Below are 461,373 nucleotides of genomic sequence, written 5' to 3' on the forward strand. Positions count from 1 at the left end.
CAGCTCGTGGCCGACGACGCGGCCTTGGTGGGCAGGCTCATCGAGGACTGGTCAGGGCCGCAACCGCCCGAGGAGGGCGCCATCGGCGTCTACCGGCGGGCGATGAGCATCCCCTCGACGGCGCACTGCTCGATCGAGCCGTACCGGTGGATGGTCCGTTCGATGGCGCGGCCGGACGGAATCCAGTTCAACCGGCGGATGAAGCGACCGGTGCGGGTGCCGACGCTGCATCTGCACGGCTCGCTGGACCCGGCGATGCGGACACGCAGCGCGGCGGGGTCCGGCGAGTATGTGGAAGCGCCGTACCGCTGGCGGCTGTTCGACGGTCTCGGCCACTTCCCCCACGAGGAGGACCCGGTGGCCTTCTCGACGGAGCTCATCAACTGGCTGAAGGACCCGGAGCCCGACCGGTAGGTCCGGCTCCCCATCAGGCACGGCACCGCCCAGCACCCGGGAACGCTTGTACGACGAACAGCCAAATGCCTCCCGCATAGGCCAATTGGCCCTACGCGAGGCGGTTACCGACCTTGGGGCACGGGCACACGTCGGGGTATGGGCTGGACGTACGACTACGGTGACGCAGGAAGCAACCGCCGCTCGGCCAGTGGGCCGGTCACCCAGGAGAGGGGTGGCCCCCGCATCGAGGGCCATGAGCATCCGGGGCAGGGGATCGGCATCCCCCGCATCCTGAGGCGCCGCGCCCGCTGGGTCTCGGCGCGGCTGCGGCACACTCGCGGCTGACCTGAGGCTGCGGGGCCGACTCGCAGCCACGGCATACGCGCGGAACACCATACGCACACCCGGGGGATGCCCATGGGTACTCCACCGGGCCGAGCGCCTCCTGGCCTCCTACAGCGCGCACCCCTGGCTGTCGATCTGCTGGTTGGCGCTGAGCCCGCGCGAGATGTCGTCGCGGATCTCGTCGGCCGACAGTGCGTATCCGGTGTCCGGGTCGTCCAGCGACCGGGCGAAGATGACGCCGTAGACCCTGCCGTCGGGCGTAAGGAGCGGGCCGCCGGAGTTGCCCTGGCGCACCGTCGTGAAGAGCGAGTAGACATCGCGGCGCACGGTGCCCCGGTGGTAGATGTCGGGGCCGTTGGCGTTGATCCGGCCGCGGACACGGGCCGAGCGCACGTCGTACGAGCCGTTCTCCGGGAAGCCGGCGACGATCGCGCCGTTGCCGCTGTGCGCGTCGGAGTCGGCGAACCTGAGCGGCTTCGCCTTGAGGTCCGGCACGTCCAGGACGGCGATGTCGCGCTGCCAGTCGTAGAGCACGACCTTGGCGTCGTACAGCTTGCCCTCCCCGCCGATCTGCACGGTCGGCTCGTCGACGCCGCCGACGACATGGGCATTGGTCATCACGCGCCGGTCGGCGAACACGAATCCGGTGCCTTCGAGCACCTTGCTGCAGCTCTGGGCCGTGCCGACGACCTTGACGATGGACTGCTGGGCACGCGCGGCCACCGGGCTGCCGGCGAGCGCCGGGTCCGGGGCCTTGACCTCGGTGATCGGCTCGTTGGAGAACGGGCTGAAGACCTGCGGGAAGCCGTTCTGCGCAAGGACGGAGGAGAAGTCCGTGAACCAGGTGCCGGCCTGGCTCGGCATCACGCGGGAGACCCCGAGCAGCACCTTGGAGCTGCGGACCTCCTTGCCGAGCGTCGGCAGGGCGGTCCCGGCGAGTGCTGATCCGATCAGCCAGGCGACGAGCAGCATCGCGACGACGTTCACGAGGGCGCCACCGGTCGCGTCGAGCGCTCGGGCGGGCGACCAGGTGATGTAGCGGCGCAGTTTGTTGCCGAGGTGGGTGGTGAAGGCCTGTCCCACCGAGGCGCAGACGATCACGATGACGACGGCCACGACGGCGGCTGTCGTGGACACATCGGAATCGTTCGTCAGCTGGCCCCAGATCACGGGCAGCAGATACACGGCGACGAGACCGCCGCCGAGAAAACCGATCACCGACAGGATGCCGACGACGAAGCCCTGGCGGTAGCCGACGATCGCGAACCACACGGCGGCGACCAGCAACAGGATGTCCAGCACGTTCACCGTCATTTGCCTCGCATATTCGTCGCCGTAATCTCCGTCGGCCTGGAGCGGCTGGGGTCACAGCCTGTCATGAGCGCCAGTCCAGCGGGACCTGCTTGGCGCGGTCCCATGGTCGTTCCCATCCGGCGAAATGCAGGATGCGATCGATCACTCCTGCGGTAAAACCCCAGACCAGAGCCCCCTCGACCATAAAGGCAGGGCCGTGGTGACCGCTCGGATGCACGGCGGTCGCACGGTTGGCCGGATCCGTGAGATCCACCACGGGCACGGTGAAGACCCGCGCGGTCTCGGCCGGGTCGACCGCTCCGACCGGGCTCGGGGTGCGCCACCATCCCAGTACGGGCGTGACGACGAAACTGCTCACGGGGATGTAGAGCTTGGGCAGCACGCCGAAGATCTGCACACCGGCCGGGTCGAGACCGGTCTCCTCCTCGGCCTCGCGCAGCGCGGCACGCAGCGGTCCGAGGGCGGCCGGATCGCCGTCCTCGGGGTCGAGCGCACCGCCCGGGAAGGAGGGCTGCCCCGGGTGGGAGCGAAGGCTGCCGGCGCGCTCCATGAGGAGCAGTTCGGGGCCCCGGGAGCCCTCGCCGAACAGGATCAGGACGGCGGACTGCCGCCCGCTGCCGCTCTCCGGCGGCAGGAAGCGGCTGAGCTGCTCGGGCTCGACGGTGTCGGCGGCGTGGACGACGGGGTCCAGCCATGCGGGCAGGCCCTCGGTCGTGACGGCCACATCAAGGGCGCGGCCCTTCGCCTGGCCCTTCGCCTGGCCCTTCGCGTCGCCGGTCGCGTGGCTCTTGTCGTACGACCGCTCGTACGTCGGCTCGTACGTCTCTTCTCCAGCGCGCGTCATCGGCACCCCCTCGTGCACAACGCCTTGGGGCGTGTGGATCGTTCCGTCGTTCCTGGGACGGGCTGCCCGGACAGGTCCGTCACCCGGTTGCCCCCAGGGCCGGAGCCGGCTTGCCCGGGTAGTCCGGGGGCGGGTTGAGGCGCTGGCCGGGCTGGCCGCCCTTCTCGTACTTGAGCAGCTTCTCCGCCTTCTCCGGGTCCGTCTCGCCCTCGCCATAGGCCGGGCACAGGTGGGCGATGGGGCAGGCGCCGCAGGCGGGCTTGCGGGCGTGGCACATGCGGCGGCCGTGGAAGATCACCCGGTGCGAGAGCATCGTCCAGTCGCTCTTGGGGAAGATCGCGGCGATCTCCGCCTCGATCTTCACCGGGTCCTCCTGCTCGGTCAGCTTCCAGCGGCGCACCAGGCGCTGGAAATGGGTGTCGACGGTGATGCCGGGCACTCCGAAGGCATTGCCGAGGACCACGAACGCCGTCTTGCGGCCCACTCCCGGCAGCTTCACCAGGTCGTCGAGGCGCCCGGGGACCTTGCCGCCGAAGTCGTCGCGCAGGGCCGTTGCGAGGCCCATGATCGACTTGGTCTTGGCGCGGAAGAACCCGGTCGGGCGGATGAGCTCCTCGACCTCTTCGGGACTGGCCGCGGCGAGATCCTCGGGCGTGGGGTACTTGGCGAAGAGCGCGGGCGTGGTCTGGTTCACCCTCAGGTCCGTCGTCTGGGCCGAGAGCACGGTGGCGACGAGCAGCTCGAAGGGGTTGGTGAAGTCCAGTTCCGGATGGGCGTACGGATACACGTCGGCGAGCTCGCGATTGATCCTGCGCGCGCGGCGGACCATGGCCAGCCGGGATTCCGGTTTGGGCTTTTTGCCCGATCTTCTTGGGCTGGGCGAGGACTGTTCGCCCACAGCGGAATTCTGCTTTCCGGACACGCTCCCAGCCCCCTTGGCCTGCGCTCTCACCGGCGAAATGGACACCCGGTCAGCCTACGGGCCACCACTGACATCTGCCCCGGTCGCCGGTAATCAGGCCCCAATCGGGCACCTCCCGCACGAACAGGCGCTCCAGTGCGTCAGACTTGTTGTGATTGATCGCACGGTTTTGCGGCCGGGGATCCGACCCGTGCTGTACGGTGCAGCGGCCTCGGTCCGATACAGCGCGGTCCGGCATCATGGGGGCCACGGTCCCCTGAGCAGGTCGACAAGGAGAGAACACGTGGACGACGTTCTGCGGCGCGCCCCGCTCTTCGCGGCGCTCGATGACGAGCAGGCCGCGGAGCTCCGCGCCTCGATGAGTGAAGTGACGCTCGCCCGCGGCGACGCGCTCTTCCACGAGGGCGACCCCGGCGACCGCCTCTACGTGGTCACCGAAGGCAAGGTGAAGCTCCACCGCACGTCCCCCGACGGCCGCGAGAACATGCTCGCCGTCCTCGGTCCGGGCGAGCTGATCGGTGAGCTCTCGCTCTTCGACCCGGGTCCGCGTACCGCGACCGCCAGCGCCCTGACCGAGGTCAAGCTCCTCGGCCTCGGCCACGGCGATCTGCAGCCCTGGCTGAACGCCCGGCCGGAGGTGGCCACCGCACTGCTGCGCGCCGTTGCCCGTCGGCTGCGCAAGACCAACGACCAGATGTCCGACCTGGTCTTCTCCGACGTGCCGGGCCGCGTTGCCCGGGCGCTCCTCGACCTGTCCCGCCGCTTCGGCGTGCAGTCGGAAGAGGGCATCCACGTCGTCCACGACCTGACCCAGGAGGAGCTGGCCCAGCTGGTCGGCGCCTCCCGCGAGACGGTCAACAAGGCGCTCGCCGACTTCGCGCAACGCGGCTGGCTGCGTCTGGAGGCGCGCGCCGTGATCCTGCTCGACGTGGAGCGCCTCGCGAAGCGTTCGCGCTGACGGACGCGCCCCGGCAGCGACGCGCGACTGACGCGTACGAAGGGCCGCCCCGGACGACCCGGGGCGGCCCTTCGCGCATCCAGACCCACTTCCTGCCACCGCCGGTCGATCCCCGCTGTCCGCGCGGCCGGCCCGTCCCTGCCGCCACCGCGGCCGGTCGGTCCCCCGCCGCCGCCTCCGGTTCCCGGCCGCCGCCGTGGCAGGTCAGTTCTTGCTGCCGTCCACGATCAGCGGGTTCGTGCTGCCGCCGCCGCAGGGCACGGCGTACACCGGGTGCTTGGCCGCCGCCTCCTTGTAGGCGTCGATGCACTGGTTGGTCAGCACCTTGTCGGTCAGCGACGCATTGAGGATCTTGTTCGCCCGGGCGATGCCCTCGGCCTCGATCCGGCGGCGCTCGGCCTCCGCCGTGGCGGTGCGCGCCGCCTCCGTCGCACGCTCGGTCGCCTGCTGCTGCTGGATCTTGCGGTCGATCTGGTCCTGCAGCCGGTCGGACGGCTTCACATTCCGCAGGTTGACGGTGGTGACGTCGATGCCGCGGGGCGCCAGCCGCTCCTTGATCAGGTCGCCTATCTCGGTATTGATCTTCTCGCGGGCCGAGGTGTAGCCCTCTTCGCTGGTGTGGCGGGCGAAGACATTGCGGATGATCTCGCGACTGTCCGGGAAGACCAGCCGCTGCTGGATCGCGTCCTCGCTGCCCGCGAGCCGGTAGAGCTCCACGGCCTTGGCCGGGGTGACCGCCCACTTCACGGTGACCTCGACGTACATCACACCGCCCTGCGAGGAGCGCACCTCGACCACGTCCTTGTCGGACAGGTTGAGGTCGACGGGTCGCGTGGAGAACGTGGTGACGTTGGTGAACGGCGAGGTGACGTTCATCCCGGGCGTCATGGGCGCGCCGACCTTGCCGAAGGTGACCGGGACGCCGACCTCGTAGGCGCTGATGACGTGCACACAGCTGGCGACACCGGCGAAGAGGCCCGCGAGCAGGGCACCGAGGGCACCGAGCTTGAGGCCGCGGCGCTCGCTGCCGCGGCCGACGAAGTAGAGCACCGCCGCGGCAATGACAAGCAGGACGAACAGCACGAACACGATGGGTCCCCCAGGAACGAATGTCAGAAGTAAGCGGAGCGTAAAGCACGGGTCAATGAACCCCATGCCTGGGGGCACCTTCAGGTTCCGTCCGGGACGCTGGGATCAGCCTGCGGCCGTCGGATCAGTCCCGGCCGCCGCATCAGCCCTGGCCGTCAGATCAGTCCGTGCTCGCGCAGATACTCCAGCTGTGCCCGCACCGACAGCTCCGCCGCCGGCCACAGCGACCTGTCCACGTCCGCGTACACCTGCGCCACCACCTCCGACGCCGTGATGTGTCCGGCCTCGACGGCTGTCTCCACCTGGGCCAGCCGGTTTGCCCGGTGCGCCAGATAGAACTCGACCGCGCCCTGTGCGTCGTCCAGTACGGGCCCGTGGCCCGGCAGGACCGTGTGCACCCCGTCGTCGACGGTGAGCGAGCGGAGCCTGCGCAGCGAGTCGAGGTAGTCACCGAGCCGCCCGTCGGGATGCGCCACGACCGTCGTGCCGCGCCCCAGAATGGTGTCTCCGGTCAGGACCGCCCGGTCGGCGGGCAGGTGGAAGCAGAGCGAGTCGGCGGTGTGGCCGGGCGTGGGGACGACCCGCAGTTCGAGCCCGCCGGTGGTGACGACGTCCCCGGCCGCGAGTCCCTCGTCGCCGAGCCGCAGCGCCGGGTCCAGGGCGCGGACCCGCGTACGCGTCAGCTCGGCGAAGCGCGCGGCGCCCTCCGCGTGGTCGGGGTGGCCGTGCGTGAGGAGGGTCAGACCAACCCGCCTGCCCGCTTTCTCTGCGGTGGCGATGACGGCCTGAAGGTGGCCGTCGTCGAGCGGCCCGGGATCGATGACGACGGCCAGACCGGAGTCGGGCTCGGCGACGATCCAGGTGTTGGTGCCGTCGAGGGTCATCGCGGACGCGTTGGGCGCGAGGACGTTGACGGCACGCGTGGTGGCGGGCCCGGAGAGTACGCCTCCGCGCGGCTGGCCCGGCAGGGCCGCGGCTTCGGTCATCGCACACCTCCGACGTACGGACCCGATGCCGACGGACCTTCCACTCCCGGCCTCCCGGCGTACACACGCGGCCCGGCTGCTTCGGCCCGCGCCCGTTTCCCGGCGTACGCACGCGGCCCGGCTGCTTCGGCCCGCGCCCGTTTCCCGGCGTACGCACGCGGCCCGGCTGCTTCGGCCCGTGCCCGTTTCCCGGCGTACGCACGCGGTCCGGCGGTCCCTGCCATCATGCGTCCCTCGTCGGGATGTGCTTGGTGAATTCGTCGTGGCCGGGCCAGCTCAGCACCAGTTCCCCGCCCTCCAGCCGCGCCGTGGCCAGGACGGGGGTCAGGTCCTGCTCCCCCGCCGCCGCGAGCGCCTCGGAGGCGCTCCCGTACGGCTGGAGCGTCCGCAGGGTCGAGACCGTCGGCGGCATCATCAGCAGTTCGCCCTGGTCATAGCCCGCAGCCGCGGCCTCGGGGCGGATCCATACCGTGCGGTCAGCCTCCGTCGACGCGTTCCTGGTCCGCTGCCCCTCGGGCAGGGCCGCCACGAAGAACCAGGTGTCGTAGCGGCGCGGCTCGAACTCCGGGGTGATCCAGCGCGCCCATGCCCCCAGCAGATCGGAGCGCAGCACCAGGCCCCGCCGGTCGAGGAAGTCCGCGAACGAGAGTTCCCTCGCGACCAGCGCCTGCCGGTCCGCCTCCCAGTCGTCGCCCGTCGTGTCGCCGACGACCGTGTCGGGCGTGGGGCCGGCGAGCAGGACGCCCGCCTCCTCGTACGTCTCCTGGACCGCCGCGCACACGATCGCCTGGGCCTCGGAGGTGCCCGTGCCGAGCCGGGACGCCCACGTCTTCAGCGTGGGGCCCGCCCAGCGCACCAGGCGGTCGTCGTCGCGCGGGTCGACGCCGCCGCCCGGATAGGCGTACGCGCCTCCGGCGAAGGCCATGGAGGCGCGCCTGCGCAGCATGTGGACGGCCACGCCGTCCGCCGTGTCGCGCAGCAGCATCACGGTCGCGGCCCGCTTCGGCTTCACGGCGGTGAGCTCACCGCTCGCCAGCGCGCGAATCCGGTCCGGCCACTCCGGCGGGTACCACTGACCATTGGACATGGCCGGAGGCTATCCGCTCTCGTCGGGATGTTCGAGGCGGCCGTGCGTGCCGCCCTCGAACCCCACCCGTCACCCGCCGGCGGTCACGTACCAACTCGCCGGGCTGCGGATTGCCGCCCGGTGTCCGAGCGACCAGACGGCGTTGCCGAACGGGTTGTCCGACGGGATCGTGCCGTCCGGGTTGATGCGCAGGATCTTGCCGTTGAGGGAGTGCTTGTCCTGCGCCCTGCTGCCGCTCTGCGCGTCGCCCATGGACGCGTACAGCTTGCCGTCGGGGCCGAAGCGCAGCCGTCCGCCGTTGTGGAAGCGGCTCTTCTCCATGCCCTGGAGCAGAATCCTGTAGTCGCTGAGCGCGTTGTTCCCGTACTTCATCCGCCTTCATCCGCACGATGCGGTTGCCCTCGGAGGCAGTGTGGGTGAAGTAGAGGTAGTGGTCGGTGGTGAACGTGGGGCTGATCTCTGGACAGATCACTTCCGCCGACGCGTCCACAAGAGAGATGCGGGGGATTGCCACAGACGAACGAAGCCCCGCGCCCGCCGGTGAATCGGCAGGCACGGGGCCTTGTAGGGGCTGACCGATGGTTCAGTCCAGGTCAGGCGTGGCAGTCGGTACGGGGCCGGGTGCAACGAGCCCGGTCGACACCAGGTCCACTCCCGGTCCAGGCACCCGAGCCAACTCGGGCGCGGATCCGGGCGGGAGCCTAGGCACGAACTCAGTCCTGGACGAGTGCCACCTGGATCTCGACCTCGACCGGCGCGTCCAGCGGCAGCACCGCCACGCCCACCGCGCTGCGCGCATGGACGCCCTTGTCGCCGAACACCGCGCCCAGCAACTCGCTGGCGCCGTTGAGGACGGCCGGCTGCCCGGTGAAGTCCGAGGCCGACGCGACGAAGCCGACGACCTTCACGACACGCGCGACCCTGTCCAGGTCGCCGACGACGGACTTCACCGCGGCCAGGGCGTTGAGCGCGCAGGTGCGAGCGAGCTCCTTGGCCTCCTCGGGGGTGACCTCCGCGCCCACCTTGCCGGTGACCGGAAGCTTGCCCTCCACCATCGGGAGCTGGCCCGCGGTGTAGACGTACGCACCCGACACGACGGCCGGCTGGTACGCGGCCAACGGCGGCACGACCGCCGGCAGCGTCAGACCGAGCTCGGCGAGCTTCGCCTCGATCGCGCCGCTCATGCCTTCTTCTCCCGCTCCCGCTTCAGGTACGCCACGAGCTGCTCGGGGTTGTTCGGCCCGGGAACGACCTGGACGAGCTCCCAGCCGTCCTCGCCCCAGGTGTCCAGAATCTGCTTGGTCGCGTGCACGAGAAGGGGCACGGTCGCGTATTCCCACTTGGTCATGGAGCCGACTGTAGCCGCACCGCCCGCCGTCCTCGTGACGCAGCCAGGGGGGCAGCCTCGTGCGTAGGCGGCAGGCCGACTGGTTAGGCTCGAATACGTGAGCAGGCTCCAGGTCGTCAGCGGCAAGGGCGGTACCGGTAAGACGACGGTCGCCGCCGCCCTCGCGCTCGCCCTCGCGACCGAGGGAAAGCGCACCCTCCTTGTCGAGGTCGAGGGCAGACAGGGCATCGCACAGCTCTTCGAGACGGAGGCCCTTCCGTACGAGGAGCGGAAGATCGCCGTCTCGTCGGGCGGTGGTGAGGTGTACGCACTGGCCATCGACGCCGAGCGCGCGCTCCTCGACTACCTCCAGATGTTCTACAAACTGGGCGGCGCGGGACGCGCGCTCAAGAAGCTCGGCGCGATCGACTTCGCGACGACGATCGCGCCGGGCGTACGGGACGTCCTGCTGACCGGCAAGGCCTGCGAGGCCGTGCGCCGCAGGACCAAGCAGGGCTCGTACGCATACGACTACGTGGTGATGGACGCCCCGCCCACCGGTCGCATCACCCGCTTTCTGAACGTCAACGACGAGGTGGCGGGCCTGGCCAAGTTCGGCCCGATACACAATCAGGCCCAGGCCGTGATGCGTGTCCTGAAATCACCCGAGACCGCGGTCCATCTGGTGACCCTCCTGGAGGAGATGCCGGTCCAGGAGACCGCGGACGGAGTCGCCGAACTGCGCGGCGCCGAACTGCCCGTCGGCAAGGTGATCGTGAACATGGTCCGGCCCCACATCCTCGACGAGGCCGCGGTGCGCAGTGCGGCGGGCGACCGCGCGGACATCGCAAGGGCGCTGACCGCCGCGGGCGTCAGCGGTTCTGCGAAGCTCGTCACCCCGCTGCTGGAACAGGCCGCGGACCACGCCCAGCGCGTGGAGCTGGAGCGTGAGCAGCGGGCCGCGCTGAGCGGACTCGGCCTGCCGACGTACGAACTCCCCCTGCTGAGTGAGGGAGTCGACCTGGCGGGGCTCTATCAACTGTCCAAGGAACTGCGGAAGCAAGGGACCGGCTCATGACCCTGGACGCGGCGGCCCCACTCGAAGTCGACCCCCTGATCGACGACCCCGCGACCCGCATCATCGTCTGCTGCGGCGCGGGCGGTGTCGGCAAGACGACGACGGCGGCGGCCCTCGGCGTACGGGCGGCGGAGCGCGGCCGCAAGGTCGTCGTCCTGACCATCGACCCGGCCCGCAGGCTCGCCCAGTCCATGGGCATCGACTCGCTGGACAACACCCCCCGCAGGGTCAAGGGCATCGACGGCGAGGGCGACCTGCACGCCATGATGCTCGACATGAAGCGGACCTTCGACGAGATCGTCGAGGCACACGCGGACGGCGACCGGGCGCGCGCGATCCTGGAGAACCCCTTCTACCAGTCCCTGTCGGCCGGCTTCGCGGGCACGCAGGAGTACATGGCGATGGAGAAGCTGGGCCAGCTGCGCGCCCGCGACGAATGGGACCTGATCGTCGTCGACACCCCGCCGTCGCGGTCCGCGCTGGACTTCCTGGACGCTCCGGGGCGTCTCGGATCCTTCCTGGACGGGAAGTTCATCAAGCTGTTGATGGCACCGGCGAAGATGGGCGGCCGGGCGGGGATGAAATTCCTCAATGTCGGCATGTCGATGATGACGGGGACGCTCGGCAAGCTGCTCGGCGGTCAACTCCTGCGCGATGTCCAGACCTTCGTGGCCGCGATGGACACCATGTTCGGCGGCTTCCGCACCCGCGCCGACGCCACCTATCGGCTGCTCCAGGCCCCCGGCACTGCCTTCCTGGTGGTCGCCGCGCCGGAGCGGGACGCGCTGCGGGAGGCGGCGTACTTCGTGGAGCGACTGGCGGCGGAGGAGATGCCGCTGGCCGGTCTGGTCCTGAACCGGGTCCATGGCAGCGACGCTGCCCGGCTGTCCGCCGAGCGGGCGCTTGCAGCCGCAGAAAATCTTGACGAGACCCGCATTGTGGATCAGATGCCCGGGAAGACTGGTGTTCGTGGCGCCACGGCCTCTCCCGAATCCCCGTCCGTGGACCACACTTCCATGGACGACGCCCCCGAGGACCACACCACCGGACAACTGACAGCGGGCCTGTTGCGCCTGCACGCCGAACGAATGCAGGTGCTCGCGCGCGAACAGCGCACGCGCGACCGCTTCACCGCACTCCACCCCGAAGTGGCAGTGGCCCAGGTGCCGGCCCTGCCCGGCGACGTACACGACCTCGCCGGCCTGCGGGCGATCGGTGAGCGGCTCGCGACCGGTGGTGCAACTCCGGTCGGATCTGCGTAGTCGGCCCGCCTGTCTGCGCACGCCGGCGACGCATAGTCGGCCCGCCTGCCTGCCGGGCGCAGCCGAAGCCGCCGCAGTGCCCGGCAGAAGCCGTGCATTCATCTGCAGCTGCGGCACCGCTCGTGGCTGCGCGGGACGCACCGCCCGGACGCCCGGAACGAAACAGCCCCCGGAACAGAACAGATGTGGGCTACCCCACCGCTGCGTACGTCTCGTATGTCTCGTCGTCGTCGAGCCCCACGGGCAGGATGCCCGCGCTGCGCTCGTACTCCGTCCGCGCTGTCTCGAGCAGTCTGCGCCAGGAGGTGACCGTGGGACGCCTGCGCAGCAGTGCGCGGCGCTCCCGCTCGGTCATTCCGCCCCAGACGCCGAACTCGACGCGATTGTCCAGGGCATCGGCCAGGCACTCGGTGCGCACCGGGCAACCGGTGCACACCGCCTTGGCCCTGTTCTGCGCTGCCCCTTGTACGAACAGTTCATCCGGATCGGTAGTGCGGCAGGCTGCCTGCGCACTCCAGTCGGTTACCCAGCCCATGCCGGCGCCGTCCTCTCCCGAATCGAGGCTCCCCCACGGCGGCAGCGGCATATTCACCGCTGCCAGTTGAGGACGTTACGGAAGGTGGGCACAGCGCAACACCCCCTTCGGGCCCAATCTTGAATGGCCCGAACGGACTATGCGTACGCGGCAGATCACCCACGGGAGTGAGCTGGAGACATATGTAACTATCCCGACAAAATGGGGCAGTTCGATGGGGTCACGCAGGACGCCGAATGACGCCTGAGACGGCTTCGGACAGGGGGCCCGCCGGACTCGTGTACCGCGGATTCCTGGAAGGCCTTGATGCAGAACCGCACTGCTGTGACAGTTGTGAGCAGCTTAGGCCAAGGCCTATACGCGTGTCCGGCGAATGAGAACGTAGGCTGCCCCCATGCCAAAGAAGCGCTCCGGCGGAGGTCTGACCGGGACCCAGCAGGCCGCCAAGTTCCTCGGTGTCAGCGTGCTCTCGGGTGCGGTGCTGGCAGGCATCGCCCTGCCCGCCGCCGGCGCACTGGGCCTCGCGGCCAAGGGAACGGTCAAGGGTTTCGACGAGATCCCCGCCAATCTCAAGACCCCGCCGCTGAGTCAGCGCACCACGATCCTTGACTCGCAGGGCGGGCCGCTCGCCACGGTCTACTCCCGCGACCGCACGGTGGTACCGCTCACGGCGATCTCTCCCTTCATGCAGAAGGCGATCGTCGCCATCGAGGACTCGCGCTTCTACGAGCACGGCGCGATCGACCTCAAGGGCGTGCTGCGAGCGCTCAACCGCAATGCCCAGTCGGGCGGCGTCTCCCAGGGCGCGTCGACCCTGACGCAGCAGTATGTGAAGAATGTCTTCGTCGAGGAGGCAGGCGACGACCCCGACAAGGTCGCCCAGGCCACCCAGCAGACGATCGGCCGCAAGATCCAGGAACTCAAGTACGCGATCCAGGTCGAGGAAGAGCTGGGCAAGAAGAAGATCCTGGAGAACTACCTCAACATCACCTTCTTCGGACAGCAGTCGTACGGAGTCGAGGCGGCCTCCCAGCGCTACTTCTCCAAGTCGGCCAAGGACCTGAAGCTGGAGGAGGCGGCGCTGCTCGCGGGAATCGTCCAGTCCCCCAGCCGCTACGACCCGGTCAATGACACGCAGGAGGCGACCAAGCGTCGCAACACCGTGCTGCAGCGCATGGCCGCGATGCACGACGTCACCCAGGAAGAGGCGGACAAGGCGAAGGCCGCGCCGATCCAGCTGAAGGTCAGCAAGCCCAAGAACGGCTGCATCACGGCGGCCAACGGCGCGGGCTTCTTCTGTGACTACGTACGCGAGGTGTTCCTCTCCGACCCGGTCTTCGGCAAGACCAAGGAGGCCCGGACCAAGGTCTGGAACCAGGGCGGCCTGACGATCAGGACGACGCTGGACCCGCAGGCGCAGAAGTCGGCACAGAAATCGATCAAGAAGCACGTCTACCAGACGGACGACGTCGCCACGGCGGTCACGATGGTCCAGCCCGGCAGCGGCAAGATCATGGCGATGGGCCAGTCCCGTCCGTACGGCTTCGGCAAGACCGAGACCCAGATCAACTACTCGGTCAACCAGGGCATGGGCGGATCGAACTACGGCTTCCCGGTCGGCTCGACCTTCAAGCCGTTCGTGGCCGCCGCGGCGATAGAGCAGGGCAAGCCGCCGACACAGAGCTACCCGGCGCCGTACGAGATGCCCTACCCCTCCGAGGTGCCGACGTGCAGCGGGAAGCCGTGGGTCAACCTCGGCAACCAGCGGCTGGAGAACGAGAACGAGTCCGAGGTCGGCCCCTACGCCCTCAAGGACGCGATGGCGAAGTCGGTCAACACGTACTTCGTCCAGATGATCGCCGACATAGGGCTCTGCCCGGTCATGGAGATGACCCAGAAGCTCGGCGTGGTGCAGGGCAACGGCAAGAAGCTGCCGGAGGAGCCCTCGGCGCTCACCCTGGGCTCGACCGGTATCTCGCCGCTGACCATGGCCAATGCGTACGCGACCTTCGCCAACCGCGGCACGTACTGCACGCCGACGGCGATCGAGTCGATCACGACGGCCGACCGCAAGAGCCTGGAAGTGCCGAAGTCCACCTGCGGCAAGGTCATGTCGGAGCAGACGGCGGACACGATCAACACCCTGCTCCGCGGAGTGATCGACTCCGGTACCGGTCAGCAGGCGGGTCTCGAGAGCCGCGCCAACGCGGGCAAGACGGGTACGACCGACGGCCGGAAGAACGCCTGGTTCGTCGGCTACACCCCGAACCTGTCCGGGGCCGTGTGGGTGGGCAGCCCGACCCAGCTGGTGAAGATGGAGCGCATCTACATCGGTGGCGAGTACCAGGACAAGGTCTTCGGTGGCCAGGTGCCGGGACCGATCTGGCGGGACGCGATGACCGGGGCGCTGGACGGCAAGGAAGCCCCCCCGTTCAACGACGTGGCGATCCCGGACCCGCCCACGGACAAGAGGAAGCCCGGCGACGACGAGAAACCGGGCGACCCACGGGGCCAGGGCAACGGCGGACGGCAGCCGTGGCCGGGGATCTCGATCCCGCCGGACCTGAGCGGCGGCGGCAACAACCGCGGCCAGGGCAACGGCGGGAGCGACGGCGGTGGGAGGGGCGGGATCTACCCGTAGAAGTGAGCAAGGGGACCCGGCCGACCGGCCGGGTCCCCTCTTGCATTTCTCCTCGGGGGTCACCCCTGGGTGCGCTCGCTGAGCAATGTTTGCGCGCCCGCGGTGTCGGAGGTCGGCCTGCCGGGGACTCTCTCTGCCGGGGAAGCATCCCTGGCGAGCCTGCCGACGGGCGGAGCCTGCCCTCGCTGCGCCGCCGTGGCTCAGCCGGCGAGCAGCTGCTTCACCATCGCGGCCACCCGGCCACCCTCGGCGCGCCCGGCCACCTTCGGGTTCACGATCTTCATGACGGCCCCCATGGCACGCGGCCCCTCGGCACCGGCGGCCTTCGCCTCCTCGACGGCCTGGGCGACGATCGCCCCGAGCTCGTCGTCGGTCAGCTGCTTCGGCAGATAGGCATCGAGGAGCACCCCTTCGGCCTGCTCCCGCTCGGCCTGCTCGGCCCGCCCACCCTGCGCAAACGCCTCGGCGGCCTCGCGGCGCTTCTTGGCCTCCTTGGCGATCACCAGCTGCACCTCGTCGTCGGAGAGCTCACGGGCGGTCTTGCCCGAGACCTCTTCCTTGGTGATCGCGGCGAGGGTCAGCCTGAGCGTGGAGGAGCACAGCTCGTCACGCGCCCTGATGGCGTCGGTGAGGTCGGCCTGGAGCTTGGACTTGAGCGTAGTCATGGTTCCTTCATAGTTTTTTGCATGGGCCCGGTCAACGAGGATTCGCAGGTCAACAAGGACTCGGAACGGCTCCGCAGGCCGGCCCGGACAGCCGGGTCCCAGCGGGACAAGCGCAGTCGTGCCGATGGGGCAGGGGAACCGGCAGCGATCCACTGCCGGATTTCACACGTCAACGACGACGATCAAACAGATGTCGACCGACAAGAGCGTATCTGCCGTGACATCGCGGAGCGTCTTGGTGTGACGGTCGATCAGCGCATGGTCTTCCAGATCGCGGACGACCACAGCACCGGCCTTCACGGGGCAGGCGAACCAACGGGATCTTGCCGACCCCGGCGACCGGTTCAGTCCGCGCACAGGGGTGGCGCGCGCTTGCAGGTCCAGCACGACACCTCCCGACGGCTCGAAGACGCACTGATCGACTGCGCCCAGGACGTGAAGCCGCGCACCGGGCGACGGGGGTGCGGCTGCAACAAGCGCGGCACGGCCATCATTCCCACAGAGACCGACATCGTGCGCGAGATTTTCTCGCGGCACCTCGACGGGGAGTCGACCACAGCCGTCGCGATGGACCTCAATCGGCCGGGCGAGCAGCCATCACATGGCCGGTGTCCGCGTCTTCCGAGGGCGGCAGCGGCGGCAGCCACCTGCCCAATCGCGCCACCCGCTCCGCCCGACCGCCGGGCGCCCTGCCGTGCCGCCGGCTCCGCCCCACTGCCTGGTGCCCTGCCGTGCCGCCGGCCCCGAGCCGATGCGCAGACCAAGACGGCGGATGGGCAAACACATCACTCGTGTCGCATATGAACTGATCGTGCACCTTCAAGCAGTGAACTGCTCACCCCGCGCCGGGCGGAAAGTTCTGCCGAATATATCCGGCCAGATCCGTCGCGGCGATCTTGATCTCCCGCGAGGAAGTATCCAGCTGACTCAGGTACTCCTGGATGGAATTACCTTCCGGGCAGCACTCACGCAGGCGCCGCAGCGTCACGAACATATGGGTGAGATCATCTTGCCGTTCATCGGCGGCCATGATGAATTTCGCCGCCAGATCCGGTGCATAAATTTCCAGAAACTGAACAAGCTTGACGGAGTCCGCGGACGGCGGTCGCATCCGGCCGATAAAGCCCCGTTGCGGTTGGGGCCGAAGCTGAGCACGCAGATGCTCGCCGCCACCCCCCTGCGAGATCTGGCAGGAGACGACGTACTCTGCCGTCTCTCCGCGCGATGGCATACCTGCTTGGACCCAGGAGTGGACCGCCAGGTTCGTCGTGTGCGCCTTCCGGCTCCAATCGTGCAATTGTTCATGCAGTTCGATGAGTGCAGCCCGAAAATCAAACGGTCGCGGGGGAACTTTCTGGGCGGCGGACCGCTGAATGACCGCCGAAACAACACTGACGGCCACAGCCGCGACTTCAATGATCATTTTGCCCCCTCGCGCCAGTCAGGCAAGTATTAGCATCCACGACGAAGGAGCCGCACGAGCTTTCTGAAAGAAGTGGAAAGCGCATAGGCGTGCCCGCGGATTTCGTCGTAGGTCACCGGGGCGAGACGGCCAGGCAGCGCCGGCCGGTGAAGCGAACCGGCGGCGATCCGGCTCCGTCGGCCTGCTCGCCCCCGGACGTCCCGTCCCGGCGCCGCCTGCACCGCGGGGGAACCGAACCGCGGGCAGACGTCAGACGTCCCGCCGAGCGAAGGTGAGATGGGCCAAGCCCACCGCCGGGCAGTAGATCATGGTTCGCGCAGGGCGGGTGACCGTCGGTGCCCTCTCGCCGAGACGCCGGAAGTGCGACGTCACGGGGCTTGCGCGCAGGCAAGGGGTGCCCGCTTCTGCCCCCTTGGGCCGTGGGACGCCCGCCGAGGCTCCCCGTCGCCGTGCGGCAGGCGTGCCCAGCCATCGACAGGAGTCCGGGGCGGCCACAGGACACCGGCCACTGTCCCCCTTGCTGCCCGCACAACCTCTGCGCATGGAGCGGGCGTACGCACCTTGGCCTCGTCCCGGCTGCCGAGCGGCGCGACCGAAGCACCCCTGTGCATCCTCCGTCCCGACGGGCCACCCGCGCGATATCGGTCACCCGTACGGCATCAGCCAGAGTGTGCGAAGAAACGTGCAGAAGCGCCGTTACCAAGAGACCGCCCGCCGAATGGATGATGCGCCGGACAGCGCCACCAGGAGTGCGCCGGAGCTCGCAAGGGCTTCCTGTTGATCGTTGAACGGATCGGTGTAGCGGTCAGTGAATGTCAGGGCCACGGTCGCCACCCATGCGTGTCCCATACAAGCGTCAGTTACGGAAATGTCCGTAAACGGTAATGCATGTCAGTTGACCTGCCACGAGCTCCGGTTACGGCCCAGAGTTTGGGTCCTCGGCTCAGCACGGGCCGGGAACCCGCACCGCCCACCAGTCTCATCGGCTGGTGGAGCAACGTTCTTGAGGGGACATCACCTATGTCTGCTTCTCGCATCACCCGCCGCATCGCCGCGACCGCGCTCGCGGCCGGAGCCGTCGTCTCCGCTGTCGCCCTGCCGGCCTCGGCCCAGGACAACGACCACGGCCGGCATCACCAGCAGTCCCGGGTCGTGATCAGCGACGTGCAGGCGGACAGCCCCGGACGCGACAACGGCAGTAACCGGTCCCTCAACGCCGAGTGGGTCGAGATCACCAACACGACCCGCCGCAGCGTGGACCTGGACGGCTGGACGCTGCGCGACTCGGACGGCAACCGCTACCGCTTCGAGGACGTCCGTATCGCCGGCCGCGCCACCATCCGTATCCACACCGGTGTCGGCCGCGACACCCGCACCGACCTCTACCAGGACCGCCGCGACTACGTGTGGGGCAACCGCACCGACACGGCGACCCTGCGCGACGACCACGGCCGCACCGTCGACACCGAGTCCTGGGGCCGAGGCCACCACCACCGCTGATCCAGCCTGTGAGGGCGGCCGTCCGCCCGTCGACACCGGACGACCCACCCCTCCGTGAACCGTGTGCCCCGGGCAGCCTGACCTGCCCGGGGCACACACCGGTCCGGACTTCCACAGCTGGTCACGGTCACATCAGACAGTCGGAATCCTTCCGGACGATCGTCCAGCCGGCGAGCTCGGCACAGAACGAGGCGAGCTGGTTGATGTCTGCCGCGTCGAACGCGGTGAGTTCCAAGCGTCCTGTCACAGTCATCCCTCCATCCTGCCCGGGCCCTCTGACAGCGGCAGCTGCTCGCTCCTGCGCCTGCCTTCCGACAGCGGCAGCCGCTCACTGCCGACCCCGGCTGTCCGTCGCTGTGCCCACCCGCAGGCGCTCACTTCGTCGCAGCCGAGCGCGCCCGTCGGCCGCTCGCGCTGCCTAAGGAGCGCTCACCTTCCTTCCTCGCTCTGCCCGGTGCCGGCAGGTGTCTCCACGGGAAGGAGCCCTGGGCGCTTGGCCGTACGTCCGTCGCCGGATGAGCGACCGCGCAGGCGTCTGCCCAGCCATGGCCCCAGGAAGGCGGCTCCCAGCCCACTTCGGCGAAGGTGGCGCCCCAGCCGGTGGGCGGGGGAGGTGAGGGAGGGGACAGCGGGTGGGTCCAGGTGTCGTCGCTGTCGGGCAGAGCGAGGGCATCGGCGACGGCGGCAGCGATCCGCTGGTGCCCGAGAGGGCTGGCATGCAGCCGGTCCGGGCTCCACAGGCGCGGGTCGGTGACCACCGGATGGCGGCTGGTCTCAGCGACGGTGACCCCGTGGAGTACGGCAGCTCGGCGGATACGGTCATTGAGGGCGGCGACGCGGGAACTGAAAGGCCGGGCAAGCGGTGTGATGCGCGCGATGTCGGGGAAGGTGACGGTGGCGACGCGGGCTCCCTGGGCGGTGAGCGCTGCGAACATCACCTCCAGATGGCCCGCCACCTCGTCCGCGTCGAACCGGGGCCGCAGCAGGTCGTTGACCCCGGCGACCACGGTGGCCAGATCGGGGCGCAGAGCGAGGCCGGGGGCAAGCTGCTCGTCGTGGACCTGGTGGACGAGGCGTCCACGTACGCCGAGATTGGCGTACGTCATCCCGGGGTTGTGCTGAGCGAGGTGTTCGGCGAGGCGGTCGGCCCAGCCCCGCAGTCCGACGGTGTCGTCTCCGTCGCCGAGGCCCTCGGTCTGGCTGTCGCCCAGGGCGACATAGCGCAAGGTGACACGGCCTGGGGTGACACGGCCCGGGGTGTGCTGGTCCCTACCGGGCACGACCGCCTTCTCTCTCCCTCAGGATGGTGATCGTGCGTTCGCACCAGTCGTGGTTGCCTCGTTCGAAGTCGAGGCCGCGCAGGCATGTCAGATAGGGGCCAATGCGCTCGCCGTGGCGCAGGAAGTCCTCTTCGGCGCGTTCGCCCCGCATGGCGCGCAGCAGCTTGCCGAACAGATCGGCCTTGGCCTGCGCGAAGGCGGCTCGCTCGGTGAGCTGCGCGATCAGCGTCCGTGCGTCGACATGATCGGCGGCCTGGACCTTGACGACCAGGTCGTCGCGCATGAAGGAGGGCTTGGCAGCGGTGCCCGTGAAGTGGTCCAGTTCGGCCAGGCCCGCGTCGGTGACCGAGAAGAGGCGCTTGTTGGGCCGGGTTTCCTGGATCACTTCACGGCCCGTGATCAGTCCGTCCTTCTCCAGCCGGGTCAGCTCGGCGTACAACTGTTGCGGCTGGGCGTGCCAGAAGTTCGCCACCCCGAGGTCGAATGCTTTGACCAGCTGGTATCCGCTCAGCTCCTCGTCGAGCAGCGCCGCCAGAACCGCGTGCCTCAACGCCATCGAATCGCCTCCTCCTCTGCCTTCCCGGCCCGTGGGCACGCCAGGAACACTCCCATGGTACTCATCAATATGATTAGTCATGTCGATGAGTAGAGGAGCTGAGATCAGAGTAGGACGGGCGGTCGACGGGCCGGCGGCGGGTCGTGCGGTTGCGGGCTGGCGTCGGCACCGGCGCACCGGCGCGCAGGCGCGCCGTCCCGCCCGCGATCAAATCCCCATCGCAATCCCCCTCGCGGTCCCGCCCGCCGCGGACGAGGCGGTACGGATGCGTCTCAGGTGAGAGGCATCAGGACGGAGATGCGTTTCCCACCGCCGACGAAGCGGGTCACGGTCACTGAGGCGGCGAGTCGGCAGATCAGGCGCCAGCCGTGGCCGCCGATTCTCAGGAGTCCTTCGTGTTGTTGCGCTCCGGCAGCCTGGGCACCTGGTCACTGCGGTCGGTCACGCTCACCCGCACGGCGTCCTCGGGTACATGGCCGCAAAAGCACCGGAAAGTCGGAAAGGACGACAGCCCGCCGCCCCCGCAGGGTGCGACGAGCTGTCGGTACACACGGCCTGCTCAGTGGCGGAAGATGTCCTTCATCTTCTCCTTCGCCTGGCGGGCATCGCCCTTGGCCTGCTCGGCCCGGCCCTCCGCGGTCATCCGCTCGTTGCCCACGGCACGGCCCGCAGTCTCCTTGGCCTTGCCCTTGGCCTGCTCCGTCTTGGCCTTGGCCTTCTCGTTCTCAGCCACAGCAATTCACATCCAAGCTGGACTAGACGACATGTGCTGTGCACTACTCCTGACCGCTCACATCCCCCGCAAACAAATCTCCGGGAAGGCTCCGAATTTTCCCTTCCCTGCCCCATTTCCCCTTGCCCTGCCCTATTCCCTACAGACGGTAACGTCCACTGACTGTCATGTGAACTTCCCATACGGTTCGCACCTGCCCGAAATCAGCTGCGCCGGGAACGAGGAGCTTAACGAGGAGCTTGGTCAATAACGTCCATGCATGGAATGCCTGCATGCGGGAAGACGAGATCTGGCAGTGCCGCTCAAGGGAGGAGAACTCATGTTCAGCGTCGTATCGACCGTGAACACCGCGAGTGACGCCAGTGACGCGAGTGATACGAGTGATACGAGTGAGCCGACGCCGGGGCAGGCCCCGATGCCGGGAGTCGTTCGGCGAGTGGGTGAGCTGCCGTGGGTGGAGGAGGCCGGCAAGCTGGCCCCGCGTGACGCAAAGAGTCTGTCGAAGCTGTTCTTCGACCGGCTCCAGGTCCTCGAAGAAGGCACGCACGAGTACCAGTACGCCCGCAACACACTCATCGAGATGAACCAGTCTCTCGTCCACTTCGCCGCCCGCCGGTTCCGCAACCGCGGCGACGGCGAGATGGAGGACATCATCCAGGTCGGCACCATCGGCCTGATCAAGGCGATCGACCGGTTCGACCTGTCTCGCGAGGTCGAGTTCACCTCCTTCGCGATCCCGTACATCGTCGGCGAGATCAAGCGTTTCTTCCGGGACACCACCTGGGCCGTCCATGTGCCGCGCCGGCTCCAGGAACTGCGGAGCGAACTCGCCAAGGCCAAGGAACAGCTCGCCACCGTCCTGGACCGCCAGCCCACGGTGAAGGAACTGGCCGAACTCCTCGAACTGAGCGAGGACGAGGTCGTCGAAGGCCTGGTCGCGGCCAACGGCTACACCGCCGGCTCCCTCGACACGCCCGCCGCCGAGTCCGACACCGCCCCCACGAGTGCCGGCAGCGGGCGCGCCTACGCAGACGTCGTCGGCGATGTCGATCCCGCGATGGAGCTCATGGAAGACCTCCACTCCCTCGCGCCTCTGCTGGAGCAACTGGACGACCGCGAGCGGCAGATCCTGGAAATGCGCTTCGGCCGGGAGATGACCCAGTCGGAGATCGGCGCGGAGCTCAGCGTCTCCCAGATGCAGGTCTCCCGTCTGCTGACCCGCATCCTGACCAAGCTGCGTACGGGCCTGCTCGTCGAGCACTGAGCCCGGCCGGGCCGAGTTGCGAGGCCCCAACCCCGCACGCCGAGACCCCGGCCCGCAAGCGCCGCGCCCCCTGAGCAGCCGCTCCGGGGGCGCGGCGCCGTATCTGCCCCGCGCTGTTCGTGTGCGGTACGGAAATACGGGTCAGGCATGTGACGTACGAAATGCGGAGTGGCCTCGGACGGGAATGTCCGGGGCCCCGAGATTTCACTCCCCTGGTACTTCTGCCAACCGTACCGGCGGCCACCTCGACCCCCCGCCCGGCGGAACGCATCACGAAACCCTGTTATCGACCTCCGGGACTCCGAACGCCCGGGACTCCGCACGCCCGGCAAATGACTCCCCACGCAAAAGAATTCACCGTGTTTCACTTCTCGGGAATGCGGTACGGGGGAATTTCCGGGGCCCGGCGTGGGCCACCTCCGCACGCCCGTCCGTATGTTCGTCATACGGCCGTCACGCGGAGGCCGCCCGGTGGCGGTGACAGCGTCGCCTTTCGGACACCGCCCGTTGACACCCTGCCCAGATGCTGGCGCTCTCCGTCCCCGTCGACACGCACCGCTGCCAACTGCTCGGGCTGGTGGGCTCGACCGCGCTGGCCGCGGGTGGTGTGACCGCGGGCGCACTGCCCGTACAAGCGGCTCTGGCGCCTGAGTCGGGCCGGGCGGCGCTCGGCCTGGTCTCCGTGTACTTCGGGCTCGTCCTGCTGGTCTCGGCCTGGGCCCTGCTGGGACAGGCGGTCCGCGGTCCGCGGCCACCCGACCGGCATGCCCTGCTCGTGACGCTGGGCCTGTGGGCGGCGCCGCTGCTGCTGGCGCCGCCGCTGTTCAGCAGGGACGTGTACAGCTATCTCGCACAGGGCGCGATGGTGGACGCTCAGATGGACGTGTACACGCACGGGCCCTCGCACCTCGGCGGGCCGCTGCCCGCGGAGGTGGCGCCTCTGTGGCGGCACACGCCCACCCCGTACGGCCCGCTCTTCCTCGCCTGCGCACGTGCCATCACCGACTTCACCCGGTCCGAGGTCTTCACCGGCGTGATCGGCATGCGGCTCGTCGCCCTGCTCGGGCTCGCCGTGATGGTGTTCTGTCTTCCCGCGCTGGCCCGGCACTGCGGAGCCGACCCCGGCGCCGCGCTCTGGCTCGGCGCCCTCAATCCGCTGGTGCTGCTGCACCTCGTCGGCGGAGCCCACAATGACGCGATCATGCTCGGCCTGCTGGGCGCGGGCCTGGTGGCCGCGCTCGGCCGCCGGCCGGTACTCGCGGCCGTCCTGATCACTCTCGCAGCCTTGGTCAAAGCCCCGGCCGCGCTCGGTCTGGTGGCCGTCGCGCTGCTGTGGGGCCGACAGCTCGGCGGCCTTGTGCCGCGGGTGAAGGCCGCGGTGTCGGTTCTCGGGATCAGCGCGGGGACGACGGCGGCGACAACCGCCCTGACCGGTACGGGATACGGATGGATATCCGCCCTCGGCACCCCGGTCTCGCCACAGAACTGGTCGATCACCTCCTCCCTCGGCCGGATGACCGGCGCCCTGCTGGAGGACGCGGGCAGCAGCCTCGCCCAATTCGCCGCGCCCGCCTGGCACATGGCGGGACTCCTCGCCACGGCCCTGGCGGTACTGCTCGCCTGGCGACGCCACCATCGGCTGCGCCCGGTGTACGCACTGGGCCTCAGCCTGATCGCGGTCGCGGTCCTCGGTCCGGCGATACGGCCCTGGTACGTGCTGTGGGGGCTGTTCCTGATAGCGGCCGTCGGGCCGAACAGTTCGGTACGCCGGACGATCGCCGTCGCCAGCGGGGTGCTGGCCCTCGGCGTACTTCCGAGTGGCTTCGCACCGGAAGGGCCGCAGGTCGCGCTGGCGACGTGCGGCGGAGTACTCGCGGTGCTCGCCCTGTGGTGCGCGCACCGGATGACCGGGCGCGCCGGGTCCCGGGCGGGGACGAATCCGCTCGGGAGCACGGCCTGAGGCGGCGAGGGGTGACGAGGGGCGGCGAGGGGTGACGACGTGCGACGTGAAGGAGCGCGGCATGACGAAGAGGTTGGGGAGCGCCGCATGAAGCCGACCAAGGCCAAGGCCACGACCACGGCCCGGACCACAACAGCACCCAAGGCCAAGGCCAGGGCCATGTCCTGGCCGGCGACCACCCGAGGGCGAGTGCTGCTCGTCGCTGGGCTGGCTGCCTCCGTCGCACTCTTCCTGGCGACGGTCCCCCTGCACCGGCACTGGTTCGACCTCGGCGTGTACTACGGAGCCGTCGGCACCTGGAGGGACGGCGGCCGCATCTACGACTATCTGATGCCGGGCACGCACTACGGCTTCACCTATCCGCCGTTCGCCGCGGTGTTCATGCTGCCGATGACGCTCGTCGGCTGGCACAGCGCGGTCGCGATCAGCCTGCTGCTCAATTTCGCGGCGGTGGCGGCCGTGCTGTACTTCACGGCCGGGGACGCCGTCCGCAGACAGGGCTGGAGCCGGTGGTTCGCCTTCGCCGTCGCCGGCTGTCTGTTCCTGCTGCTGGAGCCGGTCCGCGACACATTCAGTTTCGGCCAGGTCAATCTGCTGCTGCTGACGCTCGTCCTCACGGATGCCTGGCTGCTGTCGACCGGGCGCGGGCGCATGGTGGGCTTCGGCATCGGCCTCGCAGCCGCGATCAAGCTCACCCCGGCGATCTTCATCTGCTATCTGCTGATCACCCGCCGCCGACGCGCGGCGGCCACGGCCGGGGGTGTCGCGATCAGCGCGACGCTCTTCGCCCTCTGGGCGGCCCCCGAGGCCTCACGTGTCTACTGGACCGAGGCGATGTGGGACACGAACCGCGTCGGTTCGCTCGCGTACGTCTCGAACCAGTCCTGGCAAGGAGTCCTGGCCCGGCTGTCGGAACCGGACGACCCGAGCCGTACCGTCTGGGCGCTCGGCGTGATCGTGCTCCTGTGTTTCTGGGCCTGGAGGGTACGCCGAGCCGTCGCCGCCGGCGACGAGCTCGCGGGCTTCGCGCTGACCGGCCTCACGGCCTGCCTCGTGAGCCCGGTCACCTGGGTGCACCACCTGGTGTGGGTCATCCCGGCGCTCGTCGTGCTCACGGACGCGGGACTGCGCAGGGAGAAGGACGACCCGGGAAGACGGCGGCTGCTGCGCTGGGCGGGGGTGCTCCACGTCATCCTCTGCAGCAGCTTCGTATGGCTGTGGAGCTGGGACGCATCGGGCATCGACGGCTTCCTCGGCAGCAACACGTACGTCTGGATCTCGCTCGGCCTGCTCATCGCGCTCCCCGTACGGGAAGGAGCGACGGCGACGGCTGCCCGCCGGGTCCCCCGGACTGGCGGGTCTGCAACGATGGGCGCATGCGTGCACGCTACGGAGTACCCCTGGGAATCACGGCAGTCGGCGCGGCCGGCCTCGCCTACGCCGCCGGCTTCGAGGCCCGCTCCTTCAGGCTCCGACGGCTGACGGTTCCGGTGCTGCCGCGCGGGATGCGGCCGTTGCGCGTGCTCCAGGTCTCGGACATCCACATGGTGCGCGGCCAGCGCAAGAAGCGCGCGTGGCTCCAGTCCCTGGCGGGCCTGCGCCCGGACTTCGTCGTGAACACCGGCGACAACCTGTCCGACCCGGAGGCGGTCCCGGAGGTTGTCGACGCGCTCGGCCCACTGATGGAACGCCCCGGCGTCTATGTCTTCGGCTCGAACGACTACTACGGCCCCAAGCTCCGCAACCCGGCCCGCTACCTGATCGAGAAGGCCCAGGGCCGCCACGGCCTGAACGGCAACGCCCCGGCTGTCGGCGTGGTCCACAACCCGTGGGAGGACCTGCGCGACGCGTTCGAGGCGGCGGGCTGGGTGGGCCTGAGCAACACCCGAGGCCGCCTGAAAGTGGACGGCTACGAGCTCGCGTTCACCGGCCTCGACGACCCCCACATCAAGCGCGACCGCTACGAGCGGGTCGCCGGCGGCCCGGAGAAGGACGCGGACCTCTCGCTGGCGATCGTCCACGCCCCGTATCTGCGGACACTGGACGCGTTCACGGCGGACGGCTACCCCTTGATCCTCGCGGGCCACACCCACGGCGGCCAGCTGTGCATCCCCTTCTACGGGGCGCTGGTCACCAACTGCGACCTGGACACGGCGCGGGTGAAGGGCGTCTCCACCCACGACTCGGCGGGGAACGTCTCCTACCTGCACGTCTCGGCGGGCTGCGGCACGAACCGCTACACACCGGTGCGCTTCGCGTGCCCACCGGAGGCGACGCTGCTGACGCTGGTGGCGCGGGACTGAGGACGGAGCGTGGCGCGGCCTGAAGGCCGCCGACCGGCGGCCGGGAGTCGGCCGGGAAGGTGTCGGTGCGCCCGTCGAGGTGCGGCTCCGGAACGGAGCCGCGGGGGTGCCGGAGTGCGCGCGAAAACCGGATTTCGCCTAGCGGCGCGGGTGGGCTAAAGTAATCGATGTCGCCGGGACTCCGGTGACATCGGGGTGTAGCGCAGCTTGGCAGCGCGCTTCGTTCGGGACGAAGAGGTCGTGGGTTCAAATCCCGCCACCCCGACACAGGTCAGAGGCCCTATCCGGGGATCCGGGTAGGGCCTCTGAGTGTTTGTACAGCAGCGTACAGCAACCGCTACGAATCCTGTTGATCGTCGGCGTCGGGCATCTTCTTCGGCTTGTCCTTCCCTTCTCCCGTCGGAGCGGCAGCGCGGTCAGGCAGCCACTCTGGACGCCCTGCGGATCACTACCGATCGGCTGTGCTCCGAGTACCCCCACCTGCAGAGCGGTCAGCTTGCAGTGGAAGGGAGTCAATGGCTCAAGCGTGTGGCCGGTCTCCAGTCGCAGCGGCTCACTCTTGCCCAGCACCGTGAGGTACTCACGCTCGGGCTGGCTGGCCCTCTTGATCGGCTGGGTCGAGTACGACATGGGCGACCGAGCTGCCACAGAGAGCACGAGGCGAGCGGCACTGCCCCTGGCTCGGGAGGCAGACAACTCGGAGATCACCGGTTGGGCCCACGAGATGCGCGCATGGTTCGCTCTCACTACAGGCAACTACCGCGGCATCCTGGCCGCCATCCCAGGCAGGGACTGGTGTCGCACCAAGCCAGGGCGTAGCCGTTCAGCCCGCAGCACAGGAAGCCAAGGGTTGGGCCCGACTCGGTGACCTCGGCAGACTGAGGTGGCGCTCGATCGTGGCGGAAAGCTGCTCGAAGGAATGCCGTACCCGAGAACCTTGATCACCACTTCGTCGTGGACCCGGCGAAGTTCGGCTTCTACGCGATGGACTGCTACCGACTGCTCGGAAGACCGCTTCGCAGAGAACCTTGCCCACGAGGTCATCCGGGCGGGGACCGACTTCGACGGAGCGCGCGGACACCCATGAGAATGGCTGAAGCCCGCATCACTCTCGGAGTGGTCGCGGCCCGGCAGGGCGACCTAGATCAGGCCGTGAACTATGGCGAATGGGCGCTCAAGGGTGATCGGCAGTCCTTGCCTTCACTCCTCATGGTCAGCCGAGAACTGGCCGCGATCGTCAACCGCGACTACGCCAACGAAGCAGTGGGCCGCGAGTACTTGGACCACCTGGACACGCTCACCCGTGCTGGTTGATTGGGTTCCCGGGGGCAACCATTCTCCGCTTCCGTTGGTCGGAGCACATGTGCCGACGAAGGGGAGGACGGTTCATGCATGCCGCACGGCGGAAGACGGGTCTGACGGCGGAAGACGGGTCTGATCGTGGTGGGCGCGGCGGCGCTCGCTGTGCTTGCGGGCGGGGTGTACACCATGACGTCCCCCGCGGCCGACACCCGGGGGTACAAGCTGGATCCGCCACGGTCGGTCGATGACTACGTAGTCCTGGGCAACGACCTGAGTTACGTGGGGATCGTGGACTGTGCGGGCGAACCCTCCGACGCGGACTGCGTCCAGGGCGAGACAGAGGTGAAGGGCACCGGCATCACACCACGGGACGCCGACAGGATCGTCCGCAACGCGTCCGGTACGGGTGCGGAATACGCGGTGGGCGGATGGCGGTCCAACGGGACGACGGGAGGCAAGCAGCTGACCTTCAGAGGACTGTGGGGTGAGATCCACGCCCCGGAAAAGGCGGTCGCCCGCTTCCTGCGGTCGGCCGGTAAAGGCGAGCAGATCCCCTTCCACGGCATCAAGTGGGTCGGACAGGAGAAGGAGTTCGACCTGGACGGCTACGACGGCGCCGTGATGACGTGCCGGAATGCCGTGTACGGCAACGGTGAGAACGAGACTCCCCGCGCTTTCTGCGTCTGGGCCGACCACAGCACGGTGGCCGCCACGGAACACTCCCGCATCTCCCTGCCGGAGCTGGCGGAGCTGACCGCCGATCTCTACAGGACCTCACGCGTCAGGAAGTGATCACGCCCGGCTGAGGATCACCGACCGGTTGAGGTGCCGGGGCCGGTCACGGTTCTGTCCCTTGACCACCGCGTACCGGTCCGAAACCGCCACACGATCGCATCAATTGAGCAGCCGGTGATCACGCCACTGCCCACGCCTCCTCGGCGGCGATCCGACAACAACTCAATCCGTGTTCATTGCGCACCGCTCAATCCCACAACAGACCAACGATCCGATGATCCGAATGAGTCGCCCGAGTTGAGTCGGAGCGCGGACAGAGTCTCCCTACGTCATCAAGTGCTCGCTGCGCTCGCTCCCCGACCGAGGTTCGGGCAGCGAGCCAAGTCATCGCCAGCCCAGCCGCCACCGCAGCCCAGCCACAACGGGCCCGGCTTCCGCCCCATCCCGCCATGCGCCCGAGTAGCCCCAGAAAGCGACCGCCCCGCCGATAGGTTGGGACGAAGAGTTCTCAAATCCCGCCACCCCGACAGTGAAGTACCAGGTCAGGGGCCTGATCCGCAGTGCGGGTCGGGCCCCTGATTGGTTTCCTGGCTTCCTTGGGAGCCGGTGGGGAGCCGGATTCGGAATCCGGCTCCCAAAGCATCCCCCTCACAGCCAGCACCGGGTCCATCATGCGGAGGCGGTCGATCACACGCCCGACTGCGTACTACAGCGCGAAGCGGCTGCTGACACGAACGGCCCGTGCAGGCGCCTTCCTCTCCTGCCACCATGCCCGGGACCAACCTGCAGGCCCTGCGGCTGACAAGGACGCGTAGCCTCATGCCGCCTCGATGGGCGTGCGGATCTCGCATCGGTATGGCGTGCCGGCCGACGGACGGTGCATGGGCGAAGCTCGGTGGCCTTGCCTGATAAACCGCCCGAATGCCCCTTCACGGCAGGATCAGCTCGTCCAGCGGTCGCGTGGTCACCCCGCCGCTGCTTCTTGTCCCCCTCGCCGCGACGGCGCGCTCCACCCACGTGCCAGGCGAGCCCCGACGCCCCGGCCTCGAGTTCGGGCCTTCTCCCCGCAGGCGGCCGAGCAGGACCTCGGCCGAGTTGGCCTTGCCCTCCCAGCACGACGGCGTGTACCTCATTGAGTCCGATGGGACCGCTCACGACCGAGTCCACGGAATGGGGCGTGTGCAGGACGGTGCTCGCGCGCCCCAATCACGACCAGGACGACTCCGAGCCGCCCGCCAAGGGACAGACCTTGCCAGTGATCACCGCGGCGTGCCCCTTGCTTAGGTCATGACGCCGGAGGCCGACGTGCGGGATGCAGGCACCCGGGCGTCGCCGCCTCTGCAATTAGCAGATGAGTACGCATGTTGTGTCCTAAACCCTTGATTAGGAGGAAAATTTGATGGTTAGTCAGATATGTGGCTACCTTCCGTGCTTGAGTGCGTTGTGTAGCAAGTCACCTGCCGGTGAAGGAAGTTGTCCTTGAGCATCACTGTCGACTCGTCGCGCCTCTCTCTCGTGCGCGAGGAGTCCACCTATCTGGCGATCCGCACCAGCCAGGGCGGCCGGACCGTCTACACGACGCGCATCCCGCTCGCCGACCTCTCGGTCATCCTCACCATCCCCGACCCGGCCAAGCCGGACCCGGACAACCGCAAGGTGGACATCAACCACGCCAAGGGCTTCGGCCAGTACCTCGCCGACAACCCCGGCTGGGTGGCTCCGGCCCTCCTCATCCGCGACACCGGCGGCTGCCGCTTCGAGCCGATCAGCGAAGACGGTTCGGTCGGTTACCTCACCGTCCCGTGGTCCATCGGCGGCATCGGGCGCCTGATCACGATCGACGGCCAGCACCGCATCCTCGGGGTGCACCTGGAAAAGAAGCGCATCACGGACGAGGTCTCCCGCATCGACCGGGAGATCCACCGCGCCAACGAGGCTAAGAAGGCAAGGCTGGAGCAGGACCGCGAGGCCCTGATCGGCCGAATGCAGCGTCTCAAGGACGAGTTCGTCGGCATCGACATCTACGTGGAGCGCGACGGTGTCATGGGCCAGCAGATGTTCGTCGACGTCGCGGACAACGCCAAGGGCATCTCCGGTGCCGTCCGGGCCCGCTTCGACACCTCACGCATCGCCAACCGCACGCTCAGCGACATCGTCACCCACCCCCTCTTCCTCGGCAAGGTCGACATCGAGCGGGACCGGATGACCCTGACCAACCGCAACCTGATGGGCGCGAAGCACGTCGCTGACATCACGAGGGCCGTCATCGCCGGTCCCGGTGGCCGCGTCAGCAAGAAGGTCGAGTCACTGACCGACAACGAGGTCATCGAGAGCGTCCGCAGCTTCTTGGATGTCATCTCCATCGCTTTCACCGCGCTCGCGGAGATCACCGAGGAGGACGTGGACAACTACGACCCCTCGCTCTCCGAGAAAAAGAAGAACGAGCCGCCGGCGCCCCCCACCAAGGCCATGAGGCTGCGCGAGTCCTCGCTCCTGGGCTCGGTGGGCATGCTCCGCGTCCTGGGCGGCGTCTACCGCAACCTGCGGGAGGACGGCGCCGAAGACGGTGACATCCAGGAGTTCTTCAAGCGGCTCAACCGGCACATGACCGCCCCTGTCACCGAGGACAGCATCTGGCGTACTACGACCGCGAACGAGGACTTCGAGCCGAACGCCTCCGCCCCGATCATGCGTCAGCAGAACGTTGTGCACCTGACCAAGGTGATCACGGACTGGTACAAGAAGGCCCCGGCCTCCATCTGATCCACCGGCAACACCCAGAGCCCCCTCCACATTTTGGCGGCGGGGGCTCCTTGCTTCCCAACGTACCTGACGGAAAATCGAGTGCACGTGTCCGACCAGGCCGAGGACCGCACACCCGATGGCGCCCCCGTTTCCGGCTCGCAAACGACACCACGCGCACTGGCGACGTCGAACATGGGGCCAGCCGGGCGTCGAGCGTTGCCTCCCACTGCTCGGTCAGCCCGACCATGAGTCGCTTGCGCTTGCTGGTTCGCGGATTCCTGGACGCGAACGGGGCGGAACCCGCGCGTGGTTGGAGCAGGGAGGCCGCCTGCGGTTCGGGTTGGCCCTGGAAGCACGAACGGGACGCCGGCGAGGACGTGGTACGCGGTGACGACGGAAGAGCGTTGCCCTTGTCTGAGGTGATGAGGAGCTTCTGGGAGATTGTGGATGGTCTTGATGAACGACCGGCAGTTCCGGTGCGACAGGGCTTTGGTGCGCGCCAGGATGATCTGCATGGCGACTGGGGGTCGGGACGCGCGCGGCTATGTCGGGCTGTTCTATTTGGCGTTGACGATCTTCGGCAGTAGCGGGGCCGTGTTTCTTGCGCACCACTTCCACTTGGGAGTGGCCGCGACTGCTGCGACCATGCTGCCTGCGGCGCCAGGCCTCTATCTGGCCTGGGCCACGTTCCGCGCGGATCACTCGGTAGCGGGCAGCGGACAGGACCTCGTGCCCATCGCGGATGACCTCTCTCGCGCAGTGAGAGCGCAGTGGCAGGACGAGGCGCGCCTGCGGCGACTCAACGATCCCTATGCGCTCGCTGTTTCGTGGCGGCCTGCCCCCAGTCACCTGGTTGAGGCTTGGCCGCTGCTCACGTCCATCGCTCGGGCGTGGCCCGAGGGACCGGCTTCCGACCCGGCCCGGTGGACGCACGGGTCGGACGGTCTGAGTGGTGACTGGTCACAGATCCTTGAGGTCTTCACCACACGCGTGCCGACCCGGCGATTGGTGGTGCTCGGCGAGCCGGGCGCCGGCAAGACCATACTGCTGGTCAAGTTGGCTGAGAGGCTGATCGACTTGCGCGCCGGTGAGGCCGGTTGGCCGGTGCCGGTCATCTTTTCCCTGGCTTCGTGGAATCCGTTCGGCCAGGGGCTGTACGAGTGGATGACCGCCTGCCTGGTCCGTGACTATCCGGGGCTGGAGCAGCCGATATCCGCGCCGGGGCGCCGCGGCTCGGTGACTCGCGCTCGTGCGCTTTTGGATCAGCGCATGATCCTCCCGATCCTCGACGGGCTTGATGAGTTGCCCGCCCCATCGCGGTCGGTCGCGCTCGATGCCATCAACGGTTCGCTCACGCCCGGGCAGGGCGTGATCGTCTCGTGCCGCACGCGTGAGTACCGGGAAGCCGCAGCTTCCGACGGGCTTATTTCGATCAAGCTCGCTGGGGCGGCGGGTATCGAACTGCAGCCGCTCGATGCTGCTGCTATCGCCTCCTATCTCGTGCGGGATGCCGGCGGTGATGCCTCCGCGCTCAGCCGCTGGGAGCCGGTTGTCCGACAGTTGGGTGCTGATTCGCCGGTGGGGCTGACCCTGCGCACGCCTCTCATGCTGTTTCTGGCCCGGACCATCTACAACCCTCGTCCGGGCACCGATCCCGACGTGGTGGTGCCCGATCCCGCCGCTCTCTGCGATCCCGTTCGCTTTCCCGATCAGGCGGCGCTCGAGCGCCATTTGTTCGACGCCTTCGTTCCAGCCGCGTATCGGCCGATTGTCCCAGGCGCGGCCTTGCCTTTCCCGGTCGATCAGGCCAAGCGGGCGCTGACGTTTCTCGCCCGCCATCTAGATGACGATCTACGCGGGACACCCGATCTGGCCTGGTGGCGATTACCGCTTGTCTTGCCCCGAGGACCGACTGCCCTGTGCGTGTGGACCATCGCTGCCATGACCGTCGTGATCCCCGTCAGCGTGGTTGGTGCGTGCGTCGGCGGCGTCATGTACGGACTGGTCAGCAGGATCACCGGCGGCTCATGGACAGACATGGCCGCGGGCATTGTCGCTATGGGGTCCGCAGGGTTCACCTTGGCCGTGGTGTTCGCCATCGGCACCGCCGGCGTGATCGCCGCTCGGGGCCTCCTGCCGGGCACGTCCCGGATCTGGTCTCGGGAACCCGCCCCGTTGAGCACCCTGGGATGGTCCGTGGCCAGCAGGACGGCTCTTCTCGGTGCCGCGACTGGGTTCGCCGCTGGCATTGCCGTTGCCACCGCTGTCGGCGTCTCCTTTGGGATTGCTGTCGGTTTTCCGATCGCGATCGGGGGCGTAATTCTCGGGGGCGTGCGACCGGCTGCAGCCGACGTGACGAAAGCGGGACATCCGGCCAGCCTTTTGGCCCGTGACCGTCGATCCTTCTTGCAGGGCGTCTTCGCGGCCGTGGCGGCGGGCACGATCACCACAGGTGCCGGACAGGCGGTCTGGAACAGGCTCTCCGGAGACCTCGCCGAGGCTGCGGTGAAGGGGGCGATTAGTGGTGTAACAGTGGGGCTTGTGGTGGCCATTATTTACATCGCCGCAGGTATGCCGTATCGATCTGCATGGCTACCCTTCACGGTCACGCGCTGGTATCTGACGCTCAGATGCGGATTGCCCCGTGACCTGATGAGCTTTCTCTCCGACGCCCACGAGCGGCGGGGGGTGCTGCGGCAAGTCGCCGGCCTGTACCAGTTCCGCCACGTCGACCTCCAGCGGCGCTTGGCCGGTGAACCGGCCCCCAATGCCCGCCAGATCTCCCCGGACAGGGACAACGAGGACCCCCAGCAAGGGGTGTGACCGAGATGGGCCAATGGGGAAGTGCGTTGATCTTGAAGCCCTGGGAGGCAGCACCGTCACCCGCTCCACTGCGTACGCTCAAAGATCGAGGCTAGGGAAGAACAAGGGTCAACCTCGTCACGGCGACGCCTCCTTGTCGTCCGGCTGGAAGGTGCTTGGCGCAGGTCAGCAGTTCCATCGTGGCGATTCGCCCAGTGATTCCCAAGCTCAGGTCTTGGCGGCCTCAGTACGGTCGTGGGATCTCGTGCGCTTCCAGCGCATCGGTGTAGCGCGTCAACAGCGCGTCGAGGTCGGCCAGCAGAGGGCCGGCGGATTCCCGGGCCCCTGCCACGTCGCCCTGGTCGAAGGCTTCCACCGCTTCGGCAACGTCGCCGCGGAGGATGGCGAGAGAGTCGCCCTGGATCAGTACACCGGGAAACCGGCGGCCGGGCAGGCGCACCACAGCGTTGTTGCCACCGTCCGTGAACAGCTCGGCCTCGACACGTTCCATCCGAGCATCCAACCTGATATCGCCGTAGGCAAGCGCCGACCGGCTCAGCGCTGTTGCACGCCTTTGACCAGCAAGGACCCGTCCGCGAACGGCGCCAGGCTTACTCAGCAGTGATCGCGACGGCAGTCCGTCACTCTCGCGGCAGTGCAAGGACGTGACAATCTCCAGTGCCGAGTCGCTCGAACTGAGGGAGTCCTGCGACCCAGGCGGCCTCTCCTGCCGCAGGCGCACCACCCGTATCACCTGAGGTGATCGCACTCTGACCGAGTGTCAGTACCTCCTGCTTTCATGGGCAGTTCGGTGAACAGACCACGAGGGGGAGGCAGCAATGCCGTACATCGAGAAGTACGTGAAAGCCGACGGAACAGTGGTTCGCCGGCACCATCGATGGGCAGCGGGAGCGCGCCACGAGATGGCGATATTAGCCGTGGCCGCTGTCGCGATCGTCGGCATAGGCAACGGCAACGGCAACGGCAACGGCAACATCAGCACCGGCACGGGAAGCGGCCAGGCGCCCAGGCCGCAGAAGGCAGCTACTCATCCGATCACGTTCGCGGACAAGGGCCGGGCGGTGAAGCCTCGTCCACAGAAGTCGGTGACATACCCGATCCGCTTCCCCGAGGTGGAGCGGAAGCCCGTGCCACGGCCGTCCGTGTCGTACCCGATCCGGTTCGAAACCAGCGGGAACGGGCGGTGACCCGCCGTCGGCCGCCAGCGCGGCGGCGCACGTCCCGTAGGAGCAGGCGACAGCAGCAGATAGAGGCACAGGCCATCGCCTACGGCCTGGTTACTGTCGCGGCCATCGCGCTGTTCGTCGCAGTCGTCAAGTGGATCGACGACCACCCCTGGGTGTTCCTGGTGGCTCTCGTCCTCGGCGCGGCCGTGGTGGGCGGATGGTTGTACCAGCGCCAGCAGCGGGCGCGGTGGGAGCAGGTCCGCGCTCGCGGCCTGCGGTACGCGATGAGTCAGCTGGACGCGCTTCATCATCGGGAATTCGAGCACGCCATACGGGACCTGATGAAGCGGGACGGCTGCGCTGATGCGGTGCAGGTGGGCGGGGCAGGCGACAACGGAGCGGATGTGAAGGCGACCGACCCCTTCGGGCGGCGTTGGGTCATCCAGTGCAAGCACCGCCGAAACGGCCTGGCCGGATCACCGGTGGGAACCCCGGACCTGCATGTCCTCAACGGCACCGCGCGCCAGCTCCACGGTGCAGACGTTGTGGTCCTCGTGACGAACGGTCGCTTCACCTCCGGCTGTCCCCCGCTGGCCACGTCGCAAAAGCTCCACCTCGTAGACCGCAACCTGCTCGGAGAATGGGCCGCCAGCGGACGGCCACTGTGGGATCTTCTCCGAGCGGTGCCACCACCACGGCGCCCGACAGCGTTGTCGTAGATTCCCGGAGTGGCGCGGAGCAGCCGCGCCCGTGGGTGGACGTGGGTGTCTGATCGCGTTCGGGCGAAGAGTTCGTGGTTCAGCAGGCGAATGCCTGGTGGCGTGGCGGCCGAAGCTGAAGCGGGACGGCGGACGCCGGTAGCAGCCGGGGTGACGCCCACGCGGAAGGGGCCGGGAGGTGGATCAGACGCAGCGTCGTGGATCACCCCCGGCCACTGCCGCGTGGTTCAGGTCACCGTGCCGGTGCGGTGACCGCCCAGCCGTCCGCCGGGAGGGACTCGGTGCCGTCCGCGGCCACCGCCGTCACCCAGTAGTAGGACGTGGTACCGCGCTCGGCGCCGGTGTCGAAGTACCGGAAGGCGTCGCTGCCGAGGTCGGCGATTTTCTCGTAGGCCTTGGTGGCCGGGCTCCAGCGGTGGACGTGGTAACCGCCCGCCGCCTCGGGGGAGTTCTTGCCGAGCCCCCGCCACATCACCTGGTTGCCCTCGTCGCCCTCCGCGGACCGCACGTCGACGGAGAGCGGCGAACCCTCGGGCGTCGCCACGCTCGGCGTCGTGTCGAGCTCCGTCGCGACCACGATCTCGGGCGAACGCGTCCACTTGTAGTGGGAGTTCCCTTCGTCGTCGACGGCGTCGATGAACATGCAGCGCTCGTCGCCGTCCGGGCGCGTGGCGTACGCGTACGAGGTGGTGTCGGCCGACAGCCACTCCACCTCGTGGACGAAGCAGACCTTCTCCCGTACTTGGTCGGGGTGACGGCCAGTCCGGTGACCGCGGACGGCGGGGTGAGGTCCTTGGCCGCGCCGCTGACGGCACTGGAACCCGCGGACTCGTTGCCCGCCGCGTCGAGCGCGGTCACGCGGTAGTAGGAGACGGCGCGCTGGACCGCGCCGGTGCCTCAGGCGTTGGCGAGGGAGATCTCGGTGGACTTGATGAGCGCGACGACCGAGGAGCCCGCGGCGAGGGCAAGGTCGGTCACGGCGTCCTTGGTGATCGCGGCGGTGAGTTCGCCGCCCGCGACATTGACCTTGACGCTGGCCATGGCTGCACCGGTGGTGACCTCCGTGACCGTGCCGGGGATCTGATTGCGGATGCTCAGCCCCTCCACCGGACCTGTGGAGAGCGCCACCTCGGTGGACTTCACCAGGATGCGTACGGCGGAGCCTTCGGCGATGCCCAGTTCCTTGACGGCTTCGAGCGTGATCGCGGCGGTGACGTCCTGGCCGCCGTCGAGACGGACCTTGACTGCGGCCATGACCTCACCAGGGACGGCGGCGGTGACGGTTCCGTGGATCTGGTTGCGGATGCTCAGGCTCATGAAGGAACGCCTCCCTTTCGGACCGGAATGCCATGATTTCCTCCTCTATGCCCCCGTACTCTAGTCGCACTCTCCGGAGCCGTCCGGGCACAGGTCGCAGGCACCAGGGCTTGCCCGCGCGTCGCCTGGCAAACCAGGGGCAACGGCGTAGCCCCCACGGGAGAGCGCCCGGGGCCGTCCCCACCCCGTCTGCCCCCTTCCTCCACGAGGGGTGGCATCTGCCATGGACAAACGCCCAGAGAATTGCAGATGCGAGGCAAGCCGTCCTAACGTGTCGGGCATGCAGTCCTACACCATCGGACAGGCAGCACGTCTGCTCGGCGTCAGCCCCGACACCGCGCGCCGCTGGGCGGACGCCGGCAAGGTCGCGACCCATCGCGACGAAAGCGGCCGACGCCTCATCGACGGCCGCGATCTGGCCGCGTTCTCGGTCGAGGTCGCCCAGAGCGGCAGCGGCGAGGAGGACGCCTCGTACACCTCGGCCCGCAACGCCTTCCCCGGCATCGTCACCGCGGTCAAGCTCGGCGACGTCGCGGCCCAGGTCGAGATCCAGGCCGGGCCGCACCGGCTGGTCTCCCTGCTGACCCGGGAAGCGGTCGAGGAGCTGGGACTCGAAGTCGGTATGCAGGCCACCGCCCGCGTGAAGTCGACCAGCGTGCACATCGACCGCGCCTGATCCCTCGCACAGGCACCACAGCGACCGCCACAGCGACCGTCGTCCCGCCGACCGAGGTGAGGGGCTGCCCGTTCCGGGGGAACGGGCAGCCCCTCACCTCACCCATCACCCCGAGCGAGGCCAGGGATCACCGATGAAACGTCTCCGCACTCGCGCCCCGGGCTCCCGGACCCCGATCGCCCTGGCCATCCCCGCGCTGCTGGCCGTCGCGTTCCTGATGCTGCCGCTCATCGGGATCCTCGTCCGCACCAGTTGGGGGGACGTGGGCGACCATCTGACATCGCCCGGGACCACCGAAGCGCTGAAGCTGTCGCTCCTCGTCTCGCTCTGGGCACTCGGGCTCTCCCTCGTCCTCGGGGTGCCGCTGGCATGGCTGCTGGCCCGCGTCTCCTTCCCCGGCAAGGCGCTGGTGCGCTCCCTCGTCCTGCTGCCGATGGTGCTCCCGCCCACCGTCGGAGGTGTGGCGCTGCTCCTCGGGTTCGGCCGCCGCGGACTGCTGGGGCCCTGGCTGGAGGGCACCTTCGGCATCACCCTGCCCTTCCACACCTCGGGCGCGGTCCTCGCGGCGACCTTTGTGGCGATGCCGTTCCTCGTCATCAGCCTCGAAGGCGCGCTGGGCGGACTCCGCCCCCGCTACGAGGAGACCGCGGCGTCCCTCGGCGCATCTCCGCTACGGGTGTTCTTCACCGTCACCCTGCCCATGGTCGCCCCCGGACTCATCGCCGGGGCGGCGCTCACCTGGGCACGGGCCCTGGGCGAGTTCGGCGCCACCATCACCTTCGCCGGCAACCTTCCCGGCACCACACAGACCCTGCCCCTCCAGGTCTATCTCCTGCTCCAGGACGACCCGGAGGCAGCGACATCCGTGTCGCTGCTGCTGCTCGCCATCGCCATGATCGTGCTGATCGCGCTGCGGGGGCGATGGACGGGCACACCGAGCGACCGCTCGTACGAACCCGAGCCCATGGTGGACGACGCCGGTCCGGCAACGACTCCCCCGGTGCCGCCGGTGGCCGACGGGCTTCCGGCACCGCAGGAGCTGTGGTCCCTGCACGCGGAGGTCACCGGTTTCGCCCGGCTGACGCTGCACGCCGAACCGGGGACCACCATCGCCGTCGTCGGCCCCAACGGCGCGGGCAAGACCACGCTTCTGCGGGCCCTCCTCGGCCTCACCCCCCGCGCCGTCGCCGAGCTCCGCCTCGGCGACACCGACGTCACCGCCCTCCCGCCGCACAAGCGGCACGTCGCCTGGGTGCCCCAGGACGGTGCCCTCTTCCCTCACTTGAGCACACTGAGCAACACCGCGTACGGCCTGCGCGCCCATGGCGTCCCACGCGCCGAGGCCCGCCGCGAGGCCCAGCGGTGGCTCGACCGGCTCGGCGTCGGCCATCTCGCACGCCGCCGGCCCGCCCAGGTCTCCGGCGGCCAGGCCCAGCGCGTCGCCCTGGCCCGCGCGCTGGCCGCCCGCCCCCGCCTGCTGCTCCTCGACGAACCGCTCGCCGCCCTCGACCAGACCACCCGCGCGCGCGTGCGTCACACCCTGCGCACCCACCTGGACGGCTTCGGCGGCGTCTGCCTGATCGTCACGCACGACCCCGTGGAGGCCGTGTCGCTCGCCGACCGTGTGCTCGTACTGGACGAGGGCCGCGCCCTCCAGGACGCCCCTCCCGCCGAGGTCACCCGGCACCCCCGCTCACCATGGGTGGCCAGAATGCTCGGCCGCAACGCCTGGCCCGGCACCGCCACCGCCGACGGTCTCGCCCTCGCCGACGGCGGGGTCCTGGTCGTCGCCGAACCCCTCCCCACCGGTACCGACGCGCTCGCGATCATCGCCCCAGAGGCCGTCTCCGTACATCGCGACAGGCCGTCCGGCAGCCCCCGCAACGTCTGGCCGGGCACCGTACGCGAGATCACCACCAGCGGCAGCCGGCTGCGTCTGCTGATCACCTCCGCACACGCACCGGACCTCGTCGCCGAGATCACTCCTCAGGCCGCCGCCGACCTCGCCCTGGCCGACGGGACGCCGGTGTGGATCAGCGTCAAGGCGACCGAGGCGACCGTCGTGCCCCTGTGAGCGCGCGGGCCGAACTCCCCTCACTCGAGGGATCAGTAGACGTCACGGACATAGCGCTTGTCGGCGGCGAGCTGTTTCACGAACACGTCGGCCGCGTCCTCGTCGAGGCCGCCGTGCACGACGGCGATGTCGCGCAGCGCCCGGTCGACGTCCTTGGCCATCCGCGCCGCATCGCCGCAGACGTAGAAGTGGGCGCCGTCCCGGAGCCAGGCCCACAGCTGCGGCCCGCGCTCGCGCAGCCGGTCCTGGACATAGACCTTGGCCCGCTGGTCGCGGGAGAAGGCCGTGTCGAGCCGGCTGAGCGTGCCGTCCGTCAGGAACGCGGAGAGTTCGTCCTCGTAGTAGAAGTCCGTGGCGCGGTGCTGTTCGCCGAAGAAGAGCCAGTTGGGGCCGTGATGGCCGCGGGCGCGGCGCTCGTCGAGGAAGCCGATGAACGGCGCGACCCCGGTGCCGGGGCCGACCATCACCATGGGGGTCGCCGGGTCGGCCGGCGGCCGGAAGTGCGCGGAGCGCTGGACGAAGACGGGGACCGGGGCGTCGGGGGCCGCGTCCGCGAGGAACGGCGAGCAGACACCCTTGCGGACCCGGCCGTGGACGCTCTCGTAGCGGACGACGGAGACCGTCAGGGAGACCTGATGCGGGTCGGCGAGGGGGCTGGACGATATCGAGTACAGCCGGGGCTGGAGGCGTTTGAGGACGTCGGCCCAGTCCTGCGCGGGGGCTCGGACGGGGTACTCGGCGATGACGTCCACCGCCGGCCGGCCCCAGGACCACCGGGCCAGCTCGCCCTTGTTGTCGGGGCGCAGCAGCTTCTTGAGGTCGCGGTCGCCGGTGCGTTCGGCGATGAACCCCAGCAGCGAGGGGGTGAGCCGGGTGATGTCCAGGTGCTGGTGCAGGGCCTCGCCGAGGGGTACGGCGCCGAGGCCGGCGACGTCGGTGTCCGCACCGGCGTCGAGGCCGGTGACGGCCAGCCATTCGGCCACGAGGTCGGGGCAGTTGACGGGGTGCACACCAAGGGCGTCGCCCGCCTGGTAGACGAGCGGGGCCCCGCTGTCGCCGGTGTCGAAGGTGAACCGGCGTACCTCTTTGCCCGCTCCGGGGAGGCTGAGGAGCCGGTTGCCGGTCAGCCGGGCGGGCGTGGGAGCCGGCTTGGGGGTCCGTACGGCCACCGGCCCGGGTGTCGGTACGGACGGGGGAGCCCCGGCCGGGCCGGTGGGCGGCTGCCCGGTGAGGTTGGTGAGGACCTGGTCGAGCCAGGCGTCGGCGGAGGGTTCGTAGTCCGGCTCGCAGTCCGTGCGCGGGACCAGACGCACGGCCCCGAGCTCGTCCAGTCGCTGGTCGAGGCGGCGGCCGTGACCGCAGAAGTCGTCGTAGCTGGAGTCGCCGAGGGCAAGGACGGCGTAGCGGCGGCCGTCCAGACGGGGCAGGTCGGGGGCGGTGAGAGCGTCCCAGAAACCGGAGCCGTTGTCGGGTGCGTCGCCGTCACCGAAGGTGCTGGTGATCAGGAGCAGGTCGGCGGAGGGCGGAAGGGAACGGGGGTCGGTGACGTCCATCCCCATGAGCGCCGCCCTGTGCCCGGCCGCCGCGAGGCGCTCGGTGGCAGCCGTGGCGAACTCCTCGGCGTTGCCGGTCTGCGAAGCCCACAGCACGACCACTTCCCGGCCGGGGCGCGTGGCCGGGGCCGCCGGCCCGGGGGTCGGCTGCGGGGCGCGGGAGTACAGGCCGGCGAGCACACCGTTGACCCAGCGGGCGTGTTCGTCGGTGAAGGGTGCGCCCGCCGGCAGGACGGGCACGCCGGGGACACCCGATTCCAGGCCCGCGAGGAAGCCGAGCAGGTACTGGCGCTCGTGCTCGGCCAGCACGGGCGGGGGCGTGCTCTCCAGCCCGAACACGGCGGCAACCGGGCCGGGTTCGACCGCCGCCGGTTCGGCCGCGGACCGTTCGCCTGCGGGGAGGGCCGCGGGGAGTGCCGCGGATTCCGATGAGCCGGCGGCGGGATCCGGCAGGGGCGCCACCGGGGCGGCGACCTTGGCCAGCGACACCGCGCACACCTTGAACTCCGGCTGGAACGAGACCGGATCGACCGCGTCGTTCGTCACCGCGTTGATGCTCAGATATTCGCCGAACAGGTCGTTCCAGTGGAACGGCGCGAAGCAGCAACCCGGCCTGACCCGGTCCGTCACCACCGCGGGCAGCACGGCTCGCCCCCGGCGCGAGGCGACCTCCACCGAGTCGCCCTCGGCGATGCCGAGCCCGGCCGCGTCCTGCGGATGCACCTCGACGAAGGGCGCCGGGTTCAGCTTGTTGAGCTTGGCGACCTTCCCGGTCTTGGTGAGGGTGTGCCACTGATGCTGGAGCCGCCCGGTGTTGAGGGCGAACGGAAAGTCGTCGTCGGGCAGTTCGGCGGCAGGAAGATGCGGGCGGGCGAAGAACACCGCGCGCCCGCTCGCCGTCGGGAACACCGGGCCGCCGTCCTCGGCCACGTACCGGATCGGATTGCGGTCCGGTCCCGCGGCGGTCGGGGCGGGCCACTGGACGGGTGTGGCGCGCAACCGCTCGTAGGTCACACCCCGCAGGTCGTAGCCGGTCTTCGGGTTCCAGGCGCGCTTGATCTCCTCGAAGACGTCCTCGGCGCTCTCGTACGCGAAAGCCTCCTCGTACCCCATCGCACTGGCGACCCGGGCGATGATCCGCCAGTCGGCCGTCGCCTCGCCGGGCGGGTCCACCGCCGGCTGGGCGAGGGTGAGATTGCGCTCGCTGTTGATCAGTACGCCCTCGGTCTCCGTCCACAGGGCCCCCGGCAGGACGACATCGGCGTACGCGTTGGTCTCGGTGTCCGCGAAGACGTCCTGGACGATGACGAACTCCGCCGCCTCCAGCCCCTCGAGCACCGTCCTGCGGTTGGCGACGGAGGCGACGGGGTTGGTGCAGATGATCCAGCAGGCCTTGATGTCACCGTCCGCCATGCGCTGGAACATCTCGACGGTGCCCTGACCGGATCCGTCCTTGCGCAGGGAGCCGGGCTCCAGATCCCACAGCTCTTCGGCGAACGCGCGGTCCTCGTCCACCAGCACCGAACGCTGTCCGGGCAGACCCGGGCCCATGTAGCCCATTTCGCGGCCTCCCATGGCGTTGGGCTGGCCGGTGAGGGAGAAGGGGCCGCTGCCCGGCCGGCATATCGCGCCCGTCGCCAGGTGGAGGTTGATCAGGGAGTTGGTGTTCCAGGTGCCGTGGGTGGACTGGTTGAGGCCCATGGTCCAGCAGCTCATCCACTCCCCCGCCTCGCCGATCCAGCGGGCCGCCGTGCGGATGTCCGCCTCCGGGATGCCCGTGATCCCGGAGACCGCGGCGGGCGCGTAGTCCGCCAGGAACTCCGGCATCGCCTCCCAGCCCTCGGTGCGCTCCGCGATGAATGCGGGGTCGGTGTGCCCGTTCTCCACCAGCAGGTGCAGGAGGCCGTTGAGCAGGGCGAGGTCGGTTCCGGGCCTGATCTGGAGGAAAAGACCGGCCTTGTCGGCGGTGGCGCTGCGCCTCGGGTCGACGACGATCAGTTTGGCCCCCGCCTTCACCCGGTCCATCAGCCGCAGGAAGAGGATGGGGTGGCAGTCCGCCATGTTGGAGCCGATGACGAAGAAGACGTCCGCCTTCTCGAAGTCCTGGTAGGAGCCGGGCGGGCCGTCGGCGCCGAGGGAGAGCTTGTAGCCGGTGCCCGCGCTCGCCATGCACAGACGGGAGTTGGACTCGATCTGATGGGTGCGGACGAAGCCCTTGGCGAGCTTGTTGGCCAGGTACTGAGCCTCCAGACTCATCTGCCCGGACACATAGAGCGCGATCGCGTCGGGGCCGTGCTCGTCGAGGATCGCCCGCAGCCGCCGCGCGGTGGCCTCGATCGCCTCGTCCACACCGGAGGGCTCGGGTTCGGCGCCCCGCTCGGCGCGCACCAGCGCCGAGGTCAGCCGCCCCGGTGCGGAGAGCATGTCGGCCGTCGTCGCGCCCTTGGTGCACAGGCGGCCGAAGTTGGCGGGGTGTGCCTTGTCGCCCGATGCCCTGAGGACCGTGCGGCGGCCGTCGGGACCCGTCCCGATGTCGAGGACCATGCCGCAGCCGACCCCGCAGTACGAGCAGACCGTCCGCACCCGCGCAGCCGCGGGGCCCGGGTCTCGTGCGGCCACCAGGGGTCCTCTCGCCGAATCCAATCGCTCCCCCGACGCTACGAAACGCCCGTTACGCGCAGGTCAACCCGGCCGATCATGCGCCGTTACGCCTGTCACACACCGAGCGGTACGCCACTGTGAGCCCCGGCGCCGGCCGAAGCCCCCGAGCCCGCCGCGGCCCGGCAGCGGGATTCCCCACAGGAAGGGCTCGGTGTTCCTCACGACGGCCCACCGCCTCGGCTTTGTCACCGAGTCCTGGACGCGTCGGCACACCGCCTCGGCCTTGGCACCGAGTCCTGGACGCGTCGGCACACCGCCGTCCGCATGGTCCTGCGCGCCTTCACCGTGGGCATCGGCATCTGCGCTGACGCCCTGATCACAGGCCGTTCGCAGGAAGAGGCGGCGCTGTCGGGGCAGGCGACGCTGGGCGTCCTCTGCCCCGACAACGGACGCTGGGCGTGCTCGCGGCGAACCCGCACGCCTGGCCGGTCGGCGCGCTGCTCGCGCTCGTCGTGTGCAAGGCCGCCGCCTGGGGCATCTGCCTCGGCAGTCTCCGCGGCGGCCCGATCTTCCCGGCGGTGCTCATCGGCGCGGCGGCGGGCGTGGTCTGCTCGGTCGTGGGCTTCGTCGGCGGCGGCTTCTCGACGGTCTCCGCAAGCCGGCGACGACCCGGCACCTGGCTCGGCGCCTCCGCCGACGGGCTGACCTCCCGTCGACGGAGTGCCCGTCCACGAACTGTTCGTGGACGGGCACCTCTTGCACGAAGTGTTCGTCGCCGTGTTCGTCGCCGATGTGCCGGCGAAGGACGCTCCGGCGCGCGGCCCAGATACGTCAGGCGACGGCCGACCTGGATCCGTTGCCGTGGTACGAGGCGAGCGCCCAGATGATGAACACGTCAATCGCGATGACGACCACGGACCAGACCGGCGCGTACGGCAGGAACATGAACTGCAGGATGATGCTGATCGAGGCGAGGAAGATGCCGGTGTACCGTGCCCAGGCCGCGGCGGTGAACAGCCCCGCGCCGGTGGCGGCTACGAGGACGCCGAGGATCAGATGGATCCAGCCCCAGCCGGTGAGGTTGATCTTGTAGACGTAGTCGCCCACCCGGCCGTACACATCGTCCTCGGCGATCGCGGCGATGCCTTGCAGGGCACCGATCACACCGGTGCAGAGCATGAGCACCGCGGCGAAGGTGACGCCGCCGGACACCCAGCCGCTGTTCGATGCAGGCTTGGTCCCCCTGCTTCCCGGTGTTCCCACCGGCTGGTCCTGGCTCATGGAATGGTCCCTTCTCGTCCCGCACGCCGGTCACGTACTGGGATTCGAGCGTGGGTCCACGCAGGGCGCACCGCCATCCAGGTACACCCGTTCGAGTGATGGTGGGACGGGCATGTGAGGACCGGGGTCCGGGGAGGGAGGCTCACATGGTGCACCGCACAACCAGTCCTCGGCCGGGACGGGTCCGGGGTCCAGCCCGGGAACCAGGGAGGCGGACCGCTCGTTGGGCCGTTGGGCAAAGGAATCGTCAAGAGGCGCGGCCCGCGCCGGATTGCGCAGGGGATTTCCATGGGTGTCAGCCTTTCCAAGGGCGGCAATGTCTCGCTGACCAAGGAGGCCCCGGGACTGACCGCGGTCGTCGTGGGCCTCGGCTGGGACGTACGGAGCACGACCGGCACCGACTTCGACCTCGACGCCAGCGCGCTGCTGCTCGATGTCAACGGCAAGGTCGTGTCCGACCAGCACTTCGTCTTCTTCAACAACCTCAAGAGCCCGGACGGCTCCGTCGAGCACACCGGTGACAACCTCACCGGTGAGGGCGAGGGCGACGACGAGCAGATCAAGGTCAACCTCGCGGGCGTGCTGCCCGAGGTGGACAAGATCGTCTTCCCGGTCTCGATCCACGAGGGCGAGAGCCGCCAGCAGTCCTTCGGCCAGGTACGGAATGCCTTCATCCGTGTCGTCAACCAGGCCGGTGGCGCCGAGCTCGCGCGCTACGACCTGAGCGAGGACGCCTCGACCGAGACGGCCATGGTCTTCGGCGAGCTGTACCGCAACGGCGCGGAGTGGAAGTTCCGCGCGGTCGGCCAGGGCTACGCCTCGGGTCTGCGCGGCATCGCGCAGGACTTCGGCGTCAACATCTGACCGCACAGCCCCGCTCGGGAGCCCGTCGGACAAGGTCGTTCGAGGGCCTGGCTGTCGTCGTCGCGTACCTTCGCGTGCGCCGACGGCGGCCGGGTCCTCGGCCCGCCCTTCGGCATCTGTTCATCCGGTGCTGACGTAGGCGCCCGACCGCGCCGCCGCTGCGGCAGCGCCTGCCGCACGGTCGGCGGCGTCGAGCGGCGCTCCGCCTGCGAGCAGTCGGCAGTAGAGCGGAGCCGAGACCGCGCGGATCACTTCCTGGGCGTCGGTGCCCGCGGGGAGTTCACCGCGGTCGACAGCTGCGTCGACGCAGGGCGCCCGCTCCGTGATCCGCTTCGCGTAGAAGCGGCAGGGCCTGGGCGGTGCGTTCGTCGCAGGTGGCGGCGGCGATGACCGCCTTGAAGAGGGGCCCTGGCGGGGGTCGGTGAGGGTACGGACGACCAGGCGCGCGTTGGCCCGGAGGTCCTCGGCGAGGGAGCCGGTGTCCGTGCGGGACACGGACCGGTCGGCCACATGTCCGCCAGCAGGTCGGCGACCAGTCCCGTGGTGGTGGCCCCAGCGACGGTAGACGGTTGTGTTGCCTACCTCGGCCCGGCGTGCCACATCGGCCAGATCGAGTCGGTGGAAGCCGTGCTCGACCAGGGCGTCACCGGCGGCCCGCCGGACTGCCGCACGCACGCGGGCGGTCCGGCCGCCGGGACGGACGGTGCCGGGCGTGCCCGGGGTCCTGCCTCCTCGGAGGCGGCTCCAGCTCTCGGTCGGTCGACTCCGGTCACCATCACATTGACGGGACTCAAAGACCGTTGGCCAACGGCCGGTCGTGGACCACACCCCCGGCAACCGGATCGGCGACACGGCCCCGCACGATCTCGGCGACGATGGGCCGGACCGTGACGAACCCGAAGGCGGAGGACCACAGCATGCCGACCGACCCACCCATCGACGGCGAGACGCAGACGCTCCCCGGTGTGGAACTGCTCTGGTCCGGCAGGGTCCGCGACCATGCCGAGGACGCCACCGCGCACCGCGGCGTCCTCGACGCCGAGGAGACCGCGCGCCGCGACGGCTTCCACCGCGATGCCGACCGGGACGCCTACACCGTCGCTCATGTGGCACTGCGCCGGCTGCTCGGCAAGCGGCTCGGCCTGGCCCCCGAGGCGGTCACACTCGTGCGCGAGCCGTGCACCCACTGCGGCGGCCCGCACGGCCGCCCGGTCGTCCCCGGCGGCGCGGTGCACTTCTCGCTCTCCCACACCAGCGGCCTCGTGATGATCGCCCTGGCCGCGGCACCGGTCGGCATCGACGTCGAACGTGTCCCCGGCGATCCGGCCACCGTCGCCGACATCGCCTCCCAGCTCCATCCACGCGAGCGGGCGGAGCTGGCGGCGGTGCCCGCAGCCGGCCTCGCATCCGCCTTCGCCCGCTGCTGGACCCGTAAGGAAGCGCTGCTCAAGGCGAACGGCGTCGGCCTGAACGAGGATCTGTCCGTCACGTACGTGGGAGCCGGGGCGGAACCGGCCGTGAGCGCCGACTGGGTGCTGGCCGATCTTCCCGCGGACCCGGGCTGCGCGGCGGCCGTCGCCGTGCGCCTCACCCCGCCCTGATCAGACCGTCCCGACTGCCCGCCCTGGCTCGGCTGCCCGACGGGCCGCGTGCCAGGTGCCACGTGTCACGTGCCGCTGATCAGGCCCGGGAAGCCGTCAGCTGATCAGACCCGGGAAGCCTTCAGCGAGTACATGAGCGGGATCCGGGCGCGGTCGGCCGGGAAGCGGAAGTAGCCGTCGTCGTGGCGGGTGAGCGAGCCGAAGCGCTCGAACAGCGAGACATCGTGTTCATGCAGGAAATCCAGGCGCAGTCCCGCCGCGATCAGCGCGGAGACGACCTCGCCGACCGGGTGCTGCCACTCGACGCTGCGGTTGTGGACGGTGGGGGCGTCGAAGTCGGCGTAGGTGCCGGGCGTCTGGTCGACCCAGGCGTCGCGCGCGAAGTAGTCGTGGCGGACCCGCGTGCCCGTCTCGTCGTCCATCACATCGGTCAGCGGATGGAATTCGGCGAGGTAGAGAAAGCCGCCGGGCGCGACGAGGGAGGCGGCGGTCTCGGCCCAGCGGGTGATGTCGGGCAGCCAGTTCAGCGCACCGACGCCGGTGTAGACGATGTCGTACGAGGAGTCGGGAACGGCTTCGGCCGCGTCGTACACATCGGCGGTGACGAACGCGGCGCGGTCCGGCCCGAGTCCGAGGCCCGCGGCGAGTCCGCGTGCCGTCGCGACGGCCGGCTCCGAGAAGTCCAGGCCGACGACGTGCGCGGCACCGCGGCGGCCCCAGCAGAGGGTGTCGAGTCCGAGGTGGCACTGGAGGTGGAGGAGCGTGCGGCCGGTGACGTCGCCGACCTCGGCGATCTCGAAGTCGCGCAGCACGTCCTCGCCCGCACGAAAGGCGTCGAGGTCGTAGAAGTCGCCGGCGACATGGATCGGTACGCGTTCGTCCCAGCGGGAGCGGTTGGCCTCGCGCCAGTCCGAAGGGGGCGTGGAGTACATGCCGTCGAAGTTATCCACAGGCTGCGGACGACGCGAACGGATTGTCGGGGGTCCGGCGCAGAATGGGGTCATGACTGAGATCACTGACTCCACGCCAGAGCAGCCCGGCCTGCCGGACTGGGAGAAGCGCTTCCGGGCGCCGCGCGTCTCCCTGCCCGACTGGGCGGAGGACGCACCGGACCGCTCGCTCTTCGTCTCCAATGCCACGGGGACCTATGAGCTGTACGCCTGGGACCGGGCGTCGGGCGAGCAGCGGCAGGCGACCGACCGGCCGAACGGCACGACGGACGGGGTGCTCTCCCCCGACGGCGCGTCGATCTGGTGGTTCTCGGACACCGACGGCGACGAGTTCGGTGTCTGGATGCGGCAGCCGTTCGCCGGTGGGGACGACGAACCGGCGGCCCCCGGGCTGGAGCCGTCGTATCCGGCGGGGCTGGCGATCGGCCGGGACGGGACCTCGGTGGTCGGCCGTTCCACCGACGAGGACGGCACCACGATCCATGTCGTACGGACCGGCGCGGACCCGTCCGTGATCTACCGCCACCGGGAGTCGGCGGGCGTGGGCGATCTCTCGCACGACGGGACGCTGATCGCGATCGAGCACACCGAGCACGGGGACGCCATGCACTCGGCGCTGCGCGTGGTCCGCCTCGACGGCGATCCGGTGGCCGAGCTGGACGACACGAAGGGGGGCACGCAGGAGCTGGGCCTGGAGGTCCTCGGCTTCGCCCCGGTGGACGGGGACACCCGGCTGCTCATCGGGCATCAGCGGCGCGGGCGCTGGGAGCCGATGATCTGGGACGTGGCATCGGGCGAGGAGACGGATCTCGCGATAGACCTGCCGGGAGATGTGAACGCCGAGTGGTATCCGGACGGCTCGGGCCTGCTGGTCGCGCAGAGCTTCGAGGCGCGCGGCGAGTTGTTCCGGTACGACCTGGCGAAGCGGGAGCTGGTGCGGATCGAGACGCCCACCGGCTCGGTCTCGGGGGCGACGGCCCGGCCGGACGGCGCCGTGGAGTATCTGTGGTCGTCGGCCGCGATGCCGCCGCAGGTGCGCTCGACGGCGGGCGGCGTGGTCCTCGACCCGCCGGGGATGAAGGCGCCGGAGTCGGTGCCCGTGGAGGACGCCTGGGTGGAGGGGCCCGGCGGACGGATCCACGCGCTGGTGCAGAAACCGGCGGGCGCGACCGGTCCCCTGCCCACCGTCTTCGAGATCCACGGCGGTCCGACCTGGCACGACAGCGATGCGTTCGCGGCCGGTCCCGCCGCCTGGATCGACCACGGGTATGCGGTCGTGCGGGTCAACTACCGGGGTTCGACGGGGTACGGCAGGCAGTGGACGGACGCTCTCAAGCACCGGGTCGGACTGATCGAGCTGGAGGACATCGCGGCGGTCCGGGAGTGGGCGGTCGTCTCCGGGCTCGCCGACCCCGAGAAGCTGATCCTGGCGGGCGGATCGTGGGGCGGCTATCTGACCCTGCTCGGTCTCGGCACCCAGCCCGAGGCGTGGGCGCTCGGCCTCGCCGCCGTGCCGGTCGCGGACTATGTGACGGCCTACCACGACGAGATGGAGGCCCTGAAGGCGATGGACCGCACGCTGCTCGGTGGCACCCCCGAGGAGGTCCCGGAGCGGTTCGAGGCCTCGTCGCCGCTCACCTATGTGGACGCGGTGCGGGCCCCGGTCTACATCTCGGCGGGCGTCAACGACCCGCGCTGCCCGATCCGCCAGGTCGAGAACTATGTGGACAGGCTCGCCGCCCGCGGCGCCGTGCACGAGGTGTACCGCTATGACGCGGGGCACGGCTCGCTGGTGGTGGAGGAGCGGATCAAACAGGTGCGGCTGGAGATCGCCTTCGCGGCCGAGCATCTGGGACAGGGGGGCGCGGCTCGGTAGCCGCTGTGGGTTCCGTACCGTGGAGGGGTGTACCGGTTCCTGCTGACTCCCCGCTGGTGGGGGATCAATGTCTTCGTCGTGCTGGCGATCCCGTTCTGCGTCTTCATGGGGTCCTGGCAGCTGGGGAAGTTCGAGGACCGGGTCGACACACACCGTGCGGCCGAGCGCACGCCCGCACCCGGTGAGACGAAGGCGGAGCAGCTCGACGAGCTGCTGCCCGTCGACCAGGACACCTCGGGGCGGCAGGCGACAGCCGGGGGACAGTACGGCAAGCAGTTCGTCGTGCCCGACAGGACGTTGGACGGCGCGCGCGGCTCGTACGTGCTGACCCTGCTGAAGACCGACGGCGGCCGGACACTCCCCGTGGTCCGCGGCTGGCTGGCCGAGGGCAGGCCCGTCCCGGCGCCCCCGTCCGGACGGGTCACGGTGACCGGTGCGCTCCAGGCCTCCGAGACCTCGGGCACGGACGGGGTGCACACGGCGGGCGGGCTGCCGACCGGACAGCTGGGGATGATCAGCGCGGCCTCGCTGGTGAACCTGGTGCCGGACGATGTGTACGACGCGTGGGTGACCCTGGCCAAGGCCGACAGCGGGCTCAAGGCCGTGCCGGCATCCGTGCCGGAGGGCAGCGGGCTGGACCTGAAGGCGTTCCAGAATCTGGGCTACACCGGCGAGTGGTTCGTCTTCGCGGGCTTCGTGGTGTTCATGTGGTTCCGCCTGCTGCGCCGCGAGGCGGAGGCGGCGCGGGACCGTGCGCTGGGCCTGGAGCCGGAGCCGGAGCCGGCGTAGCAGCAGGCGCCCGTGCGACCGGAGCCTGTCCGGTCAGAGCCGAGCAGCCATCGCCCGTGCACCCGGAAACCCCATGCCTCAGGCTCGCGACAGGAGCCGGGCGGAACCCCGGGCCCTGCCCGACGGCCACATGCCCGCGGAGCTCGCCGCCCGCCCCGCCTCAGTGCCCGCTGAGCCTCACAACCAGCTCAGCCTCACCACCCGCTGAGCCTCACCACCAGCTCAGCCTCACTGCCCGCTGAGTACACCCGTGCGGTAGATCGTGCCGGAGCACGCGTTCGGGATGGTCGCGGCAGCGCTCGGAGCGCCGCCCTCGGCCGTGTGGGTCACCGCGACGCTGCCGTCGGCCGGGGCGCCGCCCTCTTCGGTGACGAGCTGCGGCCCGGTGTTCCCCGAGGTCGTTCCCGTGCTCGCGCCGGTCGAAGCGCCGCCGTCCGTGGGCGTGGGGTCGGGCGAGGCTCCGGTGGTCGGACAGCTGTCCTTCGGCACCCAGGCGAACTTCACCTCGTACGCCGTGTCCGGCTTCAGCACCAGCGTGTTCGCCTCTTGCGAGGGGTCAGGCAGGCCCGTGGCCGGGTCGCCCGCCGTGTGGTCGACGACCGTGATCCTGGCGGGGTCGGCGGCTCCCATCGCCTGGAAGGCGAACGTTCCGTCACCGCTGACCGCGCAGTCCGTCGTGGAGACATTGGAGATCCGGAAGCTGCCGTACACCTTGCCGTCGGTGTCGGGCTTGGCCGCCTGTGCCGAGGTGACGCCGAGCTGGCCCGTGCCGCAGACCGGGGAGCTCGCGGCGACGGTGCCCGACGGTTGGTTGACGCCGCCCGGCGCGCCGTCCGTGCTGCCGGAAGGCTGCCGCCCCGCCAAGCGGCTCGCGCCGGTGTCCGGCGCGCCGCCCTGGTTGCCGGCTGAGGGACCGTCCGTCCCCGCGTCGCCGCCGCCGACACCCGCCTCCGACCCGGTGCCGCCCTGCGCCTGCTCGCCGTGTCCGGCGTTCACCGAGCGGGCGTCCTCGCCGCCGGAGTTCGCCACATGGACGAAGGCGGGGACGGCGGTGCCGATCAGCAGCGCGGCGGCTGCCGCGCCGACAAGCGCCTGCCTCTTGCGGGCGCGCCGTGCGGGGACGGCTCTGCGCAGATGGTCCAGGGCGCCGTCGGAGGGCTCCAGGTCCTGCACGGCGCCTTGCAGCAGCCGTCGCAGGGCCGCCTCGTCACCGAGGCCGCTCAGCTCATTTTCCGGCCCGTTGTTCACCATGTCGTTCCCAGTCCGGTCGTCAAACGGCCCGTCCGGCCCAAACCGCTCAAACCTGGGCCACTCGCCCTTGTGCCCACTCATGCCGTGGCCTCCATGGCGACGCGCAGCGCCGCGATGCCCCGCGAGCCGTACGCTTTCACCGAGCCGAGAGACACTCCCAGCGTCTCGGCGACCTGAGCCTCCGTCATGTCGGCGAAGTACCGCAGGACCAGCACCTCGCGCTGGCGGCGCTGGAGCCCGCGCATCGCCTTGATCAGCGCGTCCCGCTCCAGTTGGTCGTATGCGCCCTCCTCGGCGCTCGCCATGTCCGGCATCGGCTTGGAGAGCAGCTTCAGTCCGAGGATGCGCCGACGCAGTGCGGAGCGCGACAGATTGACCACGGTCTGACGCAGATATGCCAGGGTCTTCTCCGGGTCACGCACCCGGTTGCGCGCCGAGTGGACGCGGATGAACGCTTCCTGCACGACGTCCTCGCACGAGGCCGTGTCGTCCAGGAGGAGTGCGGCGAGACCGAGCAGCGACCGGTAGTGGGCGCGGTAGGTCTCCGTGAGGTGATCGACAGTGGTACCCGCGGTCATGGCCTCTTCAGCGCCCTCGCGCTGGGACGGCACGCGGGTGGTGCGGGGTGCGGGCATGGGGGCGATCACCGGCATGCCGCCGGACGGGCGGGGTCTGCGGAGCGGGCGCACCGATGCGCCGCGAACCGGGACCACCCTCGCGAAGTCGAGTACCTCTGCCACGCCTGTTGGACACGCTTCCCCCCGTCAGGGTTGTACGCGTACGGCACCGTTTTCGGCGGTGAACCAAATGCGCTCATGCGTACCCGATCTTCCCCAATGCCCCTTTTTCTTCGCGGTGCCATGAAGAGGCAACCGCAAAGACGCTTCCCGCCCAACTGCCGGTTGCAGAAAGGGGGGAAGCGAATCGTCGAACATCCATACACCCCAGTTCAAGTGGTACAGACCTTCGACTTGATCACAGCGTGTTCACAGATTCTACAAAGCGGACCGGCGCCCGCGCCCCACCGGAACCGGAGGACCGGAGTCACCCGGGTACACAGCGCCGGGACAGTAACCGGACAGTGCTGGGGACGTGTCAGACAGAGCCGAGCGTGGGCCCGATCTCCGCCGCGACAGCCTCCGCGATCTGGGCGGAGTTGAGCGCCGCCCCCTTGCGGAGGTTGTCCCCGCAGAGGAAGAGTTCCAGCGCGCAGGGGTCGTCAGGCGCCCGCCGGACCCTGCCCACCCAGGTCGGATCCGTGCCCACCACATCGGCAGGTGTGGGAAAGTCGCCCGCCTCCGGGTTGTCGTACAGCACCACTCCGGGAGAGGTCGCCAGGATCTCGTGCGCCCGCGCCACCGTCACCTCGCCCTCGAAGCGCGCGTGCACAGCGAGCGAGTGCACGGTGAGCACCGGGACGCGTACACAGGTGGCCGCCACCCGCAGTCCCGGCAGATCCAGGATCTTGCGCGTCTCGGCCCGCAGCCCCAGCTCCTCGGAGGACCAGCCGCCCTCCTGGAGCGTCCCGGACCAGGGCACCACGTTCAGCGCCAGTGGCGCAGCGAAGGGCCCGAGGTCGTCGCCCACGGCCCGGCGTACGTCTCCGGGTCGGGTGCCCAGCTCCGTACCGGCCACCAGCGACATCTGGGCACGCAGCACGGTGACGGCGTCCCGTCCCGCTCCGCTGACGGCCTGATAGGAGGAGACGACCAGCTCGCGCAGCCCGAACTCGGCGTGCAGCGCACCCACCGCGGGCACCATGGCGAGCGTGGTGTCGTGCGGGCTCGCGACAATGCCGCGCGGGCGGACCCGTACGGCATGGGGGTTGACCTCGGGCACCACCAGCGGCACATCCGGGTCCATCCGGAAGGCGCCCGAATTGTCCACGACCACCGCGCCCTTGGCCGCGGCGATCGGCGCCCACCGCGCGGAGACCTCGTCCGGCACGAGGAAGAGCGCGACGTCGACGCCCGTGAGGGCCTCTTCGCTCAGCGCGACGACCTCGCACTCCTCGCCGCGCACGGCCAGCTTGCGGCCGGCCGAGCGCGGCGAGGCGAGGAGTCGTATGTCGCCCCAGATGTCGGCGTGCTGGGACAGGATCTGGAGCATCACCGCTCCGACGGCTCCGGTCGCTCCAACGACCGCGAGCGCCGGCTTTCGGGTCATCGCCCGGTGCCCCCGTAGACGACCGCCTCGTCGGAGTCGCTGTCGAGACCGAAGGCGGTGTGCACGGCGCGCACCGCCTCATTGACGTCGTCGGCGCGGGTGACCACCGAGATACGGATCTCCGACGTGGAGATCAGCTCGATGTTCACGCCCGCGTCGGAGAGCGCCTCGAAGAAGGAGGCGGTGACGCCGGGGTTGGTCTTCATGCCGGCGCCGACGAGCGAGATCTTGCCGATCTGGTCGTCGTAGCGCAGCGAGTCGAAGCCGATCGCGGACTTCGCCTTCTCCAGGGCGTCGATGGCCTTGCGGCCGTCGGTCTTGGGGAGGGTGAAGGAGATGTCCGTCAGGGCGGTGGTGGCCGCCGAGACGTTCTGCACGACCATGTCGATGTTGATCTCGGCATCGGCGATGGTACGGAAGATGGCCGCGGCCTCGCCCGGCTTGTCCGGCACTCCGACGACCGTGACCTTGGCCTCGGAGACGTCGTGGGCGACTCCGGAGATGATGGCGTGCTCCACCTGCTGGTCCCCTTGCGGCTCGTTGCTGACCCAGGTGCCGCGCAGCCCCGAGAAGGACGAGCGGACGTGGATCGGGATGTTGTATCGGCGTGCGTACTCCACGCAGCGGTGCAGCAGCACCTTGGAGCCGGAGGCGGCGAGCTCCAGCATGTCCTCGAAGGCGATCCAGTCGATCTTCTTCGCCTTCTTCACGACCCGCGGGTCGGCGGTGAAGACGCCGTCGACGTCGGTGTAGATCTCACAGACCTCGGCGTCCAGCGCGGCGGCCAGAGCGACGGCGGTGGTGTCCGACCCACCGCGGCCGAGGGTGGTGATGTCCTTCTTGTCCTGGGACACACCCTGGAAGCCGGCGACGATGGCGATGTTGCCCTCGTCGAGCGCCGTACGGATCCGGCCCGGCGTCACATCGATGATGCGCGCTTTGTTGTGGACCGAGTCGGTGATGACGCCTGCCTGGCTGCCGGTGAACGACTGGGCCTCGTGGCCCAGGTTCTTGATCGCCATCGCCAGCAGGGCCATGGAGATCCGTTCTCCCGCGGTCAGCAGCATGTCGAATTCGCGCCCGGCAGGGATCGGGGATACCTGCTCGGCGAGATCGATCAGCTCGTCCGTCGTGTCGCCCATCGCCGAAACCACGACGACCACCTGGTGGCCGTTCTTCTTGGCATCGACGATCCGCTTGGCGACGCGCTTGATGCCTTCGGCATCCGCAACGGAGGAGCCTCCGTACTTCTGCACGACAAGGCCCACGTGCGCTCCTCGCTCAGTCCGTTTCGTTCCGCATTACTGCGGTCGGCTCAGTCTAACGAGCGGCCGGACTCCGACCCGGCGCTATCACATCGTGAGATGTCCCGCTCACTACCTGACCATCGGGAGGGGGTCACGGCCGCTCGGACGGACTCCTGCCCGGACCCACACCAGGTACGCGAGGTGTGGGCCGTGTCACAGGAGCCCGGGGGGCTCGCGTGACGGATTTCGGACGTCAGACGCCGCGCAGGCCCAGCGGGCCCGCGATCTCCTCCGCCATCACTCTGCCGGCCTCCTCCGCCAGCGCCTCCTCGGCAACGTCCTCGTCCGTGTCCAGGCCGTCCAGCTCCTGGAGCGGCTGGTCGAGACGGACATGGGCGACCAGCGCCTGCAGCGCGCGCAGCGTCGCCGAGGCGGTCGAGCCCCAGTTGGAGAAGTACGAGAACTGCCACCACCACAGCGCCTCGCTGGTGCGGCCCGCGCGGTAGTGGGCCAGGCCGTGGCGCAGGTCGGTGACGACGTCCGCGAGGTCGTCCGAGATCCGGTGCGCGACGGGCGCCTTGCGGGGCTCGTACGGGTCGAAGACCTCGGAGTAGACGTCCACCGGGTCGAGCAGCACGGCGAACTTCTCGCGCAGATCGTCGACGTCCAGGTCCGGACCCGTGTCCGGTTCGTACCGCTCGTCCGGGACGATGTCCTCGTGTGCGCCCAGCCGGCCTCCTGTCAGCAGGAGTTGGGAGACCTCCAGCAACAGGAAGGGCACCGCGCTGTCGGGCTCGTCGCCCTTGGCCACTTCCGTGGTGGCGACGATGAAGGACTCGATCGAGTCGGCGATCTGGACGGCGAAGTCGTCCGGGTCCTGAGTCGTGGCGTGCAGCATGACGTCAGACATCGAGAAGTCGTCTCCCCTCGAAGGCACGCCCCAGCGTGACCTCGTCGGCGTATTCCAAGTCTCCCCCCACGGGCAGACCGCTGGCCAGCCGCGTGACCTTCAGGCCCATCGGCTTGATCATGCGCGCCAGGTACGTGGCGGTGGCTTCGCCCTCCAGATTGGGGTCCGTGGCCAGGATCAGCTCGGTGATCGCACCGTCCGAGAGGCGGGACAGCAGCTCACGGATCCGCAGGTCGTCGGGGCCGACGCCCTCGATGGGGCTGATCGCCCCGCCGAGCACGTGGTAGCGGCCACGGAACTCCCGGGTCCGCTCGATCGCGACGACGTCCTTCGGCTCTTCCACCACGCAGATGACCGACAGGTCACGGCGCGGGTCACGGCAGATGTTGCACTGCTCCTGCTGCGCGACATTGCCGCACACCGCGCAGAAGCGGACCTTGTCCTTCACTTCGAGGAGCGCATGGGCGAGACGACGGACGTCGGTCGGCTCGGCCTGGAGGATGTGGAAGGCGATCCGCTGCGCGCTCTTGGGACCGACGCCGGGCAGCCTGCCCAGTTCGTCGATGAGGTCCTGAACCACGCCTTCGTACAACGGACTGCCTTTCGTGGAGTGCTCTGCGGCTTACGGTAGTTGGTGGGCCCGCGCCTTAGAAGGGCAGGCCCTGCATGCCGCCCAGCCCCTCGGCGAGCGGACCGAGCTTCTCCTGCTGGAGCGCCTGCGCGTTCTCGTTCGCGGCCTGGACTGCGGCGACGACGAGGTCGGCGAGCGTCTCGGTGTCGTCGGGGTCGACGGCCTTGGGATCGATGACAAGGCCGCGCAGCTCGCCGGAGCCGGTGACGGTGGCCTTCACCAGCCCCCCGCCCGCCTGGCCCTCGACCTCCGTCTGCGCGAGTACTTCCTGTGCCCGCGCGAGATCCTGCTGCATCTTCTGGGCCTGCTGGAGGAGCTGCTGCATATTGGGCTGGCCACCACCGGGAATCACGGTCACTCCTGGCATTTCGACAACGAATGTTCGGTAAGCCGAGCCTACGTGCTCACCGGGCGCCGTGCCCCACCCCGCGATGACCAACTCTTTCGAGTGAGTGAGCCGGGTGACCCCTACCTGATCAAGGCCCTCTTGTAGGCGGATTTACCGGGATCGCCGGCGCGGAGCCCACCATTCGGCGGTAGGAAGGGCGTGCGCATCGAAATACACGCGCGCACCGTTCGTCACGCATGGTCACGTCGTATCACGTTCACGTCGTAGAGGAGTGCCCCGGTGAGCCAGCCGGAGATGCAGCCCGGGGGGCCGGCCCGGGGCGAGCGCGGCGAGGCGCCGCGCGGTGACCTGGCCGGGAGGCCGTTCCCGCTCGGCGACTGGGGAGAGCCGGCGGAGCGCCTCGACGAGCTGTACCGGTGGGTGGAGGCGGGCGCGCTGCGCACGGTGGGGTGGTATCTGGCGGACCGCGTGTGGAAGCGGCGGGCGGCGCGGGTGCTGCGCGTCGGCACGGCCCTGGGAGTGATCGCCGGGGCGGCGCTGCCGCTCCTCGACGTGACGGGCGGGCTGCACGGGGCGACGGGCTGGGGATATGTGTCGCTGCTGCTGGGGGCGGCGTGCCTGGCCTGCGACCGGTACTTCGGGCTGACCTCGGGCTGGATAAGGAACGTCGCCACGGCGCAGGCCGTGCAGCGCAGGCTCCAGGCGCTGCAGTTCGACTGGGCGTCGGAGTGCGTACGGGAGGTGCTGGGCCCGACGGAGGGCACGGCGAGCGAGGCGGCGGAGCGGTGTCTGGGGGTGCTGCGGCGGTTCTCGGAGGACGTCACGGACCTGGTCCGGTCGCAGACGGCGGACTGGATGGTGGAGTTCGGGTCGGGCCCGGCGCCGCTGGTGATGCAGTCGACGGGGCTGCCGGGGAGTGTGCGGGGGGCCGACATGGGACATGGCGGCGGCCCGGGGCGGGTGCCGCTGCCGCCGGGCACCCGCCCGAACATGCCGCGCCAGCGGCCGCCGGAGACGCCGCGCTGAACACTCCCCCCGGTGCGGAGCCCCCGGAGCCCCGGACGCCGCACAGCCGCGCTGAGCACTCCCCGGGGCCCGCCCCGGGCCTCACACACCGGCGGGGCTGTTCCTGCCCGGCTGATCGATCGAGGACCGGGGTTCCGGGGGCTCCGCACCGGCGGCAAGGGCGGCTCAGGCTCCGCGGCGCGACCTCAGCGCCCTCGTCACGATCGGGGGCAGCAGATCCTTCGCCAGGCGGCGGGACGGCGACGTGCGCGGCCGGGACGCGGGGCCGGGTTCCGGGGCGGGGACCGGGACCGCAACCGGGGCCGGCCTGTGGCGGGACTTCGGGGGCGCCGGCGCCTCCGCCTTGGTGCCCTTGATCCGGATCAGCGGCAGGCCCGCCACCTCCTCCACCCCGTGCCAGAGGTCCGTACGCGACTCCAGCCACACCAGCAGCGCCTCCCGCACCGGCGCCGGATCTCCCCACGTCCCGTACAGCTTCGTGCCGGTGATCACGATGGGCTTCAGACCCGCCGTCGCCACCGCCCCCCACACCGCCGCCGACACCCCCGGGCAGTGCTCCGCCCGGAAGTCGTCGAAGGACACGATGCCCCCGGGCCTCAGCAGCGCCTTCGCCGCCTCGATGTCGCCGTGCACATGCTCGTACAGATGCGAGGCGTCGACATGGACGAAGCGGCAGCTGGCCGCCTCGACCCGGGAGGTGATCACCGAGGTCGGCGCCTGCACCATCGTGGGGAGCTCGTCGTGGAAGGAGAGGTAGTTCGCCTCGAACGCCCGCCGCGTCAGCGTCGCGTACGACCGGTCCATCTCCGCGCTGTTGGAGTCGTCCGGCGCCGGAGAGTCCCACAGGTCGCAGACCGTGAACCGCTCCCCCTCCCGCAGATGGCGGGCCGTGAAGATCGCGCTCTTGCCGAGGTAGGCGCCGAGCTCGAGCAGATCTCCCCGCCCGTCCGGATCCGTGTCCCGCTGATGGGACAGGAACCAGTCGAAGAGCAGCTGGTCCACGGGCCAGAACCAGCCTTTGACGTCCGCGAAGCGTGTCGGCCGGGGGAGCGCGGCGTCCGCGGTCTCCCCCGTCACCGGGGTACTCGTCTGTGCCATGCACCGGTCCTACCGGGCCGACATGTCCCGCAGCTTACGGCCGCACATGCGGCGCGTGTGCGTCAGCTGAAGATGATCATTGAGCCCTGTCCGAGGCTCCGCGTCGCCGCCGCGTGCAGCCCCAGCCACACATGGCGCTCCCGCGCGAACGGGCTCTCGTCGTAGGGAATCGGCCCCGCGGGCTCCTCCAGGGACGTCGGCCGGTCCGGGGGCCGCGGCGCCTCCGGCGGGTTCGCCGGGTCGATGCCGATCGACGGCGCGACGAACTCCAGCTCCCGCAGCAGACCCTGGGTGGAGCCCAGCGGTCCGCCCCCGGCCAGCAGTTCGTCGTTGAAGAGCGGCGAGGCGAAGTCGACCGGCACATACGCCCCGGCGTGGTCGTAGTGCCACACCAGATGCGACTGCTGGGCCGTCGTCTCGAACATCTCCAGCAACTGCTCGTAGTCACCGCCCAGTTCGTCCACCGGCGTCACCGCGAGCCCGCACAGCTGCAGCAGATACGCCCGCCGCAGGAAGTGCAGCGCGTCGTAGTCGAAGCCCGCTACGGGCGCGACATCGCCCGACAGCCCCGGCATGTAGGCGAACACGGGAACCGTGGGCAGACCGGCGGAGGTCAGGGCCTGGTCGTAGGAGGCGATCTCTTCGGCGAAGGGGTTGTCGGGGCTGTGGCACAGCACGTCGACGAGGGGGACCAGCCACAGGTCACAGGCCAAGGGGAAGCTCGCTCTCCAAGGGATCGGGCACAGGGTCGGGCCCGGGCGTGAGCCCGGGTGCGGGCGGAGCGGAGCGCCCGGGTGCGGGCGCTTGATCGGTCGGGAGACGGTTCACGTCGAGCACGGTCGGGACAGCGTAGTGCCACCGGTACATTCGGCGAAGGGTGCCGGTCAACTGCCCCGCCCACCTCCCCGCCGGCCGCACCGCGCCCCGCCCCACGGGCCGCCCGCTCACCGGGCGCCCTTGGAGGTTCCCACGTCCCATACCCATACGCCGCCCACCCGCTTACCCGGCTGCCCGAGCAGTTTCACCACGGTCGTGTACAGCGCCTGCATGTTGTACTGCGGCTCCAGCACCACCACACCCGCCTTCCACGCCTTCAGGTCGAAGCGTGCCTGCGCCTGCCAGTTCGGGCCGATGTCGGGGACGTTTCCGCTGTTGCGGACGTCGTTGAGGAGGTTGGAGGTGTGCCGGGGCGTCGCGCCGTAGATGCCCATGCGCTCCGGCCCCCAGGGACCGTTGAAGTAGCCGCCCGCGACGGAGAAGCCGAGCCCGGTCGCCGACTGCCAGTGCAGAGCCTCCGCACTGCCGGGTGTGGGCAGCGGCACCGTGACCACCGACTCTCCGTCGGCGAGGTAACGGCGGTACGTGCCCTCCGTGATGAACGCCGGGACCTCGGACCGCTCCCGCACCGGATACGACGTCGGCACCACCGGCAGCAGCGCCGCCGCCACCGCCGCGAGCCCCACCACCTGGTTCACCCGGCCCCGTGTGACCAGCAGCCGGTCGGCGGCGAGCGCGATCAGCACGCCCAGCACGGGCGCGCAGATCATCGCGACCCGCGACTCGATGACCGACTCGAAGAGCGGCTGATGGGCCAGCGCACGCCACGGTCCGGGCAGCACGATGTCCGTGTACGGGATACGGAACTTCGGGCCGAGCGACAGGAGCGCCGCGGCGAGCCCGGTGAACGCCAGCGCCTTGACCAGCGCGAGCCGCCACAGGCGCACCACGATCGCCGTCGCGAGCGCGACGAGCGGCCAGCCGTAGAAGGCGTTCTGCTCGGTGCGGTTGAAGGCGAGCGGATCCGCGCCCTCGTCGGAGCCCGCGAGCGAGCGGCCCGCGAACTCCAGGAAGGCGAGCGGGCTGTTGCCCATGTTGTCGCCGTGCAGGACGCTCTTGTAGCTCTGCGGACCGAGGAACTGCCAGCCCAGCGGGAAGGCGACCAGCGGCAGACAGACGGCCGCCGCGATGGCGAGTCCGCGCAGCAGGGGCCGCAGGGCCGCTCTGGCCACATCGCGGCGCACAACGGCGTACGAGAGCGCGAAGAACAGCATGCCGATCGACGCGAGCAGCAGCGGCTCCTCGCCGAGGAAGATCTGGTACGTCGAGAACAGGCCGAGCAGGACTCCGTCCCGTACCGGATCGCGCCCCTCGCACAGCCGCAGCGCCCGGTCGACGATGACCGGAATCATGAACAGCACAAGGAAGTTCGGGTGCGCGTTGCCGTGCGAGATCATCGGCGGCGCGAAGGCGGCGAAGGCCCCGCCGAGAGCTGCTGCCCACCGGTTCCTCACGAGCCGCCGGGCGATCAGCCAGTACCAGGCGCTCGCGGTCGCGGCGAGCCCGAGCGTGAGGACCAGAGCCCAGGTCACGGTCGGGCCGAAGAGCAGCGTGACGGGTGTGAGCGGGACGGAGAGTCCGAGCATCACGGTGTTCGCCATGAGGTTCACGCCGTCGGGAAAGCCCTGCAAGGTCGTGAACAGGGGATTGCGCAGATGCACGACGTTGTCGGCGGTGACCGCGAAGAACCACTCCCACTGGTTCTGGTCCTGGCCGGCGTCGGCGAGATATCCGCGGTCGAGATCCGCCCACAGGCCCTTGTAGAGCAGTACGGACGCGAGGAGAAGCAGCCCGACGACGGCGAGGTCCACCCGGCGCACGGTCCGGGCCCGCAGCATGACCAGCTCCAGCAGCACCCTGCCGTAGTCCAGCGGCCTGACCTTGGACCCCGCCTGGTGCGACCAGCGCACCGGGACTTCCGTCACCGGCCAGCCCCGGTGACGGAAGAAGCGCAGTATCTCGACGTCGATCCCCCAGCCGTCGAGCCGTGAGTCGGCGAAGGCGGCGCGCGCCTTGTCCCCGTCGAAGAGCTTGAAGCCGCACTGGGTGTCGTGGATACCGGGCACCGCCACGGCGCGTATGAGGCGGTTGCCCATCCTGCCGAGCCATTCGCGCATCCTGCGCTGGTGCACCTCGATCCGTGCGTCGGGGTGCGCGCGCGAGCCGATGGCCGCCGCGCTGTCCTCCGCCCCGAGCTGCTTGTCGAGCCGGTCGAGCTCCTCGATGGGGGTCGCGAGGTCCGCGTCGGTGATCAGCACGCGCTTGCCGTACGAGGCGAGCACACCCCGGCGCAGGGCGCTGCCCTTGCCGCGGTTGTCGTCGCTGCTGACGAGCTGGATGCGCGGCTCCGCGGCCGCGGCCTCTTTGGCGATCCGTGCGGTGGCGTCGGTGGAGCCGTCGTCGACGACGAGCAGCTCCCACTCGCCCCAACGGCCCGGCTCCGCGCGCAGATGGGCGCAGATCGCGTCCAGGGTGGGGCGCAGCCGCCCTTCCTCGTTGTACGCCGGAACGACGACGCTCAGATCCACACTCACCGCTCCAGCCGATCCGCCCAGGCGAGCGAGTGGTCGTTGTACGCGTCGATGACGGCGCGCACGGCCTCCGCGTCCCCCTTGGTGACGGCGTCCACCAGATCCTCGTGGCCGCTCCACAGCCAGTCCCGCAGGTCGGCATCGCCGCGCAGATAGGGGACGGCGAACACCCAGGTCTGGACGCGCAGTCGGTGCAAAAAGTCGGAGATGTACCGGTTCGCTACGATCAATCCGAGCTCGCGCCAGAACCTCAGGTCGTACCCGATGAGGATGTCCAGGTCCCCGCCGCGGGCCGCTCTGGCGGCCTCCTCGGCCCGGCGGCGCACCGACACCAGCGCCTGCCCCTGTATCCGCGCGTCCCCGCGCCTGGTGAGATGCCGCAGGATGCCGTCCACGACCAGAGAGCGGGCCTCCACCATGCAGCGGTAGTCGTCGAGCGAGAACTCGTGCACCTTGAAGCCCCGGTGCTGGTTCGAGTCGAGCAACCCCTGGGCCGACAGGTCGACGAGAGCTTCCCGGACGGGCGTCGCGGAGACGCCGTACTGCTCGGCGATCTGCTTGACGGTGAACTCCTGTCCCGGCTGAAGCCGCCCCGCGAGAACCTCGTCGCGCAACGCGTCCGCGATCTGCTGCCGCAGGGTGTTGCGGGTGACAGCGGTACTGCTGCCGTTACCGCCCATCGTGGCCTTCTCCTTCGCCGGGGTCCCGGACACGATAGGCCAGGGGTCACGAACCGGGTGCAGACAGGGGGATCCTCACATGACTGGCGTGTTCGAGGCGGCGACGGGCGATGGACCGCTACGGGGCGAGAGCGGCGCACGGGCGGCGGAGGTGCGCGTGGCCTATGACGGCCTGCTCCAGATCCGCCGTGTGACCGGCACCGCGCCCGCGGCCTGGGAACTCAGGCAGATGGTCAGCGCCGTGGCGCTGGCCCTGGAGGCGGCGGGGATCTCGCCGTCCGCGGTGGACGGTTCGGGCGCGCGGACGAGAACGGGCTACCGCGTCCGCGCCTCGGACAGCCCTGGGCTGGTCCTCGTCGACTGGCCGGGCCCGCCGGGCGGCGGCGCGGCACAGGAGGAGGAGCCCCGGCTCCAACAGTGCGTGGCCGCGCTGGCGGAGGCGGGGTGGGAGGCGCTGATGTACCGGGGGCCGCGCCGCCGCCGTTTCCTGGAGGTGGAGCCTCGGCCGGCTTCGGGCATCCCGCCCGACGACTGAGGACCGCGGGTGCGGCGGCGCTGCCCCTGGTGGAGGCGTCGAAGGACCCATGGGCTGGGCGGGACCGGCCGTGCACAGGGCACCGCTCGTCCTCATGGTCGAAGACCGGCCGAAGGGCCACCGGGCAGACGGAAGGCCCACCGGGCAGAGGGACGAAGGCCGCCCCGGCGGACGAACACCGCGCCGGGAGCCCGTGGTTCACGGGCTCCCGGCGCGGCCGTGGAATCGGCTCAGACGGTGTGCTCGTCGGCGACGGACAGCGCCGCGTCCAGCACGGCCAGCCCCTCCTTGGCCTCCGCCTCGCTCACGTTGCACGGCGGCACGGCATGCGTGCGGTTCATGTTGACGAACGGCCACAGCCCGCCCTTCTTGCACGCGGCGGCGAACGCGGCCATCGGCGCATTCGCCTCACCGGTCGCGTTGTACGGCACCAGAGGCTCGCGGGTCTCCCTGTTCCGTACGAGGTCGAGCGCCCAGAAGACGCCCGTACCGCGCACCTCGCCGACGCTCGGGTGACGCTCGGCGAGGTCGCGCAGACCCGGGCCGAGGACGGTCTCCCCGATGTGGGCCGCATGCTCGACGACCTTCTCCTCCTCCATCACCGAGATCGTGGCGACGGCGGCGGCGCAGGCGAGCGGGTGCCCGGAGTAGGTGAGTCCGCCGGGGTACGGGCGGGTCGCGAAGGTCTCCGCGATCGCGCCCGAGATGGCGACGCCACCGAGGGGCACGTACCCGGAGTTGACGCCCTTGGCGAAGGTCAGCAGGTCGGGGACGACGTCGTAGTGGTCGGCGGCGAACCACTGCCCGGTGCGTCCGAAGCCGGCCATGACCTCGTCGAGCACCATGACGATGCCGTACCGGTCACAGATCTCCCGGACGCCCGCGAGGTAGCCGGGCGGCGGGGTCATGATGCCCGCGGTCCCCGGGATCGTCTCCAGGATGATCGCGGCGATGGTCCCCGGACCCTCGAAGGCGATGGTGTCCTGCAGGTGCTGGAGCGCGCGGGCGCACTCCTGCTCCTCGGTCTCCGAGTAGAACGGCGACCGGTAGAGGAAGGGGCCCCAGAAGTGCACGACGCCCGCGGTGCCGTTGTCGTTGGCCCAGCGGCGGGGGTCACCGGTGACGTTGATCGCGGTGGCCGTGCCGCCGTGGTACGAGCGGTAGGCGCTCATGACCTTCGGACGGCCGGTGTGCAGCCGGGCCATCCGGATGGCGTTCTCCACGGCCTCGGCGCCGCCGTTGGTGAAGAAGATCTTGTCGAGGTCACCGGGGGCGCGCTCGGCGATGAGGCGTGCGGCCTCGGAGCGCGACTCGACGGCGAACGCGGGAGCGAACGTGGCGAGGGAGGCCGCCTGCTCCTGGATCGCGGCGACGACCTTGGGGTGCTGGTAGCCGATGTTGGTGTAGACGAGGCCGCTGGTGAAGTCGAGGTAGCGGTTGCCGTCGTAGTCCCAGAAGTACGACCCCTCGGCACCGGCGACGGCGAGAGGGTCGATCAGGCCCTGGGCGGACCAGGAGTGGAACACATGCGCGCGGTCAGCGGCCTTGACGGCCGCACCGGCCTGCGGGTCGGGATGAGGGGTCATGCGGGCCAGCGTAGAGACGCGCAGGCGGGAGGTGACATGGCCAGCGTGTATGGCCTTAAGCACGTTCCTGGGCAGTATGTCGCCCTTCGCCGGGCGCCTGGCGCCACGAGCCCAGCAGATGCGCCTGGCGCCACGAACCGAGCAGATTGACAGCAGACTGTCATTATGACAGTCTGCTGTCACTGGAGCAGCACCGGAGCAGCACGCGTCAAGGAGGCCGTCATGCCCCGCACAACCGTTCACCTCGCCGTCTACGACACCTTCGCCGACTGGGAGACCGGGCACACGACCGCCCATCTCACCCAGAACGGCTACACCGTCAGGACCGTCGGACCCACCACCGAGCCCGTCGTCACCATGGGCGGCGTCCGTATCCAGCCCGACCTCGCGCTCGCCGGGCTCGACCCCGAGGACAGCGCGCTGCTCATCCTCACCGGCGCGCGCCTGTGGGACTCCGGCGACGACCTCGCCCCCTTCGCCGCCACGGCACGGACGTTCCTCGACGCCGGTGTGCCGGTCGCCGCGATCTGCGGAGCCACCGCGGGTCTCGCCCGCGAAGGCCTGCTCGACGAGCGGGAGCACACCAGCGCCGTCTCCTTCTACCTCGACGCCACCGGCTACAAGGGCGGCGCCCACTACCGCGAGGCCGACGCCGTCACCGACGGCGACCTGATCACCGCGGGGCCCACCGAGCCCGTCGCGCTCGCCCGCGAGGTCTTCGCCCGGCTCGGTGTGTACGAGGGCGAGAAGCTGGACGCCTGGTACCGCCTCTTCCACGACTCGGACGCGTCCGCCTTCGCCATCCTCGACGCATGAGCCGCGAGCAGCAGGATCTGCTGAGCCGGACGGCCCTCGGCGTCTTCCGGCTGAACGGCCAGTTCCTCGCCGTCTCCGAGGAACTGGCGAAGCCCGCCGGGCTGACCGCGGCCTGGTGGCAGGTCCTCGGGGCCGTCCTGCGCGAGCCGCTTCCCGTCGCCCAGATCGCCCGCGCCATGGGCATCACCCGGCAGAGCGTGCAGCGGATCGCCGACCTCCTGGTCGAGCGGGGCCTCGCGGCGTACGAACCCAATCCGGCCCACCGGCGGGCCAAGCTGGTGCGCCCCACCGAAGCGGGCCGGGCCGCCATAGCCGAGATCGGCCCGGGACACGCGGAGCTGGCGGCCCGGCTCGCCGCCGCCCTCGGCCCCGAGCAGTTCGCCGAGACCGTACGGATCCTTCACCAGCTCTCCCGGGCCCTCGACACCATCGCCGGGGCCGGCGAGGAAGACGGCGCGCTCCGGGAACCGCCCCGGCGCCCCTGACTGTCTCCTCGCACACGGGGGTGGCCCGGATCGGCTCCTTGCCTGTGGGACGCCTGACGGGCCGCATATCCTCGGTCCGTCCAGCGAAGGTCGGGGGAAGGGCGCACGGCGATGGAGCCACTGGCACCAGGAGATCAACGGCACATCGGCGACTACCGTCTGCTCGCCCGGCTCGGCGCGGGAGGCATGGGCCAGGTCTACCTCGCCCGCAACGACCGCGGCCGCACGGTCGCCGTCAAACTCGTACGCCAGGAGCTCGCCGAGCAGGAGGAGTTCCGCAGCCGCTTCCGCCAGGAGGTCCGGGCCGCACTGCGCGTCGGCGGCGAATGGACCGCGCCCGTCCTGGACGCAGACACCGAGGCGCCGGTCCCGTGGGTGGCCACCGGCTACATCGCCGGGCCCGCACTGCACACCGTCGTCTCCGGCGACCACGGCCCGCTCCCCGAGCGTTCCGTCCGCATCCTCGCCTCCGGACTCGCGCACGCCCTGCGCAACATCCACGCGGCCGGCCTCATCCACCGCGACCTCAAGCCGTCCAACATCCTGATCACCATCGACGGCCCGCGCGTCATCGACTTCGGCATAGCCAGGGCGCTGGAGACGGTCACCGACGGCGGTCTGACCCGCACCGGCGCGATCGTCGGCTCGCCCGGCTTCATGGCCCCCGAGCAGGTGCGCGGCGACCGCGTCACGCCCGCATGCGACATTTTCTGCCTCGGCTCGGTCCTCGGGTACGCGGCGACGGGCCGGCTCCCGTTCGGCTCGGCGGACAGCGGGGTCCACGCGCTGATGTTCCGCATCGCGCAGGAGGAGCCGGACCTCCAGGGGCTCCCCGAGGGCCTGTCGGAGCTCGTACGGGGCGCTCTGCACAAGGATCCCGCCGCCCGCCCCACGCTCGACCGCATCCTGGAACTCTCCGCCTGCGAGGCGAGCGCCGAGCCGTGGCTCCCGGGCGCGCTCGTCGCCCAGCTGGGTCGGCACGCCGTGCAGTTGCTGGAGGTGGAGCAGCCCGCCGACCAGACCCAGGCACGGGCGCTGCCACCCGCGCAGCCGCCGACGATGACCGCCGCCTCGGCGAAGCCTCCGGCCCCGCAGCAGACACCACCGCCGTCCCCGCCCCCGGCATACGGCTACCCGGCGCCCCCGCAGGCCCCGCACCACCAGCCGCCCCAGAACCACCAGCCGCACGGTCAGGCCCCGCACCAGTACCAGCCGCCGCACCCGGCCCCTGGGGCGTACGCGCACACGCCGCCCGCGGCGTACTACCCCACGCCCCTCCCGTACGCGCCCCCGCCCCGCGGAAAGGGCGGCACGGCCGCGCTGATCGCCGTCGCCCTGCTCGTCGCGATCCTGGCTGGCGGCTCGGTGTACGCCTTCATGGGCGACGACGGCACGAAGAAGACCGCGGAGCCGGGACCCGGCCCCACGGCCTCGTCCCCGACGACCCCCACGACCCCCGGCTCCAAGGACCCCACCACCGGGCCGCCGACCACCTCGGGCACCCAGGAGGGCGGCGTCCCGCAGGAGTACGTCGGCTCCTGGCGGGCGTCCTTCGACACGGCGGACGGCACCAACACCCGCACCATGACGATCGCTCAGGGCGGCACCGGACAGCAGGTCATGACCCTGTCGGGCACGGGCCCGAACTACGACTGCCGCTGGTCCGCCACCCTCCAGGCTTCGGGGCCGCCGCTCGAACTCGGCCCGACCAAGGTCACGTCCGGCGATCCGAAGCAGTGCTCACCCGGCCAGTGGAGCCGCCTGGACATGCCGAACGACACCACGATCGTCCGCGAACTGGTCGGCTCCTCCGGCGCGCCCCTCACCTACACCAAGCAGAGCTGAGGGGCCGGGGCCGCCCGTCCGGCAGTCCCGTCCCGCAGCCCCGCCGGTCAGCCCCAGCCCGTCAGCCCCAGCTCGCGTTGTAGAAACTGCGGAAGTTCCTGCGCTCCTGGGCGGACAGGATCCAGCGGGCGCCCACGAGTCCGCTGAGGCTCGCGACGATGACGACCAGACCGGGGCCGACATCGTCGAAGTCCAGGATCCCGGTGACCGTACTGCCTCCGCCCGTCGCCCCGGGCTCCGGCGGGGTCCCGGGCGGTATGGCACCGGAAGCCATCGACTGGTCCGGAGCGGACGTCGCGCTGCCGCCCGTGAGGTTCACCCCGAGGGCGGCGAGCGCCTTGGTGGCCGGCTGGAAGAACGTCGTCCCCCCGGCGGAGCAGTCCCCGTTGCCGCCCGAGGTGACGCCCAGTGCCAGCCCTTCCGAGAACAGCGGGCCCCCGCTGTCTCCGGCCTCGGCGCACACCGTGGTCTCGATCAGCCCGGTGACCGTGCCCTCGCGGTAGTTGACCGTGGCGTTCAGCGCGGTGACCTTCCCGGAGCGGAAGCCCGTCGTGCTGCCGCTGCGGAAGACCCGCTGACCGACGACGGGATCGGCCGCGCCGACGATCCGCACGGTCCGGCCCCCGCCGATCTCCACGTTGTTGGACCCGTCGAAGGCGTTGGCCTTCTCGTACCGCACGAGGGAGAAGTCGTTGCCCGGGAAGGCTCCGGCCGTCGTCGTGCCGAACTGCTCGTTGCGCCCGGTGTCCCTGAACCAGGTGGTGCCGACAGGACCGCAGTGCCCGGCCGTCAGGATGAAGTTCTCCTGTCCGTTCGTCACGTTGAAGCCCGCGGAGCAGCGGCCGTTGGCGGCGAAGATCGGGACGGCGTCGTTGAGCCGGGTGGTGAAGTTGCCCGCGCTCCGCTGCATCTCCACGGAGCCGCCCATGCCCTTCGCCATCTCGGACATCCGGGACCAGTCGCCCTTCGAGACGGTGCTGTCGGCGCGCACCACGACCTTGTTGGACGCGTAGTCCACCGCCCACGCGGTGCCGGGCACCCGGGGAGCCCGGCCCAGCGCTTCGGTGGCCGCGCGGAGCCGGCTCATGCTGTTGCGCACGAGCTTCGCATCCGCTCCTGCCTGCCGGACCTGCTCGGCGGCCTCCTCGTCGGTCACGGCGACGACCGGACGTCCGTCCGCACCCACCCAACTGCCCGCGGTGCGCGTGGTGCCGAGCTGCGAGACAAGACCCGTGACCGGGTCGACGGCCGGGCCGGCCGATTCGCCGGCCATGGCGTTGGAGACCATCAGCCCGCCGCAGACCAGCCCGCCGACGGCCGCCAGTCGGGCGATCCGCTGGAGTTTCCGTCGTGCGTGCCTCATGCGCGGCCCCAAGATCGTATCGACACGGCGTCACGAGCGCCGTGGGACCTGCCGGAACACAGTGCCCCCTTCCAATACGCGTGGGGGCCGCGTCCCGTTCAACTCCGCCTGGCCCGGCGGGGCTCGGCCCACACTCACCGAGCCCGTCCCGCGACCCCGGACAGGGGATTGTGGAGGCGACCCGCGGTTCGCGCGGGACATGCACAGGGCCCCGGAGACGATGCGTCTCCGAGGCCCCACGCGTATGTGTCCCTGCGTGCCTACGAGAGGAAGGAGTTGATCTCGATCGTCTCCGTACGGCCGGGGCCCACACCGATCGCCGAGATCGGCGCGCCCGACATGTCCTCCAGCGCCTTCACGTACGCCTGCGCGTTCTTCGGCAGATCGGCGAACGTCTTCGCCTTCGTGATGTCCTCGGACCAGCCCGGCAGCATCTCGTAGATCGGCTTCGCGTGGTGGAAGTCGGTCTGGCTGTACGGGAGTTCCTCGACGCGCTTGCCGTCGATCTCGTACGCGACACACACCGGGATCTGCTCCCAGCCGGTCAGCACGTCCAGCTTGGTGAGGAAGAAGTCGGTCAGGCCGTTGACGCGGGTCGCGTACCGCGCGATGACCGCGTCGAACCAGCCGCAGCGGCGGTCGCGGCCGGTGGTCACGCCCCGCTCGCCGCCGATGCGGCGCAGCGCCTCGCCGTCCTCGTCGAAGAGCTCCGTCGGGAACGGGCCCGCGCCGACGCGGGTGGTGTACGCCTTGAGGATGCCGATGACCCGGCTGATCTTCGTCGGGCCCACGCCCGCGCCCGTGCAGGCGCCGCCCGCGGTCGGGTTCGAGGAGGTGACGAAGGGGTACGTGCCGTGGTCGACGTCGAGCAGCGTGCCCTGGCCGCCCTCGAAGAGGACGACCTTGCCCTCGTCGATGGCGTTGTTCAGGATCAGCGTCGTGTCGGTGACGTACGGTGCGAGCTGCTCCGCGTACTGGAGCATCTCCTCGACGATCTTCCCGGCCTCGATCGCGCGCCGGTTGAAGACCTTGGCGAGCAGTTGGTTCTTGGACTCCAGCGCCGCCTCGACCTTCTGCTCCAGGATCGACTCGTCGTACAGGTCCTGGACGCGGATACCGATGCGGTTGATCTTGTCGGAGTACGTCGGACCGATGCCACGGCCGGTCGTACCGATCTTCCGCTTGCCGAGGAACCGTTCCGTCACCTTGTCGAGAGTGACGTTGTACGGAGTGATCAGATGCGCGTTACCACTGATCAGCAGCTTCGACGTGTCGACGCCACGGTCGTTCAGCCCGCTCAGCTCGGAGAGCAGAACCGCCGGGTCCACGACGACGCCGTTGCCGATGACCGGGGTACAACCCGGTGAGAGGATCCCGGAAGGGAGGAGGTGCAGCGCATACTTCTGGTCGCCGACGACGACCGTGTGGCCGGCGTTGTTGCCGCCCTGATAGCGCACTACATAATCCACGGATCCACCGAGCAGGTCGGTGGCCTTTCCCTTGCCTTCGTCACCCCACTGAGCACCGAGCAGCACAAGTGCGGGCACAGGCGTACACCCCTTCCGGGCGGGGCAAGACCAAGGTCAGGGGGCCTGAGCCGTACCTGAGTCTTCGGACCGGTTGCCCCGGAATAGACGAAGCCCCTGGCGCAATAGCGCAAGGGGCTCTTGCACAAAGATGCTACCCGAGGAAGGACCGAGGTGTCGGCTCACGACCAGCTACTGGTGGTCATCGACCCGGTCGCCCGCCGAAGTGACGGCGAGTCCGTGCGGATCGCGAAAGATGTGCTGTGTGGCGGGTCGGAGGCGAAAATCTGTCTCCCCGAGGGGCCGGAGGAATTCGCGCGGGCACTGGCCCGCAGGGGGTCTCGGCGGCCCGTGGTGGTGGGTGACGACCGGGCTCTGCTGCGCGCGGTGGGGCTCCTGCACCGGGACCGCTGGCTCGGCGACGGGGCGCTGTCCCTGGTCCCGATCGGGCCGACCGTGGACCTCGCGCACGCCCTGGGCGTGCCGCGCGGGGCCGTCGCGGCGGCGCGGGCCGTGCTGGACGGGGCGGTACGACGGCTGGATCTGCTGGTCGACGAGAGCGACGGGGTGGTGCTCGGGGGGCTGGCGATCCCGGCCGTCGCGGTGCCTGGGACGGTGTCGGCGCCCTTCGCGGGCGGCGGGTCCGGGGCTTCCGTGTGGAACACCTGCCGCTCGCTGGTCCGCACGCTGGTCCGTCCGGCGCCGCATGCCGCCGCGGCGGGCACGCACCGGCTGCGCGTGGAGGCGGACGGGGTGCTGCTGACGGACCTGGACCGGGCGGTGGCGGGCGTCACGGTGCGCTCGGGCGGCGGCCGGGCGGAGGTGACAGTGCACCAGGCGGGCGACGACGAGCCGGTGACGGCACGGGCGATGTCGGTGACGGTCTCGGGCGCGGACTTCCGCTACCGTGCGGACGCGCTGGTCACGGGCCCGGTCCGGACGCGGACGTGGACGCTGCGGCCGGGGGCGTGGGGACTGACACTGCCGGGCGATTCAAGCCCGTCCGCCGACTGAGGACGAGCCGACGCCCCGGACGCCGCGCACCTGAAGCCCGTCCGGCGGCCGAGGGGGACCCGCGCCGGGTGACGGCGTGACCGGTCGGGCCCGCCACGACCTCGCGGCGGATCCCGCCCCACGTCCCGGACGACCGGGCCGCCGTGCCCCGCCCCGCACGCGGTGACCGACCCTCAGGCCAACCCGCGTTCGTCGCGGTAGGCCCGCCAGCGGTCCATCATCCCCGCCATCTCCTGCTGCAGAAACGCGAAGAAGTCCGCCGTCTGCGCCACCCGCGCCCCCGCCTCCGTCTCTCTGCCCAGGGTCGTCGCGCCGTCCCGCAGCGCCTTCTCCCAGCGGGCCAGCAGCTGGTCGCGTCGGGTGAACGTCTCATACCAGAGCTCGTTGTGCAGCACATAGCGGTCCCGGCGCGAGCCCGGGTCGCGCTCCCGGCTGACCATGTCGACCTGGCTCAGATACCGCACCGCACCGGAGACCGCCGCCGGGCTGATCCGCAGCTGCTCCGCCAGCTCCGCGGAGGTCATGCTGCCCTTCTCCGAGGAGAGCAGGGCAGCGAAGACCCGGGAGGCCATCCGCTGCATGCCCGCCTCGGTCAGCTCCGCCGCGAAGCGCTCGACAAACCGTGAGACCGCTTCGTCGTCGGCCCGCCCCGTTGCGTCGTTCTCGCCGCCCATGGCCGCATCGTCTCCTTTCGTCCACCCCCCGCGCCGAGTTTATACGCTTCCTTAACTTCACAACTTCGTGAAAGTACTGTACATTCCGAATTATGACGAAGGCAAACCCCGCCATCGGGGTATCCGGACTGCACAAGTCGTTCGGGCGGACGCAGGCGCTCGACGGGCTCGACCTCACCGTCGAGAGGGGCGAGGTCCACGGCTTCCTCGGCCCCAACGGCGCCGGGAAGTCGACCACCATCCGGGTCCTGCTCGGACTGCTGCGCGCCGACTCCGGCACCGCCCGGATCCTCGGCCGGGACCCGTGGAACGACGCGGTCGAGCTGCACCGCCGTATCGCGTACGTGCCCGGCGACGTCACCCTGTGGCGCAACCTCTCCGGCGGCGAGGTCATCGACCTCTGCGGCCGGCTGCGCGGCGGCCTCGACGCGATGGCCGGGATGCTCGGCATGGTCGCCGCGCTCTACACGGTGCAGGCGGTGCTCCGGCTGCACCGCGAGGAGACGGACTGCCCTCGCTGCCGGGGACGGAGATGCGGTGGGGGCCGGTGCTGATGCTGCTGGCGGCGGCACTGGTCGGAGCGGGCCTTGCGGGCCTGCGGCGGAGGGACCTGCGGAGCTGAGCCTCTCCCGACCCGCCCGCGGTGCCGAGCCTCTCCCGACCCGCCCCTTCAGAGCTCGACCAGCAGCTCCTTCACTCCCCGGATGACGAACCCGTCCTTCCACTGCGGCTCCGCCACCATCCGCAGGTCCGGCGCCTCGCGCAGCAACTCCCCGAAGGACGCCGCGAGTTCGATGCGCGCCAGCGGCGCGCCCAGGCAGTAGTGGATCCCCGCCCCGAAGCTCACGTGCGGATTCTCCTTGCGCGCGAGGTCCAGGACGCCGGGGTCCGTGAACACCGCGTCGTCGTGGTTCGCCGAGCCGAAGAGGAGCGCGACCTCGGAGCCCCGTGGGATCACCGTCCCGTCGATCTCGATGTCGTCCAGGACCCAGCGCTCGAAGAGCTGGAGCGGGGTGTCGTAGCGCATCAGCTCCTCCACGGCTGTGGACACCAGTCCGTGGTCGGCACGGAGAGCGGCGAGCTGCCCGGGATGACGGAAGAGGGTCCACCAGCCGTTCGCGGTGGTGTTGACCGTCGCCTCGTGGCCCGCGTTCAGCAGCAGCACACAGGTGGAGATCATCTCCTGTTCGCTGAGCCGGTCCCCCTCCTCGTACGCGGCGATCAGCGCGGAGATCAGGTCGTCGCCGGGCGCCCTGCGCCGTTCGCCGATCAACTCCCGCAGATACGCGCTGAATTCGACGGACGCGGTCACCGCACGCGCCGCGGTCTGTTCGGAGGGATTCAGCTCGTACATCCCGCAGATGTCCGCCGACCATGGCCTCAGCAGTGCCCGGTCGGACGCGGGGATCCCCAGCATCTCGGCGATGACGGCGACCGGCAGCGGCTCGGCCACCTCGGCCAGCAGATCGCCGCCGCCCGCCTTCTTCAGATCCGCCACCAGGCCCGCTGCCAGCTCCGCCACCACCGGCCGCAGCCGCTCCACCGTCCGCGGCGTGAACGCCTTGGTCACCAGGCGCCGGATCCGCGTGTGGTCCGGCGCCTCAAGGTCCAGCAGGCCGTTGTCGTTGAGCGTGTGGAACGGCTCATGGGCGGCGGGCGGCGCCGTACGCCCGAACTGTTCGTGCGTGAAGCGGTGCAGATAGGTACGCCCCAGCCGCCGGTCCCGCAGCAGCGCGGACACATCGGCGTGGTGCGGCACGAGCCACTGACGGGTGGGCTCGAACCAGTGCACGCGCCCCTCGGCCCGCAGCCGCGCGTAGACGGGATACGGGTCGGCGACGAAGGCAGGGGACCAGGGTTCGAATACAGCGTCCATGTGCGGACGCTACCCGCCCGCGGGACGTCCGGCTACGACGGGGTGACCAGCCGCGCCTCGTACGCGAACACCGCCGCCTGCGTACGGTCCCGGAGCCCCAGCTTCACCAGCACACGGCTCACATGTGTCTTGATCGTCGACTCGGCGACCACCAGGTGCGAGGCGATCTCCGCGTTCGACAGGCCCTGCGCTATCAGCACCAGCACTTCCGTCTCGCGGTCCGTGAGATCGCCGACCTGGGCCAGCGCCGGCGGGCGCGGGGTCTGGGAGAGCTTGGAGAACTCGGTGATCAGGCGGCGCGTCACGGTCGGGGCCAGCAGTGCCTCGCCCGCCGCGACCACCCGCACGCCGTCCGCGAGCTGGCGGGCGGACGCGTCCTTGAGGAGGAAGCCGGAGGCCCCGGCTCGCAGGGCCTGGTACACGTACTCGTCGAGGTCGAAGGTCGTCAGGACCAGCACCTTGGAGTCGCTGTGCGCGGTGACGATCTCACGGGTCGCCTCGATGCCGTTCAGCTCCGGCATACGGATGTCCATGAGGACCACGTCGGGGGCGAGCTGGGCGACCCTGGAGACCGCCTCGCGGCCATTGACCGCCTCGCCGACGACCTCGATGTCGGGCATCGCGTTCAGCAGGACCGAGAAGCCCTCGCGGACCATCATCTGGTCGTCGACGATGAGCACACGGATCGTCATGAGGTCTCCTCGGAGGCGGTCTCGGCCGCGGCGACGGGAATGAAGGCGGTCACCGCGTAGCCGCCGTCATCGGTAGGCTCCGCGGTCATCTCGCCGTTCAGCATCGTCACACGCTCCCGCATGCCCGTGATGCCGTGCCCGGCGCCGGGTGAGGGCTTGACCAGGCCCTGGGGCGCGGTGTTCACGATCCGCAGCCCCAGGCCCCCGAGGACATAGGAGATCTCGATGTTCGCCGTCGACCCGGGCGCGTGGCGCAGCGCGTTGCTGAGCGCCTCCTGGATGATCCGGTACGCGGAGAGCTCGACGCCCTGCGGCAGCGGGCGGACGGCGCCCGTCACCGTCTTGTGAGTCTCCAGTCCCGCCTCACCGACGTTGGAGAGCAGATTCTCGATGTCGGCGAGCACCGGCTGCGGAGCGTCGGGGGCCTGGTAGTCCTCGGCCCGTACGACGCCGAGAACCCGGCGCAGCTCGGTCAGTGCCGCCACCGCGTTCTCGCGGATGGTGGCGAACGCCTTCTCAAGCTCGGGCGGCGGGTTCTCCACCCGGTAGGGAGCGGCCTCGGCCTGGATCGCGACCACCGACATGTGGTGGGCGACCACGTCGTGCAGCTCGCGGGCGATGGTGGTGCGCTCCTCCAGGAGGGTGCGCCGGTCGCGTTCCACCGCGGTGACCGTCTGCTGGGCCGCGACTTCCTGCTCAGCCTCCCGGCGGACGTGCAGCACGGTCACCACCAGCAGCAGGAGCGCGGAGACGAAGAGCATCTGCGGGGTGTTGGAGTTGTAGCCCCGGCCGAGTACGACCTCGCCGAAGACCCCGTACCCGGCGGTGAGCGCCCACATCCAGGCGGCGGTGCGCGGACGGGTGCGCAGCGCGACCACTGTCATCACCACGAGGTGCGAGAAGAAGGCACTGGGCGTCCAGGGCGAGCCGTCCAGGAAGTCCGCGAAGATGCCGGTGACAGGGGTGCTGAGCAGCGAGAGCCACCAGGCGCCGACCGGCCTGACCATGGTCATCAGCACGGCCGCTGCCGGTATGAACCCGCTGACGACGAATTCCGGGCCCGCGCCGCCGTTGGATCCCAAGAAGGACGCCAGGAGCATCGCGAACAGAGCGCAGCCCACCAGCAGGACATGGGGCGTCCACGCGGCGTAGTCGCGCAGCCGGCCGCCCAGCCGGCGGGTGATCGGCCCCTCCATCCGCCTCCGCGGAAGGGGGCGGTAGGCGAAGGCGTCATGGAACAGGTCCTGGCGGAGGCCGCTCAGCGCACCCATGGCCAGGCGGTACTCGGGACTGCGGGTCTTCTCGGTCACGTATCGAAGGTAAGCGGAAGGACGGACGCGGTCGTCAGCATCGCTATGGATCCTGCCGCGTCCGTCCTGAGTACTACCTGGTACAGCCCTTCTGACGAGGCAGTCTCCCGGAGTGCTCACCAGGCGAGTTGGTCGATCTCCTCGGCGACGACCGCACATGCGTCGGCCGCCGGATCGATGAGCGGGAAGTGCCCGACGTCTTCGAGGAGCGTCAGCCCGACGGTCTCCCCGGCCTGGGCCGCCGCGTCCACGTACGACTCGGCGACGGCGTACGGCACGGTGATGTCGACGCGGCCCTGCACCACGGTCGTGGCGATCCCGGTGGGCAGCAGGGCGGCCGGATCCGTGTGCGGGCCGCGCACAGCGAACTCCGCCTCCCCGCCCATGAGCTGGAGGACCGCGCCGCCGCACACATCGAGCTCGACGGCCTGCGCGAAGTCCGCGATCGGGGCGAGCGCGACCACACCGCGCAGCGGGGGCGGTGCGGCGAGCCGCCACGGCGACCCGACGGGCAGCACATGGCGGGCCGCCGCCCACAGGGCGAGCTGCCCTCCCGCGGAGTGCCCGGTCACGACGGTGCGCCGGACGTCCGCCTGCGGAAGGGCCTTGCGCGCCAGCACGGGCAGGGCGTCCATCGCGGCGGCGACATCGTCGAAGGTCTCCGGCCAGCGCCCGGCGACGGGCCCGCTCCCGCGCTGCTGCGGAATCTCGCTCCCCCGCCGGTACTCGACATTGGCGACGGCGAGCCCCCGGCGGGCCAGGAAGTCGGCGAAGGACGTCACATGCCGCCGGTCGTCGGGGGCGCGCCATGCCCCGCCGTGCAGCAGGACCACGAGCGGGGCGCCGGCCTGCCCGCCGCGGGGCGCGTAGAAGTCGACGACCTGGTCGGGATATTCCCCGTAGGCGACGGAGGCGTCCGGCGCCACGACGGGGTGCGAGAAGACCGACTCGGCCTCGGCGGCGTCACGGGCGACGGGGTCCGGCATGCTGCTCCAACCCTTCCCGCGGACTGGCGGGAATGACCTGACCAGCGGGGGACGGTATCAACCTGTCGCCGCTCCGGCGTTCGAGACGCGTGGTGCGGGGCGGATCCTGGGCGGAGCCCCGGTTACGGGGCGGGGGAGAATCCCACCGTCCCACACACGCCCGCACCCCGCACCCCCACCGCTCAGCCCTCGCGAACCTCCGCGAGAACCTCCGCCAGCACCCCGGCCGCCCGCTCGACGTCGCCGAAGCCCACGTACAGCGGTGTGAACCCGAACCGCAGCACGTCCGGCCTCCGCAGATCGCCCACGACGCCCCGCGCGATCAGCTTCTCCATCACCGACGGCGCCTGCGGGCACCGCAGCGCGACCTGGCTGCCCCGCGCGCCGTGCTCCACGGGAGTCAGCAAGCCGGCCGACCCCTCGGCGACGTACCCCGCGACGCACTCCAGGAAGAAATCGGTCAGCGCCAGACTCTTCGCCCGTACGGAGTCGATCGAGACGCCGTCCCAGACGTCGAGCGCCGCCTCCAGCGCCAGCATGGACAGGATGTCCGGCGTCCCGACCCGGCCACGGGCCGCACCCTGTGCCGCCTCGTACCCCGCGGACATCGCGAACGGATCGCTGTGGGAGTTCCACCCCGGCAGCGGGGAGTCGAACGCCGCCTGGTGGCGTTCGGCGACATACAGAAAGGCCGGCGAACCCGGGCCGCCGTTCAGATACTTGTAGGTGCAGCCGACCGCCAGGTCGACGCCGTGCTCGTCCAGGCCGACCGGCAGCGCGCCCGCGCTGTGGCAGAGGTCCCAGACCGCCAGCGCGCCCGCCTCATGGATCGCCGCCGTCAGCGACGGCAGGTCGTGGAGACGGCCCGTGAGGAAGTCGACGTGGTTGACCAGCGCGACGGCGGTGCCCGGCCCCAGCGCCGACGGCAGATCCCCGGGCGCGACCGGAACCAGGCGCTTGCCGGTCATCCGGGCAGCCGACTCGGCTATGTAGCCGTCCGTCGGGAACGTCGTCGCGTCGACGACGACATCCGTACGGGCGTCATCGCCGCACAGCCGCACCGCGCCGACAACCGCCTTGAGGACGTTGACACTTGTGGAGTCGCCGACGACCACCTGGCCCGGACCGGCGCCGACCAGCGGAGCGATCCGGTCGCCGATCCGCTCCGGCGCCGTCCACCAGCCGCTCTCGTCCCACGAGCGGATCCTCAGCTCGCCCCACTGCCGGGTCACCACATCGGCGACCCGCGCGGGCACATGCGCGGGCAGCGCGCCCAGCGAGTTCCCGTCCAGATACACGGTCCCGTCGAGCGCGAACAGCTTGCGCGCCCCGGCCAGCTCGTCTGCGGCGTCCAGCGCCACGGCCTTCCCGGCCAGAGACTCAGACATGGCTGCGCGCCGTCCACAGCTCGGGGAAGACGTTCTTGCGGGCCCGCTTCTCCAGCCAGGCCACCCCAGCCGAACCGCCGGTCCCCGACTTCGAGCCCATGGCGCGCCGCGTCGCCACCAGGTGGTCGTTGCGCCAGCGCCACACCAGCTCGCCGACATCGGTCAGGGCCTCGCCGAGGCGCATCAGTTCGGTGTCCTGGTCCTCGCCGCCGTACACCGCGGCCCAGACCTTCTCGATCTCCGCCGACGGCTCGTACTTCTGCGACAGATCCCGCTCCAGAACGGAGGCGGGCACCGGGAGGCCACGCCGGGCCAGCAGCCGCAGCACCTCGTCGTACAGGCTCGGCTGGTGCAGCGCCTTCTCCAGCTCGGCGTACACCCGCGGCGCGCCCCGGTGCGGCACCAGCATCGACGCCGACTTCTCGCCGAGCAGGAACTCCATCCGGCGGTACATCGCCGACTGGAAGCCGGAGCCCTCACCCAGGGCACTGCGGTACGCGTTGAACTGCGCGGGCGTCAGATGTGCCAGCGGCTTCCAGGAGGCGTTGAGCGATTCGAGCTCGTACGTGCTGCGCCGAAGCGCGGCGAGAGCGACCGGCAGGTCCTCCTCGCGCAGGGCCCTGGCCGCCGTCTCCCACTCGTGGACGATGACGGTGAACCACAGCTCCATGACCTGGGTCGTGACCAGGAAGACCATCTCGCCCGGGTCGTCCGAGAGTGGATGCTGGAGGTGGGTCAGGACATCCGCCTGGACGTAGTCCTCGTACGGAGTGGTGCCCGCAAAATCGAGATTCGGGGTCGCGTCATGTGACATCGCTGTCTCCTCGACGTGTCCGGGTAGCGGTCCGCCCCTTCCTGTTGGCTCGGGAGCCCCGGTCCCCACTCGCATCATATGCCGCAGGCGATTTTTCAGGTCAGAGCGTCGGACCTGTGATGTACGTCCCGTTCTCGTCGTACGGCCAGGCATTGGAACGGCAGCCGTCGAGCCCCTTGATCTGCTGCATCATCACCGGCGCGAGCTTTCCCCGGCCCCCACAGCCCAGGTGTTTGCGGTTACCGATCTCGTGCCCGATCTCGTGGTTGATGATCAGATGCCGGTACTCCGACGCGGGGCCGTCGAATTTCGGCGAGCCGAGCGCCCAGCGGCGCAGATTCACCACGACGCCTTCGCTGGTCTCGCAGTTCAGCTCGCCGCCGGTGTCAAGGCCCTGCTTGAGGCAGAGCCTGTCAGCGGTGTCCGGGGTCGCGATCCTGATGACGAAGTCGGCGCCGGAGGAGACGAGCTGGAAGGAGCCCTTGCCGTGGGCGCCCCAGCTGCGCGGATGGGCGAGGATCTGCTGGATCTCGGCGGCCGCGTCCTTCGCGGAGACGTCGACGCCGTCCTCGACCTGGACGCTGTAGCGGCGCAGGGGGCCCGAGCCGGAGGGCTTCCCGCCGGTCTGCGCCGTGGTGAAGGTGCCCTTGCCCGAGGTGGGGACCTTCGTGGACGGCTGCCGCTCGGGGGGCTTGTCGCCGGGCGCCCGGTTGCGGGAGGGAGCCGATGCGGTGCCGCGCGGCTCGGGGGTGTAGTCCTCGACGGGCGGTTCGGGGGACCGGTCGCTGTCGTCGGCGGCCACGGGCGAGGATTTCGCTCTGGCGTGCCAGTGGGCGAGGGCGGCGCCGCCGCTGATCGCGAGGGCGGCGAAGGCCACGCCCAGCGTCACTATGCGACCGAACGGCCCGCGGCCCGCTCGGCGGCCAGGTTTTCGATCCTTACGGCTCCTGCTGCGTCTGCTCAACGGAATGCCCTCCTCTGTAAAAGGCCCGTCTCCTCCTTACAGACGGGGGAGACGGGCATTCGGTTCACTCCTCAATCAGCTCAATGTGTCGGCCGCCGTCTGTGAGGAGTCGCGCAGGAACGTCGAGCAGCGCTCGTACTCCTCCTGCTCGCCGATCGACTGGGCGGCGCGCGCGAGCGCGTGCAGCGCCCTCAGAAAGCCCCGGTTCGGCTCGTGCTCCCAGGGCACCGGGCCGTGCCCCTTCCAGCCACTGCGGCGCAGCGAGTCCAGGCCACGGTGGTAGCCGGTGCGCGCATAGGCGTACGACTCGACGACGCGCCCGTTCTCGAAGGCGTCGTCGGCGAGCTGGGCCCAGGCCAGCGAGGAGGCGGGGTACTTGGCCGCGACATCGGCGGGCGCGGTACCGGCCGCGAGCAGCTCACGCGGCTCGGGGTCGTCGGGCAGATGGGTCGGGGGAGGTCCCCCCAGCAGATCTTTGTGAATGGCCATGGTCTCCAGTGTCCCCGAAACCCCGGCCCTCGGCCGCGCCGACCGCCCCGCCCCCTCGTGCACCCCATCTCTGCGGCACAACCCACCGCGTCACCCCCCGCCACGGACCGCCGCCCGCTCCTCGTCGCCGTCCCCCTCCAGCCCACCGCACGCCCGCTCCAGCGGCGGCGCCGTGACCCCACAGTTCATCCGGCACTCCGGCCGCACCAGCGCCGCCCCCGCAACCTCCCGCACCGGCCTGCGCACCGTCGTGAAAGCGATGATCGACCCCACCACCAGCACCCCCGCACACATCGGCATCGCCCGCCGGAACGTCGCCCCGAACTCCTCCGCCGAGCGGTACGCCTCGGGCCCCATCCCCGCCAGCAACGGCAGCGCCGCCACGGCCAGCAGGCCGGCCGCGCGCGCTGCCGCGTTGTTGATGCCGCTCGCGAGGCCCGCCCGCGCTGTCTCCACGGACGCAAGCACCGTCGCCGTCAGCGGCGCGACCAGGGTCACCATCCCCATGCCCATGACCACCAGCGCGGGCAGCACATCGCGCACGTAGGACGCGTTCTCGCCGACGCGGAGCATCAGCATCATCCCCGTCGCACACAGCAGCGGTCCCACGGTGAGCGGAATGCGCGGGCCGATCCGCTCCCCCAGCTCACCGGACTTCGCGGACAGCAGCAGCATCAGCACCGTCGTGGGCAGCAGCGCGGTCCCTGCTCCGAGCGCGGAGTAGCCCGCCACCACCTGGAGTTGCAGCGCGGCCAGGAAGAAGAAGCCGGCGAAGGCCGCGTACACGCACAGCGTCACCAGATTGACCGCGGTGAACTGGCGCGAGGCGAAGATCGACGGAGGCAGCATCGGATCGGGCCGACGCCGCTCGACCAGGATGAACACAACACCCACCAGGACCCCCGCGGCACCCGCCCACACCTGCGGCGCGATCAGTGCGTACGTCACCAGCGCCAGCGCAGCCGCGCCCAGCACCGCCCCCAGCACGTCGAAGCGGCCGTGCGCATGCGGGTCCCGCGACTCGGGGACGTGCCGCATCGCCACCGGCACGCACAGCGCGGCCAGCGGCACATTGAGCAGGAAGACCCAGCGCCAGCCGGGCCCGTCGACCAGCCAGCCGCCGACGAACGGCCCCACCGCCGCGCCGACGCCTCCGAGACCGGACCACAGCCCCACCGCGCGGGCCCGGTCGTCCGGGTGGTAACTCGCCTGGATCAGGGCCAGCGACCCGGGGGTGAGCAGCGCGGCACCGATGCCCTGGAGCGCGCGGGCGGCCACCAGGACGATGTCGCTGGGGGCCAGCCCGCACAGCAGTGAACCCACGGCGAACCACACCACGCCGAGGACGAAGATCTTCCGCCGCCCGTACCGGTCTCCGAGCGCCCCGCCCATCAGGATCAGCCCGGCGAGGGTGAGCATGTAGGCGTTGACGGTCCACTGGAGGACCGCCAGGTCGGCGTCGAGATCCTCGCCGATGGTGGGCAGTGCGACATTGACGACGGTCGAGTCCAGAAGCGCCATGCTGGACCCGAGCACGGTTGTCATGATCACCCAGCGGCCGGTGGCGGAGGAAAGCCTGATCTCGCCCGGGCGGTTGTCCATACCGGGATCATCCCAGCCGTTCCCGCCTCAGACGAGTCGGCGGAGGGCACGGATCAGGGCGTCGACACCCTGTTCCGCCTTGGCGCGGGGGCAGCCGACGTTGAAGCGTACGAAGCCCTCACAGCCGTAGGTCGTCCCGGGCATGATCGCGACCTTCTCGCGCTCGATCAGCTCCCGCTGCAACGCGGCGTCGTCGATGCCCAGCGGGCGCAGATCGATCCAGGCGAGATAGCCGGCCCCCGGCGGTCGCCAGCCCAGCTCCGGGAAGGAGGAGTCCAGCCGCTCGGCGACCATCCGCAGGTTGCCCGCCACATAGGCGCCGAGTGCGTCCAGCCAGGGCGCGCCAAAGCGGTACGCGGCGATGTGCGCGGTCAGCGACAGCACGGCGGGCGAGGCGAGTCCCTCCCCGGTCCGCATCCTGCGCAGAAAGGCCGCGTGGTCGTCCGGGTCGCCGATGATCCCGTACGAACCGCTCAGCGCCGGGAAGTTGAACGCCTTGGTCGCGGAGGTGATCAGCGCCCAGCGGCCCGTCCCGAACCGCGTCCACGGCAGATGCCGCTGCCCCTTGGCCACGAATTCGGGGTGGACGAAGTCGGCGTGGATCTCATCGCTGATCACGGCGACGCCGTGCGCCTCGGCCAGCCGGGCCGTCTCTCTCAGCTCGGCCTCCGTCCAGACCCGTCCGGTGGGATTGTGGGGCGAGCAGAGGATGAGCACCGTGCTGTCGGGCCGGGCGAGTTCCCGCTCCAGAGCCTCCATGTCACCGGCCGGCACCCCGCGCAGCTCCCGTCCGAGGCCGGAGACCGCCTTGAGGAAACCGTCATAGGTCGGGGTGTGGACGACGATCCCGTCCCCCGGCTCGGTCCACATCCGCAGCAGCTGCGAGAGCTGGTTGAGTACGGACGGCGCGTACACCAGCCGGCCGGTGTCTATCCCGGTGCCATGCCGGCTCTCGAACCAGTGGCCCACGGCGGACAGGAAGTCCTCGTGCTGCCAGTCGGTGTAGCCGAAGACTCCGTGCGCGATCCGGCTCTGCAGCGCGTCGAGCACCTCGGGCGGGGAGGTGAAGTCCATGTCGGAGATGGTGAAGGGCAGCAGCCCCTCGACACCGAAGCGGTCCGCGGCCCCGTCCCACTGGATGCACCAGGTTCCGCGACGGTCGACGGGGGTGTCGAAGTCATAACTCATGCAGAGTCCTTCCCGGGACATGCTGCGGGCCCGGCACCCCCGTGAAGGGATGCCGGGCCCGGCAGGCGGACGGCACTTACTTGAGCTTGGTGCCCGTGGAGCGCAGGGCCGCGCAGGCCTCGGAGACGCGCGTGGCCATGCCGGCCTCGGCCGACTTGCCCCAGGTGCGCGGGTCGTAGGTCTTCTTGGAGCCGACCTCGCCGTCGACCTTCAGCACACCGTCGTAGTTCTTGAACATGTGGTCCGCGACGGGGCGGGTGAAGGCGTACTGGGTGTCGGTGTCGAGGTTCATCTTCACGACACCGTTCTCCAGCGCGGTGGCGATCTCCTCGGCCGTGGAGCCGGAGCCGCCGTGGAAGACGAAGTCGAACGGGTCGGCCTTGCCGTACTTGGCGGCCACGCCGGCCTGGAGGTCCTTCAGGAGCTCGGGGCGCAGCACGACATTGCCCGGCTTGTAGACGCCGTGGACATTGCCGAAGGAGGCGGCCAGCAGGTAGCGGCCCTTCTCTCCCAGGCCGAGCGCCTCCGCGGTGCGCAGCGCGTCGTCGACGGTGGTGTACAGCTCGTCGTTGATCTCGTGGGTGACGCCGTCCTCCTCGCCGCCGGTCGGAGTGATCTCGACCTCAAGGATGATCTTGGCGTCGGCGGCCAGCGCCAGCAGTTCCTGGCCGATGGCCAGGTTGTCGGCGAGGGTCTCGGCGGAGCCGTCCCACATGTGCGACTGGAACAGCGGGTTCTTGCCCTGGGCGACGCGCTCGGCGGAGACGGCGAGCAGCGGACGGACATAGGCGTCCAGCTTGTCCTTGGGGCAGTGGTCGGTGTGCAGCGCGACGGTGATGTCGTACTTGGCGGCGACGATGTGCGCGAACTCGGCAAGGGCGACGGCGCCCGTGACCATGTCCTTGCTGTACTGGCCGCCCAGGAACTCGGCGCCACCGGTCGAAATCTGGATGATGCCGTCGCTCTCGGCCTCCGCGAAGCCGCGCAGCGCAGCGTGCAAGGTCTGGGACGAGGTCACATTGATGGCCGGGTAGGCGAACTTGCCTGCCTTCGCCCGGTCGAGCATCTCGTTGTAGACCTCGGGAGTCGCGATGGGCATGTGTCCGCTCCTTGTGATGTGCGGGTATGTGGTGCTTGGCCCTGACCTGGGGGCGACGTCATCGTCGGCGCCCATCTTTCCAGACTCTCGGCCCGGCTCCACCTCCCCTGCGCCGCAAGCATGCGCAAGGGCCTCGCTGTTTCACGTGAAACAGCGAGGCCCTCATCATCATCGCAGGTCAGAGCCTTAGGTCACGAGTTGCTCGCAGTGCAGTCTCAACCGAGACCGAGCTCGTCGAGCGAGTACGCGTACAGGTACGGCACCCCGGCCGTGCCGCTGATCTTCTCGCCCGCGCCGGTCGCCCGGTCCACGATCGTGGCGACCGCGACAACCTCGCCCCCGGCCTCGCGCACGGCCTCCACGGCGGTCAGCGGGGATCCGCCCGTGGTGGAGGTGTCCTCGACGACCAGGCAGCGCCGGCCCTTGATGTCCGGCCCCTCGACCCGGCGCTGCATCCCGTGCGCCTTCGCCGCCTTCCGTACGACGAAGGCGTCGACGCGCTGTCCGCGGGCTGCGGAGGCGTGCAGGATCGCGGTGGCCACCGGATCGGCGCCCAGGGTAAGACCTCCGACGCAGTCGAAGTCCAGCTCCGCCGTCAGGTCGGACATCACCTGGCCGACCAGCGGGGCAGCCGCGCCGTCGAGCGTGATCCGGCGCAGGTCCACGTAGTAGTCGGCCTCAAGACCCGAGGAAAGGGTCACCTTGCCGTGCACCACGGCCTTGTCCTTGATCTGCTGGAGCAGCTCAGCACGCGCATCAGTCATGCCCATGAGCTTAAAGGCGGCGCCAGCTCCAGGTCGTCGCGATCTCCAGGGGCTCGATCGGGGTGACCAGCTGCGGGTGGGTGTTGAGTCCGTTCGGCGGACCGGACTGCGGTTCCACACAGACGGCCTCGGACTGCTCGTCGTAGATCACGACCCACTCGGCACGACCGGCGACGGTGAGCTCCAGCTGCTCCGGCCAGGTGAGCGTGACCGAGACCCCGTCGGGCATCCCGAAGCAGTCGTCCCAGGGACCCGGCAGCGGCGGGATGCGCCGCCCGGTCGGCAGATGGTCCTCCCCGCGCTCCTCCTGCCAGGCGGCGTCGACGTCGATGCGCACATCCTCGCCGCTGCCGAGATTGCGCAGGAACCACGGGTGCCAGCCCGCCTGGGCCGGGAAGGAGTTCCCGTATGTCTCGATGCCCAGGGTGAGCGTCAGGGCGTCCCCGGTGAGCTCGAAGGTCTGGGTGACCCGGCCGGTGTACGGCCAGGGCTCGTCGAGGTCGTAGGTGAAGGCCGCCTCGCTCTTGGACGCGCGGGCGGTGCGCCAGACGGCGTCGCGACCCGTTCCGTGGATGGCGTGCGGCGGGGCGTTGAGCGGCAGTTGATGGGGGACGTCACCGTTGAGGAACACACCGTTTCCGACCCGGCCGCACCAGGGGACCATCGGAAACGATCCGTACTGGTCGCCTGCGCGCAGCACCTCCGTACCGCCGATGGTCAGGCTTGCGACACGGCACCCGTGCTGCGGACGGACGGTCAACTCGACGTCTCCGGCAGCCAGCCGGATGATCTCTTCGCTGCTACTCACAGCACGACAGTACTGGCGTCGGCTACTTGCGGCGTCGCAGCACCCTTCCGACGACCACGGCGGAGGCGAGTACAAGTGCCGCGGCGGGCGCGATCCAGCGCAGGGTGACACCGGCGGCCGTCGTGTCGGGGGCGGGCGTGGGGGCATAGCGACCGCGCGGCGGGGCGTGGTCGACCTCCTCCGCACTGCGCCCGATCATGGTGCGGCGGGCATGCGCCGCCTCGGCCTGCGGCTCATCGGGAATGACGGGCATTCCGTCCAGATCACCGAGCTCGTCCTCCTCGTCGAGCTCGTCCTCCTCGTCGAGATCGTCGAGCCCTTCGTCCCCGTCCGCCTCGGACGCCTCGAACTCCGCCTCGGCGACCGGGTCGGGCGCGGGCGGCGGCACGGGAGCTTCGAACACGGACGGCTCAGCGGCGTCGGCGGGCTCGTCCGGCGTCACCTCGTCGGCCGATGCCGACGCCGGGTCCTCCGCCGTCGTGGCGAGCGTGTCGGCGAAACGGTCGAGGAGCCGGTGCGCCGCCGCGGCGGTCGTCGCGTCCTCCAGCTCCGCCAGACGTCCCTCGGCGCTCGACGTCCCCGAGAAGGTGAGCGTCGTCCCGCCCTCCGTGGCATCGGGACGGATCGTGAGCGTCACCTTGGCCGATCCCGTCCCGCGCGCCTCCACACCGTCGCCCTCGACGGCGAAGATGTCGCCCTGTTCCACCATGCGCAGGGTGCCGCGATAGGTGATCGTGTGCCCGCCGATGCGGACCTTCAGCCGGCCGGCGAGCGGGCCTGCCGCATCGTCGGCGTCCTGTTGGAGCCCCGGCACACAGCGGGCCACCCGGGCAGGGTCCCTCAGCGCCTGTCGGACGGTCTCTGCCGGAACCGGAACGAACACCTCATGCTCCATGGAAGTCGAGCCTACTCAGAGGTGACGGCCACGTCAGCGTTTCCTCCGTGTACAGCTCAGTCGGTATACCGCGGGTGCAGCAGCGTCGACGGCGGCAGCCGGGGCAGTCTCGTGCGCTCAGCGCACCACGCGCCCGCGGCCAGTGCGGAAGCGTCCAGTGCCCGCAGCCGCGGCCCCCCGCGCACCAGCCCGAGATCCGGCGTCCACCCCGAAGCGGCGAGCAGGAACCCCCAGTCGTGCGGCTCCGGCCCCGTGGCGCGCCGCCCCTCGGCGCAGTACGGGCTCGTCCCGAAGCCGGCGGCCCGCAGGGTCGCGTCCACCGTCCAGAAGGTGTGCGGGCGCGCGGTCGGTGACCCCGCGTGCACGACGAGTCGGCCGCCACCGGCCAGGACCCGGGCCGCGAGTCCGTAGAACTCCTCGGAGTAGAGCTTGGTGCTGGGGGTGATGCCGGGGTCGGGCAGGTCCGAGATCACCACGTCGTACGTCCCACGGGGCGTTCGCAGCCAGGAGAAGGCGTCCGCGGTCACGGAGCGCACCCGTGGGTCGCGGTACGCGTACGCGTTCAGCCCGGCCAGTGCGGGGTCCCTGCGCGCCAGCCGGACGACGCCCGGGTCCAGCTCGACGACGGTCAGCGACTGGACGTCGCGGTAGCGCAGCACCTCGCGGGCGGCCAGCCCGTCGCCCCCGCCCAGGATCAGTACCCGGGCGTGCGGCCCGCGCATCGCCGGGTGGACCAGCGCCTCGTGGTACCGGAACTCGTCGTGCCCGCTCACCCTCAGCCGCCCGTCGAGAAAGAGGTCCGGCGGCCCCGACCGGCTGCCGGTGAGCACGACCTCCTGGACGTCGGTGTGGATGGCGACCCGTACCTCGTCGCCGTAGACCGCCCGGCGCGCCGCGCGCTCGAAGTCGTCGGCGAGGACCGTCGCGGTCGCCAGCACGGCGAGCGCCAGCACATTGGCGACGAGCAGCCAGCCGCGCGAACGGGCTGTCAGATCCCGCCGGAACAGCCACAGCACGAGGGAACCGCCCGCCACGGCGTTGACGGCGCCCGTCAACAGCGCGCCCGTAAGTTGACCGAGCCAGGGCAGCAGCAGAAACGGGAAGGCGAGCCCGCCGACGAGGGCCCCGACATAGTCGGCGGCGAACAGATCCGCGACCGTGCCCTCGGCGTCGCGCCGGGAGATCCGCTGGATCAGGGACATCAGCAGGGGGATCTCCGCGCCGATCAGCACCCCGATGGCGAGCGAGAAGGCCACGAGCACGAACCGGGACTCGCCGATCCACGCGAACGCGGCGTACAGCACCATCGCCGAGCAGCCGCCGACCAGGGCCAGGGCCGTCTCCAGCAGGCCGAATCCGACGGCGGGGCGGCAGCGCAGCCGCTTGGCGAGAAGGGAGCCGACACCCATCGCGAAGACCATCACCGAGAGCACGACGGACGCCTGGGTGACGGAGTCGCCGATCAGATACGAGGCGAGAGCGACCAGTTCCAGTTCGTACACCAGTCCGCAGGCCGCACAGACGAAGACAGCGCTCAGCACGAGATACCGGCCGGCGTCGGGACGCACGGGCAGCCGCACCGCACCGGGGGGCGCTGAAACAGGCGGCCGATCGATCATGTTCGTAACGCTACGTCAGGGGTAGCGTGCGGCCTGTCACCCACAAGGGTGCAACTACAGCGTCGCAGGCATACGGGCGCCGACCCGCGTACGAGTGACGACAAGACGACCCTCCTGCGGATACGCGTGCCAAGTGCGCCACCTCACCTGGCCGTCGAGCCGCTGCGCGAGCATCGCGGTGAAGGCGTGCGGGGAACCGGGGAACGTACCGGCCAGCCCCTGGGGGTGGTCGGCGACCAGCGCGAGCAGTTCCTGGGCGCGCCCGGCGAAGGAGCCGTGGGAGAGGGTCTCGACGCGAGCCGCGAACTCGTACTCCCAGTCGCCGAGCCGCTTGGCCACGCCGAGCGGCAGCGGGGTGCTGCTGCCGGGCATGCAGGCGACGGTCTCGGAGCAGCTCCCCTGCTCCTCCTCCAGCAGCACCTGGTGCGATGCGCCCAGAAGGCGTAACTGGAGCTTGGCCCCGGACAGTTCGAGATCGAGGACCGCCAGGGCGGGAAGGGGCTCCCGACCCAGGGCCCAGGCGAGATCGTCGGCGCGGGTGTCGGTGTAGGCGGTATGGAGGGTCGTGAGCATGGGTCGGCTCCGCAAAACGCGCTTCGGCGGGTGGACACGTGGACCGGGGGGCGCCCCTGAGGGGAAGACAAGAAAGATCCGGGGACCGCCTGCTCGGGTCCACATCAGGTCCGAGGGGCTGGATGGTTCCAACAGGTTCCGACAGCGAGGGAATCATGAAGTGTGCGACGCCCACAGCGTTTTTACCCAACTTGAATGGGTTTCCATCCCCCCGGGGGCCCTACGGTTCAACTGTTCAACAAAAAAGCTTCGGTGAAGGTCGACAACAGCTGGGGCACGAGCAGAAGCAGGGCGACAACAAGAAGGCACCCGGCGGTAGTTCACCCGCCGGGTGCCTTCAGTGGTCGCGGACCAGCTGCCCCGTGTCAGCTTCCTCCGCCACCGCACCCACCGCCGCCACCGCCGCCGCAGGACGATCCGCCGCCGCAGGAGGAACTCCCGCAGGACGAGCCGCCCCCGCACCCGGCGGAGCCCGCCGTGCCGCCGCCCGCCCACCAGCTGGAGCTGCTGTCCGTGCCCCTGCCTCGGCGGCCCTTCTTGCGGCCCGCACCCGCCTTGCCCTTGGAACGGGCCATCGTGACGACCACGAAAACCACGAACACAGCGATCAATATCCCGACGAAAGCTGGCACTGCCCCCACCGTCCTTTCGGTCCCCCGTGTCGAGCGTGAGAGGGGGATGCCCGCGTCGCGACGGACCCAAAGCAGACTTGAGGAACTCCAGAGCTTCGGCCCGGGGGCGACCATGGGACGTGCGTCCCGGTGGTGAGGTGTGGCAGCGCCTTCGGCCGGGCGCGGCTGCGACGGTCAGCGCTTGAATACCTTCTTGGCCCTGTCGGTGGACTGTGTGAGATTGCCGGCGACCCGGTCGGTCCTGCCGTGCCTCTGTCGTCGCCTGTTCCGGGTCGCCCGGCCGACGCTCTCCGTGATCCTGCCCTTGAGCACCTGTGCGTTGTGCCTGATTCTCTGTGCAACGCTCACGGCATTTCCTTCTCTTGGGCCTGGTGGGTTGGCGCGCCTGGTCCCCAGGTCGCTCTGCGCGCTTGGGGGACAGGCGGCGGGGCGGAACACGGGGATGCACACCGGCTGCCGGTCATCGCTCCGGCCGCTGCGTGCGGGCATTGTGCGTAAGGCCGTCCGGAGTGGCCGCTGTTCTCCCGAGGGCCAGGACCAGTGCCCGTGACACAGCCGGGCCGGGCGGCCTGCGTACCTCTCCTATCTCCTGCCATCCCCGGGACTGGAAGGCGGCATAGGCGGCAAGGTCGGCCTCAGGCACGAGGGTGGCGCCGAGCGACGCATGGTGGTCGGCGAGCAGTCGCTCCTCCAGACGGCGGACGACGTCCTGATCGTGCTCGTGCGGATGAACGACGATTTCGGTGATGGCGAAGACATGCCCGGATGCGGTGAGCTGCTCGACGCTGTGCGGCAGCACACCGTCGAACCCCAGCCACCAGGAGCCGTCACGGCTCACAGGGAATCCGAAGGCACATCCGGCCAGCGTGGTGGTCTCCGCGATCAGCATCGCGAATCCCGGCCTGCGCACGTCGCTGGTCAGGCGGCGCAGGAAACCCTGACGGTTGCGGTATTCCTCACCGGAGTGCGAGTCGGTGGACTCCACGTACAGGTCTGCCAGGTCCTCCTCGAGGCCCTCGGCCTGCCAGCGATTCAGCCGCCGCAGCCGGATCGCGCTCATGGCGGACGACACGTGGCCTTCGTACGTCTGCCGCTGACACCGCCGAGGGATCGCGCTCACAGCACACCGCTCACGGCGGCAGGGACGGCCGGAGCAAGCCGATGCAGGTCTACGCGGAGGGAAGGAGGAGGCGAGAGGGGGGTGGTGGGGGCGACGCCCTCCGGGGGAGACGGCGGCCCGTGAGGGGCCGGAAGGCCCCCCAGCAGGAAGCCGGAACCGGTGAGGGCGACGATCCTTGCCAGGATTGCCGGCGGATGGTGCAGTCGCAGGGTTCCTCCGGCCGCGACGGCGTTGCGCGACGCCTCGACGAAGGCGTTGAGGCCGCTGCAGTCGCAGAAGGGAACGGGGGCCAGATCGACGTCGATCGCGCGGATGCCGTCGCGCAGGCACTGCTTCAGCGTTTCGCTTACGAGCGACACTGTGGACAGGTCGATCTCACCGGCGATGGTGATCAGCGACCGGCTCTCTTCGTCGTGCCGGTGGACGTTCAGTTGCGGGAGGGGCATGACGCCTCGGTTCAGGGGACCATCGGAGTGCCAGGAAGGGCCCGATCCTGGCCTCTCCTGGCGCTCCCACAAGGGACGTGCTTTCGGCAGAGATAGGCGAACGACCGGTCCAACAGCCTGTGCACGAGGGCACAGGACCCGCCCGGTTCCCCGCGGATGCGCCGGGCGACCAGATACAGGATCCGCAGCCCCACGGTCATCCGTGCAGAGCAACAGCGTGCCGCCGAGGTCTGGGACGTCTCTCCCGCAGAGTAGTCCTTGACCGGGTCCGGTGGTCAGTCGGCAGCCGGCCAATCTGGAGCAAGGGACACTCCCTGTCGGTCACAGGACCACCGGTGCATATCTCGTGCACCGCACGGCACTTGAGGGCGCACCAGGAAGAGGGTCCCGGAGCCGGATGAGGTCGTGCGGAGGTCCAGCCCGGGTCGGAGGAAGTCCTCTATGCGGGTGTGATGCCGGTGTCCGCCAGGATCTGCTGTGCCGACGTGCAGTTGCTGTCCTGCACGGCCATGGTCATCGCGGCGCGCGCGGCGGAGGGCTCGGCTTGCGGCGGGACCACCAGGAAGGAGAAGTGATCCTGAGGCCCACGGCTGATGATCATCGTACCGTCGTCGACGGCGGACCAGTCGATACGGACCATGCGCTCGTCGATGACGAGGTGGCCAGGAACGCGGTCCCAGGCACTGGCGTCCAGACCGACGCGCGCGACGGGACCAAGCCGGGCGGTCAGGGCCGCAATCAGAACGGGCAGTTGGGTTTCGATGTCTCGGGAGCGCGGCCACCACGCTCCGTCGAACAGACCCGCACGGCTGGACGTCGTCTCCATCCTCAGCACAGCCACGCCCGGGACGAGCGGCTGATCGATCGTGTCGTCGAGCAACAGGAGAGGAGTCGGGGTACCGGAGTCGGCAGACATGGGGACACCGCCCTTCCAAGGACTCCGCCGCGCCGTCCGGCTGCGCAGCAGTTTCATTTCCGGAGCCGACGGCGCAGCCACAGACGCCCCGAGCCTGAAGCGCGACGGTCGCGGCGAGCGCCATCGGAACGCGAAGTCGCGTGTCGGCGGGGCATGGGCGGATCCGCCACTGGCCGAGTACGGAGATCCGACTTGGCGCGGCCGTACGGGAAGGCCGTGATGCGTTCGTCGTGCTGGGTATTGAGCAGGCGTATCACAAGCACGCCCAGAGCGATCATCGCCGTGATCACGAGCACTGTGATGAAGGTGTCCACGATCCTCACATCCCCTCTGCCGGTTCCGGTGCCTGAGCGATGACTCCCTGAACAAGCGAACGTGAGGTCGGCAGGCGTGCTCCATGGCCTCCTTCGGAATCCCAGGCCCTCTCTTGGGTCGAGTCCCAGTCGGCCTCGGCCGCGATCCGGAAAAGCTCTGCCTCCCGGATCAGGGCGCTCGCGGTGGAACCGCGCGTCGGATCTGTGGCTGCGGCCATGAGCCGGGCGGCGGTTTCCGGGCCCGTCTCCGGCGGGATCACCAGCAGGTCCCAGCGGCCAGCCGTGTAGGAGAGCAGCAGCAGCTTGTGCGGGTCCTGCTCGGCTTTGAACCAGCCCACATGCACCACATGCCCGGCGACGGACACCTTGCGCGGGATGACCGGCCAGAACGTCGGATTCACCGTGACACGCGTGATCCGCCCCCACAGCGGGTCCAGTACGGCGGTCAGCGCGGGAAGTTCCGCCGCCAGGTCGCGGGAGCGGGGCCACCACGCGCCGTCGATCAGCGCGGGAGCGGCATCGGCCGACGCCAGCATGAGCCGGAGCGGCAGCACAGAAAAAGAGGGCCGGACCTCGGCCGCGGGCGTGTACAGAATGGTCGCGGTCATGACGCCGACCCTGCCCCGGGCCGGTCATGACCGGCCCGGTGTTGTGAATCGCCGGGAACGACACGAACGTGACAGTTCGTGTACGAAGTGTCCTCGGTAACTGCAGAGTACTCCTACGGACGCTCGTGCGACGTGGTCGTGGCCCACGCCTTGCGTCAGCCTTGCTCTTCCTCTTCGGCCTCCATGCGCCGGATGCCTTGGTGTGTCAGCGTGACCATGGCGGGTGTATTGCCCGTGGCCCAGTCGACTGCGATCAGGTCCTCACCCACCAGATATGTACAGGCGGCAGCCAGATCCTCTTCGTGGATCCCCAGGTCGTGAAGCAGCTTCGCCCCGGTGACTCCCAGAAGGCGGTTGCCCTCCGTGGCCTCGTACAGGGCCTGCATGATCTTCTCGCGGTATGCCTTCCGCTCGGCCAGTGATGCCATGACACCCATTTCCTCCTGAGGGTGCAGCCCGGTGGGAGCCGTCCCGGGGACAGCCGCGGCCGACTCGCGCCAGTAGCCCTCCTGTTCTCCAGACTGCTCCCGTTCGCTCACGGACGCCACGGACGTCACTCCTTGGAGCGCGCGCAGGTCGCGTACATCGCGGGGGCCCGGTCAGCGGGGGCCGGACCGCTCGATACCGGGAAGCACGCAAACCCCCGGAACTTCAGACGACAAAGGGCGGCCGAAGGCCAAGTGAATTGACCAAGTGAATTTACGACGCTCTGACCGCCACGCCCGCCGCGCGGCGATTTCATGAGATCACCTGGCTGGCGGCACTTCTCCCAATGCGGCGGAGTCGAATTTATTGGCGGGTGGGCGATGCTGCCTCATCTGAGTTAACCAGACTCTGCCCATACGGGGGGTATGTCGGATCATCGGCACCATGAGTTTGAATATTTTCATCGCACTTCGCGCCATTGAATGCTCTTGCCTCCTTCCCTCTCCCTCCTTACTTATTGTTGGCACGTGGATTTCCGTGCGTAATATGCGGCGACAGCAACAAGGCTTCCCGGGCGATCGGTAGGGCCCGGTACGCCACGGCCCCCACAGAAAATGGCCTCTCGATGAAGTTGAAATTCCCTCAAGCGGCTCAGCGCCGCCGTTTGTCCGGCTGGCTGGCCTCGGCCCTCGCGGTTACGGTTTCCGCTGTGATGGTCGCCGTGACGCCGACGCAGGCGTCGGCCATCGCCTTGCCCGTACCCCTGGGCACCACCGCCAGCTACTCCGTTCTGGCAGGCCAGGGAGTCACCAACACCGGCCCCTCCATCCTCGGCCACGACCTCGGGACGCACCCGAATCCGGCAATCACCGGATTCCCGCCCGGCCTGGTGCTCGGTGCCGTGCACCCCGCGGACGCAGCGGCCCTCCAGGCCAAGAGCGATCTTGTCGTGGCGTACAACAACGCGGCCGGCCAGGCCACCGATTTCGCTCTTGCGGCGGGAATCGGCGGGGGCCAGGTGCTGCTTCCGGGCGTCCACACAGCTACAGCCGGTGTCGGACTCACCGGCGACCTGATCCTGAACGCCGGGGGAAACCCCAACGCGGTCTGGGTGTTCCAGGTTCCTGAAGCCCTGACGACGGCACCCAACAGCCGGATCCTCCTCACGAACGGCGCATCGCCGTGCAACGTGTACTGGCAGATCGGGAGTTCGGCGACCCTCGGCACCGATTCCACCTTCGTCGGCACCATCATGGCTCTGACCTCGATCTTCGCGACCACGAGGGCGAACATCGAGGGCCGGGCGCTGGCTCGTGAGGGCGAGGTGACGCTCGACAGCAACAACATCTTCCTCGGGTCGTGCTCAACCGGCACGACGACGACGGGCACGACGACCGGAACAACGGCGGGCACGCCCACCGGAACGACGGCGGGCACGCCCACCGGATCGACGACGGGCACGACCGTGGGCCTGATCGGTGGCGGTCTCCTGGGCGGACCGAGCGTCGGCCTCGTGAGCGGTGGCACCTCGGGGAACGTCGCCGGCAACACCTCCGGGAACACCTCGGGCAACACCGCGGGGAACACCACCGGCGGGAACACCTCGGGCAACAACGCCGGCAACACCACCGGCGGGAACATCACCGGGGGGAATGTCACCGGCGGGAACGGCGGTAAGCCCGGCGGGCCGGACCACGGCGGCGGGCCGGGCGATGAGCAGGGCGGGCCGGACCACGGCGGCGGGCCGGGCGATGAGCAGGGCGGGCCGGACCACGGCGGCGGACCGGACCACGGCCACGGCGGCGGACCGGACCACGGCCACGGCGGCCACGGCGGCCACGGCGGCCACGGCGGCCACGGCGGCCACGGCGAGCATTACGGCTACGGCGACAAGCCCGCGGGCCACGAGGGTCACGAAGGACACGAAGGACACGAAGCCTAGGAAGCAGCCTGCTGACAGCCGGTTCACCACATGACGGCGCGCGGCGGAATCTCATCGAATCCGCCGCGGGCCGTCGGTGAGAGTCCGCAGGAAACCTCAGGCGCAAGCAACAGATACGAGAAGGACAGGGTGGGCGGTGTCGAGCGGAATTGAATCTGCGGGCGTGAAGGAACTTCAGCAGTCACATTCCGGCCCGGTCCCCCAGCAACGTCACGATGACGCCGCCGGGCCGGGCAAGCGGCCCCTGGCCGCCCGCGTGCTGAAGGCAGGGCTGCACACCACCGTAGCCCTGTGCCTGGTGACGACTCTGGTCCATGTCGTTCTCGTGTTCCTTCATGTGGCACCCCCGAACCCCGTCTCAAAGCGGTACAGCCCACAGATCAACGCCTGGGTGTACCCCCTCTTCGAACAGAATTGGCGGCTTTTCGCCCCGGACCCAGACGCCATCAACCGGCAAATCCTGGCCAGAACCGCGCACACAGCCTCCAACGGATCAATGCGGGTGAGCCCCTGGTTCGATCTGGCTGCCGTGGACAATTCCGCAGTCGAGCACAATGCGTTTCCGAGCCACACGACTCAGAACCTGCTGCGCCGCGCCTGGACCTCCTACGACGAAACACACGGGGGAGACGACACGGCGCGCTCGGAACGAGCCTTGATGTTGCAGAAGTATCTGAGCAACATCGCCGCCGACCGCATCGCTGCCCACAACAACGGCGGCGCCTTCGACTTCATTCAGCTTCGGGTCGTCACACTGCCCATCGCCGCGCCAGGCACAGCGGCCGGGAACCGCCCACCGGCGCACCTCGACAACCGGCTCCTGCCCTGGTGGAAGGTGACCCCCCATGGGAAATGAGCAGATCCCCCATCTGCCCCCCACAGCAGCGACGACGCAACGACCCGCGGGCCACGAGGCTTCGGCCGTCGGCACAGCCCGCCGGAGGCTCCTGGCACGGATCGGTGCTCAGTGGGCGCTGCTCACCGACCGGCCGGTGTCCCTGTACGCCGCGTCGGTTCTGCGCATCGGCTACGGGCTGCTCTACCTGGTCTTTCTGCTGCGCGAGTTCCCGCACCGTGACGAGATCTGGGGCCCGGGCTCCCCCTGGACACCGGCGCTGGCAGACCAGCTCTTCGACCAGACGGGCTGGAACAGCATCCTGACCCTGTCCGACAGCCGCGCCTACTTCGAACTCTGCTACGTGATGGCTCTGGCCACGTCCGCGCTGTTCATGCTGGGCTGGCGGACCCGTGCCATGTCCATCATCTTCGCCGTCGTGGTGACCTCGTTCCATGCAAGATCGATCTTCATGACGGACGGGGGCGACAACCTGGTCCTGCTGATGGCCCTCTACCTCGTCCTCACCGCGTGCGGTCGGCGTTGGTCCCTGGACGCACGCAGAGCCCGGCTCACGTCGGCTCGTGAGGGGGCCGCGCAGGAGCCGGTGCGGAGCTTCTGCGCACAGCAACTTAAGGACGCTCGAAGCTCCTTGACCACCGTTGTGCACAACTGCGGCATGTTCGTCATCGCGGCACAGGTCTGTTTCCTCTACGGATCAGCCGGCCTGTACAAGGTCCAGGGCCCTACCTGGGGCGGCGGCACCGCTCTCCACTACGCCCTGAACCTCGAACTCTTCCAGCCCTGGCCCGCTCTCTCTCACCTCGTGGACGAGTACGCGATCCTGATCGCGATCGTCGGCTACATGACGGTGCTCCTCCAAGTCGCCTTCCCGTTCGTGCTCTTCGGCAGACTCAAGTATCCCGTGCTGACTCTGCTGCTGGGCATGCACCTCGGTATCGCAGTGCTCATGGGTCTGCCTCTCTTCTCCGGCGCGATGATCATTGCGGACGCCGTGTTCCTTCCCGACCGCTTCTACGCCTTCCTGCCTCGCCTGTGGCGACGCGCAGCACAGCGCACAGGCATGCGGCAGCCGAAGCCCGGCCGAGCGGCAGGATCCGGGTCCGTACCTTCGCAGGGCAGGCCCGGCGTACCGGGCTCCGCGAACGCTTGCGCGCGCCGGTCGGCCGGGTCCGAGCTCTGACGGGCCCAGCCGGAGCTCTCGTCCGGTTGTACCGCGGCGCGGCGGAAGTCGGCGTTGATGCGGGCCACTTCCGTTACGTCGACTCGATGAGCAACCGCTCCGGCGGGAATCGAACGACACACCATGAGGGCCCGACCGGCGCGCGCCGGTCGGGCCCTCATCGCTGTTCAGGTGTCGGCTCGCCCCTACCCCGCCGGCCGGACGGAAACAGGCGTGCCGAGCATCGCCGAAGCTCGCTGGACCGGGCCGAGTGCGCGCGCGGGTGCGGCTCTGGGGACCGTGCGACAGGTGAAGCCGAGGAGGGTCATGGCCCGGAGGACTTCGCCGACGCTGAAATCACGGCGGTCCTGGCGGGTGAGGATTTCACCCACTTGCTTGGCGGGGTACTGGCCGCGGCCGATGATCACGGACTCGCGGGTGCAGGGCTCGGGCTTGACGTCCTTCATCGATTCCAGTACGCCACTCTTGGTCAGGTCGAACGGGAAACGGGCGATGACACAGCGCATGAGGCCTCACAATCGCGAGAACGATCCGAACCGAAAGCAAGAACAATGGATCCGACCGGCAGAAGAAAACAGTAGTTCGGCACCGAAATGCAGGGGAGCAATCCAGGCGTCGGGACCGCGGTTCCGGAGTGGAAACTCGTACGGAATATGCAACCGGAGCCGAGCGGACTTGCGCCGTACTTCTCGAATACAACGAGCTGGGGCCCGCACCCCGGGTGCGGGCCCCAGCTCGTACTGCGAGTCAGCGTCAGGCGAGAACGATGTTCTCGGCCGTCGGGCCCTTCTGGCCCTGCGCGATGTCGAAGTTCACCTTCTGGCCTTCCTGTAGCTCACGGAAGCCCTGGGCGGCGATGTTCGAGTAGTGGGCGAACACGTCAGCGCCGCCACCGTCCTGCTCGATGAAGCCGAATCCCTTTTCCGCGTTGAACCACTTCACGGTTCCAGATGCCATGTCAATCTCCTTTGGGGCAGTACAGCGGAGTCCACACTGTGTGGGCTCCGTGTCGCCGCGATGATTGCCCCGCCCGGAAAATGACCGGAAATACAAAAGCGCTCCCAACGGAAGCAAGAACCGATGGAGGCACTTGGATTTTTGGGAACCACAACTGCAACTGGGATCGACAGTAGCACGATGAGATCGGTCCCGCAGGGCGATCAATTCCACTCGGCCTGTTGCGTGAGATATCCTCACCGCGCATCGCTCCAATTTCTCACTTCGCGGCCATAGATACTGGATCGCCTTGAGCGAAGTGTTTCTGCCCGCGGCACCGGATCAGCACGGCTCCACCAACAAAGGCACTGCCGGTCAGCGCGCGCTGACCAACTGGTCGACGGCCTTGCGGATCGACTCCTCGCGCTTGCAGAACGAGAAGCGGACCAGCCACGCCGGAGTGTTCTCACCGAGGTAGAACGCCGAGGTCGGGATCGCCACCACACCGGCGCGCTCCGGCAGTTCCCGGCAGAACCGCACGCCGTCCGAGAAGCCCCAGGGCCGCACGTCCGCCTGCACGAAGTAGCCGGCGTCCGCGCGGAACGGCCGCAGGCCCGCCTGCGTCAGGCCCTCGCTCAGCATGTCCCGGTTCCGGCGCAGTGTGTCCCGCAGGCCCGACGCCCATTCCTCCACCGAGCCCAGCGCATGCGCCAGCGCCTCCTGGTACGGAGTGCCCGTGGCGTATGTCAGGAACTGCTTGGCGGCGCCCACCGCGGCGACGAGCGGCGCTGGCCCGCAGACCCAGCCGATCTTCCAGCCGGTCGTGTTGAACGTCTTCCCCGCCGAGGAGACGACCACCGTCCGCTCCCGCATCCCCGGCAGGGCGGCGAAGGGGAGATGGCGTGCGCCGTCGTCGTAGACAAGGTGTTCGTAGACCTCGTCCGTGATCACCGTCAGCGCATGCTCACGGCACACGTCCGCGACGGCCTCGAGCTCCTGCGCCGTGAAGACCATGCCCGTCGGATTGTGCGGAGTGTTGAGGATCAGCACCCGCGTACGCGGGGAAACGGCAGCGCGCAGAGCGTCGGCGTCGAGGGCGAACCCGTCACCGTCGAGGACCAGGGGGACGGCGACCAGCCGGGCCCCGGCGAGCCGTGCGTCCGCCGCGTAGGCGTCGTAGCAGGGGTCGAAGGCGATGACCTCGTCGCCGGGGTCGCAGAGCGCCAGGAGGGCCGCGGCGAGCGCTTCCGTGGCGCCGGTGGTGATCAGCACCTCGTCCTGAGGGCGGTAGCCGAGGCCGTAGCGGCGCAGCTGATGCGCGGAGACCGCCTCGCGCAGCGCCGGGAAGCCATGGGCGGGCGGGTACTGGTTGCTGCCCGCGAGCACCGCCTGGGCCACCTCCTTGAGCAGCACCGGCGGACTGGCCAGTTCCGGCACCCCCTGCCCGAGGTTCACCGCTCCGGTGCTCCGCGCCAGCTCGGTCATCTCCGTGAAGATCGACGTGCCCATGCCGTGCACGCGAGCCGCAGGGCTCCATCCTGCCGAGCCCACGACTCCTCGCGCGTCAGCCGTCCCCGCCGTGTTCATGCGATCCCGCTTTCCCGAGTCCAACCAACCAGGAGATCCGGCCCTCACGATAGGCATCCCGGGGATCACCGGCCTACCCGTGAGCGTGTTCAAGCCTCCACCGGAGGGCCGCCTCGACGACCTCGCTAGCGGCTGAGACCCCCGCTGTCACGGCCGACACGCGCGCCTTCAGCCGACCGGGTAGGAACCGGCCCTGTCGGCTGGTCAGCGCTCGCGCGCGGGGCGTCGGCCGCTCATGGTCGGGTTGACCGACTCATGTGCGCGCCCCGGAGGTGCCCCCTGTCCGCCGAGACTTTCGACAGCGCAGCGGCGGCGGGTGCCCGGCCCGTTCCCCGCTGGCGCGCCGCGCTGCTGAGAGCGGCCCCCGCGCTGGGGCTGTTCGCGGCGGCACGGATGACCGGGCTCCTGGTCATGGCCGTGTGGGCCTGGCACATCGGGCGCTCGCCACGGGCGATTCTCGCCCGCGCCTGGGACTCCGACTGGTACATGCTCATCGCCGAGCACGGCTACGGCCGCACGCTGTACTGGCCGGACGGCGCCGTCCAGAGCGACCTGGCGTTCTTCCCGCTCTACCCGGCGATGCTCCGCGCGGTGACGACGGTGCTGCCGGTGACCAGCGGGACGGCGGGGCTGCTGATCTCCTGGACCGCGGCGGGCGCCGCCGCATGGGGCATCTACGCCGTCGCGGAGCGGCCGCACGGGCGGCGCACCGCGACCGTGCTGGTGCTGCTCTGGGGTCTGCTGCCGCACGCGATCGTGCTGTCCATGGCCTACACCGAGCCGGTACTCACCGCCTTCGCCGCCTGGTCGCTGTACGCGCTGCTGGCCCGCCACTGGCTGTGGGCGGGCGTACTGGCCTCTCTCGCCGGGCTGTCGCGCCCCAACGGGATCGCCGTGGCGGCGGCGGTGCTGGCGGTGGCGGGCTGCGAACTGGTCCTCGCCTACCGCCGCAGCGAACGGCTGCGCACGCTGTGGCGGCTGTGGGCGGGCGCGGCGCTGGCCCCGCTCGGCTGGCTGGGCTATGTGCTCCAGGTCGGATTCCGCACGGGCGACCCGATCGGCGGCTACTTCGCCGTCCAGCGCGGCTGGACCTCTCGGTTCGACTTCGGGATCGGGGCGCTGAAGGTGGTGCGGGACATCGTGCTGCGGCCCGCGCTGTTCCCGCTGCTGATCTCGCTGCTGATCGTCGCGGCGGCGGTGCTGCTCTTCGCACTGTTCATGCTGGGCCGGCCGCCCCTGGCGCTGCTCGTCTACACAGCCGTGCTGGTACTGATCACGGTCGGCGGCTCCGGGTTCTTCGAGTCCAAGCCGCGTTTTCTGCTGCCGGCGTTCCCCCTGCTGCTGCCGCTGGCCCTCGCGCTGACAAAAGCCCGGCCGAAGGCGGCGGTCGTGGTGACCGTCGCCCTGGCCGGGCTGTCGTTCGCCTACGGAACGTATCTGCTGACGCTGTCCCCGATCGCACTCTAGAGGGCGCCGGGCAGCGCGCCACCGCGGTGCCTCAGCAGCCGTGCGGCGCAGTGCTCAGGCGTCGTCGCCGGGCTTGTCGTCGCCGGGCTTGTCGTCGTCGGCCTTGTCCTCCGCCGTCTCCAGGCCGAGCTGCTCCGCGAGCCACTTGTCGAACTCGATGGCCGCACGCACCCAGCTGACCGTCGAGGAGACGAAGTGCTCCAGGCTGACGCCGGTGCCGATCAGCATCTGGGCCTCGCCGATGAGGCGGATCGTGGGGACTTCCTCCTCCTCGTCGTGGAGGTGGGTGTAGACCTTCGGCCACAGGGTACGGCGGTTCCAGTCGTCGATCGTTTCGAGGAGCTTGACCTTCTCCTCGACCGGGTGCGGCCGGTCGTAGAACGTCCGTACCGAGAAGACCTGCTGGTCGTCCTCGCCGCGGAACATGAAGTACGTACGGAATTCCTCCCACGGCGCCGCGAGGTCACCCTCGTCGTCGACGACGTACTTCAGTTCCATCTGGTCGAGCAGCTGCTTGACCAGGTCCTGGTCGGGAACGACGGGGCCCGCCGGTCCTGCGGCCTGAGGCTGGGGCTGGCCCCCGAAATTCGGAATCGAGGACGGATCGATGGTCACCGTGAATTTCCCTTCGTACGGTTCCTGCCATCCTCTCCCATGTCGGGCGGGGGCTGGCAACCCCCACCCGACGGGTCCGCTCACGGCTTAGGCCCTTTCCGCAAAAGCGCTGGTCGGGCGTGGGCTGCTTTAAATCGACTTTCCGGCCGCCGGACCCACGATCAGGCCGTCCTCGAAGCGGTCCACCCTCACCGTGTCACCGTCCGTGACCTCGCCCGCGAGAATCTCCTTCGCGAGCCGGTCGCCGATCGCCGTCTGCACCAGACGGCGCAACGGACGCGCCCCATACGCCGGGTCGTTGCCCTCGTCGGCCAGCCACTCCAGTGCCGCGGGTGTGACCTCCAGTGTGAGCCGGCGCTCGGCGAGTCGCTGGGCGAGCCGGTCGATCTGGAGCCTGGCGATGTGCGCCAGCTCGTCCCTGGAGAGCGCGGAGAAGACCACCAGGTCATCGAGGCGGTTGAGGAACTCCGGCTTGAAAGAGGCCCGGACGGCCTCCAGGACCTGCTGCTTCTTCTCCTCGTCGCTGGTCGTCGGCTCGACCAGGTACTGACTGCCGAGGTTCGACGTCAGGACGAGGATGGTGTTGCGGAAGTCCACCGTCCGGCCCTGGCCGTCGGTGAGCCGTCCGTCGTCGAGCACCTGGAGCAGGACGTCGAAGACCTCGGGGTGCGCCTTCTCGACCTCGTCGAGCAGCACCACGCTGTACGGACGGCGGCGGACGGCCTCGGTCAGCTGGCCGCCCTCCTCGTAGCCGACGTACCCCGGGGGCGCGCCGACGAGACGGGCGACGGAGTGCTTCTCGCCGTACTCGGACATGTCGATGCGGACCATCGCCCGCTCGTCGTCGAAGAGGAAGTCGGCGAGGGCCTTGGCCAGTTCGGTCTTGCCGACGCCGGTCGGGCCGAGGAAGAGGAACGAGCCGGTGGGCCGGTCGGGGTCGGCGATCCCCGCGCGCGTCCTGCGGACCGCGTCGGACACGGCCTGCACGGCCTCGCTCTGGCCGATCAGCCGCCGGCCCAGTTCCTGCTCCATACGCAGCAGCTTCTGCGACTCGCCTTCCAGCAGACGCCCGGCCGGGATCCCGGTCCAGGAGCCCACCACGTCGGCGATGTCGTCGGGGCCGACCTCCTCCTTGACCATGGTGTCCTTGGCGGCCTCCTGCTCCGCCTCGGACGCCTCCTCCAGCTCGCGCTCCAGCGTCGGGATCTCCCCGTACAGCAGCTTGGACGCGGTGTCGAAGTCGCCGTCACGCTGGGCCCGTTCGGCCTGGCCCCGCAGTTCGTCGAGCTTCTCCTTGAGTTCGCCGACGCGGTTGAGACCCTCCTTCTCCTTCTCCCAGCGCGCGGTCAGCCCGCGCAGCTCCTCCTCCTTGTCGGCGAGGTCGCGGCGGAGCTTGTCGAGACGCTGCCGGGAGCCGGGGTCGGTCTCGTTCTTGAGCGCGAGCTCCTCCATCTTCAGCCGGTCCACGGCGCGCTGGAGCTCGTCGATCTCGACGGGCGAGGAGTCGATCTCCATCCGCAGCCGGGAAGCGGCCTCGTCGACGAGGTCGATGGCCTTGTCCGGGAGGAAGCGCGAGGTGATGTACCGGTCGGAGAGGGACGCGGCCGCGACCAGCGCGCCGTCCGCGATCTGCACCTTGTGATGGGCCTCGTAGCGGCCCTTGAGTCCGCGCAGGATCGCGATGGTGTCCTCGACGCTCGGCTCGGCGACCAGGACCTGCTGGAAGCGCCGCTCCAGCGCCGGGTCCTTCTCGATCCGCTCGCGGTACTCGTCGAGCGTCGTCGCGCCCACCATGCGCAGCTCGCCGCGGGCCAGCATCGGCTTGAGCATGTTGCCCGCGTCCATGGCGGAGTCGCCGCCGGCGCCCGCGCCGACGACGGTGTGCAGCTCGTCGATGAAGGTGATGATCTGGCCGTCGCTCTCCTTGATCTCGGACAGCACGGTCTTGAGGCGCTCCTCGAACTCACCGCGGTACTTCGCACCTGCGACCATCGCGCCGAGGTCGAGCGAGACCAGCCGTTTGTTCCTGAGGCTCTCCGGCACGTCGCCCTTGACGATCCGCTGCGCGAGCCCCTCAACGACGGCGGTCTTGCCGACCCCGGGCTCACCGATGAGCACCGGGTTGTTCTTGGTGCGGCGGGAGAGTACCTGGACGACCCGGCGGATCTCCTGGTCCCGTCCGATGACCGGGTCGAGCTTGCCCTCGCGGGCCGCGGCGGTGAAGTCCGTACCGAACTTCTCCAGCGCCTTGTACTGCCCCTCGGGGTCGGCCGTGGTCACGCGCCGCCCTCCCCTCACACTCTCGAACGAGGCCAGCAGCTTCTTCGCCGTGGCTCCCTGCTGCTCCAGCACCTCGCCGGCCTGCCCGCCCTTGGCGGCGATCCCGATGAGGAGATGCTCGGTGGAGAGATAGTCGTCCCCGAGCTCCTTGGCCCGCCGGTCGGCGTCGGCGATGACGGCGAGCAGCTCGCGGTTGGGCTGGGGCGGGGCGACGGTGGAGCCGGTCACGCTGGGCTGAGCCGCGAGCAGCCGCTCGGCACCGGAGCGTACGGCCGCCTGGTCGGCGTCGGCGGCGGCCAGAAGGTCGATGATGTTCTCGTTGTCCTGGCCCGCGAGGAGGGCGAGGAGCAGATGCGCGGGAGTCAGATCGGGATGGCCGTCCGACACCGCCCTACTGGTGGCGGCGTTGATCGCATCCCGGCTCTTGTTGGTCAGCTCGGCGTCCACGTGCGCTCGTTCCTCCTTGCCTGCGGGGCTGTTCGGTCAATACTGACTCTTTCAACCTGCACAAAGTTGAGTCTATTCCACTCAACCTGGAGAAGGGTAGCCACCGGAGGTAGGTTCCGGGCATGGCCATCGACCCCCGCGACCCCGACGCGTCCTATCTCGGTTTCTGGCGCGAGCACCACGTGTCCACCCTGACGACCCCGCGCCCGGACGGTACCCCGCACGTCGTTGCCGTCGGTGTCACATACGACCCGGAAGGCGGTTTTGCTCGCATCATCACCAACAAGCACAGCCGCAAGGTCGCCAATATCCTGGCCGCGGGCCCGGACGGCGCGCCGGTCGCGGTCTGCCAGGTCGACAAGGGGCGCTGGGCGACCCTGGAGGGCCGCGCGAGGGTCCGTACGGAGCCGGAGCTCATCGCGGACGCGGTGGAGCGTTACGCGGAACGCTACGGACGCACGCCGGCCCCGAATCCGGACCGGGTACTGATCGAGATCGCCCTGACGCGGGCGATGGGCCGGGCGCAGGCGGTCCGTACGAAGTGACGCCGCAGGCCTCCCTCACGGGAGAGCGGCCGCACGGGAAATGCACAGCGGCGCCATCGCGTTTCAGGTCCGCGATGGCGCCGCTGTGTGGGGGAAGCACCTGAGCGATTTACAACGACGGGGGAACCGCTCAGGCACTGCGGGGGGTGGCGGTGGTGGTGTCGGGTTCGACCAACTGGTGATCGCGCTGGTCGAGATTGACGAAAATCATGCCGTACCGGATGGCACAGCGGACGGGCTGAGGAGCCCCACGGGGCCTGCGAAGGCACCGATACGCGCGAACGTCCTCGTCCTCCTCGCGTGCCACGACGATCGGCTCTCCGAAGAGGGTGACCATCAACGAGTCGCCACGGTGGGGGATTGCCGTGACGAGATCGATGAAATGCCACCCCGATCGATAGGCGGTCGCCATCTCACGCCGGAAGACCCGGTCGTCCGGTGGAACCGTCATGCTTCTGTGCCGGTCGGAAGGACTCCCCAGGAAGGCTCTCCAGGCGTGACCACAACCGCGTCCGCGGCAGCGAGGCCCCACGAAGGCTCGCCCTGGGTCGCTGCGACCCCGGCAGGAGCATGGCTCCCGGAGGGCTCACCGGAGGCCACCGCACCGAGCGCGGCCGCCGCTATGGCAAGGGCACAAAGAGCACGTAGCGTCCTAGACATGGGTGATCTCCACCTCTTTTGATCATTCCTCCTCCCCCGCGCATAAGACGATGTCTCACTCCGAACGCTTGCACCAGCGACGGCAGGCATCATGTTCCTGTAATGCAGGAGCCTGAGGGGGTGCATATGCCATCTAATGAGGGCGAAACGGGACACCCTCACGCAGACGGCGAGCTGTGCGAGGCGGGGAAAAGTCTGTACATCACCGCACTGCGCACCGGGCGTATAGCCCGGTCAGAGGCGGAAGCAACACCCTGCCTCTTCGATCTCGCCCTGCTGCACCCGGATCCCGACGACGCTCAGTGGCTCCGCCCCGTCCCGCCAACCACTGCGCTGACACAGCTGATACACCCCATTGAGCGGGAGATCCAAGAGCGCAGACGACGAACTGTCGCTCTGACCGATGCTCTTGAGCCATTCATGGCGTTCACCGCGCAGAACTCCACCGTCCCACAAGGAATTACCGTCCTCGAGGGCCTCAACCGCATCAACACAACACTCGACCAAGTCACCGCAGACTGCACCGAGGAGCTTCTCACGGTGCAGCCCGGCAGCGGGCGCCAGCCGCACATCCTGGAGAAGGCTCTGCGCAGGGTGGAACCGCTGATCGAGCGGGGCGTGCGGATGCGCACGCTCTACCAGCACACGGCCCGTCACCACCCCGCGACACTCGCCTACATGGAGCAGGTCGGGCCGTCCGGAGTGGAGGTGCGCACGCTGGAGGAGATCATCGAGCGGCTCATCATCATCGACCGGCGCGTGGCCTTCATCCCGGCGAGCAGCGACCGGCTCTCCGCGCTGGAGCTGCGGCACAAGGGGATCGTCGAGTATCTCGTCGGCGTCTTCGAGCAGTTCTGGCTGCACGGCATCCCGTGGGAGGAGCCGGTCTCGTACGGCCCGGACCTGGACGGCATCACGGGCGTCCAGCGCTCCATCGCCAAACTGCTGGTCGAGGGCCATGTGGACGAGGCCATCGCGCGGCGGCTGGGGATGAACGTCCGTACCTGCCGGGCTCACATCGCCAAGCTGGGCTCGTCGCTGGGCAGCGGCAGCCGTACTCAGCTGGGCTATCTGATAGCGCAGTCGGGGGTTCTGGAGCACGACTCCTGACCGGGCCGGGGCACCCACTCGCGGCGGGCGGAGGGACGCAGGGCCGGTCCGGCCGCCGCGATGCCCCGGATCGCCTGAATCGGGCCCCCGGGGCGCACATGCAATGCGGCCGGAAAACTCCCCTGCGCCCGGGGGTGGTTGCCGGCCTGCCGCGCAGGCGCAGGAGGCCCCCTGACGCTCCCCGGGCGGTCCGGTGGCCCGGAAGGGCGGGAGCCGCCTCCGGCGCGTCCTGACGACTGCGGGGCGGCCTGCGAGGGCCGCGCCCGGACGGATGCGGGAGGCCCGCCGGGGCCGCGAACGCCGATCGCCGGAAGGCTCGCGTGGAGCCTTCCGGCGATCGGTGAGCGTGAAGCCCGGACTACTCGGAGCGCTTCGGGCGCCAGACCACCAGCGCGCTCGTCTGCTGCACATCCTGGTACGGCACGAGATCGCGCCGGTACGAGGCATGCACCTGGGCCTCGCGCTGCTGCATCGCCGCAGCCGCTCCCTCGACGGCGGCCGACAGCTCGGCCACCCTCTGCTGGAGCGCCGCGACCTGGTTCTCCAGCTCGATGATGCGCTTGATTCCGGCCAGGTTGATGCCCTCGTCCTGCGACAACTGCTGGACGGTGCGCAGCAGTTCGATGTCACGGGCCGAGTAGCGCCTGCCCCGTCCGGCGGTGCGGTCGGGGGAGACGAGACCGAGTCGGTCGTACTGCCGCAGGGTCTGCGGATGCAGACCGGAGAGCTGGGCCGCCACCGAGATGACGTACACCGGCGACTCTTCGGTCAGCTCGTAGGCCCTGTTGACGGATGAATACTGCCGGCGACGACCGTCCATCTCATGCTCCCTTCGCGGCCTGGAACAGCTCGGCCCGCGGGTCCTCGTCCGCGGTGGCTTCGCGGTAGGCCTCCAGCGCTTCCTTCGCCTTGTCGCTGAGCTCCGTGGGAACCGCGACCTCGACGGTGACCAACAGGTCGCCGCGGGTGCCGTCCTTGCGGACCGCTCCCTTGCCGCGGGCTCGCATCGTACGGCCGTTCGGCGTACCGGCGGGCAGTTTCAGGGTGACCGGCGGACCGCCGAGGGTCGGCACCTTCACCTCGCCGCCGAGCGCCGCCTCCGTGTAGGTGACGGGCACGGTGACGGTGAGGTTGTCGTCCCTGCGGCCGAAGACGGGGTGGGCGTCGACATGCACGACCACATACAGGTCGCCCGCCGGGCCGCCTCGTTCGCCCGGCGCCCCCTTGCCGCGCAGCCGGATCCGCTGGCCGTCGGAGACGCCCGCCGGAATCCTGACCTGCATGGTGCGCGAGGAGCGGGCGCGCCCGCTGCCCTTGCAGACCTCGCAGGGGTCCTGCGCGATCAGCCCGCGGCCCTTGCAGTCCACGCACGGGTCGGTGAGCGAGAAGGAGCCGGTACCGCCGCGCGAGACCTGACCGGTGCCGACGCAGGTCGGGCATACCCGGGGTGTGCCGTTCTTGTCGCCGGTGCCCGAACAGGCCTTGCACGCGGCCGAGCTGGACATCCGCAGCGGGACCGTGGCCCCGTCGACCGCCTCGGTGAAGCTGAGCGTCACCTCGGACTCGATGTCCTGGCCGCGGCGCGGCTGGGTACGCGTACCCGGGCCGGCGCCGCGGTTGAACAGGCCGCCGAACACATCGCCGAGACCGCCGCCGAAGCCGCCGGCTCCGCCCTGAGCGCCGCCGCCCTGGGCACCCCCGAAGAGGTCGCCCAGGTCGAAGTTGAACTGTCCTCCCGCGCCACCGGGTCCGGCGCGGAAGCCGCCGTTGCCGAAGAGCGCACGCGCCTCGTCGTACTCCTTGCGCCGCTTGGGGTCACCGAGGATGTCATTGGCCTCGGAGATCTCCTTGAAGCGCTCCTCCGCCTTGGCGTCGCCCTTGTTGGCGTCCGGGTGGAACTCGCGGGCGAGCTTCCGGTACGCCTTCTTGATCTCGGCCTCGGTGGCGTCCTTCGGGACGCCGAGAACTTTGTAGTAGTCCTTCTCGACGAAGTCCTTCGTACTCATCGACGTCCCTCCTCTCGGACCATCATTGCGTCAGCCCTCGTCCGGGCCACCGCTCTCCTCGTCGGTCGGAGTCTCTTCCTTCGAGGCCGCCGGGCTCGCGCCCGGCTGAGGCTCGGCCACGGCCACCCGCGCGGGGCGGATGGTGCGCTCGCCGATGCGATACCCCGGCTGCAGCACCGCGACGCATGTGGTCTCGGTGACGTCCGGTGCGTAACTGTGCATCAGAGCCTCGTGGATCGTCGGGTCGAAGGGCTCGCCCTCCTTGCCGAACTGCTGCAGGCCCATCTTGGCCGCCGCGGTCTCCAGAGACTCGGCAACCGACTTGAACCCGCCCACCAGCTCCCCGTGGTCACGGGCGCGGCCGATGTCGTCGAGCACGGGCAGGAGCTCGGTCAGCAGACTCGCCGTGGCGATCTCCTTGACCGTGATCCGGTCGCGCTCCACACGACGGCGGTAGTTCTGGTACTCGGCCTGGAGCCGCTGGAGGTCTGCCGTGCGCTCGTTGAGCGCCATACGGACCTGGTCCAGCTGCGCCGTCAGGCCGACGATCTTTGCTGCGTCCCCTGCCGGGGCCGCCGGGCCCTCCTTCGCGGAGGACTCGGCGGACTCGGCGGCGTCGTCAGAGGTGGCGCCGGAGGGGACGTCGGGCTTCTCGTCGAAGCCCGGGGTCTCCTCCGTCACGCGGCACCACCCTTGGCGTCCTTCTCGTCGTCGACGATCTCGGCGTCCACGACATCGTCGGCGTTGTCGGCGGACTGGCCTGCGCCACCGGGCGCGTCGGCGCCGGGGGCGCCGCCCTCGGTCGGGGCGTTGGCGTACATCGCCTGGCCGAGCTTCTGGCTGACCGCGGCGACCTTCTCGGTGGCGGTGCGGATCTCGGCCGTGTCCTCGCCCTTGAGCTTCTCCTTCAGCTCGGTGAGCGCGGTCTCGACCTCGGACTTCACATCGCCGGGGACCTTGTCCTCGTTGTCCTTGAGGAACTTCTCGGTCTGGTAGACGAGTTGCTCGCCCTGGTTGCGGGACTCGGCGGCCTCGCGGCGGCGGTGGTCCTCGTCCGCGTACTGCTCGGCCTCCTGGCGCATCCGGTCGACCTCGTCCTTCGGCAGCGAGGAGCCGCCGGTGACGGTCATCTTCTGCTCCTTGCCCGTGCCCAGGTCCTTCGCGGTCACGTGCATGATGCCGTTGGCGTCGATGTCGAAGGCGACCTCGATCTGCGGGACCCCGCGCGGGGCCGGCGGCAGGCCGGTCAGCTCGAACATCCCGAGCTTCTTGTTGTACGCCGCGATCTCGCGCTCGCCCTGGTAGACCTGGATCTGCACGGACGGCTGGTTGTCCTCGGCCGTCGTGAAGATCTCGGACCGCTTGGTCGGGATCGTGGTGTTGCGCTCGATGAGCTTGGTCATGATGCCGCCCTTGGTCTCGATACCGAGGGACAGCGGGGTCACGTCGAGGAGCAGGACGTCCTTGACCTCACCCTTGAGGACACCGGCCTGGAGGGCGGCGCCGATGGCGACGACCTCGTCGGGGTTCACACCCTTGTTGGCGTCCTGGCCGCCGGTGAGCTCCTTGACGAGCTCGGCGACGGCGGGCATCCGGGTCGAGCCGCCGACCAGGACCACGTGGTCGATCTCGGACAGCTGGATGCCGGCGTCCTTGATGACGTTGTGGAACGGGGTCTTGCAGCGCTCGAGCAGGTCCGCGGTGAGCTGCTGGAACTGAGCCCGGGTGAGTTTCTCGTCCAGGTGCAGCGGACCCTCGGCGGAGGCCGTGATGTAGGGCAGGTTGATGTTCGTCTCGGTGGAGGACGACAGCTCGATCTTCGCCTTCTCCGCGGCCTCGCGGAGACGCTGGAGAGCCATCTTGTCCTTCGACAGGTCCACGCCGTGGCCGTTGGCGAACTGCTTCACCAGGTAGTCGACGACGCGCTGGTCCCAGTCGTCACCACCGAGGTGGTTGTCACCGTTGGTGGCCTTCACCTCGACGACGCCGTCGCCGATCTCCAGCAGCGAGACGTCGAAGGTGCCGCCACCGAGGTCGAAGACGAGAATCGTCTGGTCGTCCTTGTCGAGGCCGTAGGCCAGGGCGGCCGCGGTGGGCTCGTTGACGATACGCAGGACGTTCAGGCCCGCGATCTCGCCGGCCTCCTTGGTGGCCTGGCGCTCGGAGTCGTTGAAGTACGCCGGGACGGTGATCACCGCGTCGGTGACCTTCTCGCCGAGGTAGGACTCCGCGTCGCGCTTCAGCTTCTGCAGGATGAAGGCGCTCATCTGCTGCGGGTTGAAGTTCTTCCCGTCGAGCTCGATCTTCCAGTCGGTGCCCATGTGGCGCTTGACCGACCGGATGGTCCTGTCGACGTTGGTGACCGCCTGACGCTTCGCGACCTCGCCGACCAGCACCTCACCGTTCTTCGCGAAGGCGACGACGGACGGCGTGGTCCTGGCACCCTCGGCGTTGGTGATGACGGTGGGCTCGCCGCCCTCCAGAACGCTGACGACGGAGTTAGTCGTGCCCAGGTCGATGCCGACCGCACGTGCCATTTCAATTCCTCCAACTGACTTGAGTGGATCTGGCTCAAGGATGCACGAGCCGCCCTTCGACGTCAACAGACCTGAGTGGACCCCGCTCAACTTTTATCCGGCGCCTACCTGCACCCCCTTACCGGACCTGCGCCTGACGCCCTCCGGACGCCCTCCCGACGCCCTCCCGAAGTCGTCCCGAAGTCCGTCCCCCGACGCGTGGCGCACCGGCCCCTGACGCACTTCCTCTGGGAGAGTCGTAGCCGCAAATCGTGACGAAGGGCGTGCGTCCATGCCTGCAAAGCGAGTCGTCGATCTGACGGGCGGCCTGATCCTGCTGCTGCTCCTGTCCCCCCTGCTGCTGACCCTCGCCGCCGCCACCGCGGCAGGCTTCCGGGGCACACCGCTGGCCCGCAGCGAGCGGGTGGGTCTCGGCGGGTCCGGATTTGCGATGCTGACGCTGCGTACGTCACCGGCCTCACCCGTCGGCCGACTGCTGCGCCGCCACGGCGCCGACCGGATTCCACAGCTGATCAATGTGGTGCGCGGCCAGATGTCGCTCGTGGGCCCGCGCCCGCTCTCACCCGAGGACTCCGAGGAATCGGCACAGTCGCCCGAGGGCGCGGTCCGGGCCCGCCTCCGCGTACGCCCCGGAATCACGGGGCTCTGGCAGATCAGCGGGCGCTCCGACCTCCCCTGGGAGGAAATGTCCGTCCTGGACTTGCATTATGTGGAGCAGCACTGGCTGGGGCTGGACCTGTTGATCCTGGTCCGGACCCTCCCGACCGCCGTCCTGGGACGTCGCGCGGTCCGTCCGCTCAGGCTTGCCTGAGCGACACAGATCACCGACTGCGCAGCTACAGTGCGGCGGAAAAAGTGGGTACTCTCAGCACGGACTGAATAAGTTACCGCTTAGTAGTGTCCTGGCAGTGCTGTAGAGATTTCCCACCCTCGCAGGCCCGAGGAGCCCCGAAATGCAACTCGCCGCGATCATCGTGTCGCTGGTCCTGACCGTGGTCGGCGTTGCGCTCATCGCCCGAGCCGTCGCGCAGATCTACCGGTTCGTGAAGCTCGGTCAACCGGTGCCGGCGGGCAGCCGCACCGATGACTGGAAGGCGCGCAGCTTCACCCTGGCCAAGGAGTTCGTCGGCCACACCCGGATGAACCGCTGGGGCATCGTAGGAGTGGCCCACTGGTTCGTCGCGGTGGGCTTCCTCACCCTCGGCCTGACGATCGTCACGGCCTACGGCCAGCTCTTCGAGGCCGACTGGGTGCTGCCGGTGCTGGGCGGCTTCCTGCCGTACGAGGTCTACACCGAGTTCATCGCGCTCGCCACGACCGTCGGCATCCTGGTCCTGATCACGATCCGGCAGCTCAGCCTGCCGTCGCGGCCGGGCCGCAAGTCGCGCTTCGCGGGCTCCAAGATGGGCCAGGCCTACTTCGTCGAGGCCGTCATCCTGGTCATCGGCATTGCGATCATGACGTTGCGCGGCCTTGAGGGCGCACTGCACGGCGTCGACCACTACGAGGCCGCGTACTTCGCCTCGTACCCCCTGGTCGCGGCCTTCAAGGGACTGAGCATCGGGACGCTCCAGAACCTGGTCTACCTCACCGCCATGATCAAGCTCGGGGTGACGATGACCTGGGCGATCACGGTCGGCCTGAACACCAACATGGGTGTGGCCTGGCACCGCTTCCTCGCCTTCCCGAACATCTGGTTCAAGCGGAACGCGAACGGTTCGACGGCGCTCGGCGCGCTCCTGCCGATGACGAGCGGCGGCACGGAGATCGACTTCGAGGACCCGGGCGAGGACGACGTCTTCGGCGTCTCCCAGGTCGAGCAGTTCTCCTGGAAGGGCATCCTCGACTTCTCCACGTGCACCGAGTGCGGACGCTGCCAGTCGCAGTGCCCCGCCTGGAACACCGGAAAGCCGCTCTCCCCCAAGCTCCTGATCATGTCGCTGCGCGACCACGCGCACACCAAGGCCCCGTACCTGCTGGCCGGCGGCGGCAAGACCATGGAGGGCGAGGAGAAGGCCTCCGAGGAGCAGCTGAAGGCTGTGCCCGCGGCGGCCCTCGCCGAGGCCGAGCGCCCGCTGATCGGGACGCTGGAGGAGAACGGCGTCATCGACCCGGACGTGCTGTGGTCCTGCACCACCTGCGGCGCCTGCGTCGAGCAGTGCCCGGTCGACATCGAGCACATCGACCACATCGTCGACATGCGCCGCTACCAGGTGATGATCGAGTCCGCGTTCCCGTCCGAGGCGGGCACGATGCTCAAGAACCTGGAGAAGAAGGGCAACCCCTGGGGGCTGGCCAAGAAGCAGCGGGTGGAGTGGACCAAGGAGGTCGACTTCGAGGTCCCGATCGTCGGCAAGGACGTCGAGGACCTCTCCGAGGTCGACTACCTGTACTGGGTCGGCTGCGCCGGCGCCCTGGAGGACCGGGCCAAGAAGACCACCAAAGCCTTCGCCGAACTGCTGCACATCGCGGGCGTGAAGTTCGCCATCATGGGCGGGGACGAGAAGTGCACCGGTGACTCGGCCCGCCGCCTCGGCAACGAGCCGCTGTTCCAGCAACTGGGCCAGGAGAACGTGGCCATGCTGAACATGGCGTACGGCGAGGACGACGAGGACCCCTCGACGAAGAAGCCCAAGTCGTCGAAGAAGATCGTCGCGACCTGCCCGCACTGCTTCAACACGATCGCGAACGAGTACCCGCAGCTGGGCGGCGAGTTCGAGGTCATCCACCACACTCAGCTGCTGCAGCACCTCATCGACGAGGGCAAGCTCGTCCCCGTCACGCCGGTCGAGGGTCTGATCACGTACCACGACCCCTGCTACCTGGGCCGCCACAACAAGGTCTACACGCCCCCGCGCGAGATCATGTCCGCCGTCCCGGGCCTGCGCCAGCAGGAGATGCACCGCCACAAGGAGCGCGGCTTCTGCTGCGGCGCCGGCGGCGCGCGCATGTGGATGGAGGAGCGGATCGGCAAGCGCATCAACACCGAGCGGGTCGACGAGGCCCTCTCCCTCAACCCGGACATCGTCTCCACCGCCTGCCCCTTCTGCCTCGTCATGCTCACGGACTCCGTGAACGGCAAGAAGAACGACGGCAAGGCGAAGGAATCGCTCCAGGTCGTGGATGTGGCCCAGCTGCTGCTCGACTCGGTGAAGACACCGGCCGACCCGTCGGCGTCCGAGGAGCCCGCGGACGCGCCGGAGCCCGAGCCGGTGAAGTAGCCCGCCCTGAGCCAGGAAGCGGCCGGGTCAGCCCTGAGGGCGGACCCGGCCGTTCGCCTTTCTCCGGACCGTTCGCCTTTCTCCGGACCGTTCGCCTTTCTCCGGACCGTTCGCCTTTCTCCGGACCGTTCGCGTCCGCCCGGCCGCCCGGGAGCGCGCGGCCCCGCCACGCCCTCGCCCGGGAGGAACCCGCCGACAGGAACGAACCCAGACGGCAAATCGCTTCAGCTTCAGCCAATACCGCACATAGCGATCCCCGTACAGCCACCCGTGCACTACCCACCGAATAACCATTGGCCTGCGATCCCGCCCGAACCATTGCCCTGCCGCACCGGCCCAGACGAGCATCGTGGGGCAGCTGACCAGAGCTGCGTACACAAGAGACGGATGGGGTGGGTCGTGCGGTCAGGAACGGCGGCAGCGGCAGCGATCGCGGCCTGCGCATGCGCGGCGCTCCTGGCGGGCTGTACGAACGCCACGGAGCCCGACCGCCCCGCCCGTGGCAAGAACGGCGACACCACCCCGCTCTCCGCCCGCGAAACGACGGGTGGCCTCCCCGTCCCCCGCGGAAAGGGCAGCCGCGTCCCCGGGGACTTCAACGGCGACGGCCACCGCGACCTCGTCCTGAACGACCTGGTGAAGGCCCGGGGCGACAGCCACGGCGACGACGCGGGCATCGGCGTGGTCTACGGCTCCGCGGGCCCGCGCGTCCTCGACCCGGCCGTGCGCGGGCTCCTCACCCCCCGCGCCAACGCGGCGCCGGTCGGTGGCACGCTTCCCGCCGCCTTCGACGCCGAAGCCGCCTGCGACCTGGACAAGGACGGCTTCTCCGACCTGGTCATCGCCACCGACCCGCCGTACAACGGAATAGGCCGCCCACCCGTACCCCTCCAGCTGCTCTTCGGCTCCCCGGCCGGTCTGACCGGCAAGGCGGTCGTCCTGCGCATCCCCGAGCAGGCCCGTTACGGCAACGAGTGGCCCGACCACCCCGTCTGCGGCGACTTCGACGGCGACGGCTCGACCGACCTCGCGGTGACCGCGTCCTCGGGCCGCGTCAGCTTCCTGCGCGGCCCCTTCGCCCGCACCGGCGCCCCGCGCGCCGCCCCAGGCTCCGTCCCGGGCGGCGGGCCCGCGCTCTCCGCCCCCTCCCCGGCGCTCGACGCCAACGACGACGGCTACGACGACCTGGTCGTCTCCACCCGCCCCGCGAAGCCCGGCGCAGCGGCCAGAGGCACTCTGCTGCTGGGCGGCCCGGACGGCCCCGGCCGCGCGGGCCGCCGCTATGCCGTCGACGCCGTACCGCTCCCGCAGGCCCCGCCCCTCGGGGCGGGCGAGACGAACCCGACGACGGCTGTCCTCGCGCACACGGACTTCGACGGCGACAAACGCCCCGACCTGGTGACCCGCACGCACCGGGGCGAGCGGGCCGACGCGGTGGCGCTGTACGCGGCGTCGGCGCCGGGACACCCGCTCATCACCTTCAGCACCTCGGTCTTCCTGCGCTGATCTCGTCACCGGGCCGCGCCGGCGACGCCGGGCGGGCACGCGGGACCCGCCGGGGTCATACCCGGGCGGGCACACGGGGGCAGGCCCCCCAGGGTCCCCCTAAGGGATGTCACAGCTCGGCAGCAAAGGCCCTCCTGATCCTCGGCCCGCGCACCTCACTCTCCGGGACCAGGTACGTTCGATTACGTGGCTGGATTCAGGATCGGACGCGGCCGGGACAACCGCAGGCAACAGCAGCAACCACAGCAGGCACCACCGCCCGACAGAGGCGGGGGCGGCCGGGCGGGGCCGCCGCATGCGCAGCAGCAGTACCCGCCGCAGTGGCCCCAGGCGGGCGGCGGCTACCCCCCTCAGCGGCAGCCCCAAGGCCCGTACGGCGAACCGGAGTACTACGGCGACCCGTACCAACAGCCCCACCAGGGCGGCCCGCAGGGTGACCCGTACGCCAACAACCCTGGTCACACACAGGCGTTCAGCGTCAACGACGACCCGTACGGCGACGGCGCGACCTACCGCGCGGGCACTGCCCCCGCCGCACCGGCGGGTCCCCGGCTCCACTGGAAGCAGTTGCTGAGCGGCATCGTGCTGCGCCCGGGCCCGACGTTCTGGCAGATGCGCGACTACCCCGTGTGGGGCCCGGCGTTGGTCGTCACGTTCCTCTACGGCCTGCTCGCGCTCTTCGGCTTCGACAAGGCCCGCGAGGAGACGATCAACGCGACGATCTCGTCGGCCATTCCCTACGTGCTGACGACGGCGGCCGCGCTCGTCATCGGCGGCCTGATCCTCGGCGCGGTGACCCACACCCTGGCCCGTCAGCTGGGCGGTGACGGCGCCTGGCAGCCGACCGTCGGCCTCTCCATGCTGATCATGTCGATCACGGACGCACCGCGTCTGCTCTTCGCCCTGTTCCTGGGCGGCGAGAACTCCCTGGTCCAGGTGCTGGGTTGGGCAACCTGGCTGGTGGCGGGAGCGCTGTTCACCTCGATGGTCAGCAAGTCGCACGATCTGCCGTGGCCGAAGGCGCTGGGCGCGTCGTCGATCCAGCTGATCGCACTGCTGTCGATCATCAAGCTGGGCACGATCTAGGGTCTTCCGTTTGGATCGGGCCGGATCGGTGAGCGGGGTCCGGAACCATGCCGACCGACGACAACGCGGCGAGGCGCGGTGCCAGGGCACGCGAGCCCGGCAAGATCCAAACGAGAGGCCCCTGGCACTGGACGGGCATCGGAAGGTCCCTGCCGGACTCCGGCAGGGACCTTCCGTACGAGCGCGTGGATCAGGCGCCGAGGACCTGGCTGCTGGGGCGTACGACGGGCTTTCCCGCGCTCCGGGCCCACCGGCCGGTCCGTCGCCGCAGGGCCCGCCCGGTCAGGTCGTCGGCAGTTCCTCCGCGGGCAGCCGGCCCGCGCGCACCGCGTCGACCAGAGCCCGGTGGTCACGCTCGTTCTGGTCGGCGTAGGCCTCGGCGAACGTCGTGAGTGCCCGGTCGAACGCGTCCCCCTTGCCCAGATACGCGGCGATCGCGATCCGGTCACCGGACCTCGCGTGCGCGCGAGCCAGGGTGAGCCCGCACAGTCGGCCGAACATCCGCATGTTCTTCGGCCGCATCCTCTCCGGCACGGCGATGCCCTTCCAGTCGCGCAACTGGCGGACGTAGAAGTCGCGCTGCTTGCCGTCGATCCCGCTCACCCGCTCCCAGCCGAGAAAGATGTCGCTCGCCGCCTGCATCAACCGCTGGCCCGAGACGACCCGTTCGCCCTGGTTGCGGTACTCGCTCGCGCCGACGTGGGCGGCGAGCACGGAGGTGTCGGCCTCCTTGGCCTGGAGGAAAAGCGGATCCTGGCCTTCCCGGCCGAGCAGCAGGAAGATCCAGCAGCGGGTGCCGACGCTGCCGACGCCGACCACCTTGCGGGCAACGTCCACCAGCCGGTAGTCGGCCAGCAGCGCGCGCCGGTCGGACGGCAGAGTGCGACCGTACCGCTCGACGAGGGCACGGAACTGGCGCTCAAGCGCACTGCGTTCGACGTCCGGCAGCAGGTCACCGATCGGCACGAGCAGCGGGGGGTCCGCTGCGATCGTGGGCCGGCCGTCGACCGTTTCCGTGAGCTTGTCGAAGACCTGCAGGCTGTCACGGGTACGGGCCTTCGCCAGGACGCGGTCCAGGTTCTTCTGGCCGCGCTTGTGGAGCCGGTCCGTGGCCAGGGCCTCCAGGCGGTCCGCATTCATTTTCGCGTACCAGACGTCCAGATTGCCCATGTGCGCGAAGCTGATCATCGCCTCGCGGTACGTACGCACCGTGGAGCGCACGATGCGGGCGCGATCGGCGTCGTCGAAGCCGTTCGCCCGGCCTGCGATGACGAGACTCGCCGACAGCCGCTTGACGTCCCACTCCCAGGGGCCCGGCAGCGTCTCGTCGAAGTCGTTGATGTCGAACATCAACTGCCGCTCGGGGGAGGCCAGCAGCCGGAAGTTCAGCATGTGCGCGTCCCCGCACAGCTGGGCCTTGATCCCCGACTCCGGGCTGCCGGCCAAGTCCGACGCCATGATCGCCGCGGCGCCCCGATAGAAACGGAACGGGGACTCCGACATCCGGCCGTAGCGGATCGGCACGAGCTCCTGCACCCGCGCCGCGGACTGCGCCTCCAGGATCGCCAGCGGGTCCGGCCTCTGCGGGGACGGCTCGTACGCGGCGTGACCCGACCTCGGCGAGCGACGCCGGGCGTCCTTGCCGAGGGCCGCGCGTTCCTCTGGTGTGGCGTGTGGGACGGCACGCATCGCCGTGGTCGCGTTCTTGGGCATCGAAGGCCCTCCTGCCTGGCCCTGCGGCCGTCGGGACGCCCGGCGCGGACCGCCGGCCGGGACGGCTCCGTGTCCTGCTCCGATGCCGGCCGCGCCGATCATCGATGCCGGGTGGGCGCCTGTCTCAGCCCTGACCCTGGGTTTCTGCTTCGGCCACGGCGATGGCGATACCGAGTGCCGCGGCGATGTTGCCCGCCGCCGTCATGACGCGTGCGGTGCCGACGATGGGGGCGATGGCGACCAGGACGTCCTGCATCTGCTCTGCGGTCATGCCGGCCTTGAGAGCGGGGTCGATGTTGGCGACATAGGAAATCGGCGGAGCGTCCGACGCGGCGAGAGCCGCGATACGAGTAAGCATGAACATGTCCGGGGTCAGCCCGCACCGTTCGACCGAGTCGACGGTCATCGCGGCGAGGGTGTCCAGGACAGGGGTTTCGGATGCAGTGGCCATGGCGGATCGTCTCCTGTTGGTGTCGCTGACGCGGGTCGGCGGGAAGCAAGGGCTCCGTATCGCTACAGCGCCTACTGCTCGACGGTAAGTCCGTTCCGAACGGGCTGCCTGTCGAGAAGTCCGTTCCGAACGGGCTGCCTGTCGAGCGGGATCGCCCGGGGCACGGACTGCGCTCGGGCGACACGACCGAACCTCTGGGGCCACGGGGCGGTCGGCGGCGCGAAGGCAGCCGCACCGGCCGGCAGGCGAACGGGCCCACGGGCGGAGTCGATGCCGCCGTGGCTTTCGCCTCGGGCGCCACCGGCCTCTCAGCTGGCGCAAGGCCGGTTCGGGCGCGCCCGGACCCTCGCACAGATCGGACGCGGCGGCCCTCGCTGCCTCGTACCAGGCGCCGTAGCGGTCGGCGAAGAACGGGCTCAGGCATGCCGTCCAGCCGAACGGTGACCGCGACGACCCGGCCGAGCGTCTCGATCCCGGGCACGTGCTCCTTCACCAGCAGGATGCGGAAGGAGTCCGAAGACCACCGAGGCGGGGCCGCGGGGTCCGAACCGGCCGGCATGGGCCACGGCGGTCGGCCGCATGCCGGCGCCGGCCGGCGCGAGGGCCACCGGCAGCATTCCGACGACCACCAGGCTGAGCACCGCGTACATGACGATCCGCCAGCCGCGGTGCGCCGGGGCCGAACCCGGCAGGACCGCGCCGAAGACCGTGAAGCTCAGCGTCCAATCGGCGGGCAGGCGAATCAGGGGCGGTCTCGCCGTCGCCGGTCTCGCCCTCACCCTGTGGCAGCTCACCAACCCATAACGCAACGCGCCCCCGTCGCCGGCCTCGTGCCGGTGGCGAGGGCGCACTTTGGCGTTACGCAGCGGCGACCAGATCGCGTGCCCGCTCGCTGAAATCAGCGACGAGTCGGTGATTCCCGAACGGCTGCATCCGCCGTTGCAGGTCTTGTACGGCCTCGACGCACCGAGAACTCTTCACCTGTCGCGACAGGGAGAGCGTACGGAGACCGGCAGCGTGTGCCGCCTCCAAGTCCCTGCGCTGCAAGTGCGAGACGGCGAGCGCCGCTTGCGACATCGCGCCGCGCCGCGCGCGGCGCTGCTTACGCGCATGGCCGATCGACTGCCGCGCGTGCTCCTCCGCCGCGTCCGCCTGCCCCAGGTCTCGGAAGGTGTTGGCGTGTTCACCATGCAGATAGGCAGGGTCGATGAAGGCTGCCCACTCCTGCTCATCTTCCAGCCGAACACGACCGTACGCCGTCTCGGACTGCGCAACGGCGCGTGCTGCTTCAGACTTCTCGCCGAGCTTGGCCAAGGCGCGAGCTTCAAGTGCCCACAGGTCCGCGAGACACGCCAGCGACGTGTTCGCGCCGAGCCCTGCGCGGCCGGCCTGCGCGAGCCTGCGCCCCTCGGTGGGGTTGCCAAGCAGTGTTGCTTGGTCAGCCATTCCCGCGAGCACATGTGCCCCGAGCGCCCGGTTCTTGGACTCCTCGGCCAGGCGTAGCGACTGGATCAAATACCGCTGCGCGGTTCCGTGCTCGCCGTTGTCGTAGGCCATCCATCCGAGCAAGTACGTCTGCTCGGCGGCAGCCTCGCACAATGCGTGTCGCACGTCCTCGGTGTGCGTCCGGCGCAGCAGCGGAAACACGTGCTGATTCATGTACTCGGCGAGGATGAGCCGACCCGAGCCGCCGCCCTGCAGTACGTCCATCTTCTGGAACTCGCCGAACATGTTCCGCACTGCGGTCACGTCTTCAAGACGGACGCGAGGGCCCGCTTCGGGCTGCTGGTCAAGGGTGTTGAGAAGCCAGTCACGCGACGGTCCCACCGCTGCCACCGCAGCAAAGGGTGCCGCTGCCAAGAATGCTCGACGGTCCACGTCCGCTCTCCCCAAGTCGGCGACAGCTTCCACGGTAACGGCGAAAGACGCGTTGTAGAGGAGCGAGCGTTCGGCGGAACCGCTCTCACCGAGCCCAAGGTCGTAGGTCGTGACCCGATAGCCGACTGCCGCCGAGATCACGTCGGCGAGAATCTCAGGCAGTGGTGAGCGAGGCATGTCGCCCTCCAACCACCGCCGCACGGTCGACGCGTTCGGCGAAATGTGAGGCTGCCCCCACGTCTGAGCTGCGGCTTTGACGCGACGCGCTAACTCCGTCCGGCTCAGGCCCGACCGCGCAAGCCACGTCGCGAGATCACTGTTCGGCGTCTTCATGTTGAGCCCTTACCCCTCAGCCACGGGCGGTAGTGGAAGTAACACCCTTTGACACCCTCTCCGACGGTACCCCTGCTGTCGGCTCCGCGGTTGCCTAGTTGCTCGAACCAACGGCGCAGGCAAGGGGGTTGCACTCATGCCGAGATCGGTGGCGCAGCGGTTCCCGCGAGCAGGTGGCGCGGTGCCCGAGGCGCGTTCCTTCTTAGGCAGCGTATTGGAGGAGTGGGAGGTTTCCGACCGCTCCGAAGATGCGGTGCTCTGCCTCTCCGAGCTTGCTACCAATGCGGTACGCCATGGCGCGCACGGTGACTTCCTTGTCGAGGTCTCCCTCGACGAGGGGTGTCTGCGCGTCGAGGTGCACGACACGGGGACGGGTGCGCCCCGTGTCGGGAAGCCGAGTGAAGACGACACCGATGGGCGGGGGCTGCTCATCGTGACGTCGCTGGCGGACGGATGGGGGGTGACGCCGCACGGCTCGTGCGGCAAGACCGTATGGACGGAGTTCAAAACGACCGAGGGCGGGATGCAAGTCGAGGTGATCCGATGCTGATGGAGACCGCGACCCCGCCGACCGCCGGATTGCTGGCATCGCTTGGTGTCTGGTTCTGGATCGACCTCACCGAGGCTGGTCATGTTGCCTTCGTGCTGCTCGCCCATCCGCCTGCCCGCCGAGAAAGCGAGTCGCCCGAATCCATTGAGGGCGACATGCGTGGCCTCGCTGCGGCTCTGAGTCTCGCTGATCCTTCAGCGCGACTTCCCGACATCGGTCCCCGACTTGTCGTTCACGGTCAATCCGCGCTCCTGAGCCTCGACGGTTGCCGGGCTGCACTCCACGTGCCCGTCAGCGCCGAGTGGTCAGGGTTCGTCTCCGCCGGCGCGCCGGTGGCGGTCGCGGTCGGCCTCGATCCCCTGCAACCGAGGACGCCGTTCGCCGCCGTCGGGCCGTACGTATCGGAAAGTGCGCAGCGCGGCCGGCTGTTCCTCGGAAAGACCCGGGCTGAGCCTGCCCGAAGGTTCATCGGAGAAGGCGGCCCGCCCGTCTGACCACCGCGAACCGGCTCTCGCACCACTACTCCCAAAGACCCGACGGCCGCGGACACGGCCGCCGGGCAGCGACGCCAACAGCTGACACATTGCTAGGAGCTGATGACGACATGCGCGACCTTATCGCCTGCCTCTGGATCTGGTTAGGACCAGGCATCGCCCGGACGCTACGCACCACGCACCGGCGGTTATCGAAGCGCGGCAGGCGGCCCGCCCCCTCGACTCTGCCTACTTCGGCCATTCCCACGGCCCCGCCCTACGCCCGCCGACCGCGTCCTGCGCACGTGCGAGCCCGACTGCTGCCGATCGACGGTCACGCCTTCCACCTACGGCCGTACGTGCCGCCGTATGTCCCGGTGGTGCATCGTGGGTAGCGCCGCCGTACTCGTGCGCTGCGGGATCTGTGAGTCGCTCGCACCACTCGACAGCGTGGAAACCGGATCGTTCATCTGGCGCGATGGTGACGGTCGAGAGAGAACCGCCAAACGGCGATCTTGCATTGACGTTGCCGCATGCTGCCTCAGGACTGACAACCCTCGCACCTGGCAGCGCCTCGGGGCCACGTTCCCCGTAGGCGTAGAGCCTGCCCCTGGCGCCCCAGTGGCCAAGTGCACCGTCTGCGACATTGCGGCGCGAGTGGACGATCTCGACATCGCCCGCATCCTCGATGACATCGATGATGTCTGGTACTCCTCCGTGGTCTGCGCGGATGAAGACGCCTGTTACGACCGACAGATGCTCCACCCGTACCGGCCGGAGCTCCCCGAGTGAACCGCCTCCCGGACAGCAGTCGGTCAAGCACACACCGCCGTCCGGGGAACGCTCCACCCTTCGCCGCGTTCGCGGCGCCCATGGCGACCATCCGGGTCAGGGTCGCACCAACACTCCCGCGTCGGGCAGAGGCGACTCGTTCACTCTCGCCGCCCGTTGCGGGGCACTACCTCGGCGCGGCCTTGTCGCCGAACCGAGGCAAGCGCACCGTTTGCAACTCAAGGCACGTGACCGACAAGGAGATTCGATGGCCACCGCAGTACAGCCGTGGGGCATGAGCCGCTTAGCGCTCTACCCGAACACCGTGGAACTGCCGCACACCCGAACGGAGCTCGACGCCGCAACTCAGACAACGCGGTACTTCGACGCGGTCGGGCAACCCGTCGAGATGGGCGGTCACGGCACCAGCAACTCAACCTCGACCTCGACCTCGACCGGCGCCGACGGCGGGGGCGCGCAGCCGCCCGCCCCCGCCGACTCGGACTCGTACCCCGACACCTCGTCGGACTGACATGGTCGACTCACCGGTTCTCGTCATCACGTCGATGGGCGACGTCACGGCGGATCTGGTGCTCGGCGAGCTGTACAACCGGGGCATCCCGGTTGTACGGCTCGACCCGGCCACCGACTTCCCGGGCGCCGCACGCATGAGCGCACGTCTCGACGAGCACGGCCTCGCCGGTCGCCTCGACACCGCCACCCGGCACGCCGATCTGTCCGCCGTCCGTTCCGTCTACTGGCGCCGCCCGACTCCCTACGCCCCGCAGGCGGCCGAGACCGCCGAGGAGCGGTTCACGGCCGAGCAGTCGCACGGCGGCTACACCGGCGTGCTTACGGCGCTTCCCCGCGCCCTGTAAGTCAATCACCCCGGGCGTAATCGCCTCGCGGACTACAAGCCCGGTCAACTTGCAACAGCCGCCCGACTCGGGCTGTTCGTTCCTCCGACCCTGATCACGAACGTTCCGGAGGACGCCCACAAGTTCGCGGCTGAGCACGAAACCGTGGTCTACAAGCCGGTGCAGGGGGTGCACCTCACCGGCGAGGACGGGAGAAACCGAACCGTCTGGGTCCGTCCAGTCGCAGCCGACGAGCTCGACGACTCAATCGCCCTGTGCCCCCACCTCTTCCAAGCCTGCGTACCGAAGATCGCCGACATCCGCCTCGCCGCCATCAGCGACGAGCTGTTCGCTACCCGCGTCGACACCGAAGGCGACCACGTGGATTGGCGCCAGGACCAACGCCTGATCACCTGCTCTCCCGTGCCCATCCCCGATCGGGTGCGCAAGGCCGTGCACGCCTACACGCACGCCTTTGGGCTCACTTTCGGTGCTTTCGACTTCGCTCTCGACACCGCTGGTCGATGGTGGTTCCTCGAATGCAACCCGAACGGACAGTGGGCGTTCGTCGACGAGCCCACCACCCGCGCAATCACATGTGCACTGGCCGACACCCTCCAGAAGGGCGCAACTCCATGACCGCTGACACCGCCCCCACGCTACGCCGCCGCCTCGCCGAGCAGCTCGCCGGCGAGGGTCTGCTGCATGACCCGGAGCTACGCCGCGCCGTCGAGACCGTGCCGCGCGAGACGTTCCTCGGCAGCGCGATCTACAGGCCGAGCGAGCCCCCCGGTACAACCGTATGGACCCCCGCTCGCCGCGACTCTGTGCCCGTAGAGGAGTGGCTGCGCCTCACCTACCAGAACACGACATGGGTAACGCAGATCGACGGCACCCTCGCCGAGGACGCAACCAGCCCCGTGACCGGCGGAACGCCAACGTCGTCCTCGACCTTGCCGGGACTCATCACGTGGATGATCGAGCAGGCCGGAACTGCCCGCGGTAAGCGGGCACTGATCATTGGGGTGGGCACCGGTCTGTCGACCGCCTACGTCTCGGAGATCCTCGGCGAGGACAACACCACGGCAATCGAGACCGACCCTGCCGCAGCCGAACGCGCCCGCAAGGCCCTGGCCGAAGCTGGGTACGCCCCGACCCTCATCACCGCCGACGGACTGAACGGATACCCCGAGGGCGCCCCGTACGACATCGTGCTCGCGTTCTGCTCCATGCGGCACATCCCTTACACCCTGCTACGGCAGGTCAAGGAAGGGGGCACCGTTGTAGTCACGCTCGCCGGCTGGGGATTCGGGCACGGCCTCGTGCGGCTCACCGTCGACGACGAGGGTGGAGCGGCTGGCCGCTTCCTGCCCGGATACACGTCGTTCATGATGGCCCGCTCGCACGACCGGCCACCGCACGGCCCCTTCGAACTTCTGCCCGGCGTGCAGCGGTCGAGCCGGATCGACCCCGCCACTCTGGACGACTGGTCCGGTCGATTCGTCGCTCAGCTCGCCGCCCCCTCGGCCGAACGGCTCGGACTGGGCGCTGAGCAGATCCTGCTCGACGTGGCGACCGGCTCACAGGCGCGCACGCGTCCGGCGGAGAACGGTGACGGGTGGACCGTGGTGCAGCGCGGTCCGCTCAAGCTGTGGGACGCGGTCGAGGACGCCGTCAAGACGTGGCAGAACGCTGGCTCGCCGCACCTCTCGGAATTCGGTCTGACCATCACGCCGGACGCCCAACGCGTCTGGCTCGGCAGCCCGGACGGGCCTGGCTGGGTGCTGCCTGTGTGACCCCGTCGGCCGCCTCGTTGCGTGCGTCTCGCGTCGATGGGCGGGCGCGGCCTATTCGCGAACGGGGACACTCGGTTGGCGCTGTTATTGATGGCTGACCAGCAGAGACATATGGGACGCAAAGGCCCACGGAGCCGTGTGTCTTGCGAGCCCGTGTTGGCTCGGGCCATTTAGTCTCGCCTCATGCCAGCTCCACAGAGCTGTACGGCTTCGGTACCGACCACAGACATTGGGGTCAGCATGTCGGACTACGACGCGCACGCGAACAAGGCTCGAGAGCTGATCGAAGGAATGAAGTACAGCCGTGCCCACCCGGAGTGGGCCATTGCGGCTGCCCAAGTCGAGGCGCTTCTCGCACTCGCAGCAGCGATCGCTGACCAGCGAGCGGACCGCGACATCCGATGAGTCAGCACCAGACCGATCCGCAGTACAGCAGCGAAGTACCGCAACGACAGCAACCAATCACGACCGCTTGCCGCCGTCAGAGGCCGTGCGGCTTCTCGTAGATCACCGCGGACCGCACCTCGGCGACATGGCCGAGGCAGCCGTGCGGCAACGGGGCCTCGTTGCTGAGGTCGAGCGAGACATACGGAGCGCGGCATCGCATTTTGATTTACTCGTGGCCGTCAAGGTCGTCCCGAGGTATTCCCGGTGATGGCTACACAGGTCAGGCCAGGTTCTCGCGTACGCCGCTCATGCCCGCCCCTACACCGGCGTCCGGTGGAAGTTCTGGAACGACCGCGAGGCGGTGGGCCCGCGCTGACCCTGGTATCGGGAGCCGTACCGCTCGCTCCCGTAGGGGAATTCAGCGGGCGAGCTCAGCCGGAACATGCAGAGCTGGCCGATCTTCATGCCGGGCCAGAGCTTGATCGGCAGCGTCGCGAGATTGGACAGTTCGAGCGTGACGTGGCCGGAGAAGCCGGGGTCGATGAAGCCGGCGGTCGAGTGGGTGACGAGCCCCAGCCGGCCGAGGGAGCTCTTGCCTTCGAGACGGCTCGCAAGATCGTCGGGCAGGCTGATGACCTCGTACGTCGACGCGAGGACGAACTCCCCGGGGTGCAGGATGAACGGCTCGTCCCCGTCCGGCTCGACCAGCCGGGTCAGATCGGCCTGCTCGACGGCGGGGTCGATGTGGGGGTAGCGGTGGTTCTCGAACACCCGGAAGTAGCGGTCGAGCCGCACATCGATGCTCGACGGCTGCACCATGGATTCGTCGTACGGGTCGATACGTACACGCCCGGCGTCGATCTCGGCCCGGATGTCCTTGTCTGAGAGAAGCACGCCCCGAGGATACGCAGAGCGCACGGGCCCACCCAATCGGACGGCCCCGCGCGCCCCTCCTGCGGGCGTCTGCGTGTCACTGCTTGCGCGTATCTGCGCGTGTGCATGTCTCCGCGTGTGCGCGCCGCTACCGCTTCTCGGGCGTGACGAGCACCGCATGCCGCAACCGCGCACACCTCGGACACCGGATGAGCCGCCCGGGCCCGATCCGGTCGGTGCCGAGCTGCTGCATCGGGAACGAAGCGGTACTGAAGACGTGCCCCTCAGCACAGCGGACGACGGTGCGCTCCATCAAGTCCATCGGGTCCCTTCCCCAACGAAATGCAGACGAAAGCCCACATTAAGGGATCAAAGGAACGGGCCCGCACGCGGCACTCCGTCGCTCAAAGGTACGCCTCAACTCCCGCTCCCCGCAGCCCTGTCCACCGACTCAAGGCCGACCGGATCCCGCCCCCGGACAGCAGGAAGGCCCCGCGGCGAAATACACCGGGGGCCAGCGATGGGGTACAGTGTGCGACGATGCGATGCCGGTCAGCGGCCCGCCTCGCGGGTGTAGTTTAATGGTAGAACATGAGCTTCCCAAGCTCAGAGCGCGGGTTCGATTCCCGTCACCCGCTCCATATGAAAGCCCCAGGCCAGTGGCCCGGGGCTTCGTTGTTGTCTAGACCGGTCTAAGCGCCTTGCATCAGATCCGCACCAGAAGGCTTCTCCTTGCCCTTCTTCCGGGTCGCCCGCACCAGCTGGTCCAGCCCGCTCGCGGCCTCCTGCTGACGCTCCACGTCCGAGTGCTGATAGATCAGAGCCGCCTTCTCCGACGACTGCCCGGCGCGCACCATCGTGTAGTTGAGCGTGGCGCCGGAGCGGGTCGCAAGGGTGTGCCCGGTGTGACGAAGATCGTAGAAACGGAAGCTCTCCGACATCCCGACCTTGGCACGGGCCTTGCGCCACTTCCGCCCGAAGGTGGACCGCGGGAAAGGCTGCCCTTCTCCCCCACGAACAGGAGCGGCTATGACCTCTAGCCACCATAAGGTGAGTGGCCACGCCGCCTACCCGTACGCTGACGCGGGTGACGCGCTTGATCGTGGCAGCAGGTGGAGGGGGCGACGCAGTCGCCGCCGCAATGCTCGACGCCGCTCTGTATGGGGCCGAGGGCCCAGCGGTGGTTTTCACGTACGCATGGGACCGCCTCTTGGTCGATCCCGTCCCCGGACCACGAGGCCCGGCGAGCTTCACCGGCCTCCGCGCTCTGACCAGAAGCGTCCAGGTCGTCCCCGGCGACGCCCGTCCGGTAGCTCCAGCAGGCTCGACCCTCCCGCGACTCGCTGCGGAGCTCCCGCAGACCTTCGCCCTGATCGACCCGCATCACGGTGCCGAGGGCATTACGCGCCAGCTCGAAGAACTCATCCAGCACCTGGAGCCCGAGTCCATCGATCTGCTGGACGTCGGCGGCGACATCCTCGCCCGCGGCGACGAGCCGACATTGCGCAGCCCGCTCGCGGACGCCCTCACCCTCGCAGCCTGCTGCCAAGTGAACGCACCTGTACGGCTGCTGGTGGCAGGCCCCGGCCTGGACGGCGAAATCCCCGCCGCCGACCTACGCGACCGGATGGGCCCGACGCTTCTGACCCTCACGGCCGAACACGTCGAGCCAATCAGCTCAGTCCTCGAATGGCATCCCTCGGAAGCAACGGCCATGCTCTCCGCCACCGCCCGAGGAGTCCGCGGCCTGTGCGAAATCAGGGACGCCGGCCTCCCGGTCCCCCTCACCGACGAGGGCCCCACCATCCACGAAGCCGACCTGGACGACGCCCTCACCCGCAACGAGCTGGCCCGCGCCATCCTTGCATCGGAAACACTCGACGAGGTCGAGCAGCACAGCCGCGAAATCTGCGGCTACTCCGAAGTCGACTACGAACGCAACAAGGCCAGTTGGCTTGGCATCCAGCGAGAGCTGAAGCTCGACCCGGAGACGACGCTCCACCGACTCGACCACTTCGAGGCCGAGGCCCGCAGCCGCGGAATCACCCACACGACTTTCCGCCGACTCACCGAAGCCCTCGACCTCAACGGCAAGCAGCGCCAGGACCTCAGAGCCCTCCTGCTCAGCCGCCGCCCCGAGCAGTACCAAGCCCCGCTCTGGCACATCCCAGCCGAACCGTCCCGCGGGGACTGAGAGGACGGCTCTCGGCATGAGCGCATTCGGCAGCGACCCGGCACTCGATGACGTCCGGGATGTGGAAGACGGCCAGACCGAAGTCGACGTTGCCACCAACCTGTTGACCGGCACCGTCCGGCTGTCGATTCTCTGGACCCAAGAGATCATGCTCTCTCCCGACGACGCCGAGGAGGTCGCCCGTGCCCTCCAACGAGCAGCCGCACAGGGCCGCACAATCGCTACGAGCACGCAGCCCGAGAGCACCCAGCACCCACCTGAGTAACAACTTTCTTCACCGTGTGCCCACCCGGGCACACGGTGAATGAAGTCAGAACCGTCGTGGCCGGGGCGGTCGCAGGCACGGCATGCATGATGGCGCACGTGCGGAACACAGTGGTGGGTCAGGCCGGGCCGTCGACGTCCTGCGTGGAGGCCGCGAACGCCTCGGGGCCCTGCTCCGCCGCCGCCGGGTCCATCCACATGACCTGCCAGCCGTGGCCGTCGAGGTCGAAGAAGCTGCGTGAGTACATGAAGCCGTAGTCCTCGGCGCCATCCGCCTCGGCGCCACCCGCCGCGAGCGCAGCGGCGCTGACCGTATCGACCTCATCGCGGGATGACACGCTGAAGCAGTACAGCGCCAGCGTGTGCGTGGTGGGATCGGCCATCGGCAGTTTCGCGAACTCCGCGAACTTCTCACGGCTGAGCAGCATGACGAAGGCGTGCTCGCCGACCAGCATGCAGGCAGCGGTCTCGTCGGTGAACATCGGGTTGAAGCTAAACCCGAGCTTGGCGAAGAACGCCTTGCTGCGCTCGAGGTCTGCTACGGGGATGTTCACGAACAGCATGCGGCCGGGGTGTGTGGGATTGGTCATGGTGGGTCTCCAGTCGGTGGCTCGATGGCGTACGTCCTGGTAGACCGGCCCTGCCGGCGGAACTCATCGGTGGATCTCGGCTAAGTCGCAGTCGCAGCGTTGATCGACATCACGGCCGCAGCTCAGAGACCCTGCCCTTCAGTTCTTCGGCTACTGGTGGAGGTGGCCCGCCCGTCGGCACACGTGCCGTGCCTATGCGTGCTCTTGCCCGGCCGGGACCGTGCCCGTTGCGTGCCCGTTCCGGCGGAAGCGGGGAACAGTACGAAGGCCCTCTCTGGTCCACCACCGGCGGCTAGCCCAGCGAAGGCAGCCAGTCCGACCGCTCCAACATCAGGAGCCGTCTTCCGGTATTACGAATGGCATGGCCAGTAGCCACTGCTGGTTCTCCCCGTCGTGCGGCTCCCAGAACACGGGCATCGTCCTTGCCTCAGCTTCGTGAGGGCTATCCAACGCATAGCCTGTTCCTGCATTGATGACGCGATGCGCCCGAAGTCCAGGTGCGGGGAAGATATGCCACCGTTGCCAAGCAGCCCCGTTATCGCTGCGTCCTCGCATGCGGGGATGATGGCCGGCCGCTGACGCCTGACCATCAAGCAGCAGGTTGTTACTTGCGGAGATGATGTGCACTTCCCGCCCGTAGCCGGATGCCTCCAGGTACCACAACTGATGAGGTTGACCGTGTGACCCCCAAAGATGCGGATGGCTGCCGTCCGCGCTGTGAAGGGCAGTGTCGAGAGCCAACCCGCTGCTCACTGAGATGAACAGGAAGGGACCGCTCGGTTGACGCCCACGACGCTTGAAGAAAGCACCCACATCGTTCGTCCCAATCTTCAGGAACGGAAGGCCTATCTCGGCACTGACCTGACGGTCTCTCGGGGGCATGACCGCCATCCTAGGATGGCGGGGTACCTCGAAGTGTGATGTTCGGAGGCCTCCGGACGGTGCGTCAGACCAAGTGCTGGAAGCGTGATGGCGGGTGTTCCTCGGACCGGACGGCATGCTGCCTGAAGCTGAGAAGACGCACATGGCCAACCAGCCCTCTACGTTCCCGGCCGCGCAGCCGACCGCATGTCAGGCGCCTACCGCGGCGAGGCCAAGACCCAATACCGGGAAGTTTAGGTCCGCCATCGTCGTGTTCGGTCAATGGCTGTGGTGATGGTGAGTGTGATCTCCGCGTTGGTGATCGGGGTGTTCTTCCTGGTCGGGCTGTAGGCGAAGTCGAGATCGGGCGTTTGACTCGACGGGGTTGAATCCTGGTGGGGCGGTGCTGCGGGGCCAGCTCTCGGGTGCTGACCGCCCCGACAACAGGCTTGCACAGCACCGCCGTACCGCAACTGCAGCAACCGTCCCCGTCCAGGAGCGTCCCTCTGGGCCACAGGACACCAACGCCGAGGCCGCCCTCGCACCCCGAAGGGCGGGAGGGACGCGGCGGGTGCTCTAGCGTCGGGCGCCATGAAGAAGACTGGGGTGGGGACCCGACCGGCCGCTTTCGTGGCTTTTTCGGGGCTGTTGCTGGTGGGGTTGCCCGCGTTGTACTTCCTCACCGCCTACGGCTGCGGCGAGAAGGAGGACCGGCTCGCCGAGGTGTTGGCCCGCGCGGCAGTGCTGGATGCGGCACCGGAAGGGGCGGATCCGGAGGACCACTACCGGGAGTGCGGCGACGACGATCGGTTCGTGGTCGTGGGGAGGCGATACCAATACCGTGGGTCCCCGGAGAGCGCCCTGGGTCACTATCGGAAGGCCGCCGCGACAGACGGCTGGCGACCGCTGCCCCCGGCCGAGGGGGAGACGGTGTCCGGTTGTTTCACCAAGTCGATGGGCGACACGACCGCGTACCTGGACGTAGACAGTCCGGGCGACGGCCTGCTCTCTGTGGAAATCGTCGCGGACCACGCGGGTTCGCAGTGGTGCGGAGGAATCGATCACGGTGCCGGGGGCGCCGCGTCGGCCCCCGGGCGGTGGCCGACGCCGGTACGAACAACGTGAGGTGTGCCCGCGATCACCTCGTGGCGACTCCGGGCCCGCACATGGGCGCGGTCGCCGCAGGTGCTCGGGCCGTCCGGTGCCACCGCTCACCGCCGGATCACGGAAAAATGGGATGCCCGGCGCTCGGTGCGACGGCAGTGCCGGAGCTCCGGATCCGGTACGGGCACGGCGGCGATGAGCCTGCGCGGGTACTCCGTCTCCGGGCGCTGGAGACGGCAGGCGACAGCAAGAGACGGCAGGCGACAGCAGGAGGATCAACTGTCCTGCTCCATATGGCGAGTTGGGAAACGTCAATACTCCTTGAGGACCGATTCTGCTCATCTTCGGGTAGGACGCGCCTCATGATCACGCCCGGCTACCTTCGCCAGTTGGAAGATCCGTTCAAACGGGGAGAGTGCATGACCAGCACACTGAAGAGGTTCGGCACGACCGCCTCCGCGATAGGCCTGCTGACCGCGGGCGTGACGTTCGGCGTCACGCCGTCGGCGCATGCCGCCGTCGGACCGGCCGGCTGCCGCGCATATGTGTCGCACAACAACGACCACGTGGCCGTGGGCTGGTGCAGCTCGGGCAACGGCACCTGGAACGTCCAGGCCTGGTGCGGCGGCCCGGGCGGCGCCAGGGGCCCCTACAAGGGCACCCCCGGCTACCGTACGCGTGGCATGGAGAAGGCGGCGACGCTCAACTGCGGCTCCTCCGGGTTCCCGTTCAACATGAAGGTCGTCGACAAGAAGTCCTGACCCGGCGACCGCAACGCCCTCGCTGAGGACCGGGAGGTCCCGGCACCGAGGGCGCCCGGGTGGCCCGGGAGACCGTCGCGGTCCACCCGGGCCACCCGGCACCACGACGAGCGGCTCACGGCCGCCCGTCGGCGACTGCGGGCCGGAGGACGGGCTTCTGGACGGGGCACCTGTGCCCGCCCGGCCGGATACCGAACCCGGACTCTTCGTTCTTCCGGGAGGACTGTCGCGACCGGGCCGCCCTCGGCGAGCACCGGGCCCGGACCTGCTGCCGGGCCTGTCCGGAGCGGCTCCCCGGCCGACCTCGGCCGCCATCGCGCACCGGGACACCGTCACCGCATCCGATCGCTTCGAAGCGGCCCCGGCCTGACCGCCTCTCACATCGACCGAGCAGGCAACCGGCCGGGCATACCCCTTGGCCCGGCCGGACAGCGCAGCAGGGGCTTCCGCGGCCCCTGCGCATGGCGCGCGTGATCGGGCTGGTCATGATGCACTGGAGTGACAGGAGGTGCGTCGTGACCGGTCGTTCCGGCAAGCCCCGCAACATATTTCTCGTCTGGCTGATCTGGCCCCTGCTCACTCTGGGTATCTACCATTTCGTCTGGTACTACAAGGTGAATCGCGAGGCCCGCGAGTTTGATCAGCGGATCGAAGTCGATCCGGTGTATTCCGTTCTGGCCGTCACCGTGGGCTGGCTGGTGATCGTGCCGCCCTTCGTGTCGGTCTACAACACCGGTGAGCGCATTGCCAGGATGCAGAGGTCGGCCGGGATGCAGCCCACCTGTAATCCCTGGATCGGGCTTATTCTCATGATCGTTGCCGGTCTGCACTCGCTCTACTACCAGCACGAGCTGAACCAGATCTGGGCCCACTACGACAACCCGGCGGAGGGCGCCGAGGTGCGTCTCGCGGTTTGACGACTGAAAGGTGCCTCTCGCGGTTTGACGACTGAGAGGTGCCTCTCGCGGTTTGACGACTGAAGGGGTACGCGGTCGCGCACGGCCACGCCGCGGTTTTGAGCAGCCGCCCGCAGTGCCGGGAGCCGTTCCCTGTCCCATGGCAGGCGCCGGGTTCCCGCTGTCGCGCCGACTACGTGGAGCCGCCCCCCGCGTGGGGCTTTCGACGCGCTTCAGGAGGTGGCGGCGGCCCGCTCGGCAGCGTTGCGCTCGATGCCGCTCTCCCCCTCAACCAAAGCCTCGGGGCCACCGGGTTGGTCATCGTCGCTGATCCTGGTGCCCAGCACCTCGGCCCAGAAGGTTCCGAGCCGGTAGGTGTCCGCGCAGTCGACGCTCACGTGGTGCACAAGAGAAGCCACGGTCGACAACCATGGCGGGGTAACGGACCATCGCCCAAAGGGTTTTGGCGGTGGGCTCGCAGCACACCGAAACCGCTGTCGGCCCGCGTCAGGAGTGCGGCTCCGGGAATCGGGCCGCGCAACGACGTCGTCACACGCCTCGCCACACGTTGTCGAAGGCCGCGTCCTCGATGGCTCGCCGTTGCCGTACGGCCTCCAGTTCCATCACCGCGTCATTGACGGCGGCCAGAACTGTCAGCACCGCCTCGTCGGCCACGCCCAGGGAGTCCCCGGTCCGCTCCTCGCGGATCCCAAGGGCCGCCGCGAGGGCGGCGAGGACGGGCTCGTCCGATGTCCAGCGGTCCGCCGCCTGCCGGCGAGCGGCCGAATCCGCCAACTCCGCGGGGCTCGTCCGGAAGGGCATCCCGCGGCGGCGGTGCCGGGTGAGCTGCCCGTCCGCCTCCAACGCGGCCAGATACGCCGCGGACAGGCCGCGTCCTCTGCGCCACAGCCAGTCGTCGACCGACTCGTACGGCGCTTGCCTCACCAGCGACGCCGCCGCCTCATCCAGCAGGCGATCAGCTATTTCCGGCCGCCGGCCCGGCACGATCTGATCGCCGTCCAGTCTGATGGCCTCGACGCCCAGAAGGTCGATCGCCTCGGCTCCCGCGAGCGCCAGCGACAGATCGCCTTGTCCCACAGGGCGGCCAGGGGCCCGGTCCATGGCGGAGATCGAGAGGTCCCGCGATGTGGTGGTCATTGAGCGGCTCCACGTCAAGGGCATCGGTCGCGATGCGTCGTGCGTCGCCGAGCAACTGGTCCGGCGCGCGGTGATGGGAAGGGCTTCCCCCGCTCGCGTGAGCCGGAGCGTTCCCGCTGACGAGCTTACGGAGCGGGGACGGCGGCTGCACCCCGCATGGCGCTCCGGGCCGCTGCCGGGCACAGCCGAACCGGGGCCGGCACTGCCGTGGCCACCCAGGAGATCTCCGGCCCGAGCGCCGACCGGAGCACGGACGAAACCACGGACGGGAGCACGGACGGGAGCGCTGCTCCACATCCTCTGGCCGACAATCGGGTTCGCGCTCGCCAAGCCAAATCGAACAGACGTACCATTCAGGTGTGGCTGAAACGTACGACTTCCCCGACGACCTCCGGGCCGCCCAGCTCGACCTGCACCGCACGCGTGCCGAGTACGCGGCGCTGTGCCGGACCCTGCCCTGGTCGGTGACTCCGGAGCCCGGCTGGACGGGGGAGAAGCACGTGCTCGGGGACCGGGTGGTCTCGTTTCCGGACAGCCCGGGCTACACCGCGGAGCAGGCGGCAGAGGTCAAGCGGCTGCGCCGGCGGCTGCTCGATCTGTCGGTCACCGTGAGCACCCATCCCTACTGGGCGACCCTGTCGGTGGGGGTGGTCGACGCGCGGACGGCGCTCAAGCACGCCCACGAACAGTCCGCCCCGGAACAGGCCGCCCACGAACGGGCCGAGGGCAAGGCTGCGTAGACCGCCATGGCCGAGCGCCCACCGTCCCGACTGGAACTGTTGCGGTTCCTGGAGCGGGTCCAGCTTCAACAGCTCCAGCAGACCAAGCGCTGGCTGGAGCAGGAGGAGGACCGAGTCCTGCGTGCTGCCCACGCGCCCTCACCACCGCCGGAGTGGAAGATCGAGATGAGCCGCGGCGGACGCCATGCCCTCGCCGTCCATGCCGGGGACTGCACTCACGGCGGGGCCCCACGCGCCAGGCCGATCAGCCGTGAGCAGGCACTCGCCGCCCTCGGCGCGCACGTCGAACCGTGCACGATCTGCCGGCCCGACCGAGACCTCGGCCTGCTGTGACCGGCCACGGGCGGCAGCCCGGAGGCATGCGGCGCGCGCCGATCGTGGTGCACCGGATATCCGCGGCCGGAGGCCGGCGGGTCACCGCGCGCGACCGGAACATGGGACTGGCCCACTCAGACCGTGACCTGCTGGAATTCCTTCGCCAAGCAGGTCTGGCCGACGCGGAGGACCTCCTCGACGACGCGGCGTGGATCGAATGGGTCGGCGGCAACCCGCACGAGTACACGCTGACCTGACACGCGGCGCCACCGGCACCGGGCAGCCGGGCAGCCGAGCAACCGGCCCACCGGGCATAGCGGAAGTCCCCTTTAATTCGGATGCCCTTCCGAGCGGCAGCGGGTAGCGTCCCGACTCGCGCCTTCCGATGCGCCCGCGCCCCGGTTACTTCCTGTCAAAAAACACCGGTGCCCACTTCTGATCTCGGAAGGCGCGCTCACTGCCGCGCCCTGCACCCGCACACCTGCACCCGCGCCGAATCCGTACCCGCGCCCAGATCCGCGCCCGTTGCCCAGATCCGTACGCCGACGCTGCACCGACTCCCGTCCGGCACCCGGCCACACCTCCGACCCGCCACCCACCAGGGGGACTTCTGCATGACCCGGTTCAACCGCCAGCGGACCAAAGCCGAAGCAAGGGCAGTGATCCAGGCCGAAGTACCGGGCCTGACCGCAGGCGGGAGAACCTCCCCGCTCTCCACCGACGGCCGGTGGGCCACTCCGCCGCGCGGAGCCTCCCCGAGTCCGGTCACCGCCCTGCCGTACGTCACCAACCGCCAGGGCGGCGCGGGCTACGTCCGGGAGCCGAAGTCCGAACTCTTCCTGCTCGCCGTGGCCAACCTGGTCGGACAGCACAGCTTCTACGAGAGCGCCGAGTCCCGTGACGAGCGCTACACCCAGCTGATCCGCCAACTCGCGATCAGCGACCCTGGGTGGGCCCTCGCCCTCCTCGGCTGGCTGCGCACCGAGGCCCGGATGCGGACGGCGGCTCTGGTGGGAGCGGCCGAATTCACCCGTGCGCGGCTGGACGCCGGAGCTCCGGGGCTCTCCCGGCAGGCCGTCGACGCCGTCCTCCAACGCCCCGACGAGCCGGGTGAGTTGCTGACGTACTGGACCTCCCGGTACGGCCGGCGGCTGCCCCAGCCGGTCAAGCGCGGGGTCGCGGATGCCGTCCGCCGGCTCTACACCGGCCGCGCACTGCTCAAGTACGACACCGGATCCCGGTGCCACCGCTTCGGCGACGTACTGGAGTTGACCCATCCGGCGCCGGCCCCGGACCGGCCATGGCAGGGGGAGCTCTTCCGGTACGCGCTGGACCGGTGTCACCGGCCCGACCGCGCCGTACCGCCCGTCGGAGACCAGCTCCTCACCGCGCATCACGCGCTGATGTCCGTGCCGGTCGACGAGCGGTACGCCCTGGTCACGGGAGCGGACGGGGCCGAGCGGCTGGCGGCGGCCGGGATGACGTGGGAGGCGGTCGCGGGCTGGCTGCACAGGCCGATGGACGCCGCGGTCTGGGAAGCCGTGATCCCGTCCATGGGACCGATGGCCCTGGTCCGCAACCTGCGCAACTTCGACCTTGCGGGGGTCGGCGACCGGGTGGCCGCCGACGTGGCCCGCAGGATCTCGGACCCGGGCGAGGTGGCGCGCTCCCGGCAGTTCCCGTTCCGCTACCTGGCCGCCCACCGCAACGCGCCCTCCCGCCGCTGGGAGCAGTGCCTGGAGGCGGCCCTCGGCCACTCGCTCGCCAACGTGCCCGCGCTGCCCGGCCGGACCCTGGTCCTGGTGGACCGCTCGGCCTCGATGTTCGACCTGCCCAGCGCCGGGACCGAACTCAACCGGGCCGACTCCGCCGCCATTTTCGCCACCGCGCTCGCGATCCGGGCGCAGCAGGCCGACCTCTTCGAGTTCGGCAGCGGCAGCCGACGGGTCGACGTCCGCACGAGCGGGTCCGTACTCCGCGCCGTGGACCGGTTCCACAACCTCGGCGGCACCGACACCGCCGGAGCGGTCACCCGGCACTACAGCGAACACGAACGGGTGGTCGTCATCACCGACGAGCAGGCGCAGTGGGCGTACAACGGCGACCCGTTCCGGGCCGTGCCCCAGCACATCCCGGTCTACACCTGGAACCTGGCCGGCTATGCGCGCGGACACGCCGCGGCGGGTCCGCACCGCCACACCTTCGGCGGCCTCAGCGACGCGGCCTTCCGGCTGATCCCGCTCCTGGAGGCCGGGCGGAGCTCCTCATGGCCCTGGGGGCAGACCGTCGACTCCGGCCCCTGACCCGCCGGTTCGGCGGGAGTCACCTGCCCGCACGGGCCTTCCACACGCCGGGCGCGGCGATGAGGGGCAGCCCTGAGCAGTACGCGGCACCCCTCCGGCCCATCCCTACGAGAAGGCTTCCGGCCGGGTTCCCTTCCCCGCCCGGGCCCGGTCCCGGGACCACGCGCACGCGCCTACCAGCACCGCCGCCCCGGCTCCGTACAGGGGCAGCCACCGGGTCGTGGTGGCCGCCAGGCAGACGGCAACGGCGTCATGGGTGTGGACCTTCTGCGCGTAAACCACAGCCTCGCCGTCTCGACCGGCCAGGTTCGCCAGCCCGGCCCCCGCCCGGATGGCCTCGTACCTGCCCAGCTCAGGGCACTCGCTACGGGTGCCGGGCATCGGAAACAGCCACGTCCAGCGTTGCAGCACGGGGGCCAGTGCGATCGCCACGCAGAGGCCGACGACCAGCGAGTACGCGACGAGATTCCGCGCGTATGCGGATCCGATGCCCGGCGTCCACGCCGGCAGTCGGTAGAAGGCGAAGACCACCGCAAGAAGCGTTGCCCCGATGTATGTGGCGAACCACTGCCAGGAACCCTGCGCGAGTGCGGCCGCAAGCACGGCGGCGAGTGCGATGCCGATGACCCCGGGTTGACCGGCAACGTCATGGTCCGCGCCAGTGGATGCCGGATGCCCCGTTCCTTGAGGGCTGAGGTCGTTCACGGGCATCTCCCACGGGTCGGAGGCCATCAGCATCCGGCACATCGCGCCCTCCGCCCCGGCGCCATGCCGGACGGGGTCCGGTGCCCCCACCCGGTTGGGGGCGGCCGCGGGCCAGGCCCCGACGCGAGTGGTCCCTGAGGCGCAGCACCTGGCCGGCCTGCCCCGTATACGCCGGGCATCGGCCGCCAGGCGTGACGCCCCGCCGGCCGCATTTCGACGCTTCCCCAGGACGTCGGCGGTCGGCGGGTGAGGTCCGTCAGTTCCCGAGGCGGCAGGACCGCCATCGCCGTCCGGTCCGGCTGATCACTCCCGCTTCTTCCATCCGGCGGAGCTGATACGCCACCGAGGACGTGCTCGAGAGACCGACGCGCGCACCGATCTCCCGGATCGTGGGGCCCTCCCCGTACTCAGCGATCCACTCGGTGACGCACCGCAGGATGCTCGACTGCCGCTCGGTGAGGTGATCGGCCATGCGTCCCCGCTTCCTCCTGCGCGCGGACCCAGCGACGCAACTCCACACGGGCCGTCGCCGACCGGCCCTGGTCACTGGTCCAGAACGGATGCCGGACGAGACCGGAGGACAGCCTCAGCAGGCGGCGGCGCAGGGCCGTGTAGTGGGCCTGACCGGCGGCGAGCTGTGCGTAGGTGTCGTTCCAGTCGCGCTGGGCCTGCACCAGGTCGGACGGGAAGACGGTGTGGGCCATGGCCATATTCAATCATGTGTTCGATTTCTTGCGCAGCCCGGCGCGCGGGGTTCACCGGCATCCCGGCCGTGAGCGGGTGCCGGGCGCGGCCGGCCGTCACGCCCGTCGGGTGCTTTCGGCCGGAGGCCCGGAGCGCGGTCAGCGCATCTCGGACCGCGCTCGGACCGCACTCGGGGCGTCCGCGTCCGGACGGTCGCACCGTCTCCGCCGCGCGGTCACACCGCTTCTGTCGGGCAAACGGTCCGGCCCTCGGCCGGCGTACGGCACGCGCCCACGGTCGTCGAGCCGACAGCGGCCGGCTTCCGCAGCAGGAGCAGGGCCGCGTCGTCGTGCAGCCGGCCGCCCACGTGCGCCAGCAGTTCGTTGTGCAGCGCGGAGACCGTACGCGACGGATCGTCCGACACATGCCGTGCCACCCCCTCGGCGAGGGGGTAGAACTCACGGCTGTGATTGCGGGCCTCGGTGACGCCGTCGGTGTAGAGAAGCAGCTGGTCGCCGTCGTCGAAGGGCAGCACCTGGAGGCTCGGGACCTCGTCCGTCAGGGCGCTCAGGCCGAGCGGCGGCGCCGGATGGGTGGGCTCGACGGGCAGGATCCCGGAACCGCGGACCAGCAGCGGAGGTGCGTGCCCGCAGTTGACCACCTCCATGCGCCCGGGGGCGGGGTACCCGACGACGACGGCGGTGACGAAGTCGTCGGCGCCGAGGTTGCGGGCCAGGCTCCGCTCGATCCTGGCGACGACGTCCAGGAGATCCGGCTCGTCGTAGGCGGCTTCACGGAAGATGCCGAGCACCAGCGCGGCGGTACTCACCGCGGGCAGCCCCTTGCCGCGCACATCGCCCACGATCAGCCTGACGCCATGCGGGGTGGGCACCAGTGCGTACAGGTCCCCGCCGATGCGGGCCTCAGCCGCCGCCGCGCTGTAGCTGACGGCCACCTGGAACGCGCCGACCGTGGCGGGCACGGGCTTGAGGAGGGCGTGCTGGGCCGCTTCGGCGACCGAGCGCACGGCTTCCAGGACGCGTTCGCGACGCGTGCGCAGCGCGCTGGCGAGGCTGCTTGCGAGCGTGACGGCCACCAGCGAGGAGAGCACGATCGCCTGCTGACGGACCGACTCGCCGCCGAGCACCGCGCCGAGGACGACGGCGATGAAGCCGATGCGGAGCACTCCCGACGGCTTGTTGGTGGCGGCGGCGAGGGTGGGGCCGACGGCAAGGAGCGGCAGCCACGTCGCCCCGGCCCCGGTGACCAGGGTGGCCAGCGCGACGGCGGAGACGATCACTGCGGGCGCACAGGCCAGGAGCATGGCGGTGTAGCGGTGCTCTGAGGCGTGGCGGTGCTCTGAGGCGTGGTTCATGCCCGGGTATGCAACTCCCTGTTCCGTTCGCGATGCGCGATCATCGGCGATCGCCCGTTTTGTCCCGCTTACCAGAGAACAGGCGTACGGATCGAGCCACAAGAGGGAGGTTTTCAGATAGTGAGCGAGAGCCCCCTGGTCACACGGCCCGCCGTCGGGAGAAGCCGGGTGAGAACTTCGTCGAGCCGGTCGAGCTGGTCCGCCCGCAGGGAGACGCCGAGCGAACCGAGCGTCTGGCCGCTGTAGACGGGCACGGCGACACAGACCGTGCCGAGCGCGTACTCCTCCAGGTCCATCACACCGGGGGTGGCTCGCGACGACTCAAGGCGGCGGAGCAGTTCGGTGCGGTGGGTGATCGTGCGGGGCGTGAGGTCGGCGAGACGGTGCCGGGAGAGGTACTCGCTGCGGGAGTCGTCGTCGAGTTCACGCAGCACGCACTTGCCCAGCGCCGTGGCGTGCCCGGCGTCCTCGAACCCCACCCAGAGGTCGACCCGTGGCGCGCGCGGACCGTCGACGATCTCGGCGACCCGGATCTCGCCGTCCTCGTAGAAGGTCAGATACGCGGCGGCGGAGATGTCGTCCCGCAGGGAGACGAGCGAGGGACGGATGCGGCTGAGCATCGCCTGCGGGCGGCTTCCGGCGTGCAGGAGGTGCAGCTTGTCGCCGATGACGAACCCGCCGTCGTCCAGCTTCCGCAGATAGCCGTCGTGAACCAGGGTCCGCAGGAGGTGGTACGTGGTGGCCAGGGGCAGCCCCGCCTCGCGCGCCAGCTGTTTCGCCGGCGCACCGGCCTCGTGCGCCCCCACGGCTTCCATCAGTCGGAAGGCTCGCTGCACGGACGTGATGAGTGTGGGGCCCTCCTGCGCGCCCATGCTCCCAGATTGCGCCCGGCGCATCGGGTCCGCAAGGCGCGTCGCGGGACGCCTGCGTCGCAGGGCACGGAGGCATGGACGGCTTCCTGGGGTCAGGGAGCCGTCCATGCATGTGACGGGACGGGCAGTGCTCCGCCTGCCGGCCTACTTGAGGCCGAGCGACTTGCAGGCGGACTTGTACTTGGGGATGCAGATCTCCTCCACGGTGTAGACGCCGTCGCTGATGACCGTGTCCTTGATGTTCTCCTTCGTCAGCGAGATGACGGGGACGAGCACCGAGGGGATGGCCTTCTTGGTCGGGCTGTCGACGTCGGCCTGCGCCATGGAGTTGAGCCCCATGCCCCGGGCGAGGAGGATCGCCATCTCGGCCGCCGCGTTGGCCTCGGGGGCGTACGGCTTGTAGACGCTCATGTACTGCTCACCGGCGACGATCCGCTGGACGGCGGCGAGTTCGGCGTCCTGGCCGGTGACCGGCGGGAGCGGGAAGATGCCGGCGTCCTTCAGAGCGGTGATGATGCCGCCCGCCATGCCGTCGTTGGCGGAGTAGATACCGATGATCTTGTCGTTGCCGAGCGACGAGATCGCGGACTTCATGTTGGCGGTGGCGTTCTCCGGCTTCCAGTCCTTGGTGTCGAACTCCTCGCCGACGTTCACCTTGTCGTCGAGCTCGGCGTGCGCGCCCCTCTTGAACTGTGCGGCGTTCGGGTCGGTTTGGGCGCCGTTCATCATGACGATCTGGCCGTCCTTGGCCTTGGAGCCGAGCGCCTGGAGGAGCGCCTTGCCCTGGACGTGGCCGACCTCTTCGTTGTCGAAGGAGGTGTACGCGTCGATCGGGCCCTCGGCGAGCCGGTCGAAGGAGACGACCGGAATGCCCGCGTCGTGGGCCTTCTCGATGGCGGAGGCAATGCCCTTGGAGTCGACCGCGTCGACGATCAGCACATCGACCTTGCTCTTGATCATCGTGTCGATCTGCTGCTTCTGCAGAGCGGCGTCCTGTCTCGCATTGGAGTAGAGGACTTTGCCCTTGCCATTTGTCAGCTTGCTTATCTTCTCCTCGATGACCGGCTTGTCGAACTTCTCGTAACGAGCGGCCTCGTTCTCCGGCAGCAGCAGACCGACGGTGATGTCGTCGGTGGCCCTCACACCCGAGCCCTCTTCACTGCCACAGCCGACGAGCGAAATAGCCATCGTGGAAACAGCGACGGCGGCAGCAGCGTGGCGCAGATGTACGTACATCGGTGGAAATCAACCTCCCTGACAGGCCGCGCCCCTGCGGCCAAGGTGGCTGGAAGTCAACTCTGCCGCTCACAAAACCGTCAAGAAGTACAATCTTACGAGATGGCAACAGTGCGGATCGTTAGATAGATGAAGGCAGAAACGGGCCGACAGAGTATTTCAATTCATTCCGAATCTCCCCTTTCGAAATGAGTACATCGCCGCCGGCCTGACGCTCCGTGTGGAGAGGCGGGAGATTCCGGTGCCGTACACAGCCGTGACTGCCCTGAGCCATGTCGGGCTCGTGCGCGAACACAACGAGGACAGCCTGGTCGTCGGACCCTGGACACTGTGCGGGACGGCGACCGAGAGCCCGCAGACGCTGCTGTTCCCGCTCGGCACGCCGCTGATCGTCGCGGCGGCCGACGGTCTCGGCGGGCAGCCTGCCGGTGAGGTGGCCAGCGCGCTGGTCGTCCGGCGGCTCGCGACGCTCGGGCCCACACTGGACGGCGAGGAAGCCGTGCGGGACGCCGTGGATCTCTGCAATCGCGTGGTGTACTCGGTCGCCGACGGCGATCCCGAACTGACCACCATGGGGTCCACGGTCGCCGGCGCGGTCGTCCTCACGGATTCGCTGCTGGTGTTCAACATCGGCGACAGCAAGGTCTTCGAGGTGACCGGGGACGCACTGCGTCAGGTGAGCGTGGACGACAGCCCGCCGCCGGCGCCGGGGCAGCGCATCACGTCGGCCGTCACGCAGACGCTCGGCGGCGGCACCACGTTCGCCCCCGTCACCGCGCATGTGTCCCTCTCCCCGCTGTCCCCGGGCAACCGCTATCTGGTGTGCACGGACGGGCTGACGGACCCCGTGCCGGAGGACGAGGTCGAGAGTCTGCTGCGGCTGTACGACGACGGCAGGGCCGCGTACGAGTTGTGGAAGGCGGCCGTCGAGGCCGGGGGACCCGACAACATCACGCTCGCGCTGATTCGCGTCGGAGAGTAGCCGGGGGGCGGAGAGTAACCGGGGGGCGGGAGTCAGCCTTCGGTGTCCGCGGGCGGCGGGGCGAGCCCCGCCCCGCCGCCCGCCAGGATGATCTCCGCCTCGGACAGCACCCGGCGGACGATCTCCCCGGCCGGCAGAACCTCGTGGACGAGGGCCGCTGACTGACCGGTGAACGGCAGGTATTCGTCTCCCCGCCCACGGCGCACCGCCTCCATCAACCGCGGCACCGTCTCGTCCGGATCGACCAGTTCGGGATGCTCCCGCAGCGCGTCGACGAGCGGGGTGTGCAGCGAGCGCGGCACACCGTAGCTGCCGGGGACGTTGTAGGGCGGCAGCACCCGTTCGCTGTTGGTCGCCTTCACGGCGTCGACGGCGTCCGCGGCCACGATCCGCTGCTTCCACTCGTCGGCGATGTTCATCTCCGTGGAGGCGAGGAAGCGCGTGCCCATGGCGACGCCCTGGGCTCCCAGGGCCAGCGCCGCGGCGAGGCCACGTCCGTCGGCGATGCCTCCGGCGGCGACCACCGGTGTCCCGCCCGCCATGTCGACGACCTGGGGCACCAGCACCATGGTGCTGACGTCACCGCCGTGGCCGCCGGCCTCGCCGCCCTGCGCCACCAGGACATCGGCTCCGGCGTCGAGTGCCTCGGCGGCCTGGCGGGCGTCCATCACCTGCTGGATCCAGAGGATGCCCGCGTCGTGGGCCTCGGCGATCAGATCGGCGGGGACCGCCATGTGGAAGGAGACGGCCGCGGGGCGTTCCTCGATCGTGGCGCGGAAGGCGCCCGCGTCGAGCGGCCGTGCGGTGTGGTTGATCGCGAAGGGCCGGTCGGTCAGCGTCCGAAGCTGCGCCCACTGCTGTTCGAGCTCGGGCACGGACAGGACCGCGGTCCCGAGGCTGCCCAGGCCGCCCGCTTCACACACCGCCGCCGCCAGCGCGACCTCTTCCCAGGGCCCGAAAGGGGCGCAGATGACGGGAACCTCGATGCCGAGCAGGTCACACAGGGGCGTGAAGATCATAGGAGTGGCCTCCTGCCCCGTCGTGGCGGGGCACGGGTGACAGCACGATCCCTTCCATGATGCCCCGCGGGACCGGCCCCGGCACGACGCGGCCGGGGCCGGGGTCCGTTGCCCGCCGCGTCATCCGGGGCGGAGTCGGCAGCCCTTATTCGTCGGCGCGCACCCCGGTCACGCGGTCGTACGGCCTCCGCCCCCGGCAGGCGGTGGTGTCGGTGCACAGGGTTTCCTCGGGTCCGGCCCAGACGCGGGCGTGGACCGGCCGCGCCTACGTCCCGGGCGCGGTCAACGGCATCCTCCTCGGCAAGGACCGCTATCTGGCACCCCGTCAGTGGGGCCCGGTCATCGGCGGCAAGGACATCTTCACCACCGCGGTGACCGCCGCCTGCACCGGAGCGGGCATGAAGATGTCCTACCTCGACGACTGGCACACCTACCACCTCGGCCTGGGCGAGGTGCACTGCGGCACAAACACCCTGCGTGACATGTCCGCGGCATGGTGGTAAGCCGCAGCCGGTGGTTCATGGCCGGGGTCCACGGGCCCCGGCCGTCCGCACCTCCGAAGGCCGTCCGCACCTCCGGCGGTCCGTCCGCGCCCGCGCCCGGGGTCCGTCCGGGCCCAGCGCGGGCTCAGGGCTCCCGCGGTGACACGACCACCTCGGCCCACACCTGCTTCCCGCCTCCGAGAGGCACCGAGCCGTACGCCGCCGACACCGCCTCGACCAGCAGGATTCCGCGCCCACCGGTCGCCTCCCAGTCCATGTTCGCCGGTTTGACGGGCGCCCGCGGGGAGTGGTCGCTCACCGCCACGCGCAACCGCTCCCCGGTCAGGGTGAGGTCCAGGCGCACCTGGCCCTGGGTGTGCACGAGCGCGTTGGTGACCAGCTCGGAGACGATGAGCAGGATCGCGTCGGTCTGCTCCTTCACGCCCCAGGCGCGCAGGGTGCGGGAGGTGTAACGGCGTGCGTGCGCAACGGCGTCGGGCAGCCGCCACACCGTCCAGGCCGCCCGCTGCGGCCGGACCCCGGTCCCGTCGTAGCGCAGCAGAAGCAGGGCCACGTCGTCGTCGCGGCGGTTGACCCCGCCGAGGATCTTGTCGGCCATCTGCCCGGCGTCGGACGCGTCGGACGCGGAGACGATCTCGCACACCCGGCGGATACCGTCCTCCAGGTGCAGGCTCGACGACTCGACGAGCCCGTCCGTCATCAGCGCGAGAACCGCCCCGGGAGCGAGCGCCAAGGCCGTCATCGGGAACTCCGCCTCCGCGAGCACGCCCAGCGGAGGCCCGCCCTCGATCTCCAACTCCTCGGTTCGGCCGTTCGGGGCACGCAGCAGCGGCGGCAGATGCCCGGCCCGCACGCACCACGCGTTGCCCTCCTCCATGTCGATGCCGACATACAGGCAGGTGGCGAAGAGATCGGTCTCCATGCCCACGAGCAGCCGGTTGGCGCGGGAGACGACCACGTCCGGCGGGTGGCCCTCCACGGCGTAGGCCCGGATCGCCGTGCGCATCTGGCCCATGATCGTCGCGGCGGCGGCGCTGTGGCCCTGGACATCCCCGACGACCAGCGCCACATGGTTGTCGGAGAGGGGGATCACGTCGTACCAGTCGCCGCCGACGGCGAGGCCCACGGTGGCGGGCAGATAGCGGGCGACGGCCACCCCGCCGGGCAGAACCGGCAGCTTGCGCGGCAGCAGGCTGCGCTGGAGCATCGTCGCGAGCTCGTGCTCGGCGTCGAGGGAGCGGGCGCGTACGAGGGCCTGCCCGACCAGGCCGGCGGTCGCGGTGAGCAGGGAACGTTCCTCGGGGCCGAACTCGTGCGGCTCGTCCCAGCCGATCAGGCACCCGCCGACCACCCGGCCGTCGGCGGGGAGCGGCAGGACGGCCAGTCCGCCGGGGCCGATGCCCGCCAGGCCGGGTTCGAGTGCGGAGCCCGCCGTCCACAGGCTCGCGCGCCCCTCCCGGATCGCGGCCTCGAGCGTGGGCAGGGCGCGGGCGGGCGCGTCGGGCCATTCGGAGCGCCACTCGGAGCGCCACAGCTCGGGCCAGGCAGCCGGTTCGGGCGGGTCGAGGACCGTGACCACCATCCGGTCGGCCTCCAGCTCGGCGAGGGCCACCCGGTCCGCCCCCAGCGGGTCGCGCAGGGCGGCGACCACCGCGCGGCTGACGTCCCGGACCGTCATCGCGCCGGCCAGGGCGACGGACAGCCGCTGGACCCGGGAGACCTCGTCGGCGCCGGTCCGCAGGTGGGCCGCATCGGCGACCACGCCGAGCAACCTCTCGGGCCTGTCCCCGCGCTCCGCCAGGCGGCGGCAGCGCAGCCGCAGCCAGCGGAGCTCTCCGCTGGGACGGCGGATACGGAACTCCAGCTCCCGGCCGCCGGAGGGCATGTGCCCCGGCTCGACGATGGACATCAGCGCGGGCAGGTCGTCGGGGACGGTATGGGCGAGCAGGGTCTCCACACGTCCGTCGAAGGCGTCGTGGGGGATGTCGACCAGGTCGAGGACCTGGATGTCCGCGTCGATCTGGCCGGTGTTCAGGACGAGGGTGAAGGAGCCGACGCAGAAGCCGTCCAGGTCGGGACCGAGGACGGGCCGGGGTCCGCCGCGGCCGATGCCGATGCCGTTGCCGCTCGGCTCGCCACCCGCTTCGAGCCAGGCGGTGACCTGGTCGGCGTAGAGCTCCAGGAAGTTTCGCCGTTCGGTGTCGAAGCCGTCACCGGCGTCGTCCACGACAACCAGGCAGCCCAGCAGGCTGCCGTTGGCCCCGAGCGGCAGTGCGCCGAGCGAGATGTTGGCGGGGAGGGTCCCCGTCGAGGTCCCGTCCGGGCCCTTCTGCGCGTACGGCTCTCCGTACGAGGCGACGCCGACGGCGTTCAGCCAGAGCGGGCGGCCCGTGCGGTAGGCGTCCACGACGGGTGCGTGGGAGGACAGGGGGTAGCTGGGCGCCAGCCCGTACTGTGCGCCGGAGCCGCCGGCCGATTCCGCCAGCCGCAGGCTGTCGTCCTTCTTGCCCGGCACATAGACGGCGGCAAGTGCCGCCCCGCCGAAGACCCGGATACGCTCTCTCACCGTCCGCAGCGCCTCCGTGGCCGGAAGTGGATACGGGTTGCCCGGCTCGCAGGGGACACCTGGGGCGCGTCGGCGCCGTCGCCGGGATTCATCATTCCTCGCCTCCGACCGGTCCTCGTCGGCCGGACCACGCGCCGAGGCGGCCCACCCACCTCGCCACGCGTCCGGAACCAGTCACTAACAGCGTAGGGAAGGCAGGACGTGTGTGCGGGCTTCCGGGAGGGTTCATAGGCTCCCGGTCCCCTGGGTTTGCCCCGGCGGGCGGCGTCATTGCCCCGCCGGGCGGCGTCAGAAGCCCGGCGCGCCCCAGAGAGGGAACCAGCGCGCCAGATCCGGCTCGATGCGCAGGTCGTCCGTGAGCAGCGCTCTGGTCTGGAGTTCCAGGGCGCTGTCGCGCTTTGCGGGCCTGCCGGGCAGCGGCGCGAAGGGGTAGAAGGTGCCGCGCTTGTAGAGGTAGACGAGCGCCAGCCCCCGCTCGCCCGCGGCCTCGTGGAAGGTGATCAGGGAACAGAGCAGCTGGGGGCCGAAGCCCGCGTCCTGGAGCAGGGTGTTGACCGCGTGCAGGTCGTTGACCAGGGAGGCCGTGTCGTCGGCGGGGTGGCGGGCCAGGAGCCAGGTGTAGCCGTACGGGTCCTGGCCGAGCTCCACCGGTACGCCGCCGCGGCCGGCGTCGGCATCCAGCAACGCTCGTACGTCCTCCTGGAGTTGGGCGAAAGCCCCGCCCTCGACGCTGGCGAAGCAGACCGAGCCGACGCCGGTCGGCGTGAATCCGGCGCCCGCCTGGAGGGTGATGGCGGCGGCGGGCAGGCCGAAGAGCCGGTCCAGATCGGGGCGCACGGGCTTGCTGCGCCCGAGGATCGTGTCGAGGAGTCCCACGGAAGTACCTCCCTCTGCGCTACGGGGCGTCCGCGCGGGGGCCCGGACGGGATGCGTCCGCGCTACGGACGGGCGAGCTGCGTCGAGATCCTGGCCAGCTGGTCCAGGCGCTGCTCCAGCGTCGGGTGGGAGGAGATCAGCCGGCTCAGGCTCTCCTTGGAGGAGAAGGCCGGGGCGAACCAGAAGGCGTTGTACGGCTCCGCCTTGCGCAGGTCCTCCGTCGGGATCCTCGCCATGTCGCCCGTCACCTTGGTGAGCGCGGACGCGAGCGCCGAGGGGCGGCCGGTCAGCAGGGCGGCGGCGCGGTCGGCGGACAGTTCGCGGTAGCGGGAGAGCAGCCGGGTGAGCAGGAAGCTGAGGACATAGACGGCGGCGCTGACCAAGGGGATCAGGACCATGGCGATCGCCGCGTTGCTGTCGCGGCTGCCGCCCGCCCTGCCGAAGCCGCCCCACACCGCGATCCGGGTCATCACACCGGCCAGCACACCGAGGAAGGAGGCGATCGTCATCACCGCGACATCGCGGTGGGCGACGTGCGAGAGCTCGTGGGCGAGGACCCCTTCGAGTTCTTCGGGCTCCAGTCGGCGCAGCAGTCCGGTGGTGGCACAGACCAGGGCGGTCCTCTCGTTGCGGCCGACGGCGAAGGCGTTGGGCACATCGCTGTGGGCGAGCGCGACGCGGGGCTTGGGCATGTCGGCGAGCGCGCAGATGCGGTCGACGGCGCCGTGCAGTTCGGGCGCCTCCTCGGGGGTGACCTCGCGTGCCCCCATGCTGAAGGCCGCGATCCGGTCGCTGAACCAGAACTGCGCGACGAACACGGCGCCCGCGATCAGCAGGATGACCGGCCACGAGCCGCGCAGGATCGCCAGCAGGACGCCGACGAAGACGACATAGAGCAGACCGATCAGGAACATCGTGGTCACCATGCGGGTGGTGAGTCCCTGATCCGGTGCGTAGCGGGACGGAGCCCGGTTGCCTGGCATCTGATCACTCTCCGGACGGAGCCAATTCTCATGCCCCCCTGACTCGATTGTGCTCCCCGCCGCGTCGTTCCGGGGTAAGAGGCAGCGCCTCGGGGCCCGGAGTCCTGGGTCTCTGGAGCCCGTGGCGCTTGCGGCCTCGCCCAAACTCTTGACATGTCCCTGGCTCAACGCTGAGATGTGGTGGGTTTCGTTCGTGCCCGTTGAATTGTGCGCCATTAACCCCCCATCGGAGCCGCACATGCACACCGAACGACACACGGTCAGAGAGCGCCTGGCAGCCGTGGCCGCCTCGCTCGCCCTTCTCACCGGCACTCTGGCGGTGGCGACGCTCACCGCCACCGCCGTTCAACTCGCTACCGCACCCCCGGCCGCGGCCGTCGACAACGGACTGGCGCGCACACCCCAGATGGGGTTCAACAACTGGAACTCCACGCACTGCCGGGCGGAGTTCAACGAGGCGATGGTCAAGGGTATCGCCGACACCTTCGTGTCCCAGGGGCTCAAGGACGCCGGATACACCTACGTCAACATCGACGACTGCTGGGCGCTGCCCAGCCGCGACGCCTCCGGCAACCTCGTCCCCGACCCGGTCCGCTTCCCGAACGGGATCAAGGCGGTCGCCGACTACGTGCACTCCAAGGGCCTGAAGTTCGGCATCTACTCCAGCGCCGGGACCAAGACCTGCGACACCAAGGGCTTCCCCGGCGCCCTCGGGCACGAGCAGCAGGACGCCGCCCTGTGGGCGTCCTGGGGCGTGGACTATCTCAAGTACGACAACTGCAACAACACGGGCGCCGACGCGCGGAAGCGCTACAAGGCAATGGGCGACGCCCTGAAGGCGACCGGGCGGCCCATCCTCTACAGCATCTGCGAGTGGGGCGAGACCCAGCCCTGGAACTGGGCGGCGGACGTCGGCAACTCCTGGCGTACGACCGGGGACATCAGCGACTCCTGGTCCAGCATGATCGGCATCGCGCACCAGAACCAGGGACTCGCCCCGTACGCGGCGCCCGGCGCCTGGAACGACCCGGACATGCTGGAGGTCGGCAACGGCGGGATGACCGACACGGAGTACCGCACCCACTTCAGTCTCTGGGCGCAGATGTCCGCGCCGCTGCTGATCGGCAGCGATCTGCGCGGCGCCTCGGCGGCCACCCTCGCGATCCTGAAGAACACCGACGTCATCGCGGTCGACCAGGACGGCTTCGGCAGGCAGGGCACCGTGGTCTCCAGCTCCGGCGGACTCGTGGTGATGTCCAAACCGCTGGCGGACGGGGACCGTTCGGTGACCCTGACGAACGAGACGGCCTCGGCGAAGACCGTCTCGACGACCGTCGCGGCCCTCGGGATCGGCGGCGCGTCCTCGTACGCGCTCAAGGACCTCTGGTCCAAGCAGACCAGCACCACGACGAGCGCCATCAGCGCCTCGGTGCCCGCCCACGGAACGGTGATGTACCGGGTGACACCGGGCTCTCCCGTGCCACCGCCCGCCGGGGTCCATCAGCTCAGCGACCTGCCGTGGACATCGGCGGTGAACGCCTGGGGCCCGGTCGAGCGCGACCGCAGCAACGGCGAGCGGCCCGGAGGCGACGGCAGGACCCTCACCATCGGCGGGACGCAGTACGCCAAGGGCCTCGGCACCCACGCGGCGAGCGACATCACGTACCACCTGGGCGGCACCTGCCGGTCGTTCAGCGTCGACGTCGGCGTGGACGACGAGTCGACGGCGGGCGGATCGGCGGTGTTCCGGGTCTACCGTGACACCGCTCTCGTCGCGGACAGCGGGCTGCGCACGGCGAGCGATCCGCCGCAACGGCTGAGCGCCGACCTTGCGGGCGGTACGCAGCTGCGGCTGGTCGTCACCGACGGCGGCGACGGCATCGACCACGACCACGCCGACTGGGCCGACGCCAAGGTCGTCTGCGGCAGCGGTCCGGCGGCCGGGACGCACGCGCTCAGCGATCTGTCGTGGACATCGGCGGTGAACGCCTGGGGCCCGGTCGAGCGCGACCGCAGCAACGGCGAGCGGCCCGGAGACGACGGCGGGACCCTCACCATCGGCGGGACGCAGTACGCCAAGGGCCTCGGCACCCACGCGGCCTCCACCGTGACGTATTACCTCGGCGGCACCTGCTCGGCACTCACCACCGGCGTCGGCGTCGACGACGAGTCCGGCGGCACGAACGGGTCGGTCGTCTTCCAGATCTACCGGGACGGCACCAAGGTCGCCGACAGCGGCCGGATCACGGGCGCGGACGCTTCCCGGCAGCTCACCGCCGACCTCGACGGCGGGCTGGAGCTGAAGCTGGTCGTCACGGACTCCGGCGACGGAATCGACTACGACCACGCGGACTGGGCGGACCCCAGGCTCACCTGCGCCTGAGCCTCCGGGCACCCGTGGGGCGGGGAGCCGCGGCTCTCCGCCCCACGGCGGTACACCCGGGTCGAAGGAGCGATGGCACACTGGCGGACGATTGTCCGAAGGAGCCAGTTGTGCCGATGATCCGCAATCTCCGCCGTGCGGTAAGCCGCGCCTATCGCAAGACCGTGGACCTGAGCCACCCGGCCCGCTCCCCGCTGGGCAGCACGGTCGTCAACTGCGTGATCTACGAGGACGGCGAGCGGCGGGCCGAGACCTTCCCGGTGGACGAGGCGCTGCGACGGGTGCGCAAGGCGGGCCGCGGCTTCGTGTGGATCGGGCTGCACGAGCCTTCGGCGACGGAGATCGCCGGTGTCGCCGAGTTGTTCGATCTGCATCCGCTGGCCGTCGAGGACGCGGTGCAGGCGCACCAGCGGCCCAAGGTGGAGCGGTACGAGGAGATGCTCTTCGCGGTCTTCAAGACCTGCCGCTACGTCGAGCACGAGGAGCTCACGTCCACCAGCGAGGTGGTGGACACCGGGGAGCTCATGGTGTTCACCGGGGCGGACTTCGTGCTCACCGTGCGGCACGGCAGGCACGGGTCGCTCGGCCCGCTGCGCGAGTTCCTGGAGGCGTCCCCCGATCAGCTGGCCAAGGGGCCCGCCGCCGTCCTGCACGCCATCGCCGACCATGTGGTGGACGAGTACCTCACCGTCGCCGACTCCGTCCAGGAGGACATAGACGCGGTCGAGTCGGCCGTCTTCAGCGTCCACGCGGCCCGCGGCGACGCGGGCCGGATCTACCAGCTCAAGCGCGAACTGCTGGAACTCAAGCGGGCCGTGGCACCGCTGGACCGCCCGCTGCACGCTCTGGCGACCGTGCAAATGCCTCCGGTCGGCCCGGACATTCAGCCCTACTTCCGTGATGTGCTCGATCATCTGACCCGGGTCAACGAACAGATCGCCTCGCTCGACGCGCTGCTCGACTCGATCCTCCAGGCCCATCTCGCGCAGGTGACGGTCGCCCAGAACGAGGACATGCGCAAGATCACGGCATGGGCGGCGATCGTCGCCGTGCCGACGATGGTCTGCGGCATCTACGGCATGAACTTCGAGCACATGCCGGAGCTGCACTGGATGTACGGCTATCCGCTCGTCGTCGGCGTCATGGCCGTGTCCTGCCTCCTCCTCCACCGCACCTTCCGCCGCAACGGCTGGCTCTGACGGACCGGTTCGGCGCGCCGGGCCCGCGGGTGCTCAGGCCGCGTGGCCGAGGAGCGCCGGGAGGTCCGCGAACGAGTCGAGCACATGGTCGGGGGCGCCCGAGGCCGACGCGTGGGTCTCCGGCAGGTACTTGCCGGTCTTGACCAGGACTCCCGTGATGCCCGCGCGCTGTGCCGCCAGGACGTCGGACTCGATGTCGTCGCCGACCATCAGCGCCCGCCCGGCCGCGACGCCGAGGTGCGCGAGGGCCGTGGCGAAGAAGGCACCGGCCGGTTTGCCGGTGACCTCGGCCTCAACGCGGGCGGCCCGCTCCAGGCCCATGAGGAAGGCCCCGGTGTCGAGGTCGAGACCTTGCGAGGTGCGCCAGTAGAGGTTGCGGTGCATGGCCACCAGCGGTGCGCCGCGCTGGAGTTCGCGGAAGGCGCGGTTGAGGGCCGCGTAGCCGAACTCGTCGCCCGCGCCGCCGAAGACGACCACGTCGGGGGCGGAGTCGTCGCTCTCGTCGACCAGGGTCACGCCCTCCAGATCGGCCCGCACGTCGCCGCTGTTGAGGAAGAGACAGCGGGCGCCCGGGTAGTGGTCCCGCAGATAGGCGGCGGTGACGGCCGGGGCCGTCAGGATGTCGTCGACACCGACCGGGAAGCCCTCCGCGGCGAGTCTCCCGGCGATCACCGCGCGGGTGCGGGAGGTGTTGTTGGTGACCAGTGCCAGCGGAAGGCCGGCGGCGCGCAGGCGTTCCATGGCCGCGACGGCGCCCGGCAGTGCTTTCCAGGACACGGTGAGTACGCCGTCGATGTCGATCAGGACCGCTCGGGTTCCTTCCATACCGTCGACCGTATCGTCGGCTTGTAAAATAGCTGCAGATAGGCACAAACAAGTCATTACGCGGGTGGAAGTGAACCACCGTGCCCTTCACCGACCGCACCGACGCCGGGAGGCAGCTCGCCGGAGCGCTCCGGCACGTACAAGGGGAACAGCCCGTCGTGCTCGGTCTGCCGAGGGGCGGGGTGCCGGTGGCCTTCGAAGTGGCGCGGGCGCTCGGGGCGCCCCTCGATGTGATCGTGGTCCGCAAGCTCGGCGTGCCCTACCACCGGGAGCTGGGCTTCGGCGCCATCGGTGAGGGCGGGGTCCGGGTCATCAGTGAGGACATCGTGCGGCTCAGCCGGGCCGGGCAGAAGGAGCTGGCGGGCGTCGAACGCGCCGAGGAGGCGGAGCTCGCGCGGCAGGCGAAGCGGTTCCGGGCGGACCGGACGCGCCTCTCGCTCGCGGGCCGGACCGTGATCCTGGTGGACGACGGGATCGCCACCGGAGCCACGGCGTCGGCCGCCTGCCAGGTCGTACGGGCGCAGGGCGCCGGCCGTGTGGTGCTGGCCGTACCGGTCGCCCCGCCCGATGCCGTCGAATGGCTGCGCGCCGAGGCCGACGAGGTCGTGTGTCTGTCCACGCCGCGCGCCTTCCGCGCCGTCGGCGAGTGGTACGCGGACTTCTCGCAGACCCCGGACGAGGAGGTCACCTCGCTGCTCGCGCAGGCGTCGGCGCTCGGGAAGGAGAGGTCGCCTGCGCAGGCACCGGCGCGCACGGAGCAGGGGGCGGAAGCCGGGGTGGCGGTGCCGGCCGGCGGGGTCCGGCTCACCGGAGATCTCACCCTGCCGCAGGGAGCGGCGGCCGTCGTCATGTTCGCCCACGGCTCCGGCAGCAGCCGCCACAGCCCGCGCAACCGCTTCGTGGCCTCCGCCCTCAACCGCGCGGGCCTCGGCACGCTGCTCTTCGATCTGCTGACGCCCGCCGAGGAGGCCGACCGGGCGAATGTCTTCGACATCGAGACCCTGGCCCGGCGGCTGACGGACGCCACGCGCTGGCTGCGTGACCGCGAGTCGCTCCCGATCGGCTACTTCGGCGCGAGCACCGGAGCCGCGGCGGCCCTGCGCGCCGCCGCCGCCCCGGAGACGGAGACCGCCGCCGTGGTCTCGCGCGGCGGCCGACCGGACCTCGCCGGGCCCGGCCTCGCCGACGTACGTGCCCCCACGCTCCTCATCGTCGGCGGCCATGACACCACCGTCCTGGGCCTCAACCGGCGGGCCCAGGAGCAACTGCGCTGCGAGAACCGGCTGGAGATCGTCCCCGGCGCCACACATCTGTTCGAGGAGCCCGGCGCGCTCGACCGGGTCGCCGAGCTGGCCCGGGACTGGTTCACCTCGCACCTGGCCGCGCAGAGCGTGGCCGGCTGATCCACCACGCCCCGGCGTCAGCCGGCCCACCGGGTGACGGTCACGTCGAAGCGGTGATCTCAGCGGCCGTGCGTAGGACCGGGCGAGGCGGGCGTACCGCTCGTCCGGCACCGGGCCGCCCCCCGGTCCGGGTCGACGCCGTGCCCTCAGGGACCGCTGACACCCGGCCCCTGGTGCTACGTCACCACGATGAACAGGGCCAGTGCCAGTACGGCGACGACTCCCCCGTACAGCGCGAGCGTCACCGAGCGGGCCTCGGCGGAGGGGTCGTTGCTGCCGACGCGGGACAGGCCGCGGGCAGACGTGACGATCAGGGCGAGGGCGGCCGCGGAAACGGCGGCGATCAGAGAATCCATCACGCGGCGACAATCTCACGGGCCGTCAGAAGCCGCATTCCGGCGTACGCCGTTCCCGGGACGGCCCGCCCGGGGGCAGGGTCCGGGGGCAGCGGTCCAGGGGCAGGGTCCGGGGGCAGGTCCAGGGGCAGGGTCCGGGGTCGTCACCCCGGGCCCCGCCCGTGGTCGGCGCGCGGCACCCGGCGGGCCGTCGGCGTCCGCGCGCGTCAGCGGTGAAGCAGCGGTGCTCCGGCCGCGTGACGGCGTGCGGGACGACCCGTCCGTTGCCCCCGTGGACACCGCGCGCCTCGCGGTTGCGATTGTCGGGGTCTCTCCGCCTGCGCCGCGAGCCTTTCGAAGAGGTTCGAAAGGCTCGGACCCAGCTCGGGGCCACCGCTCCCGTCCGGCTCGGATTCCGCCCGGGTTCGCCCGGGTTCGCCCGGGTCCGCCCAAGTCCGCCCGGGTCCGCCCAAGTCCGGCCGGGTCCGCCCGGAGATTCCGCCGCGCCGCCGCCCGCGACACCGGCCCGCCGTCGCCCGTCGCGCCCACACCGAGCCGGGTCCCCGTACATGTGCCCGCGACACCGGCCCGCCGTCGCCCGTCGCGCCCACACCGAGCCGGGTCCCCGTACATGTGCCCGCGACACCGGCCCGCCGTCGCCCGTCGCGCCCACACCGAGCCGGGTCCCCGTACATGCCTCCTTCAGCCGGCCGAGCGAAGCTCCGCCAGCGCGTCCGTCAGCCACTTCGTCCAGAACGTCTCCAGCTCGATCCCGGCCCGCAGCACCACATGCCGCAGCCGGTCCTGCTCGCTCGCCAGCCGCTCCGGCGGGAAGTCCCGTGCCTCGATCGCCGTGTACTCGGCCAACTGCCGCCGGTGCAGCTCCAGATGGCGCTCCAGCTCCGCCTCCAGACCGGTGCTGCCGACCACACCCGCAGCCCGCAGCCTCAGCAGCAGCGGGTCCCGGACCGGCTTGGGGTCCTCGGACCTGGCCACCCACGCGGTCAGCTCCGCCCGGCCCGCGGGCAGGACTTCGTACTCCTTCTTCTGCCCCCGGGTGGGCTGCGCCGACGGCAGGGCCCGGATGTGACCCGCCTGCTCCTGTTTCCCCAGCTCGCGGTAGATCTGCTGGTGGGTGGCCGACCAGAAGTAGCCGATCGACCTGTCGAAGCGGCGGGTCAGCTCAAGGCCCGACGAGGGCTTTTCGAGCAGGGCCGTGAGAATCGCGTGCGGCAGGGACATGGCCCGATCCTAGGGACGGGCCGTGACGGCTCGGCTGCCGGCCGTCACAGGGCAGCCGCCAGCCGGGTGCCCTGGTCGATCGCGCGCTTGGCGTCCAGTTCGGCCGCGACGTCGGCGCCGCCGATCAGATGCACGGCCCGGCCGGCGGCGCTCAGTTCCTCGTACAGTCCGCGCTGCGGCTCCTGGCCGGTGCAGAGCACGACCGTGTCGACGGGGAGCACGCTCGTGGTGCCGTCCACCGTGATGTGCAGGCCCTCGTCGTCGATCCGCTCGTACGTCGCGCCGGCCGTCATCGTCACCCCGCGGTGCTTGAGCTCCGTGCGGTGGATCCAGCCCGTCGTCTTGCCGAGCCCCGCACCGACCTTGCTCGTCTTGCGCTGCAGGAGGTGGACGGAGCGCGGCGGCTTCGGGCGCTCGGGGGCGGTGAGCCCGCCGGGCGCGCTGTAGTCCATGTCGACGCCCCACTGGCGGAAGTACGTCCCGGCGTCCAGGCTCGCGCCGTCGCCGCCGTCGGTCAGGAACTCCGCGACGTCGAAGCCGATGCCGCCCGCACCGAGGACCGCGACCCGCTCGCCGACCGGCGCTCCGTCGCGCAGGACGTCGAGGTAACTGACGACGCTCGGGTGGTCGACGCCCTCGATCTCGGGGGTGCGGGGGGTGACTCCGGTGGCGACGACGATCTCGTCGTACGCCTCGCTCGTCAGGTCGCCGGACGTCACCCTCACGCCCAGCCGCACATCCACGCCGTGCAGTTCGAGCTGCGTACGGAAGTAGCGCAACGTCTCGTCGAACTCCTCCTTGCCCGGGATCCGCTTGGCGACGTTGAGCTGGCCGCCGATCTCGTCCGCGGCGTCGAACAGGGTGACCTCGTGGCCGCGCTCGGCCGCCGAGACCGCGCAGGCGAGCCCGGCGGGCCCCGCTCCGATCACGGCGACGCGTTTGCGCTGCCGGGTCGGGCCGAGGACCAGCTCGGTCTCGTGGCAGGCGCGCGGGTTGACCAGGCAGGAGGTGATCTTCCCGCTGAAGGTGTGGTCCAGGCAGGCCTGGTTGCAGCCGATGCAGGTGTTGATGGTCTCCGAGCGGTCCGCCTGCGCCTTGGCGACGAAGTCCGGGTCGGCGAGGAAGGGCCGGGCCAGCGACACCATGTCCGCGCGTCCGTCGGCGAGCAACGCCTCGGCGACCTCTGGGGTGTTGATGCGGTTGCTGGTCACCAGCGGTACCGAGACGGACCCCATCAGCTTCTTGGTGACCCAGGTGTAGGCACCGCGCGGCACCGAGGTCGCGATGGTGGGGATACGGGCCTCGTGCCAGCCGATCCCGGTGTTGATGATCGTCGCTCCGGCCGCCTCGATCTCCTTGGCGAGGGCGACGACTTCCTCCAGCGAGGAGCCGCCGGGCACCAGGTCCAGCATGGAGAGCCGGTAGATCAGGATGAAGTCGGGGCCGACGCGCTCGCGGGTGCGGCGGACGATCTCCAGGGGCAGCCGGATCCGGTTCTCGTACGAGCCGCCCCACCGGTCGGTGCGGTGGTTGGTGGCGCCCGCGATGAACTCGTTGATGAAGTAGCCCTCGGAGCCCATGATCTCGACGCCGTCGTACCCGGCGGACTGTGCGAGCCGCGCCGCCCGCACATAGTCCTCGATGGTCTGCTCGATCTCGTCGTCGGTGAGCGCGTGCGGGACGAACGGGCTGATGGGCGCCTGGATCGCGCTGGGTGCGACGAGGTCCGCGTGGTACGCGTACCGGCCGAAGTGCAGGATCTGCATGGCGATCCTGCCGCCCTCGGCGTGCACGGCGTCCGTGACGACCCGGTGCTGTTCCGCCTCGGCCTCGGTGGTGAGCTTCGCGCCGCCCTCGTAGGGGCGGCCGCGGTCGTTGGGCGCGATGCCGCCGGTGACGATGAGACCGACGCCGCCGCGGGCACGGGCGGCGTAGAAGGCGGCCATCCGCTCGAAGCCGCGCTCGGCCTCCTCCAGGCCGACGTGCATCGAGCCCATGAGCACACGGTTGGGCAGCACGGTGAACCCGAGGTCGAGCGGGCTCAGCAGATGCGGGTACGGGTTCGCGCCCGCGCCCGCGCCCGTGCTCGGGCCCGTGCTCGTGCTCGTGCTGCCGCTCTGGCTCGTACTCGGGGTCAGGCTCATCGGGGCGCCTCCTCGCGCAGGGGTGTTCAGTGCAGTTCTAGCGGCCTCCGAGCGATTATGCAACAAAGTGCAAAACAAGCTTCGGTCACTCCGGCACGGAGTCCGACAAGTGTGCTGATAAGCCATACGGGTGATGTTGGCTCCCAAGCCGGGTCCCCACCCCATAACGTGCCGCTGTGGCGGGATGGAAGCGCGTGAGCGCACTGGGGATTGCGGCGATTCTGGGCTCGCAGGCGGTCGGGGCCGCCGCCTTCGCGGCGGACCGGTGGCCACCGGCACACGCCGGACACTGCACACCGACTCCGACACCGACTCCGACGCCCACTCCGACTCCGCCCGCGCCCCCCGCCCCGTCGCCGCCGGGGACACCCCCACCCACACCCCCACCCACGCCGCCACGGCCGTCACCGCCGCCCGAGCCGGAGCCGACTCCGCCCGCGCCGACGCCATCCGCTCCGGTGCCGGCCGCCCCGCCGCCACCGCCCGCCGAGGCCGCGCCGCCCGCCGTCGCGCCCCCGCGCCGGGCCCCGGAGCCCGCACCCCCGCCGGCGCCCGAGCCTCCCGCGAAGACGCCGCCGCCCGCCGCCGGGCCGAAGCCCGCGCCGCCGCGGCACTTCGTCGTGCGCGCATACCGCCCGGCGGCCGGAAAGAGGGAAGCCTCCGGCATGCCGATCACGGTCCTGCTGCTGGTGACCACCACACCGGCCGTCCTCGCCGCCGCGATGCTGCGCCCCCGCTCACGCTCCGCCGCCTCCGGGCGCGGTCGCTCCTGAATCACACCCCCTCCACCCACTCGCACCCACTTTCGGAGAGCTTCATGTCGGAATGGCTGGTCCTGGCCCTCGCGATGGCCGCCGCCTGTGCCGTCGTCCTCGTCATCGTGCTGCTGCGGCACTACCGGCTGAACAGGGCGGGGGCGCCGGAGGAAGAGGCCGAGACCCCCGATGTCCTTGAGTACATGACGATGATGGTGGGCGTCGTGTACGCGATCGTGCTGGGTCTGGCCATCGCCGGAGTCTGGGAGGCACGCAGCGCGGCGCAGGACGACGTCCGCCGTGAGGCACAGGCGCTGCACGAGGTCACCCAGCGGGCGAAGGTCTACCCCGCCGGCGTCCAGGAGAAGCTGCGCTCCGACATCGACAGCTATGTCTCCTACGTCGTGCACCAGGAGTGGCCTCGGATGGTCGGCCACAACGAGCTGTCCGACGAGGGCGCCGGGCTGCTCGCGACCGTACGCGCGGACATCGCGCAGCGCACGCCCGCCAACGATCTGGAGGCACAGGCCTACCAGCCGCTTCTCGAACAGGTCGCCGTCGCCGACGACGCACGCAACGCCCGCGCCGAGAACGCGGGTGCGACCCTGCCGGGCGTGGTGTGGTTCGGGCTGATCACCGGAGCGCTGGTCACGATCGGCCTGATCTTCACGCTGCAGATCGGCCGTACACCGAGGGAACTGCTGCTGGCGGGCCTCTTCAGCGCCCTGATCGCGTTCCTGCTCTTCCTGGTCTGGGACTTCGACGCACCGTTCGGGCGGTCCGGCTCGGAGTCCGCGGACGCGTTCCGCCAGCTGTTCGCGAGCGCGGCGGGACGGGGCTGAGCCGCGCGGGCCGAGCCGGGCCCGCCGCGGCCCGGGCCGCACGAGTCCCGCCCGCGCCCCCGCCCGAGACAACGCCCGCACGCCTCACTTGCGGTTGTAGAGCCGCATCGTCACCGACCCGAAGACCACCACCAGCAGCGCCGCCCACCCCAGCGACCAGGCGATGTCGGCCGCCGGCCAGTGTCCCTCCATCAACTCCCGGACCGCCGTGGCCACATGGGTCACCGGGCTGTTGTTGACGAAGGCCTGGAGCCAGCCCGGCATCGTCTTCGGGTCGACGAAGACATTGCTCAGGAAGGTCAGCGGGAAGATCACCATCATGCTGACTCCCATGACCGACTTCTCGGTACGCAGCAGCAGGCCGAACATCGTCCAGATCCAGGAGAAGGCGAACGAGAACACCATCAGCAGCGCCACACCGAGCACGACACCCAAGGGCCCGCCGTGCGGGCGGTACCCGATGAGCATGCCGACCGCGAGCATCACGACGGACGCGATGAGGTAGCGGACCACATCGCCGAGCAGGTAGCCGACCATCGGCGCCGGACGCCAGATCGGCAGCGTACGGAACCGGTCGAACACGCCCTTGGTGATGTCGGTGTTGACCGCGACCCCGGTGTACATCGTGATCATCACGACGCTCATGGTGAGGATGCCGGGCAGCAGGAACTGGATGTACGCCGATACGGACCCGGCCAACGCCCCTCCGAAGAGGTACGTGTACATCAGCACCATCATGATCGGAAAGGCCGTCACATCGAAGAGCTGCTCGGGCACATGCTTGATCTTCAGCATCGCCCGCCAGCCGAAGGTGAGCGACGCGGACAGGGCGCTCGGCCGGGGCGGCCGGTCGCCCTTCACCAGCAGCGCGGCCAGCTCCTCCGCCTTCGGGGCTTCGAGTACGAGGTCGATGTCCTGGGTGGTGGTCGCGGTGATCATGCCGCGTTCCCCTTCCGGTCGGTCAGGGCGAGGAAGACCTCGTCCAGGCTGGGCTGGCCCAGCGCGAAGTTGTCCACCGTGATGCCGGAGCGGGCCAGCTCGGCGAGCGCCCGCGCGGCCTGCTCGGCCGCGCCCTGTTCGGTGCCGTGGCCGTTGACCCGGGCGGTGAGCGCGACCGGATCGGGGTCGAGCTGGACCTCGGCACCGAGCGCCTCCCCCAGTATCCGTTCGGCCTCCGGGCGCTGCCCGGGGTCGCGCAGCCGCAGATGGACCGCGCCGGAGCCGACCGACGCCTTCAGCTCGCCCTTGGTGCCCTCGGCGATCACCCTGCCGTGGTCGATGACGGCGATACGGGAGGCGAGATGGTCGGCCTCGTCCAGATACTGCGTCGTCAGCAGCACGGTCGTGCCCTGCGCGACGACCGCGCGCACGATGTCCCAGACCTGGTTGCGGCTGCGCGGATCGAGGCCGGTGGTCGGCTCGTCGAGAAAGAGCAGATCCGGGGTGTTGAGAATGGACGCGGCAATGTCGATACGGCGTCGCATGCCGCCCGAGTAGTTCTTGACCTGCTTCTCCGCGGCCTCGGAGAGGCCGAAGGCGTCGAGGAGCTGGGCGGAGCGCTCCCGCGCGGCGGGCTTGGAGTGGCCGAGCAGCCGACCGAGGAGCACCAGGTTCTCGGTGCCCGTGAGGTCCTCGTCGACCGAGGCGTACTGACCGGTGAGGCTGACCCTGCCGCGGACCGCGTCGGCGTCCTTCTGCACGTCCTTGCCGAAGACGCGGGCCTCGCCGCCGTCCGGCCGCAGCAGGGTGGCGAGCATCTTCACGGTGGTCGTCTTTCCGGCGCCGTTCGGGCCCAGCACGCCGTAGACCGTGCCCGCCGGGACGGTGAGGTCGACGCCGTCGACGGCGCGGTTCTCGCCGAAGACCTTCACGAGGCCCGCGGTCTCGATTGCCGGATCTGCGCTCATTCTCGGTCCCTGTCTGTGCTCGTCGGTCGCGTCACTTCTCGTCGGTCCTCGTCAGCCCCCTCGGTCCCGACGGTCCTCCCGGACGCCCCAGGGGTGAGCGGTCCAGAGGGTTGACCCGGGCCGCCCGCGGAACTCATCGGCGATGGGTCGCACGCGGCTGCGGCGCGCGTCCTGGCCGGGTTCCGGCGGAACGCGCGCTGCGGGGGGAGCGCCTGTCCGGGGCCCCGGGAGCGTCGTCGGACGACCTGACCGGGGTCCGCAAGCGCGCTACGCCTCGTGCATGTAGAAGAGGTAGAAGGAGGAGAGGGTCATGGCCGCGGCGAAGATGAGCCCCAGGCCGGCCGAGCTGAGGATGCTGTCTCCGGTCAGGCTCTTGAGGAACCCGACGGCGATACCGGTCAGCGTCCCGTACGCCGCCGCGCGCAGTTCTCGCGGCAGCATCTCCTGGACGCGGCCGAGACCGAAGCAGAGGGCTGCGAGAACGAGGCCGCCGACAATGCCGTAGAAGACATCGCCCCAGTTGAGGTCCCCCCAGGTGTGGTGGAGGAACGCCGCGTAGATGCCGTAGACGAAACCGAGGCTGACGGGCACAGCCCATTCGGCGGAGACGTGGTGCCCCGGGGACACCGCTGCGTGTGCGGCCATGGCGGAGAGCTCCCTTCCTGGCTTCCCCCGTCCTCCCTTCAGAGCACACCCGCACCCGCTGCCGGGCAAGTCGGAGGACGGTAGGGAAGGAAGCGGGCCGGAAGGGGGGCGCTCCGGAGTTGGGTGTGCCCGCAGTACGGACGGCTCAGAAGGAGCACGGACCCAAGCGGCCCCGATCAGCATGAGCATCCTGCACGCGATGGATCCGGGCCTCGGCTGTCCCGGAGAGTGCTGAGGCCGCCCGCGCACGGACCCGGCCGCCCCGCACACGCATGGGCCGGCCGCCCCGCACACGCATGGGCCGGCCGCCGTACGCGCGCGGGCCTCCCAAGGGCCTCCCACGCATGGACGAAGCGCGGCGCGGCGGCCCGCCCGGTCGGCGGCACACCGCTCGCGGCCACCAGGACGCTCACGTTCCCTTGAGGAGTGCGCAGCCTCCTCTCAGCGGTGTCGACGGTGCTGCTCGTCCTGGTGGCCCTCCTGACTCCGCTGAGCGCGCTCGCCGTATGGGCGGACAGGGAGATCGGCGACACCGACGAGTACGTCGCCGCGATGGCGCCTCTCGCGTCCGACCCCGCCGTGCAGAACGATGTCGCCGTCCGCATCACCGACGAGGCGATGACGAAGTTCGACGCGGGCCCCTTCCAGGAGGGCGTACGGAATCTGCTGCACGAGGCTGTGCTCTCCTTCTCCGGAACGGAGGCGTTCGGAACCGCCTGGAACACCGTCAACCGGGCTGCCCACACCACGGTCGAGCACGCGCTGACCAGCGAGAGCGGTGACACCGTCAGCATCGATCTGGCGCCGGTCATCGAGCAGGTCAAGGTGCAGCTCAGCGAGGACGGGGTGCCGTTCGCGGATCAGATCCCGGTGGGGCGCACCCGGATCACGATCCTGGAGTCCGACAAACTCGGCGTGGCGCGCGAGGTGTTCGACTGGCTGCAGATCGCGGGCGTGTGGCTGCCGGTCGCGACGCTGCTGCTCGCGGTGGCCGCGGTGCTGCTGGCCCGGCGCAGGCTCTACGCGCTCGCCGGTTTCGGCCTGGCGATCGCGGTGGGGGGCGCGCTGCTCCGCCTCGCGGTCACCTTCGGGCGGGGCCTGGCCCTCGACGACCTCCCCCCGGACGTGGACCGTCCGGCGGCGGAGGCGGTGTACGACGCGCTGACCCAGACGCTGCGGGTGACGTCGTGGTGGGTGGTGGGGGCGGGGATGGTGGTCGCGGTGACGGCGTGGGCGTCCGGCCGCCGCCTCGCCCGTTCAGGCCCCGCCCGGCGCGTGAGGCGCAAGCGGGCCGGTGCGGGATGCGGGGCGAGCACCGGTCGGGGCCGCGCGCCCCGCCCGTCAACCGCCACGCCCGTCAAGTGCCCGCCCGTCGACCGCCCCGCCCGTCACATCACCCGCCCGAACCTCTCCGTGCTCAGCTGCGAAAACTCCCGCGCGTCATGCGCCGAGAAGATCCGGATCAGCCTCGGATCAGCCCTCCGCAGCTCCCTCAGCCTCTCCAGCTGCGTCAGCCGCTCCCGGTGGTTCTCCGCCACCAGCCGCTGATGCATCGACATCGCCCTCGGGCAGCGGGGCCTGCGCAGGTCCATCTCCCCGTGGAAGAAGTACGCGTCGCCCGCGTGCAGCAGCCACCGGTCCGGCTCCTGTACGGCCACCGCGCAGTGACCGCGGGTGTGGCCCGGCATCGGGACCATCAGGATGTCCGGGAAACGCAGCACCCGCGACGCCGCGAAGCCGTGCCAGTTGGCGTCGGCCGTGTCGTGCACGGTCCAGCGCGGTCCGTGGTTCCACTGCGCCGTGACATAGCGGCCCGCGTCGAGTCGGGTCTCCCGCCGCATCGCGGCGCGGTACTCGTCGGCCATGACATGGACCCGCGCCTGCGGGAAGTCCGCGAGACCGCCCGCGTGATCCAGGTCCAGGTGGGTCACGACGATGTCCTGCACATCGCGCGGGTCGTAACCGAGCACCCGTATCTGGTGGTAGGCGGTGTGCGCCTGGTTGAGTTCCGGCCGCATGGTCCGCCGGAAGAACGTCCCGAGCCTCCGCGGGTCCGCGACATCCGCTGAGCCCAGGCCCGTGTCGACGAGGACAAGGCCGCCGCCCGTCTCCACCAGCAGACAGTGGGCGACGAGCGGGGCGCCACCGACAGGGTTCATCGGGGCGCAGTCGAGGTGGTGGACGGTGGGCACAGACATGCGCGAGCTCCGGCTTACGCGGGGGAGGGCAGGGGACGGTGCTGGGCCAGGCCGGCCGAGTGCCCCGGCGATTCCTTCGTCATCTTCGGAGCCCTCCAGGCCGGTTCGTTCCGTACTTACACCGTAAGTACGGGACCGAGAGAAGCACTTACGCTGTAAGTCGTCAAGGAGTTCGGCACGAGTCCGCGAAACCCCCTCAGGAGCACCGCGATGTCTGACGGAAGATCCCGTCAACACCCCACGGAACGCACGGCGGCGGCCCACCGGCCGGCCTCCGGCGAGCCCGAGGCCCCCGAGAAGTCCTCCCGCGCACCGCTCTCCCGCGAGCGCATCGTCGAAGCCGCGCTGAAGATCATCGACGAAGGGGGTGTGGACGCGCTCTCCATGCGCCGGATCGCCGCCACCCTCGGCGTCCAGGCGATGTCCCTCTACAACCATGTCGGCGGCAAGTCCGATGTCCTCGACGGGGTCACGGAGTTCATCACCGGCGACATGCACCTCTCCCGCCGCCGCGGCGACTCCTGGGAGGACGGCATCCGCTCGGTCGCGTACGGCTTCCGGCAGGCGTCGCTGCGCCACCCGCGCGCCTGCGAACTGGTCCTCACCCGCCAGCTCACCTCCCCCGGCGCACTCCCGACGGTCAACTGTTCGCTGGGCGTCCTGCTCGACCACGGCTTCGACGAGGCGTCCGCCGTGCACGCGCTGCGGCTGCTCATCGCCTTCCAGGTCGGCTCGCTGCTCCGGGAGTTCCACACGCCCACCGTCAGAGGAGAGGACGAGTCGGCGGTACGGGAGCGCCGGGAGCATCTGGAGAACTCCGGCTTCCCGGCGGTGGCGAAGCTCGCGCCCCGGCTCGCGGTGATCGACCACGACGCGGAGTTCACCTTCGGCATCGAGCTCCTGATCGACGCCTTGCGGCCGTACGCGCCCAGGGACCCTGCGGACCCCGTCGGCCGAATGCCGCGACAGCCGCAACAATCTCGCCGAGACTGACGTCTCACAGGTGCAGGACGGCCTGGGCGCGGGAAGGACCGTCCAGGCGCAGGACAGCGCGGGTGCAGGAAAACCCGGGGCTGCACGACGACCGACATCTCGCCGCCCGGAGGCCGGTTTGAACAGCGCCATCCCGACGGCGGACCCGGCCCTCCCGGCGGACGCCGGCTTCCGTCCGTCCGGCGCGCGGCGCGCCGCCGCCTGGCTCGGGGCCCTGCTGCTCATCGTGCCCAGCGCGGTCGTCGGCTGCCGGATCGCCGACACGGACGGCATCACGCCCGTCCCGCAGCTGCTCGCCTTCCTGCCCTGGCTGCTGCTCCCGGCCGGGGCGGGGCTGCTCCTCGCCCTGCTGGGACGCCGGCGCGCGGGCGTGGTCTGGGCGGTCGCCGTGCTCGCGGTCACCGGCTGGTACGCCAGGCCCTACGACACCGGGCTGGCCGATGACCCTCCGGGGCCGGTCGTCGCCCGCGTCTCCGTCCTGACGTCGAACGTGGAGTTCGGGCAGGCGACCGAGGGGCTGCTGGCCGCCGTCCGGCGTGAGAAGCCCGATCTGGTCTTCGTCCAGGAGTGCGCACGCCCCTGCTCGGACGCGCTCGCCGCGAAGGTCTCGCGCGCCGACTACCCGTACCGCACGGTCGTCAAGGGCGACTGGGCGTCCGGCTCGGCGATCCTCAGCAAGTACCCGCTGCGACCCGCTCCCGGCGTCGAGAGCACGCTCGCGATGCCCGGCTCGGTCGCGGACATCGCCGGACACCCGGTGAATCTCCAGCTCGCCCACCCTCTGCCCCCGATCCCCGGCGGCATCCGCGCCTGGCAGCGCGAGCTCGGCCGGGTGCGCGCGTACGCCACCGGGGTGAAAGGCACGCCGGCCCTGATCGCGGGCGACTTCAACGCCACCCAGGACCACGCCGCCTTCCGCCGCCTCCTCGACGCGGGCGCCCTGCGCGACAGCGCCACCCTGGCGGGCGCGGCCCGCACCCCGTCCTGGCCCTCCGCCGCCCGCCGCCCGCTGGGCGCGCAGATCGACCACGTGCTGATCAGCGAGGACTTCTCGGCGCGGGACGCCCGCTTCCTGGACCTGCCCGACACCGACCACCGCTCACTGCTCGTCCGGCTCGAACTGCACGACGTGCGCTGAGTGCCCGCCCGGGTGAGAGTGGGTCGTGAGCCCCGGGGGGCCGTCCTTCAGGAGGCGTTGCGGATGCGCGCTGTCGCGGTCAAGGCGTTCAAGGCCGAGCCCCGGCTGGTCCAGATCCCCAAGCCGGAGCCCGGCGAGGGCGAAGTGCTGGTGAAGATCGAGTACGCGGCACTCAACCCCTTCGACTGGAAGGCCGCCGACGGAGCCCTCGACGGGGTCGTCCCGCATGTCTTCCCGCTGGTCATGGGCTCGGACTTCGCGGGCCGGGTCGATGTCGTGGGCCCCGGCGACAGCCGCTTCGTGGTCGGCGACGCCGTCTTCGGCCAGGCGACCCGGCCGCCCGTCGGCACCGGCACCTACGCCGAGTACGTGACCATGCCGCAGGACACGGCCATCACATTCGTACCGGAGGGCCTCCCGCTGAGGACGGCGGCCGTGCTGCCCACGGCCGGGATGACCGCGGCGCAGCTCCTGGAGACCGCCGGTCTCGGCCCCGGCCGGACGCTGCTGGTCCTCGGCGCGGCCGGCGGAGTCGGCAGCTATCTGACCCAACTCGCCGCTGCCCGCTCGGTCCAGGTGATCGCGGCGGTGCGCGGCGACGAACAGCGCCGGATGTCCGGGCTCGGCGCGGCCGTCACCGTGGACACCACGGCACGGGATCTGTCCTCCGCCGTCCGGGACGTGTGCCCGGACGGCGTCGACGCCCTGGTCGACCTGGTGTCGCCCGACCCCGCCGCCTTCGCGGCCAACGCCGGCCTGGTGCGCCGCGGTGGCCGCGCCCTCACCACCCGCGGCATGGCGGCTCCGGCGCGGCTCCCCGCCGAGGTCGAGGGCATCGACTTCCAGCAGCATCCCTCGGCCGCCCTGCTCGACACCCTGGCCGCGGCAGCGGCCGACGGCTCCCTCAAGGCCCCGGTGGACGCCGAACTCCCCCTGGACAAGGCCCCGGACGCGCTCGCCCAGTCACGGGCGGGCGGGGCTCGCGGCAAGACGGTGTTCGTGATCTGATCCGCCGCGGGCCGTCCCCCGGTCCGCCCCCGCGAACGCCCTGCGAAGATTCCAGGATGGAGACCCGAGCGGGACGGCTGTCCCCACCCGAGTGGCTGCTCAAGGGGCTGCGCCCGCAGACCGCGCCCGTGCCGTGGGCCGCCGTCGGGCGCGCCTCCGTGGCGCTGGCCGCGCCGCTCGCGGTCGGGCTCGCCGTCGGGCAGCCCACGTACGGCGCACTGGTCTCGATGGGCGCCCTCTCCGGCGTCATCAGCGACACCGCCGACGCCTACCGCATGCGGATCTTCACCATCGCGGTCCCGCAGCTGTTCGGCGCGGTCGGCGTCACGCTCGGCATCCTCGTGTACGGGCAAGGCTGGCTCGCGGTCGCCGCGCTCACCTTCGTCGCGCTGCTCTCCGGGATGATCTCGTCGATCGGCGCGGTGGCGTCCGTGTCCGGGCTGCTGCTCCTGCTCAACGCGGTGGTGGGCGCGGGGCTGCCGATGCCGGGCCCCTGGTGGAAGGCCCCGCTGCTGCTCGCGCTCGGCGGTCTCTTCGTCCTCGTGCTGTCGCTGCTGGCCTGGCCACTGCGCGGGCGCATGCCGGAACGGGCCGCGGTCGCCTCGACCTACCGCGCGGTCGCGGACCTCTTCGACGCGGCGGGCTCCGCCGAGTACGACGACAGACGGCACGCCGTCACCGATTCCCTCAACAGCTCCTACGACCTGATTCTCGCCCGGCGCGCCCGCGAACACGGGCGCGCCGGCCCGCTCGTACGGCTGCTCGCCCAGCTCAATGTGCTGATCCCGCTCGTCGAGGGAGCAGCCGCGGCGCATCTGCACGGACGGGCCTCGCGGCAGCCCGAGATCGCCACGGCCGTACGGGAGCTGGCGGACACGATCGACCGGGGCAAGGGCGATCCCCCCGAGCTGCGCCTGCCCGAACCGCAAGGCCCCGCCGACCGGGCCGTCGAGGCCGCGCTGCGGCACGCGGCGGTGGTCGTCCACAAGGCCGACCCCGACCCGTACAACGTCGACGACCGCCTCGGCCGGCCCGCCGCGCTGCGCATCCGCGTCGGACGCGTGGCCCGCAGCGTCATGTTCTCCGAACCGTCCTGGCGCTACGGCCTGCGGCTCGCCCTCTGCATCGGCCTGGCGCAGTCACTGGTGTCGCTGGTGCCCGTGTCCCGCTCGTACTGGGTCGCGCTCACCGTCACCTTCGTCCTCAAGCCGGACTTCGGCTCGGTCTTCTCCCGCGCGGTCCTGCGCGCCCTGGGCACGGCGGCGGGCCTGGTCACGGCGGCGGCGGTGCTCTCCCAGGTGCCCCGCGGGTGGTGGGACGTGCTCGTGATGATGGTCCTCGCCGCGCTGATCCCCGCCTTCTCGGCGAAGGGGTATGCCTTCCAGACGGCGGCCATCACCCCGGTGATCCTGCTGCTCTCCGACATCCTCAACCACCAGGGGTTCCATCTGATCCTGCCGCGGCTGGTGGACAGCCTGATCGGCTGCGCGATCGCCCTGATCGCGGGCTATCTGCTGTGGCCGGAGAGCTGGCACACCCGCATCGGGGACCGGCTGGCGGCGGCCGTGGAGGACGCGGCGGGCTATGTGGCCCACGCGTTCGGCTCGTCCAGGGCCGAGGACCAGGCCGAGCGGGTCCGGAGTCGCCGCCGGATCTACCGCGATCTGTCCGCTGTCCGTACGGAGTTCCAGCGCGCTCTGACGGAACCCCCGCCGACAGGTACGCGGGCGGCGGCCTGGTGGCCGCTGGTCGTCGCCGTCGAACGCATCGTGGACGCGACGACGGCGGCGAGGGTCCGCGTCAACCACGGAGCCCAGCCGCCCTCCCCGGCGGAGGTGGCGGAGATCGAGCGGGAGTTGCGCGAGCTGGCGGAGGGCGTGCGCACCAGCATCGTGCTGGTGGAGGTCAGGGCGGAACTGGCGGGGGACGAGCACGGAGTGCTGGAACCGCTGCGCCAGGAGGTACGGGCGGCCAGGGCGATCACCTCGCCGGAGCAGCCCACGTAAGCAGGCATTTTTCACTTTCCGTACGCATGGCGTGACCATGCGCTACTACCGTTGGGGGCGCACGGCCCCGACAACGGCGTTGGCGGAAAGAGGAGTTGCGCATGAGCCGCCCCAAGGACCTCAACCCCTGGCATTCACCCCGCGCCTTCTACGGCTCGGAACTGCGCCGCCTGCGCGAGGCGGCGGACCTGACCCAGGAGGCGCTGGGAGCGCAGGTCTTCTGCTCGGGGTCGTACATCGGCCAGATCGAGGCGGCGAAGAGATGGCCCCCGCTGGACCTGGCGCAACGGCTGGACGCGGTACTGAAGTCGGACGGGTTCCTGGCGCGGATGTGCGACGCGGTGAACGAGTCGTCGGGGCATGCGGAGTACTTCCGGCTGGCGGCGGAGCTGGAGCGGATGGCCAAGTCCATCTCGCACTGGGCGCCCATGCTGGTGCCGGGCCTGCTCCAGACCGCCTCGTACACACGGGCGCTGACGCGGGCGGGGCGGCCGTTCGCCACCGAGGACGAGGTCGAACGGAAGGTCAGCTCACGTCAGGAGCGCGCACGACTGCTCGATCAGCCAGCCCGACCAGAGCTGTGGTGTGTCCTCCATGAAGCAACGCTACGGATCCCGGTGGGTAGCGCGGCAGAGATGCGTGAGCAACTCGCCCACATTGTCGAGTTGTGCGATGCAGGAAGAGCCGTCGTGCAGGTGATGCCGTTCCCTGCTGGTCCGCTTCCGTTGATGCACGAGTCAGCGAAGCTGATGGCCTTCGTCGACGCGCCGCCCGTCGTATATCTCGAAGGAGCTTATTCCGGACAGCTGTTGGACGATCCCGCCCTGGTCGACAGCTACCTGAAAGCCTACGATCTCGCCAGGGCCGCCGCGCTGTCTCCGGAGGCGTCCCTCACCATGATCCGGTCAGCGATGGAGGACTACTCATCATGAACGCACCTCGCGACCTCGCAATAGCCCAGTGGCGCAAGTCCTCGTACAGCAACGACGACGGAGGCGACTGCGTCGAGGTCGCCGAGGGAGCCTGGCGCAAGTCCTCCTACAGCAACGATGAGGGCGGCGAATGCGTCGAGGTCGCCGACGGCTACACCCCCGTCGTCCCCGTGCGCGACAGCAAGAACCCGCACGGCCCGGTCCTGCTCATCGCGTTCCCCGCGTGGGCCGCCTTCGTCGACGGCCTCAGCGCGCCGTAGGCCCGTCCCCTCCGAGGCCCTGAAGGCGTTCCATCTCCCGGCGGTCCCGCTTCGTCGGGCGGCCCGTGCCCCTGTCCCGGACCGCGACCGGGGCGACGAACTCCCTCGGCGGAGGGGGCGGGGTGTTGTCCACGAAGCAGGTGGCCGCCACCGGAGGACCCACCCGCTTACGGACGATCTTGGAGACGACCACCACGCGCTCACGGCCCGCGTGGAAGACGCGGATCTCGTCCCCGGCCTTCACGGCGTGCGCCGGTTTCACGCGTTCGCCATTGACCCGGACATGTCCCGCCCGGCACGCCGACGCCGCCTGGGAGCGGGTCTTGGTGAGCCGGACCGACCAGATCCAGGCGTCCGCCCGTACCGTTCCCGCGTCCGAAACCTCATCAGCCATGTACCGACTCTACGATTCCGCGTGGGCCGCCCGCACCGGCAAAACACTCAGTGCCCGCCCTGCCGGGACGAGCACGAGGTGGCACGCACAGGTGCGCGCCACCTCGTGAGGGGCCTCGGGAGGATGCGGACCCTCCGGCTGTGAAGCCTCAGACGCCGATGTCGCAGCCGTCCTTGCGCCAGACGGAGACGACCGACGGGCGGACGATCTTGCCCGGTCCGTCCGGCCAGACACTCGCCGGCTTCTCGACGGACGCGCCGTCGATCTCACCCGGGTGCTGGACCGCGACGAGCACCCGGCGGGCCTGGATCAGCGGGCCACAGGTCTCGGCACCGGCCGGGACGGTGAGGAACTGCTTGAGCTCACCGCGGCGCTCACCGCGGGTGGCGACGCCGAACAGGCCGTCGTGGGAGCCGAGCTGGTTGCCGTCCGTCGAGATCCACAGGTTGCCGTGCGGGTCGAAGGCGACGTTGTCCGGGCAGGAGATCGGGCTGACCTTGTCCTTCGGGAAGCCCGCGAAGTACGTGGCAGGGTCGTTCGGGTCGCCCGCGACCAGGAAGAGCCGCCAGGCGAAGCCGTCACCGGCCGGGTCGTCGAAGTTCTCGGCGAGCTCCAGGATCTGGCCGTGCTTGTTCAGGTTGCGCGGGTTGGCCTCGTCCGCGGCGGCCTTGCCGGGCTTGCCGCGGTCGGTGTTGTTGGTCAGCGCGACGTAGACGCGGCCCGTGCGCGGGGACGGCTCGATGTCCTCGGGCCGGTCCATCTTCGTGGCGCCGACCTTGTCACCGGCGAGCCGGGTGAAGACGTACACCTCCTCGGCCGTCATGCCCGGGACGTGCGAGGTGGAGCCGGTGGCCAGCGGGATCCAGTGGCCGCTGCCATCGAACTCGCCGTCGTTCGGGAGCTTGCCGGTTCCGTCGATCTCGGCCGCCGGGGAGTCGCCGGTCAGCTTGGCGACGTACAGGGTGCCCTCGTCGAGGAGCGTGAGGTTGTGCTCACGGGCGGCGCGCGAGCTGCCCTTCTTCATGCGCTTGCTCGACACGAACTTGTAGAAGTAGTCGAAGCGCTCGTCGTCGCCCATGTAGACGACGGGACGGCCGTCCTCGGTCAGGCGCGGCTGGGCGGCCTCGTGCTTGAAGCGGCCGAGCGCGGTGCGCTTGCGGGGCGTGAAGTCGGGGTCGTACGGGTCGAGCTCGACGACCCAGCCGAAGCGGTGCGCCTCGTTGGGCTCCTGCTTCAGGTCGAAGCGCTTGTCGAAACGCTCCCACTTGCGCTCGGTCGCGCCGGTCCCGATGCCGTAGCGCTTGTCGGTGTCGCTGGAGCCATTGGCGAAGTACTGGTTGAAGTTCTCCTCGCCGTGCAGGGTCGTGCCCCACGGGGTGGTGCCGCCGGCGCAGTTGTTGAGCGTGCCCAGCACCTTGGTGCCGGTCGGGTCGGCCGAGGTCTTCAGGAAGGCGCTGCCCGCGGCGGGGCCGGTGACCTTGAACTCGCTGGTCGCCGTGAGACGGCGGTTCAGCGGGTGGCGGGTGACCGCGGTGAGCTTGCCGCTGCGGTGCTCCTCCTGGACCACGACGACGGACAGGCCGTGCGCCGCCCAGGCGATCTCGACCTGCTCGCGGGTCGGGTTGGCCGGGTCGTAGCCACGGAACATCAGGATCTCGTCGGTGTACTCGTGGTTCGCTACGAGAACCTGACGGCCGCGCTCGCCGTGCAGCGGGAGCAGGGAGAGAAAGTCGTTGTTGTAGCCGAACTGGCCGGCCTGCGCCTTGGCGGTCTGCTTGTCGGCGTCGAAGGCGGGGGCGCCGCGGAGAATCGGCTCGCCCCAGCGGATGACGACGTTCTGGGCGTAGCCCTCAGAGACGGTGACCTTGTCGTCCTTGTTGGGCGCGACGGAGGCGAAGCGGAGGCCTCGGGCGCCGTCGGTCTTTCCTCCGTGGCCGAGTCCGTCGAGGTCGGCCGCACCGGCGGCCGGCGCTGCGGATGCCTGCTCGCCACCGGAGCCGATCACGGTCGCGGTGCCCGCGGCGGCGGCGACGGTCACGACGGCGGCCGCGCGCATCATCGAGCGCCGCGACAGCGCGCTCGCTATGACGTCACCGACGTACTCGTTGTTGCTGGTGTTCGGTACCTCGTGGAAACAGGCGTCGCCACAGCGGTAGCGACAGGTGAGCGCGGAACGCCCTCCCGCGTGCGGGCTGGTGTTCAACAGCGGCAGCAGTTTGCGCACTTCGTCCTCCTCCGGCGCACCCCGCGCCGACATCGTGTCGGAATGTGTTTCCACCGTGACGTTAGGGGCGCACGAGAGCAAGGTGGCGGCCGTGGAGTGAACGCCGGATGAATGCGGCGCGGCCGGGGCGGGGTTGACATGTGGGGATGACTGCTGACCGCCCCTGCCGGGGTTCCCGGCGGGTGGCCGCTAACCTTACGTGTCCGCCCTGGCCAGGACACCTACTGGACGCCCGGCACAAGCGCGGACATTCACGCACTCACTCATGCGAAAGGCCTCGCACATGGGCATTCGGAGCTTGCTGCGCAAGGTATTCGGTCGCGACCGTTCGGAGCACAACGAGTCGGCGACAGCCTCCGTCCCGCCCCAGACCGAGCGCACGGAACCGCCGACGGCGACGGTCCCGTCCCCGTCCCCGGCGGAGCGGGCGGCGGCGGACCTGGTCTCGGCGGCCTTCGACAACCCGGCCCCCAAGGGCGGCCGGAAGGCGAAGGTCCCGGCGCAGGCGTCGCCGGGGCCGGTCGCTCCTTCGGAGCGGGAGGCAGCGCCCGCCGGGGCGGTTGCCGCCGCGAAGCCGGTCACGGCCCCCGAGCCGGAGGCCGTCACCGGCGAACCGGCCGTGGAGCCGGAGGCCGTGGCCGTCCCGGCGGAGCCGGAGCCTGCGGCGGCAGCGGAGCCTGTCGCGGCCGAGGCGGAGGCTGCGCCCGCTGAGGCGGCGCCCGCCGCCGAGGACGTCGCTCCTGCGGCGCCGGAGGCTGAGACCCCCGCCGCCGAGGAGGCCGAGCCCGCCGCCGCAGCCGCCGAGCCGGACACCGCGACCGAGCCGGAGGCCGAGGCCGAGCCGGAGGCCCCGACCGAGCCCGCCCCGACCGAGCCGGAGGCCGAGGCCGAGCCCGTCGCCGCAGACGCCGCGGACGTTGCTCCGACGGAGCCGGAGACGGTCGCCCCTGCGGCCGAGGTGGAGGCCGCACCCGCTCCGGCGGAACCGGATCAAGCGCCCGCCCCGGCGGAGCCGGAGGCCCCCGCCGCCGAGGCGGAGCCCGCACCCGCCGCCGAGCCGGTCACCACCACCCAGCCGGAGGCCGAGGCCGCTCCGGCAGAGGCGGCGGCCGAGCCCGCCGAGGCGGAGCCCGTCGCGGAAGCGTCGGCTCCCGCGGAGCCGGTCACCGAGGCCGAAGCCGTCCCGACGGAACCGGAGGCTGTGGCCGAGCCCGTCCCCACGGACGACGCGGACGTTGCTCCCACGGAGCCGGAGACGGTCACCGAACCGGCGGCCCCTGCGGCCGAGGTGGAGGCCGCACCCGCCCCGGCGGAGCCGGAGGCCGAGGCCCCCGCCGCCGAGGCGGAGCCCGCAGCCGCCGAGCCCGTCACCACCACCCAGCCGGAGGCCGAGGCCGCTCCGGCAGAGGCCGAGGCCCTCCCGGTGGAGCCGGAGCCCGCAGCCGAGGCCGAGCCGGAAGCGGACCCCGAGCCCGTCGCCGCAGCCGCTCCCGCGGCAACCGCGGCAACCGCGGCGGCCTCCCTCCCCCACCAGGACGCCGCCCGCAGCGCCCTCGCAGCGCGGCAGCTGACCGACGCCCGTGCCCGCGTGTACCTCGTACTCGACCGGTCCGGGTCCATGCGGCCGTACTTCAAGGACGGCAGCGCCCAGCACCTCGGCGAGCAGGTACTCGGCCTCGCCGCGGAGCTCGACGACCGCGCGGCCGTCGATGTCGTCTTCTTCTCCACCGAGATCGACGGCACCGGCCGGCTCACCCCCGACGCGTACGAGGGACGCATCGACGAGCTCCACGCCGCCGCCGGCCGCATGGGGCGTACGAACTACCACCTCGCGGTCGAGGAGGTTCTCGCCCTGCACGCCAAGGCGGACGCCTCCGCGCCCGCCCTCGTGGTGTTCCAGACCGACGGTGCGCCGGAGTCCAAGACCGCCGCCACCGCCGCGCTCGCCGATGCCGCCGGCAAGTCGCCGCAGGTCTTCTGGCAGTTCGTCGCGTTCGGCGAGCACGACGCGAAGGCCTTCGACTACCTCCGCAAGCTCACCGCCGACAGCTCCGTCGAGAACGCCGCGTTCTTCCACGCCGGGCCCGCCCCCCGCGAGCTCCCGGACGCGGACCTCTACGAGGGTCTTCTCGCCGCCTGGCGTCCCTGAGACACCGGCAGCCTGACGGTGACGGCCAGTCCGCCCTCCGGGCCGGGCTCGGCCGTCACCGTGCCGCCATGCGCATCGGCGATCGAGCGGACGATCGAGAGCCCAAGCCCGGCGCCCGGCCCCATCCGGTCCCGGCCCTCGCCCCGCCGGAACGGCTCGAACAGTGCCGGGACGTCCTCCGCCGCGACGACCGGCCCGGTGTTGACCACCCTCAGAACGCCGTCCGCGACCGACACGTCCACCGTCCCGCCGGGCACGTTGTACGTGACCGCGTTCGCCACGAGATTCCCCACGAGCTGGGCCAGCAGCTGCCGGTTCCCCCGGACCAGTCCGGCCCCGCCGGAGCCGGACACCGCCGTCACGTCGTGCCGTGCGGCCTCCTCGTTCACGACCTCGCCCAGGTCCACGTCCACGCGCTCGGCAAGACCGCGCTCGCTCCGCGCCAGCACGAGCAGTCCCTCGATGAGCCGTTCGCTGCGCCGGTTGCTGTCGAGCAGGACCGCCTTCGTACGGGCCAGTTCCTCCGCCGACGCGGACGCGTCCAGGCCGACCTGGATCGCCGTTCGCTGCGTCGCCAGCGGCGTCCGCAGCTCGTGCGAGGCGTTCGCGATGAACCGCCGCTGGCTGTCGAACGCCTTCTCCAGACGGGCGAGCAGCGCGTCCAGGGTGTCCCCGAGCTCCTTCAGCTCGTCGTCGGGCCCCCTCGCCGCGATCCGCTGGTCCAGGGTCCACTCGGAGAGCCGCCGCGCCTTGGCGGTCATCGCGTGCACGGGCCGCAGCACGCGCCCCGCCGTCCACCAGCCCACGGCGACCGCGCACAGCGCCGTCCCGAGCAGGGCGAACGCCGACCAGACGAGCATCTGGTGCCCCGCCGCGTGCTGGACGCTGTCGGTCAGCTGGTCGACGGTGACCCCGTGCACGTCCGTGACCGGCAGCGCGGGCGCGGCGCGCTCTCTGATCTCCGCGACCTCGTTCTCCGTACCCGCGCGGGACAGCAGATTGACGATCCCCAGCAGACAGGCGCCAAGGACGAGGAAGGCCCCGCCGTAGACGAGCGCGATACGTGTGCGGATCGTGGACCCGGGCCCCAGATAAGGGTTCACAGCACGTACCCCACACCCTGGACGGTCCGGATCAGCGCCGGCTCCCCCAGCTTCGACCGCAGCTTGCTCATGCAGACCCTGACCGCCGCGGTGAAGGGATCGGTGTGCGCGTCCCACGCCCGCTCCAGGAGCTCCTCGGCCGACACCGTCGCCCCGTCCGCCTCCAGCAGGATCTGCAGGACGGCGAACTCCTTCGGCGACAGATCCAGGTCCCGCCCGTCCCGCCCGGCCGTCCGCCGCACCGTGTCCAGCCGTACCCCGCGCCGTTCCAGGAGCGGCGGCACCGGCCGGGAGCTGCGCCGGCGCAGCGCTCGGACCCGGGAGACCAGCTCGGGGAACTCGAAGGGCTTGCCCAGATAGTCGTCGGCTCCCAGGTCGAGGCCCTCCACCCGGTCCTCCAGGGACGAGGACGCGGTCAGCATCAGGATCCGGGTGCGCGAGGAGGAGGCGATCAGTTCGCGGGTGACCTCGTCTCCGTGGACGCGCGGCAGATCGCGGTCGAGGACGACGACGTCGTAGTCGTGCAGTGCGAGGTACGCGAGAGCCGCGTCCCCGCTGTACACGGTGTCGACGGCGAATCCGGCCCGCCGCAGCCCGGTGGCGACCAGCTCGGCCAGCATTTCCTCGTCCTCGACGACCAGTACCCGCATGCTGTCGTCCCCCCGTTCCCCTTGCACCCTCTCCGCCCCTGCCTCTCCACCCAGGATGCGCCTTTTTACGGGAGCGGATGTTTCGCAGACCTCTCCGTGGGGATAGCCCTGTGCTTATCCGGGTGAGTCGACCTTCTGCGGGCCGTTAGGATTTCGACCATGGCGGCCACTGGATCCGAGAAGCAGGGGGCGAAGGCGTACTACGTCTCGACCCCCATTTACTACGTCAACGACGCTCCTCACCTGGGCCACGCCTACACGACCGTCGCAGGCGACGTGCTCACACGCTGGCACCGTCAGCGTGGCGAGAAGGTGTGGTACCTCACCGGCACGGACGAGCACGGTCAGAAGGTCATGCGCACTGCCGAGGCGAACGGCGTCACGCCCCAGGAGTGGTGCGACAAGCTCGTCGAAGAGGCGTGGAAACCCCTCTGGGAGCACCTGAACATCGCGAACGACGACTTCATCCGCACGACGGAGAAGCGGCACACGGACCGTGTGCAGGAGTTCGTGCAGGACCTGTACGACAAGGGCGAGATCTACAAGGGCGGGTACGAAGGCCCGTACTGCGTGGGCTGCGAGGAGTACAAGCTCCCGGGCGACCTGCTGGACGGCGAGGGCGAGTTCGCCGGGCAGAAGCTCTGCCCGATCCACAAGAAGCCGGTGGAGATCCTCAAGGAGGAGAACTACTTCTTCAAGCTCAGCGAGTACGGCCCGAAGCTGCTGGAGTTCTACGAGGCCAACCCCGGCTTCATCCAGCCCGAGTCCGCCCGCAACGAGGTCGTGAACTTCGTCAAGCAGGGCCTTCAGGACCTGTCGATCTCGCGCTCGACCTTCGACTGGGGTGTCCCGGTGCCGTGGGACGAGAAGCACGTCATCTACGTGTGGATCGACGCCCTGCTGAACTACGCGACGGCGGTCGGCTACAACGAGAACCCGGCGAAGTTCGAGGCGACCTTCCCGGCGGACGTGCACCTGATCGGCAAGGACATCCTGCGGTTCCACTCGATCATCTGGCCCGCGATGCTGATGGCGAACGACCTGCCGCTGCCCGGCAGGGTCGTGGCCAACGGCTGGCTGATGGTCGGCGGCGAGAAGATGTCGAAGTCGAACCTGACCGGTATCAAGCCGCAGGACCTGACCTCGCACTTCGGCGTGGACGCGTACCGCTGGTACTTCCTGCGCGCGATCGCCTTCGGCCAGGACGGCTCGTTCTCGTGGGAGGACTTCACCGCCCGGTACACCTCCGAGCTCGCCAACGACTACGGCAACCTCGCGTCCCGTGTCGCGGCCATGGTCGGCAAGTACTTCGGCGGCTCGCTGCCCGAGGCGACGGCGGCCGGTGAGGCGGAGAAGGCGGTCCAGGAGGGCATGGCCAAGGCGGTCGCCGAGGCCGACCGGAAGATCGGCGACGAGCTGGACTTCCAGGGCGGCATCCTGGCGGTCTTCGACTTCGTGAAGCAGGTCAACGGCTACATCACGGAGCAGGAGCCGTGGAAGGTCGCCAAGGACGAGTCCCCGGAGGGTCAGGCCCGTCTCGCGACGATCCTGTACACCGCGGCGGAGTCGCTGCGGGCCGTGGCCGTGCTGCTGAACCCGGTCATGCCCGAGACCTCGCAGGCCCTGTGGGACTCGCTCGGAGCGGAGGCCGCGCTGGGCGCGCTCGCCGGCCGGCAGGTACAGCACGCCGGTGAGTGGGGCCAGCTGCCCGCGGGCGCGACGGTGACGAAGGGCGCGGTGCTGTTCCCGCGTCTGGAGGACCCGAAGAAGGCCTGAGGCCGCTGCATTCCGTGCCCGGACGCCGGGCGGGCTCTACGGCCCGCCCGGCGTCCGCGTTCCGCGAACCTTTCGCTCGCGCCGTCGCCCCGGTTCTGCGTCTGCGTCCGCGTTCGGCGTTCGCATCCGCGCTCGCGTGCCGCGTCCGCGCGTTCGGCTGCCGGATCTTGGGGCGGATCTTGGGGCAGAGCCCCGCTCACCGCCCCAGCGCTGTCACGTCCCCCATCACCACCACCGGCTGCTTCTGGGGGTCCAGCCAGCGCAGCAGCTGCTTCATCCGCTCCTTGGGCAGCGAGACACAGCCCTGGGTCGGCCCGCCGTGGTCGACATGGATCCAGATGCCGCCGCCCTTGTCCGCGCCGAGTGGGCGGGTCCAGTCCAGCGGGGTGTTGCCGGGCTCGCGGTTGTAGTTGATCGCCACGACGTAGTCGAAGGAGCCCTGAAGCGGCTCGCCCTCGAAGCCGGTGCCGGGCGACTCGAAGTCGGCCCCTTCGTCGTACGGAAGCTTCGTGCCGGGATCGGGAAGCAGCCCGCCCGCGTCCGTGAGGCCGAAGACTCCGATCGGCGAGCGGTGGTCACCCTGGCGGTGGTCGTCGGTCCAGCCCTGGAGGGCGTTGTGGGCCGGCCACGGGTCGGAGGCATGCTTCCAGCCCCGGACGGGATCGCGCTCGTAGAGCATGACGACGGACCGGTTGGAGTCGGGGTCGTCGCCGACCACCACGACCGCCTGCCGGTTCGCTTCGGTGATCTTGGCGCGGGTCCGCGGTCCGAGGGCCGGGATCTCCTGCGCCCGGACGGTCAGCGTCTGGGGGCCGGGGTGTCCGCTCACGCCCGGCGCGGACGCGGTGCCTGCGGATCTCGTGGCGGGCGGGGGAGCGGCCTTGCCGGAGTCACCCGCGCAGCCGGTGAGCAGCAGACCGGCGACGGCGAGGGCGACCGCCGGGAACGGTCCTGTGCGGAGGTGCATGTGCGGCCTTTCGGTTCGAGAAGCTGGTGTGCTGCTGCTTCGGGGGCGCGGTCGGGGTCGGCGCGGCCTCGGCACTGGCGGTACCGAATCGGGCATGTACGATCATCTGTCGCGTTTCGCCCACAGCGTGTGAGGCGACGCCGGAGACACGGCTGCTGAGAAAGATCACGGACTCGTCGGACGCCGGAACGGCCGTCGGCTCCGGGGGACGAGGCACCCTGCCGGCCGGCGCTTCGTACCGCCTCGTACCGCGGACGCCGCGGCAGGCGGGTGAGACGCAGCCCGTCTCGTGGAGCACGGGCGGGTCGCGCACCTGGGGTACCGCCGGTCTCCTCCTTCAGCGTGACCAGCGCGCCGCCGGGCCGCAAACGCCGGCAGGGGCGGGCTGCCCGGCACACGGGAAGAGCCCGGGAACCTTCGGCGGTTCCCGGGCCCTGCCCTGCGTCTGTGCTGCTGAGTACTACTCGCCGGACTTCGCGACCGGCTTGCGCAGCGCGATGTTCAGCTCCCGCAGCCGCGCCTCGTCCAGCTCGGTCGGCGCACCCATCATCAGGTCCTGCGCGTTGCCGTTGAGCGGGAAGGCGATCGTCTCGCGGATGTTCGGCTCGTCCGCCAGCAGCATCACGATGCGGTCGACGCCCGGGGCGATGCCGCCGTGCGGCGGGGCGCCGTACTGGAAGGCGCGGAGCATGCCCGAGAACTCGTGCTCGACGGTCTCCCTGGAGTACCCGGCGATCTCGAACGCCTTGAACATGATCTCGGGCTCGTGGTTCCGGATCGCGCCGGAGGACAGCTCGACGCCGTTGCAGACGATGTCGTACTGCCAGCCCAGGACATCCAGCGGGTCCTGGGTCCGCAGGGCCTCAAGTCCGCCCTGGGGCATCGAGAACGGGTTGTGCGAGAAGTCGATCTTTCCGGTCTCCTCGTCCTTCTCGTACATCGGGAAGTCGACGATCCAGCAGAACCGGAACACGCCCTCCGCGAAGTGGCCCGCACGCTTCGCGGCCTCGACCCGGACCGCGCCCATGATCTTGGAGACCTCGTCGAAGTCGCCTGCGCCGAAGAAGACCGCGTGGCCGGGCGCGAGCCCGAGACGCTCGGTGAGGACCTTGACGTTCTCCTCGGTCAGGAACTTGGCGATCGGGCCGGTCAGCGAGCCGTCCTCACCCACGCGCACCCAGGCCAGGCCCTTCGCGCCGTGCTCCACGGCGAAGTCACCGAGGCCGTCGAAGAACTTCCGCGGCTGGGCGGCGGTGTCCGGCACCGGCAGCGCGCGGACGTGCTTGCCGGCGAAGGCCTTGAACTCCGAGCCCTCGAAGACATCGGTGATGTCGACGAGCTCCAGCTCGGCGCGCAGGTCCGGCTTGTCGTTGCCGTACTTCAGCATCGACTCGCGGAAGGGGATCCGCGGGAACGGCGAGGTGACGTGCCGGCCGTTGCCGAACTCCTCGAAGAGCTCGGTCATCAGCTTCTCGATCGGCTGGAAGACGTCCTCCTGCTCGACGAAGCTCATCTCGACGTCGAGCTGGTAGAACTCGCCCGGCGAGCGGTCCGCGCGGGCGTCCTCGTCGCGGAAGCAGGGCGCGATCTGGAAGTAGCGGTCGAAGCCCGAGATCATCAGCAGCTGCTTGAACTGCTGGGGGGCCTGCGGCAGCGCGTAGAACTTGCCGGGGTTCAGCCGGGAGGGGACCACGAAGTCGCGCGCGCCCTCGGGGGAGGTCGCGGTCAGGATCGGGGTCGCCATCTCGTTGAAGCCGAGCGCCACCATCTTGGAGCGGATGGAGGCGATGACGGCCGAGCGCAGCATGATGTTGCGGTGCATGCGCTCGCGGCGGAGGTCGAGGAAGCGGTACTCCAGGCGCCGCTCCTCGTTCACACCGTCGTCCGCGTTGATCGTGAACGGCAGCGGGGCGGCGGCGCCGAGCACCTCGACCGCGGAGACCTCGACCTCGATCTCGCCGGTGGGCAGGTCGGCGTTGACGTTCTCGGCGCCACGCGAGACGACCTTGCCGTCGACGCGGACGACCGACTCCTTGCTGACCTTGTCGAGGGTGTCGTACGCAGGGGTGCCGGGGCGGGCCACGAGCTGCGTGATGCCGTAGTGATCGCGCAGATCGATGAAGAGGATGCCGCCCAGGTCTCGGCGATTGTGCAGCCAGCCGCTCAGCCGGACGTCGGCGGAGACGTCAGAGGCGCGGAGCTCGCCGCAGGTGTGGGACCTGTACCGATGCATCGTCGTTCATCCAGTCTTAGCGCTTGGGAAGGGGGTGGGCCCGTCAAGGTTACCGCCCGGCTCCCGTCCTCCTCATTGGCATTGACATGCCACCGCCGCCGCGGGCCCTCCACGCCGTCGGCGTGGAGATCGGAATAAAGTGAGGCAATGCGCACGGAGGATGTCCTGGCCGCGATCGCGACCGGCCTGTGGCGGTGGGACAACGCATCTCGGACGATCACCCTCGACGCCGAGGCCGCCCGGTTGCTGGGCCTGCCCGCCGAGTCCGGCGACTTCACCGAGTCCGTCGTCCGCTCCCGTTTCCATCCGGTCGACTGGAACGAGATCAACGGCATCGTGGGTCTCGCGGTCGCCGAGGACACCCTCGCCGAGGCGCGGCTGCGGATCGTGGACGGGACGGGCCGGGTGCTGCGCACCGTACGCAGCCGCTGCAAGCACATCATGCGGGACCGCGACTTCGAACTCGTCGGCACGGTCCAGGAGGTCCCCGAACCGCAGCCGGGCACCGGAGCGACCGCCGCCCAGACCCCGATCACCGGCGACTGGCGGCGCTCGCGGGAGGCTTTCCTGCTGGACGCGGGCCGTGCGCTGGCCGAGGCGCGCTCTACCGCGGAGGTGCTGCGGGTCGCCGCCTCCCTTTCCATGCCGGGCTTCTCGCCCGACGGCCTCGCCGTCTTCGGGGTGGCGGGCGAGCGGCTCACGATCATCGGGCACCACGGGCACGGCGAGGGCGACGACGACCCGTTCACGGACATGTCGCTGGACACCGACTACCCGGCCGCCGAGGTGGTGCGCACCGGCCGGGCCGCGTATCTGCCCAGCCCCGAGGAGTACCGCAGGCGCTATCCGACGACCTGGCCGCTCGCCCAGCGCTTCGGACGCCAGTCGTGGGCGTTTCTGCCGCTGATCGTCGCCGGGCGGACGATGGGCGCGTGGATGGCCGCCTTCAAGCACCCGGTCGCCTTCACACCCGGCGAGCGGTCCGTGCTGACCACGGTCGCCCGGATGCTGGCGCAGGCGCTCGCCCGCGCCGGGGTCGCCGAGTCCGAGCGCGAACTCTCGCTCGGACTCCAGCGCTCGATGATGCCGGTCATCAGCCCCGCCGTCCCGGGGATGTCGGTGGCCGCGCGCTACATCCCGACCGGCGGCGGGCTCCAGGTCGGCGGCGACTGGTACGACGTGATCCCGCTGCCGACGGGGAGATTCGCCCTGGTCATCGGTGACGTCCAGGGCCACGACGTACGCGCCGCCGGGCTCATGGGGCAGCTGCGGATCGCCCTGCGCGCCTACGCCTCCGAGGGGCACAGGCCCGACGCGGTGCTCTCCCGGGCTTCCCGCTTCCTGCACGGGCTGCACGACTTCTTCGAGACCGACGCGGCCGGTGCGGACGAGGCGAGCGACCACCCCGGCTCCCGCTTCGCGACCTGTCTGTATCTGGAGGTCGAACCGGCCACCGGTCGCATCGAACTGGCGAGAGCCGGCCACCCCGACCCGGTGGTGCTCACCGCCGACGGCACGGTGCTGCTGCACACCACCGAGGGCGGGCTGCCGCTGGGCATCGACCCGGACACGGACTATCCGACGACACGGCTCGCGCTGGAGCCCGGCGAGACGCTGATGGTCTGCACGGACGGACTGCTGGAGACCGGCGGGCACGATCTCGACACCGGCTGGGCCCGGCTGCGCAAGGTCCTCGAAGAGCATGCCGACACGTCGCTGGAGGAGCTCGCCGACGCCCTGGTGGAGGCGGTGCACGGGCCAGGCTCGCACTACACCACCGGGCCGCTCGCCGACCGGCGCGAGGACGACATCGCGGTCATGCTGCTCTCCCGGGACGGCACGCCGACGCGCCAGGCCCCGCGGCGCACGGCGATGAACGTGGCCCAGGCGGAGCCGGAGCGTGTCGCGGCCGCCCGTCAGCAGCTGCGGGAGCTGCTGCACGACTGGCTGGACGAGGAACAGATCGACTCGGCGGTGCTGATGGTCTCGGAGATGGCCACCAACGTGCTGGTCCACACGGACGGCAACGCGCTGCTGGTCGCCGAGGTGACCTGCGCGGACTCGGCGCGGCGGCTGCGGGTGGAGGTCGCGGACACCAGCGACGAGCTGCCGCACAGGCGGCGTCCGGGCGAGATGGCGTCGTCGGGGCGCGGCCTGCTGCTGATGGAGATGCTGGCGGACAGGTGGGGCGTGGATCCCCGGGGCGAGGGCAAGTCGATCTGGTTCGAGCTCTACGAGTCACCGGCGGCCGGGGCCGGGCCGGAGCCCGGCGAGGAGTCCGAGGAGCCCGTAGCGGCGGAGTAGCGGGTGCGCAGCTCGCCGATCACACCGAACACGGCGGCGGTGAGCGGCACGGCGAGCAGCATCCCGAGAATCCCGGCGACGGACGCCCCCGCGGTGATGGCCAGCATCACCACGGCCGGGTGCATCTGCACCGTACGGCTCTGGATCACCGGCTGGAGCACATGCCCCTCCAGCACCTGCACGGCGAGGACCACGCCGAGCGCCCAGAGCGCGATCACGAACCCGCGGTCTGCGAGCGCGACGAGGACCGCGACACTGCCTGAGATGAAGGCGCCGAGGTAGGGGATGTACGCCCCGACGAAGACGAGCGCGCCGAGCCCGGGCGCGCCGGGCACGCCGAGGATCAGCAGGCCGACGGTGATGCAGAGCGCATCGATGAGCGCGATGAACGTCGTCCCGCGCATGAAGCCCTCGACCGCCTCGAACGCCCGCCGCCCCATGGCCTCCACGAGGTCCCCGGTCGACTGCGGGGCCAGCGAACGCAGCGCCCCGGCGGCTTTGTGCGAGTCCCGCAGGAAGAAGAAGATGAGCAGCAGGGCGAGCACGGAGGCGGCGATCAGCTCCCCGACGACACTGAGGCCGCTGATCACCCCGGACGCGGCGGTGCCGCCGAAGTTCTCCAGCAGGCTCTTGGAATGCGCGGCGAGATCGTCGAGCGAGGTCCCGGCGGCCCCGAGGTGCTCGGCGAGATCCCGGGCGGCCTGCCGCAGCGACATGACGATCTGTTCGCCGGAGTCGACGAGCGCCTTCACGACGACATACATGGCCCCGCCGATGACGACGACGACGGCGACGCAGGTGAGCCCCGCGGCCACGGACCGGTTCATCCTCATGCTGATGAGCCGCCGGTACAGCGGGCCGAGGAGAGCGGTGCCCAGCAGGGCGAGCAGTACGGGCGTGACCGCGGTCTTGAGTTCGACGACCAGCCACACGCAGACCGCGCCCACCCCGATCACCAGCAGCGTGACCGCGCACCAGGCGGCAAGCCGCCGCACGGGCTCGGGGAGAAGGGTCTGCACCCTCCCACCCGACCACGGCGGGCGCCACCGCGGCCCGCCCACCGCGGCCAGGCGGGTGACGGACTGTCAGCCCTCGGTCGCTCCCACGCCGGGCTCTCCCATGCCGTGGACGGCCGGAATGGTGCCGAGCCGCCCCGCCTGGAAATCGTCGAAGGCCTGCTGGAGCTCCGCGCGGCTGTTCATCACGAACGGACCGTAGTGGGCCATCGGCTCCCGGATCGGCCGGCCGCCGAGCAGCACGACCTCCAGGTCGCCGGTGTGCGAGCCGTTCTGGGTGTCGTCCGCCCGGACGGTCAGCGCCCCGCCCTCACCGAAGACGGCGGTCTGGCCCATGCGCACGGGCCGCCGCTCGGCGCCGACGGCGCCGCGGCCCGCGAGGACGTAGGCGAGGCCGTTGAAGTCCTCGCGCCACGGCAGGCTGATCTGTGCGCCCGGCCGCAGGGTCGCGTGGATCATCGTGATCGGTGTGTGCGTGATGCCGGGGCCCTGGTGACCGTCCAGCTCACCGGCGATGACCCGCAGCAGCGCGCCGCCGTCGGGCGAGGTGAGCAGCTGCACCTGGCCGCCGCGGATGTCCTGGTAGCGGGGGTCCATCATCTTGTCCGCCGCCGGGAGGTTCACCCACAGCTGGAGTCCGTGGAAGAGCCCGCCGCTCATCACGAGCGCCTCCGGCGGCGCCTCGATGTGCAGCAGCCCGGAGCCCGCGGTCATCCACTGGGTGTCGCCGTTGCGGATGGTTCCGCCGCCGCCGTTGCTGTCCTGGTGGACGAACGTTCCGTCTATCAGGTAGGTGACGGTCTCGAACCCCCGGTGCGGGTGCCAGGGCGTTCCCTTGGGCTCGCCCGGCGCATAGTCCACCTCGCCCATCTGGTCCATCATGATGAACGGGTCGAGGTACTGGTAGTTGATCCCGGCGAACGCGCGGCGCACCGGGAAGCCCTCTCCCTCGAACCCGCTGGGCGCCGTTGACACGGCGAGAACAGGACGCGAGGGGGCATCGGCGGGCGCGGTGATGCGCGGCAGGGTGAGCGGGTTCTCGACAGTCACTGCAGGCATGGGGGGCCTCCTTGTGCGACCAGTTTAGTTGAAGACTGAACTTCCTGTCACGAGGAACGCATGACGCCCGGGAGGAATTCCTCCCGGGCGTCTCGCCTGCGCGGCCTTCACGGCCTGGGGCCCGCCTGGGGCCCGCCTGGGGCCCGCCTGGGGCCCGCCTGCCGGATCTAGGGTCTTTCGTTTGGATCAGGCCGGAGCCCGGCAAGATCCAAACGAGAGGCCCTAGCCGTACATCCTCCGCATCGCGAAGTCGACCATCTGCTCCACGGCCTTCGCGTCGAAGACCATCCGGTGATCGCCCTCCATGTCCAGGACGAAGCCGTACCCGGTCGGCAGCAGGTCGATCACCTCGGCGCCGGTGATCACGAAGTACTTGGATTCCTTGCCCGCGTAGCGGCGCAGCTCCTTGAGGGAGGTGAACATGGGAATGACCGGCTGCTGGGTGTTGTGCAGCGCGAGGAACCCGGGGTTGTCGCCACGCGGACAGTAGACCTTCGAGGTCGCGAAGATCTGCTGGAAGTCCTCCGCGGAGAGCGACCCCGTGGTGAAGGCCCGCACCCCGTCGGCGAGCGAGGGGGGCGACGGCTCCGGATACAGCGGCTGCTCGCCGTACGAGGGCTGCTGCGGCACGTACTGCTGCTGAGCGCCCGGGTTCTGGTCATAGCCGTACATGCCGCAAGCCTACCGAGCCGGGCGCCCTGGCGCGCCGGGGCCGCCCGGCATCCGGACTCCGGGACGCGCCGGGCGGGCCGGCCGGCATCCGGATTCCGGGGGCGCCAGGCTCGCTCGTCAGCCACAACACGGAGACGCTCCGGGCGGAAACCCCTGCCTCCCCGTAGCCACCCGCATGCGCCACGCGTCACAGTTGCCCCACATAGGGGTTGCATCTTATTACCGACGGGTAGCATCATCGTAGCTACTAACTGGTACGTGGATGAGACATTCCGCCTCCCGATCCTTACGGAGCCGTCGCCATGGGGCACTACAAGTCGAATCTCCGCGACATCGAGTTCAACCTCTTCGAGGTCCTCGGGCGCGACAAGCTGTACGGCACCGGCCCGTTCGCGGAGATGGACGTCGACACCGCCAAGTCGATCCTCGAAGAGATCGCCCGCCTCGCCGAGAACGAGTTGGCCGAATCCTTCGCCGACACCGACCGCAACCCGCCGGTCTTCGACCCCGCCACCAACACCGCGCCCGTCCCCGAGTCCTTCAAGAAGAGCTACAAGGCCTTCATGGACTCCGAGTACTGGCGCCTCGGCCTGCCCGAGGAGATCGGCGGCACCACCTCGCCCCGTTCCCTGATCTGGTCGTACGCGGAGCTGCTCCTCGGCTCCAACCCGGCCATCTGGATGTACTCCTCCGGCCCGGCCTTCGCCGGCATCCTCTTCGAAGAGGGCAACGAGGCGCAGAAGAAGGTCGCCGAGATAGCCGTCGAGAAGCGCTGGGGCTCCACCATGGTGCTCACCGAGCCGGACGCCGGCTCGGACGTCGGCGCGGGGCGCACCAAGGCCGTCGAGCAGGAGGACGGCTCCTGGCACATCGAGGGCGTGAAGCGCTTCATCACCTCCGGTGAGCACGACATGGAGGAGAACATCCTTCACTACGTGCTGGCCCGCCCCGAGGGCCACGGCCCCGGCACCAAGGGCCTGTCGCTCTTCCTCGTCCCGAAGTTCCACTTCGACTGGGAGACCGGCGAGCTGGGCGAGCGCAACGGCGTGTACGCCACGAACGTCGAGCACAAGATGGGCCTCAAGGCCTCCAACACCTGCGAGATGACCTTCGGCGACCAGCACCCCGCCAAGGGCTGGCTGATCGGCGACAAGCACGACGGCATCCGCCAGATGTTCATGATCATCGAGTTCGCCCGGATGATGGTCGGCACGAAGGCCATCGCCACCCTCTCCACCGGCTACCTGAACGCGCTGGAGTACGCCAAGGAGCGCGTCCAGGGCCAGGACCTGGTGAACTTCGCCGACAAGACCGCGCCCAAGGTCACCATCACGCACCACCCCGACGTCCGCCGCGCGCTCATGACGCAGAAGGCGTACGCCGAGGGCATGCGCGCCCTCGTCCTCTACACCGCCTCCGTCCAGGACGAGATCGCCGTCAAGGAGACCGCGGGCGAGGACGCGAAGTCCCTCGTCGCCCTGAACGACCTCCTCCTGCCGATCGTGAAGGGCTACGGCTCGGAGAAGTCCTACGAGCAGCTGGCCCAGTCCCTCCAGACCTTCGGCGGCTCCGGCTACCTCCAGGAGTACCCGGTCGAGCAGTACATCCGGGACGCCAAGATCGACACCCTCTACGAGGGCACCACCGCCATCCAGGGCCAGGACTACTTCTTCCGGAAGATCGTCCGCGACCAGGGCCAGTCGCTGAACACCCTCTCCGAGGAGATCAAGAAGTTCCTGGCGATCGGCCCCGGCGGCGACGACCTCGGCCCCGCCCGCGACGCGCTCGCCATGGCGGCCGTCGACCTGGAGGCGATCGTCGGCACGATGACGAACGACCTCATCGCCACCGGCGAGGACGTCAAGAACATCTACAAGGTGGGCCTGAACACCACCCGCCTGCTGATGGCCTCCGGCGACGTCGTCGTCGGCTACCTGCTGCTGCGCGGGGCGGCCGTCGCCGCGGAGAAGCTTGAGACGGCCTCCGCCAAGGACGTGCCGTTCTACCAGGGCAAGATCGCCGCCGCGAAGTTCTTCGCCGCGAACGTCCTGCCGGGCGTCTCCGCCGAGCGCGCGCTCGCCGAGACGGTCGACAGCTCGCTGATGGACCTGGACGAGGCGGCCTTCTAGCGGACACGCCCCAGGGCCTTGTCCTTGGGATCAGGCCGAGCCCGGCAGGATCCGCAAGACAGGCCCTGGCCGGTCCGCTCCTCACGCGATGTGGCCCGCCCCCTGCCCGGGGGCGGGCCACCCGCATGTCCGTCGGGCCGTCACCGCTCGGCAGCCGCCCCGCCACACGTCCCTCGTTAAGGTGACCCCATGAGCAGCGCACCCGCCCACCCATCGCCCGCCACCACCCCTCCAGCGAGCACGTCGCGCGCATCCTCTCCTTTCGACCGCGGACACACCGACGACCTGATGTCCTTCCTGGCCGCCGGACCGTCGCCGTACCACGCCGTGGCCACGGCCGCCGAACGGCTGGAGAAGGCCGGCTTCCGGCAGGTACTGGAAACGGACGCCTGGGACTCCACCAGCGGCGGCAAGTACGTGCTGCGCGGCGGGGCGCTCGTCGCCTGGTTCGTACCGGAGGGCGCGGAGGCGCACACCCCTTTCCGGATCGTCGGCGCACACACCGACTCCCCCAATCTGCGGGTCAAGCCCCGGCCCGACATGGGCGCGCACGGCTGGCGGCAGATCGCCGTCGAGATCTACGGCGGCCCGCTGCTCAACTCCTGGCTCGACCGCGATCTCGGACTCGCCGGCCGGCTCTCGCTGCGCGACGGCACGAGCCGGCTCGTCAACATCGACCGGCCGCTGCTGCGCGTACCGCAGCTCGCCATCCACATGGACCGCTCGATCTACGAGAAGGGTCTCCAGCTCGACAAGCAGAAGCACATGCAGCCGATCTGGGGCCTCGGGGACGTCGCCCACGAGGGCGGGCTCATCTCCTTCCTGGAGGAGGAGCTCGGGCTCGCGGCCGGCGACGTCACCGGCTGGGACCTGATGACGCACGCGCTGGAAGCACCCGCGTACCTCGGCCGCGACCGGGAACTCGTCGCCGGACCCCGGATGGACAACCTGCTGTCCGTGCACGCCGGCACCGCCGCGCTCGCCGCGGCGGCCGGCTCTCCCGACCTCGCGTACATCCCCGTACTCGCCGCCTTCGACCACGAGGAGAACGGCTCACAGGCCGACACCGGCGCGGACGGGCCGCTGCTCGGATCGGTCCTTGAGCGCTCGGTGTTCGCACGCGGCGGCAGCTACGAGGACAGAGCCCGCGCGTTCGCGGCGACCGTCTGCCTGTCGTCCGACACCGGCCACGCGGTCCACCCCAACTACGCGGAGCGCCACGACCCGACGCACCACCCGCGCGCAGGCGGCGGTCCCATCCTCAAGGTCAACGTGAACCAGCGCTACGCCACCGACGGCAGCGGCCGGGCCGTGTTCGCCGCGGCCTGCGAGAAGGCGGGGGTGCCGTGGCAGACATTCGTCTCGAACAACGCGATGCCGTGCGGCACGACCATCGGCCCGATCACCGCGGCACGGCACGGCATCCGGACCGTCGACATCGGCGTCGCCATCCTGTCGATGCACAGCGCGCGCGAGCTGTGCGGCGCGGACGACCCGTATCTGCTGGCGAACGCGCTCACGGCGTTCCTGGAGGGCTGAAGCCCGGCCCCACCCCGTGCGGTCCGGCTGGACTTCAGCCGGACCGCACGGGCATGGACGGTCCGGCTGAAGTCCGTCCGCCCGCACGGGCGTTGAAGGCAGCGCGAAACATCTGCGAAAGCAGTGGCCCGGCAGGCTGACGCGCATGGCTCCGCTCGATCATCAACCGCTCACCACCCACCGGCCCGGCCCCTCGCGCCGCTCGCTGACCCTCGCGCTCGCCTCGGCCGCCGCGATCCTGTTCACCGGCGCGTGGTTCATCGTCCAGCAGTACCACGAACAGCCGCCGTGGGCCGAGGACATCTCCTACGAAGCCGGCTACCTCCAGGGCAACCGTGTGCGCAAGTACGACCGGACCGGCGTGGAAGTCGCCAAACTCCTGAACGGCGGGTGCAAGACATTCCAGTCGTCCGGATGGGGCGGCATCAAGGCCACGTACGACCCGTCCCTGTGGGTGAAGGGCTGCCTCGACGGCGCGGCGGGACGCCACCCCGTCCGGCAGGGCGTGCTCCGCTGAGACGGGGCGGCTACGCCTCGTCCATCCCGGCGAGCACCAGCGGCAGCCGCGAGGTCCCTTCCGCGCTCACCCGCACCGGAACACCCCAGTCCTGCTGGTGCACATGGCACGCCGGGTACTCGTTCGCCGGGTCGTCGTCGCAGGACGCCGCCATCGCCGAGACATGCAGCACCCCCTCGGCGACCGCCGGGTCGATCTCCAGCTCGCGCGTGAGGTCGGTGCCCGCCCCCTCCCCGCCGATCAGCAGCTCCGGCGGGGTCGCGGAGACCAACAGCCTGGTCGAGGGACCGTACCGGGTGTCCAGCTTCTGGCCGGCCGGCGCCCGGAAGACCACGTCCAGCCGCAGCGTGCCCGCGGCGACATCGGTCGCGGCACGCTGCGTACGGTGCGCGACGGCTTCCACGCGTACCGCCTCCTCCGGCAGCCGCAGCCGCGTCAGCCGGTGCCGCGCGGACTCGACGACGACGATGTCGTCACCGACGAGCACGGCGTCGCTGGGCTCACGCACGTCCGTGGCCAGCGTGGTCACCTCACCGCTCGTGGGGTCGAAGCGGCGCAGCGCGTGGTTGTACGTGTCGCTGACGGCCACCGAACCGTCGGGCAGCGCGGTCACACCCAACGGGTGCTGGAGCAGCGCCTGTCCGGCGTCCCCGTCCCGGTGGCCGAAGTCGAAGAGGCCGGTGCCCACGGCCGTGTGCACGACCAGATCGTGGTCGATCCAGCGCACGGCGGACGTCTCCGAGTCGGCGATCCACAGCCGCTCCTCGGTGGCGGCGAGCCCGGACGGCTGCGCGAACCACGCCTCGGCGGCGGGCCCGTCGACGAGCCCCTCATTGGTGGTCCCGGCGGCGGCCTCGACCGTCCCGGTGGCCGGGTCGTAGGTCCACAGCTGGTGGACGCCCGCCATGGCGATCCACAGCTTGTCGCCCCACCAGGCCACGTCCCACGGCGACGACAACGCCACGTCGAGCGCGGGCCCACTGGTCGGCGACCCCTGCCACCACTGCTTCCCGGTCCCGGCCAGGACCTCGATCGCGCCGCTGCCGGGGTCGTAGGCACGGATGGCGTGATGCACGGTGTCCGCGACCGCGACCCGCCCGTCGGGCAGCAGCGCGAGGCCCTGCGGCTCGTTGAACTGACCGTCGCCGATACGCCGGACGACGCTCTCACCGTCCGGCTCCAGTTCGACGAGCTGGTTGCGGGTGGTGTCGGAGACGAGGAGATTCCCGGAGGGCAGCAGCAGAGCCTTCCCCGGGAACCGCAGATCGGTGGCCACGGGCTCCGGCGGGACGTACGGTCCGTCCCCGCGCCGCAGCGTCCCCTTCGCGGCGTGCGTGGCCTCCAGCTCCTCGACGAGCTTCTCGATGGCGTGGGCGTGCCCCTCACCGGCGTGCTGGGCGACGACGTACCCCTCGGGGTCGATGACGACGAGGGTCGGCCAGGCCCGGACGGCGTACTGCTTCCAGGTGGCGAGCTCGGGGTCGTCGAGGACGGGGTGGTGGACCTGGTAGCGCTCGACGGCGTCGACGACGGCCTGGTGCTCGGCCTCGTGCACGAACTTCGGCGAGTGGACACCGATGATCACGACGGTGTCGCTGTGCTTCTCCTCGAGCTCGCGGAGCTCGTCCAGGACATGGAGGCAGTTGATACAGCAAAATGTCCAGAAATCAACAACAACGCACTTACCCCGCAGGTCGGCGAGGGTGAGTTCCTTCCCACCGGTGTTCAGCCAGCCGCCCTTGCCGATCAGCTCAGGGGCCCGAACGCGTGCACGTGTAGCCATACCCCCATCCAACAGCACCCGACCGGGTACGCATTCCAACCATGAAATACCTCGTACGCGACAAGATCTTCGCGATCGGTGACGACTACTGGATCGAGGACGAGCAGGGCCGCCACGCCTTCCTCGTCGACGGCAAGGCCCTGCGGCTGCGCGACACCCTGGAGCTCAAGGATCCGACCGGGCTCGTGCTGATCACGCTGCGCAAGAAGCTGTTCAGCCTGCGCGACGCGATGACCATCGAGCGGGGCGAATCGACGCTCGCCACGATCCGCAAGAAGCGGCTCTCGCTGCTGCGCAACCACTACCGCGTGACCCTCCTGGAGGGCACGGAGCTCGATGTGAGCGGGCGGATCCTCGACCGGGAGTTCGTCGTCGAGTACGACGGCGAGCTGCTGGCCCACATCTCCCGGCAGTGGTTCCACATCCGGGAGACATACGCGGTGAACGTGGTCCGGGAGGACGCGGACGTCGCGCTGATGATCGCCGTCGCCGTCTGCGTGATCCGGATGGCGGAGCGGGAGCGCGAGGGCGACGACGACTAGGGTTTTCCGTTTGGATCAGGCCGGGCTCGCGTGCCCTGGCACCGCGCCTCGCCGCGTTGTCGCCGGCCGGGCTGCCCGGGGGCGCGGACGACGGCCCGTTTCGCGAGCTCGGGCGGCCATGCCTCGACCGGTCGTCCAGCGCGATCCGGCCCTCCTCCACCCGCGTCATGACCGCGGCGACGGCATCAAGGGCGGCTCGGCGGGGCCAGTCCCAGCAGGCGGTCCTTGAGGACCGGGAACTGCTCGCGTGTCGTCGCCACCTTCGCCGCGTCGAGTTCGACGCTGAGGATCTCCTCGCCCGGTCCCGCCTCGGCCAGGACCTCGCCCCACGGGTCGACCACGATGCTGTGTCCGGCCTGTTCGACTCCTGCATGCGTGCCCGCGGTGCCGCAGGCCACGACGTAGGTCTGGTTCTCGACGGCGCGGGCGCGGGCCAGCAGGGTCCAGTGCTCGCGGCGGCGGGCGGGCCAGCCGGCCGGGACGACGAAGACCTGGGCGCCGGCGTCCACGAGGCCGCGGAAGAGTTCGGGGAAGCGGAGGTCGTAACAGGTGGCGAGGCCGAGGGTCAGTCCGCCGGGGCCGGACAGCGGCACGGTGACGAGGTCGGAGCCCGCGCCCATCATCACGGCCTCGCCCTTGTCGAACCCGAAGCGGTGAATCTTGCGGTAGGTGCCAGCCAGTTCGCCGGTGGGGGAGATGACGAGCGAGGTGTTGTAGAGCGTTCCGTCCGGGTCCTTCTCGACGATGGAGCCGGCGTGCAGCCAGACGCCCGCGTCGCGCGCGGCCTTGGCCATGACCTCGTACGTGGGCCCGGTGGTCGTTTCCGCCTCGTCGGCGAAGGACTCGTAGGCGAAGGCTCCGACGGGCCAGAGTTCGGGAAGGATCACCAGATCGGCGGCCTGTTGTGCCCGTACCAGCGCGGCGGCTCGCACTCTACGAGACTTGACCGATTCGTCTGGGTCTACTGCGATCTGGATGATTGAGGCGCGCACACTACCACCGTCCTGGCATTCGAGCCGTCAACACGGGCCTACGATCGTCACACGAAAGCACTGCCGGGGTACCGCCTGGCAGCGTAACTTAACTGCCGAGCCTCCCACGCCGCCCAGCAGTCAGCAGCCCAGCCCGCGTACCGCAGAACCGCCGAGGGGTCCCGTGACCGTCCATCCCAGCCTTCAGACCTACGCCGACGCCTGGACCCACTCCATCGAATCAATAGCCGAGCTGGTGCAGCCGCTCGTCGAGGGCGAGTGGAACCGGGCCACGCCATGCCCCTCCTGGTCGGTCCGTGATGTCGTCTCGCACATCATCGGCATGGAGTGCGAGATGCTCGGCGATCCGCGGCCGATCCACACGCTGCCGCGCGATCTCTACCATGTGAAGAGCGAGTTCGCCCGCTACATGGAGATGCAGGTCGATGTGCGCCGGCACCACACAGCGCCGGAGATGACCTCCGAGCTGGAGTACACGATCATCCGCCGGGCCCGTCAGCTGCGCAACGAGAACCGCGCCCCCGACACCATGGTCCGCGCCCCGCTCGGCGCCGAGCAGACGCTCGAACTCGCCATGCGCATGCGCGCGTTCGACACCTGGGTGCACGAACAGGATCTGCGCGCGGCGCTCGCCACGCCGGGGAACCTCGACTCCCCCGGCGCGTACATCACCCGGGACTGTCTGCTCGAAGCCCTGCCCAAGGTGGTCGCCAAGGACGCGGGCGCGCCCGCGAATTCGGCGGTCGTCTTCGATGTGCACGGCCCGGTGGAGTTCCTGCGTACGGTCCGGGTGGACGCGGACGGCCGCGGCTCGGTCGACGGTTCGCCCTCGCTCGGCCCGATCGTGACGCTCGCGCTGGACTGGGAGACGTACTACCGGCTGGCGTGCGGCCGGGTACGGCCGGCCGCGGTGCAGGACCGGATCAAGGTGGACGGGGACACGGAGCTGGCGGCGGCGATCCTGCGGGAGTTCGCGGTCACGCCGTAGCCCGTTCGGGGGACGCCCACGTCACCGACGCCCACGTCACCGACGCCCACGGCCCGCACGTCACCGACGCCCACGGCCCGCACGTCACCGACGCCCACGGCCCGCGCTCGGCGGACCCGCGGCGGACGCCGTCGCGACGGGCCACGAGCCGGGACCGTGCGTCCGGGCCGGTCGCGCGTGCCCTCACACCGGGACGTGCACCGCCTCCACCCGGCTCGCCACCAGCCGTTCCCGCTCGCGCCGCACCGTGCGTGCCCGCAGGCGCAGGATCTGCGTGATCCCCGCCGCCTCCAGCACGAACACCGACGAGAACGCGATCCGGTAGTCGTCCCCGGTCATGTCCAGCAGCACCCCGACGGCGAGCAGCGTCGTCATGGAGGCCACGAAGCCGCCCATGTTGACGATGCCCGACGCCGTGCCCTGCCGCTCGGGGGGATTGGCGGGGCGGGCGAAGTCGAAGCCGATCATCGAGGCGGGCCCGCAGGACCCGAGCACCGTGCACAGGGTGATCAGCAGCCACATCGGGGCGTGGTCGCCGGGGTAGGCGAGGGTCGTCGCCCACAGCAGCGCGGTCGCCCCGACCGTGCCGAGGGCGAGCGGGACCCGGGCCTCGTGGTGGCGCGCGATGATCTGCCCGTACACCAGCCCCACCACCATGTTGCTGAGCACCACCAGCGTCAGCAGCTCGCCCGCGGTCTCCCGGGACAGACCCTGCGCCTCGACCAGGAACGGCATCCCCCACAGCAGCAGGAACACCATGGCGGGGAACTGGGTGGTGAAGTGCACCCACAGGCCGAGCCGGGTGCCGGGCTCCCGCCAGGACCGGGCGATCTGCTTGCGGACGAACGCGGCGCCCGCGTGCCGGGCCGGCGGTGGTGCGTGGCCCTCGGGATGGTCCTTGAGGAACAGCACCAGCGGTACGAGCACGACCAGTCCGGCCGCCGCGCTGCCGGCGAAGGTGGCGGTCCAGCCGACGCCGTGGAGCATGCGCGCGACGACGATGGTGGAGACGAGGTTGCCCGCCATCCCGAAGAGCGCGGCGACCTGCCCGATGAGGGGGCCGCGGCGGGCGGGGAACCAGCGGGCGCCGAGCCGCAGCACGCTGATGAAGGTCATGGCGTCGCCGCAGCCGAGCAGGACGCGCGAGGCGAGCGCGGTGCCGTACGAGGGGGAGAGCGCGAAGCCCAGCTGTCCGACGGTGAACAGCACCACGCCGATGGTGAGCACCTTCTTGGTGCCCAGCCGGTCGACCATGAGGCCGACGGGTATCTGCATGCCCGCGTAGACGAGCAGCTGAAGTATGGAGAAGGTCGACAGGGCCGAGGCGTTGACGTCGAAGCGGTCGGCGGCGTCGAGTCCGGCGACCCCCAGGGACGTACGGAAGATGACGGCGACGAAGTAGACGGCGACGCCGACGCCCCAGACCGCGGCGGCGCGGCGCCCGCCGGGCGGGTCGCCGGGCAGGGTGACGGCCGAGGCTCTCACCGGACCTCGCCCCGCGCCAGGTTGCTGAACCAGCCGACGTGCCGGTGGACGAGGGCGGCCGCGGCGTCCGGGTCTCCGGCGCGCAGGGCTTCGAGGATCTCGCTGTGCTCGGTGAGGTTCTTGGCGATCCGGTCGGGGTGGGCATGCATGATCGCGACGCCCATCCTCAGCTGCCGGTCGCGGAGTTGGTCGTAGAGGCGGGAGAGGATCTCGTTGCCGCCGCTGCGCACGATCTCGGCGTGGAAGCAGCGGTCGGTGACGGCGACGGCGGCCAGGTCGCCCTCTTCGCCCTGCCGTTTCTGCTGCTCCAGGAGCTCTTCGAGCCGGGCGAGCAGCCGGGGCGGTGCGGGGACGGCCTTGCGGGCGGCGTGTTCCTCAACGAGCAGCCGGGTCTCGACGACGTCGGCGATCTCCTGGGCGGAGACGGCGAGGACGAGGGCCCCCTTCTTGGGGTAGAGCTTGATCAGCCCTTCGACCTCGAGCTTGAGGAGGGCTTCGCGCACGGGGGTGCGCGATACGCCGACGGCGTCGGCCAGTTCGCCCTCGGTGAGGAGGGTTCCGCCCTCGTAGCGACGGTCGAGGACGGCTTGCTTGATGTGGGTGTAGACGCGTTCGGCGGCGGGCGCTGCGGCGGGCATGCGCACAGCTTAGATACAACACAGGTGCATCAGAAAGCCGCGTCCACGATGCAGGACGAACGGCAGGGCCGGAAGAGACGGGGCTTTTCGAAAACAAGTGGCCCCGGCTGTACATCCCTTCGGCGCTCTCATCGGTCTGATATCGGGGCCCTCCTTTGAGCGCTGTCCCCTCCGCACCTTTTCACCGCATTCGCGAATTCGGAGCGTTTCCTTGATAACCAGCCTTCCGGGCGTGCGCAAAGCCGCCGTGGTCGTTCTCACCACCGGCTCGCTGCTGACCGTCTCGCCCCTGGCCGCGCCCGCTCACGCGGCTCCGGTGCCGCCGATCGCCAGCAAGGGCGCGATCCTGCTGAACAACGCGACGGGCACCGCCCTCTACACCAAGACCGCGGACACGCGTCGGCAGATGGCCAGCACGACGAAGATCATGGCCGGCGCCGTCGTGGTGAACACCAAGGGCATCAACCTCAACCACGTCGTCACCATCAAGCAGGCGTACCGCGACTACGTGGTCAGGCAGGGCGCCAGCACCGCCGATCTGAAGACCGGCGACAAGGTGACCGTCCGTCAGCTGCTGTACGGCACCATGCTTCCGTCCGGCTGCGACGCCGCGTACGCGCTCGCCGACCTGCTCGGCAAGGGCACGACCCCGGCCGCCCGCACCAAGTCCTTCATCGCCAAGATGAACCAGACCGCCGCCTCGCTCGGCCTGAAGAACACCAAGTTCGACTCGTTCGACGGCATCTCGTCGGCGGGCAGCAACTACACGACGCCGCGCGACCTGGCGAAGATCGCAAGCTACGCGATGAAGAACGCCACCTTCCGCTCCGTCGTCGCCACACCGAAGTACGTGACCACGGCGACGACCAGCAAGAACACCAAGCGCACCTACACCTGGTACAACACCAACCAGCTGCTGGGCTCCTACAGGGGCGCCATCGGCATCAAGACGGGCACCGGCACCGCCGCGGGCCCGTGTCTCGTCTTCGCCGCCACCCGTGACGGCAAGACCTTCGTCGGCGTCGTGCTGAACGGCGCAGACCGCTACAAGGACGCCGCGAAGCTGCTCGACTTCGGCTTCGGCTCCAGCACCGCGAAGACGATGCAGCTCCGCTCCCTGCCGGCGGGCGTCGAGCGCGACTGATCCGGTACCGGACAGGCGAAAGGTCCCGTGGCGCACAGGCGTCACGGGACCTTTCGCGTCGGCAGCGGGTTACACCCAGGTGATCAGCCGCTTGGGCTGCTCCAGGACCGCCGCCACGTCCGCGAGCACCCTGGAGCCCAGCTCGCCGTCGACCAGCCGGTGGTCGAAGGAGAGCGCGAGCGTGGTGACCTGGCGCGGCTTGACCTTGCCCTTGTGCACCCACGGCTGGAGCTTGATCGCTCCGACCGCGAGGATCGCGGACTCGCCGGGGTTCAGGATCGGCGTACCGGTGTCGACGCCGAAGACCCCGACGTTGGTGATCGTGACCGTGCCGCCCTGCATCGCCGCCGGAGTGGTCTTGCCCTCGCGGGCCGTGGCGACCAACTCGCCCAGCGACTGCGCCAGTTCGGGCAGCGTCTTGTCGTGCGCGTCCTTGATGTTCGGCACGATCAGACCGCGCGGGGTGGCCGCGGCGATGCCCAGGTTCACATAGTGCTTCTGGACGATCTCCTGGTTGGCCTCGTCCCAGGCGGCGTTCACCCCGGGGTTGCGCCTGATCGCGACCAGCAGGGCCTTGGCGACCAGCAGCAGCGGATTGACCCGCAGCCCCGCCATGTCCTTGTCGGCCTTCAGCTCGTCCACGAGCTTCATCGTCCGCGTCACGTCGAGGGTGATGAACTCGGTGACGTGCGGCGCGGTGAAGGCGCTGCCGACCATGGCCGCCGCGGTCGCCTTGCGTACGCCCTTGATGGGGATACGGGTTTCCCGGGCCCCTGCCGCGAAGGCCGGCTCGGACGGCGCCGCCTGTGCGGCCGGCACCGGCTCGGGCAGCGCTGGAGCGGGCGCCGGGGCCACCGCCGCGTGGACGTCCTCGCGGGTGATGATCCCGTCGGGGCCGGTCGGGGTGACCGCCGTCAGATCGACACCGAGGTCCTTGGCCAGTTTGCGCACGGGCGGCTTGGCGAGCGGGCGCTCGATGGTGGCCGTGCCCCCGTGACCGTTCAGCTCGCCCTGGATCGCGGCGGCTGCGGCGGGCGGCGCATGGCGCGTACCCGCTGGGGCGGACTGGGTCTGCCCCAAGACGGAGGTCCCCTTGCGGGGGCGGCGCTTGGTGGAGGACTCGGCGACCCCGTAGCCGACGAGGACCGGCTGCCGGCCCTCCGGCTTCTTCTCCTCGGCCTCGGCCGGAGCCGGGGCGGGAGCGGCCACCGGAGCCGACGGCTCCTCGGGCTCGGAGCCCGGGGCCACGTCCACGGTGATGATGGACATGCCGACGTCGACGGTCACGCCCTCCTCGAAGCGGAGCTCGTGCACGACACCGTCGTACGGAATCGGCAGCTCGACGGCCGCCTTCGCCGTCTCCACCTCGCACACGACCTGGCCGTCGGTGACGGTGTCACCGGGCTGGACGTACCACTTGAGGATCTCGGCCTCGGTCAGGCCCTCGCCCACATCGGGCATCTTGAATTCGCGGTAGCGAGACATGGTCTAGGGGCCCTTCTCAGTACGCAAGCGAGCGGTCGACGGCGTCGAGTACCCGGTCCAGACCCGGCAGGTACTCCTCTTCGAGCCTCGCCGGCGGGTACGGCGCGTGGTAGCCGCCGACCCTGAGCACCGGGGCCTCCAGATGGTAGAAGCACCGCTCGGTGATGCGGGCGGCGATCTCCGCGCCGGAGCCGTAGAAGACCGGGGCCTCGTGGACGACGACGAGGTGGCCCGTCTTCTCCACCGACGTCTGGATGGTGTCGAAGTCGATGGGGGACATCGAGCGCAGGTCGACGACCTCGACCGACTTGCCCTCCTCGGCCGCCGCGGCGGCGGCCTCGACGCAGACCTTCACCATCGGCCCGTAGGCGGCGAGGGTGAGGTCGGAGCCGGCCTGGACGACGCGGGCCTTGTGGAGCGGCCCGGGGATCGCCTCGGTGTCGACCTCGCTCTTGTCCCAGTAGCGTCGCTTCGGCTCGAAGAAGATCACCGGGTCGTCGCTCTGGATGGCCTGCTGGAGCATCCAGTACGCGTCGGAGGAGTTGGAGGGCGAGATGACCTTGAGGCCCGGGACATGCGCGAACAGGGCCTCGGGGGACTCGCTGTGGTGCTCGACCGCGCCGATGCCGCCGCCGTAGGGAATACGGATGACGACCGGCATCTTGATCTTGCCGAGCGCACGCGCGTGCATCTTCGCGAGCTGCGTGACGATCTGGTCGTACGCGGGGAAGACGAAGCCGTCGAACTGGATCTCCACGACGGGCCGGTAGCCGCGCAGCGCGAGACCGATGGCCGTGCCGACGATGCCGGACTCGGCCAGCGGGGTGTCGACGACCCGGTCCTCGCCGAAGTCCTTCTGCAGTCCGTCGGTGACCCGGAAGACGCCACCGAGCTTGCCGACGTCCTCACCCATGATCAGGACCTTGGGGTCGGTGTCGAGAGCCTTGCGCAGCGACTCGTTGAGCGCCTTGGCGAGGGGAAGCTTCTGTACGGCCATGGTTAGTTGCCCTCCTCGGCGAAGGACGCCTGGTACGCGAGGAACTGGGCGCGCTCCTCGTCGACAAGGGCGTGCCCGTCTGCGTAGACATTCTCGAAGATGGCCAGGTGGTCCGGGTCGGGCATGGCCCGCACCGCCTCACGCACCCGCTTGCCGAGCGTCTCGCTCTCCTCCTCCAGGGAGGTGAAGAACGCCTCGTCGGCGTGCCCGGCGTTCTCCAGATAGGTACGGAGCCGCAGGATCGGGTCCTTGGCCTCCCATGCCTGGCGCTCCTCGTCCGCCCGGTACTTCGTCGGGTCGTCCGAGGTGGTGTGGGCACCCATGCGGTAGGTGAACGCCTCGACCAGCGTCGGCCCCTCGCCGCGGCGGGCCCGCTCCAGCGCCGACCGGGTCACGGCCAGGCAGGCGAGCACATCGTTGCCGTCGACGCGGATGCCGGGGAAGCCGTAACCCTGGGCGCGCTGGTAGAGCGGCACACGGGTCTGCTTCTCGGTCGGCTCGGAGATCGCCCACTGGTTGTTCTGGCAGAAGAAGACGACCGGGGCGTTGTAGACCGCGGAGAATGTGAACGACTCCGCGACATCGCCCTGGCTGGACGCCCCGTCGCCGAAGTACGCGATCACGGCGGAGTCGGCACCGTCCTTGGCCACGCCCATCGCGTAGCCGGTGGCGTGCAGCGTCTGGGAGCCGATCACGATCGTGTACAGGTGGAAGTTGTTGGTGGTGGGGTCCCAGCCACCGTGGTTCACACCGCGGAACATGCCCAGCAGGTTCGTCGGGTCGACCCCGCGGCACCAGGCGACGCCGTGCTCACGGTAGGTCGGGAAGACGTAGTCGTCGTCGCGCAGCGCGCGGCCCGAGCCGATCTGCGCGGCTTCCTGGCCCAGCAGCGACGCCCACAGTCCGAGCTCGCCCTGCCGCTGAAGCGCGGTGGCCTCCGCGTCGAAGCGGCGGGTCAGGACCATGTCCCGGTAGAGCCCGCGCAGCTCGTCGGCGCTCAGATCGATCTCGAAGTCGGGGTGCTCGACGCGCTCACCCTCGGGCGTCAGCAGCTGAACGAGCTGGGGCTCGGAACTCTGCGGCTTCTGCGCGGCGCTCACCCTCTTGGTGCTGCGTCGCGGTTTGCGCGCGGCAGTGCTCTCCACGGTCACGTGCGTGCTCCTCCGTCGGTCCGGCCCCCGGGTTCGCCGGGTGAGCCAGTACGGCTCGCCTGATTCCAGTACCCGTGCACGGGGTGGGTGCGACGCAGCCGGGAACAGGCGTGACAAGTGCCCCGGCGAACGCCCTGCCAAAGGCACGTTACCCAGTGGGTCGCAATACTGCGAAACCCCACTTGACCTGCGATTTTGCTTGGATTTCCAAGTAAATCGAGAAATGCGGGAACAACCACTGGTCACAGCCTTGCAGGCCGCCGGAACACCGGCACGTTATCCCGGGCACCCCGGGCACGGGAAGAGTAGATGTGTGAAACCGCTTTCGTGCGTGAAGCCGGGGAATCAGGGTGTTTCCGCTGGATGACCACAAGGCCGTCCGGCGTGGCGTCCAGGAACTGCTCTCGCGAGGATCACATCGAAGTCGTCGGCGAGGCGGGAACGGGCCACAGACGCGCTGGTCAGGATCCCCGCGACCCGCCCGGATGTCGCAGTGCCCGACGCGACCCGGACGTCGATCCGGTCCACTTCCGCATCGAGCCGCGGTCCGTCACGGTGCATACGCTGGAATATCTCCAGGAGCAGTCTCTCGGCCACGCTGCGTGATCTAACATATGGTGAGTGCCGCGCTCATCTGCAACTGCCCCACCCGTCGGTGCGCTGCTGCGCCGCTACGAAAACCCGGGCGAACCGCTGTCCTGCGAGCCCGTCACCCAGGGCCTCCTCAACCGCGGCTACCGCCTCGCCACGACCCGCGGCGCGTACTTCCTCAAGCACCACCTCGACGGCGACCGCGACGCCATCGCCCGACAGCACCGGGCGACCCAGCGGCTCCAGACACTCGGTGTCCCGGTCGCACCGCCCGTCGAGGACGCACACGGCGACACGGTCGCCGTGATCGGCGGCCGGTGCTACGCCCTGCACCCCTGGGTCGAGGGCAGGCACCGCGACGGCGCCCAGCTGACCACCCTCCAGTCCCGCCGGCTCGGCTCCCTCCTCGGGCTCGTGCACACCTGTCTGGAGCGGGTGATGGAGGTGGACGCGACGCAGCGCCGCGAGTACGAGAGCGCCGACCCCGAAGAGACCTTCGCGCTCATCGACGAACTGCTGGCCCTGGCTCGCGCCGCGCGTCCCCGGGACGGCTTCGACACCCTGGCCGAGCACCGGCTGCTGGAGCGGCGGGCCCTGCTGGAGCGCCATGCGGACCGCAGGCCGCCCCCGGCCTCCGCGGGCGGCTGGGTGCACGGGGACTTCCACCCGCTGAACCTGCTCTACCGGGACGGGGAACCGGCCGCGATCGTCGACTGGGACCGGCTGGGGGTGCAGCCGCGCGCGGAGGAGGCGGTACGGGCAGCAGCGATCTTCTTCGTCCAGCCGGCCGGGGAGCTGGAGCTGGAGAAGGTCCGGGCGTACGCGCGTGCCTACCGGCGTGCGGCGGGCGCGGACGCGCAGGAGCTGATGGCCGCGGTGCACCGGGTGTGGTGGGAGCGGCTGAACGACTTCTGGATCCTGCGCTGGCGCTACCAGCTGCACGACCGAAGGGCCGACCCGCTGTTTCCTGCGGCGTCGGCCCTGGCGGTGTGGTGGACGAGTGAGTACGAGGCGGTGAGGGAGGCGTTCACGGGCTGACGGGCCGGGGGCCGCGCGCGGTCGAGGCGCGCGGGCCGGCACCAGCCAAGGCCCTTGAACCAGCCCGGGAACCAGCCCCGTTCCAGCCCCGTGGAACCAGGTCCTGTGGAACCAGGTCCTGTGGAACCAGGTCCTGTGGGGTCCTCCGTGACGGAGTCCCGCAGCCAGGGTGAGCAGGCCCGGGGCCGAGTCCCCGGCGTCACCCCGGCCGCACCCGCAACCCGTCAGGGACCGCTGCCCGGATCCCCCGGATTCCCCGTCTGACTGTCCGTCGGCTCCTCCGTCGGCTCCGTCGGCTCCACCGTGGTCGGGTCGTCCGTCGGCTCCTCCGTCGGCTCCGTCGGATCGGCTGTCGTCGGCTTGTCCGTCGGCTTCTGCGGCTTGGTCGGCGTGTACGACGGGGTGTAGGACGGCGTCCAGCTCGGCCGCTCGTCCCCGTCCGAGGGGTCGGGGTCCTCGCTCTGCGTCTCCTCCTTCGACGGCTCGGGCGACTCGACCGGCGTGGAGGGAGTCTGGGAGACCGTGGTCCCGTTCGACGGCGTAGTGCGGTCCTCGTTCGCCTTGTTCAGCGCGAAGGCGACACCACCGGTGATCGCCAGCACGGCCAGGACCGCCAGCAGCCACACCTTCCCGCGACCGCCCTTGCCGCCGTGCCCGTCGTGGTGACCCCCGTCGTACCCGCCGTCGTTGGGGTTCATCGGCGCCAGGAGCGGCCCCTGCGAGGTGTCGCCGTGCACGGGGTGATGCATCGCCGTCGGCCCGGTCATCCCCATCGCCGGGGTGATCGGTCCCTCGTGCATGTCGACCGGACCCGTGTTCCACGCGCCGGTGTGACTGCCCTGCTGCTGCAGCATCTGGAGCGCGTACTGCACCAGGCCGCGCATCTCCTCGGCGCTCTGGAACCGGTCGTCCGGGTCCTTCGCGAGGGAGCGCATCACCAGGCCGTCGAGCTCCGGCGGCACCACGTCCGAGACCTCGGACGGCGGCGACGGGATGTCCTGCACATGCTGGTAGACCACCGAGAGCGGGGTCTCGCCGGTGAACGGGGGCCGCAGGGCGAGGAGTTCATAGAGGAGACAGCCCGTGGCATAGAGATCGGAGCGGTGGTCGACGGCCTTGCCCAGCGCCTGCTCAGGGGAGAGGTACTGAGGCGTGCCCATGACCATGCCGGTCTGCGTCATCGTCGACTGCGCGCCGTGCAGCGCACGGGCGATGCCGAAGTCCATCACCTTCACCGCGCCGGAGTTGGTGATGATGACGTTCGCGGGCTTGATGTCACGGTGCACGATGCCGTGCTGGTGCGAGTAGGCCAGCGCCTCCAGCACACCGGAGACGATGATGAGCGCCTGCTCGGGCGGCGGGGCCTCCGCGTTGACCAGGAGGTCGCGGATGGTGCGCCCCTCGACGAGCTCCATCACGATGTAGGGGACGGTCTGATTGCCGACGATGTCCTCGCCGGAGTCGTAGACCGCAACCACCGCATGGTGGTTGAGACCGGCGACCGACTGTGCCTCGCGTGTGAAGCGGGCCTTGGATACCGGGTCCTCGGCCAGATCGGAGCGGAGCAGCTTGACCGCGACCGTACGACCCAGCCGTACGTCCTCGGCCGCGAACACCTCGGCCATGCCGCCGCGTCCGAGACGGTGCGTCAGGCGGTAGCGGCCGTCGCCGACCAGCCCGCCAATACCGAAGGCGTCCGCCGAATCCGGCACTCCGCCGCCGCCTGCTTCGGGTTCGGGTGCCATCAGTCCTCGCCGTCGTATCTGTCCGCGTGCGTATGGTGCGTGCGGGAGTTCGCTGTAGTCCCCAGGGGGCTGTGCCACGCCACGCTACAGCCTTCGCGCCACGGGGCGGTTTCGAGATGGACCGCCCATGAAACCGGGTGCCGTTCCGGCCACGCAAATTCCCTGCGGTTCCGGTAACGCTTCCGAGACGCTTCTTGTGCGTACGGTCACGGAACGGGCACCCGGCTTGACGTGCAGGGCCCCTCGGGCAGACTTGGCCCGTAAATACGGATCACGTCACGCTATGCGGGTCGCGGGCCTTTCGCGCCGAGGGGGAAGCACAGAATGAGCCACGACGGCGCACGGGGCCGCTATGCGGGAGGTTCGGTCGCCGGCGGGCGCTATCAGCTCCGCGACCTGCTCGGTGAGGGCGGAATGGCGTCCGTGTACCTCGCCTACGACTCTGCGCTCGACCGCCAGGTGGCCATCAAGACCCTCCACACGGAACTGGGGCGCGAACAGTCCTTCCGCGAGCGGTTCCGGCGCGAGGCCCAGGCAGTGGCGAAGCTCTCGCACACCAATATCGTCTCGGTCTTCGACACCGGCGAGGACGAGCTCGACGGTTCGGTGATGCCTTACATCGTCATGGAGTACGTCGAGGGCCAGCCGCTCGGATCCGTACTCCAGGCGGACATCGCCCAGTACGGCGCGATGCCGGCCGACAAGGCGCTGAAGGTGACGGCCGATGTGCTGGCCGCTCTGGAGACCAGCCACGAAATGGGCCTGGTCCACCGCGACATCAAGCCCGGCAACGTGATGATGACCAAGCGCAATGTCGTGAAGGTCATGGACTTCGGCATCGCGCGGGCCATGCAGTCGGGTGTCACCTCGATGACGCAGACCGGCATGGTCGTCGGCACGCCGCAGTATCTGTCGCCCGAGCAGGCGCTGGGGCGCGGTGTCGACGCACGGTCGGACCTCTACTCCGTCGGCATCATGCTGTTCCAGCTGCTGACCGGTCGCCTGCCGTTCGACGCGGACTCGCCGCTGGCGATCGCGTACGCGCATGTGCAGGAGGAGCCGGTCGCTCCGTCCACCATCAACCGCTCCGTCACCCCTGCGATGGACGCGCTGGTCGCCCGCGCCCTGAAGAAGAACCCGAACGAGCGCTTTCCCAGCGCCGCGACGATGCGCGACGAGTGCGCACGGGTGGCGTCCGCGGGCCAGACGGGCGCTCCGGTGATCATCGGCGGCGCTCCGACGTCGAGCGGTGCGGGGGTCGGTTCGGCGGTCTTCCCGCCGCTGGACCAGTCGGCGCCGGTGCCGCAGAGCGTGCAGACGCCGTACCAGCCGGGTCCCTACGGCCCGCCGGCGCCGGCGCCCACACCGGCTCCGACGCCGCAGTACGGGTACCCGCACACGCCCGCGCCCTCGTATCAGCAGCCCCCGCCGATGGCTCAGACGCCACCGCCGTACTCCATCTCCCCCCAGACCGCCCCTGCGGGCGCCGGCGGTGGCATGCGGAACATGCCGGTCATCGTGGGCTCGATCGTGGTGGCGCTGCTGGCGATCGGCGGCCTGATCACGGTGATCGTCATGAACAAGGACGACGGGAGCTGGGACAACACGGGCGGGGACCCGATCTCCAGCCAGCCGGCGGCCGGCCACAAGGGTACGGAGCGGAACCGCACCATCAAGACGACGGAGTGTTCGGACGCCCCGGAGGGGTACAACGACGCGTCCAAGGTGGAGGCACCGGACTTCACCTACAAGGACATCCTCTCGGTGAAGGCATGCGCCCAGACCAAGGGGTGGAAGATCAACGTGACGAAGGTCGACAACGCCCAGTGGGGCGAGGACATCGTCATCACGCAGTTCCCGCTGGCCGACGCCGAGATCTCCGAGGACAACGCGACGTTCGACCTTCAGGTCTCCACCGGCAATCCGCCGCAGTAGTCCGGTCCCGCGGGTACGGCCCGGCACGCGCCTCGCGCCTGCCGGGCCGTACCCGTCCCCCACCCGTACGCCTCCCCGTTTCCCCACCCGTTCCCCCACCCGTACGCGCCCGAGATGCCGGAAACCTAACGGCATGTGACGCTGAGTTCACTGTCTCGGCGACTCGGCGACTCTGCACGGGAGGGGGTCACCCGGTGACTCCAAAGCTCCAGCTCCGCACCCGCTGCGCGATCACGGTCGTCTCGGTCCTGCTGCTGGCCACGCCCGTCGCGTACGCCGAGGAGTACGACTCCCCCGACTCCGCCCCCACGGTCAGACCCTCCGCCACCCACTCCTTCGCGGGCCGGCCGGCCGGTGAGGGCCGTCCGCGGCCCGGACGGACTCCCCAGAAGCACACCCCGTACGCCAACGACGACTCCGAGCGACAGGATCCCGACGGCAGGGAACGCGAGGAGCCGCGGCGCTCCCCGTCCGGCACCCGCTCCGATGCGCCTTCCGCGTCCGTCTCCCCCTCTCGTACCCCATCGGCCGCCCCGTCCCGTACTCGCCCCTCGGTACAGCAGACCCTTCCTGAGGAGGACGAGGCTCCGGAAACGGACGAGCAGCAGGAGGCGCTCGTCCCGCCGACGCCGACCCCGAGCGGAAGCGAACCGGCCGCCGCACGTCAGCAGGCCCCTCAAGCCGTTCCCCAGCCGGTCGCGCAGCAGATCTCGCCCCTGTCGCTGGGCATCGGGATGGCTCTCATGGGCCTCGGAATCGGCTTTCTGGGCGTCCGGCTCAGGCGTCGCTGATCGCGCCCTCCTCCTCAGGACGGACCCCCAGGCTCCGTCTGCCGATGGTTGGCCCGGCCCGGCATACCCGGTATACATACTGAGTATGTCCATCCGTCACGGGCTTCTCGCCCTGCTTGAGCACGGCCCTCGATACGGCTCCCAGCTCCGTACCGAGTTCGAGTCGCGCACCGGTGCCACCTGGCCGCTCAACGTCGGCCAGGTCTATACGACCCTCAACCGTCTGGAGCGCGACGGCATGGTCGCCCAGAGCGGCGAAGACGACGCCGGCCACGCGCTCTATGTCATCACCGAGGCCGGGCACGCCGAGTTGAAGAGCTGGTTCGCGACGCCCGTGGACCGCAGCAGCCCGCCCCGCGACGAGCTCGCCATCAAGCTCGCGATGGCAGTGGGCGCTCCCGGCGTGGACATCCGTCATGTCATCCAGTCCCAGCGGCATCACACCGTCAAGGCGATGCAGGACTACACCCGGCTCAAGGCGCAGGCACTGGCCGCGATCGAGAGCGGGGACTCGAAGGAGCGCGATGACGTGGCCTGGCTGCTCGTCCTCGAACAGCTGATCTTCCAGACCGAGGCAGAGGCACGCTGGCTCGACCACTGCGAGGTGCGCCTCATCAGGCTCTCCGCGACGACCGTGCGCACCGGCGGGCAGGCTGCCCCACAGGGCGAGGCGGTGCAAGGGGCAGACGGGGGCACCGATGCCATGACGGCCGCGTCCGTCGTCGCGCCCGCCAGACCCGCCTCGTCCGCGCCGGGGCAGCCCACTCCACCCACCTAGCGCCCCGGCTGCCACAGGCCCGTTTGCCACCCACCTAGCGCCCCGGCTGCCACAGGCCCGTTTGCCACCCGCCCACGGCGCGGGGTGCGACCGGGACCGAAGGCCGCAGGTCGATTCCGGGGCCCGGGACCGCGGTCGGTTCCGAGATCAGTGGCCGCCCACGGACCCGCTCGGATCACCCGCCGGCTCGGCCGCAGATCATCCGGAGCCGAACAGCTCACCCACCACTTCTCACCACCTCTCCGTACAGCCACTCGCGCGTACGCCATCCGTCCAAGGGGGAACCCACCCATGTCCCACTACTCGTCACAGCACCCCGTGCTGCAACTCCAGCAACTGAAGCGGGTCCACGGCAGCGGAGCCACCGAGGTGCACGCGCTGCGCGGCATCAACCTCGATGTGTTTCCCGGTGAACTCGTCGCCGTCATGGGCCCGTCGGGCTCCGGCAAGTCCACGCTGCTCACCATCGCCGGCGGCCTTGACATGCCCACCTCTGGGCGGGTGCTGGTCGAGAACACCGACATCACCACCGCCGATCGCAAGAAGCTCGCCGCCCTGCGCCGCCGCAGCATCGGCTACGTCTTCCAGGACTACAACCTCATCCCGGCGCTCACCGCCGCCGAGAACGTCTCTCTTCCTCGCGAGCTGGACGGCATGTCCGCCCGCAAGGCCCGCACCGAGGCCGTCGCCGCACTGGAGGAGATGGAGCTGGGCCATCTCGCCGATCGCTTCCCGGACGAGATGTCGGGTGGCCAGCAGCAGCGTGTGGCCATCGCCCGCGCCCTGGTCGGCGAGCGCCGGCTCGTCCTCGCCGACGAGCCCACAGGCGCTCTGGACTCCGAGACCGGCGAGTCCGTACTCGCCCTGCTGCGCTCCCGCTGCGACGCGGGCGCGGCCGGTGTTCTCGTGACCCACGAACCGCGCTTCGCCGCCTGGGCGGACCGTGTCGTCTTCCTGCGGGACGGCGCCGTCGTCGACCAGACCGTCCGCAGCGAGGCCGCCTCTCTGCTCCCGGGCCAGGTGGCCGGACTGTGAACAGCTGGTACAACTCCTGGCGGGCCGCGATCCGGATCGCCCGCCGCGACGCCTGGCGCTCCAAGGGACGCAGTTTCCTGGTCCTGGCGATGATCGCCCTTCCCATCCTCGGTGTCAGCGCCGCGGATCTGACGCTGCGCAGCGCCGAACTCTCCACCGAGCAGAAGCTGGAGCGCACGCTCGGCGCCGCCGACGCCCGGGTGACAGACCCCGGCGTCGGCGGAGCGCCGCTGATGCAGGACCCCGGCAACTCCAACAACTACGCCATGGTGGACAACTCTGACGGGAAGCCCTCGCCCGAGGGCAAGACCGACGTGGCCAAGGCACTGCCCACCGGAGCCAAGTCCCTGCCGGACTCGGTGGGTTCGGCGAAGCTGCTTACCACGCACGGCCTGCTGAACACCCAGATACGGGAGTTGCAGTCCTCGGACCCGATGGCCAAGGGCCTCATGACCGTCACCGAGGGCCGCCTACCGCAGAAGGCCGACGAGGTCGCCGCGACCACGCACTTCCTGGAGTCCAGCGGTCTGAAGGTGGGCGGCAAGCTCAAGGCCCGCAGCCTCGACAGCGAGTACAAGATCGTCGGTGCGTACGAACTGCCCGACACGCTCAAGGGCGACCAGGTCAACGCGCTGCCGGGTGCGCTGCTCGCGCCGCTCGACAAAGCCCTCGAAAAGGCAGGGCTGCCTCTCTCGGAGCCGAGCATCACCTATCTGGTGACCGTTCCCGACGGTTTCACGTGGAACATGGTCAAGGAGGCCAACGGCAAGGGTGTGACGGTCGCTTCGCGCGCCGTGGCCCTCGACCCGCCCGCCCAGGCCGACATTCCGCTGTTCAAGTACGAGGGCTGGGGCACCTTCGAGGAGAGCACGGCCGCCAAGGCCGCAACCCTCGCCGCCGTCCTCACGGTCGTCGGTCTCGCGATGCTGGAGATCTGCCTGCTGGCGGGCCCCGCCTTCGCCGTAGGCGCCCGGCGCTCGCGCCGCCAGCTCGGTCTGGTCGGCGCCAACGGCGGCGACCGCCGGCACATCCGCGCCATCGTCCTCGCCGGCGGACTGGTGATCGGCATCGCCGCGGCCGTGGTCGGCACGATCCTCGGTCTGCTGCTCACCTTCGCGCTGCAACCGGTGCTCGAGGACTCCATGGGCAAGCGTTTCGGCAACTTCGACGTACGGCCTCTGGAGCTCCTCGGCATCGCCGTGCTCGCCGTGCTCACGGGTCTGATGGCCGCGGTCGTCCCGGCCATCACCTCCTCCCGGCAGTCCGTTCTGGCCTCGCTCACCGGCCGCCGCGGCGTCCGCAGGAGCAGCCGGGTGCTGCCCGTGATCGGCCTGATCGCGATCGCCCTCGGCACGGCGATCGCGCTCTACGGATCGGTGATGACCGACCAGTCCATCGTGGTCGCGGGCGGTAGCGCCGTGGCCGAGCTGGGCGTGGTCGCCCTGACCCCCGTCCTGGTGGGACTCTTCGGCCGGGCCGGCCGCATCCTCCCGCTCTCCCCGCGCCTCGCGCTGCGGGACGCGGTACGCAACCGGGGCCGCACGGCTCCCGCGGTCGCCGCGGTACTGGCCGCGGTCGCGGGAACGGTGGCCGTGATGACGTACGCCGCGAGCAGCGACGCACAGAACGAGGCGGAGTACAAAGCAGGGCTGCCGTACGGCGCGGTCGCCGTGATGCTCGACGAGGCCGGCGGTCGCGACGTCCCGTCGGTGCGCGCCACCGTTCAGAGGCTGCTGCCGATCGACGAACGGGCCGATGTGGACCGGATCTCGGTCGGCAAGTCGAACTGCTCGATGTCCGACAGCTCAGCGGGCTGCGGCCGCTACGAAGTGATCGTGCCCAAGGCCAACCAGTGCCCGCTGTGGATGACCGATCCGGCTCACCCGGACCAGAACCCCGCGGAGAAGTTCAGCAAGGCCGAGCGCCGCAAGCTCGCCAAGGACTGGCGGTGCAAGGAGTCGGGCGGCGGCGAGTACACGAGCGGAGGTCTGCTGATCGCCGACGCCAAGCTGCTCAAGGTGCTCGAAATCAACGATCCCGCGGCCGAGAAGGCGCTGGCGGCGGGGCAGATCGTCTCCTTCGACAAGCGCAATCTCGACAGCAAGGGCAAGATCAGCATTCGTCTGATCACCGACACCAAGGCGGCCGACGCGGCTACGGCGAAGGGGAAGGACGCGCCGGGCGAGGTCAAGGCGTTCACCGCTCACGAAGCATCCGGTTCTCCGAATGCGTACGGCGTCTCGATGATCCTCGCACCGGCCGCGGCCAAGGCGGCGGGCATCAGCAGCGCGCCGCTCGGGGCGTTCTACTCGACCGACAGGATGCCCACCGGCGAGCAGCGCCAGCGGCTGGACGCGGAGCTCGACAAGACCGGCTCGGATATCAATCTCCGCGTCGAGGAGGGCTATGTCAGCAAAAACAGCATCATCCTGCTGTCCCTGACCATCTTCGCGGGCCTGATCACCGTCGGTGCGGCCGGTATCGCCACGGGCCTGGCCCAGGCCGACGCCGAGGCCGATCTGAAGACGCTCGCCGCGGTGGGCGCGCCGCCTCGCGTACGCAGGACGCTGAGCGGGTTCCAGTGTGGCGTGGTGGCCGCAATGGGCGTGGTGCTGGGCTCCGCGGCCGGTGTCCTGCCGGCGATCGGTCTGCGGCTCACGGAGGAGCGCGAGCAGATGAGGTTCTTCCAGCGGTCGCTCGACCAGGGCTTTGCCTTGGCCGACGTGGCACCGGACGTGCCGATCATCGTGCCGTGGGGCACCCTGGCAGCGCTCCTCGTCGCAGTCCCGCTCGGCGCGGCGCTCCTGGCCGCCCTGGTGACCCGCTCCCGCGGGGCGTTGTCCCGCCGCGAAGCGACCTGACAGACATATCCGGCGGTTTTGTGCCCCCGCACGAGGGTGGATCACCTTCGTACGGGGGCACACCGTGTGGTGACGCACAAGTGCGAGAGAATGGCAGCATGGAGATGCCGAGGAATGAACGGTCGCACGAGAGCCCCCATGTCCTTGTTGTGGGACAGGACGGAATGGCACTCGGCGGCAGTGACGGTGACGACGAGTCGCGCGAGGTCCCGGTGACGGAAATGGTGGAGCAGCCTGCGAAGGTCATGCGCATCGGCAGCATGATCAAGCAGCTGCTGGAAGAAGTCAGGGCGGCGCCTCTGGACGAGGCGAGCCGAGTGCGCCTGAAAGCGATCCACGCCAGCTCGGTGAAGGAGCTGGAGGACGGCCTGGCTCCGGAGCTCGTCGAGGAACTCGAACGTCTCTCGCTCCCGTTCACCGACGAGGCGATCCCCTCCGAGGCTGAACTGCGCATCGCGCAGGCTCAGTTGGTGGGCTGGCTGGAGGGCCTGTTCCACGGCATCCAGACGGCTCTGTTCGCCCAGCAAATGGCAGCCCGCGCCCAACTGGAGCAGATGCGCCGGGCACTCCCTCCGGGCACCTCCCACGAGGACGACGAGGACGGGCCGCACGGAGCGATCCGCTCGGGCCCGTACCTGTAGGCAGCCGCGGACGGTACCCGCGCGGAGGGGGTTGGGGTGCGGGGTACCTCGACCCCCTCACTCTGTGCCCGCCCCGCGCCTGCGGCCGGGCCCGCGCGGGCGGCGCCGGGCTCGCGCCTCCGGGCACGGGGGATGCGCAGTACCCCCGAACTCAGAGGCGGGCAGGCGGGGATACGCCCGGGCTCAGCCGCACCGCCCCACCGCACCCCGTCCCCCTCGGTCCCCCACTACCAACAGCACCTTCCCCACGTTCTCGCCCGCCTCCAGCACCCGATGCCCCTCCGCCGCCTGCGACATCGGGATCCTGCGGTCCACCACCGCCCGCACCCGGCCGTCCTCGATCAGGGGCCAGACGTGCTCCCGCACGGCTGCCACGATCGATGCCTTCTCACCCAACGGCCGTGCGCGCAGCGATGTCGCCGTGACCGCGGCCCGCTTGCCCAGCAGCGTCGCCAGGTTCAACTCCCCCTTGGCACCGCCCTGCAGGCCAATCACGGCAAGGCGGCCGTTGACCGCCAGTGCCCGCACGTTCCGGTCCAGATACTTCGCGCCGACGATGTCGAGAATGACGTCCGCCCCCGCCCCCTCCGTCGACTTCCGCAGCTCCTCCACGAAGTCCTGTTCCCGGTAGTCGATGAGCATGTCCGCGCCCAGCTCGGCGCACCGCTCAAGCTTCTCCGGGCCGCCCGCCGTGACCGCGACCCGCGCCCCGACGGCCTTGGCCAGCTGGATCGCCATCGTGCCGATCCCGCTCGCGCCCCCGTGCACCAGCAGCGTCTCTCCCGGCCTCAGATGCGCAATCATGAACACGTTGGACCAGACCGTCGAGGTCACCTCCGGCAGCGCCGCCGCGGTCACCAGGTCCATCCCCTCGGGCACCGGCAGCAACTGCCCCGCCGGCACGGCGACCTTCTCCGCGTAGCCACCGCCGGCCAGCAGTGCGCACACCTCGTCGCCCACGGCCCACGCCGAGACCCCCGGCCCCACGGCCGCAATGCGCCCCGAGCACTCAAGACCGGGATACGGAGACGAGCCGGGCGGCGGATCGTAGAAACCCTGCCGTTGCAGCAGATCCGCTCGGTTGACGGCACTCGCCACCACATCGACGAGGACCTCTCCCTCGCCGGCTACGGGATCGGGCACCTCGGCCCGGACAAGCACTTCGGGGCCACCGGGTTCGGGAATCGTGATCGCATACATGGGCGCGAGGCTACTCCGCAGCCGGGCTATTCAGAGGTGTTGAACGGTGAGCCCCCCTCGGCCCGAACGATCGTGATCAGGCGGTCCGTCAACTGCAGCGGGCTGGCCGCCGGATCGTCGTAGCCGATCAGCCGGTGTCCCCGCAGCACGCTCACCACCAGGTCGTCCGTCTCCCGCACGCTCCGCCCCACCTCGGCCTTTATCACCGGCCGTTCGATGAGATCGAGCCCGCTGCCCTGCTGGATGAGGTCCTCCATCACCGTGCCGGCGCTGGGACTGAGGACGGACAGACCCAGCAGGCGCCCCGCCGCACTGGAGCTGGTGATCACCGCATCGGCACCGGACTGGCGCAACAGGGGCGCGTTCTCCTCCTCCCGCACCGCAGCCACGATCTTCGCCCCACGGTTGAGCTGCCGCGCTGTCAGCGTGACGAGCACCGCTGTGTCGTCGCGCTGCGTCGCGATGACGATCTGGCGGGCCTTCTGCACCTCCGCACGGAGCAGCACATCACTGCGTGTCGCATCGCCGATCACCCCGACGAAGCCCTCGGCGTTGGCCGCCTCGATCACCTTGGTGCTGGGATCGACGATGATGATCTGTTCCTTCCGAAGACCTGTGGCGGTCAGCGTCTGCATCGCCGCCCGGCCCTTGGTACCGAAGCCGACGACGACGGTGTGCTCACGCAAGCGAAGCCTCCAGTGGTTTTCCGAAAGTAACCTGAATACATGAGCGATGATCTCGTGAAGCGGGCCCGCTGGGGAATCTTGAAGGCCAGAACTGGGCTGGTCTCGTCCGACTCTCCTTCGAGCTCAACGATGGCCCCGGTACCGATAGGAATGACGCTACCGACACCACGGAGACCAAGAAGGGATTCCGCCCCTGAGGCCGCCGAGCCGCCAGCAGGCGCGCATGAGAGCCCGGATGTGCTTGGTCACCGGGACCGCGTCGATGTCTTCGCACGTCGAGAGCCGGTGGTCGGTGCCGGCGCCTGTCTCGCTCGCTCCCTTGGCCGCGTACGTCGCGACGTACGCGGCCACGGCTTCATCATCCGGGCCGAGGCTGTCCGTATGCAGAGGACGAGCGTCGACCTGGGCTCCCCAGCGCAGGGCAAGTACACCGACAGCGGGGCTGTGTGCGGTGCGGACCACGACTCGATGCGCTGACGCTCGCACGGCGTCGATCAGCCGATCCGCGGTGCCCCATGCCGGGGTTTCGTCGTCCGGTCCGGCCGGGCCGTCGAGGCGTACGACCGCGTGTACGTGGACGGCGCCGCGCTTCTGGTACTCGGCGACGCGGGCGAAGGATAGCCGCGCGTGGTCCGGAAAGCGGGACTGTGCCAGGCCGACCGCGGAGGCGAGGCGACGCCGGACTCCGATGACGAAGCGGTCCCAGAGCTTGCCCGCGTGGGCGTGCCACAGCGCGTGGACCGGGTAGTCGTAACAGTCGGCGCAGAGGGGTTGGCCGACGAGGGAGTCGGTTGTGTCATGGGCGGCGCCGCAGCTGAGGGGACGACCGTGCTCGCATTCCTCGCCGTCCCGTCGGGGTCGGCAGCGATCCCCGGCCCGGTGCACGGGGCCGAAGACGGGGCTGTCAGCGTGACGAAGAGGCCAAGGGAAAGGCATCCCCGCGCGCCATGTCGTTGTTCTTGGCCATGGAGGCCCGTGCCTTCTCCAACGCGGGTGATCCGATCGGGGCAGGCAGGGCCATGAACGAAGCGGAACGCCACTTCGAGCGCGCCGACGCGGGCGAAGACCCGGAATGGCTCGGCTACTTCGACCCCGCGGAGCTCATGGGCGAGTTGTGCCACTGCTTCCGCGACCTCAAAATGCGCCGCGAATCTGTGGAGCATGCGCAGCGGGCAGTGAACGACACCGACCCGAAGTACGCACGCACTCTCGGTTTCTGCCGCATGGTGCTCGCCCAGAATCAGCTACTGAACGGCGAGCTGGAACCGGCCGTCACCACGGCGAGCCTCGCGGTCGACGGCGGCGACTCTCTCCAGTCCGCCCGCTTCCAGCGCTACGTCACCGACTTCCAGACCGAGGTCAGCGTCCACTCGACGAACCCGACGGTGTCCGCCTTCAACAACCAGGTTCGCGACGGCTCGACCGCCTGGAGGACGAGTAGGCCAGGATGTGGATCCCATCACCTGCCCGGTCAGCTCCTCGGCGCCACCGCTGTCGACGAACCCGACTTCGTTCAGCACGTCTTCACGCTTCACGATGCCTCTACGCGGTTGCCAGTGCCCCAGATTTGCGCGCCGTTGGTGATGGACATGGCCTTGTCTCGTCGTTCCAGGCTGCCGCTCGGGGCGTTAAGCGAGGCGAGCTCTCCTGAGCGCTGGTCGAGCAGGATCAGGTTGGTCCCCGACCATGCCGCTGCCAAGGTTTGTTCCAGATCGACATCACCGTCGAGCAGGCTTGGGAACTCTCCAAGGTCTTTGCAGGAGTTCGCATCCAGGTCGAGGACTGCTAGGCGACTGCCACCAGCAGCTTGTACGGCGGTGGCGTACCACCGTCCGCTGGGGTCGAGAACACCAACGCCGACTGGGTCGCCGGCTTCGCAGTCGGGTGCGTCCTTGGTCTTCTTTTCCTCAGTGTCATAGGTCTTGGTGCAGGTGCTGGCGGAGCAGTCGTCCAGCCGCCACACGACACGGTTTGCGCCCGAGGCAAGCGCGGTGGCTCCTTTCGCGAGAACGCGGGCGACGGCGGTGCCGTCCTTGTTGAGGAGGACAACGGAAGTCTCAGCCTTGGTGCCGCCTGCTGAGGCGGGGTCACCGGTGGTCTGGTGGGCCACGATCCCGTGCACGGTTTCGGCCACTGGCTCAACGCCACATGGCAGGGGAACTACCTGCTGTGACGGACGGCCCGACGTCTCGCGCTTGGTGACGGTGAACTTCGCGCGGACCGTCTGGGGCAATTCCTGTCCGCCACACTCTGCGGCGGTGGACCCCTCTGTGACAGTCCACAATTTCTTCCCATCTCCCGCCGGGAACCAAGCGGTCGCCTCGCCGAGGAGAACGGCGTGGTCGGGGTGATCAGGAGAAATGGAAACGGCCCCGCCGTCGCGGATTCCGACGATTTCTCCGGAGCGGAGCTGACGCGGGTCCGTAAGCCGATAGGTATCCAGATTTTCTGTGGCGTCCGGGCGCCTCCCGACGATCTCGGGTTTTGAGTCAAGGTCTTTGAGGACAGCGACTTCTCCCCCCAGGTCCACCACAATCCCCCGAGCAGGCCGGGCGGCCGCGGAGTCCTGCGAGCAGCCACTGGCGCCGACGGTCACCAGCAAGGCGACTGCGCAAGCAGCGCTCAGGCGGCCAGTCCGGTCGGTCCGCCACGAGGTGCCTTGAGTACGGGTTAACACAGATCCCCCCAGGTAGTTGATGGCGTATCTACGACGTGAGGGGCGGGCTGCCGGTCCAGCCGCCGCCCTCTCACGCAGCGATCAGGGCCTGGGCGTGCAGGCGCTTCTGGCGGTGCACTCGGAGAAGAACGGGTAGGCCGTGATTCCCTTCAGCGTGCCCATGGTGCCCAGCCTCCTGGCCCCGCAGTTGGCAGTGTCCTGCCACTTCTCGACCACGAACGAACGGCGCTCGATCTTGGGAGTGGTATACCCATACATCTTTGACGGAACGTTGATCGTGTTGGCGACCGTCTTGCCCTTCGAGGTCTCCTTGGTGATGTCGAAGCTGGTCTTGGCTTCGACCTGCCCAACCCCAAAGTTTAGGCTTCCGCCCAGTTCGGCCCCCCAAGTCGTCGACTTCGACGACGTCGTCACCAGGTCGTACCGAAGGATCGCCGACGTCGGCCCCGAGTTGTACTTGCCAGCTGTGGATCCGACCCCCTCGTACGTGGGCGCATAGGCGACAACCTTGTACCAAACGTCCGGCGGGCACGCTTGCTCACCAGGGGTCTCCGCAACTGCAGTAGGCGCCCACAGCAGCCCCGCTCCGACAAGTAAAGCTCCCGCGAGCGCGCTCCTCGTCACATCTGAACGCATGACGTTCCCCTCCCGTTTCACGCCCGATCCCCGTGATCAAGCGATAGGAGAGCCAACCATGGACACGACAGGCGAAGCAATGATCTTGATCAAGAACTGAGGCGAAGCCGTCCCCTGACACCCGCCCGAAACCACACGAGAGGCCCCACACCCCCACCGCATGACGATCAGTCAGCCATGCAATTGGAACTTATGGAAGCCACCTAGAAGACTGCTGAAAATCTCGTGTTCTGGCCCCGGCTCGGTGGAGTCGGGGCCAGTCTTGTAGGCATGCAGGGGGAATGGGCCGGGGAGATGGTCGGGCCGGATGTGTGGGAGACCTGCCGGGAGTTGATCCCGGCAGGGAGTGTGTTCGCGTTTCTGGCCGAGCATCGCGAGGTGCTGTTCCCGGCGGGGATGTTCGCCGACATGTATCCGTCGTCCAACGGCCGTCCGAGTCTGCCGCCGCAGGTGCTGGCCGCGACGGTGGTGCTGCAGAGCCTGCACGGGCTGTCTGACTTCGAGACGGTCCAGGAACTGCGGTGTGACCTGCGGTGGAAGGCCGCTTGCGGGCTGGGCCTGTATGACACCGCGTTCGACCCGTCGCTGCTGACGTACTTCCGGCGCCGGCTGCGTCACTCGGCCGATCCGATGCGGGTCTTCACCAAGGTCAAAGAGGTCGTGGCCGCGACCGGCGTGCTCAAGGGAAAGCAGCGGCGCGCGTTGGACTCCACCGTGCTGGATGACGCGGTGGCGACCCAGGACACCGTCACCCAGATCATCTCCGCGATCCGCCGGGTGATCCGCGAGGTCCCCGGCGCCGAGGAGACCGCGCAGCAGTGGTGCACGGCGCACGACTACACCGACCCGGGCAAACCGAGAATCGCCTGGGACGACGAGACGGCCCGGGCCGCGCTGGTCGACGCGCTGGTCACCGACGCCCTCAACCTGCTCGGACACCTGCCCGAACAGGAGCCCGGCGAGAGAGCGGCGAACGCGGTGGGCCTGCTGGCCCTGGTCGCGGGCCAGGACGTGGAACCGGCCGAGGACTCCGACGGACGCGACGGCCGCTGGCGTATCGCCAAGCGCACGGTGGCGGACCGGACCGTGTCCACCGTCGCCCCGGACGCACGGCACATCCACAAGAACCGCACCCGCCACCAGGACGGATTCAAAGGGCATGTGTCCTTCGAGCCGGAGATTGGGCTGTTCACCGCTGTCGCCCTGGCCGGTGGCTACGGCCCCGACAACCACGAGGCCGCCGTCGCCGTCGGCCTGCTGGCCGACGAGGACGAGGGCCAGGAGTTAACCGTGCTCGGTGATTGCGCCTACGGCACCGGCGACCTGCGCGCACAGTTGGAGGCGGACGGCCACTCCCTGGTGGTCAAACCACCGCCGATCCGGCAGGCCGTCCCCGGCGGCTTCACCATCGACGACTTCCGTCTGGACCTGGCCGCCGGCACCGCGACCTGTCCGGCCGGACACACCGCCAGCCTCGGCCAGGTCAAAGCCGACGGCGCCCGCACCGCCCAGTTCAAACGCGTCTGCGCCGACTGCCCCCTGCGGGGACGCTGCACCACATCCAAGACCGGACGCAGTGTGAACATCCACCCCTAGCACGATCTGCTGGCCGCCGCCCGCCACCAAGCCGCCACCGACCCGGCCTGGCAGGACGAATACCGCCGATGGCGGCCACCGGTCGAACGCGCCATCGCCTGGCTCGTCGCCAAAGGCAACCGCCGGGTCCCGCACCGCGGCATCATCGCCAACAACATCTGGCTCCACCACCGCGCCGCCGCCCTCAACCTCCGCCGACTGATCACCCTCGGACTCACCCGAACCAACAACACCTGGCACCTCACCCCGGCCACCCCATGACGAAGGGCCCGCCCGGCCCACAGCCGAACAGCCCCGCAACAAGATCTTCAGCGGTCTTCTAGGGCGTTTCTTCCGATCATCTGATCGTTGGTCGGGTGTGTCGTTGACGCTCGACGCGGGGCCGATGCAGCTCTACCGCTACGTGGACGCCAGGGAGGAGCTCCTCGGCCTAATGGTCGACGCGGTGTAGCGGAGGTTCGGTCCCTCGGCCAGCAGCAGGAGCGCCGCCCTCAGTCACCAGTGGTCGACCTCCTCGGGGCGGTCCGCCACGAGGTCGTGGCGAGGCGCGGGGAACGCGCTAGCGGCCTCGCCGTCCTGCTGGCAGGCCTGGCGGTCGGCCTCTCACGCAGATTTAGCCAGGCGTGACGATCCAGTCCAAAATGGAACTGGTGACTACGTGCGACGCGGCGCCCACCTCTGAACGCCTGCGTCGAATCGTCGAACGGCACGACACCGAACGAGGAGGACCCCATGTACGTCGTGGTCCAGCACAAGATCTTGAACCCGGAGACGGCGTTTCCCCGTGGCCAGGCCCTTATCGACGGCACCGGAGCGCCCGACGGCACCCGGGTGCTGCAGTTCTACCCGCACGTCGACGGATCTGTCGTGACGTGCCTCTGGGAGACGAAATCCGTGGCAGACGTCCAGGGCTTCGCCGACACAACTCTCGGTGACTCGAGCGTCAACGTGTGCTACGAGGTCGACGCGGAGAAGGCATTCGCCGACCGCCCTGGTGGCCTGAGGCCGAAGTCGGCACCTGTCACCTAGGTGCAATACCGATGACTTTGGGGTTTTCGGGTCGTTGGGTGTGGTGTGCCAAGGCCCGGACAGGTGAAGTCGTCAGCAGGCGAGCGGTTGTCGGATCGGATCGCGATTGGGGTGCTGACCCGCGCGTTTCCGCCGGAGTTGGTGGACGAGGTGATCGCGGAGTGCGGTCGGGCCGAGCAGCGGCACAGGCTGCTGCCGGCCCGGGTGGTGGTCTATTTCGTGCTGGCGATGTGTCTGTTCTCCGGTCAGGGATATGAAGAGGTCGGGCGGCTCCTCACCCATGGGCTGGAGCGGATGGGGCGGTGGAAAGGGCCGTGGCGGGTGCCGACCACCGCGGCAATCGGCCGGGCCCGTCTGCGGCTGGGCCCGGAGCCGCTCAGGGGGCTGTTCACCAGGGTGTGCCGTCCGGTAGCGACCGAGGAGACGAGCGGGTCCTGGTACCGCCGGTGGCGACTGGTCGCGGTGGACGGCACCACCTTCGACCTGCCCGACACCGAGGCCAACGCCGCCTTCTTCGGGCGCCCCGGCGTCAGCCGCGGGCAGGAGAAGAGCGCCTACCCACAGGCGAGGGTGGCCGCGCTGGTCGAGTGCGGCACCCACGCGGTCTTCGCGGCTGAGACCGGGCCGCTGGCCGTCCATGAAACGGTGCTGGCCCAGCGCCTGTTCAGCTCGCTGACGCCGGGGATGATGCTGCTGGCGGACCGGGGCTTTCACGGCTTCGACCTGTGGCGGGCCGCCGCAGCGACCGGCGCCGACCTGCTGTGGCGGGTCAAGAATGATGCCGTCCTGCCCATCCGGGCCTTGCTGGTGGACGGCTCCTACCTCTCGGAGATCGTCGCCGCCAGGGACAAGAACCGCCGCGCGGACCCGGTCAGGGTCCGCGTTATCGAGTACACCCTCGGCCGCGACGGCAGCGGCACGGTCTACCGGCTGATCACCACCGTCCTGGACCCACGGGCCGCGTCGGCCACATCGCTGGCCGCGCTGTACGCCCAGCGGTGGGAGATCGAGAGCACGCTGGACGAGATCAAGACCCACCAGGGCGGGCCCCGCCTCGTCCTGCGCTCCCAGCACCCTCGCGGGGTCGAGCAGGAGATCTTCGCCTTCCTGCTGGTGCACCACGCACTGCGGGACCTGATGCACCAGGCCGCACGGCAATCGGACCAGGATCCCGACCGGATCTCCTTCACCCGCACCCTGCGCATCATCCGCCGCCATGTCACCGACCAGGCGGCGTTTTCCCCCCTCCCGGCTGGCCCGCGCACTCACAGCGGCCCTGCGTGAGATCCGAGAACGCCCCCTGCCCCCACGCCGATTGCGCTCCAGCCCCCGCGTCATCAAACGCAAGATGTCCAACTGGAAACTCAAACGCACCGAGCACCGCAACCCGCCCCGGCAGGACACCCCCACAGTGACGCTGGTCGGACCGACCAAGACCAAACCGACCCGCCGAGAAAAAGCCTAAATCACCGGTATTGCACCTAGGTGTTCTGTTCTGGGAGGTTGTGGACGGGTGAGCCAGGTCTCGGTTGAGGGATCTTGAACAGGTGAGGGCCTTCCGGGTTCGGTGTGGATTGCGACGTCTACACCGACCGAAAGGCCCTCGTGCCCCACCGTAATGCACCCCTGACCGAGACCGGACGCCTGCGCTTGGCCCGCTGCGTGGTCGAGGACGGCTGGCCGCTGCGCCGGGCTGCCGAGCGTTTCCAGGTCTCGCCGACCACCGCCCAGCGCTGGGCCGACCGCTACCGGCGGCTGGGCGAGGCAGGCATGGCCGACTGCACTCCAGCCCCCGCCGACGTGAACCCCTCTTCCGAACCCCGAGGAGCGTCAATCGCCATGCCCGAACCAGCAACCCTAGTCGCGCGCGACAACCGGCGTACGCCTTCAGGCGACCAACCCGACGCCGCCGGACACGCCTCGACGGTATCGGGGAGCAGGTGGCAAAGACGAGCGCGGGCCCATACGACTGCGGCCCCCTCCGAAGGGCTCACAGGTCTCGGTGCCGCCCTCGGCCAGCCATCCTGACTGTGCCTTCTGTCGAAAGCATGACCTGAGGGGTGGTGTCTCGGTCGAGGGCCAGGTTGAACTGGTCCTCCCGCGTGCACACCATTCGCCGGTCCGGTACGGAAGCATGGCCAGCATGCTGAATGAACGGATCACTGCACGCGAGGGCCGGTCATGAAGGACGAAACGCAGTCGACCGAGACGGGAAGACTCTCGGTTCTCCAGTCTCTCTGGTCCGGCACGCGGTCAGGGGACCACGTCGACGCCGACACTGCCCGCACCGTCGTCATGCCGGCTCTGGGCGTGGTGCCTCCACTTCAGCAGGTCCTACGACGTCTCACCATGGCCCTCGGCGTACTGCTGGCGACAGTGGCTATCGTCTACGCCGATCGCGACGGCTACCACGACAACGCCAACGACTCGGTCGATCTTCTTGACGCCTTTTACTACGCGACGGTCACCCTTTCCACCACGGGATACGGCGACATCGTCCCGTACAGCGACAGCGCACGCCTGACCAACATCCTTCTCATCACCCCGTTGCGTGTGCTCTTCCTGATCATCCTGGTGGGCACCACACTCGAAGTGCTCACCGAACGAACGCGGCAGCAGGCTCGTGTTCACCGTTGGAAGAGCCGCACCCAGGACCACGTGGTCGTCGTCGGCTACGGCACCAAGGGCCGTCACGCCATCGCAACGTTGCTCGGCCAGGGAACCCCCAAAGACAAGGTCGTCGTCATCGATCCTGAAAGGAAGGCAGTGGATGCCGCCAGCAATGACGGCTTCGTGGCTGTCCACGGAGACGCGACCCGGTCCGCCACCCTGCTGCGAGCAGAGTTGCCGCGCGCCGCGCAAGTGATCATCGCTCCGCAGCGGGACGACACAGCCACGCTGGTCACTCTCACCGCGAGACAGCTCAACAGGCGGGCCTCCATCGTCGCGGCTGTCCGGGAAGAGGAGAACGTACCGCTGATCAAGCAGAGTGGAGCCGATGCCGTCGTAACGAGTTCCGGTTCGGCCGGACAACTGCTCGGGCTCTCCACTGTCAAGCCCTATGTGGGCGCGGTGTTGGACGAGCTGATGACTTATGGCAGCGGGCTCGATTTGTCTGAGCGACCGGTGACGGAGGAAGAGGTGGGCCGATCACCCCGCGAGTCCCCGGACCAAGTCGTCGCTGTCGTGCGCAGGCTCGAGATTCTGGGCTACGACCACCCAGACGCCGCGACGCTCCGGCCCGGCGATCGGGTGATTACGGTGACGCGGGCGAAGTCATACGGCTGACCAGGTTCGACTTGTCGCGCATGCGGCGAACCGTTGACTCCAGCGGTTCAGCCGCCACTCCTCCCGGGTCCGCTCGGTGAGGACCTCAAGAGTGGTGCCGACCAGGATGATCAGAAAGAGTACGCGCAACGGTGTCACCAGCAGCACATTGGTCAGCCACGCGCCGTCGCTGTACGGGACGATGTCGCCGTATCCGGTGGTGGAAAGGGTGACCGCCGCGTAGTAGACCGAGTCGAGGAAATCGACGGAGCCATCGGAGTTGTCGTGGTACCCGGCCCGATCGGTCCAGACGATCAGCACCGTCAGAAACAGCACCCCCAAGGCCATGAGCAGCCGTTTGGCGAACTGCCGCAGCGGACGCTCGACGACTCGGCGGGGGAGTTTCACCCGGCTGGTGACCAGTTGTTCCTCGGCGTGCCTGGCCATGGCGTCCTGGCCGGGAAGTTTCACGTGAAACGCCCTCCGTCGGCGAGGCGGCCTCCAGCGGTGATCTCCGACGCCCAGGGCGTCCAGGGGAGGTCGAGCACCTCCAGCTCGTCACCTGCGCTCGCCCCGCCCGGCGGAACGACGGCCAGACCATCGGCGGCAGCGATGCCACGCAGCATTGCGGGACCGTTGTAGTGGAGCGGCACCAGGCGATCGGCCCGGTGGACGAATGGCACCAGGCGGGTGTCGTACGGATGCCCGTGCACCTCGTCCCGTACGGGCGCCCAGTACGGATCGGGGGCTCCGCGGCCCGAGAGTCCGCGCAGCAGCGGCTCGGCGAGCGTCAGGAGTCCGGAGACGGCCGCGAGGGGGTTGCCGGGCAGGCCGACCAGATATCGGGACGGGTGATCACCCTCGCGGGCGAGACGGGCCAGCAGCATCGGATGGCCTGGGCGCACGGCGACACCGTCCACCAGCAGCTCCGCACCCGCTTTCCGCAGGACCGGGTGCACATGGTCGACGGGCCCCGAGGCCGTGCCTCCGGTGGTGACGAGGAGATCGGCGCGGGAGGCGGTGACGGCCTCGTGGAGGGCTTCGGCATCATCACCGAGGCGTCGGGTGGCGATGACATCGACACCGAGGGCGCCGAGCCAGGGGCCGAGCATCGGCCCGAGGGCATCGCGGATCAGACCGTCGTGGGGGAGCCCGGCGGTGAGCAACTCATCCCCGAGGACGAGGACTTCGACACGGGGCCGCTCGACCGTAAGCAGCTCGTCGTACCCGGCAGCTGCCGCAAGGCCCAGGACGGCCGGGGTCACCAGTGAGGCGGCGGGCAGGAGTTGGTCGCCCGATCGGCATTCCTGACCTCGCGGCCGGATGTCCTGACCTGGGAGCACATCCCGCTCCGCATACAGCTGGCCGCTGTGCGCATCGGTACGCGCATGCTCGCTGCGGATCACGGCAGTGGCCTCGGGCGGGACACGGGCGCCCGTGGCGATCCGTACGGCAGCTCCGTCCGGCAGCGCCGACGCCTCGCCGTGCCCGGCCAGAAGCGAGCCGCCGCCCTGAATCGTCCATGGCCCGGGGCCCGCAACGGCCCAGCCGTCCATGGCGGAGGTGTCGAAGGACGGCAGATTGCTGAGTGCGGTGAGCGGTTCGGCGAGCACGTGCCCGAGGGCCTGGGCGAGGGGCACACGCCGGGTACGGGGCCGGGCTGCCCGCCCGATGCGCGCGGCCAGGGCGCGTGCCTGGGGCCAGGGGGTGGCGCGGTGCCGGGCCGCGGCGGAGCGGTCTGCGGCGGCGGCCGTGGGGGAGCCGGGGGAAGGTTTCTGCCGTGTCTGGCGGCCGACGAGCGCGAGGGCTTCCTCTACACCATCCGACTCGGCCGCGTCCGACGCGGCGTCGTGGGACCGCGCCCCGGACCTGTCCCGTTGCGACCCGGTCCTGCCGGTTGCCCCAGGGGGATCCGTCACGTCGGGGGCATCGGGGGCGTCGACCTCGTGGTCCTGACCGTTCATCCGGCGTCGGCCTGCCCCGGGTCGGCGGGCCCGGCAGTCCCGGCAGGCCCGGCGGATCCGGGCGCTTCGGCGGGGCCCGATTCGGGGGCCGCCCCTTCCGCCTCCGCCGCCCAGCGCCTGGCGAGCGCGGCGGCCTTGCCCGCGGCCTCCGCAACCGCCGCCGGGCCGCCGTTGCCTGCCTGAGCGGCCGCGTAGCCCACCAGGAAGGTGGTCAGCGGCGCCGCGGGGCGGGCGACTCCATGGGCGGCATCCCGGGCGAGGTCGAGCAGGACGCCGGTGTCGACGTCGAGTTCGATGCCGAGTTCGTCCTTGACTGCGGTGATCCATTCATCCAGCACGTTCCCATGCTCCCTGATACGGGCCCGGGCAGCGGAGATGTCCTCCCAGGTGTCGCAGTCGAAGGAGGCGAGGGGTTCCGCGGCAACCCGGGCGAGATCCAGCTCCTGCGTCAGCAGACGCAGCGGCAGCCCGGACAGGCTCCCGTATTCGGTGGCGAGAAGTGCCAGTTCACGGCGGAGCGGCTCGGTGCGGTAGGCGGCGACGAGCGGCTGGTCGCGCCCGTCGGGGTCGGTGAGCAGAGCCGCCTCCTGCCCGCTCGTGCCGAGGACGCCGATCAGCCGCTGCACGGTCCGCTCCCCCAGAAACGGCAGATCGGCCGAGAGCACGAGGACGGCCCTCGCCTCGACCTGCCGCACTCCGGCGTCGAGGGCGGCAAGAGGTCCGCCGCCGGGGGGCTCCTCACGTGCCCAGACCACTGGGCGTGCCGTGGCCCGGCGCCCGCCGACGACGACGGTGCGCCCCGCGTCACGGCACACCCCGAGCACACGGTCGAGCAGGGCCCGCCCGCCCACGCTCACCGCCGGCTTGTCGGCGCCGCCGAGCCGCTTCGCGGCACCCCCGGCGAGCACGATGGCGTCATACGCGGTCATGCCTGAAGTATGGGCCGCGATCGCGCGGGCGGGGAGTCCCGAGTGGATCTCCGGTGGATCTCCCCGGTCGGACTCCGGCAAATCCGTCCCGCTCTGTGCGGACCTACAGGCTGCGCAGAGCGGGACCTGCATGCTGCGCAGCTCGGACGTCCGGGTGGCGCAGCGTGGACCTGTGGGTGGCGCAGCGTGGGCCCTGGAGACTCCGCAGCGTGGATCGGATCTAGAGGCTCCGCAGCAGCACCGCCGGCTGTTCCACGCAGTCGGCGACATAGCGCAGGAAGCCGCCCGCCGTCCCGCCGTCGCAGACCCGGTGGTCGAAGGTGAGCGAGAGCTGCACGACGTGCCGTACGGCAAGCTCGCCCTGGTACACCCACGGCTTCGGCACGATTCGGCCGACGCCGAGCATTGCCGCCTCCGGGTGGTTGATGATCGGCGTCGAGCCATCGACCCCGAACACCCCGTAGTTGTTCAGGGTGAAGGTCCCGCCGGTCAGATCCGCCGGGGCCAGGGTCCCCTGCCGGGCCGCCTCCGTCAGTCGGCCGAACTCCGCGCTCAGCGACTCGGCCGAGAGGCTCTGCGCGTTCCGTACGACCGGGACGACCAGGCCCCGGTCGGTCTGCGCCGCGAAGCCGAGATGCACCTCGGAAAGACGCACGATCTCCCTGGCGTCCATGTCCACCCTGGAGTTGAGCTCGGGGTGACGGGCGAGCGCCGCCGTGCAGATCCGGGCGAGGAGCGCGAGGACGGAGACCTTCGGGCCGCCCGCCGCGTTCATCGACGCACGCGCGGCCATCAGCTCGGTCGCGTCCGCGTCGACCCAGCAGGTGGCGTCCGGTATCTCGCGCCGGCTGCGCGACAGCTTGTCGGCCACCGCTCCTCGTACGCCGCGCAGCGGTATCCGTTCGCCGCGCGCTCCCGCGGAGACGGGTGCCGCGACCGGCTCCGGGGCGACCGGCGTCTCGGTGGCCCGTACGGCGTGCTCCACATCCGCCCGCAGGATCAGGCCATCGGGCCCGGATCCGGACAGCTGGCGCAGATCGAGGCCGTGTTCATGGGCCAGTCGGCGCACGAGCGGCGATATGACGGGCACGGGCCCGCCCAGGACCACCTCCTCGACCGCCCTCACACTCGCCCTGTGACGGGCGGGCGCGGCAGCCACAGCGGCGGCCGGTGCGGAGACCGGGACCTGAGCCGGGGCGGGCGCCGAAGCGGCCGACGGAACGGATGGCAGTGGACCGGTGGGCCGGATGCGGCGGCGGCGTGCCGCTGGCGCCCCCGTCCCATAGCCGACCAGGACGTTGCCGGACGACTCGCCCGCCGATCCCGGTCCGCCCGAGGCTGCGGAGCCGCGCGAGGCATCAGGACCGGCCGAGGCGGATCCGACCGACTCCACCGCGCCCACCGCGACCGTCAGGAGCGGTGCTCCGACAGGCAGTTCGGTGCCTTCCTCGCCGAAGCGGGCCGTCACCACACCGCCATACGGGCAGGGCACCTCGACCATCGCCTTGGCCGTCTCGACCTCCACGACGGGCTGGTCGACGGCGACGACATCGCCCACCGCCACCAGCCAGCGCACGATCTCCGCCTCGGTCAGTCCCTCACCGAGATCCGGAAGCTTGAATTCGAGCACCTGTGCCATCAGCTTCCCGCCTCCCACTGCAGCCGCGCGACCGCATCCAGGACCCGGTCCACTCCCGGCAGATGGTGCCGCTCCAGCATTGGCGGCGGGTACGGGATGTCGAATCCGGCCACACGTAGCACCGGAGCCTCCAGATGGTGGAAGCAGCGCTCCGTCACCCGCGCGGCGATCTCCCCTCCGGGACCGCCGAAGCCGGTGGACTCGTGGACGACGACCGCCCGGCCCGTGCGCCGCACCGACGCACAGACCGTCTCGTCGTCGAAGGGCACCAGCGAGCGCAGATCGACGACTTCCAGGTCCCAGCCCTCGGCCGCTGCTGCCTCGGCGGCCTCGATACAGACCGGTACGGAAGGCCCGTACGTGATCAGCGTCGCGCTGCGTCCGGGCCGCCGCACCACGGCGCGGCCTATCGGCTCCACCGCGGACGGCGCGTCCGGCGACCACGCGGCCTTCGACCAGTACAGCCGCTTGGGCTCCAGGAAGACCACCGGGTCGTCGGAGGCGATCGCGGCCCGCAGCAGGCCGTACGCGTCGTCGACGGTCGCGGGCGTGACGACATGGAGCCCCGGAGTCGCCATGTAGTACGCCTCGGACGAGTCGCTGTGGTGCTCGACCCCGCCGATTCCGCCGCCGTACGGCACGCGCACGGTGATCGGCATGGGCATTGCGCCCCGTGTACGGTTCCGCATCCGCGCCACATGGCTGATCAACTGCTCGAAGGCCGGGTACGCGAAGGCGTCGAACTGCATCTCGACGACTGGCCGCAGTCCGTACATCGCCATGCCCACCGCGGTGCCGAGGATGCCTGCCTCCGCGAGCGGGGTGTCCGTACAGCGGTCCTCGCCGAACTCCTTGGTGAGCCCGTCCGTGACCCGGAAGACTCCGCCGAGCGCGCCGACGTCCTCCCCCATCACATGGACGGACGGGTCCTCGGCCATCGCGTCCCGCATCGCGCGCTGCAGCGCCTGCGCCATCGTGGCGGGTTTCACCGCGGCCGTCGTCATGGTGCTTCTCCCTCGGCGTCCAGCTCGGCACGCAGCTGTGCCGCCTGTTCCCGCAGCTGGCTGGTCTGCTCGGCGTAGACATGCGTGAACAGGTCCATCGGGTCGAGCACAGGGTCGGCGTTCATCCGCTCCCGCAGGTCGGCGGCCATCGTCTCGGCCGCGTCGGCGGCTGCCCGCTTCCCCTCCTCGTCGAGGATTCCCCGCTCCGTCAACTCCCGCTCCAGCAGCTGGATCGGGTCGTGCGCACGCCAGGCCTCGACCTCGACCTCGCCTCGGTAGCGGGTGGCGTCGTCGGCGTTCGTGTGGGCTTCCATGCGGTACGTGACGGCCTCGATCAGCGTCGGACCGCCGCCGCGGCGTGCCCGTGCCACAGCCTCGCCCAGGACGTCGTGCACCGCCACCGCGTCGTTGCCGTCGACGAGCCTGCCCGGCATGCCGTATCCCACGGCCTTGTGCGCGAGCGAGGGCGCCGCGGTCTGCTTGGCCAGCGGCACAGAGATCGCGAAGCCGTTGTTCTGGACGAGGAAGACCACGGGGACCTGCCACACCGCGGCGAAGTTCAGTGCCTCGTGGAAGTCGCCCTCGCTGGTGCCTCCGTCGCCGACCATGGCGAGCGCCACGACTTCGTCGCCCTTGAGCCTGGCCGCGTGCGCCAGTCCGACCGCGTGCGGCAGCTGGGTGGCGAGCGGGGTGCACAGGGGCGCTATGCGGTGCTCGCGGGGGTCGTAGCCGGTGTGCCAGTCGCCGCGCAGCAGGGTCAGCGCCCGCACCGGGTCGAGGCCGCGCGCCACGGCCGCGAGGGTGTCGCGGTAGCTGGGGAAGAGCCAGTCCCGCTCCTCCAGCGCCAGCGCGGCCGCCACCTCGCACGCCTCCTGCCCGGTGCTCGACGGGTAGACGGCGAGCCGTCCCTGCTTGGTCAGGGCCGTCGCCTGTGTGTTGTACCGGCGGCCGCGCACCAGCTCGGCGTACAGCCGCAGCAGCAGCTCCGGGCCGGCACCGGCTGCGGCGTCCGTGCCGAGCACGCGGTACGGCTCCGGGTCCGGGAGCAGCGGTGCGGGGTCGGTGCGCGGCTTCCAGGCCGGCGGCGGGGTCGGCCGATAGGCGGAAGCGGCACCAGGCAGCTCTTGGACCGTCATGCTGCTCTTCCTCAACGCGAGCACCTCCTCGTGGGAGCGACGACGAGGCGGCACGGCTGTGGCGCGCCTCACCTACCGATTGTTCGGTCGTTGGCGCATTTTGGCTACAGGCACCTTCAGCCTGTGGACAAACGGTTCTCCACAGCCTGAGATGGAGACAGGGCGTCCATGCGAAGAAGGCGGGGGGATATGGGAGCTGAACAAATGGCCGGGGGCGGGGACAGGGCCGAGCAGACACCGCCGGCGCGCCCCCTCGATTCCATCGACCGGGACATCCTCCGGATCCTCCAGACGGACGGCCGCGCCTCGATACGTTCCGTGGCCGAGCGGGTGCATGTCTCGCGCGCCAACGCGTACGCCCGTATCAACCGGCTCATCGATGACGGTGTGATCCGCGGTTTCAGCGCCCGCGTGAACCACGAGCGGGCAGGCCAGGGCGCATCCGCGTACATCACGCTCAAGATCGTGCAGAACTCCTGGCGGACGGTGCGCGAACAGCTCCAGGCGCTTCCCGGCGCCGCTCACATCGCTCTGGTCAGCGGTGACTTCGACGTGCTGCTGCTGGTGCACACGCCGGACAACCGGACCCTGCGCGAGCTCGTCCTGACCAGGCTCCAGTCCATCCCGGAGGTGCTGTCCACCCGCACGCTGCTGGTCTTCGAGGAGACGGACCTCGATCCGGGGCCGGGCAGCGGCCCGATCCCCTCTCCGGACGCCGAGCCGCTCCAATGACCGGGCGCTCCCGAGCGGAGCGGCCGGTACGCGGATGCCCCCGACGGGACTCTAGGAGTCCGTGCGCAGGCCGTCGAAGGCGAGCCGGACGACCGCCTCGGCGACCTGGACGCCGTCGTAGCCGCTGCCCGGGTGCGGGCGGTACCACTCGACCAGGGAGTTCACCATGCCGAAGAGCAGCCGGGTGGCCAGCCGGATGTCCATGTCCGCGCGGAGGTCGCCCTCCGCGGCAGCGGCCTTGAGCAGATCGGCGACCTGGTGGTCGAAGTCACGGCGCCGCTCCAGCGCCCACCGCTCGGTGTTCGTGTTGCCGCGTACGCGCAGCAGCAGCGTCACATAAGGAAGCTCGGCCATCAGGACCTCGACGGTGCGCCGGGTGACGTACTCGACGCGCTCGATGGCCCGCCCGCCCAGCGCTCCCGGCTCGTCCAGGACCGCGAAGAGGGCCTCGAGCGCCCGGCTCACGGCACGGCGCAGCAGTTCCTCCTTGCCCGCCACATGGTGATATATCGAGGATTTGGAGATACCGGCCGCCTTGGAGAGGTGCTCCATGGAGGTGCCGTCGTAGCCGCGCTCGTTGAAGATCCCAACGGCGACGCTCAGCAGCGTCTCCGGTGTGTACGTGTCCCGCTTGGCCGTGGTCATGCGCCTGCCTCGTCCTTCTCGGTCGGGACGTACGACTGCCGGTACAGCCCCAGCGAAGGGGCGTAGCGCCCGCTGGGCACGCGCGCGTGGAGCTCGTCCAGCAGCTCGTGCGCCCAGGCGCGGCCCAGTCGGCGGCCCCACTCGACCGGCCCCAGCGGATAGTTGACCCCACGGCGCATCGCCGTGTCGATGTCCCTCGGTGAAGCGACCTGCTTGGCGACCGCGTCGGCGGCGAGATCCACGAGCATCGCGACCGTACGGGCCACGATCATGCCGGGGACGTCCCCGATGACGCTGACCTTCTTGCCGAGAGCCTGGAACAGGCCTATCGACTGCCTGAGGGTCTCCCAGCCGGTGACCTCGGAGGCGGAGAGGGCGATCCGGGTCGCGGTGCGATAGTCGAGCGCCAGGTCGAAGTAGACGACATCGCGGAACTCGGCCGAGGTCTGCCCGTCGGCGAGCGCCAGCTGTCCGCCGCTGGGCAGCAGAATCCTGGTGCCCCGGTCCTCGTCGCACTCGTGGACGGTGATGCCGGCCTCGCGGATCATTGCGATCAGTTCCCCGGCGGGTCCCAGGTCACCCTCCACGGTGAGGTGGGGCGGCGGTTCCGTGGCCGGCGCCGTGTGCGGCTCGGGGCGTATGGCGCCGTCCTCGTAGGAGTACCAGCCGCGTCCGCTCTTGCGCCCGTGCAGCCCCGACTCGACCAGCCTGCGCTGGGCCAGCGACGGCGTGAACTTGGGGTTCTGGAAGAAGGACTCCCACACCGACCGGGTCACGGCCTCGTTGACGTCCTGGCCGATCAGGTCGGTCAGCTCGAACGGACCCATCTTGAAGCCGCCGCACTCGCGCAGGACCGCATCGATGGTGGCGGGGTCCGCGCCGCGCTCCTCGTAGACCGCGAAGGCCTCGGCATAGAAGGGCCGGGCGATGCGATTGACGATGAAACCGGGGGTGTCCGTGCAGCGCACGGGTGTCTTGCCCCAGGCTTTCGCCGTGTCGTACGCGCGTGTGGCCGCCGCGTCCTCGGTGGCGAAACCGCTGACCACCTCGACCAGGGGCAGCAACGGGGCCGGATTGAAGAAGTGCAGGCCGACGAAGCGGCCGGGATTCCTGAGCGCCCCCGCGATGGCGGTGACCGAGAGCGACGAGGTGTTGGTGGCCAGCAGACAGTCCTCGTCCACGATCTCTTCGAGGGCGGTGAACAGCTTCTGCTTCACCGGGAGCTGTTCGACGATCGCCTCGACGACGAGGGCCGCGTCGGCGAGCTCGGCCGGCTCCGCCGCTGGGTGCAGCCGGGCACGGGCGGCGTCCCTGGCCGCGGAATCCATCCGGCCCTTCTCGACAAGCCGGTCCAGACGTGCGCCGATGGCGTCCGCCGCCTCGGCCGCCCGGCCGGGAACGGCGTCGTAGAGACGTACAAGGTGGCCTGCGGCGAGGGCGACCTGCGCGATGCCCTGGCCCATGGTGCCGGTGCCGACCACGGCAACGGTACGGCTCTGATCGATGGCGGTCATGGGAGCGATCCTCCCCGATGAGTTGTCCACAGCTTCGACAGGCCCCCTTGTACCGACCGATCGTTCGGTTACTCTAACTCTGTCATTCCTTCCCTGCCCAGCTCGACGAGGAGTTGGTCCTTCATGCAGCTGACCGAGACCCACCGGCCCACGCTCGACCAGGCTCTCGAGGCGATCCGCACCCGCGCCTACTGGTCCCCGCACCCCGAGCACCCCAAGGCGTACGGCGAGAGCGCGCCGGCCGACGGGCTCGCGGCGTTCGAGGCCCTGCGCGGCACCCGCTTCGAGCTGGACCAGCCCGGCACGGACGGCTGGACCGGCGGTGAAGTCTCGCCGTACGGACCGGAGTTGGGTATCGAGTATCCCCACCCGGACATCGACGTACTGCTGCCCGCGATGAGCGCGGGCACGGCCGCCTGGCGCAAGGCCGGCCCCGAGACCCGCGCCATGGTCTGCCTGGAGATCCTCGCGAGGATCAGCGCCCGGACCCATGAGTTCGCGCACGCGGTGATGCACACCAGCGGGCAGGCCTTCATGATGGCGTTCCAGGCGGGCGGCCCGCACGCCCAGGACCGCGGCCTGGAGGCCGTCGCGTACGCCTACGCGGAGCAGGTCCGCACCCCCGCAGCCGCCGAGTGGTCCAAGCCCCAGGGCAAGCGGGACCCCCTGGAGCTGCGCAAGACGTTCACCACGGCGGGCCGCGGCATCGCCCTGCTGATCGGCTGCAACACCTTCCCCACGTGGAACGGCTACCCGGGGCTTTTCGCCTCCCTGGCCACCGGCAATCCCGTGCTGGTCAAGCCGCACCCCCGCGCGGTGCTGCCGCTCGCCCTCACCGTTCGCGTGGCCCGTGAGGTGCTCGCCGAGGCGGGCTTCGATCCGAACCTGATGTGTCTGGCCACCGAGGAGCCGGGCGAGGGCATCGCCAAGATCCTCGCCGTGCGCCCCGAGATCAAGATCATCGACTACACCGGGTCCACCGCCTTCGGCGACTGGCTGGAGGCCAATGCCCGCCAGGCGCAGGTCTACACCGAGAAGGCCGGCGTCAACACCGTCGTCGTCGACTCCACCGACAACTACAAGGGGATGCTGTCCAACCTGGCCTTCTCGCTGTCCCTGTACAGCGGCCAGATGTGCACCACTCCCCAGAATCTCCTGATCCCCAGGGACGGCATCACCACGGACGCCGGCCACAAGTCGTACGACGAGGTGGTCACCGACCTCGCGGCGTCGGTCGGCGGCCTCCTCGGCGACGACGCACGGGCGAACGCCCTGTTGGGCGCCCTGGTCAACCCCGATGTGAAGGCACGCCTGGACTCGGCGGCCGGACTGGGCGAGGTGGCTCTGCCCTCACGGAAGATCGCCAATCCGGAGTTCCCGGACGCCGTCGTCCGTACGCCGGTCATCGTCAAGCTCGACGGCGCCCGCAAGTTCTGGGAAGGGTCCGACGCCGAGGCGGTGTACCTGTCGGAGTGCTTCGGCCCGGTGTCCTTCGCGGTCGCCGTGGACTCGACGGCGGACGGGCTGGAACTGCTGCGCCGCACAGTCCGTGAGAAGGGCGCGATGACGGTCGGCGCGTACACCACCTCGCAGGAGGCGGAGCGCGCGATCGAGGACGTGTGCCTGGACGAGTCGGCGCAGCTCTCGCTGAACCTGACCGGCGGGGTGTACGTCAACCAGACAGCGGCCTTCTCCGACTTCCACGGCTCGGGCGGCAACCCGGCGGCGAACGCAGCCCTGTGCGACGGAGCGTTCGTCTCGAACCGCTTCCGGGTGGTGGAGGTCCGCCGCCAGGCCTGAGCGGTGAACCTCCCACGAGGAGGCACGCAGCCCGGACCCGTCGAGCCCAAGGGGGCGGGCCGTGACCCGTGGGACGTACGGGTCACGGCCTGCCAGGGGTCACGGCCCGCCGGGCCCCCCGGTTCAAACCGGGGGGCTGGTCGGTGCACGACCAGGCCTCGCACCGTCCAAGCGGGCCTGGGCCTCGCCGTCCAGGACCCGGGCTCCCTTCAAGGCATGGCCGACTGCCAGGGGGCTGGGGCCCGGCAGCGGTGCCGGAGATCCCGTCGGCGTCTCGGGGGTCGTGACCTTTCACTCGAGGTCGTGACCGTTCAGGGGACCGCCCCAGTGGAACAGCGCCATGGCCACGCTGGTCGCCAGGTTGTAGCTCGACACCTGGGGACGCATGGGAAGCGACAGCAGCCTGGTTGCCCGGCCCCGCAGCTCGGGCGAGACCCCGTGCCGCTCGGAGCCGAAGACGAGCAGCGCGTCATCGGGGACGGCGACGGATCTGATGTCCTCACCCTCCGGATCCAGGACATACAGAGGGCCTGGCGGAAGGCCGCTGGAAGGAAGCCGTTCCACGGCGGTGGCGAAATGGAGACCCGCGCCCGCCCTCACGGCGTTGGGGTGCCAGGGGTCCACATCGCCGGTGGTGACCACACCGGTGGCCCCGAAACCGGCGGCGAGGCGGACCACGGCCCCGACGTTCCCAAGATTGCGCGGGTTGTCCAGAACGACGATCGGTGCCCTCCGTGGCCCGCTCTCCAGCCTCGCCACATTCGCCTCACGCCCTGGCCTGGTCGCGAGTGCGGCCACCTGCGTGGGGTGAACCCTCGGTACCAGCTCCCGCAGAGTCGGGACGGGCACCTCCACGACAAGATCCCGGATGCGGTCCGTCACATCGTCGGCGAGCGACGCCGCGAGCGCCAGCGCGGCGGCCTTGTCGCCGGTGACGGCGACGCGCACGTCCGCTCCGAAACGAAGTGCGTGCTTCAGCGCATGGAAGCCGTCGAGCAGCACGGCATCGGGCGCGGCCTCACCCCACTGCCGTACGGCCCTCACGGCATCGTCATCGCTCATTGCCTCAGGCTACGTGGGCATATCGCGCGGGTACTTCCGGGTACTTCAGTGGGGCTCGTCGGCGAGTGCCCGGGACCCGTCCTGGCTGCCGCTCCGCTGCCGCGGCCCCACGGCTTCCCCGCGCTGGAACAACCGCGTCCGCACCCGTGTCGCCCGCCCGCCGAGCCAGAGCAGGAAGACGGTCGGCAGGAAGACCGCGTCGGCGGCGATCATCGCGAGCGAGAAGAAGGGCAGCCCGAGGAGGACGGCGATGGCCGCGTGCTCCAGCATCATGGCCGCCAGCAGGACGTTCTTGACGCGCCGGTTGAAGAGCGTGAAGGGGAAGGCGACCTGCACGATCACCGTGCCGTACGTCAGCACCATCACCATCACACCGCCGGACGCGAGGAGCTCGGAGAGTGCGGGCCAGGGCGTGAAGTAGTCGAGATTGAGCGGGTAGTAGAGCGCCGTGCCGTCCTGCCAGCGCGAGCCCTGGATCTTGTACCACCCGGCGGTGGCGTAGATCAGACAGACCTCGGCCATGATCACGACCAGCGCTGCGTTGTGCGCGAGGTTGGCGAGTACGTCCATCAGCGCACGCGGCTCACCGTACGGCGCGTACCGGCCGGCCATCCACCACAGTCCCAGCCCGACCCAGATCACCCAGGTCAGGAGCAGCACGAACCAGCCGGTGTGGTTCAGGAGGGTGGCGATGACCAGGGCGAATCCCAACACCACCCAGAGCGCCGGCCCTGCCCGGTCGCGGTCCTGGCCCGGGACGGCCCGTGCCGCACGCCGCGCGTCGAGGGACCAGACCTGGCCACAGCGCGTCAGGACCAGATAGACCGCCATCAGATGGATGACGTTGTCGCCGCCGTCGCCCATGAAGACGGAGCGATTCTGCAGGGACAGGACGCCGACCATGAACAGCACGGACATGGTGCGGGTCCGCCAGCCCAGCATGAGCAGGGCGCTGGAGAGGACGGCGACGCCGTAGAGGACCTCGAACCAGAACGTGCTGTCCGACCACATGAGAGCGCTGAAGGCGTCGTTGCCCGCGATGAGTTGCCGGGCCATGTCCCAGCTCCACGGGCCGGAGGGACCGTACATCTCATGGCGGTTGGGCAGCTCTCGCAGCAGGAAGAGCAGCCAGGTGGCGGAGAAGCCGATCCGCACGACGGCGCTCTGGTACGGCCCGAGAGCCAAGGATGTGATCCGCTGAACGGCTCGGGCGACCCGTCGGTCGGCCGCGGCGCTCACCGGTCCCCCTCCGTTTGGCCGTTGTGGACTCCCCCGGACAGATCGGCGGCGGTCACCGTCCACCAGGGCAGGACCCGGTAGGAGGGGCGGGTGTCGATATTCTCGTCGCTCCACTCAGGGGCCTTGACCGACCGGGTCGCCGACCTGAGCTGTATGCGCTCGACGGGGCCACCGAGGTCGCGCCCTTCGAGCCGCGTCATCACGATGCGACGGACGTAGGTCTCGGAGAGCTGGCCCCGCAGACCGTTGGGGCGGTTCTCGTTGTCGTGGGAGCTGATGTAGAGGTCCCAGGCCCGGCGCAGTTCGTTCTGCTGGACGTGGCTGGGGAGAAGGTTCCCGCGTATCGCCTCGCTGTCCTGCGCGGTCAGGTCGATCCAGTCGGTGGCATCGCGATCGCCCTCCGCGGTGGTGTACTCAGCCTTCACCTGGACGCCGACGTTCTGCTGGAGCGGGTTGGGTGCGAAGAGCTTCCAGTTCTGCTCGAACTCGGGATAGACCCAGCTGTCCACTGCCTCACCGTGCTTCTTGGTCACCGTGTTGGACGGGGCGACATGCAGAAACACCATGGTCAGGTGGACGCAGGCGAGCACGGCGACGCCGGCGAGGAAGACGACGGCGGCCACCTGGTAGGGAAGCGAGAGCCCCGCGATGCCCCGGGCGACGGGAGGGGCTGGTGGGGCTGGTGGGAGCTCAGGGTGAGGCTGATGCCCGCGCGGGTGTACCGCCTCGGGCGTGGGCTCGGGTGCCGGCTCGTGCTCTTGCACGGGGTCGCGCGCCGCCCCGGGCTTCCTCCCGGGCTGCGTCCCGGGCCCGGATCTGTGGGCGGGCGGGGGCCCCGCCTCCTGCCCCGACTCCGGCAGGAACTCGGCATCCGGCGCGGAATGAGGGGCGGGAACAGCGCAGGCGGCAGGCTCCTGCCGAGGTCCCGCCAGGGGGTCGGTGGCCTGGCCGGAGCGGGGTTCGGGAGCACGGCCGGCGGACGGCTCGGCGCTCAGGCCTCCCGCACCGGTGACGTCCTCGTCGTCGTAGGAGTCCATCCCGCCCCGATCCTCATCGGTCCACCTCGGTTATCCACAGGGTTGACACCCTACGGGCCGTCGACCCACCATTGAAGTCAATGAACCGAACGATCGGTCGGTAGGGGGCCCGGATGACGGCAGTGACTGCGGATACGTACGAGGCGGTTTTCGACGCCGCCGTGGCCGCCGACGAGCGCATCGAGCCACGTGACTGGATGCCCGACGCCTATCGGGCGACGCTGGTCCGCCAGATGGCGCAGCATGCCCACTCCGAGATCATCGGCATGCAGCCCGAGGCCAACTGGATCACGCGGGCGCCCTCGCTGCGGCGCAAGGCGATCCTGATGGCGAAGGTTCAGGACGAAGCGGGCCACGGCCTGTACCTGTACAGCGCTGCGGAAACCTTGGGCACGAGCCGCGAGGAGCTGCTCGACAAACTCCACGCCGGCCGCCAGAGATACTCCTCGATCTTCAACTATCCGACGCTGACCTGGGCCGATGTCGGCGCGATCGGCTGGCTCGTGGACGGCGCGGCGATCACCAACCAGGTGCCGCTGTGCCGCTGCTCCTACGGCCCGTACGCCCGCGCGATGGTCCGGATCTGCAAGGAGGAGTCGTTCCACCAGCGGCAGGGCTACGAGCTGCTGCTCACCCTCTCGAAGGGCACTCCCGCCCAGCACGAGATGGCGCAGGACGCCGTGGACCGCTGGTGGTGGCCGTCGCTGATGATGTTCGGCCCTCCGGACGACGAGTCCTCGCACTCGGCGCAGTCCATGGCCTGGAAGATCAAGCGGCATTCGAACGACGAGCTGCGCCAGCGCTTCGTGGACATTTGTGTCCCGCAAGCCGAAGCCCTGGGCCTGACCCTCCCGGACCCTGATATCCGGTGGAACGAAGGGCGGGGCCACCACGACTTCGGCGCGATCGACTGGTCGGAGTTCCAGGAAGTCCTCAAGGGCAACGGGCCCTGCAACGAAGAGCGGATCACGCAGCGGCGCAAGGCCCACGAAGAGGGTGCCTGGGTCCGGGACGCGGCCGCGGCATACGCCACGAAGCACACAGCACGGCACGCGAAGCCCGGGGAGGCGACGGCATGAGCAGCTCGACCGACTGGCCGCTGTGGGAGGTCTTCGTCCGCTCGCGCCGCGGGCTCTCCCACACCCACGCGGGAAGCCTGCACGCCCCGGACGCGGAGATGGCCCTGCGCAACGCCCGCGACCTGTACACCCGGCGGAACGAAGGCGTCTCGATCTGGGTGGTCCCTTCCACCTCTGTCACCGCGTCCTCGCCCGACGAGAAGGACCCGTTCTTCGAGCCGTCCGCCGACAAGCCCTACCGGCACCCGACGTTCTACGAGATCCCGGAAGGGGTGAAGCACCTGTGACCGCCACACCCGGGACCACCACGGTGAACGCCGCGGCACTCGCCCTCGGCGACGACGCGCTCGTGCTCTCACACCGGCTGGGGGAGTGGGCGGGCCATGCCCCCGTCCTGGAGGAGGAGGTCGCCCTCGCCAATATCGCCCTGGACCTGCTCGGGCAGGCACGGCTGCTGCTCTCCATGGTCGGCGACGAGGACGAACTGGCGTATCTGCGCGAGGAGCGGGCCTTCCGCAACCTTCAGCTGGTCGAGCAGCCGAACGGCGACTTCGCCCACACCATCGCCCGCCAGCTGTACTTCTCGGTCTACCAACGGCTGCTGTACGCAGCGTTGGCGGCCGACGGCGGCCCGTTCGCCGGACTCGCCGCAAAAGCGGTCAAGGAGGTCGCGTACCACCAGGACCACGCCGAGCACTGGAGCGAGCGGCTGGGCGACGGCACGGCCGAGAGCCACGAGCGGATGCAGGGGGCGTGCGACGCGCTGTGGCGGTTCACCGGCGAGATGTTCGAGCCGGTCGAAGGGCTGGGCGTTGACTGGCAGGGGCTCCAGACCGCCTGGCTGGAGCGTGTCACCGCGGTTCTGGAGCGGGCGACGCTGACCGTGCCCGAAGGTCCCCGGTCGGGTGGCTGGGCGGCGGGCGCGGGTCGTCAGGGTCTGCACACGGAGCCCTTCGGGCGGATGCTGGCCGAGATGCAGCATCTTCACCGCAGTCACCCGGGGGCGTCATGGTGAGGTGTTCGCCCCACGCCCACGGCGTGGCCGAGGCCCCTGTGGTCGAGCACGGGACCACGGCGGGGACTAAGGCCGAGGCAGCGTCGGTGACGCCGGCCGGAACACGGCTGGAGACCCGGCTCGAAGCGGAACTGCGCAGGCTCGCCGGCTCCGTGCCGGACCCCGAGCTGCCGGTGCTGACGCTGGAAGAGCTCGGTGTGCTGCGCGGGGTCCAGGTCCTCGGTCCCGGCAGGGTCGAGGTGGAACTGACCCCGACCTACACCGGCTGCCCGGCGATCGAGGCCATGACCTCGGACATCGAGCAGGTGCTGCACGACCACGGAATCCCCGACGTGTCGGTCGTGAAGGTGCTGTCCCCGGCCTGGTCGACGGACGACATCAGCGCGGAGGGCCGGCGCAAGCTCGCCGAGTTCGGGATAGCCCCGCCCCGCGCGCACGCGGCCGGAGGAGGACCCGTCCCGCTCAGCCTCTCGGTTCGCTGCCCGCACTGCGGTTCCACCGACACCGAACTGCTGAGCAGATTCTCCTCCACCGCCTGCAAGGCACTGCGCCGCTGCGTCAGCTGCCTCGAACCATTCGACCACTTCAAGGAGTTGTAGATGTTCCATCCGCTCCGGGTCAGCGAGGTCGAACAGCTCACTGACGACTCGGTGGCCGTCACCTTCCAGGTCCCGCCCGAGCTGAGCGAGACCTTCCGCCACACCCCGGGTCAGCATCTCGCCCTGCGCCGACTGGTGGAGGGCGAGGAAATCCGCCGTACGTACTCGATCTGTACCCCGGCCACCCCGGCGACGGGTGATCCGGTACTGCGGGTGGGCATCCGGCTGGTCGACGGCGGCGAGTTCTCGACGTACGCGCTCAAAGAGCTCGTCGTCGGTGACACCGTCGAGGTGATGCCTCCGATGGGCCGCTTCCTCCTCACCCCGCGCCCCGGTTACTTCGCAGCGGTCGTCGGCGGCAGCGGCATCACCCCGGTGCTGTCGATGGCGGCGACACTGCTGGCGTCGGAGCCGGAAGCCCGGTTCTGTCTGATACGGAGCGACCGCACGGCGGCGTCGACGATGTTCCTCGACGAAGTCGCCGATCTGAAGGACCGCTATCCGGACCGTCTTCAGCTGGTCACCGTGCTTTCCCGCGAGGAGCAGCAGTCGGGCCTGCCGTCCGGACGGCTCGACCAGGAGCGGCTGACCGGGCTGTTGCCGGCTCTGCTTCCCGTGAAGGACGTGGACGGCTGGTTCCTGTGCGGTCCGTTCGGTCTGGTCCAGGGCGCCGAGCACGCGCTGCGCGCGCTCGGGGTGGACCGTGGCCGTATCCACGAGGAGATCTTCCATGTCGACGACGGCTCCGCTCCCAGCCGGCCTGTGGCTGCGCCTGCCCACGCCGAACTGACCGCGACCCTCGACGGCCGGTCCGGCAAGTGGCCCGTGCGGGAGGGGGAGTCGCTCCTCGAAACGGTGCTGCGCAGCCGCGCGGACGCGCCGTACGCCTGCAAGGGCGGCGTCTGCGGTACCTGTCGGGCATTCCTGGTCTCGGGCGGGGTGCGGATGGACCGCAACTTCGCGCTGGAGGAGGAGGAGACCGAAGCGGGCTATGTGCTGGCCTGCCAGTCCCATCCGGCCACGCCTGAAGTGGAGCTGGACTTCGACCGCTGAGGAGCCCGAGCGCCATCCCGGACCTCCCGCACTGTTCTTCTCCGGAGTCTCCTCCGAGGCACCGTTTCTTCCTCAAGGCTGTGTCCTTTTTCAAGAGCCTGTTCTATCTTGACGGTCCGTCAGATGACATGGGTCGTCGGACGACGATCCGGGCCGCCGGTGCGTGGGAGGACAGGGCAGTGGACTTCACTTTCACCGAGGAGCAACAGGCGGCCGTCGAGGCGGCGAAGGCGGTCTTCTCGGGCGTCGCGCCCGATGGGGTACCGAGCCCCGCGCTCACCGCGGGCGCGGTGGCCGAGGAGTTCGACCGGCCGCTGTGGGCAAAGCTCGCTGACGCGGATCTGCTGAGCCTGGTGCTGTCTCCGCGGCACGGCGGGGCGGGCCTCGACGCAATCGCGCTCTGTCTCATCCTGCGCGAGTCCGCGCGCGTGCTGGCGCGCGTGCCGCTGCTGGAGTCGAGCGCGGTCGCCATGGCCGTCGAGCGCTTCGCCGGCGCCGAGCTGAGCGAGGAGATCCTCCCCCGGGTCGGCCTCGGTGAACTGGTCCTCAGCGTCGGCGCCAACGGCCGCACCGGACACGACCCCGCCGAGCTCGCCGTCGCCGCCCAGCGGGACACCGATCACGGCGACGGCTGGGTGCTCGATGGGGTGCAGACAGGTGTGCCGTGGGCCCACTCCGCGGACCGCATCGCCGTGCCCGCGCACACCGACGGGGGCCGGGCTGTGTTCGCCCTGGTCCCGCGCGACCGCCACGGCCTGACACTGGCGGAGCAGATCTCCACCAGCGGGGAGCGCTTCGCCGAGGTCGGCCTCGCTGCCGTACGCATCGAAGACCGCGAGCTCATCGACGCCGAGGGCGCCTGGGAGTGGCTGCGTCAGCTCCTGGCCACCGGGACCTGCGCACTCGCGCTCGGCCTCGGCGAGGGCGTGCTCGCGATGACCAGTGCCTACACCGGTAAGCGCGAGCAGTTCGGCTTCCCCGTCGCCACCTTCCAGGCCGTCGCCGTCCAGGCGGCCGACCGGTACATCGATCTGCGGGCGATGGAAGCGACTCTCTGGCAGGCGGCCTGGCGGCTGACCCCGATGCGGGGGAGCGCCGGAGTCGGCGGCCCGCTGCCGGTTTCAGGCGATGTGGCGGTGGCGAAGATCTGGGCCTCGGAGGGCGTGCGCCGCGTCGTCCAGACCGCTCAGCATCTGCACGGCGGCTTCGGCGCGGACACCGACTACTCACTCCACCGCTATCACGCCTGGGCCAAGCAGCTGGAGCTCTCGCTCGGTCCGGCCGCCGCCCATGAAGAGGCCCTGGGCGACCTGCTGGCCGCGCATCCTCTCGGCTGACGGCCCGGTCGGTCGGCCGCCCACAACCACGGACCCCGTAGGAATCCTCAGAGGACGAACGCGGGGCCGCCGTTGTCGGTAACCATCGAGCGTCCGGCGCCGTCCCAGGCGAGCATGCCGCCCTCGACGTTCACGGCGTCGATGCCCTGCTGCACCAGATACTGAGTGACCTGTGCGGACCGACCCCCGACACGGCACATCACATACGCCCGCTCGCCATCGGCCAGCGCCTTGGTCACCTCACCGAAGCGGGCCACGAAATCGCTCATCGGGACATGCAACGCGCCCTCGACGTGCCCGGCCGCCCACTCGTCGTTCTCCCGGACGTCCAGCACCAGGCCGTCGGTCGGTACCGCCGCGGCGTCCACCGAGGGCAGTGGGGCGAAATTCATGGGTCACCCTTCTCTCGTACGTACGCTCTCTCGAGGCCGCTAGGCCTTCACAAGCCTCAGAAAACCTACTGCACCAGTCCGGACAGTTTCGCCTCACGCTCGGCGACCTGCGCGAGCAGCTGCTCGGCGATCTCCTCCAGCAGCCTGTCGGGGTCCTCGGGCGCCATCCGCAGCATCGCGCCGATCGCGCTCTCCTCGAGCTCCTTGGCGACCGCGGTCAACAACTCCTTACGCTGCGCAAGCCACTCGAGCCGGGCGTAGAGCTCTTCGCTCTCGCTGAGCGGCTGCTCGGCGGGCACGGGCCCGGCCTCCCACTCTGCGGCGAGCTCGCGCAGCAGGTCGGCGTCACCGAGGCCGTACGCGGCATTCACCCGCGCGATGAACTCGTCGCGCCGGGCCCTCTCGTCGTCGTCCTGTGCCAGGTCCGGGTGCGCCTTGCGGGCCAGTTCACGGTAGAGCTTGCGCGCCTCTTCGCTCGGCCGCACCCGCTTCGGCGCCCGCACCGGCTGGTCGTTGAGCATCGCCGCGGCCTCGGGGGAAAGGCCGTCGGAATCCATCCAGTCGTGGAAGAGCTCCTCGACGCCGGGCATCGGCATCACCATCGCCCGAGCCTCCTGCGCCTTGCGCAGATCCTCCGGGTCCCCGCTGGCGGCGGCTCGGGCCTCCGCGATCTGGGCGTCCAGCTCGTCCAGGCGCGCGTACATCGGGCCGAGCTTCTGGTGGTGCAGCCGGGAGAAGTTCTCGACCTCCACCCGGAACGTCTCCAGCGCGATCTCGAACTCGATCAGCGCCTGCTCGGCTGCGCGCACAGCCTTCGCCAGCCGGTCCTCGGGCCGCGTCTGCGCATCCTGCTCCTGGTCGTTCGAGCTCGTCTGGCCGTCAGCTGCATCCTGGGTCACCCGCCCAGCCTACGGGCGGGACCCAGCGCCCTGTCACACCCCCAGCTCAGCGGCTATCCGCCCACTCTTGATCGCCGCCAGCAGGTCCGCGTGGTCGGCTTCCGTACGGTCCGCGTAGTTCGTGGAGAAAGCGGCCACGGCCTCGTCCAGCTCTTCGCTCTTGCCGCAGTACCCGGCGAGCAGCCGGGGGTCGGCGCTGTGGGCATGAGCCCGGGCCAGCAGGGCACCGGTCATCCGGCCGTAGTCGTCGAGCTGGTCGGGCGTGAGCTCCGCCGGGTCGACGCTTCCCTTGCGGTTCCTGAACTGGCGCACCTGGAACGGCCGCCCCTCGACGGTCGTCCAGCCGAGAAGAATGTCGCTGACCACCTGCATCCGCTTCTGGCCAAGGACCACCCGGCGGCCCTCGTGCTCCACGTCGCCCGCCGTGAACCCGGCGGCCGTCAGATGGGGCAGCAGCACCGAGGCCCGCGCCTCCTTCACCTGGAGCACCAGGGGATCACCGCGATGGTCGAGCAGCAGCACCACATACGACCGCGTGCCCACGCTGCCGGTCCCGACGACACGGAAGGCCACGTCGTGGATCGAATACCGGGCGAGCAACGGCAGCCGGTCCTCCGACACCGTGCGCAGATACTCCCCGAGCGACGAGGCGACCGCCGCCGCCTCCGCGTCCGGGACCCGCCTCAGCACCGGGGCCGCGTCGACGAAGCGCCGTCCCCCGTCGGGGCACTGGGCGGTCGACTTGGCGGCGAAGCGCGCGCTCGTGTTGTTGCGGGCCTTCTCCGAGACCCGCTCCAGGGTGCCGAGCAGGTCCCGTGCGTCAGTGTGGGACACGAGCTCCTCGTCGGCGATGGCGTTCCACGCGTCCAGCGCGGGCAGCTTGGCCAGCAGCCGCATGGTCCGCCGGTAGGCGCCGACGGTGTCGAACGCGGCTGCCCGGCAGACGGTCTCGTCCGCGCCCACCACACGCCCCGCAAGCACCAGGGAGACGGCGAGCCGCTTGAGGTCCCACTCCCACGGGCCGACGACGGTCTCGTCGAAGTCGTTCAGATCCATGACGAGGCGGCCGGTGGCGTCGCCGTACAGGCCGAAGTTCGCAGCGTGCGCGTCTCCGCAGATCTGGGCGCTCACCCCCGTGACAGGTGTGCCGACCAGGTCGTGAGCCATCAGCCCGGCGGAGCCGCGCAGAAAAGCGAAGGGCGACGCGGCCATCCTGCCCACCCGTATCGGCGTGAGCTCCGGCACTCGGCCACGGCTGGACTCCTCGACGGCCTGAACCGCGTCGGGCCGCGCCGCCCCAAGCACCAGTGAGTCGTGTGAGGCCCGCGGAACTCGTTCCCGCGTGGCCTTACCGATCTGCTTGGGCGACCTGGCGTCATCCGCGGTGGCGCCCGCCCCGTGCACAGGTCGCCGCGCGAAGCCGGGCACAACCGGGATACGGCCCTTGACGGCCCAGGTCACGGCCGCAGCCGCGCCTGAGGTCTCACTCCGGGCTTCCGCTCCACCGGACTCCGCCTGCCGCACCGTCCCGGCTCTGTCCTGCACCATGTCGGCTTTGTCCTGCACCGTCTCTGCCTCGTCCATGACGTCCTGCCCCCCCGTCGTCGTACCTGTTCGACACAACATCAACTGCCCACGACCGTACCGCCGCCGCCCGACAGCCGTCTCCCCCTGTGGATAACCTTCGGCGACTCTCCTGCCTGCGCCGACGAAGCACGGAGCGCCCCGGCCCGCCAGACGTTGTACTGTGCAACTGAGGATCGAGGAGGACTCCATGACGACACCCCGTGACGAGTCCGTCGACATCATCGAACGAGAGCTCACCGCCTTCGCCCGCCGCGCCCGCGCCGCGGCCGCCCGTCTGCACCCCGAACTGCCGCTCGTCTCGTACACCCTGCTGGCACACATCCACGACCAGCGGGGATGCCGTGCGACCGACCTCGCGGCGCACTACATGCTCGACAAATCGACTGTCAGCCGGCAGGTCTCCGCGCTGGAGAAACTCGGCCTGGTCGAGCGCCGCCCCGACCCCGACGACCAGCGCGTCCAGGTGCTGCACCCGACGGCGACCGGCAGCGAACTGCTCTCATCGACCCACGCCAGCCGACGCGCCGCCTACCAAAAACGCCTCGCCGACTGGTCCGCCGAGGACCTCGGCCGCTTCGCCTCGTATCTCCTGCGCTACAACGCGTCCGGCCCGACGGCACACTGAGCGGGCCCGGCCCCGGGCCTCCCGGCGCCTCTGACCTGACTCCTGGCTCAGCTCCTGACTCCTGACGCCTCAGAACTGGCCCCTGAGGCCAGACGCATCACCCATCGAACGAACGCCCGGGGAGGGCCCCTTCGCGGACGTTTCACGTGAAACAGGCAACGTGGATGTTCCACGTGAAACATCGCCCACTTGGCCTACGTGACGTCCTGGCACCGCCCCCTGCGGAACTCCGCCGCCCCGGGCCCGTGTCCCCCACCGCCGCGCGTCGCCTCACCTCAGCGGTCGCTCAATCCCCGCAGCCGATGCCCGCGTCCCGCGCAAGCAACGCCGCCTGCACCCGGTTGTCACACTCCAGCTTCGCCAGGATCCGGCTCACATACGTCTTCACCGTGGCCTCGCTCATATGCAGCCGCCGCCCGGCGTCAGCGTTGGAGAGCCCTTCCCCGAGCAATTCGAGCACCTCCCGCTCGCGCCCGCTCAGCCCCGCCACCCGCGCCCGGGCCTCCTCGCCGCGGGCCGCCGCACGCCCGGACGCCAACTGGTCCACCACATGACGGGTCGCGCCGGGGGAGAGGTAGGCATCACCCCCGGCCGCCGCCCGCACCGCACGGATCAGTTCCGCGGGCGCGGTGTCCTTCAGAAGGAACCCGGCGCCGCCCTGCTCCAGTGCCCGCAGCACGTTCTCACGTTCGCCAAAGGTCGTCAGAACGATCACCCGCGCCGTCGGCGCCGCCCTGCGCAGCTCGCCCAGAGCGGTGAGGCCGTCCATCACCGGCATCTGAATGTCGAGCAGCACGACATCGGCGCCGTGCGAACGCGTCAGCTCGACGGCCTCGCGCCCGTTGGCCGCCTCCGCCACGACCTCGATCCCGCCGTCGGACGTGAGAATCATCCGGATCCCGGCCCTGATGAGCGGCTCGTCATCCGCGATGACAACCCGGATCGGCGACCCCGTCACATCCACCCCCACATCTGACGGCCCCCGCTCGGCCAACTCCGCCTACCGGCTGACTTCGTAGGACTTCTTTTCGATCAGCTTGCCGTCCTTGAAGCAGAACCGGAACACCGGCTCGGTCTCGAAGCTCTCCCCCACCTCCGACGACATCAGCACCAGGCAGTCGGAGCCCGCCGGCTCCCGCGGGCCCTTCCCGCTCAGCCCGGCCGTCGTGATGGTGTCACCGCTCGGAAGGCGGTCGCGCACCTCCTCCTCGGAGGCCCCGACCTTCAGCTCCTCGTACTGCGAGGGTTCAATCATGCCTTTGCTCATCGAGTTCACCATGAAGAAGACCCCGAAGACTCCGGCCACCCCCAGCACCAGCAGAGCCGCAAGCGCTATCCCGCAGCCCAGAGCCAGCCCTCCGCCCCCGCCGCTCGCTCTCCCACCCATCGCCGGCTCCCGCCCCGAAACAGACCAGTCCATGACCGGACCACCGTTCCTGAGCGCGGCCTGCGGCGACTGCTGGCGAAAGTCGTCCTCGGCCGCGACGAGCGGCGCTGCCTCCACGACCCCGTACGGCAGCACCCCTGCCACCCGGAATCCCCCGCCGTCGCTCGGCCCCGCATGGACCATCCCTCCGACGAGCCGCGCCCGCTCCCGCAGCCCGGTCAGCCCCTGACCACCGCTGACCACCTCACCCGGCGCCGGCGCCGCGGCGGCTCCGCTGACGATCTCGACGATGAGGGAATCCGGCTCGTAGCGCAGCTCGACCTCGATCGGAGCGCCGGGCGCGTGCTTGTACGCATTGGTCAGGGCCTCCTGCACGATGCGGTACGCCGCGTGGTCGGCCGCCGCGGCGAGTGGCCGCACCTCGCCCGCCCACCGCAGCTCCACGGCATGGCCCGCCACCCCCGCCGCGTCCACGAGCCCCTTGATGCCTGCCGTGCCACGCGCGGCCCGCCCGGACTCGTCCACCGCCGGTGCCTCCACCCCGTCCCGGAGAATCCCGACCACCTCACGCAGTTCGTGCATGGCGGCCACGGAAGCCTCCCTCAGGACACCAACCGCCTCCTGCTGCCTCGGCGTCAGCTCGGGGTCCACCTCCAGCGCCCCGGTGTGCACCGCGATCAGGGCCAGCTGATGGCCAAGGCTGTCGTGCATGTCCTGCGCGATCCGCTGCCGCTCGAGCAGCCGGGCCTGCCCTGCCACCATCGCCCGCTCCCACAGCAGCTGGCTGTTGCGCTCCTGCAGGGCGTGCAGCAGGGTCCGCCGCTGCGTCCAGTACCGACTGGCCAGACCCGGCACCAGCGTCGTCGCGAGGAAGTACAGCGTGGCAAGCAGCACCAGCGTCATCCGCCCCTGCTGCGACCAGGTGTCCACGAGCAGGGTGGCGACGAAGAGGATGTACGCCACGGTGAACCCGGCCATCGTCCGCCCGGCGCCGACCGTCCTGCGGCCCGCAGACCAGCCCACGACCATCAGCAGCGGCGCGAAGCCGCTCATAATCGGCGCCAGCCCGCCGGTGACCGCCAGCACGGTCGCCGGCATGCGGCGCCGCAGCAGAGACAACAGAGCGGCCGATGCACCGACGGCAAACAGCCTCGGCCCCTCACTGCCCAGCAACTCCTCGGTCCCGGCGGCCATCAGGCCCAGCACGAGCGCGAGCACCATCTCGCCGGCGGTCCGCCGCCTTGACCACAGCTCGGGCGCCGCCAGCCATGTCCAGCCCGCCCGGATACTCGAAGACACGTCCACAGCCGCACCCTAGGCAGGCGGCCCGTCGGCCGCGGCCCACTTTCGTCTAACTCCGATGCGACGAACGTCGCACGGTCGCTCATCCCGCCCCCGCCGATGTGACCCCGGCAACGCAAAAGCCCTGCAGGCAAGCCGAGAGCAGCGGTTCGGTTCGGGTCAGCCGGTCCAGCGGCCCGAGGTGAACGTCACCGCGAGCACCACCGTCAGCGGAGCCACTACGCCGACGTACGCCTCCTTCACCCACCCGCGGCGCAGGCTCCAGTGGGCCAGGCCGGTCCACAGCGGCCACCAGAGCAGGGTTGCGCGGGGGATGGACAGGTACCAGTACGACGTCCCCAGGGCCCAGAGGTTGAGCCCGATGTACACGGCTTCCGGCCAGCGGCGGCGGAGCAGAAGGAAGAAGAGCAGCAGGACACCGACCGCCATCGCGGCCAGTTCGAGCTGGAACTCCCAGGCGTAGCCGGTGGTCTGGACGTGGTCGAAGGCGTTCCGCCAGGTGTTCCGGAACGCTTCGGCGGGGGTGTGGAAGTCGCGGTACCAGCCGCGTTCCTGCGCGTGCTTCCAGGCTGTCCAGTCGCCGGTGTTCGCGTGCAGGTAGACGGTGTAGACCGTGGCGGGTACGGCGGGCAAAGCGCACCAGGGCAGGGAGCGCCAACGGCGGCGCCCTCGGCGGTCGTCTCGGGCCAGGACCCATTCGACCGTGATCGCGGCGGCCAGGAACAGGCCGCTGATCCGGGTGGTGGTGGCCAAGGCGGCGAGAACGCCCGCGACCGGCCAGTTGCGGTGCTTCGCCGCGAGCCAGGCCGGCAGCGCGAACGCGAGGAAGAGGGATTCCGTGTATCCGGCTGCCAGGAACACCGCGGCGGGCGACAGCAACAGAAAGCCCGTGGCCCGTCGGCCGGCCCGAGCGCTGTCCGGTCGGCCCAGTCCAGCAATCCTGGCCAGGGCTACGACAACCACCGCACCGCTCACCAGGGAGATCAGCAGGCCTGCCACGGCCCAGTCGGTGATGAGGGTGTGCACGGCGCGCAGCAGGAGGGGGAAACCGGGGAAGAAGGCCACCCGGTTGTCGGACGGGGGGTCGATTCCCGGGAAGGGGTCGAAGTAGCCGTACTGGGCTATGCGTTGATAGTGCGCCCAGTCCCATTGCTCCCAGCGGGACAGCCATGGTGCGGGTGTCCTGGCGTCGGATCCGGCAGGGGACAGCCAGGCGGTGCAGTAGGCGACGAGCCACAGCCCGAGGCGCGTGAACAGGTAGAGCCGGAGCACCCGGAGGTCCGTGGGGGTCAGTCGGTCGAGCAGTCGCCGCTGCTCGGGGGCGCCGGTGGGGTGCCGTACGGGACCTGGATCGCGTGAAGGATCACGGTGTGCCGGACTCGAGGCCGACTGCTTGGCGGTGGGCAGGGTCGTGGTCATCGGGCATCCATTCCTGGGCTCGTCGGTTACGGGACGCCGAGTTCGAAAAGGCCGTAGCCCGCGTACGAGCCGGAAGCCAGGGCCGCGATGCCGAGGAGCATGAGCTGGTGGATCAGGCTGAGGCGGCGCAGGGCGAGGGCGAGCGGGAGAAAGAGCGGGAAGAGGGGGAGCAGATAGCGGGAGACGTTGCCGAATATCTGCTGGCTGCCCAGAACGAGGACGAGGGTGAGGACGGTGTAGACCATCAGGACGGCCGGGGGACGCAGCCGGATCAGCAGCGGGAGCAGTGCGAGCGCGAGCAGGACGACACCGACGCCGATCAGGTCCGCGAAGGGCCAGGCGAAGAGATAGTCGGAGTGGCCCACCGGGGCGGATGCGAGGACGTCGAGGGTGTGCCGGCCGTAGTCCCACTCGTGGGCCCAGGCACCGGACTGAAGCCTGAAGTAGCCGCCGTAGTCGCCCATTTGGTGACCCACCCAGCCGAGATAGGCGAGGAGGCCGAGCGGGGCGACGGCCATCGCGGCCACCGGACGCAGGATGCCGTCCCGGAGACGGTAGAGCGCGAGCAGGGCCGCGACGGTGACGGCGGCGATCAGCGCCACGGCGGTGGGCCGGTTGAGCCCTGCCACGCAGGTGAGGAGACCTGCGGTGAGCCAGCGGCGGCTCAGGACGGCATGGCAGGCCCAGACGGCCAGGGCCACGTAGAGGGAGTCGGAGTAGACCGCCCACTCCACGCCGGAACCGGGCCAGACGGCCCAGAGTCCGGCCGCGGCCAGCCCGGCCCGTCTGCCACAGAGGCGTTCGGTGATGGCGTAGATGCCCAGGGCGGCGGCCAAGGAGGCGACGACGGAGACCAGCAGGCCGGCGCCGTACAGGCCGAGGCCGGTGAGCTCGGAGACCAGCCGCATCAGCGCCGGGTAGAGCGGGAAGAACGCCGCCGAGTTCCCTTCGAGTGTCATCGGGCCGGTGGCGCCGGGGATCGGGACCAGCTGAGGGTCGTACCCGTGCGCGGCGATCTGCTGGTACCACCAGCCGTCCCAGCTGGCCAGGACGTCCCACGGGTGGGCGCCGCCGCCGAAGCGCGGGTTCTTCGCGCGGTAGTCCCCGGCGGAGTGCAGCAGCCCCATGAAGGCGGCGAAGCCGATGAACTTGAGCGTGCCGTAGACGGCCAGTACGGGGCCATAGTGCTCGGCTGTGCGGCGCAGCCTGCGCCGGAGGTCGGGGCCCGTGGTGGCGGGCTGCTGCGACAGCCTCGCGTTCCAGCTCAGGGTGCCGGTCGCGGTCGTACGGGTGGTGGTCCTGATCATGCGCGGAACACCCACGCTCGGAAGAGCAGGAACCGCAGCAGCGTCGCGGCCAGGTTGGCGGCGAGGAGTACGGCGAGTTCGGTGGACTGCCCGGCCGAGGGCACCGCGTGGTGCAGGGCGGCGAGCGATCCGCCGGTGAGCGCCAGGCCGATCAGGAGGACGACCAGGCCCCTGCCCTGGTGGCGCAGCACACCGCCGCGGCCGCGGAGGCCGAAGGTGAGCCGTCTGTTCACGGCCGTGTTGGCGACGGCGCAGAACAGCAGCGCGAGTGCGTTGGCGGCCTGGGATCCGGCCACCGGGCGCAGCGCCGCGTAGAGGAGCAGGTATGCGAGGGTGCTGATGGCCCCTACGGCGGCGAAGCACACGAGTTGGGTGGCGAGCCTGCCCGGTGCGTCGGCGCCACCGTCGCGGAGCGACCCGCCCGGCGGCAGCGTGCCCCGCGCCAGTGCCCCGCCGATCCTGGCGATGCCACGCAGGTCGGCCAGTGCCGTGGCGAGGATGTCGACCCGGGTGTCGGGATCGTCCACCCAGTCGACCGGCACCTCATGGATGCGCAGCCCGGCCCGCTCGGCGATCACCAGCAGTTCGGTGTCGAAGAACCACTCCGAGTCCTGCACGAGGGGCAGCAGTCGCTCCGCCACATCACGCCGCACCGCCTTGAATCCGCACTGCGCGTCGGAGAAGCCCACGGCGAGGACGGAGCGCAGGAGGGCGTTGTAGCAACGAGAGGTGATCTCTCGCTTGGGGCCGCGCACCACCCGGGAACCGGGGGCCAGGCGGGTGCCGATGGCGATATCGGAGTGGCCGGAGAGCAGCGGGGCCACGAGCGGCAGCAACGCCGTCAGTTCCGTGGACAGGTCCACGTCCATGTACGCAAGGACGGGGGCCGACGAGAGCGACCAGGCGGTACGCAGCGCCCGGCCGCGACCCTTCTCGGCCAGCCGAAGCCACTGCGTTTCGGGCAGTTCCTCTGCCAGCCGAGCGGCGATCCGCGGAGTGCTGTCCGTGCTGGCGTTGTCGGCGATGGTGATACGGAACGGATAGGGGAAGGTCTCGCACAGGTGTGTGTGGAGCCGCCGCACGCTCGGCTCCAAATCCCTCTCCTCATTGAACACGGGGACGACCACGTCCAGTACGGGCTCCAGGTGGTGTGTGGCCACCGGTGCGCGGTGCGGCAGTCGGCTCAGATCCTTCAGCACAAGTGACCCTTGATTTCTCATGGTTTTTCCTTTTTATGACCTGGCACAGGGCAGGCCGAAGACACTCGGGGCGACGGTGCGCTAGGGCATTGCGGGGTGACGAGAGAAGACGAGGCGGCCGACGGCTAGTTCTCCGCGGTCGCCGTATTCGAAGGCAGGGCCGAGGTAGAGGGCGGCGACGCGCCCTCCGTGCTCCCCGGCGGGTACTCGGTGGCCGAGGCCGTACTCCCGCTCGTGGCCGGCGGCGTGATGGGGGCGGTCCCGTCCGGGGACGCGGGGGCAGTGGAGGTGCCCGAGGAGGAGGGCGCACTCGAGGACACGTCGGGTGTCGCGGGCGGGGCGGAGGGCGTCGGGCTCGTCGCGGGCTGTGGGCGGGGGTGGCTGGGCTCGACCCGGGTCGCATGTCCGGGCAGCAGGAACAGCCCGACACTGAGGCCGACGACGGCCAGGACGGAGCAGACGGCCCTCTGCGCTGCCCGTCTGCGACCGCGGACACGCACCCCTGCCCGGAGACGTTCCCGGTGCTTCGGCTCGAACGGTGCGGGCGCCTCCGTGTCGCGCATCATCTGTGCCAGCTGCCGCTCGAAGTGATCCATGGGGTTCTCCTTCACCGCACCGGCTCGATCACATCGCCCAGGAGCTGCCTCAGCCGCGCCACGCCGCGTGCGGCATGGGACCGAGCCGTGCCCACCGGGCACCCGAGCGCCTCCGCCACCTGCCCCTCGGGCAGGTCCTGGTAGTAGCGCAGCACCACCGCCACCCTCTGTTTCGGCGTCAACTGGGCCAGCGCGGCCTCCAGCCGAGAACGCTCCACCACGTCCGTGGACACATCGCCGACCACCGCCGCCTCGGGCAGTTGGTCGACGGGGCGTTCACCCCACCAACGCCGCTGTCCCGAGCGTGCCGCCGCACGCACCATCACCTTGCGGACATACGGCTCCGGTGCGTCATCCGCGACCTTGGGCCAGACGAACCAGAGCTTGACCAAGGACTCCTGCAACAAGTCCTCGGCCCGATGCCGATCGCCTCCGACGAGCAGACGGGCCAGGCGGATCAGCACCGACCAGCGGGCAGCCACGAACTCGTCGAACGCACGGGCTCGACTCTGCTCCATCCGCACTGTCCCTGTTCTCGCCGGTCGCCTACACCCTGTAGAAGGCACTGACACGCGGCCCACGATGCACCTGTGGCTCGTGATCTGGATCACAGGGCATGTCGACGACAAGCGCGCGGCAGGCGTGGACACGCTTCACGCACTCTCCCGCATCCTGATGCCGAAGGAGAACGAAGGAGAACGACGACGCCGACGGATTCCAGCGCATCATGTGCCCGGCAGAAGCCGGCAGGGCCCAATGCCCCCTCAAGCCGCGCACCCTCGGCCGCGGCATTCACCTGCCCCCGTGGACCCGGAGCCGAGCCCCGCCGGCCCGGTCGCGGTCTGCCGCCAGCGCAGCATCACCGTCGCCCCCGCCGCACGAGACGCTCGCCCTCAACGCAGAGCGCCCCCGCCGGCGCACGCACCACCGGCGCCGCACCAAGCCGCTGGGCAACTGGACCCCCACCGGCTACCTGGCACCCACCGGCTGGCGATCAACCCCGAGCCGCGACCAACTGAAGATCATCAAAGAGCAGGGCACGCACCGTGAGGCATGTCATGGTGTGGGTTCATTCACGCATGAACCGCCCTGTTACGTACCGACTCGGACGGCTACACTCCCAGAACAACAACGAGAAACGGGTCCCACCAGGACTTTCGTCTCTGGCGAGAACCCGTTTCGTCGGTTTCTCTCTGTGCGCGAGGGGGGAGTTGAACCCCCACGCCCTTTCGGGCACTGGAACCTGAATCCAGCGCGTCTGCCTATTCCGCCACCCGCGCATTGGGTGTTGCCGCCGTGTCCCTCACCGTTTTGGCGCGTTCCCCTGGCGACATCGAGAAGATTAGCACGCTGCGCAGGGTGGATTCACATCCGTTTGTTTCGCAGACCGTGCCGGGGAACAGGGAACGGAAGGCGGCCGCCCCCGCTCCTCATGGGAGCCCCCCGGGTGCGGGACACTGTCAGGAGGCCGCCTCTACGATCCGTGTGAGAGGTGACACTCATCGACGGGGCAGACAAGGGGAACCAGCCGATTTCCCGACGCGTGGATACGATCAGTAAGCAGTACCAGGACGGCAACGACGGAGGAGGTGCCTCATGGGAGTCCTGAAGAAGTTCGAGCAGCGACTCGAAGGTCTGGTCAACGGCACCTTCGCCAAGGTGTTCAAGTCCGAGGTCCAGCCTGTCGAGATCGCGGGCGCCCTCCAGCGGGAGTGCGACAACAACGCGACGATCTGGAACCGCGAGCGGACGGTCGTCCCCAACGACTTCATCGTGGAACTCAGCGCGCCCGACTTCGAACGACTGAGCCCATACTCCGGCCAGCTCGGCGACGAACTGTCCGGCCTGGTCCGCGACTATGCCAAGCAGCAGCGCTACTCCTTCATGGGACCGATCAAGGTCCACCTGGAGAAAGCGGACGACCTCGACACCGGCCTGTACCGGGTGCGCAGCCGCACCCTCGCGTCGAGTACGTCACAGTCGCCCGAGCGCGCCCCCGCCGGTCCCGGTCCCGCGGCGCCCGGCAGCGCCCGCGGCGGTTACGGCTACCCGCCCACCGCGGCACCTCCCATGCCGGCCGCGCCCCCTCCGGGCGGCGGGCGCCCAGGCTCCGCGCCCGCCGCGGACCGCCGTCCGGCACCGGGCCCCGGCCCGCTGCCGAGCACTCAAGTACGACGTTGGATCGAGATCAACGGCACCCGCCATCAGATCTCCCGCCCGACGCTGGTGCTGGGTCGCAGCACCGACGCCGATGTGCGGATCGACGACCCCGGCGTATCGCGCCGGCACTGTGAGATCCGGACCGGAACGCCCTCGACGATCCAGGATCTCGGGTCTACCAACGGCATCGTGGTAGACGGGCAGCACACCACCCGCGCTACGCTCCGCGACGGCTCGCGGATCGTCGTGGGCAGCACCACCATCGTTTACCGGCAAGCCGAAGGGTGAAGCGGGGGCAATGTCAGAGCTGACCCTGACGGTCATGCGGCTAGGTTTCCTAGCCGTTCTGTGGCTGTTCGTCATCGTGGCCGTACAGGTCATTCGAAGCGACCTGTTCGGTACGCGCGTCACGCAACGCGGTTCACGCCGCAATGCCGACGCACGTCCCCAGCAGGCGCGCCAGACCCCCGCGCCTCCGCAGCAGCGGCAGCAGGCGAGCGGCCGCCAGCGGCGCGGGGCGCCCACCAAGCTGGTGGTCTCCGAGGGCACCCTCACGGGCACCACGGTGGCGCTCCAGGGGCAGACCATCACGCTGGGCCGTGCGCACGACTCCACGATCGTGCTGGACGACGACTACGCGTCCAGCAGGCATGCCAGGATCTACCCGGACCGTGACGGCCAGTGGATCGTCGAGGATCTCGGGTCCACCAACGGCACGTATCTCGACCGGACCCGACTCACCACCCCGACACCGATTCCGCTGGGCGCGCCGATCCGCATCGGCAAGACCGTCATCGAGCTGCGGAAGTAGTACGACAATGAGCGAGCGGAGCGAGCGAGCCGCGACGGTCCCGACAGCGGACCGGGACGGGCTCCCGACCGGAGGGTGGGCAGTGTGGCTCGAGACCGGCTGTACCCCGAGCCGACGGGCGAGGTGCGCATGAGTCTGTCTCTGCGCTTCGCCGCCGGATCGCACAAGGGCATGATCCGGGAAGGCAACGAGGACTCCGGCTACGCCGGCCCCCGCCTTCTGGCCATCGCCGACGGCATGGGCGGCCAGGCCGCCGGCGAGGTCGCCTCCTCCGAGGTCATCTCCACGCTCGTCACCCTCGACGACGACGTGCCCGGCTCGGACATCCTCACCTCGCTCGGCACGGCCGTGCAGCGCGCCAACGACCAGCTGCGGCTGATGGTCGAGGAGGACCCTCAGCTCGAAGGCATGGGCACTACGCTCACCGCCCTGCTCTGGACCGGCCAGCGACTCGGCCTGGTCCACGTGGGCGACTCCCGCGCGTACCTTCTGCGCGACGGCGTTCTCACGCAGATCACCCAGGACCACACCTGGGTGCAGCGCCTGGTCGACGAGGGCCGGATCACCGAAGAGGAAGCCACCACCCATCCGCAGCGCTCCCTGCTGATGCGCGCGCTGGGCAGCGGCGACCATGTCGAGCCCGACCTCTCCATCCGCGAGGTCCGCGCCGGCGACCGCTATCTGATCTGCTCCGACGGTCTGTCCGGCGTCGTCTCCCACCAGACGATGGAAGAGACGCTCGCCAGCTACCAGGGCCCGCAGGAGACCATCCAGGACCTGATCCAGCTCGCCCTGCGCGGCGGTGGCCCGGACAACATCACCTGCATCGTCGCGGACGTCCTCGACACCGACTCCAACGACACCCTCGCCGGGCAGCTCAGCGACATCCCGGTCGTCGTCGGCGCGGTCGCCGAGAACCAGCTCCAGCTGAACGACGGCGGCGCCATGGAGACCCCGGCGGGCCGCGCCGCCGGTCTCGGCCGCCCCGCGCCCCCGCAGAGCGGCGGCGGCTTCGGCCCGCCCGGCAGCGGCGACGGCATGGGATACGGCGGCATGCCGCCCGAGGGCAGCTTCGGGGTGTACGGCGACGACGACTTCGTCAAGCCGCGCGGCGGCCGCAAGTGGCTGAAGAGAAGCTTCTACATCGTTCTCGCGCTGGCGGTCGTCGGCGGCGGTCTGTACGGCGGCTACCGCTGGACCCAGACCCAGTACTTCGTCGGCTCCAACGACGAGCACATCGCCCTCTACCAGGGCATCAGCCAGGATCTGGCGTGGGTGTCCCTCTCGAACGTCGAGAAGGACCACCCCGAGATCGAACTCAAGTACCTCCCGCCCTACCAGCGCAAGCAGGTTGAGGCGACGATCACCGCCGACAGCCTGACCAAGGCCCGCGCCAAGGTCAACGAGCTCGCCCTGCAGGCTTCGGCCTGCAAGAAGGAAGAGCAGCGCCGTGACGCGGCCGAGCGCGCGAGCACCCCGCCTCCCGGCGAGGGTGAAGCGGGCGGCACGACCGGCAAACCCACCACCCAGAACGCCAAGACCAAGCCGACGGCAGCTACTCCCACTCCGGGTCCCACCCTCTCGGAGGAGGAGCAGAAGCTGGCCTCGAACTGCGGAAAGCAGTAACCACCCGTAGGGGGCCTTCTCTGCCATGAGCGTTGTCACCAACACCACCACGATCGGCGCGATCGACGCACCGAGCCGCCGCAACACCGAGCTGATGCTGCTCGCGTTCGCCGTCGGCATCCCGGTGTTCGCCTACGCCAACGTCGGTCTCGCCCTGAGCGGCGAGCTGCCGGCCGGCATGCTGGCATACGGTCTCGGCCTCGGGCTGCTGGCAGGACTCGGCCACCTTGCGGTCCGCAAGTTCGCGAAGTACGCGGATCCGCTGCTGCTGCCGTTGGCGACCCTCCTCAACGGCCTCGGCCTGGTGCTGATCTGGCGACTGGACCAGTCACCGAGGCTGGCGTACCAGGGGACCGCCGCACCGAACCAGCTGATGTGGTCGGCGCTCGGCGTCGCCATGTTCATCGGTGTACTGGTGTGTCTGAAGGACCACCGCGTACTGCAGCGCTTCACGTACATCTCGATGGCAGTCGCTCTGATCCTGCTGGCCGCCCCGGCCTTCTTCCCCGCGGACCAAGCCAACTTCGGCGCCAAGATCTGGATCCGCCTCGGCCCGCTCTCCCTGCAGCCCGGGGAGTTCGTGAAGATCATCCTCGCGATCTTCTTCTCCGGCTACCTGATGGTGAAGCGTGACGCACTCGCCCTCGCCAGCCGCCGGTTCATGGGCCTGTACCTGCCCCGGGGCAGGGACCTCGGCCCCATCCTCGCGGTCTGGATGCTGAGCATCCTCATCCTGGTCTTCGAGACCGACCTCGGTACCTCGCTCCTGTTCTTCGGAATGTTCGTGGTCATGCTCTATGTGGCCACCGAGCGGACCAGCTGGATCGTCTTCGGTCTGCTGATGTCGGCCGGCGGCGCCGTGGTCGTCGCGACCTTCGAGCCGCACGTCAAGGCACGAGTCGCGGCCTGGCTCAACCCGATGGCCATCTTCCTGCCGCCCGAACAGCGACCCGCGGGTCTGATCTCCGACCAGGCGGCACAGGCGCTGTTCGCCTTCGGGTCCGGAGGAACACTCGGCACGGGCCTGGGCCAGGGCAGTTCTGACCTGATCAACTTCGCCGCGAAGAGCGACTTCATCCTCGGCACCGTGGGCGAAGAGCTGGGTCTTGCCGGAATGATGGCGATCTTCCTGATCTACGCACTCGTGGTCCAGCGCGGCGTTCGCACCGCGCTCGCCGCTCGCGACCCGTTCGGCAAGCTCCTCGCCATCGGTCTTTCGTCCGCGTTCGCCCTGCAGGTCTTCATCGTCGCCGGCGGCGTGCTCAACCTGATTCCGCTGACCGGTATGACGATGCCCTTCCTCGCGCAGGGCGGTTCCTCCGTCATCACCAACTGGGCGCTCATCGCCATCCTGATCCGGATCAGCGACACAGCCCGCCGTCCCGCGCCGGCTCCAGCCCCGTCCCCCGACGCCGAGATGACCCAGGTGGTCCGACCGTGAACAAGCCCCTGCGACGAGTCGCGATCTTCTGTGGCCTTCTCGTGCTCGCTCTGCTGATCCGCACCAACTGGGTCCAGTACGTCCAGAGTGACGAACTGAACACGCACAAGAGCAACAAGCGCGTGCAGATCGAGCGCTACGCCTACGAACGCGGCGACATCATCGTCGACGGCAAGCCGATCACCGGCTCCGCCGCGACCGACGACAAGTTCTACAAGTACAAGCGCACCTACATCAACGGCCCCATGTGGGCGCCTGTGACCGGGTACGCCTCCCAGGCATTCGACGCCAACCAGATCGAAAAGCTCGAGGACGGCGTTCTCACCGGCAACTCCGACCAGCTCTTCTTCGACCGCACGATGGCGATGTTCACCGGCGACAAGAAGAAGGGCGGCAACGTCGTCACGACACTCAGCGGCGCTGCGCAGCTGGCCGCCTACAAGGGTCTCGGCTCCAAGAAGGGCGCCGTCGCGGCCATCGATCCGAAGACCGGCAAGATCCTCGCGCTCGCCTCCACCCCCTCCTACGACCCCACCTCCTTCGCCGGCTACGGCGGCTCGGACGAGAAGGCGTGGAACAAGCTGGAGAAGGACAAAAACAAGCCGAAGCTCAACCGTGCCCTGCGTGAGGTCTACCCGCCCGGCTCCACCTTCAAGGTCGTCACCGCGGCCGCCGCGCTCGAACACGGCAAGATCACCGACATCGACGCCGCGACGGACACCCCCGAGCCGTACATCCTGCCCAACACCCGCACGCCGATGGTCAACCACGCCAACGGCTGCAAGAACGCCAGCCTGAACGAGGCTCTGCGGGTCTCCTGCAACTCCGTCTTCGCCAAGCTCGGCGACACGGTCGGCCGCGACCAGATGCTGGAGACCAGCCAGAAGTTCGGCTTCAACAACGCCGAGATCGACACCCCGGTACGCGCCGCCGCCTCCGTGTACGACAAGAACATGGACCGCCCCGGCAACGCGCTGTCCTCCATCGGCCAGTTCAACACCGCGACCACCCCCCTCCAGATGGCCATGGTCACCTCGGCGATCGTCAATGACGGCAAGCTGATGAAGCCGTACATGATCGACCAGCTCGAGTCGCCCAACCTCGACGTCATCAAGAAGAACGAGCCGCAGGAGATGAGCCGCCCGCTCTCCCAGAAGAACGCGCAGCTCCTCCAGCAGATGATGGAGAACGTCGTCGAGAAGGGCACCGGCAGCAACGCCAAGATCGACGGCGTCACCGTCGGCGGCAAGACCGGCACCGCCCAGCACGGCGAGAACAACAGCAAGAACCCTTACGCCTGGTTCATCTCGTACGCCAAGACCAGTGACGGACAGACGGTGGCCGTCGCCGTTGTCGTCGAGGACAGCGAGGCCAAGCGGGACGACATCACGGGTGGCGGTCTGGCCGCTCCGATCGCCAAGGACGTGATGAAGGCAGTACTGGACAGCAAGAAGTGACGGAGATCACCTCCGGCGTCCATACCTGCACATTGCGATACCGGTCAGGTATCAGGTGACGGTCACGGGCCGATCAGGCGGTGCGTGGCCGGTAGCGTATGCGCGAACAGCACACCGCCGGACCACACACGGGTGCGGTCGGGACTGACGGAGAGGGCTGGAACAGTTATGGAAGAGCCGCGTCGCCTCGGCGGCCGGTACGAACTGGGCTCGGTGCTCGGCCGTGGTGGCATGGCAGAGGTCTACCTCGCCCACGACACCCGGCTCGGCCGCACCGTCGCCGTGAAGACGCTGCGGGCCGATCTCGCCCGCGACCCGTCCTTCCAGGCCCGGTTCCGCCGTGAGGCCCAGTCGGCCGCCTCGCTCAACCACCCTGCGATCGTCGCGGTCTACGACACGGGCGAGGACTACGTCGACCAGGTCTCGATCCCGTACATCGTGATGGAGTACGTCGACGGCTCCACGCTCAGGGAGCTGCTGCACTCGGGCCGCAAGCTGCTTCCCGAGCGCACGCTGGAGATGACGATCGGCATCCTCCAGGCCCTCGAGTACTCCCACCGCAACGGCATCGTCCACCGCGACATCAAGCCCGCGAACGTCATGCTGACGCGTACCGGCCAAGTCAAGGTCATGGACTTCGGTATCGCCCGCGCCATGGGCGACTCCGGCATGACCATGACGCAGACCGCCGCCGTCATCGGCACGGCCCAGTACCTCTCCCCGGAGCAGGCCAAGGGCGAGCAGGTCGACGCACGCTCCGACCTGTACTCCACCGGCTGTCTGCTCTACGAGCTGCTCACCGTGCGCCCGCCCTTCGTGGGCGACTCCCCGGTGGCCGTGGCCTACCAGCACGTACGGGAAGAGCCGCAGCCGCCGAGCAACTTCGACCCCGAGATCACGCCCGAGATGGACGCCATCGTCCTCAAGGCCCTGGTCAAGGACCCCGACTACCGCTACCAGTCCGCGGACGAGATGCGCGCCGACATCGAGGCCTGCCTCGACGGCCAGCCCGTCGCGGCCACAGCGGCGATGGGCGCGGTCGGCTACGGCGGATACGGCCCGGACGACCAGCCGACGACCGCCCTGCGCCAGGCCGATCCCGGCGGCCAGACGTCGATGCTCCCGCCGATGAACCCGGACGACGGGGGCTACGGCAGCTACGACGACCGCCCGGACCGCCGACGCCAGAAGAAGTCGAACACCTCGACGATCCTGCTGGTGCTCGCGGGCATCCTGGTGCTGGTCGGCGCGGTGCTCATCGGCCGCTCCGTCTTCGGCGGCGGCGGTGACGGCACCGGCGACGTGCCGGTGCCGCAACTGGTGGGCAAGCCGTTCAAGGAAGCGCAGGGCCTGGCGACGAACGCGGGCGTCAAGCTCGCCCAGTCCGGTACGCAGCGCTGTGACCAGCCCAAGGGCAGCATCTGCAGCCAGACGCCGGCCGACGGCAAGATGCAGCAGGGCGAGACGATCCAGGCGGTCGTCTCCGAGGGCGCGCCGAAGGTCGAGGTCCCGGACGTCACGGAGAAGTCCCTGGGGAACGCGGAGAAGGCCCTGGACGCCAAGGGCTTCAGGTCCGAGCGCAAGGAAGTCGAGTCCGACGAGGAGCCCGGCACGGTGCTCAGCCAGAGCCCCAAGGGCGGCAGCCAGGCTGAGAAGGGCACGGTCGTCACCCTCACCGTGGCCAGGCAGTCCAAGGTCAATGTGCCGCCGGTCGTGGGCTCCCAGTTCGACGCGGCCAAGGCTCAGCTCGAGGGGCTGGAGTTCGAGGTCCAGCGGAATGATGTGGACTCCGACCAGCCCGCGGGCCAGGTCGTCGCCCAGGACCCCACGGGCGGCTCGAAGGCGGCCAAGGGTTCCAAGGTCACCCTGAACGTCTCCAAGGGCCCGCAGCAGACGCTGGTACCGGTTCCCGAGGTCAGGACGAAGCGGGTCTCCGAGGCCCGGCAGATCCTGGCCCAGAGCGGATTCAACAACGTCCAGTTCGCGCCCGGCAGCTCCACGGACGAAAACGCCATCGTGACCGGCATGAACCCCCAGCCCGGCACCCAGTCGGATCCGGCGTCCACCACGATCGTGCTCCAGACGATCGGCGGCATCGGTGACAACAACGGCGGGAACGGCAACGGCGGGAACGGCGGCGGAGGCGGCTAGCCGCGGTCGCAGTCGCCACGGGATGAACGAAGGAGCCCTCGGCCCCCACTCACACACAGGTGGGGGCCGGGGGCTCCTTGCGTGGCCAGGGCGACGAGCGCCTCGCTAGCGCAGCTCCGCAGGCGGCGTACGGTCCTTGTCGACCTTCTCCGTACGCACCAGCTCGCCCCACACGATGTACCGGTAGTCCGAGGTGTAGACCGGCGTGCAGGTCGTCAGCGTGATGTAGCGGCCCGGCTTCGTCCTCCCCGACGCCTTGGGAACCGGCTGGAGCACATCCACGTTGTACTTCGAGGTCTGCTTGAGCTCCTTGTAGACCTTGTAGACGTACCAGGTGTCCCGCGTCTCGAAGACGATCGGGTCGCCCGTCGCCAGCTTGTGGATGTTGTGGAACTTCGCCCCATGGCCGTCACGGTGCGCCGCCAGCGTGAAATTGCCATTGCGGTCCCAGGGCAGCGCCGACTTGATCGGGTCCGTGTAGTACCCGGCGATCCCGTCGTTGAGGCTCTTGGAGTCGGTGCCCCGCTTCACCAGCACCTCGCCGTTGTTCATGGCGGGTACATGCAGAAAACCTATGCCGTCCTTCGTGTCCAGGGCTCCCGGGGCGCTGTTGGTCCAGCCGTCTCGCATGTGGTCGCCCTGCTTTGAGGCCGCACGGTCGGCGAGCACATTGGTCCACCACAGGGAGTAGACGACAAACAGCCCCAGCACCACGCCCGCGGTGATCAGCAGCTCGCCGAGGACACTGATGGCGCCGGCGATCCGGCTCCGCGCACGTGACACCGCACCTGTTCCCGTCTTGAAGTTTCACAGCGTTCAGCCGACAAGCGCGTCGGGCTTGCCGTTGCTGCGCGGCCGTTCCTCGACCATCTTGCCCCACACGATCATTCGGTACGTACTCGTGAATTCAGGCGTACACGTCGTCAGCGTGATGTACCGGCCGGGCCCGTTGAGCCCGGACCCCTGAGGCACCGGGGCGATCACGCTGATGTTCGACGGCGACGTCTGGGGGAGGATGCTCACCATCTTGTACGTGTAGTACGCGTCCTGCGTCTCCACGACGATCGGGTCCCCCGGGTTGAGACGATTGATGTAGCGGAACGGTTCGCCGTGGGTGTTGCGGTGGCCCGCGACCGCGAAATTGCCCGCCTTGTCGGCGGGCATCGCGGTCTTGAGCTTGCCCTCGCCGTAGTGGCCGACCATGCCCCGGTCGAGGACCTTGTGCTTGCTGATGCCCTCGGCGACGGGAACGACCACGTCCAGCTTGGGGATGTACATGATCGCGAAACCCTGGCCGGGCTCGAACACACCGGGCTGGCGGCCCTTGGCGAAGCCGTCCTGAATCTTGTTCGTCTCCTGGCCGGCCTGCTGACCGGCCCTTATGTTCGTCCACCACAGCTGATACGTCACAAACAGCAGCATCAGCACGCCGAAGCTGATGAACAGCTCACCGATGGCGCGACTGGCGACGACGGCCGGGCTGTCCTTCGCCGCACGCGCGGCACGGCGGGCCTCGACTCGTGAGAGGGGCCTCGCGGGCGCGGACGGCTCGGCGGCGGTCGCGGCGGGCTCCGGGCGCTTGCGGCCACGCCCCTTGGCCGCCCTGCGGCGCTCGGCACGGCCCGGTCCGGCCGGGGTCTGAACCGCGCGGCGGGTGTCCGCCGTGCGCAGCGCGACGGTTTCGTCGTCCGCCACGGGCATCGGGTCAGTGGCCGGCACCTGCTCGGTCAGCCACTCCGGCACCGGTGCAGGGCGGCGGCGGCGACCGCCAGCGGGGGCAGGCGCAGGGACCGGTTCAGGGACCGGTTCAGGCGTCCACTGAGGTTCCGTTTCCGGTTGCTGGGGGGCGTACCAGTCCTGCTGATAGCCCTCGGGGTCGTACCACTCCTGAGGAGCAGCCTGCGGCTGAGCGGGCTCCTCCCGCGGAGCGTTCGCCTCCCGGAACCACGGCGCGCCCTGCTCCCCCGGTGGCAACGGATCCGTCAGCGGGTCGTACTCGTACCCGCCCTCAGGGCGCGAAGCGCTCACGCCACGGCCTTGCCCACCACTGGCGCCAGGCCCGCCGAACGCCCGACCGCACCCGCGTCGCCGCACTGTTCCAGCCAATTGGCGAGCATCAGATGACCGTGCTCGGTCAGAACCGACTCGGGGTGGAACTGCACGCCCTCCACAGCCAGTTCACGGTGGCGCAGCCCCATGATGATGCCGTCCGCCGTCCGTGCGGTGACCTCCAGTTCGTCCGGAAGATCCGCCGGCTCGGCCGCCAGCGAGTGGTAGCGCGTCGCCGTGAACGGCGAAGGCAGCCCGGCGAAGACACCCTTCCCCTCGTGCGAGACCAGCGACGTCTTGCCATGCAGCAGCTCGGGGGCGCGGTCCACGACGCCGCCGTAGGCCACCGCCATCGACTGCATCCCCAGACACACGCCGAAGACCGGCACGCCCGTGTCAGCGCAGTGCCGCACCATCTCGATGCAGACCCCGGCCTGCTCCGGCGCGCCGGGCCCCGGGGAGAGCAGCACCCCGTCGAAACCGTCCTGGGCATGCTCCAGCGAGACCTCGTCGTTGCGCACGACCTCGCACTCGGCGCCGAGCTGGTAGAGGTACTGGACGAGGTTGAAAACGAAGCTGTCGTAGTTGTCGACGACCAGAATCCGTGCGCTCATCGGGCCGCTCCCGCTCCGTCGACCGTCACATCGTTGAAGGGAAGCAGCGGCTCGGCCCACGGGAACACGTACTGGAACAGCACGTAGACGACCGCGAGGACCAGCACGAACGAGATGAACGCCCGCGCCCATGCGTTGCCCGGCAGATGCCGCCAGATCCAGCCGTACATGCTGTCCCTTTCCGTTCGGTACCGCACCAGACTAAAGGGCGCCAGGGGCACATGGGTCAGCTGTGCAAAGCTTCCGGTTTGCCGTCGGTCACAGGCTGCGTCGCGTCCAGATGCGCCCAGGCGACCAGCCGGTGGCTGCTGCCCCACTCCGGGTCGCAGGTGGTCAGCGTCAGATAGCGCCCGGGCCCGTCGAAACCGGACTTCACCGGAACGGGATCGATGACGGCGACATCGCTCGGAACCGTCCGGTAGGGCTCCTTGTCGATGCGGTACGTGAACCAGGTCCTCCCGTCCGTCAGCACCACGGCGTCCCCGGGCCGCAGCTGCGGAAAGTCCTTGAAGGGATCCCCGTACGTCCGCCGGTGGCCGGCGACCGAGAAGTTGCCGCTGCCGCCGAGTGTCGTGGTGGAGGCGTAGTGCCCGAGCCCCTTCTTCAGGGTCCCCGTACCCGTGCCCTCGAGCACCGGCCAGTCCCAACTCCTGCCGAAGCGGGGGATGTACATCACCGCGAACGGCTTTCCCGCGCGGTAGGCCGGGCGCGCGGACGGAGCAGGAGCGGGCGTGCCCTTGGCTCCCGGGGCCGGGGCCTGGCCCGGAGACGCGACCGGGCCCTGGGACCACTCCTGCCGGAGCCTGTCGATCTGGCCGTCCGTCGCACTGTCTGCCTTCACGCCGGTCCAGAACAGCACGTACACCACGAACAGCACGATCAAAGTGCCGACGGTGATGCAGAGTTCGCTGAGAGTCCTGACGATCAGCCGTACCGACATCGTCCGTCCCACCGTCCCCCAGGGGCTACCGCACGGGCTTCGCGTAGTGGAGATCCACTGTGCCCGAGTAGCCGGGAAGAGTCACCGCCCCGCGCTCCTCGACTTTCCAGCCGAGGCCATAGGCCTTCACATACAGCTGGTAGTTCTGGATGGCCGGGGAAGCGGCGAGCGCCTTCTTGAGCGCACCCCGGTCACCGACCGCGGTGATCTTGTACGGCGGGGAGTACACACGCCCTTGCAGGATGAGTGTGTTGCCCACGCACCGCACCGCGCTGGTGGAGATGAGCCGCTGGTCCATGACCTGGATGCCCCGGGCTCCGCCCTGCCACAGGGCATTCACGACGGCCTGCAGGTCCTGCTGGTGGATGACCAGGTCGTTGGCCTGAGGGGCGGGATACCCGGGGGCTGCCTGGGCGTTCGGCGGAGCGTCGTTGAGGGTGACGGAGACGGCAGGGCCGCTGATCTCCGAGGTGCCCGCCGCCTTCTCCAGAGCGGCCAGCTTCACGTCCTCGGCCTTGGTCGAGCCGTCGTCCCGCTGGGCAAGGGCATCGACGTCCCCGCGCACCGCCGCGGTGGACTGCTCCAGCTCGCCGTTCTTGGAGCTGCGCTGCTCGATCAGGTCGGAGAGCTTCAGCAGCGAGGCGTCCGTGCGGATGTCGGTACCCTTGGCCGTGTTGAAGCTGGTCACGAAGATCAGCCCGGCGAGAGCGAAAACGCCGGCCGTCAGCAGCCGGACCGGACCGCCCGTCATCCGACCACCACCCATCGAGCCTCGCCGTCCTTCTGTCCGTCACAGCAGTGAACCGGCCCTGGGGGGAGGTCGCCAGAATTGGTCAACGTACCCTTATCTCCTCAGGCGCCGCGGAAGCACTACGCTAACGGACGCCCGGGGGAGGCAGCGGCCCCCCTCGCTCCAGCCCCCGCGCCAGCCACAGTTCCCTGCGCGGTCACGCAGCGCATCGACAGGAGAGTCCCTCGTGCCGAAGTCACGTATCCGCAAGAAGGCCGACTTCACGCCGCCGGCATCGAAGCAGGCGACGAACATCAAGCTGACCAATCGCAGCTGGGTCGCCCCGGTGATGCTCGCATTGTTCCTGATCGGCCTTGCCTGGATCGTCCTCTTCTATGTGACCGAGGGCGACCTGCCGATCAAGAGCCTCGGCAACTGGAACATCGTTGCCGGGTTCGGCTTCATCGCCGCCGGCTTCGGCGTCTCCACACAGTGGAAGTAGCTCCTCCACAGTCCGGCCGTCAAGCCCTGCCCTGAGGTTATCCACACGGTTATCCACAGCGGGGGAAAAGGTCGGAAGATCTGTGGATAACCCTCGGAGCATTGACGCCGGTGTGACTAGCGTCGGCCATCTTGATGAAGCGCCCCGCCCCTTGCCCCTGCTGGGAAAACCCAGCTCAGCGACAAGGGGCACGCTTGTTCCCCACAGCATGCACAGGATCGGGCACACGCTGTGGACAACTGTGGGGAAAGGTCTCGCTCAGGTGAGCACCGCGGACCGGGCGACGATAGTCACCACGGTCGCGATAAGGACCAGCGAACAGGTGGCGAGCTGCACCAGCATGCGGCGGTCGCGGGGTGCGTAGACCAAACCGAGTGTGACGAGCGCGCCGGTCACCAGGCCGCCGATGTGGCCCTGCCAGGAGATGCCTTCCCTGGTGAACGTCAGCAGCAGGCTGATACCCAGAATCGCGATGACCGGACGCATGTCGAGGTTGACGCGCCGGGCGAGCACGGCGAACGCGCCCATCAGGCCGAAGATGGCGCCGGACGCGCCCAGCGAGGGCTGGTTCGGGGCGGCGATCAAGTAGGCGAGAGCACTTCCGCCGAGGCCGGACATCAGATAGACGGCGAGGAAGCGGGTACGGCCGAGTGCTGGTTCCACGAGTCTGCCGAGGAACCAGAGACTGACCATGTTGAAGAGGATGTGGGAGACCTCTTGGTGCAGGAAGGTGGAGGTGAGGAGCCTGTACCACTCGCCGTCCGCCACTCCGACGACTTCACCGAGCTGGGGGCTGAAGGCGTATCCGATGAGCTCGAGCTCGGCGACGAAGCGGTCGCCGAGGGCGAGTACGGTGACGAAGACTCCGAGGTTGATCCCGATGAGGATCTTGGTGAGCAGGAAGGAGTCGGATGTGACCACGCCGCCGGCGACGGTTCGCGGCTGGTTGGCGGTCACAGAGTGTCCCGTACCCGATACGGAGCGTACGCACTCGGGGCACTGGAATCCGACAGAGGCGCTGACCATGCAGTCCGTGCAGATGGGCCGCTCGCAGCGGGTGCATCTGATGCCGGTCTCGCGGCCCGGGTGCCGATAGCAGCTGGGCACGTGCGCGTCCTGTGGCTGTTGTGGACTGCCCGATGCCTGGTCCATGAGGTTCCTCGATCTCCCTAGCTCAACACACCGCCCCGCCCATCCATACGGACGGGCGGGGCGAATTGGTTCCCTGGGGGAACGCGGGGCTCAGCCCTCGCGGGTCTCCACGACGACCGACTCGATCACCACGTCGTTGACGGGCCGGTCGGTACGGGGGTTGGTCTGGGTGTCGGCGATGTTATCGACGACCTTCTTGCCGGCCTCGTTGGAGACCTCGCCGAAGATGGTGTGCTTGCGGGTCAGCCAGGCGGTGGGCGAGACGGTGATGAAGAACTGGGAGCCGTTGGTGCTCGGGCCCGCGTTGGCCATGGCCAGGAGGTAGGGCCTGTCGAAGGCGAGGTCGGGGTGGAACTCGTCCCCGAACTCGTACCCCGGGCCGCCGGTGCCGTTGCCCAGCGGGTCGCCGCCCTGGATCATGAAGCCGCGGATCACGCGGTGGAAGGCCGTGCCGTCGTACAGCTTGTCCGTGGACTTCTTGCCGGTCGCGGGGTGGGTCCATTCGCGTTCGCCCTGGGCGAGCTCCACGAAGTTCTTGACCGTCTTGGGCGCGTGGTTCGGCAGAAGCCGGATCTCGATGTCGCCTTGGTTGGTCTTCAAGGTGGCGTACAGCTGCTCGGCCACGGTCTGCCTTCCCTAAGTCCTGTCTGACGTCTTCCGATCCTCGCACGGAAGTGCCGTCGACGGATAAAAGCCGCCGAGTAGTGGCGGGAGCGGCGCGTTATGGGGCGAACCGTGGCATCGTCGACCGCAAGGTCCCTACATGACCCGGATGCCCGCCCCGCATGCCGAGGCCGCACTCAACAGGCATGATTTCCCAACGGGTGGAAAGGCGAAAGTGTGCCTAACTGGGAGTTAACCCTATCCACCCAGAACGCCACCGAGGAGGAGGATCCCGTGACCCGCATGGACAGCGTGCGCGCCGCGACCGGTACGGCGAAGGACGGCGTGCTGCACGCCGCGGACGTGGTGGCGCCCTACGCCGGTACGGCCAAGGACCAGGCAGCGCACTATGCGCACGAGGCCCGCGTACTGCTGGCGCCGAAAGTCTCGAAGGCCGCTCAACAGGCCCGTGTTCAGTACGGCGCCCGTGTGGCGCCGCATGTTCCGCCGAAGGTGGACGAGGGCGCGCGCCGAGCCGCGGTTCAGGCTCGGAGGGCCGCTCGTCAGGCGGCGGATTACACCGTTCCGCGTGTTGAGCACGCGGTGGCCGTCACTCAGCCCGTCCGGGAGGAGGCGGCGGCCCGCTCCGTTGCCGCTCTGGCCGCGCTGCGCGGACAGGTGACGGCGAAGGAGATTCAGAAGCTGGTCAAGAAGCACGAGCGGCGGTCCAGGGCCGGGCGCCTCGCCAAGGGTGTGGCGATCGTCGGCGTGCTGGCCTGTGGGGCCTTCCTCGTGTGGAAGTGGTGGGACAAGCAGGCCAACCCTGACTGGCTGGTCGAGCCGCCTGCTGCGACAGAGGTGTCCGATCGCCCTCCGCTGACGTCCGTCGACGGCAGTGGACAAGGGGATCTGGATCCTGAGGTGCAGGCGAAGCAGGCCGATGCGGAGGCTTCGGACCGCGACGAGGGTCGCTGACCGGGTACCACCGACAGGGCGGACGGCGCCGGCAAGACAGGTGGCTTCGGGAGGACAGCCGGCGTCGGGAGCTGTGAGAGCACCCGGCGCCTCAGGCCGTGGCCCGCGCCCGCTCCCCGGCGGTGCCGGGGGCAACGTCCGCGGCGATGTCCTTCGCCCTGCCGATCTTGCCGGTGTCCTTCGCCCTGCCGATCTTGCCGGTGGGACTGACGACGGCAGCGGCAGCTGCGGCGGAACTGTCGTCCTCCGCGTCGGTGTCGATCGCGGGCAGGTGCCGGCTCGTGGGTGATGATCCGTGGGCCTCGGCCCGGATACGCTGCTTGATCGTGGGCGGCAGCGACCTGTCGTGCGCCGTCGGGCTCCATCGTGTACTGGGTGCGGGCACCGTCGCCCGGACGGGCTGCCGGCGCGTCTGCTTCGGCAGGTCGACCCGGCCCGGCGTCGGCGCGGCCGGCTGCGGTGCGGCCGTCGCGGTGGTGGTGGCGGCGGTGAGCCCCACCGAGGCAAGCAGTGCAAAGAACGCGGTGATGAACGCGGTCCACAGATTCCTGACCTTCATGGCGGCCATGACCCCTCGCTTTCGGGTTGAGCGATCTACATACCTTTCTCATGATGTGTACGCATCTCGGGAAGTGGGGGAGCGACGCCGCCGCTGTGCAGTTCTTCGGATGAACACCACCCGGTCGGCTCAATCGCGGGCCGGTGAGGGCGGGATTCGAGGTGCGCGAAGGGCCGCGAGGCGGTAGGGGCACAAAAAGGGGCGCTCCGATCTGTCGAACAGATCGGAGCGCCCTTGTCGCTGTGGAGCCTAGGGGAGTCGAACCCCTGACATCTGCCATGCAAAGACAGCGCTCTACCAACTGAGCTAAGGCCCCGGAAAGGGTGGGTACGGCCGAGCAGAGACTGGCCTCAACCACCGCCGGAGACCAGAGTACCGGGTCACCCCCGTGATCCTGCAAAAGGATTGGGACTCCCGGTGGGCGACCACGCTCCGTAAGATGCTCGGCGAGGTTCGCAGCAGCGAAGCCCGCTTGGGGAAGCGATGGGGAGACGCAATGGACGCCGCTCAGCAGGAAACGACCGCAAGAGCCAGGGAGCTACAGCGCAGCTGGTACGGAGAGCCTCTGGGGGCGCTCTTCCGCCGACTCATCGACGACCTGGGTCTGAACCAGGCCCGACTCGCGGCGGTGCTCGGGCTCTCGGCTCCGATGCTGTCCCAGCTGATGAGTGGACAGCGGGCCAAGATCGGCAATCCCGCGGTGGTCCAGCGGGTTCAGGCCCTGCAGGAGTTGGCGAGTCTGGTCGCCGACGGCAGTGTCAGCGCGGTCGAGGCCACCGACCGTATGGAGGAGATCAAGAAGTCCCAGGGCGGTTCGGTGCTGACCGGTACGAGCCAGACGACAAGCAGCTCGGGCGCTCCTACGGTGCGCCGAGTCGTCCGTGAGATCCAGTCCCTGCTGCGCTCCGTCTCGGCGGCCGGGGACATCATCGATGCGGCGGACTCCCTCGCCCCGAGCCACCCCGAACTGGCAGAGTTCCTCCGGGTGTACGGGGCCGGGCGCACGGCGGACGCGGTGGCCCACTACGAGTCGCACCAGAGCTGACCGAGGCAGCGGGCCTCACTGGGGAACGGGGAGCGGGCGCAACGCAATGGGTGAGGTCTTCGCTGGTCGGTACGGACTGATCGACCCGATCGGACGTGGTGGTGTCGGTGCGGTCTGGCGTGCCTGGGACCACCGGCGCCGTCGCTATGTGGCGGCGAAGGTGCTGCAGCAGAGCGATGCGCACACTCTCCTGCGCTTCGTCCGTGAGCAGGCTCTGCGGATCGATCATCCTCATGTCCTCGCCCCGGCCAGCTGGGCCGCGGACGACGACAAGGTGCTGTTCACCATGGACCTGGTGAGCGGCGGGTCGCTGGCGCATGTCATCGGCGACTACGGCCCGCTGCCGCCCCGTTTTGTGTGCACGCTTCTCGATCAGCTGCTGTCCGGACTTGCCGCGGTGCACGCGGAGGGGGTCGTGCACCGCGACATCAAGCCGGCGAACATTCTGCTGGAGGCCACGGGGACCGGGCGGCCTCATCTGCGCCTGTCCGACTTCGGAATCTCCATGCGCAAGGGTGAGCCGCGGCTCACCGAGACCAACTACGTGGTGGGCACGCCCGGTTACTTCGCACCCGAGCAGATGCTGGGCGCGGAGCCCAACTTCACGGCCGACCTCTTCGCGGTGGGCCTGGTCGCGCTGTATCTGCTCCAGGGCCAGAAACCCGACTCCCGGGCGCTGGTGGAGCATTTCGCCAGCCACGGCACTCCCGGCGCGCCCCAGGGCATCCCGGAACCGCTGTGGCAGGTGCTGGCCGGTCTGCTGCAGCCCGACCCTCAGGTCCGCTTCCGCACCGCCACGGGGGCTCGCAAGGCCCTCACGGCGGCGGTGGAGATGCTTCCGGAGCCCGGCGCCGACGACGAGCCGGTCGAGATCTTCGACCAGATCGGCCCGCTCCCCGCCGGATTCGGCCCCAAGGGCCCAGCAGGTCCCGCAGGCCCTGGCGATGCCGCCGCTCCCCCCGCTGACGCCGAGCCGGCCGACCACCGCCCTCAGGCGCCTGCCGAGCCCCACGTCCAGCCGCCGCTGACGTCCTCGGACACCGGGAGCTTCCATCTGGCCCCGCCACCGCAGCAGCCGCCCGTACAGCCGTCCGTACAACTGCCGCACGCTGCCCAGCCTTCGGCTCCTCCCCCCACGCCTGCGGCCTCGGAGCCGACTCCCGCACCGACTCCCACGCCCATGCCTGTGTCGGCGCACAGCGCGTCCCCCCTTCACGCTTCCGCGCCCGAGCGCTCTTCGCAGTCCCAGACCGCTCCGACCGCCCCGGTGCGGCACGAACAACCTCTTACTCGTGCTTACACCGCTCAGAGCTCGCAGCTTCCGCATCCGCACGCACCGATTCCGACGGCGGCCCGGAAACGGCCGGGACCGCCCCCGAAGGTGGCGGTCCCGGTGCTGATCGTCGCGCTGCTCTGTTTTGCGGTCGGCATCTGGGCGCTGACCCAGTCCTGAGCCGCCCCGGCCGTTACCAGGAGGGCGGCGGCCCGTACTGCCCCGGTGTCTGACCCCCCGGCGCCTGCCCGCCGCCCGGAACCTGACCAGGCGCATGCCCGGCAACGTTCACCGGACCCGGACCCGGACCAGAACCAGGCCCCGGCCTCGGGCTAGGCCCCGGCCCCGCCGCATGCCCCAGGCCCATGCCCTGCCCCTGTCCAGGGACCGGCCCCGCCACGCCCTGCGCGGGCAGTGCCGTCGCCCGTCGGCGCGCCACCAGCGTCCATACGCCGAGCCCGAGCACCAGCACGGTCCCGGCACCGATCCCAGCGGCCGCGATCAGCTGCATGGTGTCGCTCTTCGCCGCCTCAGGCGCTCTCTCTCCGGAGTCGGCGGCCTCCTGGTCGTCCTTGGTGACCTCGAAGTCCCCCGCGGGACCCGCGTACGCCGGAGCGGCCTTCGCCTCGCCCTCGACATTGACCCTCAGGGTCAGCGCGAACGCATGCCGGCCGTACTCCTTGCCGACCTCCGGATTGAGCGTGACCGACAGGTAGTACCAACCGGCGAACCGCATCCCACTGTCGGAGCCGGTGTCGTACCGGTTCTCGTACGCCACGGGCGGCAGCGCATCCAGCGCGATCGAATTCTGCTTGCCGCTGTAGTACATGCTCGACGCCTCGTCCACGGCTCCGCGCGCGGGGTTGTGCAGGGCCAGCGCGAGGGCGCTCCCGACACCCGCCGCACTGTCGGGTGCCACGCTGGTGCCGAGGTCGGCGCTGGCGAAGATCTGCTGACCCCAGTCGACCGGCACCCGGTAGAAAAGCGTCTGGCCGGGGCGGATCTCGTCCTGCCACTCGCCCTGCTTCAGGCCCGTGGCATCGGTGAAGCTGGTGCCGCCGTGACGCTTCTGCGGGCCGCCGCCGGGCGGCGCGGGGTTCGCGGAGGGCCAGTTCTCGGGCGGCGCCGTCGCGCCCTGGGCCTTGAGCCCCGGCTCGGAGGCGAAACGGATCTCCACGGCCCACGGCTCGGGTGTCGAGGTGTCATCGCTGGACCGCTCGAGAAGGACGTAGTAGGCGCCCTCCTCCTGGCAGCTGCTGGCGTCCTTCTCGATGGTCCGTTCCGCGTACGCCGCGATAGGCCTGGCATAGGCGGCGGATCCGAACCGGGCGTCGTTGTCACCGCACCTGGAGCCCGAGCGGTCCTCGATGCTCACCGAGAGCTTGTCCGCGTAGCTCACTTTCGTCGCCAGCTTGGGGACGGCCACCGCGGAGACGTACGCGTTGGTCCTGGCGTCCAGATCGACGCGGTAGTAGCGCTTTTCGCCCGGCTTGATCGTGTCCTTGTACGTCGATCCGGCCTTCAGGGACGGCCCGTCGCTATTGACCGCCGCGCCCTGGACGGACTTGGCCTCGCTGTCGAAGGCGTACGGATTGGGCTCACCGGCTGCCCAGGACTGCCCGGGCAGCGCGGCCACCGCGCACATCGCCGCCATGGCCGCCAGCGTCGCCCGGCCCGTGCCGCGCTGCCTCTTCACGCGCTTCTCCTTGTCCGCCGTACCCGTACGAGCACCGCTCCCGCGATCAGGACGACCGTGCCGTCTGCCGCCGCTGCGGTCGCGGCGCCGGACCATCCTGCCCCGCCGGCCGCATCGCTGTCTTCGCGGGCCGCCGAATCACCCCGCTGGTCCCCCTTGTTGTCGGCCTTGTTGTCGGCGCTGCCGACGGCGTTCCCGCCAACGGGGGGCGCATCGTGCTGCGGGCCTGTCAGTGCGTCGCCCAGCTTCCGCCACGCGCAGCACCAGCCGATCCGCTCAACGACCAGCCAGTACCGTCCGGGCCCCACGGCCGGTGCGACCCTCACGTGTGTTCCCCTCCCGCACCCCGCATTTACTCTCGCAACCTATAGATTTGCGAAAGTGAACTCACGGCCCAAGATGGGCATGGTCCGGCAACGGCACCGGGCGCGCACGGGCAGAACACGCATCGCGGCACGCGAGGAAGGCGGGCCCGCATAGGACGCGAACACGCACCGGGCCCGGGCAGCACGAAGCCCCGGCCGCTTCAGCGACCGGGGCCCGTGGATTTCACGACTGCTGCGTCTCACACACCCGAACCTGCGGGCACGGAGTCGGTCGCCTCCGTCCACAGATCCTGCTCGGCGCGATCCGCCTGGATCTGGCGGTACACGAGGAGCCCGCCGATGGCGGCCAGTGCGACCAGGAGAAGCTTCTTCACCGCGCGACCTCGTCTTTCCTTGACGTATGAGGACTTCTGCCGCCCGACTATACACACCGACCGATACCGATCGGTGACCTGCGTACCACCGGGGGACGCCCCAACTAGGGCCCCCGGCAAAGCGATCAGCCCGCACGGAGAGTCTCCGTACGGACCGCATCACACCTGTCGGGCTACAAGATGTGAACCCGTGGCCTCACCCTTGTCAGGTCGGTCCGGCATCGCCGTTACGACAGGGGATGCAGTTGGTTCACCGCCTTCGGCGATCGTCGCTGATCGGCCGTAACCGCGGTTGTCCGCCGCTGTTGGTTTCAGGCGTTGATGTCAGCCGCGACAGGCGGACTTGACCAGTTCGAAACTCGTTCCCATGTCCCTGGAGCTGAGGCTGCGGCAAGCGCAGCACGTTTCTGGCAGCGGAGGGCCGCCCCTGCGAGCCGCGCGAAGCGTGCCGCTGCTATCGCGTCGGGATCACTGATGGAACTGGGGAATGATGAGGTAGATCCCGTAGAGCACCGCGGCGGCACAGGCCATGAAGCACATTCCGGCAGCCGCGAGCATGGCCCTTCCGGCCTCGCCGTGCTCGCGTGCGGTGTCCCGCTGGGAGAGTGCGACCACACCGCAAGAAAAGACAATGACGACGGCAAGTGTTGCTCCCGCTCCCACTACGACCACCTGGAGAAGGGCACTCCAATGCAGGTTCATCCCGACCGGCCTTCCTCTCTCTGATACCTCTGTGCTGCACTGGTCCGCTTCTGCCGGCAGGTCACCGGCCGGTGCCCCCGCCTGTCTGCGCCGCGGGGAGGATCCGTACCGTCTTGGCCTCGTTGACGTTGCTCGCGGTGACCGGATTGCGCCGGGCCAGTACGACGATGACCGTGGCGACGGCGAGTGCGCACAGGGCCACCAGGGCGACACCGAGGTTCCCGCCCTGCGTGACCCCCAGAGCCGCGACCGCGCCGACAAGACCGGCCGACGGCAGGGTGACCAGCCAGGCGATCGCCATACGCCCCGCTGTTCCCCACCGCACCTTGGCGAGCCGCTTGCCGACCCCGGCCCCGATGATGGCGCCCGAGCACACCTGGGTGGTGGACAGGGCGAAGCCGAAGTGTGCCGACGTGAGGATGACGGTGGCGGAGGAGGTCTCGGCCGCGAATCCCTGAGGGGATTCGATGTCGGTCAGGCCCTTGCCCATCGTCCGGATGATCCGCCAGCCGCCCAGATAGGTGCCCAGGCCGATCGTGAGCCCGGCAGCGATGATCACCCACATCGGAGGTCCGGAGCCGGAAGGGAGTGCACCCGCGGAGATCAGGGTGAGGGTGATCACTCCCATCGTCTTCTGCGCGTCGTTCGTACCGTGCGCGAGTGAGACCAGCGAAGCCGAGCCCGTCTGGCCGAGCCGGAAGCCGCGCGTCACCGTGCCCTGGCGTGCGCGCACGGTGATCCGGTAAGCCGCAAAGGTGGCCAGCAGCGCGGCCGTACCTGCGATGAACGGCGATGTGACCGCAGGAATGATGATCTTCTCGACCACTTGGGAAAAGTTGATGGCGGAGACTCCCGCCCCGACCCACACGGCACCGATCAATCCCCCGAACAGGGCATGTGAGGATGAAGAGGGCAGACCGGCCAGCCAGGTCAACAGGTTCCACAGGATGGCACCCACCAGACCCGCGAAGATCATGGCCGGCGTCACCTGGGCGTCGTTCACGATGCCGTTTGAGATGGTCTTCGCCACTTCAGTGGACAGGAACGCACCGGCGATATTCAGCACGGCACTGATGAGGACCGCGACCTTGGGTCGCAGCGCCTTGGTCGCGATGGACGTGGCCATCGCGTTCGCTGTGTCGTGAAAGCCATTAGTGAAGTCGAAGGCCAGCGCCGCGACGATGACTGCCACCACAATGAACGAGATGTGGTCCATGCCTCCGAGTTAAACAGGAGGGCTCAGCGCGAGCGACTTGGCCCGCCAGCCCCGAGTCCTGGCCCACCGAGGTACCCCGATCGACCGGCCGACCGCAGGCAGTATCAACGCCTCAACTCTGGTCCGCCACCGGGGAACGGCACGCCGGCTTCGTGCCCGCCGATCCCACACTGCCGGTCAGCAAGAGAAGGGGGTCACAGCTCCATCTGCTGGAGTGCCGCGGCTGCTGAGCAGCGAACCCTGCCCGGCGATATCGCGGCGACGTCGTCCGCGCGCACCACGACGATCGGCAGCCTGAAGCAGGCCAACCCGGCGCCGCGGAGCTGCTGGAAGACCCACTCATCGGCTGACCAAGCCATCCGCCGCCGTTGGTGTCAACTGATGCCAAAGGCCCCCAACCAAGATCGATTGAGGGCCTTTCACTGTGGGGCTAACAGGATTTGAACCTGTGGCCTCATCCTTATCAGGGATGCGCTCTAACCAACTGAGCTATAGCCCCGCCGCGCTGCGCGCTGACTCATGAAGATTAGCGCACGTCGGGGCCAGTCCCAAAATCGGTTGTCCCGCCTCACTCGTCCTCGGCGAGCGTGAGCTCGACACCGCCCACGAAACCGGCGGAGAGGTTGTAGATGAAGGCCCCGAGCGTCGCCAGCGCTGTGGCCAGCACCACATCGATCACCGCGATGACCGAGGTGAAGATGAGCACCCGCGGCAGCGAGAGGAACGACTGAAGGTCGAATCCGTTGCTCTCGTTGGAGCCGGTGGCCTCACTGATCGTCCCGCCCACCGTGGAGAAGACACCCATGGCGTCCATGACCATCCACAGCACCGCCGCCGCGATCACCGTGCAGATGCCCAGCGCGATCGAGAGCAGGAAGCTGACCTTCATCACCGACCACGGGTCGGCCTTGGCCACCCGCAGGCGGGCCTTGCGCGTCCGCGGGGTCGTGCGGGCCCCGGTCCGCGGCCGGCGGACCGCCGCGCCCGCCTGCGGCGCGCCACCGCCCGGGGGCGAGGGATACGCCTGCGGCGGGTGGTACGGCTGCTGCGCGGCCGGTTGCTGCGCCGGTTGCTGTGCGGCCGGTTGCTGCGCCGGCTGCTCGCCGCCCAATGTTTCCTGCGGGGGCTGAGGCCCCCGGGTATCCGTCACCGTATCCCCCTGGGAGTCCGCGGCAGGGCCACGGGCACCGTTCGCTCCGGATGCTGCCGATCCGGCGCCCGTGGCTCCACTCACGCTCTACTCCTCGTGCTCCCCTGTCGAGGGCTCGCTGCCCTCGACTGCCGCCTCGGCCGCGTCGATGTCGGCCCCTTCGGTCCCTGCGACCTCATCGGCCCCTTCGACCGCTTCGGCCTCGCGGCCGGCTTCAGCGTTACGAGCGATACCGACCACGGCATCGCGCTTGCCCAAGTTGATCAGTTGGACGCCCATGGTGTCACGGCCCGTCTCCCTGACTTCATTGACTCGCGTACGAATCACACCGCCGCCGAGGGTGATGGCGAGGATCTCGTCAGTCTCCTCGACCACCAGAGCCCCCACGAGCGAACCGCGGTCCTCCACAATCTTGGCGGCCTTGATACCGAGGCCGCCACGACCCTGGACGCGGTACTCGTCGACGGCGGTCCGCTTCGCGTACCCACCATCAGTAGCAGTGAACACGAACGTACCGGGCCGCACCACATTCATCGAGAGGAGCTGGTCTCCTTCACGGAAACTCATGCCCTTCACACCCGATGTCGCTCGCCCCATCGGGCGCAGCGCATCGTCCGTCGCGGTGAACCGGATCGACTGCGCCTTCTTGCTGATGAGCAGCAGATCGTCCTCGGCCGACACCAGCTCGGCGCCGATCAGCTCGTCGTCGCTGCCGTCCTCCGTCTCACGGAGGTTGATGGCGATGACGCCGCCGGACCGGGGCGAGTCGTAGTCCTTCAGCGAGGTCTTCTTCACCAGGCCGCCCTTGGTGGCGAGCACCAGATAGGGCGCGGCGTCGTAGTCGCGGATCGCGAGGATCTCGGCGATCTGCTCGTCCGGCTGGAAGGCCAGCAGGTTGGCGACGTGCTGGCCGCGCGCGTCCCGGCCGACGTCCGGGAGCTCGTACGCCTTGGCGCGGTAGACCCGGCCCTTGTTGGTGAAGAACAGCAGCCAGTGGTGCGTCGTGGAGACGAAGAAGTGGTCGACGATGTCGTCTTCCTTGAGCTTCGTGCCCCGCACGCCCTTGCCGCCGCGCTTCTGCGAGCGGTAGTCGTCCGTCTTCGTACGCTTCACATAGCCGCCACGGGTGATCGTGACGACGATGTCCTCCTCGGCGATCAGGTCCTCGATGGACATGTCACCGTCGAAGGGCACCAGCTTGGAGCGCCGGTCGTCGCCGAACTTCTCGACGATGACGGCCAGTTCCTCGCTGACGATCTGACGCTGCTTCTCGGGCGAGGCCAGAATCGCGTTGTACTCGTTGATCTTGGCCTGCAGCTCGTCGTGCTCGGCGACGATCTTCTGGCGCTCCAGGGCGGCCAGTCGGCGCAGCTGCATCTCCAGGATGGCGTTGGCCTGGATCTCGTCGATCGTGAGCAGGCCCATCAGGCCCTCGCGCGCGGTCTCGACCGTGTCGCTGCGCCGGATCAGCGCGATGACCTCGTCGATCGCGTCGAGCGCCTTGAGCAGACCGCGCAGGATGTGCGCCCGCTCCTCGGCCTTGCGCAGCCGGAACTTCGTCCGCCGGACAATGACCTCGATCTGGTGGTGCACCCAGTGGCGGATGAACGCGTCCAGCGAGAGCGTCCGCGGCACGCCGTCGACCAGCGCCAGCATGTTCGCGCCGAAGTTGGTCTGCAGATCGGTGTGCTTGAAGAGGTTGTTCAGCACGACCTTGGCGACGGCGTCGCGCTTGAGCACGATCACCAGGCGCTGGCCGGTGCGGGACGACGTCTCGTCGCGGACGTCGGCGATGCCGCCGATCTTGGCGTCCTTCACCAGGTCGGCGATCTTCTGCGCGAGATTGTCCGGGTTGGTCTGGTACGGAAGCTCCGTGACCACCAGGCACTGGCGGCCCTGGATCTCCTCGACCTCGACGACCGCGCGCATCGTGATCGAGCCACGGCCCGTGCGGTACGCCTCCTCGATGCCCTTGCGGCCCACGACCAGCGCGCCGGACGGGAAGTCCGGGCCCTTGATCCGCTCGATGAGCGCGTCCAGAAGCTCCTCGTGGGAGGCGTCAGGGTGCTCCAGCGCCCACTGCGCGCCGGCCGCGACCTCGCGCAGATTGTGCGGCGGAATGTTGGTGGCCATGCCGACGGCGATGCCCGCCGAGCCGTTGACCAGCAGGTTCGGGAAGCGCGCCGGCAGAACCGTCGGCTCCTGGTTGCGCCCGTCGTAGTTGTCCTGGAAGTCGACGGTCTCCTCGTCGATGTCCCGGAGCATCTCCATCGACTGCGGCATCAGCTTGCACTCGGTGTACCGCATGGCGGCGGCCGGGTCGTTGCCCGGGGAACCGAAGTTGCCGTTGGAGTCGACCAGCGGCATGCGCATCGACCACGGCTGCGCGAGACGTACGAGCGCGTCGTAGATCGAGGAGTCACCGTGCGGGTGGTACGTACCCATGACGTCACCGACGACGCGGGCGCACTTGTAGAAGCCCTTCTCGGGCCGGTAGCCGCCGTCGTACATCGCGTACAGCACGCGCCGGTGGACGGGCTTGAGACCGTCCCGTACGTCGGGCAGCGCACGCGAGACGATGACGGACATCGCGTAGTCGAGGTAGGAACGCTGCATCTCCGTCTCGAGCCCGACGGGCTCGATCCGCAGTGCCGGCTCTTCCTCTTCGGTGGTCACAGGAGTGTTCTCGTCGGCCATTGCTGGTCTTCAGTCCTTTCGTGCGGTCAGCAGACACCGACTCAGATGTCGAGGAAGCGGACGTCCTTGGCATTGCGCTGGATGAACGAGCGCCGTGCCTCGACGTCCTCGCCCATCAGCACCGAGAAAAGGTCGTCGGCCTGCGCGGCGTCGTCCAGCGTGACCTGGCCGAGAACGCGGTGGTCCACATCCATCGTGGTGATGCGCAGCTCCTCGGCGTTCATCTCGCCGAGACCCTTGAAGCGCTGGACCGAGTCGTCCTTGATCCGCTTGCCGTTCTGCTTGCCGAGTTCGACGAGCGCATCGCGCTCACGGTCCGAGTACGCGTACTCGAAGTCGTCCCGGCCCCACTTGATCTTGTAGAGCGGCGGACGCGACAGATAGACGTGTCCGGCCTCGACCAGCGGCCGCATGAAGCGGAACAGGAAGGTCAGCAGCAGAGTGTTGATGTGCTGACCGTCGACGTCGGCGTCCGCCATCAGAATGATCTTGTGATAGCGGAGCTTCGCGATGTCGAAGTCCTCGTGGACTCCGGTACCGAAGGCCGAGATCAGCGCCTGGACCTCGGTGTTCTGAAGGATCTTGTCGATCCGCGCCTTCTCGACGTTCAGGATCTTGCCTCGGATGGGCAGGATCGCCTGGTACATCGGGTTACGGCCGGACTTGGCCGAACCGCCGGCGGAGTCACCCTCGACGATGAAGATCTCGCACATCGTGGGGTCGTTGGACTGGCAGTCACTCAGCTTGCCCGGCAGTGACGCCGACTCCAGCAGGCCCTTGCGGCGCGTCAGGTCACGGGCCTTGCGGGCCGCGACACGCGCCGTCTGTGCCTGGATGGACTTGCGGATGATGTCCGCGGCCTCGTTCGGATTGCGGTCGAACCAGTCCGTGAGGTGCTCGTGCACCACCTTCTGGACGAAGGTCTTCGCCTCGGTGTTGCCCAGCTTGGTCTTGGTCTGACCCTCGAACTGCGGCTCGCCCAGCTTGACCGAGATGATCGCGGTCAGACCCTCGCGGATGTCCTCGCCGGAGAGGTTGTCGTCCTTCTCGCGCAGCAGCTTCTTGTCGCGCGCGTACCGGTTGACCAGGCCCGTCAGCGCGGCCCGGAAGCCCTCCTCGTGCGTACCGCCCTCATGCGTGTGGATCGTGTTCGCGAAGGAGTAGACACCCTCCGTGTACTGCGAGTTCCACTGCATCGCGATCTCGACCGAGAGCATCCGCTCCTTGTCCTCGGCCTCGATGTCGATGACCGTCGGATGGATCAGATCGCCCTTGCGGGAGTTCAGGTACTTCACGAAGTCGACGATGCCGCCCTCGTAGTAGTACGTGACCGTACGGGCCTGCTCCTCGGCCGCCTCCTCGACGGTGTCCGCGCCCGCGGTGGCCTTCGCCGACTCGCGCTCGTCCGTCAGCGTCAGGGTCAGGCCCTTGTTCAGGAAGGCCATCTCCTGGAAGCGGCGGGAGAGCGTCTCGAAGGAGTACTCCGTCGTCTCGAAGATGTCGCCGTCGGCCCAGAACGTCACCGTGGTGCCGCTCTCGTCGGTCGCCTCGTTCTGCGCGAGCGGGGCGGTGGGGACGCCGAGCTTGTAGTCCTGCGTCCAGCGGTAGCCGTCAGCCTTGACCTCGACCGCGACCTTCGACGACAGGGCGTTGACGACGGAGACGCCGACGCCGTGCAGACCGCCGGAGACCGCGTAGCCGCCGCCGCCGAACTTGCCGCCGGCGTGCAGAACGGTGAGCACGACCTCGACGGCCGGCTTGTTCTCGGACGGGACGATCCCCACCGGGATGCCACGGCCGTTGTCGATCACGCGCACGCCGCCGTCGGCGAGGATGGTGACGTCGATGGTGTCCGCGTGGCCCGCGAGGGCCTCGTCGACGGAGTTGTCGACGACCTCGTACACAAGGTGATGGAGACCACGCTCACCGGTCGAGCCGATGTACATGCCGGGGCGCTTGCGGACCGCGTCGAGACCCTCGAGGACGGTGATCGCGCTGGCGTCGTACGAGGCGGTGACCTCGCCGTTCCCACCGGCAGGAGTGGACGGGATGTTCTCGTTGGGGTTGCCGGAATCGGCCACGAAGCGCCCTTTCTGGCACAGCACAAGCCGTTCTCCGGGCAAGCGGGAGCGGCTGCGTCGTTCGACATGTTCCGCGACTGGGCGGGATTGTCGACCAGTCTACCGGTACCGCCGACCCGAATGGGGGTTTGCCGGTAGCTGAGTCCTCATGTGCCGCCCTGAACCACATCGGTCCGACTCCCCATATCCGGGAAGGGGCTTCAGGAGGCTCACGCGGGCATTGAGCGCTTCGGCCTGTCAACCACTGGCTACAGTGAGGGACACCTCACACGCATCGGAGGGATTCGGGCGTTACAGCGAGGGGTGAGCGCGGGCAAGGGACTGGGTCTGCGGGCCACGGGCGGACTGCCTGCGGCAGGCAAGGGACCGAGTCTCCGGGCCACCGGCGGACCGCTTGCGACGGGCGCGGCGCGGGGCTGTCGGGAAGGCTCGGTGCCGAGCGCGGGACGGACCGGGGCTCGGTACCGGGCGGAAGTGGGGCAGAAACGGTGGCGGAAGGGACGGGTGTGGGCGACCCGCCACCTCAGCCGTAGGTGTCGCCCGGCCCCACACTCCCCGGCGCCCTCAACGCCCCGTACCCTCTCTGAGGCCCGCCCGGCCCCAGCACCTTGATCATCCGTACCGTCCCGTGCCCCAGATCCTCGTTCAGCCGCGCCACCAGCCGCGGAGCCAGCAGCCTCAGCTGCGTCGCCCACGCCGTCGAATCGCACTGCACGGTCAGCACGCGCTCGTCCGGGTCCTCGTCGTACCGCAGCGGCACACAGTGATTCGCCAGGTCCTCACCCACGATCTGCGGCCAGCGGCCCATCACGCCGCCCACCGCGGCCGGCGTCTCCCAGCCGCGCTCGGTGATCAGCCGGTTGATCGCCGCCCCCAGCGGCAGCGGATCGCGGCCGTCCGCCCGCGCCCCGGACCGCAGCCCGCCACCCCGCCTGGCCTGTTTCTTCTGCTGCGCCGCCGCACCGCGGGCCTTCGCCTGCTCCTTCGCCGCGCGCAGCGCGACCCGCGCCAGGTCGACGCCCGAGGACTCGGGCACCTGAGGCGGCTCCGAGGGCCCGGTCCCCGTCTGCTCCTCGCTCATACGCGCTCCACCGCTCCGTCCTCCACCACATACCGCGCCCCGGCCAGCACTCCCGGTACGTCGTCGTCGACCGCCGCGGTCACCAGCACCTGCTCGCCCGGAGCGACCAGCTCCGCCAGCCGCTCACGGCGCCGCGCGTCCAACTCGGCGAAGACGTCGTCGAGTACGAGCACCGGCTCGTTGCCCTCGGCCCGCAGCAGGTCGTACGAGGCGAGCCTGAGCGCGAGCGCGAACGACCAGGACTCGCCATGACTGGCGTACCCCTTCGCGGGCAACTGCCCCAGTTTGAGCACCAGCTCGTCCCGATGCGGCCCGACCAGCGTCACACCCCGCTCGATCTCCTGCTTGCGCATCTCGGCCAGGGCACCGAGCAGCCGCTCGTACAGCGCGTCCCGCCCGTGCACACCGCCCACGTCACCGGCGGAGGAACGGTACTCCAGTGCAATCGGCCCACCGCCCGGCGCCACCTGCTCGTACGCCTTGTCCGCCAGCGGCTGCAGCGCCGCGATCAGATCGATGCGCTGTGCCAGCAGCTCCGCCCCGGCGCGCGCCAGATGCTGGTCCCACACGTCGAGTGTCGACAGATCCATCCCGCGTCCACCGTGCCGCCGTGCCAGGGCCGCGGACTTCAGCAACGTATTGCGCTGCCTGAGCACCCGCTCGAAATCCGACCGGACCCCTGCCATCCGCGGTGAGCGGGCCGTGATCAGCTCGTCCAGGAACCGCCGCCGCTCGCCCGGGTCGCCCTTCACCAGGGCGAGATCCTCCGGCGCGAACATCACAGTCCGTACGATCCCCAGCACATCACGCGGCTTGACCTGCGAAGACCTATTGATACGGGCCCTGTTCGCCTTCCCTGGATTGAGCTCGAGCTCGATCAGCTGGGAACGCTCGCCCTGCGTCACGGCCGCCCGGATCACCGCCCTGTCCGCCCCCGCCCGCACCAGCGGAGCGTCGGAGGAGACTCGGTGGCTGGCCAGCGTCGCAAGATAGCCGACGGCCTCGACGAGATTGGTCTTCCCCTGTCCGTTCGCCCCCACGAACGCGGTGACGCCCGGGTCGAGAGGGACCTCGACCCGGGCGTACGAGCGGAAGTCGGCCAGCGACAAATGCGTGACGTGCATGGATGTACGCCGACCTCCCCCGGCTGGGACTAGTTCTTGTTCTCGACCGCGTGGCCGCCGAACTGGTTGCGCAGCGCCGCGATCATCTTCATCTGCGGGGAGTCGTCCTGACGCGACGCGAACCGTGCGAACAGCGACGCCGTGATCGCCGGCAGCGGCACGGAGTGGTCGATCGCGGCTTCCACGGTCCACCGGCCCTCGCCGGAGTCCTGTGCATAACCGCGCAGCTGCTCCAGGTGCTCGTCGTCGTCCAGGGCGTTGACCGCCAGGTCGAGCAGCCAGGAGCGGATGACGGTGCCCTCCTGCCAGGAACGGAAGACCTCGCGTACGTCGGTGACGGAGTTGACCTTCTCCAAGAGCTCCCAGCCCTCGGCGTAGGCCTGCATCATGGCGTACTCGATGCCGTTGTGGACCATCTTCGCGAAGTGGCCGGCGCCGACCTTGCCCGCGTGGACCGCGCCGAACTGGCCCTCGGGCTTGAGCGCGTCGAAGATCGGCTGGACCTTCGCGACGTTCTTCGTCTCGCCGCCGTACATCAGCGCGTAGCCGTTCTCCAGGCCCCAAACACCGCCGGAGACACCGCAGTCGACGAAGCCGATGCCCTTGATGCCCAGCTCGACCGCGTGCTTCTCATCGTCCGTCCAGCGGGAGTTGCCGCCGTCGACGACCACGTCACCGGGCTCCAGCAGTTCGGCCAGTTCGTCGATCGTGGACTGGGTGGCACCGCCGGCCGGGACCATCACCCACACGACCCGCGGACCCTTGAGCTTGCCCACAAGCTCCCCCAGGCTGTGGACATCGGCGAGGTCCGGGTTGCGGTCGTAGCCGATGACGGTGTGGCCTGCGCGGCGGATGCGCTCGCGCATGTTGCCGCCCATCTTGCCGAGGCCGACGAGACCGAGCTCCATCACAGATTCCTTAAGCGTTGTATGCCGATTCGTACCGGCTCCGAGCCTACGCCCGGCCTGTACGGACGGCCTGACGGGCCTGCTCCGGCGTGAGCAGGCCCGTCAGGATCCGTTCCTTCGGCTCCGTCAGCCGGACAGACGCACCGGCATGATCAGGTACTTGTACGCCTCGTCCGCCTCGGCATCCAGCGCGGGCTTGCCACTGAGCAGCGCGGGCTTGGTGGAGGTCGTGAAGGACAGCTGGGCGACCGGGGAGTCGATGGCGCTCAGGCCGTCGAGCAGGAAGGTCGGGTTGAAGGCGATCGAGATGTCGTCGCCGTCGAGTTGCGCGTCGACGCGCTCCACAGCCTGTGCGTCGTCACTGGAACCGGCTTCGAGGATGAGCACGCCCTGCTCGAAGCTGAGCCGCACCGGGGTGTTCCGCTCGGCAACCAGCGCCACACGCTTGACGGCCTCGACGAAGGGCGCGGTCTCGATGACGGCGATCGAGTTGAACTCGGTCGGGAACAGCGTCCGGTACTTCGGCAGATCGCCTTCGAGCAGCCGGGTCGTGGTCCGGCGTCCGGCGCCTTCGAAGCCGATGAGGCCCTCGCCCGCACCCGAGCCGGAGAGCGCCAGGGTGACCGTGTCGCCGCTGGTGAGTGCCTTGGCCGTGTCCAGGAGGGTCTTGGCGGGCACCAGCGCTACGGCGGATGCCTCCGGGTTCTCCGGCTTCCACAGGAACTCGCGGACCGCGAAGCGGTAGCGGTCGGTGGAGGCGAGCGTGACGGTGTCGCCCTCGATCTCGATGCGGACGCCGGTGAGGACGGGCAGGGTGTCGTCACGGCCCGCGGCGATGGCGACCTGCGCGGCGGCGGAGGCGAAGACCTCACCGGGCACGGTGCCGGTCGCTGTCGGCATCTGCGGCAGTGCCGGGTACTCCTCCACAGGCAGGGTGTGGAGTGTGAAGCGCGAGGAGCCGCAGACCACGGTCGCCCGTACACCGTCGGTGGAAATCTCCACCGGGCGGTTGGGGAGCGCGCGGCAGATGTCGGCGAGGAGCCGGCCGGAGACGAGCACGGTGCCGTCTTCGTCCACCTCCGCCTCCACGGAGACGCGCGCCGAGACCTCGTAGTCGAAGCTCGAGAAGCTGAGGGCGCCGTCCTCCGCCTTCAGAAGAAGGCCCGCGAGTACGGGCGCCGGCGGACGGGCCGGGAGGCTCCGGGCCACCCAGGCCACCGCCTCCGCGAGTACATCGCGCTCCACCCGGATCTTCACCGGAACCGCCTCCTGCTGTTGCTGGCTCGCCCTTGCTGGCCTTGGTCGTCGGCTGTGTCGCCGGGGACCAGTCTGACGTACGGCACCGACAGTCGGTGCGGGTCAGGGTCAAGTCATGGCAAGAGGTGGCGGGCGCTCCGGACTCGAGTTGTGCACAGGGCCTTCTTCGAAGCGAATTCCCCGGTAACTCTAAGTGGGAGTAGTAGTAGGGCCTGTGGAAACCGTGGATAACCCCGTTTGCGCAGGTCAGGCCCACTTTTTTGTCCACCGGGCCTGTGGGTGAGACCGGTGGACAACCCGGTGCTTCTGTGGACACCGAAAAGTTCTGCACATTCGATGCACAGCCCGAGGGGACTTCTCCCCAGCACTGTCCCCAGCTTTACCCACGTTCCCCACAGCCCAACCGACCACCTTGGTGTGACGCCTTTCACTCGACCCGGTGAGCTCGGGCGTTTCGTTGCCGAACAGTGGACAGCGGTGTGGAGAAGGTGCGAGAAGCTGTGGGCAACGCGGCTCTGCCTGTGGGCTGCCGGTGGACAACGTTGATCACACCCTGTGGACGGATTCTGTGTCCACAGACTGTGGAGCACGGTTGGCCACAAATCCACAGCCACCTGACCAGGCCTGATGGAGTCTGGCTCCTCAGCCCTGTGGACACGATCTGGACAACTTCCCAGTCCCCAGGCTGTGGACGGATGATCGCCCCCAAATCTGTGGAGAACACCTTCCCGTTGCCGCGCATTCGAACAGCGGTCATCCACGCGACGGTGGCGGGACGGCCGTGAGACGCCCGTCGGACAGCTTCGGGACAGCTTCGGGGCGGCTTCGGGGCGGCTTCGGGGCGGCCGTGAGACGGCTTCAGGACGGCCTGGAAACGCCGAAGGGCGCCCCGGGAAGCCGTCCCGGAGCGCCCTCGAAGGTCTCTGCTCGCCGTGGTGCCGGTCGCTCGCCTCAGCCGTTCTTGATGCGGTTGGTGAGCTCGGTGACCTGGTTGTAGATGGAGCGTCGCTCCGCCATCAGCGCGCGGATCTTGCGGTCCGCGTGCATCACGGTCGTATGGTCGCGGCCGCCGAACTGCGCGCCGATCTTCGGCAGGGACAGATCGGTGAGCTCACGGCACAGGTACATCGCGATCTGCCGTGCCGTCACCAGCACCCGGCTGCGTGAGGATCCGCAGAGGTCCTCCACCGTCAGGCCGAAGTAGTCGGCGGTCGCCCCCATGATCGCGCTCGCGGTGATCTCGGGGGCCGAGTCCTCGCCGCCCGGGATCAGGTCCTTCAGCACGATCTCGGTGAGCCCGAGGTCCACCGGCTGCCGGTTGAGAGACGCAAACGCCGTCACCCGGATCAGCGCGCCCTCCAGTTCACGGATGTTCCGCGAGATCCGGGAGGCGATGAACTCCAGTACCTCCGGCGGGGCGTTGAGCTGCTCCTGCACCGCCTTCTTGCGCAGGATCGCGATCCGCGTCTCCAGTTCCGGCGGCTGCACGTCGGTGGTCAGCCCCCACTCGAAACGGTTCCGCAGCCGGTCCTCCAGCGTCATCAGCTGCTTGGGCGGCCGGTCGGACGAGAGCACGATCTGCTTGTTGGCGTTGTGGAGCGTATTGAAGGTGTGGAAGAACTCCTCCTGCGTCGACTCCTTGCTCGCCAGGAACTGGATGTCGTCGACCAGCAGGATGTCCACATCGCGGTAGCGCTTGCGGAACGTGTCGCCCTTGCCGTCGCGGATCGAGTTGATGAACTCGTTGGTGAACTCCTCCGAGCTCACATACCGCACGCGCGTTCCGGGGTAGAGGCTGCGCGCGTAGTGCCCGATCGCGTGCAGCAGGTGCGTCTTGCCCAGCCCCGACTCCCCGTAGATGAACAGGGGGTTGTACGCCTTGGCCGGGGCCTCGGCGACGGCGACTGCCGCCGCGTGTGCGAACCGGTTGGATGCGCCGATGACGAAGGTGTCGAAGAGGTACTTCGGGTTCAGGCGGGCATGCGGCTCACCGGGCCCGGGCGCCGGCGAGGGCTGGGCGCCCAGCGGACCGGGGGCTCCGGTCGGAACGCCGCGGTGCGGAGCCTGACGCTCGGGATGGGCGTGGCGCTGCTGCTCGTACGGCTGGCGCTCGGGCGGCTGCGGCTGGCGGTAGTCGTGCTGGGGCTGGCGAGGGCGGGCGGTGGCATAGGGCTCGCGCCACTGCTCGGCGGCCGGATCGCGGTCCTGGAAGCCACCGAGCCGGGGCTGCTGCCAGGACAGATCCTCCTGCGTGCGCGGCCATGCGCCCGGCTCCGGGCGCTGCTGCTGATGCTGCTGGTACTCGGGGTAGGCGGGGCGGACGTCCGGCAGTCCGTCGTCGCCGGGCCGGTGCCCGTAGCTGTCGTACGGGTCGCTCGGCCGCTCGTCGTGCCCCGGTCCCTGATACCGGGGGCTGTGCTGCTGGGGAGGAGGCGCCTGCTGCGGTGCCGGCACCTCGCCGACGGAGTCGTCCACGGTGATGGCGATCCGGATGGGCCTGCCGCACTCACGGCTGAGGGTCTCGCTGATCAGCGGAGCGAGCCGGCCCTCCAGGACGCGTTTGCCCCACTCATTGGGGACGGCCAGGAGCGCGGTGTCGGCCACGAGTGCCAGGGGCTGGCAGCGTTCGATCCACTGTTTGTCCTTGGGCTCAATGCCCTGCTGCCCCTCTGCAAGGAGCTGTTCCAGCACTCGTGGCCACACTGCGGCAAGATCGGCAGGTACGTCAGCCACAAGGCACGCTCTCTCGCAGGTCCCACGAATGTGTGGTTCTCGGGACGGGATGGGAAGACAGGCAGGAAAGGAATTCGAGTTCAGCCACGGTAGTCAGGGCGACCCGCGCGGTTCAAGTTGTTGTCCACAGCCTGTGCACAGTCCAGCCTGCCATGTCCTTGGTTTGACCGGATGGCGTAGCCGCGCGTACCGTAACCAGGTCGAGTTGTCGATGGCTGCTGCCGCCTGCCTCCGATGGGCAAAGATCACGGTCTGTGATCGTGAAGCGGTGCACTCGGGCGTAATCGCGAGCTACTCGTGGGCGCACGGTGACAGCCAGGCGATGTCCCGCCATCTACGAATCATTTCTGGAGCCCCCGAGTGAGCAAGCGCACCTTCCAGCCGAACAACCGTCGTCGCGCCAAGACCCACGGCTTCCGCCTGCGGATGCGCACCCGTGCCGGCCGCGCGATTCTTGCGAACCGCCGTGGCAAGGGTCGCGCCAGCCTGTCCGCCTGATCGTTTAACAGGTCATGACGTGCTGCCTACCGAGAATCGGCTGAGGCGGCGCGAGGACTTCGCGACCGCGGTACGCCGAGGACGCAGGGCCGGTCGCCCGCTCCTCGTCGTCCATCTACGCAGCGGTGAAACGGACCCGCACGCGCCTGGGGAGAGCGCTCCCCCGACGTGTGCGGGTTTCGTCGTGAGCAAGGCTGTCGGCGGCGCAGTCGTACGCAACAAGGTCAAGCGGAGACTGCGCCACCTCATACGCGATCGGCTCGCCCTGCTGCCCCCCGGTAGCCTGGTGGTCGTACGGGCGCTGCCCGGTGCGGGCGACGCCGCTCATGAACAGCTGGCCCGAGACCTGGACGCCGCTCTCCAGCGGCTTCTGGGAGGGGGCGCGCGATGAAGTACCCGCTGCTGGCTCTGATCAAGCTGTACCAGTGGACGATCAGCCCACTGTTGGGGCCGGTCTGCCGGTACTACCCGTCGTGTTCCCACTACGGATACACGGCCATCGACCGGCACGGCGCGGTCAAGGGCACAGTGCTGACCGCCTGGCGCATCCTGCGGTGCAATCCGTGGTCGCCGGGTGGCGTGGATCATGTGCCGCCGCGCAAACGCCCGCGGTGGCACGAAATGCTGCGCGACGCCTTGCGTGGCAGCAAGGGCGGGCACTCCGCCGCCGATGTGCCTCCCAGGGGGTCGGCCCCCGAACCCCCGAGTGCGGCAGCAGAGACCTCGCCCAATGCTCAAGGAGCCTGATTAGTGGACACGATTGCCAGTCTCTTCAGCTTTATCACCACACCTGTTTCGTGGGTCATCGTCCAGTTCCACGCCGTCTACGGGGCGATCTTCGGCCCCGACACGGGCTGGGCCTGGGGACTGTCCATCGTGTCGCTGGTGATTCTCATCCGGATCTGTCTGATCCCGCTTTTTGTCAAGCAGATCAAGTCGACCCGGAACATGCAGGCGCTCCAGCCGAAGATGAAGGCGATCCAGGAGCGCTACAAGAGCGACAAGCAGCGTCAGTCCGAAGAGATGATGAAGCTGTACAAGGAGACGGGCACCAACCCGCTCTCCTCGTGCCTTCCGATCCTCGCGCAGTCGCCGTTCTTCTTCGCCCTGTACCACGTGCTCTCCAGCATCGCTTCGGGCAAGACCATCGGCGTCATCAATGAATCGCTGCTGGACAGCGCGCGCCAGGCCCACATCTTCGGTGCCCCGCTCGCGTCGAAGTTCACGGACAGCGCGGCCGAGGTCGCTGCTCTTGACGCCTCGCTGACCGATGTGCGCATTGTCACCGCGGTCATGATCGTCATGATGTCGGCGTCGCAGTTCTACACGCAGCGCCAGCTGATGCAGAAGAACGTCGACCTGACGGTCAAGACGCCGTACATGCAGCAGCAGAAGATGCTGATGTACATCTTCCCGGTGATCTTCGCCGTGATGGGCATCAACTTCCCCGTCGGTGTCCTCGTCTACTGGCTGACCACCAACGTGTGGACCATGGGTCAGCAGATGTTTGTGATCAACCAGAACCCGACGCCCGGCAGCAAGGCCCAGGACCAGTACCTTCAGCGTCTGCTGAAGGGCGTCACCGCCCACGGCGAGGTTCGCTCGCGTCGCAAGCGCACGGTGATCACGGCGATCGTGGCCAAGGGCCCGGACCGCAACGAGAACGAGCGTCGGTTCATCACTGGTCTGGCCAAGGCCGGCTTCGCCGCCCAGGCGGACGGCACGGTGACCAAGAGCGATGTCGCCGCGGTGGCCGAGGCCGAGGGCGGTGCCGCGCAGAAGCGGCAGCAGCCCAAGCGTCAGACCAAGGCGAAGCGCCATTCCGCCGCTGCTCAGCAGGGCGCGGCCAAGAGCGCCGAGACCGCCGCCTCGGAGTCGAAGCTTTCGCTGGAGAAGGACGCGCCGGAAGACGCCAAGCCGAAGCCGGCGGCCAAGCCCGCCGGGGGCTCCGCACGCCAGCAGTCCAAGCCCGGGCAGCGCAAGGGCCAGCAGCGGCCCAAGCACCCGTCGTCCAAGAAGTAAGAAGGAGTCCATCCGTGACGGAAGGCACTATCCCCGCTGCCGCCGAGGGCGACACCCTGACCCGCCTTGAGCAGGAAGGGGAGATTGCGGCCGACTACCTCGAAGGTCTGCTCGACATCGCCGATCTTGACGGTGACATCGACATGGACGTCGAAGCCGATCGCGCAGCGGTCTCGATCATCAGTGACGCGAGCAGCCGGGATCTTCAGAAGCTCGTCGGTCGCGACGGCGAAGTCCTGGAAGCGCTTCAGGAGCTGACGCGCCTTGCCGTGCACCGAGAGACCGGGGACCGCAGCCGGCTGATGCTCGACATCGCGGGCTTCCGGGCCAAGAAGCGCACAGAGCTGGCCGAGCTCGGTGCCAAGGCCGCCAACGAGGTGAAGAGCACCGGTGAGCCGGTGAAGCTGAACCCGATGACGCCGTTCGAGCGCAAGGTCGTGCACGACGCGGTCGCGGCCGCAGGTCTGCGCAGTGAGTCCGAGGGCGAGGAGCCCCAGCGCTTCGTCGTCGTGCTCCCCGCCTGACCTTGATCGTTCTGTCGGCCCCGTCTGTTCGCAGGCGGGGCCGATCCTTGTCAGCCTGATAGTCAGCCACCAGCAGTCAGTCCCCATTGCGGCAGTGCGGTACGGAAGGACGGTCCCCGTGACGGAGGCAGCAGAGCTTCCCCAGGCGCCCGAAGAGGCGCGGACGGTTTTCGGAGAGTGCTTTCCGGAAGCTGTGAGGTACGCGGAGCTGCTCGCGGACACCGGAGTCAAGCGTGGGCTGATTGGTCCACGCGAAGTGCCGCGGCTGTGGGAGCGGCATCTGCTGAACTGTGCGGTGCTCTCGGAGGTTGTGCCTGAGGGCGTGATGGTCTGCGATGTGGGTTCGGGGGCCGGCCTGCCCGGGATTCCGCTGGCACTGGTGCGCCCGGATCTGAAGATCACGCTCCTTGAACCGCTGCTGCGTCGCACGAACTTCCTCCAGGAAGTCGTCGAGCTGCTGGGCCTGGACCATGTGACGGTGGTGCGCGGCCGGGCCGAGGAGGTTCTGGGCACACTGCCGCCGGTGCATGTGGTGACGGCGCGTGCGGTGGCGCCACTGGACCGGCTGGCGGGCTGGGGAGTGCCACTGCTGCGTCCGTACGGAGAGATGCTGGCACTCAAGGGCGACACCGCCGAGGAGGAGATCCAGGGAGCCCGGGCCGCGCTGAGCAAGCTCGGTGTGGTGGATACCTCAGTGCTGCATGTGGGTGAGGGAATCGTCGACCCGCTCTCCACGGTGGTGCGCGTGGAGGTCGGGGAGAGCCCTGGCGGAGTGCGCTTCGCGGCGAAGCGCGCCAAGGCTGCCAGGACGAGTCGTACCCGTCGGCGTCGCTGAGCCATACACGGTTGTACTGACTATCGGCGATGCTCCATACAAGCTGCCATACGTACGCATTTCGGAGTGTCGTGAGGTTGTAGTCCTGCGGCACGTGCATCGTGTTTCACGTGAAACGTCGCTCACTGCTGCAGGGAATCATCAGTCGCGGCCGTGCTGCCGCCCCGATGCGGGACCGTAAGCCACTCCTCAGGGCTACGGAACTGTCCACAGAGGTGGATTCATCCACAGAACCACGGGCCTCGCTGGTTCACGACCCCGAAAGCATGGCAGGCTCTGCTCATTGCGAGCCTGAAGTCGAGGAGAGTGAATCCTTGCGGTCCGACGCCAACATCGCGGGACCGATGACCGACCCGGTCCCCGGTCCCCGTACCGAGTCGTCGGGGGAGGATGTTTCACGTGAAACACCGCCCCCGATGGACGACACCCCCATCGGCCGTGCTGCCCAGCTGGCCGTGGAGGCGCTGGGGCGTGCCGGAGAAGGTCTGCCCCGGCCTGATCAGACACGCGTCATGGTTGTCGCCAACCAGAAGGGCGGCGTAGGGAAGACCACCACCACGGTGAACCTCGCCGCGTCGCTTGCGCTCCATGGCGCACGCGTTCTGGTGGTCGACCTGGATCCACAGGGAAACGCCTCCACGGCGCTGGGGATCGATCACCACGCCGAAGTCCCCTCGATCTATGACGTCCTGGTGGAGAGCAGGCCGCTCTCCGAAGTGGTTCAGCCGGTCCCGGACGTCGAAGGTCTCTTCTGCGCCCCCGCCACCATCGATCTCGCCGGTGCGGAGATCGAGCTGGTGTCGCTGGTGGCGCGGGAGAGCCGACTGCAGCGAGCCATCCAGGCCTACGAGCAGCCGCTGGACTACATCCTCATCGACTGCCCGCCGTCGCTCGGTCTGCTGACCGTCAACGCGCTGGTTGCCGGTGCGGAGGTGCTGATCCCCATCCAGTGTGAGTACTACGCGCTGGAGGGGCTGGGACAGCTGCTCAGGAACGTTGATCTGGTGCGCGGGCATCTCAATCCGACGCTGCATGTGTCGACGATTCTGCTCACCATGTACGACGGCAGAACACGGCTCGCCTCGCAGGTGGCGGACGAAGTACGCAGCCACTTCGGGGACGAGGTGCTCCGGACGAGTATCCCGCGCTCGGTGCGTATTTCGGAGGCCCCGAGCTACGGACAGACCGTGTTGACCTACGATCCGGGTTCCAGTGGTTCCTTGTCGTATCTCGAAGCGGCTCGGGAGATCGCGTTGCGTGGGGTCGGCGTCCACTATGACCCGCAGTCTGCCCATGTGGGCAGACAGAACAGCCAGCAGAACATCTCGGAGGGGATCCAGTGAGCGAGCGACGTAGAGGATTGGGGCGTGGGCTCGGTGCGCTGATCCCTGCCGCTCCCCAGGAGAAGCAGGTGCCGCCGCCTGCCGGGGCTTCAAGCTCTCCCGGGGCGGCTCCGGTGCTGACCGCGGATCGAGGCGTTGCGGCCGCCAAGGTGGCGACACTGCCCGCAGCTGCCACCGCTCCCGAGGCGATCACGCCGGCCTCGGAGCCCGAGGCTGTGATGCAGCCTCAGGAGCCGGCTGGTGCCCACTTCGCCGAAGTGCCGCTCGACGCCATTACGCCCAACCCGCGTCAGCCCCGCGAGGTGTTCGACGAGGATGCCCTGGCGGAACTGGTCACCTCCATCAATGAAGTGGGGCTCCTCCAGCCCGTCGTCGTGCGGCAGCTGGGTCCCGAGCGGTACGAGCTCATCATGGGCGAGCGCCGCTGGAGAGCCTGCCGGGAGGCCGGTCTTGAGCGGATCCCCGCAATCGTCCGGGACACGGACGACGAGAAGCTTCTGCTGGACGCGCTGCTGGAGAACCTCCACCGTGCCCAGCTGAATCCGCTGGAAGAGGCTGCCGCCTACGACCAGCTGCTCAAGGACTTCAACTGCACTCACGACCAGCTGGCGGACCGGATCGGACGCTCCCGTCCGCAGGTGTCCAACACGCTGAGGCTGCTGCGGCTGTCGCCTCCCGTTCAGCGCAGGGTTGCGGCGGGGGTGCTCTCGGCCGGTCACGCACGGGCGCTGCTGTCGGTGGACGACTCCGAGGAGCAGGACCGGCTGGCGCACAAGATCGTGGCCGAGGGTCTTTCGGTCCGTGCGGTCGAAGAGATCGTGACGCTGATCAATTCGAACCCCAAGAGCACAGCCAAGCCGAAAAGCCCGCGGGCCGGAACCCGGTTGTCGCCGGCGCTCACCGATCTTGCTTCACGCCTCTCGGACCGCTTCGAGACTCGGGTGAAGGTCGACCTGGGGCAGAAGAAGGGAAAGATCGTCGTCGAGTTCGCCTCGATAGAGGATCTGGAGCGCATCCTCGGCACCCTCGCTCCCGGTGAGGGAAGGGTCCTGGAGAAGGGACTCTCCGAGGAGTCCGGGGAGGACGACGAGGGCTGAAGCCCTTCAAGCTGTCGCAAAGGGCGGGCCATGTCCGGTGGGTTGACCGGACATGGCCCGCCCTTTGCTGTAGGGCTGTACCCGTGTCAGGGCCGGGTGGATACGATGCGTTCTGGTACGGCGCATCCGCCTTGATCCACCTCAGAGAGAGGGCGAGGGCCATGCGAACGGTGAGCCGCAGCCAACTGGTGACAGCAGGTTTGGGTCTTGGGGCAGTCGGAGGCTTCATCAGCAGCCTGCTTCAGGAACGGAGCGCGCTGGCAGCCGCTCGCAGCGCGGCGGGTGAAGGAAGCGAGGAACAGCCTTCATGGGGCGTCGGCTTGTGCCGCTCACGCTGGACAACGTTTCGGACCTTCCCAAGCGCTGTCGTGCGTGTGTCTTCTGGGAACTTGATCCGGTCAGCGGGGAAGCCGCGGTAAAGGCGGGAACGCCTGGGCTGGAGAAAGAGGCCTGGATCTCCGCTGTGCTGTTGGAGTGGGGCTCCTGCGGGCGGGTCGTCTATGTCGACGAGGTGCCGGTCGGCTTCGTGTTGTACGCGCCCCCCGCGTATGTGCCGCGCTCCACGGCCTTTCCCACGAGCCCTGTCTCTCCGGACGCCGTTCAGCTCATTACTGCCTGGATCAGCCCCGGCTTTCAGGGACAGGGACTGGGCAGGGTCATCGTGCAGACAGTGGCCAAGGATCTGTTGCGGAGGGGTTTCCGCGCGATCGAGGCATTTGGCGATGCCCGCTGGAAGGAACCCGCCTGTGTGCTGCCGGCGGAGCACCTTCTTGCGGTGGGTTTCAAGACCGTCCGTCCGCATCCGATGTACCCCAGGATGAGGCTGGAACTCCGGACCACGCTTTCCTGGAAGGAAGACGTGGAGCTGGCTCTGGACCGTCTGCTGGGCGCCGTACAGAAGGAACCCGCTCTGCGCCCTCTGTGACCGTGAACAGGAGAATGGGCCCATCCCGTCAGAGGATGAGCCCATTCGTGTTTCACGTGAAACAGCGGAGCGACTACTCGCCGATGAAGCCCTCAAGGTCGCGAACGATCGCGGCCTTCGGCTTGGCGCCGACGATGGTCTTGGCGACCTCGCCGTTCTGGTAGACGTTCAGCGTCGGGATGGACATGACGCCGTACTTGGCAGCGGTGGCCGGGTTCTCGTCGATGTTGAGCTTCACGATCTCGATCTTGTCGCCGTGCTCGGCCGCGATGGCTTCGAGGGACGGTGCAATCTGGCGGCACGGCCCGCACCAGGCGGCCCAGAAGTCCACCAGTACGGGCTTGTCGCTCTTGAGGACGTACTCATCGAAGTTGTCATCAGTCACGTTCTGCAGGGCGCCGGCCACGGCGGCCTCCTTACTACTTTGCGGGGTCTGGAAGGGGTGGGGTGCGTAGGTCAGACCACGGGGGTCTTCTCCGGCTCAGCAGCCTTCTCGGTGTCGGCGAGCGCAGCGAGGAAGCGCTCCGCGTCCAGGGCGGCGGAGCAGCCCGTGCCAGCAGCGGTGATGGCCTGACGGTAGGTGTGGTCGACAACGTCGCCCGCGCCGAAGACACCGGTCAGGTTGGTACGCGTCGAGGGGGCATCGACCTTCAGGTAGCCGTCCTCGTCGAGGTCCAGCTGACCCTTGAACAGCTCAGTCCGCGGGTCGTGGCCCACGGCGATGAACAGCCCCGTGACGGCAAGCTCCGAGGTCTCGCCCGTCTTGGTGTTGCGCAGGGTCAGACCGGAGAGCTTCTGCTCCCCGTGGATTTGTGCGACTTCGCTGTCCCAGGCGAACGAGATCTTGGGGTCGGCAAAGGCACGGTCCTGCATGGCCTTGGAGGCTCGCAGGGTGTCGCGGCGGTGGACGATCGTGACGGACTTGGCGAAACGGGAGAGGAAGGTCGCTTCCTCCATCGCGGTGTCGCCACCGCCGATCACGGCGATGTCCTGGTCCTTGAAGAAGAACCCGTCACATGTCGCGCACCAGGAGACGCCACGGCCGGAGAGGGTGTCCTCGTTGGGCAGTCCGAGCTTGCGGTGCTGGGAGCCGGTGGTGATGATGACAGCCTTCGCGCGGTGGACGGTGCCCGCCGTGTCGGTGACGGTCTTGATCTCACCGCTGAGGTCAACGGCCACGACATCGTCCGGGACCAGTTCGGCGCCGAACCGCTCTGCCTGAGCGCGCATGTTGTCCATCAGATCCGGACCCATGATGCCGTCCCGGAAGCCGGGGAAGTTCTCCACCTCGGTCGTGTTCATCAGTGCACCGCCGGCGGTGACGGCACCCTCGAACACCAGCGGCTCCAGCGATGCGCGCGCGGTGTACAGCGCGGCCGTGTAGCCGGCCGGCCCGGAGCCGATGATGATCACGTTACGGACGTCGCTCACGGGTTGCTTCCTCGTCTCTGCGGACTGCCTGCTGCCTACGGGGGCCGGGTCATTGACTCTCACCCCACCCAACGGATCCTACGGGGCGTGCATTCCCGTGATGCCCGTGCGGCGCAGCGGCGTGTGTCAGCGGCGAGGGTAGGAGTTGGTGAGCAGGACCTTCCCCTGGGACGAGGGCGCCGCATCGACGCAGGTCGCATCAATGACATACGCCTGAATCTGTTGGCTGTCGGTGGAGTGCGGCAGCACGACGAGGTAGGCCTTGTCGCCCTTGTACTCGCCCTGCGCGGCGGCGATGGGGGCTTCGGTCCGGCCCGTGCCCTTCTGGATACAGGGCGGTACCGCCATGGCATCGGTGTGCATCGGCGAGATGGTACTGGCTTCGCCCTGCTGCGACGGCCCCTTGTCGATGCGGGGCGAGTTCTGAGCCATGCGGTCATGGACGAGCGCCTGCACGCGGCCCTGGAGGCCCGACTTCGCGAAGTCCTGGGAGGCCCCCTCCTCCGCTGTGCTGGCGCCCGCGTCCTTCGTTGCTGAGGCGCTCTTGTCGCTGGTGGAGTGGACCGACTGGAGCAGCAGGACGCTCATGCCGACGGCCGCTGCACCAAAGGCGGCACCCAGGATGGCCTTGCGGCGACGTCCTCGCGTGCGGCTTCGGCCTGGCCCGGTGGCAGCCCGCCCGTGTCCTGCGGGACGGTCGGAGGAGGGTGCCTCCGGAGGCTGCGCGGCGGCGGGCGCTGTTTCACGTGAAACAGCCGCTGCCTCTATGGGCGCGGTGGAGTCGAGCAGGGCCTCAGCGGCCAGCGCGGCATCAATACGGCCGACGATGTCGGCCGGCATTGGCGAGGCCCCCGGGAGGGTACCGAGCAGCCCGCGGATTTCATCGAGGGAGGCGCGGACATCGGCGCACAGAGGGCATCCGTCCAGATGCTCACGAACATCGGCGGTGCGGGCAGGGGAGAGGAGTCCCTCGGTGAGGTCGGAGATCTCTGAGACGTCCGGGTGCTGAGTCATGTCGGCCGTGGATGTCACGCGCGCCCACCTCCGCCCTTCACAGCTGCAGGGTCACTCGGCCCTGCGTCCCTTTGCCCCGACGTCGGTGGGACGGATGTCCCCGGCGTCTGGTTCCTTCCCACGCGGAACTCGGCGTTACCCCCGGCATCAGTACGCAGATGAGTGAGCATGGGCAGCAGCCGGGCCCGACCGCGCGCACAGCGGCTCTTCACGGTTCCGACCGGCACATCGAGAACGTCGGCCGCTTCCGCCACGGGATAGCCCTGCATGTCCACGAGCACCAGCGCGGCCCGCTGATCGACTGGAAGCTTTGCCAGCGCGGCCAGAAGTTCGCGGTGCAGATCCTGACGTTCGGCCGGGGCTTCCGCGGACTCATGGGGCTCGAGGAGCTGCTCCAGGCGCTCGGTGTCATCGACCGGAGAGGTCTTGCGTGAGGCTGCCTTGCGCGCCCGGTCAAGGCAGGCGTTGACGGTGATGCGGTGGAGCCAGGTGGTCACCGCCGACTGACCGCGGAAGGTGTGGGCGGCTCGGAAAGCGGACACCAGGGCGTCCTGGACCGCGTCCGCGGCCTCCTCGCGGTCGCCCAAGGTACGCAGGGCGACGGCCCAGAGCCTGTCGCGGTGGCGCCGTACGAGCTCACCGAAGGCATCTGGGTCCCCTGCGACGTGGCGGGCCAGTAGGTCCTGGTCGCTTGTGTCGCCGAGTGTCTCGTCGTCCAACAGTGAGCCCCCTCCCCTGGTTCAGCTGGTGATTTTGATCTCCGAGACCTTGCCTCGGTAGTTGCCTTCGTCGCTCAACGGCACCTTCGTCAGCCAGACCAGAACGTACCGTGCCTGCACCGGCTTGCCCGGCTTGAGGGACACATTCGATCCGGATCCCTTGGCGACCTTGGTGAAGTCGTCGAGAGTGGTCGGCTCGGACGAGGCGTCTTCGGCGGCAGCGCGCAGTTCCACTGAGGTGTCACCGCCGAGGAACGTGACGTCCACGGTGCCGACCTGCTGAACCTTGCCCAGGTCGAGGATGATGCCGACGCCCGACTTGAGATTTCCGAAGTCCCCGCTGCCGAGATAGCCGTCCGTGTTCCAGTACGTACTCGGGTCGCCGTCGTAGCTGTTCTTTATCCCTGCCGGCTTCTCGGAGCCGTCGTTGCCGAGCGGATCGAAGTCGCGGGCGCCGGTGATGGAGACAGGCTTGCCAGCCTTGTCATCGGTTTTGTCCTCGCCGGTGTTCGTCTGCGTGGTCCCCGGGTCGACCGGGTCCTTGTCGCGGTCGATCAGCTCGTCCGCCACCTGCCAGCTGCCCAGTCCCAACGCGGCGATGAGCAGCGCAGCCACGGCCCACTTGAGGACCTTGCCGGTACGGCTCTGGAGCGGCGCCGGAGGGGGCGCCACCGGCTGGGTTGCCGTCGGGCCCGGACGGGTTGCAGGACGGCCGTACGTGCCCTGCTGGTACGTGGTGCGCTGGTACTCGGGCGGTGAGGTGAACGCGGGCTCCGGCGGACGGATGCGGGGCATCGCCGCGACCGCCTTCGCCAGCTCATCGGGGGTGGTGCAGGGGGGCTCCTGGCGGGACGCTGTGGCGCCGTCGTTGACCAGGGCGCGCATCGCGAGCTCGGAGAGGCCCCGGTGGACGCCTGCCCGCACCTGGTCGGGGGCGATGAGGCCCACGCCCTTGGGTAGCCCGGAGAGGCCGTACGCGTCGCTCTCGTACGGCCAGCGCTGGGTCAGCGCGGCGTAGAGCAACGCGCCGATCGCCTCGGTGTCGGCGCGCTGTGGACCGTCCGCAGTGATTCCGCGCAGGGCGGCGTTCACCGCGAGTCCGCGGATCCGGTACTGCCCGGTCGAGCTACGCAGAACTGCGCCCGGGGTCAGCCTGAGGTGGGCCAGGCCCTCGCGGTGGGCGGCGGCCATGGCTTGGGAGAGCTGGTCGACGAGCTGATACGCGTCGTGCGGCTCCATGGGCCCCATGGCGAGCAGAGCGGTGAGCTCGGTCGCGTCCGGGAGCCACTCATGGACGACGTAGACGAGGTCGTTCTCTTCGACGGCATCCAGGACCTGTACGAAACGAGGGTCACCGAGCAGCGCCGACGAGCGGGCCGCCGCGAGTACAGAGCGGGCCCGCGGATGGTCAGCAGGGAGCAGATGTACGCCGACGGCACGGCGCAATTTCTCGTCGACTGCTCGCCAGCTGCTGAAACCGTCCAGACGGGTGACGCACTCCTCGAGACGGTAGCGTCTGGCGAGTTTGTGACCGCTGTGCAGTTCGGGCGTGGCGATGGCGGGTTCGGTGTCCTGCCGTTCGCTGCCCGTGTCCGATGCGGTCTTCTCCGCCGTGTCCTGGGATTCCGCCGCCCCGTCGGTCGTGGCCTTGTCCGCCTTCGCGGCCAGCGGATCATCTCCGCTGTTGTCGGCCACGTCGACGGCAGCCGTGCTACGTTCCGCCACCGTCGTTCCTGCCTCCCCATCCGTTGCGCATATCCAACAGCCATGCCAATTGTGCCCACAGTCGGCCGCTATGCACGACACACGGCGGCCGACGATGGTTGTGCGGGACGGCGTGTCTCTAGCGTCCGAGTCGTCCGCGCACCATGCCGACCATCGCGTTCAGTTCCGCGATGCGCATCCGCTTCGCGGCGACAAGGAACACGCCCAGCAGTACGATTCCGCCGCCGACGAGCGCGGTGAGCGATCCGAGTGCCCCACTTCCGAGACCCTTCATGATGACGAAGGCAACTGCGCCGCCCGCCACGGCTGCGGGGACGGAAGCCATGCACAGGCGCGCGTACGTCCGCATGACATGCGGACCGTCGAGGTCTCCGCCGAGGCGGTTCTTGAGCCGACGCCAGGCGATTCCCACGCCGACGGTATAGGCCAGTCCGTAGGAGGCGGCCATGCCGACCACGGCCCACTGGGCGGGAAGCAGGACGTAACACACCGCGGACGCGGCGGCGTTCACCGCGGCCACGATGACCGTGTTGTAGAAGGGGGTGCGGGTGTCCTCGTAGGCGTAGAAGCCGCGAAGTACGACGTACTGCACGGAGAACGGGATGAGGCCGAGGCCGAACGCCATCAGGATGAAGCCCATGCCCCGCGCCGACTCCAGGCCGCTGGAGGCGAACAGCAGCGTGGACATCGGGAGGCCGAGCGCCAGGAAGGTGAAGGCGACAGGGACGATCGCGACCGCCGAGTTGCGCAGCCCCTGGGAGATGTCGTCGCGTACGGCACCAGGGTCGTTGTCGTGGGCGGCACGTGAGATCCGGGGCAGGAGTGCGGCCATCACCGAGACGGTGATGATGGCTTGCGGCATGCCCCAGATCAGCTGGGCGTTGGCGTAGGCGATGAAGCCCGCGCCCTCCCTGCCTGACGCCTCACCCGCGGCGGTGGCGAGCTGGGTGACCACCAGGACGCCCGCCTGGTTGGCGAGGACGAACAGCACGGTCCACTTGGCGAGCTTGACGGTCTTGCCGAGCCCGTGCCCCTTCCAGTCGAACCGGGGGCGGAAGCGGAAGCCGGTCTCGCGCAGATACGGGATCATCGCCAGCGCCTGCACGGTCAGGCCGAGCAGGGTGCCGATGCCCAGGAGGCGCACCCCTTCCGGCGGGATCGTCTGGACGCCCATGTTCGACTCGGCGGAGGTGCCGTACACCCAGATGAAGAGCCCGAACGTGGTGATCATGACGATGTTGTTCAGGACCGGGGTCCACATCATCGCGCCGAACTTGCCGCGGGCGTTGAGGATCTGTCCCATGACCACGTGCACGCCCATGAAGAAGATCGTGGGCAGGCAGTAGCGGGCGAAGGTGACAGCGACGCTGTTGGCTGCCTGATCGCTTGCGATCGTGTCGGACATCAGCTGGATGAGCAGGGGAGCCGCGAAGACTGCCAGGGTGACGATGGCGCCGAGTGCGACCATGACGAGTGTCAGCAGACGGTTGGCGTATGCCTCGCCACCGTCGTCATCGTTCTTCATCGCACGGACCAGCTGCGGAACGAAGACGGAGTTGAGGCCGCCGCCTACCGTGAGGATGTAGATCATCGTCGGCAGTGTGTAAGCGATGGTGAAGGTGTCGCCGAGCAGGGCTGCACCGAGTGCGGCAGTGATCACCAGGCTGCGTACGAAACCGGTGAGGCGGGAGACCAGCGTGCCGGCTGCCATCACCGCGCTGGACTTCAGCAGACCGGAGGCCCGGCCGCCCGACTTCTTGGGAGCGGGCGCCGCCGGCACCGGCTCCGGCTGACCAGAAGCCTGCTGCTGGTCCCGGAAGAGGTGGGCGAACGCGTCAGGCTCCGGTTCCTCCTCGCTGGCCTGGGTCACCAGGTCGTCCACACCGGTGAACTGGGTGGTCCTGGCATCGTCACCGTACGGCAGATGACGCGACGGGCCTGCGGGCTCCGGGGCCGGGGTCTGGGCCCAGATGCGTGGGTCCGGAGCATGGTAGGGGCTCGGCGGCTGCTGATAGAGCGCCTGAGGCTCCTGGTAGGTGCCCGGAGGCGGTGGCGGGTGCGAGGCGCGGTCGTAGAGCGCCTCGGTCACCGGGTCCTGGGTGGACAGGTCCTGCGCGAGGTAGGGGTCGCGGGCGTAGGCGTCCTGAAGGTACGGGTCCTGAGCGTAGGGGTCAGGGGCAGGCTGCTGCGGCGGAACCTGGCCTGCCGGGTCTTCGCCCGTGCTCTGGCCGCGGTCACCGTCGTACGGCGCGTTCATTGCAACCCCACCTCATCGTCCCCGGCCGACCGGCCACGACATCGCTCAATGGTCCACTTTCTCACCAGTGCCCGACGGGTCGCTGCTTTCCGGTCCGGTGTCCGGGCTCGGGTCACTCGCCTGCCCAGGATCAATGCTGTCGATGCCACTGTTTGAGCCCTCGGGGCTCTCGGATTCCTCCGAATCCTCAGAGTCTACGGAGGCATCAGTGGCGTCTTCGCCGCCCCCGCCGTCCGCGTCTTCTCCGGCAGCCGGCCGGGCGGCAGCCCGCTTGCGCTGCGTGTACATCCTGATGCCTGCGAGGACGAGGAGCAGTACTCCGCCGGCGATGACGAGCATCACAGTGGGAGTGACCTCGGAGACCTTCACGGTGAACTTCATCGCCTCGCCGTACGGCTTGCCGTCCTCGGTGAAGAGCTGGGCCGTCATCTGCACCGGACCATTGGCGTTGGCCTCGGCGGAGAACTTCACCGACTGGCTGTGTCCGCCCTCGACCTTGATCGGCTGCTCGGCGGAGGCCTTGTCGTGGTCGAGGCTGAGCCGGGTGGCATTGTCCGACCTCAGCCGCAGCACCAGATGATCGATCCCCTGGACCAGCCGGTTCTGCACGGTGACCGGGATCGTTGCGCTCCGCCCCGAGAGCGTGACACGCGACTTCTCGATCAGCTGCACCTCTTGGGTGAGGCTCTGGAGATAGTCCCGCACCTCTCTGCGGTACAGCCGTGCTTCTACGCGCTTGCCGCGCCATGAGGTGGACATCTCCCGGTCGATCGCCCGTCCGAACGGAGTCTCCACCCGGTCCTTCGCAGTGAGGATGACCTTGAAGTTGTCGAGGGTGTTCTGCGTGGTCCTGATGTCCTGGAACGCCTGGACCGGCAGCTCCTGCTTGCTCATCCGGCGGGGGTACTGGGACCTGGACGGCACCTTGGTCGTCGCATCTGCATCGGGGGCGGCGTTGGCCGCCGCGATCAGATCGAGGGGCTGTGTCCACTGCTGCGCTTCGAGAGATTGCAGAGCACGGGCCATGGACTGCGCCTGGGACACGGTTGGCATGCGCTGCGGAGCGACGACGATGCTGCGCTGCTTGTCCGGGTCCTGATGGGTCAGAGCCAGCGTCTGGGCGAGGAACTCCTGGACCGCGAGCGTTGAGCTGCCCGCGTGGGTCATGTCGCCCTGGAAGGCCGTGGAGAGCCGCGAGTCCGCCACCACCGCGGTGGTCCCGCCACCGATGGGTCGGGCGGCTGTGGGGGTGTAGGGCAGGTCGTCCTGCAGGCTGTCGCTCCGGGCAATCACCTTGTGCGCGCCGGCCGAGGTGGCGACGTCGACGACAGAGGAGTCGACAGCACCCTCGAAGGGCCACGCGAAGTCGATCGACGGCTTCACATGGAGGATCGTCTCCACTGTTGTCTCGGCGACCTCGGTCGCGGGCTGGAGATGGCTGAGGGATCCGGAGACGTTCTTTCCACGGTGGGCCAATGAGGCGAGATCCGGGTCGGCGAACGGCAGGGCCACCACCTTGCCGTCCCGGACGGCTGCCTCGACGGCACTCAGCCACTGCTTGGCGACGGCCTGGTTCTTGCCCGCGACCGTGGTGCCCCCGCTCTTCACCCGGTAGTTCCTGGTCATCGCGTCGACCGTGGCCAGCAGATCCGGATCGATGACCCACGTGACGGGCAAATTCCTGCCGAGGGACACGAGCTGCTCCAGCCGTCCGCCCGGACCGAGCTCCGCGGCCAGCGTCTCGTCCTCGAACACAGGTGTCTGCTGCTCGTCCGAACCGGTCTCTGACGTGAGGTGGGTCGAGGAGATCAGCGGCCAGAGGAAGGTGAGCTGGGTCTTCTTCTCGGTGGTCTCGGGCTGCCAGGGCAAGAAGGTCCGCTCGATACCCAGAACCTGCTTGAACGGGTCGTCCGGAGTCTGCCCCCGCAAGGCCACGTCGAGCTGGTAGACGCCCTCGTCGTCGAGATTCAGCTCACTGACGGGAACCGAGAGCTTGAAGTCCCGGCTGATGCCGGAGGCGAGCTGAGGGATCTTGACCGTGTACTTGGCGCCGATCCGTGGCGCATCAACGCCGGGCGAGTGATCGGACCGCTCCGCGGCACGATCAATGGCTGTCCTGCCGGAGAGCCGCGATCCCACACCAAGATCGATCTCGGCATCGGTGACGGTCTTCTTACCCTTGTTGATCACTGTGCCGGAGATGGTGAGGGTGTCGTTCTTTCCCGGAACCGAGGGGGTCATCGTGTCGAGAGACACATCGACCGGGCTGGAATCCGAGGTCTCCGCGGCGTGCGCGCCCGGTGCGGCCGGTCCGCACAGCAATCCGGCCACGAGGGGTGCGCCCATGATCAAGGAGGCTGTGCGGCGCAGCCACCGGCGGGCAGGAGAAGGACTCATCCCCTGGAAGTCTGCCGCGTCGGCCACGCGCTCGCCCGTCCCTCGTCGTCTGCTGCCGGTGGTGGTTCTCGGTTCCTGCGTCCACGCATGGTAACGAGGTGCGCCGCGTCGAAGTGCCGCGGAGTGCCCCACAAGATCGGAAGGGACTTCCGAGGCCGCAATAAACGGGGGCGCTCCGGCCGGTCGGGGCACGTACCCTTTTCTGTTGTGCCGAACGCCAATGAAGACAACCCCACTGCACTGAGCCAGGTGCAACGCCGCGCGGTGAGTGAACTGCTGCGGGTGTCCCCTGTTGCCGACGACCTCGCCCGCCGCTTTCAGGAGGCCGGGTTCAGCCTTGCGCTGGTCGGCGGCTCGGTCCGGGATGCGCTGCTGGGGAGGCTCGGCAATGATCTGGACTTCACGACCGATGCCCTCCCGGAGGACGTACTGAAGATCGTCCGTCCCTGGGCGGACTCGGTGTGGGAGGTCGGGATCGCTTTCGGGACGGTCGGCTGCCAGAAGCGGGCCCGCGGTGAGGACGCCGACCAGGACTTCCAGATCGAGGTCACCACATATCGCTCGGAGGCGTACGACAGGACCTCCCGCAAGCCCGAGGTGTCCTACGGCGACTCGATCGAGGAGGACCTCGTACGGCGTGATTTCACGGTCAACGCGATGGCCGTGGCGCTTCCCGAGAAGGAGTTCATTGATCCGCACGGAGGTCTGGAGGACCTTGCCGAGCGTGTCCTGAGGACCCCCGGCACGCCCGAGGAGTCCTTCTCAGACGATCCGCTGCGCATGATGCGGGCCGCCCGCTTCGCCGCGCAGCTGGACTTCGAGGTAGCCCCCGAGGTCGTCAGGGCGATGAAGGAGATGTCCGACCGTATCGGGATCGTCTCGGCCGAACGCGTGCGTGACGAACTGAACAAGCTGATCCTCTCCGCGCAGCCCCGGAAGGGACTGGCCCTCTTGGTGGACTCGGGTCTGGCCGGCCATGTGCTGCCCGAGCTGCCGGCGCTGCGGCTGGAGAGCGACGAGCACCATCGGCACAAGGATGTCTACGAGCACTCGCTGACGGTTCTGGAGCAGGCCATCGATCTGGAGGAGGACGGCCCGGATCTGGTCCTGCGGCTCGCTGCTCTCCTGCATGACATCGGGAAGCCGAGGACGCGTCGTTTCGAGGTAGACGGTCGAGTTTCCTTTCATCACCACGAGGTGGTGGGCGCGAAGATGACCAAGAAGCGGATGGCGGCGCTCAAGTACTCCAACGACCTGGTCAAGGAAGTTTCCCGACTGGTGGAGCTCCATCTGCGCTTCCATGGCTACGGCACCGGAGAGTGGACCGACTCGGCGGTGCGACGGTATGTACGCGATGCAGGTCCCCTGCTGGCCCGGCTCCATAAACTGACCCGCTCGGACTGCACGACGCGCAATAAGCGCAAGGCGAGTGCCCTCTCCAGGGCCTATGACGGGCTGGAAGACCGCATCGCGCAGCTGAAGGAGCAGGAGGAGCTGGACGCGATCAGGCCTGATCTGGACGGCAACCAGATTCAGGAGGTCTTGGGCGTGGGTCCGGGTCCGGTGATCGGCAAGGCGTACGCCTTCCTGCTGGAGCTTCGCCTGGAGAACGGACCCATGGAGCACGACGCGGCCGTGGCCGCGCTCAAGGGCTGGTGGGCGGGACAGGACTGAGGGTGGACCGCTGAACCTGAAACGGCGCCATGTTTCACGTGAAACATGGCGCCGGATCGATGACCGAGGGGCGATGTTTCACGTGAAACATCGCCCCTCGGCGTATGTGGCTACCCCGCTACTACTTCTTGATCTCGTTCAGGCAGAGCACGAACTGCTTGCCCGAGCTGCGTCGGCCGCCCCTGGTCTGCTCGAAGCGGCCGACATCGGCTTCCCCTCGCATAGCTGCCGGTCCGCCATGGCGGGACGCGGGCACGCACGCTATCCCGCTGCGTCAACGCGGCTCCAGCGGGCCATGGCTGCGGCCACGATGGCATAGATGACCGCGACCAGGACCACGAGCGCGACCGACCTGCCGTCAGGGGGCAGCATCAGTGCAGCGATTGCCGCGGAGCTGACAAAGGCGACGTTGAACAGCACGTCGTAGAGCGAGAAGACCCTTCCGCGGTAGGCGTCGTCCACCGTCACCTGGAGCACCGTGTCTGTGGCGATCTTCGTGCCCTGGGTGATGAGCGCCAGGATGAACGCGGCAACCAGTGTCGGTGCGGGCTCGAACGGCAGCCCAAGTGCAGGTTCGAGAACGGCAGCTGTCCCTGCGCAGGCTGTCACCCACCCGAACTGGCCCAGGCGGCTGACGGCCCAGGGGGTCAGCACGGCCGCCGCGAAGAACCCGCCGCCTGAAACGAGGATGGCAAGCCCGAGCAGGGCAAGGCCATCCGACTCGCGCTCGTACCAGGCGTACCGGCACAGCATCAGCACCATCACGGTCAGCGCGCCGTAGCAGAAGCGCATCAGGGTCATCGCGACCAGTACTCGGGACGCGGCACGCCGTTCGGCGAGATGCCGCAGTCCGTCCGCCAGCCCCCGTGCCGTGGAGGCCAGGGCGATGACGAGGCGGGGCTGTACCAACTGCGGATCCGGGCCGAGCAGTTCACGGGCCATCCGGAGCGAGGCGAGCGAGGAGCAGAGATAGAGCACCGCCCCGAGCATGACCACCGCGGCATCGGAGTCCTCGGAGACCAGGCGTACGGCGAAGGCGAGTCCGCCTCCGGCGGTCGCGGCGAGCGTGCCGGCGGTCGGCGAGAGAGAGTTGGCCATGACGAGCCGGTCCGCATCTACCACTCGGGGCAGTGCGGCGGAGATCCCGGCCAGCACAAAGCGGTTGACCGCGGTGACGGAGAGGGCCGAGGCGTAGAAGAGCCAGTCGGGTACTGACGCCAGAATGAGCACCGCTGTGCTGCTCGCAAGGAGCGCCCGCAGCAGGTTCCCGTAGAAGAAGACCTGCCTGCGCTGCCAGCGGTCCAACAGGACGCCAGCGAAGGGCCCGATCACGGAGTACGGCAGCAGCAGTACGGCCATGGCCGAGGCGATGGCCGCGGGGGACGTCTGCTTCTCCGGGGAGAAGACCACGTACGTGGCGAGGGCGACCTGATAGACGCCGTCGGCCGACTGGGAGAGAAGCCGGACCGTCAGCAGTCGGCGAAAGTCGGCAAGGCGCAGGAGTACGCGCAGATCACGTACGACGGGCATGCGATCAAGCCTCACACACGCCGAGGGTCCCCGGGCGGATAACCCGGGGACCCTCGGCAGACGATCGGCTGAACGCTTAGCGCTCGACCTCGCCCTTGATGAACTTCTCGACGTTGGCGTAGGCCTCGTCGTCGAAGTACTGAACCGGCGGGGACTTCATGAAGTACGAAGACGCGGAGAGGATCGGGCCACCGATGCCCCGGTCCTTGGCGATCTTCGCCGCGCGCAGGGCATCGATGATGACACCGGCGGAGTTCGGGGAGTCCCAGACCTCGAGCTTGTACTCCAGGTTCAGCGGGACGTCGCCGAAGGCACGGCCCTCGAGGCGGACATACGCCCACTTGCGGTCATCGAGCCAGGCCACGTAGTCCGAGGGACCGATGTGGACGTTCTTCTCGCCCATCTCGCGGTCGGGGATCTGCGAGGTGACAGCCTGAGTCTTCGAGATCTTCTTGGACTCGAGGCGGTCGCGCTCCAGCATGTTCTTGAAGTCCATGTTACCGCCGACGTTGAGCTGCATGGTGCGCTCAAGACGGACACCGCGGTCCTCGAACAGCTTCGCCATCACGCGGTGCGTAATGGTGGCGCCGACCTGCGACTTGATGTCGTCACCGACGATCGGGACACCGGCCTCGGTGAACTTGTCCGCCCACTCCTTGGTACCGGCGATGAAGACCGGGAGGGCGTTGACGAACGCGACCTTGGCGTCGATGGCGCACTGCGCGTAGAACTTCGCAGCGGCCTCGGAACCGACGGGCAGGTAGCAGACCAGGACGTCGACCTGCTTGTCCTTGAGGGTCTGGACGATGTCGACCGGAGTCTCGGCGGACTCCTCGATGGTCTGGCGGTAGTACTTGCCCAGGCCGTCGAGCGTGTGGCCGCGCTGCACGGTGACGCCGCTGTTCGGCACGTCGCAGATCTTGATGGTGTTGTTCTCGCTGGCGCCGATGGCGTCCGCCAGGTCGAGGCCGACCTTCTTGGCGTCCACGTCGAAGGCGGCCACGAACTCCACGTCACCGACGTGGTAGTCGCCGAACTGCACGTGCATCAGACCCGGCACCTTGCCGGCCGGGTCGGCGTCCTTGTAGTACTCGACGCCCTGCACCAGCGAGGCGGCGCAGTTACCCACGCCGACGATGGCTACGCGAACCGAACCCATTCCGGTTGCTCCCTGTGTGATCTCGGTATTCCGGATGAAACCCTGCGGACCGCAGAGCTTCACTTGGCGGTGTCGTCGGACGGATCCGGCGGGATGGAGCCTTTGAGGGGCGTGCCCCCGGAAGGCTCGGCACCCTTGTGCCGGGGCAGGCCGCCCGTCTCTCCAGATGTGTTGTCCTGCTGAGCGGAGCTCTCGGCGGAGGGCTGTCGTTGATCCCGTCCCGCCCGCTCGCTCTCAATGAGCTCGTTCAGCCAGCGCACCTCGCGCTCCACGGATTCCATGCCGTGTCGCTGCAGCTCAAGCGTGTAGTCGTCGAGTCGCTCACGGGTGCGCGCCAGGGAGGCGCGCATCTTCTCCAGGCGCTCCTCCAGCCGGCTGCGGCGGCCCTCGAGCACCCGCATCCGCACCTCTCGCTCCGTCTGTCCGAAGAACGCGAAACGAGCCGCGAAGTGCTCGTCCTCCCAGGTGTCCGGACCGGTGTGCGAGAGCAGCTCCTCGAAGTGCTCCTTACCTTCCGCCGTCAATCGGTAGACGATCTTGGCGCGGCGTCCGGCGAGTGACGCCGCGAGAGCGTCCTCGGGGGCACTGCCCGGCTCCTCGATCAACCATCCGTTGGCAACCAGCGTCTTGAGGCAGGGGTAAAGGGTCCCGTAGCTGAAGGCCCGGAAGACTCCCAGCGAGGTGTTGAGCCGTTTCCGCAGCTCATAGCCGTGCATAGGGGCTTCACGGAGCAGACCGAGCACGGCGAACTCGAGGATGCCGGAGCGCCTGCTCATCGTCGCCTCCCTCGCCCGTTCCGCCTGGTTATGCCGTGCTGATGTATCGACTCGATACATCAGCACGATAGAACGACGTTCCTGCTGCGACAAGAGGGGGCATGGTGAACGGCGTCACATCGTAAATTCATAGCGTTCTGGTTGCCCGATTTGAGGCGAACTTCGATACTCGGGGGGTTTTGGCCGTGCGTAGTCTGTGCGCCATGCAGACCACCGGGAACCAAGTGACGCCTGTGGGCGTCCTCGTCGTGGATGCGCATCGGATGAGCTCTTTAGAGGGCTCGTCCGTATCCATTTCGGGGGGACCGGAACTCAACTGCCGCTTCCAGGCGTCTCGCCTGCCCGAGGAGTAGTCGTTCGATGAGCGAGCACCGTCGCAAACCGCCACAGTCGCAAGGTGGCGGGCGTGCCGCGGCCAGGCGCGCCGCACAGCAGCCGTCCGGCCGTCGCGCGGCCCCGTCCCGGGGCACATCCTCGGGATCTCCTTCCGCTTCGTACGGTGAGGAAACTCAATACGGCAGCCGGGCCGAGGCCCGGCGCGCCGCACAGCGCGGAGGCAGTAGCCGCCGCCGCGTCGACGAAGGCGCGGGAGCGGGCGCCGGCCATGGAGGCCGCGGCGGTGGCCGCCGCGGTGGAGGCGGCGGTGGGGGCCATGAAGACCCCGGCCGCGGTCGTGGCGGGCCCCCCTCCAAGAAGCGGATCATCGACTATCCGCGTCACAACAAGGACGGGTGGCACCGCTGGGTTCCGTCCTGGAAGCTGGTCACCGGGCTCTGCCTGGCCTTCATGGGCAGCTTGCTGGCCGCCGCGACCATTGCGTACGCCATGGTGGGGGTCCCGGACCCGAACAAAACGGCCAAGGCGCAGAACAACGTCTACTACTGGGCCGACGGAACGCAGATGGCCGCGACCGGTGGTGAGATCAACCGGCAGATCGTGGGCATCGAGCAGATCCCCGAAGCCATGCAGAATGCGGTCATCTCGGCGGAGAACAAGTCGTTCAAGACCGACTCGGGCATCGACCCCATGGGTATCGGCCGGGCCCTGGTCAACATGGCCAAGGGTGAACAGACCCAGGGTGGCTCCACGATCACCCAGCAGTACGTGAAGAACGCACGGCTCGGCGATCAGTCCCAGACCCTGACCCGTAAGTTCAAGGAGCTGTTCATCTCCATCAGGGTCGGCACGGACATGGAAAAGCCCGAGATCATGGCCGGCTACCTGAACACCTCGTACTACGGACGTGGGGCGTACGGAATTCAGGCCGCCGCCCGGACGTACTTCGGCAAGAACTCCAAGGACCTGAAGCCCGACGAGTGCGCCTTCCTCGCTTCGCTTCTGAAGGGCGCGACGTACTACGACCCGGCCGGCGCGGAGGACATCGATCCCGCGGCGAAACCTGCGGCCAACAGGGCCCGGGCCGTCGAGCGCTGGACCTGGATCCTCGACGAGATGGTCAAGGACGGGCATCTCAGCGCGGCGGAGCGAGCAAAGGCCAAGTTCCCGGAGCCTGCGCCGATCAGGAGGAACGCCCAGCTCAGCGGCCAGGTCGGCTATCTGGTGGCCCTTGCCAAGTCCAACTTCCTCAATAACAACGACAAGGGCATCGACGCCACCGCGCTCGCCCAGGGCGGCTACGAGATCCACACGACCTTCGAGAAGGACAAGGTCAAGAAGCTCGAGGAAGCGGTCAAGAAGGTCCAGAAGGCCAACATCAAGCCCGGCAAGCGCCCGAAGACGGACACTTTCGTGCAGTTCGGAGGTGCCTCGATCAATCCGAAGACCGGGGGGATCGTCGCCATCTACGGCGGTGAGAACGCCACCAAGCACTTCACCAACAACGCCGACCAGACCGGTGCCCAGGTCGGATCGACCTTCAAGCCCTTCGTCCTGGCCGCCGCGATGCGGGACGGTGTGCGCGACCCGGAAGGCCCGGAGGAGCAGGGTATCGCCGAGCGTGTGAAGGTCGACCCCGACAAGAGCATCTACAACGGCAGGAACAAGCTCAAGATCAAGCGGTACGACGGTTCCGTGTGGACGAACGAGGACGGGAAGGAGTGGCTGCAGACCAACGACGGCAATGAGTCGTACAAGAACATCAATCTGCGCGAAGCCATGGTCCACTCCGCCAACTCGCCCTTCGTGCAGCTGGGCATGGACATCGGTATCCCGACGGTCAGGCAGGCGGCCATGGACGCCGGGCTGCTCGAGAAGTCACTGTCGACGGCGAACGTCCCGTCGTTCTCGATCGGTATCTCCGACCCCAGCGCCATCCGTATGGCCGGCGCGTATGCGACGTTCGCGGCCAACGGCGAGCAGCGGGACCCGTACTCCGTCAAGTCGGTCGAGCACGAGGGCAAGAAGGTCTTCGAGCACAAGGAAGTGTCCGAGCGCCCCTTCTCGACGGCCGTCGCGAGCAATGTCACCGACGTCCTCAGGTCCGTCGTCGACGAACCCGAGGGCACGGGCAGGAACGCCAGGCTTCCCGGCCGTGAGGTTGCGGGCAAGACCGGTACCACCGACGGCAACAAGTCCGCGTGGTTCGTCGGCTACACACCGCAGCTGTCGACCGCGATCGACATGTACCGCCTCGACGACAACGAGAAGAGCGCCAAGAAGCGCGAGTTCCTCGAGATGTACGGAACGGGTGGCCAGGACAAGATCCACGGTGCGTCGTTCCCGTCCGAGATCTGGCAGTCGTACATGAGCCAGGCGCTCAAGAACTACGCCGTGGAGAAGTTCCCGGAGCCCGAGTCCATCGACGGCGAAGCCGTCTGGGGCGGTGGCGCCTCCAGCCCGGCCCCGTCGCCGACGGAGACGCCGTCCAGCACGCCGTCGGACGAGCCCTCGAGCACGCCGTCGAGCACGCCGTCCAAGAGCCCCGACCCGAGCCAGTCCTGCAACCCCTGGGAGGACTGGACCTGCGGCGGCAACAACAACGGCGGCAACGGCAATGGTGGAGCCAATACCGGTCCCTCCGGGTCCCCGACCATCAGTCCGACGGTCTCACCAACGGGCACCAGCAACAATGGCGGTGGTAACGGCAGGGGAGGCGTCTTGGGCGACCCGACGGGCTAGCCGGCCCTGACCCACCGACGTCAACGCCCCGAGGGCCGTCGTGACCGGTACACAGAGCCTGTGCATACCGGTCACGGCGGCCCTCGCCGTGTCCCGTGTCCCGTACGGCAGGATGTGCACCATGCCCAGCGCAGAAGAGACCAGCGTGTACCAGGAGCGGCCGGACGTACGGCCCACGCGGGAGGATCCCGTCGCCGCGGCCGGCAGTGAGCTGATCGGCGGTCCGGCCGGTCGCTGGGCCCTGCGCGGGAGCGGCGGCCGGCTCACGCCCGTACGGGTCGTAGCCCTGGTGGCCATCGGCATGTTTGCGCTGGGCATGGTGCAGAAGATGCCCTGCTACAACTGGGCCTGGTTCAGAGGCGCCAGCTCTCAGTACACACACGCCTGCTACTCGGACATTCCGCACCTCTATGCGGGGCGTGGTTTCTCCGAGGGGCTCATTCCGTACTTCGACCGGCTGCCCGGCGACATGCAGTACTTGGAGTACCCCGTCCTGACGGGCCTGTTCATGCAGGTCGCGTCGTGGCTGGATCTCGCCGGCGGCTCCATGCAGGAGCAGGAGCAGGCGTACTGGGTGGTCAATGCGGGCATGCTGATGATCTGCACCGCGGTCATCGCCGTCTGTGCGGCCCGCACCCACCGCCACCGCCCCTGGGACGCCCTGCTGCTGGCCCTGGCACCTGCCTTCGCGCTGACCGCCACCATCAACTGGGACCTGCTGGCCGTGGCCCTCACGGCCGCCGCGATGCTCATGTGGTCACGCGGCCGGACACTGGCCTTCGGCATCCTCATCGGACTCGCGACCGCGGCCAAGCTCTACCCCGTGCTTCTGCTCGGGCCGCTGCTCCTGCTGTGCTGGCGGGCGGGGAAGTGGCGGGAGTTCGCCACGGCGGCGCTCGGCACGGCCGGCGCCTGGCTCGTGGTGAACCTGCCGGTGATGCTGCTGGCGCCCGAAGGGTGGAAGAAGTTCTACACCTTCAGCCAGGAGCGGCAGGTCGACTTCGGCTCGTTCTGGCTGATCATCACGCAGCGCACGGGCGAGCCGCTGGAAGTCGACTCGGTGAACACCTACGCCACGCTGCTGATGCTCCTCGCGTGCGCGGGTATCGGCGCGCTCGCTCTCAGCGCCCCCCGACGGCCCCGCTTCGCGCAGCTGGCCTTTCTGGTCGTCGCGGCGTTCATCATCACCAACAAGGTCTACTCGCCGCAGTACGTACTGTGGCTGATTCCGCTCGCCGCGCTGGCCAGGCCCCGCTGGCGGGACTTCCTGCTCTGGCAGGCCTGCGAGGTCATGTACTTCCTGGGGATCTGGATGTACCTGGCGTACACGACGAGCTCCAAGCACCAGGGACTGCCGGCCGAGGGCTACCAGGTCGCGATCGCCCTGCATCTGCTCGGGACGCTCTATCTGTGCGCGGTGGTCGTGCGCGACATTCTGATGCCGGAGCGCGACGGCGTGCGCAAGGACGGGTCGGACGACCCCTCTGGGGGTGTGCTCGACGGGGCCGAGGACGTCTTCGTGGTCGGGCAGGCAGCTCGACCCCGGCGGCATGCGGCACACGCGGTGGAGGGGGCACGGGTGGACTGGGGGACACAGCCGCAGGGGTCGGGAGAGGCCCAGCCTTCGGACTGAAGCCTGTGAAGGCCCACGGGAGCGCTGTGTACCGCGCTCCCGTGGGCCTTCACAGCTCCCGTAGGGCTCTCACGGCTCTGAGGAGGCCCTCAAGGGCCCTTCCTCAGGCCTCAGCGGGTTTCCTCAGGCCGCAGCGGAGCCGTACTGCGCTAGCGGTCGCCGTAGTGTCTACCGGTCGACGAGGCGGTCGAACTGCGTCGTCGTGTGGCGCAGATGGGCCACCAGTTCGTCGCCCACCTTCGGCTCCTGCGAATCCGCCGGCACAAAAAGGATCGAGACCTGCATGTGCGGCGGCTCGGCGAACCACCGCTGCTTGCCCGCCCAGACGAATGGCGACAGATTGCGGTTGACCGTCGCCAGACCCGCGCGGGCGACGCCCTTGGCGCGCGGCATGACGCCGTGCAGTGCTTTGGGCGCCTCCAGGCCCACGCCGTGGGACGTGCCCCCCGCCACCACGACCAGCCAGCCGTCGGAGGCGGCCTTCTGCTGGCGGTAGCCGAAACGGTCCCCCTTGGCGACGCGCGTGACGTCGAGGACGGCTCCGCGGTACTCCGTCGACTCGTGGTCACCGAGCCAGAGCCGCGTACCGATGCGGGCGCGGAAGCGGGTCTGCGGGAACTGCTGCTGGAGGCGGCCCAGTTCCTGTGCGCGCAGATGGCTGACAAACATGGTGTGGAGCGGCAGCCGGGCCGCGCGCAGCCGGTCCATCCAGCCGATGACCTCCTCGACGGCGTCGGAGCCGTCGGTGCGGTCGAGGGGCAGGTGGAGGGCGAAACCTTCCAGCCGGACGTCCTCGATGGCGGCGTGCAGCTGGCCCAGGTCCTGTTCCGAGATGCCGTGCCGCCTCATCGAGCTCATGCACTCTATGACGACCCGGGCGCCCACCAGCGCGTGTACACCGTCGACCGAGGAGACGGAGCGGATGACCCGGTCGGGCAGCGGGACCGGCTCCTCGCCCCGGCGGAAGGGCGTGAGGACGAGGAGGTCGCCGCTGAACCAGTCCTTGATCCGGGCGGCTTCGTAGGTGGTGCCCACGGCGAGCATGTCGGAGCCGAAGCGGGAGGCCTCCTCGGAGAGGCGCTCATGACCGAAGCCGTAGCCGTTGCCCTTGCAGACCGGGACGAGACCGGGGAACTGGTCGATCACGGACTTCTGGTGCGCCCGCCAGCGCGCGGTGTCGACGTACAGGGAGAGCGCCATGGCCGGCCCGGAACCTTTCTGGTGGCTGCGGTGTATCAGAGGTATGTGCGAGATTTACGAGATTACGGCGTCGTCGGTGAAGACGGCAGCCTCTGTGTCAGCGGCGCGACATGTAGATGTCGAGCGCCTTGTGGAGCAGCTTGTTGAGCGGGAAGTCCCACTCGCCGACGTACTCGACCGCTTCGCCGCCGGTGCCGACCTTGAACTGGATCAGACCGAAGAGGTGGTCGGTCTCGTCCAGGGAGTCGCTGATGCCGCGCAGGTCGTAGACGGTCGCGCCCATCGCGTACGCGTCGCGGAGCATCCGCCACTGCATCGCGTTCGAGGGCCGGACCTCGCGGCCGATGTTGTCGGAGGCGCCGTACGAGTACCAGACGTGGCCACCGACGACCAGCATCGTCGCCGCGGACAGGTTCACGCCGTCGTGCCGAGCGAAGTACAGCCGCATCCGGTTCGGGTCCTCGTTGTTCAGGACCGTCCACATGCGCTGGAAGTACGAGAGCGGGCGCGGCCGGAAGTGGTCGCGCACAGCCGTGATCTCGTACAGCCGCTGCCATTCGGCAAGGTCGTCGTAACCACCCTGGACGACCTCGACGCCGGCCTTCTCGGCCTTCTTGATGTTGCGACGCCACAGCTGGTTGAAGCCCTTGAGGACATCGTCGAGTGAACGGTTCGCCAACGGCACCTGATAGACGTAGCGAGGCTGTACGTCACCGAAGCCGGCACCGCCGTCCTCGCCCTGCTGCCAGCCCATCTTCCGCAGCCTGTCGGCCACTTCGAAAGCGCGGGGCTCGATGTGGGTGGCCTCGACATCGCGCAGCCGCTTCACGTCCGGGTCCTGGATGCCGGTCTTGATCGCCGGTGCGTCCCAGCGGCGGATGACCACCGGCGGGCCCATCTTCACGGAGAAGGCACCCTGCTGCTTCAGATGGGCGAGCATCGGCTGCAGCCAGTCGTCCAGGTTCGGGGCGTACCAGTTGATCACCGGGCCCTCGGGCAGATAGGCGAGATAGCGCTTGATCTTGGGCAGCTGGCGGTAGAGCACGAGGCCGACGCCGACGAGCTCGCCGCTCTTGTCGAACCAGCCCAGGTTCTCGGACCGCCATTCGGTCTTCACATCAGCCCATGCCGGGACCTGGCAGTGACTTGCCGAGGGCAGGGTCTGGATGTACGCCAGATGCTGCTCTCGGCTGATGGTCCTCAGGGTCAGGCTCATGCGGGGCGCTCCTCGGCAGGTGTGTCCCCATGGGTACAGGGGCTCCGGCTCTCGCGCCGAAGCCTACTGCGCTGGGGGAGCGCCCCGAATGGCCGCCGGGATGAGCGAGGTTGCGCCCTCGCTAACCGAGGACCTCGCCGAACAGTCCGCCGTGGGCCATGCCGAGATAGAAGCCGACCGCGGACGCACCGAGACCGAGGATCAGCAGGAAGCGTTCGCGGGTCGTGGCAGAGATGAACTGGCCGTACGCACCGGTCAGGATGCCCACGAGTCCGGCCCACGAGCTGATCAGATGGAGGCCGTAGAACATCGCCGTGACGAAGGAGAGGATGCCGAGGACGAGCGTCACCGCCATCAGGGTGTCCTGAAGGGGATGGGGCTTGCCGTCGGTCGCGAAGAGAGAGGCCGTGGACTGGGATCGCATTGCCTGTGCCATGGGGCACCTCCTGGCGTTGCCGGAAGACGGCGCATCGTAGCGCCGCGCACACCCGATGTGTACAGATTGCGTCCCCTGGCCACCGGATTTCAACCGCACGGCAGTGTGCAGGTACTCTGTACGGTCTGCACCGGTGTCTGCCCAGGCCAGACGACAATCCCCCGGGATTGTCAGTGTCGGCCGATACCGTTGCTTACGCATCACGACCCTCCTGCCACGGAACGACCGTGGCCGCTGAGTCCAAAGGAGGTGGGTTCCACATGCGTCACTACGAGGTGATGGTCATCCTCGACCCCGATCTCGAGGAGCGCGCTGTCTCCCCGCTGATCGAGAACTTCCTCTCCGTCGTCCGTGAGGGCAACGGAAAGGTTGAGAAGGTCGACACCTGGGGCCGTCGTCGTCTCTCTTACGAGATCAAGAAGAAGCCCGAGGGCATCTACTCGGTCATCGACCTGCAGGCCGAGCCTGCGGTCGTCAAGGAGCTCGACCGACAGATGAACCTGAACGAGTCGGTCCTCCGGACCAAGGTCCTCCGTCCCGAGACCCACTGAGCACCTAGCTCAGAGGTCATCGGGTTCGAGTAGCAGCAAGCAGCCAGAAGCAATCCCCGCCGAGAGGTTCATCCATGGCAGGCGAGACCGTCATCACGGTCGTCGGCAATCTCGTCGACGACCCCGAGCTGCGCTTCACCCCGTCCGGTGCGGCGGTCGCGAAGTTCCGCGTCGCGTCCACTCCCCGCACCTTCGACCGTCAGACCAATGAGTGGAAGGACGGCGAGAGCCTCTTCCTCACCTGCTCGGTCTGGCGTCAGGCGGCGGAGAACGTCGCCGAGTCGCTCCAGCGCGGCATGCGTGTCGTCGTGCAGGGCCGGCTCAAGCAGCGGTCCTACGAGGACCGCGAGGGCGTCAAGCGCACGGTCTACGAGCTGGACGTCGAGGAAGTCGGCCCCAGCCTCAAGAACGCCACGGCCAAGGTCACCAAGACCACCGGCCGCGGTGGCCAGGGTGGCTATGGCGGCGGTCAGCAGGGCGGCGGCAACTGGGGCGGAGCCCCCAGTGGTGGTGGCCAGCAGGGCGGCGGCGGTGCACCCGCCGAAGACCCGTGGGCGACCAGCGCGCCGGCCGGCGGCGGCCAGCAGCAGAGCGGTGGGGGCGGCTGGGGCGGAAGCTCCGGCGGTTCCGGCGGTTCCGGCGGCGGCTACTCGGACGAGCCTCCCTTCTAAGGGCAGCTCGTACCCCACTTCTTGATCACACAGGAGATACACCATGGCGAAGCCGCCTGTGCGCAAGCCGAAGAAGAAGGTCTGCGCATTCTGCAAGGACAAGACCGTGTACGTGGACTACAAGGACACGAACATGCTGCGGAAGTTCATTTCCGACCGCGGCAAGATCCGTGCCCGTCGCGTTACCGGCAACTGCACGCAGCACCAGCGTGACGTCGCCACGGCCGTGAAGAACAGCCGTGAGATGGCGCTGCTGCCCTACACGTCCACCGCGCGATAAGGGAAGGGTGACCGAATAATGAAGATCATCCTCACCCACGAGGTCTCTGGCCTCGGTGCCGCCGGCGATGTCGTCGACGTCAAGGACGGATACGCTCGCAACTACCTGGTCCCGCGTGGTTTCGCGATCCGCTGGACCAAGGGTGGCGAGAAGGACGTGGCGCAGATCCGCCGCGCCCGCAAGATCCACGAGATCGCGACGATCGAGCAGGCCAATGAGATCAAGGCCCGGCTCGAGGCCGTGAAGGTCCGTCTGGCTGTTCGCTCCGGCGACGCCGGCCGCCTCTTCGGCTCCGTCACCCCGGCCGACATCGCTTCGGCGATCAAGACGGCTGGCGGCCCGGACGTGGACAAGCGCCGCGTTGAGCTCGGTTCGCCGATCAAGACCCTGGGCTCGCACCAGGTGTCCGTGCGTCTGCACCCCGAGGTTGCCGCGAAGCTGGGCGTCGAGGTCGTCGCCGCCTAAGCACTGCGTGCTCTGTAGAGCATCAGAGAGGGTCGCATCCATTGGGTGCGGCCCTTTCGCTGTTTCACGTGAAACGGCGTGGCTGGTGTCGGCCGGTCGTGGCGTTCCGCGAGGGCTCAGTCGGGGCGGCTCAGCGGCTCAGCGAGTCGGAGCGCTCGGTGAGGTCAGCGGGTCGCGCCGGTGACAACCCAGCGGCCGGAGCGTGCGCGCAGCCAGAGCGTCAGCATGCGGACCGTCATCATCAGCGCCATCGCCCACCACAGGGCCGTCAGACCGCCGCCGAGTACAGGGATGAGCAGGGCCACAGGGGCGAACACCGCCAGCGTGACCAGCATGGCCCCGGCCAGATAGCGGCCGTCCCCTGCTCCCATCAGCACGCCATCGAGCACGAAGACCACTCCTGCGATCGGCTCGCTGAGAGCCACCACGAGCAGAGCCGGGAGCAGGGTGTCATGGACGGCAGGATCGCTGGTGAAGAGCGGGATGAAGAGGGACCGGGAGGCCACGACCAGGCTTCCCAGCACTACACCGGAGGCAATGCCCCACTGCACCATGCGACGGCATGCCTGCCGCGCACCGTCTGCGTCACTCGCACCCAGGTAGCGCCCGATGATCGCCTGTCCGGCAATGGCGATCGCATCGAGGGCGAAGGCCAGCAGGCTCCACAGGGCGAGGACGATCTGATGCGCAGCGATATCGGTGTCGCCGAGGCGTGCTGCCACGGCGGTGGCGATCATCAGGACGGCTCGCAGTGAGAGCGTACGGACGAGGAGCGGGGCGCCCGCCTGGGCGCTGGCCCGTATGCCTTCGGCATCCGGGCGAAGGGATGCGTGGTGCCGTTTGGCTCCCCGTACGACGACGATCAGATACGCGGCGGCCATCGCGACCTGGGCAATGACGGTGCCCCAGGCGGAACCGGCGATACCGAGGCCGGCCCCATAGACGAGTCCGGCGTTGAGTGCTGCATTGGCGGCGAAGCCTCCGATGGCCACATACAGCGGTGTCCGCGTGTCCTGGAGGCCACGCAGAACCCCCGTAGCGGCAAGGACGATGAGCATCGCCGGAATACCGAGGCTGGAGATCCTGAGGTAGGTGGCGGCGTAGGGGGCGGCGGTATCGGACGCGCCGAAGATCTGCACGAGCCAAGGGGCTGTGGGCAGGGTGACGGCGACAACGGCGACGCCGAGGAGCAGCGCAAGCCAGATGCCATCCATGCCCTGGCGGATCGCTGCGGCGAGATCACCCGCGCCGACGCGCCGGGCGACGGCGGCCGTTGTGGCGTAGGCGAGGAATACGAAGACGCTCACGGCGGTCATCAACAGGGCTGCCGCGGCCCCCAGCCCGGCGAGTTGCGGGGTGCCGAGATGGCCGACGATGGCGCTGTCGACCATCACGAAGAGCGGCTCCGCGACGAGCGCACCGAAGGCAGGAAGGGCAAGCGCCACGATCTCGCGGTCGTGGCGTTGCCGGAGCGCCTTCGGTGTTGTTGGAGCCTGTGTCATGGCGGCAATTTAATCTTCCACAGGTAAGAGATGCAACTGATCTGCAGTCCTTACTTGACCATGGAGTGAAGCTCTGTCTGTGGACCGTTTGTTCTGATCTTGGTCCAGTCGGGAAAGTTTTTCTCCCCCACAGCCAGTGGACGGAAAAAGGCCAGGTCAGGGCGTCTGTGTTGGGGTGGATATGAACTTGTCCACAGTGCTGTCCCCCGGTCCGTGCACAGGTTCCGGAGGGTTCTCCACAGCATCTGGCCCTTCGTCCACATGGCCTGTGGATAACCAGATTGGCTGACGGTGCCGCCGGGCCTACCGTGGACCGTCGCCCGACGCGCCGGAAGCGGAGTCTGGCAATTCGTTTTGTCAGTGTCGTGCCGTAAGAAAGAGTGGCACGGCGAGGTCCGCGGAGCGGACGGGAGGAGGTGGCCCGGTTGAGCATTTCCGAGCCGTTGGACGACCCGTGGGCAGCCGACAGTGGCCCCGGTGACCGTCTGCCCGTTTCCCGCCAGCGCCGCGGTGATGGCCGCGGAGGTCGCGAGGACCAGCATGAGCGCGGCAGGGAAGGCGGCGGCTGGGACGGCGGCTCCCCCGGCTTCGAACGGGTGCCTCCTCAGGACCTGGACGCCGAGCAGTCCGTGCTCGGCGGCATGCTGCTCTCCAAGGACGCCATCGCCGACGTCGTGGAGATCATCAAGGGCCAGGACTTCTACCGGCCCGCTCACGAGACCGTCTATACGGCGATCCTCGACCTCTATGCCAAGGGCGAGCCCGCCGACCCGATCACCGTCGCTGCCGAGTTGGTCAAGCGGGGCGAGATCACCCGCGTCGGCGGTGCGCCGTACCTCCATACCCTGGTCCAGTCGGTCCCCACCGCAGCCAACGCCTCGTACTACGCGGAGATCGTTCATGAGCGGGCCGTGCTGCGCAGGCTTGTGGAGGCCGGCACGAAGATCACGCAGATGGGATATGCCGCGGACGGCGATGTCGACGAGATCGTCAACTCCGCCCAGGCCGAGATCTACGCTGTCACTGAGCAGCGCACCAGCGAGGACTATCTGCCGCTCGGCGACATCATGGAGGGCGCGCTCGACGAGATCGAGGCGATCGGCTCGCGCAGCGGCGAGATGACCGGTGTGCCGACCGGATTCACCGACTTCGACTCGCTCACCAACGGTCTGCACCCCGGACAGATGATCGTCATCGCGGCACGTCCCGCGATGGGTAAGTCGACCTTGGCGCTGGACTTCGCGCGGGCTTGTTCGATCAAGAACAACCTCCCCAGCGTCATCTTCTCCCTCGAAATGGGCCGCAATGAGATCGCGATGCGTCTGCTGTCCGCCGAGGCGCGGGTGGCGCTGCACCATATGCGTTCCGGCACGATGACGGACGAGGACTGGACCCGGCTCGCTCGCCGGATGCCCGATGTGTCGCAAGCACCGCTCTACATCGACGACTCGCCGAACCTTTCGATGATGGAGATCCGAGCGAAGTGCCGTCGCCTGAAGCAGCGCAACAATCTGAAGCTGGTCGTCATCGACTATCTGCAGCTGATGCAGTCGGGTGGTTCGAAGCGTGCCGAGAGCCGTCAGCAGGAGGTCTCGGACATGTCCCGAAACCTCAAGCTGCTGGCCAAGGAGCTGGAGCTTCCGGTGATCGCGCTGTCGCAGCTGAACCGTGGTCCCGAGCAGCGCACGGACAAGAAGCCGATGGTCTCCGACCTGCGTGAGTCAGGGTCTATCGAGCAGGACGCGGACATGGTCATCCTGCTGCACCGTGAGGACGCGTACGAGAAGGAGTCGCCGCGGGCCGGCGAGGCGGACCTGATCGTGGCCAAGCACCGAAACGGTCCGACGGCGACGATCACGGTCGCCTTCCAGGGCCACTACTCGCGCTTCGTGGACATGGCGCAGACCTGATTGTCTGCTAGATCCCCACGATGTTCTGGCCGTCTTGGACGGTCCGGCTCACACCGCCCCAAGTAATCCATGCGCGAACCCTGGCCCCGTCCTCGCCGCCCTGCTGCTGATCCCCGACGTCCGAGCCCTTCTGCCAGATCCGCAACTGCACCGTCGCCTCTGCCAACGCCGGCTTAGCTCCTGGATCTCCGCGCGCTGCCGCCGCTAGGACCAAGCTTCGCGGCTGCCGGCCTTTCCGGCATCCCGTCTTCCATCGCCGCCTTGCCGGCGTCGACGAACCGGTTGCGCCACCGGTTGATCGACTCGGCCGACACCCCATGCCGGCGTGCCTTCAAGGTCAAATTCGGGCAGAGCGGCCTCGGTAAGCCCCGGGCTCTCTCCGCGTGCGGCGAAATGCCACGTAATACGCTCGACTGCGGTGGGGCGGCGCCGATAGACCTGCCTCATGAACTCACCCGTTGACGATCTCCTTCCCGCCACACGACGGGCCCTCCTTCATCGCATTGCCGTCGCCCAGTCCGACGGCCGCGCACCGTCGTTCGTCGCCGCTGTGCAACGCGAGGGTCAGCTGGTCTGGTCGGGCTCACGCACCTCGGTCGACGGGCACGGGCCGGACGCTGATACGCAGTACCGTATTGGCTCGATCACCAAGACATTCACGGCTGTCCTCGTCCTGAGGCTGCGGGACGAGAATCTCCTCGATCTGAATGACGCCCTGGAAGAGCACCTTCCCGGCACCGGCGTCGGGGATGTGACCATCGCTCAACTCCTCGGCCACAGCGCCGGTTTGAGCGCCGAGACCCCAGCGCCCTGGTGGGAGCGAACGCCGGGATCGTTGCGTCCTGAACTTGCCGACGTGCTCGGCGACCAGCCGCGGATGCACCCCGTCGGCCGACGCCACCATTACTCCAACCCTGGCTACACGCTGCTTGGTTCATTGATCGAGGCGGTGCGCGGGGAGCCCTGGGAGGATGTACTGCGGCGAGAGATCCTCGAACCGCTCGGAATGAGCCGCACAAGCGCGCAGCCCCAGGCTCCCCATGCCGGCGGCTGGGCCGTGCATCCCTGGGCCGATGTGATGCTCCCCGAACCCTGCGAGGACCTCGGGCTCATGGCCCCGGCGGGCCAGCTCTGGTCCACGACCGCCGACCTCTGCCGCTTCGCGGGGTTCCTTGCCGACGGTGACGAGCGGGTGCTGGGTCAGGCGTCTGTGCGGGAGATGCGCACGCCGTCGGTGCCACCGGAGAGCGGGGACTGGGACAGTGTGTACGGCCTGGGAATGCAGATCGTACGGAGAGACGGCCGCACTCTCGTCGGGCACGGCGGCTCGCTGCCCGGATTTGTCGCGGGACTTTGGGTGAGCGTGGAGGACGGCGTCGCGGCCGTCGCGCTCGCCAATGCCACCTCGGGTCCGCTCACCGCGTCCGTCGCGGCCGATCTCGTACGGATCGTCGCCGAGGCCGAACCCCGCTTCCCCGAGCCCTGGCGGCCACTGCCGGAGGTTGAGCCGGCACTGCTGGAACTGACCGGGCCTTGGTACTGGGGGACGTACTCCTTTGCCCTGCGCCTAGTCGTCGACAACGGGGTGGTGCTGGAGCCGCTCGGGGGCACCGGGCGGGGCTCGCGCTTTGTCGCGGAGCCCGACGGGACGTGGACCGGCCTCGACGGCTATTACGCGGGGGAGACGCTGCATGTGGTGCGGCGGGAGGACGGCTCGGTGAGCCATCTCGACCTGGGGTCGTTCGTGTTCACGCGTGAGCCGTACGAGCGGGGCGCGGCCGTTCCGGGCGGTGTGGACGAGGAAGGCTGGCGAGGGCTGAAGGCGTGAGGCTCCCCGAGTGCGTGAGGCGGCGCGATGGTGTGAAGCAGTCCGATGGCGCGAAGCGGCCGTCATGTTTCACGTGAAACAGGCATGGGGCTGACCCGGAGGCCTTCAGGCCGCCAGCTCTCGCTCCAGTGGCGTACGGAAGCGCGGGGTGATCCGCGCCTCGCCCACCCAGTCCGACAGTCGTGAGGCTTCCGCCGCGATCATGGCGGTTGCCTCACGGCCAGGATCTGACAGCAGACGCCAGACAATCTCTCCGTCCGCCCGCTGAGCCCAACCTCCGATGATCTGCCCGTTCCACCACACCGTGGGGCCGATGTTGCCGGAACGGTCGAAAAGGGCCGTGCTGTGGTTCGCGTCGAGATGGAAGCCTCGGTCGGTCCAGGCCATGGCGCTGGGGTCGAGTGCGGGGAGAAGTGCCGCCCAGGGCTCCAGGGGTTGTTGGGGCGCCCGGTCGCCGGGAGCCACATAGCCGGTGCTCGTGTCGAGCTCGACACTCTCCGCCCCCATGGCGGAGAGCGCCGTGCGCACATCGCCGAGAGTCCAGCCCGTCCACCACTTGAGGTCGGCTTCGGTGGCCGGCCCGTACGAGAGCAGCCACCGGCGGGCCAGTTCGGCTCGCGCCTCGGCGGCCGACAGTGGCGGCCAGGGGTCGCTCGCCGTCCAGCGGAACTGACTTGAGGTCCAGGAACCGCGGGGCCGGTCCCGCCGGATACGGCAGTCGGCGGCGAGCACACGGAGAACCCGTGTGGCGACGCCCTGAACCGTCTCGTACTTCTTGCCCGGAAAAACAGTGATCTTCGTCTTCAGTGCCGGTACATCGGCAGAGAGCTGACTGCCGGTCGCGGCGCCACGCGTGGCGAGGGCGGCGAGGACTGAATCCTCGGCGTCCGCCAGCCACTTCTCGTCCAGACCGTTTCCGTCCTCGACCAGATGACTGACGAGAGTCCTGCGCTCTTTGACCGCGATGGCGCGAGCGGTGGACGCATCGACACAGGGGGCGAGTTCGGCGGAGACGGCGAAGAGTGTGCGACGCATGGAGAGGAGCCGGACCAGCTCCACGCGGTCGTACAGAGACTGCTCGACAACCTGCACGCTCGGATTCTTGAGGCGTGCGCACGCGGAGAGAAAGACTGTCGCGGCGTCCGTGGCGTGCAGCGCGACGACGGCATCGGCGACGGTAACCGGGGAGTCCACCCGTACGGACGGGGCCAGCAGATGGCGGCGGCCGAGCCGGATACGTCGCTGCTCGTCACTGATCCGGTCCATGGGGGACTCCCTCGGTCGGTGTGTCAGAGCTGGAGTTTGAAGCCCACATGGGATGCCTCGAAGCCGAGCCGCTCGTAGAACCGGCGGGCATCGGTGCGGGTGACATCGGACGTCAGCTGTACCAGGCTGCAGTTCTGGCGGCGCGACTCGTCGACCGCCCATTCGATGAGCCGGGTGCCCAGACCACCACCGCGCTCGTCGGCGTGGATGCGCACGCCTTCGATGATCGAGCGGGTCGAGCCGCGCCGGGAGAGACCCGGGATGATCGTCAGCTGAAGGGTTCCGACGACCCGGTCCTCGCGGACCGCGACGGCCTGGGTCTGGTTGGAGTCCAGACTCAGTCGCTCGAAGGCGGCGAAGTACGGGGAGAGATCGTCCGGGGACTCGCGCTGGGCGCCGAGCTGGTCGTCGGCGAGCATCGCCACGATCGCTGGGATGTCTTCGCGTACCGCACGGCGTATCTCCAGATCGCTCATGATCGGCAGACTACGCGGGGACCCGCAATTCTTCGACTGCCCTGACCAGGGGAGCGAGTTCGGGGTTCTTGGCTGCCTCGTCCAGGGCTTTGCGCAGGGCGGTGTCATTGGTGGGGCGGGCTTCGGCGAGCAGGGCCTGGCCGGCCTCGGTGACATCGGTGTAGATGCCCCGGCGATCGGTGTCGCAGAGGTAGCGGGTGAGCAGGCCGCGGTCCTCGAGGCGAGTGACCAGACGGGTGGTGGCGCTCTGGCTGAGGACAACCGCGTCGGCCACCTGCTTCATCTGAAGGTGACCGCCGGGGCCGCTGTGCTGGCGGCTGAGGGCGTCGAGGAGGGAGTACTCACGCATGCTCAGGCCGTGGGTGTTCTCCAGAGCGCGCTCGATGTGTGCCTCGATCTTCCCGTGGAGCAGGGAAAGCGCGCACCAGCTCTGGGAGAGTGCGGGGTCGGTCGCGGTCATCTGTCTTCTCCTCCGTACCGGAGCGACTCATCTCAGGATAGGCAACGAATGCAATAGCCCGCGCTTGCAATTATTCGCCGCTCGGGGTGACGCTAGCCCACAGCCACCGACAGTGGTGCGAAGCGGCGGGTCCAGTCGCCCGGGAGGTCGGGGATGCCGTGGGTCATTACTGCGTTGAAGGCGATCGTCTCCAGACCGTGCTCCTTCACCCAGGCGATCAGTTCCTCGTGCCGGACGTCGATGTCCGTACGCAGCGGACGGTCCGTCTCTGCGGACAGGGAGCTGATCAGGGCCTTCGCCGTTTCTGTGTCCCGGGCGATCAGAGGGCCGACGACATGGGTCTCCATGTTCGGCCACGCCGCGGCGTACCCCGTGAGGACGCCGTCCTCCTCGGCGACCCGGAAGTGATCGGCGAATGCGGGCAGACGGGTGATCATATGGGTGCGGTCCAGGCCGAAGGCCTCGGCGTCCAGACGTAGAACGGCCTGCAGATCCTCCGCGGTGGCAGGGCGGGTTGTCACCGTCGTCGACGTGTCTGCCTCCGGGGCTCGCAGACAGCCGCGGACCATCTCCGCACGACCGATGTCGGCGAAGCCGAGCTCCTTGTAGAGGGGCTGTCCGTACGGCGTCGCGTGAAGGGTGAGCGGGGTGTCCCCAGCTTCCTCGAGTACATGCTTCATCAGCCGCCGCCCGATGCCCTGCCGTGAGAACCGCTCGGCGACGAGCATCATCCCGATCGCGGCGAGGCCGGAGCCGTAAGGGGTCACCACGCATGCGGTCACCAGCCCCTTGCCTGCGGGGTCGTCGATTCCGTACCCCGTGCCCGCTGTGAGCAGCAGGCCCCATTTGTGTTCCTCGCGTGGCCAGCCCCGGTCCTCGGAGAGGTTGGAGCAGGAAACGAGATCGTCCTTGGTCAGACGGCGGATGGGCAGCTCGGAGAGGGGCGTCGACATAAGGGTCAGGCTGTCGGACGCAGAGATCGCTCGTCCAGCACTTTCCGGGAACTGGCCAAGACGCGCAATCGCCGGCCTCGACGCGTGAGACCCCAAGGCTTCAAAACCGAGATCGCCGTCATGAAGAGATAGGTCGTGAAGGAGACGATCGGCCCCATGACCAGGTCCAGCGGGGCCGCCAGTGTCCCGCCTGAGGAGAGGGTCTCGGCGGCGCTGTTCACCCCCGGGCGCAGCGCGAAGATCGACGCGGTGAGAGTGATGAGCGTCAGCCAGAACTTTGTATAGACCCAGCGGTGCCTGGCGAGACCCCACGGGGTGCCGAGTGACAGGACAAGGCCGCTGACCAGTGTGAGCAGCGCGAGGGGAATGACCAGATAGTCGGTGAAGACCTTCATCGACCGGCAGGCGGCTTCAGCCATGGGCGCCGATTTGGTGGTGGCCGCGGTCAGGGACAGAGCGAGCAGTCCGAGGGTGAGCCCGAGCCAGCCGGCGGATGCGGCGACATGGACGACAAGGAGGGACCGGCGAGCGGGACGCTTGAGTGGTTTCACGTGAAACACGGTGCCGGGAAGGGAGCCGTGCCGCGTCTGGCGGCGGGAGTAACCCGGCGTACTAACCTCGGCGTACATGGAGAGAACGCCAAGGCTGCATATCTTCGATCTCGATGGCACGCTCATACGCTGGTCGGCGGCGGCCGTGGAGATTGCCCTGAGTTCAGGGGCCCGACCCCATCATCTGGGAAGCCCGGAATCTGGGCACAGGGGTACGAAAGTGTAACGAAGAGACGGCTTTGGATGCCCGGACTTTCCGCTCTTTGTCCCCTGAAGCGGCACTACCTGGCATGCTGCGACGACGGGCGCTGCGGGCAATGTCACATTTGAGGACCAGTCGTCCCGATTCTGTATGCGGCGCCATCGTTAGTGTGGGCTGCCAGTAGTCCTGAACGAGCGGGGAATTGAGGCACGTTCCGAGCCAGGCGGAAGCGCGTGGACCGACCGAAAGATGTTCGAGGCGAGGCAGACAATGGACGCTCCGACCACCACGTCTTCCGACAATGGCACTTCGGGCGACGACGGCACTTCGGGTGAGAGTGGCGGGGGCGGATGGTTCACCCCCAGGAAACCGCCGGCCCCGGGCCGGACCGATCCCAGGGAGGAGGCTTCTCCCGGGCAACCAGGGCAGGAACGAATAGCCACCCCGAGACGCCCTGTTGCCTCCATACGCCCCGTGGGCTCCGGCGTATCCCGCTCCGCCCCTCCGCCCGTGAGAGACGGGCCGCCCCCTCGGTCCACGGCCGCGCCCCTGCCGGACGAGATCCCTGTCGGCCCTCTTCTCGACGACGCTCTCTCTGACGGCGATGCTTGCGACGACTTTGTCCCCAGGGACGACCTTCCGGCCGAACACGGGCCCGCGGCCCCAGCGGTGCACCCCTCGGAGGAGGGAACCGACGAAAGCCCCTCGCCCTCCCCGCTGCCGTATCCGGGAGGAGTCCCGCAACCGAGCGAGGCGCCGTGGCCCCGCGAGACGGCGGCACGGCTCCACATGGCGCCCCGCCGCCACATGGCCGCGGACCGCCCCCAGGAGGCCACGGCGCCCCGCTATGAGGCCCCACAGCCCCGCTACGGGTCCACAGGGTCCGGCTATGGGTCCACAGAGTCCGGCTACGAGGCCGCGCAACGCCCGCATGTGCCTGTCGCACCACCGCCGGAAGCCTCTGCCTCGTCCGCATCCCCACAGGAACGTTCGGTCGGCCACCAGATACCCCAACCGAAGCCCGCCGCCGCGTCCGCCGCCGAAGCCTCCCCCGACGCCATCCTGATCCGGCGCACCATGGCGGAGATCGGGCCCGTCGCCGACAAGGTCACCTCGTACTTCTACGCCCTGCTCTTCGTCCGCCACCCCGAGCTGAGGGCGCTTTTCCCCGCGGCCATGGACGCCCAGCGGGACCGGCTTCTCAAGGCTCTGCTCACCGCCGCCGAGCACATGGACAACGCGGCCGTGCTCACCGACTACCTCCAGCATTTGGGCCGCGGCCACCGCAAGTACGGAACGCAGCCCGCGCACTACCCCGCTGTCGGCGAGGCACTGATCAGCGCGCTGGCCCGGTACGCCAGGGCGACCTGGGACGAGGAGTCCGAGGCCGCCTGGGTACGCACGTACACCACGATCTCCCAGATCATGATCGACGCGGCGGCCGAGAACGAGCGGCACGCGCCCCCCTGGTGGCACGGTGAGGTGGTCTCGCACGACCTGAGGACGCCGGACATCGCCATCATCACCGTCCGCCCCGACCAGCCGTACCCCTTTCTGGCCGGGCAGTACACGAGCCTGGAGACGCCTTGGTGGCCGCGTATCTGGCGGCACTACTCCTTCGCCGGCGCGCCCCGGGCAGACGGTCTGCTCTCCTTCCACGTCAAGGCGGTCCCGGCGGGCTGGGTCTCCAACGCCCTGGTGCATCACGCCCGCCCCGGCGATGTGCTGCGCCTGGGGCCGCCCGCCGGTTCGATGACCGTCGACCACTCCACGGACAACGGCCTGCTCTGTCTGGGCGGCGGCACCGGGATCGCCCCCATCAAGGCGCTGGTCGAGGATGTCGCCGAGCACGGTGAGCGGCGCCCGGTGGAGGTCTTCTACGGAGCGCGCACCGACTACGACCTGTATGACATCGACACCATGCTGCGGCTCCAGCAGTCGCACCCTTGGCTGTCGGTCCGGCCGGTCGTGGACGACCGGGCGGAGTTCCCGAACGCCGTGCGGGAGTTCGGCCCGTGGTACGAGTACGACGCCTATCTCTCCGGGCCGCCCGGGATGATCCGCAGCGGCGTCGACGCGCTGCGTGGCATCGGCATCCCGTTCGAACGGATCCGGCACGACTCCCTCGATGAGCTGGTGGCAGCGGGGGACTAGGCCTGACCCGAAGGGCAGGCGACGGTGACCCTTCTTTTGGATCAGCCCAGGTCGGGGGCGTGCATTGCGCGTACTCCCTCGATATTTCCGTCCAGGTAGTGCCGCAGCGACAGCGGAACGAGATGGACGGCGGCGATCCCGACCCGGCTGAACGGCACGCGAACGATCTCGTACTCCCCGCAGGGCTCGTCGATCTCGGGGCCGTGCCGCCGTGCGGGGTCCATCGACTCCAGTCTGCAGACGAAGAAGTGCTGCACCTTCACCCCCGTGACACCGCCGTCCGCGATGTGCTCGACGGTGTCGACGAAGCAGGGCACAACATCAGTGATCTTGGCGCCGAGCTCTTCGTCCACTTCGCGGTGGAGAGCGTCGACCACGGTGGCGTCCTCGGGCTCGACCCCGCCACCGGGTGTGAGCCAGTAGGGGTCCACGCCGGGTTTGGTCCGCTTGATGAGGACGAGGTCGTTGCCGTCGAGCAGGATGGCGCGTGCGGTGCGCTTGACCACGGGCCGTTCGGTCATGGCTAGAAAATGGCCCGCCGGGAACGTTCTGAAACTCCTGTCCGCTGTGCGATCACCAGTCGACGGCGGCGCGCAGCAGCCACTCGTGCGCCCGCGCGATGTGCGGGAGGGCGAGTGTGCCGGTGCGGACGACGAGGAAGTAGGTCCGCAGCGGGGGCACCGGAGGGTCGAGCAGGGCCACCACGCGCCCGCTGCGGAGGTCCTCCTCGCACAGATAGCGCGGCAGGACGGCAAGGCCCGCGCCCGAGGCCGCGGTCTCCAGGACGGCGCGCAGGTCCGGGGCGATGACGGCGCCGGCGGCGGCGGGCCGGGAGTCGAAGACGGCGGCCCAGTAGCGCGAGACCAGGGGCAGCGACTCATGGACCTCGACCACGGGAAGCTGCTCCAGCACCACATGCCCACCGCGCAGCTCACCGGGGCCGAGCCGGGCCGCCCAGCGCGGTGACGCGATCAGGACGTGTTCCTCGTCGCAGAGCGGAGTTGCCGTGAGCAGTCCGCCCCGCGGCCGTGCGGTGGTGATGGCCAGATCGTGGTGGCCGGCGGCGAGGCCCTCCAGCGTCTCCTCGGCGTTGCCGAACGAGGCCCGCAGCGCCAGGCCCTGGGAGATCAGCGGGGTCAGCGCGGGCAGGGCGCGCAGCGCCACGAATTCCGGGGGGCCGGCGAGATGCAGGGTCCGTACGCCCGTTTCCTCGTCGAGACCGGCCTCGGTGATCTCCACCAGGGCGTCCAGATGAGGCGCGGCCCGGTGTGCCAGTTCGTCGCCGATGGTCGTGGGGGTCACACCGCGGGCCTGGCGCAGGAAGAGCGGACGCCCCAACTGCCGCTCCAGCGTACGGATCTGGCCGGTTACGGCAGGCTGCGAGAGCCCCAGCAGCGCGGCGGCGCGGGTGAAGGAGCCGGCCCGGTGCACCGTGACGAATGTGCGCAGCAGGGCCAGATCCATGCGATGCCCCTCCCGACCGACTTCTGACCCACGTGTGCCCACGGACCGGACAACTATAAATAAGTCGATAGGTCGCTGTCGCTACTGTGATTGGACACTGACGCAGAGTCAACTAGCCTTGTTCGCGCGGTTCTTTCGAGGGACGAACCGGGGCGGTCCGAGCCATGAGGGGGGAGGCTCGGGCCGCTCGTTTTGCGTAGTGCCGGTGCGCACGCCGTCGTACTCCGGCGTACGCCCCCAGGTCCGCAGAACTACCGCGCCGCCTCGTCCAGGGCCCGCACCACATCCGCCACCAGGTCGTCCGCGTCCTCGGCCCCGGCCGAGAAGCGGATGAAGCCCTCCGGAACGGCGTCGCCGCCCCAGCGCCCGCGGCGCTCCGCCGTGGAGCGCACCCCGCCGAAGCTTGTCGCATCGTCCACCAGCTGGAGTGCGCCGAGGAAGCGCTCGGCATGCCCGCGATCGGGCAGCACGAAGGAGATCACACAGCCGAAACGACGCATCTGCTGGGAGGCGATCGTGTGCGAGGGATCCGAGGGCAGCCCTGGATAGCGCAGCCCGGTCACCTCGCCGCGTGCGCCCAGCGCGTGGGCGAGCGCCAGCGCATTCGCGCACTGCCGCTCCAGTCGCAGCTGGAGCGTCGCCAGCGAGCGGTGTGCGAGCCATGCCTCCATCGGGCCCGGAATCGCCCCGACCACCTTGCGCCAGCGCCGCACTCCTGCGGCCAACTCCGCATCGCGGCAGGTCACATGGCCGAGCAGAATGTCTCCGTGGCCCGTCATGCCCTTGGTGTCACTGGCGACCGAGAAATCGGCGCCCAGGTCGAGCGGGCGCTGTCCGAGCGGCGTCGCCAAGGTGTTGTCGACCGCGACCAGCACGCCGGCCGCGTGCGCCGCCTCGGCCAGCCGACGCACGTCGCACACATCGAGGCCCGGGTTGGACGGCGTCTCCATCCACAGCAGCCTCGCCCCCTCCAGCAATGCCAGCTGTGCGTCGCCGCCGGTCGGCGCGGTCCTGACCTCGACGCCGTACGCCTCCAGCCGTTCCCGCAGCAGCGGCAGCGCCTGATAGCCGTCGTTCGGCAGCACCACCGCGTCGCCCGTCCTCAGCATGGAGAACAACACGGCCGAGATCGCAGCCATCCCCGAGGCGAAGACCACGGTCTCGACGGACTCCCCCGGCGCCTCCAGCTCACCGATCGCCCGCTCCAGATGGGTCCAGGTCGGGTTCTCGTCACGGCCGTAGGTGTACGGCCCGGTGGGCTCGCCCGGCAGATGGAAGTGGGCGGCGAAAACCGGCCCCGGCAGCGTCGGCTCGTACTTCACCGGGTCGGGCAGCCCCGCCCGTACCGCCCGCGTTCCCTCGCCCGTGCCGCCGCTCATGCCGCCCGCTCCTCGACTGCCGTCCGTACCGAAGCGAGCAGTCCCTCGCTCGCCGACTCCACCATCTTCAGGCACTCCTCGAACCCGTCCATGCCGCCGTAGTACGGATCGGGCACGTCCAGGCCGTCGAAGTCGGGGGAGGCGTCGGGGTCGTACGACCGCAGCAGGCGCACCTTGTCGGCGTCCGCGGCGGTCGCCGCGAGCCGCCGCAGTTCCCGCACATGCCCATCGTCCAGCGCGATGACCAGATCGAGGCGAGAGAACCATCCGGCTCGGAACTGCCGGGCGCGGTGCCCGGACTCATAGCCGTTCGCCTCCAGCACGGCGACGGTGCGCGGGTCCGCGCCGTCGCCCTCGTGCCAGCCCCCGGTGCCCGCGCTGTCCACCTCCACCAACCCGTCGAGCCCGGCGTCCGCCACCCGCGCGCGGAAGACGGACTCGGCCATCGGCGAGCGGCAGATGTTGCCGGTGCAGACGAAGCAGACGCGGTACGCGGGACCCGTGTGGTGTGCAGAACTCACTCGACGTTCAGTCCTTGTCCGGCAGGGCGACATTCATCGCCCACGAAACGACGGAGATGATCAGACCGCCGATGACGGCGGTCCAGAAGCCCTCGACATGGAAGTTCAGGTCGAGCTTGTCGGCCAGCCAGGACGTCAGCAGCAGCATCAGCGCATTGACGACCAGTGTGATCAACCCGAGGGTCAGGATGAAGAGCGGCAGCGTGAGCAGCTTCACCACGGGCTTGACGAGGAAGTTGACGAGGCCGAAGAGCAGCGCGACCAGGATCAGCGTCCACGCCTTCCTGCCCGCGCTGTCACCGGTCAGGGTTATGTCCTGAAGGAGCCAGATGGCCACCAGCAGGGCCGCCGCATTGGCGATCGTCTTGACGAGCAAATTCTTCATGTGTCTGATCGTGGCAGACGTGATCGGACCAATGGCAGGGGCGGACGACGATGAAAGCATTCCGACTGGACGAGCTGGAGGCGGAGCGCGCCGCCAACGACGGTGCGTACCTCCAGTTCCTGCGTGAGCGGAACATGTCGGTCGGGCTGTACGCGCTGAACGCCGGCGAGCTGGACCCGCAGCAGCCCCACCGCCAGGACGAGGTCTACTTCGTCGTCAGCGGCCGCGCCGCGATCACAGTGGGCATGGAAACAACGCAGGTCGGGCGGGGCAGCGTGGTCTACGTCCCGGCCGGAGTGGCTCATAAGTTCCACCACATCACGGAGGATCTGCGGGTGATGGTGGTCTTCTCTCCCCCTGAGAGCTGACCGGAACCCGCACCGATCCCTAAGGGTCCGGTCAGGGGAGTTCAAGGGATCGCAGGGCCCCGGACGCCTCCCTCACCCGCCTAGCATCGAAGCCAGGAACTCAGAGAAACGAGGTAGGACGATGGCCGTGCGGGAGATATTCGCCGGGATGCCGTGGTGGGTGAAGTGGGTCGCGGTGCCCGTCATCGCCCTTGTCGTGTTCGGCGGGCTGATCGCCAGTGTTGTCGGGTTTGTCATCTGGCTGCTGTTCAAGGTCCTCCTGTTCGTCGCGATCGTCGGCGGACTCGTTTTTGTCGTACGGAGGTTCATGTCTTCCTCAAGCTCGCGCAGCGACTGGTAGTACGCACCGGACGCGCATTAGCCCGGCTGGGGGAACGCACCGACAAACCCCCGGTACCGCACGGGGGCGGCCATTACAGTGACAATCCGCTGCCGCCCCCTGGGAAATATGCCCCTCGGGAATTCCGCGTGGCGGGCGCGCGGGGGCGGCCCCCGCGTACGGGCGGCTGCCCGCCACCATGCCTGGGGGTGACCTTTGGCCACGGTTACGAACGCTGCTGCGCCTACCCTGATCGGTTCGGTGCAACGGGCGCTGAGGCTTCTGGAGGCCGTGGGCTCCCACCGGGACGGGGCGCCCGCGAAACAGCTCGCGCGTGAGGCGGGCCTTCCCCTTCCCACCGCGTACCACCTGCTGCGGACCCTGACGCACGAGGACTACCTGCGCCGCGAGAAGGGCGTGTTCGTCCTCGGTGAGGCGGTCGGGCGACTGGCGCTGGGCAGTGCCTTGCAGAATCGTCGCAGCAGGCTCGAGGACTCGCTCGCCCACTGGCGGGACGCGATTGGTGTCCCGGTGTACTTCGCGGTCTACCGCGAGGGGGAGATCGACCTGGTCGCCGTCGCGGACACCCCCTATGCGCCCGCCGTCGAGGAGTGGGCCGACTTCCGTGAGACCGGACATGCCCATGCGATCGGCCAGTGTCTGCTGAGCCAGCTCGACGGTCAGGCCCGCCGCGATCATCTCGACCGCCATCCGGTGCAGCCGGTCACTCCCTATTCCGTGCGTGATCGCCGCTCACTTCTGCAACGGCTCTCTTCCATCGAGCGCATGCAACCGGTCGTCGAGCGACAGGAATATGCGCTCGGCACGGTCTGTGCCGCCATCCCGATCACGGCCGGATCCGGAGCGGCCACGATGGCCATTTCTCTCCCGCTTCACCAGGAAGAACGGTTGCTTCCCGCAGTCGAACAGCTACGCAATGGAATGGGCGGGCTGCTCGGCTCCCTCGCGTTCTCTATCAGTATCTGAAAAATCACTCCTTGTGATCTGCTGGTGCTTACTGGACCATTGCGTCAAGAGGGCCATGAGGGATCATTCCTGGCCGTTTTGATCCGAGTGCTTTGTTCATTGCTTGATCCATTGCGGGGTAGACGATGCGCGAGTCGGTCCAGGCCGAGGTCCTGATGAGTTTCCTTGTCTCCGAGGAGCTCTCATTCCGGATCCCGGTGGAGCTCGGGTACGAGACGAAGGATCCGTTCGCCGTGCGGATGACCTTCCATCTGCCCGGGGACGCCCCGGTGACCTGGACTTTCGGGCGGGAGCTGCTGCTGGACGGCGTCAACGCACCGACCGGGGACGGCGATGTGCACATCGCGCCCACCCAGCCCGACGAGCTCGGTGATGTGCACATCCGGCTGCAGGTCGGCTCGGACCGTGCGCTGTTCCGGGTGAGCGCGGCGCCCGTCGTGGCCTTCCTCGACCGCACGGACAAGCTGGTGCCGCTCGGCCAGGAGCGTACGCTCGGTGACTTCGAGTGCAGTCTCGAGGAAGCCCTCGGCCGCATCCTCGCCGAGGAGAACGCAGGCTGAGCCCGAGCGCCGTCCAGGCCGTCGCCGAGCGCCGGTTGAGCTCGCCGAGCGCCGTCTCAGCGCCGGGCCCCTCCCCTACTTCTTGCGGCGTCGGCCCTTGCCGCTCCGTGCGGCAGTCGTGCCGGCCGCGGCCGGCGGCCCCTGCCGGTCGGCGGAGACCACCACCGCCGCGAGGGCGGTCGTCAACGGCACCGAGGCGACCAGCCCGATCGACCCGATCAAGGTCCGTACGATTTCCTCCGCCACCAGCTCGCTGGTGGCCACCGTCCCGACACTGCTCTGGGCCACCGAGAAGAGCAGCAGCAGGGGCAACGCGGCACCCGCGTATGCCAGGACGAGGGTGTTCACGACGGACGCGATGTGGTCGCGGCCGATCCTGATGCCGGCCCGGTAGAGCGACTTGCGGCCCATGCCGGGATCCGCCTGGTGCAGTTCCCAGACCGCCGAGGTCTGGGTGACCGTCACATCGTCGAGCACGCCGAGCGAGCCGATGATGACGCTCGCCAGCAGCAGACCGCTCAGATCGATGCTCGGATACAGGCCGTGGATCAGGCCGGTGTTGTCGTCGGTGTTGCCGGACAGACTCGCCCAGCCGACGAAGAGGGAGCCGAGCAGCCCGATCAGCAGCAGCGAGATCAGTGTGCCGAGCACGGCGACCGAGGTGCGCGCGGTGAGCCCGTGGCAGAGATAGAGGGCGATCAGCATGATCGCGCTCGCGCCGACGACGGCGACGATCAGCGGATTGGAGCCTTCCAGGATCGCGGGCAGGATGAACAGGGTCAGTACGGCGAACGAGGCGGCGAGCGCGATCAGCGCCATCACGCCCCGCATCCGCCCCACCACCACCACAGTGAGCGCGAAGATCCCGGCCAGCAGCACCAAGGGGAACTTCCGGTCGACATCGGTCACGGAGTACTGGAGATCGCGGGGCGCGTCGGGGGCGTACGCCACCACCACACCCTGGCCGGCCGTCAACTGCCGTGGTGCGTCAGGCTGGACGATCTCGACGAACGTGCGGCCCTTGTCCTTGCCGGTGGTGACCTCGACCGTCGCCTTCCCGCACTTGCCCTGCTGGGAGTTGACCGCCTCGCGCCCCTCAGTGGTGGAGGTGTCGCCGGTCGGCGGGACCTGTGCGGCGTTCACGTCCTTGCAGTCGACCTTGTCGACCCGTACGACCTTGCCCTGCTCAGTCTGCCGGTCGAAGCCGACGCCGGTGCGCTCATGGCCGGGGGCGCCGCCCGGCCACAGGACGACGAGACCCACGACGACGGCGGTGGCGAAAGGAATCAGCACCGCGGCGATGACCTTGCGCAGGTGCCGAGAGACGGGCGCGGCGGGCCCATGGCTGTGCGAGTGGCCATGGGGCTCGGGCGTCGGCGGCGAGGAGGTCGGCGGTGAGGTCACCGACAGATCATCGCAACAACGAGAGGGGCGCACTGTTCAGCACGCCAGAAATGACGCTAGCGTGGTGGCACCTTTGCACACGCGGGAGCTCGGAGCACCGGGCTGAGAGGGCGCTGAAATCCGTACGAACGGTACGGAAGCGGCTGCGCCGACCGCCGAACCTGTTACCGGGTAATGCCGGCGTAGGGAGTAGGTCTCATGACCGTTCAGGACGCACGCACGCCTGCCTCCAGCACTGAGGAGAGCGGGAAGTCCATCGGCTGGCACAAGGGATACGTCGAGGGTTCGCGCCCCGACCTCCGTGTGCCGGTCCGCCAGGTGCACCTCACCAACGGCAAGGACGTGACGTTGTACGACACGTCCGGTCCCTACACCGACCCGAACGTCGAGACCGATGTCCGCCGGGGCCTGTCACCGCTGCGGGAGAACTGGATCATCGGTCGGGGCGACACCGACGAGTACGCGGGCAGGCCCGTCCGACCCGAGGACGATGGCATCAAGCACACCGCGCCGAGGGGTGGTCTGCGCAACCTCGACGCGGTCTTCCCGGGCCGTCCGCGCCAGCCCCGCCGGGGCCGGGACGGAGTCGCGGTGACGCAGCTGGCGTATGCCCGCCGCGGCGAGATCACACCGGAGATGGAGTACGTCGCGATCCGCGAGAACGTCTCCCCCGAGGTCGTGCGTGAGGAGATCGCGGCGGGGCGGGCCGTGCTGCCGGCCAACGTCAACCACCCGGAGATCGAGCCGATGATCATCGGTAAGCGATTCCTGGTGAAGGTCAACGCCAACATCGGCAACTCCGCGGTCACCTCCTCGATCGAGGAGGAGGTCGAGAAGATGACCTGGGCGACGCGCTGGGGCGCGGACACCGTCATGGATCTCTCCACCGGCCGCAACATCCACACCACCCGCGAGTGGGTGCTCCGCAATTCCCCCGTGCCGATCGGTACCGTGCCGCTCTACCAGGCGCTGGAGAAGGTCGACGGCAAGGCCGAGGACCTGACCTGGGAGATCTACAAGGACACGGTCATCGAGCAGGCCGAGCAGGGCGTCGACTACATGACGGTGCACGCCGGCGTACGGCTGCCCTACGTCCCGTTGACCGCCAACCGCAAGACCGGCATCGTCTCGCGCGGTGGCTCGATCATGGCGGCGTGGTGCCTGGCACACCACAAGGAGTCGTTCCTCTACGAGAACTTCGAGGAGCTCTGCGAGATCCTCGCCGCGTACGACGTGACGTACTCCCTCGGTGACGGTCTGCGGCCCGGCTCGATCGCGGACGCCAACGACGAGGCGCAGTTCGCCGAGTTGCGCACGCTGGGCGAACTGAACTCGATCGCCAAGCGTTTGAATGTGCAGACGATGATCGAGGGTCCCGGTCACGTCCCGATGCACAAGATCAAGGAGAACATCGACCTCCAGCAGGAGATCTGCGAGGAGGCACCCTTCTATACGCTCGGCCCGCTCACGACGGACGTGGCCCCGGCGTACGACCACATCACCTCCGGTATCGGGGCGGCGATGATCGCCTGGTGGGGCACCGCGATGCTCTGCTACGTCACGCCCAAGGAGCACTTGGGCCTGCCCAACCGTGACGACGTCAAGACGGGCGTCATCACCTACAAGATCGCGGCCCATGCGGCGGACCTGGCCAAGGGCCACCCGGGTGCCCAGGAATGGGACGACGCGCTGTCCGACGCCCGGTTCGAGTTCCGGTGGGAGGACCAGTTCAATCTGGCCCTCGACCCGGACACGGCCCGGGAGTTCCACGACGAGACGCTGCCCGCGGAGCCGGCGAAGACCGCGCATTTCTGCTCGATGTGCGGCCCGAAGTTCTGCAGCATGAAGATCAGTAGAAGCATCGCGGAACAGTTCGGCTCCGATGAGCCGCTGACCAGCGTCGATGACGCAAGGGCCGGGATGATGGCCAAGTCTGCCGAGTTCGCGGCCCGGGGCAACCGGCTGTACCTGCCGATTGCTGACTGATCTTCCGGCGTCTCAGCCTCCCCTGTCGCACAGGGGGCCTCGAAGTAAGGGGTGTCGCCTCCTGGGCGGCACCCCTTTCGAGTTGGCCCGTACGGCATGTGTTGCTGTCGTTGTGGGATTCCGACGGTGACTTGCGCCACTCGGACGCATTGCGCGCGGGGGGTCGTGCCTGCCCGAGAAGCCGGACAGTGTACGGCCTCAGCAATTCTCCAGCCGGAGCACCATGACCGACGCCGCGAAGTTGAAGCAAAATGGTTACCGGATAGCCTGACGGAGCCGTACCGGCGGTATTTGCTGCCGGGACCGAAGCGGTTCGGAACTGTACCGAAGGATTGTGCTCGGTCGGAGGTTTTTCGGTTTCCACACCGGTCCCTCGTCTGTTGAGGTTGAAGCAACTCCATAGGACCCGCGGAACCCTTGGAAGTGCCCGCAAATCTCAACGAAGGGATACCAACATGAGTTCTGACTACGATCAGCCCTCGTCGACCCCCGCCTTGCACCGGCGCCCTGGCGCAAGCTCAAGCCGGCTGCGGCTCGCGCTGGCCGGCGGTGCCGCCCTCGCGTTCCTGGGCAGCGGCGCTGCCTTCGCCGCAGGCCAGGCCACGACGCACCACACCGGCGCACAGACACAGCACACGCAGGAGGAATCCGGCAACGGCTCGGACGACCTGCGCGCGGCCGGCGTCAAGGCGCTCGGCGTCGATAGCGTCGACCCCCTTGCGCGTTGGGACCACCGGGATGACCGCGTATGGGATTGGTAAGGAGGCTGCCCTCAGCTGAAAACGGGTAGCGGCGCCCCTCGCAGCCCGGTTGGTTCGTGAGGGGCGCTTTGTCGTGTGCCACGGCTGCCGCGGTGGCTGTGTCCCGATGCGCACCCCCATCTCCAGGTAAATCGGGCATTCCCTTTGCGTGGTGGAATCAAGGAATCGGTACTCGGTATCTGAAATGAATTCCCTTGCGGCGGGAACCGCTTGGCCTGTTGCCGCGTCTTCCGCAGTTCGCCACCGCTGAATTCCCCTCACACAAAGGGCGGACCATACAGTGCGTGCACTACCCAACTCCCGCAGGCGGACAGTGGCCACCGCGATCGGTGTGCTCACCGCGGCAGCCGTGCTGGGTGCCGCGTCGGCGGCGTTCCTGTCCGGGTCCGGGACCACCGATGCGGAGATCCCCGCCGTGGCGCTCAAGGGCCCCTTCGCCGAGGTGGCCAGGGCGGCCCAGAAGGCCGCCACCGCTCACGCCAAGGAGACCGGCGTCGGCGAGACGGAGTCCCTGACACCCAAGGACGTCCTCATCGACCCCGAGGGCAAGAGGCATGTGCGCTTCGACCGCGTCCTCGACGGCGTCCCCGTGAAGGGCGGTGACCTCGTGATCCACCTCGACGCGCACAACGCGTACCGGGGGGTGACCCGGGCCACGCTCCGCAAGGTCGATCCCCCCGCGCTCTCTCCCAGGCTGACCGCCGGTCAGGCGGCGGCCCGGGCTTCCACTGTCGCCAAGGGCTCCGTCGGCAAGCGCAAGCTGATCACCGACCTCGGTAAGGACAAGGCGCCGCTCGCTCACCGGGTCGACGTCGTCGACCGCCAGGACCGGTCCGGCGGCCACAGCGTCGTCCTGGACGCGCGCGGCGGCACGGTTCTCAGCAGCGCTCCACTGGCGGAGGGCATCAGCCCTGCCAGCCGTCGGCCCGGCGCCGCCGCGGCGGAGAAGGCCGGTACCGGAAGCTCGCTGTACGCGGGGCAGGTGCCCCTGGGCACGACGAAGCGCGCCGACGGCACATTCACGCTCAAGGACCCCGGCCGCGGCAACCTCGAGACCAGGGACGCGCGGTCACGGACCCCCACGGACTTCTCCTCCGGGAAGGTGTTCACCGACAAGGACGATCGCTGGGGCAACGGGGAGAACTCCGATCCCGCGACCGCGGCCGTCGACGTCCACTACGGCCTCAGCGCAACCTACGACTTCTACGCCCGCACCTTCGGCCGTAAGGGCATCTACAACGACGGCCAGGGCCCGCGCGCCATCGTCCACTGGGGCAACAAGGTCGGGAACGCCGGCTGGAGCGACACCTGCCGCTGCATCCTCTACGGCGACGGCGACGGCAGGCGATTCACGACGCCGCTGGTCTCCCTGGACTCCACCGCCCATGAGCTCAGCCACGGTGTGGTCAGTGCGACCGCCAACCTCCAGCCGACCAGCGAGGACGCGAGGGGCCTGTATGGGGAGCCCGGATCGCTCAACGAGTCCCTGGCCGACATCTTCGCCGCCGGTGTGGAGTTCAACGCGGACAACGAGGCCACCACCCCGAACTACCTCTACGGTGAGAAGCTGGCGCCGGAGCCGGGGTGGATTCGCCGCCTCGACAAGCCCTCGCTGAGCAAGCCGAGCGGCGTCGACTACTGGGACACGGACGTGGGCGACCGTGACGTCCACCCGGGCTCCGGTGTCTCCTCCCACGCCTTCTACCTGCTGGCGGAGGGAAACGGGAAGAAGACCATCAGGGGCGTGAACTACGACTCCCCGACCATCGACGGCTCCACGGTGAAGGGCATCGGCCGGGCCAGGGCCCTGCAGATCTTCTACCGGGCCCTGACCCGGTACATGGTCTCGACCACGGACTTCCACCAGGCCCGAATCGCCACCCTCCAAGCCGCCGCCGACATGTACGGGGCCGACAGCGCCGAATGCCGGACCGTCGACAAGGCCTGGGCGGCGGTCAACGTCACCGAGGCCAACACCCCCAAGCCCTGACCAGCGACACGGAAAAAGGCTGACGCCCCACGCCTTTGGCGGAGCGTCCTTGAGGGCGCCCGCCGTGGCTGGAGGATCACTCCGGCTGGTGCTCGGGGCCACCGAAGTCCGGGCTGGTGAAGTCCGGGCTCGTGAACGTGGGCCGCTGCCCCGTCGTCGAGCCCTCGCTCGGGCTGGAGTAGTCCGGGCCGCTGTAGCCGACCTTGGGGATACGGCTCACATGGCGCGGCGGGACCGCGGAGGTCGGATCGGCGCTCGGGTCCGCCAGCGCCGCCTGCAGGAAGGGCAGGAGACCGCGCTCCAGCAGGGCGTGCCGCCAGGCCTCCTTGGCGCGGGCGACCTCGTCGGGCAGTTCGCCCGTGGTCTCCTCGGCCGTTACCTGGGTCGCGCCGTTACGCAGAGCCGTGAGCAGTAGTCCTATTGCGGCGGCCAGGATCGCGGCTGCCGTGAGGGCCCCGAAGAACCACCCTGCTGAGACGAGGGTCTCCGCGAAGGAGGGCGGGGGCTTGAGCATCTTCAGGATGTAGCCGACCAGCAGGAATATCAGCGCGGCCGTCCCCGCGAGTACGGGGGCCAGCACGGCTATGACGGCGCCGAAGCCGGCGCCGCTCCCGGAGCCGTCACTCTCACCGGGACCCAGCACGGAGTTCTGCATGGACGCGGTGGCCGCGGGAGAGCGCGTCTCCTCGCGGACCTTGGTGTAGTGCTCGTACTCGGCAGCGGCGGCGGTGGTGATCAGTGCCGTCGCGTTGAGGGCCATCGTGCGCAGCTGTTCGCTGTTCAGACGCTGCCCCACGGCAGCGAGGTCCGGACGGTCATGGGCGTTGCGCAGCGCGTCGTCGAGGATGCGCTCGTACTCGGCGCGATCCTCGGTCAGCAGGTGCGGAGCGCTGTTCATGTGCATCCCCCGATGCTCCGTAGGGCCGGGTTGCCCGCATCGATCGGGCGGTTGGGCGAAAACGGAGGAGAGCCTGCTACGGATAAGCCGATGGTAGAGCGGTTACGGCGCGGGGTGACAGAGGGTTTCAGTAAATCGCGTGACCGTCTCGGCTCAGTTGGACAGCGGAAGTTGAACGACAAGCAGCTTTCCGGCCATGGTCACACCGCCGTCCATGGCGATCGCCAGGCCGTCCGCATACACATGCGGGCCCTCGACCATGGGGCGCGCGCCGTCCTCGCCGTCCTCGGTGCCCACTTCGCCCAGCAGGTACGGAATGGGGCTGTGGCCGTGCACGACGCGGTTGCCGCCGTAGGTGGTGAGCAGTTCGCGCACGGCCTGCGGACCCGACTCGTCGCGGAAGGCGAAGCGCTTGGTGAACTTGCGGAACAGGTCCCAGCACTCGTCGGCGTCGTTGCGGGTGAGGATGTCGTGCACGGTGTCGTTGACGTCCTCGATGCTGGAGCCGTAGTCCAGATAAGCGGTGGTGTCGGAGTGCATCAGCAGATGCTCTTCCTCCTCGACGACCGCGTCGAGCCGCGCCATCCACTGGAGGTGGACATCCTCCAGCCGGTCCATGTCGGCCTTCTGGCCGCCGTTGAGCAGCCAGGCCGCCTGGAAGGTGGCGGTGCCCGCGCCGGAGTTGACCGGGGTGTCGCCGAACCGCTTGGCGCCGAGCAGCAGCAGTTCGTGGTTGCCCATCAGCGCCTTGCAGTAGCCGCCCGCTGCCGCGGCCTCGGCGGAGAGCCGCATGACGAGGTCGATGACGCCGATACCGTCGGGGCCCCGGTCGGTGAAGTCGCCGAGGAACCAGAGGCGGGCGTTGGCGGCGGCCCAGTGCCCCTCGGTGTCGATGAGGCCCTGCGCGGTGAGCGCCGCGAGGAGTTCGTCGAGATAGCCGTGGACGTCGCCGACGACGTAGAGCGGGCCCAGGCCCTCGGGTGCGGGCATGGGTGCCTCGTCGGGCGAGACCTGCACCTGGACCGTGTCGCCGGGGCCGCCGGCGCTGATCACCGGGAGATCGCGGGCGGTGGGGGTGTACCCGTCCGGCATCTCACCTTCCGGAACGGCGTTGCCGGGATGAACGGGAGCCGGGGGCGCTGTGGCCTGCTGGGGCTGTGGCACCTGTTGTGGCACCTGCTGCTGTGCCGATTGCTGCGCTTGCTGAGGCTGCGGGGCCTCTGGCGGCACTGACTGCTGAGGTTCCTGGGAAGGCGCATCCTGCGCCGGCACCTGTGACTGCACGGGAACCTGCGCGTAGGGCGGAACGCGGAAATCACGCAATGTCGCCGTCCGCACCACGGGTCCTTGACCGGCCCCCTGAGTCATCGACCCCTCCACCACAGTCGCGCCGTTCACCTCTCGGCCCAGCCTGGTCGGGGTGGTCCGCGGTGTCGTCCGCCCATCATAGGAATGAGGTCCGTGCTGTGTGACGCACCAGGGGTGGTGAATCCGTCTGCACCCCTGGCGCGCCGGGTTGTTTCGTACCGATTAGGAGTATCTAGTCCGATGATGGGGATCGCGGGGCGCTCACAGTTGTCCGCGGAGGGCGACGTTGTGAGGACGTCCGGACGATCAGTTCGGTGGGTATCACCTGCTCGACAGGCCGGTCCTCGTCGCTTCCCTCGATGGCGTCGATGAGGAGCTGGACGACGGCTGTGCCGATCCTGCGGGGTTTCAGCGAGAGCGTCGTGATCGGCGGCTCGGTGGTCGCGTACACCGTCGACTCGCTGCAGCAGACGAGCAGCAGGTCGTCGGGGACACGCAGGCCGTACCGCCGGGCGGCGGCGAGCAGATCCGTGCCGTTGGGGTCGAAGAGTCCGTAGACGGCGTCGGGTCGGTCCGGTCGGGCGAGCAGCCGGTCGGCCGCGACGGCTCCGGCGCACGGGTCGTGGGCGGGGTAGGACTCGTAGACCGGGTCCTGGCCCACACGCTCGCACCAGTTCAGATACGCGGTGGTGGACAGGCGGGTGTAGGTGTCGGTGGTGGTGCCGGTGAGCAGACCGATCCGGCGGGCGCCGGCGGCGGCGAGATGGTCGAGCAGATCGAGTACGGCGGCTTCGTGGTCGTTGTCGACCCAGGCGGTGACCGGAAGCGTGCCTGCCGGGCGGCCGTCGGAGACGACCGGTAAGCCCTGGCGGACGAGTTCGGTGACAACCGGGTCATGGTCGGACGGGTCGATGACGACAGTGCCGTCGAGGGCGACGTTCGACCAGACGTCATGGCGTGAGGTGGCGGGGAGGATGACAAGGGCGTAGCCGCGTGCGAGCGCGGCCGATGTCGCGGCTCTCGCCATTTCGGCGAAGTACGCGAACTCGGTGAAGGTGAAAGGTTCATCCCCGTACGTCGTCACCGTCAGGCCGATGAGGCCCGATTTTCCGGTACGGAGAGTTCGGGCCGCGGCGGACGGGCGGTAGCCCAGCCGGTCGGCGACCTCGCGGACATGTCGGCGGGTGGCGTCCGGGAGCCGGCCCTTGCCGTTGAGTGCGTCGGAGACAGTCGTGATGGAGACACCGGCTGCGGCGGCCACGTCCCGGATGCCCGCCCGACTCTGCCGGCTTCCCCGGCGGGTTGTCTCCGGCCGGCTCACCTGGTGCTTCCCTGCTGCTGTCATGGCGAGCCGATAGTAGGGCTCGCGCGGGTGGTTGAGCCGGTCGCATATTCACTCGTTGACAGGCACGTTTCTGCATGATCATTTACACACAACTTCCTTGGAAGTCAAGGGAGTTGTGTGAGAGACCTGTGGTGTCTCGGGTGTCGGGACGTGCAGGCTTGCCGAATGGTCGATGTTTCGAAGTGGTCTCAACTCACCTCTACGAGGGATGCGCGCCACGGAGTGAGCTACCGGCGCGCGCTGAAAGAAGGGGCGCTCCCCCCTGATCCGGCCACCGCCGTTCGCACCTGGCGGGAATCCTCTTAAGGTGAGCAGTATTCGAAACTGCTGATGGTACGAGAAGCACGAGGAGGACCTGCGGTGAGTGAGACGAGCCCCAAGCTGCGCGCCGAGCTGGACGGCATTCCCACGTACAAGCCCGGCAAGCCCGCAGCCGCCGACGGTCCGGTCGCGTACAAGCTCTCGTCCAACGAGAACCCGTATCCGCCGCTGCCGGGCGTGATGGAGGGCGTGATCGCGGCGGCAGAGGGTTTCAACCGCTACCCGGACATGGCCTGCACCAGTCTGATGAACGAGCTGGCGGACCGTTTCGGCGTGCCGGTGACGCATCTGGCCACCGGCACCGGCTCGGTCGGCGTCGCCCAGTCCCTGCTGCAGTCCACCTCGGGCCCGGGTGACGAGGTCATCTATGCCTGGCGGTCCTTCGAGGCGTACCCGATCATCACCCGGATCAGCGGGGCCCAGCCGGTCCAGGTGCCGCTGACCTCGGGTGACGTGCACGATCTGGACGCCATGGCCGATGCGATCACCGAGCGGACCCGGCTGATCTTCGTCTGCAACCCCAACAACCCGACCGGCACGGTGGTGCGCAGGGCGGAGCTGGAGCGGTTCCTCGACCGGGTGCCGAAGGATGTCCTGGTGGTGCTGGACGAGGCGTACCGGGAGTTCATCCGTGACGCCGATGTCCCGGACGGCATCGAGATCTACCGCGAACGTCCCAATGTCGCCGTCCTGCGTACCTTTTCCAAGGCGTACGGCCTGGCGGGGCTGCGGGTCGGCTTTGCGGTCGCCCATGAGCCGGTGGCCGCGGCGCTGCGCAAGACAGCCGTGCCCTTCGGTGTCTCGCAGCTCGCGCAAGACGCGGCGGTCGCCTCGCTGCGTGCCGAGGACGAGCTGCTGGGCAGGGTCGGCTCGCTCGTGTGCGAGCGAGCACGGGTGTACGAGGGCCTGGTCAAGCAGGGCTGGACCGTGCCCGAGACGCAGGCGAACTTCGTCTGGCTGCGGCTCGGCGAGCGTACGGTCGACTTCGCGGCGGCGTGCGAGAAGGCCGGGGTCGTTGTCCGGCCCTTCGCCGGCGAGGGCGTGCGGGTCACCATCGGCGAGTCCGAGGCCAACGACATCTTCCTGCACACCGCCGAGGCGTTCCACAACGCGCTTTAGGCCGGGTCCGCGGAGTCTCGCCTGGTCAGCGACGCCCTACAGGCCTTAGGCCGGTGCGGGCGCGTCGCCCTCGGTGCGCGACCGCTCCCGGTCGGTCACCTGCGGGGCGTCGGCTGCCCGGCGGGGGAGACGGAAGGGGCGATGTGGACCTCGTCGCCCCAGGTCCGTGCGGTGGTCAGAGCGGCAGAGCCCCCACGAGCGTCGTGCTCGTGGGTGGTTTCCTCGCGAGTGGCGGTCAGCTGTCCAGGCGGCGGCGAGACGCGATCCGCATGGCCTGAGTCAACAAGATGTTGAAGGTCAACGGGACGGGTCACGCGAGGGGTACCCCCCGATCGAACGTGCGGAAAGCGCATGGGTCATAATTGCTTGTGAATGTGAACGCGTTCACAAGCGTGTCCTGATCCTCCGAAGATATGGGGGATTAAACGGGCACACTTGCCGACTGACCCGGCGATGTAAGGAGAGACGTCGTGAACCTGGCTCTGGCGCCGGAAACCCTGGCGCGATGGCAGTTCGGCATCACCACCGTCTACCACTTCCTCTTCGTCCCCCTGACGATCTCGCTCGCCGCGCTCACCGCCGGCCTGCAGACGGCCTGGGTCCGGACGGAGAAGGAGAAGTACCTCAGAGCCACGAAGTTCTGGGGCAAGCTCTTCCTGATCAACATCGCCATGGGTGTCGTCACCGGCATCGTCCAGGAGTTCCAGTTCGGCATGAACTGGTCCGACTACTCGCGCTTCGTCGGTGACGTCTTCGGCGCTCCGCTCGCGTTCGAGGCACTGATCGCGTTCTTCTTCGAGTCCACCTTCATCGGGCTGTGGATCTTCGGCTGGGACAAGCTCCCGAAGAAGATCCATCTGGCCTGTATCTGGATGGTGTCGATCGGCACGATCCTCTCGGCGTACTTCATCCTCGCCGCCAACTCCTGGATGCAGCATCCGGTCGGCTACCGGATCAACGAGGAGCGCGGACGGGCCGAGCTCACCGACTTCTGGCATGTGCTCACCCAGAACACCGCGTTGACCCAGTTCTTTCACACCATCTCGGCCGCATTCCTCGTCGGCGGCGCGTTCATGGTCGGTATTGCCGCGTTCCATCTGGCGCGCAGGAAGCACATCCCGGTGATGCGTTCCTCGCTGCGGCTCGGGCTGATCACCGTCGTGATCGCCGGACTGCTCACCGCGGTCAGCGGCGATCTGCTCGGCAAGGTCATGTTCAAGCAGCAGCCGATGAAGATGGCCGCGGCCGAGGCGCTGTGGGACGGCGAGGCACCCGCGCCCTTCTCGGTCTTTGCCTACGGAGACGTGGATAAGGGCCACAACACCGTTGCCATAGAGGTCCCCGGACTGCTCTCCTTCCTGGCCAACGACGACTTCCACTCGTACGTCCCGGGGATCAACGACGTCAACAAGGCAGAGCAGGAGAAGTTCGGGCCCGGCGATTACCGGCCCAACATCCCCGTCGCCTACTGGGGCTTCCGCTGGATGATCGGCTTCGGCATGGCGTCGCTCACCATCGGGCTGATCGGGCTCTGGCTGACCCGCAAGAAGTTCATGCTGGCGCCGGGCCTGCGGACGGGCGACGACGAGGTGCCGCATCTGGTCCTCTTCAAGAACAAGGCGCTGAACCCCAGGTTCGCCATGTGGTACTGGATCATCGCCCTGTGGACGATGGTCTTCCCGCTGATCGCCAACTCCTGGGGCTGGATCTTCACCGAGATGGGCCGTCAGCCCTGGGTCGTGTACGGCGTGCTGCGCACCCGCGACGCGGTCTCCCCCGGCGTCTCCCAGGGCGAGGTGCTCACCTCGATGCTCGTCTTCACCCTGCTCTACGCGGTGCTCGCCGTCGTCGAGGTCAAGCTCCTCGTGAAATACGTCAAGGCCGGACCTCCCGAGCTGACCGAGGCCGACCTCAACCCGCCCACCAAGATCGGCGGCGACGACCGTGACGCCGACCGTCCGATGGCCTTCTCGTACTGAGGCCCTGAGGAGCTGCTGAGGCATGGAACTTCACGACGTCTGGTTCGTACTCATCGCCGTCCTGTGGACCGGCTACTTCTTCCTCGAAGGCTTTGACTTCGGGGTCGGGATCCTCACCAAGCTGCTGGCCCGCGGCCGGACCGAGCGGCGCGTCCTGATCAACACCATCGGGCCTGTCTGGGACGGCAACGAGGTGTGGCTGCTGTCGGCGGGCGGTGCGACCTTCGCCGCCTTCCCCGACTGGTACGCCACACTCTTCTCCGGCTTCTATCTGCCGCTGCTGCTCATCCTGCTCTGCCTGATCGTGCGCGGAGTCGCCTTCGAGTACCGGCACAAGCGGGAGGAGGAGCGCTGGCAGACCAACTGGGAGCATGCGATCTTCTGGACCTCGCTGCTGCCGGCCCTGCTGTGGGGCGTCGCCTTCGGCAACATCGTGCGGGGCGTCAAGATCGACGGGCAGATGGAGTACGTCGGTACTGTCCTCGATCTGCTCAACCCGTACGCCCTTCTGGGCGGGCTGGTCACGCTGACCCTGTTCACCTTCCATGGCGCGGTCTTCGTCTCGCTGAAGACGGTGGGGGACATACGGCAGCGGGCTCGTGCCCTCGCTCTGAAGCTGGGGCTGCTCACGGCGGCGCTGGCACTCGGCTTCCTGATCTGGACCCAGGCCGCGCACGGTGACGGCAAGAGCCTGGTCGCCATGGTCGTCGCCGTGCTGGCGCTGGTCGGCGCGATCGTGGCGATCAAGGCAGGGCGTGAGGGCTGGTCGTTCGCCCTGTCGGGTGTGACGATCGTGGCCGCGGTCGCGATGCTGTTCCTGACGCTGTTCCCGAACGTCATGCCGTCGACGCTCAATGAGGAATGGAGCCTCACGGTCACCAATGCCTCGTCGAGCCCGTACACCCTGAAGATCATGACCTGGTGTGCCGGTATCGCCACACCGATGGTGCTGCTCTACCAGGGGTGGACGTACTGGGTGTTCCGCAAGCGGATCGGCACCCAGCACATCGTCGACGCCCATTAGTGGGGGATGTTTCACGTGAAACCGATCGACCCGCGTCTGCTCCAGTACGCCCGGGCCACCCGCCGATTCCTGATCGCGGTGGTGCTACTCGGACTTGTCGGGGCGGCGCTGGTCGTCGCCCAGGCGATGCTCATCGCCGAGGTGGTGGTGGGGGCCTTTCAGAGTGGGCTCACCACCTCCGGGCTTGCGACCCCCCTGGCGCTGCTCGCGGCGGTCGCTCTCGGCCGGGCGCTCGTCTCCTGGCTGACCGAACTGGCCGCCCACCGCGCGAGTACGGCGGTGAAGTCCGAGCTTCGCGGGCGGCTACTTGCGCGCGCCGCCGAGCTGGGGCCGGGATGGCTGAGCGGCCAGCGCACCGGTTCACTGGTCGCGCTCGCCACCCGCGGCGTCGATGCGCTCGACGACTACTTCTCGCGCTACCTGCCTCAGTTGGGGCTCGCGGTGGTCGTTCCGGTGGCGGTACTGGCACGGATCGTGACCGAGGACTGGGTGTCGGCGGCGATCATCGTGGTGACACTGCCGCTGATCCCTGTGTTCATGGTGCTCATCGGGTGGGCCACCCAGGCCAGGATGGACCACCAGTGGCGCCTGCTGTCCCGGCTGTCGGGCCACTTCCTGGATGTGGTCGCCGGTCTGCCGACGCTCAAGGTCTTCGGGCGGGCGAAGGCGCAGGCCGAGTCGATCCGATCCATCACGGCGGAGTACCGGCGGGCCACCCTGCGCACGCTGCGCATCGCCTTCCTCTCGTCCTTCGCGCTGGAACTGCTGTCCACGCTCTCGGTGGCGCTGGTGGCCGTCGGCATCGGAATGCGGCTCGTCCATGGGGATCTGGATCTGTACACGGGGCTGGTGATCCTGATCCTGGCGCCCGAGGCGTATCTGCCGATCCGGCAGGTGGGGGCGCAGTACCACGCGGCCGCGGAGGGCCTTTCGGCCGCGGAGGAGATCTTCCAGGTCCTGGAGACCGAACCCCGCCCGGTCGGCACGGAGGAGACTCCCGGCACGCTGCGACTGGAGCTGGAAGCGGTGACAGTCCGTCATGCCGGTCGCAGCGAAGCGTCCTTGGAGGCCGCGTCGCTCGTGGTGCAGCCCGGTGAGACGGTCGCTCTGGTCGGGCCGAGCGGCATCGGGAAGTCCACGCTGCTCGATGTGCTGCTCGGATTCGTGGAGCCCACCGAGGGACGGGTACGCATCGGCGGGGAGGACCTGGCGGGCCTCGACCTCGACCGCTGGCGGGAGCACATCGCCTGGGTGCCGCAGCGCCCTCATCTCTTCGCGGGGTCGATCGCCGAGAACGTACGGCTGGCACGGCCCCACGCCGATGACGCGACCGTGCTGGAGGCGTTGCGGGAGGCAGGTGCGTACGACTTTGTGACCGGGCTCCCCCAGGGCATGGACACACCGCTCGGTGAGGACGGGGCGGGGCTCTCGGCCGGTCAGCGGCAACGGCTCGCGCTGGCACGGGCGTTCCTCGCGGACCGGCCGCTGCTGCTGCTCGACGAGCCGACGGCGGCGCTGGACGGTGAGACGGAAGCGGGGATCGTCGACGCGGTACGGCGCCTGGCTGCCGGGCGGACCGTGCTTCTGGTCGTTCACCGGCCGGCGCTGCTGGCTGTCGCGGACCGTGTGGTCTCGCTGGGAGCGGGTGCGCGGACGGACCGGCCGTCGGGAGGGGCTGCTCCATTGCCCGCGCTTTCCCCCGACCGGGATGTGGACACGCTCCCGGGCCCGCAAGCGCTGGACGGGATGGACGCGGAGGACCGGACCGGGAGCCCGGGAGGCCGGGCGCGGGTCCTTGCACGGGTGCGGGCGACGGCCGGGGCCCTTCGGGGGCGCTTTGCGCTCGGGCTTCTCCTCGGCAGTCTTGCCCTGAGCTCCGCGGTGGGACTGATGGCCGTATCCGGGTGGCTCATCTCGCGTGCCTCGGAACAGCCCCCGGTCCTCTATCTGATGGTGGCCGTCACGGCGACCCGGGCCTTCGGTATCGGGCGGGCCGTCTTCCGCTATGCCGAGCGGCTCGTCTCGCACGACGCCGTGCTGCGGACGCTCGCCGAGCTGAGGGTCGCCGTCTACCGCCGACTGGAGCGCATTGCGCCCGCCGGCCTGCGGCTGACCCGCCGCGGGGATCTGCTGGCCCGGCTGGTCGCCGATGTCGATGCCCTGCAGGACTACTGGCTGCGCTGGCTGCTGCCTGCCGGCGCGGCACTCGTCGTCGGCACCGGGTCGGTCGCCTTCACGGCGTGGCTGCTTCCCGAGGCCGGAGCCGTGCTTGCCGCCGGACTGCTTGCCGCCGGTGTCGCCGTGCCGCTGATCAGCGGGACCTTCGCACGCCGGTCCGAGCGTCAACTCGCCCCCGCACGTGGGCAGCTCGCCGTCCGGGTTGCCGATCTTCTTGCCGGAACCGCCGAGTTGACCGTCGCCGGAGCGCTCAGGAGCCGGGTCGACGCGGCGCGGGAGGCCGACGGACGGCTGACACGGATCGCCTCGCGAGGCGCCGCGGCCACCGCCCTCGGCGGGGGGCTCTCCGCCCTGGCCTGCGGTCTGACCGTTGTGTGCGCCGCATTCGCCGGAGTCCAGGCGGTCCGTGACGGCCGGCTCGACGGAGTCTGGCTCGCGGTGGTGGTGCTCACGCCCCTCGCCGCTTTCGAAGCGGTCACCGGGCTGCCGCTGGCAGTGCAGTACCGGCAGCGCGTCGGGCGGAGTGCCGAGCGGGTCTACGAGGTGCTGGACGCGCCCCTTCCCGTACATGAGCCGGAGCACCCGGCCAAGGAACCCGGGACGGCCTTCCCGCTCGAAGTGCGGGGCCTGAGCGCGCGCCACGCCGGTCAGGACCGGGACGCGCTCGACGGCTTCGACCTGACGCTGACGGCGGGGAAGCGCGTCGCGGTCGTCGGCGCATCGGGTTCGGGGAAGACCACGCTTGCTCAGGTGCTCCTGCGGTTCCTCGATGCCAGGGCGGGGACGTACACGATCGGCGGTGTGGCCGCGGTCGAGCTCGACGGCGACGCGGTACGCAGACGGGTCGGCCTGTGCGCACAGGCCGCCCATCTCTTCGACAGCTCCGTACGGGAGAACCTCAGGCTTGCGCGTACGGACGCGACGGAGGACGAACTGCGGCAGGCGCTCGGCAGGGCCCGGCTGCTGGAGTGGGTCGACGCGCTGCCCAACGGTCTCGACACCCTGGTCGGGGAGCACGGGGCACAGCTCTCCGGCGGCCAGCGCCAGCGGCTGGCGCTGGCACGAGCGCTGCTGGCCGACTTCCCGGTGCTTGTGCTCGACGAGCCCGCGGAGCATCTCGATCTCGCGACGGCCGACGCTCTGACGGCGGATCTGCTGACGGCGACCGAGGGGCGGACGACCCTTCTGATCACGCACCGGCTGCGTGGGCTGGATGCCGTCGACGAGATCGTCGTTCTGGAGGAGGGGCGGGCCGTGCAACGTGGTTCGTACGCGGAGCTCGCCATGGCTGAGGGACCTCTGCGCGGAATGCTGGATCGCGAGCAGGCCGCGGACCTGCTCGGTGACGGGCTCTCCACCGCCGAGAACCAGACTTTCCTCGCGAAACTCGTGAAATAGAACTTACTGGTCGCAAGTTCATGGCAGCTCGGCTGAACCGAAGGACCCGCTCGAAGCCGCAACGCAGGCGCCCCGCAGCCCTCACGGACTGTCCACCGAGGCCACGGTCGTGTCGGCTCCCTAGGGGGTCCCGGTCTGTCGGGCGAGGATCTGCTCGATGACGACCGCGACTCCGTCCTCGTTGTTGGCGACGGTCCGCCCTGACGCCGCGGCGATCACGTCCGGGTGGGCGTTGCCCATGGCGTACGAGGTTCCTGCCCAGGTCAGCATTTCCACGTCGTTCGGCATGTCCCCGAAGGCGACGACCTCGTCGGCGGAGATCCCGCGCTGGGCACAGCACAGCGCCAGGGTGCTGGCCTTGCTCACGCCCAGGCCGCTGATCTCCAGCAGTGCGGTCGGGCTGGAGCGGGTGAAGGAGGCGAGCTCACCCGCGGCCGTACGCGCCAGGGACAGAAAGGCGTCGGGTGCCAGCTCGGGATGCTGCGCGAGCAGCTTGATCACCGGAGCGGACTCACCGGGACGCTCCTCGTGGAGCAGTTTCTCGGCGGTGGCGACGGTCGCTCCCGGGTCGAGATGGAACGGCGGGTACCCCGGCTCGTAGTGGATACCGGTCGTCAGCTCGACCGCGAAGGAGGTGCCGGGCGCCGCGTCACGCAGCACGTGCACGACAGCGAGAGCTGTCTTCCGGTCCAGGGGACGGACCTGCAGAACCTCTCCGCCCGCGTGCAGATCGACGACGGCCGCGCCGTTGGCGCAGATCGCCAGCCCGTGACGATGCACATGCTCGCTGACGACATCCATCCAGCGTGCGGGCCGGCCTGTGACGAAGAAGACCTCGATCCCGGCTTCCTCGGCGGCTGCGAGTGCGGCGACGGTGCGGTCCGAGACGGACTTGTCGTCGCGCAGCAGAGTGCCGTCCAGGTCGGTGGCGATCAGCCGAGTGGCAGCGGGCAGAGGGCGGGGATCGGTAGCAGAGGTCACAGGCACATTCTCCCGTACCTGTGTGCACGGGTGTGCGACAGGGTGCACAGGTGAGTACGCCCCGGCTCCTCAATCCGTGCTGGGTCCCGGGGCCCCTTCGGTGGGCGGCGGGGAACGCTCCCGGAGCCACGTACGCTCGACGGCATGCGTTTGAGTACCGTGATCCTCCCTGTCCGTCCCTGGCACCATGGTGGCCGCGACGAGTGGCTCCGAGCCGAGCGGCTCGGCTTCCACACCGCGTACACCTACGACCACCTGTCGTGGCGGACCTTCCGCGACGGCCCGTGGTACGGCGCGGTCCCGACGCTCACGGCCGCTGCCGCGGCCACCGAGCGGATGCGTCTGGGCACCCTGGTCACCTCGCCCAACTTCCGGCATCCGGTGACCCTCGCCAAGGAACTGATCTCGCTCGACGACATCTCGAACGGAAGGATCACCCTGGGCATCGGCGCGGGGGGCATGGGCTTCGACGCGACCGCGCTGGGCCAGGAAGCCTGGACGCCGCGGGAACGGGCCGACCGCTTCGCGGAATTCCTTCCGCTGCTCGACCGGCTGCTGACCGAAGACTCCGTGACGTACGAGGGGACCTTCTACTCGTCGGTCGAGGCGCGCAACATCCCCGGCTGTGTCCAGCGGCCGCGTCTCCCCTTCGCCGTCGCCGCCACCGGTCCGCGCGGCCTGAAGCTCGCGGCGAAGCACGGGCAGGCGTGGGTGACCACGGGCGACCCGAAGATCTTCGAGACGGGCACGCCCGAGGAATCCGTCGAGGCGATCCGCGGACAGATGGAGAAGCTCGGCAAGGCGTGTGCGGACGTCGGCCGTGATGTGGCCGAGCTGGACAAGATCCTGCTCACCGGCTTCACGCCGGAGCCCGGACGGGTGCTGGAGTCGCTGGACGCGTTCGTGGACTTCGCGGGCAGGCATTTCGAGCTGGGCTTCACGGAGATCGTGATCCATGCGCCGATTCCCGACACGTACTTCGCGGCGGACCAGGCGGTCTTCGAGCGGATCGCGACGGAGGGCCTCGCCCAGCTGAGCCGCTGAATCCCGAGCCGCTGAATCCCGAGCCGGCGAACCTGCGCGAGCCCCGGGCGGGCGTGAGCCCCCGAGTCGGCGAACTGCCGGGCTGCGCGAGCTGCTGGCCGTGGTGGCCGCGTGGTCCTACGCGCCCCGCGGCCCGGGGAAGCGCAGAAACTCCGGCGGCACCGCGTCGGTGAGCCAGACGCCATTGGCGCTGACACGGAAGACATGGCCCGCCCGGTGCATCGCCGCGGCGTCCACCGAGAGGACGACCGGGCGACCCCGGCGGGCGCCGACGCGGGTGGCGGTCTCACGGTCCGGCGAGAGATGGACGTGGTGGCGCTTCATCGGGCGCAGGCCCTCGGCGCGGATCGCCTCCAGGCTGCGGGCGACGGTGCCGTGGTACAGGTGCGCGGGCGGCTCGGCCGGGGGGAGGTCCAGGTCGACCTCGACGGTGTGGCCCTGGTTGGCGCGGATGAGCGTGCCGTCGATCGTGAAGCGCTGCTTGTCGTTGACGGCGACGACATGGTCGAGCTCGGCGCGGGTGAAGGGAAAGCCGTGCGCGGCCGCGGCGCGCATCAGCGCGTCGATCGTCACCCAGCCGTTCTCGTCGAGGGTGATGCCGATCCGCTCCGGCTGGTGCCGCAGGTGCTTCGAGAGGTACTTCGACACCTTCACGGTGCGTCTCTCGTCAGGTTTCTCGTGAGCTCCTCCGCCGGGACCGGAGGCGGGTCTTTTGTCGGGACGTTCGTTCATCCCGTCAGCGTGCCCGGCGTCCGGGACCGGCGCCACTCAAAAAAATCGCTCTGGAGGTTTGATCCACAGCCAACTGTAGTTATCCACAAGGGAATTGGTGATTCTGTGGACAACCGCGTTGTGATTTATGGTTATTGATCAAATTGCCTGGAATGCCTGGCTCTTGTGGTCAATGCGTCCAAAGTCCTGGCCTGCACTTCTCGTTCGGTCGCCGCTGCGATGAACGCCGCGGCATGCTCCGGCCCGACAAGGCTGTTCACGGCCTGCATTGTCTCCCGAGGGAGCGTCACTGAAGGAGGCTCGATCTGCGCGGGGGGAGGTTCCTCGGCACTCAGGTGCTGCTGAAGATTCCGAGTGGCGAACGTCCGCATGGCCCGCGCCAGTTCGGCATCGACCGTCTGCTGGGCGAGCGGTCGCAGCCGCCGCACCATGGATGCCGCTTCGGCCGCGTCCGCATCGGTCGGCGGACGATGTCCCAGGTAGCGGGCGAAGACATGCTCGGTGGTGAACTCCATGAAACGGGCGGCGATGTGTTCGACCTGACCGCGAAGCTCCCTGAGGTGACCGGAGATTGCCGAGAGTGGCACACCGGCCGCGTACAACTCCGCTGCCACCGCGAGCTCTTGTGGACTGGGTACGAGGAATTCGTCGTGCTGCTCCGGGATGCGTTCCAGTACGCCGAGCTCGATCGCCTCCGCGATCGCAGCCTCGTCCGGCTTCCCGCCGAACTTCGTGTCCAGTTCGGCGCGGGTGATCCGGGCAGCCTCCTCGTCGGTCCACGGGCCCTGCACCTCCGCGACCAGGCCCAGCACGCCGCCGAGCCCCCGCCCCGCGTCCCACGCCTCCAGCAGTTCCTTGATCGAAGCCAGGGTGTAGCCGCGGTCCAGCAGGTCGGCGATCTGCCGCAGCCGGGCGAGATGGGCCGCCCCGTACACATTCGACCGGCCGCGGCGCACCGGCTTCGGCAGCAGCCCCCTGTCCTGGTACGCGCGGATGGTGCGGACGGTGGCGCCGCTGTGGTGCGCCAGGTCCTCGATCCGGTACTCGGCGACCGGCTGCGCGACTGACTGCTCGGACAAGCCCGCTCCCTCGATGACAGGCCGCCTACGACAAGGCGGCGCGGCCCACCGCCCCCGCCGCGGCGCGAGCCGCGGGCGAGGTCGCGAGATAGTCCACGGCCCTGCGCAGCGAGCCCTCCTGCGAGGGATGGTACGACCGCCGGAAGTAGCGGGGTATGGCCGAGCCCAGCTCCCTCCAGGTGGGCAGCAGTCCCTTGGCGACCGCGCGGTTGTGCTCCCGCAGGGAGTACCGCAGCCGGCCGGCGAGCAGGGGATCGTGCCGGATCAGGTAGGCGGCGCCCCATCCGATGTGCGCTTCGGTGCTCACAGCGGCGGCTCCAGCCGGGCGATCGCCCTCACGGTCCTGGGCATGAAGCGGGATATGAAGTGGGCGCCGCGTGCTTCGGGTGTCACCGGCACCACCGCCTGGTTCTTCACGACGGCCCGCAGGATGGCGGCGGCCACCTTCTCCGGAGGGTAGTTGCGCAGGCCGTACAGCCGGGCGGACCGCTTCTGGCGTCGTTTCTCCTCGGCCGCGTCGACTCCCGCGAAGCGGGCGGTGGACGTGATGTTGGTGTTGACGAAGCCGGGGCAGATCGCCGACACCCCGATCCCCTGTCCGGCCAGCTCGGCCCGCAGGCATTCACTGAGCATCAGCACGGCCGCCTTGGACGTGCTGTACGCGGGCAGGGCCTTCGACGGCTGATAGGCCGCCGCCGACGCGGTGTTGACGATATGGCCGCCCTGTCCACGCTCGGCCATCTGCCTGCCGAACAGCCGACAACCGTGGATGACGCCCCACAGGTTGACGTCGAGAACCTTTTTCCAGTCCTCGGCGCTGGTCCGGAGGAAGGAGCCCGACAGCCCGATGCCCGCGTTGTTGACCAGGACATCCACCACGCCGTACTCGGTGGCGACCTTCTCGGCCAGCTTCTGCATCGTCTGTTCGTCGCTGACGTCGGCCGTCTCGCCCCAAGCATCGGGCGCTCCGATCAACCGGGACATCTCCGCGGTCCGCGCGGCCCCCTCCGCGTCCCGGTCCACGGCCACGATCCGCGCCCCTGCCTCGGCGAACGCGAAGGCGGTCGCCCTCCCGATGCCGCTGGCCGCCCCCGTCACCAGGACGAGCTGCCCCCCGAAGCGCTCGGCGTACGGGCTCTTGGTCAGGGTCTCCCGTGCGGCCACTCCGGCGGCGTGGCCCTCCTGGGCGGTGACGAAGTCTCCGATCCAGGCGGAGAGCTGATCAGGCCGGGTGCGCGGGACCCAGTGCTTCGCCGGCAGCGAGCGGCGCGTCAACTGCGGCGCCCACTGCCCCAGCTCGTCGTAGAGCCGCTCGGACAGGAAGCTGTCTCCGGTCGGTGTGATCAGCTGCACCGGCGCGTGCGCATAGGCGTCGGAGCGCGGGCGGCGCAGCCGGGCCCGGACGTTGTCGCGGTAGAGCCAGGCGCCGTGCGAGGCGTCCTGAGGCAGCGAGGCGGTGGGATAGCCGTCGCCGGACACCTTCTCCACCCGCTTGAGGATCTTCGGCCACTGCTTGCCCAGTGGTCCGCGCCAGGCGAGCTCCGGCAGCACCGGCGTATGGAGCAGATACACATACCAGGACTTGGCGCCCTGACCGAGCAGCTGGCCCACTCCGCGGGGTGTGGGCCGGCTGATCCGCTTCTTGATCCAGTGTCCGAAGTGGTCGAGGGACGGACCCGACAGGGAGGTGAAGGAGGCGATGCGGCCCTCGGTGCGCTTGACCGTCACAAACTCCCAGGACTGCACCGAGCCCCAGTCGTGCCCGACCAGATGTACCGGCCTGTCCGGGCTCACCGTGTCCGCGACCGCGAGGAAGTCGTCCGTCAGCTTCTCCAGGGTGAAGCCGCCGCGCAAAGGGGCGGGCGCGGTCGACCGGCCGTGGCCCCGCACGTCGTACAGCACGACATGAAAGCGGTCGGCCAGCCGCCGGGCGACCTCGGACCAGACCTCCTTGCTGTCCGGATAGCCGTGTACGAGCAGCACGGTCGGCTGTGTCATATCGCCCAGTTCGGCGACGCACAGCTCGATGCCCCCCGTACGGATCCAGCGCTCCCGCGCCCCCTCGAGACCCACACCGACCAGACTCACGCCGCCCCCTCCTCCGCCCAGCGCCGCACATGCGGCAGGTCGTCGTCCAGCCAGAACGCGCTCTGCTCGGGGTCCTTGGAGTCGGTGACGACCAGGACCTCCTCGAACATCGCGCCCGTCCCCCGGAATCCGAGGTGCGGCTCGACCGCCCACAGCCCCGGCCGAGGCTGGTGGTCGGAGAATGGGAACCAGTCGTGCACCCCTCGCTCACGCAGCCAGTCGCGTATATCCGGGCCGCGCCGCGCTCGGTCACTCCGGGCGTGAGCTGAGCGGCGACCGCCTCCGCACATGCGTACGCGAGACGCCGCACCTCCCTGAACCCCCGCAGTTCCGCGGTCGGTTCGCTCTTCACTGCTGAGGTCATGCCGGCTCCCGTCCCGTTGCGGTACTCGCTCGTAACGTGACACTGATGAATGTGACAATGCCTGGCGGCTGCGTCAAGAGCCGTGCAGAACCTGTGGACAACCGGCCGGTGAAAGGCTGTGGAAAACTGCCGCCCCCCGAGGAAGCGTGGCACTTTCGTCGCAGGCCCCCTACGGGTCCGTACCTCTGGAGTCGGACACGGATCCAGCCGCGCAGGCTGACGCTCGCTGTGTCGTGCGCCACTACCGTCGAAACGTGACTGTGATCGCGACCGAAAGCCTGAGCAAGCGGTTCCCCAGGGTGACCGCTCTTGACCGGCTCTCGTTGGACATCGGACCCGGTGTGACCGGCCTGGTGGGCGCCAACGGAGCCGGCAAGTCCACGTTGATCAAGATCCTGCTGGGTCTTTCCCCTGCCACGGAGGGCCGTGCCGCCGTGCTCGGTCTCGACGTCGCCACGAGCGGCGCCGCCATCCGGGAGCAGGTGGGATACATGCCCGAGCACGACTGCCTGCCGCCCGATGTCTCGGCCACCGAGTTCGTCGTCCACATGGCGCGCATGTCCGGGCTGCCGCCGACGGCCGCCCGCGAGCGCACCGCCGACACCCTGCGCCACGTCGGTCTGTACGAGGAGCGGTACCGCCCCATCGGCGGCTATTCGACCGGCATGAAACAGCGCGTCAAGCTGGCTCAGGCCCTCGTCCACGACCCGAAGCTGGTCCTCCTGGACGAGCCCACCAACGGCCTCGACCCGGTCGGCCGCGACGAGATGCTCAACCTCATCCGCCGCATCCACACCGACTTCGGCATCTCGGTCCTGGTCACGTCCCACCTCCTCGGCGAGCTCGAACGCACCTGTGACCACGTCGTCGTCATCGACGGCGGCACGCTCCTGCGCTCCAGCTCCACCAGCGACTTCACCCAGACCACCACGACCCTCGCGGTCGAGGTGACCGACACCGACACCCACCCCGACGGCACCGCGGTGCTCCGAGAGGCTCTCGTTGCCGCCGGACTGACACTGCACGCGGGCGTGGAGGACGGTCTGCCCGGAGCGGGCCACATCCTGCTCATCGAGGCGACGGGCGAGGAGACGTACGACGTCGTGCGCGACACCGTCGCCGGGCTCGGCCTCGGTCTCGTACGGATGGAGCAGCGCCGCCACCACATCGCGGAGGTCTTCCGTCCACAGGCAGCGGCGCAGCCCATGGAGGTGCAGGCGCGATGAGTACGGAGATGACCGGGGCCCAGAGCGGGATCCGGAACGAAACCACCCGGATCCACAACATCGGATACCGGAACTACGAAGGCCCGCGGCTCGGCCGGGCGTACGCCCGCCGCTCGCTCTACTCGCAGTCCCTGCGCGGCGCATACGGACTCGGCCGCTCGGCCAAGTCCAAGGTTCTGCCGATGATCCTCTTCGCGGTGATGTGCGTGCCCGCGGCGATCATCGTCGCGGTCGCCGTCACCACCAGGCTCAAGGACCTGCCCCTCGACTACACCCGCTACGCGATCGTCACGCAGGCGGTCATCGGCCTCTTCCTGGCGGCGCAGGCACCGCAGTCCGTCTCGCGCGATCTGCGGTTCAAGACGGTTCCGCTGTACTTCTCGCGTCCCATCGAGCGCATCGACTACGTGCTCGCCAAGTACGGGGCGATGGCCTCGGCCCTGTTCGTCCTGACCGCGGCGCCGCTGGTCGTCCTCTACATCGGCTCGCTGCTCGCCAAGATGGACTTCGCGCACCAGACGAAGGGCTTCGCGCAGGGCCTGATCTCCGTGGCGCTCCTCTCCGTGCTCTTCGGCGGCCTCGGCCTGGTGATGGCCGCGCTCACACCGCGCCGCGGCTTCGGTGTCGCCGCCGTCATCGCGACGATGACCATCACCTACGGCGCGGTCTCCACCGTCCAGGCGATCGCCTGGGGGACCGGGGCGCCCGGAGCGATCCAGTGGCTCGGCCTCTTCTCGCCGATCACGCTCATCGACGGCGTACAGACCGCGTTCCTCGGCGCCACCTCCGCCTTCCCCGGAGAGGCGGGACCGGGAGCCGGTGCGGGCGTGGCCTATCTGATCGTCGTCCTCGGGCTCGTCGCCGGCTCGTACGCCGTGCTGATGCGCCGCTACCGAAAGGTCGGGCTGTGACCACCATCAACATCGAGCACACCTCGCGGTGGTTCGGCAACGTCGTGGCCGTCAACGACGTGACCATGACGATCGGCCCCGGTGTCACCGGTCTTCTCGGCCCCAACGGCGCCGGAAAGTCCACGCTCATCAACATGATGGGTGGTTTCCTCGCCCCCTCGACGGGCAGCGTCACGCTCGACGGTCAGGCGATCTGGCGCAACGAGTCGGTCTACCGCCAGATCGGCGTCGTCCCGGAGCGCGAAGCGATGTACGACTTCCTCACCGGACAGGAATTCGTCGTCGCCAACGCCGAGTTGCACGGGCTGGGCAAGAACGCGGCCCAGAAGGCGCTGGCCACGGTCGAGATGGAGTACGCGCAGGACCGCAAGATCTCGACGTACAGCAAGGGCATGCGGCAGCGCGTGAAGATGGCCTCCGCCCTGGTGCACGAGCCCTCCGTGCTGCTCCTCGACGAGCCCTTCAACGGCATGGACCCGCGCCAGCGCATGCAGTTGATGGACCTGCTGCGGCGGATGGGCGCGGAAGGCCGGACCGTGCTCTTCTCCTCGCACATCCTGGAGGAGGTCGAGCAACTCGCCTCGCACATCGAGGTGATCGTGGCCGGCCGGCACGCCGCGTCCGGCGACTTCCGCAAGATCCGCCGGTTGATGACCGACCGGCCGCACCGCTATCTCGTACGGTCCAGCGACGACCGGGCGCTCGCCGCGGCCCTGATCGCCGACCCGTCGACCGCGGGCATCGAGGTCGACCTGGCCGAGGGCGCGCTGCGCATCCAGGCCGTCGACTTCGGCCGGTTCACCGCACTGCTGCCGAAGGTCGCCCGCGAGCATTCCATCCGGCTGCTCACGGTCTCGCCGTCGGACGAGTCCCTCGAATCGGTCTTCTCCTACCTCGTAGCGGCCTGAAAGGAGCTGTGACGTCCATGTACAACCCCACAGTCGCCCGGCTCACCTATCGGGCCGTGCTCGGCAGGCGCCGGGCAGCGATCCTCTTCGTGCTGCCCGGCCTGCTGCTGCTCATCGCGCTCGCGGTACGCAGCCTCAACGGCGTCGACGACCAGGTCGCCGCCGATGTCCTGGGCGGGTTCGCCATCGCCACGATGGTGCCGCTGATCGGAGTGATCGCGGGCACCGGGGCGATCGGACCCGAGATCGACGACGGTTCGATCGTCTATCTGCTGGCCAAGCCCGTGAAACGCCCGACGATCATTGTCACCAAGCTCTTTGTGGCCGTCGCGATCACCATGGCCTTCTCGGCGATTCCCACCCTGATCGCCGGATTCATCCTCAACGGCAACGGCCAGCAGGTCGCGATGGCGTACACGGTGGCCGCGCTGGTCGCCTCCATCGCGTACAGCGCTCTGTTCCTGCTTCTCGGTACGGTCAGCCGGCACGCCGTCGTCATCGGGCTCGTCTACGCGCTGGTCTGGGAGACGCTGTTCGGCAGCCTGGTCCCGGGGGCGCGGACTCTGAGCGTGCAGCAGTGGTCGCTCTCGCTCGCCGAGAAGATCGCCGGCGAGGGGCTGATCGGCTCGGACGTGGGGCTGCCGCTGGCGGTGACGCTGCTCGCGGGGGTCACGGTGGTGGCCACGTGGTACGCGGGCCAGAAGCTGAGGGTGCTGAAGCTCGCCGGCGAGGAGTGAGAGGGCGGGGCCTCGGCCCGTTGTGGATATGAAGTCAACCCCCGTCCGGTGGACGGGGGTTGACTGGCATATGCATGACTTCGCGTGACCGTACGCTTATCGGTTCGTTGTTCACTGCGCGTGGAGGCAACTGGAGTTCGTAGCGACGAGCGTTCGTGAAATTGGGGATTGCCGGTGCCGGATCGAAAGCCGGGCCGGTCATTGGGTGAGTAGCACCGTGAGCCGACCTCCGCCCCTGTGCCCGGGGAGAGGGCGGTCCATGATCGGTTCCACGAACGGAAGGCATACCCATGCCATCGGAAGTCGCCCTGCTGGAGTCGCGCGCGATGCGCGACGAGTATCTGGGGCGTGTAGACGTCCTGGACAAGGTGAAGGCGCTTGTCATGCTCCCCGACGGGGTTCACGTTCGCACAGAGGAGGTGGCCTCCTATTTCGATATCCACAGAGACGTTGTCCACAGCATCGTCAGGCGTCATCGTGATGAGCTCCAAGTCAATGGCATGGTCACGCTGAAAGGTGCTGAGCTGCGGGATTTCCATGTGGTCATTGCGACCACATGAGGCGAAAGTTATCCACAGGCTGCCACTCGGCTCAGGTTCTTCACGCGCCGGGCTGTGCTCAACATCGCGATGCTTCTTCGCGACAGTGACACTGCCCGAAGCGTGCGCACCTACCTCCTCGACGCCGAGGAGGGCCGTCCCGACGGGTACGCGTCCCTTGAGCGGCGGGTCGCGAAGACCGAGGCCGGTCTGGACACCGTCGGCCACGCGCTCCAGGAGCTCGGGCCGGTGCTCAACCGGATGTCCCTCAGGCTCGACAGTCTCGACCGACGGCTGGAGGCCACCAATCAGGTCGTCGGTGCCATCAGCAACCGGCTCTGCGATCTGTCCGACGACATGCGGAGGATGGAACGCCGGATGGACACCAGGATGGACGGCATCGCCCATCAGGTGAGGGAACTGAACGTCAGCAGGCGCCGTAAGCGTCGCTGACCCCGCTCGCGGACGGGGGACACGGCGTCCCCCGTCCGCACGCGGACGCGGACGCGGCATGATCGAGGGGTGACCTCAGCGAGCGACCGTACGGGCCAGGGCGAGCCGTCCCGGCCGGTATCGAGCTGGATCCGGGCCGCCCCCGGCACCCATATCTGGCTGCTGATCATCGCAGTCACCAGCCTGGTCATCGAATTTTCCAGCGAGGGTCTGGAGCGCTACCTTCTGCACCGGAGCAGCAGCAATATCCACGAGCTCTCCGAACACCCCCTCCAGTCCCTGCTGACCAGCGCGTTCTGGATCGAGAACCCCTCATCCCTGCTCCTGTACGTCTTTCTCTTCGAGGTCTTCCACGCCCAGGTCGAGCGCTGGGTCGGCACAGCGCGCTGGCTGTTCACCGTGGCCACGGCGCAGATCGCGGCCACCCTCATCAGCCAGCGGATCGTCCAGCTGGGCATCGAGAACCAGCAGGTGCCTGCGCGGATGGCCTATGTCGTCGACGTCGGGGTGAGTTACGGGCTCGCCGCATCCGTCGGCATCCTCACCTACCGGATCCCGCGTCCCTGGCGCTGGCTCTATCTCGCCGGCGCGCTCGCCTTCTTCGGCGTGCCGCTCGCCACCGGCGGAACCTTCACCGACATCGGGCACGCAATCGCGCTGGGCATCGGGCTCTCGTGCCGGCCGCTGACCCCGAAGCGGGGCGCCGGAAAATCGGTGGCGCCGAATCGCCGCCCGGGGCAGAGTAGTTGAGCCGGCGCACACCAGTGCGATCGGCGTCACCCGCCGGGAGAGGAGCGCGACGATGACCGAGAGTACGAGTGCGAGTCCGTCGAGCTCCCAGCAGGGCAGCGCCGGGCAGGCAGCGGAGTAGCCACCGACCACTCCGCGAAGCCGCCCGCAGACAGCTGCCCGGGGGCGGCCGCTTCGAGCGCGCATCTGCGCGGGCCGCCCCCTCCCGGAGGATTGGCCGAGTGGTAAGGCAGCGGCTTGCTAAGCCGTCGTCGGGGCGGGAGCCCCGCGCGCGTTCGATCCGCGCATCCTCCGCGGGGCCCTTGAACGGCCCGACAGACCGAGAGCACCCCCGACACGCCCTGTACGACAGGGAACGGAAGGGAACGGGCATCCGCGCGGCGCGTCAGGGCGGTCAGCGCGCCAGCAGTTCCTCCAGCACCACCGCGATGCCATCGTGGTCGTTCGACGCCGTGATCTCGTGCGCCACGGCCTTCAGTTCCTCGTGCGCATTGGCCATGGCCACACCGTGCGCGGCCCAGCCGAACATCGGGATGTCGTTCGGCATGTCACCGAACGCGATCGTGTCCGCGGCCCGCAGTCCGAGCCGCCGCGCGGCGAGGGAGAGACCCGTCGCCTTGCTCAGTCCCAGCGGCAGGATCTCCACGACGCCCGCGCCTGCCATCACCACGTCCACGAGCCCGCCGATCGTCGCCCTGGCGGTCTGCGCCAGTGCGTCGTCGTCCAGTTCGGGGTGCTGGATGTACACCTTGTTCAGCGGGGCCGACCACAGCTCGGCCGGGTCCTCGTAAGGGACCACCGGCAGCGGTCCCTCCTGCACCCGGTACCCGGGGCCGACCAGCACCTCGCCGTCGAGCCCGTCGCGGCTCGCGGCCAGCGCCAGCGGGCCGACCTCTGCCTCGATCTTGGAGAGAGCCAGACCGGCCAGCTGCCGGTCCAGGGTCAGCGACGTCAGCAGCCGGCGCTCGCCCGCGTGGTAGACCTGCGCGCCCTGTCCGCAGACGGCGAGGCCGTCGTACCCCAGGTCGTCCAGGATGTGACGGGTCCAGGGCACGGCACGTCCGGTGACGATGATGTGCGCGGCGCCCGCCGCGGTGGCCGCGGCGAGTGCGTCGCGCGTGCGCTGCGAGACGGTGTCGTCGCCGCGCAGCAGTGTGCCGTCGAGGTCGGTCGCGATCAGGCGGTACGGGAAGCTCACTTGGAGACCGGCTCCAGCACTTCGCGCCCACCGAGGTAGGGGCGGAGCACCTCGGGCACCCGTACCGAACCGTCCGCCAGCTGGTGGTTCTCCAGGATCGCCACGATCGTGCGCGGTACGGCGCAGAGCGTGCCGTTCAGCGTCGCCAGCGGCTGCACCTTCTTGCCGTCGCGCATACGGACCGACAGACGGCGTGCCTGGAAGCTGTCGCAGTTCGACGCGGAGGTCAGCTCGCGGTACTTGCCCTGGGTGGGGATCCACGCCTCGCAGTCGAACTTGCGCGAGGCCGAGGCACCGAGGTCCCCGGTCGCCACATCGATCACCTGGAAGGGCAGCTCCAGGCCGGTCAGCCACTGCTTCTCCCAGTCCAGAAGCCGCTTGTGCTCGTCCTCCGCGTCCTCGGGAGCGACGTACGAGAACATCTCGACCTTGTCGAACTGGTGCACCCGGAAGATGCCGCGCGTGTCCTTGCCGTAGGTCCCGGCCTCGCGGCGGAAGCACGGCGAGAATCCGGCGTACCGCAGGGGCAGCTTGTCGGCCTCGATGATCTCGTCCATGTGGTACGCGGCGAGCGGGACCTCGGAGGTGCCGACCAGGTAGTAGTCGTCCTTCTCCAGGTGGTAGACGTTCTCCGCGGCCTGGCCGAGGAAGCCGGTGCCCTCCATGGCGCGCGGGCGGACCAGCGCCGGGGTGAGCATAGGGATGAAGCCGGCCTCGGTGGCCTGCGCGATCGCGGCGTTGACCAGCGCGAGCTCAAGGAGCGCGCCCACGCCGGTGAGGTAGTAGAAGCGCGATCCCGACACCTTGGCGCCGCGCTCCACGTCGATGGCGCCGAGCTTTTCGCCGAGCTCCAGGTGGTCCTTGGGCTCGAAGCCCTCCGCGCCGAAGTCGCGGACCGTGCCGTGGGTCTCGAGGACGACGAAGTCCTCCTCGCCGCCGACCGGGACGTCCCCGTGGACGATGTTCCCGAGCTGGAGCAGCAGTCGCCTGGTCTCTTCGTCGGCCTCGTCCTGGGCGGCGTCGGCCGCCTTGACGTCGGCCTTCAGCCGCTCGGCCTTCGAGAGCAGCTCGGCGCGCTCTTCGGGTGTGGCCTTGGGAATGAGCTTGCCGAGCTGCTTCTGCTCGGAGCGCAGCTCGTCGAAGCGGAGGCCGGACGACCTGCGCCGCTCATCGGCGGAGAGCAGGGCGTCGACGAGGGCGACGTCCTCTCCACGGGCGCGCTGGGAGGCGCGAACACGGTCGGGGTCCTCACGGAGCAGGCGAAGGTCAATCACCCCACCAGGCTACCGGTGCCAACTCGCGCCACCCCACTCGATATAGCCTTGCGTGTCACTTTGTCCGAATTGCCGGAATTTGGAAAGCTGCTGGCAATTCGCGGGGGTGGGGCGTCAATAAACGCGCGGCTATTCGCCGGGAAGGGGCATGCGGTCGATGCCGGCATTGACCCGATTCCTCTGCGGCCCCTTGCGGGAGACGGACTCGGCCCCCCTTGTCCACAGGGATGCGGGCCGCCGCAAGGTTATCCACAGGGTGTGTGCGGAATCTGTGGACCACGGAAGTGATCGTTTTTCGGTCCGCGCGCGAGCCGAAGGATTCCCTGCCCAAACCACCCTCACGCGCTCATTCGGGTGGGAATTGCTCGCCCCAAAGAGTTGATCAATGGAATACAGGTGACATTGAGGTGACGCGGGCGACATGCCGTCCTGTGGACGGAAGTGGGGTGACTGGGCCGATTTGTCGACCATGTCGCGTTGTGTTGTCGACTTGTCCCCAGGTCGAGACACATGCCTGTGGATAACTTCTGTGGATAACGAAAATCTGCAGGTAGGACCAGTCGGAGGCGCGCCAAGTATGGTCGAGGCCACGGCTGGGACCTGCCGGGGGCGGAAACCGCTCAGGCCCGGCCGTCCTGGCAGCGCGCCAGCCAGTCCGAAGCCGCAGTGAACTCCGCATCCGACGTCCCCGCACGCAGCGCCCGTACGTCCTCGACCGCGACACCCGCCCGCGGATACGAACCGAGGAACCGCACGTTCGGACAGATCCGCTTCAGACCCATCAGCGCCTCGCCCACCCGGCGGTCCGAGATATGTCCCTCGGCGTCCACCGCGAAGCAGTAGTTCCCGATCCCCGCGCCCGTCGGCCGGGACTGGATCAGCATCAGGTTGACGCCGCGCACCGCGAACTCCTGGAGCAGCTCCAGCAGCGCACCGGGATGGTCGTCACCCAGCCAGATGACCACCGACGTCTTGTCCGCACCGGTCGGCGCCGCGGGCCTCGCGGGCCGGCCCACCAGCACAAAGCGCGTCTCGGCGTTCTCGGCGTCATGGATCTCGGTGACCAGCGGCTCCAGGCCGTACGTCGCCGCCGCGAACTCGCCCGCGAAGGCCGCGTCGTACCGCCCCTCCTGGACCAGTCGCGCGCCGTCCGCGTTCGAGGCGGCCGACTCCCACAGCGCGTCCGGGAGATGGGCTCGCAGCCAGTTGCGCACCTGCGGCTGGGCGACCGGATGGCCGGTCACCGTCTTCACCTCGGACAACGCGGTGCCCGGACGTACGAGCAGCGCGAAGGCGATCGGCAGCAGCACCTCGCGGTAGATCATCAGCGGCTCGCCGGAGGCCAGCTCGTCGAGGGTCGCGGTGACGCCGCCCTCGACGGAGTTCTCGATCGGTACGAGTGCCGCGGCGGCGTCTCCGTTGCGTACGGCGTCCAGCGCCGCGGGCACGGACAGCATGGGGACGAGCTCCCGCGTGGCGGCTTCGGGCAGCGTGCGCAGGGCGGCCTCGGTGAAGGTGCCCTCGGGGCCGAGATAGGTATAGCGCGTGGCCGACATACCGTCACCCTAATGGGCGGCCGTAGGTCACGACTCCAGAAGCAGCTGCCCCACGTACTCACCCTCCTGGGGCCCGCGCGGTGCCGCGAACAGTCCGCTCGCCTCGTGCCGGATGAACGCGGACAGCGCGTCGCCCCGGTCGAGCTTGCGCTGCACGGGGACGAAGCCGCGCAGCGGATCGGCCTGCCAGCAGATGAAGAGCAGGCCCGCGTCCGGTGTGCCGTCCGCGCCGATGCCGTCGTGGAAGGAGAACGGCCGCCGCAGCATCGCCGCGCCCCCGTTCTGCTCCGGCGCGGAGATCCGGGCATGGGCGTTGCCCGGGATGATCAGCTTGCCGTCGGGGCCCGTCCTGTCGAGGGCGAGCTCCGTCGTCTCGCTGCCGCCCGTCAGCGGAGCGCCATCGGCCTTGCGACGGCCGATGACCTGCTCCTGCTTCTTCAGCGGGAGCTGCTCCCAGTCGTCGAGCAGCATCCGGATCCGCCGTATGACGGCGTACGAGCCCCCCGCCATCCAGGCGTGCTCCGTCATGGGCGGGACGAAGATCCGGCGGTCGAAATCGGGCTCGGACGGCTTCGGATTGCGCGTGCCGTCGAGCTGGCCCATCAGATTGCGGACCGTCATCGGCTTTCCTGTGGCGCCCGGCGAACGGTTGAAGCCGTTCATCTGCCAGCGCACCCGCGCCGCCTTCCCGGCCGCCTTCTGCACCGCGCGCAGCGCGTGGAAGGCGACCAGCGCGTCGTCCGCGCCGATCTGCACCCAGAGATCGCCGTTGCTGCGCTTCGCGTCCAGTTGGTCGGAGGAGAAGGCGGGCAGGGGGTCCAGCTCCTGCGGGCGCCGGGCGACCAGACCCGTACGGTCGAAGAAGGTACGGCCGAAGCCGAAGGTGACGGTCAGCGAGGAGGGGCCCGCGTCCAGGGCGACGCCCGTGTCGCCGTCGCCGGCCGCGCGGCCCGCCATGAGTTCGCTCGCGAGCGTGGACCAGCGGCGCATCAGCGCGGCGGCTTCCTTGCGGCCCGCTCCCGGGGCGAGGTCGAAGGCGATCAGATGGCCGCGGGCCTGAAGCGGGGTGGTGATGCCCGCCTGGTGGGTGCCGTGGAAGGGGACACCGGTGGAGCCGACCGTCGCCAGCGTGGCGGGGGCGTCGCCGGACGCCACGGCGTGGGCCGCCGCGCCGCCCGCCGCCCCCAGCAGGAGGCCGCCGGCGCCGGCGGCGCCCACGGTGCCGATCAGCCGGCGCCTGGAGATGTCCTTGTCGCTCACGGGATTGTCGCTCACGGGTGGTTCAGCCGATCTTGATGTTCTTGTCGACGGTTGTCTGGTCGATGTCGGAAGTGCGCACGGTCACCTGGACCTGCCAGTCGCCGGGCATCGGGATCTGGACGGGGTCCGCGCTCCAGTGTCCCGTGGCGACGCGGTCGGGCGTGATCGGCAGCGGGCCGATCTGCTTGGCCTTGAGGGTGAAGGAGACCTTAACCTCCGCCACGTCCATCGGCTTCAGGTCCGGGTTGTAGAACCAGACGTGCATCTCGTTGGCGCCGGGAGCGGCGGGGTCGAGACTGAGGCGGATAGTGCCCTTGCCGTTCTGGCCGCCGGTGTCGAAGGGCAGTTTGATCTCGGTGGGGCCTGCGGGTGTCTCGGGCTCGGACGCCTGGCTGCCGGTGATCCTGGCCGTCTCCTCTTCCGTACGGCCGGGTTCGGTGGCCGTCAGGATGGTGGTCACGGCCAGCAGCACCACCGCGATGCCGGTCTCGGCCAGAACGGAACGGCGCAGTCCAGAACGTTGCGGGTCGGCGTCCCTGTCCTTCTTCTTGCGGGCGGTGGCCACGGCGGCCTGCTGACGGGCGAGTTGCGCGGCCCGCCCGGGATCCGCGTCGCCGTCGGCCCCGGTACCGGCCTTCTCGGCAACCGCTGTCCCGGTACCGGTCTTCTCGGACACGGCCGACTCCGCTCCGGCCGACTCTGCTCCGGCCGACTCCGCACCGGCCGTCTCGGTGACGGCCTTCTCGGTCACGGTCTCGGACTCGGTCTCGGTCTCGGACTCGGGGATGGGGACGGGGACGGGGACGGGGACGGTCTCGGACTCATCTGCCGCGTCCGTCCCTTCGGTCTCTTCAGCCTCCTTGGCCTCCGTGGACTCCTCCGACTCGTCGTCGGCCTCCACCACCGCTTCGGCGCTTTCCTCCTCTTCGGCGGTCTCGACTCCTTCTGCGGTCTCCGCCAGCCGCGCCGTCCACCGCCGCGAGATCCACGCGACCGCGATCAGGACCGCGACCAGTCCGATCTTGACCAGCAGGAGCTGTCCGTACGAGGTCCCCGTCAGCGCCGACCACGAACCGACCTGACGCCAGGACTGGTAGGTCCCGGTCGCGGCGAGCACGACGACGCTGGTGAACGCCACCGTTGAGAAGCGCCGTATCGCCGCCCGTTCGATCGACGGCGCTCGGTAGAGCGCGGTCAGCAGCGCCGCCAGCCCGCCGAGCCAGCTCGCCACGGCCAGCAGATGCAGCACGTCCACCGGCATCGCGAGCCCCGGCTGGATTCCGGTCGATGCGTGCTCCGACAGCGCCCAAGTCGCCGCGATCCCGGCCGCGACGACCGTGCCGCCCATGGCCAGGCCGAAGGTGAGGTCCTTCTTCTCGCCCTCGTCCTCCCGTTTGGCGTACGCCCCGAAGAGCACGGCGATGAACAGCGCTGCCGCGCCGAGCAGCATCAGGCGGGAGCTGAGCGCCGCCCCGGTCTTGGTCTGCAGGACGTCCCGCAGTCCGCCGAGGTCGAAGGCGTCCGCGAGCTTCCCGGAGCCCGTGTACGGGGTGCGCAGCAGCAGCGTCGCGAGCGTCGCGGCGGTGAGTGCCACCCAGCCCTGGACGACCAGGCGTTGCAGCGGCCGTACGGACGCGCCGCGCCGCCAGCAGACGAGGATGAAGGCAGCTCCGCCGACGAGCAGCACAAAGCCGGTGTACGCGGTGTAGCGCGCGATGTCGTAGAGGACGCCGACCACGCCCCCGCCGGCCTCCTGGGCGGGCAGGACGGCGGCAGTCTTGGAAGGCGCGCCGATGGAGAACGTGAACGCGCCGGAGACGGGGTGGCTGTCGGCGGAGACGGCCTGCCAGGCCACGGTGTAAGTGCCCTTGGGCAGACTCGGCAGCAGATCGACACCGTAGGTGACCTTGCCTCCGGTGCCCAGGTCGCGGACCTCGGCCTTGTCCGCGCGTTTGCCGCTGGGTTCGAGGACCCGGATCGAGTCCTTCCCCATGGCGACCTGCTCGGAGAAGGTGAGGGTGACGTTCCTGGGGGCGGTGGCGACCACCGCCCCGTCCTTCGGATTGCTCCCGGTCAGCGCGGCATGGGCCGACGCTGGGCCGGCGCCGGCCAGCAGCATGCCGAACAGCGTGCCGACGAGCACGGTCGCGGTGAGCAGCAGCCGGAGGGGAGATGGGCCGAAGCGCGGGGCGGTGGCTGTCATGGATGATCAGTCCCTCGGTGCTCAGTGCTTCGTCGGGTTGTACGTGGGCTCCTTCACGGGAAGTTCGACCGTGATCGGGTCGGACTTCTCGAAGCGCAGCTCCACGGTGACCTTCTCGCCCTGCTTCGGCTTCTGCTTGAGCTTCATGAACATGATGTGGTTTCCACCGCGTTCAAGATCGAGCTCGCCGTCCGCCGGGACGTCGAAGGCCTTCACCTCCTGCATCCTCTGGTTCTTCGACTCGTGGATCGTGATGTCGTCGGAGAGGTCGCTGGTGACGGAGGTGAGCCTGTCGGCGCCGCCTCCGCTGTTCCGCACGGTCAGAAAACCGGCCGCCATGTCGCTGACGGGCTGGGGCATGAACGCGCCGCTGATCTTCAACTCGGGCGTGCCCTCGGACGAACAGCCCGCCAGCGCCAGGCCGGCGGCCAGGGCTATGACGGCGGCCAGGGTGGGGCGGCGGTTCACGGGTTCTCCCCACGGATGATCTTCGGCAGGCCCTTGGCGTAGTCGTCCGCCGAGGTGTCGTCGCCGTAGAGCACATAGCCCGCGTCCGTCTTCGGCGAGAAGGCGATGACCTGGGCGCCGTGCATGGAGACGACCGTGCCGTCCTTCCCCTTCTTCGGCGGGTCGATGCCGATGCCGATCTGGCGTGCTCCCGCCTGGATCGTCGGAAAGTCGCCGGTGAGGCCGGTGAAGGACGGGTCACCGGCGCTGGGCAGCCACTTGGCGAGCTCGGCCGGGGTGTCCCGCTCCGGGTCGGTGGTGACGAACACGACCTGGAGTTTGTCCTGGTCGGCCTTGGGGAGCTGCTTCCTGGCGATGGCGAGGTTGCTCATCGTCAGCGGGCAGACGTCGGGGCAGTGCGTGTAGCCGAAATAGATCAGCGTCGGCTTGCCCTTGGTCCGCTCCCGCAGGTCGTACTTCTTGCCGTGGGTGTCCGTGAGAACGAGGTTCGGCTTGGTGTACGGCCGGTCGAGCAGTGTCGCGGGCCGGTCCGCCTGTGCGGAGACGTCGACGACGGGGCTCTTGGCGGAGCCGTCCCCGGAGCAGGCGGGCAGCGTGAGCCCGGCGGCCACGACGAGCGTGGCCGCGAGCACGGTTTTCTTGCGCATGGAGAAAAGTCCCAAGTGTGAAGTGCGGGGCGTCAGGCGGAGCGACGGCGTCCGGCCAGGACACCGAACGCGACACCCGCGGCGCCGACCAGGATGCCGACGATGCCCAGGATGCGCGCCGTCGTGTCGCTGCTGTCGTCGGACTCCGCAGCCTTGGACGTGGCCTCCGCGTCGTGTCCGGAGTTCTTGGCGTCCTTCGCGGACGCGCCCTTGGCGCCGCCGTGCTCGTCCTCGGTCGCGGCCGAGAGCTTGAGCACGGGCGCGGGCGACTCGGGCTCCGGAGCGCCCTCCTTGGCCTCCTCGATCCAGCGCACGACCTCCTTGTTGTCGTACGTCTGGAGGGCCTTGAACACCAACTGGTCGGTGTCCTCGGGCAGGCGGCCGAGCGAGACGGGGAACTGCTGGAACCGACCGGGCTCGATCTTGGAACCGTCCGCGGTCCAGGTGACCTTGGAGACCGCCTCGGTGATCTTCTTGCCGTGCACGTCGAGCGGCTTGGCCAGCTTCGCCTTGGTGACCTCGATCTTCCAGCCGGGCACGGCCTGCGGCATGACGGACGCCAGTGGGTGCTCGGCGGGCATGTTGACCTCGAGCTTCACGGTCGAGGCGTTGTCGCGCTCGTTGGGGACCTTGAAGTTGACGGTCGCGTATCCGCCCTTGGCGGCCTCGCCCTGCGGCTGCACGCTGACGTGCGCGAAGGCGGTGCCGGACAGCAGCAGGACGGAGGAGGCGGCGATACCGGTCGCGACAGCGAGGCGGGAAACCTTCATGGAAGACACTCCACAGTTGGGAAGAGGCGAACGTGGGTAGCGCACATACGCGTGCGCGGACACCGCGGGCACCACTCCCGTCGAGTGGGCCGCGTCAGGCTGCGAGAACGAGGCGGGCGGGAGGCCCGCGCCTGATCACCGAATGCTGGAGTGCCTCACCGGCGCCGAGCGCGGAAGGGCCGGACGATGCCCGGAAGGCGCGGGCGCCCGACGCGGGCGCCCCCGGCAGACCTGAACGAAGGGCCCGTACGAGGCCGAGCGCGGCGCGCAGCGAACGCAGCCGCGCCACCGCGGCCACTCCGTGGGCCGAGTCCGCAGACAGCCGGACGATCCGCGACAGCGCCAGATCCCCGCGCCGGAGCAGCCATCCGGTCGCGAGCGCGGTCAGCAGATGCCCCAGGAACATGGGAAGCGTGGGCAGCAGCTGCGGCGACGAGGCGGCAGCGTGGGCCACATGGTGGTGGGCGCCGTGCCCCGGCGGAGTGACGCCCGCGGTGGTGACGATCCGCCGGGCGTCGATGGGACTGAGCGACGACGCGCCCGCCCCGCACACCAGCTTCGCGGCCATCCTGATGAACGCGTCGTCCGCGGACGGGCCCAGCCGCAGCTGATGCTGCTGCCCGAGTCCGAACACGGCGTGCAGGGACAGCTGTCCGGCGGTGAGCGCCATGGTGATCGACGGCAGCGAGCGCACCCGCCCCGCGAAGGGCGTGACCAGCACGAACGCCCCGACGAAGCCTGCCGCCAGGGTCCACCAGGGCACGGGCGTACAGGCCGCCAGCGCATGCCCCGTAGCGGACAGCACGACGCAGACCGCGGTGAACACCGCGGCCCTCAACAGCCGCAGACCGGCTCCGGTGCGTGCAACAGGCATGGACGACATGGCCGGGTCATCATCGCACTGCGGTGGGACGGCCCATACGGCAGGTCCGGAAGATCCCCTTTGCCGACATACCTTGCCTCCCCGCGCGGGCGCGTCCGCCGAATGAGCGCAATCACATCAACTGTGGGCTTACCGACCGTGTCCTGCGGCAATACGTAACGGTATGTCGAGCCGCAGCCAGGAGGCTGGAGCATGAGCATCTGGTGGTCCCTCCACTTGCGGCGCGATGCCGCGAGCGTTCCGCTCGCCCGACGACTGCTGCTCGGCACGATGGAGACCGCGGGCGTGGACCCCGACATCTCCTACGACCTGTCGGTCGCGCTCAGCGAAGCCTGTGCGAATGCCGTGGAGCACGGCGGTGGCCAGGGATGCGGTGAAGGCTCGGCGGAGTACCGCGTGACCGCGTATCTGGACGGCGAGAAGTGCCGTATCGAGGTGGCGGACTCGGGGCCCGGATTCCCCGTCAGGCGCGGTGGACAGTGCGCCTACGCCGCCGCACAGGCCGTCCCGACCGCCGAGAGCGGCCGCGGCCTGTGGCTGATCGAGGAGCTCGCCGACCATGTCCATGTCCGCAACCGGCCGGGGCGGGGCGCGGTGGTGAGCTTCGACAAGATCCTCAAATGGCGGGAGGACGCGCTGCTCAAGGTGTCCTGAGCCGCGCGCCCTCCACGTCCTCTGACGGGTCAGACCTTGAGGGAGGCCATCCAGGCCTCGACCTCGTCGGCCTGCCGCGGAAGCGCCGCCGACAGATTGCGGTTGCCGTCCTCGGTGACCAGGATGTCGTCCTCGATCCGGACGCCGATGCCGCGGTACTCCTCCGGCACCGTCAGGTCATCCGCCTGGAAGTAGAGACCGGGCTCCACCGTCAGGCACATGCCCGCCTCCAGGGTCCCGTCGACATACGCCTCGGTGCGCGCGGCGGCGCAGTCGTGGACGTCCATGCCGAGCATGTGGCCGGTGCCGTGCAGCGTCCAGCGGCGCTGGAGGCCCAGCTCCAGCACGCGCTCCACCGGGCCCTCGATCAGGCCCCACTCGACCAGCTTCTCGGCGAGCACACGCTGTGAGGCGTCGTGGAAGTCCCGGTACTTGGCGCCCGGCTTCACGGCCGCGATGCCGGCCTCCTGGGACTCGTACACCGCGTCGTAGATCTTGCGCTGGAGGTCGTTGAACCGGCCGTTGATCGGCAGGGTCCGCGTGATGTCCGCCGTATAGAGGGTGTGGGTCTCCACACCGGCGTCCAGGAGCAGCAGCTCGCCGGAGCGGACCTGGCCGTCGTTGCGCACCCAGTGCAGGGTGGTGGCGTGCGGTCCGGCGGCGCAGATCGAGCCGTAGCCGATGTCGTTGCCCTCGACGCGGGCGCGCAGGAAAAAGGTTCCCTCGATGTAGCGCTCGCTGGTCGCCTCGGCCTTGTCCAGAATCCTGACGACGTCCTCGAAGCCGCGGGCGGTGGAATCGCACGCCTTCTGCAGCTCGCCGATCTCGAACGCGTCCTTCACGGCGCGCGCCTCGGAGAGGTACACGCGCAGTTCCTCGTCGCGCTCGGCGGTGACCTTGTCGGTGAGCGCGGCCTCGATGCCCGAGTCGTGGCCGCGCACGGCGCGGACCGGTCCGGTCGCCTCGCGCAGCTGATCCGGCAGCTCGCGCACATCCTTGGCGGGGATACCCAGCAGCTGCGCGGCCTCGGTCAGGGAGTGGCGGCGGCCGACCCACAGCTCGCCCTGACCGGACAGCCAGAACTCGCCGTCCGCGCGGTTGGAGCGGGGCAGCAGATAGATGGTGGCCTCATGGGCGTCGCCCTGGGGTTCCAGGACCAGGACGCCGTCCTCGGTCAGGTCGCCGGTGAGGTACGCGTACTCCGTGGAGGCGCGGAAGGAGTACTCGGTGTCATTGGAGCGGGTTTTCAGATTGCCCGCGGGGATCACCAGACGCTCGCCGGGGAAACGCGCCGAAAGGGCGGCACGGCGCGCCGCGGTGTGCGAGGCCTGCGCGATGGGCTCGAGATCGTGCAGCTCGGTGTCGGCCCAGCCGCTGGTCATGTTCTCGGCCAGCTCGTCGGACACGCCCGGGTAGAGGCCGTTCTTGCGCTGCTTGACCGGTGCTTCCTCGGCTGCTTCCGGGGTCTCCGGGGTGAGCTCCTCAGCCACGTCTTCTCCTCGATACGACACTGGACCGCTTCCATCGTATGTGCGGCAGGAAGACCGCCCGGTGCCCTGTGGAAAACGTGAGCTCTGTCAGTCAAAGCGCGCGGCGAGCAGGACGATGTCCTCCCCGCTCCCTGCCTCGTCGAAGTCCTCCGGCAGCACCGTGCGCAGCACATGATCGGCGATCGCCGCAGGCTCCGCGCGCAGCGGCTTGGGAACGCTCGCCGCGGCGGCGTGCAGCCGCGCGAAGGCCCGGTCCGTGGGGTCGCCGGTACGGCGCAGCAGCCCGTCCGTGTACAGCAGCACCGTTTCTCCGGGCTCGGGCGAGAGCTCCACGCTCGGCGCCTCCCAGCAGGCCAGCATCCCCAGCGGCGCCGAGAGGGACGTCTCGACGAACTCCGTCCGCCGCTCCCCCACCACCAGGGGCGGGGTGTGCCCGGCCCCGGCCAGCACGATCTTTCTCCTGGCCGGTTCGGCGTAGGCGAACAGTGCGGTCGCGGTGCGTGCGGGCTCGGTCAGCCGGAGCAGCAGCTCCAGATCGGACAGTACGGCGACGGGGTCCTCGCCCTCCATGACGGCGTACGCCCGCAGGGAGGCACGCAGCCGTCCCATCGCCGCCATCGCACTCGGCCCGGAGCCGCTGACCGAGCCGACCGCGAGCCCCAGCGCGCCTTCGGGCAGCGGCAGCGCGTCGTACCAGTCGCCGCCGCCGGAGGGGGTGGTGCTGTGTTTCACGGCGAGCTGGACGCCCGGGACCCGGGGAAGCCGGCTGGGCAGCAGTTCCTCGGCGACGGTCGCCACGGTGGCGCGCGCGTGCTCCAGCTCCAGGAGCCGGGCCAGATGCTCGGTGGCGTAGCGCATGTACAGGCCGGCGAGATGGCACTGCCGCTCGACCGGGGTGGCCGGCTCGTCGTACATCCAGACGGCGGCACCCAGCGTTCCGGCCGTCTCGGAGGCGAGCGGCAGGGTGTAACTGGCCGCGTAGCCGAGGCGGACGACGACCTCGCGGTGCCGGGAGTCGAGCGTCTTGTCGTCGAGCAGATCGGGGTGCGCGACGGCTTGGGGAGGACCGGCGGAACCGGACCGCCCGTCAGGAAGCCGCCCGTCGAGAATCCGGCCGTACGCGGTCGCGCCGCGCGGAATCGTTTCGATGTGGCCCAGTTCGGCATGGGTGAACCCGAGGCCTTTGGTGAGGGCGGGGCCGCGGTCGGGCTCGAAGCAGCCGGCCCGGGAGGATCCCGGCGCGGGTTCGATGATGACCATGCCCCTGCGCGCTCCGACCAGGGCGGCTCCGGCGCGCAGGAGTTCGTGGAGGGCGTCGTCGAGGGAGGCGGTGCGGGTCAGCCGCTCGGTCAGTTCGTGGAGGGTGGTCAGATCGGAGACCCAGCCGGCCAGCCGGTCCTGGAGCACCGCGCCCGGAGGGGCGGGTGGGGGAGGCAGCGCGGGCAGGGAGGCAGCAGTGTGCGTGGTGTTGGGAACCGCTGAGTCGATTCCGGCCACTTTCGGCAGGTGAGGGGCGCTCATCTCAGCCGGCTTTCCGACTGGTGCGTTTCGCTCAATAGCATCGCGAACCCCCATGTCATTCTGCGCCGCTATCAATGCATCCACATGTACACGCACAAGTAAGGGGATGTCCAGCATTGGACCAGTGGGATTGGTGGTGTCTACGTGACCTCGAACTTGGCTGAAAAATGTACCCCCTGGCGGTGAATTGGGGTCGACTGAGGGCGTTCGGTGGAGCGTCATCCGAAGCGTGTTGGGTACGTAAACGGTGATGACCAGGGGCAGTTGAGACCGCCCCGGAACCTGGCGACGGGCCCGGGCGTCCTAAGAGCCGGAGCCCGCGCCGCATCCCCGAGTGGCGGGGAAAGTTCAGCGGGACAGCAAGCGCCAGGCGCGCGCCACCCTTCGCCACGCGTTTAATGGACTACAGCCCACGTTCGGCCCCCGGGCGGCGATCCTGCCGCCGGCGATAGCGGGGGTCGCCCCATGCCACAGGCAAGGGGCGGCGACGCGCCGACTTGTACGCACAGTGAAGAGCTGCACACATCGTGTGATGTGGACCTCGGCGTTCAACGGAAAGGAACGAGCGCTCATGCGCGAGATCCTCGGAAGGCGACGCAGGCTCCGGTTCTGGCGCAAAAGGGGGCCTGTTCAGCTGGAAGCGGCGCTCACCTGCGCCGCCGAGTGGCAATGGCCCGTACTCCCCGGTGTGGGACTGAAAGCGGCCGGAAGTCGCGGTGACCGCGGGCGCGGCTGCGCCTGCCCCGATCCCGAGTGCGTCGTACCCGGCGCGCACCCCTTCGACCCGGGAATCCTCGCGGCGACGACCGACGAGCGAATGGTGCGCTGGTGGTGGACCAACCGGCCCACCGCTCCGGTCATGCTGGCCACAGGAGGGCGTGCGCCGTGCGCCGTCAGCCTGTCCGCGGTCGCCGGAGCCCGTGCCCTGACGGCGCTGGACCGGATGGGTATGCGGCTGGGCCCGGTGGTCGCGACGCCCACGCGCTGGTCACTGCTGGTGGCTCCGTACACCCTCGAACAGCTCGGTGAGCTGCTCTTCGTCAAGGACTGCGTGCCCAGTTCGCTGCGCTTCCACGGCGAAGGCGGCTATCTGGTGCTGCCTCCCTCGGAGACGGGGACGGGACAGGTGCGCTGGGAACGCGCGCCGCTGCCCGGCTCCGCGGCTCCCTGGCTGCCGGATGTGGAGGCGGTGGTGGACGCGCTGGTCGAGGCGAGCACCGGCGCACCGGACGGCGGCAGCCGCCTTGCGTACTGACCCCTTCCGGCGCAACCGGCTGCTCGGAGGGTGTCGCCCCGCTCGGACACGCCGAACCGGCTAGCCCTACCGAAACGCTCCGGCCGACGCAACCGTGGGCCGGCTCCTTCACTCGTACGGGTAGGAGCCGGCCCGAGTTGTACGGGAATCGGGTGTGCGACCACCCGGCCGCCCGTATCCCGCCGATATCTTCGGTCCACCGTCAAATATTTCCCGCGCAGTCGGCAGGTGGCCCCATGAATCTCCGCATGACCGGCCTCGCCGCCGCCGTGGTGTTCACCGCCCTGCTGCCGCTGGCCGCATCCGCGGGACCGAGTGACGGACTCTGGCCGGGATCAGGCGCTGCGCCCGGCGACGAGGCGAGGCCGAAGGCCGAGCCCGAAACGGAGCCGGGGCTGCTGTCGGCACTTGGCACCGCCGACGGAACCGACCGTTCCGACACCCCCGAGGCCTCGGGGGTGACCGGCGCGCCGGCCCCGCAGACGTCTGCGCAATGTGGCCCGGAACTGACATCCCCGGACGGGATCGAGGCTCAGACCTGCGTACTGACCGAGGGCAATGACACCTGGGCGCGTACGTACTACCGCAATGCCACGGGCGAGGAATTGAGCTCCGCACTGACTCTGATGGGCCCGGGCGGCCGCACTCTGCAGATCAACTGCGCGGTCGACGCGGATGACGAACCGGGTGTCTGTGAGGCGCCCCGAGAACGTTCGCGCGGCGCTGTGAGCGCCTATTCGGCGGTTGCGGAGTTCGCAGCTGCGGATGGTGTGGGAGAGGGGCCGTTGCTGCTCAAATCGGGCAGTAACTCCACTTCCTCCGCAGGCCGTTGACGGAATCGACCGTTCCGCGGAAATGGAAGCGCCCGGTCGCTGGCGACGGGGGATGCACCAGCGACCGGGCTTCTAGAACGGTAACAAGAGATCGGCAGTTCGCAAATTCGATCTCGGGTATTCGGACAGGGATTTACCTGCCCATAGGGCGAGTTGTGACTGGAGTCACCTATCAGCCGACAGAAACAGTCACTCTCAGCTCAGGGTGACTTGGCGGTTGGTGAGTCCGCCACGCGCCCGGCGCTCCTCCGCGCTCAGCGGTGCGTCGGCGGCAAGGGCCGCCGCGAGGCGCTCGGCGAGCTCGGCCGCCGGCTTCTCGCACTCCTCGGCACCCATCCCGCTCGGCAGGTCCCAGACCGGGACCATCAGCCCGTGCGCGCGGAACGAACCGACCAGCCGGGTGCCCTCGCCCAACGAGGAGGTTCCGGCGGCGTGCAGGCGGGCGAGCGCGTCGAGGAGCTGCTCCTCGGGGTGCGGCATGACCCAGCGCAGATGGTTCTTCTCCGGGGTCTCGCACCAGTACGCCGAGTCGACGCCGGAGAGCCTGACCGTCGGGATGGCGGCGGCGTTCGCACGCTCCAGGGACGCGGTGACCTCGGGCGTGGCGTTCTCGGCCGAGTCGGGGACCCAGAACTCGAAGCCGGGGTGGACGACCGGCTCGAACGCCGCGTTCTCGTCGAGGAGGTCCTGGAGCCGGGGGCCGTCGGCGGGCACCCGCTGGGCGGCGACGGGCGTGCCGGGCTCGGCGGTCAGCGCACGGCTCAGCGTGTCGGCGAGATCGCGGCTCAGGTCCCCCGACGAGGTGTCGTTCTGCAGCCCGAGCAGCACGGAGCCGTCGTCACGGCGCAGGGCCGGCCAGGCCATCGGCAGCACGGTCGCGAGGGTCACGGACGGCACACCCTCGGGCAGCCCGCCCTTGAGAGCCAGCGGTACGGTCGCGGCGGGCACGAGCTCGCGCAGGGCGACCCAGTCGCACTCACCGGCCAGGCCCTCGAAGGGGCGCTGGACGAGCTCGGTCACGGCGTGCGCCGCCGCCCGGCCGTGACAGGCCTTGTAGCGGCGGCCGGAACCGCACGGGCAGGGCTCGCGGGCCCCGACGACGGGGATCTCCCCGCTGTTGGTCTGCGGCTTGACGGCCTTCGTCTGGGGGCGCTTCTTCGCCATGGTGCGGCTCTCTCCCGGCTGTGGTGCTGCTCTGTCCGGCGCGAGCCTAGTCGTCGGCGGTCGTCGCGGGGGCGCGACAGCGATACGCGGAACGGGTCATGGTCGGGCGGCGACATCGCCGTACGGGCGACCGGAGGTTGGCCTACGCGTCGCGCGAAGACGTCGTACGGCCGACCGGGGTGTGCCCCAGAGGCCGTACGAGGCGGCCGCACGGGCGAGCGGAGTTGGGCCGCCCGTGCCGTACGAGGTTGTCGTGCGGGCATCCGGAGGTGGGCACCTGTGCCGTACGAGGTTGTCGTACGGGCGGCTGGGAGCTGCCGTCCAGTCCCCGCGGCTTCAGCCGAAATCGTCGTACGAGTCCGCGAACTCGAACCCGGGCCCCGCGACGTGTGCAGCGAAATCCTCGCGGCGGTGCCCTTCGGTGACGATCACCCACACCGTGACCTCACCGGCCGCGCTGTCCCGGACACCCCAGTCGTGGGCCAGCGCGCTGATGATGTTGAGTCCCCGGCCGCCGCGCGCGGTGACCGAGGGAGTGGCCGGAACCGGCCGGGTCGGACCGCCCCCGTCCGTTACCTCGACCGTGAGCCGTCCGGCCGGGTCGACGCGCCAGGCTGCACGAATGTCGCCGTCGCCCACATCCGCGTGGCCCAGCGGCCTGCCGTGACGGCATGCGTTGCTGAGAAGTTCGGAAAGGATGAGAACTGCATCGTCGACGACCGATTCGGACATCCCGCTGCGCCGCAACTGCTCACGCATACGGTGTCGCGCCTCACCCACGCCCGCAGGGCCATGGGGTACGGCCATGCTCGACGACGTGGGCACCTCCTGTGCCACCACCAACGCCACCCCCGAGACCTCCTTTGCCCCACGCCACGGTGTGAATGCCCCAATGGACTGGACCGGAAACCGGCCAGGGGAGGGCCGGTGACGCACTCGTAACCATCGATTACGGACCGAACGCGCCGGTGCACTCCCTGTTGCGGGAGTTACAGGCGGCCCAGCTGGGACAGCACTTGTCTGGGGCGGTTGGTGATGATCGCCTCCACCCCGAGGCTGACGCAGAGCTCGACGTCCTCCGGCTCGTTGACCGTCCAAACGTGCACGCGGTGGCCCGCCCGGTGCAGCCGGGCGATGTAGCCGGGATGGTTGCGTACGATCCGCATCCCCGGACCCGCGATCCGTGCGCCGGCGGGCAGCCGTCCGTCGCGCAGCCGCGGTGTGACGAACTGCAACAGATAGACGGTGGGGATGTTCGGCGCCGCGGCGGCGACCCGGTGCAGGGAGCGGGCCGAGAAGCTCATGATCCGTACGGGCGAGTCCTCGGCCGCGGAGGGATCGGCCAGACCGAAGCGACCCAGCAGCTGGAGCAGCCGCTCCTCCACCTGGCCGGCCCAGCGAGTGGGGTGCTTGGTCTCGACGGCCAGCTCGATCCGGCGGCCCGAATCGGCCACCAGCTCAAGGAGCCGCTCCAGGGTGAGTACGGAGGTGAAGGACGGGTCTCCCCAGTCGGGGCTCTCCTCGCTGTCCTTCCACGAACCGAAGTCGAGGGTGGCGAGATCGGCGAGCTCCAGGGCGGAGACGGCGCCTCGACCGTTCGAGGTGCGGTTGACGCGGCGGTCGTGGACACAGACGAGATGCCCGTCGGCGGTGAGCCGTACATCACATTCAAGGGCGTCGGCGCCGTCCTCGATCGCCTTCTTGTATGCGGCCAGGGTGTGCTCCGGGGCGTCCTCGGAGGCGCCTCGGTGGGCGACGACCTGGATGTTGTGCTGCCGTGCTTGAGTCACCGCGTCATGGTGTCACCGTGACGGGGCAGACGCGTGCACGGGGCCGCTTGTGGGCTTGTGCCGAGGCTGCCCCGGTTTGTGGGCTTGTGCCGAGGCTGCCCCGGTGCCGTACCGGGACTGTCCCGGCGCCGTGCGGAGTGCTGCTCGGCCGCCGTCGGGAGGTCGTTCGGAGCCCGGTCGGAAGCCGTTCGGACGCCGATCGGTGGCACCGAAGATGCGTCCTATTTGCCGGAAGTAAAGGATTGTGGAGATGCGCACAGGTCCTGCTTACGGCGGCCTGACGTGCTATGGGAAAAGCTGTCGGAAGACATTGACGACAGTTGCAGAGTGGAAGCTCCGGAAAGCGGACAGCGGCCTCTTGCCGAAGACTGACGTGGAACCTGAGGAGAAGAGCTGTGAGCACCGAGAACGAGGGCAACGAGGGCATGGCGGTTCCGGCCGCCCCGTCCGTACCTCCTGTGCCGGCCACCGCTCCCGAGGGCACGCGTGCGTCCACAGCGGGAGACGGGACCGCGTACCCCACAGAGCCGGCAGTGGCCGCGGCCGACCGGTCCGAGCACTCCCCCCAGCCCGAACCGGCCACCGAACCGCTGCCCGGTCCCGTACCCGCCGAAGCGCCGACGGCCACCGACCACCAGGGAGCCGACTGGCCCCCGCCCCCGCCCGCACTCCCCTCCTACGGAGCCGGTGACAGCGGTGGCGGCCCGGTCTGGGGAGCTCCGGCCGAGGCGCCGCAGCCCGGCCGCAAGCGCCCCGGCGGACTGGTCGCCGCGGTCCTCGTCGCCGCGCTCGTCGTGGGCGGAGTCGGCGGCGGCATCGGCTACTGGGCCGCGGAGCACAACGACGACTCCATCGTCTCGACCACTGTTTCCGCCGTGGAAGGCCCCAAGGACTTCAAGCGCGACCCGGGCACGGTCGCGGCGGTCGCGGCCAAGGCGCTGCCGAGCGTGGTCACCATCGAGGCGAAGGCGGGCGTCGACGGCACCGGCGAGAGCCGGGGCGGCACGGGCACCGGCTTCGTGTACGACAAGGAAGGCCACATCCTCACCAACAACCATGTGGTGGCCTCCGCTGCCGACGGTGGCACCCTGTCCGCGATCTTCTCGAACGGCAAGAGGTACGACGCCGAGGTGATCGGCCGGGCGCAGGGCTACGACGTCGCCGTACTGAAGCTGAAGAACGCGCCCTCGGGGGTGAACCCGCTGGCCCTCGGCAATTCCGAGCAGGTCGCTGTGGGCGACTCGACCATCGCGATCGGCGCGCCGTTCGGCCTGTCGAACACCGTCACCACCGGCATCATCAGCGCGAAGAACCGCCCGGTCGCGTCGGGGGACGGCTCCAGCGGCAAGAACTCGTACATGAGCGCCCTGCAGACGGACGCCTCGATAAATCCGGGCAACTCCGGAGGGCCGCTGCTCGACTCGCGGGGCGCGGTGATCGGCATCAACTCGGCGATCCAGTCGACGGGCAACGGCCTCGGCCAGACGCAGGCCGGCTCGATCGGCCTCGGCTTCGCCATCCCGATCAACCAGGCGCGGAACGTCGCGGAGCAGCTGATCAAGACGGGTAAGCCGGTCTACCCGGTGATCGGCGCGACGGTCGACATGGCGGGCAGGCAGCCGGGCGCCAAAATCGCCGTCGACGGCGCGGGCGGCACCCCGCCGGTGACCCCGGACGGACCGGCGGCGAAGGCCGGCTTCCAGGCGGGCGACGTGATCACGACGTTCGACGGCAAGCCGATCGACAGCGGCCCGACGCTGATCAGCGAGATCTGGAACCACAAGCCGGGCGACAAGGTGACGATGACCTACGAGCGCGAGGGCAAGGAACACAAGGCGGAGGTCGTCCTCGGCAAGCGCACGGGCGACAGCTGATCCACTGCCCCGGGGCGGCGCACTCGGCGGCGCTCCACCGGGGAGTGGGAACACGGCTGCGAGGCACGACGTGGGGCCGGTAGTCTGTAGCCCGCTCCGCCGCAGGTGGCCGGGGCGAGGGTGGGTTGCCCGAGCGGCCTAAGGGAACGGTCTTGAAAACCGTCGTGGCGCGAGTCACCGTGGGTTCAAATCCCACACCCACCGCAGCAGGTCAGCGTAAGAGCTGGTCAGAAGGGGCGTCCCGCGTCAGGGGCGCCCCTTCGTCATGGGTCCTGTCTCATGCTGAACCGCCCCCATGACGCTTTGGATCACCGCGTGTGGACCAGGCGTGGATCAGATTTGCTGCCCGCTCGGGGGCCTGTCACCAGGCAATGTGGGCCATGCATGGGCCAGCGGGGCCGCTGGCCCATGCAAATGGGACAGTGTCGTCCTGCCCGAGATGCGGGAAGGGCGACGCCTCGCGAACACACGTGGCTGGCGGCTGCTCCTCGGCAACGGCTTCGAGAGTCGAGCGCTGCCGACTGCGTCGAATGGCCTTGCATAGAGGCGGTGCGAGCTCGCTAAGAGATCGTCTGCAGTACGCCGCGTCGCCAACCGTGCAATAGGTCGCCAACCGTTCAACAGGAGGTGTCTGCTGCACGGCTCTGCTGCCCCGTGATGGGTCAGTCGGGCAGGGGAACACGGATGACGGGGTCGAAGGGGCGCTTGTTGAAGCCGGCGCGCACATTCCGGCAGTCCGGCGCCTTGCACATGAAGAACCCCTCGACGTTCTTGCGGCTTGTGTGCTCCTTGAGCCAGGTCTTCTCCAGGGCAGTGAGAGGACGATGTGGTTCGTCGGAGTCGCAGGTGTAGCAAAACATCGTGTTGCGTGGCACGACACCTCCTGAGACGGGCGGGCAGGCCAAGCCAGGAGCATACGGAGACATGTTAGGCGACATACAGCAGGCAACCGGCCGTCGCAGGGCAGAGGGCGGTTGCACGTGCACCACGTCCGGTGACGTGCAGGGCCTAGGCGCGGGGGCGTTGGCATTGGCCTAGGCTTCTGCGGCCGCGCGTCCGGACCACCCCCGTTGCTGTCCAGGCCGAGGGGTGGTCCGGTCATTCAGTTGTCGAGCGGTCAGCCCACCAAAGGCACCGGGTGATCCGGAGCGTCGAGCCAGGCGGTTTGCCCTTCCGCCGTAACGGTGAGCCCGAACCGTCCGAAGCCAGGCCGGCCGGACAGGTCCCACCAGTGCCAGGCCGCCTCCACCTCGTCCCACAACGAGCGGTGCCCGGACTGATACACCGTCGCCTTCCGTCCGTGATCGCAGAACGTCACCGCCGCCCAGGAGCGGCACGCCGAGCTGTAGAACCACACCGGCTGACTTCCGTGCCGCTTCTCCGCGACCGCGCGTACGCAGTCGCGTACTTGCAGCCCCACAGCGAATGCAGCCGCATCGAACTGCTCCACGCCGAAGTCCTTGGCGCTGATCACCGTGGAGGAACGGGCTGCGCTCGTGATCGCTCCCTCCGGGACGTATTCGCTGTGCTCCGGCCACGCAAGACGCTGCGCACGGAGCTTCATGAACTCCACCGGATGCAGGAACCGGCCCGACGCGCTCTGCCCGTCGTCCGCCACCGTGAGTCGCACCGTGGCATCCAGATGCACATAGTTGGTCCCCCATGGGGCGAGGATGAGGCCACCTGGCCTGGTCTGCTCCACCCAGGCGAAGGGCAACCCGCGCAGACCGCAGGTCGCGATGATCCGGTCATAGGGGGCATCGGCCCGATGGCCCTGGAGACCATCACCCGTCACCACACGCACCGGCAGTCCGAAGCGGCGCAGCGCCTCACGGGCGGTATCGGCCACGGCCGCGTCCACCTCGATGCTCGTCACGTTCTCCAGCCCCAGCCGGTAGGCGAGGAGCGCGGCATTCCATCCGGTGCCCGTGCCGATCTCCAGCACCTTCATTCCCGCGCTGACCTCAAGATCGCGCAGCATGGAGAAGACCACCGAGGGCATGGATGCCGAACTCGTCGGCATCACACCAGGCGCAGCGCCGTCATGCTCCCCATCGTCCCACTGCGTCACCACAGGGACGTTGGCATCGGCGTATTCCTGCCACACAACCGGATCATCCTGGCGGGACACACGGAGGCTGCCACCGGATGCCATGTCATGAGGCCAAACCACACTCGGTAGGAACGCTGCCCTTGGGACAGCAGCAAACGTGGGCATCCAGTCCGAGGACAAGCCACCGGATCCGAGCAGGGAACGGCCCAGGTCGGACCGCCCCCCGTCGTAGTCGGTCGTCGTCACCGGTCAGGCCACCGAGCTGGGGCCGCCGTCGGGCGAAGGCGGCGTGGGAGGGACGGGCCACGGCTGACCCGGTAACCCGTCGCCACCGCCACCGCCGCTGTTGTCGAACCGAGCGTTCATGCTCATCTCTCCTCTACTCATTGCGACTTACAGTTCATCCGCGACGCACCGTGTCCCGGGGCCGAGGGCGACCTAGAGGTAGGACCCCATGGCTGTGCCCGCGCCGACCACGAAGCCGCACGAGCTGCTGCTAGCGGTGATCAACAGCGGACCGGCCAGCCCACACACGGCAGACCAGAAGCGCTTCATCGCGCTGCCTGTCATAACGCCGTCTCTCGCTCAGACTTGAGGGGCATCAGCGACCGGGCGGGCACCCTGCGCCGAATCACACACTGTGGGCACTCACACGCCGGGTAGCGCATCGGCTCATTCATAAGCACCACCGGCTCTCCCTCACGCACGATCGACGACTGCTCCCACGTCTTTCCCGAATCACGGGAAATCCGGAGAGTCATCAACGGTCGCCTCTCTGTCCCGCTGGACCTCATCACCTGTGGCCTCCCTCCGAGGGACGTCTGTGCCCAGTCCATCGACACAGAGAGCGCTCGGCTGAGCGCCTGGCGGATCCCCTCAACCGAGTCCTTGACGGACACAAAGAGCTAACCGCGCCAGGCCATGCCACGGGTATGGGAAAAGGGACTGAGGGTGGTCAAAGTGGTCAAAGACCATCCGCAAGGTCGCCAACCTGACTGACATCACGCCAGAACCGGCCGCATGCAGAGACGTTGCTCGTAACGTTGGCCATCAACACGCGGGTGTGCACATGCCGCAGACGCGGGTAGGTCAAACTGATCAAAGATCGTTCACCGATCGGGGGCTCATCTTGGCGCGCGAACGAAACGAGAGTCTCGCCGCGCTGTTAGCGGAAGCAGGCTGGTCACGGGCCCAAGCGGCGAGCGCGTACAACCGCGTCGCGTTAGAGAACAACCTGCGCGATCACGCGAAGATCGGCCGCTCGCACATCAGCATGTGGGTGGGCGGCACCAAGCCCTCAGGACCCGCACCTCTAATCTTGAGCCAGGCACTGTCCCGTCGTCTGAAGCGTGTCGTGACACCGCAAGAGATCGGGTTCGCAGTTCCCACCTCGCCGGCGCAGGGGGCGCCGGAATGGCGCGTTGATCCTCTGATCGCGCTGACCGACTTGGGGAGATCCGACTTGGACGCGGACCGACGCAGACTCCTGACGAGTGCGGTGTACTCAACCGCGGCCCTGGCACTCCCGAACGATGCGTGGTGGGCGTCGATGGCGCAGCCACCCGCCGACCGTGCGGTTGGGAAACAGCGCGTCGGCCGTGGCGATGTCGCCACGGTTCAAGAACTGACCGTCGCGTTCTCACGCATGGACCAGAGCCGCGGTGGCGGCCGCGGACGCAAGGCTCTGGTGCAGTACCTGCATTCCGACGTCCAAGACTTCTTGCACGGCCGCTTTCCCGACGAGCAGGTCAGGCGCGAGATGTTCTCTGCCGCCGCCGAGTTGTCATACCTGTCCGGGTGGATGGCATTCGACAATGGCGAGCACGCGGTAGCCCAGAAGTACTTCGACCTGGCCGTGAAGCTCGCCGCGCGCGCCGCCGACGCCCCGCTGTCCGGGCACATCCTGCGCGCCATGGCACACCAGGCCATCGATCTCGGCTTCGCTCGTGAAGGTCTCCAGCTCGCGGAGGCTTCCGTGCATGGAGAACGGTACGCCGCCGCCACTCCCAGGGAGCGGGCCCTGCTGGGCGTGATCCATGCGCGCGGTCTGGCCGCGAACGGAAAGAAGCAGGCAGCGGCGAAGGCACTGTTGCGCGCGGAAGACGACCTGGCCGCGGCGAGCGAGGGGATACGGGAGCCGAACCGTACGTTCTTCTTCGGCGAGGCAGCACTTGCGCACGAGACGGCCTGCACACTGCGGGACCTCGGCGATCGGCCTCGGGCCATTCGCGAGTTCCGCCACTCCGTCCGCACCCGCGGCGCAGCGTTCCGCCGAACCCATGCGGTAACCCTCGGTTACCTCGGCGCGACACAGATTGCAGGTGGGAGCGTCGAGGAGGCATGCGCGACCTGGGGCAGCGTCCTGGACGCGATGGAGGACGGGATCTACTCCGGCCGAGCACGCCAGGCAGTCGTGGACATGCGGCACCTGCTGTCCCCCTACCGACGCCGCGGTATCCCCGCTGTCACCGCATTGGACGCCCAGGCAACGGCCTATCTGACCCAAGTAGATTGATCGCGTCACGCCACGGGATGAGGGGAAGCTCATGACGCAGTCGCTGGAGATCAAGCCCATCGGCATCGTGGTGGGCGGACGCGTCGAGCCAACAGACGACCACTGGGGCGAGACAGCGATCATCCGGCTCAACCCCGACTTCCCCGTCGAAGTGGTCCAGGGGCTTGAGGAGTTCTCACACCTCCTCGTCGTCTGGCACTTCCACAAGGCATCTCCCGACGACGTCGCCTTGCACGCGCGCAGCCCACGCAACAACCCCAAGTGGCCCGCCACGGGCACGTTCGTCCACCGCAACCACCGCCGCCCAAACCAGCTCGCCGAGTCATTCCCCCGCCTGATCAAGGTCGACGGCCTTGACCTCCAGGTCGCGGACCTGGACGCCATCGACGGCTCACCGGTCATCGACCTTGCACCGTTCTTCAAGGAGATGGGCCCCCGAGGGGAAGTACGGGAACCCAGTTGGCCAGCCGAAATGCTTGAGGATTACTGGGCGTGTACGGACCTCTGACGCGTGCAGAAGGACCATCTCCGCGGCGTCGCAGAGAGGTCTCTGAAACTTCGGCGCGCGCTCGTACGCGGTGTCCGGTTTGCGAGGCACCGCACGTGTTGTGAGGCACCGCACGTGTTGTAGGGAGCGTCCCCCGAGCCCGCGCTAATCCTGCGTTGCTTTGTAAGCTTGGTGCTGCTCACGGAGCGGCCTTTGCCGGTCAAAGAGCGTGCTACGGCGGTGAGCCTTCCCTGCGCCTGCCTGCACCGCCGCGCACCCCAATTGACCTGCTCGATCTGGCACCTGGTTGACCGTCTCTGACTGCTCGATCACCCGGTCTCGCCGACATCTGCTTTATAGTTTCGCCCGGGCCGCTGTCGCGCCTGGACACGCCCAGGTGTGCTGCTCGGTGTGGCCGGCGAACAGACAGCAGCCCTCGCCGTCCGGCCCCGGGGCGACCACCGGGCAGTCCGGCAGCACGACCAACTCCACCTCGGTCCTCCCAAGCCAGCGGAGCCACAGCGCGGTCCCGTACGCGCCGAGGTCGTCGAGGAGGCCGCGTAGTGCTCACCATCGTCGTGAGTGGCCAACTGGCACTGCGCGGCCCCGTCGACGCACTCCGCTGCTGACTTCTTCCACGCTTCTCGCACCAGGTCCAGGGGCACCCGGCGCCAGCGCGTACGCCGCATTACGACTCCACCCGAAGGGAGGCCCGGATGCGGCCGTTGCCCACAGTCGTGCTTGCTCAGAGCGGGTGTCGATGGTCTCCCAAGCCGCGCCGAGCACCTCCCGGAAGCCGAGCACCTCCCGGAACATGAAGCGCAGGATGCCGCATCCGGCGTCAGATGTCAGCCACGTCTCGGCATGGCCACGCTTTGGGGAGGTACGCCAGTCGATCCGGCGCAGGCTGTTGACTGCTCAACGATATTTAGGTAAGCCTTACCTCCTTATCTCGTGCTTATCCCTCTGGAGCCCACGTGTCTTCGCCGCCCGCAACCGCCACCCCCGCAGCCCAGCCACGTCCGCTGCGGCTGCATGACTCGTGGTGGACCGTAGGCGCCGTAGCCCTCCTGATCTGCCTCGGGCTCGTCTCTTGCCTCTGGGTCTCCTCCCACCTCCGAGCCGACCCGGCCTTGCGCACCGCTGCTCTCTTCATCCACCTGGCCGCACTCGTGCTGGGGTTCGGCGCGGTCCTGGTAGTGGACTGGCTGGGTGTGCTGTGGCTGCTGGGCCGGTGCAGCCTGCCCGAAACGCTGACCACCGCACAGCGCCTCCATATCCCTGTGTGGGCGGGACTGGCGGGACTGGTCGTCAGCGGCGCCATGCTCCATCCCGACTTCGGCTCCAGTCTCACCCGCATCAAGCTGCTTCTGGTGCTCGTCCTTGCGCTCAACGGCTTGCAGTCCAAGGTCCTCACCCACCGCATGTCCCTGCACGCATCGCCCGCACCGGCACCCTTGATCCTGCTCTGGGGCGCGGTCACAGCGGGCGTCTCTCAGGTGTGCTGGTGGGGAGCGGTAGTCATAGGATTCCTCAACGCCCGGCACTGACCTGCGGCACTTCGCAAGACGCTGGGACCCGGTGGATCTCGTGTCCAGAGTGACCTCTTTGCTGGGCTGGTCCCGATGGCGCAACATGTTCAATTCTGCACCAACTTGCCTCCATGGCAGAGGTGTTGGCGTCTACCTGCCAAGTGACTCGGCTATGCGGGTGGTCATGTCCATTGCAGAAACGATCAAGCCTCATTCGAGGCTGTTTGCGCCGGTTCTCTATGGAACGTTGGCAAACCAGTCCCGCCGGAAACGCCGGCGGGAGGTCAAGAGCGGAGCAATCCATGAGTGCTCAATTGCCGCCCGGCGTAGTCCAGATCACCCCCGACGGTGCGCCGTGTCCGCCCAAGACCCTGGGCCTCTACCAGCACTACAACTGCCAGGGCACGGGCTACGGGATCGGCGCCGGCTACGAAGTGGACCTGAGTCAGCTCCCCCTTCCCGGCGGCGGCAGCATGTCCAAGAACGTCTCGTCATGGGTGAACCTGACGGACAGCGACGTGAAGCTGATCGGCAAGGGTGAGCGCATCCTGAAGGCCGGCGAGAAGCTCGAGGAGCCGGCGGGGTACAACGACACGGTGGAACGAGTCGACTGGGTGGAGTAGAGCCTGCCGACCCATGTGCGGGGCGAGCGTGAGAAGCGGCGCCCGCCCCGCATCGCGCCGGCAGTGGACATGACCTGGCGCCGAGTGTGATGAACGACTCGAAAGCAGTTACTGGGCAGTTGCCCCACCCGTCCGCGGGACCGTCGGGTGCTGCGCGTGTCCGCTCGATCCGCTGGTATACGTCGGGCGGCGAGTCACCCCGCGCCTGGACGGCACTGTCCTTCAAGACCTCGATCAGCACGTGAAAACCGTCGTGGCAGCGATGCCGACGTGGATCAAATCCCACATTCCCCGCAGATGAAACGGCCCCTGACCGGGTGAACTGGTCAGGGGCCGTGCTCATGGGGGCTGCCGTCAGTGACCGTCCTCCCCCCCTGGTTCCCGAGCGGTCGGGCTCGCCATGGGCACGGTCGCCACATGACTCATGGTGAATCGCCCGTACATCCCCTGCGTGGCGACTGCCGCGGCAAGGGGCGAGGAGGGCCGCACGTGAGCGGCTGCGACGACGGCAGGTGAACGGCTTTGGCCGGTGTCCTGCCCGGCCGGGCGATTTCGCCCCTTTGCGGGTTGGGCGGACGACGACGTCTCGCCCCTCGCGCCCGTACCCACGCTGACCTGGACGAGCGCCCCTCGGTGGTTCCACCGCGAACGAAAGTTCCCCGCGCCTCGTCCCTGAGGCTGACGCGGGCAACGTTCGTTCGCCTTTGACTCCCAGTCACCTGATCGCAGGGAGGTACGGCGAGACCCGCCGCGTCGAGCCCCGGCAGGGGGACCGGCCGCCTGACCGACACGTGGAACCGGTCGGTTTCCCCGAGGCAGCGGACCCGCAAAACCTATGGCGTTCCGCGTTTCCGCATGTGCTGTCCCGCGCCTGAGCTGCGCGGCGGTGGTGACCGCTCCGGCTTGCCGATGTGCACCTGGAGCGGTCGCCCCGGCCGACGGCCACGACGTCCTGGCTTCTGCGTCTTCTGTGCCCTCCGTGCCCAAAGGATTGGACACACCCCCACAATGAACAGAAAAACAGCGCACGATCATCGCCGCAGGAGGCCGAGGCTGGCGCTTGCGGCGCTCGGGCTGATAGCGGGTACGACGGCCGCGGCCATCGGTATCGGCACCGCCCTAGCGGGCAGTCCGGAACCGGACGACCAACCGCGGAAACCGGCTGTCGAAAGGCAGGCGGGGGAGGAGGGAGAGCCCAAGCCCCTGGGCGAGCCCCCGAAGAACGAGCCCAAAAAGGGCATGGTGTACAGCGGCCTGGAAGCCGCGCCAGCGGGCGACGCCTGTGTGGGGATGTACCGGGTGTCCGACACCGACCAGTGCACTCATGGCCCGGATGAGCCGCCGCAGGGCGTCGACATCACGAAGGACACACCTCCTGTGGGAGACACGGATCCCGGTGCCCCGCGAAGTACCGGCGATACGGCGGCCGCGGCGCTGGCCGCACCCGACGCCAAGCCGGCGTGCATCGGAGACGGAACCTCCGGCAACAGGGTGGAAGTGCTCTACGTGCACCTCCCAGGACAGAGCCGGCTCCAGGAGTACAAGACCTCCTTCAAGCGATGGGCCTCGGAGGCCGACAGCATCTACAACGCCAGCGCCGAGGAGACGGGAGGCAAGCGCCGCATCAGGTACGTCACGGAGGCCGACTGCACCCCGAAGATCACGGACGTGGAAGCGCAATCGCTCCAGACCTTCAGCGCGACCAACCGCGAACTGGCCGACAAGGGCTTCAACCGGCGTGACCGCAAGTACGTGATCTTCGCCGACATCAACGGGATCTGCGGCATCGGCACCTTCGAGGGCGACAACCAGCCAGGGCCGGACAACAGGAGCAACTTCGGGCCGTCCTATGCGCGGGCCGACTCCGGGTGCTGGGACGGGCACACCGTGGCCCACGAACTCGGCCACAACCTGGGAGCCGTCAACAACAGCGCTTCCAACAGCACCAGGAACGGTCACTGCGTGGATGATTATGACGTCATGTGCTATTCGGACGGGCCGGGTGTGGGTATGAGGATCCTCTGCCCCGACCGCGCCCACGAGAACCGGCTGGACTGCAACCACGACGACTACTTCCACACCTCGCCCAAGCCGGGGAGCTATCTGGCAACCCACTGGAACGTCGCAAACAGCACGTTCCTGTCCAAGGGCGAGGGTACGGGCCCTCCCACCGGTCCCGAAACCGGCCCGAAACCCGTGGCGACCAAGGTGACCGCGACGTCCGCCACGCTCACCTGGAGCAAAGTCCCGGCGGCCGAAGGGTACAACGTCAAGGTCAACGGCAAGGTCTTCCGCAATGTCCGTAAGCCTGTACTGCGCCTGACGTCCCTGTGGCCGGGCACCGCGTACAAGGTGACAGTCGCCGCGGTGAAGGCCAAGAAGCCGTCAGCGCCTGGCCCGGCGGTCACGTTCAAGTCCAAGGAGTCCAGGTGAGCGCCTCCTTGTCACCGATGTGCCGACGCTCTCCCCGGCTTGTCGGGGAGGTGTGGCGACAGTGCCCGGGCGGGTAGCGACGGGAGCGATGTCGGCCCTGCTGGCGGGGATCGCGGTCCTCGGCGGAGCGTCCCCGGCGTCATCGCACGACGACACGATCGTGTTCACCGTCGAAGACGGACGTGCGGGAAGAATCCTGGCGCTGGCCACCTACGCAAATGACAAGGACCCGGTGACCGACAACGTCGTCGGGACGATGACGGCTCAGTCGCCCGACGGACGTAGGGCTGGTCCGTGGCCCCTGACGCGGGTATCCGGCACGCCGGGCGGATACACGACGAAGGATGCGTTGCCCGAGGGACAGTGGCGCGTCACCGTACGGAGCGCGTTCCCCGAACTCGGCTACGGAGTAGGGAGCGTCACAATCGCCGCGCCCGCGAGGCACTCGGCCCACCGTGACCGACCGCCCGTCCCGGCACCGGCGTCCTCGCCCCGACCCCAGGCCGACGTTGGAGGCGGCATGCAACAACTCGGCGGGTGGCTCGCCCTCGCCGCTGTCGCCACGGTGGCCAGCGCCTTGCTGGCCCGGCACAGAATGCGCAATCGCGGCCGCTGAGGCCTCGGCGGTGTGCGGGAGGGCCCTGACGGCCTCCCGCACACCGTCTCCCGGCCGCCCCTCAATGCCGGCGGCCCGATGTCAGACGCTCCGCCGAGGCGATCGTTGCGCGGGCCTCGTGTTCCGTGAGGCCCGCCCGGACCGCGGCCTCGGCGAGGGCGTCCGCGAGGGCGTCGCCGAAGCCGTTCTCGTAGGCGCGGCAAGCCGCCCAGAACAACCGGGTGTTGCGCTGGCCCTCCTGAGCCGCCAGGACGAACTGGACGAGGCCTTGACCCTGGGGCGGGCGCGATGAGGCGGGCTGGGCGGGGTGCTGGGGACGTCCGGGGGGCGTGATCAGGCGGAGGAGTGCTCGGGGACAGGGCGCGGGGAACAGGTCCGCCGTGCCCGGGGCCAGGCGGTAGGCCCCACGGGCCGTGACCGAGCCAGGGCCGACGAGATAGCCGCCGGCACCGCGGACGTCGATGCCGGGGGCGAGCCGGCTCGCGGAGTTCGGGACGACCACGTCGGGTGGGCCGGTCAGCCAGAGGTGCCGGCCGCCGCTCGTTATCGACGGTTCGATCTTGTTCTGTGTGTGTTTCTGCTGCTCAGCACCTTTCTTCGATCGACACAACGTGGTCAGCAGGGGCCGATGACCTGGGAAGGCGATGGGATGCTTCCGCTGCGGCGGGCGAGTTCGCGGCGGAGGTCGAGGTTCTCGCCGTGGGCCCGTTCCAGGGCATCTCGCAAGGCTTGGGTTTCCTCGCGGTGCTGCTTCTTCAGCCGGGCGATCTGGCTGGTCAGCGCGAGCACGAGGGTGGTCTGCTCATCGGCCGGAGGAGCCGGAGCGGGGATCGGACGTGCCTGAGCTCGGAGGTGTTCGATGCGTCCGCGCAGGTCGGGGTGTCCGTAGAGGAAGGCGTGGGAGACGTTGGCCTCCCGCTGGACGGCCTGGAAGGTGATCGGCTCGCCGCGCTTGATGAGAGCGCGGATCGCCTGCTCCGCGGCCTTCGTTTTGGCCTGCGATTTCGCTTTGGCGGCGGCGGCGAGGGTCTGCGTGCGCTTGGTGCGGGCGTCGGTCACGGCCGGGTCCTTCGGTGGCGGTCGAGGTCGAGGGCGAGGGGAACCGGACCGGTGGGGGCGGGGCCGCAGCCGGCGCCCTGGACCGCGCGGCCGGCCTTGTCGCGGATGGTGTCCAGGAGCCGGGTCAGGGCTGCGTGTTCGGCCCGCCGCTGCAGGAGCCAGACGTTGTCCTCGGGCATGGGACGACCGTGACGTTCCTGGAAGGCCGTGGTTGCGCGGTCGATCAGGGCTTCGGTCTCTGCCAGTTGCCGTTCCAGAGCGGGCTTGTGGGAGGCGTCGGTGACGAAGACTGAGCAGGTCAGGCAGGCATTTCCCTTGTCGCACTTCTGCAGGGGTGGCAGCAGGCACCAGCCGTGGGGCAGGAACCGGTCGGCACGGTTGAACAGGTGAAGACTGTCGTGATCGTTGTGGGAGAGGACGAGTTGGGTGCCGTCTGCCTTCAGCTTGGCGGTGGCCAGGAATGCCTGCTCTGCGTGTTCCTGGCGGGCGGCGATGTAGTGCATCGACATCGAGGGGGTGGCGTGCCCGGCATAGCGCATCAACACATGGACAGGCAGGCCGAGTTCGGCGAGACGGGTGAGCTTGGTGTGTCGGAACCGGTGCGTGTGGCTGAGCTTCACCGGTCTCCCTTTGCTGTCCCGGATCTGGACGATGTCGCTGAAGTTCCGCAGTGCTCGGCCGTAGGTGCCCGAGGAGTAGGGCTTGGTTCCGGCGAGGTTGCTGATGCGCTGGGTGAACAGGAACCTGGGCTCGATGTTCGGGAACTGCTTGCGGACCCACTGTTGCTGTTCTTCGATGACGGCGGCGACTTCGTGGTCGATGAGGATGGTGTCCGGCGCGATGTCGATCTTGCTTTGGGCGTAGCGGAAGCGGATGACCTCGCCGTCTGCGTCTGCTGGACCGTCGGCTGGCGAGAGGCAGTCGAACTCGCAGATCCGGACCTCGCTGGCGCGGCGGCCGGTGAGGATCTGGAGCAGGATCATGCGCATGGCCTGCGGGTCGCCGAATCCCTCGGCTGAGACTTGGGTGCCGTCGCTGCGGGTGACGGTCATGTGCTGGCCGCGTGGCAGGCTGATCAGGGGCAGCGCGGCGGTGATCTGCTCGAGTGCACGGTCATCGACGTAGTGCTCGTCGTTGAGGTCATGCTGCCGGGGCGTGCGCAGGGATGCCTGGTGAAACCAGCTGGCCGCGTGTGCTTCGGTGACGCGTCGCCAAGGCGATGACGGGCCGAGAATTGAACGGGCTTCGGCGGAATATTCAGCAACGAACGCGAACAACTCGCCGACTGCTTGCAGGTCGTTGTTGATGAGACGGGGGTGCACCACGCCCTTCTGTGACCGGTCTCGGGGCCGGTGCCACCGGTTGGCCGGGTCGGCGGCCCAGTGCCGGAACGCGGCCGCCTGGGCGGGCGCTTCCGCTGGGTCGCCGAGCACGTCCGTGGCGTCGTCGAAGGCAACAGCGAGCCACCGGTCGAACCGCACCAGGAGCCGGGCCTGGCTGATGGTGGACCAGCGCAGGGTGCCGGCCTCCAGACTGGTGCCCAGGTGCCATTTGACGGCAGCGCGAAGCCAGGCGTGGTTGATCCGGCCGGGTGTGACACGGCTGTTGTGAGGTTCCCGCGGGGAGATGGGAATCCGCGGATTGCAGCGGGGATGCCACACGTCCAGCTCCCACCAGTGCCCGTCGTGGCAACGCGCGATCATGGCCCAACGGGCGAGTCGGAACACAGCCCGCAGGCGGCTGCGGCAGTGCTCGGGAAGGAGCTTCTTCCAGCGGGTTGCGTAGAACCAACCGAGCAGTGCTTCAGCCGTCTCCCAGCTCATCTCCCGGACTGACGCGGGAAACGGCTTGTTCTCCTTCATCGCCCGGCGCAGAACGAGCGCGAACTGGTTGATCGGCTGGACCGAGGCGGGCGTGCCGTCCACGACTTCCTGCCAGTGCGCCATCCAGGCCAGCTCGACCTGGAAGGTCTCGGGGAGCCCGGTCAGGATGAGATTGTCCTTGTGGGCCCCGGGGGCAGTGCGCCAGTCCGGGATGTCGGGACCGATGACCGGGCCTCGCCAGGCGTCAGGCAGGTCGCGGCGGAGACGCTCGACGGGGTCGATCTGACCGGCCAGGCGCAGCCGGCGGAGATCCTCACTCACTGTCGGCCACCTGCCATCCGCTGGTGTACGACTTCCAGTTCGCCGCGGCCCGCAGAGCCTCGTCCTCCCGGACCCAGCCGTATAGGTCGAGTGTGGTCTGCACGTGTGCGTGACCGAGTCGGCGGGAGACCACCCACTCAGGCGTGCCGGCCAGCAGCAACGCGGTGGCGTGACTGTGGCGGAACCAGTGCGGCGTCCACGACGCCGGTCCGATCTTCTTCTTGCGCAGGGCGGCGGTCTTGTCCCGCACTGTCCCTTCCCGCAGGGCGGCCAACAGCGGGGGCCGGTCCTGGTTCACCAGAAGCGGCGAGTCCGTACCGATCTCCAAGCCCAACTCCGCTGCCCGGCAGGCCAGATGGGTTAGATAGTCGACGAACAGTCGCTCCAGATCGGTGCCGACATAGACCCGTCTCGGGCGCATCATCTTCACCCTCGCGCCGTTCTGGTTGTCCTCGCGCGGCACGATCTCGACGTAGGGCGTGCCGCCCCGGCCCATGACGAAGTCGCTGATGCGCAGGCCGAGGGCCTCGCCCAGGCGCATCCCGCTCTCCGCCAGCAAGGCGAACAGCAGCCGGTCGCGCAGGTTTCCCGCCCACTCGCCGCTGGACGGGTCCGGCCTCGCGCAGCCGTCCAGGATCGCCTGGATCTCCGTCGGCAGCAGCAGCGGCGGTCGTCCGCGATGGCGATGCCGCCGGACTCGGACCAGTGAGGACGGGCTCGGCACCGTGCGGGCATCCAGGTGCGCGAGCAGTCCGCGGGCGGGGGCCCGACGCGGCGTTCCGCGCATCAGCCGGCCCGCGACCGGCACCGAGTAGACCGCCCCCTGCCAGCGGTAGAAGGAGATCAGCGCGGCCAGCCTGGTCTCCAGCGTCTCCGGCGCGGGCGCTTCCTCGGGCGCGACCAGGGCGTGCTCGACGGTGCGGCCGTTGCGCAGCCAGGACAGGAATCCGGACACCGCCGGGACCCCGAGATCCCGCCAGTTCGTGGTCTCGTCGCGCTGTTCGAGGAACGTCCACCACTGGGCCAGCGACGTGGCATAGCCACGGACGGTGTTCGGCGACCACAGATGCCGGTGAGCCTCCAACCACTCCTCGACCGGGGCGACCGTCCGGTACCTCTCGTCGATCACCGTCCACGTACGCCGCCCGCTCTCGGGCCGGACCGCCAAGCTGTGTGCCACTGGTGCTGTTCCGTCTCGTTGAAGAACTCCCGCTGATAGCAATGCATCAACGACGCAGAACGCTCACAGTGACGCTCGTAGAAGACATAGAAGAGAAGAGCTCAGGCCCCGTTGATAACGCTCGGGGTGAGGACGGTGACCGTGTCCGGAATCGTGAACAGATGGCGCAGGGCCAGGTGCTGGAGCGCCGCGACGGAATCGGTCGAGGACTTGGTGTCGAGGTCGATGCCGATCAGATGGTGCGGTGGGCGGCCGCACGCGATGCCGTACCCGGTGGCCCAGGGGGCGGCGTTGAAGAGGGCGCGGACGCCCGCCGGGTCGGTGGTGGCGTCGTGGACTCCGTGACCCGGGAGGCCGCATTCGCCGCGGCACAGGACCGGCTCAGGGTCGCCGCTGTGGGGGGAGCGCAGGGCGGGGAGCTTCGTGGGGGACAGGGGGATGACGGGGAGCCCGCGCTCGGCGGCGGTGAGCGCGTGGGCGAGGGCCAGGGTGGCGGTCTGCCGGTCGGTGGTGGCCATGGCTCTATTTTCGTACAAGTGTTCGAAGAAAGGAAGGGGGGAATTTTGGCCGAGAATGTGCCGGAACGCTTCCCCTCTTGTCCCCGCCGGGCTTCGCCGCGCTCGAAGCCCTGAGCTGCCGTTCTTTGGGTGCTAAGGGGTTTATCGGCAAGTCCTCACGCTTGAGGGGGAATCGGGGCCTGCGAGGTGTTCGCAGGGATTCGGTGGGCAACTCTGATCTCGCGACGTCGTGACCAGATCCAAGGCGGTCGGCCAACCGCCCTGGAACAAGCCGTACTTCTGCCGTTCTGGTTCCTGGAGGAAATGACATGGCAAGCATCCGTACCGCCCGCGTCCTCGCCGCCGCCGCCGCGCTGCCTCTCGCGGCCGCCCTCTTCTCGGGTGTTGCGCAGGCCGACAACGGCGCCCTTGCGGGCGGGGGGTCGAACGCGTCGGTGGGCTCGATCGTCGGCAGCGGTGTCGGTGGCGACAACGGCGGCAATTCGACCACTACGCAGCAAGTGGCGAGCGGCGCAGGCGCGACAAATCAAAACAACACCGCCAGTGTGAACGGCTCCGGGTTCACAGCGATCGGCCAGTCCAACACGGTGGTGAACTTCACGAACTTCTGGTGGTGACCGGCCCGACGGGGGGTTCGACCGAGGGGTGAACGACTGCCTGCGCGACGGTGCTTCGGTGCCGTCGCGCAGGCGGTTCTGCGTGTCGGCCAGGCCTGGCATACGGCTCAGGGGCGCTCGTGCCGCTCGCGACCTTGACAGCGGACAGGTACCTGACGGACAGTCAGAAACCCTGATCCGTACGCCCGGGAGGCGGCCGCCGTGCACCTCGCCCCGACGGAGCGGCAGCAGCAGCTGCGCGCCGAACTGCGCTCGTACTTCCGAGACCTGATGCCGGACGGACCGCCGCCCGCCGAGGAGGCCGCGGTCCGGCGTGAGCTGCTGCGGCGCATCGGGGCGGACGGGATGCTCGGACTGGGCTGGCCGGTGGAGTACGGAGGCCAGGGGCGGGGGCCGGACGAGCAGTTCGTCTTCTTCGACGAGGCGTACCGGGCCGGTGCGCCCGTCTCCATGGTGACGCTGAACACCGTCGGCCCGACCCTGATGGAGTACGGGACCGCGGAGCAGAGGGCCTTCTTCCTGCCGCGCATCCTCAGCGGTGAGCTCGTCTTCGCGATCGGCTACAGCGAGCCCGAGGCGGGGACGGACCTCGCCTCGCTGCGTACGCGCGCCGTGCGGGACGGCGAGTCCTGGATCGTCGACGGTCAGAAGATCTTCACGAGCAACGGCCAGGACGCCGACTGGATCTGGCTCGCCTGCCGTACGGACGCGCGGGCCCCCAAACACAAGGGCATCTCGATCGTCCTCGTGCCGACGGACGTTCCGGGCTTCACATGGACGCCGATCGAGACGGTGGGGGGACTGACCACCACATCGACGTACTACGACGGCGTACGGGTGCCCGCCGCCAACCTCGTCGGCCAGGAGAACGGCGGCTGGGGGCTGATCACCAACCAGCTCAACCATGAACGCGTGGCGCTCGCGGCGATCGGGATGCAGGCCGAGGACTTCTACGCGGCGGCGCTGGAGCGTGCCCGTACGCCCGATCCGGTGACGGGGAGGCGTCGGATTGACGAGCCGTGGGTTCAGTTCCGAGCGGCTGAAGTGCATGCCCGGCTAGCGGCAACGCGCCTGCTCAACTGGCGTTTGGTGGGGGATGTGGGGGCGGGCCGGCTGGCCCCCGGAGACGCGAGCGGCGTGAAGTTCGCGGGAACCGAATCCGCGGTCGAGGTGTATCGAATGTGCCAGGAGATCACGGGGGAGGCGGGGCTGATCCGGGGCGGATCCCCCGGCTCGCTCGACATCGGGGCTCTGGGGGACGGGGAACTGGAACGGATGAACAGAGCGGCACAGATCAACACCTTCGGGGGCGGGGTGAGCGAGGTGCAGCGGGAGATCGTCGCGACGATGCGGCTCGGTATGAAGAGAGGGAAGCGGTGACGGACCTGTACGAGCGGTTGAAGGCGTACGAGGGGAGCGCCGCCATCACCTCGGGCGTGGGGAAGGACCCCGTCAACGAGCCCATGATCCGGCACTGGTGCGAGGCGATGGGGGACGCCAATCCCGCCTATGCCGGGCCGGAGGCCATGGCGCCGCCGACGATGCTGCAGGCGTGGACGATGGGTGGCCTGTCGGGACACACGGGCCGCTCGGCAGAGCAGGACGAGCTGTTCTCCCTGCTCGACGGCGCGGGGTACACCTCGGTGGTCGCGACCGACTGCGAGCAGGAGTATCTGCGGCCGTTGAGGCCGGGGGACCGGATCACCTTCGACGCGGTGATCGAGTCGGTGTCCGCGCTCAAGGCGACCACGCTGGGGGCGGGCCACTTCGTCACGACGCGGATGGACGTCCGGGCGGATGGGGAGCTCGCGGGCAGGCATCGTTTCCGCATCCTGAAGTACGCCCCGGCCCGGCGGAATCCGAAGGGCACCGGTGTGGCCACGGCGCCCCAGAGGCCGCGGCCGGTGATCAACAGGGACAACGCCGGTTTCTGGGAAGGGGTTGCCGGCCGCAAGCTGCTCATCCAGCGGTGCGGCGGGTGCACCACGCTGCGCTTCCCCTGGCTGCCGGGGTGCGGCAGGTGCGGATCGGCCCGGTGGGACACCATCGAGGCGAGCGGCGTGGGCACGGTCTACTCGTACGTGGTGATGCACCATCCGCCGTTCCTCGCTTTCGATCCCCCGTATGCGGTCGGGCTGATCGAGCTCGCCGAAGGCGTCCGCGTGGTCAGCAACGTCGTCGGGGTGCCGTACGACGAGGTCCGGATCGGAATGCGGGTTCAGCTCGAATTCCTGCGGGTGGACCAGGAGCTGGAGCTCCCGGTCTTCCGCGGCCCGGTCGAAGGCTCGGTCGAAGGCATGGCCGGGGGATTGGCCGGGGGATCGGTCGAAGGATTGGTCGGGGGTGTGGGCTGATGGACTTCACGCCGACGGAGGTGCAGGCCGCCGCGCGGGACCTGGCGGCACAGATATTCAGCGACCTCTCCACCCATGCGCGCCTCACCGCCGCCGGGACCGGGACGGACGCGGAGCTGTGGAAGACCCTGTGCACGGCGGGACTTCCCGGTGCCGTCGAGGACGTCGGACTTCTCGGGCTGGTGCTGCTGCTGGAGGAACAGGGGCGGACCACGGCACAGGTACCCTTCGCCGCGACCTCTGTGTACGGACTGCTGGCAGTGGCCGCGCACGGCTCGGACGAACAGCGGGCCCGGCTGCTGCCCCCGCTGCGCGACGGCACGGCGGTGGCGACCGGAGCGTTCCCGGCCGGTGCGCGAGTGCGGGCTTCCGCCGGCGGATTCCTCAGCGGCGCGGTGCCGTTCGTGCCCTGGCTGCGGGATGCCACGCATGTCCTGCTGCCGGACGCCGACCGTCAGCTGTGGCTTGTACGGACCGCGGACGCCCAGGTGAGGGAGATCGAGACAACAGCGCCCTGGGCCGCCGGGCGGCTCGTCCTGTCGGACACCTCCGGCGAGCGGCTGGGCGGGTCCGGTGCGTACGCATCGGTGCTGGCCCTGGCCCGTACGGGCTTCGCGGGGCTCCAGGCCGGGGTGTGCGCGGGCTCGCTCGCCCGAGCCGTCGAACACACCTCGGCCCGCGAGCAGTTCGGGCGTCCGCTCGCCACCAACCAGGCGGTCCAGCTCCGCGCCGCCGACGCCCATATGGACACCGAGGCGATACGGGTCACGGCCTACGAAGCCGCCTGGCGTCAGGACGAAGGGCTGGACGCGTCCGCCGAATCGCTGACCGCCGCCTGGTGGGCCTCCGAAGCCGGCAGGCGCGTGGTCCACGCGGGCCAGCATCTGCACGGCGGGACCGGGGCGGATGTGGACCATCCCGTGCACCGGCACTTCCTCTGGGGCCGCCAGCTGGACGCCTACCTCGGGTGCGGCTCCGAAATTCTCGCCGAACTGGGTCAGTTGCTCGCAAAGGAGATCTCGCGTGAAAGTCGGTGACGAGCTTCCCCCGCTCACCATCCCGGTCACCCGCACCCTGATCGTCGCCGGAGCCGTGGCATCGCGTGACTACCAGGACGTGCACCACGATGCGGAGCTGGCCAAGGCGAAGGGGTCCCCTGACATCTTCATGAACATCTTGACGACGAACGGGCTGGTCGGGCGGTACATCACCGATCACCTCGGGGAGCGGGCCGTCCTCCGCAAGGTCGCCATCCGGCTCGGGGCACCCAACTACCCGGGGGACACGATGGTGTTGACCGGCTCCGTCTCGGCGATCGAAGGGAACACCGTCGAGATCCGGATCGTCGGGGCGAACGGCATGGGCCGGCACGTCACCGGCACGGCCACGATCACCCTCCGGGATAGCCGGGATAGCCGCGTGCCCCCGGAGAGCCGTGAGCAGCGGGCGATCCCCAAGACCCGGCGCAGCCCCGGCCGCCCCGCCGGCCCGGAGCACCCGGCAGACCCGGCACACCCGACCTCCCCGGGCGCCGCCGTATGAGCATCCGCGGCCGGGACTCGCTCGGCGGACGGGCGGCCATCGCCGGGATCGGGGCGACCGAGTTCTCGAAGGACTCCGGCCGCAGCGAACTGAAGCTGGCCGTCGAGGCGGTGACCGCCGCCCTCGACGACGCCGGCCTCTCCCCCGCCGAAGTCGACGGCCTGGTCACCTTCACCATGGACACCAGCCCCGAAATCACCGTCGCCCAGGCGGCCGGCATCGGCGAACTGTCCTTCTTCTCCCGCATCCACTACGGCGGCGGTGCTGCCTGTGCCACCGTCCAGCAGGCCGCCCTCGCCGTCGCCTCCGGCGTCGCGGAAGTCGTCGTCTGCTACCGCGCGTTCAACGAACGTTCCGGGCGTCGTTTCGGCTCCGGCGTGCAGCACCGCGAGCCGTCCGCGGAGGGCACGGCACTCGGGTGGTACCTCCCCTTCGGGCTGCTCACGCCCGCCTCCTGGGTGGCCATGGCCGCACAGCGCTATCTGCACACGTACGGGCTGACGACCGAGGCGTTCGGTCGGGTGGCCGTCACCGACCGCCGGTACGCGGCGAGTAATCCGGCCGCGTACTTCCACGGGAAACCGATCACCCTCGCCGACCACGCCGCCTCGCGCTGGATCGTCGAGCCCCTGCGTCTGCTGGACTGCTGCCAGGAGACGGACGGTGGCCAGGCGATCGTCGTCACCAGTGCCGAGCGGGCCCGCGATCTCCGGCAGCCGCCCGCCGTGATCGTCGCAGCCGCGCAGGGCGCGGGCCGGGCGCAGGAGCAGATGACCAGCTTCTACCGTGACGATCTCACCGGCCTCCCCGAGATGGGTGTGGTCGCCCGGCAGCTCTGGGCGACCTCGGGGCTCGCCCCCGGTGACATCGACGTGGGGATCATCTACGACCACTTCACCCCGTTCGTGCTGATGCAGCTGGAGGAGTTCGGCTTCTGCAAGCCGGGCGAGGCGGCGGAGTTCCTCGCCGTGGACGCGCTGCCGCTCAACACCCACGGCGGCCAGCTGGGAGAGGCATACCTCCATGGGATGAACGGCATCGCGGAGGCGGTCAGACAACTGCGCGGCACATCGGTGAACCAGATACCGGGTGCGTCCAGGGCACTGGTCACCGCGGGCACCGGCGTGCCCACGTCCGGACTCGTCCTGGGGGCGGACGACTGACGGGGCGCGGACAAGCGGCTGGCGCACGTCGGGAGGCGCGGTGGCCGCTTCCGTCCCCGAGGGCCTCCTCCACCTTCAGGAGGTTGGGTCAGCACCATTCGTACAACCTGAGGCGGACACCGCTTCGGGACTTGGGGCCGATCCGCGACCGTGGTACCCGCTCCTAGCGTGGAGTCATGACCACGCCAGTCTGCACAAGCGCTTCGAAGGCCGCCGCACCGGTGGCTTCGTACCCGCCGCACGTGCGCTATGCGACCTACTCATCATTTTCGTCGTATGTACGGGCGCGGGGGCCCGTGCTGCTGCGAACCGCCCGCTCGCTCACCGCGAACCCGAGCGACGCCGAGGACCTGCTCCAGACCGCGCTGACGAAGACATATGTCGCGTGGGACCGGATCGAGGACCACCGGGCGCTCGACGGCTATGTCCGCCGTGCCCTGCTCAACACCCGTACCTCGCAGTGGCGCAAGCGCAAGGTCGACGAGTTCGCCTGCGACGAGCTGCCCGAGCCGAAGACCGTGCCCGCGCCCGACCCCGCCGAGCAGCAGGTGCTGCACGACGCCATGTGGCGTGCCGTGATGAAGCTGCCCGACCGGCAGCGGGCGATGGTCGTCCTGCGCTACTACGAGGATCTCAGCGAGGCTCAGACGGCCGAGGTGCTCGGAGTGTCGGTCGGCACCGTCAAGAGCGCCGTGTCCCGCGCGCTGGGCAAGCTCCGCGACGACCCCGAGCTGTCCCCGGTCCGCTAACAGGTCCGCTGACAGGCCCAGGCCATCGCGCGGTTGTCGCCGGCCCGTCCTCGGTCTGCCCGGGGGCAGGCTTCGGGCAGTCCCCGACAGCGGCGCCGACGGTCCGCCGGCACGACAGCCCTCCGACGGTCCGCCCGTGCAGGCCGGCACGCGAGCGTTGCGACGGCGGGAGGGTGGCTTCCCGTGACGCACCCCGCCGCAGATCGATTACCCGGGGGTAGTGACATACCGCGCGGTACGTGAGCAGAATCTTCCCACCCTTACCGCCACGTAGCGCTAGCGCCCACCGGGAGGACGCCGTGCTGAGCACCATGCAGGACGTACCGCTGACCGTGACCCGCATCCTTCGCCATGGGATGACGATCCACGGAAAGTCGCAGATCACCACCTGGACCGGGGAGGCCGAGCCGCAGCGCCGCAGCTTCGCGGAGGTCGGCGAGCGGGCGACCCGGCTGGCCAACGCCCTGCGCGACGAGCTCGGGATCGACGGCGACCAGCGCGTCGCCACCCTCATGTGGAACAACGCCGAACACGTCGAGGCGTACTTCGCGATCCCCTCCATGGGCGCCGTACTGCACACCCTCAACCTCCGCCTGCCCGCCGAGCAGTTGGTGTGGATCGTCAACCACGCGGCCGACCGTGCCGTCATCGTCAACGGTTCCCTGCTGCCGCTGCTCGCGCCGCTCCTGCCGCATCTGCCGACGATCGAGCACATCGTCGTCTCCGGGCCGGGCGACCGGGGCCTCCTCGACGGAGTCGACGCGCAGGTCCACGAGTACGAGGAGCTGATCGCGGGCCGCCCGGCCACCTTCGACTGGCCGGAGCTGGACGAGCGCACCGCCGCCGCCATGTGCTACACCTCCGGCACCACCGGTGACCCCAAGGGCGTCGTCTACTCCCACCGCTCGATCTATCTGCACTCCATGCAGGTCAACATGGCCGAGTCGATGGGGCTGACGGACCGGGACACCACCCTGGTCGTGGTCCCGCAGTTCCATGTCAACGCCTGGGGCCTGCCGCACGCCACCTTCATGACCGGCATCAACATGCTGATGCCCGACCGTTTCCTGCAGCCGGGGCCGCTGGCCGAGATGATCGAGCGCGAGCGGCCGTCGCATGCCGCGGCCGTCCCCACCATCTGGCAGGGTCTGCTGGCCGAAGTCACCGCGAACCCCCGCGACCTGAGCTCCATGCAGCAGGTCACCATCGGCGGCGCGGCCTGCCCGCCGGCGCTGATGGAGGCGTACGACAAGCTCGGTGTCCGCCTGTGTCACGCCTGGGGCATGACGGAGACCTCCCCGCTCGGCACGATGGCCCACCCGCCGGCGGGTCTGAGCGCGGAGGAGGAGTGGCCGTACCGGATCACCCAGGGCCGGTTCCCGGCGGGCGTCGAGGCCCGGCTGGTCGGCCCCGGCGGCGATCTCCTGCCCTGGGACGGCGCGTCGGCCGGTGAGCTGGAGGTGCGCGGCACCTGGATCGCGGGTGCGTACTTCGGCGGTGCGGGCGGCGAGGACTTCAAGCCCGAGGACAAGTTCAGCGAGGACGGCTGGCTGAAGACCGGCGACGTCGGTGTGATCAGTACCGACGGCTTCCTGACGCTGACCGACCGGGCGAAGGACGTCATCAAGTCCGGCGGCGAGTGGATCTCCAGCGTCGAGCTGGAGAACGCCCTGATGGCTCACCCCGAGGTCGTCGAGGCGGCCGTGGTCGCGGTCCCGGACGCCAAGTGGGGCGAGCGTCCGCTGGCCACTGTGGTGCTGAAGGAGGGTTCGACCGCGGACTACGGGACGTTGAAGGCCTTCCTCGCCGAGAAGATCGCCAAGTGGCAGGTGCCCGAGCGCTGGGCGGTGATTCCGGCGGTCCCGAAGACGAGCGTGGGCAAGTTCGACAAGAAGGTGATCCGCAAGCAGTACGCGGACGGCGAGCTGGATGTCACCCGGCTGTAGCTCCAGTCGGGTGGGACGAAAGGGGCGGCAGCCGCGGCTGCCGCCCCTTTCACGCGTATTCGCACGGCCTCAGTTGGTGCCGATCTTGGCCAGCAGATCGACGATCCGCGTCTGGACCTCGCTGCTCGTGGAGCGTTCCGCCAGGAAGAGCACCGTCTCCCCCGACGAGAGCCGCGGCAGCTCCGCGCGGTCGAGGCCGGCGGAGGTGTAGACGACCAGCGGGGTGCGATTGAGCTGGCCGTTCGCCCGAAGCCAGTCGATGATCCCGGCCCTGCGGCGGCGTACCTGCATCAGGTCCATCACCACGAGGTTCGGCCGCATCTGGGTGGCGAGCGTGACGGCGTCCGAGTCCGCCCCGGCGCGGGCGACCTGCATGCCCCGGCGCTCCAGCGTGGCCGAGAGCGCCAGCGCGATCTCCTCGTGCTCCTCGATCAACAGCACGCGCGACGGGTGCTGCTCACTGTCGCGCGGGGCCAGGGCCTTGAGCAGTACGGCCGGATCCGCGCCGTACGCTGCCTCCCGCGTCGCCTGCCCCAGACCCGCCGTCACCAGCACGGGGACCTCCGCGGCCACGGCCGCCTGGCGCAGCGACTGGAGCGCGGTCCGGGTGATCGGGCCGGTCAGGGGATCGACGAAGAGCGCCGCCGGGAAGGCCGCGATCTGCGCGTCGACCTCCTCGCGCGAGTGCACGACCACCGGGCGGTAGCCGCGGTCGCTCAGCGCCTGCTGGGTGGAGGCGTCGGGCGCCGGCCAGACGAGGAGACGGCGCGGGTTGTCGAGCGGCTCAGGGGGCAGTTCGTCGTCGACGGGCTGGGGCAGCGGCTGGTTGGCGACCTCCACGGCACCGCCCGGACCGTCCAGTGGCTCGGGTCCTTCGGCGCCCACGTCGGGTGCGCCTATGGCGTACGACCGGCCTTCGGCCCGTTCGGCGGGCAGCAGCGAGCCGGTCTGCCCCGGGGCCTGCGGGTGCTGGCGGGCGAACGGCTCCGGCCGCTCTCCCTCCGGGGGCGTGGCCAGCTTCCGGCGTCGGCCGGAGCCGAGGGTCTGGTTCTGCTGGGACTGCTGCTGGGCGATCTGCTGCGCGAACGGCACGCCCTGTCCGAGCGTGCGCACGCTGAACGCGCGGCCCTGCGTGGAGTCCGCCGGGGGCGGAGTCGCCGGAAGCGCGGCCGTTTGGACCTGCGCGCCCGTAACCTGCGTGCCCGTAACCTGCGCGCCCTCAACAGGTGCCGCCGGAATCGGGGACGCCGGGAGCTGTGGTGCGGGTGCCAGGGCCGGGGCCGGGGTCGGTGCTTCGGCGGGCAGCGGCTGGGCGACGCCCGCCGCGGCGGGCGAGGCGGGTTCCACCGGATCGGTGGCGGGCATCGGCATCGGCATCGACAGGGATCCCGTGGTCCGGACGGTCTCTCCGAGGCCCGAGGCCGGGACCGGCGCGGGCGGCGCCGCCTCATCGGCCGATGCGCCGTGCTGGTCCGTCGTGTCGTCGCCCGCGAGCGCGTCGAGGGCGCTGCCGCCGGTGCTCTCCGCCTCCCAGCCGGACTGATGAACGTCCGGCTGCACAACCGCCCGCATGCCCTGCTGTCCGTCCGCCTGCGCCCCGGCCACCTCGGACGGCTCGGCGGGAAGCGGCTGCGGCAGCGGCTGTGCCGCCTCCTTGCGCGCCCGCCGGCGGCCCGTCGGCACGGGATGCGGCTGCGGCGGAGTGTGGTGGTGGGTCCCCGGGTCGGTGGTTACGGCGTCGTGGCGGCCCGGCAGCGAGGCATCGGCCTCCGAGGCCGTCGGCGGAATCCGGTCGGCCTCGGCCGGGGGCAGCGCGAACGCCGTCCGGGCCTCCACCTCGGCCGGCGCGGACGCCAGCGCCCGCCGGGCCCGTCGCCCGGCAGGCGGAGCGGGAGCGGCGGGAGCGGCAGGAAGCTCGGGCAGCCCGACATCCGGGCGTCGCGCGCGACGCCCTGAGGGACCTGTTCCATGTGCGCCGACGGGCACACCCTGCGGCGGCACCGTCTCACCGAAGGCGGCGCGCCCGGTCGACGCCGCGCCCTCTGCGGCCGTCACCACCGAACCCTCGGCGGGCCGGGCCGCCGCGCCCACAGCGACCGCTGCTTCGGCGGGGCTCGGCCGGCCACGCCGCCGCCCGGTCCCACCGCCTCCCGCGCCGTTGGCCCCGCCCGCGTCCTGGGCCGGGACCAGCTCCTGCTGGTTGTCCCCCGCATGGCCGCGGCGACGGCCCGTCGGCTCCGTGGCCACCGGGTCCGTGGCCACGGGGTCCTCCGTGCCCACGGGGCTCTCCAGGAAGGCGTCCGTCGTGGCCCGCCGGGCACGTCGCCGCCCGCCGCCCGATGTCCTTCCGGGAGGACCTGTCTGCTGCTCCGGCAGCGCGAGCGCCGCGGCATCCGGGCTCGCCGGAGCCGCCACGGTCCCCGAACCCGCGCCGAGGGGCACCTCCAGGACATACGCGCTGCCGCTCATCCCCGGCACCTCATGCGTCTGGAGCACGCCGCCGTGCGCCCGTACGATCCCGCGGACGATCGGCTCATGCACCGGGTCTCCCCCGGCGAAGGGTCCGCGCACCTCGATCCGTACGACGTCACCGCGCTGCGCCGCCGCCACGACGACGGTCGAGTCCACATAACCGCCGCCCGGGACCACCCGGGCCTTGCCGGTCGAGTCGACCCCGGCCACGTCCGCGACCAGATGGGCGAGGGCCGTCGCCAGCCGTGCCGCGTCCACCTCGGCCTCTATCGGCGGCGCGTGCACCGCGAACTGCGCCCGGCCCGGACCGATCAGTTCGACCGCGCCGTCGATACCGGCCGCGACGACGCCGTCCAGCAGGACGTTCGCCTTGTACAGCTGCTCGGCGCCCGTGTCGAGCAGCTGGAAGCCGAGCACATTGTCGACAAGGGTCGTCATCCGGGCATATCCGGCGGCCAGATGGTGCAGGATCTGGTTCGCCTCGGGCCACAGCTGTCCGGCCGGATCGGCGGCCAGCGTGCCCAGTTCGGCGCGCAGTTCCTCCAGCGGCCCGCGCAGCGACTCGCCGAGGACGGCCGTCAGCTGGGCGTGCCGGGCGGCGAGCTCCTCGTGCCGCTCCGCGCGCGCCTCGATCTCGGCGGAGTACCGCTCCGACTTGTCCGCGATCTCGGCCGACAGCCGCTCGTCCGTCTCGGTGATCTCGGCCCGCAGTCGCTCGGTCGTCTCGGCCAGCTCCGCCTTGTGCCGCTCGGCCAGCTCCTCGTACGGGCGCCGGTCGGTGAACGTCATCACCGCGCCGACGAGCTGGTCGCCGTCCCGCACGGGCGCGGTCGTCAGATCGACCGCCACCTTCGAGCCGTTCTTCGCCCACAGCACTTGACCGCGCACCCGGTGCTTGCGGCCGGACCTGAGGGTGTCGGCGAGCGGCGACTCCGCGTACGGGAAGGGCTCGCCGTCCGCGCGCGAGTGCAGGATCAGCGGATGCAGCTCCTGGCCGCCCAGGTCGGTCGCCCGGAATCCGAGGATCTGCGCGGCGGCCGGATTGACCAGCACGACCCGGCCGTCGGTGTCCGTTCCCACGACACCTTCGGCCGCGGCCCGAAGGATCATCTCGGTCTGCCGCTGCGAACGCGCCAGCTCCGCCTCGGTGTCCACGGTCCCCGACAGGTCCCGGACGACGAGCATCAGCAGCTCGTCCCCGGTGTATCCGCTGTACGAGTCATACGCCTCGCGCCCGTCCTCAAGGCTGGCGCTGGTGACCTCGACCGGGAACTCGCTGCCGTCCGTACGCCGGGCGATCATCCGCGCCGGCTTGGTGCGGCCACGCTCGTCGGCCGCCTCGGGGCGGCGCATCGAGCCGGGGATCAGCCGGGAGTCGAACGCGGGCAGCAGATCGAGCAGCCCCCGTCCGACGAGGGCGGTGCCGGGGGTCTCGAAGAGTTCGAGGGCGATGGTGTTGGCGTTGACGACGGTGCCATTGCAATTGACGAGCACCAGCCCGTCAGGGAGCGCGTCCAGTATGGCTGCGAGGCGAGCAGCGCCTCGGGATGGCCTGCTGCTCACGACGACCGTTCCTCCCTGACCTACTGCATGTGCGGACGGCCGGTCCCATCTTGCCCCTCGGGCCTCAGCCTGTCACTGGAGGGAGTCTAAAGGCAGCGGGTCCCGGGGGGCGGCGGATGAGGGGGAGCTCTTACCGAGGTTGTGTGCGCATGGCGTACGCCATGGGCCTATGACCTGGTGTTCGGCAGGATGGGTTCCATGGTCTGCCACCGCGAGATTTCGCAGCCGTTGGTCCGGCTGAACGTGGCGTCCACACGCCGCCCCTGCCATGTGCCGGTGATGTGCGCGGTGGCGGGCCCGCCCATTTGCTGCGTACACATCTGGTCCTCGGCCACGGGCGCGAACGGGTCCTTCCCGCTCTCCTGGCGCTCCCGCGCGAGCTCGTCCAGCCGGTCGCAGGCGGCCTGCGCCACGGGGTGCGTGCCGCCGGTGGGTCCGCACTCCAGCTCGTACGTCCCGTCGGTCCGCGCTCCTGCCGCGGAGACGGCCACGGTCAGATGGTCGGGCAGTTCCTCGGCGCTGTCGGCGCCCGAAAGCAGCGGCAGCGGAAACGGAAGGGGCGAGGCCCCGGCGACGGGCACGGCCGCGAAGAGCGCGGCGGCGGACGCGGTTGCGGTGAGGACGATGCGGCGCAGCATGGGTACTCCTGGGGCTGGAGAGTCACGATTCCGTCCGGGGCGCGGTGCCCCGGCATCTCTAACGCTCCGTGCGCCGGGGCGTTGCGCAACCCGGCTGTGCGCCGTCTGGGGGACATGCCCCGGGTGCGGGACTTTGCCCTGTGGCCCGCGTGCCTAGTACCGTGGGCAGCGATTGGTGACACCCCACCGGGCTGTGTCATCATCTGCACGCACCACTCGCGCCCGCGCGGGTGTGCTGGAGGCGTCGCCTAGTCCGGTCTATGGCGCCGCACTGCTAATGCGGTTTGGGTCTTAAAGCCCATCGAGGGTTCAAATCCCTCCGCCTCCGCAGTTTGATCACCGAAGCCCCGTCCTGATGGACGGGGCTTCGGTCGTCGACGGGGCGGTTCACGGGTCTTCCGTGCGGATGATCCGCCGGCGATTCTGCGACGGTTCTGAGGCGTTTTCGCAGGTCAGACTAGGTTCGGTTAACGGATTTCACCTGGCGGCGCGGGTCATGTAATGTTGTTCCCGCAACGCCGACCAGGCAGAAAAGCCCGGAACGCCAAGCACTCGTAGCTTAACGGATAGAGCATCTGACTACGGATCAGAAGGTTGCAGGTTCGAATCCTGCCGAGTGCACACAGGTCAAAGGCCCCGCCAGTTCGCCCGGCGGGGCCTTTGACATCAGCGGGTGACATCAGTGCACCTGGAGAGACACCCTCAATCGTCCGACGCCTCCCCCTCCGCCCCCTCGTTGGGGTCATCGATATTCAGCGCGTCGTCCATGCACTCCGCAGCAGCCCGCAGCGTCGTGTCCATCACGTGCGCGTAGGTGTCGAGCGTCATCGTGATGGTGCTGTGGCCGAGCGTCTCCATGATCGTGCGAGCGTCCACCCCTCGTGAGAACAGGAGGGATGCGCAGGTGTGGCGTAGGTCGTGAACCCTGACGCGCCGCACGTTCGCGTCCCTGCACAGGATCGTCAGCATCCTGTTGAGGCCGCGCGGGTCGATGACCCGCCCTGTCTGGGTAGTGAAGATCAGTCCGTCAGGCTGACCCGGCAGCGGATGCCACTTCTTGCCCGCGACCTTGCGTTCACGCTCATGCTGCTCGCGGTGGTGGGTGAGCGCTCGCGCGAGGTGCTGTGGCATGGACACCGTACGGATTGACCGTGTGGTCTTTGGTGTCCCGAAGAGGAGTTCCCGCCGGATGCGCTGCACGTTCCGGCGCACCCGGAGTTGCCGGTTCGTGAGGTCAACGTCCGACCATGTGAGTGCGAGTGCTTCCCCGCGGCGTAGTCCGGTCGACACGAGCAGCAGCCACAGCGCGTACAGCCGGTGTGTGCGCGCGGTCTTGAGCAGGATTCGGACTTCGGCGCCGTCCAGGGGGCGCACCTCCTTGGGCGTGACGGTCGGGGTTTCAACGATGCGCGCGACGTTCCGAGCGATCAGCTCTTCCCGCATCGCTTGCTGTAGGGCCGACCGCAGCACGGCGTGTACGTACTGGACGGTCCGAGCGGACGGAAGCCGCTTGCAGCACTTGCCCACGGCGCAACACCCGCGCTTCCCCTCCGGGCGCTCGCGGTCGGCGCCGCGCAGGCAGCAGAGGCAAGAGCCCTTGAACTCGGTCAGGAATCGGCGAACGTCCGCCGGGGAGAGGCGGTTGAGCCTCTTCTTGCCGAGTGCTGGCCGGATGTAGAGCCGGGTCAGCCCCTCGTAGCTGTTGAGCGTGGCGGGCTTGAGCCGTTCCGGGGCGATGGTGGCGAGCCAGTAGGTCAGGTAGTCGCCGAACACCATCGTTGAGGACGCGGCCGGGATGCCCTGGCGTGTCTTCTCCTGCAACTCAGTGAGCTTGTCGGCCACTTCCTCGCGGGTCTTGCCGTAGACGAACTTCCGCGTTCGTGTCCCGTCCGGACGGTAGACGTAGGCGGCGGCGTGATAGCGGCCGTCGGTGCGTTTGGTGATCGTTCCTTCGCCGTTGGCGCGTCGTTTGGCCATCAGGCGGCTTCCTCCAATCGATCGCGCAGGTAAGCGCGAACGCTGTCGACCGGGACGCGGCGGGCCCGTCCGATCTTGATGCTGGGGAGTTCGTTGGAGCGGATCAGGTCATAGACCTTGAAGCGGCTGATCCGCAGAGCCTCCATGACCTCCGGAACGGTCAAGGCTTCAGGCGTCGTGGGTACGGCGGTGAGCACGTCGAACCTCCGTGGGCAGGCGGGTCCGTCGGGGGTGAGGTACCGGTCGGGAAGGCCGGAGCGGAGTGTGGCTGTGGGTGATGGCACCGCCATGCTGTTCTCCTCAGGGGCTGCTAACGCGGATACCGGGGAATCGCTGACAGAACCGACAGAACCTCGCCGATAGGTCGCTGACCTGCGGTTTCGGCGGTTTTCGATCTTGTGACAGAACTCGAAAAAACTCTGACAGAACCTCCAGGGCGGGGTTCTGTCACGGCGGCCCCGTTTCGGGTCGGGGGGTTCTGTCAGAGTTTTCGGAGGTTTTGTCACAGCCGCGATCATGGGTGTTTGCGCAGGTCAGCGGCTTGGGAGGGGGGTTCTGTCAGTTCTGTCAGCGGCTTGGGGGTTCTGTCAGACGCTGCGGGTGAGGCGGGGGTGGGTTTCGTAGCGCGGGGAGCGCGGCCGGCCGCCGCGTCCGGTGCGCGGGGGCACGGGCTGCTGGCGTACCCAGCCGTGTTCTTCGAGCAGGGTCAGGGCCGGGTCGAGATCGGTGATGGCGGGGAACTCCGCCCGGGGCAGGGCCCGGAACAGCTCCCGTTTGGAGAAGCCGTCCATGCGACTGGACCGCAGGTGGGTGAGTACGGCGTAGGCGGCATCGCGGGCGGGTGCGGCGGTCATCGCGTCGAACACGTCCAGCGCGTGGGCGGTGAAGTAGTCGCCCAGTTCGGTGGCGGCGGCCATGGTCGCGGCCTCGATGGGCCGGTGCCATCCGTCCTCAGGGTGGGTGGCCAGGTGCAGGAGTCCGGCGATGCGTGCCACGGCACCGTCCCGCTTGGAGGCCCATTTCACGATCGGGGCGAAGCTGCCGTCCTTCCCGAGCCGGGATTCGGTGACCTTCTGGAAGGCCAGGATCACCGCGTCCGCTTCGGGGGTCAGGGTGAGGATCGCGGGGTCTGTCCAGTCGGCCAGCGCGAGTGTCAGGCTGCCGAGTTGGCGCGTGTAGACGGCGGCGGTTTCCTCGTCGAGCAGAGTGGGAGACAGGTTGCGGCGGCCGACCAGGGACAGGGGCTTGGAGTACAGGAACCGGGCGAGCAGGCCGCGTCCGTCGGCCCCGTCGATACGGGCCAGGGAGCCCAGTACTTCGGGCTGGATGGCCAGTCCGACGGTGACGGCGGGGGCGTCGATGTGCTGGGCGTCGCGGCCCTGCCGGTTGACGCGGATCATGTCCCCGGCGTGGCCCTTGAGGAACATGCCCATGTTGGGCTTGCCGGTGTAGCGCCCGGCGATGATGTCGAACAGCTCCCCTTCGGCGCTCAGGCAGGAGATGCGTCCGCCCTGCTGGTCCAGGAGCGTGCCGACGTTTTCCGGGGTGACGTCGTCCGCCACGAGCTGCGGGATCGCGGGAACGGTCATCTCCTCCACCGCCTGGGCAAGGGCGACGGCTTCGGCGGTGAGCGCGTCGCGGGTGCCGGGCTCGGCTCCGGCGGCCTTCTGGGTGGCCTTGTCGGCGGCCGCCTTGGCCAGGCGGATAGTGGTCTCCGCCTCGGCCCGTACCGGTCCGGACAGCTCGATCAGCGTCTTCTCGGCAGCGAGCAGCGGGCGGACCATCAGGTCGAACACCGCCGACTTGCGGTTGCCCGGGTCCAGAGCGATAGCGGTGTAGATGTTCACCGGCTCGCGCCAGTGGCCACGCACGCACACCTTGGCCCGGCCGCCGGCCGCCGTGGCGATGACCGCCAGCGCGAGGCACCCGGCCAGGTCGACTGGCGTCTGAGTCTCCTCCGCGACCCCGTGCACCATGTCCCCCAGCCACGCGGGCAGGGTGCCCACGGGGAACGCGGGCAGGGCGGGGCGTGCCGTGATGGGCACCGGTTCGTCCCATGCCGGGCCGGTGATCTGCTCGGGGTCGAGCTGGTCGAACCCTTCCCACAGGTCCGGGCTCATCTCCTCGGGGGTACTCATGCCGCGTTCCTCCCTTCGGTAGTGAGCAGCGGGCAGATGCCCCGGTGCTCGGTGTGGGCGGTGATGAGGAGCTGGACGGCGGGGCGTCCGATCGCGTCCCGCTCGAAGCCGCACGCGCACCAGCAGTGCGCACGCACCTGGGCGCTCCAGGACGGCGGGGCGACGATCCGCAGCCACCCGACAGGGCGGTACCGGATATCCGCCTGGTGCTGGTCAGGGCGAACAGCAGTGGGGACGCCTTCGGCGACGCCCTTCGGGTCGCCCATGGCCGGTGCGTGCGAGGCGAGTTCGGCGATGTGCCCTCCGCTCGCGGGGGGTTGGCCTTCCAAGGGGGAGGATCGGGGGGCGTTCATGCCGCCTCCCGGGGTCGGGCCTTGCGGATGGAGCTGTCCAGGGCGCTGCGGATCGTGGCGCGGCACTCGGCAGCGGTGAGTCCCCGCCCTTCTCCCGCCCCTTGGAAGGCCTCTTCCACCACGTGCCGGGGGATGTCGCCCCACGCGACGAAGCGCCCCACCTTGAAGGCGCAGCGGTTGAGCGTGGTGTTGCGCTGCTTGTCCGGCGCTGCGGACAAGACGGCGCACTCGGCTTCCAGCGCGGCCAGGGCCGCGCGGCTACCGTCGACCGCAGGAAGCCTCAGCGGCCCCGTAGAGCGCGCCGGGGAGGGTTTCAGGATGGTATGCAGCCATTCGGGCAATGGGAGCGGCAGAGAGCCGCTGACGGCTTCGTACGCTCCGGTGTCGGTGGTACTGCCCGCGGCGACGACGTATCCGCCCCACGCACGGGTGTCGACCAACTCGCCGATGGTTCCTGCGGTGTTGGCCAGCCGGACGCCGTTGGGGGCGGTGAAGTACAGGTGCGTGCCGCCGCTCGCGGTCCGGACCCGGCAGGTGTCGGGGACGGCGTGTCCGGCGCGCTCGCAGAGCGCTCGGAAGGTCGTCACGCCGCAAGGCGTGTCCGAACTGCTCTTGGTCTTGGGCTTGTCCAGGTCGACCACGAGCAGCCCGGAGGGACCGGTGGCGATACCGATGTTGAAAGCGCCCGCGGACCATGCAGCTTGGATGCGGTCAGGGTCGGTGGTGGCGCGCTGCTCCCACTTCACGTGTCCGCTGGAGCAGGGGCCGGTGCGGGGGCAGGCGGCTTCGCCGTGCAGGGCGGGCCGCTTGGTGCCGGGGCGCAGGGGGAAGACGTGCCAGCCGCGCTCTGCGGCCGAGAGGGCGGCGTCGAGTAAGGACGCTCGCGTCTTGTCGGTGGGTTGGGTCATGCTGGAGACCTCCACAGGTCTGTTGCGGGCAGGTGGATGAGGGCGGCCCCGGTCTTTGGCGAGAGGGGGCCGCCTTCGTGGTTGTCAGGGGCAGGTGCAGTCGGGCATGGCGCTGGAGCCGTCCGCGCCGCATGCGCAGCAGTGCGGGTAGGGGTAGGGGTAGGGCTCGCTGTCGTCGACGCCTGCGCACAGGTCGCAGTCGATGAAGTCGTCGTCCTCGTACACGGGTCTCCTCAGGTGAGTTTCGAGGGGCTGTGCGGGGGTCCGGGCATACGGCCGGAACCCCCTCTAGGGGCCTCTACTTCGCTGGTCAGGGGCCTCTACTGGGGGGCTCTACCGGGGTAGAGGGCCCCCGCTAGGTTCGGGGGTTGGGTAGCGGGGGTGGGGTGGGGGTCAGGCGGGGGTTCGGGTAGAGGGGGAGGGCTCTACCGTCCGTGCGGCAATGAGCAGTTCCTCGGGCACGGCCGCCTCCAGATCGGCCCGCCGGTATCCGGCGAGGTTCTTGCCCTTGATGTTGATCTGCTTGGTGGTCCGCTTGACCCCGGCTGCATCCAGCTCGGCCGCGAGCTTGTCGAGATCCCAGTCCCCGTACCGCTCCTCATCCGAGTTCACGAGCCGCGCGAGCAGGTCGACGGAGTGCAGCCGGTCGGAGTGCCGCATCACGTCCAGGACATCGGAGAGAACGGGCGCGATGCTGACCCCGGCGCGTCCCGCGACCGCCGCCACGTCGCCGGCCGCGTCCCCGGTGATCTGCCCGAGCGGCTCACGCAGCGCACGGCCCTTGAGTGCGAGGGCGTTGAACTCGGCGGTGGTGAGCAGGTCGTTTTTCACCGTGGCGTAGGACGCGGGACCGGTCACCAGCACGGTGACGCCCTTGTGTTCCTCGGACAGCAGCGAGGCATCCGCACCCATGGCGGCCTTCCCCGAGCCGAGGACCATGTCCGACGACGTCTTGTCGGTGACCTGGGTGCAGCAGCGGATCGTGATGATCTCCCGCAGCTTGGTCGGCACCGACTTGGCGTCGGGCCGCTGGCTCGCATAGTTGGAGATGAATCCGGCGGCCGGACCGCGGCGCGCGAGCCGCCCCAGGTCATCGACGACGGCCTCCCGGTCCTTGTCGTCCATGGCAAGGAAGGCTTCCTGCAGTTCATCGACGGTCAGGAAGATGAACGGCATCAGGTACTTCTCAACGATCTGCGGAGTCAGCTTCCCCTCGGGGCAGATCGATGTCGGCAGACCGCGGAACAGGGCGAAGCGGCGTTCCATCTCAGCGAGCAGTTCGGCGAGCATCGCCTTGAACGCCTCGATCGCGTCGTCCTCGGCACCGAGCACCAGCCGGTGCGCGACGTGCCGCATGCCCATCCAGTCCTGCCCGCCCTTGAAGTCGGCCACGTAGTGCCGCACCCACGGATCAAGCAGCCCAGCCGCGGTCATGAGGCGCTGGGTGAACGTCTTCCCGCGGCGGGGGAGTCCGCCGAAGAACATGGACTGCCACACGACGGGTACCGAGACGCGGTTGCCGCGGGCGTCCTGGCCGAAGGGGACCGCGTCCCAGATGGAGAACCTGTCCATCGTGGCCAGCGGGGACGGGACCGGGTCAGCGAGGTAGGGGTCATCGTCGGCGACCCACATCGAGACCCTGCCCGCGTTGCCGCCCTTCGCGGCGCGGACGCGGGACATGATGACCTGGATCTCATCCACCCCGAGTTCCTGCGCGATGACCTCCCGCTTCGCGAGGACGTCCGAGGCGGTCTTGCCGCCGCCGCGCGGCATGTCGAAGATGACGGCCCAGCCGCGGCCGTCACGGACCGGACCCATGGTGCAGGACACCTTGGGCAGGTCCTTCTCCTCCTTGCTGCCGCTGGTCTTCAGCAGAGCGGCGGCGCGCAGGGCGTCGTTGAGCTGCTGCGCGGACATGTCCACCCGCAGCGGCGGCGCACCCTGGTCCAGAAACTGGGTCTCCCTGCCCCGCCCCAGGTAGGCGAGGGGGACGGTGATGGCTGCCGCTATCCCCGTCTGGAGCAGCGGCGGGGCGAGCACGACGCCGACCGCAGCGGTCGCGACGGCGGTGGCGGCGGTACCGAAGCGCCAGCGCCGCGTCTGGGTCCGTGCGGCGTGCGCGACCTGGAGCCTCACCGCCAGGTCGACGTCCCCGGGCTGGACCTTGGTCTGCGCACGCAGCGCTTTCACGGCCGCGGTGTGGTCCTGCGCGGACAGCGTCGGCCACAGTCCGGCCACGGCCCGGTAGAAGCCACGCGCGGCCAGCAGAACCGCTTTCGCCAGGTATTTGGGGGTGCGCACCCCGTGGTAGCGGCCGTGCCACCACGTCAGCCTGCCCAACGCGGTCACGTTCGCGGTGATCGAGGCACGCGAACGCGCCCACACGGGCAGGACCGGCGCATCCGGCACGGTCAGCCAGTCGGCCAGGGGATTGTCAGGACGGTCCACCGCCTCCACAGCAACAGCCGCGCCGGGGGCAGTGGCGGTAGCGGTGGTGGGGACAGGGACGGTGGTGGGGTCAGGCGTCGCGGGCGCCGTGGTGGCGTCCTTGGCGGCCCGGTGGTCGGCCAGGCTGTGGATGCTGCCTACGCTCTCGGGTACGGGCTCGGTCATGATGAATGCTCCTGCTGCTCGAAAGAGTGGCGGTGGGGCCCGGGGCGGCCGGGATGCTTGGCTGCTGTCGGCCGCCCCGGGGCACAGCTACTTGCTGTTCTTGGCGTCGCGTTCCTCGCGCTTGAGGGCGCCGTCGAGAACGCGCTCCAGCTTCTTCTCAAGGTCTCGCTGGTGGACCCTGCCGCCGTTCACGCGGTCGTCGGCCAGGCCGCGTTTGGCCATCCGGGCGATGTACCAGGCGACCTTGGTCTTCTCGCCTGCGGTGAGTTTCGGGTCAGCCATCACTGTTCTCCTCGTTCTGGTCGTGGTCGAGGTCGCCGGGCTCCCACATCCAGGAGCCGCCCATCCAGCCCTCGTCGGTGGTGGGTTCGGGCTGCGGTCTAGAACAAGCCGCGCTTCGGCTTGACCGTCACGGGGCCGCAGGGCTGGTAGCCGGCGGCCTGTACTGACTCGATGACGCCCTGCCGGGCTGCTGCCTCGCTGTGGGAGTCGACGAGGCCGCTGTGCGTGCCCCGGCGGCCCTCGCTGTCGGTCGCCTCGATGCTGAACCTCCAGGTGCGCATGGTGGGCTCCTCTCGGATTAGCGGCGGGCCTTGCGGGCGCGGAGGATGTCGGCGGCGATGTGGAGGCCGCCGGAAATCAACTCTTCGGTGCCGTGCTTGCTGGCGGCCTTACGTCCGGCAGCGAGTGCCTGTTCCTTGGTGCCGCCGTTGTCGAGTACCTGGTTGACGGCGTTCTCGACGTCGGTGGCTGCCTTACGTCCGAACATGGGGTCTCCTTCGGGTTAGTTGGTCTCGTAGCAGGTGCGGGCGTGGGAGCGGGCGGACGCGGTGGCGTGCGACTGGGGGACGGGCATCCGGGTGGTGCACCAGGCGCCGCCGGTGCTGCTGCCCCGCTGGTCGCAGCCGGTGCAGTACCAGGCGTAGCCGCGGATGCCGTGCCACTTGTGCGGGCGGATGGTGACGGACGCGCCGCCGCGGGTAGCGATGGCCATCAGGCGGCGGCCGGGTGGTTGCGGCGGATCTGGGCGAGGAGCCGCGGGCCGTGCGGGGTGCGCGCGTCGATGTCGGCGACCAGCGCCTCGATGCACCGCACGGTGAGCTGGTCGCCTGCGTGGACGGCGATCTCGTAGCGGGTGGCGAGTTCGAGGCGGGCCTCCTGCCGTACCTCGGCGTCACGCTGACGGCGCTCAACCTCGGCGGCGTCATAGTCGGTGTCGATCAAGCTCGGGTGAGACATGGCTGTGCCTTCCGTTGGTCATACGGATGGATGGTGGGCCGCGGGGCAGGTGGGTCCGGGTGTGGGACCGTCAGCGGCCCTTGCGCATGTCCTGCCAGATGGAGCGCAGGACGAGCAGGCACACCGTCAGTGCCACCGCGGAGATAGCTACGGCCACGGCGGACACGGCGACGGTGAGCAGGAAGACCGAGCCACCGACTCCGATCCCGATCCACTTCCCGGCACTGCCCGACGACTGCGCGGCCGGGGCCCGCGGGGCGGACTGCGGTTGCTGAACGGCCTGCGCGGCCTGAACGGCCTGCGCGGCCTGAACGGCCTGCGCGGCCTGAACGGCGGTGAGCATGAGCGCGAACTGTTCGGACTGCTGGGCCGCTTGTACTGCGTCGGCCGATGCCTGCTCGATGGACGTCGGCAGGTTGTTCTCCATGAACTTCTCTCCCATCAGGCAGCGTGCTCGGACTGGGCGTCGGGGCAGGCGCACGGAGCGCACATGCCGAGCGAGGGCGGGATGACGTAACCGGCGTCGCGTCGGCACTCGGGGCAGATGCGGCGAGCACGCATCGCCTCGGCCAGCGCCGCCCGCTTGCCGGGCGTCATCGGACGGACCGGCTTGGCCCGGTCGATCCGGTACAGGTACGCGGTGAGCGGACCGCGCCGACGCCGCGGGCGCAGACACTGCGCCGCAACAGGCTGACCACCAGGCCGGAGCCCGGCGGCCCGCAGTTGCCTGCGGGTGGCGTAGCCATCCGGGGCACAGCGCCACGGAAAGGTGGGGATGCCATGCCGCTCCCCGGTCGGGTCGAAACAGGCACTGCGCGTGGTGGCCATCAGGCCACCGCCTCAGCAGTCCGCTCCGCGCGCAGCGTCTCGCGCAGGGTGCGGGCGTTCTTCGGCGACGTGTGGACCGCGAGGCGGATTCCTTCGGCCGTCAGCCTCTCCTCGGGCCACTCGGCCGTCACCGCGCGGGCTTCATCGAGCAGTTGGGCCGGGGTGCGTTTGGGTCGGGGTGATCGGGCGACCTGGGGCACGCGGCCGGTCGCCCTGCGCGGTCGGGTCGAATCGGCCGCTACCGCCCGACGCGGCTCGATCGGCGGGAAGGCGGCCGGTGCGGGCTTGTGCGGCAGGATCGGCTTCAGAAACCCGACCTGCACCGGGCGCGGCATCACCAACGGATTGGCAGCAACCGGCGTCGCGGTCGATTCCGCGAGGTCAACGGTAGACCGATTGATGATGGTCTCAGTCGATTCCTCCGCATTCCTGGTCGGGGCCGGTCGGTGGTGGAGAACCTTGGCGACCAGATCGGAGCCGAAGTAGATCGACCCGACCGGCAACGAAGTGGCGAGCAGGACCAGGGCCCAGTTCGCCGGATTCCAGTCGGCCAGATGTCCCCAGTCGACCGATCGGCCGTGCAGCGCCGGAACCAGACCATGCACGTAGTTCAGGACCAGCGAGGCGAGCGTGTACGTGGCGAGCACCCGCAGCGCGAACGCCCGGTCCCGGTCCGTCAGTACGAGCGTGGCCACCAGCGCCAGAGCCATCAGACCGTCCACCACGAACGGGTAGAGCATCGCGGCCGTGTGGTCGGCGCCGATCGCACGGGCCACGTCCCGCAGCGCGTTCCACGAGACGCGGAAGGCCATCCCGACCACGCCGACCAGGGCGAGAACGAGCAGGGTTTTAGCAGTGCGATTCATGGCGCCACCCCCGCCACCAAGCGCACGGTGACACTGGCGTACAGCCAGACCGTCGCGGAAGGGTCGTCGGGGGTGTCGCTGGTCTCGCACCACTGCCACGCGGCACCCGGCACGATCTCGTACCCCAGCGCGGCCAGCGCCTCATCCCGCTCGGCGAGCGTCGGCGCCGACGCGCCCGCAGGCCATACCAGCTGCGGCCACACGCCCCCGGTGTCCGGCAGGACCACATACAGATGCCAACCGCCGCAGTCAGCCAACTGCGCCCGGATCGTCCCGCTCACAGTGCACCCCCCACTGCGATCACGGCCGCGAGGATGAGCAGTCCACCGGCCGCGCAGGTCAGGTCGACCGCGTGCCGGAGCCGGGTGAACTTGGCGACCGCGATCTGGGACAGGTTCGCGATGTCCGCACCGCGCTCATCCTGCGCGAGCCGGGCCCGGATCTCGTCCGCGGTCAGCGTTGCCCAGAGCGGGAACCCCGCCACAGCCGTGCCGGACAGGTTGGGGCGGACCGCCCGCAGCAGCAGACCAGCAGCCGCAACCAGCAACGCCACACCCATGCCGCCGACCGCATAGGCGGCGGGCGGCAGGTGCGCGTCCTTCGCGACCGTCCACACACCGGCCAGCAGCGCGCCGATGAACGCCAGCAGCAGCGACGTCTTGCTGTCGGTCCGGGCGATCTCCGCCTTCACCTCAGCGTGCGCGGCCGTGAGGCTGGTCTCCAGCGCGCTCACGCTCCCACCCCCGGAACGAGCGCCGCGGCACGGTTCGAAAGCTCCCGGCGCGCGGCCAGCACCCGGCGGCGAGCCCTGCGGATACGCCGCACATCCACCTCAGTCGGCGTACGGTCAAGGACCATGATCTGCGCGTCCAACAGGTCGACGTCCGCCATGATGACGGGCATCTCCCGGTCGATCGCATCCAGCTCCGCGAACGTCGGCTCACGATCTAAAACGTCGGCGGTAACAACCGCCTGAACAGCAACGATGTGCTTCATGAGTCGTGGTCTCCCTAGCAGGTGAAGCGGCTCGCAGCGGCCCCGGTGTTCCAGCACTGGGGCCGCGCCGTTGAGGGGTGGGTTCAGACGGTGGCGATGATCAGGGCGGCGCCCAAGTACTTCGCTCACGCATCAGGGCTCCTCTCTGTTGATCCGATTGGGGTGTTGCACTGCAAGGGGGACCCAGTCCCCACCCTCCGGCCGTTGCTCGCGGTCACCGGGCCACCTCGCCAGTCGGGCCGAAGCCCTGTCCTCTGGCCTTTAGCGGGATTGCAGCGTCCCCGCCCTATGCATCAACGCATACGAAAGCAACTCAAGGGAATTGCTCCGCTTGCTCAACTTGTTGGTACAAGCTGACGCAGTGATACTGCACCCACGGACGGTGAGTCGTCAAGGGATTGGGGCCCACATGTACCAACAAGTTGAGCGAGTGAGTCATGATGGGGGCATGAGCAAGCAGCCGAAGTACCGGCAGGTGGCCGATGCCATGCGCCGAGAGATCGACAGCGGCACGTACGCGCCGGGCGCGCGGTTGCCGTCGGAGAGTGACCTGATGAAGCGCTTTGACGCTTCGAGGAACACCGTGCGAAACGGGCTGAGTCTCCTGGTCAGCCAGGGTCTCGTCTCGTCCAGCCAAGGGTTGGGCTACGAAGTCCGATCGCACGAGGTGTTCAAGCTCAACGCGTCCAGGTTCGAGAACCTGGACTTCCCGCAGAACGGCGACGCGTACCGCACGGACGTGACGAACGCGGGCCGCCGCCCGCATCAGACGTTCCGAGTCGAGATGACCCCGGCGTCTTCGGATGTCGCGGAGCGGCTGAAGGTTGAGGTGGGGTCCACCACGGTTCTGCGGTTCTGCCACCGGTACGTCGATGACGTGCCGTGGTCGACGCAGGCCACCTGGTACCCCGGGTGGCTCACAGGGCGGTCCCCACGACTCGCAGAGCCGGGCGACATCGAGGAGGGGACCACGCGGTATCTCGCGTCGCACGGGATCGAGCAGGTGGGCTACTTCGACGAGATTGCGGCGCGCATGCCGACTCCCGAAGAGGCACGCCTCTTGGAGATCGGTGCCGGGGTGCCCGTGCTGCTCTGGACGCGCACCGGCTACTCGGAGGATCAGCCGATCCGCTGCACGGTCACCACCTTCCGGGGCGACCTGAACCAGATGAACTACGAGATCGGCACCCTGTCCGGCCGGGGAGAGAACGAGCCTCAGTGAGAATCTGCTCAGCGCAACCGCACGACGTGGCCAAGCTGCTCGCCTTCCGGCAGGAGGCGGCAGCTTGGCTGTCTCGTCTCGGCACCGACCAGTGGCAGCGTCCCTATCCGGCTGACAAGCTGCTTGCCACGATCGAGGCGGGGGAAGTGTTCATGGTGCGTGACGGTGACGCCACGGCGGCCACGATCACGTTGACCCCGGAAGCTGAAGAGGGACTGTGGACCGCAGATGAGCTACGGGAACCCTCCCTGTTCATCAACAAGCTGACCGTGGCGCGGACGCACGCCGGTCAGGGCCTAGGCGGCCGACTGCTCGAATGGGCCGGCGACCGCGCCCATCGTGCGGGTGCCGATTGGCTTCGCCTGGACGCCTGGACGACGAACACCGGCTTGCAGACGTACTACCTGAGCCACGGATTCCGGCACGTCCGGACCGTTCGCCAGGGACTCGCCGTGAACGGCGGACCGAGGGTGTCAGGGTGGCTCGCACAGCGGGCAACGGAACCCGTAGCCCACGGATTCGCGGACGAAACCGCAGCTCCCGAACAGGTGGGCTGACATCAACCACTGACATCAACACCGGCGTACAACAACGCACAGCGGCGTACCGATGGCGCGTCCCCCGCGTCGCTCACCTCGTGCTGAACGAGGTCTCCACGTGATCCACCCGAGTGGCGCACACGCCTACGGATCAGAAGGTTGCAGGTTCGAATCCTGCCGAGTGCACACAGTTCAGAAGCCCCCCGGGATCATCCCGGGGGGCTTCTGGCATCCATGGGTGACATCAACTCCTTCTGGGCGGACTCGGGCGGCGGTCTGCGCCCCGGAGTCGCGCCCCGGAGTCCTGCGTCGGGGCGGAGCACCCCGCCGTGAAGGCAGCGACGCCCGCTCGACGTTTTGCCGCGCGGCAGTTCGCGGAATAGTCCTTGATGTCCTTGAGGCCATCGAACTTCGGGGTGGAACGATCGACGCCCCGTAAGAACTTCCGTGGCGTCAGGCAAGGGGAGTCCCGCGTGCGGAAGCCGGCGATCATCGAAGCGCCGTCCGTCCTCGGGCTGCGGCCGTCCGGGGTGCAGCAGTTGTCCCGGGTGCTTCTCGCGGCCGGGCTCGGTGAGCGGCTCGGGGCCCCGGTCGTCGCCCGCGTCGAGGCGCCGGCGTACGAAAGCGTGCGGGATCCGGTGACCGGGGTCCTCAATCCGGGTGGCATCGCGCGGTACTCCACCCAACTGGCCGACATCGTCGGACGCACCCTCGACCAAGGGCTGTTTCCCGTCGTGCTCGGTGGCGACTGCAGCATCCTCCTCGGCAATCTCCTCGCCCTGCGGCGGCGCGGGCGGCACGGGCTGCTGTTCCTCGACGGGCACAGCGACTTCTACCAGCCGGCCGCCGAGCCCGCCGGTGAGGTCGCGTCGATGGACCTCGCGCTGGCGACCGGGCGGGGGCCGCGGGTGCTCAGTGATCTCGAAGGGCTCGGTCCGCTCGTGCGGGACGAGGACGTCGTCGCGCTCGGGTTCCGGGACGGCGACGAGTCCGCCGCGGCCGGGATGCAGTCGCTCCCGCCCGCGCTGCACGCGGTCGACCTCGATGCCGTGCGAGCCGTGGGCGCCGCCGCTGCGGCACGGCAGGCGGTTGGACGGCTCGGTGAGTACTGGGTGCATCTCGATGTCGATGTCCTCGACGACACGGTCATGCCCGCGGTCGACTACCGCCTCCCCGGCGGGCTGAGCTGGGCAGAGCTGGAGAGTGTGCTGCGGATCGCGCTCGGGGACGAGCGGGCCGTCGGGTTCGATGTCACGATCTTCAATCCCCGCCTCGACCCCGACGGCAGCATTGCCGTCCGGCTCGTCGAGTGTCTGCGACGAGGGCTGTCGGCGCGGACCGGCGCCACCTGAGCCGCGCGCGAGCGCGGAGCGGACGAGGCGGAGCGGACGAGGCGGAGCCCGGCGGCGGGAGCGCGGCCCGGCGGCGGGAGCGCGGCGCGGCGCCGGGAGCGCGGGCGGGCGGCGACTGAACACCCGCGGCGCGGCTTCACGAGAGCGGACCGGCGGCGACTGAACACCCGCGGCGTGCCTCTGGGACCGGAGGGCCGGGCCCCCGCCAGCGAACAGCCGATCGAGCCGGCCGGTGCCCCTGTCCGTGCCCTCCGGTAACGTCCCCGTTTTCGGCCGGAGGTGTGTGGATGGCGTGGCGCTGTGAGGGACTCAGCTGGCCCCGGGGAACCCGGATTCCGTTGCTCGCGTGGGAAGGCGGGCGCGTCAGCCCGCTGACCGCCGGCAAGGAGCTGGGCTTCCGTGCCGAGGGTGAGCGCCGCTGTGTCGGTGCCCGGGGCAATGCCTGTGCCCTGACGGCCGTCGTGGTCGGGCGCACCACGCAGGCGCGGTGCCCCGAGTGCGCGCGGCTGGACCGGGCGCACTCGGTGGCCGCGGACACCATGGCGGACGACCCGAGAACGTACCGCGTGTATCTCGCCTGGTTCGGGCCCGCGATGGTCAAGGTCGGCATCACCGCCGAGGAGCGCGGGCCCGCGCGGCTGCTGGAGCAGGGGGCCGTCGTATTCAGCTGGCTCGGCCGCGGCCCGCTGATGGCCGCGCGGCGGACCGAGGAACTGCTGCGCGGCGCTCTGGGTGTGCCGGACCGGATTCGGTACGCCGACAAGCGGGCCGTGCGGGCAGCGCTGCCGGGGGCCGCGGAGCGGGTGGCCGAGATCGAGGAACTGCACCGGCGTGCCGTGGGGCTTTCCGGGTGGGCCGAGTCGCTGGAACGGATGGACTTCGAGGCCGTCGACCACACCGAGGTCTTCGGGCTCGACGGGCTGCCGGCCGCGGCCGGGGTCGTCCGTGAGCTCGTCGACGGCGGGACCGTCGCGGGGCAGGTGGTGGCCGCAGCCGGCCCCGATCTGCATCTGCGGACCGCGGGGTCCGGTCTCGTCGTCCTCGACACACGGCTGATGACCGGGTGGTCGCTCATCGGCGCCGACGCGGGGGAGGGCGTGACGGTTCCCCTCGTCGAGGTGGGTGCCGGCACCGGGCCCGGCCCGGGATCCGTTCAGGACGGGCTGTTCTGAGGCGCCTGTTCTGAGGCGTTCTGAGGCGCTGCTCCGAGGCGCTGCTCCGAGGCGCTGCGGTGAGGCGCTGCGGTGAGGTGAAGGTCAAGCAATGGATCCCCTCTGGATCCCTTACGGCAATGAGGAGTTACGGCTTTGAGCGGGCGTGAGGCGGCGGCGGTGCGGGCATTCCGGACGCGCCTCGGGCTGCCCGGGCTCGTCGATGTGCACACGCACTTCATGCCCGAGCGGGTCCTGAAGAAGGTGTGGGCCTACTTCGACGCCATCGGTCCGATGACCGGAGTGGAGTGGCCGATCACCTACCGGCACGAGGAGGAGCGACGCGTCGCGCTGCTGCGGGAGTTCGGGGTGCGCTCCTTCACCTCGATGCTCTATCCGCACAAGGCGGGCATGGCCGCCTGGCTCAACGGCTGGGCCGCCGGCTTCGCCGAGCGCACGCCCGGGTGCCTGCACACCGCGACCTTCTTCCCCGAGGAGGGCGCCGAGTCGTATGTGCGGCAGGAGGTCGAGCGCGGGGCGCGTGTGTTCAAGGCGCATCTCCAGGTCGGGGCGTACGACCCCAATGACGCGCTGCTCGATCCCGTGTGGGGGCTGCTGGCCGATGCCGGGATCCCGGTGGTCACGCACTGCGGGTCGGGTCCCCAGCCCGGCAGGCACACCGGCCCCGAGCCGATCGGGCGGCTGCTCGGGCGCCATCCGCGACTGCGTCTGATCGTCGCCCACATGGGGATGCCTGAGCACACCGACTTCCTCGATCTCGCGGCGTCGTACGACGGGGTCATGCTGGACACGACCATGGCGTTCACCGACTTCAGCGAGAGCATGAGCCCCTTCCCCGCGGGGGAGCGGGCCCGGCTGCTGGATCTGGCGGACCGGGTGCTGCTCGGGACCGACTTCCCGAACATCCCGTATCCGTACGTCCATCAACTCCACGCCCTGGAGCGGCTGGAGCTCGGGGACGAGTGGCTGCGGGCGGTCTGCCACGACAACGGCGCGCGGCTTTTCGGCCTGCCGGACAGCCCTTAGGGCCTTTCTCAGGGAATTCACAGGAAAGGCCAAGAGCCCTCTCAGTGCGCGGTCGCAGGGTGGGCAGCATGACCGCGACCTCGCCCCAGGGGCGTACCGAAATGCTCAGGCCGGACGGCAACCCCGTCCGGGTGCTCGTCGTGGACGACGAGGCGGCGCTGAGCGAGCTGCTGTCCATGGCCCTGCGCTACGAGGGCTGGGAGGTGCGCAGCGCCGGCGACGGTGCGGGTGCGATGTGCTCGGCGCGCGACTTCCGGCCGGACGCGGTGGTGCTCGATGTGATGCTCCCCGACATGGACGGGCTTGCCGTGCTGAGCCGGCTGCGGCGTGAACAGCCCGAGGTGCCGGTGCTGTTCCTCACCGCCCGGGACGCGGTCGAGGACCGGATCGCGGGGCTGACGGCCGGCGGCGACGACTATGTCACCAAGCCCTTTTCGCTGGAGGAGGTCGTGGCCAGGCTGCGGGGGCTGATCCGCCGTTCGGGAGCCGCGACCGTACGCAGCGAGTCCCTGCTGGCAGTCGGCGATCTGACCCTCGACGAGGACAGCCACGAGGTCAGCCGGGCAGGGCAGTCGATCCATCTGACGGCTACCGAGTTCGAGCTGCTGCGCTTTCTGATGCGCAATCCGCGTCGGGTGCTCAGCAAGGCGCAGATCCTCGACCGGGTGTGGTCCTACGACTTCGGCGGCCAGGCCAACGTCGTCGAGCTCTATGTCTCGTATCTGCGCAAGAAGATCGACGCCGGGCGGACGCCGATGATCCACACGCGGCGCGGGGCCGGCTATCTGATCAAGCCCGGTGAGTAGTGCGTAGTGCGTGGGGGCGCCGGCGCAGATGGTCGCTGCGGACCCGGCTCGTGGTCTCGGCGGTGGCACTGATCGCGGTGGTGGCGGCGGTGATCGGGACGGTCACGACGATCGCCTACCGCAGCTATCTGTACGAGCAGATGGACAGCCAGGTCGAGGCGATCGGCCTCCGTGCCGCCGGACCGCCCGGTGCCCCCGAGCCGCACCCGCCCGGCGGCCTGCCCGACCGGGATCCGCTCGGCTTCGTCCTCCTCGGTGGTACGCCCGTGGGCACCGTCGGCGCGGCGCTCGACAGAAGCGGGACTGTCGTCGATGCCGTGGTGAGCACCGAGCATGCCTCCGCGGATGCGGGGCCGCGCGGCATCCCGCTGACCGAGGCGCAGTCGAAGGCTCTGGCCGAGGTCCCCCGCGACGACCGTCCGCACACCCTGGAGGTGCCGGGGCGCGGGGACTACCGGGTCTCCTATGCCACCGGTTCGCGCGGCTCCTACCTCGTCGGGGTGCCGATGAGCGATGTCGAGGACGCGCTGGGCACGCTGGTCCTGGTCGAGGTGTCCGTCACGGGCGCCGGACTGATCGCCGCGGGGATCGCGGGAGCCGCGCTGGTCGGCTTCGCGCTGCTGCCGTTGCGGCGGGTCGCCGCGACCGCCACCCGGGTCTCCGAACTGCCGCTGCACAGCGGTGAGGTGGCGCTCCACGAGCGGGTCCCGGACGCCGAGGCCGATCCGCGGACCGAGGTCGGGCAGGTCGGTGCGGCGCTCAACCGGATGCTGGGGCACGTCGGTTCGGCGCTGACGGCGCGGCAGGAGAGCGAGACGCGGGTGCGGCAGTTCGTCGCCGACGCCAGTCATGAGCTGCGGACGCCGCTGGCGTCGATCCGCGGATACGCGGAGCTGACCCGGCGCGGCGGGGAACACGTCGGCGAGGACACCCGGCACTCCCTGGGGCGGATCGAGGCGGAGGCGACCCGGATGACGGGCCTGGTGGAGGATCTGCTGCTGCTGGCCCGGCTGGACGCCGGACGCCCGCTCTCGTACGAGAGCACTGATCTCTCGCCGCTGGTCGTGGACGCGATGAGCGACGCGCGGGCGGCGGGCCAGGACCACACCTGGCGGCTCGAACTGCCCGGCGAGCCCGTGAAGGTGCACGCCGACGGTGCCCGGCTCCAACAGGTGCTGGTCAATCTGCTGGCGAACGCCCGTACCCACACACCGTCCGGCACGACGGTCACCGCGCGCCTGTCGTGCGCCGCGGGGACGGTGGTCCTGGAGGTCGAGGACGACGGGCCCGGCATTCCACCCGAGCTGATGCCGTACATCTTCGAACGGTTCGCGCGCGGTGACGCGTCCAGGTCGCGGCATGCCGGATCCACCGGGCTCGGCCTGGCGATCGTGCAGGCGGTGGTCTGTGCGCACGGCGGCACAGTGGATGTGACCTCCGCGCCCGGGCGCACGGTCTTCGCCGTGCGGCTTCCCGCGCGGGCAGCCGAAGGGCCGGACACATACGACTCGGCGTCCGGCTCGGCGTCCGGCTCCGTTTCCCGTTCCGTTTCCCGTTCCGCGTACGACTCACAGGCAGGGCACAGGCACAGCACACAGCCGTGACAGCGCGCCCGCCGAGTGTCGTGTCATGCGAACCGACACCCCAAGGGGGACTCTTCCGGCCCGCGAGCATCTGCTCGCCGATACGGCCGGACTGCCCGTACTCGACGTGGTGCTCCCGGTCTACAACGAGGAGGACGACCTCGAACGGTGTGTGCGCCGGCTGCACGACCACCTCGTGCGGACCTTCCCGTACGGCTTCCGGATCACCGTCGCCGACAACGCGAGCACCGACGGCACGCCCCAGGTGGCGGCCCGGCTCGCCCGCTCGATCCCCGAGGTCGAGGCCCACCGGCTGGAGGAGAAGGGGCGCGGCCGGGCGCTGCGTGCCGTGTGGTCGTACTCCGACGCCCCCGTCCTCGCGTACATGGACGTGGATCTGTCCACCGACCTCAACGCCCTGCTGCCGCTGGTCGCACCGCTGATCTCGGGCCACTCGGACCTGGCGATCGGATCCCGGCTGGCGCGTTCGTCGCGGGTGGTGCGCGGCCCGAAGCGGGAGTTCATCTCGCGCTCCTACAACCTGATCCTCAAGTCCTCGCTGGCGGCCAGGTTCTCCGACGCGCAGTGCGGCTTCAAGGCGATACGGCGTGAGGTCGCCGAGCGCCTGCTCCCGATGGTCGAGGACACCGGCTGGTTCTTCGACACCGAGCTGCTGGTGCTGGCCGAGCGCGCCGGTCTGCGGATCCATGAGGTGCCGGTGGACTGGGTCGACGACCCGGACTCGACGGTGCACATCGTCAGCACGGCGACGGAGGACCTCAAGGGCGTCTGGCGGGTCGGGCGGGCGCTGGCCGTGGGCGCGCTGCCGCTGGACCGTCTCGCGCGGCCCTTCGGCGACGATCCGCGGGACGGAGCTCTGACGGGGGTGCCGGGCGGCCTCGCCCGGCAGCTGGTCGGATTCTGCGTGGTCGGCGCGCTCTCCACGCTGCTGTATCTGCTGCTCTATTCGCTCTTCCGGGCGGGCGCCGGGCCTCAAGTGGCCAACGCGGGGGCGCTGCTGGTGTCCGCGGTCGCGAACACGGCGGCGAACCGGCGGCTCACCTTCGGCGTACGGGGCCGGGAGCGCGCCCTACGCCACCAGGCGCAGGGTCTGGTCGTGTTCGGCATCGGTCTCGCGCTGACGAGCGGCTCGCTCGCGGCCCTGGCCGCCGCGGCCGGGAACCCCTCCCACGGCACCGAGCTAGCGGTCCTGGTCGCGGCGAACCTGGCGGCGACCGTGCTGCGGTTCCTGCTCTTGCGGGCCTGGGTCTTCCCGGACCGGCGCGACGCGCCGGGTGACGAAGGCCCCGGGCTGCCCTCCGCCCCCGCTTCCGAATTCCCGTACAGCGTAAGGAACTCACGATGACGACGACGTATCCGCACGGCGGGCGCGTGACGGACGCGCCGGCGGCCGGTCGCAGCCGCGCCCGCTCCGGGGGCGGGCGGATGGCCCGGACCTGGCGCGGCCGTGCCTCGGACGCACCCTGGGTGCGCCCCGCCTTCCTCGCCCTCCTGCTGGCCACCGCGCTGCTCTACCTCTTCGACCTGAGCGCGTCCGGCTACGCCAACTCCTTCTACTCCGCGGCCGTCCAGGCGGGCAGCGAGAGCTGGAAGGCCTTCTTCTTCGGCTCGTCCGACGCCGCGAACTCCATCACCGTCGACAAGCCTCCGGCCGGGCTCTGGCCGATGGCCCTGTCGGTGCGGCTCTTCGGGCTCGGCTCCTGGCAGATCCTCGTCCCCGAGGTGCTCATGGGGGTCGCGACGGTGGGGGTGGTGTACGGCGCCGTGCGCCGGCGCTTCAGTCCCGCCGCCGGTCTGATCGCCGGTGCGGTGCTGGCGGTGACGCCCGTCGCCGCGCTGATGTTCCGCTTCAACAACCCGGACGCGCTGCTCACGCTGCTGATGACCGTGACCGTCTACTGCGTGCTGCGCGCACTCGAAGGCGCGCGGACGAAGTGGCTTCTGTGGGCGGGGGCGGCGGTCGGACTCGCCTTCCTGACCAAGACCCTCCAGGCGTTTGTGATCCTGCCGCCGCTGGCCCTGGTGTACGCGGTGTGCGCGCCGACGAGCCTGCGGCGGCGGCTCGGCCAACTCGCTCTCGCCGCCGTGGCGATGGTCGTGGCGGCCGGATGGTGGGTGGCGATCGTCGAGCTGTGGCCCGCGTCCTCCCGTCCCTACATCGGAGGCTCTCAGAGCAACAGCTTCCTGGAGCTGACCTTCGGCTACAACGGGCTCGGCCGGATCAGCGGCAATGAGACAGGCAGCGTCGGCGGCGGTGGCGGTGGCGGAGGCCGCGGTGGCGGCGGCTGGGGCGAGACCGGCGTCGACCGGATGTTCGGCGAGACCATCGGCGGCCAGATCGGCTGGTTGCTGCCGGCCGCGCTGCTGCTGCTCGTCGCAGGTCTCGTCGTGACCTGGCGCGCCGGCCGCACGGACACCGCACGGGCCGGGTTCCTCGTCTGGGGCGGCTCGCTGCTGATGACCGCGGGGATCTTCAGTTTCATGGCCGGGATCTTCCACGAGTACTACACGGTGGCGCTGGCGCCGTACATCGCCGCGCTCGTGGGCATGGGTGCCACGGTGCTGTGGGAGGAGCGGCGTTCGTTCCCCGCGGCGGCGGCGCTGGGCGGCTCGGTCGCGGTGACGGCCTACTGGTCGTACACGCTGCTCGGCCGGAGCGCGGACTATCTGCCGTGGCTGCGGTGGGCCGTGCTGACCGGCTCTCTCGTGGCGGCGGCCGGGCTGATGCTCGCGGGCAGGGCCGGGCGTCGACTGGCGCTGGGCGCGGCGGGCCTGGGGCTGGCGGTCTCGCTGGCCGGGCCCGTGGCGTACTCCCTCACCACGGTGAACGAGGGGCACGCGGGGTCGATCGTGACGGCGGGACCGGCGTCGATGCGCGGTGGTCCTGGCGGAGGCGGGCCCCGGGGAGGCGGCCGGATGATGCAGCCGGGGCAGCCGGGGCAGCAGGGGCAGCAGGGGCAGCCGGGTCAGCCGGGCGGACCGGGCGGCGGCATGGGACTGCCTCCGGGCGCCGGTCAGATGGGCGGCGGCCAGGGCCCGGCCGGTCAGGGCGCGCAGGGGCAGCCGCCCGGAGGCGGCGCGGTGGGCTTCCCGGCGCAGGGAGCCCAGGGCGGCCGGAACGGTGAGCGTGGCACAGGCGGTGGCGGTATGGGCGGTCTCCTCAACGGCGCGAGCGTCAGCGCCGAGGCCGAGGCGAAGCTCAAGCGGAACGCCGACCGGTACACCTGGGCCGCGGCGGCCATCGGCTCCCAGAACGCGGCCAGTTACCAGCTCGCCACCGAGAGGCCGGTGATGGCGATCGGCGGCTTCAACGGCAGTGACCCGTCCCCGACCCTTGCGCAGTTCAAGCGGTACGTCGCCGACGGGAAGATCCACTACTTCATCGCGGGAGGTGGCACGGCCGGTGGCATGGGCGGTGGTCCGGGCGGCAACGGTGGCAGCTCCGCGATCACCTCGTGGGTCGAGTCCACCTTCACCGAGCTCACTTTGGGAGGCACGACGCTCTACGACCTGACCGACGAGAAATAGCCTGTACGGCGTAGAGGGATTCCTTGTACGGTGTACGACACCCAGTCCCGTACACCGTACAAGGAATGCGCATGATGGCAATGGCCGCCGGAACAACCCCGGCCCCCGCCCCCACGGGCCATCCGCAGCGCTGGCTGATCCTCGGCGTCATCTGCCTCGCCCAGCTCACCGTGCTGCTCGACAACACCGTCCTCGGCGTGGCGATCCCCTCCCTCACCCGGGAGCTCGACGCCACCACCTCGGACATCCAGTGGATGATCAACGCGTACTCGCTGGTGCAGTCGGGCCTGCTGCTCACCGCGGGCAACGCCTCCGACCGCTACGGCCGCAAGAAGATGCTGGTCGCCGGACTCGCCCTCTTCGGCGCCGGCTCGCTCGCCGCCGGACTCGCCCAGTCCTCCGCCCAGCTGATCGCCGCCCGCGCGGGCATGGGCGTCGGCGGCGCGCTGCTGATGACGACGACCCTCGCCGTCGTCGTCCAGATCTTCGACGACGGCGAACGGGTCAAGGCCATCGGTCTCTGGTCCACCGTCAACTCCCTCGGCTTCGCCGCCGGTCCGCTGATCGGCGGCGTCATGCTCGACCACTTCTGGTGGGGTGCGATCTTCCTGGTCAACATTCCGGTGGCGGCGATCGGGCTGGTCGCGGTCGTGGCCCTCGTACCGGAGTCGAAGAACCCGCAGGGCGACCGGCCCGACCTGCCGGGCGCGCTGCTCTCCACGGTCGGTATGACGGCCGTCGTGTACGCGATCATCTCCGGGCCCGGCCACGGCTGGACATCGGCGCAGGTCCTGGGCTCGGCGACGGTCGGTGCACTCGTCCTCGGCGTCTTCGTCCTGTGGGAGCTGCGGATCCCCTACCCGATGCTGGACATGCACTTCTTCCGCAACCAGCGCTTCATCGGGGCGGTCGCGGGCGCGATCCTCGTCGCCTTCGGCATGGGCGGCTCGCTCTTCCTGCTCACCCAGCACCTCCAATTCGTCCTGGAGTACGGGCCGCTGGACGCGGGCCTTCGGACGGCACCCCTGGCGATCACCGTCATCGCGCTCAACCTCACCGGCGTGGGCGCGCGGCTGCTGCCCAGGATCGGTACGCCCGGCACCATCGCCGCCGGGATGGCACTGGTGGCCGCCGGTCTTGCCGCGATCGCCGTCCTCGGCGGACGGCACGGGTACGGGGGGATGCTGCTCGGGCTCGTCGTGATGGGCGCGGGTGTCGCGCTGTCCATGCCCGCGATGGCCAACGCGATCATGAGTGCCATACCGCCGGAGAAGGCGGGCGTCGGAGCGGGCGTGAACGGCACGCTCGCCGAGTTCGGCAACGGCCTCGGGGTCGCCGTCCTGGGCGCCGTGCTGAACTCGCGCTTCGCCGCGCTCGTACCCACGGTCGTCGGCGCGGCCTCGCTCCCCGCGGCACTGGCGGCGGCGGACGGCCCGGCCGAACGTGAGCGGATCTCCGACGCCTTCGCCTCCGGCCTGCAGACGAGCCAGCTGGTCGGCGCGGTGGCGGTACTGGCCGGAGGGCTGCTGGCCGCGATGCTGCTGCGGCGGGCGGAGCGTGCAGACTCACCCCGTCCAGCGGCATAGCATCGGAAGCGGGGGCGAGGCGAGGAGGAATGCGCGATGGTGAGTGCGGCCGACCGCGCGAAAGGTCCCGCGAGGACCAGCGTGTGGCTGGAAGGCAGAGCGGACCGGGACCGCGATCGGGACCGGAGCCGCAAGTCGGGCCAGCCGGCCGGTCTGGACCGCGCCAGAATCATCGAGGCGACGGTCCGGCTGCTCGACGCCGAGGGCGCGGCGAAGTTCTCGATGCGCCGCCTGGCCGCGGAGCTGAACGTCACCGCGATGTCGGTCTACTGGTACGTGGACACCAAGGACGACCTGCTGGAACTGGCGCTCGACGAGGTGTTCGGCACGGTCACGCTGCCGGACGTGAGCCCGGATACGGACTGGCGCGACCAGCTGCGCGAACTGGCCGCTGTTTACCGGACGTTGCTGGTCCGCCACCCGTGGGTGTCGCCCCTGATCGGTACGTTCCTGAACATCGGCCCGCATTCGATGACGTTCTCCCAGGCGGCCCAGCAGATCCTGCGCAACACCGGCCTGCCGCCGGGGGGCCAGATGGGCGGTCTGGCGGCGGTGTCCCAGTTCGTGTACGGCTTCGGCACGATCGAGGGCCATTTCGTGCAGCGGTGTGCGACGGCGGGGATGAGCCAGGACGAGTACTTCCACGAGGCGATGGGCTCGATCAGTGAGCGGGAGGACCTCAGGAAGAGCTTCGAGAACGCGTCGCAGCTGATGGAGGCGAGGGGCGGGGACACGGTGGCGGAGATGAGGGAGAGGGACTTCGAGTTCGCGCTGGAGCTGCTGGTGGCGGGCATCGAAGCGATGGTTGCTCGCGGGTAGGGGGGTGGTGCGGGCTTTCCGGGTTCGGGCGTGCCCGGTGGCGTGGGGTGCGGGCTTTCCGGGTTTGGGTTCGGGGGTACCCGGTGGCGTGGGGTGCGGGTTCCGGGGTCCCCTCCGGGTCGACTCCTCGGCGTCGGCGGCCAACGGGCCGTCCGCATTGATCACCCGGCGTCCGCCGCCGATCGCCTGCGGGGACGACCCTGCACGGACCCTCCCCGGCGTGACGGCTCCGTGTGCGGGCGGCCGGGTTTGTCTCTGAACCCACCCGCCGGGGTGCAACCACCAACGGTCCCTGGCCCAGGGTGACTACGATCTCGGTGCGACGACTGGGCGCGGCTTGTGGCTGATACCTTCCAGCGCTACCCGTCCGGCGCTATGGCGAAGGTAGGCGGCACGGGGCTGGCCACCCCGTGTTCTGATCAGACAGACAGACCCCCATCTCAACCCTTGCGGGGTTGAGATGGGGGGTCCTCATGGCCCCTCTCATGCTCCGATCGCCTTTAAACCCTCGTATGCCTCGCGTAGGTCGGGCGCCTCCGGCAGCTCTCTGGCCTCAACCACGTTGACCACTTCCAGCGCTCGCCAATGATTGGACGGCACTACCCTGCCGCTCAGTATGGCTTTCTGGACGGAATCACAGGCTTCGTCAAGGCGGTTGCCCACGAGGAGAACTAGCGCCAAATCGATGTTGGCGGAGGCCACTCGACGGGGCCATTTGCTGACGTCGTCGGAGGGACTCAGACGCTTCATGACCTCACGCGCGTACGGCTCCGCGGCAGCGTCGCCCAACCATGCGAGGGTTGTTGCTGTGTAGGCGAGCGATTTTGCGGGGTCGTACTGGTAATGGTGCTCTGTCGGGCGCTCTGAGATACCCAGCGTGGCGGCCATTTCCTGGACTCGGTCGATAGCCGCGTATGTCTCTTTCGCTTCGCCGAGCCTCGCGCGTGCGCGCCCTTCCTGGGCGGTGGCCTGAATCTGGGCCGATGTTCCCACGGGTGCGATGTCCTGAGCGGCTAGGGACAGTTCAAGCGCGCGTACATAGTCGCCATTCGTCAGCACGCGCCACGCGTCGGTTTCGTAGCACCATGCTTCGATTTCCGGGTGTTCCGCTTGCCGCGCGAGCGTCACCGCGGCTTGCAGTCTGGTCGTTGCTGCGTGCTCCTGCTTGAGGTCGATATGCAGTGTTGCACCAAACAGGGACAGCCAACCCCCGACGACCAGCAAGCGCCGATGTTCCGAAAGCGTCTTGCGCGCGTCAAGTAGGTGTACGACATAGGCGGAGTGCTGTCGTACGCGCTCCAGTAGTTCGGCCGGAGGAGTGACCGGGTAAGCACTCGCCAACTCATCAAAGGTTCGCTCTAGACGCGTGAGTGTTTCCGGTCCAACGTCGCTTGCCTGCACACGTCGAGCCAATTCCCAAGCGGCCACCTCATCATCGTTGGCCGGCTGAGTCGGGGTTGTCCAACTGGGCGTCGCAGCAACGGGCAGAGTGTCCGCCTCCAGCAATTCGTCCAGTTCTCTGGACGTGAGCCGCAAGAGCTTTGCCATCTTCGGCCGTTGATGCGGCTGGGGATCTACCTCCCCGCGTTCCCAGCGTTGCACCGTGGTGCGGTCGACGCTCAGGGCGTCCGCGAACTGTTCCTGTGTGTACCCGCTCGCCTTCCGGCGCTGCGCTAGACGCTGCCGCTTACGTGCCATGCCCGTACTCCGTCCGGGATGCCGTCTCCGCTGGTCAGGGTACCGCGTGCAGCCAACATGCCGCCTAAATGCGGCACTTCTGCCGTGGTGCAGCCTCATGCAGCGCGGCAACGTGGCCAGACGTAAGGACCCTGGCGAGGCGGCTAGACCTCCCAGGGCGTGGACCACCTGAGAGAGCAGGCAGTCATAAACTTTGTAACACGTCTACTCGGATGGGTGACAGTCGCCCTCTGGGGGCGCCGTACGCCCGGCAGGCACAGCCGACCCGCAGCGCATCCTGTGGCGCCCCATGCGCCCGCCCAGCTCACTCCGTCCGTATGCGGCGCCCGACTGGTCGCAGCCCGCAGGCTTCGGGCGAGGCGCGCTCCACGCGTGCCGCTCCTGCCGGAGCCTCGCGCGCAGTGGTACCCGCCCGCGCTCTGGGAACGCCCCATGACCCTGGTCCGGCCCTACCTGTTGTGTCACCTGGGCGAGGAATGGCGCCATGCGCCAACCGGAAAGGGCGCGTGATCACGTGACCACCATGACGATCGCTGTCTATCGGGTCAATTCTCAGACAGGCGCCCGGACGGAAGTACAGGACAAGGTGACGCACCTGTGCCCTCCCGGAAATCCGTCCGATATGGGATTCGGATTCCCGCCCTGCGAATGCCCGCCGTGCAAGGCAAAGCGACAGGCCCAGGGGGAATCGTGCCGCGTTCTGTAATGCGTTTCGTCAATCACACCATCCGGCACATGCCGGAAGGCGGAGTCACGTACGAGGCGTTCTGCATTGCGCCCCACTGTGGCGAGGATTCCGGCCCTCAGGACGAGCAGGAAGCGGCACAGGACTGGTGCCTGCCATACCGGCAGCACTGGGCATGACATGTTCCGCCGTGTCGTGACCGACCATGCGCGCGTGACGCGCGACCGGTAGGCGCCCAGGCGCCCCAGAAAGACCAGCAGGAAACGCAGCCGAATCCGCGTAAGGCCGCAACGAATGCCCCCGTACCGGCCGCCCCCGTCCGGTACGGGTCAGCGCCCCCAACTGTCCCTTGTCGGCGAGCAGTTGGGGGCGCACTCAATACGGCGCGGGGACCGATTCCCCGCACTCAGAGGGAAGGGAAGCGCGATGGACGCACCCGATTTCGAGTTCTTCGGCACGCAGGCTTGCCGTGATGCGCGCGTCAACAACTGCCCGCAGGTGGCAAGGAACGTGCCGGGCGTAGTGGCGTTGCGGGACTCTGAGCGGCCGGACATCATCGTCACGATGTCCGAAGTCGGATGGGCGAGCCTCGCCGCAGCCATCCGTGCCGGAGAGTTCGACTAAGCGCCTGAGAGTAGGACGCATGGAGGAGTGCCCCCGCTGTGGCACAGGGTGTCCCGTGGACTCAGAGAACGGGTTGCCCTGGTGCATGCAGTGCGGGGCATTCTTCGCGCTCTCGGAGCCTGCCTGCCGGGGCCTGTGGTGGCGGCGCAACGCTGCCACCCGCGCACCTGTCCAGCCGCGGGAGCATTGACGGGCCCCGGTTTCGGGAGGGGGCGGGCTCGGGGAACAACACCCGCACCCCCGGACCCTCACGGCTTCGGCGACCGTCCCGCCGGGAACCCGCCCTTCGCCACCGGCCCCCATCTCCCCACCGTCACGCGGATGATCGACTTCCCCTGTTTCACCATCGCCTCCCGGTACTCCGCCCAGTCCGGATGCTCCCCCGCGATGTTCCGGTAGTACTCCACCAGCGGTTCCACCGAGTCCGGCGCGTCGATCACCTCCGCCGTGCCGTCGATCTGGACCCATGGGCCGTCCCAGTCGTCCGACAGGACGATCACGCTGACCTGCGGGTTCCGGCGCGCGTTGCGGGTCTTGGCGCGTTCGGGGTAGGTCGAGATCACCAGACGGCCCGAGTCGTCGACCCCGCACGTGAGCGGGGAGCCCTGGGGCGTGCCGTCCGCGCGGGTGGTGAGCAGGATCGCCCGGTGCCTCGGGCGTACGAACTCCAGCAACTCGTCCAGTTCCACCGCAGTGTTGGTGGCGATGTTGGGTGCCATGCGCCGCAGCCTATGCCTCACATGCCTCAGCCCGTCGGCGACGCATCGCCCCTGCACCGCCTGGATCGCGAGTTCCACCTTCAGCCTGACGGGGGGCGGCAGGCCGTCCCCTGCCTGCCGCCCCTGTTCCACACCGGCGGGTGCCGCGCCTCCGCTGGGAGCGCGCCCGCCGGGGGCTCAGCTACTCGCCCCGGTGGGCGAGTTCGATGTCGTGGCGGTCGATCCCGCGACCGGCCACGGTCAACGCGCCGGCCACCGACGGGTAACCGGTCGCGATGACCGAGTACTCACCGCAGTCCAGGTCGGCGAAGGCGTAGGCGCCGTCGTCGCCCGTCGTCGAGGTGGCGACGACATTGCCCGCCGCGTCCACGAGGGTGACCCGGGCGTCGGCCAGCGGACGCCGGTCGGAGCCGCCCCTGACCGTGCCCTGGACCAGCGCGCCGGTCTGACGGAGCGCTTCGATACGGGTCACGCCCTGGCCGCCGATGTCCACCGGCAGCTCCACGCCCGGCCTCTCCGCGACGGCGGGCGCCGCGACGGCCGCGGGAACCCCGACGGTCTCGGAGGTCTCGGGAGTGGAGTGGCCCTTCAGCGCGACCTCCTTGATGAACAGCGTCACCAGGAAGGCGAACAGTGCGAACGGCGCCGCATACAGGAAGATGTCGCCCACTCCGTGCCCGTACGCGCTCTCGATCACCGTGCGGATCGGGGCGGGCAGCTTGTCCAGGTCGGGGATGGCGCCGCCCGTGCCCCGGCCGAGCGCCGCGCCCTGCGGGCCGAGCTCGGTGAGCCCGTCCTTGACGTAGTGGGTGACCCGGTTCGCCATGACGGCGCCCAGCGCGGAGACGCCGATCGCACCGCCGAGCGAACGGAAGAAGGTGACGACCGAGCTGGCCGAGCCGAGGTCTTCTTGGGCGACCTGGTTCTGTGTGCAGAGCACCAGGTTCTGCATCATCATGCCGAGGCCGAGCCCCAACACGGCCATGAAGACGGCGATGTGCCAGTACTCCGTGTCGTAACGGATGGTGCCGAGCAGCCCGAGGCCCGCCGTCACCAGCACGCCGCCGCTGACCAGCCAGGCCTTCCAGCGGCCGGTCTTGGTGATGACCTGACCGGAGACGGTCGACGAGAGGAACAGGCCCGCGATCATCGGGATGGTCATGACGCCGGACATCGTCGGCGACTTGTCGCGCGCCAGCTGGAAGTACTGGCTGAAGAAGACGGTGCCCGCGAACATTGCGACGCCGACGAAGAGCGACGCCAGCGAGGCCAGCGTGATGGTGCGGTTGCGGAACAGCCGCAGCGGGATGATCGGCTCGCCCGCCTCCGACTCCACCAGGACGAAGAGCCCGCCGAGCGCGACCGCGCCGCCGACCATCGCGTAGGTCTGCCAGGAGATCCAGTCGTACTTGTCGCCGGCGAAGGTCACCCAGACCAGCAGCAGCGAGACGGCCGCGCTGATGAAGAAGGCGCCTGCCCAGTCGACCTTGACCTGGCGCTTGACGACCGGGAGCTTCAGGGTCTTCTGCAGCACGATCAGGGCGATGATCGCGAAGGGCACGCCGACGTAGAAGCACCAGCGCCAGCCCAGCCAGTCGGTGTCGGTGATGACGCCGCCGAGCAGCGGGCCGCCGACGGTGGCGACGGCGAACGTCGCACCCAGGTAGCCGCTGTACCGGCCGCGCTCACGCGGCGCGATCATCGCGGCCATGATGATCTGTGCGAGGGCGGTGAGACCGCCGACGCCGATGCCCTGGACGACACGGCAGGCGATGAGCATGCCGGTGTTCTGCGCGAGGCCGGCCACGACCGAGCCCGCCACGTAGATGATCAGGGCTATCTGGACCAGCAGTTTCTTGGAGAAGAGGTCCGCGAGCTTGCCCCACAGTGGGGTGGTCGCGGTCATCGACAGCAGCGCCGCCGTGACCACCCAGGTGTAGGCGCTCTGCCCGCCGCCGAGGTCGGAAATGATCTCCGGCAGGGCGTTGGAGACGATCGTGGACGACAGAATGGCGACGAACATGCCGAGCAGCAGCCCGGACAACGCCTCCATGATCTGCCGGTGTGTCATCGGCGCGCCGTCGGAGGAGTGCCCTCCGCGCTTGGCGTGGCCGCCCCGCACACCGGCCGGTGTGGTCGTAGCCATTGAGTTCCTTGTCTTACGTCGTGTCGTGCGGGTGTACGGGAGTACGGGTCGTCGTGGTGCCGCGCCCGGCAGTCCCCGAAGGATTCGCGCAGGCGGGCGAGCATCACGATCAGCTGCCCGACGTCGTCGTCGGACCAGTCCCCCAGACTGCGGGCGAACATGTCGGTCGTTCGCCGGGCGAGCTGGTCGAGCATGTCCAGTCCCCCGGGGGTGAGCCGCAGGATGCGGGAGCGTTTGTCTCCCGGGTCGGGGTGCCGTTCGATCCAGCCGCGCTCGGCGGCGTGGGCCACATGACGGCTGGTGACCGACATGTCGACGGCGAGAAGCTCGGCCAGCCGGCTCATCCGCATCTCACCGTGCCGCTCCAGCAGGGTGAGTACGGCGGCCGTGCCGGACGGGCACTCGGCGGGCAGCATCCGCGCGAGGCCACGCTTCACGGCGCCGATGGCGCTGAGCTGACGGGCGAGTTCCGCGTACTGACTCGGTGCGGCCACGGCCAGCTCCCAGCTTCTCGTTGCTTAGGGCAACCATAAAGCTGTTGGTTGCCGCAGGCAAACGAAAGCGGGGCTTGCAGAAGTAAAGGAACGCCAAAGGCTTCGCATGCCGCCGGTCATGGGCCGTGGGGGGGAGGTATCCGCTGCCCGCCCGGGGTTGGGCGGCGCACCCGGGGTTCGCTAGGGTCCTGCTCCATGGCACACAACCCCCACGCTCCCCAAGGTCAGGGCCCCGAGGGCAACTACGACCCGGCGGGCAACACCCAGATGTTCCGCGCCTTCGTCGACGAGGGCGCACCGCAGGGCCGCCCGGCGGCGCCCGCCGCGCAGTCCTCCTCGCGGGTCGGGCTGATCGTCGGCGTCATCGCGGGCATCGCGATCCTCGCCGTGGTGGCCTGGCTCGCGCTGGGCTGAACAGCCCTCGCCGGATCCCTGCTCCGGGCGCGGCCGACTCCCGGTCCGGCCGGGGGCCGCGTCCGAGGGGCCGGTCGGCCGGGCCCGTCAGGGCCCGTCGGCGGGTCACCTCCATGCGGCGGTGACGTCCTGGGTCTCTATATGCATGCCCAGCGGCACCCGCCAGGCGTCCACGCACACGGTGTACGCCTGTTTCCTCATCGCTCCCGCGCCGATCGGCGCGGGCAGCGGCTGAGCCGACTCGACGGTCGCCCAGTCGATCCCGAGCGCGCCGATGATGTGCGTCGCGAAGGTGACCGTGCCCGAGGTCACCGGCGAGCCGCCGGTGTTGCGGAACTCCACGGTCACCTTCTCGCACCAGCGCTCGTCCAGCGGGGCGCGCAGCGGTTCGCCGAGCGAGAGCGCGGCGGGTGTCGCGGGGGACGGGGGCGGAGTGGGCCTGGGTGGTGGGGCGGGGGAGCCGTCCGTGCCGTCGCTGCCGCCCGCGCTGCCGGAGTCGCCACTGCCGTTACTGCTTGAGCCACCCGTGCCGCCGCTGCCCGCGCTGCCCGAGGCGCCCGCGCCGCCTGAGATCCCGCCGGAGCCCCCGGTGCTCCCTGAGCCGCCGCTCGCGCCGCCCGTGGAGCCGCCGCCTGGGACCGTGGGCTGTGCCGCCCCGGCTGCGCCGTCCTCACCAAGCCTCCCGCCCGCCCTGCCCGCGGGGGCGCCGGACGGCCCGGCGCCGTCGAGCGGCACCAGGACGACCTTGCCCTTGGGGGGCACGGCGGTCGTGGGAGCCTTCTCGGGCCCGGACCCCGCGGCGCCGACGGCCACATAGCCGTTGCCGCCGCCGCTCCCGCACGCGGTCAGCGCCCCGCCGAGGCAGAGCGCGACCGACGCGAGAACCGCTCCATGACGTCGTCGCATCGCGACAGTGTGTCTGACGCACCGTCAATAAGGAACCCCGTGAACCCCGTCGGCGGGGACCGGCAGCAGTTCGGCGACTCGCGGGGACCGGCCGGATCAGTCGGCGATCAGGCCCTCCCGCAGCTGCGCGAGCGTACGGGTCAGCAGGCGCGAGACGTGCATCTGGGAGATGCCGACCTCCTCGCCGATCTGCGACTGCGTCATGTTCGCGAAGAAGCGGAGCATGATGATCTGCCGTTCGCGGGGCGGGAGTTTGGCCAGCAGGGGCTTGAGCGACTCGCGGTACTCCACGCCCTCCAGCGCCGAGTCCTCGTACCCCAGACGGTCCGCCAGGGAGCCCTCGCCGCCGTCGTCCTCGGGCGAGGGCGAGTCCAGCGAGGAGGCGGTGTAGGCGTTGCCGACGGCGAGTCCGTCGACCACGTCCTCCTCCGACACACCGAGGACCGCCGCGAGTTCGGGAACGGTCGGGGAGCGGTCCAGCTTCTGCGCGAGCTCGTCGCTGGCCTTGGTGAGCGCGAGGCGCAGCTCCTGGAGCCGGCGCGGCACCCGCACCGACCAGGAGGTGTCACGGAAGAAGCGCTTGATCTCACCGACGACCGTCGGCATGGCGAACGTCGGGAATTCCACGCCTCGTTCGCAGTCGAACCGGTCGATCGCCTTGATCAGGCCGATCGTGCCGACCTGGACGATGTCCTCCATGGGTTCGTTGCGGCTGCGGAAGCGAGCCGCCGCGTACCGCACGAGGGGGAGGTTGAGTGCGATGAGCGTGTCGCGCACATAGGTGCGCTCCGGGGATTCGCCCGGACCCGCAGCGCCTTTGGCGTCGAGCGCGCGCAGCCGCAGGAACAGGGAGCGGGACAGAGTGCGGGTGTCGATGGCTTCCGAGCTGTCAGCCACGGCAGGCGCGGGGACGCTCTTCATGAGCGTGAGCACCTTCGAGCTGCCCTGTTCTACGGACATGCCACCCCCTTGAGGTCGCGGACGGTCGCGTCGGCCACGACCATCGGAGGAACGCAGCCTCCACCTGAATACCGGAGGCGGAGCTGCGGCAAACGCGGTTCCAGCAGAATGTCACATGTCGGCAACACGCTGTAGTGACATGTCGACAAGTATCGGGCGACTATGCGCAGGAAACTGGGGGTGCGGAGCTTGTTCGGGGCTGGTTTCGGCCTTGGAGCGGTCTACCCGTTCCAGCTACGCCTCGATCCTGTTTGCGGATCGCAGTCGGGCAAAGCTTCGGGCAAGGAGCCTTGACACATGCATCTGGGAAACGCCCAGTTCCTGGCTGATCTGGGACTGCGTCAGATTGCTGTAGTAGCGCAGCATCAGGATCCGCTGCTCACGCTCGGGCAGCTGTACGAGGAGATGGCGCACGAGATCGCGGTGCTCGACGCCGGCCAGCGCCGGGTCCTCGTAGCCGAGCCGGTCGAGCAGTCCGGGCAGCCCGTCACCCTCCTGGGCCGCCTCCAGCGAGGTCGCGTGGTACGACCGCCCGGCCTCGATGCAGGCGAGCACCTCGTCCTCGCCGATCTTCAACCGCTCGGCGATCTCGGCGGTGGTGGGCGAGCGGCCGTGAGCCGTCGTCAGGTCCTCTGTGGCGCCGTTGACCTGGACCCACAGCTCGTGCAGCCGACGGGGCACGTGGACGGTCCGTACGTTGTCGCGGAAGTACCGCTTGATCTCGCCGACCACCGTGGGCATCGCGAAGGTCGGGAACTGCACCCCGCGGTCCGGGTCGAAGCGGTCGATCGCGTTGATGAGCCCGATCGTGCCGACCTGGACGACGTCCTCCATCGGCTCGTTGCGGCTGCGGAAGCGGGCCGCCGCGTACCGCACCAGTGGCAGGTTCGCCTCGATCAGCGATCCGCGGACCCGGGAGTGTTCGGGGGTGCCCGGCTCCAGGCCCTTGAGCTCGCCGAAGAGCACCTGGGTCAGCGCGCGGGTGTCCGCGCCCCTGTTCTGCGGTTTCCCGGGGGGTGGGGCGTCGTCGGGGCGTTCATTCTGGGGTGGCACCTGAGGCGCAGTACTGGCCGGCACGGTCACGCCACCCCTTTGCGGTCAACTACGGTCAACTCATCCGTCAAAAGCGGTCATAGCATCACAAGACATGTCCACTGTGTGCAAGCACCCGATAACTCCGTGTTGAAGGCAAGCGAGGTCTTAAACCTCGAAAAGCCCCCCGCCACAGGGGCGGGGGGCCTGGAAAGCAGAGGGCTCAGAACTCGTAGTCGGCGATCACCCAGGTGGCGAACTCTCGCCACTGACCGGCGGCGGCCTGATGGGCCGGATGCTCGATGTACCGCTTCAGGGCGTCCCGGTCGGTCACCGCGGAGTTGATGGCGAAGTCGTACGCGATCGGCCGTTCGGTGATGTTCCAGGCGCACTCCCAGAACTCCAGCTCGGGCACCTGCCCGTCCAGCTCCTGGAAGGCTTTCACTCCGGCGGCCACACGCGGCTCGTCGCGCTCGACGCCGTCGTTGAGCTTGAAAAGGACCAGATGGCGGATCACGGCGCTCCTAGTTGACGAGCTCGGTCATGAACTTCCCGACGCCTTGAGCGGCGCTCGAAATGCCCTCGAACCCTATCTGGACCAGATCGGCCGCCTTGTCCGGGGACGTGATGATCGTGTACAGCGCGAAGACGACGACAACATAAAGAGCGATCTTCTTCGTTTGCACCATTAGTCCCTGCCTCCCCTGTGATCCCTGTGGCCGCTCCAGCCCCCCGGGTCGTGCGTCGCGTGAGTCTAACCGAGCCCTTCCGGGTGAACGCCCCGGTCATCAGGGGCCTTCTGCCGCCCGTTCAGGCGGTGTTCGGCCGCCCGGCACCGATGGCTCCCGGACAAGCGAAGGGGCCCGACGCGATGCGTCGGGCCCCTTCGAAAAGAGCGGTAGCGGAGGGATTTGAACCCTCGGTGAGTTTCCCCACACTCGCTTTCGAGGCGAGCTCCTTCGGCCGCTCGGACACGCTACCGGGAGAGAGCTTAGCCCAAGGTGGGCCGTGCTCCGAAATCCGTATCCGGATCCGGTCGGCCGGCGTCCCGGGAGCCCGGCTCAGCGCTCACGGAAGAACTCCGTCAGCTGCCGGGAGCACTCCCGCTCCAGCACGCCCAGGATCACCTCGGGCCGGTGGTTGAGCCTCCTGTCCCGTACGACGTCCCAGAGCGAGCCCGCCGCGCCCGCCTTCTCGTCGCGCGCGCCGAAGACCACCCGGTCGACCCGGGACTGCACGATCGCGCCCGCGCACATCGTGCACGGCTCCAGCGTCACGACGAGCGTGCAACCGCTCAGCCGCCACGCGCCGAGCCGCGTGGCGGCCCTGCGGATCGCGAGCACCTCGGCGTGCGCCGTCGGATCGCCGGTCGCCTCGCGCTCGTTGTGCCCGGCGGCGAGCAGCTCGCCGTCCGGGGCCAGCACGACGGCGCCGACCGGCACATCGCCGGACAGCGCCGCACGCTCCGCCTCCTGGAGGGCGAGACGCATGGGCGCCTCCCACGGGTCGCGTACCGGATCGCCGACGGGTCCGGG

General features: G+C 69.4%; 418 protein-coding genes, 10 tRNA genes, 19 pseudogenes and 1 riboswitch (1 of these 448 running past the window's edge). Of the genes and pseudogenes, 188 read left to right on the forward strand and 259 right to left on the reverse strand.

All coding sequences use genetic code 11. From position 1 onward, the window contains the following. A protein-coding gene (locus OG293_RS16065; RefSeq protein WP_405999477.1) for an alpha/beta fold hydrolase crosses the window boundary here: on the forward strand, positions 1–414 show its 3' end. Its footprint begins 516 nt before the window's first position; 414 of the gene's 930 nt are visible here — the last part of the coding sequence; its start codon lies beyond the left edge, outside the window; the stop codon is at positions 412–414. Positions 415–552: 138 nt separating this feature from the next. Beyond that, a complete protein-coding gene (locus OG293_RS16070; RefSeq protein WP_405999478.1) occupies positions 553–741 on the forward strand; it encodes a hypothetical protein in 189 nt (62 codons plus the stop codon). 108 nt (positions 742–849) lie between these two features. On the opposite strand, the gene OG293_RS16075 is transcribed toward OG293_RS16070, so the two are convergent. The 3 genes from OG293_RS16075 to nth form a co-directional block, all read right to left on the reverse strand. Then, positions 850–2,049, reverse strand: coding sequence for a MarP family serine protease (locus OG293_RS16075; RefSeq protein WP_406003611.1), 1,200 nt, complete (start codon positions 2,047–2,049; stop codon positions 850–852). A gap of 67 nt (positions 2,050–2,116) precedes the next feature. Further along, the gene (locus OG293_RS16080) at positions 2,117–2,899 is read right to left on the reverse strand and encodes an NUDIX hydrolase (RefSeq protein WP_405999479.1); all 783 of its coding nucleotides are present in this window, start codon (positions 2,897–2,899) and stop codon (positions 2,117–2,119) included. A 79-nt stretch (positions 2,900–2,978) separates the two neighbouring features. Beyond that, a complete protein-coding gene (gene nth, locus OG293_RS16085) occupies positions 2,979–3,821 on the reverse strand; it encodes an endonuclease III (RefSeq protein ID WP_405999480.1) in 843 nt (280 codons plus the stop codon). A gap of 283 nt (positions 3,822–4,104) precedes the next feature. On the opposite strand from nth, the gene OG293_RS16090 reads away from it, so the two are divergent. Continuing rightward, positions 4,105–4,779, forward strand: coding sequence for a Crp/Fnr family transcriptional regulator (locus tag OG293_RS16090; RefSeq protein ID WP_108150862.1), 675 nt, complete (start codon positions 4,105–4,107; stop codon positions 4,777–4,779). Between the two features lie 204 nt (positions 4,780–4,983). Here the strand turns inward: OG293_RS16090 and OG293_RS16095 are convergent, their stop codons facing one another. The 6 genes from OG293_RS16095 to OG293_RS16120 all read right to left on the reverse strand — a co-directional run bounded on the left by OG293_RS16095 (position 4,984) and on the right by OG293_RS16120 (position 9,289). After that, positions 4,984–5,868, reverse strand: a complete 885-nt coding sequence (locus OG293_RS16095; protein WP_405999481.1) for a prohibitin family protein — start codon at positions 5,866–5,868, stop codon at positions 4,984–4,986. Between the two features lie 155 nt (positions 5,869–6,023). Further along, complete coding sequence (locus OG293_RS16100) at positions 6,024–6,854, reverse strand: MBL fold metallo-hydrolase (protein WP_405999482.1); 831 nt, start codon at positions 6,852–6,854, stop codon at positions 6,024–6,026. Positions 6,855–7,077: 223 nt separating this feature from the next. Then, positions 7,078–7,941 (reverse strand): NUDIX hydrolase, encoded by an 864-nt coding sequence (locus OG293_RS16105; protein ID WP_405999483.1) that lies wholly within the window; start codon positions 7,939–7,941, stop codon positions 7,078–7,080. A 69-nt stretch (positions 7,942–8,010) separates the two neighbouring features. Next, complete coding sequence (locus OG293_RS16110; RefSeq protein ID WP_405999484.1) at positions 8,011–8,313, reverse strand: PQQ-dependent sugar dehydrogenase; 303 nt, start codon at positions 8,311–8,313, stop codon at positions 8,011–8,013. A gap of 341 nt (positions 8,314–8,654) precedes the next feature. Continuing rightward, on the reverse strand, positions 8,655–9,125 hold the full coding sequence (locus tag OG293_RS16115) for a RidA family protein (RefSeq protein ID WP_405999485.1): 471 nt from the start codon (positions 9,123–9,125) through the stop codon (positions 8,655–8,657). Further along, entirely contained in the window at positions 9,122–9,289 is a 168-nt protein-coding gene (locus OG293_RS16120; RefSeq protein ID WP_405999486.1) for a DUF4177 domain-containing protein, read from the reverse strand. Before OG293_RS16120 ends, OG293_RS16115 begins: the two co-directional genes overlap by 4 nt. Positions 9,290–9,386: 97 nt before the next feature. On the opposite strand from OG293_RS16120, the gene OG293_RS16125 reads away from it, so the two are divergent. Continuing rightward, positions 9,387–10,346 carry an ArsA family ATPase gene (locus OG293_RS16125; RefSeq protein WP_405999487.1) on the forward strand — a complete coding sequence of 320 codons (960 nt, stop codon included), beginning with the start codon at positions 9,387–9,389 and terminating at the stop codon, positions 10,344–10,346. Beyond that, positions 10,343–11,608 (forward strand): ArsA family ATPase, encoded by a 1,266-nt coding sequence (locus OG293_RS16130; protein WP_405999488.1) that lies wholly within the window; start codon positions 10,343–10,345, stop codon positions 11,606–11,608. The genes OG293_RS16125 and OG293_RS16130 overlap by 4 nt, the downstream gene beginning before the upstream one ends. Before the next feature lie 190 nt (positions 11,609–11,798). On the opposite strand, the gene OG293_RS16135 is transcribed toward OG293_RS16130, so the two are convergent. After that, on the reverse strand, positions 11,799–12,143 hold the full coding sequence (locus tag OG293_RS16135; RefSeq protein WP_177149633.1) for a WhiB family transcriptional regulator: 345 nt from the start codon (positions 12,141–12,143) through the stop codon (positions 11,799–11,801). Between the two features lie 394 nt (positions 12,144–12,537). On the opposite strand from OG293_RS16135, the gene OG293_RS16140 reads away from it, so the two are divergent. Beyond that, positions 12,538–14,784, forward strand: coding sequence for a transglycosylase domain-containing protein (locus OG293_RS16140; RefSeq protein WP_405999489.1), 2,247 nt, complete (start codon positions 12,538–12,540; stop codon positions 14,782–14,784). A gap of 200 nt (positions 14,785–14,984) precedes the next feature. Here the strand turns inward: OG293_RS16140 and OG293_RS16145 are convergent, their stop codons facing one another. The 3 genes from OG293_RS16145 to OG293_RS16155 form a co-directional block, all read right to left on the reverse strand. Then, entirely contained in the window at positions 14,985–15,449 is a 465-nt protein-coding gene (locus OG293_RS16145; RefSeq protein WP_405999490.1) for a GatB/YqeY domain-containing protein, read from the reverse strand. A gap of 162 nt (positions 15,450–15,611) precedes the next feature. Next, entirely contained in the window at positions 15,612–15,836 is a 225-nt protein-coding gene (locus OG293_RS16150) for a hypothetical protein (RefSeq protein ID WP_405999491.1), read from the reverse strand. A gap of 448 nt (positions 15,837–16,284) precedes the next feature. After that, positions 16,285–16,872, reverse strand: a complete 588-nt coding sequence (locus OG293_RS16155) for a hypothetical protein (RefSeq protein ID WP_405999492.1) — start codon at positions 16,870–16,872, stop codon at positions 16,285–16,287. Positions 16,873–17,892: 1,020 nt separating this feature from the next. Between OG293_RS16155 and OG293_RS16160 the strand changes: the two genes are divergently transcribed. Further along, positions 17,893–18,372: a lamin tail domain-containing protein gene (locus OG293_RS16160; protein WP_405999493.1), complete on the forward strand. Its 480-nt coding sequence runs from the start codon at positions 17,893–17,895 to the stop codon at positions 18,370–18,372. Positions 18,373–18,499: 127 nt separating this feature from the next. On the opposite strand, the gene OG293_RS16165 is transcribed toward OG293_RS16160, so the two are convergent. From OG293_RS16165 to OG293_RS16180, 4 genes and pseudogenes are all read right to left on the reverse strand, one after another. Next, entirely contained in the window at positions 18,500–18,625 is a 126-nt protein-coding gene (locus tag OG293_RS16165) for a hypothetical protein (protein ID WP_405999494.1), read from the reverse strand. Between the two features lie 176 nt (positions 18,626–18,801). Next, positions 18,802–19,598: pseudogene (locus OG293_RS16170) on the reverse strand (SGNH/GDSL hydrolase family protein). Positions 19,599–19,641: 43 nt separating this feature from the next. Further along, positions 19,642–20,208, reverse strand: coding sequence for a PadR family transcriptional regulator (locus OG293_RS16175; protein ID WP_405999495.1), 567 nt, complete (start codon positions 20,206–20,208; stop codon positions 19,642–19,644). A 559-nt stretch (positions 20,209–20,767) separates the two neighbouring features. After that, the gene (locus tag OG293_RS16180) at positions 20,768–20,941 is read right to left on the reverse strand and encodes a CsbD family protein (protein WP_405999496.1); all 174 of its coding nucleotides are present in this window, start codon (positions 20,939–20,941) and stop codon (positions 20,768–20,770) included. Positions 20,942–21,356: 415 nt separating this feature from the next. On the opposite strand from OG293_RS16180, the gene OG293_RS16185 reads away from it, so the two are divergent. The 9 genes from OG293_RS16185 (at position 21,357) to OG293_RS16225 (ending at position 34,073) form a co-directional block, all read left to right on the forward strand. Continuing rightward, on the forward strand, positions 21,357–22,205 hold the full coding sequence (locus tag OG293_RS16185; RefSeq protein WP_406003612.1) for a SigB/SigF/SigG family RNA polymerase sigma factor: 849 nt from the start codon (positions 21,357–21,359) through the stop codon (positions 22,203–22,205). A 523-nt stretch (positions 22,206–22,728) separates the two neighbouring features. Then, positions 22,729–24,165, forward strand: coding sequence for a polyprenol phosphomannose-dependent alpha 1,6 mannosyltransferase MptB (gene mptB / locus OG293_RS16190; protein WP_405999497.1), 1,437 nt, complete (start codon positions 22,729–22,731; stop codon positions 24,163–24,165). A 159-nt stretch (positions 24,166–24,324) separates the two neighbouring features. Next, complete coding sequence (locus OG293_RS16195) at positions 24,325–25,647, forward strand: glycosyltransferase 87 family protein (protein WP_406003613.1); 1,323 nt, start codon at positions 24,325–24,327, stop codon at positions 25,645–25,647. After that, positions 25,542–26,468 (forward strand): metallophosphoesterase, encoded by a 927-nt coding sequence (locus tag OG293_RS16200; RefSeq protein ID WP_405999498.1) that lies wholly within the window; start codon positions 25,542–25,544, stop codon positions 26,466–26,468. Before OG293_RS16195 ends, OG293_RS16200 begins: the two co-directional genes overlap by 106 nt. 191 nt (positions 26,469–26,659) lie before the next feature. After that, positions 26,660–26,733 (forward strand) — tRNA-Pro (locus tag OG293_RS16205). An 824-nt stretch (positions 26,734–27,557) separates the two neighbouring features. After that, complete coding sequence (locus OG293_RS16210; protein WP_405999499.1) at positions 27,558–27,782, forward strand: hypothetical protein; 225 nt, start codon at positions 27,558–27,560, stop codon at positions 27,780–27,782. 174 nt (positions 27,783–27,956) lie between these two features. Further along, complete coding sequence (locus OG293_RS16215; RefSeq protein ID WP_405999500.1) at positions 27,957–28,562, forward strand: hypothetical protein; 606 nt, start codon at positions 27,957–27,959, stop codon at positions 28,560–28,562. Between the two features lie 1,422 nt (positions 28,563–29,984). Beyond that, positions 29,985–31,268 (forward strand): DNA sulfur modification protein DndB, encoded by a 1,284-nt coding sequence (locus OG293_RS16220; RefSeq protein WP_405999501.1) that lies wholly within the window; start codon positions 29,985–29,987, stop codon positions 31,266–31,268. A 438-nt stretch (positions 31,269–31,706) separates the two neighbouring features. Further along, a complete protein-coding gene (locus tag OG293_RS16225) occupies positions 31,707–34,073 on the forward strand; it encodes an NACHT domain-containing protein (protein WP_405999502.1) in 2,367 nt (788 codons plus the stop codon). A 223-nt stretch (positions 34,074–34,296) separates the two neighbouring features. Here the strand turns inward: OG293_RS16225 and OG293_RS16230 are convergent, their stop codons facing one another. Next, positions 34,297–34,563 (reverse strand): DUF6959 family protein, encoded by a 267-nt coding sequence (locus OG293_RS16230; RefSeq protein WP_405999503.1) that lies wholly within the window; start codon positions 34,561–34,563, stop codon positions 34,297–34,299. A gap of 328 nt (positions 34,564–34,891) precedes the next feature. Between OG293_RS16230 and OG293_RS16235 the strand changes: the two genes are divergently transcribed. Beyond that, the gene (locus OG293_RS16235; RefSeq protein WP_405999504.1) at positions 34,892–35,260 is read left to right on the forward strand and encodes a hypothetical protein; all 369 of its coding nucleotides are present in this window, start codon (positions 34,892–34,894) and stop codon (positions 35,258–35,260) included. Then, complete coding sequence (locus tag OG293_RS16240; RefSeq protein WP_405999505.1) at positions 35,257–35,958, forward strand: restriction endonuclease; 702 nt, start codon at positions 35,257–35,259, stop codon at positions 35,956–35,958. Before OG293_RS16235 ends, OG293_RS16240 begins: the two co-directional genes overlap by 4 nt. 232 nt (positions 35,959–36,190) lie before the next feature. On the opposite strand, the gene OG293_RS16245 is transcribed toward OG293_RS16240, so the two are convergent. Continuing rightward, entirely contained in the window at positions 36,191–36,670 is a 480-nt protein-coding gene (locus OG293_RS16245; protein WP_405999506.1) for a hypothetical protein, read from the reverse strand. 185 nt (positions 36,671–36,855) lie between these two features. Then, positions 36,856–37,275, reverse strand: a complete 420-nt coding sequence (locus OG293_RS16250; protein ID WP_405999507.1) for a molybdopterin-binding protein — start codon at positions 37,273–37,275, stop codon at positions 36,856–36,858. A 280-nt stretch (positions 37,276–37,555) separates the two neighbouring features. Between OG293_RS16250 and OG293_RS16255 the strand changes: the two genes are divergently transcribed. Further along, a complete protein-coding gene (locus OG293_RS16255) occupies positions 37,556–37,951 on the forward strand; it encodes a molybdopterin-binding protein (protein WP_405999508.1) in 396 nt (131 codons plus the stop codon). A 133-nt stretch (positions 37,952–38,084) separates the two neighbouring features. Further along, positions 38,085–40,025, forward strand: a complete 1,941-nt coding sequence (locus OG293_RS16260; RefSeq protein WP_405999509.1) for an ABC transporter permease — start codon at positions 38,085–38,087, stop codon at positions 40,023–40,025. A 32-nt stretch (positions 40,026–40,057) separates the two neighbouring features. On the opposite strand, the gene OG293_RS16265 is transcribed toward OG293_RS16260, so the two are convergent. After that, positions 40,058–44,122 (reverse strand): molybdopterin-dependent oxidoreductase, encoded by a 4,065-nt coding sequence (locus tag OG293_RS16265; protein ID WP_406003614.1) that lies wholly within the window; start codon positions 44,120–44,122, stop codon positions 40,058–40,060. Positions 44,123–45,010: 888 nt separating this feature from the next. After that, a complete protein-coding gene (locus OG293_RS16270; protein ID WP_405999510.1) occupies positions 45,011–45,460 on the reverse strand; it encodes a hypothetical protein in 450 nt (149 codons plus the stop codon). Positions 45,461–45,748: 288 nt separating this feature from the next. Here OG293_RS16270 and OG293_RS16275 point away from each other — a divergent pair, with 288 nt between their 5' ends. Then, a complete protein-coding gene (locus OG293_RS16275) occupies positions 45,749–46,324 on the forward strand; it encodes a TerD family protein (RefSeq protein WP_405999511.1) in 576 nt (191 codons plus the stop codon). Positions 46,325–46,444: 120 nt separating this feature from the next. Here the strand turns inward: OG293_RS16275 and OG293_RS16280 are convergent, their stop codons facing one another. Beyond that, entirely contained in the window at positions 46,445–46,999 is a 555-nt protein-coding gene (locus OG293_RS16280) for a TetR/AcrR family transcriptional regulator C-terminal ligand-binding domain-containing protein (protein ID WP_405999512.1), read from the reverse strand. A gap of 115 nt (positions 47,000–47,114) precedes the next feature. Further along, on the reverse strand, positions 47,115–47,243 hold the full coding sequence (locus OG293_RS16285) for a hypothetical protein (RefSeq protein ID WP_405999513.1): 129 nt from the start codon (positions 47,241–47,243) through the stop codon (positions 47,115–47,117). On the opposite strand from OG293_RS16285, the gene OG293_RS16290 reads away from it, so the two are divergent. After that, positions 47,242–47,925 carry a 4'-phosphopantetheinyl transferase family protein gene (locus OG293_RS16290; protein WP_405999514.1) on the forward strand — a complete coding sequence of 228 codons (684 nt, stop codon included), beginning with the start codon at positions 47,242–47,244 and terminating at the stop codon, positions 47,923–47,925. The genes OG293_RS16285 and OG293_RS16290 overlap by 2 nt on opposite strands. A 104-nt stretch (positions 47,926–48,029) precedes the next feature. On the opposite strand, the gene OG293_RS16295 is transcribed toward OG293_RS16290, so the two are convergent. Next, positions 48,030–48,857, reverse strand: coding sequence for a class I SAM-dependent methyltransferase (locus OG293_RS16295; protein ID WP_405999515.1), 828 nt, complete (start codon positions 48,855–48,857; stop codon positions 48,030–48,032). Between the two features lie 70 nt (positions 48,858–48,927). Here OG293_RS16295 and OG293_RS16300 point away from each other — a divergent pair, with 70 nt between their 5' ends. After that, the gene (locus tag OG293_RS16300; protein WP_405999516.1) at positions 48,928–50,751 is read left to right on the forward strand and encodes a prolyl oligopeptidase family serine peptidase; all 1,824 of its coding nucleotides are present in this window, start codon (positions 48,928–48,930) and stop codon (positions 50,749–50,751) included. 27 nt (positions 50,752–50,778) lie between these two features. Further along, on the forward strand, positions 50,779–51,540 hold the full coding sequence (locus OG293_RS16305) for an SURF1 family protein (protein WP_405999517.1): 762 nt from the start codon (positions 50,779–50,781) through the stop codon (positions 51,538–51,540). A gap of 228 nt (positions 51,541–51,768) precedes the next feature. Here OG293_RS16305 and OG293_RS16310 read toward each other — a convergent pair whose 3' ends face one another. The 7 genes from OG293_RS16310 to OG293_RS16340 all read right to left on the reverse strand — a co-directional run bounded on the left by OG293_RS16310 (position 51,769) and on the right by OG293_RS16340 (position 58,097). Beyond that, positions 51,769–52,791, reverse strand: coding sequence for a hypothetical protein (locus OG293_RS16310; protein WP_405999518.1), 1,023 nt, complete (start codon positions 52,789–52,791; stop codon positions 51,769–51,771). 77 nt (positions 52,792–52,868) lie between these two features. Next, a complete protein-coding gene (locus OG293_RS16315) occupies positions 52,869–53,444 on the reverse strand; it encodes a SigE family RNA polymerase sigma factor (RefSeq protein WP_406003615.1) in 576 nt (191 codons plus the stop codon). 442 nt (positions 53,445–53,886) lie between these two features. Then, entirely contained in the window at positions 53,887–54,957 is a 1,071-nt protein-coding gene (locus OG293_RS16320) for an aspartate-semialdehyde dehydrogenase (RefSeq protein WP_405999519.1), read from the reverse strand. Further along, entirely contained in the window at positions 54,954–56,225 is a 1,272-nt protein-coding gene (locus OG293_RS16325) for an aspartate kinase (RefSeq protein ID WP_405999520.1), read from the reverse strand. Before OG293_RS16325 ends, OG293_RS16320 begins: the two co-directional genes overlap by 4 nt. Positions 56,226–56,457: 232 nt before the next feature. Further along, positions 56,458–57,114 carry a DUF5063 domain-containing protein gene (locus OG293_RS16330; RefSeq protein ID WP_405999521.1) on the reverse strand — a complete coding sequence of 219 codons (657 nt, stop codon included), beginning with the start codon at positions 57,112–57,114 and terminating at the stop codon, positions 56,458–56,460. After that, positions 57,107–57,706, reverse strand: a complete 600-nt coding sequence (gene recR, locus OG293_RS16335; RefSeq protein ID WP_405999522.1) for a recombination mediator RecR — start codon at positions 57,704–57,706, stop codon at positions 57,107–57,109. The genes OG293_RS16330 and recR overlap by 8 nt, the downstream gene beginning before the upstream one ends. Positions 57,707–57,761: 55 nt before the next feature. Continuing rightward, positions 57,762–58,097, reverse strand: a complete 336-nt coding sequence (locus OG293_RS16340) for a YbaB/EbfC family nucleoid-associated protein (RefSeq protein WP_406003616.1) — start codon at positions 58,095–58,097, stop codon at positions 57,762–57,764. A gap of 276 nt (positions 58,098–58,373) precedes the next feature. On the opposite strand from OG293_RS16340, the gene OG293_RS16345 reads away from it, so the two are divergent. Continuing rightward, positions 58,374–59,120 carry an SLATT domain-containing protein gene (locus OG293_RS16345; RefSeq protein WP_405999523.1) on the forward strand — a complete coding sequence of 249 codons (747 nt, stop codon included), beginning with the start codon at positions 58,374–58,376 and terminating at the stop codon, positions 59,118–59,120. A gap of 165 nt (positions 59,121–59,285) precedes the next feature. Here OG293_RS16345 and OG293_RS16350 read toward each other — a convergent pair whose 3' ends face one another. From OG293_RS16350 to OG293_RS16365, 4 genes are all read right to left on the reverse strand, one after another. Then, a complete protein-coding gene (locus OG293_RS16350) occupies positions 59,286–60,218 on the reverse strand; it encodes a class I SAM-dependent methyltransferase (protein ID WP_405999524.1) in 933 nt (310 codons plus the stop codon). A 62-nt stretch (positions 60,219–60,280) separates the two neighbouring features. After that, entirely contained in the window at positions 60,281–60,931 is a 651-nt protein-coding gene (locus OG293_RS16355) for a hypothetical protein (RefSeq protein WP_405999525.1), read from the reverse strand. Between the two features lie 231 nt (positions 60,932–61,162). Beyond that, positions 61,163–63,589 (reverse strand): dolichyl-phosphate beta-glucosyltransferase, encoded by a 2,427-nt coding sequence (locus tag OG293_RS16360; protein WP_405999526.1) that lies wholly within the window; start codon positions 63,587–63,589, stop codon positions 61,163–61,165. Continuing rightward, on the reverse strand, positions 63,586–64,266 hold the full coding sequence (locus OG293_RS16365) for a GntR family transcriptional regulator (protein ID WP_406003617.1): 681 nt from the start codon (positions 64,264–64,266) through the stop codon (positions 63,586–63,588). The genes OG293_RS16360 and OG293_RS16365 overlap by 4 nt, the downstream gene beginning before the upstream one ends. Positions 64,267–64,345: 79 nt before the next feature. On the opposite strand from OG293_RS16365, the gene OG293_RS16370 reads away from it, so the two are divergent. Further along, the gene (locus OG293_RS16370; RefSeq protein WP_405999527.1) at positions 64,346–64,801 is read left to right on the forward strand and encodes a hypothetical protein; all 456 of its coding nucleotides are present in this window, start codon (positions 64,346–64,348) and stop codon (positions 64,799–64,801) included. Between the two features lie 230 nt (positions 64,802–65,031). On the opposite strand, the gene OG293_RS16375 is transcribed toward OG293_RS16370, so the two are convergent. Then, a complete protein-coding gene (locus OG293_RS16375) occupies positions 65,032–66,387 on the reverse strand; it encodes an aspartate aminotransferase family protein (protein ID WP_405999528.1) in 1,356 nt (451 codons plus the stop codon). 222 nt (positions 66,388–66,609) lie between these two features. Between OG293_RS16375 and OG293_RS16380 the strand changes: the two genes are divergently transcribed. The 3 genes from OG293_RS16380 (at position 66,610) to OG293_RS16390 (ending at position 69,533) form a co-directional block, all read left to right on the forward strand. After that, positions 66,610–67,203, forward strand: coding sequence for a DJ-1/PfpI family protein (locus tag OG293_RS16380; RefSeq protein ID WP_405999529.1), 594 nt, complete (start codon positions 66,610–66,612; stop codon positions 67,201–67,203). Then, complete coding sequence (locus OG293_RS16385; RefSeq protein WP_405999530.1) at positions 67,200–67,688, forward strand: MarR family winged helix-turn-helix transcriptional regulator; 489 nt, start codon at positions 67,200–67,202, stop codon at positions 67,686–67,688. Before OG293_RS16380 ends, OG293_RS16385 begins: the two co-directional genes overlap by 4 nt. Before the next feature lie 111 nt (positions 67,689–67,799). Further along, positions 67,800–69,533: a serine/threonine-protein kinase gene (locus OG293_RS16390; protein WP_405999531.1), complete on the forward strand. Its 1,734-nt coding sequence runs from the start codon at positions 67,800–67,802 to the stop codon at positions 69,531–69,533. A 61-nt stretch (positions 69,534–69,594) separates the two neighbouring features. On the opposite strand, the gene OG293_RS16395 is transcribed toward OG293_RS16390, so the two are convergent. After that, the gene (locus tag OG293_RS16395; protein ID WP_405999532.1) at positions 69,595–70,896 is read right to left on the reverse strand and encodes a S1 family peptidase; all 1,302 of its coding nucleotides are present in this window, start codon (positions 70,894–70,896) and stop codon (positions 69,595–69,597) included. A gap of 260 nt (positions 70,897–71,156) precedes the next feature. Next, the gene (locus OG293_RS16400; RefSeq protein ID WP_405999533.1) at positions 71,157–72,443 is read right to left on the reverse strand and encodes an adenylosuccinate synthase; all 1,287 of its coding nucleotides are present in this window, start codon (positions 72,441–72,443) and stop codon (positions 71,157–71,159) included. Positions 72,444–72,596: 153 nt separating this feature from the next. On the opposite strand from OG293_RS16400, the gene OG293_RS16405 reads away from it, so the two are divergent. Continuing rightward, positions 72,597–73,436: a diacylglycerol kinase gene (locus tag OG293_RS16405; RefSeq protein ID WP_405999534.1), complete on the forward strand. Its 840-nt coding sequence runs from the start codon at positions 72,597–72,599 to the stop codon at positions 73,434–73,436. A gap of 173 nt (positions 73,437–73,609) precedes the next feature. On the opposite strand, the gene OG293_RS16410 is transcribed toward OG293_RS16405, so the two are convergent. Continuing rightward, entirely contained in the window at positions 73,610–74,110 is a 501-nt protein-coding gene (locus tag OG293_RS16410; protein ID WP_405999535.1) for a GbsR/MarR family transcriptional regulator, read from the reverse strand. 92 nt (positions 74,111–74,202) lie between these two features. On the opposite strand from OG293_RS16410, the pseudogene OG293_RS16415 reads away from it, so the two are divergent. After that, positions 74,203–74,538: pseudogene (locus OG293_RS16415) on the forward strand (ATP-binding cassette domain-containing protein); the annotation flags it as partial. 242 nt (positions 74,539–74,780) lie between these two features. On the opposite strand, the gene OG293_RS16420 reads toward OG293_RS16415, so the two are convergent. The 24 genes from OG293_RS16420 to OG293_RS16535 form a co-directional block, all read right to left on the reverse strand. Further along, positions 74,781–75,986 (reverse strand): cytochrome P450, encoded by a 1,206-nt coding sequence (locus OG293_RS16420; RefSeq protein WP_405999536.1) that lies wholly within the window; start codon positions 75,984–75,986, stop codon positions 74,781–74,783. Positions 75,987–76,018: 32 nt separating this feature from the next. Beyond that, a complete protein-coding gene (locus OG293_RS16425; protein ID WP_405999537.1) occupies positions 76,019–76,678 on the reverse strand; it encodes a response regulator in 660 nt (219 codons plus the stop codon). After that, the gene (locus tag OG293_RS16430; RefSeq protein ID WP_405999538.1) at positions 76,675–77,988 is read right to left on the reverse strand and encodes a sensor histidine kinase; all 1,314 of its coding nucleotides are present in this window, start codon (positions 77,986–77,988) and stop codon (positions 76,675–76,677) included. The genes OG293_RS16425 and OG293_RS16430 overlap by 4 nt, the downstream gene beginning before the upstream one ends. A 116-nt stretch (positions 77,989–78,104) precedes the next feature. Further along, positions 78,105–78,974, reverse strand: a complete 870-nt coding sequence (locus tag OG293_RS16435) for an alpha/beta hydrolase family protein (protein ID WP_405999539.1) — start codon at positions 78,972–78,974, stop codon at positions 78,105–78,107. Between the two features lie 182 nt (positions 78,975–79,156). Then, positions 79,157–80,362, reverse strand: a complete 1,206-nt coding sequence (kynU, locus tag OG293_RS16440) for a kynureninase (RefSeq protein WP_405999540.1) — start codon at positions 80,360–80,362, stop codon at positions 79,157–79,159. Then, positions 80,355–81,176, reverse strand: a complete 822-nt coding sequence (locus OG293_RS16445) for a tryptophan 2,3-dioxygenase family protein (RefSeq protein WP_405999541.1) — start codon at positions 81,174–81,176, stop codon at positions 80,355–80,357. Before OG293_RS16445 ends, kynU begins: the two co-directional genes overlap by 8 nt. Positions 81,177–81,276: 100 nt before the next feature. Next, positions 81,277–82,065, reverse strand: coding sequence for a DUF3152 domain-containing protein (locus tag OG293_RS16450; RefSeq protein WP_405999542.1), 789 nt, complete (start codon positions 82,063–82,065; stop codon positions 81,277–81,279). Positions 82,066–82,215: 150 nt separating this feature from the next. Then, positions 82,216–82,629, reverse strand: coding sequence for a DUF3151 domain-containing protein (locus tag OG293_RS16455; RefSeq protein ID WP_405999543.1), 414 nt, complete (start codon positions 82,627–82,629; stop codon positions 82,216–82,218). Positions 82,630–82,719: 90 nt separating this feature from the next. Beyond that, a complete protein-coding gene (locus OG293_RS16460; RefSeq protein WP_405999544.1) occupies positions 82,720–84,231 on the reverse strand; it encodes an MFS transporter in 1,512 nt (503 codons plus the stop codon). Between the two features lie 27 nt (positions 84,232–84,258). Further along, positions 84,259–85,419, reverse strand: coding sequence for a MalY/PatB family protein (locus OG293_RS16465; protein WP_405999545.1), 1,161 nt, complete (start codon positions 85,417–85,419; stop codon positions 84,259–84,261). A 76-nt stretch (positions 85,420–85,495) separates the two neighbouring features. Next, a complete protein-coding gene (fbaA, locus tag OG293_RS16470) occupies positions 85,496–86,518 on the reverse strand; it encodes a class II fructose-bisphosphate aldolase (RefSeq protein ID WP_405999546.1) in 1,023 nt (340 codons plus the stop codon). Positions 86,519–86,733: 215 nt separating this feature from the next. Further along, on the reverse strand, positions 86,734–87,282 hold the full coding sequence (pyrE, locus tag OG293_RS16475) for an orotate phosphoribosyltransferase (RefSeq protein WP_405999547.1): 549 nt from the start codon (positions 87,280–87,282) through the stop codon (positions 86,734–86,736). A gap of 10 nt (positions 87,283–87,292) precedes the next feature. Continuing rightward, the gene (locus OG293_RS16480) at positions 87,293–88,090 is read right to left on the reverse strand and encodes an aldose 1-epimerase (RefSeq protein ID WP_405999548.1); all 798 of its coding nucleotides are present in this window, start codon (positions 88,088–88,090) and stop codon (positions 87,293–87,295) included. Between the two features lie 22 nt (positions 88,091–88,112). Then, the gene (locus OG293_RS16485) at positions 88,113–88,985 is read right to left on the reverse strand and encodes an SRPBCC family protein (RefSeq protein ID WP_405999549.1); all 873 of its coding nucleotides are present in this window, start codon (positions 88,983–88,985) and stop codon (positions 88,113–88,115) included. Between the two features lie 56 nt (positions 88,986–89,041). Next, a complete protein-coding gene (locus OG293_RS16490; protein WP_405999550.1) occupies positions 89,042–90,604 on the reverse strand; it encodes a polyamine aminopropyltransferase in 1,563 nt (520 codons plus the stop codon). Between the two features lie 54 nt (positions 90,605–90,658). Next, positions 90,659–91,177 carry a DUF2617 family protein gene (locus OG293_RS16495; protein WP_405999551.1) on the reverse strand — a complete coding sequence of 173 codons (519 nt, stop codon included), beginning with the start codon at positions 91,175–91,177 and terminating at the stop codon, positions 90,659–90,661. A gap of 365 nt (positions 91,178–91,542) precedes the next feature. Next, entirely contained in the window at positions 91,543–91,809 is a 267-nt protein-coding gene (locus tag OG293_RS16500) for a hypothetical protein (RefSeq protein WP_405999552.1), read from the reverse strand. 174 nt (positions 91,810–91,983) lie between these two features. After that, entirely contained in the window at positions 91,984–92,157 is a 174-nt protein-coding gene (locus OG293_RS16505) for a CsbD family protein (RefSeq protein WP_405999553.1), read from the reverse strand. 112 nt (positions 92,158–92,269) lie between these two features. Further along, entirely contained in the window at positions 92,270–92,881 is a 612-nt protein-coding gene (locus OG293_RS16510; RefSeq protein ID WP_405999554.1) for a hypothetical protein, read from the reverse strand. Between the two features lie 44 nt (positions 92,882–92,925). Further along, complete coding sequence (locus tag OG293_RS16515; RefSeq protein ID WP_405999555.1) at positions 92,926–93,375, reverse strand: STAS domain-containing protein; 450 nt, start codon at positions 93,373–93,375, stop codon at positions 92,926–92,928. A gap of 439 nt (positions 93,376–93,814) precedes the next feature. After that, the gene (locus OG293_RS16520; protein WP_405999556.1) at positions 93,815–94,291 is read right to left on the reverse strand and encodes a DUF5994 family protein; all 477 of its coding nucleotides are present in this window, start codon (positions 94,289–94,291) and stop codon (positions 93,815–93,817) included. A gap of 53 nt (positions 94,292–94,344) precedes the next feature. Then, positions 94,345–94,605, reverse strand: a complete 261-nt coding sequence (locus tag OG293_RS16525) for a hypothetical protein (RefSeq protein ID WP_405999557.1) — start codon at positions 94,603–94,605, stop codon at positions 94,345–94,347. A 5-nt stretch (positions 94,606–94,610) separates the two neighbouring features. Then, on the reverse strand, positions 94,611–95,213 hold the full coding sequence (locus OG293_RS16530; protein ID WP_405999558.1) for a DUF5994 family protein: 603 nt from the start codon (positions 95,211–95,213) through the stop codon (positions 94,611–94,613). A 155-nt stretch (positions 95,214–95,368) separates the two neighbouring features. After that, a complete protein-coding gene (locus tag OG293_RS16535; RefSeq protein WP_406003618.1) occupies positions 95,369–95,641 on the reverse strand; it encodes a hypothetical protein in 273 nt (90 codons plus the stop codon). A 623-nt stretch (positions 95,642–96,264) separates the two neighbouring features. Here OG293_RS16535 and OG293_RS16540 point away from each other — a divergent pair. Beyond that, complete coding sequence (locus tag OG293_RS16540) at positions 96,265–97,581, forward strand: ice-binding family protein (protein ID WP_405999559.1); 1,317 nt, start codon at positions 96,265–96,267, stop codon at positions 97,579–97,581. Positions 97,582–97,762: 181 nt separating this feature from the next. Here OG293_RS16540 and OG293_RS16545 read toward each other — a convergent pair whose 3' ends face one another. Next, entirely contained in the window at positions 97,763–97,918 is a 156-nt protein-coding gene (locus OG293_RS16545; protein ID WP_406003857.1) for a hypothetical protein, read from the reverse strand. Between OG293_RS16545 and OG293_RS16550 the strand changes: the two genes are divergently transcribed. After that, positions 97,853–98,437, forward strand: coding sequence for a DUF5819 family protein (locus OG293_RS16550; RefSeq protein ID WP_406003619.1), 585 nt, complete (start codon positions 97,853–97,855; stop codon positions 98,435–98,437). The two genes, OG293_RS16545 and OG293_RS16550, sit on opposite strands and share 66 nt — an antisense overlap. After that, positions 98,427–99,620 (forward strand): HTTM domain-containing protein, encoded by a 1,194-nt coding sequence (locus tag OG293_RS16555; RefSeq protein WP_405999560.1) that lies wholly within the window; start codon positions 98,427–98,429, stop codon positions 99,618–99,620. Before OG293_RS16550 ends, OG293_RS16555 begins: the two co-directional genes overlap by 11 nt. A 185-nt stretch (positions 99,621–99,805) precedes the next feature. On the opposite strand, the gene OG293_RS16560 is transcribed toward OG293_RS16555, so the two are convergent. The 3 genes from OG293_RS16560 to OG293_RS16570 all read right to left on the reverse strand — a co-directional run bounded on the left by OG293_RS16560 (position 99,806) and on the right by OG293_RS16570 (position 102,065). After that, complete coding sequence (locus OG293_RS16560; RefSeq protein ID WP_405999561.1) at positions 99,806–100,126, reverse strand: SCO5918 family protein; 321 nt, start codon at positions 100,124–100,126, stop codon at positions 99,806–99,808. A gap of 247 nt (positions 100,127–100,373) precedes the next feature. Continuing rightward, the gene (locus OG293_RS16565; RefSeq protein ID WP_093678426.1) at positions 100,374–100,577 is read right to left on the reverse strand and encodes a cold-shock protein; all 204 of its coding nucleotides are present in this window, start codon (positions 100,575–100,577) and stop codon (positions 100,374–100,376) included. Between the two features lie 354 nt (positions 100,578–100,931). After that, positions 100,932–102,065 carry an aminotransferase class I/II-fold pyridoxal phosphate-dependent enzyme gene (locus OG293_RS16570; protein ID WP_405999562.1) on the reverse strand — a complete coding sequence of 378 codons (1,134 nt, stop codon included), beginning with the start codon at positions 102,063–102,065 and terminating at the stop codon, positions 100,932–100,934. A 333-nt stretch (positions 102,066–102,398) separates the two neighbouring features. Between OG293_RS16570 and OG293_RS16575 the strand changes: the two genes are divergently transcribed. Next, positions 102,399–103,610 carry a hypothetical protein gene (locus tag OG293_RS16575; protein ID WP_405999563.1) on the forward strand — a complete coding sequence of 404 codons (1,212 nt, stop codon included), beginning with the start codon at positions 102,399–102,401 and terminating at the stop codon, positions 103,608–103,610. 54 nt (positions 103,611–103,664) lie between these two features. On the opposite strand, the gene OG293_RS16580 is transcribed toward OG293_RS16575, so the two are convergent. Then, complete coding sequence (locus tag OG293_RS16580) at positions 103,665–104,225, reverse strand: YbjN domain-containing protein (protein ID WP_405999564.1); 561 nt, start codon at positions 104,223–104,225, stop codon at positions 103,665–103,667. Positions 104,226–104,354: 129 nt separating this feature from the next. Next, on the reverse strand, positions 104,355–106,952 hold the full coding sequence (clpB, locus tag OG293_RS16585; protein ID WP_405999565.1) for an ATP-dependent chaperone ClpB: 2,598 nt from the start codon (positions 106,950–106,952) through the stop codon (positions 104,355–104,357). A gap of 122 nt (positions 106,953–107,074) precedes the next feature. Between clpB and OG293_RS16590 the strand changes: the two genes are divergently transcribed. After that, positions 107,075–107,497 carry a pyridoxamine 5'-phosphate oxidase family protein gene (locus tag OG293_RS16590; protein ID WP_405999566.1) on the forward strand — a complete coding sequence of 141 codons (423 nt, stop codon included), beginning with the start codon at positions 107,075–107,077 and terminating at the stop codon, positions 107,495–107,497. A 130-nt stretch (positions 107,498–107,627) separates the two neighbouring features. Here the strand turns inward: OG293_RS16590 and OG293_RS16595 are convergent, their stop codons facing one another. After that, positions 107,628–107,948, reverse strand: a complete 321-nt coding sequence (locus OG293_RS16595; RefSeq protein WP_142214562.1) for a (2Fe-2S)-binding protein — start codon at positions 107,946–107,948, stop codon at positions 107,628–107,630. A 335-nt stretch (positions 107,949–108,283) separates the two neighbouring features. On the opposite strand from OG293_RS16595, the gene OG293_RS16600 reads away from it, so the two are divergent. Further along, positions 108,284–109,267, forward strand: a complete 984-nt coding sequence (locus OG293_RS16600) for a helix-turn-helix transcriptional regulator (RefSeq protein ID WP_405999567.1) — start codon at positions 108,284–108,286, stop codon at positions 109,265–109,267. Positions 109,268–109,625: 358 nt separating this feature from the next. On the opposite strand, the gene OG293_RS16605 is transcribed toward OG293_RS16600, so the two are convergent. From OG293_RS16605 to dnaK, 4 genes are read right to left on the reverse strand one after another with little or no spacing between them, the layout of a single operon-like run. Beyond that, the gene (locus tag OG293_RS16605; RefSeq protein WP_405999568.1) at positions 109,626–110,087 is read right to left on the reverse strand and encodes a heat shock protein transcriptional repressor HspR; all 462 of its coding nucleotides are present in this window, start codon (positions 110,085–110,087) and stop codon (positions 109,626–109,628) included. 1 nt (position 110,088) lies between these two features. Continuing rightward, positions 110,089–111,273 (reverse strand): molecular chaperone DnaJ, encoded by a 1,185-nt coding sequence (gene dnaJ / locus OG293_RS16610; RefSeq protein WP_405999569.1) that lies wholly within the window; start codon positions 111,271–111,273, stop codon positions 110,089–110,091. Between the two features lie 30 nt (positions 111,274–111,303). Continuing rightward, positions 111,304–111,954 carry a nucleotide exchange factor GrpE gene (gene grpE, locus OG293_RS16615; RefSeq protein ID WP_405999570.1) on the reverse strand — a complete coding sequence of 217 codons (651 nt, stop codon included), beginning with the start codon at positions 111,952–111,954 and terminating at the stop codon, positions 111,304–111,306. Beyond that, entirely contained in the window at positions 111,951–113,810 is a 1,860-nt protein-coding gene (dnaK, locus tag OG293_RS16620) for a molecular chaperone DnaK (RefSeq protein WP_405999571.1), read from the reverse strand. Before dnaK ends, grpE begins: the two co-directional genes overlap by 4 nt. A 271-nt stretch (positions 113,811–114,081) precedes the next feature. Between dnaK and OG293_RS16625 the strand changes: the two genes are divergently transcribed. From OG293_RS16625 to OG293_RS16640, 4 genes are all read left to right on the forward strand, one after another. After that, positions 114,082–114,621 carry a sugar transferase gene (locus OG293_RS16625; RefSeq protein WP_405999572.1) on the forward strand — a complete coding sequence of 180 codons (540 nt, stop codon included), beginning with the start codon at positions 114,082–114,084 and terminating at the stop codon, positions 114,619–114,621. Between the two features lie 142 nt (positions 114,622–114,763). Continuing rightward, positions 114,764–117,031, forward strand: a complete 2,268-nt coding sequence (locus OG293_RS16630; RefSeq protein ID WP_405999573.1) for a (Fe-S)-binding protein — start codon at positions 114,764–114,766, stop codon at positions 117,029–117,031. Between the two features lie 387 nt (positions 117,032–117,418). Next, on the forward strand, positions 117,419–118,537 hold the full coding sequence (locus tag OG293_RS16635; protein ID WP_405999574.1) for an FG-GAP repeat domain-containing protein: 1,119 nt from the start codon (positions 117,419–117,421) through the stop codon (positions 118,535–118,537). A 186-nt stretch (positions 118,538–118,723) separates the two neighbouring features. Continuing rightward, the gene (locus OG293_RS16640) at positions 118,724–119,623 is read left to right on the forward strand and encodes a Yip1 family protein (protein WP_405999575.1); all 900 of its coding nucleotides are present in this window, start codon (positions 118,724–118,726) and stop codon (positions 119,621–119,623) included. Positions 119,624–119,905: 282 nt separating this feature from the next. On the opposite strand, the gene OG293_RS16645 is transcribed toward OG293_RS16640, so the two are convergent. Together OG293_RS16645 and OG293_RS16650 are read right to left on the reverse strand one after the other, a co-directional pair. Then, positions 119,906–121,336, reverse strand: a complete 1,431-nt coding sequence (locus tag OG293_RS16645; RefSeq protein WP_405999576.1) for a DUF2252 domain-containing protein — start codon at positions 121,334–121,336, stop codon at positions 119,906–119,908. 124 nt (positions 121,337–121,460) lie between these two features. Continuing rightward, complete coding sequence (locus tag OG293_RS16650; RefSeq protein WP_405999577.1) at positions 121,461–121,787, reverse strand: carboxymuconolactone decarboxylase family protein; 327 nt, start codon at positions 121,785–121,787, stop codon at positions 121,461–121,463. Between the two features lie 579 nt (positions 121,788–122,366). On the opposite strand from OG293_RS16650, the gene OG293_RS16655 reads away from it, so the two are divergent. After that, on the forward strand, positions 122,367–122,591 hold the full coding sequence (locus tag OG293_RS16655) for a hypothetical protein (RefSeq protein WP_405999578.1): 225 nt from the start codon (positions 122,367–122,369) through the stop codon (positions 122,589–122,591). 54 nt (positions 122,592–122,645) lie between these two features. On the opposite strand, the gene OG293_RS16660 is transcribed toward OG293_RS16655, so the two are convergent. Further along, positions 122,646–123,998 (reverse strand): transcriptional regulator, encoded by a 1,353-nt coding sequence (locus OG293_RS16660; protein WP_405999579.1) that lies wholly within the window; start codon positions 123,996–123,998, stop codon positions 122,646–122,648. Between the two features lie 181 nt (positions 123,999–124,179). Between OG293_RS16660 and OG293_RS16665 the strand changes: the two genes are divergently transcribed. From OG293_RS16665 to OG293_RS16700, 8 genes are all read left to right on the forward strand, one after another. Continuing rightward, positions 124,180–124,548, forward strand: coding sequence for an ATP-binding protein (locus tag OG293_RS16665; RefSeq protein ID WP_405999580.1), 369 nt, complete (start codon positions 124,180–124,182; stop codon positions 124,546–124,548). Beyond that, a complete protein-coding gene (locus OG293_RS16670) occupies positions 124,542–125,042 on the forward strand; it encodes a hypothetical protein (protein WP_405999581.1) in 501 nt (166 codons plus the stop codon). The genes OG293_RS16665 and OG293_RS16670 overlap by 7 nt, the downstream gene beginning before the upstream one ends. Before the next feature lie 636 nt (positions 125,043–125,678). Then, positions 125,679–125,813, forward strand: coding sequence for a hypothetical protein (locus tag OG293_RS16675; protein WP_405999582.1), 135 nt, complete (start codon positions 125,679–125,681; stop codon positions 125,811–125,813). A gap of 247 nt (positions 125,814–126,060) precedes the next feature. Beyond that, positions 126,061–126,324, forward strand: coding sequence for a putative ATP-grasp-modified RiPP (gene tgmA / locus OG293_RS16680; RefSeq protein WP_405999583.1), 264 nt, complete (start codon positions 126,061–126,063; stop codon positions 126,322–126,324). 1 nt (position 126,325) lies between these two features. After that, a complete protein-coding gene (locus tag OG293_RS16685) occupies positions 126,326–126,670 on the forward strand; it encodes an MvdC/MvdD family ATP grasp protein (RefSeq protein ID WP_405999584.1) in 345 nt (114 codons plus the stop codon). A gap of 144 nt (positions 126,671–126,814) precedes the next feature. Continuing rightward, entirely contained in the window at positions 126,815–127,288 is a 474-nt protein-coding gene (locus OG293_RS16690) for a hypothetical protein (RefSeq protein ID WP_405999585.1), read from the forward strand. Beyond that, complete coding sequence (gene tgmC / locus OG293_RS16695; RefSeq protein WP_405999586.1) at positions 127,285–128,445, forward strand: ATP-grasp peptide maturase system methyltransferase; 1,161 nt, start codon at positions 127,285–127,287, stop codon at positions 128,443–128,445. Before OG293_RS16690 ends, tgmC begins: the two co-directional genes overlap by 4 nt. A 240-nt stretch (positions 128,446–128,685) precedes the next feature. Beyond that, positions 128,686–128,850, forward strand: coding sequence for a hypothetical protein (locus OG293_RS16700; protein WP_405999587.1), 165 nt, complete (start codon positions 128,686–128,688; stop codon positions 128,848–128,850). 76 nt (positions 128,851–128,926) lie between these two features. Here the strand turns inward: OG293_RS16700 and OG293_RS16705 are convergent, their stop codons facing one another. Together OG293_RS16705 and dcd are read right to left on the reverse strand one after the other, a co-directional pair. Next, positions 128,927–129,052 carry a hypothetical protein gene (locus tag OG293_RS16705; protein ID WP_405999588.1) on the reverse strand — a complete coding sequence of 42 codons (126 nt, stop codon included), beginning with the start codon at positions 129,050–129,052 and terminating at the stop codon, positions 128,927–128,929. Positions 129,053–129,150: 98 nt separating this feature from the next. Next, positions 129,151–129,726: a dCTP deaminase gene (gene dcd / locus OG293_RS16710; RefSeq protein WP_405999589.1), complete on the reverse strand. Its 576-nt coding sequence runs from the start codon at positions 129,724–129,726 to the stop codon at positions 129,151–129,153. A gap of 546 nt (positions 129,727–130,272) precedes the next feature. Between dcd and OG293_RS16715 the strand changes: the two genes are divergently transcribed. Beyond that, positions 130,273–130,346: transfer RNA gene (locus OG293_RS16715), tRNA-Gly, on the forward strand. 51 nt (positions 130,347–130,397) lie between these two features. Here OG293_RS16715 and OG293_RS16720 read toward each other — a convergent pair. Further along, positions 130,398–130,729, reverse strand: a pseudogene (locus tag OG293_RS16720) (site-specific integrase); the annotation flags it as partial. Positions 130,730–130,792: 63 nt separating this feature from the next. Here OG293_RS16720 and OG293_RS16725 point away from each other — a divergent pair. Both OG293_RS16725 and OG293_RS16730 read left to right on the forward strand, forming a co-directional pair. Beyond that, positions 130,793–131,899, forward strand: coding sequence for a DUF1152 domain-containing protein (locus OG293_RS16725; protein WP_405999590.1), 1,107 nt, complete (start codon positions 130,793–130,795; stop codon positions 131,897–131,899). 16 nt (positions 131,900–131,915) lie between these two features. Further along, entirely contained in the window at positions 131,916–132,164 is a 249-nt protein-coding gene (locus tag OG293_RS16730; RefSeq protein WP_405999591.1) for a hypothetical protein, read from the forward strand. 118 nt (positions 132,165–132,282) lie between these two features. On the opposite strand, the gene OG293_RS16735 is transcribed toward OG293_RS16730, so the two are convergent. Further along, on the reverse strand, positions 132,283–132,753 hold the full coding sequence (locus tag OG293_RS16735; RefSeq protein ID WP_405999592.1) for a VOC family protein: 471 nt from the start codon (positions 132,751–132,753) through the stop codon (positions 132,283–132,285). A gap of 330 nt (positions 132,754–133,083) precedes the next feature. Further along, a complete protein-coding gene (locus OG293_RS16740) occupies positions 133,084–133,635 on the reverse strand; it encodes an RICIN domain-containing protein (protein ID WP_405999593.1) in 552 nt (183 codons plus the stop codon). A gap of 570 nt (positions 133,636–134,205) precedes the next feature. Here OG293_RS16740 and OG293_RS16745 point away from each other — a divergent pair. From OG293_RS16745 to OG293_RS16755, 3 genes are all read left to right on the forward strand, one after another. After that, entirely contained in the window at positions 134,206–134,739 is a 534-nt protein-coding gene (locus tag OG293_RS16745) for a hypothetical protein (protein ID WP_405999594.1), read from the forward strand. 398 nt (positions 134,740–135,137) lie between these two features. Continuing rightward, complete coding sequence (locus OG293_RS16750) at positions 135,138–135,479, forward strand: hypothetical protein (RefSeq protein WP_405999595.1); 342 nt, start codon at positions 135,138–135,140, stop codon at positions 135,477–135,479. Positions 135,480–135,994: 515 nt separating this feature from the next. After that, on the forward strand, positions 135,995–136,396 hold the full coding sequence (locus OG293_RS16755; RefSeq protein ID WP_405999596.1) for a DUF4234 domain-containing protein: 402 nt from the start codon (positions 135,995–135,997) through the stop codon (positions 136,394–136,396). Between the two features lie 212 nt (positions 136,397–136,608). Here OG293_RS16755 and OG293_RS16760 read toward each other — a convergent pair whose 3' ends face one another. Both OG293_RS16760 and OG293_RS16765 read right to left on the reverse strand, forming a co-directional pair. Next, positions 136,609–136,794 (reverse strand): VOC family protein, encoded by a 186-nt coding sequence (locus OG293_RS16760; RefSeq protein ID WP_405999597.1) that lies wholly within the window; start codon positions 136,792–136,794, stop codon positions 136,609–136,611. Between the two features lie 130 nt (positions 136,795–136,924). Continuing rightward, positions 136,925–137,533: a GPP34 family phosphoprotein gene (locus OG293_RS16765; protein ID WP_405999598.1), complete on the reverse strand. Its 609-nt coding sequence runs from the start codon at positions 137,531–137,533 to the stop codon at positions 136,925–136,927. A gap of 359 nt (positions 137,534–137,892) precedes the next feature. Here OG293_RS16765 and OG293_RS16770 point away from each other — a divergent pair, with 359 nt between their 5' ends. The 4 genes from OG293_RS16770 to OG293_RS16785 all read left to right on the forward strand — a co-directional run bounded on the left by OG293_RS16770 (position 137,893) and on the right by OG293_RS16785 (position 140,891). Further along, on the forward strand, positions 137,893–138,273 hold the full coding sequence (locus OG293_RS16770; RefSeq protein WP_405999599.1) for a hypothetical protein: 381 nt from the start codon (positions 137,893–137,895) through the stop codon (positions 138,271–138,273). Positions 138,274–138,279: 6 nt separating this feature from the next. Further along, complete coding sequence (locus OG293_RS16775; RefSeq protein ID WP_405999600.1) at positions 138,280–138,606, forward strand: DUF6233 domain-containing protein; 327 nt, start codon at positions 138,280–138,282, stop codon at positions 138,604–138,606. 26 nt (positions 138,607–138,632) lie between these two features. Next, positions 138,633–138,845 (forward strand): hypothetical protein, encoded by a 213-nt coding sequence (locus OG293_RS16780; RefSeq protein ID WP_405999601.1) that lies wholly within the window; start codon positions 138,633–138,635, stop codon positions 138,843–138,845. A 357-nt stretch (positions 138,846–139,202) separates the two neighbouring features. Beyond that, positions 139,203–140,891 (forward strand): TROVE domain-containing protein, encoded by a 1,689-nt coding sequence (locus OG293_RS16785; protein WP_405999602.1) that lies wholly within the window; start codon positions 139,203–139,205, stop codon positions 140,889–140,891. A 105-nt stretch (positions 140,892–140,996) separates the two neighbouring features. Here OG293_RS16785 and OG293_RS16790 read toward each other — a convergent pair whose 3' ends face one another. From OG293_RS16790 to OG293_RS16815, 6 genes are all read right to left on the reverse strand, one after another. Further along, positions 140,997–141,638, reverse strand: a complete 642-nt coding sequence (locus tag OG293_RS16790; RefSeq protein ID WP_405999603.1) for a hypothetical protein — start codon at positions 141,636–141,638, stop codon at positions 140,997–140,999. A gap of 214 nt (positions 141,639–141,852) precedes the next feature. Next, the gene (locus OG293_RS16795) at positions 141,853–142,068 is read right to left on the reverse strand and encodes a LexA family protein (protein WP_405999604.1); all 216 of its coding nucleotides are present in this window, start codon (positions 142,066–142,068) and stop codon (positions 141,853–141,855) included. Beyond that, positions 142,004–142,300: a hypothetical protein gene (locus tag OG293_RS16800; RefSeq protein ID WP_406003858.1), complete on the reverse strand. Its 297-nt coding sequence runs from the start codon at positions 142,298–142,300 to the stop codon at positions 142,004–142,006. The genes OG293_RS16795 and OG293_RS16800 overlap by 65 nt, the downstream gene beginning before the upstream one ends. A 215-nt stretch (positions 142,301–142,515) precedes the next feature. Then, positions 142,516–143,604, reverse strand: coding sequence for a PP2C family protein-serine/threonine phosphatase (locus OG293_RS16805; RefSeq protein ID WP_406003620.1), 1,089 nt, complete (start codon positions 143,602–143,604; stop codon positions 142,516–142,518). 164 nt (positions 143,605–143,768) lie between these two features. Beyond that, positions 143,769–144,527: an IclR family transcriptional regulator gene (locus OG293_RS16810; protein WP_405999605.1), complete on the reverse strand. Its 759-nt coding sequence runs from the start codon at positions 144,525–144,527 to the stop codon at positions 143,769–143,771. 144 nt (positions 144,528–144,671) lie between these two features. Then, positions 144,672–145,763, reverse strand: coding sequence for a sugar ABC transporter substrate-binding protein (locus OG293_RS16815; RefSeq protein WP_405999606.1), 1,092 nt, complete (start codon positions 145,761–145,763; stop codon positions 144,672–144,674). A 241-nt stretch (positions 145,764–146,004) separates the two neighbouring features. Here OG293_RS16815 and OG293_RS16820 point away from each other — a divergent pair, with 241 nt between their 5' ends. Further along, positions 146,005–146,745 (forward strand): PP2C family protein-serine/threonine phosphatase, encoded by a 741-nt coding sequence (locus OG293_RS16820; RefSeq protein ID WP_405999607.1) that lies wholly within the window; start codon positions 146,005–146,007, stop codon positions 146,743–146,745. A 32-nt stretch (positions 146,746–146,777) separates the two neighbouring features. On the opposite strand, the gene OG293_RS16825 is transcribed toward OG293_RS16820, so the two are convergent. Further along, positions 146,778–147,764 carry an NAD(P)H-dependent flavin oxidoreductase gene (locus tag OG293_RS16825; protein WP_405999608.1) on the reverse strand — a complete coding sequence of 329 codons (987 nt, stop codon included), beginning with the start codon at positions 147,762–147,764 and terminating at the stop codon, positions 146,778–146,780. A gap of 224 nt (positions 147,765–147,988) precedes the next feature. On the opposite strand from OG293_RS16825, the pseudogene OG293_RS16830 reads away from it, so the two are divergent. Beyond that, positions 147,989–148,267 (forward strand): annotated as a pseudogene (locus OG293_RS16830) (protein-arginine deiminase family protein); the annotation flags it as partial. Between the two features lie 124 nt (positions 148,268–148,391). On the opposite strand, the gene OG293_RS16835 reads toward OG293_RS16830, so the two are convergent. From OG293_RS16835 to htpX, 3 genes are all read right to left on the reverse strand, one after another. Continuing rightward, positions 148,392–150,833, reverse strand: a complete 2,442-nt coding sequence (locus OG293_RS16835; protein WP_405999609.1) for a SpoIIE family protein phosphatase — start codon at positions 150,831–150,833, stop codon at positions 148,392–148,394. 288 nt (positions 150,834–151,121) lie between these two features. Further along, a complete protein-coding gene (locus OG293_RS16840) occupies positions 151,122–151,709 on the reverse strand; it encodes a hypothetical protein (protein WP_405999610.1) in 588 nt (195 codons plus the stop codon). 62 nt (positions 151,710–151,771) lie between these two features. After that, positions 151,772–152,692, reverse strand: a complete 921-nt coding sequence (gene htpX / locus OG293_RS16845) for a zinc metalloprotease HtpX (protein WP_405999611.1) — start codon at positions 152,690–152,692, stop codon at positions 151,772–151,774. A 238-nt stretch (positions 152,693–152,930) separates the two neighbouring features. Between htpX and OG293_RS16850 the strand changes: the two are divergent. From OG293_RS16850 to corA, 3 genes and pseudogenes are all read left to right on the forward strand, one after another. Next, positions 152,931–154,616, forward strand: a pseudogene (locus OG293_RS16850) (NPCBM/NEW2 domain-containing protein); the annotation flags it as partial. Positions 154,617–154,649: 33 nt separating this feature from the next. Further along, positions 154,650–155,075, forward strand: a pseudogene (locus OG293_RS16855) (NPCBM/NEW2 domain-containing protein); the annotation flags it as partial. A 116-nt stretch (positions 155,076–155,191) separates the two neighbouring features. Beyond that, positions 155,192–156,274 carry a magnesium/cobalt transporter CorA gene (gene corA, locus OG293_RS16860; protein WP_405999612.1) on the forward strand — a complete coding sequence of 361 codons (1,083 nt, stop codon included), beginning with the start codon at positions 155,192–155,194 and terminating at the stop codon, positions 156,272–156,274. Between the two features lie 33 nt (positions 156,275–156,307). Here the strand turns inward: corA and OG293_RS16865 are convergent, their stop codons facing one another. Continuing rightward, positions 156,308–157,156 (reverse strand): HAD-IIA family hydrolase, encoded by an 849-nt coding sequence (locus OG293_RS16865; RefSeq protein WP_405999613.1) that lies wholly within the window; start codon positions 157,154–157,156, stop codon positions 156,308–156,310. A 23-nt stretch (positions 157,157–157,179) separates the two neighbouring features. Here OG293_RS16865 and OG293_RS16870 point away from each other — a divergent pair, with 23 nt between their 5' ends. Continuing rightward, positions 157,180–158,502, forward strand: a complete 1,323-nt coding sequence (locus OG293_RS16870) for a phosphoribosyltransferase family protein (RefSeq protein WP_405999614.1) — start codon at positions 157,180–157,182, stop codon at positions 158,500–158,502. Between the two features lie 176 nt (positions 158,503–158,678). On the opposite strand, the gene OG293_RS16875 is transcribed toward OG293_RS16870, so the two are convergent. The 3 genes from OG293_RS16875 to OG293_RS16885 form a co-directional block, all read right to left on the reverse strand. Further along, positions 158,679–158,858: a hypothetical protein gene (locus OG293_RS16875; protein WP_406003621.1), complete on the reverse strand. Its 180-nt coding sequence runs from the start codon at positions 158,856–158,858 to the stop codon at positions 158,679–158,681. Between the two features lie 681 nt (positions 158,859–159,539). Beyond that, positions 159,540–160,079: a PadR family transcriptional regulator gene (locus tag OG293_RS16880; RefSeq protein WP_405999615.1), complete on the reverse strand. Its 540-nt coding sequence runs from the start codon at positions 160,077–160,079 to the stop codon at positions 159,540–159,542. A 44-nt stretch (positions 160,080–160,123) separates the two neighbouring features. Then, positions 160,124–162,223, reverse strand: a complete 2,100-nt coding sequence (locus OG293_RS16885) for an FAD-dependent oxidoreductase (protein ID WP_405999616.1) — start codon at positions 162,221–162,223, stop codon at positions 160,124–160,126. Positions 162,224–162,681: 458 nt separating this feature from the next. On the opposite strand from OG293_RS16885, the gene OG293_RS16890 reads away from it, so the two are divergent. Then, positions 162,682–162,996, forward strand: a complete 315-nt coding sequence (locus tag OG293_RS16890; RefSeq protein WP_405999617.1) for a hypothetical protein — start codon at positions 162,682–162,684, stop codon at positions 162,994–162,996. A 44-nt stretch (positions 162,997–163,040) separates the two neighbouring features. Beyond that, on the forward strand, positions 163,041–163,820 hold the full coding sequence (locus tag OG293_RS16895) for a hypothetical protein (RefSeq protein WP_405999618.1): 780 nt from the start codon (positions 163,041–163,043) through the stop codon (positions 163,818–163,820). An 84-nt stretch (positions 163,821–163,904) separates the two neighbouring features. Here the strand turns inward: OG293_RS16895 and OG293_RS16900 are convergent, their stop codons facing one another. The 4 genes from OG293_RS16900 to OG293_RS16915 all read right to left on the reverse strand — a co-directional run bounded on the left by OG293_RS16900 (position 163,905) and on the right by OG293_RS16915 (position 168,570). Further along, positions 163,905–164,759, reverse strand: coding sequence for an ABC transporter permease (locus OG293_RS16900; RefSeq protein ID WP_405999619.1), 855 nt, complete (start codon positions 164,757–164,759; stop codon positions 163,905–163,907). Further along, positions 164,756–165,727, reverse strand: coding sequence for an ATP-binding cassette domain-containing protein (locus tag OG293_RS16905; protein ID WP_405999620.1), 972 nt, complete (start codon positions 165,725–165,727; stop codon positions 164,756–164,758). The genes OG293_RS16900 and OG293_RS16905 overlap by 4 nt, the downstream gene beginning before the upstream one ends. Positions 165,728–165,994: 267 nt before the next feature. Then, positions 165,995–166,372 carry a hypothetical protein gene (locus OG293_RS16910; RefSeq protein ID WP_405999621.1) on the reverse strand — a complete coding sequence of 126 codons (378 nt, stop codon included), beginning with the start codon at positions 166,370–166,372 and terminating at the stop codon, positions 165,995–165,997. Positions 166,373–167,760: 1,388 nt separating this feature from the next. Beyond that, positions 167,761–168,570, reverse strand: coding sequence for an MBL fold metallo-hydrolase (locus OG293_RS16915; RefSeq protein ID WP_405999622.1), 810 nt, complete (start codon positions 168,568–168,570; stop codon positions 167,761–167,763). Between the two features lie 210 nt (positions 168,571–168,780). Here OG293_RS16915 and OG293_RS16920 point away from each other — a divergent pair, with 210 nt between their 5' ends. The 6 genes from OG293_RS16920 to OG293_RS16945 all read left to right on the forward strand — a co-directional run bounded on the left by OG293_RS16920 (position 168,781) and on the right by OG293_RS16945 (position 174,907). After that, positions 168,781–169,563, forward strand: coding sequence for a TetR/AcrR family transcriptional regulator C-terminal domain-containing protein (locus OG293_RS16920; RefSeq protein WP_405999623.1), 783 nt, complete (start codon positions 168,781–168,783; stop codon positions 169,561–169,563). A 118-nt stretch (positions 169,564–169,681) separates the two neighbouring features. After that, positions 169,682–170,701 (forward strand): endonuclease/exonuclease/phosphatase family protein, encoded by a 1,020-nt coding sequence (locus OG293_RS16925; protein ID WP_405999624.1) that lies wholly within the window; start codon positions 169,682–169,684, stop codon positions 170,699–170,701. A 63-nt stretch (positions 170,702–170,764) separates the two neighbouring features. Next, the gene (locus OG293_RS16930; protein ID WP_405999625.1) at positions 170,765–171,709 is read left to right on the forward strand and encodes an NADP-dependent oxidoreductase; all 945 of its coding nucleotides are present in this window, start codon (positions 170,765–170,767) and stop codon (positions 171,707–171,709) included. Positions 171,710–171,765: 56 nt separating this feature from the next. Then, positions 171,766–173,715 carry an FUSC family protein gene (locus OG293_RS16935; RefSeq protein ID WP_405999626.1) on the forward strand — a complete coding sequence of 650 codons (1,950 nt, stop codon included), beginning with the start codon at positions 171,766–171,768 and terminating at the stop codon, positions 173,713–173,715. Between the two features lie 101 nt (positions 173,716–173,816). Beyond that, positions 173,817–174,647: a Scr1 family TA system antitoxin-like transcriptional regulator gene (locus OG293_RS16940; RefSeq protein WP_405999627.1), complete on the forward strand. Its 831-nt coding sequence runs from the start codon at positions 173,817–173,819 to the stop codon at positions 174,645–174,647. Continuing rightward, entirely contained in the window at positions 174,644–174,907 is a 264-nt protein-coding gene (locus tag OG293_RS16945; RefSeq protein ID WP_405999628.1) for a DUF397 domain-containing protein, read from the forward strand. The genes OG293_RS16940 and OG293_RS16945 overlap by 4 nt, the downstream gene beginning before the upstream one ends. Here the strand turns inward: OG293_RS16945 and OG293_RS16950 are convergent. Further along, entirely contained in the window at positions 174,894–175,301 is a 408-nt protein-coding gene (locus OG293_RS16950; RefSeq protein ID WP_405999629.1) for an RNA-binding S4 domain-containing protein, read from the reverse strand. The two genes, OG293_RS16945 and OG293_RS16950, sit on opposite strands and share 14 nt — an antisense overlap. Positions 175,302–175,449: 148 nt before the next feature. Further along, positions 175,450–177,525, reverse strand: coding sequence for a PhoX family protein (locus OG293_RS16955; RefSeq protein ID WP_405999630.1), 2,076 nt, complete (start codon positions 177,523–177,525; stop codon positions 175,450–175,452). A gap of 283 nt (positions 177,526–177,808) precedes the next feature. Between OG293_RS16955 and OG293_RS16960 the strand changes: the two genes are divergently transcribed. After that, positions 177,809–179,674 (forward strand): VWA domain-containing protein, encoded by a 1,866-nt coding sequence (locus tag OG293_RS16960; protein ID WP_405999631.1) that lies wholly within the window; start codon positions 177,809–177,811, stop codon positions 179,672–179,674. Here OG293_RS16960 and OG293_RS16965 read toward each other — a convergent pair. Together OG293_RS16965 and OG293_RS16970 are read right to left on the reverse strand one after the other, a co-directional pair. After that, positions 179,641–180,777, reverse strand: coding sequence for a sensor histidine kinase (locus tag OG293_RS16965; RefSeq protein WP_405999632.1), 1,137 nt, complete (start codon positions 180,775–180,777; stop codon positions 179,641–179,643). The genes OG293_RS16960 and OG293_RS16965 overlap by 34 nt on opposite strands. Beyond that, positions 180,774–181,427 carry a response regulator transcription factor gene (locus tag OG293_RS16970; protein WP_405999633.1) on the reverse strand — a complete coding sequence of 218 codons (654 nt, stop codon included), beginning with the start codon at positions 181,425–181,427 and terminating at the stop codon, positions 180,774–180,776. The genes OG293_RS16965 and OG293_RS16970 overlap by 4 nt, the downstream gene beginning before the upstream one ends. Before the next feature lie 159 nt (positions 181,428–181,586). Between OG293_RS16970 and metG the strand changes: the two genes are divergently transcribed. Then, positions 181,587–183,203: a methionine--tRNA ligase gene (gene metG / locus OG293_RS16975; RefSeq protein ID WP_405999634.1), complete on the forward strand. Its 1,617-nt coding sequence runs from the start codon at positions 181,587–181,589 to the stop codon at positions 183,201–183,203. 196 nt (positions 183,204–183,399) lie between these two features. Here the strand turns inward: metG and OG293_RS16980 are convergent, their stop codons facing one another. Both OG293_RS16980 and aspS read right to left on the reverse strand, forming a co-directional pair. Then, positions 183,400–184,170, reverse strand: a complete 771-nt coding sequence (locus OG293_RS16980) for a L,D-transpeptidase family protein (RefSeq protein WP_405999635.1) — start codon at positions 184,168–184,170, stop codon at positions 183,400–183,402. A gap of 460 nt (positions 184,171–184,630) precedes the next feature. Then, positions 184,631–186,403, reverse strand: a complete 1,773-nt coding sequence (gene aspS / locus OG293_RS16985) for an aspartate--tRNA ligase (RefSeq protein WP_405999636.1) — start codon at positions 186,401–186,403, stop codon at positions 184,631–184,633. Positions 186,404–186,550: 147 nt separating this feature from the next. Here aspS and OG293_RS16990 point away from each other — a divergent pair, with 147 nt between their 5' ends. Further along, a complete protein-coding gene (locus tag OG293_RS16990) occupies positions 186,551–188,707 on the forward strand; it encodes a SpoIIE family protein phosphatase (protein WP_405999637.1) in 2,157 nt (718 codons plus the stop codon). Here OG293_RS16990 and OG293_RS16995 read toward each other — a convergent pair. The 3 genes from OG293_RS16995 to OG293_RS17005 all read right to left on the reverse strand — a co-directional run bounded on the left by OG293_RS16995 (position 188,635) and on the right by OG293_RS17005 (position 191,454). Next, positions 188,635–189,726 (reverse strand): AI-2E family transporter, encoded by a 1,092-nt coding sequence (locus OG293_RS16995; RefSeq protein ID WP_405999638.1) that lies wholly within the window; start codon positions 189,724–189,726, stop codon positions 188,635–188,637. The two genes, OG293_RS16990 and OG293_RS16995, sit on opposite strands and share 73 nt — an antisense overlap. Before the next feature lie 66 nt (positions 189,727–189,792). Beyond that, positions 189,793–190,782: a pirin family protein gene (locus tag OG293_RS17000; protein WP_405999639.1), complete on the reverse strand. Its 990-nt coding sequence runs from the start codon at positions 190,780–190,782 to the stop codon at positions 189,793–189,795. Between the two features lie 222 nt (positions 190,783–191,004). After that, positions 191,005–191,454, reverse strand: a complete 450-nt coding sequence (locus tag OG293_RS17005) for an SseB family protein (protein WP_405999640.1) — start codon at positions 191,452–191,454, stop codon at positions 191,005–191,007. 302 nt (positions 191,455–191,756) lie between these two features. Here OG293_RS17005 and OG293_RS17010 point away from each other — a divergent pair, with 302 nt between their 5' ends. From OG293_RS17010 to OG293_RS17020, 3 genes are all read left to right on the forward strand, one after another. Next, on the forward strand, positions 191,757–193,583 hold the full coding sequence (locus OG293_RS17010) for an acyl-CoA dehydrogenase (RefSeq protein ID WP_405999641.1): 1,827 nt from the start codon (positions 191,757–191,759) through the stop codon (positions 193,581–193,583). Between the two features lie 189 nt (positions 193,584–193,772). Beyond that, on the forward strand, positions 193,773–195,122 hold the full coding sequence (locus OG293_RS17015; RefSeq protein WP_405999642.1) for a M18 family aminopeptidase: 1,350 nt from the start codon (positions 193,773–193,775) through the stop codon (positions 195,120–195,122). 145 nt (positions 195,123–195,267) lie between these two features. Next, a complete protein-coding gene (locus OG293_RS17020) occupies positions 195,268–195,639 on the forward strand; it encodes a hypothetical protein (RefSeq protein ID WP_405999643.1) in 372 nt (123 codons plus the stop codon). Positions 195,640–195,649: 10 nt separating this feature from the next. Here OG293_RS17020 and OG293_RS17025 read toward each other — a convergent pair whose 3' ends face one another. Then, positions 195,650–197,422, reverse strand: a complete 1,773-nt coding sequence (locus tag OG293_RS17025; RefSeq protein ID WP_405999644.1) for an NHL domain-containing thioredoxin family protein — start codon at positions 197,420–197,422, stop codon at positions 195,650–195,652. A 41-nt stretch (positions 197,423–197,463) separates the two neighbouring features. On the opposite strand from OG293_RS17025, the gene OG293_RS17030 reads away from it, so the two are divergent. Next, a complete protein-coding gene (locus OG293_RS17030; protein ID WP_405999645.1) occupies positions 197,464–197,964 on the forward strand; it encodes an LURP-one-related/scramblase family protein in 501 nt (166 codons plus the stop codon). A 185-nt stretch (positions 197,965–198,149) separates the two neighbouring features. Here the strand turns inward: OG293_RS17030 and OG293_RS17035 are convergent, their stop codons facing one another. Then, positions 198,150–198,956, reverse strand: a complete 807-nt coding sequence (locus OG293_RS17035; RefSeq protein ID WP_405999646.1) for a carbon-nitrogen family hydrolase — start codon at positions 198,954–198,956, stop codon at positions 198,150–198,152. Between the two features lie 163 nt (positions 198,957–199,119). Between OG293_RS17035 and OG293_RS17040 the strand changes: the two genes are divergently transcribed. Further along, positions 199,120–199,944 carry a maleylpyruvate isomerase family mycothiol-dependent enzyme gene (locus OG293_RS17040; RefSeq protein ID WP_405999647.1) on the forward strand — a complete coding sequence of 275 codons (825 nt, stop codon included), beginning with the start codon at positions 199,120–199,122 and terminating at the stop codon, positions 199,942–199,944. Between the two features lie 183 nt (positions 199,945–200,127). Here OG293_RS17040 and OG293_RS17045 read toward each other — a convergent pair whose 3' ends face one another. Together OG293_RS17045 and OG293_RS17050 are read right to left on the reverse strand one after the other, a co-directional pair. After that, positions 200,128–201,429, reverse strand: coding sequence for a nitrate/nitrite transporter (locus OG293_RS17045; protein WP_405999648.1), 1,302 nt, complete (start codon positions 201,427–201,429; stop codon positions 200,128–200,130). Next, the gene (locus tag OG293_RS17050; protein WP_405999649.1) at positions 201,426–202,067 is read right to left on the reverse strand and encodes a GntR family transcriptional regulator; all 642 of its coding nucleotides are present in this window, start codon (positions 202,065–202,067) and stop codon (positions 201,426–201,428) included. Before OG293_RS17050 ends, OG293_RS17045 begins: the two co-directional genes overlap by 4 nt. Before the next feature lie 232 nt (positions 202,068–202,299). Between OG293_RS17050 and OG293_RS17055 the strand changes: the two genes are divergently transcribed. Then, entirely contained in the window at positions 202,300–203,211 is a 912-nt protein-coding gene (locus tag OG293_RS17055; RefSeq protein ID WP_405999650.1) for a D-alanyl-D-alanine carboxypeptidase family protein, read from the forward strand. A gap of 69 nt (positions 203,212–203,280) precedes the next feature. On the opposite strand, the gene OG293_RS17060 is transcribed toward OG293_RS17055, so the two are convergent. The 3 genes from OG293_RS17060 to pdhA (OG293_RS17070) are packed head-to-tail and all read right to left on the reverse strand — an operon-like array spanning position 203,281 to position 206,844. Further along, on the reverse strand, positions 203,281–204,696 hold the full coding sequence (locus OG293_RS17060; RefSeq protein WP_405999651.1) for a dihydrolipoamide acetyltransferase family protein: 1,416 nt from the start codon (positions 204,694–204,696) through the stop codon (positions 203,281–203,283). A 16-nt stretch (positions 204,697–204,712) separates the two neighbouring features. Beyond that, positions 204,713–205,693, reverse strand: coding sequence for an alpha-ketoacid dehydrogenase subunit beta (locus OG293_RS17065; RefSeq protein WP_405999652.1), 981 nt, complete (start codon positions 205,691–205,693; stop codon positions 204,713–204,715). A gap of 2 nt (positions 205,694–205,695) precedes the next feature. Beyond that, the gene (pdhA, locus tag OG293_RS17070; RefSeq protein ID WP_405999653.1) at positions 205,696–206,844 is read right to left on the reverse strand and encodes a pyruvate dehydrogenase (acetyl-transferring) E1 component subunit alpha; all 1,149 of its coding nucleotides are present in this window, start codon (positions 206,842–206,844) and stop codon (positions 205,696–205,698) included. A 621-nt stretch (positions 206,845–207,465) separates the two neighbouring features. Between pdhA (OG293_RS17070) and OG293_RS17075 the strand changes: the two genes are divergently transcribed. Next, positions 207,466–208,473 carry a phosphotransferase gene (locus OG293_RS17075; RefSeq protein WP_405999654.1) on the forward strand — a complete coding sequence of 336 codons (1,008 nt, stop codon included), beginning with the start codon at positions 207,466–207,468 and terminating at the stop codon, positions 208,471–208,473. 224 nt (positions 208,474–208,697) lie between these two features. Here the strand turns inward: OG293_RS17075 and OG293_RS17080 are convergent, their stop codons facing one another. Then, on the reverse strand, positions 208,698–210,218 hold the full coding sequence (locus OG293_RS17080) for a protein kinase domain-containing protein (protein ID WP_405999655.1): 1,521 nt from the start codon (positions 210,216–210,218) through the stop codon (positions 208,698–208,700). Between the two features lie 324 nt (positions 210,219–210,542). Here OG293_RS17080 and OG293_RS17085 point away from each other — a divergent pair, with 324 nt between their 5' ends. From OG293_RS17085 to OG293_RS17110, 6 genes are all read left to right on the forward strand, one after another. Next, complete coding sequence (locus OG293_RS17085) at positions 210,543–212,153, forward strand: protein kinase domain-containing protein (RefSeq protein ID WP_405999656.1); 1,611 nt, start codon at positions 210,543–210,545, stop codon at positions 212,151–212,153. A gap of 194 nt (positions 212,154–212,347) precedes the next feature. Continuing rightward, positions 212,348–212,944 (forward strand): hypothetical protein, encoded by a 597-nt coding sequence (locus tag OG293_RS17090; RefSeq protein ID WP_405999657.1) that lies wholly within the window; start codon positions 212,348–212,350, stop codon positions 212,942–212,944. 85 nt (positions 212,945–213,029) lie between these two features. Next, positions 213,030–213,722 (forward strand): PadR family transcriptional regulator, encoded by a 693-nt coding sequence (locus tag OG293_RS17095; protein ID WP_405999658.1) that lies wholly within the window; start codon positions 213,030–213,032, stop codon positions 213,720–213,722. A 291-nt stretch (positions 213,723–214,013) separates the two neighbouring features. Next, a complete protein-coding gene (locus tag OG293_RS17100; RefSeq protein ID WP_405999659.1) occupies positions 214,014–214,757 on the forward strand; it encodes an ABC transporter ATP-binding protein in 744 nt (247 codons plus the stop codon). Beyond that, the gene (locus tag OG293_RS17105; RefSeq protein ID WP_405999660.1) at positions 214,754–217,618 is read left to right on the forward strand and encodes an FtsX-like permease family protein; all 2,865 of its coding nucleotides are present in this window, start codon (positions 214,754–214,756) and stop codon (positions 217,616–217,618) included. Before OG293_RS17100 ends, OG293_RS17105 begins: the two co-directional genes overlap by 4 nt. A gap of 98 nt (positions 217,619–217,716) precedes the next feature. Continuing rightward, on the forward strand, positions 217,717–218,259 hold the full coding sequence (locus tag OG293_RS17110) for a bacterial proteasome activator family protein (RefSeq protein ID WP_405999661.1): 543 nt from the start codon (positions 217,717–217,719) through the stop codon (positions 218,257–218,259). Between the two features lie 183 nt (positions 218,260–218,442). On the opposite strand, the gene OG293_RS17115 is transcribed toward OG293_RS17110, so the two are convergent. From OG293_RS17115 to OG293_RS17125, 3 genes and pseudogenes are all read right to left on the reverse strand, one after another. Beyond that, on the reverse strand, positions 218,443–219,459 hold the full coding sequence (locus OG293_RS17115) for an NAD(P)H-quinone oxidoreductase (protein WP_405999662.1): 1,017 nt from the start codon (positions 219,457–219,459) through the stop codon (positions 218,443–218,445). Between the two features lie 26 nt (positions 219,460–219,485). Next, positions 219,486–220,163, reverse strand: a pseudogene (locus OG293_RS17120) (potassium channel family protein); the annotation flags it as partial. Between the two features lie 138 nt (positions 220,164–220,301). Further along, positions 220,302–221,030: a replication initiator gene (locus OG293_RS17125; protein WP_405999663.1), complete on the reverse strand. Its 729-nt coding sequence runs from the start codon at positions 221,028–221,030 to the stop codon at positions 220,302–220,304. 29 nt (positions 221,031–221,059) lie between these two features. Between OG293_RS17125 and OG293_RS17130 the strand changes: the two are divergent. After that, positions 221,060–221,586, forward strand: a pseudogene (locus OG293_RS17130) (sporulation protein); the annotation flags it as partial. Positions 221,587–221,676: 90 nt separating this feature from the next. Here OG293_RS17130 and OG293_RS17135 read toward each other — a convergent pair. Together OG293_RS17135 and OG293_RS17140 are read right to left on the reverse strand one after the other, a co-directional pair. Further along, complete coding sequence (locus OG293_RS17135) at positions 221,677–222,747, reverse strand: hypothetical protein (protein WP_405999664.1); 1,071 nt, start codon at positions 222,745–222,747, stop codon at positions 221,677–221,679. 156 nt (positions 222,748–222,903) lie between these two features. After that, positions 222,904–223,458, reverse strand: coding sequence for a hypothetical protein (locus tag OG293_RS17140; RefSeq protein ID WP_405999665.1), 555 nt, complete (start codon positions 223,456–223,458; stop codon positions 222,904–222,906). 270 nt (positions 223,459–223,728) lie between these two features. Here OG293_RS17140 and OG293_RS17145 point away from each other — a divergent pair. The 5 genes and pseudogenes from OG293_RS17145 (at position 223,729) to OG293_RS17165 (ending at position 229,371) form a co-directional block, all read left to right on the forward strand. Beyond that, positions 223,729–225,315, forward strand: a pseudogene (locus tag OG293_RS17145) (IS1182 family transposase). 471 nt (positions 225,316–225,786) lie between these two features. Beyond that, on the forward strand, positions 225,787–226,083 hold the full coding sequence (locus OG293_RS17150) for a hypothetical protein (RefSeq protein ID WP_405999666.1): 297 nt from the start codon (positions 225,787–225,789) through the stop codon (positions 226,081–226,083). Between the two features lie 45 nt (positions 226,084–226,128). Further along, entirely contained in the window at positions 226,129–227,367 is a 1,239-nt protein-coding gene (locus tag OG293_RS17155; protein WP_405996798.1) for an IS4 family transposase, read from the forward strand. 321 nt (positions 227,368–227,688) lie between these two features. Continuing rightward, positions 227,689–227,877: pseudogene (locus tag OG293_RS17160) on the forward strand (helix-turn-helix domain-containing protein); the annotation flags it as partial. A gap of 387 nt (positions 227,878–228,264) precedes the next feature. Continuing rightward, the gene (locus OG293_RS17165; protein ID WP_405999667.1) at positions 228,265–229,371 is read left to right on the forward strand and encodes a potassium channel family protein; all 1,107 of its coding nucleotides are present in this window, start codon (positions 228,265–228,267) and stop codon (positions 229,369–229,371) included. Between the two features lie 39 nt (positions 229,372–229,410). On the opposite strand, the pseudogene OG293_RS17170 reads toward OG293_RS17165, so the two are convergent. The 6 genes and pseudogenes from OG293_RS17170 to pdhA (OG293_RS17195) all read right to left on the reverse strand — a co-directional run. Further along, positions 229,411–229,797: pseudogene (locus OG293_RS17170) on the reverse strand (potassium channel family protein); the annotation flags it as partial. A 20-nt stretch (positions 229,798–229,817) separates the two neighbouring features. After that, complete coding sequence (locus OG293_RS17175; RefSeq protein WP_405999668.1) at positions 229,818–231,314, reverse strand: molybdopterin molybdotransferase MoeA; 1,497 nt, start codon at positions 231,312–231,314, stop codon at positions 229,818–229,820. After that, on the reverse strand, positions 231,311–232,243 hold the full coding sequence (locus OG293_RS17180) for an NTP transferase domain-containing protein (RefSeq protein ID WP_405999669.1): 933 nt from the start codon (positions 232,241–232,243) through the stop codon (positions 231,311–231,313). The genes OG293_RS17175 and OG293_RS17180 overlap by 4 nt, the downstream gene beginning before the upstream one ends. Positions 232,244–232,463: 220 nt before the next feature. Then, on the reverse strand, positions 232,464–233,882 hold the full coding sequence (locus OG293_RS17185) for a dihydrolipoamide acetyltransferase family protein (RefSeq protein WP_405999670.1): 1,419 nt from the start codon (positions 233,880–233,882) through the stop codon (positions 232,464–232,466). Then, the gene (locus OG293_RS17190) at positions 233,882–234,886 is read right to left on the reverse strand and encodes an alpha-ketoacid dehydrogenase subunit beta (RefSeq protein WP_405999671.1); all 1,005 of its coding nucleotides are present in this window, start codon (positions 234,884–234,886) and stop codon (positions 233,882–233,884) included. The genes OG293_RS17185 and OG293_RS17190 overlap by 1 nt, the downstream gene beginning before the upstream one ends. Next, on the reverse strand, positions 234,883–236,022 hold the full coding sequence (gene pdhA, locus OG293_RS17195; protein WP_405999672.1) for a pyruvate dehydrogenase (acetyl-transferring) E1 component subunit alpha: 1,140 nt from the start codon (positions 236,020–236,022) through the stop codon (positions 234,883–234,885). Before pdhA (OG293_RS17195) ends, OG293_RS17190 begins: the two co-directional genes overlap by 4 nt. Positions 236,023–236,226: 204 nt before the next feature. Here pdhA (OG293_RS17195) and OG293_RS17200 point away from each other — a divergent pair, with 204 nt between their 5' ends. Next, positions 236,227–236,754 (forward strand): Lrp/AsnC family transcriptional regulator, encoded by a 528-nt coding sequence (locus OG293_RS17200; RefSeq protein WP_406003622.1) that lies wholly within the window; start codon positions 236,227–236,229, stop codon positions 236,752–236,754. 51 nt (positions 236,755–236,805) lie between these two features. Here OG293_RS17200 and OG293_RS17205 read toward each other — a convergent pair whose 3' ends face one another. Further along, the gene (locus OG293_RS17205; protein WP_405999673.1) at positions 236,806–237,399 is read right to left on the reverse strand and encodes a TetR/AcrR family transcriptional regulator; all 594 of its coding nucleotides are present in this window, start codon (positions 237,397–237,399) and stop codon (positions 236,806–236,808) included. Beyond that, positions 237,396–238,913 (reverse strand): 3-hydroxyacyl-CoA dehydrogenase, encoded by a 1,518-nt coding sequence (locus tag OG293_RS17210; RefSeq protein WP_405999674.1) that lies wholly within the window; start codon positions 238,911–238,913, stop codon positions 237,396–237,398. The genes OG293_RS17205 and OG293_RS17210 overlap by 4 nt, the downstream gene beginning before the upstream one ends. A gap of 123 nt (positions 238,914–239,036) precedes the next feature. On the opposite strand from OG293_RS17210, the gene paaN reads away from it, so the two are divergent. Further along, entirely contained in the window at positions 239,037–240,713 is a 1,677-nt protein-coding gene (gene paaN, locus OG293_RS17215; RefSeq protein WP_405999675.1) for a phenylacetic acid degradation protein PaaN, read from the forward strand. Positions 240,714–241,004: 291 nt separating this feature from the next. Here the strand turns inward: paaN and OG293_RS17220 are convergent, their stop codons facing one another. From OG293_RS17220 to OG293_RS17230, 3 genes are read right to left on the reverse strand one after another with little or no spacing between them, the layout of a single operon-like run. Continuing rightward, a complete protein-coding gene (locus OG293_RS17220; protein ID WP_405999676.1) occupies positions 241,005–241,775 on the reverse strand; it encodes a TrmH family RNA methyltransferase in 771 nt (256 codons plus the stop codon). A gap of 45 nt (positions 241,776–241,820) precedes the next feature. Continuing rightward, a complete protein-coding gene (locus OG293_RS17225) occupies positions 241,821–243,014 on the reverse strand; it encodes an HTTM domain-containing protein (RefSeq protein WP_405999677.1) in 1,194 nt (397 codons plus the stop codon). After that, positions 243,011–244,051 (reverse strand): DUF5819 family protein, encoded by a 1,041-nt coding sequence (locus OG293_RS17230; RefSeq protein WP_405999678.1) that lies wholly within the window; start codon positions 244,049–244,051, stop codon positions 243,011–243,013. Before OG293_RS17230 ends, OG293_RS17225 begins: the two co-directional genes overlap by 4 nt. Before the next feature lie 113 nt (positions 244,052–244,164). On the opposite strand from OG293_RS17230, the gene paaA reads away from it, so the two are divergent. The 6 genes from paaA (at position 244,165) to OG293_RS17260 (ending at position 249,134) form a co-directional block, all read left to right on the forward strand. Continuing rightward, positions 244,165–245,130 (forward strand): 1,2-phenylacetyl-CoA epoxidase subunit PaaA, encoded by a 966-nt coding sequence (gene paaA / locus OG293_RS17235; protein WP_405999679.1) that lies wholly within the window; start codon positions 244,165–244,167, stop codon positions 245,128–245,130. Next, positions 245,127–245,417 carry a 1,2-phenylacetyl-CoA epoxidase subunit PaaB gene (gene paaB, locus OG293_RS17240; protein ID WP_405999680.1) on the forward strand — a complete coding sequence of 97 codons (291 nt, stop codon included), beginning with the start codon at positions 245,127–245,129 and terminating at the stop codon, positions 245,415–245,417. The genes paaA and paaB overlap by 4 nt, the downstream gene beginning before the upstream one ends. Beyond that, positions 245,414–246,145 (forward strand): 1,2-phenylacetyl-CoA epoxidase subunit PaaC, encoded by a 732-nt coding sequence (paaC, locus tag OG293_RS17245; RefSeq protein WP_405999681.1) that lies wholly within the window; start codon positions 245,414–245,416, stop codon positions 246,143–246,145. Before paaB ends, paaC begins: the two co-directional genes overlap by 4 nt. A gap of 107 nt (positions 246,146–246,252) precedes the next feature. After that, a complete protein-coding gene (paaD, locus tag OG293_RS17250; RefSeq protein ID WP_406003623.1) occupies positions 246,253–246,744 on the forward strand; it encodes a 1,2-phenylacetyl-CoA epoxidase subunit PaaD in 492 nt (163 codons plus the stop codon). Next, the gene (locus OG293_RS17255) at positions 246,745–247,797 is read left to right on the forward strand and encodes a 2Fe-2S iron-sulfur cluster-binding protein (RefSeq protein ID WP_405999682.1); all 1,053 of its coding nucleotides are present in this window, start codon (positions 246,745–246,747) and stop codon (positions 247,795–247,797) included. Positions 247,798–247,976: 179 nt separating this feature from the next. Next, positions 247,977–249,134, forward strand: a complete 1,158-nt coding sequence (locus tag OG293_RS17260) for an acyl-CoA dehydrogenase family protein (RefSeq protein ID WP_405999683.1) — start codon at positions 247,977–247,979, stop codon at positions 249,132–249,134. A gap of 47 nt (positions 249,135–249,181) precedes the next feature. Here OG293_RS17260 and OG293_RS17265 read toward each other — a convergent pair whose 3' ends face one another. From OG293_RS17265 to OG293_RS17275, 3 genes are all read right to left on the reverse strand, one after another. Then, positions 249,182–249,526 carry a rhodanese-like domain-containing protein gene (locus OG293_RS17265; RefSeq protein WP_405999684.1) on the reverse strand — a complete coding sequence of 115 codons (345 nt, stop codon included), beginning with the start codon at positions 249,524–249,526 and terminating at the stop codon, positions 249,182–249,184. Positions 249,527–249,591: 65 nt separating this feature from the next. Then, positions 249,592–250,425, reverse strand: a complete 834-nt coding sequence (locus tag OG293_RS17270) for a J domain-containing protein (protein WP_405999685.1) — start codon at positions 250,423–250,425, stop codon at positions 249,592–249,594. A gap of 33 nt (positions 250,426–250,458) precedes the next feature. Continuing rightward, positions 250,459–252,009, reverse strand: coding sequence for a DUF2252 domain-containing protein (locus OG293_RS17275; RefSeq protein WP_405999686.1), 1,551 nt, complete (start codon positions 252,007–252,009; stop codon positions 250,459–250,461). A gap of 190 nt (positions 252,010–252,199) precedes the next feature. Between OG293_RS17275 and OG293_RS17280 the strand changes: the two genes are divergently transcribed. Further along, on the forward strand, positions 252,200–252,637 hold the full coding sequence (locus OG293_RS17280; protein WP_405999687.1) for a MarR family winged helix-turn-helix transcriptional regulator: 438 nt from the start codon (positions 252,200–252,202) through the stop codon (positions 252,635–252,637). A 286-nt stretch (positions 252,638–252,923) separates the two neighbouring features. Here the strand turns inward: OG293_RS17280 and OG293_RS17285 are convergent, their stop codons facing one another. The 8 genes from OG293_RS17285 to OG293_RS17320 all read right to left on the reverse strand — a co-directional run bounded on the left by OG293_RS17285 (position 252,924) and on the right by OG293_RS17320 (position 261,127). After that, a complete protein-coding gene (locus tag OG293_RS17285; protein WP_406003624.1) occupies positions 252,924–253,595 on the reverse strand; it encodes a response regulator in 672 nt (223 codons plus the stop codon). 42 nt (positions 253,596–253,637) lie between these two features. Continuing rightward, positions 253,638–255,329, reverse strand: coding sequence for a sensor histidine kinase (locus OG293_RS17290; RefSeq protein ID WP_405999688.1), 1,692 nt, complete (start codon positions 255,327–255,329; stop codon positions 253,638–253,640). 156 nt (positions 255,330–255,485) lie between these two features. Then, positions 255,486–256,745 carry a mannosyltransferase family protein gene (locus tag OG293_RS17295; RefSeq protein ID WP_405999689.1) on the reverse strand — a complete coding sequence of 420 codons (1,260 nt, stop codon included), beginning with the start codon at positions 256,743–256,745 and terminating at the stop codon, positions 255,486–255,488. A 26-nt stretch (positions 256,746–256,771) separates the two neighbouring features. Further along, the gene (locus tag OG293_RS17300; RefSeq protein ID WP_405999690.1) at positions 256,772–258,052 is read right to left on the reverse strand and encodes a glycosyltransferase family 39 protein; all 1,281 of its coding nucleotides are present in this window, start codon (positions 258,050–258,052) and stop codon (positions 256,772–256,774) included. Then, positions 258,049–259,272 (reverse strand): glycosyltransferase, encoded by a 1,224-nt coding sequence (locus OG293_RS17305; protein ID WP_405999691.1) that lies wholly within the window; start codon positions 259,270–259,272, stop codon positions 258,049–258,051. The genes OG293_RS17300 and OG293_RS17305 overlap by 4 nt, the downstream gene beginning before the upstream one ends. Positions 259,273–259,376: 104 nt before the next feature. Beyond that, positions 259,377–259,847: a hypothetical protein gene (locus OG293_RS17310; protein WP_405999692.1), complete on the reverse strand. Its 471-nt coding sequence runs from the start codon at positions 259,845–259,847 to the stop codon at positions 259,377–259,379. An 11-nt stretch (positions 259,848–259,858) separates the two neighbouring features. Then, positions 259,859–260,365 (reverse strand): SigE family RNA polymerase sigma factor, encoded by a 507-nt coding sequence (locus OG293_RS17315; protein WP_405999693.1) that lies wholly within the window; start codon positions 260,363–260,365, stop codon positions 259,859–259,861. Between the two features lie 678 nt (positions 260,366–261,043). After that, positions 261,044–261,127: transfer RNA gene (locus tag OG293_RS17320), tRNA-Leu, on the reverse strand. A gap of 316 nt (positions 261,128–261,443) precedes the next feature. On the opposite strand from OG293_RS17320, the gene OG293_RS17325 reads away from it, so the two are divergent. The 6 genes from OG293_RS17325 to pknB all read left to right on the forward strand — a co-directional run bounded on the left by OG293_RS17325 (position 261,444) and on the right by pknB (position 269,493). After that, positions 261,444–262,295: an FhaA domain-containing protein gene (locus OG293_RS17325; RefSeq protein WP_405999694.1), complete on the forward strand. Its 852-nt coding sequence runs from the start codon at positions 261,444–261,446 to the stop codon at positions 262,293–262,295. 10 nt (positions 262,296–262,305) lie between these two features. Beyond that, positions 262,306–262,818 (forward strand): FHA domain-containing protein, encoded by a 513-nt coding sequence (locus OG293_RS17330; RefSeq protein WP_405999695.1) that lies wholly within the window; start codon positions 262,306–262,308, stop codon positions 262,816–262,818. 129 nt (positions 262,819–262,947) lie between these two features. Further along, a complete protein-coding gene (locus tag OG293_RS17335; RefSeq protein WP_405999696.1) occupies positions 262,948–264,444 on the forward strand; it encodes a PP2C family protein-serine/threonine phosphatase in 1,497 nt (498 codons plus the stop codon). Positions 264,445–264,469: 25 nt separating this feature from the next. Further along, a complete protein-coding gene (locus OG293_RS17340) occupies positions 264,470–265,885 on the forward strand; it encodes an FtsW/RodA/SpoVE family cell cycle protein (protein ID WP_405999697.1) in 1,416 nt (471 codons plus the stop codon). Further along, the gene (locus OG293_RS17345) at positions 265,882–267,342 is read left to right on the forward strand and encodes a peptidoglycan D,D-transpeptidase FtsI family protein (RefSeq protein WP_405999698.1); all 1,461 of its coding nucleotides are present in this window, start codon (positions 265,882–265,884) and stop codon (positions 267,340–267,342) included. The genes OG293_RS17340 and OG293_RS17345 overlap by 4 nt, the downstream gene beginning before the upstream one ends. A gap of 168 nt (positions 267,343–267,510) precedes the next feature. Beyond that, positions 267,511–269,493 (forward strand): Stk1 family PASTA domain-containing Ser/Thr kinase, encoded by a 1,983-nt coding sequence (pknB, locus tag OG293_RS17350; RefSeq protein ID WP_405999699.1) that lies wholly within the window; start codon positions 267,511–267,513, stop codon positions 269,491–269,493. A gap of 105 nt (positions 269,494–269,598) precedes the next feature. Here pknB and OG293_RS17355 read toward each other — a convergent pair whose 3' ends face one another. The 6 genes from OG293_RS17355 to OG293_RS17380 are packed head-to-tail and all read right to left on the reverse strand — an operon-like array spanning position 269,599 to position 273,847. Next, on the reverse strand, positions 269,599–270,276 hold the full coding sequence (locus OG293_RS17355) for a class E sortase (RefSeq protein WP_405999700.1): 678 nt from the start codon (positions 270,274–270,276) through the stop codon (positions 269,599–269,601). Between the two features lie 33 nt (positions 270,277–270,309). Then, positions 270,310–271,587 (reverse strand): class E sortase, encoded by a 1,278-nt coding sequence (locus OG293_RS17360; protein ID WP_405999701.1) that lies wholly within the window; start codon positions 271,585–271,587, stop codon positions 270,310–270,312. After that, positions 271,518–272,156, reverse strand: coding sequence for an aminodeoxychorismate/anthranilate synthase component II (locus OG293_RS17365; protein ID WP_405999702.1), 639 nt, complete (start codon positions 272,154–272,156; stop codon positions 271,518–271,520). The genes OG293_RS17360 and OG293_RS17365 overlap by 70 nt, the downstream gene beginning before the upstream one ends. Beyond that, positions 272,153–272,326 (reverse strand): hypothetical protein, encoded by a 174-nt coding sequence (locus OG293_RS17370; protein WP_405999703.1) that lies wholly within the window; start codon positions 272,324–272,326, stop codon positions 272,153–272,155. The genes OG293_RS17365 and OG293_RS17370 overlap by 4 nt, the downstream gene beginning before the upstream one ends. Before the next feature lie 56 nt (positions 272,327–272,382). Then, the gene (locus tag OG293_RS17375) at positions 272,383–273,096 is read right to left on the reverse strand and encodes a class E sortase (protein WP_405999704.1); all 714 of its coding nucleotides are present in this window, start codon (positions 273,094–273,096) and stop codon (positions 272,383–272,385) included. Positions 273,097–273,121: 25 nt separating this feature from the next. Then, a complete protein-coding gene (locus OG293_RS17380; protein ID WP_405999705.1) occupies positions 273,122–273,847 on the reverse strand; it encodes a DUF881 domain-containing protein in 726 nt (241 codons plus the stop codon). 226 nt (positions 273,848–274,073) lie between these two features. Between OG293_RS17380 and crgA the strand changes: the two genes are divergently transcribed. Further along, on the forward strand, positions 274,074–274,328 hold the full coding sequence (gene crgA, locus OG293_RS17385) for a cell division protein CrgA (RefSeq protein ID WP_405999706.1): 255 nt from the start codon (positions 274,074–274,076) through the stop codon (positions 274,326–274,328). 258 nt (positions 274,329–274,586) lie between these two features. Here crgA and OG293_RS17390 read toward each other — a convergent pair whose 3' ends face one another. Both OG293_RS17390 and OG293_RS17395 read right to left on the reverse strand, forming a co-directional pair. Further along, positions 274,587–275,480: a rhomboid family intramembrane serine protease gene (locus tag OG293_RS17390; RefSeq protein WP_405999707.1), complete on the reverse strand. Its 894-nt coding sequence runs from the start codon at positions 275,478–275,480 to the stop codon at positions 274,587–274,589. Between the two features lie 90 nt (positions 275,481–275,570). Continuing rightward, the gene (locus tag OG293_RS17395; RefSeq protein ID WP_405999708.1) at positions 275,571–276,104 is read right to left on the reverse strand and encodes a peptidylprolyl isomerase; all 534 of its coding nucleotides are present in this window, start codon (positions 276,102–276,104) and stop codon (positions 275,571–275,573) included. Positions 276,105–276,377: 273 nt separating this feature from the next. Between OG293_RS17395 and OG293_RS17400 the strand changes: the two genes are divergently transcribed. Then, positions 276,378–277,058, forward strand: coding sequence for a DUF5324 family protein (locus tag OG293_RS17400; protein ID WP_405999709.1), 681 nt, complete (start codon positions 276,378–276,380; stop codon positions 277,056–277,058). Positions 277,059–277,149: 91 nt separating this feature from the next. Here OG293_RS17400 and OG293_RS17405 read toward each other — a convergent pair whose 3' ends face one another. After that, complete coding sequence (locus tag OG293_RS17405; RefSeq protein ID WP_405999710.1) at positions 277,150–277,617, reverse strand: DUF6344 domain-containing protein; 468 nt, start codon at positions 277,615–277,617, stop codon at positions 277,150–277,152. 243 nt (positions 277,618–277,860) lie between these two features. Then, positions 277,861–277,933: transfer RNA gene (locus tag OG293_RS17410), tRNA-Ala, on the reverse strand. A gap of 180 nt (positions 277,934–278,113) precedes the next feature. Here OG293_RS17410 and OG293_RS17415 point away from each other — a divergent pair. Further along, the gene (locus tag OG293_RS17415; RefSeq protein WP_405999711.1) at positions 278,114–278,662 is read left to right on the forward strand and encodes a helix-turn-helix domain-containing protein; all 549 of its coding nucleotides are present in this window, start codon (positions 278,114–278,116) and stop codon (positions 278,660–278,662) included. Positions 278,663–278,708: 46 nt separating this feature from the next. Further along, the gene (locus OG293_RS17420; RefSeq protein ID WP_405999712.1) at positions 278,709–280,115 is read left to right on the forward strand and encodes a serine/threonine-protein kinase; all 1,407 of its coding nucleotides are present in this window, start codon (positions 278,709–278,711) and stop codon (positions 280,113–280,115) included. Positions 280,116–280,128: 13 nt separating this feature from the next. On the opposite strand, the gene OG293_RS17425 is transcribed toward OG293_RS17420, so the two are convergent. From OG293_RS17425 to dnaA, 15 genes and pseudogenes are all read right to left on the reverse strand, one after another. Then, on the reverse strand, positions 280,129–281,631 hold the full coding sequence (locus OG293_RS17425) for a hypothetical protein (protein WP_405999713.1): 1,503 nt from the start codon (positions 281,629–281,631) through the stop codon (positions 280,129–280,131). Next, positions 281,628–281,957, reverse strand: a complete 330-nt coding sequence (locus OG293_RS17430; protein WP_405999714.1) for a hypothetical protein — start codon at positions 281,955–281,957, stop codon at positions 281,628–281,630. The genes OG293_RS17425 and OG293_RS17430 overlap by 4 nt, the downstream gene beginning before the upstream one ends. A 239-nt stretch (positions 281,958–282,196) precedes the next feature. Further along, entirely contained in the window at positions 282,197–282,331 is a 135-nt protein-coding gene (locus tag OG293_RS17435) for a DLW-39 family protein (protein WP_003958712.1), read from the reverse strand. Positions 282,332–282,799: 468 nt separating this feature from the next. Further along, positions 282,800–282,946, reverse strand: a complete 147-nt coding sequence (locus OG293_RS17440) for a hypothetical protein (RefSeq protein WP_405999715.1) — start codon at positions 282,944–282,946, stop codon at positions 282,800–282,802. A 148-nt stretch (positions 282,947–283,094) separates the two neighbouring features. Next, on the reverse strand, positions 283,095–284,249 hold the full coding sequence (locus OG293_RS17445) for an anion permease (RefSeq protein ID WP_405999716.1): 1,155 nt from the start codon (positions 284,247–284,249) through the stop codon (positions 283,095–283,097). 194 nt (positions 284,250–284,443) lie between these two features. Next, a complete protein-coding gene (locus tag OG293_RS17450) occupies positions 284,444–284,608 on the reverse strand; it encodes a hypothetical protein (RefSeq protein WP_405999717.1) in 165 nt (54 codons plus the stop codon). Between the two features lie 66 nt (positions 284,609–284,674). Continuing rightward, a tRNA-Ile gene (locus OG293_RS17455) sits at positions 284,675–284,748 on the reverse strand. A 69-nt stretch (positions 284,749–284,817) separates the two neighbouring features. Beyond that, the gene (locus tag OG293_RS17460) at positions 284,818–285,483 is read right to left on the reverse strand and encodes a DUF3566 domain-containing protein (RefSeq protein WP_405999718.1); all 666 of its coding nucleotides are present in this window, start codon (positions 285,481–285,483) and stop codon (positions 284,818–284,820) included. A 3-nt stretch (positions 285,484–285,486) separates the two neighbouring features. Beyond that, a complete protein-coding gene (gyrA, locus tag OG293_RS17465) occupies positions 285,487–288,096 on the reverse strand; it encodes a DNA gyrase subunit A (protein WP_405999719.1) in 2,610 nt (869 codons plus the stop codon). Between the two features lie 41 nt (positions 288,097–288,137). After that, positions 288,138–290,201 carry a DNA topoisomerase (ATP-hydrolyzing) subunit B gene (gene gyrB / locus OG293_RS17470; protein WP_406003625.1) on the reverse strand — a complete coding sequence of 688 codons (2,064 nt, stop codon included), beginning with the start codon at positions 290,199–290,201 and terminating at the stop codon, positions 288,138–288,140. A 499-nt stretch (positions 290,202–290,700) separates the two neighbouring features. Beyond that, on the reverse strand, positions 290,701–291,258 hold the full coding sequence (locus tag OG293_RS17475) for a DUF721 domain-containing protein (protein ID WP_405999720.1): 558 nt from the start codon (positions 291,256–291,258) through the stop codon (positions 290,701–290,703). After that, a complete protein-coding gene (gene recF / locus OG293_RS17480) occupies positions 291,255–292,382 on the reverse strand; it encodes a DNA replication/repair protein RecF (protein ID WP_405999721.1) in 1,128 nt (375 codons plus the stop codon). The genes OG293_RS17475 and recF overlap by 4 nt, the downstream gene beginning before the upstream one ends. Before the next feature lie 29 nt (positions 292,383–292,411). Further along, a pseudogene (gene gnd / locus OG293_RS17485) lies at positions 292,412–293,326 on the reverse strand (phosphogluconate dehydrogenase (NAD(+)-dependent, decarboxylating)); the annotation flags it as partial. 90 nt (positions 293,327–293,416) lie between these two features. Next, positions 293,417–294,547, reverse strand: coding sequence for a DNA polymerase III subunit beta (dnaN, locus tag OG293_RS17490; protein ID WP_405999722.1), 1,131 nt, complete (start codon positions 294,545–294,547; stop codon positions 293,417–293,419). 951 nt (positions 294,548–295,498) lie between these two features. After that, positions 295,499–297,280, reverse strand: a complete 1,782-nt coding sequence (gene dnaA, locus OG293_RS17495; protein ID WP_405999723.1) for a chromosomal replication initiator protein DnaA — start codon at positions 297,278–297,280, stop codon at positions 295,499–295,501. A 360-nt stretch (positions 297,281–297,640) separates the two neighbouring features. Here dnaA and rpmH point away from each other — a divergent pair, with 360 nt between their 5' ends. The 9 genes from rpmH (at position 297,641) to OG293_RS17540 (ending at position 304,524) form a co-directional block, all read left to right on the forward strand. Then, entirely contained in the window at positions 297,641–297,778 is a 138-nt protein-coding gene (gene rpmH, locus OG293_RS17500; protein ID WP_006381191.1) for a 50S ribosomal protein L34, read from the forward strand. A gap of 19 nt (positions 297,779–297,797) precedes the next feature. After that, positions 297,798–298,169, forward strand: coding sequence for a ribonuclease P protein component (gene rnpA, locus OG293_RS17505; RefSeq protein WP_405999724.1), 372 nt, complete (start codon positions 297,798–297,800; stop codon positions 298,167–298,169). Continuing rightward, on the forward strand, positions 298,166–298,525 hold the full coding sequence (yidD, locus tag OG293_RS17510) for a membrane protein insertion efficiency factor YidD (RefSeq protein ID WP_405999725.1): 360 nt from the start codon (positions 298,166–298,168) through the stop codon (positions 298,523–298,525). Before rnpA ends, yidD begins: the two co-directional genes overlap by 4 nt. A 3-nt stretch (positions 298,526–298,528) precedes the next feature. Next, positions 298,529–299,800 (forward strand): membrane protein insertase YidC, encoded by a 1,272-nt coding sequence (gene yidC, locus OG293_RS17515; protein ID WP_405999726.1) that lies wholly within the window; start codon positions 298,529–298,531, stop codon positions 299,798–299,800. A 14-nt stretch (positions 299,801–299,814) separates the two neighbouring features. After that, on the forward strand, positions 299,815–300,324 hold the full coding sequence (locus tag OG293_RS17520; protein ID WP_405999727.1) for a protein jag: 510 nt from the start codon (positions 299,815–299,817) through the stop codon (positions 300,322–300,324). Between the two features lie 118 nt (positions 300,325–300,442). After that, entirely contained in the window at positions 300,443–301,159 is a 717-nt protein-coding gene (gene rsmG, locus OG293_RS17525; protein ID WP_405999728.1) for a 16S rRNA (guanine(527)-N(7))-methyltransferase RsmG, read from the forward strand. 266 nt (positions 301,160–301,425) lie between these two features. Next, positions 301,426–302,502 (forward strand): ParA family protein, encoded by a 1,077-nt coding sequence (locus OG293_RS17530; RefSeq protein WP_405999729.1) that lies wholly within the window; start codon positions 301,426–301,428, stop codon positions 302,500–302,502. Further along, entirely contained in the window at positions 302,499–303,599 is a 1,101-nt protein-coding gene (locus OG293_RS17535) for a ParB/RepB/Spo0J family partition protein (protein WP_405999730.1), read from the forward strand. Before OG293_RS17530 ends, OG293_RS17535 begins: the two co-directional genes overlap by 4 nt. 307 nt (positions 303,600–303,906) lie before the next feature. After that, positions 303,907–304,524: a GNAT family N-acetyltransferase gene (locus tag OG293_RS17540; protein WP_405999731.1), complete on the forward strand. Its 618-nt coding sequence runs from the start codon at positions 303,907–303,909 to the stop codon at positions 304,522–304,524. A 73-nt stretch (positions 304,525–304,597) separates the two neighbouring features. Here OG293_RS17540 and trxA read toward each other — a convergent pair whose 3' ends face one another. From trxA to OG293_RS17575, 7 genes are all read right to left on the reverse strand, one after another. Then, positions 304,598–304,930, reverse strand: coding sequence for a thioredoxin (gene trxA, locus OG293_RS17545; protein WP_405999732.1), 333 nt, complete (start codon positions 304,928–304,930; stop codon positions 304,598–304,600). Positions 304,931–304,980: 50 nt separating this feature from the next. Next, positions 304,981–305,955, reverse strand: a complete 975-nt coding sequence (trxB, locus tag OG293_RS17550) for a thioredoxin-disulfide reductase (RefSeq protein ID WP_405999733.1) — start codon at positions 305,953–305,955, stop codon at positions 304,981–304,983. A 126-nt stretch (positions 305,956–306,081) separates the two neighbouring features. Then, on the reverse strand, positions 306,082–306,987 hold the full coding sequence (locus OG293_RS17555; RefSeq protein WP_405999734.1) for an anti-sigma factor family protein: 906 nt from the start codon (positions 306,985–306,987) through the stop codon (positions 306,082–306,084). Further along, positions 306,984–307,688 (reverse strand): RNA polymerase sigma factor SigM, encoded by a 705-nt coding sequence (sigM, locus tag OG293_RS17560; protein ID WP_405999735.1) that lies wholly within the window; start codon positions 307,686–307,688, stop codon positions 306,984–306,986. The genes OG293_RS17555 and sigM overlap by 4 nt, the downstream gene beginning before the upstream one ends. A 21-nt stretch (positions 307,689–307,709) precedes the next feature. After that, a complete protein-coding gene (locus OG293_RS17565) occupies positions 307,710–309,413 on the reverse strand; it encodes a serine/threonine protein kinase (RefSeq protein WP_405999736.1) in 1,704 nt (567 codons plus the stop codon). Between the two features lie 118 nt (positions 309,414–309,531). Continuing rightward, positions 309,532–311,670 carry a murein biosynthesis integral membrane protein MurJ gene (murJ, locus tag OG293_RS17570; RefSeq protein ID WP_405999737.1) on the reverse strand — a complete coding sequence of 713 codons (2,139 nt, stop codon included), beginning with the start codon at positions 311,668–311,670 and terminating at the stop codon, positions 309,532–309,534. A gap of 45 nt (positions 311,671–311,715) precedes the next feature. Beyond that, a complete protein-coding gene (locus OG293_RS17575; RefSeq protein WP_405999738.1) occupies positions 311,716–314,094 on the reverse strand; it encodes a DUF6049 family protein in 2,379 nt (792 codons plus the stop codon). 180 nt (positions 314,095–314,274) lie between these two features. On the opposite strand from OG293_RS17575, the gene OG293_RS17580 reads away from it, so the two are divergent. Further along, a complete protein-coding gene (locus OG293_RS17580; protein ID WP_405999739.1) occupies positions 314,275–315,741 on the forward strand; it encodes a CCA tRNA nucleotidyltransferase in 1,467 nt (488 codons plus the stop codon). 261 nt (positions 315,742–316,002) lie between these two features. Here OG293_RS17580 and OG293_RS17585 read toward each other — a convergent pair whose 3' ends face one another. The 3 genes from OG293_RS17585 to OG293_RS17595 all read right to left on the reverse strand — a co-directional run bounded on the left by OG293_RS17585 (position 316,003) and on the right by OG293_RS17595 (position 319,206). Beyond that, positions 316,003–317,271, reverse strand: coding sequence for an MFS transporter (locus OG293_RS17585; RefSeq protein WP_405999740.1), 1,269 nt, complete (start codon positions 317,269–317,271; stop codon positions 316,003–316,005). Positions 317,272–317,347: 76 nt separating this feature from the next. Beyond that, complete coding sequence (locus OG293_RS17590; protein WP_405999741.1) at positions 317,348–318,430, reverse strand: inositol-3-phosphate synthase; 1,083 nt, start codon at positions 318,428–318,430, stop codon at positions 317,348–317,350. A 59-nt stretch (positions 318,431–318,489) separates the two neighbouring features. Then, positions 318,490–319,206, reverse strand: coding sequence for a helix-turn-helix transcriptional regulator (locus OG293_RS17595; protein WP_405999742.1), 717 nt, complete (start codon positions 319,204–319,206; stop codon positions 318,490–318,492). A 360-nt stretch (positions 319,207–319,566) separates the two neighbouring features. On the opposite strand from OG293_RS17595, the gene OG293_RS17600 reads away from it, so the two are divergent. Together OG293_RS17600 and OG293_RS17605 are read left to right on the forward strand one after the other, a co-directional pair. Beyond that, positions 319,567–322,284, forward strand: coding sequence for a transglycosylase domain-containing protein (locus OG293_RS17600; protein WP_405999743.1), 2,718 nt, complete (start codon positions 319,567–319,569; stop codon positions 322,282–322,284). Positions 322,285–322,405: 121 nt separating this feature from the next. Beyond that, positions 322,406–323,917 carry a glycosyltransferase family 87 protein gene (locus OG293_RS17605; protein ID WP_405999744.1) on the forward strand — a complete coding sequence of 504 codons (1,512 nt, stop codon included), beginning with the start codon at positions 322,406–322,408 and terminating at the stop codon, positions 323,915–323,917. Between the two features lie 168 nt (positions 323,918–324,085). Here OG293_RS17605 and OG293_RS17610 read toward each other — a convergent pair whose 3' ends face one another. The 3 genes from OG293_RS17610 to OG293_RS17620 all read right to left on the reverse strand — a co-directional run bounded on the left by OG293_RS17610 (position 324,086) and on the right by OG293_RS17620 (position 326,769). Then, positions 324,086–325,117 (reverse strand): alanine racemase, encoded by a 1,032-nt coding sequence (locus tag OG293_RS17610; RefSeq protein ID WP_405999745.1) that lies wholly within the window; start codon positions 325,115–325,117, stop codon positions 324,086–324,088. A 97-nt stretch (positions 325,118–325,214) separates the two neighbouring features. Further along, entirely contained in the window at positions 325,215–326,333 is a 1,119-nt protein-coding gene (locus tag OG293_RS17615; protein WP_405999746.1) for a lipid II:glycine glycyltransferase FemX, read from the reverse strand. Positions 326,334–326,454: 121 nt separating this feature from the next. Beyond that, on the reverse strand, positions 326,455–326,769 hold the full coding sequence (locus tag OG293_RS17620) for a hypothetical protein (RefSeq protein ID WP_405999747.1): 315 nt from the start codon (positions 326,767–326,769) through the stop codon (positions 326,455–326,457). A gap of 260 nt (positions 326,770–327,029) precedes the next feature. Between OG293_RS17620 and rpsF the strand changes: the two genes are divergently transcribed. The 4 genes from rpsF to rplI all read left to right on the forward strand — a co-directional run bounded on the left by rpsF (position 327,030) and on the right by rplI (position 328,736). Then, positions 327,030–327,320 (forward strand): 30S ribosomal protein S6, encoded by a 291-nt coding sequence (rpsF, locus tag OG293_RS17625; RefSeq protein WP_006604399.1) that lies wholly within the window; start codon positions 327,030–327,032, stop codon positions 327,318–327,320. 74 nt (positions 327,321–327,394) lie between these two features. Next, a complete protein-coding gene (locus OG293_RS17630) occupies positions 327,395–327,991 on the forward strand; it encodes a single-stranded DNA-binding protein (protein ID WP_405999748.1) in 597 nt (198 codons plus the stop codon). A gap of 43 nt (positions 327,992–328,034) precedes the next feature. Then, positions 328,035–328,271: a 30S ribosomal protein S18 gene (gene rpsR, locus OG293_RS17635; RefSeq protein ID WP_003956534.1), complete on the forward strand. Its 237-nt coding sequence runs from the start codon at positions 328,035–328,037 to the stop codon at positions 328,269–328,271. A gap of 18 nt (positions 328,272–328,289) precedes the next feature. Further along, a complete protein-coding gene (rplI, locus tag OG293_RS17640) occupies positions 328,290–328,736 on the forward strand; it encodes a 50S ribosomal protein L9 (protein ID WP_142214744.1) in 447 nt (148 codons plus the stop codon). 164 nt (positions 328,737–328,900) lie between these two features. On the opposite strand, the gene OG293_RS17645 is transcribed toward rplI, so the two are convergent. After that, complete coding sequence (locus OG293_RS17645) at positions 328,901–330,238, reverse strand: MATE family efflux transporter (RefSeq protein ID WP_405999749.1); 1,338 nt, start codon at positions 330,236–330,238, stop codon at positions 328,901–328,903. A gap of 443 nt (positions 330,239–330,681) precedes the next feature. On the opposite strand from OG293_RS17645, the gene dnaB reads away from it, so the two are divergent. Further along, a complete protein-coding gene (dnaB, locus tag OG293_RS17650) occupies positions 330,682–332,148 on the forward strand; it encodes a replicative DNA helicase (RefSeq protein WP_406003626.1) in 1,467 nt (488 codons plus the stop codon). 7 nt (positions 332,149–332,155) lie between these two features. Here dnaB and OG293_RS17655 read toward each other — a convergent pair whose 3' ends face one another. Further along, positions 332,156–332,314 (reverse strand): hypothetical protein, encoded by a 159-nt coding sequence (locus tag OG293_RS17655; RefSeq protein ID WP_405999750.1) that lies wholly within the window; start codon positions 332,312–332,314, stop codon positions 332,156–332,158. Between the two features lie 279 nt (positions 332,315–332,593). Between OG293_RS17655 and OG293_RS17660 the strand changes: the two genes are divergently transcribed. Then, positions 332,594–333,976 carry a serine hydrolase domain-containing protein gene (locus OG293_RS17660; RefSeq protein WP_405999751.1) on the forward strand — a complete coding sequence of 461 codons (1,383 nt, stop codon included), beginning with the start codon at positions 332,594–332,596 and terminating at the stop codon, positions 333,974–333,976. Positions 333,977–334,081: 105 nt separating this feature from the next. Here the strand turns inward: OG293_RS17660 and OG293_RS17665 are convergent, their stop codons facing one another. From OG293_RS17665 to OG293_RS17685, 5 genes are all read right to left on the reverse strand, one after another. After that, positions 334,082–335,242, reverse strand: coding sequence for a winged helix DNA-binding domain-containing protein (locus OG293_RS17665; RefSeq protein ID WP_405999752.1), 1,161 nt, complete (start codon positions 335,240–335,242; stop codon positions 334,082–334,084). 23 nt (positions 335,243–335,265) lie between these two features. Further along, positions 335,266–335,718 carry a GNAT family N-acetyltransferase gene (locus tag OG293_RS17670; RefSeq protein WP_405999753.1) on the reverse strand — a complete coding sequence of 151 codons (453 nt, stop codon included), beginning with the start codon at positions 335,716–335,718 and terminating at the stop codon, positions 335,266–335,268. Positions 335,719–335,728: 10 nt separating this feature from the next. Next, positions 335,729–336,178, reverse strand: coding sequence for a MarR family winged helix-turn-helix transcriptional regulator (locus OG293_RS17675; RefSeq protein WP_405999754.1), 450 nt, complete (start codon positions 336,176–336,178; stop codon positions 335,729–335,731). Between the two features lie 92 nt (positions 336,179–336,270). Next, the gene (locus tag OG293_RS17680; protein ID WP_405999755.1) at positions 336,271–337,131 is read right to left on the reverse strand and encodes a GNAT family N-acetyltransferase; all 861 of its coding nucleotides are present in this window, start codon (positions 337,129–337,131) and stop codon (positions 336,271–336,273) included. Between the two features lie 5 nt (positions 337,132–337,136). Then, a complete protein-coding gene (locus OG293_RS17685; protein WP_405999756.1) occupies positions 337,137–337,682 on the reverse strand; it encodes a DUF2269 domain-containing protein in 546 nt (181 codons plus the stop codon). Positions 337,683–338,691: 1,009 nt separating this feature from the next. Between OG293_RS17685 and OG293_RS17690 the strand changes: the two genes are divergently transcribed. After that, entirely contained in the window at positions 338,692–340,038 is a 1,347-nt protein-coding gene (locus OG293_RS17690) for a globin domain-containing protein (RefSeq protein ID WP_405999757.1), read from the forward strand. A 41-nt stretch (positions 340,039–340,079) separates the two neighbouring features. Here the strand turns inward: OG293_RS17690 and OG293_RS17695 are convergent, their stop codons facing one another. The 5 genes from OG293_RS17695 to OG293_RS17715 form a co-directional block, all read right to left on the reverse strand. Then, on the reverse strand, positions 340,080–340,559 hold the full coding sequence (locus OG293_RS17695; protein WP_405999758.1) for an NUDIX domain-containing protein: 480 nt from the start codon (positions 340,557–340,559) through the stop codon (positions 340,080–340,082). Positions 340,560–340,611: 52 nt separating this feature from the next. Then, positions 340,612–341,502: a LysR family transcriptional regulator gene (locus OG293_RS17700; protein WP_405999759.1), complete on the reverse strand. Its 891-nt coding sequence runs from the start codon at positions 341,500–341,502 to the stop codon at positions 340,612–340,614. Positions 341,503–341,753: 251 nt separating this feature from the next. Next, on the reverse strand, positions 341,754–342,881 hold the full coding sequence (locus OG293_RS17705) for a cystathionine gamma-lyase (RefSeq protein WP_405999760.1): 1,128 nt from the start codon (positions 342,879–342,881) through the stop codon (positions 341,754–341,756). Then, a complete protein-coding gene (locus tag OG293_RS17710) occupies positions 342,878–343,327 on the reverse strand; it encodes a low molecular weight protein-tyrosine-phosphatase (protein WP_406003627.1) in 450 nt (149 codons plus the stop codon). Before OG293_RS17710 ends, OG293_RS17705 begins: the two co-directional genes overlap by 4 nt. Before the next feature lie 82 nt (positions 343,328–343,409). Further along, positions 343,410–343,787, reverse strand: coding sequence for a phage holin family protein (locus tag OG293_RS17715; protein WP_405999761.1), 378 nt, complete (start codon positions 343,785–343,787; stop codon positions 343,410–343,412). A gap of 50 nt (positions 343,788–343,837) precedes the next feature. Between OG293_RS17715 and OG293_RS17720 the strand changes: the two genes are divergently transcribed. The 4 genes from OG293_RS17720 to OG293_RS17735 all read left to right on the forward strand — a co-directional run bounded on the left by OG293_RS17720 (position 343,838) and on the right by OG293_RS17735 (position 346,021). Further along, positions 343,838–344,155: a cupin domain-containing protein gene (locus tag OG293_RS17720; protein WP_405999762.1), complete on the forward strand. Its 318-nt coding sequence runs from the start codon at positions 343,838–343,840 to the stop codon at positions 344,153–344,155. 127 nt (positions 344,156–344,282) lie between these two features. Beyond that, the gene (locus tag OG293_RS17725; RefSeq protein WP_406003628.1) at positions 344,283–344,495 is read left to right on the forward strand and encodes a DUF5326 family protein; all 213 of its coding nucleotides are present in this window, start codon (positions 344,283–344,285) and stop codon (positions 344,493–344,495) included. Between the two features lie 240 nt (positions 344,496–344,735). Continuing rightward, positions 344,736–345,461 (forward strand): IclR family transcriptional regulator, encoded by a 726-nt coding sequence (locus tag OG293_RS17730; RefSeq protein ID WP_405999763.1) that lies wholly within the window; start codon positions 344,736–344,738, stop codon positions 345,459–345,461. A 125-nt stretch (positions 345,462–345,586) separates the two neighbouring features. Next, a complete protein-coding gene (locus OG293_RS17735; RefSeq protein ID WP_405999764.1) occupies positions 345,587–346,021 on the forward strand; it encodes an SsgA family sporulation/cell division regulator in 435 nt (144 codons plus the stop codon). A 75-nt stretch (positions 346,022–346,096) separates the two neighbouring features. On the opposite strand, the gene OG293_RS17740 is transcribed toward OG293_RS17735, so the two are convergent. Next, positions 346,097–347,425 (reverse strand): YibE/F family protein, encoded by a 1,329-nt coding sequence (locus OG293_RS17740; RefSeq protein WP_405999765.1) that lies wholly within the window; start codon positions 347,423–347,425, stop codon positions 346,097–346,099. A 71-nt stretch (positions 347,426–347,496) separates the two neighbouring features. Further along, positions 347,497–347,631, forward strand: a riboswitch (TPP riboswitch). Here OG293_RS17740 and thiC point away from each other — a divergent pair. From thiC to OG293_RS17755, 3 genes are all read left to right on the forward strand, one after another. Next, entirely contained in the window at positions 347,624–349,411 is a 1,788-nt protein-coding gene (gene thiC, locus OG293_RS17745; protein ID WP_405999766.1) for a phosphomethylpyrimidine synthase ThiC, read from the forward strand. (Overlaps the previous riboswitch by 8 nt.) 455 nt (positions 349,412–349,866) lie before the next feature. Then, positions 349,867–350,172, forward strand: coding sequence for a hypothetical protein (locus tag OG293_RS17750; RefSeq protein WP_405999767.1), 306 nt, complete (start codon positions 349,867–349,869; stop codon positions 350,170–350,172). Between the two features lie 280 nt (positions 350,173–350,452). Then, on the forward strand, positions 350,453–352,162 hold the full coding sequence (locus OG293_RS17755; protein ID WP_405999768.1) for a M4 family metallopeptidase: 1,710 nt from the start codon (positions 350,453–350,455) through the stop codon (positions 352,160–352,162). A gap of 76 nt (positions 352,163–352,238) precedes the next feature. On the opposite strand, the gene OG293_RS17760 is transcribed toward OG293_RS17755, so the two are convergent. From OG293_RS17760 to OG293_RS17770, 3 genes are all read right to left on the reverse strand, one after another. Then, on the reverse strand, positions 352,239–353,066 hold the full coding sequence (locus OG293_RS17760) for a hypothetical protein (RefSeq protein WP_405999769.1): 828 nt from the start codon (positions 353,064–353,066) through the stop codon (positions 352,239–352,241). 147 nt (positions 353,067–353,213) lie between these two features. Continuing rightward, complete coding sequence (locus OG293_RS17765) at positions 353,214–354,443, reverse strand: metallophosphoesterase (protein WP_406003629.1); 1,230 nt, start codon at positions 354,441–354,443, stop codon at positions 353,214–353,216. A 157-nt stretch (positions 354,444–354,600) separates the two neighbouring features. Beyond that, positions 354,601–355,713, reverse strand: coding sequence for a LacI family DNA-binding transcriptional regulator (locus tag OG293_RS17770; protein ID WP_405999770.1), 1,113 nt, complete (start codon positions 355,711–355,713; stop codon positions 354,601–354,603). 360 nt (positions 355,714–356,073) lie between these two features. Between OG293_RS17770 and hisC the strand changes: the two genes are divergently transcribed. The 4 genes from hisC to cydD all read left to right on the forward strand — a co-directional run bounded on the left by hisC (position 356,074) and on the right by cydD (position 363,732). Continuing rightward, a complete protein-coding gene (gene hisC / locus OG293_RS17775) occupies positions 356,074–357,153 on the forward strand; it encodes a histidinol-phosphate transaminase (protein WP_405999771.1) in 1,080 nt (359 codons plus the stop codon). Between the two features lie 470 nt (positions 357,154–357,623). Further along, positions 357,624–359,132, forward strand: a complete 1,509-nt coding sequence (locus tag OG293_RS17780) for a cytochrome ubiquinol oxidase subunit I (RefSeq protein ID WP_405999772.1) — start codon at positions 357,624–357,626, stop codon at positions 359,130–359,132. Positions 359,133–359,154: 22 nt separating this feature from the next. Beyond that, positions 359,155–360,156, forward strand: coding sequence for a cytochrome d ubiquinol oxidase subunit II (gene cydB, locus OG293_RS17785; protein ID WP_405999773.1), 1,002 nt, complete (start codon positions 359,155–359,157; stop codon positions 360,154–360,156). Positions 360,157–360,171: 15 nt separating this feature from the next. After that, positions 360,172–363,732 (forward strand): thiol reductant ABC exporter subunit CydD, encoded by a 3,561-nt coding sequence (gene cydD / locus OG293_RS17790; protein WP_405999774.1) that lies wholly within the window; start codon positions 360,172–360,174, stop codon positions 363,730–363,732. A 120-nt stretch (positions 363,733–363,852) separates the two neighbouring features. Here the strand turns inward: cydD and OG293_RS17795 are convergent, their stop codons facing one another. Continuing rightward, positions 363,853–364,713: a Cof-type HAD-IIB family hydrolase gene (locus OG293_RS17795; protein WP_405999775.1), complete on the reverse strand. Its 861-nt coding sequence runs from the start codon at positions 364,711–364,713 to the stop codon at positions 363,853–363,855. 144 nt (positions 364,714–364,857) lie between these two features. Here OG293_RS17795 and OG293_RS17800 point away from each other — a divergent pair, with 144 nt between their 5' ends. Next, positions 364,858–365,757, forward strand: coding sequence for an LLM class flavin-dependent oxidoreductase (locus tag OG293_RS17800; RefSeq protein ID WP_405999776.1), 900 nt, complete (start codon positions 364,858–364,860; stop codon positions 365,755–365,757). A 117-nt stretch (positions 365,758–365,874) separates the two neighbouring features. Here OG293_RS17800 and OG293_RS17805 read toward each other — a convergent pair whose 3' ends face one another. The 5 genes and pseudogenes from OG293_RS17805 to OG293_RS17825 all read right to left on the reverse strand — a co-directional run bounded on the left by OG293_RS17805 (position 365,875) and on the right by OG293_RS17825 (position 370,020). Next, positions 365,875–366,489 carry an RNA 2'-phosphotransferase gene (locus OG293_RS17805; RefSeq protein ID WP_405999777.1) on the reverse strand — a complete coding sequence of 205 codons (615 nt, stop codon included), beginning with the start codon at positions 366,487–366,489 and terminating at the stop codon, positions 365,875–365,877. 131 nt (positions 366,490–366,620) lie between these two features. Beyond that, entirely contained in the window at positions 366,621–367,568 is a 948-nt protein-coding gene (locus tag OG293_RS17810) for a MerR family transcriptional regulator (protein WP_405999778.1), read from the reverse strand. Positions 367,569–367,593: 25 nt separating this feature from the next. Next, positions 367,594–367,851 (reverse strand): annotated as a pseudogene (locus OG293_RS17815) (metal-dependent hydrolase); the annotation flags it as partial. 20 nt (positions 367,852–367,871) lie between these two features. Next, entirely contained in the window at positions 367,872–369,641 is a 1,770-nt protein-coding gene (locus OG293_RS17820; RefSeq protein WP_406003630.1) for an SDR family oxidoreductase, read from the reverse strand. 11 nt (positions 369,642–369,652) lie between these two features. Beyond that, a pseudogene (locus tag OG293_RS17825) lies at positions 369,653–370,020 on the reverse strand (hypothetical protein). A gap of 260 nt (positions 370,021–370,280) precedes the next feature. Here OG293_RS17825 and OG293_RS17830 point away from each other — a divergent pair. From OG293_RS17830 to OG293_RS17860, 7 genes and pseudogenes are all read left to right on the forward strand, one after another. Then, positions 370,281–371,246, forward strand: a complete 966-nt coding sequence (locus tag OG293_RS17830) for an ABC transporter ATP-binding protein (RefSeq protein WP_406003631.1) — start codon at positions 370,281–370,283, stop codon at positions 371,244–371,246. Continuing rightward, complete coding sequence (locus tag OG293_RS17835) at positions 371,243–372,157, forward strand: ABC transporter permease (RefSeq protein WP_405999779.1); 915 nt, start codon at positions 371,243–371,245, stop codon at positions 372,155–372,157. The genes OG293_RS17830 and OG293_RS17835 overlap by 4 nt, the downstream gene beginning before the upstream one ends. Continuing rightward, positions 372,154–373,065 carry an ABC transporter ATP-binding protein gene (locus OG293_RS17840; RefSeq protein ID WP_405999780.1) on the forward strand — a complete coding sequence of 304 codons (912 nt, stop codon included), beginning with the start codon at positions 372,154–372,156 and terminating at the stop codon, positions 373,063–373,065. The genes OG293_RS17835 and OG293_RS17840 overlap by 4 nt, the downstream gene beginning before the upstream one ends. A gap of 17 nt (positions 373,066–373,082) precedes the next feature. Then, positions 373,083–373,802, forward strand: coding sequence for an ABC transporter permease subunit (locus OG293_RS17845; RefSeq protein ID WP_405999781.1), 720 nt, complete (start codon positions 373,083–373,085; stop codon positions 373,800–373,802). Positions 373,803–374,092: 290 nt separating this feature from the next. Continuing rightward, positions 374,093–374,794: pseudogene (locus OG293_RS17850) on the forward strand (hypothetical protein). A gap of 69 nt (positions 374,795–374,863) precedes the next feature. Next, on the forward strand, positions 374,864–375,544 hold the full coding sequence (locus OG293_RS17855; protein ID WP_405999782.1) for a rhomboid-like protein: 681 nt from the start codon (positions 374,864–374,866) through the stop codon (positions 375,542–375,544). A 207-nt stretch (positions 375,545–375,751) separates the two neighbouring features. Beyond that, positions 375,752–375,838: transfer RNA gene (locus tag OG293_RS17860), tRNA-Ser, on the forward strand. A gap of 100 nt (positions 375,839–375,938) precedes the next feature. On the opposite strand, the gene OG293_RS17865 is transcribed toward OG293_RS17860, so the two are convergent. From OG293_RS17865 to OG293_RS17905, 9 genes are all read right to left on the reverse strand, one after another. Next, complete coding sequence (locus tag OG293_RS17865; protein ID WP_405999783.1) at positions 375,939–376,742, reverse strand: HAD family hydrolase; 804 nt, start codon at positions 376,740–376,742, stop codon at positions 375,939–375,941. Next, positions 376,739–378,016 (reverse strand): serine--tRNA ligase, encoded by a 1,278-nt coding sequence (gene serS / locus OG293_RS17870; protein ID WP_405999784.1) that lies wholly within the window; start codon positions 378,014–378,016, stop codon positions 376,739–376,741. Before serS ends, OG293_RS17865 begins: the two co-directional genes overlap by 4 nt. 620 nt (positions 378,017–378,636) lie before the next feature. Beyond that, a complete protein-coding gene (pheA, locus tag OG293_RS17875; RefSeq protein WP_405999785.1) occupies positions 378,637–379,572 on the reverse strand; it encodes a prephenate dehydratase in 936 nt (311 codons plus the stop codon). A 27-nt stretch (positions 379,573–379,599) separates the two neighbouring features. Then, entirely contained in the window at positions 379,600–380,847 is a 1,248-nt protein-coding gene (efeB, locus tag OG293_RS17880) for an iron uptake transporter deferrochelatase/peroxidase subunit (RefSeq protein WP_405999786.1), read from the reverse strand. A gap of 7 nt (positions 380,848–380,854) precedes the next feature. Beyond that, positions 380,855–383,035, reverse strand: a complete 2,181-nt coding sequence (locus OG293_RS17885) for a copper resistance protein CopC (RefSeq protein ID WP_405999787.1) — start codon at positions 383,033–383,035, stop codon at positions 380,855–380,857. Positions 383,036–383,056: 21 nt separating this feature from the next. Then, entirely contained in the window at positions 383,057–383,503 is a 447-nt protein-coding gene (locus OG293_RS17890) for a copper chaperone PCu(A)C (RefSeq protein ID WP_405999788.1), read from the reverse strand. Beyond that, the gene (locus OG293_RS17895; protein ID WP_405999789.1) at positions 383,500–384,150 is read right to left on the reverse strand and encodes an SCO family protein; all 651 of its coding nucleotides are present in this window, start codon (positions 384,148–384,150) and stop codon (positions 383,500–383,502) included. Before OG293_RS17895 ends, OG293_RS17890 begins: the two co-directional genes overlap by 4 nt. A gap of 32 nt (positions 384,151–384,182) precedes the next feature. Then, positions 384,183–384,920: a YcnI family protein gene (locus OG293_RS17900; protein WP_405999790.1), complete on the reverse strand. Its 738-nt coding sequence runs from the start codon at positions 384,918–384,920 to the stop codon at positions 384,183–384,185. Between the two features lie 94 nt (positions 384,921–385,014). Then, positions 385,015–385,803, reverse strand: coding sequence for a hypothetical protein (locus OG293_RS17905; protein ID WP_405999791.1), 789 nt, complete (start codon positions 385,801–385,803; stop codon positions 385,015–385,017). Positions 385,804–385,995: 192 nt separating this feature from the next. On the opposite strand from OG293_RS17905, the gene OG293_RS17910 reads away from it, so the two are divergent. Continuing rightward, entirely contained in the window at positions 385,996–386,457 is a 462-nt protein-coding gene (locus OG293_RS17910) for an ATP-binding protein (protein WP_405999792.1), read from the forward strand. 29 nt (positions 386,458–386,486) lie between these two features. Here OG293_RS17910 and OG293_RS17915 read toward each other — a convergent pair whose 3' ends face one another. Further along, positions 386,487–387,947, reverse strand: coding sequence for an aminopeptidase P family protein (locus OG293_RS17915; protein ID WP_405999793.1), 1,461 nt, complete (start codon positions 387,945–387,947; stop codon positions 386,487–386,489). A gap of 87 nt (positions 387,948–388,034) precedes the next feature. Next, on the reverse strand, positions 388,035–389,585 hold the full coding sequence (locus OG293_RS17920) for a PP2C family protein-serine/threonine phosphatase (protein ID WP_405999794.1): 1,551 nt from the start codon (positions 389,583–389,585) through the stop codon (positions 388,035–388,037). Between the two features lie 454 nt (positions 389,586–390,039). Between OG293_RS17920 and OG293_RS17925 the strand changes: the two genes are divergently transcribed. Beyond that, positions 390,040–390,723, forward strand: coding sequence for a bifunctional DNA primase/polymerase (locus tag OG293_RS17925; protein ID WP_405999795.1), 684 nt, complete (start codon positions 390,040–390,042; stop codon positions 390,721–390,723). Between the two features lie 236 nt (positions 390,724–390,959). Then, entirely contained in the window at positions 390,960–391,556 is a 597-nt protein-coding gene (locus tag OG293_RS17930; protein ID WP_405999796.1) for a hypothetical protein, read from the forward strand. A 195-nt stretch (positions 391,557–391,751) separates the two neighbouring features. On the opposite strand, the gene OG293_RS17935 is transcribed toward OG293_RS17930, so the two are convergent. The 3 genes from OG293_RS17935 to OG293_RS17945 form a co-directional block, all read right to left on the reverse strand. Then, the gene (locus OG293_RS17935; RefSeq protein ID WP_405999797.1) at positions 391,752–392,720 is read right to left on the reverse strand and encodes a DUF5926 family protein; all 969 of its coding nucleotides are present in this window, start codon (positions 392,718–392,720) and stop codon (positions 391,752–391,754) included. A 336-nt stretch (positions 392,721–393,056) separates the two neighbouring features. Next, complete coding sequence (locus OG293_RS17940) at positions 393,057–393,656, reverse strand: ATP-binding protein (RefSeq protein ID WP_405999798.1); 600 nt, start codon at positions 393,654–393,656, stop codon at positions 393,057–393,059. 53 nt (positions 393,657–393,709) lie between these two features. Continuing rightward, positions 393,710–394,510 carry a glycerophosphodiester phosphodiesterase gene (locus OG293_RS17945; RefSeq protein ID WP_405999799.1) on the reverse strand — a complete coding sequence of 267 codons (801 nt, stop codon included), beginning with the start codon at positions 394,508–394,510 and terminating at the stop codon, positions 393,710–393,712. A 395-nt stretch (positions 394,511–394,905) separates the two neighbouring features. On the opposite strand from OG293_RS17945, the gene OG293_RS17950 reads away from it, so the two are divergent. Beyond that, complete coding sequence (locus OG293_RS17950) at positions 394,906–396,384, forward strand: trypsin-like peptidase domain-containing protein (RefSeq protein ID WP_405999800.1); 1,479 nt, start codon at positions 394,906–394,908, stop codon at positions 396,382–396,384. A 119-nt stretch (positions 396,385–396,503) separates the two neighbouring features. After that, positions 396,504–396,588 (forward strand) — tRNA-Ser (locus OG293_RS17955). Between the two features lie 458 nt (positions 396,589–397,046). Here the strand turns inward: OG293_RS17955 and OG293_RS17960 are convergent. Together OG293_RS17960 and OG293_RS17965 are read right to left on the reverse strand one after the other, a co-directional pair. Next, entirely contained in the window at positions 397,047–397,244 is a 198-nt protein-coding gene (locus OG293_RS17960; protein WP_406003632.1) for a hypothetical protein, read from the reverse strand. Between the two features lie 257 nt (positions 397,245–397,501). Further along, positions 397,502–398,386 (reverse strand): methyltransferase domain-containing protein, encoded by an 885-nt coding sequence (locus OG293_RS17965; protein ID WP_405999801.1) that lies wholly within the window; start codon positions 398,384–398,386, stop codon positions 397,502–397,504. 1,180 nt (positions 398,387–399,566) lie between these two features. On the opposite strand from OG293_RS17965, the gene OG293_RS17970 reads away from it, so the two are divergent. The 7 genes from OG293_RS17970 (at position 399,567) to OG293_RS18000 (ending at position 406,643) form a co-directional block, all read left to right on the forward strand. Then, entirely contained in the window at positions 399,567–400,952 is a 1,386-nt protein-coding gene (locus OG293_RS17970; RefSeq protein WP_405999802.1) for a Tat pathway signal protein, read from the forward strand. 31 nt (positions 400,953–400,983) lie between these two features. Continuing rightward, positions 400,984–401,460 (forward strand): SAM-dependent methyltransferase, encoded by a 477-nt coding sequence (locus OG293_RS17975; protein WP_405999803.1) that lies wholly within the window; start codon positions 400,984–400,986, stop codon positions 401,458–401,460. Positions 401,461–401,850: 390 nt separating this feature from the next. Beyond that, the gene (locus OG293_RS17980; protein ID WP_405999804.1) at positions 401,851–402,003 is read left to right on the forward strand and encodes a hypothetical protein; all 153 of its coding nucleotides are present in this window, start codon (positions 401,851–401,853) and stop codon (positions 402,001–402,003) included. Positions 402,004–402,416: 413 nt separating this feature from the next. After that, complete coding sequence (locus OG293_RS17985) at positions 402,417–402,989, forward strand: hypothetical protein (protein ID WP_405999805.1); 573 nt, start codon at positions 402,417–402,419, stop codon at positions 402,987–402,989. 284 nt (positions 402,990–403,273) lie between these two features. Further along, positions 403,274–403,594, forward strand: a complete 321-nt coding sequence (locus OG293_RS17990; protein WP_405999806.1) for a peptidase inhibitor family I36 protein — start codon at positions 403,274–403,276, stop codon at positions 403,592–403,594. 1,008 nt (positions 403,595–404,602) lie between these two features. Next, entirely contained in the window at positions 404,603–406,027 is a 1,425-nt protein-coding gene (locus OG293_RS17995) for a fibronectin type III domain-containing protein (RefSeq protein ID WP_405999807.1), read from the forward strand. A 61-nt stretch (positions 406,028–406,088) separates the two neighbouring features. Further along, positions 406,089–406,643: a hypothetical protein gene (locus OG293_RS18000; RefSeq protein ID WP_405999808.1), complete on the forward strand. Its 555-nt coding sequence runs from the start codon at positions 406,089–406,091 to the stop codon at positions 406,641–406,643. 61 nt (positions 406,644–406,704) lie between these two features. On the opposite strand, the pseudogene OG293_RS18005 reads toward OG293_RS18000, so the two are convergent. From OG293_RS18005 to OG293_RS18025, 5 genes and pseudogenes are all read right to left on the reverse strand, one after another. Continuing rightward, positions 406,705–407,184: pseudogene (locus OG293_RS18005) on the reverse strand (bifunctional DNA primase/polymerase); the annotation flags it as partial. A gap of 74 nt (positions 407,185–407,258) precedes the next feature. Next, positions 407,259–407,702, reverse strand: a complete 444-nt coding sequence (locus tag OG293_RS18010; RefSeq protein ID WP_331752455.1) for a DUF6262 family protein — start codon at positions 407,700–407,702, stop codon at positions 407,259–407,261. Beyond that, positions 407,699–409,846, reverse strand: coding sequence for a tyrosine-type recombinase/integrase (locus OG293_RS18015; RefSeq protein ID WP_331752457.1), 2,148 nt, complete (start codon positions 409,844–409,846; stop codon positions 407,699–407,701). The genes OG293_RS18010 and OG293_RS18015 overlap by 4 nt, the downstream gene beginning before the upstream one ends. Continuing rightward, the gene (locus OG293_RS18020; protein ID WP_331752458.1) at positions 409,839–411,026 is read right to left on the reverse strand and encodes a tyrosine-type recombinase/integrase; all 1,188 of its coding nucleotides are present in this window, start codon (positions 411,024–411,026) and stop codon (positions 409,839–409,841) included. The genes OG293_RS18015 and OG293_RS18020 overlap by 8 nt, the downstream gene beginning before the upstream one ends. 119 nt (positions 411,027–411,145) lie before the next feature. Then, positions 411,146–411,544, reverse strand: a pseudogene (locus OG293_RS18025) (bifunctional DNA primase/polymerase); the annotation flags it as partial. 308 nt (positions 411,545–411,852) lie between these two features. On the opposite strand from OG293_RS18025, the gene OG293_RS18030 reads away from it, so the two are divergent. The 8 genes and pseudogenes from OG293_RS18030 (at position 411,853) to OG293_RS18065 (ending at position 419,915) form a co-directional block, all read left to right on the forward strand. Then, entirely contained in the window at positions 411,853–412,161 is a 309-nt protein-coding gene (locus OG293_RS18030; protein WP_405999809.1) for a hypothetical protein, read from the forward strand. 201 nt (positions 412,162–412,362) lie between these two features. Beyond that, complete coding sequence (locus tag OG293_RS18035) at positions 412,363–413,541, forward strand: acyl-CoA dehydrogenase family protein (RefSeq protein WP_405999810.1); 1,179 nt, start codon at positions 412,363–412,365, stop codon at positions 413,539–413,541. Beyond that, positions 413,538–414,515, forward strand: a complete 978-nt coding sequence (locus OG293_RS18040) for a bifunctional MaoC family dehydratase N-terminal/OB-fold nucleic acid binding domain-containing protein (RefSeq protein WP_405999811.1) — start codon at positions 413,538–413,540, stop codon at positions 414,513–414,515. The genes OG293_RS18035 and OG293_RS18040 overlap by 4 nt, the downstream gene beginning before the upstream one ends. Further along, positions 414,515–415,552, forward strand: a complete 1,038-nt coding sequence (locus OG293_RS18045) for an acyl-CoA dehydrogenase family protein (protein ID WP_405999812.1) — start codon at positions 414,515–414,517, stop codon at positions 415,550–415,552. Before OG293_RS18040 ends, OG293_RS18045 begins: the two co-directional genes overlap by 1 nt. Continuing rightward, positions 415,539–415,913: pseudogene (locus OG293_RS18050) on the forward strand (MaoC family dehydratase); the annotation flags it as partial. The gene OG293_RS18045 and the pseudogene OG293_RS18050, both read left to right, overlap by 14 nt. Positions 415,914–416,053: 140 nt before the next feature. Beyond that, positions 416,054–417,220: a lipid-transfer protein gene (locus OG293_RS18055; protein ID WP_405999813.1), complete on the forward strand. Its 1,167-nt coding sequence runs from the start codon at positions 416,054–416,056 to the stop codon at positions 417,218–417,220. A 176-nt stretch (positions 417,221–417,396) separates the two neighbouring features. Continuing rightward, complete coding sequence (locus tag OG293_RS18060; RefSeq protein WP_405999814.1) at positions 417,397–417,969, forward strand: SigE family RNA polymerase sigma factor; 573 nt, start codon at positions 417,397–417,399, stop codon at positions 417,967–417,969. 299 nt (positions 417,970–418,268) lie between these two features. Beyond that, a complete protein-coding gene (locus OG293_RS18065; protein WP_405999815.1) occupies positions 418,269–419,915 on the forward strand; it encodes a long-chain fatty acid--CoA ligase in 1,647 nt (548 codons plus the stop codon). Positions 419,916–419,984: 69 nt separating this feature from the next. Here the strand turns inward: OG293_RS18065 and OG293_RS18070 are convergent, their stop codons facing one another. Beyond that, a complete protein-coding gene (locus OG293_RS18070; RefSeq protein WP_405999816.1) occupies positions 419,985–423,950 on the reverse strand; it encodes a PAS domain-containing protein in 3,966 nt (1,321 codons plus the stop codon). A 167-nt stretch (positions 423,951–424,117) separates the two neighbouring features. Continuing rightward, a complete protein-coding gene (locus tag OG293_RS18075; RefSeq protein WP_405999817.1) occupies positions 424,118–424,588 on the reverse strand; it encodes an SSI family serine proteinase inhibitor in 471 nt (156 codons plus the stop codon). 237 nt (positions 424,589–424,825) lie between these two features. Between OG293_RS18075 and OG293_RS18080 the strand changes: the two genes are divergently transcribed. Then, positions 424,826–424,916: transfer RNA gene (locus OG293_RS18080), tRNA-Ser, on the forward strand. A 220-nt stretch (positions 424,917–425,136) separates the two neighbouring features. Continuing rightward, positions 425,137–425,209: transfer RNA gene (locus OG293_RS18085), tRNA-Arg, on the forward strand. Between the two features lie 81 nt (positions 425,210–425,290). Here the strand turns inward: OG293_RS18085 and OG293_RS18090 are convergent. The 18 genes from OG293_RS18090 to OG293_RS18175 form a co-directional block, all read right to left on the reverse strand. Further along, positions 425,291–426,565, reverse strand: coding sequence for a tyrosine-type recombinase/integrase (locus OG293_RS18090; RefSeq protein WP_405999818.1), 1,275 nt, complete (start codon positions 426,563–426,565; stop codon positions 425,291–425,293). Continuing rightward, complete coding sequence (locus OG293_RS18095) at positions 426,565–426,855, reverse strand: helix-turn-helix domain-containing protein (RefSeq protein ID WP_405999819.1); 291 nt, start codon at positions 426,853–426,855, stop codon at positions 426,565–426,567. The genes OG293_RS18090 and OG293_RS18095 overlap by 1 nt, the downstream gene beginning before the upstream one ends. A 297-nt stretch (positions 426,856–427,152) precedes the next feature. Then, the gene (locus tag OG293_RS18100; RefSeq protein WP_405999820.1) at positions 427,153–428,703 is read right to left on the reverse strand and encodes a YfjI family protein; all 1,551 of its coding nucleotides are present in this window, start codon (positions 428,701–428,703) and stop codon (positions 427,153–427,155) included. Further along, positions 428,700–429,056: a hypothetical protein gene (locus OG293_RS18105; RefSeq protein ID WP_405999821.1), complete on the reverse strand. Its 357-nt coding sequence runs from the start codon at positions 429,054–429,056 to the stop codon at positions 428,700–428,702. Before OG293_RS18105 ends, OG293_RS18100 begins: the two co-directional genes overlap by 4 nt. Then, entirely contained in the window at positions 429,053–429,964 is a 912-nt protein-coding gene (locus tag OG293_RS18110; RefSeq protein WP_405999822.1) for a bifunctional DNA primase/polymerase, read from the reverse strand. The genes OG293_RS18105 and OG293_RS18110 overlap by 4 nt, the downstream gene beginning before the upstream one ends. Positions 429,965–430,048: 84 nt before the next feature. Continuing rightward, on the reverse strand, positions 430,049–430,189 hold the full coding sequence (locus OG293_RS18115; RefSeq protein WP_405999823.1) for a hypothetical protein: 141 nt from the start codon (positions 430,187–430,189) through the stop codon (positions 430,049–430,051). A 168-nt stretch (positions 430,190–430,357) separates the two neighbouring features. After that, complete coding sequence (locus tag OG293_RS18120) at positions 430,358–432,577, reverse strand: cell division protein FtsK (protein WP_405999824.1); 2,220 nt, start codon at positions 432,575–432,577, stop codon at positions 430,358–430,360. Between the two features lie 87 nt (positions 432,578–432,664). After that, positions 432,665–432,859 (reverse strand): DUF6257 family protein, encoded by a 195-nt coding sequence (locus OG293_RS18125; protein ID WP_405999825.1) that lies wholly within the window; start codon positions 432,857–432,859, stop codon positions 432,665–432,667. A 98-nt stretch (positions 432,860–432,957) separates the two neighbouring features. Then, positions 432,958–433,140 (reverse strand): hypothetical protein, encoded by a 183-nt coding sequence (locus OG293_RS18130; protein ID WP_405999826.1) that lies wholly within the window; start codon positions 433,138–433,140, stop codon positions 432,958–432,960. Positions 433,141–433,157: 17 nt separating this feature from the next. Beyond that, on the reverse strand, positions 433,158–433,346 hold the full coding sequence (locus OG293_RS18135; RefSeq protein ID WP_405999827.1) for a hypothetical protein: 189 nt from the start codon (positions 433,344–433,346) through the stop codon (positions 433,158–433,160). A gap of 15 nt (positions 433,347–433,361) precedes the next feature. After that, on the reverse strand, positions 433,362–433,571 hold the full coding sequence (locus OG293_RS18140; RefSeq protein ID WP_405999828.1) for a hypothetical protein: 210 nt from the start codon (positions 433,569–433,571) through the stop codon (positions 433,362–433,364). Next, positions 433,571–433,816 (reverse strand): hypothetical protein, encoded by a 246-nt coding sequence (locus tag OG293_RS18145; RefSeq protein ID WP_405999829.1) that lies wholly within the window; start codon positions 433,814–433,816, stop codon positions 433,571–433,573. Before OG293_RS18145 ends, OG293_RS18140 begins: the two co-directional genes overlap by 1 nt. 70 nt (positions 433,817–433,886) lie before the next feature. Beyond that, complete coding sequence (locus OG293_RS18150; protein WP_405999830.1) at positions 433,887–434,258, reverse strand: hypothetical protein; 372 nt, start codon at positions 434,256–434,258, stop codon at positions 433,887–433,889. Next, positions 434,258–434,644, reverse strand: coding sequence for an RRQRL motif-containing zinc-binding protein (locus OG293_RS18155; protein ID WP_405999831.1), 387 nt, complete (start codon positions 434,642–434,644; stop codon positions 434,258–434,260). The genes OG293_RS18150 and OG293_RS18155 overlap by 1 nt, the downstream gene beginning before the upstream one ends. Then, a complete protein-coding gene (locus OG293_RS18160; RefSeq protein WP_405999832.1) occupies positions 434,644–435,510 on the reverse strand; it encodes a DUF2637 domain-containing protein in 867 nt (288 codons plus the stop codon). Before OG293_RS18160 ends, OG293_RS18155 begins: the two co-directional genes overlap by 1 nt. Then, positions 435,507–435,791 (reverse strand): DUF6303 family protein, encoded by a 285-nt coding sequence (locus tag OG293_RS18165; protein WP_405999833.1) that lies wholly within the window; start codon positions 435,789–435,791, stop codon positions 435,507–435,509. The genes OG293_RS18160 and OG293_RS18165 overlap by 4 nt, the downstream gene beginning before the upstream one ends. Beyond that, positions 435,788–436,243 (reverse strand): Pycsar system effector family protein, encoded by a 456-nt coding sequence (locus tag OG293_RS18170; protein ID WP_405999834.1) that lies wholly within the window; start codon positions 436,241–436,243, stop codon positions 435,788–435,790. Before OG293_RS18170 ends, OG293_RS18165 begins: the two co-directional genes overlap by 4 nt. Continuing rightward, positions 436,240–436,506: a DUF6284 family protein gene (locus OG293_RS18175; RefSeq protein WP_405999835.1), complete on the reverse strand. Its 267-nt coding sequence runs from the start codon at positions 436,504–436,506 to the stop codon at positions 436,240–436,242. The genes OG293_RS18170 and OG293_RS18175 overlap by 4 nt, the downstream gene beginning before the upstream one ends. A 448-nt stretch (positions 436,507–436,954) precedes the next feature. On the opposite strand from OG293_RS18175, the gene OG293_RS18180 reads away from it, so the two are divergent. From OG293_RS18180 to OG293_RS18230, 11 genes are all read left to right on the forward strand, one after another. After that, positions 436,955–437,728 (forward strand): GntR family transcriptional regulator, encoded by a 774-nt coding sequence (locus OG293_RS18180; protein WP_405999836.1) that lies wholly within the window; start codon positions 436,955–436,957, stop codon positions 437,726–437,728. Next, positions 437,725–438,285, forward strand: a complete 561-nt coding sequence (locus OG293_RS18185) for a GNAT family N-acetyltransferase (protein WP_405999837.1) — start codon at positions 437,725–437,727, stop codon at positions 438,283–438,285. The genes OG293_RS18180 and OG293_RS18185 overlap by 4 nt, the downstream gene beginning before the upstream one ends. Before the next feature lie 455 nt (positions 438,286–438,740). Further along, positions 438,741–439,619 (forward strand): arginase family protein, encoded by an 879-nt coding sequence (locus OG293_RS18190; RefSeq protein WP_405999838.1) that lies wholly within the window; start codon positions 438,741–438,743, stop codon positions 439,617–439,619. 287 nt (positions 439,620–439,906) lie between these two features. After that, positions 439,907–440,791, forward strand: coding sequence for a DUF2797 domain-containing protein (locus OG293_RS18195; protein ID WP_405999839.1), 885 nt, complete (start codon positions 439,907–439,909; stop codon positions 440,789–440,791). Positions 440,792–440,926: 135 nt separating this feature from the next. Beyond that, positions 440,927–441,817, forward strand: a complete 891-nt coding sequence (locus OG293_RS18200; protein ID WP_405999840.1) for an amidohydrolase family protein — start codon at positions 440,927–440,929, stop codon at positions 441,815–441,817. 68 nt (positions 441,818–441,885) lie between these two features. Then, positions 441,886–442,623 (forward strand): response regulator transcription factor, encoded by a 738-nt coding sequence (locus OG293_RS18205; protein ID WP_405999841.1) that lies wholly within the window; start codon positions 441,886–441,888, stop codon positions 442,621–442,623. Beyond that, positions 442,623–444,227 carry a sensor histidine kinase gene (locus tag OG293_RS18210; protein ID WP_405999842.1) on the forward strand — a complete coding sequence of 535 codons (1,605 nt, stop codon included), beginning with the start codon at positions 442,623–442,625 and terminating at the stop codon, positions 444,225–444,227. Before OG293_RS18205 ends, OG293_RS18210 begins: the two co-directional genes overlap by 1 nt. Positions 444,228–444,252: 25 nt before the next feature. Beyond that, positions 444,253–445,572 (forward strand): glycosyltransferase, encoded by a 1,320-nt coding sequence (locus tag OG293_RS18215; RefSeq protein ID WP_405999843.1) that lies wholly within the window; start codon positions 444,253–444,255, stop codon positions 445,570–445,572. Further along, complete coding sequence (locus OG293_RS18220; RefSeq protein ID WP_405999844.1) at positions 445,569–447,755, forward strand: ArnT family glycosyltransferase; 2,187 nt, start codon at positions 445,569–445,571, stop codon at positions 447,753–447,755. The genes OG293_RS18215 and OG293_RS18220 overlap by 4 nt, the downstream gene beginning before the upstream one ends. An 80-nt stretch (positions 447,756–447,835) precedes the next feature. Beyond that, positions 447,836–449,341, forward strand: coding sequence for an MFS transporter (locus OG293_RS18225; protein ID WP_406003633.1), 1,506 nt, complete (start codon positions 447,836–447,838; stop codon positions 449,339–449,341). A gap of 36 nt (positions 449,342–449,377) precedes the next feature. Further along, positions 449,378–450,160, forward strand: coding sequence for a TetR/AcrR family transcriptional regulator (locus tag OG293_RS18230; RefSeq protein WP_405999845.1), 783 nt, complete (start codon positions 449,378–449,380; stop codon positions 450,158–450,160). Positions 450,161–450,643: 483 nt separating this feature from the next. Here OG293_RS18230 and OG293_RS18235 read toward each other — a convergent pair whose 3' ends face one another. Further along, on the reverse strand, positions 450,644–451,858 hold the full coding sequence (locus OG293_RS18235; protein WP_405999846.1) for a helix-turn-helix transcriptional regulator: 1,215 nt from the start codon (positions 451,856–451,858) through the stop codon (positions 450,644–450,646). Between the two features lie 1,111 nt (positions 451,859–452,969). Here OG293_RS18235 and OG293_RS18240 point away from each other — a divergent pair. Continuing rightward, on the forward strand, positions 452,970–453,167 hold the full coding sequence (locus tag OG293_RS18240) for a DUF397 domain-containing protein (protein ID WP_405999847.1): 198 nt from the start codon (positions 452,970–452,972) through the stop codon (positions 453,165–453,167). Between the two features lie 248 nt (positions 453,168–453,415). On the opposite strand, the gene OG293_RS18245 is transcribed toward OG293_RS18240, so the two are convergent. The 3 genes and pseudogenes from OG293_RS18245 to OG293_RS18255 all read right to left on the reverse strand — a co-directional run. Next, on the reverse strand, positions 453,416–453,886 hold the full coding sequence (locus OG293_RS18245; protein ID WP_405999848.1) for a PPOX class F420-dependent oxidoreductase: 471 nt from the start codon (positions 453,884–453,886) through the stop codon (positions 453,416–453,418). A 181-nt stretch (positions 453,887–454,067) separates the two neighbouring features. Continuing rightward, a complete protein-coding gene (locus OG293_RS18250; protein WP_405999849.1) occupies positions 454,068–456,032 on the reverse strand; it encodes an MFS transporter in 1,965 nt (654 codons plus the stop codon). Positions 456,033–456,061: 29 nt separating this feature from the next. After that, positions 456,062–456,526, reverse strand: a pseudogene (locus OG293_RS18255) (MarR family winged helix-turn-helix transcriptional regulator); the annotation flags it as partial. A gap of 195 nt (positions 456,527–456,721) precedes the next feature. Here OG293_RS18255 and OG293_RS18260 point away from each other — a divergent pair. Continuing rightward, positions 456,722–456,940: a hypothetical protein gene (locus OG293_RS18260; RefSeq protein ID WP_405999850.1), complete on the forward strand. Its 219-nt coding sequence runs from the start codon at positions 456,722–456,724 to the stop codon at positions 456,938–456,940. 105 nt (positions 456,941–457,045) lie between these two features. Here OG293_RS18260 and OG293_RS18265 read toward each other — a convergent pair whose 3' ends face one another. From OG293_RS18265 to tadA, 7 genes are all read right to left on the reverse strand, one after another. Continuing rightward, positions 457,046–457,846 (reverse strand): hypothetical protein, encoded by an 801-nt coding sequence (locus OG293_RS18265; protein ID WP_405999851.1) that lies wholly within the window; start codon positions 457,844–457,846, stop codon positions 457,046–457,048. A gap of 96 nt (positions 457,847–457,942) precedes the next feature. Next, positions 457,943–458,806 (reverse strand): RNA polymerase sigma factor SigF, encoded by an 864-nt coding sequence (locus tag OG293_RS18270; protein ID WP_405999852.1) that lies wholly within the window; start codon positions 458,804–458,806, stop codon positions 457,943–457,945. A 234-nt stretch (positions 458,807–459,040) separates the two neighbouring features. Beyond that, entirely contained in the window at positions 459,041–459,883 is an 843-nt protein-coding gene (locus tag OG293_RS18275; protein WP_405999853.1) for an RNA polymerase sigma factor SigF, read from the reverse strand. Between the two features lie 178 nt (positions 459,884–460,061). Further along, positions 460,062–460,355 (reverse strand): Dabb family protein, encoded by a 294-nt coding sequence (locus OG293_RS18280; RefSeq protein WP_405999854.1) that lies wholly within the window; start codon positions 460,353–460,355, stop codon positions 460,062–460,064. Positions 460,356–460,362: 7 nt separating this feature from the next. After that, on the reverse strand, positions 460,363–460,527 hold the full coding sequence (locus OG293_RS18285) for a hypothetical protein (RefSeq protein ID WP_405999855.1): 165 nt from the start codon (positions 460,525–460,527) through the stop codon (positions 460,363–460,365). A 207-nt stretch (positions 460,528–460,734) separates the two neighbouring features. After that, positions 460,735–460,819, reverse strand: a tRNA-Ser gene (locus tag OG293_RS18290). 80 nt (positions 460,820–460,899) lie between these two features. Further along, positions 460,900–461,328, reverse strand: a complete 429-nt coding sequence (gene tadA, locus OG293_RS18295; protein WP_405999856.1) for a tRNA adenosine(34) deaminase TadA — start codon at positions 461,326–461,328, stop codon at positions 460,900–460,902. Positions 461,329–461,373: the final 45 nt, after the last annotated feature.

This window comes from Streptomyces sp. NBC_00829, assembly GCF_045161795.1.
Classification (GTDB): domain Bacteria; phylum Actinomycetota; class Actinomycetes; order Streptomycetales; family Streptomycetaceae; genus Streptomyces.

Coding starts and splice junctions, on each gene's coding strand:
- OG293_RS16200 (WP_405999498.1), top strand. CDS start 25,542: ATGCGTGCACGCTACGGAGTACCCCTGGGAATCACGGCAGTCGGCGCG.
- OG293_RS17140 (WP_405999665.1), bottom strand. CDS start 223,458: ATGCGTTCAGATGTGACGAGGAGCGCGCTCGCGGGAGCTTTACTTGTC.
- OG293_RS18195 (WP_405999839.1), top strand. CDS start 439,907: ATGGCGTGGCGCTGTGAGGGACTCAGCTGGCCCCGGGGAACCCGGATT.
- OG293_RS16175 (WP_405999495.1), bottom strand. CDS start 20,208: ATGGCGTTGAGGCACGCGGTTCTGGCGGCGCTGCTCGACGAGGAGCTG.
- OG293_RS16900 (WP_405999619.1), bottom strand. CDS start 164,759: ATGATCACCGCGACCACCACCCAGGACATCGACCTCGTACTCGAAGCC.
- OG293_RS17995 (WP_405999807.1), top strand. CDS start 404,603: ATGAACAGAAAAACAGCGCACGATCATCGCCGCAGGAGGCCGAGGCTG.
- OG293_RS16310 (WP_405999518.1), bottom strand. CDS start 52,791: ATGGTGAACAACGGGCCGGAAAATGAGCTGAGCGGCCTCGGTGACGAG.
- OG293_RS16905 (WP_405999620.1), bottom strand. CDS start 165,727: ATGAGCGCAGATCCGGCAATCGAGACCGCGGGCCTCGTGAAGGTCTTC.
- OG293_RS16395 (WP_405999532.1), bottom strand. CDS start 70,896: ATGAGGCACGCACGACGGAAACTCCAGCGGATCGCCCGACTGGCGGCC.
- corA (WP_405999612.1), top strand. CDS start 155,192: ATGATCCGCAATCTCCGCCGTGCGGTAAGCCGCGCCTATCGCAAGACC.
- OG293_RS17190 (WP_405999671.1), bottom strand. CDS start 234,886: ATGACGACGGCCGCGGTGAAACCCGCCACGATGGCGCAGGCGCTGCAG.
- htpX (WP_405999611.1), bottom strand. CDS start 152,692: ATGCCAGGCAACCGGGCTCCGTCCCGCTACGCACCGGATCAGGGACTC.
- OG293_RS16635 (WP_405999574.1), top strand. CDS start 117,419: ATGGGGTGGGTCGTGCGGTCAGGAACGGCGGCAGCGGCAGCGATCGCG.
- OG293_RS16815 (WP_405999606.1), bottom strand. CDS start 145,763: ATGTACGTACATCTGCGCCACGCTGCTGCCGCCGTCGCTGTTTCCACG.
- OG293_RS17405 (WP_405999710.1), bottom strand. CDS start 277,617: ATGAAGGTCAGGAATCTGTGGACCGCGTTCATCACCGCGTTCTTTGCA.
- OG293_RS17530 (WP_405999729.1), top strand. CDS start 301,426: ATGGCAGGCTCTGCTCATTGCGAGCCTGAAGTCGAGGAGAGTGAATCC.
- OG293_RS16920 (WP_405999623.1), top strand. CDS start 168,781: ATGTCTGACGGAAGATCCCGTCAACACCCCACGGAACGCACGGCGGCG.
- OG293_RS17375 (WP_405999704.1), bottom strand. CDS start 273,096: ATGTCGGTACGGCTGATCGTCAGGACTCTCAGCGAACTCTGCATCACC.
- OG293_RS16895 (WP_405999618.1), top strand. CDS start 163,041: ATGTCGGAATGGCTGGTCCTGGCCCTCGCGATGGCCGCCGCCTGTGCC.
- OG293_RS17060 (WP_405999651.1), bottom strand. CDS start 204,696: ATGTCTCGCTACCGCGAATTCAAGATGCCCGATGTGGGCGAGGGCCTG.
- OG293_RS16255 (WP_405999508.1), top strand. CDS start 37,556: ATGCAGTCCTACACCATCGGACAGGCAGCACGTCTGCTCGGCGTCAGC.
- OG293_RS16465 (WP_405999545.1), bottom strand. CDS start 85,419: ATGAGTTATGACTTCGACACCCCCGTCGACCGTCGCGGAACCTGGTGC.
- pheA (WP_405999785.1), bottom strand. CDS start 379,572: ATGTCGGCCACGCGCTATACCTATCTCGGCCCCGAGGGCACCTTCACC.
- OG293_RS16485 (WP_405999549.1), bottom strand. CDS start 88,985: ATGGAGCATGAGGTGTTCGTTCCGGTTCCGGCAGAGACCGTCCGACAG.
- OG293_RS16655 (WP_405999578.1), top strand. CDS start 122,367: ATGCCGGCGCCGGCCGGCGCGAGGGCCACCGGCAGCATTCCGACGACC.
- OG293_RS17000 (WP_405999639.1), bottom strand. CDS start 190,782: ATGCCTGCAGTGACTGTCGAGAACCCGCTCACCCTGCCGCGCATCACC.
- OG293_RS17595 (WP_405999742.1), bottom strand. CDS start 319,206: ATGAGCAGGCGCTCCGGCATCCTCGAGTTCGCCGTGCTCGGTCTGCTC.
- OG293_RS17295 (WP_405999689.1), bottom strand. CDS start 256,745: ATGACCACGACCCTGCCCACCGCCAAGCAGTCGGCCTCGAGTCCGGCA.
- OG293_RS17665 (WP_405999752.1), bottom strand. CDS start 335,242: ATGGACCGGATCAGTGACGAGCAGCGACGTATCCGGCTCGGCCGCCGC.
- OG293_RS17315 (WP_405999693.1), bottom strand. CDS start 260,365: ATGGAGCAGAGTCGAGCCCGTGCGTTCGACGAGTTCGTGGCTGCCCGC.
- OG293_RS18245 (WP_405999848.1), bottom strand. CDS start 453,886: ATGGCACCCAACATCGCCACCAACACTGCGGTGGAACTGGACGAGTTG.
- OG293_RS16540 (WP_405999559.1), top strand. CDS start 96,265: ATGAAGTTGAAATTCCCTCAAGCGGCTCAGCGCCGCCGTTTGTCCGGC.
- OG293_RS16110 (WP_405999484.1), bottom strand. CDS start 8,313: ATGAAGTACGGGAACAACGCGCTCAGCGACTACAGGATTCTGCTCCAG.
- OG293_RS18135 (WP_405999827.1), bottom strand. CDS start 433,346: ATGTTCGGACGTAAGGCAGCCACCGACGTCGAGAACGCCGTCAACCAG.
- OG293_RS16990 (WP_405999637.1), top strand. CDS start 186,551: ATGCGCACGGAGGATGTCCTGGCCGCGATCGCGACCGGCCTGTGGCGG.
- OG293_RS16265 (WP_406003614.1), bottom strand. CDS start 44,122: ATGGTCCTCGACATCGGGACGGGTCCCGACGGCCGCCGCACGGTCCTC.
- OG293_RS16740 (WP_405999593.1), bottom strand. CDS start 133,635: ATGCCCCCGAGAGACCGTCAGGTCAGTGCCGAGATAGGCCTTCCGTTC.
- OG293_RS17275 (WP_405999686.1), bottom strand. CDS start 252,009: ATGGACGAGGCAGAGACGGTGCAGGACAAAGCCGACATGGTGCAGGAC.
- OG293_RS17710 (WP_406003627.1), bottom strand. CDS start 343,327: ATGGCCGAGTCCGTCTTCCGCGCGCGGGTGGCGGACGCCGGGCTCGAC.
- OG293_RS17645 (WP_405999749.1), bottom strand. CDS start 330,238: ATGACACAGGCTCCAACAACACCGAAGGCGCTCCGGCAACGCCACGAC.
- OG293_RS17450 (WP_405999717.1), bottom strand. CDS start 284,608: ATGGCTTGGTCAGCCGATGAGTGGGTCTTCCAGCAGCTCCGCGGCGCC.
- OG293_RS16645 (WP_405999576.1), bottom strand. CDS start 121,336: ATGCCCAAGAACGCGACCACGGCGATGCGTGCCGTCCCACACGCCACA.
- OG293_RS17300 (WP_405999690.1), bottom strand. CDS start 258,052: ATGATCAGGACCACCACCCGTACGACCGCGACCGGCACCCTGAGCTGG.
- OG293_RS16930 (WP_405999625.1), top strand. CDS start 170,765: ATGCGCGCTGTCGCGGTCAAGGCGTTCAAGGCCGAGCCCCGGCTGGTC.
- OG293_RS16215 (WP_405999500.1), top strand. CDS start 27,957: ATGACGTCCCCCGCGGCCGACACCCGGGGGTACAAGCTGGATCCGCCA.
- OG293_RS16300 (WP_405999516.1), top strand. CDS start 48,928: ATGACTGAGATCACTGACTCCACGCCAGAGCAGCCCGGCCTGCCGGAC.
- OG293_RS17265 (WP_405999684.1), bottom strand. CDS start 249,526: ATGAATTTCGCCCCACTGCCCTCGGTGGACGCCGCGGCGGTACCGACC.
- OG293_RS17660 (WP_405999751.1), top strand. CDS start 332,594: ATGAACTCACCCGTTGACGATCTCCTTCCCGCCACACGACGGGCCCTC.
- OG293_RS16880 (WP_405999615.1), bottom strand. CDS start 160,079: ATGTCCCTGCCGCACGCGATTCTCACGGCCCTGCTCGAAAAGCCCTCG.
- OG293_RS17050 (WP_405999649.1), bottom strand. CDS start 202,067: ATGCCCGCCGCAGCGCCCGCCGCCGAACGCGTCTACACCCACATCAAG.
- OG293_RS17310 (WP_405999692.1), bottom strand. CDS start 259,847: ATGGATCACTTCGAGCGGCAGCTGGCACAGATGATGCGCGACACGGAG.
- OG293_RS16155 (WP_405999492.1), bottom strand. CDS start 16,872: ATGATCATTGAAGTCGCGGCTGTGGCCGTCAGTGTTGTTTCGGCGGTC.
- OG293_RS16555 (WP_405999560.1), top strand. CDS start 98,427: ATGGGAAATGAGCAGATCCCCCATCTGCCCCCCACAGCAGCGACGACG.
- OG293_RS18265 (WP_405999851.1), bottom strand. CDS start 457,846: ATGCGACGACGTCATGGAGCGGTTCTCGCGTCGGTCGCGCTCTGCCTC.
- OG293_RS16270 (WP_405999510.1), bottom strand. CDS start 45,460: ATGAGCCAGGACCAGCCGGTGGGAACACCGGGAAGCAGGGGGACCAAG.
- OG293_RS18105 (WP_405999821.1), bottom strand. CDS start 429,056: ATGAACGCCCCCCGATCCTCCCCCTTGGAAGGCCAACCCCCCGCGAGC.
- OG293_RS18125 (WP_405999825.1), bottom strand. CDS start 432,859: ATGGCTGACCCGAAACTCACCGCAGGCGAGAAGACCAAGGTCGCCTGG.
- OG293_RS16140 (WP_405999489.1), top strand. CDS start 12,538: ATGCCAAAGAAGCGCTCCGGCGGAGGTCTGACCGGGACCCAGCAGGCC.
- OG293_RS18145 (WP_405999829.1), bottom strand. CDS start 433,816: ATGTCTCACCCGAGCTTGATCGACACCGACTATGACGCCGCCGAGGTT.
- OG293_RS16130 (WP_405999488.1), top strand. CDS start 10,343: ATGACCCTGGACGCGGCGGCCCCACTCGAAGTCGACCCCCTGATCGAC.
- OG293_RS16590 (WP_405999566.1), top strand. CDS start 107,075: ATGGCCATCGACCCCCGCGACCCCGACGCGTCCTATCTCGGTTTCTGG.
- OG293_RS16330 (WP_405999521.1), bottom strand. CDS start 57,114: ATGTCTGACGTCATGCTGCACGCCACGACTCAGGACCCGGACGACTTC.
- OG293_RS16790 (WP_405999603.1), bottom strand. CDS start 141,638: ATGTGCCGGATGCTGATGGCCTCCGACCCGTGGGAGATGCCCGTGAAC.
- OG293_RS16380 (WP_405999529.1), top strand. CDS start 66,610: ATGCCCCGCACAACCGTTCACCTCGCCGTCTACGACACCTTCGCCGAC.
- OG293_RS18215 (WP_405999843.1), top strand. CDS start 444,253: ATGCGAACCGACACCCCAAGGGGGACTCTTCCGGCCCGCGAGCATCTG.
- cydB (WP_405999773.1), top strand. CDS start 359,155: ATGGAACTTCACGACGTCTGGTTCGTACTCATCGCCGTCCTGTGGACC.
- OG293_RS18235 (WP_405999846.1), bottom strand. CDS start 451,858: ATGGCACGTAAGCGGCAGCGTCTAGCGCAGCGCCGGAAGGCGAGCGGG.
- gyrA (WP_405999719.1), bottom strand. CDS start 288,096: ATGGCCGACGAGAACACTCCTGTGACCACCGAAGAGGAAGAGCCGGCA.
- OG293_RS16350 (WP_405999524.1), bottom strand. CDS start 60,218: ATGGCACAGACGAGTACCCCGGTGACGGGGGAGACCGCGGACGCCGCG.
- rpsR (WP_003956534.1), top strand. CDS start 328,035: ATGGCGAAGCCGCCTGTGCGCAAGCCGAAGAAGAAGGTCTGCGCATTC.
- OG293_RS18160 (WP_405999832.1), bottom strand. CDS start 435,510: ATGAATCGCACTGCTAAAACCCTGCTCGTTCTCGCCCTGGTCGGCGTG.
- OG293_RS16260 (WP_405999509.1), top strand. CDS start 38,085: ATGAAACGTCTCCGCACTCGCGCCCCGGGCTCCCGGACCCCGATCGCC.
- paaN (WP_405999675.1), top strand. CDS start 239,037: ATGCAGCTGACCGAGACCCACCGGCCCACGCTCGACCAGGCTCTCGAG.
- OG293_RS17965 (WP_405999801.1), bottom strand. CDS start 398,386: ATGCCCTCGGTGGTCTTCTCCATGCTGCGCGATCTTGAGGTCAGCGCG.
- OG293_RS17205 (WP_405999673.1), bottom strand. CDS start 237,399: ATGACCACGGCCAAGCGGGACACGTACACACCGGAGACGCTGCTGAGC.
- OG293_RS17305 (WP_405999691.1), bottom strand. CDS start 259,272: ATGAGAAATCAAGGGTCACTTGTGCTGAAGGATCTGAGCCGACTGCCG.
- OG293_RS17690 (WP_405999757.1), top strand. CDS start 338,692: ATGGCCGCGGACCGCCCCCAGGAGGCCACGGCGCCCCGCTATGAGGCC.
- OG293_RS18055 (WP_405999813.1), top strand. CDS start 416,054: ATGAGCATCCGCGGCCGGGACTCGCTCGGCGGACGGGCGGCCATCGCC.
- OG293_RS16120 (WP_405999486.1), bottom strand. CDS start 9,289: ATGACCAAGTGGGAATACGCGACCGTGCCCCTTCTCGTGCACGCGACC.
- OG293_RS16515 (WP_405999555.1), bottom strand. CDS start 93,375: ATGCCCCTCCCGCAACTGAACGTCCACCGGCACGACGAAGAGAGCCGG.
- OG293_RS17920 (WP_405999794.1), bottom strand. CDS start 389,585: ATGCTGGACATCCCCTTACTTGTGCGTGTACATGTGGATGCATTGATA.
- OG293_RS17935 (WP_405999797.1), bottom strand. CDS start 392,720: ATGGCGAAGAAGCGCCCCCAGACGAAGGCCGTCAAGCCGCAGACCAAC.
- OG293_RS16420 (WP_405999536.1), bottom strand. CDS start 75,986: ATGGACGCTGTATTCGAACCCTGGTCCCCTGCCTTCGTCGCCGACCCG.
- OG293_RS17675 (WP_405999754.1), bottom strand. CDS start 336,178: ATGACCGCGACCGACCCCGCACTCTCCCAGAGCTGGTGCGCGCTTTCC.
- OG293_RS16320 (WP_405999519.1), bottom strand. CDS start 54,957: ATGACCCGAAAGCCGGCGCTCGCGGTCGTTGGAGCGACCGGAGCCGTC.
- OG293_RS16700 (WP_405999587.1), top strand. CDS start 128,686: ATGTCGGACTACGACGCGCACGCGAACAAGGCTCGAGAGCTGATCGAA.
- OG293_RS16495 (WP_405999551.1), bottom strand. CDS start 91,177: ATGCTCACGACCCTCCATACCGCCTACACCGACACCCGCGCCGACGAT.
- OG293_RS18270 (WP_405999852.1), bottom strand. CDS start 458,806: ATGTCCGTAGAACAGGGCAGCTCGAAGGTGCTCACGCTCATGAAGAGC.
- dnaK (WP_405999571.1), bottom strand. CDS start 113,810: ATGGCACGTGCGGTCGGCATCGACCTGGGCACGACTAACTCCGTCGTC.
- OG293_RS16490 (WP_405999550.1), bottom strand. CDS start 90,604: ATGATCGATCGGCCGCCTGTTTCAGCGCCCCCCGGTGCGGTGCGGCTG.
- OG293_RS18045 (WP_405999812.1), top strand. CDS start 414,515: ATGGACTTCACGCCGACGGAGGTGCAGGCCGCCGCGCGGGACCTGGCG.
- OG293_RS17325 (WP_405999694.1), top strand. CDS start 261,444: ATGGGAGTCCTGAAGAAGTTCGAGCAGCGACTCGAAGGTCTGGTCAAC.
- OG293_RS16135 (WP_177149633.1), bottom strand. CDS start 12,143: ATGGGCTGGGTAACCGACTGGAGTGCGCAGGCAGCCTGCCGCACTACC.
- aspS (WP_405999636.1), bottom strand. CDS start 186,403: ATGCATCGGTACAGGTCCCACACCTGCGGCGAGCTCCGCGCCTCTGAC.
- OG293_RS16670 (WP_405999581.1), top strand. CDS start 124,542: ATGCTGATGGAGACCGCGACCCCGCCGACCGCCGGATTGCTGGCATCG.
- OG293_RS18155 (WP_405999831.1), bottom strand. CDS start 434,644: ATGGCCACCACGCGCAGTGCCTGTTTCGACCCGACCGGGGAGCGGCAT.
- OG293_RS16230 (WP_405999503.1), bottom strand. CDS start 34,563: ATGGAACGTGTCGAGGCCGAGCTGTTCACGGACGGTGGCAACAACGCT.
- OG293_RS17150 (WP_405999666.1), top strand. CDS start 225,787: ATGTACGTCGTGGTCCAGCACAAGATCTTGAACCCGGAGACGGCGTTT.
- OG293_RS16630 (WP_405999573.1), top strand. CDS start 114,764: ATGCAACTCGCCGCGATCATCGTGTCGCTGGTCCTGACCGTGGTCGGC.
- OG293_RS16425 (WP_405999537.1), bottom strand. CDS start 76,678: ATGACGATCCGTGTGCTCATCGTCGACGACCAGATGATGGTCCGCGAG.
- OG293_RS16910 (WP_405999621.1), bottom strand. CDS start 166,372: ATGGCCGCACACGCAGCGGTGTCCCCGGGGCACCACGTCTCCGCCGAA.
- OG293_RS17095 (WP_405999658.1), top strand. CDS start 213,030: ATGTCCATCCGTCACGGGCTTCTCGCCCTGCTTGAGCACGGCCCTCGA.
- OG293_RS16575 (WP_405999563.1), top strand. CDS start 102,399: ATGTGCGCGCCCCGGAGGTGCCCCCTGTCCGCCGAGACTTTCGACAGC.
- OG293_RS16570 (WP_405999562.1), bottom strand. CDS start 102,065: ATGGGCACGTCGATCTTCACGGAGATGACCGAGCTGGCGCGGAGCACC.
- OG293_RS16185 (WP_406003612.1), top strand. CDS start 21,357: ATGCCGGGAGTCGTTCGGCGAGTGGGTGAGCTGCCGTGGGTGGAGGAG.
- OG293_RS16445 (WP_405999541.1), bottom strand. CDS start 81,176: ATGTCACATGACGCGACCCCGAATCTCGATTTTGCGGGCACCACTCCG.
- OG293_RS17680 (WP_405999755.1), bottom strand. CDS start 337,131: ATGTCGACGCCCCTCTCCGAGCTGCCCATCCGCCGTCTGACCAAGGAC.
- OG293_RS17370 (WP_405999703.1), bottom strand. CDS start 272,326: ATGTACGGCTGGATCTGGCGGCATCTGCCGGGCAACGCATGGGCGCGG.
- OG293_RS16625 (WP_405999572.1), top strand. CDS start 114,082: ATGCCTGCAAAGCGAGTCGTCGATCTGACGGGCGGCCTGATCCTGCTG.
- tgmA (WP_405999583.1), top strand. CDS start 126,061: ATGGCCACCGCAGTACAGCCGTGGGGCATGAGCCGCTTAGCGCTCTAC.
- OG293_RS16560 (WP_405999561.1), bottom strand. CDS start 100,126: ATGCGCTGTGTCATCGCCCGTTTCCCGTTCGACCTGACCAAGAGTGGC.
- OG293_RS17835 (WP_405999779.1), top strand. CDS start 371,243: ATGAGTACGGAGATGACCGGGGCCCAGAGCGGGATCCGGAACGAAACC.
- OG293_RS16765 (WP_405999598.1), bottom strand. CDS start 137,533: ATGACCACCACATCGCGGGACCTCTCGATCTCCGCCATGGACCGGGCC.
- OG293_RS16685 (WP_405999584.1), top strand. CDS start 126,326: ATGGTCGACTCACCGGTTCTCGTCATCACGTCGATGGGCGACGTCACG.
- OG293_RS18230 (WP_405999845.1), top strand. CDS start 449,378: ATGGTGAGTGCGGCCGACCGCGCGAAAGGTCCCGCGAGGACCAGCGTG.
- OG293_RS16370 (WP_405999527.1), top strand. CDS start 64,346: ATGACTGGCGTGTTCGAGGCGGCGACGGGCGATGGACCGCTACGGGGC.
- thiC (WP_405999766.1), top strand. CDS start 347,624: ATGACCGTTCAGGACGCACGCACGCCTGCCTCCAGCACTGAGGAGAGC.
- OG293_RS16520 (WP_405999556.1), bottom strand. CDS start 94,291: ATGTCTGCCGACTCCGGTACCCCGACTCCTCTCCTGTTGCTCGACGAC.
- OG293_RS16315 (WP_406003615.1), bottom strand. CDS start 53,444: ATGCCGGTGATCGCCCCCATGCCCGCACCCCGCACCACCCGCGTGCCG.
- OG293_RS16650 (WP_405999577.1), bottom strand. CDS start 121,787: ATGGCCACTGCATCCGAAACCCCTGTCCTGGACACCCTCGCCGCGATG.
- OG293_RS17620 (WP_405999747.1), bottom strand. CDS start 326,769: ATGGCACAGGCAATGCGATCCCAGTCCACGGCCTCTCTCTTCGCGACC.
- pyrE (WP_405999547.1), bottom strand. CDS start 87,282: ATGACTGATGCGCGTGCTGAGCTGCTCCAGCAGATCAAGGACAAGGCC.
- OG293_RS16385 (WP_405999530.1), top strand. CDS start 67,200: ATGAGCCGCGAGCAGCAGGATCTGCTGAGCCGGACGGCCCTCGGCGTC.
- OG293_RS17015 (WP_405999642.1), top strand. CDS start 193,773: ATGAGCAGCGCACCCGCCCACCCATCGCCCGCCACCACCCCTCCAGCG.
- OG293_RS16295 (WP_405999515.1), bottom strand. CDS start 48,857: ATGTACTCCACGCCCCCTTCGGACTGGCGCGAGGCCAACCGCTCCCGC.
- OG293_RS16605 (WP_405999568.1), bottom strand. CDS start 110,087: ATGGACGGTCGTCGCCGGCAGTATTCATCCGTCAACAGGGCCTACGAG.
- OG293_RS17630 (WP_405999748.1), top strand. CDS start 327,395: ATGGCAGGCGAGACCGTCATCACGGTCGTCGGCAATCTCGTCGACGAC.
- OG293_RS18100 (WP_405999820.1), bottom strand. CDS start 428,703: ATGAGTACCCCCGAGGAGATGAGCCCGGACCTGTGGGAAGGGTTCGAC.
- OG293_RS17845 (WP_405999781.1), top strand. CDS start 373,083: ATGTACAACCCCACAGTCGCCCGGCTCACCTATCGGGCCGTGCTCGGC.
- OG293_RS17750 (WP_405999767.1), top strand. CDS start 349,867: ATGAGTTCTGACTACGATCAGCCCTCGTCGACCCCCGCCTTGCACCGG.
- OG293_RS17080 (WP_405999655.1), bottom strand. CDS start 210,218: ATGGCACCCGAACCCGAAGCAGGCGGCGGCGGAGTGCCGGATTCGGCG.
- OG293_RS17445 (WP_405999716.1), bottom strand. CDS start 284,249: ATGGACCACATCTCGTTCATTGTGGTGGCAGTCATCGTCGCGGCGCTG.
- paaB (WP_405999680.1), top strand. CDS start 245,127: ATGAGCAGCTCGACCGACTGGCCGCTGTGGGAGGTCTTCGTCCGCTCG.
- OG293_RS17590 (WP_405999741.1), bottom strand. CDS start 318,430: ATGGGTTCGGTTCGCGTAGCCATCGTCGGCGTGGGTAACTGCGCCGCC.
- OG293_RS16750 (WP_405999595.1), top strand. CDS start 135,138: ATGACCAGCACACTGAAGAGGTTCGGCACGACCGCCTCCGCGATAGGC.
- OG293_RS16145 (WP_405999490.1), bottom strand. CDS start 15,449: ATGACTACGCTCAAGTCCAAGCTCCAGGCCGACCTCACCGACGCCATC.
- OG293_RS17540 (WP_405999731.1), top strand. CDS start 303,907: ATGGGGCGTCGGCTTGTGCCGCTCACGCTGGACAACGTTTCGGACCTT.
- OG293_RS16250 (WP_405999507.1), bottom strand. CDS start 37,275: ATGAGCCTGAGCATCCGCAACCAGATCCACGGAACCGTCACCGCCGCC.
- OG293_RS18240 (WP_405999847.1), top strand. CDS start 452,970: ATGGACGCACCCGATTTCGAGTTCTTCGGCACGCAGGCTTGCCGTGAT.
- tadA (WP_405999856.1), bottom strand. CDS start 461,328: ATGCGTCTCGCCCTCCAGGAGGCGGAGCGTGCGGCGCTGTCCGGCGAT.
- OG293_RS16210 (WP_405999499.1), top strand. CDS start 27,558: ATGGCTGAAGCCCGCATCACTCTCGGAGTGGTCGCGGCCCGGCAGGGC.
- OG293_RS16275 (WP_405999511.1), top strand. CDS start 45,749: ATGGGTGTCAGCCTTTCCAAGGGCGGCAATGTCTCGCTGACCAAGGAG.
- OG293_RS16165 (WP_405999494.1), bottom strand. CDS start 18,625: ATGACTGTGACAGGACGCTTGGAACTCACCGCGTTCGACGCGGCAGAC.
- kynU (WP_405999540.1), bottom strand. CDS start 80,362: ATGTCTGAGTCTCTGGCCGGGAAGGCCGTGGCGCTGGACGCCGCAGAC.
- OG293_RS17605 (WP_405999744.1), top strand. CDS start 322,406: ATGCCCAGCGCAGAAGAGACCAGCGTGTACCAGGAGCGGCCGGACGTA.
- OG293_RS16980 (WP_405999635.1), bottom strand. CDS start 184,170: ATGCACCTCCGCACAGGACCGTTCCCGGCGGTCGCCCTCGCCGTCGCC.
- OG293_RS17020 (WP_405999643.1), top strand. CDS start 195,268: ATGGCTCCGCTCGATCATCAACCGCTCACCACCCACCGGCCCGGCCCC.
- OG293_RS16825 (WP_405999608.1), bottom strand. CDS start 147,764: ATGATCTTCACGCCCCTGTGTGACCTGCTCGGCATCGAGGTTCCCGTC.
- OG293_RS16795 (WP_405999604.1), bottom strand. CDS start 142,068: ATGGCCGATCACCTCACCGAGCGGCAGTCGAGCATCCTGCGGTGCGTC.
- mptB (WP_405999497.1), top strand. CDS start 22,729: ATGCTGGCGCTCTCCGTCCCCGTCGACACGCACCGCTGCCAACTGCTC.
- OG293_RS17585 (WP_405999740.1), bottom strand. CDS start 317,271: ATGCCCGTCGTACGTGATCTGCGCGTACTCCTGCGCCTTGCCGACTTT.
- OG293_RS18075 (WP_405999817.1), bottom strand. CDS start 424,588: ATGCTGCGCCGCATCGTCCTCACCGCAACCGCGTCCGCCGCCGCGCTC.
- OG293_RS18225 (WP_406003633.1), top strand. CDS start 447,836: ATGGCCGCCGGAACAACCCCGGCCCCCGCCCCCACGGGCCATCCGCAG.
- OG293_RS17200 (WP_406003622.1), top strand. CDS start 236,227: ATGGCCGGGGGCGGGGACAGGGCCGAGCAGACACCGCCGGCGCGCCCC.
- OG293_RS18140 (WP_405999828.1), bottom strand. CDS start 433,571: ATGGCCATCGCTACCCGCGGCGGCGCGTCCGTCACCATCCGCCCGCAC.
- OG293_RS17010 (WP_405999641.1), top strand. CDS start 191,757: ATGGGGCACTACAAGTCGAATCTCCGCGACATCGAGTTCAACCTCTTC.
- OG293_RS17115 (WP_405999662.1), bottom strand. CDS start 219,459: ATGTATGCGATCACGATTCCCGAACCCGGTGGCCCCGAAGTGCTTGTC.
- rplI (WP_142214744.1), top strand. CDS start 328,290: ATGAAGATCATCCTCACCCACGAGGTCTCTGGCCTCGGTGCCGCCGGC.
- OG293_RS16160 (WP_405999493.1), top strand. CDS start 17,893: ATGTCTGCTTCTCGCATCACCCGCCGCATCGCCGCGACCGCGCTCGCG.
- OG293_RS17695 (WP_405999758.1), bottom strand. CDS start 340,559: ATGACCGAACGGCCCGTGGTCAAGCGCACCGCACGCGCCATCCTGCTC.
- OG293_RS17925 (WP_405999795.1), top strand. CDS start 390,040: ATGCGCGAGATCCTCGGAAGGCGACGCAGGCTCCGGTTCTGGCGCAAA.
- OG293_RS18030 (WP_405999809.1), top strand. CDS start 411,853: ATGGCAAGCATCCGTACCGCCCGCGTCCTCGCCGCCGCCGCCGCGCTG.
- OG293_RS16780 (WP_405999601.1), top strand. CDS start 138,633: ATGCGGCGCGCGCCGATCGTGGTGCACCGGATATCCGCGGCCGGAGGC.
- OG293_RS16875 (WP_406003621.1), bottom strand. CDS start 158,858: ATGGATTCTCTGATCGCCGCCGTTTCCGCGGCCGCCCTCGCCCTGATC.
- OG293_RS17670 (WP_405999753.1), bottom strand. CDS start 335,718: ATGAGCGATCTGGAGATACGCCGTGCGGTACGCGAAGACATCCCAGCG.
- OG293_RS17005 (WP_405999640.1), bottom strand. CDS start 191,454: ATGTACGGCTATGACCAGAACCCGGGCGCTCAGCAGCAGTACGTGCCG.
- OG293_RS16705 (WP_405999588.1), bottom strand. CDS start 129,052: ATGCGATGCCGCGCTCCGTATGTCTCGCTCGACCTCAGCAACGAGGCC.
- OG293_RS18175 (WP_405999835.1), bottom strand. CDS start 436,506: ATGAAGCACATCGTTGCTGTTCAGGCGGTTGTTACCGCCGACGTTTTA.
- yidD (WP_405999725.1), top strand. CDS start 298,166: ATGAAGTACCCGCTGCTGGCTCTGATCAAGCTGTACCAGTGGACGATC.
- OG293_RS16285 (WP_405999513.1), bottom strand. CDS start 47,243: ATGCTGTGGTCCTCCGCCTTCGGGTTCGTCACGGTCCGGCCCATCGTC.
- OG293_RS16070 (WP_405999478.1), top strand. CDS start 553: ATGGGCTGGACGTACGACTACGGTGACGCAGGAAGCAACCGCCGCTCG.
- OG293_RS16390 (WP_405999531.1), top strand. CDS start 67,800: ATGGAGCCACTGGCACCAGGAGATCAACGGCACATCGGCGACTACCGT.
- OG293_RS17210 (WP_405999674.1), bottom strand. CDS start 238,913: ATGACCGCCATCGATCAGAGCCGTACCGTTGCCGTGGTCGGCACCGGC.
- OG293_RS17600 (WP_405999743.1), top strand. CDS start 319,567: ATGAGCGAGCACCGTCGCAAACCGCCACAGTCGCAAGGTGGCGGGCGT.
- OG293_RS16730 (WP_405999591.1), top strand. CDS start 131,916: ATGAGCGCATTCGGCAGCGACCCGGCACTCGATGACGTCCGGGATGTG.
- OG293_RS16225 (WP_405999502.1), top strand. CDS start 31,707: ATGAACGACCGGCAGTTCCGGTGCGACAGGGCTTTGGTGCGCGCCAGG.
- OG293_RS17380 (WP_405999705.1), bottom strand. CDS start 273,847: ATGACGGGCGGTCCGGTCCGGCTGCTGACGGCCGGCGTTTTCGCTCTC.
- OG293_RS17910 (WP_405999792.1), top strand. CDS start 385,996: ATGAGCATCTGGTGGTCCCTCCACTTGCGGCGCGATGCCGCGAGCGTT.
- OG293_RS17760 (WP_405999769.1), bottom strand. CDS start 353,066: ATGCACATGAACAGCGCTCCGCACCTGCTGACCGAGGATCGCGCCGAG.
- murJ (WP_405999737.1), bottom strand. CDS start 311,670: ATGAACGCGCCGTACGACGGTGACCGCGGCCAGAGCACGGGCGAAGAC.
- fbaA (WP_405999546.1), bottom strand. CDS start 86,518: ATGCCCATCGCGACTCCCGAGGTCTACAACGAGATGCTCGACCGGGCG.
- OG293_RS17230 (WP_405999678.1), bottom strand. CDS start 244,051: ATGGACTCCTACGACGACGAGGACGTCACCGGTGCGGGAGGCCTGAGC.
- OG293_RS16545 (WP_406003857.1), bottom strand. CDS start 97,918: ATGAAGGAACACGAGAACGACATGGACCAGAGTCGTCACCAGGCACAG.
- OG293_RS17220 (WP_405999676.1), bottom strand. CDS start 241,775: ATGAGCGATGACGATGCCGTGAGGGCCGTACGGCAGTGGGGTGAGGCC.
- OG293_RS16410 (WP_405999535.1), bottom strand. CDS start 74,110: ATGGGCGGCGAGAACGACGCAACGGGGCGGGCCGACGACGAAGCGGTC.
- OG293_RS17900 (WP_405999790.1), bottom strand. CDS start 384,920: ATGAAGGTTTCCCGCCTCGCTGTCGCGACCGGTATCGCCGCCTCCTCC.
- OG293_RS17185 (WP_405999670.1), bottom strand. CDS start 233,882: ATGGCACAGGTGCTCGAATTCAAGCTTCCGGATCTCGGTGAGGGACTG.
- OG293_RS17930 (WP_405999796.1), top strand. CDS start 390,960: ATGAATCTCCGCATGACCGGCCTCGCCGCCGCCGTGGTGTTCACCGCC.
- OG293_RS17770 (WP_405999770.1), bottom strand. CDS start 355,713: ATGACAGCAGCAGGGAAGCACCAGGTGAGCCGGCCGGAGACAACCCGC.
- OG293_RS16935 (WP_405999626.1), top strand. CDS start 171,766: ATGGAGACCCGAGCGGGACGGCTGTCCCCACCCGAGTGGCTGCTCAAG.
- OG293_RS17805 (WP_405999777.1), bottom strand. CDS start 366,489: ATGAACGAACGTCCCGACAAAAGACCCGCCTCCGGTCCCGGCGGAGGA.
- OG293_RS17735 (WP_405999764.1), top strand. CDS start 345,587: ATGCGCGAGTCGGTCCAGGCCGAGGTCCTGATGAGTTTCCTTGTCTCC.
- OG293_RS16565 (WP_093678426.1), bottom strand. CDS start 100,577: ATGGCATCTGGAACCGTGAAGTGGTTCAACGCGGAAAAGGGATTCGGC.
- OG293_RS18060 (WP_405999814.1), top strand. CDS start 417,397: ATGACCACGCCAGTCTGCACAAGCGCTTCGAAGGCCGCCGCACCGGTG.
- OG293_RS16105 (WP_405999483.1), bottom strand. CDS start 7,941: ATGTCCAATGGTCAGTGGTACCCGCCGGAGTGGCCGGACCGGATTCGC.
- paaA (WP_405999679.1), top strand. CDS start 244,165: ATGACGGCAGTGACTGCGGATACGTACGAGGCGGTTTTCGACGCCGCC.
- OG293_RS16950 (WP_405999629.1), bottom strand. CDS start 175,301: ATGGCTGATGAGGTTTCGGACGCGGGAACGGTACGGGCGGACGCCTGG.
- OG293_RS18260 (WP_405999850.1), top strand. CDS start 456,722: ATGGCACACAACCCCCACGCTCCCCAAGGTCAGGGCCCCGAGGGCAAC.
- OG293_RS17335 (WP_405999696.1), top strand. CDS start 262,948: ATGAGTCTGTCTCTGCGCTTCGCCGCCGGATCGCACAAGGGCATGATC.
- OG293_RS16595 (WP_142214562.1), bottom strand. CDS start 107,948: ATGACGGTTCCACCGGACGACCGGGTCTTCCGGCGTGAGATGGCGACC.
- OG293_RS18250 (WP_405999849.1), bottom strand. CDS start 456,032: ATGGCTACGACCACACCGGCCGGTGTGCGGGGCGGCCACGCCAAGCGC.
- OG293_RS17705 (WP_405999760.1), bottom strand. CDS start 342,881: ATGAGCGGCGGCACGGGCGAGGGAACGCGGGCGGTACGGGCGGGGCTG.
- pdhA (WP_405999672.1), bottom strand. CDS start 236,022: ATGACGGTCCAAGAGCTGCCTGGTGCCGCTTCCGCCTATCGGCCGACC.
- OG293_RS16970 (WP_405999633.1), bottom strand. CDS start 181,427: ATGCGGGTACTGGTCGTCGAGGACGAGGAAATGCTGGCCGAGCTGGTC.
- OG293_RS16435 (WP_405999539.1), bottom strand. CDS start 78,974: ATGCCGGACCCCGTCGCCCGTGACGCCGCCGAGGCCGAGTCGGTCTTC.
- rpsF (WP_006604399.1), top strand. CDS start 327,030: ATGCGTCACTACGAGGTGATGGTCATCCTCGACCCCGATCTCGAGGAG.
- OG293_RS16785 (WP_405999602.1), top strand. CDS start 139,203: ATGACCCGGTTCAACCGCCAGCGGACCAAAGCCGAAGCAAGGGCAGTG.
- OG293_RS16775 (WP_405999600.1), top strand. CDS start 138,280: ATGGCCGAGCGCCCACCGTCCCGACTGGAACTGTTGCGGTTCCTGGAG.
- OG293_RS16885 (WP_405999616.1), bottom strand. CDS start 162,223: ATGAGCCTGACCCCGAGTACGAGCCAGAGCGGCAGCACGAGCACGAGC.
- OG293_RS16365 (WP_406003617.1), bottom strand. CDS start 64,266: ATGGGCGGTAACGGCAGCAGTACCGCTGTCACCCGCAACACCCTGCGG.
- OG293_RS16080 (WP_405999479.1), bottom strand. CDS start 2,899: ATGACGCGCGCTGGAGAAGAGACGTACGAGCCGACGTACGAGCGGTCG.
- OG293_RS17800 (WP_405999776.1), top strand. CDS start 364,858: ATGCGTTTGAGTACCGTGATCCTCCCTGTCCGTCCCTGGCACCATGGT.
- OG293_RS17720 (WP_405999762.1), top strand. CDS start 343,838: ATGAAAGCATTCCGACTGGACGAGCTGGAGGCGGAGCGCGCCGCCAAC.
- OG293_RS17025 (WP_405999644.1), bottom strand. CDS start 197,422: ATGGCTACACGTGCACGCGTTCGGGCCCCTGAGCTGATCGGCAAGGGC.
- OG293_RS17975 (WP_405999803.1), top strand. CDS start 400,984: ATGACGCAGTCGCTGGAGATCAAGCCCATCGGCATCGTGGTGGGCGGA.
- OG293_RS17280 (WP_405999687.1), top strand. CDS start 252,200: ATGACGACACCCCGTGACGAGTCCGTCGACATCATCGAACGAGAGCTC.
- OG293_RS17390 (WP_405999707.1), bottom strand. CDS start 275,480: ATGGACCAGGCATCGGGCAGTCCACAACAGCCACAGGACGCGCACGTG.
- pknB (WP_405999699.1), top strand. CDS start 267,511: ATGGAAGAGCCGCGTCGCCTCGGCGGCCGGTACGAACTGGGCTCGGTG.
- OG293_RS18130 (WP_405999826.1), bottom strand. CDS start 433,140: ATGCGCACCTGGAGGTTCAGCATCGAGGCGACCGACAGCGAGGGCCGC.
- OG293_RS16865 (WP_405999613.1), bottom strand. CDS start 157,156: ATGACTTGTTTGTGCCTATCTGCAGCTATTTTACAAGCCGACGATACG.
- OG293_RS16235 (WP_405999504.1), top strand. CDS start 34,892: ATGCCGTACATCGAGAAGTACGTGAAAGCCGACGGAACAGTGGTTCGC.
- OG293_RS18095 (WP_405999819.1), bottom strand. CDS start 426,855: ATGGCGGTGCCATCACCCACAGCCACACTCCGCTCCGGCCTTCCCGAC.
- OG293_RS17110 (WP_405999661.1), top strand. CDS start 217,717: ATGGAGATGCCGAGGAATGAACGGTCGCACGAGAGCCCCCATGTCCTT.
- OG293_RS18150 (WP_405999830.1), bottom strand. CDS start 434,258: ATGGGAGAGAAGTTCATGGAGAACAACCTGCCGACGTCCATCGAGCAG.
- OG293_RS16660 (WP_405999579.1), bottom strand. CDS start 123,998: ATGAAGACGCCGAACAGTGATCTCGCGACGTGGCTTGCGCGGTCGGGC.
- OG293_RS17475 (WP_405999720.1), bottom strand. CDS start 291,258: ATGAGCGAGGAGCAGACGGGGACCGGGCCCTCGGAGCCGCCTCAGGTG.
- OG293_RS17340 (WP_405999697.1), top strand. CDS start 264,470: ATGAGCGTTGTCACCAACACCACCACGATCGGCGCGATCGACGCACCG.
- OG293_RS17085 (WP_405999656.1), top strand. CDS start 210,543: ATGAGCCACGACGGCGCACGGGGCCGCTATGCGGGAGGTTCGGTCGCC.
- metG (WP_405999634.1), top strand. CDS start 181,587: ATGGCGGCCACTGGATCCGAGAAGCAGGGGGCGAAGGCGTACTACGTC.
- OG293_RS16805 (WP_406003620.1), bottom strand. CDS start 143,604: ATGCTCCTGGCCTGTGCGCCCGCAGTGATCGTCTCCGCCGTCGCGCTG.
- OG293_RS18090 (WP_405999818.1), bottom strand. CDS start 426,565: ATGGCCAAACGACGCGCCAACGGCGAAGGAACGATCACCAAACGCACC.
- OG293_RS16530 (WP_405999558.1), bottom strand. CDS start 95,213: ATGACCGCGACCATTCTGTACACGCCCGCGGCCGAGGTCCGGCCCTCT.
- OG293_RS18205 (WP_405999841.1), top strand. CDS start 441,886: ATGACCGCGACCTCGCCCCAGGGGCGTACCGAAATGCTCAGGCCGGAC.
- OG293_RS16115 (WP_405999485.1), bottom strand. CDS start 9,125: ATGAGCGGCGCGATCGAGGCGAAGCTCGCCGAGCTCGGTCTGACGCTG.
- tgmC (WP_405999586.1), top strand. CDS start 127,285: ATGACCGCTGACACCGCCCCCACGCTACGCCGCCGCCTCGCCGAGCAG.
- OG293_RS16800 (WP_406003858.1), bottom strand. CDS start 142,300: ATGGCCCACACCGTCTTCCCGTCCGACCTGGTGCAGGCCCAGCGCGAC.
- OG293_RS16460 (WP_405999544.1), bottom strand. CDS start 84,231: ATGGACAACCGCCCGGGCGAGATCAGGCTTTCCTCCGCCACCGGCCGC.
- OG293_RS16945 (WP_405999628.1), top strand. CDS start 174,644: ATGAACGCACCTCGCGACCTCGCAATAGCCCAGTGGCGCAAGTCCTCG.
- OG293_RS17255 (WP_405999682.1), top strand. CDS start 246,745: ATGTTCCATCCGCTCCGGGTCAGCGAGGTCGAACAGCTCACTGACGAC.
- OG293_RS18180 (WP_405999836.1), top strand. CDS start 436,955: ATGAGCAAGCAGCCGAAGTACCGGCAGGTGGCCGATGCCATGCGCCGA.
- OG293_RS16940 (WP_405999627.1), top strand. CDS start 173,817: ATGAGCCGCCCCAAGGACCTCAACCCCTGGCATTCACCCCGCGCCTTC.
- OG293_RS16455 (WP_405999543.1), bottom strand. CDS start 82,629: ATGGCCATTCACAAAGATCTGCTGGGGGGACCTCCCCCGACCCATCTG.
- OG293_RS16535 (WP_406003618.1), bottom strand. CDS start 95,641: ATGGCATCACTGGCCGAGCGGAAGGCATACCGCGAGAAGATCATGCAG.
- OG293_RS18285 (WP_405999855.1), bottom strand. CDS start 460,527: ATGGTGCAAACGAAGAAGATCGCTCTTTATGTTGTCGTCGTCTTCGCG.
- OG293_RS17905 (WP_405999791.1), bottom strand. CDS start 385,803: ATGTCGTCCATGCCTGTTGCACGCACCGGAGCCGGTCTGCGGCTGTTG.
- recF (WP_405999721.1), bottom strand. CDS start 292,382: ATGCACGTCACGCATTTGTCGCTGGCCGACTTCCGCTCGTACGCCCGG.
- OG293_RS17365 (WP_405999702.1), bottom strand. CDS start 272,156: ATGAGCGCACGGATTCTGGTCGTCGACAACTACGACAGCTTCGTTTTC.
- OG293_RS17165 (WP_405999667.1), top strand. CDS start 228,265: ATGAAGGACGAAACGCAGTCGACCGAGACGGGAAGACTCTCGGTTCTC.
- OG293_RS17030 (WP_405999645.1), top strand. CDS start 197,464: ATGAAATACCTCGTACGCGACAAGATCTTCGCGATCGGTGACGACTAC.
- OG293_RS16375 (WP_405999528.1), bottom strand. CDS start 66,387: ATGACCCCTCATCCCGACCCGCAGGCCGGTGCGGCCGTCAAGGCCGCT.
- OG293_RS18120 (WP_405999824.1), bottom strand. CDS start 432,577: ATGACCGAGCCCGTACCCGAGAGCGTAGGCAGCATCCACAGCCTGGCC.
- OG293_RS16600 (WP_405999567.1), top strand. CDS start 108,284: ATGCCATCTAATGAGGGCGAAACGGGACACCCTCACGCAGACGGCGAG.
- OG293_RS18110 (WP_405999822.1), bottom strand. CDS start 429,964: ATGACCCAACCCACCGACAAGACGCGAGCGTCCTTACTCGACGCCGCC.
- OG293_RS17330 (WP_405999695.1), top strand. CDS start 262,306: ATGTCAGAGCTGACCCTGACGGTCATGCGGCTAGGTTTCCTAGCCGTT.
- OG293_RS17065 (WP_405999652.1), bottom strand. CDS start 205,693: ATGGCCGTACAGAAGCTTCCCCTCGCCAAGGCGCTCAACGAGTCGCTG.
- OG293_RS16100 (WP_405999482.1), bottom strand. CDS start 6,854: ATGACCGAAGCCGCGGCCCTGCCGGGCCAGCCGCGCGGAGGCGTACTC.
- OG293_RS16745 (WP_405999594.1), top strand. CDS start 134,206: ATGAAGAAGACTGGGGTGGGGACCCGACCGGCCGCTTTCGTGGCTTTT.
- dnaJ (WP_405999569.1), bottom strand. CDS start 111,273: ATGAGTACGAAGGACTTCGTCGAGAAGGACTACTACAAAGTTCTCGGC.
- OG293_RS17100 (WP_405999659.1), top strand. CDS start 214,014: ATGTCCCACTACTCGTCACAGCACCCCGTGCTGCAACTCCAGCAACTG.
- OG293_RS16915 (WP_405999622.1), bottom strand. CDS start 168,570: ATGTCTGTGCCCACCGTCCACCACCTCGACTGCGCCCCGATGAACCCT.
- OG293_RS17610 (WP_405999745.1), bottom strand. CDS start 325,117: ATGGCGCTCTCCCTGTACGTCGACACCGCGCGCTGGCGGGCGCACCAG.
- OG293_RS17715 (WP_405999761.1), bottom strand. CDS start 343,787: ATGAAGAATTTGCTCGTCAAGACGATCGCCAATGCGGCGGCCCTGCTG.
- OG293_RS17615 (WP_405999746.1), bottom strand. CDS start 326,333: ATGAGCCTGACCCTGAGGACCATCAGCCGAGAGCAGCATCTGGCGTAC.
- OG293_RS17895 (WP_405999789.1), bottom strand. CDS start 384,150: ATGCGCAAGAAAACCGTGCTCGCGGCCACGCTCGTCGTGGCCGCCGGG.
- OG293_RS16735 (WP_405999592.1), bottom strand. CDS start 132,753: ATGACCAATCCCACACACCCCGGCCGCATGCTGTTCGTGAACATCCCC.
- OG293_RS17415 (WP_405999711.1), top strand. CDS start 278,114: ATGGACGCCGCTCAGCAGGAAACGACCGCAAGAGCCAGGGAGCTACAG.
- OG293_RS17990 (WP_405999806.1), top strand. CDS start 403,274: ATGAGTGCTCAATTGCCGCCCGGCGTAGTCCAGATCACCCCCGACGGT.
- OG293_RS17175 (WP_405999668.1), bottom strand. CDS start 231,314: ATGAACGGTCAGGACCACGAGGTCGACGCCCCCGATGCCCCCGACGTG.
- OG293_RS17180 (WP_405999669.1), bottom strand. CDS start 232,243: ATGACCGCGTATGACGCCATCGTGCTCGCCGGGGGTGCCGCGAAGCGG.
- OG293_RS16810 (WP_405999605.1), bottom strand. CDS start 144,527: ATGGGCGCGCAGGAGGGCCCCACACTCATCACGTCCGTGCAGCGAGCC.
- OG293_RS17420 (WP_405999712.1), top strand. CDS start 278,709: ATGGGTGAGGTCTTCGCTGGTCGGTACGGACTGATCGACCCGATCGGA.
- OG293_RS16195 (WP_406003613.1), top strand. CDS start 24,325: ATGTCCTGGCCGGCGACCACCCGAGGGCGAGTGCTGCTCGTCGCTGGG.
- OG293_RS17885 (WP_405999787.1), bottom strand. CDS start 383,035: ATGACAGCCACCGCCCCGCGCTTCGGCCCATCTCCCCTCCGGCTGCTG.
- OG293_RS17700 (WP_405999759.1), bottom strand. CDS start 341,502: ATGGATCTGGCCCTGCTGCGCACATTCGTCACGGTGCACCGGGCCGGC.
- OG293_RS16960 (WP_405999631.1), top strand. CDS start 177,809: ATGGGCATTCGGAGCTTGCTGCGCAAGGTATTCGGTCGCGACCGTTCG.
- OG293_RS16290 (WP_405999514.1), top strand. CDS start 47,242: ATGCCGACCGACCCACCCATCGACGGCGAGACGCAGACGCTCCCCGGT.
- OG293_RS17960 (WP_406003632.1), bottom strand. CDS start 397,244: ATGTTTTGCTACACCTGCGACTCCGACGAACCACATCGTCCTCTCACT.
- OG293_RS18220 (WP_405999844.1), top strand. CDS start 445,569: ATGACGACGACGTATCCGCACGGCGGGCGCGTGACGGACGCGCCGGCG.